This is a genomic window from Parapedobacter sp. GCM10030251 (assembly GCF_042666505.1).
Taxonomy (GTDB): Bacteria; Bacteroidota; Bacteroidia; order Sphingobacteriales; family Sphingobacteriaceae; genus Parapedobacter.
Map to the genome: position 1 here is coordinate 1 of NZ_JBHTDN010000002.1, position 461,373 is coordinate 461,373.

At 49.8% G+C, this 461,373-nt stretch carries 338 protein-coding genes, 4 tRNA genes and 1 pseudogene; 156 read left to right on the plus strand and 187 right to left on the minus strand.

Annotated features, from left to right (window positions below; translation table 11 throughout):
- Nucleotides 1-379 (minus strand): PorP/SprF family type IX secretion system membrane protein (locus tag ACFQRK_RS06095; protein ID WP_379004667.1); only part of this gene is annotated, 379 nt, incomplete at its 3' end.
- A 42-nt stretch (nucleotides 380-421) separates the two neighbouring features.
- Nucleotides 422-10,228: a Calx-beta domain-containing protein gene (locus ACFQRK_RS06100; protein WP_379004669.1), complete on the minus strand. Its 9,807-nt coding sequence runs from the start codon at nucleotides 10,226-10,228 to the stop codon at nucleotides 422-424.
- A gap of 279 nt (nucleotides 10,229-10,507) precedes the next feature.
- On the opposite strand from ACFQRK_RS06100, the gene ACFQRK_RS06105 reads away from it, so the two are divergent.
- A complete protein-coding gene (locus tag ACFQRK_RS06105; RefSeq protein WP_379004670.1) occupies nucleotides 10,508-13,537 on the plus strand; it encodes an ATP-binding protein in 3,030 nt (1,009 codons plus the stop codon).
- On the opposite strand, the gene ACFQRK_RS06110 is transcribed toward ACFQRK_RS06105, so the two are convergent.
- Entirely contained in the window at nucleotides 13,509-14,156 is a 648-nt protein-coding gene (locus ACFQRK_RS06110; RefSeq protein ID WP_379004672.1) for a response regulator, read from the minus strand. The genes ACFQRK_RS06105 and ACFQRK_RS06110 overlap by 29 nt on opposite strands.
- Before the next feature lie 262 nt (nucleotides 14,157-14,418).
- On the opposite strand from ACFQRK_RS06110, the gene ACFQRK_RS06115 reads away from it, so the two are divergent.
- The 3 genes from ACFQRK_RS06115 to ACFQRK_RS06125 are packed head-to-tail and all read left to right on the plus strand — an operon-like array spanning nucleotide 14,419 to nucleotide 16,039.
- On the plus strand, nucleotides 14,419-15,171 hold the full coding sequence (locus tag ACFQRK_RS06115; protein WP_379004674.1) for a DUF6597 domain-containing transcriptional factor: 753 nt from the start codon (nucleotides 14,419-14,421) through the stop codon (nucleotides 15,169-15,171).
- A 26-nt stretch (nucleotides 15,172-15,197) separates the two neighbouring features.
- A complete protein-coding gene (locus ACFQRK_RS06120) occupies nucleotides 15,198-15,635 on the plus strand; it encodes a VOC family protein (protein WP_379004676.1) in 438 nt (145 codons plus the stop codon).
- Nucleotides 15,636-15,637: 2 nt separating this feature from the next.
- The gene (locus tag ACFQRK_RS06125) at nucleotides 15,638-16,039 is read left to right on the plus strand and encodes a hypothetical protein (protein WP_379004678.1); all 402 of its coding nucleotides are present in this window, start codon (nucleotides 15,638-15,640) and stop codon (nucleotides 16,037-16,039) included.
- 187 nt (nucleotides 16,040-16,226) lie between these two features.
- On the opposite strand, the gene ACFQRK_RS06130 is transcribed toward ACFQRK_RS06125, so the two are convergent.
- Nucleotides 16,227-18,011: a DNA topoisomerase 3 gene (locus ACFQRK_RS06130; protein ID WP_379004680.1), complete on the minus strand. Its 1,785-nt coding sequence runs from the start codon at nucleotides 18,009-18,011 to the stop codon at nucleotides 16,227-16,229.
- 113 nt (nucleotides 18,012-18,124) lie between these two features.
- A complete protein-coding gene (locus ACFQRK_RS06135) occupies nucleotides 18,125-19,615 on the minus strand; it encodes a hypothetical protein (protein WP_379004681.1) in 1,491 nt (496 codons plus the stop codon).
- Between the two features lie 245 nt (nucleotides 19,616-19,860).
- Here ACFQRK_RS06135 and ACFQRK_RS06140 point away from each other — a divergent pair, with 245 nt between their 5' ends.
- Nucleotides 19,861-20,181, plus strand: a complete 321-nt coding sequence (locus ACFQRK_RS06140) for a hypothetical protein (RefSeq protein WP_379004683.1) — start codon at nucleotides 19,861-19,863, stop codon at nucleotides 20,179-20,181.
- Between the two features lie 219 nt (nucleotides 20,182-20,400).
- Here the strand turns inward: ACFQRK_RS06140 and ettA are convergent, their stop codons facing one another.
- Nucleotides 20,401-22,086, minus strand: coding sequence for an energy-dependent translational throttle protein EttA (gene ettA / locus ACFQRK_RS06145; protein ID WP_379004685.1), 1,686 nt, complete (start codon nucleotides 22,084-22,086; stop codon nucleotides 20,401-20,403).
- Nucleotides 22,087-22,457: 371 nt separating this feature from the next.
- Here ettA and ACFQRK_RS06150 point away from each other — a divergent pair, with 371 nt between their 5' ends.
- Complete coding sequence (locus ACFQRK_RS06150; RefSeq protein WP_379004687.1) at nucleotides 22,458-25,004, plus strand: ATP-dependent Clp protease ATP-binding subunit; 2,547 nt, start codon at nucleotides 22,458-22,460, stop codon at nucleotides 25,002-25,004.
- A gap of 94 nt (nucleotides 25,005-25,098) precedes the next feature.
- On the opposite strand, the gene ACFQRK_RS06155 is transcribed toward ACFQRK_RS06150, so the two are convergent.
- A complete protein-coding gene (locus ACFQRK_RS06155; RefSeq protein WP_379004689.1) occupies nucleotides 25,099-25,497 on the minus strand; it encodes an acyl-CoA thioesterase in 399 nt (132 codons plus the stop codon).
- 191 nt (nucleotides 25,498-25,688) lie between these two features.
- Between ACFQRK_RS06155 and ACFQRK_RS06160 the strand changes: the two genes are divergently transcribed.
- The gene (locus tag ACFQRK_RS06160) at nucleotides 25,689-26,102 is read left to right on the plus strand and encodes a hypothetical protein (RefSeq protein ID WP_379004690.1); all 414 of its coding nucleotides are present in this window, start codon (nucleotides 25,689-25,691) and stop codon (nucleotides 26,100-26,102) included.
- Nucleotides 26,103-26,168: 66 nt separating this feature from the next.
- Here ACFQRK_RS06160 and ACFQRK_RS06165 read toward each other — a convergent pair whose 3' ends face one another.
- From ACFQRK_RS06165 to ACFQRK_RS06195, 7 genes are all read right to left on the minus strand, one after another.
- Nucleotides 26,169-26,987, minus strand: a complete 819-nt coding sequence (locus ACFQRK_RS06165) for an enoyl-ACP reductase (RefSeq protein WP_379004692.1) — start codon at nucleotides 26,985-26,987, stop codon at nucleotides 26,169-26,171.
- Between the two features lie 53 nt (nucleotides 26,988-27,040).
- Nucleotides 27,041-28,702, minus strand: coding sequence for a DNA repair protein RecN (gene recN, locus ACFQRK_RS06170; protein ID WP_379004694.1), 1,662 nt, complete (start codon nucleotides 28,700-28,702; stop codon nucleotides 27,041-27,043).
- A gap of 9 nt (nucleotides 28,703-28,711) precedes the next feature.
- Nucleotides 28,712-29,632: a DUF4835 family protein gene (locus tag ACFQRK_RS06175; protein ID WP_379004696.1), complete on the minus strand. Its 921-nt coding sequence runs from the start codon at nucleotides 29,630-29,632 to the stop codon at nucleotides 28,712-28,714.
- Nucleotides 29,633-29,672: 40 nt separating this feature from the next.
- Nucleotides 29,673-31,694: a ComEA family DNA-binding protein gene (locus ACFQRK_RS06180; protein WP_379004698.1), complete on the minus strand. Its 2,022-nt coding sequence runs from the start codon at nucleotides 31,692-31,694 to the stop codon at nucleotides 29,673-29,675.
- A complete protein-coding gene (locus tag ACFQRK_RS06185) occupies nucleotides 31,684-32,478 on the minus strand; it encodes a hypothetical protein (protein ID WP_379004700.1) in 795 nt (264 codons plus the stop codon). Before ACFQRK_RS06185 ends, ACFQRK_RS06180 begins: the two co-directional genes overlap by 11 nt.
- A 104-nt stretch (nucleotides 32,479-32,582) precedes the next feature.
- Nucleotides 32,583-34,007: a Gfo/Idh/MocA family oxidoreductase gene (locus tag ACFQRK_RS06190; RefSeq protein WP_379004702.1), complete on the minus strand. Its 1,425-nt coding sequence runs from the start codon at nucleotides 34,005-34,007 to the stop codon at nucleotides 32,583-32,585.
- A gap of 54 nt (nucleotides 34,008-34,061) precedes the next feature.
- On the minus strand, nucleotides 34,062-34,919 hold the full coding sequence (locus ACFQRK_RS06195; protein WP_379004704.1) for a sugar phosphate isomerase/epimerase family protein: 858 nt from the start codon (nucleotides 34,917-34,919) through the stop codon (nucleotides 34,062-34,064).
- Between the two features lie 92 nt (nucleotides 34,920-35,011).
- On the opposite strand from ACFQRK_RS06195, the gene ACFQRK_RS06200 reads away from it, so the two are divergent.
- The gene (locus ACFQRK_RS06200; protein ID WP_379004706.1) at nucleotides 35,012-36,037 is read left to right on the plus strand and encodes a LacI family DNA-binding transcriptional regulator; all 1,026 of its coding nucleotides are present in this window, start codon (nucleotides 35,012-35,014) and stop codon (nucleotides 36,035-36,037) included.
- Nucleotides 36,038-36,178: 141 nt separating this feature from the next.
- Here the strand turns inward: ACFQRK_RS06200 and ACFQRK_RS06205 are convergent, their stop codons facing one another.
- From ACFQRK_RS06205 to ACFQRK_RS06270, 14 genes are all read right to left on the minus strand, one after another.
- The gene (locus ACFQRK_RS06205; RefSeq protein ID WP_379004708.1) at nucleotides 36,179-38,338 is read right to left on the minus strand and encodes a c-type cytochrome domain-containing protein; all 2,160 of its coding nucleotides are present in this window, start codon (nucleotides 38,336-38,338) and stop codon (nucleotides 36,179-36,181) included.
- Nucleotides 38,339-38,346: 8 nt separating this feature from the next.
- Nucleotides 38,347-39,819 (minus strand): DUF1501 domain-containing protein, encoded by a 1,473-nt coding sequence (locus tag ACFQRK_RS06210; RefSeq protein ID WP_379004710.1) that lies wholly within the window; start codon nucleotides 39,817-39,819, stop codon nucleotides 38,347-38,349.
- 30 nt (nucleotides 39,820-39,849) lie between these two features.
- Nucleotides 39,850-42,192 (minus strand): PSD1 and planctomycete cytochrome C domain-containing protein, encoded by a 2,343-nt coding sequence (locus ACFQRK_RS06215; protein WP_379004711.1) that lies wholly within the window; start codon nucleotides 42,190-42,192, stop codon nucleotides 39,850-39,852.
- Between the two features lie 127 nt (nucleotides 42,193-42,319).
- Entirely contained in the window at nucleotides 42,320-45,580 is a 3,261-nt protein-coding gene (locus tag ACFQRK_RS06220) for a PVC-type heme-binding CxxCH protein (RefSeq protein ID WP_379004713.1), read from the minus strand.
- An 88-nt stretch (nucleotides 45,581-45,668) separates the two neighbouring features.
- Entirely contained in the window at nucleotides 45,669-46,649 is a 981-nt protein-coding gene (locus ACFQRK_RS06225) for a 2-dehydro-3-deoxygalactonokinase (RefSeq protein WP_379004715.1), read from the minus strand.
- A complete protein-coding gene (gene dgoD, locus ACFQRK_RS06230) occupies nucleotides 46,621-47,769 on the minus strand; it encodes a galactonate dehydratase (RefSeq protein WP_379004717.1) in 1,149 nt (382 codons plus the stop codon). The genes ACFQRK_RS06225 and dgoD overlap by 29 nt, the downstream gene beginning before the upstream one ends.
- A 12-nt stretch (nucleotides 47,770-47,781) precedes the next feature.
- Nucleotides 47,782-48,408 carry a bifunctional 4-hydroxy-2-oxoglutarate aldolase/2-dehydro-3-deoxy-phosphogluconate aldolase gene (locus tag ACFQRK_RS06235; RefSeq protein ID WP_379004719.1) on the minus strand — a complete coding sequence of 209 codons (627 nt, stop codon included), beginning with the start codon at nucleotides 48,406-48,408 and terminating at the stop codon, nucleotides 47,782-47,784.
- Between the two features lie 16 nt (nucleotides 48,409-48,424).
- A complete protein-coding gene (locus ACFQRK_RS06240; protein ID WP_379004721.1) occupies nucleotides 48,425-50,578 on the minus strand; it encodes a c-type cytochrome in 2,154 nt (717 codons plus the stop codon).
- 294 nt (nucleotides 50,579-50,872) lie between these two features.
- On the minus strand, nucleotides 50,873-52,873 hold the full coding sequence (locus ACFQRK_RS06245) for an FAD-dependent oxidoreductase (RefSeq protein ID WP_379004722.1): 2,001 nt from the start codon (nucleotides 52,871-52,873) through the stop codon (nucleotides 50,873-50,875).
- A 37-nt stretch (nucleotides 52,874-52,910) separates the two neighbouring features.
- Entirely contained in the window at nucleotides 52,911-54,440 is a 1,530-nt protein-coding gene (locus tag ACFQRK_RS06250) for a sulfatase (RefSeq protein ID WP_379004724.1), read from the minus strand.
- Complete coding sequence (locus ACFQRK_RS06255; protein ID WP_379004726.1) at nucleotides 54,440-55,894, minus strand: RagB/SusD family nutrient uptake outer membrane protein; 1,455 nt, start codon at nucleotides 55,892-55,894, stop codon at nucleotides 54,440-54,442. The genes ACFQRK_RS06250 and ACFQRK_RS06255 overlap by 1 nt, the downstream gene beginning before the upstream one ends.
- Before the next feature lie 13 nt (nucleotides 55,895-55,907).
- Complete coding sequence (locus ACFQRK_RS06260) at nucleotides 55,908-59,174, minus strand: TonB-dependent receptor (protein WP_379004727.1); 3,267 nt, start codon at nucleotides 59,172-59,174, stop codon at nucleotides 55,908-55,910.
- A 283-nt stretch (nucleotides 59,175-59,457) separates the two neighbouring features.
- Complete coding sequence (locus ACFQRK_RS06265) at nucleotides 59,458-60,681, minus strand: FecR family protein (RefSeq protein WP_379004729.1); 1,224 nt, start codon at nucleotides 60,679-60,681, stop codon at nucleotides 59,458-59,460.
- A gap of 80 nt (nucleotides 60,682-60,761) precedes the next feature.
- Complete coding sequence (locus ACFQRK_RS06270) at nucleotides 60,762-61,361, minus strand: RNA polymerase sigma factor (RefSeq protein WP_379004731.1); 600 nt, start codon at nucleotides 61,359-61,361, stop codon at nucleotides 60,762-60,764.
- A 165-nt stretch (nucleotides 61,362-61,526) separates the two neighbouring features.
- Here ACFQRK_RS06270 and ACFQRK_RS06275 point away from each other — a divergent pair, with 165 nt between their 5' ends.
- Nucleotides 61,527-62,573 carry an LLM class flavin-dependent oxidoreductase gene (locus ACFQRK_RS06275; protein WP_379004733.1) on the plus strand — a complete coding sequence of 349 codons (1,047 nt, stop codon included), beginning with the start codon at nucleotides 61,527-61,529 and terminating at the stop codon, nucleotides 62,571-62,573.
- A 52-nt stretch (nucleotides 62,574-62,625) separates the two neighbouring features.
- Here the strand turns inward: ACFQRK_RS06275 and ACFQRK_RS06280 are convergent, their stop codons facing one another.
- The 3 genes from ACFQRK_RS06280 to ACFQRK_RS06290 are packed head-to-tail and all read right to left on the minus strand — an operon-like array spanning nucleotide 62,626 to nucleotide 65,802.
- Nucleotides 62,626-64,269 (minus strand): arylsulfatase, encoded by a 1,644-nt coding sequence (locus ACFQRK_RS06280; RefSeq protein ID WP_379004735.1) that lies wholly within the window; start codon nucleotides 64,267-64,269, stop codon nucleotides 62,626-62,628.
- Nucleotides 64,269-64,781, minus strand: coding sequence for a hypothetical protein (locus ACFQRK_RS06285; protein ID WP_379004737.1), 513 nt, complete (start codon nucleotides 64,779-64,781; stop codon nucleotides 64,269-64,271). The genes ACFQRK_RS06280 and ACFQRK_RS06285 overlap by 1 nt, the downstream gene beginning before the upstream one ends.
- A 37-nt stretch (nucleotides 64,782-64,818) precedes the next feature.
- Nucleotides 64,819-65,802 carry an ABC transporter substrate-binding protein gene (locus ACFQRK_RS06290; RefSeq protein WP_379004739.1) on the minus strand — a complete coding sequence of 328 codons (984 nt, stop codon included), beginning with the start codon at nucleotides 65,800-65,802 and terminating at the stop codon, nucleotides 64,819-64,821.
- Nucleotides 65,803-65,840: 38 nt separating this feature from the next.
- Here ACFQRK_RS06290 and ACFQRK_RS06295 point away from each other — a divergent pair, with 38 nt between their 5' ends.
- Nucleotides 65,841-66,626 carry a patatin-like phospholipase family protein gene (locus tag ACFQRK_RS06295; protein ID WP_379004741.1) on the plus strand — a complete coding sequence of 262 codons (786 nt, stop codon included), beginning with the start codon at nucleotides 65,841-65,843 and terminating at the stop codon, nucleotides 66,624-66,626.
- A 69-nt stretch (nucleotides 66,627-66,695) separates the two neighbouring features.
- A complete protein-coding gene (locus ACFQRK_RS06300; RefSeq protein WP_379004743.1) occupies nucleotides 66,696-68,192 on the plus strand; it encodes a hypothetical protein in 1,497 nt (498 codons plus the stop codon).
- Here the strand turns inward: ACFQRK_RS06300 and ACFQRK_RS06305 are convergent.
- Complete coding sequence (locus tag ACFQRK_RS06305; RefSeq protein ID WP_379004745.1) at nucleotides 68,150-69,481, minus strand: NAD(P)/FAD-dependent oxidoreductase; 1,332 nt, start codon at nucleotides 69,479-69,481, stop codon at nucleotides 68,150-68,152. The two genes, ACFQRK_RS06300 and ACFQRK_RS06305, sit on opposite strands and share 43 nt — an antisense overlap.
- Nucleotides 69,482-69,623: 142 nt before the next feature.
- Here ACFQRK_RS06305 and ACFQRK_RS06310 point away from each other — a divergent pair, with 142 nt between their 5' ends.
- A complete protein-coding gene (locus ACFQRK_RS06310; protein WP_379004747.1) occupies nucleotides 69,624-70,211 on the plus strand; it encodes a GNAT family N-acetyltransferase in 588 nt (195 codons plus the stop codon).
- On the opposite strand, the gene ACFQRK_RS06315 is transcribed toward ACFQRK_RS06310, so the two are convergent.
- Both ACFQRK_RS06315 and ACFQRK_RS06320 read right to left on the minus strand, forming a co-directional pair.
- Nucleotides 70,157-70,933 carry a hypothetical protein gene (locus ACFQRK_RS06315; RefSeq protein ID WP_379004749.1) on the minus strand — a complete coding sequence of 259 codons (777 nt, stop codon included), beginning with the start codon at nucleotides 70,931-70,933 and terminating at the stop codon, nucleotides 70,157-70,159. The two genes, ACFQRK_RS06310 and ACFQRK_RS06315, sit on opposite strands and share 55 nt — an antisense overlap.
- Nucleotides 70,934-71,110: 177 nt before the next feature.
- The gene (locus ACFQRK_RS06320) at nucleotides 71,111-73,828 is read right to left on the minus strand and encodes a hypothetical protein (RefSeq protein WP_379004751.1); all 2,718 of its coding nucleotides are present in this window, start codon (nucleotides 73,826-73,828) and stop codon (nucleotides 71,111-71,113) included.
- A gap of 257 nt (nucleotides 73,829-74,085) precedes the next feature.
- Between ACFQRK_RS06320 and ACFQRK_RS06325 the strand changes: the two genes are divergently transcribed.
- The 7 genes and pseudogenes from ACFQRK_RS06325 (at nucleotide 74,086) to msrB (ending at nucleotide 80,685) form a co-directional block, all read left to right on the plus strand.
- Nucleotides 74,086-74,910, plus strand: coding sequence for a prephenate dehydratase (locus ACFQRK_RS06325; RefSeq protein WP_379004753.1), 825 nt, complete (start codon nucleotides 74,086-74,088; stop codon nucleotides 74,908-74,910).
- A 74-nt stretch (nucleotides 74,911-74,984) separates the two neighbouring features.
- Nucleotides 74,985-76,091 (plus strand): chorismate mutase, encoded by a 1,107-nt coding sequence (locus ACFQRK_RS06330; protein WP_379004754.1) that lies wholly within the window; start codon nucleotides 74,985-74,987, stop codon nucleotides 76,089-76,091.
- On the plus strand, nucleotides 76,091-77,350 hold the full coding sequence (aroA, locus tag ACFQRK_RS06335) for a 3-phosphoshikimate 1-carboxyvinyltransferase (protein WP_379004756.1): 1,260 nt from the start codon (nucleotides 76,091-76,093) through the stop codon (nucleotides 77,348-77,350). The genes ACFQRK_RS06330 and aroA overlap by 1 nt, the downstream gene beginning before the upstream one ends.
- Nucleotides 77,351-77,410: 60 nt before the next feature.
- A complete protein-coding gene (gene aroC / locus ACFQRK_RS06340; RefSeq protein ID WP_379004758.1) occupies nucleotides 77,411-78,514 on the plus strand; it encodes a chorismate synthase in 1,104 nt (367 codons plus the stop codon).
- Complete coding sequence (locus ACFQRK_RS06345) at nucleotides 78,498-79,364, plus strand: ROK family protein (RefSeq protein ID WP_379004760.1); 867 nt, start codon at nucleotides 78,498-78,500, stop codon at nucleotides 79,362-79,364. The genes aroC and ACFQRK_RS06345 overlap by 17 nt, the downstream gene beginning before the upstream one ends.
- A 298-nt stretch (nucleotides 79,365-79,662) precedes the next feature.
- Nucleotides 79,663-80,136, plus strand: a pseudogene (msrA, locus tag ACFQRK_RS06350) (peptide-methionine (S)-S-oxide reductase MsrA); the annotation flags it as partial.
- A gap of 33 nt (nucleotides 80,137-80,169) precedes the next feature.
- Nucleotides 80,170-80,685, plus strand: coding sequence for a peptide-methionine (R)-S-oxide reductase MsrB (gene msrB / locus ACFQRK_RS06355; RefSeq protein WP_379005879.1), 516 nt, complete (start codon nucleotides 80,170-80,172; stop codon nucleotides 80,683-80,685).
- Here msrB and ACFQRK_RS06360 read toward each other — a convergent pair.
- Nucleotides 80,682-83,102: a thiamine pyrophosphate-dependent enzyme gene (locus ACFQRK_RS06360; protein ID WP_379004761.1), complete on the minus strand. Its 2,421-nt coding sequence runs from the start codon at nucleotides 83,100-83,102 to the stop codon at nucleotides 80,682-80,684. The two genes, msrB and ACFQRK_RS06360, sit on opposite strands and share 4 nt — an antisense overlap.
- A 303-nt stretch (nucleotides 83,103-83,405) precedes the next feature.
- Between ACFQRK_RS06360 and ACFQRK_RS06365 the strand changes: the two genes are divergently transcribed.
- Together ACFQRK_RS06365 and ACFQRK_RS06370 are read left to right on the plus strand one after the other, a co-directional pair.
- A complete protein-coding gene (locus ACFQRK_RS06365) occupies nucleotides 83,406-84,707 on the plus strand; it encodes a 4Fe-4S dicluster domain-containing protein (protein WP_379005880.1) in 1,302 nt (433 codons plus the stop codon).
- 70 nt (nucleotides 84,708-84,777) lie between these two features.
- The gene (locus ACFQRK_RS06370; protein WP_379004763.1) at nucleotides 84,778-85,569 is read left to right on the plus strand and encodes a (Fe-S)-binding protein; all 792 of its coding nucleotides are present in this window, start codon (nucleotides 84,778-84,780) and stop codon (nucleotides 85,567-85,569) included.
- A 260-nt stretch (nucleotides 85,570-85,829) separates the two neighbouring features.
- Here ACFQRK_RS06370 and ACFQRK_RS06375 read toward each other — a convergent pair whose 3' ends face one another.
- Together ACFQRK_RS06375 and ACFQRK_RS06380 are read right to left on the minus strand one after the other, a co-directional pair.
- Complete coding sequence (locus tag ACFQRK_RS06375) at nucleotides 85,830-86,342, minus strand: TlpA family protein disulfide reductase (RefSeq protein ID WP_379004765.1); 513 nt, start codon at nucleotides 86,340-86,342, stop codon at nucleotides 85,830-85,832.
- A 19-nt stretch (nucleotides 86,343-86,361) separates the two neighbouring features.
- Nucleotides 86,362-87,384, minus strand: a complete 1,023-nt coding sequence (locus tag ACFQRK_RS06380; RefSeq protein WP_379004766.1) for a LacI family DNA-binding transcriptional regulator — start codon at nucleotides 87,382-87,384, stop codon at nucleotides 86,362-86,364.
- Between the two features lie 272 nt (nucleotides 87,385-87,656).
- Here ACFQRK_RS06380 and ACFQRK_RS06385 point away from each other — a divergent pair, with 272 nt between their 5' ends.
- The 8 genes from ACFQRK_RS06385 to ACFQRK_RS06420 all read left to right on the plus strand — a co-directional run bounded on the left by ACFQRK_RS06385 (nucleotide 87,657) and on the right by ACFQRK_RS06420 (nucleotide 101,004).
- A complete protein-coding gene (locus ACFQRK_RS06385) occupies nucleotides 87,657-89,756 on the plus strand; it encodes an alpha/beta hydrolase family protein (RefSeq protein WP_379004768.1) in 2,100 nt (699 codons plus the stop codon).
- Between the two features lie 26 nt (nucleotides 89,757-89,782).
- Complete coding sequence (locus ACFQRK_RS06390) at nucleotides 89,783-91,222, plus strand: Gfo/Idh/MocA family protein (RefSeq protein WP_379004769.1); 1,440 nt, start codon at nucleotides 89,783-89,785, stop codon at nucleotides 91,220-91,222.
- Between the two features lie 16 nt (nucleotides 91,223-91,238).
- A complete protein-coding gene (locus ACFQRK_RS06395; RefSeq protein WP_379004771.1) occupies nucleotides 91,239-91,979 on the plus strand; it encodes a glucosamine-6-phosphate deaminase in 741 nt (246 codons plus the stop codon).
- A 64-nt stretch (nucleotides 91,980-92,043) separates the two neighbouring features.
- Nucleotides 92,044-93,354, plus strand: coding sequence for a sugar MFS transporter (locus ACFQRK_RS06400; protein ID WP_379004773.1), 1,311 nt, complete (start codon nucleotides 92,044-92,046; stop codon nucleotides 93,352-93,354).
- 122 nt (nucleotides 93,355-93,476) lie between these two features.
- Nucleotides 93,477-94,658: an N-acetylglucosamine-6-phosphate deacetylase gene (gene nagA / locus ACFQRK_RS06405; protein WP_379004774.1), complete on the plus strand. Its 1,182-nt coding sequence runs from the start codon at nucleotides 93,477-93,479 to the stop codon at nucleotides 94,656-94,658.
- A 181-nt stretch (nucleotides 94,659-94,839) separates the two neighbouring features.
- A complete protein-coding gene (locus ACFQRK_RS06410; protein ID WP_379004776.1) occupies nucleotides 94,840-97,992 on the plus strand; it encodes a SusC/RagA family TonB-linked outer membrane protein in 3,153 nt (1,050 codons plus the stop codon).
- Nucleotides 97,993-98,010: 18 nt separating this feature from the next.
- Complete coding sequence (locus ACFQRK_RS06415; RefSeq protein ID WP_379004778.1) at nucleotides 98,011-99,771, plus strand: RagB/SusD family nutrient uptake outer membrane protein; 1,761 nt, start codon at nucleotides 98,011-98,013, stop codon at nucleotides 99,769-99,771.
- 33 nt (nucleotides 99,772-99,804) lie between these two features.
- Nucleotides 99,805-101,004, plus strand: a complete 1,200-nt coding sequence (locus ACFQRK_RS06420) for a Gfo/Idh/MocA family protein (protein ID WP_379004780.1) — start codon at nucleotides 99,805-99,807, stop codon at nucleotides 101,002-101,004.
- 70 nt (nucleotides 101,005-101,074) lie between these two features.
- On the opposite strand, the gene ACFQRK_RS06425 is transcribed toward ACFQRK_RS06420, so the two are convergent.
- Nucleotides 101,075-102,091: a LacI family DNA-binding transcriptional regulator gene (locus tag ACFQRK_RS06425; RefSeq protein ID WP_379004782.1), complete on the minus strand. Its 1,017-nt coding sequence runs from the start codon at nucleotides 102,089-102,091 to the stop codon at nucleotides 101,075-101,077.
- A gap of 278 nt (nucleotides 102,092-102,369) precedes the next feature.
- On the opposite strand from ACFQRK_RS06425, the gene ACFQRK_RS06430 reads away from it, so the two are divergent.
- Both ACFQRK_RS06430 and xylA read left to right on the plus strand, forming a co-directional pair.
- Nucleotides 102,370-103,869 carry a xylulokinase gene (locus ACFQRK_RS06430; RefSeq protein WP_379004784.1) on the plus strand — a complete coding sequence of 500 codons (1,500 nt, stop codon included), beginning with the start codon at nucleotides 102,370-102,372 and terminating at the stop codon, nucleotides 103,867-103,869.
- Between the two features lie 51 nt (nucleotides 103,870-103,920).
- Nucleotides 103,921-105,252, plus strand: a complete 1,332-nt coding sequence (gene xylA, locus ACFQRK_RS06435; protein WP_379004786.1) for a xylose isomerase — start codon at nucleotides 103,921-103,923, stop codon at nucleotides 105,250-105,252.
- A gap of 134 nt (nucleotides 105,253-105,386) precedes the next feature.
- On the opposite strand, the gene ACFQRK_RS06440 is transcribed toward xylA, so the two are convergent.
- A complete protein-coding gene (locus ACFQRK_RS06440; RefSeq protein WP_379004788.1) occupies nucleotides 105,387-105,635 on the minus strand; it encodes an FAD-dependent oxidoreductase in 249 nt (82 codons plus the stop codon).
- Between the two features lie 45 nt (nucleotides 105,636-105,680).
- Between ACFQRK_RS06440 and ACFQRK_RS06445 the strand changes: the two genes are divergently transcribed.
- Nucleotides 105,681-106,253 carry a hypothetical protein gene (locus tag ACFQRK_RS06445; protein WP_379004790.1) on the plus strand — a complete coding sequence of 191 codons (573 nt, stop codon included), beginning with the start codon at nucleotides 105,681-105,683 and terminating at the stop codon, nucleotides 106,251-106,253.
- Here ACFQRK_RS06445 and ACFQRK_RS06450 read toward each other — a convergent pair.
- From ACFQRK_RS06450 to ACFQRK_RS06475, 6 genes are all read right to left on the minus strand, one after another.
- A complete protein-coding gene (locus ACFQRK_RS06450) occupies nucleotides 106,237-107,001 on the minus strand; it encodes a hypothetical protein (RefSeq protein WP_379004792.1) in 765 nt (254 codons plus the stop codon). The two genes, ACFQRK_RS06445 and ACFQRK_RS06450, sit on opposite strands and share 17 nt — an antisense overlap.
- Before the next feature lie 77 nt (nucleotides 107,002-107,078).
- Nucleotides 107,079-108,101, minus strand: coding sequence for a Holliday junction branch migration DNA helicase RuvB (gene ruvB, locus ACFQRK_RS06455; RefSeq protein ID WP_379004794.1), 1,023 nt, complete (start codon nucleotides 108,099-108,101; stop codon nucleotides 107,079-107,081).
- 46 nt (nucleotides 108,102-108,147) lie between these two features.
- The gene (locus ACFQRK_RS06460) at nucleotides 108,148-108,906 is read right to left on the minus strand and encodes a polyprenol monophosphomannose synthase (RefSeq protein WP_379004796.1); all 759 of its coding nucleotides are present in this window, start codon (nucleotides 108,904-108,906) and stop codon (nucleotides 108,148-108,150) included.
- A gap of 37 nt (nucleotides 108,907-108,943) precedes the next feature.
- The gene (locus ACFQRK_RS06465; protein WP_379004798.1) at nucleotides 108,944-110,548 is read right to left on the minus strand and encodes a peptide MFS transporter; all 1,605 of its coding nucleotides are present in this window, start codon (nucleotides 110,546-110,548) and stop codon (nucleotides 108,944-108,946) included.
- A 102-nt stretch (nucleotides 110,549-110,650) separates the two neighbouring features.
- A complete protein-coding gene (locus ACFQRK_RS06470) occupies nucleotides 110,651-111,553 on the minus strand; it encodes a hypothetical protein (protein WP_379004800.1) in 903 nt (300 codons plus the stop codon).
- A gap of 3 nt (nucleotides 111,554-111,556) precedes the next feature.
- The gene (locus tag ACFQRK_RS06475; RefSeq protein WP_379004802.1) at nucleotides 111,557-112,732 is read right to left on the minus strand and encodes an acetyl-CoA C-acyltransferase; all 1,176 of its coding nucleotides are present in this window, start codon (nucleotides 112,730-112,732) and stop codon (nucleotides 111,557-111,559) included.
- Nucleotides 112,733-112,935: 203 nt separating this feature from the next.
- Between ACFQRK_RS06475 and ACFQRK_RS06480 the strand changes: the two genes are divergently transcribed.
- From ACFQRK_RS06480 to ACFQRK_RS06495, 4 genes are read left to right on the plus strand one after another with little or no spacing between them, the layout of a single operon-like run.
- On the plus strand, nucleotides 112,936-113,853 hold the full coding sequence (locus tag ACFQRK_RS06480) for a metal ABC transporter solute-binding protein, Zn/Mn family (protein ID WP_379004804.1): 918 nt from the start codon (nucleotides 112,936-112,938) through the stop codon (nucleotides 113,851-113,853).
- 16 nt (nucleotides 113,854-113,869) lie between these two features.
- Nucleotides 113,870-114,658 (plus strand): metal ABC transporter ATP-binding protein, encoded by a 789-nt coding sequence (locus tag ACFQRK_RS06485; protein WP_379004806.1) that lies wholly within the window; start codon nucleotides 113,870-113,872, stop codon nucleotides 114,656-114,658.
- Nucleotides 114,659-114,671: 13 nt separating this feature from the next.
- A complete protein-coding gene (locus ACFQRK_RS06490) occupies nucleotides 114,672-115,961 on the plus strand; it encodes an iron chelate uptake ABC transporter family permease subunit (RefSeq protein WP_379004808.1) in 1,290 nt (429 codons plus the stop codon).
- A gap of 9 nt (nucleotides 115,962-115,970) precedes the next feature.
- A complete protein-coding gene (locus ACFQRK_RS06495) occupies nucleotides 115,971-116,849 on the plus strand; it encodes a metal ABC transporter permease (protein ID WP_379004810.1) in 879 nt (292 codons plus the stop codon).
- A 12-nt stretch (nucleotides 116,850-116,861) separates the two neighbouring features.
- On the opposite strand, the gene ACFQRK_RS06500 is transcribed toward ACFQRK_RS06495, so the two are convergent.
- Nucleotides 116,862-117,284, minus strand: coding sequence for a VOC family protein (locus ACFQRK_RS06500; RefSeq protein WP_379004812.1), 423 nt, complete (start codon nucleotides 117,282-117,284; stop codon nucleotides 116,862-116,864).
- A 232-nt stretch (nucleotides 117,285-117,516) separates the two neighbouring features.
- Here ACFQRK_RS06500 and ACFQRK_RS06505 point away from each other — a divergent pair.
- Nucleotides 117,517-117,598: transfer RNA gene (locus ACFQRK_RS06505), tRNA-Leu, on the plus strand.
- A gap of 106 nt (nucleotides 117,599-117,704) precedes the next feature.
- On the opposite strand, the gene ACFQRK_RS06510 is transcribed toward ACFQRK_RS06505, so the two are convergent.
- From ACFQRK_RS06510 to ACFQRK_RS06520, 3 genes are all read right to left on the minus strand, one after another.
- Complete coding sequence (locus ACFQRK_RS06510) at nucleotides 117,705-118,514, minus strand: methyltransferase domain-containing protein (RefSeq protein WP_379004814.1); 810 nt, start codon at nucleotides 118,512-118,514, stop codon at nucleotides 117,705-117,707.
- 65 nt (nucleotides 118,515-118,579) lie between these two features.
- Nucleotides 118,580-119,095, minus strand: coding sequence for a DUF4199 domain-containing protein (locus ACFQRK_RS06515; protein ID WP_379004816.1), 516 nt, complete (start codon nucleotides 119,093-119,095; stop codon nucleotides 118,580-118,582).
- Between the two features lie 81 nt (nucleotides 119,096-119,176).
- Complete coding sequence (locus ACFQRK_RS06520) at nucleotides 119,177-119,626, minus strand: response regulator transcription factor (protein WP_379004818.1); 450 nt, start codon at nucleotides 119,624-119,626, stop codon at nucleotides 119,177-119,179.
- Between the two features lie 135 nt (nucleotides 119,627-119,761).
- Between ACFQRK_RS06520 and ACFQRK_RS06525 the strand changes: the two genes are divergently transcribed.
- Nucleotides 119,762-120,652, plus strand: coding sequence for a fructosamine kinase family protein (locus tag ACFQRK_RS06525; protein ID WP_379004819.1), 891 nt, complete (start codon nucleotides 119,762-119,764; stop codon nucleotides 120,650-120,652).
- A gap of 123 nt (nucleotides 120,653-120,775) precedes the next feature.
- Nucleotides 120,776-123,430, plus strand: a complete 2,655-nt coding sequence (locus ACFQRK_RS06530) for a c-type cytochrome (RefSeq protein ID WP_379004821.1) — start codon at nucleotides 120,776-120,778, stop codon at nucleotides 123,428-123,430.
- A gap of 28 nt (nucleotides 123,431-123,458) precedes the next feature.
- On the opposite strand, the gene ACFQRK_RS06535 is transcribed toward ACFQRK_RS06530, so the two are convergent.
- Nucleotides 123,459-125,264 (minus strand): serine hydrolase, encoded by a 1,806-nt coding sequence (locus ACFQRK_RS06535; protein ID WP_379004823.1) that lies wholly within the window; start codon nucleotides 125,262-125,264, stop codon nucleotides 123,459-123,461.
- A 115-nt stretch (nucleotides 125,265-125,379) separates the two neighbouring features.
- On the opposite strand from ACFQRK_RS06535, the gene ychF reads away from it, so the two are divergent.
- The 10 genes from ychF to ACFQRK_RS06585 all read left to right on the plus strand — a co-directional run bounded on the left by ychF (nucleotide 125,380) and on the right by ACFQRK_RS06585 (nucleotide 138,975).
- Nucleotides 125,380-126,480, plus strand: coding sequence for a redox-regulated ATPase YchF (gene ychF, locus ACFQRK_RS06540; protein ID WP_379004825.1), 1,101 nt, complete (start codon nucleotides 125,380-125,382; stop codon nucleotides 126,478-126,480).
- A 378-nt stretch (nucleotides 126,481-126,858) separates the two neighbouring features.
- Nucleotides 126,859-127,449: an RNA polymerase sigma factor gene (locus ACFQRK_RS06545; RefSeq protein ID WP_379004827.1), complete on the plus strand. Its 591-nt coding sequence runs from the start codon at nucleotides 126,859-126,861 to the stop codon at nucleotides 127,447-127,449.
- A 43-nt stretch (nucleotides 127,450-127,492) separates the two neighbouring features.
- Nucleotides 127,493-128,608, plus strand: coding sequence for a FecR family protein (locus ACFQRK_RS06550; RefSeq protein ID WP_379004829.1), 1,116 nt, complete (start codon nucleotides 127,493-127,495; stop codon nucleotides 128,606-128,608).
- A gap of 149 nt (nucleotides 128,609-128,757) precedes the next feature.
- A complete protein-coding gene (locus ACFQRK_RS06555) occupies nucleotides 128,758-132,177 on the plus strand; it encodes a TonB-dependent receptor (RefSeq protein WP_379004831.1) in 3,420 nt (1,139 codons plus the stop codon).
- A 12-nt stretch (nucleotides 132,178-132,189) separates the two neighbouring features.
- Nucleotides 132,190-133,818, plus strand: coding sequence for a RagB/SusD family nutrient uptake outer membrane protein (locus ACFQRK_RS06560; protein WP_379004833.1), 1,629 nt, complete (start codon nucleotides 132,190-132,192; stop codon nucleotides 133,816-133,818).
- A gap of 19 nt (nucleotides 133,819-133,837) precedes the next feature.
- Complete coding sequence (locus tag ACFQRK_RS06565) at nucleotides 133,838-135,166, plus strand: hypothetical protein (RefSeq protein ID WP_379004835.1); 1,329 nt, start codon at nucleotides 133,838-133,840, stop codon at nucleotides 135,164-135,166.
- A gap of 25 nt (nucleotides 135,167-135,191) precedes the next feature.
- A complete protein-coding gene (locus tag ACFQRK_RS06570; protein ID WP_379004837.1) occupies nucleotides 135,192-136,235 on the plus strand; it encodes a carbon-nitrogen hydrolase family protein in 1,044 nt (347 codons plus the stop codon).
- 12 nt (nucleotides 136,236-136,247) lie between these two features.
- Nucleotides 136,248-137,606 (plus strand): sulfatase, encoded by a 1,359-nt coding sequence (locus tag ACFQRK_RS06575; RefSeq protein ID WP_379004839.1) that lies wholly within the window; start codon nucleotides 136,248-136,250, stop codon nucleotides 137,604-137,606.
- A gap of 57 nt (nucleotides 137,607-137,663) precedes the next feature.
- On the plus strand, nucleotides 137,664-138,647 hold the full coding sequence (locus ACFQRK_RS06580) for a Gfo/Idh/MocA family protein (RefSeq protein WP_379004841.1): 984 nt from the start codon (nucleotides 137,664-137,666) through the stop codon (nucleotides 138,645-138,647).
- 40 nt (nucleotides 138,648-138,687) lie between these two features.
- Nucleotides 138,688-138,975: a hypothetical protein gene (locus tag ACFQRK_RS06585; RefSeq protein WP_379004843.1), complete on the plus strand. Its 288-nt coding sequence runs from the start codon at nucleotides 138,688-138,690 to the stop codon at nucleotides 138,973-138,975.
- Between the two features lie 122 nt (nucleotides 138,976-139,097).
- Here ACFQRK_RS06585 and ACFQRK_RS06590 read toward each other — a convergent pair.
- The 12 genes from ACFQRK_RS06590 to ACFQRK_RS06645 form a co-directional block, all read right to left on the minus strand.
- A tRNA-Arg gene (locus ACFQRK_RS06590) sits at nucleotides 139,098-139,169 on the minus strand.
- Between the two features lie 56 nt (nucleotides 139,170-139,225).
- Entirely contained in the window at nucleotides 139,226-140,497 is a 1,272-nt protein-coding gene (locus ACFQRK_RS06595; protein ID WP_379004845.1) for an MFS transporter, read from the minus strand.
- Between the two features lie 53 nt (nucleotides 140,498-140,550).
- The gene (locus ACFQRK_RS06600) at nucleotides 140,551-141,261 is read right to left on the minus strand and encodes a sugar transferase (protein WP_379004847.1); all 711 of its coding nucleotides are present in this window, start codon (nucleotides 141,259-141,261) and stop codon (nucleotides 140,551-140,553) included.
- Nucleotides 141,262-141,402: 141 nt separating this feature from the next.
- Nucleotides 141,403-142,329 carry a glycosyltransferase family 2 protein gene (locus tag ACFQRK_RS06605; protein ID WP_379004849.1) on the minus strand — a complete coding sequence of 309 codons (927 nt, stop codon included), beginning with the start codon at nucleotides 142,327-142,329 and terminating at the stop codon, nucleotides 141,403-141,405.
- Complete coding sequence (locus tag ACFQRK_RS06610) at nucleotides 142,329-143,873, minus strand: glycosyl hydrolase family 28-related protein (protein WP_379004851.1); 1,545 nt, start codon at nucleotides 143,871-143,873, stop codon at nucleotides 142,329-142,331. The genes ACFQRK_RS06605 and ACFQRK_RS06610 overlap by 1 nt, the downstream gene beginning before the upstream one ends.
- Entirely contained in the window at nucleotides 143,860-144,870 is a 1,011-nt protein-coding gene (locus tag ACFQRK_RS06615) for a glycosyltransferase family 4 protein (RefSeq protein WP_379004853.1), read from the minus strand. Before ACFQRK_RS06615 ends, ACFQRK_RS06610 begins: the two co-directional genes overlap by 14 nt.
- Nucleotides 144,867-146,051 carry an O-antigen ligase family protein gene (locus tag ACFQRK_RS06620; protein WP_379004855.1) on the minus strand — a complete coding sequence of 395 codons (1,185 nt, stop codon included), beginning with the start codon at nucleotides 146,049-146,051 and terminating at the stop codon, nucleotides 144,867-144,869. The genes ACFQRK_RS06615 and ACFQRK_RS06620 overlap by 4 nt, the downstream gene beginning before the upstream one ends.
- Nucleotides 146,044-147,249 carry a glycosyltransferase family 4 protein gene (locus ACFQRK_RS06625; protein ID WP_379004857.1) on the minus strand — a complete coding sequence of 402 codons (1,206 nt, stop codon included), beginning with the start codon at nucleotides 147,247-147,249 and terminating at the stop codon, nucleotides 146,044-146,046. The genes ACFQRK_RS06620 and ACFQRK_RS06625 overlap by 8 nt, the downstream gene beginning before the upstream one ends.
- The gene (locus ACFQRK_RS06630; protein ID WP_379004859.1) at nucleotides 147,246-148,298 is read right to left on the minus strand and encodes a glycosyltransferase family 4 protein; all 1,053 of its coding nucleotides are present in this window, start codon (nucleotides 148,296-148,298) and stop codon (nucleotides 147,246-147,248) included. The genes ACFQRK_RS06625 and ACFQRK_RS06630 overlap by 4 nt, the downstream gene beginning before the upstream one ends.
- A gap of 8 nt (nucleotides 148,299-148,306) precedes the next feature.
- Nucleotides 148,307-149,254: a glycosyltransferase family 2 protein gene (locus ACFQRK_RS06635; protein ID WP_379004861.1), complete on the minus strand. Its 948-nt coding sequence runs from the start codon at nucleotides 149,252-149,254 to the stop codon at nucleotides 148,307-148,309.
- Complete coding sequence (locus ACFQRK_RS06640) at nucleotides 149,247-150,788, minus strand: lipopolysaccharide biosynthesis protein (protein WP_379004863.1); 1,542 nt, start codon at nucleotides 150,786-150,788, stop codon at nucleotides 149,247-149,249. Before ACFQRK_RS06640 ends, ACFQRK_RS06635 begins: the two co-directional genes overlap by 8 nt.
- A 49-nt stretch (nucleotides 150,789-150,837) precedes the next feature.
- A complete protein-coding gene (locus ACFQRK_RS06645) occupies nucleotides 150,838-151,125 on the minus strand; it encodes a DUF2892 domain-containing protein (protein WP_379004865.1) in 288 nt (95 codons plus the stop codon).
- Between the two features lie 274 nt (nucleotides 151,126-151,399).
- On the opposite strand from ACFQRK_RS06645, the gene ACFQRK_RS06650 reads away from it, so the two are divergent.
- The 11 genes from ACFQRK_RS06650 (at nucleotide 151,400) to ACFQRK_RS06700 (ending at nucleotide 162,547) form a co-directional block, all read left to right on the plus strand.
- Nucleotides 151,400-152,014 carry a TetR/AcrR family transcriptional regulator gene (locus ACFQRK_RS06650; RefSeq protein WP_379004867.1) on the plus strand — a complete coding sequence of 205 codons (615 nt, stop codon included), beginning with the start codon at nucleotides 151,400-151,402 and terminating at the stop codon, nucleotides 152,012-152,014.
- Between the two features lie 105 nt (nucleotides 152,015-152,119).
- Nucleotides 152,120-153,334, plus strand: coding sequence for a TolC family protein (locus ACFQRK_RS06655; RefSeq protein WP_379004869.1), 1,215 nt, complete (start codon nucleotides 152,120-152,122; stop codon nucleotides 153,332-153,334).
- Nucleotides 153,335-153,353: 19 nt separating this feature from the next.
- A complete protein-coding gene (locus tag ACFQRK_RS06660) occupies nucleotides 153,354-154,247 on the plus strand; it encodes an HlyD family secretion protein (protein ID WP_379004871.1) in 894 nt (297 codons plus the stop codon).
- Nucleotides 154,248-154,275: 28 nt separating this feature from the next.
- Entirely contained in the window at nucleotides 154,276-155,190 is a 915-nt protein-coding gene (locus tag ACFQRK_RS06665) for an ABC transporter ATP-binding protein (protein ID WP_379004873.1), read from the plus strand.
- Nucleotides 155,187-155,933, plus strand: a complete 747-nt coding sequence (locus ACFQRK_RS06670) for an ABC transporter ATP-binding protein (RefSeq protein WP_379004875.1) — start codon at nucleotides 155,187-155,189, stop codon at nucleotides 155,931-155,933. Before ACFQRK_RS06665 ends, ACFQRK_RS06670 begins: the two co-directional genes overlap by 4 nt.
- A 69-nt stretch (nucleotides 155,934-156,002) precedes the next feature.
- On the plus strand, nucleotides 156,003-157,109 hold the full coding sequence (locus tag ACFQRK_RS06675; protein ID WP_379004877.1) for an ABC transporter permease: 1,107 nt from the start codon (nucleotides 156,003-156,005) through the stop codon (nucleotides 157,107-157,109).
- A 49-nt stretch (nucleotides 157,110-157,158) separates the two neighbouring features.
- Complete coding sequence (locus tag ACFQRK_RS06680) at nucleotides 157,159-158,277, plus strand: ABC transporter permease (protein WP_379004879.1); 1,119 nt, start codon at nucleotides 157,159-157,161, stop codon at nucleotides 158,275-158,277.
- A gap of 161 nt (nucleotides 158,278-158,438) precedes the next feature.
- Nucleotides 158,439-159,143, plus strand: a complete 705-nt coding sequence (locus tag ACFQRK_RS06685) for an HAD family hydrolase (RefSeq protein WP_379004881.1) — start codon at nucleotides 158,439-158,441, stop codon at nucleotides 159,141-159,143.
- A 74-nt stretch (nucleotides 159,144-159,217) separates the two neighbouring features.
- The gene (locus tag ACFQRK_RS06690; protein ID WP_379004883.1) at nucleotides 159,218-160,066 is read left to right on the plus strand and encodes a restriction endonuclease; all 849 of its coding nucleotides are present in this window, start codon (nucleotides 159,218-159,220) and stop codon (nucleotides 160,064-160,066) included.
- Nucleotides 160,059-160,802 (plus strand): TIGR00730 family Rossman fold protein, encoded by a 744-nt coding sequence (locus tag ACFQRK_RS06695; protein WP_379004885.1) that lies wholly within the window; start codon nucleotides 160,059-160,061, stop codon nucleotides 160,800-160,802. The genes ACFQRK_RS06690 and ACFQRK_RS06695 overlap by 8 nt, the downstream gene beginning before the upstream one ends.
- Before the next feature lie 2 nt (nucleotides 160,803-160,804).
- Nucleotides 160,805-162,547, plus strand: coding sequence for an ABC transporter ATP-binding protein (locus tag ACFQRK_RS06700; protein ID WP_379004887.1), 1,743 nt, complete (start codon nucleotides 160,805-160,807; stop codon nucleotides 162,545-162,547).
- A 5-nt stretch (nucleotides 162,548-162,552) separates the two neighbouring features.
- On the opposite strand, the gene ACFQRK_RS06705 is transcribed toward ACFQRK_RS06700, so the two are convergent.
- Nucleotides 162,553-164,373 (minus strand): DNA polymerase III subunit gamma/tau, encoded by a 1,821-nt coding sequence (locus ACFQRK_RS06705; protein ID WP_379004888.1) that lies wholly within the window; start codon nucleotides 164,371-164,373, stop codon nucleotides 162,553-162,555.
- Nucleotides 164,374-164,708: 335 nt separating this feature from the next.
- Between ACFQRK_RS06705 and ACFQRK_RS06710 the strand changes: the two genes are divergently transcribed.
- The 4 genes from ACFQRK_RS06710 to ACFQRK_RS06725 all read left to right on the plus strand — a co-directional run bounded on the left by ACFQRK_RS06710 (nucleotide 164,709) and on the right by ACFQRK_RS06725 (nucleotide 169,646).
- Entirely contained in the window at nucleotides 164,709-165,053 is a 345-nt protein-coding gene (locus ACFQRK_RS06710; RefSeq protein WP_379004890.1) for an ArsC family reductase, read from the plus strand.
- A gap of 23 nt (nucleotides 165,054-165,076) precedes the next feature.
- The gene (locus ACFQRK_RS06715; protein WP_379004892.1) at nucleotides 165,077-167,041 is read left to right on the plus strand and encodes a M1 family metallopeptidase; all 1,965 of its coding nucleotides are present in this window, start codon (nucleotides 165,077-165,079) and stop codon (nucleotides 167,039-167,041) included.
- Nucleotides 167,042-167,061: 20 nt separating this feature from the next.
- A complete protein-coding gene (locus ACFQRK_RS06720; protein WP_379004894.1) occupies nucleotides 167,062-167,862 on the plus strand; it encodes a hypothetical protein in 801 nt (266 codons plus the stop codon).
- 275 nt (nucleotides 167,863-168,137) lie between these two features.
- Entirely contained in the window at nucleotides 168,138-169,646 is a 1,509-nt protein-coding gene (locus tag ACFQRK_RS06725; RefSeq protein WP_379004896.1) for an acyl-CoA dehydrogenase family protein, read from the plus strand.
- Nucleotides 169,647-169,656: 10 nt separating this feature from the next.
- Here ACFQRK_RS06725 and ACFQRK_RS06730 read toward each other — a convergent pair whose 3' ends face one another.
- The 13 genes from ACFQRK_RS06730 to ACFQRK_RS06790 all read right to left on the minus strand — a co-directional run bounded on the left by ACFQRK_RS06730 (nucleotide 169,657) and on the right by ACFQRK_RS06790 (nucleotide 183,373).
- Nucleotides 169,657-169,953, minus strand: coding sequence for a hypothetical protein (locus tag ACFQRK_RS06730; RefSeq protein WP_379004898.1), 297 nt, complete (start codon nucleotides 169,951-169,953; stop codon nucleotides 169,657-169,659).
- Between the two features lie 161 nt (nucleotides 169,954-170,114).
- A tRNA-Leu gene (locus ACFQRK_RS06735) sits at nucleotides 170,115-170,200 on the minus strand.
- Nucleotides 170,201-170,273: 73 nt separating this feature from the next.
- The gene (locus tag ACFQRK_RS06740) at nucleotides 170,274-171,167 is read right to left on the minus strand and encodes an exopolyphosphatase (protein ID WP_379004900.1); all 894 of its coding nucleotides are present in this window, start codon (nucleotides 171,165-171,167) and stop codon (nucleotides 170,274-170,276) included.
- Between the two features lie 6 nt (nucleotides 171,168-171,173).
- Entirely contained in the window at nucleotides 171,174-173,240 is a 2,067-nt protein-coding gene (ppk1, locus tag ACFQRK_RS06745; protein WP_379004902.1) for a polyphosphate kinase 1, read from the minus strand.
- A 138-nt stretch (nucleotides 173,241-173,378) separates the two neighbouring features.
- The gene (locus ACFQRK_RS06750) at nucleotides 173,379-174,419 is read right to left on the minus strand and encodes a Gfo/Idh/MocA family oxidoreductase (protein ID WP_379004904.1); all 1,041 of its coding nucleotides are present in this window, start codon (nucleotides 174,417-174,419) and stop codon (nucleotides 173,379-173,381) included.
- Nucleotides 174,420-174,432: 13 nt separating this feature from the next.
- Nucleotides 174,433-174,987: a DUF4142 domain-containing protein gene (locus ACFQRK_RS06755; protein WP_379004906.1), complete on the minus strand. Its 555-nt coding sequence runs from the start codon at nucleotides 174,985-174,987 to the stop codon at nucleotides 174,433-174,435.
- Between the two features lie 71 nt (nucleotides 174,988-175,058).
- On the minus strand, nucleotides 175,059-177,635 hold the full coding sequence (locus ACFQRK_RS06760) for a phosphoenolpyruvate carboxylase (protein ID WP_379004908.1): 2,577 nt from the start codon (nucleotides 177,633-177,635) through the stop codon (nucleotides 175,059-175,061).
- Between the two features lie 203 nt (nucleotides 177,636-177,838).
- Nucleotides 177,839-178,480, minus strand: a complete 642-nt coding sequence (locus tag ACFQRK_RS06765; protein ID WP_379004910.1) for a response regulator — start codon at nucleotides 178,478-178,480, stop codon at nucleotides 177,839-177,841.
- 122 nt (nucleotides 178,481-178,602) lie between these two features.
- Complete coding sequence (locus ACFQRK_RS06770) at nucleotides 178,603-180,828, minus strand: tetratricopeptide repeat protein (protein WP_379004911.1); 2,226 nt, start codon at nucleotides 180,826-180,828, stop codon at nucleotides 178,603-178,605.
- Between the two features lie 11 nt (nucleotides 180,829-180,839).
- Nucleotides 180,840-181,598, minus strand: a complete 759-nt coding sequence (locus ACFQRK_RS06775) for a DUF3575 domain-containing protein (protein ID WP_379004913.1) — start codon at nucleotides 181,596-181,598, stop codon at nucleotides 180,840-180,842.
- Nucleotides 181,599-181,754: 156 nt separating this feature from the next.
- Nucleotides 181,755-181,955, minus strand: a complete 201-nt coding sequence (locus tag ACFQRK_RS06780) for a hypothetical protein (RefSeq protein WP_379004914.1) — start codon at nucleotides 181,953-181,955, stop codon at nucleotides 181,755-181,757.
- Nucleotides 181,955-182,662, minus strand: coding sequence for a hypothetical protein (locus tag ACFQRK_RS06785; RefSeq protein ID WP_379004916.1), 708 nt, complete (start codon nucleotides 182,660-182,662; stop codon nucleotides 181,955-181,957). The genes ACFQRK_RS06780 and ACFQRK_RS06785 overlap by 1 nt, the downstream gene beginning before the upstream one ends.
- A gap of 27 nt (nucleotides 182,663-182,689) precedes the next feature.
- A complete protein-coding gene (locus tag ACFQRK_RS06790; RefSeq protein ID WP_379004918.1) occupies nucleotides 182,690-183,373 on the minus strand; it encodes a hypothetical protein in 684 nt (227 codons plus the stop codon).
- A gap of 122 nt (nucleotides 183,374-183,495) precedes the next feature.
- On the opposite strand from ACFQRK_RS06790, the gene ACFQRK_RS06795 reads away from it, so the two are divergent.
- Nucleotides 183,496-185,658 (plus strand): FUSC family membrane protein, encoded by a 2,163-nt coding sequence (locus ACFQRK_RS06795; RefSeq protein ID WP_379004920.1) that lies wholly within the window; start codon nucleotides 183,496-183,498, stop codon nucleotides 185,656-185,658.
- Between the two features lie 39 nt (nucleotides 185,659-185,697).
- Nucleotides 185,698-186,708, plus strand: a complete 1,011-nt coding sequence (locus ACFQRK_RS06800; protein ID WP_379004922.1) for a YpdA family putative bacillithiol disulfide reductase — start codon at nucleotides 185,698-185,700, stop codon at nucleotides 186,706-186,708.
- Here the strand turns inward: ACFQRK_RS06800 and ACFQRK_RS06805 are convergent.
- Entirely contained in the window at nucleotides 186,679-187,293 is a 615-nt protein-coding gene (locus tag ACFQRK_RS06805; protein ID WP_379004923.1) for a TetR/AcrR family transcriptional regulator, read from the minus strand. The two genes, ACFQRK_RS06800 and ACFQRK_RS06805, sit on opposite strands and share 30 nt — an antisense overlap.
- Nucleotides 187,294-187,405: 112 nt before the next feature.
- Between ACFQRK_RS06805 and murB the strand changes: the two genes are divergently transcribed.
- The 3 genes from murB to ACFQRK_RS06820 all read left to right on the plus strand — a co-directional run bounded on the left by murB (nucleotide 187,406) and on the right by ACFQRK_RS06820 (nucleotide 189,414).
- The gene (murB, locus tag ACFQRK_RS06810) at nucleotides 187,406-188,434 is read left to right on the plus strand and encodes a UDP-N-acetylmuramate dehydrogenase (RefSeq protein WP_379004925.1); all 1,029 of its coding nucleotides are present in this window, start codon (nucleotides 187,406-187,408) and stop codon (nucleotides 188,432-188,434) included.
- A 208-nt stretch (nucleotides 188,435-188,642) separates the two neighbouring features.
- On the plus strand, nucleotides 188,643-189,158 hold the full coding sequence (locus tag ACFQRK_RS06815; protein WP_379004927.1) for an RNA polymerase sigma factor: 516 nt from the start codon (nucleotides 188,643-188,645) through the stop codon (nucleotides 189,156-189,158).
- Complete coding sequence (locus tag ACFQRK_RS06820) at nucleotides 189,145-189,414, plus strand: cytochrome b5 domain-containing protein (protein ID WP_379004929.1); 270 nt, start codon at nucleotides 189,145-189,147, stop codon at nucleotides 189,412-189,414. The genes ACFQRK_RS06815 and ACFQRK_RS06820 overlap by 14 nt, the downstream gene beginning before the upstream one ends.
- On the opposite strand, the gene ACFQRK_RS06825 is transcribed toward ACFQRK_RS06820, so the two are convergent.
- Nucleotides 189,415-190,335: a PfkB family carbohydrate kinase gene (locus tag ACFQRK_RS06825; RefSeq protein WP_379004931.1), complete on the minus strand. Its 921-nt coding sequence runs from the start codon at nucleotides 190,333-190,335 to the stop codon at nucleotides 189,415-189,417. It abuts the gene before it with no gap.
- A 574-nt stretch (nucleotides 190,336-190,909) separates the two neighbouring features.
- Between ACFQRK_RS06825 and ACFQRK_RS06830 the strand changes: the two genes are divergently transcribed.
- The 3 genes from ACFQRK_RS06830 (at nucleotide 190,910) to ACFQRK_RS06840 (ending at nucleotide 194,882) form a co-directional block, all read left to right on the plus strand.
- Nucleotides 190,910-193,216, plus strand: coding sequence for a TonB-dependent receptor domain-containing protein (locus ACFQRK_RS06830; protein ID WP_379004932.1), 2,307 nt, complete (start codon nucleotides 190,910-190,912; stop codon nucleotides 193,214-193,216).
- A gap of 9 nt (nucleotides 193,217-193,225) precedes the next feature.
- Nucleotides 193,226-194,566, plus strand: a complete 1,341-nt coding sequence (locus ACFQRK_RS06835; RefSeq protein WP_379004934.1) for a sialidase family protein — start codon at nucleotides 193,226-193,228, stop codon at nucleotides 194,564-194,566.
- Between the two features lie 64 nt (nucleotides 194,567-194,630).
- A complete protein-coding gene (locus ACFQRK_RS06840; RefSeq protein ID WP_379004936.1) occupies nucleotides 194,631-194,882 on the plus strand; it encodes a hypothetical protein in 252 nt (83 codons plus the stop codon).
- An 8-nt stretch (nucleotides 194,883-194,890) separates the two neighbouring features.
- On the opposite strand, the gene ACFQRK_RS06845 is transcribed toward ACFQRK_RS06840, so the two are convergent.
- From ACFQRK_RS06845 to mgtE, 6 genes are all read right to left on the minus strand, one after another.
- Nucleotides 194,891-195,166 carry a zf-TFIIB domain-containing protein gene (locus tag ACFQRK_RS06845; protein ID WP_379004938.1) on the minus strand — a complete coding sequence of 92 codons (276 nt, stop codon included), beginning with the start codon at nucleotides 195,164-195,166 and terminating at the stop codon, nucleotides 194,891-194,893.
- A gap of 127 nt (nucleotides 195,167-195,293) precedes the next feature.
- Nucleotides 195,294-196,007: a type 1 glutamine amidotransferase domain-containing protein gene (locus ACFQRK_RS06850; protein ID WP_379004940.1), complete on the minus strand. Its 714-nt coding sequence runs from the start codon at nucleotides 196,005-196,007 to the stop codon at nucleotides 195,294-195,296.
- Nucleotides 196,008-196,250: 243 nt separating this feature from the next.
- Nucleotides 196,251-196,327 (minus strand) — tRNA-Asn (locus ACFQRK_RS06855).
- Between the two features lie 124 nt (nucleotides 196,328-196,451).
- A complete protein-coding gene (locus tag ACFQRK_RS06860; protein WP_379004942.1) occupies nucleotides 196,452-197,540 on the minus strand; it encodes a WD40/YVTN/BNR-like repeat-containing protein in 1,089 nt (362 codons plus the stop codon).
- Complete coding sequence (locus tag ACFQRK_RS06865) at nucleotides 197,537-198,181, minus strand: hypothetical protein (protein ID WP_379004944.1); 645 nt, start codon at nucleotides 198,179-198,181, stop codon at nucleotides 197,537-197,539. The genes ACFQRK_RS06860 and ACFQRK_RS06865 overlap by 4 nt, the downstream gene beginning before the upstream one ends.
- Complete coding sequence (mgtE, locus tag ACFQRK_RS06870) at nucleotides 198,178-199,554, minus strand: magnesium transporter (RefSeq protein ID WP_379004946.1); 1,377 nt, start codon at nucleotides 199,552-199,554, stop codon at nucleotides 198,178-198,180. The genes ACFQRK_RS06865 and mgtE overlap by 4 nt, the downstream gene beginning before the upstream one ends.
- 609 nt (nucleotides 199,555-200,163) lie before the next feature.
- Here mgtE and ACFQRK_RS06875 point away from each other — a divergent pair.
- The gene (locus ACFQRK_RS06875; protein ID WP_379004948.1) at nucleotides 200,164-202,998 is read left to right on the plus strand and encodes a hypothetical protein; all 2,835 of its coding nucleotides are present in this window, start codon (nucleotides 200,164-200,166) and stop codon (nucleotides 202,996-202,998) included.
- A 12-nt stretch (nucleotides 202,999-203,010) separates the two neighbouring features.
- Here ACFQRK_RS06875 and ACFQRK_RS06880 read toward each other — a convergent pair whose 3' ends face one another.
- From ACFQRK_RS06880 to recJ, 6 genes are all read right to left on the minus strand, one after another.
- Nucleotides 203,011-204,594: a sulfatase gene (locus tag ACFQRK_RS06880; protein ID WP_379004950.1), complete on the minus strand. Its 1,584-nt coding sequence runs from the start codon at nucleotides 204,592-204,594 to the stop codon at nucleotides 203,011-203,013.
- Complete coding sequence (locus tag ACFQRK_RS06885; protein WP_379004952.1) at nucleotides 204,591-206,048, minus strand: sulfatase; 1,458 nt, start codon at nucleotides 206,046-206,048, stop codon at nucleotides 204,591-204,593. The genes ACFQRK_RS06880 and ACFQRK_RS06885 overlap by 4 nt, the downstream gene beginning before the upstream one ends.
- A 251-nt stretch (nucleotides 206,049-206,299) precedes the next feature.
- Nucleotides 206,300-207,730, minus strand: coding sequence for an arylsulfatase (locus ACFQRK_RS06890; protein ID WP_379004954.1), 1,431 nt, complete (start codon nucleotides 207,728-207,730; stop codon nucleotides 206,300-206,302).
- Between the two features lie 15 nt (nucleotides 207,731-207,745).
- Complete coding sequence (locus tag ACFQRK_RS06895; RefSeq protein ID WP_379004956.1) at nucleotides 207,746-209,260, minus strand: GH3 auxin-responsive promoter family protein; 1,515 nt, start codon at nucleotides 209,258-209,260, stop codon at nucleotides 207,746-207,748.
- Between the two features lie 82 nt (nucleotides 209,261-209,342).
- A complete protein-coding gene (gene lptB, locus ACFQRK_RS06900; RefSeq protein WP_379004958.1) occupies nucleotides 209,343-210,077 on the minus strand; it encodes an LPS export ABC transporter ATP-binding protein in 735 nt (244 codons plus the stop codon).
- Between the two features lie 2 nt (nucleotides 210,078-210,079).
- Nucleotides 210,080-211,780, minus strand: coding sequence for a single-stranded-DNA-specific exonuclease RecJ (gene recJ / locus ACFQRK_RS06905; RefSeq protein ID WP_379004960.1), 1,701 nt, complete (start codon nucleotides 211,778-211,780; stop codon nucleotides 210,080-210,082).
- Between the two features lie 156 nt (nucleotides 211,781-211,936).
- Between recJ and ACFQRK_RS06910 the strand changes: the two genes are divergently transcribed.
- The 5 genes from ACFQRK_RS06910 (at nucleotide 211,937) to ACFQRK_RS06930 (ending at nucleotide 216,928) form a co-directional block, all read left to right on the plus strand.
- Nucleotides 211,937-212,716: an MBL fold metallo-hydrolase gene (locus ACFQRK_RS06910; RefSeq protein ID WP_379004961.1), complete on the plus strand. Its 780-nt coding sequence runs from the start codon at nucleotides 211,937-211,939 to the stop codon at nucleotides 212,714-212,716.
- A gap of 79 nt (nucleotides 212,717-212,795) precedes the next feature.
- Nucleotides 212,796-213,269 (plus strand): carboxymuconolactone decarboxylase family protein, encoded by a 474-nt coding sequence (locus tag ACFQRK_RS06915; RefSeq protein WP_379004963.1) that lies wholly within the window; start codon nucleotides 212,796-212,798, stop codon nucleotides 213,267-213,269.
- Between the two features lie 11 nt (nucleotides 213,270-213,280).
- Nucleotides 213,281-213,616 (plus strand): YciI family protein, encoded by a 336-nt coding sequence (locus ACFQRK_RS06920; protein ID WP_379004964.1) that lies wholly within the window; start codon nucleotides 213,281-213,283, stop codon nucleotides 213,614-213,616.
- A gap of 14 nt (nucleotides 213,617-213,630) precedes the next feature.
- Complete coding sequence (locus tag ACFQRK_RS06925) at nucleotides 213,631-214,887, plus strand: RNA polymerase sigma factor (RefSeq protein ID WP_379004966.1); 1,257 nt, start codon at nucleotides 213,631-213,633, stop codon at nucleotides 214,885-214,887.
- A 202-nt stretch (nucleotides 214,888-215,089) separates the two neighbouring features.
- The gene (locus ACFQRK_RS06930) at nucleotides 215,090-216,928 is read left to right on the plus strand and encodes a carbon starvation protein A (RefSeq protein WP_379004968.1); all 1,839 of its coding nucleotides are present in this window, start codon (nucleotides 215,090-215,092) and stop codon (nucleotides 216,926-216,928) included.
- 12 nt (nucleotides 216,929-216,940) lie between these two features.
- Here the strand turns inward: ACFQRK_RS06930 and ACFQRK_RS06935 are convergent, their stop codons facing one another.
- The 6 genes from ACFQRK_RS06935 to ACFQRK_RS06960 form a co-directional block, all read right to left on the minus strand.
- Nucleotides 216,941-217,117, minus strand: coding sequence for a DUF6496 domain-containing protein (locus tag ACFQRK_RS06935; protein ID WP_379004970.1), 177 nt, complete (start codon nucleotides 217,115-217,117; stop codon nucleotides 216,941-216,943).
- 81 nt (nucleotides 217,118-217,198) lie between these two features.
- The gene (locus ACFQRK_RS06940) at nucleotides 217,199-218,146 is read right to left on the minus strand and encodes an endonuclease/exonuclease/phosphatase family protein (protein WP_379004972.1); all 948 of its coding nucleotides are present in this window, start codon (nucleotides 218,144-218,146) and stop codon (nucleotides 217,199-217,201) included.
- Nucleotides 218,139-219,047 (minus strand): endonuclease/exonuclease/phosphatase family protein, encoded by a 909-nt coding sequence (locus tag ACFQRK_RS06945; protein ID WP_379004974.1) that lies wholly within the window; start codon nucleotides 219,045-219,047, stop codon nucleotides 218,139-218,141. The genes ACFQRK_RS06940 and ACFQRK_RS06945 overlap by 8 nt, the downstream gene beginning before the upstream one ends.
- Nucleotides 219,047-219,904 carry a metallophosphoesterase family protein gene (locus tag ACFQRK_RS06950; protein WP_379004975.1) on the minus strand — a complete coding sequence of 286 codons (858 nt, stop codon included), beginning with the start codon at nucleotides 219,902-219,904 and terminating at the stop codon, nucleotides 219,047-219,049. The genes ACFQRK_RS06945 and ACFQRK_RS06950 overlap by 1 nt, the downstream gene beginning before the upstream one ends.
- 104 nt (nucleotides 219,905-220,008) lie before the next feature.
- Nucleotides 220,009-221,799: a RagB/SusD family nutrient uptake outer membrane protein gene (locus ACFQRK_RS06955; protein WP_379004977.1), complete on the minus strand. Its 1,791-nt coding sequence runs from the start codon at nucleotides 221,797-221,799 to the stop codon at nucleotides 220,009-220,011.
- Between the two features lie 19 nt (nucleotides 221,800-221,818).
- The gene (locus ACFQRK_RS06960; RefSeq protein WP_379004979.1) at nucleotides 221,819-225,100 is read right to left on the minus strand and encodes a SusC/RagA family TonB-linked outer membrane protein; all 3,282 of its coding nucleotides are present in this window, start codon (nucleotides 225,098-225,100) and stop codon (nucleotides 221,819-221,821) included.
- Nucleotides 225,101-225,457: 357 nt separating this feature from the next.
- Between ACFQRK_RS06960 and ACFQRK_RS06965 the strand changes: the two genes are divergently transcribed.
- Complete coding sequence (locus ACFQRK_RS06965) at nucleotides 225,458-226,090, plus strand: TetR family transcriptional regulator (RefSeq protein ID WP_379004981.1); 633 nt, start codon at nucleotides 225,458-225,460, stop codon at nucleotides 226,088-226,090.
- On the opposite strand, the gene ACFQRK_RS06970 is transcribed toward ACFQRK_RS06965, so the two are convergent.
- Nucleotides 226,037-226,321 (minus strand): hypothetical protein, encoded by a 285-nt coding sequence (locus ACFQRK_RS06970; protein WP_379004983.1) that lies wholly within the window; start codon nucleotides 226,319-226,321, stop codon nucleotides 226,037-226,039. The genes ACFQRK_RS06965 and ACFQRK_RS06970 overlap by 54 nt on opposite strands.
- Nucleotides 226,322-226,575: 254 nt before the next feature.
- On the opposite strand from ACFQRK_RS06970, the gene ACFQRK_RS06975 reads away from it, so the two are divergent.
- Complete coding sequence (locus ACFQRK_RS06975; RefSeq protein WP_379004985.1) at nucleotides 226,576-227,052, plus strand: cation:proton antiporter regulatory subunit; 477 nt, start codon at nucleotides 226,576-226,578, stop codon at nucleotides 227,050-227,052.
- Nucleotides 227,053-227,074: 22 nt separating this feature from the next.
- Nucleotides 227,075-228,316: a cation:proton antiporter gene (locus ACFQRK_RS06980; protein ID WP_379004987.1), complete on the plus strand. Its 1,242-nt coding sequence runs from the start codon at nucleotides 227,075-227,077 to the stop codon at nucleotides 228,314-228,316.
- 10 nt (nucleotides 228,317-228,326) lie between these two features.
- On the opposite strand, the gene ACFQRK_RS06985 is transcribed toward ACFQRK_RS06980, so the two are convergent.
- On the minus strand, nucleotides 228,327-228,647 hold the full coding sequence (locus ACFQRK_RS06985) for an iron-sulfur cluster assembly protein (RefSeq protein WP_379004989.1): 321 nt from the start codon (nucleotides 228,645-228,647) through the stop codon (nucleotides 228,327-228,329).
- 120 nt (nucleotides 228,648-228,767) lie between these two features.
- Between ACFQRK_RS06985 and ACFQRK_RS06990 the strand changes: the two genes are divergently transcribed.
- The 8 genes from ACFQRK_RS06990 (at nucleotide 228,768) to ACFQRK_RS07025 (ending at nucleotide 242,594) form a co-directional block, all read left to right on the plus strand.
- Complete coding sequence (locus ACFQRK_RS06990) at nucleotides 228,768-230,297, plus strand: NAD(P)H-hydrate dehydratase (RefSeq protein ID WP_379004991.1); 1,530 nt, start codon at nucleotides 228,768-228,770, stop codon at nucleotides 230,295-230,297.
- Nucleotides 230,298-230,442: 145 nt separating this feature from the next.
- Nucleotides 230,443-231,030, plus strand: a complete 588-nt coding sequence (locus ACFQRK_RS06995) for an RNA polymerase sigma factor (RefSeq protein WP_379004993.1) — start codon at nucleotides 230,443-230,445, stop codon at nucleotides 231,028-231,030.
- Nucleotides 231,031-231,127: 97 nt separating this feature from the next.
- Nucleotides 231,128-232,300: a FecR family protein gene (locus ACFQRK_RS07000; protein ID WP_379004995.1), complete on the plus strand. Its 1,173-nt coding sequence runs from the start codon at nucleotides 231,128-231,130 to the stop codon at nucleotides 232,298-232,300.
- A 257-nt stretch (nucleotides 232,301-232,557) separates the two neighbouring features.
- The gene (locus tag ACFQRK_RS07005; protein ID WP_379004997.1) at nucleotides 232,558-235,800 is read left to right on the plus strand and encodes a SusC/RagA family TonB-linked outer membrane protein; all 3,243 of its coding nucleotides are present in this window, start codon (nucleotides 232,558-232,560) and stop codon (nucleotides 235,798-235,800) included.
- Nucleotides 235,801-235,811: 11 nt separating this feature from the next.
- Nucleotides 235,812-237,362, plus strand: coding sequence for a RagB/SusD family nutrient uptake outer membrane protein (locus ACFQRK_RS07010; protein WP_379004999.1), 1,551 nt, complete (start codon nucleotides 235,812-235,814; stop codon nucleotides 237,360-237,362).
- 172 nt (nucleotides 237,363-237,534) lie between these two features.
- Nucleotides 237,535-237,897, plus strand: coding sequence for a DUF4260 domain-containing protein (locus ACFQRK_RS07015; protein WP_379005001.1), 363 nt, complete (start codon nucleotides 237,535-237,537; stop codon nucleotides 237,895-237,897).
- Nucleotides 237,898-237,901: 4 nt separating this feature from the next.
- The gene (locus tag ACFQRK_RS07020; protein ID WP_379005003.1) at nucleotides 237,902-240,730 is read left to right on the plus strand and encodes a hypothetical protein; all 2,829 of its coding nucleotides are present in this window, start codon (nucleotides 237,902-237,904) and stop codon (nucleotides 240,728-240,730) included.
- 88 nt (nucleotides 240,731-240,818) lie between these two features.
- The gene (locus ACFQRK_RS07025; protein WP_379005005.1) at nucleotides 240,819-242,594 is read left to right on the plus strand and encodes a glycoside hydrolase domain-containing protein; all 1,776 of its coding nucleotides are present in this window, start codon (nucleotides 240,819-240,821) and stop codon (nucleotides 242,592-242,594) included.
- A gap of 4 nt (nucleotides 242,595-242,598) precedes the next feature.
- Here ACFQRK_RS07025 and uvrC read toward each other — a convergent pair whose 3' ends face one another.
- The 3 genes from uvrC to ACFQRK_RS07040 are packed head-to-tail and all read right to left on the minus strand — an operon-like array spanning nucleotide 242,599 to nucleotide 249,540.
- Complete coding sequence (gene uvrC / locus ACFQRK_RS07030; protein ID WP_379005007.1) at nucleotides 242,599-244,398, minus strand: excinuclease ABC subunit UvrC; 1,800 nt, start codon at nucleotides 244,396-244,398, stop codon at nucleotides 242,599-242,601.
- Entirely contained in the window at nucleotides 244,398-246,644 is a 2,247-nt protein-coding gene (locus tag ACFQRK_RS07035; protein ID WP_379005009.1) for a penicillin-binding protein 1A, read from the minus strand. Before ACFQRK_RS07035 ends, uvrC begins: the two co-directional genes overlap by 1 nt.
- Nucleotides 246,645-246,699: 55 nt before the next feature.
- Nucleotides 246,700-249,540, minus strand: a complete 2,841-nt coding sequence (locus ACFQRK_RS07040) for a tetratricopeptide repeat protein (RefSeq protein ID WP_379005010.1) — start codon at nucleotides 249,538-249,540, stop codon at nucleotides 246,700-246,702.
- A gap of 105 nt (nucleotides 249,541-249,645) precedes the next feature.
- On the opposite strand from ACFQRK_RS07040, the gene ACFQRK_RS07045 reads away from it, so the two are divergent.
- From ACFQRK_RS07045 to ACFQRK_RS07055, 3 genes are read left to right on the plus strand one after another with little or no spacing between them, the layout of a single operon-like run.
- Nucleotides 249,646-250,527 (plus strand): M23 family metallopeptidase, encoded by an 882-nt coding sequence (locus ACFQRK_RS07045; protein WP_379005012.1) that lies wholly within the window; start codon nucleotides 249,646-249,648, stop codon nucleotides 250,525-250,527.
- A gap of 47 nt (nucleotides 250,528-250,574) precedes the next feature.
- Nucleotides 250,575-251,006 carry a polymer-forming cytoskeletal protein gene (locus tag ACFQRK_RS07050; RefSeq protein ID WP_379005014.1) on the plus strand — a complete coding sequence of 144 codons (432 nt, stop codon included), beginning with the start codon at nucleotides 250,575-250,577 and terminating at the stop codon, nucleotides 251,004-251,006.
- On the plus strand, nucleotides 250,978-251,202 hold the full coding sequence (locus ACFQRK_RS07055; protein WP_379005016.1) for an AtpZ/AtpI family protein: 225 nt from the start codon (nucleotides 250,978-250,980) through the stop codon (nucleotides 251,200-251,202). The genes ACFQRK_RS07050 and ACFQRK_RS07055 overlap by 29 nt, the downstream gene beginning before the upstream one ends.
- Here the strand turns inward: ACFQRK_RS07055 and ACFQRK_RS07060 are convergent.
- Genes ACFQRK_RS07060 through ACFQRK_RS07075 form a run of 4 tightly spaced genes read right to left on the minus strand, consistent with a single transcriptional unit; the run spans nucleotide 251,199 to nucleotide 253,976 of the window.
- Entirely contained in the window at nucleotides 251,199-252,164 is a 966-nt protein-coding gene (locus tag ACFQRK_RS07060; protein WP_379005018.1) for a DUF5777 family beta-barrel protein, read from the minus strand. The two genes, ACFQRK_RS07055 and ACFQRK_RS07060, sit on opposite strands and share 4 nt — an antisense overlap.
- Nucleotides 252,165-252,174: 10 nt before the next feature.
- Nucleotides 252,175-252,717, minus strand: coding sequence for a YceI family protein (locus ACFQRK_RS07065; protein ID WP_379005019.1), 543 nt, complete (start codon nucleotides 252,715-252,717; stop codon nucleotides 252,175-252,177).
- On the minus strand, nucleotides 252,714-253,076 hold the full coding sequence (locus ACFQRK_RS07070; RefSeq protein WP_379005020.1) for a hypothetical protein: 363 nt from the start codon (nucleotides 253,074-253,076) through the stop codon (nucleotides 252,714-252,716). Before ACFQRK_RS07070 ends, ACFQRK_RS07065 begins: the two co-directional genes overlap by 4 nt.
- 45 nt (nucleotides 253,077-253,121) lie before the next feature.
- Nucleotides 253,122-253,976 (minus strand): hypothetical protein, encoded by an 855-nt coding sequence (locus tag ACFQRK_RS07075; protein ID WP_379005022.1) that lies wholly within the window; start codon nucleotides 253,974-253,976, stop codon nucleotides 253,122-253,124.
- Nucleotides 253,977-254,125: 149 nt separating this feature from the next.
- On the opposite strand from ACFQRK_RS07075, the gene ACFQRK_RS07080 reads away from it, so the two are divergent.
- The 7 genes from ACFQRK_RS07080 (at nucleotide 254,126) to ACFQRK_RS07110 (ending at nucleotide 264,481) form a co-directional block, all read left to right on the plus strand.
- Nucleotides 254,126-254,701 carry an RNA polymerase sigma factor gene (locus tag ACFQRK_RS07080; RefSeq protein WP_379005023.1) on the plus strand — a complete coding sequence of 192 codons (576 nt, stop codon included), beginning with the start codon at nucleotides 254,126-254,128 and terminating at the stop codon, nucleotides 254,699-254,701.
- A 3-nt stretch (nucleotides 254,702-254,704) separates the two neighbouring features.
- A complete protein-coding gene (locus ACFQRK_RS07085) occupies nucleotides 254,705-255,880 on the plus strand; it encodes a hypothetical protein (protein WP_379005025.1) in 1,176 nt (391 codons plus the stop codon).
- A 193-nt stretch (nucleotides 255,881-256,073) separates the two neighbouring features.
- Nucleotides 256,074-256,661, plus strand: coding sequence for an RNA polymerase sigma factor (locus ACFQRK_RS07090; protein ID WP_379005026.1), 588 nt, complete (start codon nucleotides 256,074-256,076; stop codon nucleotides 256,659-256,661).
- A gap of 55 nt (nucleotides 256,662-256,716) precedes the next feature.
- Complete coding sequence (locus ACFQRK_RS07095) at nucleotides 256,717-257,895, plus strand: FecR family protein (RefSeq protein ID WP_379005028.1); 1,179 nt, start codon at nucleotides 256,717-256,719, stop codon at nucleotides 257,893-257,895.
- Between the two features lie 155 nt (nucleotides 257,896-258,050).
- Nucleotides 258,051-261,656 carry a TonB-dependent receptor gene (locus ACFQRK_RS07100; RefSeq protein WP_379005030.1) on the plus strand — a complete coding sequence of 1,202 codons (3,606 nt, stop codon included), beginning with the start codon at nucleotides 258,051-258,053 and terminating at the stop codon, nucleotides 261,654-261,656.
- 24 nt (nucleotides 261,657-261,680) lie between these two features.
- Nucleotides 261,681-263,432 carry a RagB/SusD family nutrient uptake outer membrane protein gene (locus ACFQRK_RS07105; protein WP_379005032.1) on the plus strand — a complete coding sequence of 584 codons (1,752 nt, stop codon included), beginning with the start codon at nucleotides 261,681-261,683 and terminating at the stop codon, nucleotides 263,430-263,432.
- Nucleotides 263,433-263,467: 35 nt separating this feature from the next.
- Nucleotides 263,468-264,481, plus strand: coding sequence for an endonuclease/exonuclease/phosphatase family protein (locus tag ACFQRK_RS07110; protein WP_379005034.1), 1,014 nt, complete (start codon nucleotides 263,468-263,470; stop codon nucleotides 264,479-264,481).
- Between the two features lie 10 nt (nucleotides 264,482-264,491).
- Here ACFQRK_RS07110 and ispF read toward each other — a convergent pair whose 3' ends face one another.
- Nucleotides 264,492-264,971: a 2-C-methyl-D-erythritol 2,4-cyclodiphosphate synthase gene (gene ispF, locus ACFQRK_RS07115; protein WP_379005036.1), complete on the minus strand. Its 480-nt coding sequence runs from the start codon at nucleotides 264,969-264,971 to the stop codon at nucleotides 264,492-264,494.
- 133 nt (nucleotides 264,972-265,104) lie between these two features.
- Between ispF and ACFQRK_RS07120 the strand changes: the two genes are divergently transcribed.
- A complete protein-coding gene (locus ACFQRK_RS07120; protein WP_379005038.1) occupies nucleotides 265,105-266,661 on the plus strand; it encodes an SUMF1/EgtB/PvdO family nonheme iron enzyme in 1,557 nt (518 codons plus the stop codon).
- A 109-nt stretch (nucleotides 266,662-266,770) separates the two neighbouring features.
- On the opposite strand, the gene ACFQRK_RS07125 is transcribed toward ACFQRK_RS07120, so the two are convergent.
- Entirely contained in the window at nucleotides 266,771-268,243 is a 1,473-nt protein-coding gene (locus tag ACFQRK_RS07125; protein WP_379005040.1) for a DUF4270 domain-containing protein, read from the minus strand.
- A 25-nt stretch (nucleotides 268,244-268,268) separates the two neighbouring features.
- Complete coding sequence (locus tag ACFQRK_RS07130) at nucleotides 268,269-269,099, minus strand: glycogen/starch synthase (protein WP_379005042.1); 831 nt, start codon at nucleotides 269,097-269,099, stop codon at nucleotides 268,269-268,271.
- A 152-nt stretch (nucleotides 269,100-269,251) separates the two neighbouring features.
- On the opposite strand from ACFQRK_RS07130, the gene panC reads away from it, so the two are divergent.
- The 8 genes from panC (at nucleotide 269,252) to ACFQRK_RS07170 (ending at nucleotide 276,430) form a co-directional block, all read left to right on the plus strand.
- A complete protein-coding gene (gene panC / locus ACFQRK_RS07135; protein WP_379005043.1) occupies nucleotides 269,252-270,094 on the plus strand; it encodes a pantoate--beta-alanine ligase in 843 nt (280 codons plus the stop codon).
- Between the two features lie 323 nt (nucleotides 270,095-270,417).
- On the plus strand, nucleotides 270,418-270,765 hold the full coding sequence (panD, locus tag ACFQRK_RS07140) for an aspartate 1-decarboxylase (protein ID WP_379005882.1): 348 nt from the start codon (nucleotides 270,418-270,420) through the stop codon (nucleotides 270,763-270,765).
- 110 nt (nucleotides 270,766-270,875) lie between these two features.
- On the plus strand, nucleotides 270,876-271,238 hold the full coding sequence (locus ACFQRK_RS07145) for a hypothetical protein (RefSeq protein ID WP_379005045.1): 363 nt from the start codon (nucleotides 270,876-270,878) through the stop codon (nucleotides 271,236-271,238).
- Nucleotides 271,239-271,293: 55 nt separating this feature from the next.
- Nucleotides 271,294-273,597: a TonB-dependent receptor domain-containing protein gene (locus tag ACFQRK_RS07150; protein ID WP_379005047.1), complete on the plus strand. Its 2,304-nt coding sequence runs from the start codon at nucleotides 271,294-271,296 to the stop codon at nucleotides 273,595-273,597.
- 65 nt (nucleotides 273,598-273,662) lie between these two features.
- Nucleotides 273,663-274,133: a thioredoxin family protein gene (locus ACFQRK_RS07155; protein ID WP_379005049.1), complete on the plus strand. Its 471-nt coding sequence runs from the start codon at nucleotides 273,663-273,665 to the stop codon at nucleotides 274,131-274,133.
- Nucleotides 274,134-274,195: 62 nt separating this feature from the next.
- On the plus strand, nucleotides 274,196-274,774 hold the full coding sequence (locus ACFQRK_RS07160) for a CAP domain-containing protein (protein WP_379005051.1): 579 nt from the start codon (nucleotides 274,196-274,198) through the stop codon (nucleotides 274,772-274,774).
- Nucleotides 274,775-274,897: 123 nt separating this feature from the next.
- The gene (locus ACFQRK_RS07165; RefSeq protein ID WP_379005053.1) at nucleotides 274,898-275,512 is read left to right on the plus strand and encodes an FKBP-type peptidyl-prolyl cis-trans isomerase; all 615 of its coding nucleotides are present in this window, start codon (nucleotides 274,898-274,900) and stop codon (nucleotides 275,510-275,512) included.
- 6 nt (nucleotides 275,513-275,518) lie between these two features.
- The gene (locus tag ACFQRK_RS07170) at nucleotides 275,519-276,430 is read left to right on the plus strand and encodes an FKBP-type peptidyl-prolyl cis-trans isomerase (protein ID WP_379005054.1); all 912 of its coding nucleotides are present in this window, start codon (nucleotides 275,519-275,521) and stop codon (nucleotides 276,428-276,430) included.
- Nucleotides 276,431-276,487: 57 nt separating this feature from the next.
- Here the strand turns inward: ACFQRK_RS07170 and ACFQRK_RS07175 are convergent, their stop codons facing one another.
- Nucleotides 276,488-277,522: a gliding motility lipoprotein GldB gene (locus tag ACFQRK_RS07175; RefSeq protein WP_379005056.1), complete on the minus strand. Its 1,035-nt coding sequence runs from the start codon at nucleotides 277,520-277,522 to the stop codon at nucleotides 276,488-276,490.
- A gap of 95 nt (nucleotides 277,523-277,617) precedes the next feature.
- Here ACFQRK_RS07175 and ACFQRK_RS07180 point away from each other — a divergent pair, with 95 nt between their 5' ends.
- The 3 genes from ACFQRK_RS07180 (at nucleotide 277,618) to ACFQRK_RS07190 (ending at nucleotide 280,623) form a co-directional block, all read left to right on the plus strand.
- A complete protein-coding gene (locus ACFQRK_RS07180) occupies nucleotides 277,618-278,292 on the plus strand; it encodes an outer membrane beta-barrel protein (RefSeq protein ID WP_379005058.1) in 675 nt (224 codons plus the stop codon).
- Nucleotides 278,293-278,319: 27 nt separating this feature from the next.
- Nucleotides 278,320-279,960, plus strand: coding sequence for an NAD+ synthase (locus ACFQRK_RS07185; protein ID WP_379005060.1), 1,641 nt, complete (start codon nucleotides 278,320-278,322; stop codon nucleotides 279,958-279,960).
- Nucleotides 279,961-280,032: 72 nt separating this feature from the next.
- A complete protein-coding gene (locus ACFQRK_RS07190) occupies nucleotides 280,033-280,623 on the plus strand; it encodes a DUF4136 domain-containing protein (RefSeq protein ID WP_379005062.1) in 591 nt (196 codons plus the stop codon).
- 10 nt (nucleotides 280,624-280,633) lie between these two features.
- Here the strand turns inward: ACFQRK_RS07190 and ACFQRK_RS07195 are convergent, their stop codons facing one another.
- The 8 genes from ACFQRK_RS07195 to ACFQRK_RS07230 all read right to left on the minus strand — a co-directional run bounded on the left by ACFQRK_RS07195 (nucleotide 280,634) and on the right by ACFQRK_RS07230 (nucleotide 292,907).
- Complete coding sequence (locus tag ACFQRK_RS07195; protein ID WP_379005064.1) at nucleotides 280,634-281,665, minus strand: GntR family transcriptional regulator; 1,032 nt, start codon at nucleotides 281,663-281,665, stop codon at nucleotides 280,634-280,636.
- 49 nt (nucleotides 281,666-281,714) lie between these two features.
- Entirely contained in the window at nucleotides 281,715-282,032 is a 318-nt protein-coding gene (gene rhaM, locus ACFQRK_RS07200; protein ID WP_379005066.1) for an L-rhamnose mutarotase, read from the minus strand.
- Nucleotides 282,033-282,039: 7 nt separating this feature from the next.
- Nucleotides 282,040-283,755 (minus strand): alpha-L-rhamnosidase C-terminal domain-containing protein, encoded by a 1,716-nt coding sequence (locus ACFQRK_RS07205; protein ID WP_379005068.1) that lies wholly within the window; start codon nucleotides 283,753-283,755, stop codon nucleotides 282,040-282,042.
- 62 nt (nucleotides 283,756-283,817) lie between these two features.
- A complete protein-coding gene (locus ACFQRK_RS07210; RefSeq protein WP_379005070.1) occupies nucleotides 283,818-286,127 on the minus strand; it encodes an alpha-L-rhamnosidase C-terminal domain-containing protein in 2,310 nt (769 codons plus the stop codon).
- Between the two features lie 33 nt (nucleotides 286,128-286,160).
- The gene (locus tag ACFQRK_RS07215) at nucleotides 286,161-287,888 is read right to left on the minus strand and encodes a RagB/SusD family nutrient uptake outer membrane protein (RefSeq protein ID WP_379005072.1); all 1,728 of its coding nucleotides are present in this window, start codon (nucleotides 287,886-287,888) and stop codon (nucleotides 286,161-286,163) included.
- A gap of 19 nt (nucleotides 287,889-287,907) precedes the next feature.
- Nucleotides 287,908-291,069 (minus strand): SusC/RagA family TonB-linked outer membrane protein, encoded by a 3,162-nt coding sequence (locus ACFQRK_RS07220; protein WP_379005074.1) that lies wholly within the window; start codon nucleotides 291,067-291,069, stop codon nucleotides 287,908-287,910.
- A gap of 189 nt (nucleotides 291,070-291,258) precedes the next feature.
- Nucleotides 291,259-292,092, minus strand: coding sequence for a sugar phosphate isomerase/epimerase (locus ACFQRK_RS07225; protein WP_379005076.1), 834 nt, complete (start codon nucleotides 292,090-292,092; stop codon nucleotides 291,259-291,261).
- Entirely contained in the window at nucleotides 292,092-292,907 is an 816-nt protein-coding gene (locus tag ACFQRK_RS07230; protein WP_379005078.1) for a phytanoyl-CoA dioxygenase family protein, read from the minus strand. The genes ACFQRK_RS07225 and ACFQRK_RS07230 overlap by 1 nt, the downstream gene beginning before the upstream one ends.
- 180 nt (nucleotides 292,908-293,087) lie before the next feature.
- Here ACFQRK_RS07230 and ACFQRK_RS07235 point away from each other — a divergent pair, with 180 nt between their 5' ends.
- Nucleotides 293,088-293,981 carry an AraC family transcriptional regulator gene (locus ACFQRK_RS07235; RefSeq protein WP_379005080.1) on the plus strand — a complete coding sequence of 298 codons (894 nt, stop codon included), beginning with the start codon at nucleotides 293,088-293,090 and terminating at the stop codon, nucleotides 293,979-293,981.
- A 154-nt stretch (nucleotides 293,982-294,135) separates the two neighbouring features.
- Nucleotides 294,136-294,342, plus strand: a complete 207-nt coding sequence (locus tag ACFQRK_RS07240; RefSeq protein WP_379005082.1) for a hypothetical protein — start codon at nucleotides 294,136-294,138, stop codon at nucleotides 294,340-294,342.
- A gap of 11 nt (nucleotides 294,343-294,353) precedes the next feature.
- Here the strand turns inward: ACFQRK_RS07240 and ACFQRK_RS07245 are convergent, their stop codons facing one another.
- The 15 genes from ACFQRK_RS07245 to ACFQRK_RS07315 all read right to left on the minus strand — a co-directional run bounded on the left by ACFQRK_RS07245 (nucleotide 294,354) and on the right by ACFQRK_RS07315 (nucleotide 312,515).
- Nucleotides 294,354-295,706 (minus strand): alkaline phosphatase family protein, encoded by a 1,353-nt coding sequence (locus ACFQRK_RS07245; RefSeq protein WP_379005084.1) that lies wholly within the window; start codon nucleotides 295,704-295,706, stop codon nucleotides 294,354-294,356.
- Nucleotides 295,703-296,923, minus strand: a complete 1,221-nt coding sequence (gene eboE / locus ACFQRK_RS07250; protein ID WP_379005085.1) for a metabolite traffic protein EboE — start codon at nucleotides 296,921-296,923, stop codon at nucleotides 295,703-295,705. The genes ACFQRK_RS07245 and eboE overlap by 4 nt, the downstream gene beginning before the upstream one ends.
- A gap of 1 nt (nucleotide 296,924) precedes the next feature.
- Nucleotides 296,925-298,085, minus strand: a complete 1,161-nt coding sequence (locus ACFQRK_RS07255; RefSeq protein WP_379005087.1) for a 3-dehydroquinate synthase — start codon at nucleotides 298,083-298,085, stop codon at nucleotides 296,925-296,927.
- 7 nt (nucleotides 298,086-298,092) lie between these two features.
- On the minus strand, nucleotides 298,093-298,980 hold the full coding sequence (gene eboC, locus ACFQRK_RS07260; protein WP_379005089.1) for a UbiA-like protein EboC: 888 nt from the start codon (nucleotides 298,978-298,980) through the stop codon (nucleotides 298,093-298,095).
- 6 nt (nucleotides 298,981-298,986) lie between these two features.
- Nucleotides 298,987-299,967, minus strand: coding sequence for a TatD family hydrolase (locus ACFQRK_RS07265; protein WP_379005091.1), 981 nt, complete (start codon nucleotides 299,965-299,967; stop codon nucleotides 298,987-298,989).
- A 3-nt stretch (nucleotides 299,968-299,970) separates the two neighbouring features.
- The gene (locus ACFQRK_RS07270; RefSeq protein ID WP_379005093.1) at nucleotides 299,971-300,882 is read right to left on the minus strand and encodes an EboA domain-containing protein; all 912 of its coding nucleotides are present in this window, start codon (nucleotides 300,880-300,882) and stop codon (nucleotides 299,971-299,973) included.
- Nucleotides 300,883-300,969: 87 nt separating this feature from the next.
- Nucleotides 300,970-301,431 carry an RES family NAD+ phosphorylase gene (locus ACFQRK_RS07275; RefSeq protein ID WP_379005095.1) on the minus strand — a complete coding sequence of 154 codons (462 nt, stop codon included), beginning with the start codon at nucleotides 301,429-301,431 and terminating at the stop codon, nucleotides 300,970-300,972.
- 8 nt (nucleotides 301,432-301,439) lie between these two features.
- A complete protein-coding gene (locus ACFQRK_RS07280; protein ID WP_379005097.1) occupies nucleotides 301,440-301,838 on the minus strand; it encodes an antitoxin Xre/MbcA/ParS toxin-binding domain-containing protein in 399 nt (132 codons plus the stop codon).
- Between the two features lie 87 nt (nucleotides 301,839-301,925).
- Nucleotides 301,926-302,717, minus strand: coding sequence for a DUF1080 domain-containing protein (locus ACFQRK_RS07285; protein WP_379005099.1), 792 nt, complete (start codon nucleotides 302,715-302,717; stop codon nucleotides 301,926-301,928).
- A gap of 27 nt (nucleotides 302,718-302,744) precedes the next feature.
- Entirely contained in the window at nucleotides 302,745-303,899 is a 1,155-nt protein-coding gene (locus ACFQRK_RS07290; RefSeq protein ID WP_379005101.1) for a Gfo/Idh/MocA family protein, read from the minus strand.
- A gap of 39 nt (nucleotides 303,900-303,938) precedes the next feature.
- Nucleotides 303,939-304,973: a sugar phosphate isomerase/epimerase family protein gene (locus tag ACFQRK_RS07295; protein WP_379005103.1), complete on the minus strand. Its 1,035-nt coding sequence runs from the start codon at nucleotides 304,971-304,973 to the stop codon at nucleotides 303,939-303,941.
- Between the two features lie 34 nt (nucleotides 304,974-305,007).
- Nucleotides 305,008-306,225 (minus strand): hypothetical protein, encoded by a 1,218-nt coding sequence (locus ACFQRK_RS07300; protein WP_379005105.1) that lies wholly within the window; start codon nucleotides 306,223-306,225, stop codon nucleotides 305,008-305,010.
- A gap of 65 nt (nucleotides 306,226-306,290) precedes the next feature.
- Entirely contained in the window at nucleotides 306,291-307,793 is a 1,503-nt protein-coding gene (locus ACFQRK_RS07305) for a RagB/SusD family nutrient uptake outer membrane protein (protein WP_379005107.1), read from the minus strand.
- Between the two features lie 28 nt (nucleotides 307,794-307,821).
- Complete coding sequence (locus ACFQRK_RS07310; protein WP_379005109.1) at nucleotides 307,822-310,968, minus strand: SusC/RagA family TonB-linked outer membrane protein; 3,147 nt, start codon at nucleotides 310,966-310,968, stop codon at nucleotides 307,822-307,824.
- Between the two features lie 287 nt (nucleotides 310,969-311,255).
- Nucleotides 311,256-312,515, minus strand: coding sequence for an MFS transporter (locus tag ACFQRK_RS07315; protein ID WP_379005111.1), 1,260 nt, complete (start codon nucleotides 312,513-312,515; stop codon nucleotides 311,256-311,258).
- A gap of 394 nt (nucleotides 312,516-312,909) precedes the next feature.
- Between ACFQRK_RS07315 and ACFQRK_RS07320 the strand changes: the two genes are divergently transcribed.
- Nucleotides 312,910-316,089 (plus strand): PVC-type heme-binding CxxCH protein, encoded by a 3,180-nt coding sequence (locus ACFQRK_RS07320; RefSeq protein WP_379005113.1) that lies wholly within the window; start codon nucleotides 312,910-312,912, stop codon nucleotides 316,087-316,089.
- A 262-nt stretch (nucleotides 316,090-316,351) separates the two neighbouring features.
- Here ACFQRK_RS07320 and ACFQRK_RS07325 read toward each other — a convergent pair whose 3' ends face one another.
- From ACFQRK_RS07325 to ACFQRK_RS07385, 13 genes are all read right to left on the minus strand, one after another.
- Entirely contained in the window at nucleotides 316,352-317,203 is an 852-nt protein-coding gene (locus ACFQRK_RS07325; RefSeq protein WP_379005115.1) for a sugar phosphate isomerase/epimerase family protein, read from the minus strand.
- Nucleotides 317,204-317,249: 46 nt separating this feature from the next.
- Nucleotides 317,250-318,284, minus strand: a complete 1,035-nt coding sequence (locus tag ACFQRK_RS07330; protein ID WP_379005117.1) for a hypothetical protein — start codon at nucleotides 318,282-318,284, stop codon at nucleotides 317,250-317,252.
- A gap of 102 nt (nucleotides 318,285-318,386) precedes the next feature.
- Complete coding sequence (locus ACFQRK_RS07335; protein WP_379005119.1) at nucleotides 318,387-319,451, minus strand: aldose 1-epimerase family protein; 1,065 nt, start codon at nucleotides 319,449-319,451, stop codon at nucleotides 318,387-318,389.
- Between the two features lie 13 nt (nucleotides 319,452-319,464).
- The gene (locus ACFQRK_RS07340; RefSeq protein ID WP_379005121.1) at nucleotides 319,465-322,146 is read right to left on the minus strand and encodes a c-type cytochrome; all 2,682 of its coding nucleotides are present in this window, start codon (nucleotides 322,144-322,146) and stop codon (nucleotides 319,465-319,467) included.
- Nucleotides 322,147-322,414: 268 nt separating this feature from the next.
- Nucleotides 322,415-323,902, minus strand: a complete 1,488-nt coding sequence (locus ACFQRK_RS07345) for a RagB/SusD family nutrient uptake outer membrane protein (RefSeq protein WP_379005123.1) — start codon at nucleotides 323,900-323,902, stop codon at nucleotides 322,415-322,417.
- 24 nt (nucleotides 323,903-323,926) lie between these two features.
- Nucleotides 323,927-327,283 carry a TonB-dependent receptor gene (locus ACFQRK_RS07350; protein ID WP_379005125.1) on the minus strand — a complete coding sequence of 1,119 codons (3,357 nt, stop codon included), beginning with the start codon at nucleotides 327,281-327,283 and terminating at the stop codon, nucleotides 323,927-323,929.
- A 189-nt stretch (nucleotides 327,284-327,472) separates the two neighbouring features.
- Nucleotides 327,473-328,675: a FecR family protein gene (locus tag ACFQRK_RS07355; RefSeq protein ID WP_379005127.1), complete on the minus strand. Its 1,203-nt coding sequence runs from the start codon at nucleotides 328,673-328,675 to the stop codon at nucleotides 327,473-327,475.
- A 58-nt stretch (nucleotides 328,676-328,733) separates the two neighbouring features.
- Nucleotides 328,734-329,297, minus strand: a complete 564-nt coding sequence (locus tag ACFQRK_RS07360) for an RNA polymerase sigma factor (protein ID WP_379005129.1) — start codon at nucleotides 329,295-329,297, stop codon at nucleotides 328,734-328,736.
- A gap of 116 nt (nucleotides 329,298-329,413) precedes the next feature.
- Nucleotides 329,414-332,176: a family 78 glycoside hydrolase catalytic domain gene (locus ACFQRK_RS07365; RefSeq protein WP_379005131.1), complete on the minus strand. Its 2,763-nt coding sequence runs from the start codon at nucleotides 332,174-332,176 to the stop codon at nucleotides 329,414-329,416.
- 9 nt (nucleotides 332,177-332,185) lie between these two features.
- On the minus strand, nucleotides 332,186-333,727 hold the full coding sequence (locus tag ACFQRK_RS07370) for a RagB/SusD family nutrient uptake outer membrane protein (RefSeq protein WP_379005133.1): 1,542 nt from the start codon (nucleotides 333,725-333,727) through the stop codon (nucleotides 332,186-332,188).
- A 10-nt stretch (nucleotides 333,728-333,737) separates the two neighbouring features.
- On the minus strand, nucleotides 333,738-336,818 hold the full coding sequence (locus ACFQRK_RS07375) for a SusC/RagA family TonB-linked outer membrane protein (protein WP_379005135.1): 3,081 nt from the start codon (nucleotides 336,816-336,818) through the stop codon (nucleotides 333,738-333,740).
- A 71-nt stretch (nucleotides 336,819-336,889) separates the two neighbouring features.
- Nucleotides 336,890-340,030 carry a glycosyl hydrolase gene (locus ACFQRK_RS07380; RefSeq protein ID WP_379005136.1) on the minus strand — a complete coding sequence of 1,047 codons (3,141 nt, stop codon included), beginning with the start codon at nucleotides 340,028-340,030 and terminating at the stop codon, nucleotides 336,890-336,892.
- Between the two features lie 6 nt (nucleotides 340,031-340,036).
- A complete protein-coding gene (locus ACFQRK_RS07385; RefSeq protein ID WP_379005138.1) occupies nucleotides 340,037-341,467 on the minus strand; it encodes an arabinose isomerase in 1,431 nt (476 codons plus the stop codon).
- A 124-nt stretch (nucleotides 341,468-341,591) separates the two neighbouring features.
- On the opposite strand from ACFQRK_RS07385, the gene ACFQRK_RS07390 reads away from it, so the two are divergent.
- A complete protein-coding gene (locus ACFQRK_RS07390) occupies nucleotides 341,592-342,491 on the plus strand; it encodes an AraC family transcriptional regulator (RefSeq protein WP_379005140.1) in 900 nt (299 codons plus the stop codon).
- On the opposite strand, the gene ACFQRK_RS07395 is transcribed toward ACFQRK_RS07390, so the two are convergent.
- The 4 genes from ACFQRK_RS07395 to ACFQRK_RS07410 all read right to left on the minus strand — a co-directional run bounded on the left by ACFQRK_RS07395 (nucleotide 342,477) and on the right by ACFQRK_RS07410 (nucleotide 349,217).
- Nucleotides 342,477-345,281, minus strand: a complete 2,805-nt coding sequence (locus ACFQRK_RS07395; protein WP_379005141.1) for a family 78 glycoside hydrolase catalytic domain — start codon at nucleotides 345,279-345,281, stop codon at nucleotides 342,477-342,479. The genes ACFQRK_RS07390 and ACFQRK_RS07395 overlap by 15 nt on opposite strands.
- Nucleotides 345,282-345,523: 242 nt before the next feature.
- Nucleotides 345,524-347,878 carry a hypothetical protein gene (locus tag ACFQRK_RS07400; protein WP_379005143.1) on the minus strand — a complete coding sequence of 785 codons (2,355 nt, stop codon included), beginning with the start codon at nucleotides 347,876-347,878 and terminating at the stop codon, nucleotides 345,524-345,526.
- A gap of 143 nt (nucleotides 347,879-348,021) precedes the next feature.
- Nucleotides 348,022-348,306 (minus strand): chaperone modulator CbpM, encoded by a 285-nt coding sequence (locus ACFQRK_RS07405; RefSeq protein WP_379005145.1) that lies wholly within the window; start codon nucleotides 348,304-348,306, stop codon nucleotides 348,022-348,024.
- A gap of 14 nt (nucleotides 348,307-348,320) precedes the next feature.
- A complete protein-coding gene (locus ACFQRK_RS07410; RefSeq protein WP_379005147.1) occupies nucleotides 348,321-349,217 on the minus strand; it encodes a DnaJ C-terminal domain-containing protein in 897 nt (298 codons plus the stop codon).
- Between the two features lie 139 nt (nucleotides 349,218-349,356).
- On the opposite strand from ACFQRK_RS07410, the gene ACFQRK_RS07415 reads away from it, so the two are divergent.
- The 3 genes from ACFQRK_RS07415 (at nucleotide 349,357) to ACFQRK_RS07425 (ending at nucleotide 351,995) form a co-directional block, all read left to right on the plus strand.
- A complete protein-coding gene (locus tag ACFQRK_RS07415) occupies nucleotides 349,357-350,874 on the plus strand; it encodes a carbohydrate-binding domain-containing protein (protein WP_379005149.1) in 1,518 nt (505 codons plus the stop codon).
- A gap of 79 nt (nucleotides 350,875-350,953) precedes the next feature.
- Entirely contained in the window at nucleotides 350,954-351,532 is a 579-nt protein-coding gene (locus tag ACFQRK_RS07420; protein ID WP_379005151.1) for a DUF937 domain-containing protein, read from the plus strand.
- An 82-nt stretch (nucleotides 351,533-351,614) separates the two neighbouring features.
- On the plus strand, nucleotides 351,615-351,995 hold the full coding sequence (locus tag ACFQRK_RS07425; RefSeq protein WP_188747241.1) for a co-chaperone GroES family protein: 381 nt from the start codon (nucleotides 351,615-351,617) through the stop codon (nucleotides 351,993-351,995).
- A gap of 5 nt (nucleotides 351,996-352,000) precedes the next feature.
- Here ACFQRK_RS07425 and ACFQRK_RS07430 read toward each other — a convergent pair whose 3' ends face one another.
- The 10 genes from ACFQRK_RS07430 to ACFQRK_RS07475 form a co-directional block, all read right to left on the minus strand.
- Nucleotides 352,001-353,089: an NAD(P)-binding domain-containing protein gene (locus tag ACFQRK_RS07430; protein ID WP_379005153.1), complete on the minus strand. Its 1,089-nt coding sequence runs from the start codon at nucleotides 353,087-353,089 to the stop codon at nucleotides 352,001-352,003.
- A complete protein-coding gene (locus tag ACFQRK_RS07435; RefSeq protein ID WP_379005154.1) occupies nucleotides 353,079-354,107 on the minus strand; it encodes an SGNH/GDSL hydrolase family protein in 1,029 nt (342 codons plus the stop codon). Before ACFQRK_RS07435 ends, ACFQRK_RS07430 begins: the two co-directional genes overlap by 11 nt.
- 156 nt (nucleotides 354,108-354,263) lie before the next feature.
- Nucleotides 354,264-355,271, minus strand: coding sequence for a hypothetical protein (locus ACFQRK_RS07440; RefSeq protein WP_379005156.1), 1,008 nt, complete (start codon nucleotides 355,269-355,271; stop codon nucleotides 354,264-354,266).
- A 25-nt stretch (nucleotides 355,272-355,296) separates the two neighbouring features.
- A complete protein-coding gene (locus tag ACFQRK_RS07445; RefSeq protein ID WP_379005158.1) occupies nucleotides 355,297-356,763 on the minus strand; it encodes a sialate O-acetylesterase in 1,467 nt (488 codons plus the stop codon).
- Nucleotides 356,764-357,192: 429 nt separating this feature from the next.
- Nucleotides 357,193-359,001 (minus strand): hypothetical protein, encoded by a 1,809-nt coding sequence (locus tag ACFQRK_RS07450; protein ID WP_379005160.1) that lies wholly within the window; start codon nucleotides 358,999-359,001, stop codon nucleotides 357,193-357,195.
- The gene (locus ACFQRK_RS07455) at nucleotides 358,952-360,604 is read right to left on the minus strand and encodes a beta-N-acetylhexosaminidase (RefSeq protein ID WP_379005162.1); all 1,653 of its coding nucleotides are present in this window, start codon (nucleotides 360,602-360,604) and stop codon (nucleotides 358,952-358,954) included. The genes ACFQRK_RS07450 and ACFQRK_RS07455 overlap by 50 nt, the downstream gene beginning before the upstream one ends.
- Nucleotides 360,597-361,787, minus strand: coding sequence for a glycoside hydrolase family 99-like domain-containing protein (locus ACFQRK_RS07460; RefSeq protein ID WP_379005164.1), 1,191 nt, complete (start codon nucleotides 361,785-361,787; stop codon nucleotides 360,597-360,599). Before ACFQRK_RS07460 ends, ACFQRK_RS07455 begins: the two co-directional genes overlap by 8 nt.
- Before the next feature lie 19 nt (nucleotides 361,788-361,806).
- The gene (locus ACFQRK_RS07465) at nucleotides 361,807-363,873 is read right to left on the minus strand and encodes a hypothetical protein (RefSeq protein WP_379005166.1); all 2,067 of its coding nucleotides are present in this window, start codon (nucleotides 363,871-363,873) and stop codon (nucleotides 361,807-361,809) included.
- Nucleotides 363,874-363,884: 11 nt separating this feature from the next.
- Nucleotides 363,885-365,690: a hypothetical protein gene (locus ACFQRK_RS07470; protein WP_379005168.1), complete on the minus strand. Its 1,806-nt coding sequence runs from the start codon at nucleotides 365,688-365,690 to the stop codon at nucleotides 363,885-363,887.
- Nucleotides 365,691-365,736: 46 nt separating this feature from the next.
- On the minus strand, nucleotides 365,737-367,947 hold the full coding sequence (locus tag ACFQRK_RS07475; protein WP_379005170.1) for a DUF5722 domain-containing protein: 2,211 nt from the start codon (nucleotides 367,945-367,947) through the stop codon (nucleotides 365,737-365,739).
- A gap of 527 nt (nucleotides 367,948-368,474) precedes the next feature.
- On the opposite strand from ACFQRK_RS07475, the gene ACFQRK_RS07480 reads away from it, so the two are divergent.
- The 7 genes from ACFQRK_RS07480 (at nucleotide 368,475) to ACFQRK_RS07510 (ending at nucleotide 386,135) form a co-directional block, all read left to right on the plus strand.
- Complete coding sequence (locus tag ACFQRK_RS07480; protein ID WP_379005171.1) at nucleotides 368,475-371,606, plus strand: SusC/RagA family TonB-linked outer membrane protein; 3,132 nt, start codon at nucleotides 368,475-368,477, stop codon at nucleotides 371,604-371,606.
- Between the two features lie 18 nt (nucleotides 371,607-371,624).
- The gene (locus ACFQRK_RS07485; RefSeq protein WP_379005172.1) at nucleotides 371,625-373,442 is read left to right on the plus strand and encodes a RagB/SusD family nutrient uptake outer membrane protein; all 1,818 of its coding nucleotides are present in this window, start codon (nucleotides 371,625-371,627) and stop codon (nucleotides 373,440-373,442) included.
- 21 nt (nucleotides 373,443-373,463) lie between these two features.
- Complete coding sequence (locus ACFQRK_RS07490; protein ID WP_379005174.1) at nucleotides 373,464-376,532, plus strand: SusC/RagA family TonB-linked outer membrane protein; 3,069 nt, start codon at nucleotides 373,464-373,466, stop codon at nucleotides 376,530-376,532.
- Nucleotides 376,533-376,543: 11 nt separating this feature from the next.
- Entirely contained in the window at nucleotides 376,544-378,817 is a 2,274-nt protein-coding gene (locus tag ACFQRK_RS07495) for a RagB/SusD family nutrient uptake outer membrane protein (RefSeq protein ID WP_379005176.1), read from the plus strand.
- A 78-nt stretch (nucleotides 378,818-378,895) separates the two neighbouring features.
- A complete protein-coding gene (locus tag ACFQRK_RS07500) occupies nucleotides 378,896-380,353 on the plus strand; it encodes a hypothetical protein (protein ID WP_379005178.1) in 1,458 nt (485 codons plus the stop codon).
- Between the two features lie 26 nt (nucleotides 380,354-380,379).
- Complete coding sequence (locus ACFQRK_RS07505; RefSeq protein WP_379005180.1) at nucleotides 380,380-383,226, plus strand: family 78 glycoside hydrolase catalytic domain; 2,847 nt, start codon at nucleotides 380,380-380,382, stop codon at nucleotides 383,224-383,226.
- A 44-nt stretch (nucleotides 383,227-383,270) separates the two neighbouring features.
- The gene (locus tag ACFQRK_RS07510) at nucleotides 383,271-386,135 is read left to right on the plus strand and encodes a hypothetical protein (RefSeq protein ID WP_379005182.1); all 2,865 of its coding nucleotides are present in this window, start codon (nucleotides 383,271-383,273) and stop codon (nucleotides 386,133-386,135) included.
- Nucleotides 386,136-386,314: 179 nt separating this feature from the next.
- Here the strand turns inward: ACFQRK_RS07510 and ACFQRK_RS07515 are convergent, their stop codons facing one another.
- From ACFQRK_RS07515 to ACFQRK_RS07560, 10 genes are all read right to left on the minus strand, one after another.
- Entirely contained in the window at nucleotides 386,315-389,554 is a 3,240-nt protein-coding gene (locus tag ACFQRK_RS07515; protein WP_379005184.1) for a glycosyl hydrolase, read from the minus strand.
- A gap of 64 nt (nucleotides 389,555-389,618) precedes the next feature.
- On the minus strand, nucleotides 389,619-391,877 hold the full coding sequence (locus ACFQRK_RS07520) for a family 78 glycoside hydrolase catalytic domain (protein ID WP_379005186.1): 2,259 nt from the start codon (nucleotides 391,875-391,877) through the stop codon (nucleotides 389,619-389,621).
- A gap of 163 nt (nucleotides 391,878-392,040) precedes the next feature.
- Entirely contained in the window at nucleotides 392,041-393,294 is a 1,254-nt protein-coding gene (locus ACFQRK_RS07525; RefSeq protein ID WP_379005188.1) for a DUF4998 domain-containing protein, read from the minus strand.
- A gap of 93 nt (nucleotides 393,295-393,387) precedes the next feature.
- The gene (locus ACFQRK_RS07530) at nucleotides 393,388-394,626 is read right to left on the minus strand and encodes a DUF5000 domain-containing lipoprotein (RefSeq protein WP_379005190.1); all 1,239 of its coding nucleotides are present in this window, start codon (nucleotides 394,624-394,626) and stop codon (nucleotides 393,388-393,390) included.
- Nucleotides 394,627-394,655: 29 nt separating this feature from the next.
- Nucleotides 394,656-396,530 carry a RagB/SusD family nutrient uptake outer membrane protein gene (locus ACFQRK_RS07535; protein ID WP_379005192.1) on the minus strand — a complete coding sequence of 625 codons (1,875 nt, stop codon included), beginning with the start codon at nucleotides 396,528-396,530 and terminating at the stop codon, nucleotides 394,656-394,658.
- Nucleotides 396,531-396,580: 50 nt separating this feature from the next.
- Nucleotides 396,581-400,054 (minus strand): TonB-dependent receptor, encoded by a 3,474-nt coding sequence (locus ACFQRK_RS07540; protein ID WP_379005193.1) that lies wholly within the window; start codon nucleotides 400,052-400,054, stop codon nucleotides 396,581-396,583.
- A gap of 188 nt (nucleotides 400,055-400,242) precedes the next feature.
- Nucleotides 400,243-401,418 (minus strand): FecR family protein, encoded by a 1,176-nt coding sequence (locus tag ACFQRK_RS07545; RefSeq protein WP_379005195.1) that lies wholly within the window; start codon nucleotides 401,416-401,418, stop codon nucleotides 400,243-400,245.
- A gap of 143 nt (nucleotides 401,419-401,561) precedes the next feature.
- Nucleotides 401,562-402,125 carry an RNA polymerase sigma-70 factor gene (locus ACFQRK_RS07550; RefSeq protein WP_379005197.1) on the minus strand — a complete coding sequence of 188 codons (564 nt, stop codon included), beginning with the start codon at nucleotides 402,123-402,125 and terminating at the stop codon, nucleotides 401,562-401,564.
- Nucleotides 402,126-402,233: 108 nt separating this feature from the next.
- A complete protein-coding gene (locus ACFQRK_RS07555; protein ID WP_379005198.1) occupies nucleotides 402,234-403,415 on the minus strand; it encodes an FG-GAP repeat domain-containing protein in 1,182 nt (393 codons plus the stop codon).
- A 26-nt stretch (nucleotides 403,416-403,441) separates the two neighbouring features.
- A complete protein-coding gene (locus ACFQRK_RS07560; protein WP_379005200.1) occupies nucleotides 403,442-406,849 on the minus strand; it encodes a PVC-type heme-binding CxxCH protein in 3,408 nt (1,135 codons plus the stop codon).
- A 262-nt stretch (nucleotides 406,850-407,111) separates the two neighbouring features.
- Here ACFQRK_RS07560 and ACFQRK_RS07565 point away from each other — a divergent pair, with 262 nt between their 5' ends.
- The 3 genes from ACFQRK_RS07565 to ACFQRK_RS07575 are packed head-to-tail and all read left to right on the plus strand — an operon-like array spanning nucleotide 407,112 to nucleotide 409,542.
- On the plus strand, nucleotides 407,112-408,032 hold the full coding sequence (locus tag ACFQRK_RS07565; RefSeq protein ID WP_379005202.1) for an SDR family oxidoreductase: 921 nt from the start codon (nucleotides 407,112-407,114) through the stop codon (nucleotides 408,030-408,032).
- A gap of 15 nt (nucleotides 408,033-408,047) precedes the next feature.
- Complete coding sequence (locus ACFQRK_RS07570; protein ID WP_379005204.1) at nucleotides 408,048-408,572, plus strand: acyl-CoA thioesterase; 525 nt, start codon at nucleotides 408,048-408,050, stop codon at nucleotides 408,570-408,572.
- Nucleotides 408,526-409,542: a glycoside hydrolase family 43 protein gene (locus ACFQRK_RS07575; RefSeq protein ID WP_379005206.1), complete on the plus strand. Its 1,017-nt coding sequence runs from the start codon at nucleotides 408,526-408,528 to the stop codon at nucleotides 409,540-409,542. The genes ACFQRK_RS07570 and ACFQRK_RS07575 overlap by 47 nt, the downstream gene beginning before the upstream one ends.
- A gap of 86 nt (nucleotides 409,543-409,628) precedes the next feature.
- Here ACFQRK_RS07575 and ACFQRK_RS07580 read toward each other — a convergent pair whose 3' ends face one another.
- From ACFQRK_RS07580 to ACFQRK_RS07665, 18 genes are all read right to left on the minus strand, one after another.
- The gene (locus ACFQRK_RS07580) at nucleotides 409,629-411,923 is read right to left on the minus strand and encodes a GH92 family glycosyl hydrolase (RefSeq protein ID WP_379005208.1); all 2,295 of its coding nucleotides are present in this window, start codon (nucleotides 411,921-411,923) and stop codon (nucleotides 409,629-409,631) included.
- Nucleotides 411,923-413,389, minus strand: a complete 1,467-nt coding sequence (locus ACFQRK_RS07585) for a glycoside hydrolase family 28 protein (protein ID WP_379005210.1) — start codon at nucleotides 413,387-413,389, stop codon at nucleotides 411,923-411,925. Before ACFQRK_RS07585 ends, ACFQRK_RS07580 begins: the two co-directional genes overlap by 1 nt.
- Nucleotides 413,390-413,402: 13 nt before the next feature.
- Complete coding sequence (locus ACFQRK_RS07590) at nucleotides 413,403-414,137, minus strand: glycosyl hydrolase family 28 protein (protein ID WP_379005212.1); 735 nt, start codon at nucleotides 414,135-414,137, stop codon at nucleotides 413,403-413,405.
- A gap of 10 nt (nucleotides 414,138-414,147) precedes the next feature.
- Nucleotides 414,148-415,626 (minus strand): glycoside hydrolase family 28 protein, encoded by a 1,479-nt coding sequence (locus ACFQRK_RS07595; RefSeq protein ID WP_379005214.1) that lies wholly within the window; start codon nucleotides 415,624-415,626, stop codon nucleotides 414,148-414,150.
- An 11-nt stretch (nucleotides 415,627-415,637) separates the two neighbouring features.
- A complete protein-coding gene (locus ACFQRK_RS07600) occupies nucleotides 415,638-418,505 on the minus strand; it encodes a glycosyl hydrolase (protein ID WP_379005216.1) in 2,868 nt (955 codons plus the stop codon).
- A 238-nt stretch (nucleotides 418,506-418,743) separates the two neighbouring features.
- On the minus strand, nucleotides 418,744-420,342 hold the full coding sequence (locus tag ACFQRK_RS07605; RefSeq protein ID WP_379005218.1) for a RagB/SusD family nutrient uptake outer membrane protein: 1,599 nt from the start codon (nucleotides 420,340-420,342) through the stop codon (nucleotides 418,744-418,746).
- Between the two features lie 12 nt (nucleotides 420,343-420,354).
- Nucleotides 420,355-424,173, minus strand: coding sequence for a SusC/RagA family TonB-linked outer membrane protein (locus ACFQRK_RS07610; protein WP_379005220.1), 3,819 nt, complete (start codon nucleotides 424,171-424,173; stop codon nucleotides 420,355-420,357).
- Nucleotides 424,174-424,332: 159 nt separating this feature from the next.
- On the minus strand, nucleotides 424,333-425,340 hold the full coding sequence (locus tag ACFQRK_RS07615; RefSeq protein WP_379005222.1) for a FecR family protein: 1,008 nt from the start codon (nucleotides 425,338-425,340) through the stop codon (nucleotides 424,333-424,335).
- Between the two features lie 51 nt (nucleotides 425,341-425,391).
- Entirely contained in the window at nucleotides 425,392-426,045 is a 654-nt protein-coding gene (locus ACFQRK_RS07620; RefSeq protein ID WP_379005223.1) for an RNA polymerase sigma factor, read from the minus strand.
- Nucleotides 426,046-426,096: 51 nt separating this feature from the next.
- Nucleotides 426,097-426,309, minus strand: a complete 213-nt coding sequence (locus tag ACFQRK_RS07625) for a hypothetical protein (protein WP_379005225.1) — start codon at nucleotides 426,307-426,309, stop codon at nucleotides 426,097-426,099.
- 71 nt (nucleotides 426,310-426,380) lie between these two features.
- Nucleotides 426,381-427,379: a DUF1080 domain-containing protein gene (locus ACFQRK_RS07630; RefSeq protein ID WP_379005227.1), complete on the minus strand. Its 999-nt coding sequence runs from the start codon at nucleotides 427,377-427,379 to the stop codon at nucleotides 426,381-426,383.
- Between the two features lie 27 nt (nucleotides 427,380-427,406).
- Entirely contained in the window at nucleotides 427,407-427,826 is a 420-nt protein-coding gene (locus tag ACFQRK_RS07635; protein ID WP_379005228.1) for an EVE domain-containing protein, read from the minus strand.
- A gap of 30 nt (nucleotides 427,827-427,856) precedes the next feature.
- The gene (gldC, locus tag ACFQRK_RS07640; RefSeq protein ID WP_379005230.1) at nucleotides 427,857-428,207 is read right to left on the minus strand and encodes a gliding motility protein GldC; all 351 of its coding nucleotides are present in this window, start codon (nucleotides 428,205-428,207) and stop codon (nucleotides 427,857-427,859) included.
- 17 nt (nucleotides 428,208-428,224) lie between these two features.
- Nucleotides 428,225-428,473 carry a hypothetical protein gene (locus ACFQRK_RS07645; protein ID WP_379005232.1) on the minus strand — a complete coding sequence of 83 codons (249 nt, stop codon included), beginning with the start codon at nucleotides 428,471-428,473 and terminating at the stop codon, nucleotides 428,225-428,227.
- Nucleotides 428,470-429,801 carry a DEAD/DEAH box helicase gene (locus ACFQRK_RS07650; RefSeq protein ID WP_379005234.1) on the minus strand — a complete coding sequence of 444 codons (1,332 nt, stop codon included), beginning with the start codon at nucleotides 429,799-429,801 and terminating at the stop codon, nucleotides 428,470-428,472. Before ACFQRK_RS07650 ends, ACFQRK_RS07645 begins: the two co-directional genes overlap by 4 nt.
- Before the next feature lie 31 nt (nucleotides 429,802-429,832).
- Complete coding sequence (locus tag ACFQRK_RS07655) at nucleotides 429,833-431,152, minus strand: phenylacetate--CoA ligase family protein (RefSeq protein WP_379005236.1); 1,320 nt, start codon at nucleotides 431,150-431,152, stop codon at nucleotides 429,833-429,835.
- Nucleotides 431,119-432,720: a C45 family autoproteolytic acyltransferase/hydolase gene (locus ACFQRK_RS07660; protein WP_379005238.1), complete on the minus strand. Its 1,602-nt coding sequence runs from the start codon at nucleotides 432,718-432,720 to the stop codon at nucleotides 431,119-431,121. The genes ACFQRK_RS07655 and ACFQRK_RS07660 overlap by 34 nt, the downstream gene beginning before the upstream one ends.
- Nucleotides 432,721-432,802: 82 nt before the next feature.
- A complete protein-coding gene (locus tag ACFQRK_RS07665; RefSeq protein ID WP_379005240.1) occupies nucleotides 432,803-434,026 on the minus strand; it encodes an NAD(P)/FAD-dependent oxidoreductase in 1,224 nt (407 codons plus the stop codon).
- A 418-nt stretch (nucleotides 434,027-434,444) separates the two neighbouring features.
- Here ACFQRK_RS07665 and hutH point away from each other — a divergent pair, with 418 nt between their 5' ends.
- The 28 genes from hutH (at nucleotide 434,445) to ACFQRK_RS07805 (ending at nucleotide 461,215) form a co-directional block, all read left to right on the plus strand.
- Nucleotides 434,445-435,968: a histidine ammonia-lyase gene (gene hutH, locus ACFQRK_RS07670; RefSeq protein WP_379005242.1), complete on the plus strand. Its 1,524-nt coding sequence runs from the start codon at nucleotides 434,445-434,447 to the stop codon at nucleotides 435,966-435,968.
- A gap of 16 nt (nucleotides 435,969-435,984) precedes the next feature.
- On the plus strand, nucleotides 435,985-437,118 hold the full coding sequence (locus ACFQRK_RS07675; protein WP_379005244.1) for a WG repeat-containing protein: 1,134 nt from the start codon (nucleotides 435,985-435,987) through the stop codon (nucleotides 437,116-437,118).
- Nucleotides 437,118-437,858 (plus strand): 3-oxoacyl-ACP reductase FabG, encoded by a 741-nt coding sequence (fabG, locus tag ACFQRK_RS07680; protein ID WP_379005246.1) that lies wholly within the window; start codon nucleotides 437,118-437,120, stop codon nucleotides 437,856-437,858. Before ACFQRK_RS07675 ends, fabG begins: the two co-directional genes overlap by 1 nt.
- Nucleotides 437,858-439,075, plus strand: a complete 1,218-nt coding sequence (locus tag ACFQRK_RS07685; protein ID WP_379005248.1) for a beta-ketoacyl-[acyl-carrier-protein] synthase family protein — start codon at nucleotides 437,858-437,860, stop codon at nucleotides 439,073-439,075. Before fabG ends, ACFQRK_RS07685 begins: the two co-directional genes overlap by 1 nt.
- Before the next feature lie 16 nt (nucleotides 439,076-439,091).
- Entirely contained in the window at nucleotides 439,092-439,343 is a 252-nt protein-coding gene (locus ACFQRK_RS07690) for a phosphopantetheine-binding protein (RefSeq protein ID WP_379005250.1), read from the plus strand.
- A gap of 9 nt (nucleotides 439,344-439,352) precedes the next feature.
- Complete coding sequence (locus ACFQRK_RS07695; protein ID WP_379005252.1) at nucleotides 439,353-440,219, plus strand: hypothetical protein; 867 nt, start codon at nucleotides 439,353-439,355, stop codon at nucleotides 440,217-440,219.
- Between the two features lies 1 nt (nucleotide 440,220).
- The gene (locus tag ACFQRK_RS07700) at nucleotides 440,221-441,150 is read left to right on the plus strand and encodes a hypothetical protein (protein ID WP_379005254.1); all 930 of its coding nucleotides are present in this window, start codon (nucleotides 440,221-440,223) and stop codon (nucleotides 441,148-441,150) included.
- The gene (locus ACFQRK_RS07705; RefSeq protein ID WP_379005256.1) at nucleotides 441,150-442,286 is read left to right on the plus strand and encodes a beta-ketoacyl-ACP synthase III; all 1,137 of its coding nucleotides are present in this window, start codon (nucleotides 441,150-441,152) and stop codon (nucleotides 442,284-442,286) included. Before ACFQRK_RS07700 ends, ACFQRK_RS07705 begins: the two co-directional genes overlap by 1 nt.
- 4 nt (nucleotides 442,287-442,290) lie before the next feature.
- Complete coding sequence (locus tag ACFQRK_RS07710; RefSeq protein WP_379005258.1) at nucleotides 442,291-442,728, plus strand: 3-hydroxyacyl-ACP dehydratase; 438 nt, start codon at nucleotides 442,291-442,293, stop codon at nucleotides 442,726-442,728.
- Nucleotides 442,721-443,185, plus strand: a complete 465-nt coding sequence (locus ACFQRK_RS07715; protein WP_379005260.1) for a hypothetical protein — start codon at nucleotides 442,721-442,723, stop codon at nucleotides 443,183-443,185. The genes ACFQRK_RS07710 and ACFQRK_RS07715 overlap by 8 nt, the downstream gene beginning before the upstream one ends.
- Before the next feature lie 301 nt (nucleotides 443,186-443,486).
- Nucleotides 443,487-443,888 carry a helix-turn-helix domain-containing protein gene (locus ACFQRK_RS07720; protein WP_379005262.1) on the plus strand — a complete coding sequence of 134 codons (402 nt, stop codon included), beginning with the start codon at nucleotides 443,487-443,489 and terminating at the stop codon, nucleotides 443,886-443,888.
- Between the two features lie 8 nt (nucleotides 443,889-443,896).
- Nucleotides 443,897-444,892 (plus strand): BtrH N-terminal domain-containing protein, encoded by a 996-nt coding sequence (locus ACFQRK_RS07725; protein ID WP_379005264.1) that lies wholly within the window; start codon nucleotides 443,897-443,899, stop codon nucleotides 444,890-444,892.
- A 33-nt stretch (nucleotides 444,893-444,925) separates the two neighbouring features.
- Nucleotides 444,926-445,678: an ABC transporter ATP-binding protein gene (locus tag ACFQRK_RS07730; protein ID WP_379005266.1), complete on the plus strand. Its 753-nt coding sequence runs from the start codon at nucleotides 444,926-444,928 to the stop codon at nucleotides 445,676-445,678.
- On the plus strand, nucleotides 445,671-446,960 hold the full coding sequence (locus ACFQRK_RS07735; RefSeq protein WP_379005268.1) for an ABC transporter permease: 1,290 nt from the start codon (nucleotides 445,671-445,673) through the stop codon (nucleotides 446,958-446,960). Before ACFQRK_RS07730 ends, ACFQRK_RS07735 begins: the two co-directional genes overlap by 8 nt.
- Entirely contained in the window at nucleotides 446,960-447,379 is a 420-nt protein-coding gene (locus ACFQRK_RS07740) for an acyl-CoA thioesterase (RefSeq protein ID WP_379005270.1), read from the plus strand. The genes ACFQRK_RS07735 and ACFQRK_RS07740 overlap by 1 nt, the downstream gene beginning before the upstream one ends.
- Nucleotides 447,376-448,503, plus strand: coding sequence for a beta-ketoacyl-[acyl-carrier-protein] synthase family protein (locus ACFQRK_RS07745; RefSeq protein ID WP_379005272.1), 1,128 nt, complete (start codon nucleotides 447,376-447,378; stop codon nucleotides 448,501-448,503). Before ACFQRK_RS07740 ends, ACFQRK_RS07745 begins: the two co-directional genes overlap by 4 nt.
- A gap of 4 nt (nucleotides 448,504-448,507) precedes the next feature.
- Complete coding sequence (locus ACFQRK_RS07750; protein ID WP_379005274.1) at nucleotides 448,508-449,128, plus strand: hypothetical protein; 621 nt, start codon at nucleotides 448,508-448,510, stop codon at nucleotides 449,126-449,128.
- Nucleotides 449,121-449,375, plus strand: coding sequence for a phosphopantetheine-binding protein (locus ACFQRK_RS07755; protein ID WP_379005276.1), 255 nt, complete (start codon nucleotides 449,121-449,123; stop codon nucleotides 449,373-449,375). The genes ACFQRK_RS07750 and ACFQRK_RS07755 overlap by 8 nt, the downstream gene beginning before the upstream one ends.
- Nucleotides 449,372-450,586 (plus strand): beta-ketoacyl-[acyl-carrier-protein] synthase family protein, encoded by a 1,215-nt coding sequence (locus tag ACFQRK_RS07760; RefSeq protein WP_379005278.1) that lies wholly within the window; start codon nucleotides 449,372-449,374, stop codon nucleotides 450,584-450,586. The genes ACFQRK_RS07755 and ACFQRK_RS07760 overlap by 4 nt, the downstream gene beginning before the upstream one ends.
- Nucleotides 450,579-451,640, plus strand: a complete 1,062-nt coding sequence (locus ACFQRK_RS07765; RefSeq protein ID WP_379005279.1) for a beta-ketoacyl synthase chain length factor — start codon at nucleotides 450,579-450,581, stop codon at nucleotides 451,638-451,640. Before ACFQRK_RS07760 ends, ACFQRK_RS07765 begins: the two co-directional genes overlap by 8 nt.
- Entirely contained in the window at nucleotides 451,637-452,335 is a 699-nt protein-coding gene (locus tag ACFQRK_RS07770; protein WP_379005281.1) for a polysaccharide deacetylase family protein, read from the plus strand. The genes ACFQRK_RS07765 and ACFQRK_RS07770 overlap by 4 nt, the downstream gene beginning before the upstream one ends.
- On the plus strand, nucleotides 452,316-452,963 hold the full coding sequence (locus tag ACFQRK_RS07775; protein ID WP_379005283.1) for an outer membrane lipoprotein carrier protein LolA: 648 nt from the start codon (nucleotides 452,316-452,318) through the stop codon (nucleotides 452,961-452,963). Before ACFQRK_RS07770 ends, ACFQRK_RS07775 begins: the two co-directional genes overlap by 20 nt.
- 28 nt (nucleotides 452,964-452,991) lie before the next feature.
- Entirely contained in the window at nucleotides 452,992-453,366 is a 375-nt protein-coding gene (locus tag ACFQRK_RS07780; RefSeq protein ID WP_379005285.1) for a hypothetical protein, read from the plus strand.
- A gap of 9 nt (nucleotides 453,367-453,375) precedes the next feature.
- Nucleotides 453,376-453,843: a hypothetical protein gene (locus ACFQRK_RS07785; protein ID WP_379005287.1), complete on the plus strand. Its 468-nt coding sequence runs from the start codon at nucleotides 453,376-453,378 to the stop codon at nucleotides 453,841-453,843.
- Between the two features lie 13 nt (nucleotides 453,844-453,856).
- Entirely contained in the window at nucleotides 453,857-455,041 is a 1,185-nt protein-coding gene (locus ACFQRK_RS07790; RefSeq protein WP_379005289.1) for a DUF2062 domain-containing protein, read from the plus strand.
- A gap of 121 nt (nucleotides 455,042-455,162) precedes the next feature.
- Nucleotides 455,163-458,771: a 1-acyl-sn-glycerol-3-phosphate acyltransferase gene (locus ACFQRK_RS07795; RefSeq protein WP_379005291.1), complete on the plus strand. Its 3,609-nt coding sequence runs from the start codon at nucleotides 455,163-455,165 to the stop codon at nucleotides 458,769-458,771.
- Between the two features lie 37 nt (nucleotides 458,772-458,808).
- The gene (locus tag ACFQRK_RS07800) at nucleotides 458,809-460,368 is read left to right on the plus strand and encodes a phytoene desaturase family protein (RefSeq protein ID WP_379005293.1); all 1,560 of its coding nucleotides are present in this window, start codon (nucleotides 458,809-458,811) and stop codon (nucleotides 460,366-460,368) included.
- On the plus strand, nucleotides 460,355-461,215 hold the full coding sequence (locus ACFQRK_RS07805; RefSeq protein WP_379005295.1) for a cupin-like domain-containing protein: 861 nt from the start codon (nucleotides 460,355-460,357) through the stop codon (nucleotides 461,213-461,215). Before ACFQRK_RS07800 ends, ACFQRK_RS07805 begins: the two co-directional genes overlap by 14 nt.
- Nucleotides 461,216-461,373: the final 158 nt, after the last annotated feature.

Below are 461,373 nucleotides of genomic sequence, written 5' to 3' on the forward strand. Positions count from 1 at the left end.
CGGCACCCAGCCCGAAGCTCAGCCGCTGCGTGTCCTCGTCATCCAGCCGCAGCCGGAACGCGTAGTTCACATACGCCGAACTGGCCGACTGCGGGCCCAGACGGTCCGTGGTCAGCTGCACCCCCAGCCCGTGCCTTTTGCTTACCGGATCCAGCAGCCCGTCAACCGACAGCAGACCCGTCTGCGGGGCACCGTCAAGCCCGACCCACTGGCTGCGCAGCCCCAGCTGCCCGAACCACTCCTCCTTGTAGCCCGCATACCCCGGGTTGATGCTCATCGAATTGAATATGTACTGCGTGAACTGGATGTTCTGCTGGGCGCGCAGTGCAAAGGGCGCGCCTGCCGCCAGTATCCATATGATTACCTTTATGTATCTCATCTGCATTGTTTTGATTAAACCTAATCCTTCCACCTTTTTCCCTTACCGCTTCTTCAGCACTATCCAGCCCTTCTCCACCTGCCGCGTGCTGCCTTTGTGCAGCGTCAGCATGTAATAATACGTGCCTTCCGGGATAGCCGCCCCGTCCCAGGTATTGTCGTAGTCGTTGTGGCGGTAGATCTCGTTGCCCCAGCGGTTGAAAACCACCACCTCGGCACGGTCGAACCCTTCAATGCCCTCGATCTCGAAACGGTCGTTCTGCCCGTCGCCGTTCGGCGTGAAGATATTCGGTATCCGAAGCGGGTTGGCTGCCACCGTGACGCTTACCTCGGCCGGCCCGCTCCAGTTGCCTCCGCTGTCCTTCACCCGGTATGAAAATCCGTCCGCTCCCGTATATCCGGCTGTTGACGTATAGGTGACCGTACCGTCCGTGCCCACGCTTACCGTGCCGTGCTGCGGCCGGGTCACGATCTCGACCGATCCCGCATCCAGCGGATGCGTGCCCGCCGCGTCGTTGGCCAGCACCGGAATGACCAGCGCTTTGTTCGAGTACCCCGTCCCCGCATCGTCAACCGCCCGCGGCGGATGGACCGGCGATACCGATGCCTCGCTTTCATTGTTGCCCGCATCCGGATCATCCTCGTTACCGCTCACCTCCGCGCGGGTCACGTAGTCGCCTTCCCCGTTTACTACGGCCGTGATCCGCAGCGTCCGGCTTTCGCCGACGGCAAGGTCACCGACCGCCCAGACACCCGGTTCTTCGTCATATGTACCACGTGATACTTCCGCAGCTACAAACGTGTACCCCGATGGCAGTTTACTAAGTACCGCCACACCGGTGGCATCGTCAGGCCCTGCATTGCTCACCTCGATGGTGAACTCGACCTGTTCCCCGGCCATCGGCGATGCGTTGTCAACCGATATGGCGACCGTCAGGTCCGGAATACGCTCATCATCGTCCGCAATGGTAACCATTGCGCTGTTTGCCGTGCCTATGGTAACGGGGATACCGGGAGAAGAGGCCTCCGAGAGGGTTACAATCACCGTCTCAACAGACTCTGATAAGTCATCATCCAGGATGGTTACCGCTACCGTAACACTGTTCAGGCCTGCGGGGATCACAGCCGTGCCGCTAAGGGCTGCATAGTCATCACCCGCGGTGGCCGTGCCGCCCACCGTATAGGTTACCGTGACATCCTCAGAAACCGTTATGCCCGCGGGCAGGCTGATCGTGAAGCTGCCGTCGGTGCCCGGTTCGGCAGCATCCGCTGTTTTATCGATGGCAAGCGCCAGGTTCGAAGGCACCGCGCTTTCATCGTCTGTGATCTCCACCGCCGCACTGCCCGTGCCCGTGAAGGTGAAGCCCGTGCTGCTGCCGCCTGCAAGCGTGGCGATGACCGTTTCCGTCGCCTCGATCACCTGATCGTCCACGACCGTTACCGCAATGGCGACACCGTTCTGACCCGCGGGGATCACCACAGTGCCGCTAAGGGCGGCGTAGTCATCGCCCGCCATGGCCGTGCCGTCCACGGTATAGGTGACCGTTACGTCCTCCGATACGGCTATGCCCGCGGGCAGGCTGATCGTGAATGCACCGTCCGTGCCCGGCTCGGCAGCATCCGCTGTTTTATTGATGGTGAGCGCCAGGTTCGAAAGCACCGCGCTTTCATCGTCTGTGATCTCCACCGTCGCGCTGCCCGTGCCCGTGAAGGTGAAGCCCGCGCTGCTGCCGCCTGCAAGCGTCGCGATGACCGTTTCGGCCGGTTCGATCACCTGATCGTCCACGACCGTTACCGGAATGGCAACAGCGTTTTGGCCTGCAGGGATCACCACAGTGCCGGTAAGGGCGGCGTAGTCATCGCCCGCCATCGCCGTGCCGTCCACGGTATAGGTTACCGTTACGTCTTCCGATACGGTTATTCCCGCGGGCAGGCTGATCGTGAAGCCGCCGTCCGTGCCCGGCTCGGCAGCATCCGCTGTTTTATCGATGGTGAGCGCCAGGTTCGAAGGCACCGCGCTTTCATCGTCTGTGATCTCCACCGTCGCACTGCCCGCACCCGTGAAGGTGAAGCCCGTGCTGCTGCCGCCGGTGAGCGTAGCGATGACCGTTTCGGCCGGTTCGATCACCTGATCGTCCACGACCGTTACCGGAATGGCGACACCGTTCCGGCCCGCCGGGATCACCGCCGTGCCCGTAAGGGCGGCGTAGTCATCGCCCGCGGTGGCCGTGCCGCCCACGGTATAGGTTACCGTTACGTCTTCCGATACGGTTATGCCCGCGGGCAGGCTGATTATGAAGCCGCCGTCCGTGCCCGGTTCGGCAGCATCCGCTGTTTTATCGATGGCAAGCGCCAGGTTCGAAGGCACCGTGCTCTCATCGTCTGTGATGTTTACCGTGGCGCTGCCCGCACCCGTGAAGGTGAAGCCCGTGCTGCTGCCGCCTGCAAGCGTAGCGATGACCGTTTCCCTCGCCTCGATCACCTGATCGTCCACGACCGTTACCGGAATGGCGACACCGTTCTGACCCGCGGGGATCACCACAGTGCCGGTAAGGGCGGCGTAGTCATCGCCCGCCATGGCTGTGCCGTCCACGGTATAGGTTACCGTTACGTCTTCCGATACGGTTACGCCCGCGGGTAGGCTGATGGTGAATGCACCGTCCGTGCCCGGCTCTGCGCCGTCCGTTGTACCGGCAATGCTCAGCTCCAGGTTCGCCGGTATATTGTCATCGTCCGCAATGTCCAGCGTTGCGCTGCTACCACCGGCAAAGGTAAAGCTGGCGCTGCTACCATCGGTCACACCGACAATTACGGTTTCGGTGCTTTCAATCACCTGGTCGTCGACTACGGTCAACGGAATATCCACGCTATTATCTCCGGCAGGGATTACCGCAACGCCCGGGAGTTGGATATAATCCTGACCGCCAATCGCTGTACCAGTGACGGAATAATTTACCGTGATGTCTTCCGTTGCTGTCAAACCGACCGGAAGTGCGATATTGAATGCACCATTGATGGAAGGCTCTGCCGCGTCAGCGATTTTGGTCGCATTCAGCACCAGGTTTTCCGGTGTGTCGTCGTCATCCATGAGCTCGACTGTCGTGCTGCCGATACCGGTGAAGGTAAAGCTGGCACTGCTGCCACCGTTGAGTGTGATCTCGACGGTCTCCATGCCTTCGACCACCTGGTCGTCGATGACGGCCACCGGCAGGCTGACACTGCTTCGTCCCGCGGCGATTACCGCCGTACCCGTGAGCGTGACGTAATCCACTCCTGAGGTGGCCGTCCCTGCCGTTTCAACATTCACGGTAATGGCTTCAGAAGCCGTGATGCCTGTGGGCAGGCTGATCGTAAAGCCGCCTTCCGTGCCCGGTTCGGCACCGTCGGCTGTTTTGCTAATGGTAAGTTCCAGATTCGCCGGCACCATGCTTTCGTCGTCGGCGATATTTACCGTCGCGCTGCCCGTACCCGTGAAGGCGAAGCTGGTGCTGCTGCCGCCTGCCAGGGTCATGATCACGGTTTCCGTCGCCTCAATCACTTGGTCGTCCGCAACGGTTACCGGAATGGTTACACGGTTTTGCCCTGCCGGAATGATAACTGTACCGGTGATTGCAACATAGTCATCACCCGCCGTAGCGGTACCGCCGATGTCATAATTTACCGTGATATCTTCGGTAGCGGTTATACCTGCGGGCAGGCTGATCGCGAAGCCACCGCCCGTGCCCGGTTCCGCGCCGTCAGCCGCTTTGCTGATGGCAAGTTCCAGGTTTGCCGGATCAGCGCTCTCATCGTCCGCGATGTCCACTGTGGCGCTGCCTGTGCCGGTAAAAGTGAAGCTGGCGCTGCTGCCGCCTGCCAGGCTCATCACGACGGTTTCGGTTGCCTCGATCACCTGGTCGTCTGCAACGGTCACCGGAACCGTTATACTGTTTTGCCCCGCAGGAATGGTAACTGCACCGGTGATCGCACCGTAGTCATCGCCCGCATCGGCCGTACCGCTGATGGTATAATCTACCGTTATATCCTCGGTCGTGGTTATGCCCGCGGGCAGGCTGATTTTGAATCCACCATTAGTGGTGGGCTCGGCTGCATCTCCGTCATTCGTAATGGTGAGCACCCTATTAGCCGGATCGAGATCATCATCCGCGATATCCAAGGGCACTGCACTAGCAGCGGCATCAGCCGTATAGCTAAAGCTGTTACCATCTGTTCCACCCAAAAGGTTCATCACCATGGTTTCAGTGCCTTCTATGATCTTATCGTCAATCACGTTGACCCGAATCGCCACACTGTTCCGGTAAGCCGGCAGTGTGATGGTGAAAACCGTATAGTCCGTATTGCGCGTTGCTCCACCAGTCATGGTATAGCTGAGCGTCGTATTGGCAGCCGAAGTGTACCCAGCAGGAAGTGACACCGTATAGCTGCCACTCGAAGACGGCTCCGCGGCGTCTATATTTTTAACCGCCGCCAATACCTGGTTGGCCGCCACTGCGTCATCGTCCACTATGTCGACCGTAATATCATCATTGGCCGGATCCGGCGGGAAAATGAATGCATTCCCCCCGCCATCGGTCGCGCTGCCGGAGAGCAGCGTAAAGGTCATTGTTTCTGTAGGCTCTATCACCTGGTCGTCCAGCACGTCGAGGTTCACCGTGATGCTATTAGTGTTCGGTGGTATGGTGATCGTTCCAATGTCCTGGTAATCCAAACCGGCCACGGCCGTGCCGGATACACGATACCCTACCGTTACCGGCCATGCAGACGTGGCAACGCCAGCAAGCTTAACCGTAAACGTTGCACCGCTAGCTGGTTCTGCAGCATTAGTGCCAGCAATCACCTGCAAAGGCGTGCTGCTGGCCGCATTGGCGTCAACAATATTCACTGTGCCGCCGTTAGCGGACGGATCGATGGTGAACGGGAAACTCGTCGAAGCGGCAGCGGTTAATGTCATTTCCACGCTTTCAGGTCCTTCAATAATTCCATCGTTCCCTGCATCAACATCTATAAAAACTTCATTCGCGCCGGCCGGTATCACGATATTGCCACCGCTTAATCCCAGTATATTATAGTCCAGGCCATTTACCGCCGTGCCCTCCAGATTGAAGTTGACTACCACATTTTCAGAACTGGTAATCCCTGGAAGGAAAGATATCCGGTATTGCCCATTGGTACCGCCTTCTATCGCATCGGATATTCTGGTAAGCAATACGATGTTGCTGTTGGCGGTAAAATCATCGTCGCTGATATTCACTGTAGCGCTATTGCTGCCGCTTGGGATGGTATAGGTATAATTGGCTGAAGTAGCCGCAGACAAGTTGAATACAACAGTTTCATCGGGTTCTATCACACCGTTGTCAATAACGGTAACCGGCACAGTGATGCCATTTGTTCCTGCGGCTATTTCGATGGTGCCAGTTAACGCTACGTAATCAGTGCCTGGAGTAGCGGTACCGCCTACACTGTAGCTCAACGCAATGTTCTCTTTGGCCAACACACCTGCCGGCAGGCTGATCAGGAAGCCTCCGTTGGTAAACGGTTCCTGCGCATCCGCCGTCTTGATCACGCTAACCTCGCGTTTAGCGGCCGAAAATCCGTCCACCGTTACCGTGGCGGTAACCGATACCGAACAGCCCTCATCGTTGGTCACCGTATAGGTAATCTCTGCCGTGCCGCCGGATACGCCGGCTACCACGCCGCCTGCATCGACAGTGGCTACGGCCGTGTTGCTGCTTGACCATATACCGTCCGGTGTGGTGCTGGAAAGCGTGGTGGTTTCACCCTCAAAGACCTCAAGCGTACCTGTGATGGCATCAACCACCGGCACTGGATTTACCGTAATGGTCGCCTGCTGGCTGGCGGTACAGCCTTCCTCGCTGGTCACCGTATACGTTATGGTGGCGGTTCCGGGGGAAACCCCCGTTACCACTCCGGTAGTCGCATCAACCGTGGCAATGGCCGCATCGCTGCTGCTCCAGACGCCCCCTTCGGTGGCGCTTTGCAAGGTGGTCGTGTTTCCGACGCACACCGCATCAGGGCCGGTGACCGGCTCAACGATCACTGTGCTTTTGGTGATCACGATTTCATCGGATATGCTGCAACCGTCTGGGTACTGCACCGTCACGCTATAGGTGCCGCCATCGGTGACCGTCAGTGTGTTTCCGGTGCTGCCGTCACTCCATAAATACGTGGCCGAAGGGCCGGCAAAGAACCCATCGGTATCCAGCACGATAGGGAATCCATCCGCACAGATCGTACGGTCTGTGCCTAAGCCCATTATCGGCGATGCCCCGTCATAAGGTGCGATGTCCCAGCCGGTGCTTCCGCCCAGATCCTGGCTATGCGAGCCGGCGGTGAACTCCGCCCCACCTGTCGCAGTCATCTGCTGAAAACGGACATAATCGAAGTTTACATTACCTGAGGTCATCGTTACCGTCGCATTTGCCGGACCGCTGCTTACGATTTCCGTCAGCCGGCAGGGTGTTCCACTTCCAAACCAGTCATCGGTGATGGTGGTATTGGTGCCTGCGGTAAACATATACCGACTTCCGGGAAAAAAGATTAACGTACCGATGGTATTGTTAGTCCCGTAAATTCTGCCACCGCCTTTAAATTCCACGGTATCCAACTGATTGTTGCCCCCGTTGATGCCGATTAGCGAGGCCACATTCGGATCGGTAAACACCACCTTCCGGGCCGTAACGTCCGAAAATCCCCCATGCCCCGATGCCGTTCCGTTGATGGACACCTGCTCATAGGTGAAGCCGGCAGACAGGAACTGGTTCGTCGATATCGATGAACCCGCTGCACTTAACGAACGGTTTGAGGTACCCCCATTGAACCGCCAATGGCCTGCCGCTTGGACGGTACTCCCGGTGATGTCAATGGCGATGTTGTTGTTCCGCGAATCGTTATCCACCGAACGGACACTTAACGCGATGTCACGGGCATCCAGCGTACCTTCGTACAGCAAGATATCGGTCTGGTTATTGTTAAAGTCATTCCCGATCACCAGACGCCCCCCCGGCTTGCGGAGTTCGAAATCCAAGTTGCCGCTTGCCTGACCGGTGATGGTGGTTTCTCCCGGACCTCGAAGTTGAATAATCGCATTTAATACACTCGAAGAGTTGAGCTTCATACTTTCGCCCCAAGCCTCGATGTTCCAGGGGCCCACCCTGTTCAGAATCGGGTTGTTGGTCGCCCCCGCCCAGCTCATGTCGCGGAAATAGGCGTTACCGGTGTTGACGGTTACCGTCCTTGCCGCCACAGAGGTACCAAAACCGCTGTTGGCATCAAAAAACACATCGTTGGCAACCGTAGGAATACAGGCCCCACCCGGCCCGCCGGACGTCGTACTCCAATGGGCGGCGTCGTTCCAGTCGCCGGCACCTCCCACCCAATACCGTGCATCGCCATCCGAGGCGGTAACGTTCCATCCCACGTTACCGCCGGCGTCGGCACCGGTCACAGTAATGGGTAAGGTCAGGGCACCGCCCCCGCCGGTGGCCACGATATTTTCCAGGTAGACATTCGCGATTTCGACCTCGGCATCCGCGCCAAAGGCGATGGTGCTCGCCACGTCGCTTCGTATTTCGCCCAGGCCACTGCATGCAGGATGGATGGCTTTGAGGTACTTATTAACGGTGTTACTACCTTCAAACAGCCGCAGATTCCGGTTTTCAGCTATTATTAATGAATCGATGTTGTTTCCACCATAGCGGATCATTCCCCGGCCCTTAAATTCCAGCGTACCGATCGTGTTACTTGCACCGATCCAGGCATTGCTGGTCAGCAACGGATTGCTGAAAGTCAGGAAATCAATCGTCGCATTGGCAATATCAAAGCCATTGTTGTCTGTAGCCGGGCTTTCCACCCGATAAAAACTTCCCGTGCGAATGCCTAGGTTGGTTTTTGCCAGTATGGATGAACCTACGGCGCTCACCGTTTTGCTCGGATTCAGGAATTCCCAGATATTTACAGCAATTGTTGCGTCGCGCATATCCAGGTGGCCGCCCTGCGACTGAAGTCCCTGGAAAGAATGGATATCCAACGTCCGATTGCGCACGTCCACATTGCCGCACAGCCACATCACCCTGCCCTGGGTGTTGCTCCAATTATCCAGGAAGGTTACTTTGCCTATTGCTGCCGCCGGCCCTGTTTTCACGATGCGGATCTCCAGGGCGCCCTGTGTGTTGCCATTGGCCGTAACGGTCACATCTTCGTCACCTGTAAAGCGCAGCTCCGCATTCATGGTGACATTCGGATTCAGTGAAACGGAGCCATACACCCGCAATATTGTGCTGGTTGACTCGTTAAAAGTGGGGGTTCCTGACAGGCTTGCCGCCCAGGTTAAATCGTGGCAATACGCATTGCCTGAGGTGGTAACGATCCCTCCCGCGTTTAGCCCGCTGGCCCCGTCAAACACCACGTTGTCGGTAACAAACGGAATGCAGGCCCCACCCGTGCCACCGCTGGTTTCACTCCAATGGCTGCGATCGTTCCAATCGCCTGCCCCTCCTACCCAATACAAGGTGCGGCTGGCTGTTGTCGGCGTATTGATAATAAAGCCACTGTTCCCCTCGTTATCCACGCCATTCACCGTAAGGGGTGTGATGCTTCCCGTTGCCGTCATATTGGTCAGCAACACATTATCGATTTCGGCTACAGCGCCGTCGGCAAAATGGATGGTGCCGCCGGCAATTCCCGTGATTTCCGTAAAACCGTCGCACGGCGCACCGCCCGCACGGAACCGTTTATTGATCGTGATGGTGCCTCGGACTTCGATGTTCCGGTTCGGCGCCGTATACAGCGTATCAAAGACGTGCGCACCGTTATCAATAAAGTTCAGCGTCCCGCCCACCTCCGCATACTGGATGGTGTTATTCGCCCCGCCGATCCCGGCATTCCCGGCAAAAGTCACGTATTTAATCGTATTGTTTTCATTCCGGACCACGCCGGCCCCCATAAAGATTAGCGAATCCACGGTATTACCGGCATGGATGCGCGCATTGGACGTCAGCGACGGGTTACTGAATATCAGTTTCCGGAACGTCGTGTTGTACACCGAAAACAGATCGTTGTTCGGGCTTTCCGACATCACTTCCACCACGTCAAACTCGCCACCGTCTGTCACCAGCCGGATTCCCGATTGGATGTAAGATCCTGCTGCCGCGGTCGTCTTATTGGCGCCCCTGAAGTAGAAATTGCGCAGTACGGAGAGGCTTCCGCCGGTGATGTCGAGGTGCCGGGGGTTACTGTTTTCACTCAAGAAACTGTATACCGCCACGTTTTTTCCCGATGCGTCGAGATAGCCCGCCGTTAAGGTCAGGCCATATCCGTTGTTAGCTGTAGTGCCGGAATATACCAGATCGTCTTCGAGCGTCAACCCACTTCCGGGCTTATTGATCGTGATGTTCAGAATACCATTAATCGGACCGTTGGTCGTCAGGGTACCCGGATTGGCACCGCTAAATTCAATATTCACAACGCCGCTGTAGCCCAACGAGGGGGTGAGCACCAAACTGCCACCTACAAACAATGTATTGGCACCGCTGCGTGCCAGCAACGGTCCATTCGGCACGTCGCTTTCCCAGGTCATGTTGTTGCAAAACGCATTCGCATCCAGCGTCACCGTCCGTGAGGCCGCCGTGGTTCCAAATCCGCTGTAGGCACCGAAGAATATGTTATCACCGGGAGCAGGTACAATACTGGGGACGCCGCCGGTCGGGCTGCCGAGCCGCCAATGGCCGTTTAGGTCGCTCCAATTACCGCCGCCACCTACCCAGTAGTAGTCGGCCGCCCGGAGTGGGACACTAATAACAAGGACGAGGAATGCAAATAAAATTCTTTTCATAAATCATCAAGTAGCTGTCAACGATGTCCAATAAGACGATACAGGAGGGCAGGAATAAGCAGATAAAAAAGCCCATTGGTAGATGCGTCTTTATTACGGAAGCAAAAATGTCCAATCGACCAAGCGCTGTCAATCGTGTTTTTTTGAAATTCCAATCAAAATATCGATGATGCGGAAGATAGAAAATTTTCTACTACACTCCTGTTGCAGCCACCGAATATTTTAAATACTTTTATGCATTGATTAGATCATAGCCGACGCATCATCTATCTTCAGAACGTGACCCTACTTATCGCTTCCATCAGACGAGCTTTTTTTTTAGCGTTAACGGCATTGCTGACCAGCCCATACACGTTGCTCGCCGCGGACGGCACGTTCAACATGGCGCATTACACGGACGAGCACGGCCTACCGCAAAACAGCATCAAGGGAATCGGTCAGGACAACCTCGGCTTTATATGGTTGATTTCAGAGAAAGGCCCAATCCGCTATGATGGCCAGGGCCGATTCAAGACCTTCCCGCACCTCTCGGGTATATTGAAAACCGTGCGCCTTAACACGCTTAGTACCGGCGAACGGCCCCATGAGTTATGGGCCAGAAGTGAATCTGGCGAAGTGGTGTTACTGCAGGACGGGAAGGCACAGGTGCTTCAAGAATTCCCTCATCGGATTACAAGCAGTTTCGCTTTACGTTATAAGGAAAACACTCACTACCACCTTTCGTCCCCAACTCCGTACCCTGGCGACCGTCCCTCACACGTCTTTGTCCCGGACGGCGCAGGCGGTGGATTTGTCGTGTCGAGCGACTCCGTATTGCGTATCGGGAACGATGGCTCCATTACCGCTTCGATCGCTTTTCCCAGCGCCAGCCCTTGGCGTTTCAATGGATTCAACGGAAAGCTGTTCTATTTTAACTCTACGCTCTATTACGTGGAAATCGGAAGCGATCTCACTATCACCAAGCGACAGATAACCGGTGATATCCTGCAGTTGCCGTCCGGTACCCGTTTCGACGTGTATTGGAATACGACCGCCCATCAGCTTTTTATATATGCCGCTGAAAGCCTTTACCGTTTGACAGAGCATGCCAATGGCAACCTGACCAGCACACGCATACTCACCGGTTTCAATTTCAAGACGAACCATATCGTTTCGGCCTTTTATCATGCATCCGGAGGCCAGCTTTTACTGGGGAGTGCTACCAAGGGTCTATTCATTTTTAAACAAGCACAGTTTACGACGCTCAGCGTAGACGACCAATACTCCAAGACGGTGTTCTACAATCAAACTCCGCTGCCTGGCGGGCTGCTGGCTACCGACCAGGGGATAACGTTTGATGACAATGGCGAACCTCACTTTTCGCAGATCGTGCAACCGGGCGAACCCAAATACGGGCAGATCTTGGGGCCTGATGGCAACCTTTGGATCTTACAGACTAACCGCATCCTGGTCGTTACGCCAAGTCTCGACCGCGTGGTCGGCACGAAATCACTGTCCGCAACGCCCTCCCTGGCCTTCAAAGGCGATTCATCGGATTATTGGCTCGGCACCAAGCAGGGAACGCTGTTGAAGTACGATGCCGATGCAGACACCTTCCGCGCGGCCGCTTCGTTTTCCAGCGGCATCAGTTACATCGAACGGAAAGCTGACGGCGCACTGTTCGTTGGGACCGACGAGGGCCTCTTTGTTTTTGATACCACCAAAGGTTCGGTGCTAGAGGTACCCTTTTTTAAGGGAAAACAGATCCGCAGTATCCGAAACGAATCGGACCGCCGGTACTGGGTTACCACGTACCAACACGGCTTTTTTCTGTATGCGGATGGCAAGGCTACCGCGTTCCCGCTGGATAACAATCACTATTTGGCCACCGCGCATTGTACGCTGGAAGACCGGAACGGCTTTCTATGGATCAGCACCAACAAAGGGCTGTTTAAGGTGAGCAAACGGCAATTGCTGCACTACCGCGACGACCCGCAACAAGCGCCATTTTACTTCTACTATGATAAGCAATGGGGGTTTAATACCAACGAATTCAACGGGGGGTGTGAGCCGTGCGCCATCGAACTGCCAAACGGCCGTTTTTCTTTCCCTTCACTGGATGGACTGGTGCAATTCGATCCGGCGGCTATCACCGACGCCTTCCCGTCCGGTACGCTCATCCTTGATGAAATCGCATTGAACGGCAAATCCTTGCCGGTACAGGATACCATTCAAATCCCCCAGCATTTTTCACGGCTGGACCTCAAAATCGCCACCCCGTTTTACGGCAATCCCCACACCCTCCACATGGAATACCTGCTTTACAGCAAGCATGGAAAACCGAACGAATGGCTTCCCCTCAACGGATCGGACGACCAGCTATCATTCAATGAACTGCCCGCCGGCAACCACGAGATACGGGTGCGCATGCGTACGGATATCGGCCCTGAAGCCTTCCACTATACCACTTTTCACCTGTACAAAACGCCACTGTTTCATGAAACGGCATGGTTTATCGCCATTTCGTTTGTCTTGGCCGGCTTGGGCATCTGGTTCATTATGCATAGTCGGAGCCGCCTTATCCTCCGTCAAAACCGCTTACTGGTTCAAAAGGTCAACGAACGAACAGCCGCGTTAGCGAGCCAATACGAGTGGCAACAGCGGCTCTCCACCTCCATTACGCACGACATCAAGGCTCCCCTCAATTATGTGGTCAAAGCGCTGAGCAATATGCAGGAAATCGCCAAGCAGCAAGGATTCTTGCCTAGCGAAATGGAGCAGATTTACCTATCAACCAAAAACATCTACCTTTATTCAAATAACCTCACCACACTGGCCAAGTTCATGCTGGCTAAAGACCAGCTGAACGTCACCGACGTGCCGCTATACCAAACCGCGCAACGCCAGATAGACATCTTTCAATCGGTAGCCATCTCCCGGGGAAATACCATCCATAATCGCATTCCCAAAGGCACGGTTATCCAGTCGCACGCCGAGATTCTGCCTATCATCATCCACAACCTCTTGGACAACGCGATAAAGTTTACGCTGAATGGCGAAATTACGGTCCAAGCCCAACGTCCCGCTGCAGACACGCTGTCGCTGTCTATCAGCGACACCGGCGTAGGCTTGTATCCCGAACAGATTGCCTATTATAACCGGATCAACCAACATGAATCAACCGTTGTCGTGGAAGAAAAGAAAATTGGCTTCGGGCTGTTATTGGTGAAGGATATGGCGCATCTGATAGGGGCTGAAATGATGATTCAGAGCACGTTGGGACAGGGCACGACCGTTTCGTTCATCTTCCGTCAACATGGTGTATCGTAAACACATCGGTCAATGCCTTGACATTCGTTACCCGCAGCTTCTCGAATATTTTACTTTTATAGGTTCCCACCGTAGAGGTATGGATGAAGAGAGCCTTCGCGATTTCTCCTACGCCCTTGCCATCTATCAACAAACGGCATACTTCCAGCTCCCGGTTTGTAAGCAGCCGGATCGGGTTATCGTGCGAAGCTGCACCGCTATTCAGCCTGTCGTGCAGTAAATGCTCCTTCACTTCGTTGCTGACATATTTTTTGCCGGTGTGAATGGCATTAAGCGCATCGCGTATGGCGCCGTCGTCACAATCTTTCTGCAAATAACCATCTGCGCCCGCGTCGATATACCGCAACGCATACACATCCTCTTCATAGGCAGACAGGACCAGTATTTTAACGTTTTCTCGTACGTCTTTGATCATCTGAATCATGTGGAAATTATTCCCGCCGGGAATGTTAATATCCAGAACAATCATGTCTATCGTTTCGGCCGACAGCAACCGCAACAGTCCGGGCATGTTTTCCACGAAATGGACAACCGCTTCCGGCATCCATTCGTGGATAACGTATTTCATTCCCAGCCTGATAGCACTGTGGTCGTCGGCAACGGCAATCTGGATCGGCATATTAGGTTCTTTTCAAAACAAACAGAATCTCGGTAGCTGAATTCACCAAATGAAAACTTATTCATTTCATTCACAAATATGATAAAAAAGAAATGCGATGGCCAATAAAAGAATCAAATTTATTAACAATTCTCCCCGTGAGTAGATGCACACGATTTACTACACTACACTCGAGACTGCAGAATATAAAGAAATCTATTGCAATTTAATCTTAACTTAGTGCGACAGTTTTCAAATAAAGGGACCGTATTCCATCAGACCAATGTACCCAATGACATACAATGAAGTAAAGCCGAGCGGATTCTTGACCAATTTCATAGAAAGCTTATGGGAATACAAAACGTTCGAAACTGACTGTGTACATACCATCATACCAGACGGATGTTTTGATCTGATTGCAGAAATTGAAAACGGCGCCTTGAAGGCTGTAAAACTCACAGGCGTATGGACAAATCCCATCGTCGTAAAAATACCAAAATCAACGAAAATATTTGCTATTCGTTTCAAACTCCTGGCAGCTGAGTATTTGTTTCAACAGGAACTAAAATCAATTCTCAATACAGCTAAAAACTTGCCGCTGACGTTTTGGGACATCAATTTATATCAGGGACACGATTTACAAAAGTTCGCTTCCGAAATTTCCAACCGGATAGAAAACTCGATCAACCATTCGAAGGCAATTGACAACAGAAAACTTAAACTCTTTGAGCTCGCGTACAAAAAACAAAGCTTGTCTGTCAAGGAACTTTCAGAGAGGATTTTTTGGAGCAGCCGCCAAATAAACCGCTATTTCAATAAGCAGTTCGGATTCCCATTAAAAACATTCTTAAATATCGTCCGCTGTTATACCTCCTATAAAGAAATCTCCCTAGGAAATCTTTTCCCGAAAGGAAACTACTTTGATCAAGCCCATTTCATAAAGGAAATCAAAAAGCATACAAGCGCCACACCAGGAGAGTTATTCAAAAACGAAAACGGCCGATTTTTACAATTGGCTACCGATTCGAACAAGTAGTTTTGCTGTATTCAATTGATTCAGTTATGAAAATTATCAAACTCACCCCAAATTTTGAAGTAGCCGACATAAAAGAATCAGTGGCCTACTACGAAACAAACCTTGGCTTTAAGCTGATTATGACCGTCCCCTCAACTCAGGATGAAATAGAACAAACTTTTAAAGAAAACAAAGAATATGTATATGCAATGATGCAAAGAGACCATATTGATTTGTTTTTCCAAAGGTCGGATTCGTTTAAGGCGGATGTGGTTTTTGCGCAAGATTTGCCAATTGGAGCATCTGTTTCATTTTACATGGAAATCGAGGGAATCGAAAAATTTTATCAAGACGTTAGATCGAAAAGGCTGGAAATAACCGACGTGAAGACAACTTGGTACGGAATGCAGGAATTTTATTTAAAAGACCTTAATGGCTATATTCTCGGTTTTGCCGAAAAGCTGAATAAAAAACAAAACACGTGATTATGCAACAAACAAAATATCTGCTGGCGGCTTATAACATCGGCATTACGCTACTCTGTGGTTTTCTGATTTTAACAGGGTTTAACCATCCGAACGATGGGGATGAAATTACGGTAAAGCGGATTAATATCGTAAACGAAGATGGCACGCCAGCTATTATTTTAGCCAACCAGGAACGTGTTCCTGACCCGGTTTTAGATGGCCAATCTTACAAAAGAGCCATTAAGGCGGGTGGAATTGTCACCAACCGTCTGCAGCTCGGCACCAATAACGGTACCACGGCGCTGGTGATCAATGGAACAGACGGGAAGCCGCGTGTCAAGTTAGCGGTAAGTGACCGGAATGAAGTATCGTTTTCGGTGCTGGACGAAAACGGGAATACAATAAAGCAGATTTTGGAATAATCGTTTCTAATATCGCGGACATGATGATGTTATGCGTGTGCTTAGTGATATCCGCATAAAAAAATACGACCGACAGTTAGCACTTTATTTTTGCTATTAACCGTTGCTTTTATAGCAGCGGCAATGAGCAACAAAACGTTTTTCAATTGGGTTTGCGCAGGCGGATAGATAAAAAGCTCACGCATGGTTAGTCAGTCATCACCTGGTGCTGCTTTACGGTGCTCGTAAGCTGAAAAACCATGGTAACGAGTTCTTGCTTAAATTGAGCAGCATCGTATTCCCCCTTTTCAATGAGCCGCAGTTTGCGCTCCCAAACCCCCGTCAGCTCCGGGCTTTTCAGCAGCTCATCCTGGATCGTGTCTATCAACCGGATCCCGGTTTGGGTAGCCACCAACTTTCGCTTTTGCTTCTCGATGTATTTCCGTTTGAACAGTGTCTCAATAATATTCGCGCGGGTAGACGGGCGACCGATGCCATTCTCTTTCAACAGGTCGCGCACGTCCTCGTCGACCACCTGTTTGCCGGCAGTCTCCATGGCACGTAACAGCGTAGCTTCCGTATAGGCCTTGGGGGCTTTCGTTCGCCCCTTGTGGATGAAGGGCTCATGCGGTCCACTTTCACCCACTTCAAACACCGGTATTTCCTGCTCTTCAGGGTTTTCCCCCGATGCTTTCTTTTCCTTGGGATATAACGCCCGCCAGCCGGGTTCCAGGATTTGCTTGCCCGTAACGCGGAAGGGCACCTTACCTACCCTACCCGCTATGCTGGTATTGGAAACTTTACATTCTGGATAGAAAACCGCCAGGAAACGACGGGCAACCAGGTCGTAAATGCGCTTTTCATCCAGCGGAAGCACATCTGGCGACACGTCGGTGGGAATGATGGCGTGGTGATCTGTTACCTTGCTGTCGTCAAACACGGCTTTGCTTTTCGCTATGGGTTGTTCGAGCAAGGGAGCCGCCAACGCGGCATAGTGCTTCATGCTGCCTAAAATACCCGGTATCTGCGGGAAGAGGTCTTCGGACAGGTAGGTGGTATCCACACGCGGATAGGTGACAAATTTCTTTTCATACAACGCCTGAACATATTTCAGCGTATCCTCGGCGGAGAAGGCGTATTTCTTATTGGCATCCACCTGTAGTGAGGTAAGGTCATACAGACGGGGATTGCGCTCCCTGCCCTCTTTGGTTTCGGCCGCGACGATTTCAAACGGATGTTCCTTTAAGTAGGCAAGTCCCTTCTCGGCTCGATCGGCCGCTTCCAGCCGCGCTATCGATGCGGTAAAAACGGTTTCACGAAAGGTCGTTTTTAGCTCCCAATAGTCTTGCGCCCGGAATGCATCGATTTCTTTCTGGCGCTGCACGAGCATGGCCAGCGTTGGGGTTTGAACACGGCCGATCGAAAGCACCGATTTATCCGCGCCGTACTTCGTCGTAAACAAGCGGGTGGCGTTGATCCCAAGCAGCCAATCGCCGATCGCCCGGGCGCTACCGGCTGCGTACAGATTATCATAGTCCGAAGCCGGTTTCAATTTATTAAAACCATCGCGGATGGCGGCTTCCGTGAGCGAAGAGATCCATAGCCGCTTCACAGGGACCTGGCATTTGGCCTTGAGCAACACCCATCGCTGGATAAGTTCTCCTTCCTGCCCCGCGTCACCACAGTTAATCACTTCTTCGCAGTCGGCTACGAGCCGTTCAATGACGCTGAATTGCTTTTCTACGCCTTTGTTGGCAATAAGCTTGATTCCGAACGATGGCGGAATGATGGGCAAAAAGGCCAATTGCCACGATTTCCAATTCGGGTTATAATCGTGAGGCTCTTTCAGCGTACAGAAGTGCCCGAATGTCCAGGTTACCCGGTATCCATTCCCTTCATAGTAGCCTTCCATACGCGTTGTAGCACCGATTACTTGCGCAATGTCTTTCGCCACGCTGGGCTTTTCAGCAATACAAACCTTGAATCCAGCCATAAATTGTCCGTTGGCCGGCAAATCTCGGCATTATCGCCCGGTTAACGAAGATAAAATAGTTGCTATTGGCACCATCACGCGAAAATCTGCTGCGATTGACGGATAGCCATCGCTCAGCCTTTTGCGATGGCTTCACCCATTGCCTTCAAAACCCGTGTGGACGCATCGATCATCGTGATCTGCCGATCTGTTACGTTGATATCGTATTCGTCTCCCGCTTTTCGCAGCGCATTCCTCAGGCTATCGGCAAAGGCAGCCTCCAATGAGTCATATCCCTGTACCTCCGTTACCTCTTCGCCGCCCTGGAGAACATGAATCATCTTTCCGTCGGCATTATAAGCGAACACGCCGCTTGCGGGCATGGTGTAATTTGATATACTTTTTACCAAAAAGATATCAATGCATCCGGCCACGGCAAACAGCTTGCCATGCGGATCAAAAATGGCCTGCAGGACCAGGTGGTCATCCATGCGGTTGTCGGTGATCGCATCGACCTTGACGGAAGACAACGCTCCGCCCCTAGCGTAGAAAAACGTGTTATCGGGGTAGTACGCCCGGTAAGAATATACGCTTTCGTTGAATTCTATAAACGGATTGTGCTTGGTATGCTGCCAGGTTCCTGCTCCCAAGGTGTTTAAGAAGCGTTGTTCGTTAAAGCCCATGGCGTCATTTGGGTCCGGGCCGTATAATTCTTGATAATACGCCAGTATAAGCCTCGCAATACTGTGCGACACAATGGCCGGAAAGTTGGCTGTTCCGCCGTCGCTCTGAAATTTGAAAACCGCGCCGAGTACAATATTCAGGTGATCGACGCAGAACGTCAGTGCTTGTGCAGTGTACTTAATGAGTCGATTGATTTCTACCGTGGCAACCACGCCAATCCCATCCGTCAGGACGATGACGGCACCGTCAGCAATAGCCATGGCACCGTATTTGGCGAGTTCAATTACGCCGTCGATCAACTTTATGGCCCACTCGGGAACTTGTGTGGCGTCAGCGATGTCATACGTTACTTTGATCTGGTCGACGAAACCACCGTTTAAATCCATACAGAAAGTTACGACAGCATGATCGTCCTGTTCGAGCTGGATGTGATCGAGGTCCATGCTGAAACTTAGCGTGTTGCCGCTTAGCTGTATGGAAGGATCGTAGATACGGTATTGGGAATCCTGCGCGTACCATTCCGTTTCATACCGGTTATTTTTCCGGGACCGTTCGGACCCGGGGTAAAGCGCCAATAAATTGTTAATGATAGCGCTGGTATTGACATCGGGTTTGTGATCGTAAAGCTGGAAACTTTCAATGGTATCGTCCATGTCATCCTCGTCATTCTCGTCCCGGAGTGCTTTCATACTGATATGCTGATCGGGCCCGATGAGCGCCGTTCTGCCCTGAAAGTTGGCTTTGGAATAAACCCGAACCCAAGCCTGCGAACTGGTGTCGATCCAACTGATGTCATCTTTCATATCGTTATCCAAGGTCGTCCCTTCCCATAACACCTTGCTTAGGTCTGCAACAGACTGCGGCCCATCATAGTTCTTGTAACCGTCGGTTCCCTTTTTCCCATCGGTTTTCTTGTAAAACGTTACATTGCAATTTGACATAATAGTTTGTTTTTCAGTAATTTGTGGTAAATGTGATTTGTTCCGAAACGAAGATAGGCGATTCGACTTCGTGAACACATCCCTCTTTTGGGGGAGAAGGCAAAGCAGGGATCCTGGCGGATCGTACAATGCCGCAGCCAGGCGTGGTATCGGTAAAAAAGTGAAAAGACGACGTTTTATCGGGAAACCGTCGGGAAAGCATCGAAAAAGCACGCGATAAAATGACATAGCGATAAAGTGTAACGATGAATTCACTACCTTTGAATGACAAAACAATGATGGATACCCGGCTTTTTGTAACTTCGTTAACGCAGAACCGCCCTCCGGTTGGTCTTACCGTGCAGCTCGAAGCGCTGTGGCACGACGGTAAAGGCGACTGGGAGCGTGCCCACGACTTGATTAATGACTTGGAAGATAAGCAGTCTGCTCACGTGCATGCGTACCTACACCGAAAGGAAGGCGATCTTTGGAACGCAGATTATTGGTATCGACGGGCGGGAAAACAGCGGCCCAGCTTATCCTTGGAAGAAGAGTGGGAAGATTTGGTGCGCAGTTTTTTGCTATAGCACATATGTATCTTCATGTTGTCCGCTCATAGGCCCAAAAGAAAGCAGCTGATTAATTTCTTGTCGTAGGTGTGTACAAACCAATCTTACTACCGTCCTGCTCGATTAGTGACCGTCATTGAGCAGTGACGCCAAGCCGCTGACCCGGTCGATCGTGATGATGCCGTCGATCGCGTTTTCGATAATCGCCTTCAGTAGTTTCGCGGTATCCAACATCCGTTATCCTTTTACCAGCTTTTTGTATTTGATGCGCTGGGGAGCGGTATCGCCCAAACGTTTCTTGCGGTTCTCCTCATATTCCGAGTAATTCCCTTCAAAGAAGTACACCTGGGAGTTGCCTTCGAAAGCCAAAATATGAGTGCAGATCCGGTCGAGGAACCAACGGTCGTGCGATATCACGACGGCACAGCCGCCAAAGTTTTCCAGGCCTTCTTCCAAAGCCCGTAACGTATTTACATCAATATCGTTGGTGGGCTCGTCGAGCAAAAGCACATTGGCGCCTTTTTTAAGTGTGATGGCGAGGTGGACACGGTTGCGTTCGCCGCCCGAAAGCACCCCCACCTTTTTCTGCTGGTCGGCGCCGTTGAAATTGAATTTTGACACGTATGCCCGAGAATTCACAAGCCGGTTACTCAACGGTATGTTTTCGTTACCGCCGGTAATGTTTTCCCAGACCGTTTTCTCGGGATCCAGGTCGTCATGCATTTGATCCACATAGCCCAGTGCCACGGTTTCTCCAACGCGGAATGTACCGTTGTCGGGCTGTTCCTGTCCGGTGATAAGCCGGAAAAGCGTGGTCTTTCCCGCTCCGTTGGGTCCGATGATGCCCACGATACCCGCGGGGGGCAGCGAGAAACTCAGGCCTTCGAAAAGAATCTTATCGCCATACGCTTTGCTCACCTGTTGCGCTTCGATAACGACGTTTCCCAACCGCGGTCCGGGAGGTATGAATAGTTCGAGCTTATCTTCCCGTTCCTTCGTCTCTTCCGAGGCCAGTTTCTCGTAGTTATGTAAACGCGCTTTGGATTTGGCATGTCGGGCTTTCGGCGCCATGCGCACCCATTCCAATTCGCGCTCGAGTGTTTTTTGCCGTTTACTCTCGGTTTTTTCCTCTTGGGCGAGGCGCTTTGCTTTCTGATCAAGCCAAGAGGAATAATTGCCCTTCCAGGGTATTCCTTCTCCCCGATCGAGTTCTAAGATCCATCCCGCTACGTTATCGAGGAAATACCGGTCATGCGTAACGGCAATCACGGTTCCCTTGTATTGCTGCAGGTGCTGTTCCAGCCAATCAATGGACTCGGCGTCAAGGTGGTTGGTTGGCTCATCCAGGAGCAGCACATCGGGTTCCTGCAACAACAAACGACATAATGCCACCCGCCGACGCTCGCCTCCTGACAATGTGTCTACCTTTCGCTCCGGATCTGGACAACGCAGCGCATCCATTGCGCGTTCCAGCTTGGTGTCTAGCTCCCAGGCGCCGACCGCGTCGATTTTGTCCTGTAATTCGCCCTGCCGCGCCAATAATCTGTCCATTTCGTCTGCGTTTTCATACACCTCGGGCAGACCAAATTTCTCGTTAATTTCTTCATATTCCTTGAGAATCGCCGTTATTTCGGCGACTCCCTCCTCAACAATCTCCCTTACGGTCTTGTTGGGATCCAATTCAGGTTCCTGGGCCAAATAACCGACGGTATAACCGGGCGAAAACACGACCTCCCCTTGATACGAGGTATCCAGACCGGCAATAATTTTCAGAAGAGACGATTTCCCGGAACCGTTCAGACCGATTACACCGATCTTCGCTCCGTAAAAAAAGGAAAGATAAATATTTTTAAGTACTTGTTTTTGAGGCGGATAGATTTTGTTCACCCCCGCCATGGAGAAAATAATTTTTTCGTCTGACATACGTCGATTTTTACGTGCGAAGTTAGCTAACTTACCCTTGATATGCAAGTTCGCTCTATGCACGTTGATGCACTACCTTGGTAGCGGCAGGATACAGCGGCGAGTCTTTCGTTACTTTCTTCCGCAGAAAGTAACGCTTTGGCGCGGTGAGCGACGGAAATCCTTTGCGCATAGGCAAATAAAAACTCCTGCGACTCAAGCGGCTTATCGTCAGAATGGTGTAATAATACTTTTCTCGAAACTGACAAAATGTTATATTTGTGTCTATGGCTTAATTGTTGATAAATGTTACACAAAATAGTAAGGCACAAGCGATAATTTTTTCTACATTTATCGCATCCTTAGCATACAAAAGAGAAAGGTAAACATTCATGGAAGCAAAATTTTCGCCTCGCGTAAAGGATGTGATTTCATACAGCAGGGAAGAAGCTATCAGGTTGAAACACGATTACATCGGCACAGAACATTTGTTGCTAGGTTTAATCCGTGAGGGAGACGGGATGGCCATCAAGATATTGAAGCATGCAGGGATCGACACTACCGAGCTACGCAAATCCATTGAGGATGCCGTAAAAGGTTCTTCGATGTCCCGTGCTCCGATCGGTAATATGCCGCTCACCAAACAGGCTGAGAAAGTATTGAAAATCACATATCTTGAAGCAAAGATCTTCAAAAGTGACGTAATCGGCACTGAACACCTACTGTTATCCATCCTGCGCGACGAGGAAAACATCGCCTCGCAAATTCTACAGCAATACGACATCAATTACGATGTCTTCAAAGCGGACGTAGAACAGCACAAAGCAGGCATCACAGACCAAGCCTCCGGCTCAACGGCTGGAGATGATGATTTCAAAGAGGAAGACCATTTCAATCAGCCGAAGAAGGTATCGGACATCAAATCCAAAACTCCGGTGCTTGATAACTTTGGCCGGGATCTCACACGGGCCGCTGAAGAAGGCCGCCTGGATCCCATTGTGGGTCGTGAAAAAGAAATTGAACGGGTTTCACAGATTCTTTCACGGCGGAAGAAAAACAATCCGATCTTGATCGGTGAACCGGGGGTTGGGAAATCGGCCATCGCCGAAGGATTGGCGCTGCGCATTATCCAGCGGAAAGTATCCCGGGTGTTGTTCAACAAGCGGGTGGTTACCCTGGACCTCGCTTCGCTGGTGGCTGGCACGAAATACCGCGGCCAGTTTGAAGAACGGATGAAAGCGGTCATGAACGAATTGGAGAAATCTCCGGATGTCATTCTTTTTATCGATGAAATCCATACGATTGTCGGTGCCGGCGGTGCCTCTGGCTCGCTGGACGCATCCAACATGTTCAAACCGGCGTTGGCCCGTGGGGAAATCCAATGCATTGGTGCTACCACCCTTGACGAATACCGCCAGTACATCGAAAAGGACGGCGCGCTTGATCGTAGGTTCCAAAAGGTAATGATCGAGCCGGCTACACACGATGAGACGGTCGAGATCCTGAATCGCATCAAGGACAAGTACGAGGAGCACCACAACGTCAACTATACGCCCGAAGCCATTGAGGCGTGTGTTACGTTGACCACACGGTACATCACCGATCGGTTCCTGCCTGACAAAGCCATCGATGCGATGGACGAAGCCGGATCGCGGGTACACTTGACCAACATTCACGTGCCGCAGAGCATTATCGACATCGAGCAGAAAATCGAGGAAATCAAGGTTGAGAAAAACAAGGTAGTCCGTAGCCAGAAATACGAGGAAGCGGCTAAGCTGCGTGATACGGAAAAGAGGCTGTTGGAAGAACTTGAGCACGAAAAGACGGCTTGGGAAGCGGAAACGAAAACCAAGCGGTATACTGTGACGGAAGATAACGTAGCCGAAGTGGTCTCGATGATGACGGGTATACCCGTTCAGCGTGTGGGCCAATCCGATAGCCAAAAGCTGTTGAACATGGCGGAGTCCATGAAGGGACGCATCATCGGCCAAGACGAAGCAGTGAAAAAACTTGTTAAAGCGATTCAGCGCACCCGTGCAGGCCTGAAAGATCCGAAAAAACCGATCGGTTCCTTCATCTTCCTGGGCCCTACCGGTGTCGGCAAAACCGAATTGGCGAAAGAGCTGGCGCGTTTTATGTTTGACAGCGAAGACTCCCTCATCCAGATTGACATGAGCGAGTACATGGAAAAATTCGCCATCTCACGGCTTGTCGGTGCGCCTCCGGGATACGTGGGTTACGAAGAAGGTGGGCAGTTGACGGAGAAAGTGCGGCGTAAGCCTTATTCGGTGGTCCTCTTGGATGAAATCGAGAAAGCGCATCCGGATGTATTCAACTTGCTTCTGCAAGTGCTGGATGAAGGGCAATTAACAGACAGCCTTGGTCGGCGGGTAGACTTCAGAAACACCATTCTGATTATGACCTCCAACATCGGTGCCCGTCAGTTAAAGGATTTTGGACAAGGTGTGGGTTTTACTACCTCAGCAAAGGCCGAACAAGCCGAATCGCACTCCCGCAGTGTCATTGAAAATGCACTGAAACGGGCCTTCGCCCCTGAGTTCCTCAACCGTATCGACGACGTGATCGTCTTCAATTCACTGGACAAGGAACATATCTTCAAGATTATCGACATCGAGTTGAAGTCTCTTTTCGTCCGCATCCAAGCATTGGGATACAGCATTAAACTTACCGATGCAGCGAAGGACTTTGTTGCCGAGAAAGGATTCGATAGTAATTTCGGGGCGCGTCCGCTTAAGCGTGCGATCCAGAAATACCTGGAAGATCCCATCGCCGAGGAAATCCTGAAAGGCGAAGTCAGCGAAGGAAACACCTTGGAAGTTGACTACGACAAGGATAAAACGGAGATTGTGGTTAAGGTGCAGGCTGGGAATGGCGGCCCGTCCAAACCTTCGGATGTAGCCGAGAAGAAAGACGAATAGCTTAACTGCGCGACCACATCGCAGTACAAATTACTGAAAGCGCCATGGGATTAAATCCCATGGCGCTTTTTTATACAACCATTCAACCACATACTTACCATTCGACTGTTTTCAGCCAATCGCGCTCAATCCGCTTTATTTTCTGCTTTTCTTTGTCAAACAAAACCCAAAGCGTGCGTGAATCCACTACCAATTCATCGTGACGATAAAATTCCACTTTTCTGGGTTGTTTAATACCTTCCGGCGCTAATGGATAGGTTTTTACGGTAATCGTTTCCCCTAAATAGACCTGCTTTCTGTATTGAATATGATGGTCAATGAGCACCCAATAGTCCGTTACGTAATCCGTTTTGTGCTTCAGGCTTTCCCAATGTTCTGCGGCAATCTGTTCCACCCAGCACACAAATTGCACGTTATTAACGTGATTATTCTGGTCCAAATGTTCGTTGGTCACCTGAATTTGCTTTATATACGTCGTTTTGTCGTTGGTCATGTCTTTACTTTCAAAAAACAAATTTACAAGATTTCCTTTCGCACGTATAACCCGCATCGACTGCGCCACCTATATGGAAAGTGGTCTCACGAAAATTCTTTGGTGCAATTATTGCGTTAAACCTTTTTTAGCCTTTGATTGTCATATAAGAAAAATTAGTTAACGAAATTATTTACCCAAAACAAACGTATATGAAAAAGCCCCTTACCTTAGTGGTCGGATTCCTGGCAATCCTTGGCCTATCTTCCTGCACGAAAGAAGAGATTATCCAGCAGATCAATTATAACCGGATTATCCCATATACCATCGCGGCGAATGAATGGCAAGCTGATGAAAACCGGACTGACCGGTGGTTTGTTGAACTTGATTTTCCCGAAATCGATCAATATGTCGTTGACTATGGTACCGTGCTTGTAGATATTTCGTTTGATGGCAATATCTATGAGCCATTAACCACCGTATACGATGGCGTTGCATACCGCTATGACTATTCCGAAGGCACGTTACTGATCGATGCCGCCTACGCAGACGGTCTGGGCGGTGATCTTGCAAGGCCCGGGCAGGCAGACATCAAGGTTATTCTTTTGGATGCCGAAGACTATTAATCAAACTGTACTTCCACAAAAAAAGCGGCCCAAAGCCGCTTTTTTTATTCTAAAACGTTAAGTCGTCTATTCCGCGCCCATCCCGGTAATCACAGCTTCGCTTACGCCGGTAAATGAGAAACCGCCATCATGGAACAGGTTCTGCATCGTGACCATCCGCGTCAAATCCGAAAACAGGGTCACCGTATAATCAGCACATTGGTCGGCCGTAGCATTTCCCAGAGGCGACATCTTATCCGCATACGAAATAAAATCACCGAAGCCTTTTACACCCGACCCTGCGGTTGTCTGCGTGGGCGACTGGCTGATCGTGTTTACGCGAACGTGCTTCTTTACACCATATTGATAGCCAAAGTTGCGCGCAATGCTTTCCAGCAGCGCCTTGGCATCGGCCATATCGTTATAGTCCGGGAACACACGCTGCGCAGCAATATACGTAAGTGCAACCACCGATCCCCATTCGTTGATGGCATCCTTTTTCAGCGCGGTGGCCAATACACGGTGCAGACTGATTGCCGATATATCAAATGCTTTATGCATGAAATCGTAGTTATTCTCCGTATAGTGGATACCCTTGCGCACGTTGACACTCATGCCCACGGAGTGCAGGATAAAATCCACACCGCCACCGAAATGCTCCAGGGTCTGGTTAAACAGGTTTTCGATGTCCTCACTGCTGGTTACATCGGCCGGAATAACCGGTGCATTGTTGCATTCTTCGGCCAACTGCTTGATCGTGCCCATACGCAATGCTACCGGGGCGTTGGTGAGCACAATTTCAGCCCCCTCCTGTACGCAGCGTTGAGCGGTCTTCCAAGCGATGGATTTTTCATCCAGTGCACCGAAAATAATTCCTTTCTTTCCTTTCAGTAGGTTATGGGACATAGTTTATTTTATTTAGTCAACGTGAAAAATTGGGTAAAAGTAACGCTTTTTTGTTATTTCCCCAACAGCTCGGTTGCATGTTGCAGCGCGGCTTCACCGGGATTCGTTCCGCTGAGCATCTCCGCAATTTCCCGCACCCGATCCGATTGGGCCAATTGGACTAAGGAGGTTGCGGTCTTTTCTGCCGACTCGATCTTATAAACCTTAAAATGCGTATCTCCTTTAGCGGCTATTTGCGGCAAGTGCGTGATTGCAATTACTTGCATATGGTCTGCCAAACGCTCCATAATCTCTCCTACCTTTAAGGCTACTTCTCCGGATATTCCGGTGTCGATCTCGTCAAAAATAATCGTCGGAAGCGCGGAAGTTTTGGCGATCAATGATTTGATGGCCAGCATTAAGCGCGAAAGTTCGCCGCCGGACGCTACCTTGCCTACCGGCTGTGGGTCCTGCCCCTTGTTTGCGGTAAACAAAAACTCAATCCGATCTCGGCCACTGGTCCGTACCGCATCCGCTTCGAGCGGATCAAGGACAATACGCAATTGGCTATTGGGCATACCAACCGTACGTAGCACCTGGCTAACTTCATCCTGTACGCGCGGAATCACAGCCCGCCTACTGGCACTTAGCTGATCCGCCAACGCCAGCATTTCCTTCTTCAATCGGCTGGCTTCCGACTCCAGTCGGATAATTTCTTCATCGTCTGAAGACAGCGCTTTCAGCTTTTCCGCCAATTCGTCGCGCAGGGCAACGAGTGCCGCTAAATTATCCACGCGATGCTTTTGCTGCAATGTATAAAGCAAGTCGAGCCGTTCGTTAACGGTTGCCAACCGTTCTTCATTCAATATAATACCCTGCTCGATACGATCGACTTCCCCCCCCAGGTCCTTGATTTCGATAAACGCACTCTGCAATCGTTCTATCTGCGCAGCCAGGGATGGCATATGCCGTTCGGCCTGTTGAAGCTGGCTTAATGCTTCTTTGAGCAAGGCAACCGTATTAATTTCCTGTTCCTGCAAGATTTGCACGGTGCCAAACAGATGTCGCTTGATTTCCTCAGCATGTTCAAGTTGCTGCTGCTCCAGCTCAAGCTGTTCTTGCTCACCTACCTCGAGCTTGGCTTTCTCCAGTTCCTCGAACAGGAAGCGGTGATAATCGGCTTCCGCCCCTGCCTGCCTTACGGTTTCTTTAAGTGTGTTCAGTCGGTCTTCTGTAGCCTTAAACGTGCGATAAACCGTTAAATACTGCTGATGCAAGGATTGATTCTGTGCAACGCTGTCCAATGTCAGCAGTTGAAAGGATTCGGTGCTGAGCTGAAGCGTTGCATGCTGGGAGTGGATATCAATCAGCTTCTCGGCCAACGCCTTCAACACAGTTAACGTCACCGGCGTATCATTGATAAACGCCCGGGATTTCCCATCCGCACTGATTTCACGGCGCATGATGGTTTCGCCCGCATAATCCAGGTCCTGCTCCTCAAAGAAGGTCTCCAATTCGTAACCGGAAACGTCAAAATAGCCTTCGATGATGCATTTTCTATCCTGGTTAAAAAAGTAACGGCTTTCTATTCGCTGCCCCAATATCAACGACAGCCCGCCCATGATAATGGACTTACCTGCCCCCGTTTCGCCAGTGAGAATATTTAGCCCCTTATCAAAACGAATGTCCAGGGAGTCAATTAACGCGTAATTTTGAATAGATAAACGACTTAGCATTGGTTATTTTTACCTACTATTACGTAAAGATTCATACTTATTGGCATTGGCAGGGTCTACTTCGGCAAGTACATTATAGGCTTGTACGCGTTCCTGGGGCCCCATGCCACCAAATATGCCGATCAATTCGTCCGACTTGGCGGTAAAGAACACTTGGTTAAATACAGCTCCCTGTGCCAGTCGGTCCACTTTTCGCAACATGGGCAGCAATTCCAAGATCGTTTTACGCGCTTCCATTGCATTCTCGGACATTTTGTCCAAGCCTCTCAGGTAAAAACTGTAGAGAAAATCCCGAAGCGGCTGATACCGACGATCCAGCAGATTGTTAACCAGCCAAAACCGGTTATCCGTGCCTTCCATTGACCGCCAACCGTTAAATCCGGTATTCTGAGCGTTATTGACAATATTCTGGGCGGCGGTATAAAACGGGGTTCCACCGTTGCTTTCGAAGGTATCGGCATCCAAACCTACGATGATATAGGCGTAGTACGCCAGCAATGAGGTCAGGTTGTTCATATATTGCTGATCCGAATAATCCATTAACTGGCCCTCCGTATAACTGAAATTAAAATTGTTATCGGAAATACTCAGCACCGGGCTGTTATACGAAGTATTGAAAACCGGCCGGGTGGATATGATCTGGGCCTGTGCCGTAAAATTGGATGAGCCGTCCCATGCATTGATGGTGATAACAAAACTGCAATCGATGCGCTCCTGCGGCTGAACTTCATTAGCACTCCACGTACGATTATTGAGAAAATCGGAAATAGCTTTCTCCAGTACGTCCAGCGCCCGCTTGTTAGTATTCTGTACCTGTGGAGAAAGGATCTGTACCCGTGCATTTAAGTCCTGCGCCCGGGCAAAACAGACCGCTCCTATGAAAAAAACCAGGGCAATTCCCAATCGTTTAACCATATTCTTCCGAATCATGCCCAAAGATATGGATAATGAATCAAAATAAAACGTTACATCAAAATTGCAACCTCAACTGGACCCGCACATCCGATCGCTGATTTCCCGTTATCGTATCCAGTCCGCTACCTACCTCCTCTACTCCGCGATAAATAAACGTCGCATATCGAACCCACACATCCATCTTCCGCCCAAATCGACAACGGAGGTTAATATACGTACGGATGCCCTGGTTGTGGTAAACCGGAAAGGAGTAGGCATACAAAACGTCGTTTTCAAAGGCATAAATGCGAGCGTTGTATCCGGAGGTGTTAAACCAGGCTATCCGGGCGTTTCCACTCAGCTTTCCGGCCATTGGTTTGAAAATTATGTCTTGATAAGCCATCCATCCGGTCTCCGCGGGCACACCCTCTTTTCGATAGTGGGTCCATTCGACCCGGTTCCGCAGGCTCCATGCATCCCCCAATTTATACTGCCCGTTTACCCGTAATTGCTGCCGAAGCACATCGACCACCATAGGATGCGGCACATCTATCGACGCATTTTCCGCGCGTTGCCTATACCGGTAACGAATGGAGACATTCGCCTTCTTATACCAAGAATAGGTAAACTGCGAGAGGAAGTCTACGCCCCGCGAGGGAGCATCCACCCGATAACGCAACCAGGGAAAGCGAAAAAAATCGCCATACAAAACCCACTCGACCGTCCTGTTTGGATGGTATACGAAACCCGAAAAGAATCCACGTTCGTTTGATGCCATACTTCCCTCGGCAATTCCCTGGTTAAAAAACGAATGATAATTTCGTTGAAAATTCCGGTGATGAAGCGAAAGCGAAAGGTGAGGATGCAGCGACGCAATCACGCCATTTGCATAAGCAAAGCCGCTGCCAATACTATGCGCTGCTTCGCCGTACCAATATATACCCCGCCACGAGTAATGATAATGGAGGCTGGCGTTCCACAGGCTCGTTCCCCGGAAAGCGTAACGATTCCGCAGGAGATCCTGTGGTTGAATAGTGGAATCGAAATGGGTATGATAGGCTATCGTTCCTATGCGGAGCCGCCGATAGGCATATTGCATATGTGTTCCATAAACCCGTTGCAACAGCGCATGACGGTTAGCAATCTCTGTAGGCGTTCGGTGCAGTCCGGTTTGGCTAATTGAGCCGACAGAACGTTTACCGTCGACATAGGTCACTGCACCGTCCAGACGGCGTACCGAAAAAAACGGGGTGACCGAGAAATGCCCGCTTGCGATGGTGGCAGCAACTCCTCGCAAAAAAGACACCTCATTGGACGACGTATAAGGCCGTACCCCCGCAGATTGCCTGGCCATACCCTGTATCATTGAACTTTTGCCGAACCCCATACCGTTCCACATTGCCAATCCCTGACCGAACTGCAGGGAGTAATCACCGACGGCCAAGTTCTTCAATACGCCTTGATTCCGTATGTAAACACTGCCTGAATAAAAATCAAACCGGGCTTCCCCGGCATCTTTCTTCATGTTAAAAGCAACTTGCAGATCCCGGCCGAATTGGTAACGATACCGGACAAGAAGTTGTTCGGGTGAGCCCAGATACCGGGATCGCGTTGTGTCCGTAACGGTATATCCGCGTCGCTGCTGGACCGTCCGCCCGTATCGGATCATCAGGTCGTGGGTACCGTCCGTCATGAATTGGCCAACCCCGACTCCGGATAAAGATGAAGGGGCACCCACGGTAATATACGGCATGATTAGCCGGAGTAATTCCATATCCGCTCCTTCAACCGCCTGCAATTCGTAAAGGGATATAAACCGGCCAGTCCGGTTCCGGTAATCCAGTAAATTATCAATAAACAGTTGGGGTACAAATTGCAGTTCCCGTAGTTCGCTGCCATCCGTTCGGTTAAGGTCAACCGGATGCTTTCCGTAAAACTCCAACCGTTCCGCCAGCTCCGAAAAATCGAAGTCCTCCGTTCGCTCCTCCGCCATAAACTCCATCAGCCGTTCCATAAGCAAGTCTGCTTCCGACTGGCCACATACCTGGCCTGCATACAACAGTCCGATTAGCGGTATGACGTACGGACTAAAACGCATAGCAGAGTCCTATTTGTGGTGTTGCACCCAATCGGGGGTGAAAAGTTGTTGCTGTGTGCAAGGTAACATGCTGCCAACGGAGTCCAAATCCGGCATGCTGCTGGAGCGGATTGACAGACAGGCCGCCACGCAGGTACAAGAGATCCCCGATGGCGTATTCCATGCCAACATGTCCTCCCAACGTTTGGGTGAGACGATAGACCATTTCAGCCACGACAATAACCGCGGAAAACGGATAGCTGATTCCGGCTTTCACGTAAGCAGGTATTATTCCATACACACCCGGTTCGTAGCTTGCACTACCCACATTGGTATACTGCAAACCAATAATGGCATTTTTTGGCAAACGATATTGCATGCCTACGTCCACCGTTATCGAAGAAACATTCAAATAGGACGGAATACGAAGCTGGTGATAATTGGCCGATAGCCCCAGTGCGAACCGAGGGCCTAAGTGCTTGGCCAACGAGAAGCCGGCTTTTACGTCATGATACGCCGATTTCAACCCAAATCGATTCAACATCAACCCAAAGACCCCGTAACGGGTCGGCAGCCCCAATAAAGCGGCTTGCGTCGTAACATCGGGAGAAAAAAAATGATGTTGGTAGTTGATACTACCGGTTGGATGCTCCACCCCCACCAGGCCGGCAGGATTAGCCGTCAGACTGTATATCCCCTCGAGGGCGGCACCCGTGAAACCCATGGCTTGGTAGTTTGGGCCGACGTAGGTTTGGGCTAGGCTTTCATAGGAGATCAGGAGGAGTATAAGACACCTGCTAATCATGAAGGTGAATCTACCTCAAAAAATGAAAAGTTGAAAACGAAAAATTGAAATTTAACTTTCAACTTTCCATTTTCAACTACTAATTATCACGTGTGAATTAGAAACTAAACTTGATAGTATTGTTCCCAACCTTTCCGTGGTGGCGGGCCTATCAGCAGTTCATTCGCTGTTTTATTGTTGGTAATGATTTTTTTCTTCCGATCGAATTCCAGCTTGGTGTTCAGTTTCTGAGACAATACGCCCAGGCAAAATACCTGACTTAGGGGACCGGAAATCTCAAAAGGCGACCGTGTCTTTTCTTCCCCTTTGCAGGCTTTCAGGAAATTGGCAAAGTGATTGGACGGGCTAGCCGGTACTTCCGGTAATCGCGATGCCATTTCTTTTGCTTTCTCTTCGGGAATGATGGATAGGGTGCTCCCATGCGACCCCCCTTTAAATGTCAAGTCCTTGCCATAGATAATTTTTCCGGGATTCAACTTAACGGGCTCCAGGTTACCGGTGCTGGGGGGCGGGATATTGGGATCCAGTCCCGAGACACCGTATCCTTCCGGAATGGGAGGTAAATTATCCACTCCATCATACCAGGTAATATCCAGTGCAGGCATGCGCTTACGTTCGGGGAACCGGAACACGATGGTTGAAGACATGGGGAAAAAGAAATCGTTATGCCCCGTGGCTTTCGTGCATTCCACCTCATAGGGCAGTCCCAAATCGAGGAATTGGTGTGCGGTATCGATGATATGCGCTCCCCAGTCGCCCAGGGCTCCCATGCCGAAATCGTACCAGCAGCGCCATTGCCCGTTCACGTAATCATGGTTATACGAATGTTGCTTGGCTACCGCAGCATGCCACAAGTCCCAATCCAACGTATCGGGGATCGGCTCGGCAGGCGGAAAAGATGTGATGTTGGGATCCCATCCGTGCCAGCGGCGGGGGGAATTCATATGTGCGGTAATAGCCGTTACGTCCTTGATGATTCCCGCTTCCACCCAAGCCTTGAATTGGAAGTAGTTCGCCTCGGAGTGCCCTTGGTTACCCATTTGCGTAACGACGTTTTTATATTTCTTCGCTGCTTTCATTAACAGCTCAGATTCTTGGAATGTGCGGCTCAAAGGCTTTTCTACATACACATGTTTACCCAATCCCATGGCGTGCATCGTGATGGGAAAATGTGAAAAATCGGGCACGCCAACGGATACGGCATCAATTTGGTTGCCCATTTTATCAAACATTTGCCGAAAATCCTGGAAGCGCGGCACATTGGGAAACTTCTTCAAAATGTCAACGGTATGGGGCGCTCCCATATCGACGTCACAAAGGGCAACGACGTTACACAAACCCGTCGCATAAAGGTCATCAATAATCTGTGCGCCCCGGTTGCCAATCCCGATACAGGCCAGGTTTACGCGCTCATTGGCCGATGCCAACTTCGGCTTAGCCATTAATAATCCAGGAGATACGGCCGCCACGGCCGAGGCCAGCATGGCCCGTTTTATAAATATCCGTCTTGAATGTGAATTGTTGTCCATTATTAATTGATAACGTACGTATTTGCTTTAAGGTTCAATCGTAAATAAGCTGCATTAAGACAGTGAGTCTACGACTCCCTGAAAATACCCTTTGCTTTCGGCCAATCCGGCCAAAGGATCGGACATATCTTTCTCGAACTCCAGGCTGCACTTTCCCTGGTAACCTACCTTACTTAACGTTTTGACAAATCGCGGAATATCGATCACGCCCCTTCCCAATTCACACGTTTTACCATCTGCCGTTGGTGAAGTAACGTTCTTGAGGTGAATGTCAAATATCCGTTGATGGTAACGTTCTACGTCTTTGATGGAATCGTGTCCGTCGCGGGCGTTATGTCCCATGTCAAAGCACAGCCCCATTCGTTCGTCCAGATTTTTCACCGCTTCGAACACCGTTGTCGCATTCGGATACAACTTGTCTTCCGGGCCATGATTGTGGATGGCATACTGCATGTCGTATTCCTTAACTTTTTCAGAAATATAGGGCAGATTTTCCCGCGAGGGAATCCCTACGACCAACTTCACGCCCACCCGCTTTGCATATTCAAACCCCCTATCAATTTCATCTTTGGACTTCGCCATGTAGATCGGTCCAACGGCATATCCGGTTACGCCTGAATCGGCCAACTTCTTGTGAAAAGCGGCAATCTCCGCGTCGGTAGCGGTAAGGGGCAAATGAAAATCTTTAATACATAGGTAACGAACGTCCATCCGTTTCATCATCGCCAACGAGTCATCCAGTCCAAATTTAACAAAACTGTATCCAGCGATGGCCAGATCAAAATTGACTCCTTTGGCGACGCTCGAATCTTTACCGTGTTCCGGTTTCGTCGATCCGAACGCCCGGCCGGCCAAACCAGCCGCGGCAATCCCTAACAATCCTTTTTGGACAAACTTTCTCCTTGTTTCCATCTCGTATGTATTTATTTGAATATATTGGTTACTTTATTTTCTCCCGCAATGCGCAACGCGAATGGTTGTTGCTTTTTCCTTATCTTAGCCCAATGGATCACAAGCGAGCCACCATCAAAGACATTGCCGCAGCACTTAAACTGTCCCCCTCTACCGTTTCCAAAGCCCTGCGGGACCATCCTAACATCGGGATTGTTACCCGGGAACGCGTTAAGAAACTAGCCAAAGAACTTCGTTACGTTCCCAATCAAACCGCCATCCGGTTTAAGCAGCAAAAATCATTCACCCTCGGGATTGTCATTCCCAACATGCTCGACCATTTTTATGTAGCCGCCGTGGAGGGTTTTGAAAAATCCGCATATGACCATGGTTACCACGTTCTCATCGGTCAAAGTCATGAGAGCCTTCAGCGGGAAAAAGAGTTGCTGCTTACCATGCAAAGTAACCGTGTAGACGGTTTGGTCATTGCCATATCCCGTGAGACGGTCGATACGACCCATATCAGCGAGTTTGTCTACTCCGGCATTCCCGTTGTGTATTTTATACGCAAGCCTATCAATGAAGAACTTCACTGCGTTTGTAGCGACGTATACACCGGAGCCCTCGATGCCATAAGTTACTTTGTATCCCGCGGCCACAGACGGATTGGCTTTATCAATGCTTCTTCCTTTTGGACGACCAGTCGCGATCGCTTCCTTGGCTATCGAGACGGACTGATTCAACACGGCATCCCATTCGATAAATCCCTCGTGCAGGAGAGCGATTTCAGCCAGGAAAGCAACCAACAAGCCATGCGTCGCCTGATGCAACTGGACGATCCGGCAACAGCCGTTCTCGCTTTCAAAGATCAGGTTATGCTCGATGCATTGAATTGCCTGCGTCTCGAGTTCGCTACGCAAGCCGACACCGTCGAACTCATCGGTTATGGTGCCAATCCCATGATCCAGTACCTGGAACGCCCCCCTCTTGCTTCCCTCAAAGAACAACCCTACGAAATCGGACAAAAATCAGGTTTCATGCTCTTAGACCTGGTTAATCATCCGCACACCGATTACCATCCCCAACTTATCAAATTTCCCTGTAACCTGAGAGTATTCAACGTGCATCAACAAAGATAAGGAAAGGCACCTCCACTTCGTTTGTCCAAACGTAAAACTCCGTATCTTTCCCATATCAACCTGGTAAAAAGCGCATTTTTAATCTTTTCAAACGGTGTACTACTTTGTGAGGTTTGAACCGTCATGGATGAGATACTACACTCAATTGAGGATGATTTCATCCACAAAAATCCAAGCGGGATTTCCCTCAGCCGGATATCCCTGGGGTATGGGAACGAAGGGCTTCACTTCCAACCGGAGATAACGGATCGCTTCGGCAGTTGCCGGTATATCGACGATACGATTGGCAGAAACCGATTCTGGTTTTTCCAAAACCGGCTCGAAACTATTCAATAACCGTGCACCTGCCGAATCCGCACCTCCCCACACCTGGATGGTCTTTGGGGGATAAATGTGGGCTCCATACAATTGTTTCAAGCTGATACCAATGGTGTCCAGATCGATCGCTTCATTGAAATGAAAAGACACGTTCATGGGTTGGCCGTGGTATCCCAACCATTTGCCATCCGCATGGTTATCACCTCCACTTACCAAATCGGCGACGTTAAATGCTCCCCGTCCTTTATAGCGAGGGTCCGGCGAACTCAGCAGATGTACACGATCCGGACGATTTGCGGATCGGTAAAAAACCGTTGAAACTTCCGCACTGGAAAGCCATCCGGATTTATAGCCCTTTACCCGGATCGGAGTAGCGGCTTTCAGGATAAACGGTTTTTGATAAACCGGTGAATGAATGCTATCCGGTTCACTTCCATCGAGCGTATAGCGCAATTCGACACCAGCGATGGGGTGACTAAGCTCAACGGTTACCTCGTCTCTGAAAAAACGACTGGTCGGCTTGACGATCGGGTTGTTCAACGGAAATATCGTCTGGCCATCGTCCCTGTAGCCCTGTTCAATCGTAATGTTTTTATATTGCCGTCGCAATTTATCAAGCGCACTTGCTTCCACCGGCGTATTCCAGACGTATACATGTGCCAGTTTCGGCATAGCCAATAAGGTTTCGAGGCCGGCCTCTGTCACATTTGTGCTACTTAGGCTAAGGGTATGCAAGTTAGACAACGTCGCCAACGTCTCGCTCCACCGATCGTCCACAGGCGTTCCGTTCAATATCACCTCACGCAGATTGGTAAAATTCCTGATTACTTCCCGATCTTCCTCTGAAAGGGGCATCCCGCTTAGTGACATCGATACCACCTGTGGCGCGACCGGCACCAGTTCCTTCAGCGACTGCTCGGTGAATGAAGCCTTTCCGTAAAAGCCTACAGACAATGCGGGCGACCCTTGCGCGACGGGCTTGACAACGCGATACGGTGTGTTCAGTTTCGCTATCACTTCCGCATCAGCCGCCGGAAAATCGTAGGTTTCGCCCTTGGGCGGCCCATAAATTGCGACGGCTAACCCGCGAATCGGGTCATCTGCCGCCAGTGACGCCAGGCGCGTGTCGAAATCGGCTCCGGAAACCACCCATGCCTCAATCAACGCCAGCTCCTCGGGTGTCAGCTGGGGTTTGCCCTTGGGCGGCATATGGTGCTCGTGATCGGCATCAAGCAACAGCCGCTGGACAAGGAGGCTCTCATCTGCGGAACCGCTGACCAACGCCGGACCGCTATCGCCCCCCTGCATCATCAAGGCTGTGTCTGACAATATCAAACCACCTTTGGCTTTGCTGGGACTATGGCAACTCAGGCATTTTGCCTCGAGGATCGGATACACCAGATCGGAAAACACAACGGCCGTTTCGACGTCCAATTCCTTTTGCTTTTTACGTTGTATCGGCTCAAACAGGTAATCTTCGCCGTGAGTCAATCCCGCACCGTAATGTCCGGCGATCAACAACACCGCTAAGGCGATACTGAGCCCGGCTTTGAAAAGATTGGAATACGTATTCCCCGCGATGGAAATCCGTCTGTGATATCCTAACAGACCGGTACACAGAAAGCACAGTACCACTCCCGTCCATTTATGCCATTGGAAACCCGAACCCTCATATCCGCCTTCCTTTGAAAGGAACAACCCGGCCATTGCCGTTATCGCTGCGCTCCATGCCGTCAATAACAACAGTGCGTAAACAAGCCGTTTCACCTGCGTATGCCCGATTTCCAGTTTCTGCCCAAAACACCCAAGCAGCCAGACTAATACCAACAAAACGATCGGGAAATGCAGTAATAGCGGATGCGCGCGCCCCACCACCTGCAACGATGCCGGCACCTGAATCCGGCTCTCAAAAAGCAGAAAAAAAACAATAAATACCTGAAATGCAATGAGCAGATTAAGCAGGGCGGTATGGATTGATTTCATGCTAGCGGCTACACCAATATATCCTTTACCACCGTACCGGCCACGTCGGTAAGGCGGTAGCGCCGTCCCAGGTGTCGGTAGGTCAATTTCTCATGATTCAATCCCAATTGATTCAGAATGGTTGCATGAAAATCGTGTACATGCACGGGATCCTTAACGATGTTGTACCCAAACTCATCGGTTTCTCCGTATACCATTCCGGGTTTTATGCCTCCACCAGCCATCCATACGCTGAAGCAGCGTGGATGATGATCCCGTCCGTAATTGTTGTGTTCCAACCTTCCCTGGCAATAATTAGTCCGGCCGAACTCTCCGCCCCAGATGACCAATGTTTCGTCAAGCAGTCCGCGTTGTTTAAGGTCGGTTACCAAAGCCGCTGAAGCCTGATCGACGTCCTTAGCCTGCGTAGCCATCTCATTGGGCAGGTTCCCATGCTGATCCCATCCTTGATGGTAGAGTTGAACGAACCGCACGCCATTTTCAGATAATTTTCTAGCCAATAAGCAGTTGGCGGCATAGGTACCTGGGACCAGGCAGTCCGGTCCATAAAGTTTGACAATATGATCCGGCTCTTTAGACAGGTCGGTAACTTCGGGCACAGATGTTTGCATCCGGTAAGCCATCTCGTATTGTTGAACCTTTGCCGTAATTTCAGGATCCCCGAACGCATCGAACTGAAGCTGATTCAGTTCAGCCAGCTTATCAAACAGCTTTCTGCGACTTACTTTATCGGTTCCAGCGGGATTACCGAGATACAGTACCGGATCCGGCCCGCCCATCAACTGTACGCCCTGGTGTACGGAGTCCAGGAAACCGTTGGTCCATAGTTTGGCGTACACCCCCTGTCCGTTGCCTCTCCCTTTGGATACCAATACACAGAAAGCCGGCAGGTTCTGGTTTTCGCTGCCCAGTCCGTAACTCAACCATGCTCCCATACTGGGGCGGTTTCCCTGCTGGGCACCGGTCTGAAAAAAAGTAATTGCCGGATCGTGATTAATTGCATCGGTATGCAATGACCGGATGATGCAAAGGTCGTCCACAATCTTTGCCATATGCGGGAACACAGAACTTACCCACGCCCCGCTTTTTCCGTATTGGGCGAAGTCATAATAGGATCCCACTAAGGGGAAACTTGCCTGACCTGCCGTCATTCCCGTGAGCCGCTGCCCACCCCGTACCGACTCGGGGAGGTCTTGCCCCATCATTTCGCGGAGCTTGGGTTTGGGATCGAACGATTCCAGCTGAGATACCCCGCCGCTTTGAAAAAGGTAAATAACCCGTTTTGCCCGGGGTGCAAAATGCGCCAGACCTGGCACCATTCCCTCATCGTCTGCACTCCTGCCGGAAAACAGATCCGGTATCAGTAACGAACCCAATGCTGCGCTTCCTATACCGATACTTAACCGCGATAAAAACTGTCTGCGATTTTCGAACAAGCGGGCTTTTTCGACCTCCTTCTCCAGTATCCTATCTTTCTTCATGCCATTCGTTTTTGTTATCAGCCTTCAGTTCTATGTCCGTGTAATGGTTTCTTCCAGGTTGTACAGTCCGTGAATAACGGCCATCAAAGCCGCCTGTTCAACGGGATCCAGCTTCACCTGGGGGGCCTCACCTACATTCACAAATGCTGCTGCATCGGCCGGTGATTCCCGATAGCGACTTAACTCACCCGAATAGTAGGATTCGAGCAATGTCAGTTCCTTCTCACTGGCATCCCGGCTCAAAATCCGTCTGAACGCACGGGTAATGAGTTCCCGCGGTTTTGCATCAGGCGTTGCTTGCAACAAGCTTCCCGCGAGTACACGGGATGCCTCCAGGATAACCGGATCGTTCAGCATCACCAATGCTTGGAGCGGTGTATTGGTACGTTGGCGGGTAACTTCACACATATCGCGGTTGCTTGCATCAAAAATCAGCATATTGGGTGGCGGTACCGTTAATTTGATGAACACATACATGCCCCGTCGGTACAGGTCGTTTCCATGGTCTTGCACATAGTTCGACAAAGCTCCCCTGCCTGAGCTGGTTACTTCCCATATCCCATCCGGCTGATAGGGCTTTATACTGGGGCCGCCGATCTCCGGATTGAGCAGTCCGCTACTCGCCAATGCCAGGTCCCTTATAAACTCCGCCGGCAACCGAATCCGCTTTGCCCGTGCGAGGTAGATATTATCGGGATCTTCTTTCAGGTGCTTTTGGGTCACGCGGGAGGATTGCCGGTAGGTAGCACTCATCACGAGCTGTTTCATTAACCGTTTTACGTCCCAGCCATTGTCACGGAAATCTGCTGCCAGCCAGTCCAGCAATTCCGGGTGGCTGGGCAGTTCCCCCTGGTTACCAAAATCGGCCACGGTAGCTACCAAGCCGCGTCCGAAAACCATCGCCCATAGCTGATTGACAAATACCCGCGCCGTCAGCGGATTCTCTTTGCTGAATGCCCAGGCAGTCAATCCCAGCCGGTTCGGTGCATACCGCGTGCTGTCAAACGACAGGATGGATTCCGGAGTACCCGGATATACCCGTTCTGTCGGCGCATCGTATACGCCCCGATCGAGTATGTAGGTCGGCCGTACCTCGTCGAGTTCGCCCATTACCGATACGGATACCGCCGTTGTATCGCCGGCTTTGTTTATGAATTGCAGAATGCTATCCACATCCGCTTGGGTGATGGTAAGCCGGGGCGTCTTGGATGGCCCGGAGTTGACGAGTCCTTCCAGGCCTTTTTCGGCGGAATTATTGAAAAAAGCGTACAGCTGAAAATAATTTTTCTGCGTAAAGGGATCGTATTTATGGTCATGGCACTGTGCACATTCCATCGTGATGCCCAGAATGCCTTTGCTGAAGGTGTTGGTTTTGTCCAATGCGTAGGCCACCCGGTATTCCTCCTCAATCACACCGCCCTCTTCCGTGATTTTATGGTTCCGGTTAAACGCAGATGCCAAAATCTGCTCTTTCGTGGCATTGGGTAGCATATCTCCCGCCACCTGCCAGGTCACGAAGCGGTCGTAAGGCATGTTTTCATTAAATGCGTGGATCACCCAGTCACGCCAAGGCCATTGCGTACGGATATCATCATCCTGATAACCATAGGAATCCGCGTAGCGGGCTACGTCCAGCCAATGCATCGCCATCCGCTCACCGTAAGCCTTTGATGCCAACAGTTCGTCGACGGCCTTTTCATAGGCATTGGGTGAATGATCGGCCAAAAACCGTTGAAGCTGCTCCTCGGTAGGTGGCAAACCGGTTAAATCCAGATATACACGCCGCAGTAAATGGGACTTATCAGCCTCCGGATTGGGTTCAAGCCCCATCATTTCCATTTTAGCCAATACAAAATAATCCAATTGACTGGCAGGCCAATCGTTATCATCGACTTCCGGCGTTTCCGTCTTTTCGGGTGGGACAAACGCCCAGTGCGGTTTGTATTCCGCTCCCTGCCGGATCCATCGTTCGATGAGCCGGATCTCGTAATCTGTCAATGCCAGGTTGGAGGATACCGGCGGCATCTTCACGGTTTCATCGTCGCTGGTAATACGGCGGTACGCCTCGCTTCGATCCGGATGGCCGGGGACAATCGCATGCATCCCGGCCGTTTCCACCAATGCTTTGTACGCCCCCTCTTTTGTGTCGAGCCTCAGGTCCGCCTCGCGTGCGTTCTTATCCGGCCCATGGCAGGCAAAACATTTATCGGACAAGATCGGGCGGATGTGAAAATTGTAATCAACGACGGCCGGTATGGGCATGGAAGTTCCCAATCCAACGGGTTTGCGTCCGACAAAAAAATAACCGGAAAGCAAGGCGATAATTAGTGCAATCGCGATGCCTATTAACCACTTTATTGAGCGAGGTCGCATAATTGATTAACATCGGTGTTCCGTCAAATTTAGCAAAAACATTTCGGAAATAGTCAACGCTAAATCGATAAAATTCAATTCATTCCGGACGGAAGAACCGCCACATGATGCGCAAGTTCCGTCATTTTCACTGAACAATCACCCTCATCACTCCTTTCATGACCCGCCAATGCCCCGGAAACGTACAGAGAAACGGATAATCTCCCGGTTTATCCGGTGCGGTAAAATTCAACTGAAAGGTTTCAGCGGCACTGACAAGTGGCGTGTAAAAGAGCACCTCAGGCATCTTCGGAATAAAGTTCTTTTCGTAGCCATCCGGAAGTCCCGCCATACCGTCGGCGGCTGTTCCGACCTTTTCTTCGCTTCCCGGTTTAACGATCACGATGTTATGTGCCATCTGGTCGTTGTTTTCAAAAATCAGGGAAACCGTTTTTCCTGCTGTTACGGTAAGAACCTCTTTATCAAAGGCCATTTTTCCGGGCAATGCCGTTACGTGGACGACGACCTCTCCCATATCCTTTCGTGGCAAATCAGGCGTAGCCTCCTGTTTGTCGGTTTGCGGGTTCAGCAATTCCCGGTGCCGTTCACGGAACTGTTCAACGGCCGTAACGCCCGCCAACGCTTCGAAATCCGCAGCAGACAGCGGCGCGACTCCGTATTGCGCATGTTTGGGATCGTCCGTGATGAACCCCGGTACCTGTAATTCCGCTGCCGAAGCAAGCGGGCGGAGCAACGCATCGGCTTTTTCGGGTGCATCAGCCAAAAAGTTTTTGTCTTTTTTAAACATCTCCATCCAAACCGGCTTCAGGTGTTTAAACGACTCGATCAAGGCATATCCGATGTAGTCATCCACAGGTTGTTCGGTGACCGCCAATAACGCATTAACGGAAGCTTCGGATTTAAAGTGGCTGAGTGCAGCCACAGCCTCCAGCCTTACCCGAGGTGAAGGGTCTGTAGACAGGGTGGCAAGTCGTTCCTGGGCATCTTTTAGGGCATTCGACCAATACAGCAACACCCGCACGGCGGCGGCTCGTATCGCGGGGGTTTCACTTTTCAGCAACTCATCCAATAGGTGCTCATTGGGATGGTGGAACTGCTGGTATACCCACAATCCCTCCAAACGGTGCTGGTCGCGTTCAGGGTCGTTCCGATCCAAGCCGGCGATCCATTTGTCAACAGCAGGCAAGACTTCCTCGGCCGTAAACTCCCGGAGCTGCATGCGGACCCGGTATCGCAAACCATCCTCATAAACTTTCAACTGATCGAGCAGCTCAGGGATAGACAATCGACTAAGATCGGTCACGGGCAATACCTCTTTTCCCGTATACGTTATCCGCCATATCCTCCCGCGGGTATGGTCTCTCAACGAATCCCTGAAATTTTGTTCCCCATGCTGAATGATCGGGTCATACCAATCGATTACGTATAATGCGCCGTCAGGCCCGAATTTCAGGCCCACAGGGCGGAAATTCGGATCGGTAGACTGTAAAAGAGGTTCGATTTCATGCCCTACAATGCCACTGCCTTCCTCCGTGACCGTATGTTGTCTGATCCCCTGGAATCCGATGAATGTATTGAAAAGCACGTTTCCTTGCGCATGTTCCGGAAAAGCCCTGCTGGATACCACAGCCATTCCGCAGGTTTTCGGTTTTGCCGGCGAGGTCAGGAAATCCTTCATACCCATGTGCTTCTTGGGGTAATCAATCGCTACCGTAAGCGGCGGTGCAAAATAATTCATTCCGGTGGACACGTCGGCAATCAGGTGTGTACCATCCCGGGTGAACACACTTCCCCAAGGATTGGCGTACGGATATGAGATATACTCGTCCAGTTTCATCGTCCGCGGGTCGAACCGCCAGGTATTCCCGTAGGCTCCCCGACGTGGTCCATACGGAGTTTCAATCTGTGAATGCAGAAAGGTGCCCGTATGCATATACAATGCCCCGTCCGGCCCCCAGGTGTAGGTATTGAGCGTATGGTGAGCATCCTCGGTTCCAAATCCGCTGAGAAGGGTCTTGCGCTCGTCCGCACGGCCGTCGCCATCGGTATCCCGCATGAAGATCATGTCGGGTGCCTGCGTTACGTAAACGCCACCATCTCCCAGTTCAAACCCTAACGGCAGGTACAAACTGTCGGCAAATACCGTATGCTTGTCGGCTACCCCATCGCGATCGGAGTCTTCAAGCACCACAATGCGGTCGTCGGGCGGATTGCCCGGGAAGTAATGGGGATAAGCAGGCATAGTAGCCACCCACAACCTTCCCTGCGGGTCGAAGGTCAATGACACCGGATTCGCAATCGGAAAGTCCAGTTCGGAAGCAAAAAGGTTAATTTCGTACCCCTCTTGCAGAATAAATTGAGATTTTGCCTTTTCAAGCGCTTTGCGGCCTGCCTCTCGGTCGATGACCGTTTTAGATGGCCCGTTAATGTGGGTAATTGCCACCGCCTTTTCCAAATCGACCGTCGCCTGGCTGTCGCTGCCCGCCCAGATAAGGCTATCCAATTGCACGACCATGCGATCAATTTTCTGCAATTCAGCAGGAAGCGCTTCCCCTCCCGCCCAATCTTTCCGCCGGCCATAAATATACTCGCCGTTTTGCGCTTTGAACCGGTAAAAGAAATGTTGGTTTTTCTTTTTCACCAATTCTTTCAAACGCATGGCGTGTGGATCTTCTTTCCACACGGACACGGGAAACCCCAATGCAGCAGCCATGATTCCGCTGACTTCCCGGTATCCAACATCGTTGAGATGAATCCCGTTGGTCGTTAACGGTTGGTCGCTGCGCTTCATCAGATCCCGTGTGGGTGCATACAGATCGATAAATGAGATGCCCAGCTCACGGGCAACCTCCCGCATGCCCTCCGTGTAAGCACTCAGGTTTTTATTGTGATCAGCCGGATCCGGCAGTAAGCCCCCGAGGTCTTCGTGGGCAATTGGCGAAACCAGGATGACCCGTGGTGCCTCTTTTCCATTGTATTGCTGTTGCTGCAGATGCGAAAGAAAACCCCGGAGGTCACGCTGAAAATTATCCAGGCTGTCGCGTCCCTTGAATGCTTCATTCAGTCCGAAACAAACGAAAACAATATCCGCTTCCTGTTGGTGCAGATGTTCGTCCAGCGTCCCGAAATTAAGCGGCCGGGGGCGCAGACTTACTTCATCGGCACTCCACGCCAGATTCCGCATTTGGATACGACGTTCGGGGAAACTCATATGCAAGAGCGTTTCGAAGTAATTATGCTCCTGGAGCCCCACACCAAATGAATTGCCGATGACGACAATATGACTGTTCGGCTCCGGACTTAACGGGGTGACACGATCTCGCTGCCCGCAGGAGCAGAAAAGAAAAAGCAGGGCCAGTATCTGGCCGTAATGAAATTTGTTACTCATCAGTAAGATTCAAAGCTTGGTATACGCTCGAGATTTTCAATGTAATTCGGTATAATTGGAAATTTCCTACAATAGTAAAAAAAACCAATTAATCCTGTCTCGAAAGCATCATGTACTGTCCTGCAATCAGCGCCGCATCGGCGTCCATCGCGCCTCTGACCATCACCCCAAGCTCGCTCAAAGCGGTTTGGTATAAAGTACTGTGTGTCCATCCTGCAGCCAAATGAACCGCTATACCGGGAGGTATATCTTTCAATTCCGAACCGATCAGCAGTCCACTCAGATAGTAGAAGTTTTCGGTTCCGGGGACGCTTTCAAGAAGTTGATTCGTCCTTACCCGAAACGCCGCATGCAGGAGTCCGGACTCTTGCGCCGCTCTGATTCCCGCGCAAAAACGCGCTTGATTGGCCGGTTCATCGAAATCCGTTTCTTCCGCCACGGATGCGGAAAGGATGCTATGTGTCGACAGCAACTTAAAAAACTCACCGGTCATGTAAGTTTTAAACTCAATAACCTGTTGCTGCTTAACAATTACGTGTTTGGAGTGAGTACCGGGCAGGATAATGAGCTGCTCCTGATCATCGTTTGCCAGCATCGACGAACAGCCCAAAATCTTGGTCTCTTCCCCACGCATGACATCGGTCTCGCTCTGCACGCCGGAAATGACAAAAAGCGGATTCATATCGTTGTCAGCCGCGAGCTTCTCCACCAACAAACCGGCTCCGTCGAGACCGAACGGCAATTTTTGATAAGGCAGTTCCTTCATCCCGATAGACGAGGAGGCCATACCCGAAAGGATCACCGGGATTCCAGTCAGAGACAGTCCGGATTGTTGACCCAATTCACCGATCCGCTCCTTCAATATCGACGCATAAAATAGTTGCCTTTGCGGACTTCCTTGATCGATCCAGCGACTGTAGGTTTCGGCAATACCGCTCCCTTGCGTTACTTCGGCGAGAACGCTAAGATCCTCGGCCCGAACCAGCCGAAGCCGGAAGGCGGTTGTTCCCCAGTCGCAGCTTAAAAACAGCTCCATAGCCCTACCATTCCGCGACACTGCCATCTTCATGGCGCCAAACGGGATTTTGCCATTGGTGTCCCACTGCCGCCATTTTTCGAACGTGCGTTTCATCGATGGTGATGCCCAGTCCCGGCCCTTCCGGAATATTTACATACCCATCCTGGTATTGGAATACCGATTTATCTTCCAGGTAATCCAACAGGTCGCTACCCTGGTTGTAGTGGATGCCCAGGCTTTGTTCTTGGATAAACGCGTTGTGGCAGGTGGCATCTACCTGCAAACAGGCGGCCAGGGCAATTGGGCCCAACGGGCAATGTGGCGCCGCTGCCACATCGAAGGCTTCCGCCATGGAAATGATTTTCTTGCACTCGGTGATCCCTCCGGCATGCGAAAGATCCGGTTGGATAATATCTGCGTACCCCGCACTCAGCAACGATTTAAATTGCCATTTCGAAAACATCCGTTCGCCCGTAGCGATGGGGATGGATACATGGTTGGCAATCTCCCGCAAATCTTCGTTATTTTCGGGCAATACCGGTTCTTCGATGAACATTGGCCGAAACGGTTCCAATTCTTTCGCCAGTATTTTTGCCATGGGTTTGTGAACCCGGCCGTGGAAATCGACCCCGATTCCCAGGTCACCTCCCACCGCATCGCGTATTGCCGCAATGCGACTTACCGCTTCGTCGATTTTGGCGTAACTATCTACATATTGCAATTCTTCGGTTGCATTCATTTTAACCGCCAGAAAGCCGCTGTCGGCCATCCGTTTTGCTGCCATTCCAACGTCGGCCGGACGATCTCCGCCGATCCAGGAATACACCTTCATCTTGTCTCTTGCCTTACCACCGATCAACTGGTAAATGGGAGCACCGTAGTATTTTCCTTTAATATCCCATAAAGCCTGATCGATCCCCGCGATCGCACTCATCAAAATGGGGCCACCTCGATAAAAACCGGCCCGGTACATCACATTCCAGTGGTCCTCAATGGGCAGTGGGTCCTTTCCTACCAGGTACGTCATCAATTCGTCAACCGCCGCCTTCACGGTCGCCGCTTTTCCTTCGATCACAGGTTCACCCCACCCTACCAAGCCGTCGTCTGTTTCGATTTTCAAGAACAGCCATCGTGGGGGCACCAGAAATAGTTCATAGGATTTGATCCTCATCGTAAAGATTTATTATCGTTTAGCAATTGCAGCCACAAATTGGCGTGCCTTTTCAGTAATCGTCTCCAACGACTGGGCGGTAAGGGGTTGTTTGGCGTTCACCAACGCGCTGCCAATGCCGAATCCCACGGCACCCGCCTCTTTGTAATCGTTGATATTTTGTGGGGTAATTCCCCCTGTGGGTAGCAAAGGTACCTGCGGAAGCGGACCGGAAAGCTCCCGGATATAACCGGGCGATGTAGCAGGAAACACCTTAATCAGATCAGCCCCCCATTGAAATGCGGAATAAATCTCCGTAGGGGTATAAGCCCCCGGGATGCTCACTGCACCAAGATCTTTGGTTACGTTGATAACATCGCGCTCAACAATCGGCGAAAGCACAAACTTTGCGCCCGCCGCAATGGCCGCTTTTGCCATCGCCGTGTCAAGCACCGTTCCGGCCCCGATCACCATCCCGTCGCCAAAAACTTCCGTCACCTTCCGGATAGCGGTTAACGGTTCCTCCGAATTCATCGTAATTTCCAGTACACGGATTCCCCCGGCGTGCAAAGCCTGCGCAACGTCCACGATCTGTGCTGAGGGCACGCCTCTCAGAATTGCTACGATTTTGTTTTCAGTAATTTGGGATAATGTAGACATATATCGGTAAAACTAGTTAATCTTTGCCAAACAGCTCATGCAATTCGCTCTGGACAAAAGGTTCCGTTCGATCGCCGAACCGGGACCGGGTTGCACCCAGGTCTTCGGGCAACACTTTATCTCCGACATTATTGCCCCAGGCGTTACGAATATAACTTAGAAGCTCAGCCAGCTCGGCATCGCCGATTGCCGGATTATGGGCGATCCCAGGCATCTCCCCACTTACCTCCGGGGTTTTATAGGTATGACCCGCAACGTCAACAGGTCCGGTCAACCCGTATAATACCAGCGCCATCAACCTTTCTTTATTTCCCTTTACCCATTCCGAGCCAGCCAAAGGCGGTGCGATGGGCGACACCCCTCTTCCGTCTTCTCCATGGCAGGGCTGGCATGCCGTCTGGAAGAGTGCCGTTCCTTTGGGGTACCGTTTTGCCAGCAACGCCTGGCTCTCGCCCTTGCTCTTTTCGTTAATCGCATCGACCACCGCAACAAGATGGCGATGCAATACCGTGGCGGTATCGATTTTCCGTCCTTCGATCTCGCGTAGATACGTTTGTTCATACCCCGAAAGGCCGCTTATCAACGCATCGGATACATATCGATCCTTCGCATATGCCTCCGCCCATCGTTTGCTTACCGGAATCATCTCAGGAACGCCTTCCGTGGCCAATGATGACATGGTCAGCATGGCGAAAGGAGCAAGCAGGGTATCCTGTGAGGCCATCGTTACGTTCAGTAAATCGATCAATTGATCCGGCGAAGCTACATTTTTCAACGAAGTCAGCGCCGCCAACGCTTGCGCACGCACTTCCCAGCGGGGATGTTTCAGGGCAATCGCCAAATCGCTTGGCATCAGTTGACCTAGCCCCTCTAACGTCCACAGCGAATGAATCGCCTGCAGGGGTTCGATATTTGCTTTCAGTAAATTGCGTAATTTTTCTACCGCATCCGTAGCATGCCGGTCTATTAAAGATCGCTGCGCCTGGTCCCGTACCCACCCGTTTGGATGCGCCAATAATGAAATCAACGAATCCGTATTCCCCGGAATCGCAACCGAGGTACGTTTAGCATCCCGCGGGTATACCCGATAAATCCGCCCCATGCCCAGTGGCAATGTCAAATTACGTTTGGCGATTTCGCTTTTCAGGTAAGGAGTTAAATACGTATTATGCTGGATAATGCCACGGTACATATCAAGAATATACAACGAACCATCCGGCCCATCGTGGAGATTTACGGGACGAAACCGTTCGTCGTCACTTGCCAGAAACTCGCGTCCCTGATACGCCTGCTTGCCAGTTACGCGGAAGCCATCGGTCTGGAGTAAGTTGCGCTTAATCAGGTTAGCCGACGGTTCGGCCACGAAAGCGTTCATACCTGGCAATAATCCACCGCGATACAGCAAAGGACCGCATGCAGCGGTGAAATTCACCAATCGGCCCGTACTGTCCAGTATCCCCTCCATATAGCCCCTGTTGACACCGGTAGTGGGATGTATTGGATACACACGTTTATCGGCAACAATGGTTTCTCCATATCCGGCTACTTTACGTTGATTGGGGTTACCGGCACCGAGGCCCGGCGGAAAATAGTCCCCCGAGAGGTTACTGGAATTATCGTTGTAATATAACCTTCCCCAATCGTCATGGCTGATTCCCCATTGACCGCGGAAATGGGTTTTTTCCTTGAGCCAATGGCCGTCCGGATGTCTTCTATACCGCCAATCGTACTTGGCACTGTAAATCCAGTTGTCCAACCCCCGTAAAAGCCCATTCGGCTGATGTTCCACATTACCGCCTTCCGCGTAGGCGCTGTCTACCAACGTCCGCTTGCCGGGCCTATCGCCTTCCAATTCATAAAACCACAGACTTGGAGGTTCGGCAACCAGCAATCCTCCACCTACCAGGCAGAGTGCCCGGGGCATGACGAGGGAATCCAGAAAAATTTTCCGGTCGTCCATCTGCCCATCGCCGTCCTTGTCTGCCAAAATCACAATTCGGCCTACGGGCGCATCTTCACCCGTTCCCAATGTATCCGGCATGTACCCATCCATTTCAACCAGCCACATACGGCCATCGTTGTCAAACGTCATCGCCACCGGGGCAATGACCAAAGGCTCCGATGCAACCAACGCTACATCAAAGCCCTCTTCCAACTCCATGGCCTTCATAGAAGCTTTGGGGCTTAGCACTCCGCCTTCTTCCTGATTACCACACCTTGCCAGGGTGAGTGCAAGAAAAGATAGAATCCAGAGAAATGTGAAGCGGTTAAATGCGGGCGGTAAGCAATCGGATGTCTTGTATCTGTTTATATCAGTTGTGTTCACTTTACAAACTAAGATAAAATTGGTTTTAAATGCAAGTGTATCGCGGTGATCGGCCTGCATTTCGTGTTTATTGACACATGACAATGCCCATCAGCGCTCTTTTTTCCGCTGATGGGCATCGTCACGAAGTTATTCGTATTATTGATCGTCCGAGGGTACGAAAAGTACCGCATTCGCAGCGACGATTCCCTCTGCTCCTTTTGTGCTCAGGGTGACGGTTGGCGGTTTGGTTCCGCTGGTTACCGTATAACGCCCCAAAGACACCCAGGTACTGGAGGTTTGCCCTTTGATTTCAACGGTCGACAAATTTAACACCCGCTCGTCTTCAGTTTTGCCATCAAAAACCGTGTATGTCAACTTCCCGGAACTTTCCGCAGTCTTCGGAAAATACGTGTACACATCGTAGGTACCCGCTGCGAGCGATGTCGCCTTGAAGGTCGCGGTACTTAAGCCGTCCGCGCTGGCTGCCTGGACATAGCTGCGTCCATAGCCTTTTGATTTACCCGGACCCCACGTTCCCTCGAAAGTCACCGCATCCGCATCTGTGCTGCTCACCAAATAGTCGGCTTTTCTGAAATCTGCCTTTGGGTTGCTGGCCAATATCGACTTGATTTGCTGTACATCTACGTCCTGCACGGCAACGTCCTGATCAAGGGCGATACATGCCGCTATCGCTGCGGATTGCCCAAGCACCATAAATACAGGTTCCATGCGTATGGAGCCGAATGCGATATGACTTGCAGAGAGGCATACAGGCACCAGTAAATTACCGGCTTCGCCGCGCTTCGGCACGATGGCGCGGTACGAAATCGGAAACGGCGGGAAACCGCCCACTTCCACATTTCCCTCATTCTTCACCATCCCGTTGACCACCAGCCGGTCGCAATTATGCGAATCCATCGTGTAGGCTGCATAGCCTACTTCATCATCTACGACTTCTCTCCCCTGGCAGTGGTGCTGCGTCATTACCAATTCACCGATCATCCGCCGCGCTTCGCGGATATACAGCTGAGGGCTCCAATGATTATTGGCCACATACTCATCTTTCGGATATCCCCATTGTTGCATTTCCTTGCGGATGAATTCCGGCACTGAAGGGTCATTTCCTACAAAATAAAGCAGCCCCTTGGTGTAGTCCTCATGCGCTTTAATAATTTCCTGGCGACGGACGAAGTCTGCCTCGGGGTAATCCCAGTTCATGCCAATCATGTCGGTAGAAAATCCGTTCCGGTTGTTGATATCGGTTTTGCCGTTCGGCATAAGGCTCCAAATAAACACGTCATTAAGCCCCTTCCAGGGTTGGATTTCCTTCTGCCGTTTCAGCAATTCATAACGTTTCGGATCATAATTATCCGGCTCTGTGATGGGTATCCTGTTTTCCGGCACATTTGTAAGGGTTATGCGGTAATTATAGGCCTGCACCTTCTCGTCGCCCGTACCGTCCGGCAGTAATTCACCGTCGCGTATTCCCCACAGTAACCCGCTTTTGGGGTTTCCTTTTTCGACATACGGATCCACCCCATCCGGGAACTGGTGGCCGGTCATCAGTTGCACGCCATTGAGGGTCTCGCCGTAGACGCTGTTGGCTTCCCGTCCTACGTGATAGCTCACGCCGGCCGCAGCCATCAGGTCGCCCTCATACGTGCAATCCATATACACTTTCGCCTTTACTGTCAACGAGGGTTTGCCCAATTGTTGAGTCGACTGGAAACGCGCCTGTGTGATGTTGTTGCCTACCTTCTCAATATCTATCAGCAACTGCCCAAATTGTACATCAGCATCGCAATCTTCCATATACTGCTTAAAGATCGCTTCGGCTACTTTTGGTTCGAATATCCATTGTTCAAATGCGCCGTAGTGCTTGCCAATCTTCCGGTAAAAATCGAGCGCCAATCCCCGCACAACGTATTTGTTACCGATGTCCGTTTGACCCAGTCCACCTGAGCTCAGGCCTCCCAGTCGATCGCCGGGCTCGATCAGAACCACGGATTTCCCGGCTTTAGACGCCGTATATGCTGCCACCACACCTGCCGAAGTGCCACCATAGATGCACAAGTCATATTCCTTTGTCTGCGATTGGGCGCTGAATGTTGAGCACACCACCCAAAGACATAACACATAGCCATTAAGTCGTTTCATCGTTTGATAGTTGGATTTGTTTAAGATTCATTGGTAATTAATCATGTAGAGCTCGTTGCTCCCAGTTGTCTTGTAATAGTTTAGTCAGTGTACGCAGTGTGTCCTGGTATTCCGGAACCTCCGCAACATTTCGGTTTTCTTCCGGATCTTTCAGGTGATCGTATAACTCCCATACCGATTCCTTTCCCGATTTCGGTTGCCACTCCACCAACCGATAACGCTCGGTGCGAATGCTGCGCCCCATCAACCGTTTCCCATCCGCGTTCTTCGGGTACTGACTCCTAGCCACGATTTTACTCCACCGGGCTTTCGGATTGTCCAGTAACGTAGCGAAGCTTTGACCCGTTAGCCCCTTCGGCGCATCCAGGTGGCAGAGATCCGCCAGTGTTGGATAAACATCAACGAACTCAACCAACGCTTCGGAAACACGTCCCTGCGCCCGTTGTCCGGGCTTGGCAACAATCAAAGGCGCCCGCACCGAAGTCTCGTAATTGGTATGCTTTGTTGCCCACATATTATGCTCCCCTACCTGGTAACCGTGATCGCCCACCAGGACGACAATCGTGCGATCACGCAATTCCAAGCTGTCCAATGCAGCGAGTATTTTTCCCACCTGTCCGTCTATGTAGCTGATACAAGCCAGGTAGCCATGGAGCAGTTCGCGCTGTTGGTCCAGCGGCAGATCGTCCTGATAGCGCACGTGTTTATAATCTTCGTACACCCGAAGATCGGCATATTTGGTCAGTGCGAATTCCGGAGCCCCTGCCGGTGCATACCGGTTTCGGGGAAGAACCAGCTCCTCTGAAGTGTACATATCCCAATATTTTTTGGGAGCGATAAACGGAAGATGCGGTTTATAAAAGCCCACCGCCAGAAAAAACCGTTGGTCTTGCAGTTCCGTCAGCGTCTTGATCGCCTGTTCGGCCGTCTGTCCATCCGCAAGCAGGCTATCTGCCATCTCGGGGGCTTCGGTAGCAAATCCCCGCGGAATGTTGCTGTAATCCATCTGCTCTCCTTTTTCTTTCATCTCAGCCAGTTTCTGTTGCCGGATGGCTTCTCCATTCGGTCCGTAAACAGACCGTGTAGGCAGCCACAATGGTTTTGACCAAGAAAGCGGATCGTCCATGTTACCAAATGCACGGGGATCACTCGGTATCAAGTGGAAGATCTTATAGAGCCCCTGACTGAACCAGCCGTTGTTTTTAAACAACTGCGGCAACGTTATGGCATCAGGCACGCGGTCCCGAAAATGGGTTGTCAAATCAAAAACGCCGGTTTCTTCGGGTCGCAATCCGGTTAATAGCGATGCTCTCGACGGGTTACAGAGTGCCATCTGACAATAGGCGCGGTTAAACACGGTACCTCGTTTTGCCAATTCATCAATATGAGGGGTCTTCACCAGTGTGTCGCCGTAACATCCCAGCTGGGGGCGCAAATCGTCCACCATGATAAACAAGACGTTATACCCTGCGTTGACGGGTTCCTTCGTAGCATATGTAGGCTGTGCGCAACAACATGCACAGCCTACGATCCATACTGTAGCTATCGAAGCAAAAAAACGAATCATCAGTAACCGGGATTTTGATCTTCCTGGCCGATCGCTGGGTTATTATTGATTTCATTTTCAGGGATTGGCCAAAGCAGTCGTTCGTCGATCAGCGTTTTACCGATCGCAGCGAATGCGTCCTTTGCTTTTCCGGTCCGTTTGAGATCCCACCACCTGCGCCGTTCAATCAGGAACTCGTATGCCCGTTCCTGCAATACCGCCTCCACAAACGCCTCTTCGCTCATGCCCGACGAATAATCCACCGGCGACGGGGCCTCCGGGTCGTACCCATAGGCACGCCGCTTGATCATGTTCAACCGTTCCAGTGCCAGCGCAGAAGGACCTCCTGCCGCCCGGCATGCAGCCTCCGCGTAAAATAGCAACGCTTCCGCATATCGGTATATAGGTACGCTATACGTGCGCATCCCGTTGTTATCCGTAATGAACTTCTTGAAAAGAACCGGGGTCGTCGCGGGTAGCGGCACCCATTCGCCAGCGGCGTTCTGAACGTGCGTATAAAGGTTAAACGGTTTACGCAGATCGTCTTCGGACCAAGCCTCGCCAATAAATGAGTTCATGTTAGGCACCCATGCAAAATAACCTGTACTCGCGTAATTATACGGAAGGTTATTCCCCATATGCAGGTAGTTCGTGATCTCGGACTGCCGCGTTTCGGAGTGGTGAACCGACATGATATCTTCTGAGCTGGTATTGGTCGCGAAAATTTTATAAAAATCATCGGGCTGTTGCACGTTCACAAGCTGGTATTTTCCGCTGGAAATCACCTCGTCCGCTTTGGCGGCCGCTGCATCCCAATCGCCAATGGTCAGATACACATGGGCGAGCAGCATTTTTGCTGCCGACTTGGAAGCTTGGCCGGTGCCGCTTACCGTTTCGAGCAATCCCTGTTCGGCAGCCAATGCATCCGCAATGATAAGGTCGTATACTTCGTTTTCGGGTCGTCTTGGCGATTCCAACTCGGAAAGGTCGGTACTTTCCTTGATCTTGATCGGAACCGGGCCAAATCCGCGCACCAATTCAAAATAAGCCAGCGCACGGATAAAGTGCGCCTCCGCAACGATACGGCTTCGTGCAGCATCGCTGATATTTGCGATCTCGGGTACGTTGTTCAATACCGCATTGGCGCGGTTTATGGCGATGTATAAGCGCGACCATAAAGCGGCTGTCCGGCCAATGTTCTGCTGGTCTAGCAGCTGATTTACGATGGAAATCGATGCTTGCGATCCTCTGCCGACCAAGTAATCACCATGCAATTCACTTAGTATATAATCCTCAATGTTGAAAAAATCAGGGCCCAGCGTGTTGTACGCACCGTTTAATGCGCCTTGGGCATCGGCTTCATTTTGGTAATAATTATTTCTGGCCACAAAGTCCTTCGGAACTTCGTCCAGCATGTTCTGACAGGACGTAAATAATACGGTAAGGGCGACTATCGAAATACCTATATGTTTCATCTTCTTGTGCATTTTAAAGGGTTAATCGTAAACCAATTGCATAAACCTTCGCATTGGGGTAGCCACTCTGATCGTGCCCCATCCGCAGACGGTTGCCGATGTCCTGTGAATCTTCACCCCTCGTGTTAATTTCAGGATCCAGGCCGGTATAGTCCGTAAAGGTAAACAGGTTCGTTCCCGACACGTAGATCTGCATGGCATTGCACCAAGTCGCACCCCATTTCGCCATCGGCAGATCATAACCCAAGCTGATATTTTTCACACGCAGGTAACTGCCGTTTTCGATAAACCGGTCTGAGATGTCCACGTTGGAGGCGGCACTGATTTTCGGATATTTGGCATTCGGATCCGGATTTTCAACGGTCCAATAATTCCCGATAATGTCCTTGAACTGGTTGCTACCCCGCTGAAACGAATTCAGGTGCGTACCATTTGTCGCATTGAAGATCTCGTTACCCTGTACGCCCTCCAGAAAGACATTCAGGTTGACTCCCTTGTATGAAAGTGTTGAATTCAAGCTGTATATCCAATCGGGAACAGGATTTCCAAGAATCACCCGATCCTGCGCATTTACTATTCCATCGCCATTGGTATCCTTATATTTGATCAGCCCGTTTTCATTAAGTCCGTCCTCCAGGTACCCGAAGAGTGCACCCAACGGCTCGCCTTCACGGGCTATGTTGGTGCTGGACCATACGGCTGCTTGGCCTGCACTGTAGATATCACTGCCGCCAGCAATCTTCATTACTTCATTCTTGTTGGTAGCTACCATCGCTGCCACATTCCACTTCCACTCGCCGGTCAGCACATCACCATTCACTCCCAATTCAAATCCCTGATTCCTGATTTCCCCGACATTCTGAAACATGGATCCAAATCCCACGGATGGCGGCAGCGGAACCGATGCGAGCAAGTCCGTCGTATATTTCCAATAGTAATCGGCGGTTACATTCAAGCGGCTGTTCCAGAGGCTGATGTCCAAACCGATATCGGTCTGTGCAGTTGTCTCCCATTTTAAGTCTTCATTGGCGATACCATTAGGAACGTACCCCACAATCTCTTCGTTATCGCCGTAAATGGTGCGAACCGCTACCATTTGGTCCAGCGATTGATAAGGATCCAACGCGGTATTGCCCGTCATCCCATAGCTTGCCCGCAATTTCAGGTCGTTGATAACCGCGACATCATCCATGAATGCCTCTTCCGAAATTCTCCACGCGACCGCCGCCGAAGGAAACACCCCCCACTTGTTATTGTTTCCGAAACGGGATGAACCATCTGCCCGTAAGCTGGCGGTCAGCAAGTACTTATCCGCAAACGAATAATTAGCGCGGGCCAGCCAAGATGCCAGTACCCACTCGGAAATACCCGACGTAGGCGGGTTAATGGTTTCTGCGGCCGAAAGATCATAATTTCCCGTGGTATTGCCTGGCAGGCCGGATACCCGTGCCTCGAAATACCGATTTCTATTCGTTTGGTAGGTGTAGCCGCCCATTGCCGTCAACCGATGGATGCCGTCGAATTCCTTGGTATAGGTCAACGTATTTTCATTCAGGAACGAGCTCCGGTAATCGGTACGTTGTCGTGCAAATCCGCGGTCGGTTTCGAAGATGATGGGTGTAAACTGATCGGCCAGCGAATTCGCATACTCCAATCCGACCATGGTACGGAACACCAGATCTTCCGTCAATTTGACATCCAATCCCGTATTACCGATTACGGTATTCCCCAGGGTCGTCGTTTTGTCTCCCGCAAAAATCAACGGGTTGCGCATGTCGGAAGAACCAAAGCTATATATCCGCTCGATCTGCGTGGGCAGCCCGTTTTCGTCATATACGGGCAACGTTGGGGGTGCCGAGGCGGCGGCGGATAAAACGGATGTACCCCGGTAGCCATTGTTGACCGGAACCGAAAGTTGCTCCCTGCGTGACAGATTCAGATTTACATTGAAGCGCAGCCAATTTTTGATGTCATGACCCAGGTTAACTCGTGCCGATCCACGCTTTACCCCGGTGTTAATTAAAATTCCGTCCTGCCCGTAATAATTACCAGACACCGAGTATTGGGTCTTTTCGGAACCGCCGGTAAACGTAAGGGTATGATCTTGAATCGGTGCAGTACGCAGCACCGCATCCTGCCAGTCGGTACCCGGATTTTCCACCTCGTCAATATTGAAATACGGTTCTTGTCCACCGTTCCGTAACCACTCGTTAGCTATTTCCGCATATTCCTTCGCATTGAGCAAGTCGTATCGCTTCGTTTCAGTTTGCATCCCATAGAAGCTGTTTAGTTCAATCCGGCCGCCCTGATTGGCCTTGCCTTTTTTGGACGTAATGATCACAACGCCATTGGCGCCCCGCGCGCCGTATATTGCGGTGGCCGAGGCATCTTTTAAGATATCAATGGACTCGATATCTGCCGGATTCAGGAAATTGATTCCTCCTGTTACCGGAAAACCATCGACGACATACAAGGGTTGATTGTTGCCTATCATGGAGTTCCCGCCGCGGACGCGCACTTCGATCCGTCCCCCCGGCTGTCCGGAATTCTGGGTTACCTGTACGCCGGCAACACGCCCTTTCAATGCCTGTTCCATGTTATAAACAGGCACTGCTTGTAAATCTTCAGATTTAATCTGGGCCACCGACCCGGTTAAATCCGACTTCCGCATAGTTCCATATCCAACCACAACCACTTCCTCTAAGTCACTGACGGACGCCTTCATCGTAACGTTCAAAAGCGATGCCCCATTGATGGCAAGCTCCTGTGAGTCGAATCCAACCATGGTGAATACCAGCGCATTGGACTGCCGGGGTGCCTCAATACTGTAATTCCCGGCCTCATCGGTTGTGACAGCGGTTGTTGTGCCCTTAACGGTGACCGTCGCCCCCGGCAACGGTTTGCCCGCGTCATCCGAGACCCGGCCCGTTATCCGTCTTTGGGCAGCCGCAGCATTTGCTGCCACGGTTCTTGCGGTTGGTCGTTCTACCGCTTTCCGTGAAATAATGATGGTCCCTTCCTCTAATGTCCATGCCAACGGCAGTCCGTCCAGCAACATGTCCATGGCTCTGGATAAATCGGCATCGGCAATGTTTGCGTTTATTTTGGTATACGCGATGTCTTTGCCATGAAAGAAAAACAGGTAGCCGGTTTGTTTTTGTACAGCCTCCATTGCGTCATTCAAGGTGACATTTCGGCCTTTCATCGTAATCCGCTGGGCAAAACTGGTTGCCGAGGCCTGCAACACGGTCAATACTGTCAAAAAAATCGCCAATTTCATTATCAGCAGTAGTTGGTTAGTCAAAGGCACATACCTGGCCCTTTCACATGAGTAAAAATTCATATGTTTGTACTGTTTGGATGTGTATTTATAAAAAATGCATTTATACGGATTGTTGGCTCTGCCAACATCGGCATACAAATCCAAAACATAGCCGGATAGTGTCGTAACCACTATTCGGTTTTTTTTGGATTTGCCTTTCGTGCTTTACTAAGTCACTGCTTCTTTCATACGCAATCATCAATTTAATTGGTTAACAAATTGGTTTACTGACCTTCTCATCTTAGGGAAGTACGAGGAGTCTATTTTTATCGCCGTCACTTTCAATCTTAAAATTCAAACCGCTCTTCCGTAAGATATTAAGTACGTTACTTAAGCTATTATCCCGCCTGATTTTGCCAAAAAAATAGATCATTGAAACCGACTGATCATAGCTGATTTCAACGTCGTACCAGCGGCTAAGTTGCGCCATAGCGTCTGGCAAACTGGTTTCCTGAAAACTGAACAGCCCGTCCTTCCAATCGATGTAGGGCGTTACATCTACGTCCCTTACAGATAACTCGTCGTCACTCAAGGTGGCTTGCTGACTAGGAACTAACCATTTGGAAGCCGTCCGTAGCGCATTTTCGACTTTCACACTCCCTGTCACTAACGTGGTCTTTGTCTCGTCGTCCTCTAGGTAAGCAGAAACATTAAACTGCGTACCATATACCTCTACGGTCTGACGCTTCGTTCTTACACGGAATGGGTATTCACGTGGCGCCACATCGAAATATGCTTCGCCTTCTAACGTGACCACCCGTTCCCGACGGTCAAATTTAGAGGGATACGTCAGCGTTGAGGCCGAATTTAGCCAGACTTTGGATCCATCGGGCAAAGCGACTTGGTATTGCCCGCCCCTGGGGGTTGTGATCGACATTAAATCCGTTCCCTCAGCCATCGAACTTCTATTGTCTTTACCGGAAACGATACCACTTGCCGCTAGCACCGAAGAACCGTCGCGATAAGTAATTTCATTCCCAATTACAATACCCGATTGGTTTTCACTCAATTCCACCGTTCGGCCATCTGCTAGTTTGAGCGTTGCGCGATTGCCTCCGGGTAATACCTCCCCGCCATACGTACTCGTCAGGCGCTTGGTTTGTTCAACATCTTCCGCAACGAAGAAATAAATACCGATGCCTGCGGAAACAAATCCGATCAGGGTGGCGGCAATCGTCAACCACTTCTTTAACCATACCACCTGCCTACCGTCTTTGCCGGAATTTTCGGATGCGATTTTTTGGGTAAGCCGGCTCGCAACATTTTGCGTTAAGGCAACAACTTTTGCATCCAGCGACGGACTGGACATGCGGTTGTTAAGCAATGCCTTTCGAATCAAATGCCGCAATGCCTCCTCATCTGCGTCCACGCCAAATTGGTCGACAATCAATGCGATTTCTTCTGGTGTACATACACCCGATAGGTACTTTTCAAATAAGGCGTTGCGATCTTCGCGTTCTGGCATTCGTATATAAGTGTATAAGAGGTTATTTTACTGCTAATACGAATGGCAACGAAAAAATCACGGCTATGATTTCAACTTTTTTATTTTTTCAGCAGAAACACTGAAACAAGGAACATAAACTGGCCGGCCGGAATACGGTGTATATTGGCTTTTAAGTACTGCATGGCCTTTTGTATATGGTCGTTTACGGTGGTGGTTGATATACCGAATTCTTCGGCGACTTCCTTGTAACTTTTCCCCTCCAGTTTACAGGCGACAAATATCCGCTTTCGCTGATAGGGTAATCTGGCCAGTACATCGTTCAGCAGCTCGCTATTCTCCTTTCTCAACAAAGCTTCCTCCACGTGTGTATAAAGCTCGCTGTTCGCCGCGATAATTTCTTGCAGTATTCCCCGTTCCTTTGCAGCCTTTCTGAAAAAATCATAGACCCTATTTTCGGCGATGCGATAGAGATATGCTTTGAATGAACGCGTAGGATCTATGGATGCCCGTTGTTCCCAGATTTTCAGGAATACGTCTTGCAACACCTCTTCGACGAGGATATCGGACTTCAATAAATGAAGTAGGCTATGCCCTAACCGATCTTTGTACCGGTCATAAATCAATCCAAATGCCAAAGCGTCTCCTCCTTTTAGCCGCAATAGCAATTGTGCCTCATCTGCCGTAAGGATATCCTCCATGCATGAATTGAATATTTCAGTGGTAAAAGTAACGCATAGGTTACGGAAAGAAAAAGGAAATTTTATTTTTCGACAATCTGTAAACCCAGACTATTCTTAATCTATGTCAAGATCTGCCTTAAATATCTTCCGTACATTTGTGTTTAAACAATCAAGGAGAATAAAATGGAATTAGGCATCAGCATGTTCGGGGACTTGCAAGTCGATCAAGCAACCGGTAAATTTCAGTCCGCAGGACAAAGGTTAGGCGAAATCATTGAAGAAATCAAGTTGATGGACGAAGTAGGACTTGATTATTTCGGCATTGGCGAGCATCATCGGCCGGACTATGCCGTACCTACACCGGAGATCGTCCTGGCGGCTGCGGCTCCGGTGACCAAAAAAATTAAGTTAGGCAGCGCAGTCTCGGTACTGAGTTCTTCCGATCCGGTAAAGCTCTACCAGAACTTTGCGATGATCGACCAATTATCGGGCGGCCGCGCCGAACTCATGGCCGGCCGGGGAAGCTTCATTGAGTCGTTCCCTTTGTTCGGATATAACCTGCACGACTACGACGCATTATTTGCTGAAAAATTGGATTTGCTCTTAACGATCAATGCGAACGAACGCGTCACCTGGCAGGGTAAATTCAGGCCTGCGCTCACGGATCAGGAAATTTTGCCGAGAGCGGTAGGCAACCAGCTGCCCATCTGGATCGCTGTCGGTGGAACCACCGCTTCGGTTGTCCGCGCCGGAAAATTGGGCCTACCATTAATGATTGCCATCATTGGGGGCTCGCCCGCCCAATTCCAGCCGCTTTTCGAGCTTTACAAAAAGACTTACCTCGAAAACGGGCATGACCCGGCTAAGCTTCAGGTCGGCATTCATTCCCATGCCTTATTCGGCGATAACGATGCGGAACTGAGTAAAGCCTACTATCCGCTGTATGCCGCACAGATGGACCGGGTAGGCAGATCACGGGGCTGGCCTCCTTACCAACGTTCGCAATTCGATTTCGGAAAATCCAAACACGGCGCATTGTTCATTGGCGAACCGAACGCGATGGTCGATAAAATTCTGCACATGCAGGAGTTATTCGGACTTACCCGTTTCGCAGCACATATGGATATCGGGGCGCCGTCTCATGCGATGATGATGAAATCCATTGAAATCTACGGCACCAAAATAGCTCCCAAGGTACGGGCTGCGTTGTCTTTTACCGACGCGACGTGATCGCGTCAATCTGATCCGGGAATATGGTAACAGGGCAGTTGCGTTGCCCCTGTTATTCTTTTGTGCGGCGTTCGTTCGCCCGCAAACGGGCTAGCATCTCCTCCCACGGACGAACTTGGTGTGTCCGGGCCCATTCTTCCCAAGCGGCCACGAGCGAGGCCAAACGATCCGGCTCTTTCTCACTCAGGTCATTTAATTCGGTTCTATCTTTCGAAATCTCATAAAGCTCCCATTTTCCGGGCCTATCTTCCTCCCACTTCATCACCGCTTTGTAGTTACCCAAACGTACGGCCTTATTCCCCTCATGCTCCCAGAATATCGGTTGGTCATGAATGGGCGCGTTGCTTCCTTTCAACAACGGAAGGAAACTTTCTCCAACCATTGAAGGTACGGGCTTGCCTTTTCGCGTTGACGGATAGGATGCACCCGAGATCTCAGCAAACGTCGCCATGATATCGGGGAGAAAGCCATATTCGTTGATCAAAGTTCCCCGGAGTGAAGCGGGAATCCCTGCCGGCCAGTGCGCAATGAGCGGCGAAGAAATACCACCCTCATGCACCCAATGCTTATACTCCCGGTACGGTGTATTGGATGCATTGGCCCAACTTTGGCCATAGGTCAGGAAATACCCGGCTTTTGTTTCCAGTTGCTCGGACTTGCCTCCTCCCACCATTCCTCCTTCCGCACAGGCTCCATTATCATTGATAAAGATAATCAAGGTATTCTCGAACAACCCGTTCGTCTTCAGGTAGTCGATCAGACGGCCGATGTTGCGATCAATCTGGTCGACCTGTGCGGCGTAAATGGCACGCCTTAGTGCCAAATCCACCCGCTTTTCCGTACGCAGTGTATCCCAATCCAGTCCATCAGCGGGACTTAATCGCCAAGACGGGTCAACCAAGCCCAGTTCGACCATTTTCGCATACCGCTCGCGTCGTAGGGGTTCCCATCCCCGATGATACCGGTCGCGATATTTGTCGATAACCGATTTCGGGGCCTGTAAGGGCCAATGGGGCGCGGTATAGGCTAAATAGAGAAAAAAAGGCGACTGCTCGTTTGCCTCCTTGCCTTCATCGATGAAGCGGATGGCATAGTCGGTAAACGCATCTGTCGTGTAATACGTTGAATCCTGCACATCTACCGGATCGTTGCCCAGGGTTATTCCCCTGGGATACACCGGTTGAAAGTAATTGCTGGCGCCGTCCAATATACCATAGAACCGATCGAATCCCCGCTGTAACGGCCATTGTTCACGGTGCTCCATCCCCAGATGCCATTTGCCGGTCATCAACGTGCGGTATCCCGCTGTCTTAAGCACCTCGGCCAGCGTATTCGTTTGCTGGCTGAGTTCTCCGCGGTATCCCGGCACATCGTAATCATGCACCTCAAAGTTTTCGGAGGGATTGGTCATGTGCCCGATTCCGGTTTGATGTGGATATAACCCGCTGATCAACGATGCCCTTGTCGGACAACACCGCGCACCGTTGTAAAACTGGGTGAATCTCACCCCTCCTTCAGCCAAGCCGTCCAATGCGGGTGTTTCGATTTCACCGCCATAACAGCCAAGATCTGAATACCCCATATCGTCCGACATAATCAGGATGATATTTGGCTTACTGGGTTCAGTTTGAGCCTGGCAGCATGCTGCCGTGCATATCGTCAGCAGATAGCATATGGGCGCTTTAAAACGTATCATTATCGGTTGGTATTACTTTTCTCTTTTTCCGTGGTTACCTGCTCGTTCTGCACGGGGTTAAGTACGACATCATCGATCCAAAACCCGGTACGCTCACCATGGCCTCCTAGATAGAAAGCCAGCCGGTATTGCCCATCCTCGGGTAAGGGTGCGGACACAAACTGTGTTTGCTTCGGGTTCGTCTCCACCCTGATTTCTTCATCCATCAATGGTTTCCCGCCCGGACCGACCTGTTCCAGCCGTAGGTAGTAGCCCGATTGCTTGGTGGCGACAGCGGTCATCCCGACCTCAAAACGTTCTCCCTTTTTACCGGGGAAAGGCCAGGACAATATCATGTCGGCTGATTCCGCGCCAGCGTTCGTTATCGCTACATACGCTGATTTGGAACCAGTAAGCTTCCCGGTTGTATCGATGGAAACGGTGGCATCGGCATTTGCAGGGGTCTTCCAGCCGCCGAGGTTGTCATCGAATCCGCCATTGATAAAAATAAAAAATAAACAGTTGCACCACATCGGCAACGTCCTCCTCGTCGGGAAGAATACGCCGGTATTAATTCGATTCGATTGCTTCGAACGTATCCGGGAATACGTAGCCAAAATGCTTAGCCGCTTCCGGATTGTATACCCGCTTTCGAACGTTAAGCATCTCCACCTTTAGGCCTTCCGTCGAGCCGCTTTTCAAGTAATGGGCCGCCTGGGCCCCACTTTGACGGCCCCACTGATAAATGTCTGCACCGAAAGCTGCCACAGCTCCCCGGGCCACCAAACCCGATTCGCTGGTGAAAACCGGTACCCCTTTGTCGTTACAATTTTTCAGTATCGTCTCAAATGCTGCGAATACCGTATTGTCCGGATTGGCGAAAAATGCGTCAATGTGGCGAGTCAGCAACGATCGAACTACCAGCTGCGCTTCAGCGGATGAGTTAAGTGGCAGCGCAACCAATTGGGCATTCATGCTGTCAGCGAGTTCGGAAATGTGCTCAAAGGCTTCCACCGATTGAGGCTCGGACTGATTGTAGATCATCCCGACCGTTAATCGATCACTTTTCGGCTTAACCATTTCGGTGATCAATACAAATGACGTGTCAATATAATTGAGGTTTTCGCCGGTTCCAAACAGGTTTGCCGGTGGCTGTCCGGTAGCATCCAATAAACCGAGGATATCGGGCATTGCGGTCACGGTTTGAAAAACCGGAATGTCCTTACTGCGCTGCACCGCAGCAATGGTCGCCAAGGTGGTGCTGGTTCCGATAAGGTTTACCTGCTGGCTGTTAAAATAACTGATAATCTGATTGAGTGTTGCTGCATCACCTTGCGCGTTCCGATGGATGACCTGGAGCGTTCCATCTTGCTCGCGGTAACCGCTGTCGCTTAAAGCGTCTATGAAACCCTGATAGGCTTGTCCGATGGTGGCGTCTTCAAAAGCTTCCACAAAACCGACCACGGGAGTTCCCCCTTGTTTCTTTGGAGATTGACAGGAAACTACGAATCCCGCCAGAAGTATCGCCATGAATGCGTTGCGTATTTCGCTCATAAAAGCAAACTTAGCGAAAAAAATCGTAACCTTACGCCATGGCTTTTAATTGGATAAAACAATGGAGACAGCCCCGCAAAGTGGGCCTCGTTCTGTCCGGCGGCGGATTACGAGGGATTGGCCATCTGGGAGCGATTAAAGCCTTGGAAGAACACGGCTTCCAGCCGGCTGGTATTTCCGGTAGCAGCGCCGGCGCCATTATCGGGGCTTTCTATGCCGCGGGCTATTCGGTAGACGACATGTTGCACATCGTAAAGGATAACGACCTCTTTCCTACCACCAGCCTCCGGCTTCGCGCTTCCGGATTCGTCAATACGCGCTTTCTCTCGCGGCTTCTTCGGACCCACATGCCTGACAATTCGTTTGAATCGCTCAAAAAACCGCTGTACGTTGCGGCCACCAATCTTCTTTCGGGTAAAACCGAGTATTTCCACACCGGCCCACTGGACGAGGCCTTGCTGGCATCAGCCAGTGTCCCGCTTTTATTTCCCGCTGTAAAACATGCAGACGCGGTCTATTACGATGGCGGCTTGCTGGACAACCTTCCCATACACCCCTTGGTTGACGAATGCAACTTCCTGATCGGCGTCCATGTAAACGCGCTCGACAAGGTCACACCCGATCAATTAACTCCTGTCAAATCACTCGACCGCATTATACACCTTGCCATCGGTCAGTCGGTAGCGCAAAACGCGACCAAATGCGACCTCTTCCTCGAACCGCCCGATATGCTGCAATTTGGCATGTTTGGAAAAAAAGATCTCATGCGCATTTATGAATATGTCTATACGTACGTGTCTGAGCAATTGGCAACCCGTAAATAACTACTAAATAACGAGTAGCAATTTCTTCGTATATTAGCTCAATATCCAAAAACAATAAATCTAAAAACGTTGACACGATCAGTTACCCTTCCCGTTTTCAAAAACCTGGACTGGAAGCCCTTCGGATTAGCCCTGATTTGCTTCTTGTTCAGCCACAACGCCCGACCACAGAACCCAGTGGATTTTTCTAAGAACGGTGAAATCCACGAACAGGTCATCCATTTGTGGAATACCCACTATCGAGACTATTTCGCGTCAGAAATTCAACGCAGGCTCTTTGAGCAGGGAGACGTGTACGTCCTGTACGATGTGCAAATCGGTGGATTGCAATCATTTGTGGAAATGACCCGAAGGTGTAAAGATACACCGCAAATTGGCGAGCTCGTGGAATTGTTAAACCCTGTCCTTTCCAAACTGGAACCGATCTCGGCTACCGATGAAAGTACGGGTTGGATTTGCAATGGCGGGCATATCTGCACAGCCTATGGTTTCCTGGGAAAAGAAGTGAGGCTTTGCAGCGCACAATTTTTAGGATTATTGGGTGCACTTGCTACGAGCATATCCGAAAATATCCGCCCTCACCGGCGAACAGCTGCCGAAAATGAATTTGTTTCCCATACGTTCAATACCATGGCTGTTCAAATGAATCGCTGGCTGACGTCTAGTTATTTCGCCTCGGTTGAAAGACGACTTCCGATTACCACTACCGACATCAAAGATGGAAATTCACGCTATTATTTTTCCGACCAGGATCTCTGGTTTTTAACGATTCTATCCGACTTATCGGCATTACACCGATCGGGGATCCGACCTGCGAAAGCCGATGGTAAAAAGGCGTTTGACGAATTGCGCCAAAAAACAGCTGGTATACAGAAAATATTTGATTTATTTCTGGCCCGGGCATTTCTCTCGCCGTCTCCCGGTGGCATGCGGGCCGATCTCGACAGGGGGTTCTGGAAGTTTCATTTCGATACCCGGTATGCGGGCTATACGGGCGACCAATCTCCGGTAAGCTGGAAGGAAAACCGCGAAAATAAAGCGGAGATGATCACTTCGGTACCTTGGGATAACCGTTACCTCGCAGCGGACGCAGGATGGGATATCAGCCATGCAAGACGGTTGGTGCCGGCACTTGAAACGTTTACAAGAAACCGGAAACACATACGGGCGGTTTGGGGATATGACAATCCGGCTTTCGACCCCGAAGCACTTCGCCAGGCGTTTGCCAACCAACTCGTTGAAAAAATATGGAATGGTGATCTGAAATACCCCTTGTTTTCCAACTTCTGGAGTGGCGATAACGGTTGGTACCGGGTGGCCTATGCAAACCAGACGGGAAGACAGTTTGTAGGCTACCCACCCTATGGATTGAGTATTTCCATTCCCAGTGGCGGGTATCCGGTTTGGGGAGCTTTCCATCCGACGTTGCGGACCATCTTCAACAACATTTACCAACTATCGCAAACCGACGACGCGGAAGCAACCTCGTTTGTCTCGAAATACTATACCTCTGCCAAACGGATTCAAAGCCTTTCCTTTTTGTCGGATTTGGTGGCGCTCCCATAAGTACCCTTAGCCGATGGTGCGATCTCCTCCTTATTTGGGCGAAGGATCAATCGTAATGTCGGATCATTGGTAACAAATGACCAGGCCCAATTGGTGGCGAGTACAAGCTTATTCCGGAAGCTGATCAATGGAATGATGTGCACAAACAGCCAACTGACCCAAGCGATCGATCCGCGAAGAAACCCCTTTGGCAGGTCGGCAACCGCACGGTATTTGGAGATGATGGCCATCGTGCCTTTGTTGCGATATGCAAACGGCTTCATGGAATTGCCACCGATCTGACGTGATAGGTTTCGTCCCAGCAACCTTCCCTGTTGGATAGCCACCTGCGCTACTTGAGGATGACCTTCGGGGTAATTTTTATCGTCCGTTAGTAAGCATTGATCGCCGAGAGCAAAGATCGCATCGGTATGCGCAACCCGGTTAAAAGCGTCCACTTTGATGCGTCCACCACGGGCTACCGACTCTACGGGAAGCCCCTCTACCTGAACGGCAACGACGCCGGAAGTCCAGATCAACGTATCGGTTGGGATGGTCTCGCCGCTGCCCAGCAGCACATTGCCGGAAACGTAGTCAATCACTTTGGTGTTCAGGATAATTTTTGCCCCGAGTTTATCCAACACGGCGTATGCCTCCCGTTGCGCTTTCGTGCTCATCGGCGGCAACAAGACCGGTGCGGAATTGACGATATATAAGTGCGACTTGAGATCCGTCAGCTCCGGATATTCCTTTCGGACGATCTCCCGGCCCATCTCGGCGAGAATTCCGGCCAACTCCACTCCCGTAGGGCCACCTCCGGCAATCACGATATTCAATGCCCGATCCCGCTCGACCGGATCGGTGGTACGTACTGCACACTCCATACGCAACAAAATGTGATTGCGCAGGTTCATTGCATCGTCGAGGGTTTTCATCGGCATGGCGTATTTGGCGATGTTTTCAAAACCGAAATAATTGGTTCCGGTGCCCATGGCTAATACGAGGTAATCGTATGAAAGCACGCCCGTTGTCGTCTCCACCTGCTTGGCTTCCGGAATAATCCGTTTCAATTCGCCCATGTGAAAGCGGATATGGGGTTTCTCTTGAAACAAGCGGCGAAATGGGTAGGAAATATTCGAGGACTCGATAAATGCGGCAGCAACCTGGTAAATTAACGGCGGAAAAAAGTGGTAATTGTTCCGGTCCACCAACGTGATCACAAACCGTTTATCCTTTCCCAGGTGTTTGATAAAATTGATTCCCGCAAATCCCCCTCCTATCACGATCACGTGTTTTGTGTTTTCTTTCATGCGTATTAAGGCGTTCGACCTGTACAAAAGTAGTATTTTTTTTGCCCATGACGGTACCTCGCACCGAAAGAACATTCTGCTCGGTGATGTTCAGTTCCCGTGTCAGATTGCGTAATTTTGTACGGAAAAGAAAACGAATGCCATGAATCCGTTCACCAAACTTACCCGATTGGAAAACGACCGTACGCTTCTGCTGCCACTTAACGAATCAGACTTCGATGCGCTCTATGCCGTCGCGTCCGATCCGAAAATCTGGGAACAACACCCACAGCCGGATCGGTGGAAGGAAAGCGTCTTCCGCTGCTTCTTTGAAGGTGCCATCAAAAGCAAGGGGGCTTTCAAAATAGTCGACAAAAAAACGGGCGCAATTGCCGGAAGCACCCGGTTTTACGACTATGATGCGCAAAGCCGGAGCATCTTCATCGGCTATACTTTCTACGCCGTAGGTCATTGGGGTACGGGATTGAATGCCACCGTGAAAAAGCTTATGCTCGACTATGCTTTCCCATACGTGGATACGGTATTATTTCATGTAGGAACAACCAACATACGCTCTCAAAAGGCCGTCGAGAAACTTGGTGCACACCAGGTAGCCCAAGTACCGGCAGACTACCAGGGGGGCGGCCCTAAGCATAATTTCCTGTACGAAATCCCAAAGGAAGACTGGCAAAACGATCATCCGGCATCCGTTGCCGATACGCCTATCACCTCAAAAACGTTCCGTCCCTGATCCCGTATCGGCACGGGATAGCCACCGAGCTTGCCGTAAAAAGAGATGCCAAAGCAGAGGATAATCGGATCGGCAGACGCTTCGGGCAATTCCAGCCGGAACGTTTGGGCAGGGAGGGCTTCGTGGTTTACGGGCAACAATTCGGATTGCTGGGCAACGAAAGGCAGCCACTCGCAATTTGCGTTAAACAGCAACGCTGCAACATGGAAACTGCACAGTTCTGTACCGTTAGGCACCGCCATTGCCGTATTCGGATAGAAAGAAGGCAGCGCCACCTCCAACCGTCCCGAATCCTGCCGATAGGTGTAACGTGGCGGGATGAACAATACATCCTTCAATGCCGCTCCCGCATTGAAACTGAATCCATGAAGCAAGGCCAGATGCCTGGGCAAGACAACACGTTGCCCGCGGTCGTGGATATGATCCGACCTGATGATTGCCTGCACCCTCGGCGTAAGCCGGTTAGGCAACGAAGGATCTTCAAATAACGCATAACGCTCGCCAAGTGCCAGCTTTACGCCCACTCGGATCAGCTTCGCCATACGACTGGCACGGCCAAATTCCGTAATGTTTTCGCGTGTCCGCGCATATTGCCGACCCTTAGCAATGCGTTCCTTGCTTATTCCTGAACGCCGCCTGACCTGTGGTTTGCCGTTGCTTCGATAGAAAGACAAATCCCCGATTTGCCCTTCCAAATTGATAGGACCTTTTTGGATAGCCATGATTAATGGCATTATGGGTTTGTACAAAGGTACGGAAAACTCGGGGACGATCCAAGGGCATCCCACGGATAACTCGCTGATAACACATGTCTAGCAAACAAGTAAAAAGGCGATGGAAACGTGGGAAATAGGTGGGAAACATGCGGGAAATACGTGAAGCATCGACGTCCAACCCGTTCAATTAGTCACTTCGTACACCAGCTCTCGGTACCCAATTTCTCCACTCGATGAGAGGGCTTCGATGACAACGATTGTTTCGCCAATCGCATCCGAATGGTAATACGAGGTCTTGACCGAGCCGCTTTCGTCTGTAGTTAATTCAGGGGACCAATGGATCAGCGTTCGCAAATCGGGTCTTGCCGCCTCCACCTCCGTAGACGAATCGTAACGCGGCGAATAGAATTCGATCGTCGGCGAATAGACCGGCACCGAAGCTTGCAAAAGCCCCGTGGGCTTGCGAACGGCATACACGCCCTTCCCTGCATGCGTATAAATAGCAATGACACTGCCAACGGGTGGTATTTTAAGCGGGGAAGCTTCGGGATATACCTCTTGATAAAGTTGGCTGAACCCCTTGGCAAACCGGATAAGTTCCACACTCTTCACCTCGCTGGGCGGAATGTTCGGGATGAGCTCATAACTGTGGCCTGGTACCGGAATGCCGTCGACAACCACCAGCGTAGTTTCACCACCAACAATACTTGCCCGAAGGTAACCACCCTGATCTCCAACGCGGTCGATTCGCAGGTCTCTCGGAAAATTGAACAACAACACACTGTATAATCCGTATGACCATTTTTCTTCCTTTTCTCGAATTGCGTCCCCGGCAATGACCACATCAGACTCTCCATATCGGTCGAACACCTTTTGTTGTTCGGGACTGAGCGCCCGACGTTCCACCAACACTTCATCCAGCAGGATTTCACCAGCCGAAAGCCGATATGCATACTCCTGTTGCGCCCGCTCCTGCCGTTTTTGAACTACATAGGAAACGATGCTGTCTACCTCTTCTAAGGAGCGACGCTGGTCATAGTTTATCGCAGGCGGCTTCCGCTCATCCAACGTTAGTGTGTAATTCCGGTTTTTCCCCGCCTTATTTGCGCTTTGAATCAACACATCCAACGAATCGGTGTATTCATCGGCCAATCCGAAATAAAAACGCCCCAGACTATCCGTACTTTGTGCATTTATGGATTGCCTCGCCCCAAATGTCATCAGGGTCAGTCCGATCCCGGCCTGCGCCTTTTTGGAAAAGACCCCACCTACCCGCCCACTGATATACGGATAGGGCTCAACTGGAAAGGGAAACGTGTCCTGAACCGGTTTGTCGTAATGGTATCTTCTCCACCCTTGGGTAAGCATTAAGGCATCCAAATCCGCAAACGCTGCATCACCTGCCTCCCGGAAATAGTAACCGGGCTCTTCGATGTTGCCACGCAGGTCTGAGGATAGCAACAGACGCGAAAGCAGGTTCTCCCGCGTGGCAGGCGCAGGCCCCACATGATCTTTATTCATTACCGAAACAGAGACTTTGGCATCCACCGCTTTTCCATCACGACCGGTCACCTGTATCGAAAGATCCGCTTTATTCCGTTTCTGATACGCATCCTGATCCATCGATACGCCGATATGCAGTCCCGTTTCCGGCCGTTGATTAAAAAAGAGCCTTTCGGCCAGTGGCTGCATATGCTTATCCATCAAGGTGAATGCCAAGATGCCCTCGGGAAGATCGGCAACCGGCAAGGATGTGGTTATCCGATGATTTTTCAACGATGCCCTAATGACGTAATGTAACACACCGCGACAACTTACCTGAACAAACAGGCTATCGTTTTCGACCCGGTTGGAATAAACGGACACACCGATTTCGCCGGCGGTTTTGGTAATAGAAAGTACCCGACCAGCAGCCATTACCTCAGGAAGCGGATAGCGATGCACACGGTTTCTGCTGAATGACGAATCCAGAACCGCATAATACGAAACGCCGCTGTCGGCAGTCAAGGTGAAACTTCCCATCCCCAAGTGATTGGCCGCGAATGGTGCCACAGCATTGCCGCGGCTGTCCATGATAACGCCGGAGACGGCTACACCCCGGCCCAAACCGTTGAGTGCTTTAAAACCTACCTTGCTTGTCGACCCTTGCACCAATTCCCCACTTTCAGCAAAAAACTGCAGATCCAACATACTATCCTGCAACGCGAGGGTTTTGGTGTACCGGATTCCACGTTGTGTTTCCATATTCAACGTGGCTATTTTTGCGCCGCCAGGCAGCGCATAATCGAACGGGTAATACCCATTACGTGCGCCTTTCAAGGAAAGTGTGTCTTTTTTTCCGTCCACGGTCAGATACAAGGTGAGCGGGCTCTTCTGCTCGGGATCGATCAGCGTGGGATTGAGTTGGGCCTGTAACCGGTACCTTCCCGGTTCCCGTTCCACCAAATGAATCCCAGCCATGGGATTCAGCTCAATCTCTCGAGCGGTCGTAACCACCCTCACATACATTTGAAACAGGAAATCCGATCCAAAGTTCCGGTTCCATTCGGTGTAAGCCCGTACCAGGTAGTTGCCTTGCAAATAGGACTCCTTCAGTTTGAAACCTCCTGATCCGATACCTTCCGTTAGCTTGATGCGCTTGCGGTCGGCAACCTGTTCGTCCGGTCCGATCAGTTCCACATGAAGCACCCCGCTTAGGGTACTGGGCTGATGACTGGCCGCTTCAACTACCACAGCCTTAAACCAAATCGTGTCGCCGGTTGTGTATACCTCGGCATCCAATTGCAGGTAAATCTTTTCCGCAAATGCTGCATGGGCAATAAATCGGTCGAATTGCGCATGAACCGGCAGCGCATATGCCCAGAAAAATAGCGTTACCAGTATTTTGTATCTCCGCTTCATACGAACAGACACCAAAATAGAAAATTTCACTGGCTTGCGCTTTTTTTATTTTTTCTCTTGACAATAAAAAAATTTCACGTACATTTGGCACATCAAAAATAAAATGATGTTAACACGGAACAATGCATACTGGTTTTTTGGTTTCTTTTACTTTAGCAGTGAGAGCCGGGATTGATATGCATTGATAACGAGAAGATATAAATGTGAAAGTCCCGGCAAGAAAAGCCGGGACTTTTTTTTGTCCTTTATCATATTATATGAGCATAAAAGTAGCCATACAGGGCGTTAAGGGTTCGTTCCACGAAGAGGCGGCCTACAAATATTTCGGTGATACCATTGAAACGGTCGAATGCGAGTCGTTCAAAAAGACTTGCGAGTTGCTGAAACAGGGCAAGGTCGATTATGTGGTGATGGCGATCGAAAATTCCATTGCAGGCAGCTTAATTCCCAACTATGCATTGCTTCGGGATTACCGATTCCCGATTGTCGGGGAAGTATACCTACATATCAAGCTGCACCTGATGGCGTTGCCGGGTGTTTCCCTGCAGGACATCAAATTCATTCAATCCCACCCGATTGCCCTGCAACAATGCAACGACTATCTGGAAGAAAATCCGCAATTCAAGGTAACCGAAGCCGAGGACACCGCTGCAAGCGCACAACGGGTGAGTGAGCTCCAACTGAAAGATACGGCAGCCATCGCTCCCCAGCTCGCGGCAAAATTATATGGACTGGAAATCCTGGAACGCCGCATTGAAACCAACAAGAAAAATTACACCCGTTTTCTTATCCTGACCGACAAGCCCGAAGAAAAATCCAAAGTAAACAAGGCTTCGATTTCATTTCAGACGGGGAACGGCGTGGGATCGCTCTCTACCGTCCTTCAGTGCTTTGCTGAGCAGAACATAAACCTGAGCAAAATACAATCCATGCCCGTACTCGGCAAACGCAACGAATACGACTTCTATGTCGACGTGGAATGGGAAAACCAGGCAGACTACGACGTCGCTATCCGCCGCGTACTCAAGCATACGAGCAACTTCAACATCATGGGTGAATATGTTAAGAATGAAAAGGTTTAAATTCAGAAAGTCGGAAAGCCAGAAGTCCAAAAGATAATACTGATAACAAAAAAGCAAAATAAACAAATAACACAATGAAACAGACATTAGACATCGTACCCTTAAAATCGTGGTTTGACACCGGTGATGCGCCCCTGATCATCGCAGGGCCCTGCAGCGCCGAAACCGAAGAGCAATTGGTCGCAACCGCCCACCTGCTCGCCAACACCGGAAAAGTAAACGTGCTGCGTGCAGGCATCTGGAAACCCCGTACGCGTCCGGGTGAATTCGAAGGTATCGGCAGCATCGGGCTGCAATGGTACCGGCGGGCAAAAGAAGAAACCGGATTGCCGATTTCTACGGAAGTAGCCACTGCCAAACACGTTGAGGAAGCGCTTGCCGCCGGTGTCGATATTCTGTGGATAGGCGCCCGCTCTACCGCCAATCCTTTCACCGTACAGGAAATTGCTGATGCGTTAAAAGGCGTGGATGTGCCCGTGCTTGTTAAAAATCCCGTAAATCCGGACCTGTCCCTGTGGCTGGGTGCCCTGGAGCGCGTAAATCGTGCAGGTATTAAAAAATTGGCGGCCATCCACCGGGGCTTTTCCTCCTACGAAAAAACGGCCTTCCGCAATGAGCCTATGTGGGATATCGCCATCCAGTTAAAGACGTTGGTCCCCGATCTACCCGTCATTAATGATCCCAGCCACATCTGCGGCAATCGCGAACTCATACCCTACATTGCACAAAAGGCATTTGATATGGATATGCAGGGACTGATCGTGGAATCCCACATTGATCCATCAGTAGCCTGGACCGACGCCAAACAGCAGGTAACTCCCCAGGCACTTTCCGATCTATTGACCAGCCTGACATTCCGCCACGCCAAATCGGACGACCCCGTATTCGAGGATAAACTGGCCGGCTTGCGTAAAGACATCGACAAATTGGACGACCAGATCATCAAGATTCTGAGCGACCGGATGAAAATCGTTGAGAAAATCGGTGAATACAAGCGCGACAACAACGTAACGATTTTGCAGGTAAACCGATGGGACGAAATCATTCATAAACGCAGCAATGTAGCGCAGGCACTTAAATTGGATAAAGACTTCGTCGTAAAATTACTGGAGCTTATCCACAACGAGTCTATCCGGAAGCAGAATGAAATCATGAACAGCAAACCGGTTGCGGAGGTCTAATGGAAACTAACGCCATTAGACTTTCCCATCCGACGAAAACCCTTCGGGGAACCGTTGAACTGACGGGATCCAAAAGCGAGAGCAACCGGGCACTGATCATCCAGGCATGGAGCGGCGGTGTGGTGGAAGTAGCCAATCTTTCGTCCGCCGCCGACACCGAGACGCTGAAACAAGCGCTGCATGCAACCACCACCGCGGCAACCGAGGAAGAGACCACCGTGATCGACATAGGCCCAGCCGGTACGGCTATGCGTTTTTTAACGGCTTATTTACCAACCACCAACGGAAGATATCTCCTCACGGGAAGTGAACGAATGAAGCAGCGCCCCATCGGCATTCTCGTGGACGCGTTGCAGACGTTGGGCGCTCATATCGCGTTTGCCGGGCAACCCGGGTATCCACCGTTGTCGATAAGCGGCGGATTCAATCAGATCACGGATACGGTTACGGTAAAAGGCGATGTGAGCAGTCAGTACCTATCGGCTTTATTGCTTATCGCACCCACCCTGCCGAAGGGCCTGCGCTTGCAAATAGCGGGGGAACTTACGTCCCGTCCTTACTTGATGATGACGCTGGATATGCTGCGCGAGGCCGGCATCCAGCACGAATGGCAGGGTAACACCATCCACATCACCCCGCAGCAGGCCCACCCCTGCCGCATGGTTATCGAACCCGACTGGAGTGCCGCATCCTATTGGTATGCGATGGTAGCACTCAGCAAGGACGCCGAGGTATTTCTGCCAAACCTAAAAAACCGAAGTCTACAGGGCGATGCCGCCATCGTTGCGATCATGGCACATTTCGGCATTGAATCGTCTTTTGTTGACGGTGGACTGTCCATCCGGAAAAAAACGGAGCGCCAAACACCGGAAATCAGATTGTTCGATTTCAAAGAATGTCCTGATCTCGCCCAAACGGTTATTGTCTGCGCCGCGGCGTTGCAACAGGACCTATCCTTTACGGGATTGCATACCCTTAGGATCAAAGAAACCGACCGCATCGCTGCCCTGCAAACGGAACTGGGTAAATTCGGTGTGCAGCTCATTGAAGACGGAGAGGTTTATCACCTGCGGACGGCAGAATTCAGGAAGCCCGAACACCTGGTGTTCGACACCTATGAGGATCACCGCATGGCAATGGCCTTCGCTCCGCTTGCGTTGGTGTTCGATAGCATCCGTATCAACGAACCCCATGTGGTCGAAAAATCGTACCCTGACTTCTGGAAACATTTGAAACAACACGGATTTGTTATAACTTAGCCGCCAGTTGAAGAAACCATGCTAAAAAACGTAATTCGCAACTCTAAAATCTAAATAGGAATGGCCGGCAACTCTTTTGGAGATATATTTCGCATCACGACGTTTGGCGAATCGCACGGCGAAGCCATCGGCGTGATCATTGATGGGTGCCCTCCCAATATCGCCATCGACGAGGCGTTTATTCAATCGGAACTGGACAAGCGCCGTCCGGGCCAGTCCAAAATCACTACCCAGCGGAAAGAAAGCGATACCGCCAAAATCCTGTCCGGCGTATTTGAAGGCAAATCCACCGGCACGCCCTTGGCATTGGTTATCCCCAACGAAGACCAACGCTCCAAGGATTATTCGCACATTGCCGACAAATACCGTCCTTCCCATGCGGACTATACGTATCAGATGAAGTATGGTATACGCGATTACCGGGGTGGGGGTCGATCTTCCGCACGTGAAACGGCCGCGCGCGTGGCTGCGGGGGCCGTGGCAAAAAGCTTTCTGGCACAATCCGGCATCCGTATCTTCGCCCACGTATCGGGTGTGGGTAAAATTGAAGCGCCTAATTTGCCAACCCATGACATCGATGAACTGGCGGCCTTGCGGGAAAGCAACATGGTGCGTTGTGCCGATCCGGCAACGGCCAACGAAATGATTTCGTTTATCGAAGCGATCCGCAAAGCCGGAGATACGGTAGGTGGCCGGATCAGTGCCACCATCCAACACGTACCGGTGGGCCTGGGCGAACCTGTGTTTGATAAATTGCATGCGGATCTGGCCAAAGCCATGATGAGCATTAACGCTGTACACGGATTCGAATACGGATCGGGATTTGCCGGATCGGAAATGCAGGGATCGGAACATAACGATGTTTTTATCAACCCGGATGGCGATGAGAAAAAACTGAAAACGCTAACCAACTTTTCGGGAGGGATTCAAGGGGGAATTTCCAACGGGATGGACATCACTTTCCGTGTGGCATTCAAGCCTGTAGCGACCCTCATGCGCCCCCAGCAAACCGTTAACGAAGCCGGCGAGGCTACTGAAATTACCGGAAAAGGTCGTCATGACCCTTGCGTGGTTCCCCGTGCTGTGATCATCGTAGAGGCCATGGCGGCTCTGGTTATCGCCGATCATTTACTCAAAAACCAATTATATGACCAAACAAGATAATTCGCTGGTTATCGCTTCCGATATCGGGGGCACACACATAACCGCTGCCCTGGTCGATATCTGCCAGTGGCAGGTAATCAGTGAATCAACGGCAAGGCATGCGGTTAATTCACATGCGGATGCTAAATCGATTTTATCAGCTTGGGCTTCTCCATTCAAGGAAGTAATTGCCAACCACCCTACCCTGGCCTCACCGATGATCGGCATTGCCATGCCGGGGCCGTTTGACTATGAAGGCGGTATTTCGCGTATGCGCGACCAGGATAAATACGACAACCTCTACGGCATGGATATCCGCAGGGAGTTGGCAGAACGAACCGACGTAGAAGGCGTCAATATCCGTTTCATCAACGATGCTGCGGCGTTTCTCCAGGGTGAGGTGTTCGCCGGAAAGCATAACGGTCATGCGAAAATGCTGGGAATCACCTTGGGGACAGGGCTGGGAAGCGCCGTATGGGAGAAAGGAAGTAATGCAGTCGACGCCGATTTGTGGAAGACTCCTTATCTCGATAGCAACATGGAGGAACATCTAGTTACCCGTTGGTTCGTACGGCGCGCGGCGCAATATGGCATAAAAGTGACCGGGCTACGTGAACTTCTCCAACTACGTGAGCAACATACGTTCGTAGAAGATATTCTGGCCGAATACAGCCACCACCTGATTCAATTTTTAACCTTTTTCAGCGAACAGGAAAAAACAGAAAAATTCATCATCGGCGGCAATATCTCTCGGGCATGGAATATTTTTTACGGTTTCGATCCCGATGGATTTGCACAGTTCGACATCCACATCAGCCAATTGGGCGAGGACGCTGCACTGATTGGCGCAGCGGCTCTGTTTGCATCGTGACCCCATACCCTGCGTACCGGAAATGGGCGGTATGCTTGCTACATCGGTTGTAATACCACTGTCATATTTACGGCCGGTGTAGCGAGTGACCCTAGGAAACTGCCACTATCTAAACCAAAAATTCAGTAAATTTGTTATTTACATAATGCCCGCCTAGCGACTGGAGGGGTCAAATTGTAAGGTCATGAAAAAGATAGTCACAACCTCGATAGCGTTCCTAATCGGATTAGCACTGATGGGCAGCGCCGTTTACCGTGTGATGAGCGGCAGCAAAAATTCCAACAAAAACAACAACGTCATGAATAACGAGAAAACAACCGCAGGTACCGCTGTTATCTATTTTGCCGGAGGCTGCTTTTGGGGCACAGAGCATTTCTTCAAACAAGTACAAGGTGTCACAGCCACCGAAGTTGGTTACGCCAACGGTCACATTGAAAATCCTACGTATCAGCAGGTAGTTCAGGATAATACCGGATTTGCTGAAACGGTAAAGGTTACGTACGACCCCGAAACCGTCGATTTAAATCTCTTGCTCGATCTGTATTTCAAAACGATCGATCCCACTAGCCTCAATAAACAAGGCAACGATCGGGGCACGCAATACCGGACAGGCATCTATTATACCGATGAAGCACAGCGTCCATTAATCAAGCAGGCGGTGGCAACCGTAGCCAAACAATACGCCCAACCGATCGTGGTGGAGGTTACGCCGCTGGAAAATTTTTATACCGCAGAAGATTATCATCAGGACTATCTGGATAAAAACCCCAACGGATACTGCCACATCAGTCCGGCACTCTTCGAACTGGCCCGGAAGGCCAATGCAAAGAAAGAAGCCAGTGCCGCGCAGACTTATAAAAAACCGGATGCTGAGACGCTCAGGAGAACGCTCACACCTCAGCAATATGCCGTTACGCAGGAAAACGCAACCGAAAGACCTTTCGAAAACGCCTATAACGATGAGTTTCGCGAAGGTATCTATGTGGATATCACGACCGGGGAGCCGCTTTTTGTATCGACTGATAAATTCGAATCGGGATGCGGATGGCCAAGCTTTTCGAAACCGATCGACGATTCGCTGATCGAAGAATTGGAGGACAATTCGTTTGGCATGCGCCGTACCGAGGTACGCAGCAAAACGGGTGATGCCCACTTGGGACATGTATTCAACGATGGCCCAAGGGAAAAAGGCGGACTTCGCTATTGCATTAACAGTGCTTCGCTTCGTTTTATCCCGAAAGAGGACATGGAAAAAGAAGGATATGCCAAGTATCTGCCGTTGGTTAAACCAGCCGATGCAATAGCTTCGTCAGGTCATTAGCCGCCAAACAGGTCTGGATAATCTTTGGGGCTGGCCTCGTGCATAATGGCATAGACGGCCTCGATAACATCGTCGGCCGATGGTTTGGAGAAATAATCACCGTCTGAACCATACGGCGGACGATGCGCTTTGGCGCTTAACGTCCTGGGTTGTCCATCCAAGTGATAGTACCCGTTCTGTTCTTCCAGAATCTGCTGCAGGATGAATGCCGAGGCACCGCCCGGCACATCCTCATCTACCACTAACAATTTATTGGTTTTGCTGAGGGATTGTGCGCAAAGGTGTTCTTCATCGAAAGGCTGCAACGTTTGGGGATCTACAATCTCAATCGAAATTCCCAATTTCTCCAGTTCGGAAGAGGCCTCCTGTACCACGCGCAATGTCGAACCATAGGACACCACCGTCACGTCGCGTCCTTCCCTGACAATTTCAGCTTTACCCAAAGGCACGGTAAATTCACCTACGTTCACAGGCATGCGCTCTTTCAGGCGATAACCGTTGAGGCACTCGACGACGAGCGCGGGCTCATCCGATCGCAGCAGTGTATTGTACATTCCCGCCGCCTGCGTCATATTCCGGGGCACGCAAACGTGAATACCACGCATTGATCCTAAAATCATGCTCATGGGTGATCCCGAATGCCAGATACCTTCCAGCCGGTGGCCGCGTGTCCGGATGATCAGCGGTGCTTTCTGCCCGCCCTTGGTGCGATAGCTGAGGCTTGCCAAGTCGTCGGTCAACACCGTTAAACCGTACACCAGGTAATCGATGTACTGGATTTCGGCGATGGGTCGCAAGCCTCGCATAGCCATTCCCATCCCTTGGCCGATGATAGCCGATTCCCTGATGCCTGTGTCAAAAATCCGGTTTTCGCCATATTTGGCCTGTAATCCGGCAAAGCCTTGGTTTACGTCGCCGATTTTACCCACATCTTCACCAAAAGCTACCAGTCGGGGATCACGGGCAAAATTTGCATCAAAACAGGCGTTCAAGACCTCCCGGCCATCGACCGTCTTGCTGTCTATATCGTATTCGGCCGACACAACGGGAATGTGTTTGGGTGATTCGACGGTATCGGTAAACAAATGGGAATTATACCGATCACGATTTACCTGCTGCTTCTGATCGTACCATGACAGCAATGCGGTTTTTTCTTCACTCTGCACATGGCGCAGCAAGCGGATCACCCGCCTAACCGTGCTATATACCTCCTTGAGTGAAGGCTCCGTGATTGACCTCAGCTCGTTGAGCAGCACTTGTACGGTCTCATCGGGAATCACGCTCAGCAAACCGAGGGCTTCATCTACTTCCTTTTTAAGTGCGCGATTGTAATCCGCCCAGGCCTTTCGTTGCTCGGCACGTACGTGCTCTTTTACACCACGTTCGATCTCCGCCAATTCACCTTCGTCCGCTATACTCGATTCAATCATCCATGCTCGCATTTTGGCGATGCAGTCAAATTCCTTTTCCCAAGCAAGTCGCTCCCTTGATTTATAGCGTTCATGAGAGCCCGATGAAGAGTGCCCAAGCGGCTGTGTCATCTCCGTTACATGGATCAATACCGGAATGTGCTGCTCGCGACTGATCTGCGCGGCACGCTCGTAGGTTTCGCAAAGCCCCGGATAATCCCAGCCTTTCACTTTAAAGATTTCAAATCCCGCTCCCTTTTCATCCCGCTGGAATCCCCGGAGTACTTCGGAAATATCCGCCTTTGTCGTTTGGATTTCATTAGGTACCGAAATTCCATAGCCATCGTCCCAGATTGAAATGACGGTGGGGATCTGCCTTACGCCCGCAGCGTTCACCGCCTCCAGAAAGACCCCTTCGGAGGTAGAAGCGTTGCCAACCGTACCGAATGCTACCTCGTTTCCCCCATTGGAGAACTGGCCGAATCCGGCAAGATCAGCGTTGTTCCTGTATAGCTTGGACGCCAATCCGAACCCCAGCAAACGCGGCATCTGGCCCCCTGTGGTCGAGATATCCGAAGCCGAATTCTTCATTAACGTCTGGTCTACCCATCTTCCTTCCGGCGTCAGCATCCGCGTGGCAAAATGGCTATTCATTTGTCTTCCAGCGGAAGAGGGATCCGCCTCCACATCCGGATGGGCATACAGCTGTGAAAAAAACTGGTATACCGTAAATATACCCGACGCAAACATGAACGTCTGGTCACGGTAATAACCCGAACGCCAATCACCCAGCTGGAACACCTTGGCCATCGCAATTTGCGCGAGTTCCTTACCGTCGCCGAAAACGCCAAATTTGGCCTTGCCGGTGAGGACCTCCTTGCGCCCCAATAAACTCACGAACCTGCTCTCTACAGCTATCCGGTAATCCGCAATGACAATCGTTTTGAAATCGTCAAAACTGAGTTTCGCTACGGGTTGCTCGCTTGGTTTAATATGAGTATTCGACATAATTAAATTGCGTTGGCTCCAAAAATAGAAAAATATATTTTTTTAAAAGCGACATTGACTTTTAAATTCAGGCGCGTCTACGGGTTTTGGCAAAATTGGCCGTTATTCGGAATTATTGCACGGCAGTACTGCATACGATGCCGTTACCGTCTTTCCTTTTATATTCCACTAGTATATAACGCTAAAATGCGTCAAAGATTGTGCAATGCCGGTTAATCCGCGCAATTCGTAAAATTCATCTAAATAAATTATTATGCTTGCATAGTATTTTTAATTCCGTAATTTCGTAGTATGACACCGGTAATCATAAGCCAGTTAATCTTTGCGATCTTGTTAGGATCTGCCCTTTTGTTGGCCACCTACAATACGCGCAAAATCATTCAAAACATCCGGCTGGGAAGAGCCGAACACCGCAGCGCCGACCCGGCGAGACGCTTGCGCATTATGCTTTTGGTGGCATTCGGCCAACAGAAAATGTTCAAGCGCCCGTTTCCGGCACTCTTACACCTTTTTGTCTACCTGGGATTTTGCATCATCAACATTGAGATGCTCGAAATTGTGATCGATGGCTTATTGGGCACTCACCGCGCTTTTTCGGGTTTAGGAACGTTTTATTCCTTTTTAATCGGCGCCTTCGAATGGTTGGCACTAAGTGTCCTGGCTGGCTGTGTTATTTTTCTTGCCCGACGCAACCTGGCCCGGGTCAGGCGCTTTTTTGGAAAGGAAATGACCTCCTGGCCCCGCACGGACGCCAATCTTATCCTCATTGCCGAAATCCTGCTCATGGCTGCCTTCCTGACCATGAATGCGGCTGATCACAAATTGCAGCTACTGGGTGTGCCCCATTATACGCAGGCGGGCGCTTTTCCGGTAAGCAGTTGGTTGATGCCGCTACTGCCGGATGGCGTTTCATCACTCATTGGTATCGAGCGATTCTGTTGGTGGTTTCACATCGTCGGTGTACTGGTTTTTCTCAATTACCTCCCCTATTCTAAACACCTGCACATCGTATTGGCTTTTCCCAACACCTATTTTTCGAATCTGCATCCGAAAGGGCATTTCACGAATATGGACAGTGTGACGAACGAGGTGAAGGCGATGCTTGATCCATCGTACACACCGGAAAATACGGCTGCTCCCCTCCGTTTCGGCGCGAAAGATATACAGGATCTTACCTGGAAAAATTTATTGGAAGCATATACCTGCACTGAATGTGGCCGGTGCACATCGGTATGTCCGGCCAACATCACCGGCAAGCTTCTCTCCCCGCGTAAAATTATGATGGACACGCGGGACCGGACGGTGGAAGTTGGGGAAAACATCCGGAAAAACAACGGGTTTAAAGATGACGGTAAGTCGTTACTTGATAATTACATCACGCGTGAAGAAATTTGGGCATGCACCACCTGCAATGCCTGTGTGGAAGCCTGTCCGGTAAATATCAATCCCTTGGAAATCATCATGGAGCTGCGCCGCTTCGCGGTCATGGAAGAATCCCAGGCCCCGGCCACGCTCAATGCGATGTTTAGCAATGTCGAGAACAACGGCGCCCCGTGGAAATATGCGCAGGCAGATCGGGCGAATTGGGTTGGAAGGGTTAGTTAATTGAAAATGATACAATCGAAAATTGAAAATGGTTGTATGAGAATTGGAAACGAACTTTCAATTTAAAAAAATGGAAGAGCTACACATACCGACGATGGCAGAACTGGTGGCCAGGGGCGAAACCGCCGATATCCTTTTTTGGGTGGGCTGTGCGGGCAGTTTTGACGAACGTGCCCAGCGCACTACCCGCGATATCTGCAAAATCCTGCATCACGTTGGCATAAAGTACGCGATCCTAGGCACGGAGGAAAACTGTACAGGCGATCCCGCGAAACGCGCCGGAAATGAATTTCTTTTCCAGATGCAAGCCTTGATGAATATCCAGGTACTCGATGGTTATGAAGTAAAGAAGATCGTCACCGCCTGCCCGCATTGCTTCAATACACTTAAAAACGAATATCCCGATCTGGGCGGGCATTACGAGGTTATTCATCATACCCAGCTGATCCAGCAGCTGATCGACGAAGGTAAACTCAGGGCCGAAGGCGGCGAATCTTTCAAAGGACGGCGCATTACCTACCACGATCCTTGTTATCTAGGACGGGGTAATGATGTTTACGAAGCGCCACGTAAGGCATTGGAAAGCCTTGACGCCCAGCTGGTGGAGATGAAGCGCTGCCGCAGCAATGGCTTATGCTGCGGTGCCGGTGGTGCGCAGCTATTCAAAGAGCCTGAAAAAGGAGAAAAGGATATCAATATCGAGCGCATCGAAGAAGCGCTGGAAACCAGCCCTCAAATTGTTGCGGCCGCCTGTCCTTTCTGCATGACCATGCTGCGCGATGGCGTGAAGGCCAAGGAGAAAGAGCAGGAGATACAGGTGTTGGACATTGCCGAAATCACCGCCCGGGCCAATGGTTTATAGCCAAACTATTTAAACCACCCGTAGGTAAACCCCAGCAAGAACAGCCTCCCCGGCTGACCCGGCATGTATGTTAAATAATTAACACCTTCGGGGTGTACGGCGGCGCATGCCCACGGCACGCTCGACACTGCATCGGGAGCGCTTTGCCGCTGCTTCGTTATGCGAGCACCCGGCGTGGACGGAAAGTCCACATCGAGTCGACGTCTATGTGGCAGCAAGTGCTTTCACGGTAGCGGCACCGTGGCTAAGATAAGCGGGAATTACCGCAGTGCATCAATGGCATCCTGCAATGCCGGGTCGTTCGCCTTAATTGCATAGTATTTGGCGATATGGCCATCGGGGCTGACAATCAAGTAACGCGGAATCCAATTCAGGTCTATCGCATTGGTAAAGTCATTCTTCCAATCGGTTTTAAACCAATAATGCTCCCCTTTCAGGTGGAACTTCTGGATGCCGTTTTTCCATTGTTGCTCCTGTCGATCAAGGGAAAAATACACCGTATGGAGATCCGGGTTGGCTTTTTGAAGTGCATACAGTTCCGGAAATCCGTTGATACAATCCGGACACCAGGTTGCCCAGATGTATAGCAATACCGTTTTGCCTTTATTAGCGGCCAAGATTTCGCCGGCGGTTTTCTGCTGCCCATCCAGTCCGAACAAGGGTTGCTGCAACGCCGCTTCCGGGAATTCGGTCTTGGATACGGCAGGCGCCTCCTGCCCCTTGGACAATTGCACCATGAGAACACTCAATAGTATTAAAATGTTGGCTTTCATGACGCAAAGATACAGTTTTTTAACGTTGCGACCGTTGCGTGGATTCCCTTGGAAACAGTACCCCCGGCAAAACAATCTCCCGTGATTGAAAATTGGATTTGCGAACAATATGCTGCAGTAGGAGCTCACAACTCAGTTTTCCGACTTCATACGCGGGTTCCGCCACGGTGGAAAGCGTAGGCGAAATGATGGTCGACATTGGGTCATTTGTAAATCCAATGACACCAAAATCGCGCCCGATCACTACGTTACGTGCCTTGAGTGCCTGCATCACACCGATAGCTTTGCGGTCATTGACAGCAAAAACCGCATCCGGTCGCTCCGCCAGTTCAAACAATCTCATCAGATCCGCTTCGCCATGTGCCTGTGAAAACCCTGAATGGATGATCCATTCGGAATTAACCGGTATGTTATACTTGCCAAGCGCATCCAGATAACCCGCCAATCGATTTTTCGTGAAGTCGAGGTTCTCTGGACCTGCTATGTGCGCAATCCGGGTAAACCCCTGTTGGATCAGGTGTTCAACTGCCTCAAACGCTCCATTATAATCATCCTGTACTACCTTGGATGCATCCACGCCGCCTAGTACCCTGTCGAAAAACACAACCGGTGTTCCCTCGGAAATGATGCGCTCGAAATAACCGTTGGCTGCAGAATCTGAACACACAGACGCGAGGATCCCGTCCAGGTGCTGCGCATTCAGGTTTTTCACAACATCCAATTCCCGCTCCGGTGAATCATTGGTCACATAAAGTACGATATTGTATCCTTTTGCATAAGCCATCTCCTGAATGCCGGTAATCACCATCGAAAAATAATAATTGGTGATGAAAGGCAGGATGATCCCGATGTTACGTGTTCCACCCCCGGCTAACCCCGCAGCATTGAAATTCGGTTTATAGTCCAGTTCTCTAGCCAATTGCAGCACCCGCTCACGCGTTTCGGGATTGACGTCGTATGCATCGCGCAGAGCCCGCGACACCGTTGAAATCGAAATGTTTAATATCCGGGCGATGTCCTTGATGGTGATGTGTTCTGGCATAACAAACGGATAACCTTCTGTCGATAAACAAATTTATATAAATAACGGATGAAACCTGCATAAATCGCCAAAAGCAAATTTAGTCAGATGAAAATAGCAGATAACTCATTATTTCGGCAACGTTCCCGATAATATAAGCGTGCAAATAATTGCTTCGCGAATCATGGCTTGATATATTTGAGATACCAATTAGGAACTAATATTCAAACTGAGGGTTCGGAGTCGATGAAATCTGCCATGAAAGCAACTTTGACAAAAGGTACTATAAATGCATGAAGACATATAACAACCGACGGGATTTTTTAAAAATGGCGGGCATAGGAGGCGTCACAGCGCTGACCGCCCATACCACGCCCCACTTATCGTTACCGCCTGCTGCTGGATCCGGATCGAACGCCGCGCAAACCACCGAAAAGGCAGGGTTGGAACGCCTCAACCGTTTCCCGCGTATCATGCAGGAATACATGATAAGCTACGTTCGTAAAAAGGAACGTCAAAGCAACGAGCTAAGAAACGGTCTAAAGACAAGGGAAGATGCAGTCAGATACGTAGAAAGCGTCCGAAACAAAATCAACACCGTGCTGGGACCCTGGCCTGAAAAGACGCCTTTACATGCGCGGGTAATGGGAAAAGTCGAACGTGAGGGATATACCCTTGAAAAAATAATCTTTGAAAGCCGACCGAACTTTCTGGTAACCGCAAATCTATACCTCCCCCATAACCGGAAACATCCGCTGCCTGGCGTATTGGGCACCTGCGGCCATAGCGACAACGGAAAGGCTTCTGCTGCCTACCAATCGTTTTGCCAAGGGCTTGCCAAAAAGGGTTACGTGGTGCTGATATATGATCCGGTAGGACAGGGAGAGCGATTACAATACGTCGACGAAAACCTCAAACCTGTTATGCGCATCGGAACGGAGGAGCACAATTACATGGGCAATCAGTTGGTGCTAAATGAAGGCTCGCTCAGCCATTGGTTTGCATGGGACGGAATACGTGCATTGGACTATTTATTAAGCAGACCAGAAGTAGATCCGAACCACATCGGCGTAACGGGAAACTCGGGTGGAGGGACGCAAACCACGTTACTGTGCGGAATCGATCCGCGCATCACCATGGCTGCCCCGGGCTGTTACATTACCACCTGGAGGCGCAATCTCGAAAATGAAGAGGCCGCGGATGCGGAACAATGCCCTCCCGGGGCCATTGCCCAAGGGCTGGATCACAGCGATTTCCTAGCCGCGATGGCGCCCAAACCGGTGATTATTTTGGCCCAAGAAAAAGATTTTTTTGACGTACGCGGTGCCCTTGAAGCTTTTGAACGCCTGAAACACCTGTTTAAATTGCTGGGCGCGGAAGATCAGATCGAATGCCACATCGGATCGGATTACCATGGCTATTCCAAGGGAAACCGGGAGGCCATGTACCGGTGGTTCAATCGGTTCACTCGTCTATCGACCGAACACCAAGAGCCCGCTCTCTCCATCGAAGCGGACGAAACACTCCGGTGCACACCTCGGGGACAGGTCAAAGCACTGAGGTCAAAAACCGTTCACCAATTTGTCGAGGAACGGGCTGCCGCTTTAACGGAAGGAAGGCCAACCCGCACGGGAGAAGCGCTCAGGACGACCGTATTAAACAGCCTGAAGTGCCCGCATGCCGACCGTGTGCCCGACTACCGGATTCTACGAAGCCCGGGCGACCGATCTTATCCCACCGAGCATTCAGCACACTACGCGGTCGAGACGGAGGAAGGGATTTTTTCCTTGCTTTATTTGCTTCGTAACGAACCGCACTATTCGCGCCTTCCCAATCAGCAAAATCCGGCGATCCTGTACGTCGCTCACCGTTCGTCGGATGAAGAACTCCGTACCGAGCCACTGATCAAGGAATTGATCACCCGGTACCCGGACGCTGCTTTCTATGCCTGTGATGTCCGCGGCATCGGTGAATCGCAGCCAAACACCACAAACCGGGGATTTGACACATCGTATGGAAGCGATTACTTCTATGCCGTACACGGTCTGATGATTGACTATCCCTACGTCGGACAGCGCACTTACGACGTACTCCAGGTGATAAACCTGTTGAAGTCCGCAGGACACACGGATGTTCACTTGGTGGGCAGGGGCTGGGGAGCCATTCCGGCGACGTTTGCCGCCCTATTGGCGGACGACGTTACCCGGGTAACGTTAAAAAATGCGCCTGTAAGCTATGCCGATATTGCCAAAAGCGAGCGGTACAATTGGCCGCTATCGGCCTTGATTCCCGGAGTGCTGGCCCATTTTGACTTACCCGAATGTTATACAGCGCTGAAATCAAAAAACCTAACACAAATTGAGCCTTGGTCGGCCCTCGCTGATAAACCCTAATCAACGGATACTAAAAGTCTATAAACATGTCAAACAGAAGAACGTTTTTGAAACAATCCGGTCTCGCAGGTGCGGGGCTGTTCGGCACCTCCCTGTTCGGTGTGGCCTGTGCAGAGAACACCAAGACCTCGGATGAGTCGCTGTCGCACATCCGCCAGCAAGCAAACCAGTCGCACACGCAACAATTCAACATGTGCGGGTACGCCGCGCCGCCCTTGGAGAATGTGCGTATCGGCTTTGTTGGCGTCGGCAACCGCGGTTCGGCCGCCGTGCAGCGGATGAGCTACATCCAAGGCGTCTCCATCCAAGGCATTGCCGATATCAGACCTGAAAAGGCCGAAGCCGCCAAACAGCGCATTCAGGGGCCCGGTCACGAGGCGACGTTGTACACGGCTGATGAAAATTCGTGGAAAGAACTTTGCGAACGCGAGGATGTGGACCTCATTTACATTGCCACCCACTGGAAACTGCATGCACCTATCGCGATTTACGCAATGGAGCACGGAAAGCACGTCGCCACGGAAATTCCCGCAGCGACGACCGTGGAAGATTGCTGGAAGCTGGTAGAGACGTCTGAACGGACACGCAAGCACTGCGTGATTCTTGAAAATTGCTGTTATGACTTCTTTGAACTTCTTACGCTCAATATGATACGGCAAGGCTTTTTCGGCGAGCTGATCCATGGCGAAGGGGCATACATTCATGACATCCTGGATAGCTTGGTTGATCCCACAAGACGCTACGACTTCTGGCGTTTGGAAGAAAATACCCATCGCAATGGCAATCTTTACCCTACGCACGGTCTGGGACCGATTTGCCAAGCCATGGATATCAACCGAGGCGACCGCCTCGAATACATGACGTCGATGGCGTCGGACGATTTCATGCTGAAGCAGCGCATTGAAGAAGCCGCAAAGGAATACCCGGAATTGCGCAGTCATGTCGGGCCGACTCCCCGAAGCAACATGAACTCCAGCACCATTCGCACGGCCAAAGGCCGGACCATACTGCTCCAGCACGACGTGTCTACGCCACGCCCTTACTCTCGCATCCATCTTGTAAGTGGCACGAAGGCAACGGCTCAGAAATACCCGCTTCCCCCACGCATTGCCACCGGACATGAGGAATGGTTGAGCGAGGCGGAGTTTGCCAAACTGGAAGCACAATATACACCGCCAATCGTCCAAAAAGTGGGTGAACTGGCTAAAAAAGTCGGTGGACATGGGGGGATGGACTTCCTGATGGATTGGCGCCTCATCGACTGCCTGCGGAACGGCCTTCCCGTGGATATGGACGTCTACGATGCCGCGACGTGGAGCGTCGTCGGCCCGCTCAGCGAATGGTCATCCGCCAACCGGAGCGCACCCATCGACATCCCCGACTTTACAAACGGGGCCTGGAAAACCAACCAACCCGTTGATATCTCCCTTGAAAAAGGCGCAAACACCGACGTAATCTTAGTATAATACATTTCATAATCTAATGAACATCCATATTTTCTCCAACACACAGGAATTAGGTAAGGCAGCTGGAGCCGCTGCGGCAACAATTATCCGGGACACGATTGCCCGGAAAGGTACGGCCAACGTCATACTGGCTACGGGCACAAGCCAGTTTGAGACCATCAAGCAATTAATTGCCGAAGAGGGTATTGATTGGTCTGCAGTGACCATGTTCCACCTCGACGAGTATATCGGCTTGCCCATTACACACAAAGCCAGTTTCCGCAAGTATCTGAAAGAACGCTTTCTCGAACAGGTCCCTCCCTTAAAGGCGGCCTACCTTATCGACGGAGAAACCGACCCACAGTTGGAGACCGAACGACTGGGGCAACTGATTAGGCAACATCCCATTGACGTGGCATTGGTAGGCATCGGCGAAAACGGACACCTCGCTTTTAACGATCCTCCTGCGGATTTCGACACCGATCAACCGTATCTGGTGGTTAATCTTGACGGTCCCTGCCGGGCACAGCAATTTAACGAAGGATGGTTTGCGTCTGTAGACGACGTACCCCTGCAGGCCATCAGTATGTCGGTGCGCCAGATCATGAAATCCGCGCACATCATCTGCTCGGTACCCGATGCCCGGAAAGCACAAGCTGTGAAAGACAGCCTGGAGCATCCCGTGAGCAACCTGCATCCCGCCAGTATCTTACAGCAGCATCCCGACTGCAGGTTTTTCCTCGACCAGGCGTCTGCAAAATTGCTCAGCAAACCGTAATTAATCAGAGCGGCTGTTTATTTCGTCAACGGATGGCAGCCGCTTTCACATCACAAACCGAATTATGGCCCTAACAACAACAGCGTCGTCATTGACCAAACGACAAACCTACAGTTCGATATTCATCATCGGGATGCTGTTTTTTATTTTCGGCTTTGTATCGTGGGTCAACGCGATACTCATCCCCTACTTCAAGATCGCCTGTGAACTGAATCATTTCCAATCGTATTTGGTGGCGTTTGCCTTTTACATTGCGTATTTCGTCATGTCGGTGCCTTCGGCGTACCTGTTGAAGCGGGTGGGATTCAAGAAAGGGATGATGGCTGGCTTCTGGATGATGGCCCTGGGTGCAGCTATTTTCATACCTGCGGCCATGGTCAGGATGTATGAGCTTTTCCTCTTGGGGTTATTTACGTTGGGTGGCGGCCTCGCCATATTGCAAACGGCCGCCAATCCTTACATCACCGTCTTAGGTCCGCAGGAGCGTGCTGCCCAACGCATCAGCATCATGGGCATCTGCAACAAGGGGGCCGGCATCCTTGCTCCCTTGGTGTTTGCTGCTGTTATCCTCCGCCCCACGGACAGCGAATTGTTCAGTCAGATCCCATTGATGGACGACCAAACCCGTACGCAGACGCTTGACGCACTGATCCGGCGCGTCATCGTGCCCTATGGCTGCGTAAGCGCGGTTCTCCTCGCGCTTGGACTGGTTGTACGCTATTCGTCGCTCCCTGAGATCGATACCGAACATGAAACCGAAGCGGTGGCATCGCTCAACGCAGGCAGAACCAGCATCTTTCAATTTCCACACCTCATTTTGGGCGCCGTGGCCATTTTCCTGCATGTGGGCACCCAAGTGATCGCGATCGATACCATTATCGGTTATGCGGGTTCGATGGGTATCGACCTGTTAGAGGCGAAAACCTTTCCTTCCTATACCCTTTCGGCGACGATTATTGGTTACCTGATTGGCATTGCCTGCACGCCCAAATTGTTCAGTCAGCTTACCGCCCTCCGCATTTGTACGGTGCTTGGACTGATTTTTTCATTCGGTATCCTCTTTGCCACGGGCAGTATCCGATTCCTGGGGCACGATACCCATGTGTCGATATGGTTCGTGGTACTACTGGGGTTGGCCAATTCCCTCGTATGGGCAGGTATATGGCCGCTGGCATTAGATGGTCTCGGACGTTTCACGAAGCTCGGCGGTTCCATCCTGATTATGGGCCTTTGCGGCAACGCCATCCTGCCGCTCCTCTATGGTTACCTAGCCGATAACCATTCGCTGCGCGACGGGTACTGGATATTGATACCGTGTTATGCGTACCTCATTTTCTATGCATTCAAGGGCTACCGGATAAAAAAATGGACGTGAAGATAAAATCTGCTTGAGCTGCCGCACAAAACGGCTCAGGCAAGCTTCATAGCCACAAAAACACACCAAGCGAAGCGCTTCATTAATCCGTTTAAATAGATAACGAATCGATAATTATTCAAATGAAAATCATCAACGGCAAAGTCATCACGCCCCATCGCATCCTCGACCGTTGCGCCTTGCTCGTGGTCGATGGCAAGATCGCCGACATCCGGCAAGGCGATATCGACGCACCTGGTGTCGAGGTCTTCGATGCCAAGGGCGCCTATGTGTCACCCGGCTTTATTGACCTGCACGTGCACGGCGGCGGTGGCCATGATTTTATGGATAATACGGTTGAAGCGTACCTTGCTATCGCAAAAACCCATGCCCGTTATGGCACGACAGCTTTATGCCCTACCACACTCACCGCCGAAAAAGCGGATCTGCTTAAGACACTGGAAGTTTATGCACAAGCGGAACGCCAAAATAATCGCGGAGCCCAATTCGTGGGTTTGCACCTGGAAGGGCCGTATTTCGCCCTGAACCAACGGGGGGCGCAGGATCCGAAATACATCCGCAATCCCGATCCAACGGAATACCGGGAAATCCTTGCTGCGTCTCCACATATCCGGCGATGGAGCGCCGCGCCGGAACTACCGGGAGCACTCGAATTCGGACGCTGCCTGCAATCGCACGGTATTTTGGCTGCCGTGGCCCACACCGACGCCATCTATGAAGACGTGGTCGCAGCCGTAGAAAATGGGTATACGCTGGTCACCCACCTCTACTCAGGTATGTCTGGCGTAACACGTCGCGACTGCTTCCGCTATGCCGGCGTGATCGAAGCCGCGTTCCTCCTTGATGAAATGGATGTTGAAATCATTGCAGATGGCGTCCACCTGCCTGCTCCGCTGCTGAAGATGGTTCGTAAATTCAAGGGAGCGCATCGGACGGCGCTGATTACCGATGCCATGCGGGGCGCAGGAATGCCCCCCGGAGAAAGTGTGCTCGGCAATAAAGATACCGGCCTGAAAGTCATCATTGAAGACGGGGTGGCAAAACTGCCCGACCGTAGCTCCTTCGCCGGAAGCGTAGCTACCGCCGACCGGCTTGTCCGAAACATGGTTACATTGGCAGGAGCCGACCTCACCGAAGCCGTTCAGATGATCACTACCACCCCCGCGCGGATCATGGGCATACACGACAAAAAGGGTTCGCTCGCCATTGGAAAAGACGCAGACATTGTAATATTCGATGAACAGATTACTATTAAAGCCACCATTGTTAACGGGACCGCCATTTACGTAGCGGCTGACCGTTAGCCGGGTTGCCTATGTGCAACTCCTTTTTTTTCTTTCTTTTTTACCCCCTACCCTGCTTTTAACTGTACGTTCATATAACGGCCGTTCATAAAATCACGCAAAATAGTAGGGGCACAGAAATCCGGTCCGGACAGAATGATGTACGAACACAATCCGATAATAAAAATTTGACCAACAGATTATGGAAAGAATCTCTATTCACCCAATTAAAGTACTCCTGCTTACGATTACGGGAGTCTTAACCGCCTCCCTTTTGGTCCGGGCACAACAGCCCGCGGAGGTATCAGGAAAAGTGATAACCGCAGAAACCCAGGAACCCGTGGCAGGTGCCACCATCACCGTGAAAGGAACGGCCCGACAGACAGCTACTGACGAAAAAGGCTTGTTCCACATCCAGGCGGCGGAGGGAGACACACTGGTCTGCTCATCCATCGGCTTTACCACACAGGAAAAAACCGTTGGCGCACTCACTTCCTATACCTTCTCCTTACTGTCTGCCCAGGCAGAAACCATGGAGGAAGTGGTGGTTATCGGTTATGGCACCGCCAGGCGGAGTGACCTGACCGGCTCCATCACCCGCGTAGATGCGGCGCAGTTCAAAAACCAACCGACTACGCAGCTCACCGAAATGCTGAACGGTACGGTTGCGGGTTTTAACTCCAATCAAAGCACAACGGCTGCCGGCGGCGGTTCCATGGAAATCCGGGGGCCTAAGTCGCTAAACGCCTCCACCAACCCGATGATCGTACTGGATGGCGTCATTTACAACGGCTCCCTTTCGGATATTAACCCGGCCGACATCCAGTCGATGGATATTCTGAAAGATGCCAGCTCGACAGCGGTTTACGGAGCCAGGGCAGCAGCCGGGGTCATTCAGGTGACCACCCGGAAAGGAATTCAGGGACCACCTAAAATCAGTGTCAGCGCCAATACGGGCATCGCACAGCTGCAACACGCATTTAGACCGTATGATGGAGCAGGATACATCCGATTCCGGCAGGATTTGATGCGCAGCAACAATCCGAACAACCCCTCGTATTATTACCTGAATCCAAATGAACTGCCAGCCGGCGTTTCCTTGGACGACTGGCGGAATGCCAGCAACAATCCACAAGCTGACAACACCCGGGAATGGCTGAGCCGCTTAAACTTTTTCGATATCGAAACCGAAAATTACTTGGCCGGCAAGACCGTCTATTGGCTGGACGAGGTATTTCGAAAGGGGGTACGTCAGAATTACGACCTATCGATCAATGGCGGCGCTGAACGGGTAAAATATTACTGGTCGCTGGGCTACCAGGACAATGAGGGCATTAAGATCGGAGACAAATTCAACACCATACGCAGCCGCGTGAATACCGAATTCACGCTTAACAACTGGTTGTCGGCGGGCATTAACGCCCAATTTTCCGACCGAAATCAACAAGCGATCATCCCGAACTTAGGCGCCATGTTCATCATGAGTCCCTATGGAAGTGTCTACGATGAAAATGGCAACGTAAAATGGTATCCAAACGACTTTCCGACAGCAAGCCCCGTGATCAACAACCTCGGCGGGCAGGATCAGTTCAATAAAGTAAACAGCCTGTTTTCCTCCATTTTCATGACGGTCAAATTGCCGGCTGATATCTCCTATAAAATCTCATTCCAGCCGCGTTATGAGTTCACAAAATTGTATAACTTCTGGCCATCCACAACCATCGAAGGGGGTTCCACGCATACCGACGGCTACGCCACGCGGCGCGATGCATCCAGTTTCGAGTGGATATTGGATCACCTCATCCATTGGAATAAATCGTTTGGGATGCACCAGTTTGATGTGACCTTGCTGTATAGTGCGGAATCCCTGAGAGGGTGGCAATCGGACTTGAGCAACCAACTATTCAGCCCCAACGAGTCACTCGGCTTTCACGGCATTCAGTTCGGGTCGGACCATAACGTAGGTGCCGATGATATGCGGGCCACGGGCGACGCGGCAATGGCGCGCTTAAACTACACGCTTAACGACAAATACCTGCTAACGGCATCGATCCGCCGGGACGGCTATTCGGCCTTCGGCAACAAAAACCCCCGCGCTACGTTTCCGGCCCTGGCGCTGGCCTGGCGCGTATCGCAGGAGCCCTTCTTTCAGGTACCGGCCATCGATGACCTGAAACTGCGCGTTTCCTGGGGACGAAACGGCAATCGGTCCATCGGCGAATATGCCGCTTTGGCGACCGTCAATTCAACACGGTACTACGATGGCTCTGCTACGCGGATTGGCGTGTATAACAACACGTTATCCAATTACGACCTGCGGTGGGAACAGACGGAATCCCTAAATGTGGGGATTGACCTGGCCATGCTGAACAACCGGCTGAGCCTGACCGCCGATGTGTACGACATGACCACCACCGACCTATTGATGGAACGTCTGTTACCAGAGATTACCGGTTATACAGACGTCGTCACCAACCTCGGCGAACTGGGCAACAAGGGATGGGAACTCTCGGTAAATACCGTCAATGTCAGCAAACCGAAATTCCGGTGGACAAGCAGCTTTGTGTATTCGGCTAACCGGAACAAGATCAAAAGGCTGTTCGGTGATTACGGAGACGTAACCGTTAATGGCAAATCGGGATACCAGGAATTGCCGGATTATTCCAATGAATGGTTTCCCGGACAATCGATAGACCGGATATGGAACTATAAAGTATTAGGTATCTGGCAAAGCAACGAAGCGGAGGAAGCGGCGGCATACGGCCTGAAGCCGGGCGATTTCAAAGTCGTGGATGTGGATGGCAACTACGTATATGATGCGCTTACCGACAAGCAATTTATCGGTTACGAACAGCCGCGCCACCGGCTGGGTTTGCGCAATACGTTTGACTTTTTACAGAACTTCAGCTTTTCATTCTTTCTTCGGGCGGAACTCGGTCATATGGGGTATTTCAACGAAGCAGAACGAAGAGGTGGATCTGATACATACGACCGCAGGAGTACGTATGATCTGCCTTACTGGACACCGGAAAATGGCAACAATGAATATCCCCGGCTCAATACCGTAACGACCGCGTTCGGCGGTGGAATACGGATCTTCAAACCCCGTTCATTTGTGCGTTTGCAGGATGTTTCACTGTCCTATACCTTGCCCGAAGAACTTGCGCGCAAAATTCACACAAACGACCTGCGCATATTCGCGTCGGCCCGAAACCTGCTCACGTTCGATCGGTGGCCGGGTTGGGATCCGGAGACGGTGCCCAGCTATAATCCCTCAAACGGAGGCTATGCGACCAACGCGAATTTGATGCCCTTGCCGAGGACCTTTTCCTTTGGAGTTAATTTTTCACTGTAACACCTGATGCTGAATATCATGAAAACACTCAAATATATCTTAATTGCGATCGGACTGATGGGATTGTCAAGCTGTAACGAATCGTGGCTGGAACCGAAACCGCTATCGTTCTACACACCTGAAAATGTTTATAACACCCCCGAAGGATTGGAATCGTTGCTCATTACGATCCGAAAAGACATGAATCTTGAGTCCCACAATATGGGAGAGGGATTGCATAACTTAATCATGGAATTTGCAGCTTCCGACTTAGGTTCACCTTGGTCCCAGCTGGATTTTTACAAGTTGACCCCAAACACAGATGTGTATTACAACTTCTTGAAAATGTTCACATTGATATATGGAACCATCAAGAACTGCAACACGCTGATTACGCATATCGACGACATCGAATGGGAGAACGAAGAAGCCCGAAACACGTTATTGGCGCAAGGCCTGTGGTACCGTGCCTATTGGTATTACCGGTTAATCAACACTTATGGAGACGTGCCTTTTATCGGCGAAGAAATTTCCGGTCCGAAGCTGGACTTTTACAGTCACAGCCGTTGGGCGATCCTTAACAAAATCCAGGCTGATCTGGAATACGCGGCAGCATGGCTGCCAGTGTCCGCCGGACCGGGGGAACTGACCGTTGGGGCGGCCAATCACCTGCTGACCAAAGTGTACTTGGCCAATGGCGAATTTGACAAGGCGATCGATGCCGCGTCCAAGGTGATCAATGGCCCGTATTCATTGATGAAAACCCGGTTCGGTTCGTCTGCACAGGATGCGCAACGGAATTTGCTCTGGGACTTGCACCGGCCGGAAAATGTGAGTATTCCCCAGAATACGGAAACAATCCTGGCCAACATCGACCGTTATGAGGCACCCGCCGATGCGCGCTCTTTAGGACTTTTCACGATGCGCTATTACGGTTGTCAGTGGTTCCAGATCCAGGTACGCGACAGCGAAGGCAAACCCGGCATGGTGGCTTCCGGCCCGATGTACGATTCGCTGGGCCGGGGAAATGCCAATGTGCGACTGACCGGCTTTTATCAATACGATCTGTGGACGTACAAAGACCAGACCTGGCAGAACACCACGGACCTGCGAAGAGCCGATATCAATTGGGTGGATAAACACGAATATCTTTACAATAACCCCACTTCCAAAGATTTCGGTAAGCCCGTCAATCCGGATTACTTTGCTGCCGCAGTGGATACCTTTAAACACCTTTATGCGGTTCCTCATTATATTCTTTATGTCCCCGAACGCAATCCAAACGTCAATCCACAGGGCGGGAATGGCGACTGGTACGTGTTCCGGCTGGCGGAAACCTACTTGCTCCGCGCAGAAGCGTATTATTGGAAAGGGCAACTGGACCTTGCCGCCGCGGATTTAAATCAGGTACGGGAGCGGGCGGGTGCGCTGCCGGTCGAAGCGTCGGAAGTGAGCCTCGATTTTATTTTTAACGAGCGTGCCCGCGAACTGTTTGCCGAGGAGCCCAGGCATACCGAACTGGTCCGCGTGTCTTACATTCTGGCCAAGCAAGGTCTGAATGGATACGCGCTTGCCAATTTTAGTGAGAAAAATTATTATTTTGACCGGGTAATGAAATATAATCCCACTTACGAGCAAAAAATACAACTGCTGGGCAACGAGGCAAATATGGGACCGTTTCACGTACTATGGCCCATCCCTTCATCGGTGATTACGGCAAACACGCAAGGGGTGATTAACCAAAATATTGGATACGACGGCGCGGAAAGAAATGTACCTCCGTTGGAAACCATTGAATAGCATTATCAGGTAATAGGTAAACAAAGGAAGCAAATGGAATATTCACGAAGGAAATTTATATCAACCGGTGCACTGGCTGTTTCTGCACTGGCTCTGCACGCTAATGGGAACCCTTATCGTAAAAAAGCTTCGTCGCTGCGTATCGGAATAATCGGCACGGGCTCCAGGGGCACAGGACTTACCAAGATGCTATCGGCATTCGATCAGGTTGAAGTAGTTGCCTGTTGCGATATCCAACCCGACCCTTTAAAACGCGCTGTGGCGTTAACGGGCAACAAAGCCAAAATGTACACGGACTATCGGAAATTATTGGAAGATAAGACCATTGACGCCGTCGTAATCGCGACACCGCTATACTTACATTACCCCATGTCTATCGATGCGCTTGATGCGGGAAAACACGTATATTTGGAGAAATCCCTGGCATACGACATCCCCCAGACGCTGGAGTTGACCCGACGCGTCCGGCACTCGGGCCTGGTGTTTCTGGTCGGTTTCCAATATCGCTATTTTGCACTGTATCATAAGGCAAAGGAAATCATCGCGAACAATTGGCTGGGCAAAATTACACACTTTGAATGCCAATATAATCGCAATTCGAATTGGCGTTTTCCCGTGAACGACCCGAAGATGGAACGGATCGTGAACTGGCGCATGTATCGGGAATATTGTGGTGGGCCGCTTTCCGAATTGTGTGCACATCAACTCGACGCTGTTCACTTCCTCACCGGGCACCTACCGGTCAAAGTGGTCGGATCAGGTGGCATCAATTACTGGAAAGACGGACGGGAAACCTACGATCACATCCGAACGATCTATGACTATCCGGATGGGGTGCAAGCGAGCGTTACCTCGGTGCTTTCGAACGCCTATAATGGGTACTGCATCCGGATTTTGGGCGATAAAGCGACTTTGGAGATCCAACGTGACACCGCCTTTCTTTTTGCGGAATCGGTCAACAACAAGCAGGGCACGGTAGATGGGGTAACCGGGGCCACGCTGTTGGCACGAACCCAGGGCGAAGCAGAAGAGCTTCGCTTTAAAGAGCCGGGAGAAAAGCTTCCAGACCCCACCATTCTGGCACTACAGGACTTTGTCCGGTGCATTGCCGAACGGCGCACACCGCAGTCCAACGCAGAAACCGCTTATGGAACCTCAATAGCGATCCACTTGGGTAACCTGGCGGCCGAAACGGAAACTGCACAACGTTGGAAGCCGGAGTACAACATCTGACGTGCGATTCAGCCTGGGCGGATCTTCCGCTCAGGCTCTGCCGTCAAACCTCTTGCATTCCAACGTTCATTTACCGCGACGAACTCTCTCTAACAAGCAGTTTCGGCGCCAATACAATTTTCTCCGGTTTGTGGCTATAATAATTTCCCTTTTTGAGTAGTCTGAGGAACAATTGAGCGACCTGTTCGCCCATTTCAACCGTACGTTGGTCCAAGGTAGAAACCGTCGGGCTTACCAAACTTGTAAATGCCTCATTGGCGAATCCCACCACGCCTACCTCACCGGGAACCTGCTTTCCGGACGCCTTCAGCGCTTGTATGACGCCCATAGCGGTGAAATCTTCCAACGTGAAGACGGCATCAAATGACGTGCCCGCGGATAGCAATTCCCCGACACATTGACGACCGAATTCGAGCGAAAAATCTCCCTTGACAATCAGGCGTTCATCGACGGGAAGGCCGTATTGCTTCAACGCATCCAGGTAACCGCGTAAGCGTTCATTGAAGATGTGAACATTCCGGTATCCGTTGATATGCACGATCCGCCGATAGCCCGATTTAATTAAATGTTCGGTCGCCATGAACCCACCGCGGTAATCATCGATGGTGACCGAAGGCACGTCAAGGCCCTGCGGCACCCGGTCAAAAAAAGCCAACGGAATGTTCCGTTCTTTAATTTCCTGATATCCTCCGGCCCCCTCCGTTTCCAGGGATATGGAAGCAATGATGCCATCTACACGTGAACGCAAAAACGTATCGATGCCTTTATTCTCTTGTTTGGCAGATTCCTGCGATTGATATAACAGGATCGTATACCCATTTTCGTTCATAACCCCCTCGATGCCATGCACCACCGAGCTAAAAAAACTCACATCTAAACGGGGCACCAATACGCCGATAATCTTTGTTTTGCCGGAACGCAGCGACGAAGCCACTTTATTGGGTCGATATCCGAGTTTATCAGCCGTTTCACGGACCGCTTTTTTGGTAGCGGCGCTGATTGCTGGATGATCATTGAGCGCCCGGGCTACCGTTGAAAAGGTAATATTCAGCTCCTTGGCAATGTCTAAAATGGTTATCTTCTTCAAACTCGAATCGGGTTGGGGTTCAAACTTACTAATTTATCGGTCTTTTTATGATTTTTTTCTGGCATCCCTCGTATTGTTCGGCTAAAATCGGTCCCTTCGGCCTGTTCCATCGATGCTCATGCCACGCACCTGTCAATTTTCCCCTTTTCTAAGACGGGCGCTACGACAAAAGGCTCTACGGCGGAAAAGTAAACAAAATAACGATAGATTTTGGAAATACCCAAGTAATTCCTACCTTTATGCCAACGTTAGCATTTATAACCTATTTACACGGTCCAATGTTACTCTTAGGTATTGATATCGGCACCTCTTCCATAAAAGTCTCTGTAGTAGATGCAGATACGAAGGCTTGCATCGTTTCTGCCCAGTATCCTGAGAACCAGGAAAACACCATTCTTTCTGTTATACCGGGTTGGGCAGAACAATCTCCGGATATGTGGTGGGAGCAGACGAAGTTGGCGATTCGAAAACTGACATCCCATGGCACCTTCAAGCCTCAGGATATTACTGCTATCGGCGTTGCTTACCAGATGCACGGGTTGGTAGTGGTCGATAAAAACGGCGACGCCCTCCGAAATTCCATAATTTGGTGTGACAGCCGGGCTGTGGAAATTGGTGAAACTGCCTTTGAACGCATAGGCCAGCAACATGCGTTGGAACACCTGCTCAATTCGCCGGGGAATTTCACGGCATCAAAATGGGCTTGGGTTAAGGCAAATGAACCCGATGTTTATCGCCAAGCGCACCAAATTATGCTGCCAGGCGACTACATTGCCCTGAAATTGACCGGCACTGCCACGACCAGTATATCTGCCCTTTCCGAAGGGGTATTTTGGGACTTCAGGACCAATAGCCTATCAACGGATGTTATGCAATATTTTGGGTTTGATCAGACCATCTTTCCCGAAATCCGTCCCCTATTCAGCGAGCACGGCACCTTAAGGAAAGACATCGCCCAACAGTTGGGACTCCAGCCCGGTATCCCAGTTTCGTACAAAGCGGGGGACCAGCCCAACAATGCTCTTTCGCTCAACGTGCTTCAACCGGGTGAGGTGGCCGCTACTGCTGGCACATCCGGCGTAATCTACGCAGTCAGCGATGAGTTGGTATATGACCGGGCTTCGCGGATAAATACGTTTGCCCACGTAAATTATACCGTCGAAAAACCGCGCACGGGAGTGCTATTGTGCATCAACGGGACGGGTATCCTAAACCGCTGGGTTAAAGATCATTTTGGACACGGTGTTGACTACCGGCAGATGAATACAATCGGTAAGGCGGTAAGCCCCGGCAGCAACGGCCTCAAAATCCTGCCGTTCGGGAATGGTGCGGAACGTATTCTTCACAACAAGATCCTCGGCGCAAGGTTTATTGACCTCGATTTTAACGCCCATGGGCGTTCACACGTATTCCGCGCATCCCAGGAGGGCATCGCCTATGCATTTCGCTATGGACTCGATATCATCCGCGAAAATGGCATGAATCCATCCATTATCCGTGCAGGACAGGCCAACTTATTCCTGAGCGAATTATTTGCGGAAATTTTTGTAGATATCACCCGCGTGCCTGTTGAACTCTATGAAAATGACGGCAGCGTCGGCGCCGCCTTGGGTGCTGGCATTGGTTCAGGTGCTTTTAACTCACCTCAGGAAGCATTCAGTCAGTTGAAAGCGCTGAAAACCATCGAGCCGCAAACATCCGATTATTACGAGGATCTATACCAAGAATGGAAGCAACTGCTTGATGATCAACTGGCGCAAGAATTGAAAAACCCGTAAGATAACGAACCAACACCCCATACATTAAATAAATTAACGAAAAACAAAGACATGTCAAACGTACTCATCGGCGAAAAAGAATATTTCAAAGGGATCGGCAAAATTAATTACGAAGGCCCCGAATCGGACAATCCGCTTTCGTATCGTTGGTATGACGCCGGCAAGGTTGTGGCCGGTAAAACGATGGAAGAACACCTGCGGTTCGCTGTCGCTTATTGGCACTCGTTCAATGGCAACGGCACGGATCCATTCGGTGGCCCGACGCTATTTTTTCCTTGGGACGAAAACGGGGACGTCATCCAACGTGCCAAGGACAAAATGGATGCGGCTTTTGAGTTTATTACCAAGATAGGGATGCCGTATTACTGCTTTCATGATGTAGATGTAGTGGATTACGGAGATGACGTAGCGGAGAACGAGCGGAGGCTTCAAACATTAGTGGAATATGCCAAGGAAAAACAAGCGGCCACCGGAGTCAAGCTCCTGTGGGGTACAGCCAATCTATTTTCCCACAAACGTTACATGAACGGTGCGGCTACCAATCCGGATTTTGCGGTCGTGAGCCATGCAGGCGCCCAGATCAAGGCGGCATTGGATGCCACGATCGCCTTGGGCGGCGAAAACTATGTTTTCTGGGGTGGCCGCGAAGGGTACATGACCTTGCTGAATACAGACATGAAACGGGAACAGGAACACCTAGCCCGCATGCTCCACATGGCCAAGGATTATGCGCGTGCGCAAGGCTTTAAAGGCACTTTCTTCATCGAACCGAAACCCTGCGAACCCACCAAACACCAGTATGACTACGATGCCGCTACGGTAATCAGCTTTTTGCGGCAACACGACCTGCTCGACGACTTCAAACTCAACCTGGAAGTGAACCACGCTACACTTGCCGGGCATACATTCCAGCATGAGTTACAGGTAGCTGCAGATGCCGGACTACTCGGCTCAATGGACGCCAACCGGGGCGATTACCAGAACGGTTGGGATACCGATCAATTCCCGAATAACATCAACGAACTTACGGAATGCATGCTCATCATCCTCGAAGCGGGTGGATTTGCCGGCGGCGGTATTAACTTCGACGCCAAGGTCCGACGCAACTCGACCGATCGTGACGACCTCTTCCATGCCCACATTGGCGGTGCCGATACCTTTGCCCGCGCATTGATTACGGCCGACAATATCCTGCAAAAATCTGACTACCGTAAACTACGCGCCGAACGCTATGCATCTTTCGATACCGGGAAAGGCAACGATTTCGAAAATGGCAATTTAACGCTAACCGACCTCCGCAACATCGCAGTAGCATCCGGGGAACCGGAAACCATCAGTGGCAAACAGGAACTGTTTGAAAATATCGTCAACCGCTATATTTGAGGGAAGTTGAAGTTGAATCGAATTAAAAGTTGAAAGTTGGGAAAAATGAAAATTGAAAGGGAACGTAGTTTTCCTTTTCAGTTTTCAACTTCCCATGCTAATTTTTTATTCCGTTTCCATTTCCCATGCTAAACCTAGCTCTTTCGTTCAAATCCAAATACGTTGTCCCGATCGTCTTTGACGCCCGTTAACTTATTTTTTATCAATTGCGCTGCGATCATGCTGAAGGTAACTCCGTTGCCCCCGTATCCAAGTGCGAAGAACATGCGCTTTTTGCCGGGCCAAAGGCCGATATAGGGAAGCCCATCTGCCGTGGAGCTGAACGTACCGCACCAAGCCATGTCTATGGCAAAGGGAATTTCCGGGTAAATCTCGTTAAACATACCCATCGGCTTTTTTTGCTTATTATTGCGATTTCATCAGCAGATATGGACAAACCGACCCTTTTTGATCAGTTCGTTGCCAAGAAAGTAAAAATGAGCATGGCAAATTTGGCAATACTGGCAGCCGACCAAGCCATTCCGGCTACACGGTGGCATATGCTCTGCTACGATCAGCAGGATGCTTCCGTCGCTTTCCGGGCTGCCTGGGTGCTGGAATACATCGCCACCCATTATCCCGAACGGTTTGTACCGGTTTTTATGGACTTCCTTCTCAGGTTGCCCAGCCAGGGAAACCCCAGCTGCCAGCGCCACTTCACTAAAATACTCATGCTGATTACACACGCTAAGGCGCCTGAACGGTACCGAGACCTCTATCTCCGGGCAGACCGGGAGCGCTTGGTTGAGACGATTTTCGGTTGGCTTATCGAACCTCAAACACCTGTGGCGGTGCAAGTAAACTGTCTGGACATACTGTTCAATATGACTCCTGAATTTCCGTGGATCAAGGATGAATTGAAACAACAGACCGAATTTTTTTTACGTGACGGATCGGCCGCAATGCAAAGCAGAGGCAAGAAAATATTGGCGAAGCTCAAAAAAGTCAAAATCGCAGGTTAACACCGATGGTTAACAACCCAAAAACATCGCGGTGTTCATTACCCTCGTAGGCACCGCTGTATCCGTCCAGCTCATCGTCCAACGAAAAATTGACCTGACCATTGACGACTAGGTTCCACACATACGAATCGAGTAGATCGGGTTTGAGGCTATGCAGCGGCAATTCGATCCCTATATTGGTACTTACCAGGTAGCTCACCCCCTGCTGATTTCCCTGTAAGACAAGTTCTTGTTGCGAAGGTGTATTGCTATTGTTGGTTCCGGATTCTTGGATCCGTTGACCATCCCATTGCAGGCTGTACAATGCGCCCATACCGGCGCCAAGGTACACGCTGTTCAGCGCGCGTTTTCCAAAAGACTCCCGGTATTCGATCCGACGCAGGTGATCGTCCTGCAGAAATTTGATCGGTTGAAAATTAACGCCCAAAACAGCGCTATGATACAGGTTGGTTGCCCTTCGCAAATATTCATTGCCGCCCAACGGGGTGCTTGCTAGGTCTTTACCTCGAAGCACCCCCTCTTGCAATTCCAACCCGACGCTGAGGCCATGCGTAACGAAATAATTGCCCCTTAGGTACACGGCCGCTCCAATCTGCCGTTTTTCCAAATCGCCATACATCAGTGTGGGACCTAAACCGGCCGTCACCGAATAACGGAAATAGGGAATGGGTGATTCGTTTCCGAATTGCGCATGTCCAAAAAAGGGAAATGCGGATATAAACAAGATGAACAAGCAGCTTCTTCTCATAACAATAGGATTCTCCGTAATGGATATTTTTTTCAGCAGTTTACTTAACAATACTTATACCATTCTGCTTGAAAGCGCTAAAAAAGTGTATTCCCCTTCGCAGGGTTTATTTTTCCCAAATGCCTATAGGCCAATTCCGTGCACTCTCTCCCTCGCGAGGTACGCATCAAATACCCTTCCTGTATCAAAAAGGGTTCATAAACTTCTTCAATAGTCCCCTCGTCTTCGCCCACTGCGGTGGCTACGGTTTTAATCCCTACGGGACCGCCCTTGAACTTTTCAATAATCGTAAGCAGAATGCGGTTGTCCATTTCATCGAGGCCATGTTCATCGACGTTCAATGCATTGAGCGCATACTGAGCAATCGGTACATCGATCTTTCCATCTCCCTTGATCTGTGCGAAATCGCGCGTACGCCTTAGTAATGCATTCGCGATGCGGGGTGTACCCCGGCTTCTGCGGGCAATTTCATAAGCCCCTTCTTCTGTTATGGGTGTCCGGAGGATGCTAGCCGAGCGGAGCACAATGGTGGTTAACAGCTTTGCATCGTAGTACTCCAACCGCGCGTTGATACCGAATCGTGCGCGTAGCGGTGCCGTGAGCAAACCGGAGCGTGTGGTCGCCCCCACCAATGTAAACGGATTGAGGGTGATCTGTACCGAACGTGCGTTGGGACCCGTTTCGAGCATGATGTCAATCCGGAAATCTTCCATCGCAGAATACAGGTATTCTTCCACGAGTGGACTCAGTCGATGGATCTCATCGATGAAGAGAATATCACCCTCATCAAGATTCGTAAGCAGGCCCGCCAGATCACCGGGCTTATCCAACACCGGTCCGGAAGTAATTTTAATACCCGACCCCATTTCATTGGCAATAATGTGCGAAAGCGTCGTCTTGCCCAAGCCCGGAGGGCCATGCAGCAAAACATGGTCAAGCGCCTCGCCGCGCAGTTTAGCTGCCTGCACAAACACCTTCAGGTTTTCCAGTATCTTTTGTTGGCCCGTAAAATCTTCAAATGCCTGCGGGCGAAGCACTTTTTCCAGTTCGCGCTCCGCATTGGACAATTTCTCGGGATTCGGATCCAAATTTTCGTTCATGTTTTGCTTAGACGTTAAATACCGGATATCACACCGACTACAGCCGTCATCCGTTTTCGGCGCCGGACCTTCCGGGCTTCCGATCATATTTCCTAAACCAGCTATTTATTTTCATTTGGATGACTCCAAAAAAAGCCTCCCGGAAAATGCGGGTACTCATTTTGGACTCTCCCTCGGTACGATCGGTAAAGATAATTGGTATTTCTACCACGCTAAATCCGTATTTGATCGCCGTGAATTTCATTTCGATCTGAAACGCATATCCCACGAATTTGATCCGATCGAGCGGAATGGCTTCCAGCACATTACGTCGATAGCAAACAAAGCCGGCCGTGGCGTCCCGCACGGATATTCCGGTGATCAGCCGGACATACCCCGACGCAAAGTACGACATCAACACACGGTTCATGGGCCAATTGACCACATTTACGCCCTTGATATACCGGGATCCAATGGCCATATCGGCCCCGGACACACACGTCTCGCGCAAACGGACAAGATCATCCGGATTGTGGGAAAAGTCTGCATCCATTTCAAAAATATAGGCGTAATCCCTTGCCAGACACCAGCGGAAGCCGTGTATGTAAGCCGTCCCCAACCCCGATTTCCCCCTACGCTCTTCCAGGAAAAGCCGCCCGGTGAACTCGCTTTGCAGCTGTTTGACAATCGATCCGGTCCCGTCCGGCGAGCCGTCGTCCACCACCAATATGTCAAAATCAACTGCTAGCGAGAAGACCTTGCGAACAATTTTTTCAATGTTTTCCTTTTCATTGTAGGTAGGGATAATAACGACACTGTCTGACACGTTGGCTCTTAATTTTTACATGTAAAGGTACGGAATATCAATGAATGCCGTGCATCATCCGCTTCAGTATGGGCGAAAACAAGATCAACAGCAAACCGGCAAGCCCGGGAATCACAGCAAAGATCAAAAAGAACGTCGAAAGCGAATACGTTTCGCTGATTTGGTCAATCAGGCTGCCCGACATGCCGGCCAGCCAATTGGCCACCGCACTGCATGCAAACCATACACCGAAAATCAATCCGACAAATTTCTGCGGTGAAAGCTTGCTCATGTAAGAGAGCCCCACAGGTGAAAGACATAACTCGCCTGATGTATGAAAAAAATACGCTAAGACCAACCAAATCATGCTGACCTGTGCCGTAGCGGCTCCTTGAGGGATGTCTTTGCTACCATAACCCAATACGGCGAAACCAATCCCAAGCAGAATGAGTCCGATTGCAAATTTAACCGGGCCTGTCGGATTATATACCTTTTCCCACAGCTTGCTGAAGGGAGTGGCTAATGTAATGATAAAAAATGAGTTAAGTATCTGAAACCACGAAGCCGCAACTTCTGTTTCCAGGGCATTAAATTCGCGGTATACCTTCCAAATGCCGAGACACCAAATCACCAAGAAACTCAACGCGGTAAACAGAATGGAAATTGGATATTCAGCGAATATCTTCTTGGCCAGCGAAAATAGCACCCATGTCACGATTACCAACGGGAATAACGTTAGTATAGCGTCAACCCATTTAAACGTAACCGCGGCGCCACCCGCCAGTACGCGTTGGGTATAATCTTTCGCAAAAATAGACATGGAACCACCGGCTTGTTCAAACGCCATCCAAAAAAAGATACTCGACAACGAAAGCACAACGATCACAATCAATCGGTCTCTCACGACATGAGGCGACGAGGTTTCGCTTTCAATCGGATCGTCGACCGTGTCGACAGGTTTTGCATCATGGGTCCGCTTGAGTGTCTCTTTGGGCGACTCGCCCAGCACACCAAAAATACGTTGGGCAAAATAGAATTGCAACATGCCAAAGAACATGAATATACCCGCCAACCCAAATCCATAATGCCATCCGATTTTTTCACCGATATATCCGCAAAGCAGCATCCCCAGAAATGCGCCGGCGTTGATTCCCATGTAAAAGATGGTATAAGCCGCATCTTTCTTGGTGCTGTTGTGGGGGTAAAGTTGCCCAACGATGGAGGAGATATTCGGTTTGAACAACCCATTTCCCAAAATCATCAATAAGAGGCCGAGGTAGAAAAAGCTGGAACCGACACCTTCCAGGGCCATGGAAGCATGCCCCAAGGTCATAATCAACGCTCCCAAGACCACGGCCTTCCGATAACCCGTCAGCCGATCGGCAATAAAACCACCGATCAATGGAGTCAGGTAAACCAACCCCGTATACCAACCGTATAACTGCATCGCGTCTTCCCGGGTCCATTCCCATCCCCCCTTTGCCAATTCAGAGACGAGGAACAGGGTCAACAACGCCCGCATCCCATAGTAGCTGAACCGCTCCCACATTTCCGTGAAAAACAGTACAAACAATCCCACCGGGTGGTCAAACACCCGTTTGGTACTAACCCCGCGCTCAATCAGATGAGCATCCAGCTGGTCTTCTTGATTCGTAAATCCCATAAAAAATATTCATTTTGTGCATAAAAGGCATGTGTAATTTAGGATAACCTGCTGCAAATAAAAAAAAACTTTTTGTGATTTGGAGAGAAAGTTTGGTAAAATTCATGGTGCGGAAAGCCCGCTCTTAGGGTGCTTTGCAGGTTTTTGCGGATCGTTATATTGATCGTCTCCCGGTGTCGCGGGGTTCATTATCCGAACGTTAGGCGTAAGTACCCATGTTCCGTTCCGTAATTGCCAGGCATCGTACGTCATATCGGGTCCATAGTGTTCATATTGCCCCTCCTCCCGGACATCGGCTGGCGCTAGGTGATCCAACACAATACGGTTTTCCCTATCGTCGTAATCCATGTACATACGCGCATTCTGGCTATACCGGTAAATCATTCGCGTTTGGGCCTGCGTACCGTCGCCTTCAAAGATCCGCTTTCCCAATTTCACCCCCTCTTCGGTTAGGGTCAGTACTTCGATCACCTTCTGCGTCATCTGAGCAGTGTGTCCCTTCCAACCCAATAAAATATATTCAGCACCGAACGGAACCACGCGATAATATTGAGCTCCGTACCAATTCGCGGCGGTAGTGACTACCGTTTCGGGCGATTCGATTTCATATGTTTTATCCAACAACGGATACATTTTCAGACGGCCATCGGGTGTATGCAATTGGATGGTGCCGTAATAGAGGTAAGAGCCGTCGTTTAGGGGAACATGCCATGAGAATATCCTGAACCGGTCATCAGGCGATCGAAGGATCGAAATCATCTTCAGTGAATCAAATCCAAACTGATATGAATTGGGCATTTTCAACGCCGATACCAGCGCTTTTACAAACGCAAAGTTCGCTTTTAGCCGTTCCGGTTCGGACGGCTCGTTATAAATGGCATAGCCTAATTTCGCAAGGCTGTCCTGCACTGTTTCCATGGTCACACGGTCTGCCGGCTGTGCCCTTGCAGACATTAACCAGCAACCGAATCCAAGCAACCCTATCCATCCGCTAATTTTCATCATCGATCACATTTTCTCCAACACCAGGGCACTTGCTCCGCCGCCGCCGTTGCAAATGCCCGCTACGCCGATTCTCCCCTGGTTTTGAGCTAACACCGAAAGCAGCGTCACGACGATACGTGCACCCGATGCGCCAAGTGGATGACCCAACGACACCGCACCTCCGTTCACATTGACCTTATCCGGAATCAAACCGAGTTCCCGGTTGTTTGCAAGGGATACGACCGAAAATGCTTCGTTAATTTCGTAAAAATCGACCTCAGAGGCTTCGACGCCCGCATGTTGAAGCGCTCGGGGAATCGCCTTGGCAGGGGCCGTGGTAAACCATTCAGGCGCCTGTTGCGCATCGGCATACCCGCGTATGCGTGCCAGCGGTCTTAATCCTAATTCTTTCAGCTTGGATCCACTGACCAACACCAATGCCGCCGCACCGTCGTTGAGTGTAGAAGCGTTTGCAGCAGTTACCGTCCCCTCCTTCTTGAATACCGGTTTTAAGGACGGAATCTTATCGAATTTCACCGCATGGATTTCTTCATCCTCGGTCACCATCGTCACCTCTCCTTTTCGATCGGTTACTTCAACGGCAACAATTTCGTCTTTGAATTTACCGGCTCGCTGGGCGGCCTGCGACCGTTTATACGATTCAATCGCGTGGGCGTCCTGCTCCTCCCGACTAATGTGGCATTCAACGGCGCAAAGCTCTGCTGCCGATCCCATATGAAAATCGTTGTATACATCCCAAAGTCCATCTTTTACCAAGCCGTCTATAACTTGTCCATGCCCCAGCCGATATCCGGTTCTCGCCTTATCCAAATAATATGGCACGTTGCTCATGCTTTCCATACCGCCTGCCACCACAATGTGATTTATGCCCAAAGCAATACTCTGCGCCCCCAGCATGATGGCCTTGGCTCCCGATGCACATACTTTGTTTACCGTAGTGGCCGGTATATCGGGCAGTCCGGCAAATTTTGTTGCCTGGGTGGCTGGCGCCTGTCCCAAATTGGCGGAGAGCACATTGCCGAAATAGACTTCTTCGATAGCATTCGCCGAAAGCCCGCTACGGGTTACCGCCTCGCGAATGGCAATACCACCCAATTGTGTCGCCGATAGTGAAGCCAAACTTCCGCCAAAACTTCCAATGGGGGTCCGTATGGCGGCAACTAAATAAACCTCTTGCATGATCCGCTCCTTTTATGTTGTAAAAATACGAAATTCGCTCAAAACCGCTGTTCGGATGCCCGATAGATTTCCATTAGTCAAGGTTTACCGCAGAATTCAAGCTATTCCATCGGGTTACGCGTACAACAGGGGTACTTTTTACCAATAGTTTAAAATAACTCACAAAAAATGTTAGATTAATCTAAAATCTGTATATTTGCTATATGAAGGGTATCGTCACGATCGTTATTATTGCTTTGGCGTTGGCCGGTTCGCTCTCATGCGAACCCGGGAACCTGCGTACAGAAAACGGTACCCGACGAATTCTAGCCACCACCGGTATGGTAGCGGACATGATTCAGCACATCGTCGGAGATTCAGCCTCCGTTGAAGTACTGATGCATGCCGGCGTTGATCCGCACTTATACAAAGCCAGCCAAGGAGATTTACGTAAAATCCTGGATGCAGATTACCTATTTTACAACGGCGTGCATCTTGAAGGAAAATTAGCAACCATCCTGGAGAAACAGGCGCGCGTAAAGCCGGTCATTGCCGTGGGAACTGGAGTGACCGGCCTGATCTCGATCGGAGAAGGCATCTACGACCCACATATTTGGTTTGATGTCACGTGCTGGAAGGAAGCAACGGCTTACGCCGCTCTCGAGCTGGCCAAGTTAGACAGCGCCAATGGCGATTATTACCAAGCGAATGCTGAGGCATATATGCGACAATTGGATTCGTTGGACGTATGGGTGCGCCGGCGGATTAATACCCTACCACCCAATCGGCGGATCCTCGTAACCGCTCACGATGCCTTCAGTTATTTCGGTCGCGCATACGGAGTCGAAGTACGCGGATTGCAGGGAATTTCAACGCTTTCTGAATTTGGACTTCAGGATGTGTCCAGCTTGGTCGACTTCATTGTCACCCATCAAATACCTGCGGTGTTTGTGGAAAGCTCCGTGTCGGACCGGTCGTTGAAGGCGGTATTAGCGGGCGTACGCCAACGGGGAAGCCACGTACGCATCGGTGGAAATCTCTTTTCAGATGCCATGGGAACTCCCGGAACGCCGGAGGGCACCTATATTGGCATGGTGAAACATAATGTCAATACCATTGTAGAAGCGTTAACGGAAAAATAGGACAAATTGAGCGACCATGATTATACACACACAAGATCCCGTTTTGGAAGTGCATGACCTCACGGTAAGCTATTCCCGGAAACCGGTGCTCTGGGGAGTTGATTTCACATTGCCGTCGGGCAGTATTGCGGGCATTGTCGGGCCAAATGGCGCCGGAAAATCGACCTTACTCAAAACCATCATGGGCTTGATTCCGCCGTCCAGCGGTTGTGTAAAGTTGTTCGGGCACCCATTGGAAGAGGTCCGGCAGCGCGTCAGTTATGTGCCGCAGCGCGAATCGGTCGATTGGGATTTTCCCGTTTCGGTACTGGATGTAGTCTTGATGGGACGCTACGGGAAGGTTGGCCTCCTTCGTAATACCGGAGAACGTGACCGATCCATCGCCTTGGAATGCCTGGATAAAGTGGGGATGTCAGCGTTCGCGAAGCGGCAGATTTCGCAATTGTCTGGCGGGCAACAACAGCGGGTGTTTTTGGCGCGGGCATTGGCACAGGAGGCGGATATCTACTTTATGGATGAACCCTTCGCCGGTGTAGACGCCGCTACTGAACAAGCCATCATTGGGTTGTTGCGGGAGATGGCAGCCACCGATAAAACCATCGTGGTGGTGCACCACGATCTCCAATCAGCACGGGCTTATTTTGATTGGGTCATTCTGATCAATATGCACTTGGTTGCAGCAGGGCCTACGGCGCAGGTCTTCACAGAAGAAATGGTTCAGCAGACTTATGGAGGCAGGCTAAATCTGCTGTCACAGGTCGGTGATGTGATGGAAAAACGCGCTTTCCCGAGCCGGGAAAACTAAGCGGGAGGAATGTATGCAACATCTTATCGACTTTTTCTCGTTTGCAGATCCCAATGTCCGATACGTCGTCATCGGCAATGTTCTGCTATCGGCCAGTGCGGCGATGGTAGGCGCTTTCATTCTGCTTCAAAAGAAAGCGCTGGTGGGCGATGCCGTATCGCATGCGGTTCTACCAGGCATTTGCGCAGCTTTCTTATTTTCCGGAAGCAAAAATACGGGGCTTATGCTTGTCGGTGCTTTTATAACCGGATGGTTGGCACTGGTTGCCATCGACTACATTGTGGCCAAATCCAAAATAAAAAAAGATGCGGCCATTGGATTGGTACTGTCCGTATTTTTCGGCGCCGGTATGGTTATGTTGACGTATATCCAACAGTCGGGCAATGCCGCGCAGAGCGGATTGGACCATTTCATTTTCGGCAAGGCAGCAACCTTAATCGGGACAGATTTAATCATTTTCAGCATATTAGCCGCGACATTACTCTTAGCCGTAGGAATGTTTTTTAAGGCTTTTACGTTGGTTGCTTTTGACCGTTCTTACGCCGAGGCACTGGGCTATCCCGTGCGGAAACTGGATTTGCTGCTTACAAGCCTGACCGTCTTGGCGGTGGTTACCGGTATCACTGCGGTGGGGGTGGTCCTCATGGCGGCTATGCTGGTTACTCCCGCCGCCGCCGCCCGGTATTGGACCGACAACATACGACGGATGGTTACGATCGCGGTAGCGTTTGGCACGTTTGCGGGATTGGCCGGCGCCTACATTTCGTACACCGCCCCGGCGATGCCTACAGGCCCATGGATGGTAGTGGTATCCTCAATAATCGCCTTCTTTTCTTTCTTTTTTGCTCCCCAAAAAGGGATCATTCCAAAGTTATATACCCAGCGGAAAAACCAGCGGATCATCGCCGAAGAAAACACCCTGAAAATGTTTTACCACTTGGGCGAACAGAATGGCCATTTCAATGGATGGCGGGATGTAACGGAGCTGACCCGCACGCGCGAGGTGAACGAGACGTTGCTAAAAACCACGTTGCGCCGCTTGGTTGCCAGCCACCTGCTTACCGTACGGGACCATCAGTGGGCGCTGACGGATGCGGGCTATCGAAAAGCCGCGAGGGTGGTCCGGTTGCACCGGCTGTGGGAACTATACCTGACAAAATACATGGCCATTGCGGCAGATCATGTCCATGACGATGCAGAAACCATCGAACACATACTCACCCCAGAACTGGAACGTGAGCTGGAACATCAATTGGGTTACCCAAAGAAGGACCCCCATAACACCGTGATACCAAAAATATAAAGATTACACATGATCGCATTTTGGATTATACTAACCGGTGCCCTCGTAGCTATCACGTGCGGGTTACTCGGGTGTTTTCTGATTCTTCGCAAAATGAGCATGGTAGGTGACGCAATCAGCCACGCAGTCTTGCCGGGTATCGTGATTGCATTTCTGCTCAGCGGCAGCCGCGAAACGTTGCCCATGCTATTGGGCGCAGGAGCCACGGGATTATTGGCCACATTTCTCATTGAATATTTCCACCGGCGGGCAAACTTGCAGACGGACGCCGCCATCGGTGTTACCTTCACATTTCTCTTTGCAATAGGGATCATTTTAATCAGTGCCTTCGCTGGGAAGGTTGATCTTGATCAGGATTGTGTGCTGTATGGGGAAATTGCTTACGTCCCGATTGACCTGTGGGTAACGTCCGGCGGGGCGGTCCTGGGACCACGGCCTGTATACATCCTTTCAGCGGTATTGCTTATGGTTGCATTATTCATTACATTAGGTTACAAGGAATTGAAATTGACATCCTTTGATCCCGCTTTCGCGTCTGCACTCGGCATCTCGACAGCGCTCTGGCATTATTTGTTGATGGCCGCCGTATCGCTCACTACGGTCAGTTCGTTTGAATCGGTTGGTGCAATCTTAGTCATTGCTTTCCTCATCGGTCCACCGGCTACCGCCTACCTGATGACACACGAGCTAAAATCAATGCTGGCGATTACCGCAGGACTGGGTATTTTTATCTCCGTGGTAGGATATTGGATCGCGTACTGGCTCAACGCCTCCATCGCTGGATGCATGGCTGTGGTGACGGGAATTTGCTTTGGTTCAACCTTCATCTACCAACGTGCCCGGCAAAAAAACAAAAGCCTAACCCACCCAGATCATGCAGCGGGTTAGCTTGTAATTTCCCTATTTGGTACTGTTTGGAAAATTAATCATCCAACGAACGCCAAATTTATCTTCGAACGATCCGAAATAATCGCCCCAGAACTGATCTTCCATGGGCATTTCGATGTTTCCTCCGGCCGAAAGCCCATTAAACAATCGATCAGCCTCCTCCCTGCTGTCGGGCGTGATGGAAATGTAGTTGTTGTTGCCTACGTTCAACACGTGCCCTGCGGACGGCAAACAATCTGAAGCCATAAGGAATTGACCATCCCCCACCGGAATGGCCACATGCATCGCGCGGGTTTTCTCGTTGTCTGGTAAATTTTCTGAGCCGGGCGCGTCTCCCATGCGTTGTAGAAATAACTCGCCTCCAAAAACGGATTGATAAAAGCGGAACGCCTCCTCGGCGTTGCCGTCAAAATTTAAATACGGATTGAATTTCATAATGATTTGTTTTGAAATGTGAATATGTTTCTGCTTTGTGATGTACAAAGGTAGCATGCAAAGCGATAACGGTGAATGGGAGAACGCGCCAATTCGGAGGGGTAGTTGTGACAACCGGGCTATGAAACGATCATTCGTTTACCATCGAAAGGAAATTTGAAAAACATTTTGCGAAATACGGATTAATAGATACATTTGCATCCCCGAAATAAGGGATTGTACTTTCAAATATGCCCAGGTGGCGGAATTGGTAGACGCGCTGGTCTCAAACACCAGTGGGGCGACCCATGCCGGTTCGATCCCGGCCCTGGGTACAACGAAGCCGGCTTTATTGCTAGTATGCAACAAAGCCGGCTTTTTTATTAGGGTAATGTGATCCTGGAGGCTATTCAGCAGCTCTAAACAGGGAGCCCGCAACCACTAATCTTTTTTTCCCGAAATCATAACATGCGGACTGAAACATAAAAGTTCGCGGTCGCTTTCCGTCAAATTGATCAGTTCCAAAAGGCGCGCACGTTTTTGGGGATCCGTCCAGCTTTGGAAAAACTGGCCATCCATCCAGGCCAAGCCCTCAACCGCGTACACTCCCATTGGTGCAAATCCAGCCTTTTCAAATTCGTTGGCAAGCCCACTGGGGCGATGAAAGTATGCATGCGGCAGCATACCGGCCATGCCCTCCGGAGGAATATGTTGCCCGTTAAGCAGCTCCGAACGGCACATGGAAAAAACCCGAGGCTCATGTATCATGCTGCTGTGCAGGGCGGCAACCGTAGAGGCCGCATGCGTAATGGCAAACCCTAATACCACACCGTGGGGTTTCAATACTCGATATGCCTCTTTCAATGCCTGCAGGCGATCGACCTCCTGCTGCAGGTGATATAAGGGCCCATGGAGTATGATCAGATCGAAAACCTCACTTTCAAACGGCAGGTACCGGGCTTCTCCGAGCAAGCAAGTGAACCCTTTGCCCATTCGTTTGGCTTTCCGCTTCGCCTGTTCAATGTGCTTTGGGACGGGATCGATCAACGTGACCCGGTGCCCCACCCCACATAGCCAGGCCGCATAATGGCCTGTTCCCCCACCGACATCGGCGACCGCAAGGGAATCACCCTGCAGATATCTCGAAATCAACGATTTATTTCGCTCAAATTCAAGGGGCCCCAGTCCGACTTGTAACCGGGAGTCTTCCGAATGGTTCGTATAAAATGCGGTGATAGCAGGCTCAATCATCCGGCAAATTTACACCTATTTCCGGTTGCCCATTTCCTGAATTTCATTTTCAATTTCCGTCTCCTTCACCGCCTCCGTTTTAACAGCAATGCACTGATTAAAGCAATGACCAATCCCAAAGGAAATACCTCGGAATAGGTAATGAGCACCACCATTGCCGGATTTTTGTACAGTTCCTTGAAATTGGCCATCTCCTCTGCCTTTTTGCCCAATTCTGCAGCGGTGGCTCCATCGGCTTTGGCCGTTCGCAATACATAATCGGTGTACTTATCCATAAAGTCCGGAATAAACCCGTAGTAATACACCAGCCATACCAGTACGTAAATCGTAGAAGCAATAAGTGTGATGAACAAGCCAGCTTTGAATGCTTTACCAAATGAGATCACCCCATTTTGGTAATTATTCCGATAACTCCGCACCCCGACAAAAATGAAAGAAAATGCAACGATCATGGCCGTGTAGCCCAACGTATCGTTGCCTTTAAAATTCTCGTTGTGATAGCAGACATAAACACTCCACATCATCATTCCGGTAATAATCACACCGGAGATCAAACCGAATACAATTACTGTTTTTTTCATAGCATTAACTAGTTGCGTTTGCTGCAAAAATGAACAGTACGTTCCACTTTTCCTTCATACTTTCGGGTGATTTTGAAACGATCAGGGGATGATTCGTAACTTCTTGGCCTTGTCTACCGCCTGCGTACGACGCCTCACGTCCATTTTTTCGAAAAGCCGCGAACCGTGGGTTTTAACGGTATTCAACGAAACAAACAAGCGGGATGCGATTTCCTGATTGCTCAATCCGTCTGCCATTAGCCGCAACACATCCAGCTCCCGGCTGCTTAGCCCGATACGGGCGATTTCCTGTTCGTCGGCAAGGAATTCCTTTTCCCCCTCCGAAGACACTTCCCGCTTTAAGGCAATAGTTTTCGCATTGGGTTTAACAAGTTTCAGCGCCAACCAGATGCCCAAGCCCGTAAAGACAAGCGCAATCAAGCCTACGTAAATTTCGAAGTTTGAATCGGCGACCAGAAAACGCAATTTCAGCCATTGCAATATAAACAGTACCAATGCGAGTATCGCGCCGTACGCAACTGCGGTTTTCATCTCAATTACACGGTTTGCAGGCATGCATGGGTTTGTTTGCTACAAAGCTATGAAACCCCTATGATTTTGCAAAGCGATCAGCGATATGCACAAAAATATACCAGAAAAACGGCAGGCAATGCGTAATTTTCCCCCATGGTTTTGTCCGAATCCCTGTACCAGGTGTTGGAGGCGTCTCTGAAAAATCGGGAACGACCGTATTCATCCATCCAGTCGGTTGCGCCCGTATCCGGGGGCGATATCAACCGGGCGTACCGGATCAAAACGTCCATCGGCACCTATTTTGTAAAAGCCAGTGATAATCCAATGGCTACAACGATGTTTTTGGCGGAGTCCAGAGGATTGGACCTGTTGCGTAGCGCATTGGGGACGGCAAATGCTCCGGAGACCTATGCCGTTGGAAATGCACATGGCGAGGGTTTTCTAATAATGGAATGGATCGACACGGGCGACAAACACAACGGGCTCCATCAGGAGGCATTGGGCCGGCTTTTGGCTTCCTTGCATCGTAACCATGCCGACACCTACGGGCTAGACCACGACAACTTTATCGGCTCATTGCCCCAGCATAATGACTTTTCGACAGATTGGACGGATTTTTTTATCGCACAACGGTTGCAAAGGCAATTGGATCTGGCGGGCCGGATGATCGGAACAGGGCTATTAAAAAAATTCGATCGTTTGTTTTCCCGTTTACCCGAACTGTATCCAACCGAGCGGCCTACACTCCTCCACGGCGATTTATGGAGCGGTAATTACCTCGTAAATCCATCAGGAACACCCATCTTCATTGATCCGGCGATTTACTATGGCCACCGTGAAGTAGATATCGCTATGACCAAATTATTTGGTGGGTTTTCCGAACGATTTTACGCGGCTTACCATGAGGTGTACCCGCTGCAACACGGATGGGAGGACCGTGTTTATCTATGGAATTTGTACCCCTTGTTGGTACATTTGAATTTGTTTGGGGTTTCGTACCTAAATGCCATCGAAAATCAGGTAGCATCTTATATACGCCCGTAGTACACATTGCCTGTTCTCCGGATGGGACATACCTAACCTCAAGTATCGGTAAAAACCCTGATATGATCCGTGTTTTACGGTAGACATACTTATATTTACCGCTATAAACAGATATAGAGCTAAATGAGACATTCATATTGGTTAATTTTTGCTGCAGTTTTTTCAGTAGCAGCCTGTCAATCAACTACCGAGGATTGCAATTTCGTCACCGAAGACCGGTATGTTAGCATGACCGATTCACTGGCAGCTACATTGGAATGGCCGGAAAAACTGGATATCAACGTTTTTGCAGGTCCTGACGTTGTTCCCAGTCCGGCTTGCCTTGCGGTTTCTGCCTCCGGCGATGTTTTTGTAGGCGTTGACAAAATGGGATCCCTAGGGAAAGAAATGGGACAAGGCGCCATTGTGAAACTGATCGACTGCAACGGTGATGGCATTATGGATTCATACTCAGAATTTGCCCGTACTGATAATCCAAGAGGGATACTTGCATTGGGCGATCGGGTATTCGTACTACACACCCGCTTCTCCAAAGAAACCAAAAAGGCGGCCAATATGGATCTGGTGGTTTATGAGGACCGCGACAAAGATGGCGTGGCGGATGGGGATCCAAAACCGTTGATTACGGATATCAGCAACCCCACATACCTTGCCGAACGGGGTACCGACCATGCCACGAACGGCATCCAGATGGGAATCGACGGCTGGATATACATCGCCGCCGGCGACTTCGGTTTTCATAACGCAACAGACCGGGATGGCAAGCAGCTGACGGTATTGGGAGGTGGCATTATACGGGTACGGCCGGACGGTACAGAGATGGAAGTGTATACGCATGGCCTGCGGAACATTTATGATGTGGCCATCGATCCGTTTATGAATATTTTTACACGGGACAATACCAACGACGGTGGTGGCTGGAACATCCGCTTTTCACACCAGATCCAGTCGGGCGAATATGGATATCCCATCCTATTCAAGCATTTCACAGAGGAAATCATTCCAGCGCTGGTCGACTTAGGCGGAGGCTCGGGAACCGGGGCACTGTATCTTGATGACCACCGTTGGCCCGAGGAATACAACCATACGCCCCTTATGGCCGACTGGGGCCGTAGCTATCTTTACCGGCATCCGGTACAGGCCGATCAGGCGACCTTTACCCAGCGTGAAGAAAATTTCATTCAACTGCCACAGATTACCGATGTTGACATCGACGCTTCGGGAATTCTGTACCTGTCGGCTTGGGATGGAGCGGGCTATTCGGGAAGTCCGGATATAGGCTATGTGGTGCGGGCTGTCCCCAAGGAGTTTGACTACGAAGCGTTTGCTGACATCCAACAGTTTTCGAACCGGAAACTGGTGGCCCTCCTAAAGTCAAAAAGTGCCAAAGCCCGGCTGGCCGCCCAGTATGAATTGCTGGGAAGAGCCGACAACGCAGATGCTGCCCCGAGACTTTGGAAACTTGTGGAAAACAACTCCCTGGATATCGAGTCACGGGTGGCGGCACTATACACCTATGCCCAACTGATGGGAAAGGAAGCCATCGATCAATTGGTGGAAGCCACGGCGGATACCGACTTGCAGGAACACGCACTCCGGGCTTTGGCCGACCGCCAAGCGTGGGCGGACAATGTGCCGCTGGAACCCTTCCTAAGCGGATTGCGCGCAACTTCGCCGCGTATTAAAGCTGCAGCTATCATCGGTGTGGGACGTCTGGGTAAAAAAGAAGCGATCGGCGCATTGCTCGAAACGAAGGTGCCTGCATCGTTTAAATCGCCGGACCTAGGAACCGAGGGACCGCATGCGACACCAAATTCTGAAATCGTCATTCCCCATTTGGCCGTGAAAGCCCTTGTGGCACTGAATGCGGTGGATGAATGTATCGAAGCGTTGAATACAGGAAATCAGGATCTCGCTTTGTGGACTATGCGTTACCTGCACGACGATCGCGTAGTGCAGGCATTAATTTCCACATATGAGAACACGGCCGACGACGCGTTCAAAGCCAAAATCCTCAATACGCTGGCACGCATATACCACCGAGAAGCCCCGTACGATGCATCGTGGTGGTGGAGCACCCGACCGGATACGCACGGCCCTTACTACAAAGGTGTGGAATGGGAAGCAACCCCGACCATCCGTGCATTTTTACTGGAGCAGTGGAAAAAAGCCGAAAAGGGCGACAAGGACTTTTTTAAGCTTCTCAACACACGGTATCGGTTGGCAATCAACCAGTTTGGCATCATCGAAATACAACCTCCAAAAGAAGACGCGCCTCAGGTGGACCTCGAAAAGCTTAAAAACAAAAAGGGACAGGTAGGCGAATCTTCAATTGAGGATGTCATGCTAGCGCTGGATAAAATTAAAGGGGATGCGAAGGAGGGCGCTGCACTTTTTGTACAGCAAGGATGCAAAACCTGCCATGCCGTCGACCGGAGCGAGGTTCAGAAAGGGCCTTTCATGGGGCAGATCGGCTCCATCATGAACCGGCAGCAAATCGCCGAGTCCATACTGAAGCCGAATGCTTCGATATCGCAGGGTTTTTCGACCGTACAGATTCAAACGAAAAGTGGAAATGCATATGTAGGGTTTGTGACCGAAGAATCGGCCGATAAGCTCACCATCCGCAACATTGCCGGAATGGCAACAACCCTCGCAAAATCGGAAATCACCGACCGCAGGGAACTCGACCATTCCATGATGCCCGAGGGACTGGCCAACGCATTAAGCTACCAGGAACTCGCCTCGCTGGTGGCTTACTTATCGGAGCAAAAATAGCTACGTCACCCGCCCTGTGCGGACGAGGCTACTTGGGGTCTACCCGCGTGGCCTTAAACGTTCCATTCGGTTGGATCGCGTACAGGGCCAACGCCTTGCTTTGGGTCTCGTCCATCTCAAAGCGGATGGCAAAGCCGTTGAGTACTTTCAGTTTAAAATAGTGACCACCCTGAGCGATCGTTTCGTAATTGGTCTGGCCCGGCACATCCATGAAAAGCACACCGTCCTTTACGGTGATGTGTACACGCAGTCCCGCCAATTCATAAAATCCGGCATAAGCCTGCATCTGCGCTTCCGAAAGATGTTGGACAAGCGGTTGCCGCTTAAATTCCACGGGGTCAAGCGAAGGATCCATAGGTATGACGGCGCCTTCTACCTGTCCGTCAACCCCAATACGAAAGTTGATTTTCATTCCCCCATCCGCAGTATCCGGACGGCCGTCCTCTTCAAATCCCTTGAGATCAAATACATCATAGTGATAATGGCGCAGCCAAACCCGTTGTTTACCGATAGCTGTCAGTAGGGTGTCGTTGCGGAGGCGAAGCGTAAACGTTCCATAGGCTGGATTTTGATAACTGCCCGTGTAATCAGCCAAAACGTGTGAGGGACGGGTTCCCCGCATCCGCGCCACATCTTCCTGCTGGGCAGTATCAGGGGTAGTGGCTTCCTCCGATCCGTTACTTATCTGTGTATTCCAATTAACGAAGGGTAACCCAAGCATGCGATCGGCAATGAAATTCCGCACAACATTCGGAACGGGCGAGCTGTTCTGGTTGGTCAAAACGACGATGCCCAACGAATCGGTTGGAAAAAAGCCCGTGCTAGCGGAGAAACCGTCGATATTGCCTCCGTGCTCTACCCGATAATGACCCCGGTAGGAAGCGATCATCCATCCCAGGCCGTAGTTGGAGATATGCACATCAGAATACTTCCCGGGAAGCCCATCTCCCATCACCATCTGAGAGCTTGCCGCTTCACGCACATACGTGCGGGGAATCAACGCTTTACCTCCGAACTCACCCCCATTGATCCATAATTTGAGCCAATTCGCCATTTCCAATACGCTGCTGTTTATGCTTCCCGCAGGCCCCATACCCCGAATCTCGAAATAAGGCACTTTTTCAATCGAATCTTTATCGGACACGACGTAGCCAAGGGATGCATCGGCATCACTTGCCATTTCGTTGACATCAAAATTGGATCGTCTCATACCTAGGGGTACAAGAAAGCGCTGCCGGATATTTTCCTCCCACGTCTTCCCGGTCATCCGTTCTGCAATCATCCCTTGAGCGAGGTACATGAAATTGTTGTACTGCCACTTTGCCCGGACTTCTTCATTAGGCTCCATGTATTGGACGCGCCTCAGTAAACTGTCGCGGGCATCCGAGTTAAAAACATACCAAGAAAAATCATATCGCGATAACCCCGTACGGTGGGTCATAAGGTCCCGTACCGTCACTTGGCTTTCGCGTCCATCCTTGAAACGGAGTGCAGGCAGGTACTCCCCTGCTTTATCACCCAGGGAAAGGCTATCGTCGAATAACGTTCCCAACAACGCGGCGGTAAACGCCTTGGTGGAGGAGCCGATTGCATACAACGTATGGGGCGTGGCCGGCAATCGCTTTTCATAATCCCGATAACCAAACCCTTTGGCATAGACTACGCTATCTTTATGGACGACGGCTACAGAAAAGCCCGCAACGTGGTAGTCATCGAGCAGTTTTTCCAGGAGTGAGTCGATTCCTGCCAACCGAGGATCTGGTTGGAGCGGCTGCGCTCGGGCAAACGTTGAAAACGCTATAAGCGTAATAAAAAGAAGTGAGCGTGTGTGCATGGTTAACTATCGATTAAGGTGTTGTCATATCTACCGGTAAGACGTCAAATTTAGCAAATGGTTACGGATATCATACTTATTATTATCTTTGCACCCGTTTAAATAGAGACAATCCATGGCTTTACAGTGCGGCATCGTAGGCCTACCCAACGTAGGCAAATCCACTTTGTTCAACTGCCTTTCCAACGCGAAGGCACAGGCAGCTAACTTCCCATTCTGTACCATTGAACCCAACGTAGGGGTTATTACGGTACCGGACGAACGGTTGAATAAGCTGGCCGAATTGGTAAAACCGCAACGGGTAGTACCGAACACGATTGAGATCGTGGACATTGCCGGCTTGGTCAAGGGGGCGAGTAAGGGAGAAGGATTAGGCAACCAGTTCCTCGGAAACATCCGCAATACAGATGCAATCATCCACGTGCTGCGCTGCTTTGACGATGGAAATGTGGTACATGTGGATGGATCGGTGGATCCGGTTCGCGATAAGGAAATCATCGACACCGAATTACAGCTAAAGGATCTAGACACGGTAATAAAACGCATCCAGCGGGTTGAAAAACAAGCTAAAACCGGCGGTGATAAAGAAGCCAAGCGGAGTTATGAAATTCTATCGGTGATTAAAAGCCACCTTGAATCGGGTAAATCGGCACGTACAGCTCCGATATCGGAAGAAGACTTCGCTTTCATCAGCGATTTATCGCTCCTTACCGTAAAGCCCATCTTGTATGTATGCAACGTGGACGAAGGTTCTGTGAATACGGGAAACGCCTATGTAGAGCGGGTGAAAGAAGCCGTCAAAGACGAAAATGCGGAAGTACTGATTATTTCTGCCCAAATTGAATCGGAAATCGCTCAGTTGGACAGCTACGAAGAGCGGCAACTTTTTCTGGAAGATCTTGGCCTTACCGAATCAGGTGTCAATAAATTGATTCGGGCAGCATACCGGCTGTTAAATCTGGCAACGTACTTCACGGCCGGCGTACAGGAAGTGCGCGCCTGGACGATTGAAAATGGGTTCACTGCCCCCCAAGCCGCAGGTGTGATCCACACCGATTTCGAAAAGGGCTTCATCCGTGCTGAGGTTATCAAATACGACGATTTCATCAACTATGGTTCGGAAGCCGCCGTCAAGGAAGCCGGTAAGCTGGGCGTGGAAGGTAAAACCTACCTCGTGCAGGACGGAGACATCATGCACTTCCGGTTTAACGTTTAATCGCGATCATTTTGTCAATAAGAATGCCCCCATCCCGTAATTGCGGGACAGGGGCTCCATGTGTGCAGTCAATAGCGAAAGCCACAAAATTGCATCGGTTTTCCAAAAATCACAATGGGAGCAGTTTATTTCCGGATTTTTAACGGTGTAAATCCTAGTTTCCCGTTTTTTTTCGATTAATATCTCCCTACAGATCGCTTAAGTCGTTTTTTATATCGGCATCTTTTTTTCTTTTTTCTTACCCCATCCCCCCGTTTTAACTGTATCTTCATATAGACGGGCGTCTCCTTTCGATGAATCAGGAAATATAGGTTCAATTAAGCGCCTGATATAAACTTAAAAGGAATCGGATAAATTCCCTAAATTCGTATTATGCCCATGAGCAGCTATAACGATTTGAGCGACAATAAACTGGTCTCCCTGCTAAAAGAAGGAAACCGTGATGCGTTTACCGCGATTTATGACAGATACTTCTGGCTACTCCATAGGCATGCATACAAATGGGTACGCAATCGGGACGAAGCCGGCGATATTGTTCATGAGCTGTTTCTGCGACTTTGGGAAAAGCGAGATACACTTTCACCGGACGGTGGGCTTCCAGGTTATTTATACGCTTCCGTCCGCAACAAAATTTTTAATCAGATTGCCCACAACCGCGTTAAATCCGAATACCTGACTTCTCTTCAGGATTTCATACACCGTGGGGAATGCATTACCGACCATCCGGTAAGAGAAAAGCTACTCGTTGAATTGATTGAACGCGAAATTGCCAGCATGCCCCGCCGGATGCGCGAGATATTTGACCTGAGTCGCAAACAATTGCTGAGCCATCGGGAGATTTCGAGAGAGCTCAATATTTCTGAACAAACCGTCCGGAAGCATATTCAACATGCATTGAGAATATTGCGTGTCAACCTCGGATTGCATTTTCTATTTTTTTTCTTTTTTTTACCCCCTACCTCACTTTAGACTGTACTCCGTATAAAGGGTTGGTCAGAAAATCCCGATTGCTATGAACACAAACCAGGCGAAGGCGTTATTGGAAAAATACCTAGCGGGCACCTGCACGAAAGAAGAAAAAGCGCTGCTGGAGACATGGTATCTGCAGCAGCAGCTGGGAGATTTTCAGGATTTAGACGACGCAGATCGGCTGCAGGACATGAAAAGAATACGCCGTTCCCTGCAAATGAGAAAAACAACCACGCGTCGTTTGTCTACGGGATTCATGCGAAAAGCCGCTGCCGTATTGGCCGTAGCTTTGATCACTGGCGGGCTCTATGTATACACTCGGAAAACGGACACGCTTTCACCGGCTGCTGTTGAACAGGCTAGCCTGGCGGTCCCGGGTGGCAACCGGGCGATCCTTAGCTTCGACAATGGAACCACGATAAATCTCAGCACCGATAAGGAAGGTATTATTGCCAAAGGAGGTACCGTGACCTATGACGATGGTACCGCATTGGCCAATCAGTCGGATGCGCAAGCCGGAACAATACGTCAAGCTTCGTTGACTACCCCCGCTGGCGGGCAGTATCGGATTACCCTGTCCGATGGCACACGAGTCTGGCTGAATGCCGCGACCACCCTGCGGTATCCCCTTACCTTCGTTGGCCGCGAACGACGCGTGGAGGTGAGCGGAGAGGCGTATTTCGAGGTAGCAAACAATCCATCGGCTCCATTCAAGGTAAGTACCCTACAGCAAACCATCGAGGTGCTTGGAACGCACTTCAATGTCTCGGCCTATGAAGACGACAAAACGACAAAAACCACCTTGCTGCAAGGATCCGTAAAAGTAAACAGCCCACATCGTTCAGAATACTTATTCCCCGGCCAACAAGCACAAGTTACCGCTGAAAGCATCCACATTACCGATCAGCTTGATTTGGAAAGCATTATTTCTTGGAAACAAGGTTATTTCAAATTCAATGAAAACATAGAAGGCATTATGAACAAGATTGCCCGTTGGTACGATGTGGATGTGGTTTATCAAAACGGAGTAGACTTGCAGCAAACTTTTTCGGGAAAGATGTCACGATCAAGAGATCTCACCGATTTGCTGAAGCTCATGGAGATAACCGGCAGTGTACATTTCAAGATCGAGGGAAGGAGGGTAACCGTAATGCCCTGAGCAACGTAAAATTTTTCGAGGGTTCCGGAGAAAAGCCGGAAGTGATTGGACCCACTTCCGGCAGAATGTTCGGTTCACCTCGTCCGGCAATACCGGAGATAAATAATTGATGGACTATTTATCAGACTAAAATCCAAACATTCAAAGATATGTTTTTTTATACGGAAGTCAAGATCCAAGATTACCGCCGTGTGATGTTGGCTATACTGACACTCCAGCCAATTTTTAGCCGGATCGGTCCGGAAACGAAAGGGAGACTGATTATGCGGATAAAGTTATTCTTACTCTTCACCACAGTCGCGATCGTACAGGTTTCAGCCCATGATCTTTTTGCCCAAAAAGCTACGCTTGATGAGACGAATAGCCCTTTGGAAAAGATCATAGAGAAATTACGCGATCAAAGCGGCTACGATTTTTTTTACAACAATGCGCTTTTAAAAAAAGCAAAGCGGGTTACGATAAAGGTAACGGATGCACCGCTTGAGGAAGTGTTGGAGAAGTGTTTTGCCGGACAGCCATTCACGTATGTAGTACTCGATAATGCCGTAATTATCAGAGAAGTCAAGAACCCAACCAAAGATCCGGCTGGATCGGCCCCAAAAAAAACCAGCCAACAGGCGGTTGCAGGAAAAGTCAGCGATGCGTCGGCACCTTTGTCGGGTGTGTCTGTGAGGATCAAAGGAACCAACCGGGGTACGTCTACCGATACCGACGGCAGCTATTCGTTAACCAACGTTTTGCCGGATGCTGTATTGGTTTTCTCATTAATGGGAATGAAGACCCAAGAAGTGCCTGTCGATCATCGAACGGTGATTAATGTAACCTTGCAGGAAGAAACATTGGAAATGGAAGAAATGGTCGTAGTCGGATACGGCACACAGAAAAAAGTGAATCTAACGGGCTCGGTTTCCAGCGTCATCATGAATCAGGTGGCGAAGAAAACCGTCAGCCAGACTTCCCAATTACTCGCGGGCGAAATCAGCGGCCTTACGGTTACGCAGGGATCCGGAAACCCCGGAGGGAATTTAGCAGAGCTCAACGTTCGCGGACCGGGAACTTTCAGCGATGCAGGGAATTCCCCGTTGGTGCTGGTAGACGGGATTGCTTCTTCCATTAATTCTGTTAACCCGAACGATATTGCCAGCATCTCCGTGCTTAAAGATGCCGCCTCGGCGGCAATCTACGGATCAAGGGGGGCCAATGGCGTAATATTGATCACAACGAAAACCGGAAAACAGGGCCGGATGCAGGTCCAATATGATTCATATATAGGAAAGCAAACGCCCATGGAACTGCCCCATTATGTAGATTCATGGGTGTATGCGGAGGCATGGAACGAGGCAAACCGGAATGTGGGCGCCGGCCCCCGGTTCTCACAAGCGGAGATTGAAAAGTTCAAATCGGGTGAGGATCCCGATAATTACCCCAACAGCCACCATGTGAAAGATCTTTTCCATACCGGAAGCGGCTTCCAGACCAAACATAACCTGACTGCGAGCGGCGGATCCGAAGGAATCAGGTACCTGGTCTCCACGGGTTATCTAAGGCAAGACGGTCTCATTGCCAAGAACTATTACGATCGGTACGATATCCGGGCAAATATAAACGCCAATCTGAGCGACCGTTTGAGATTGAATGCGATACTCAGGGGAACGTATTCTTTACTTCGCGAACCGGCACGCGTAGGGCTTACCGGTACAGGCGATATGGATGCACTGATCGCCTCCGCTTTTTCGAGGAATGCCACCGTTCCAAAAAGAAGATCGGACGGCACGTACGGTACCTGGATGGGACACCCCGGACCCTGGGAAGCGCTTGACGGCGAGTCTTTTTACCAGAATCGCATTGGAAGCTTTGCCAATAACGCTTCACTGGAGTGGGATGCCCTTAAGTCACTTAAAATCACCGGAAGAATAGGCTATAACCAAGAGTATTCACAAGAACGACTTTTCGGTGCCGAAACGGCATCTAGTCCGGACCTTGTTTTCGGTCCCTCCACCGGTGAGGTGAACATGGGTACCAGTCGCTACCTCATTATGGATGCCTTCGCTAATTACGACAAAACATTTGGAACCCATCACGTGCAGATCATGGGCGGATATTCGCAGGAGATTTACAATGACGATTTGCTCGGGGCTTTCCGTGATCATTTCCCCACCAATACGATTTATGTGCTGGACGCTGCTTCACCGGAAAATGACAGCAATTGGGACACGCAATCTACGTGGAAACTACGGTCATATTTCGGAAGGGTTAATTATGCATTTAAAGACCGGTACCTGCTGGAGGGAAATTTACGATTCGACGGATCTTCACGTTTTGCAAAGGGAAAAAGGTACGGCTTGTTCCCTTCCTTATCGGCTGGGTGGATCATATCCGACGAACCGTTTTTCAATGTCCCTTGGATAACTACCCTTAAATTGCGTGGCTCCTACGGCGTGCTCGGCAATCAACAGATCGGAACGTACCCTTATCAGCGCGCGCTCTCACCGGACCACCGGTATTTCGTAGGGGGCGTTGTCCAGCCCGCCATAGCATTGGACGAATTGCCTTTCGAGGATATCACCTGGGAAACCACGGAAATTACCAACGGGGGGGTCGATGTCGTTCTGGCCGACGGAAAACTCAGTCTCTCCGTGGATCACTATTATAAAAAGACCTACGATATTCTTTATAGCTTAACCGTTTCCTCCGTTCTGGGGATGGCTACAGGTGATCAAAATGCGGGCGCTGTGGGCAACCGGGGTTGGGACTTCGACCTTAGCTATCGGAATACCGTGGGCAGCTTTTCTTATTCCATCAGCCCGAAATTTTCAATCGTCCGCAATCGGGTACTTAGCTTGGCCAATGTAGAAAGAGACATCGCTCAGGGATTATTTGTCGGAGAACCTCTGTTTTCTCACTATGGATATGAAACGGAAGGACTTTTTGTCGATGAGCAGGATATCGCAAACTATGCCGTACAGAACTATCCGGCAAAACCGGGTTATATTCGATATAAAGACATCAGCGGCCCCGAGGGCACACCAGATGGACGGATAACTTCGCAATACGACCGGAAAGTACTGGGCTCCCGATTCCCCAGGTATTCCTACGGAATGGGAATAACGGCCGACTACAAAGGATTCGACCTGTATCTGCAATTTCAGGGTCTTGGAGGGAACAAGAAAATTACCTCCGGCAAACGACTTCCGTTTTATAATCAGGGGAATGTAGAACAATGGCACATGGACGAACGCTGGACGGAGGAGAATCCGGACCGAAATGCGAAATTCCCACGTTTGGAAGAGACCTTTCAGCGTCCGCCGTATGACGTAGACGTTCTGCAATATTGGCTTTTGGATGCTAGCTTTTTACGAGTCAAGAATCTTCAGCTGGGCTACAATTTTCCAGGCCTGAAATCGGACCGGATCAGCCAGATGCGTATCTATCTAAGCGGGGAAAACCTCTACACGTTCGATCACTACCGACCCGGCTGGGATCCGGAATTGGAAACCAGTGTCGGCAGCAACCTGTGGGTGAATCCGCTGACCAAGGTCTGGAGCCTGGGTATCCATGCTAACTTTTAATACCGAACGCAAATGAATCGCTATAAATTCCCAAAAAAGAATGTTGCATTCCTGGCTTTGCTGGTTATTTCCCTGGGGGGATGTAACGACTTCCTTGAAGAAAACCCAAAAAATGAACTTAGCGAGGGGACGTTCTGGAATACCCGGAACGATGCTATGATGGCGTTGATGGGGTGCTATGAGCGCCTCGATGCTGGCTGGGTTACGTTTGATGGCTGGGTGGTAAACACCGTCTATTTTGACGAATGGACAGATGTGGCCACCCACATACGAACCGGTGAACCGTGCAATTTTCCCCAGGCAGGAATTCTTCCGACCAATACCCAGGTAAATGCCATGTGGGTTTCGCAGTATAAGAAGATCGCCCGGGTAAATTATTTCCTGGAAAACATCCACAAAGTAAATATGGACGATACAGAACGTGCGGAGATGATTGCGGAGGCACGCTTCCTCAGATGCTACAGCTATTTCTGGCTATCGCAATTATTCGGAAACGTACCGCTGGCTACCCGTGTACTGACGTTTGACGAAGCGAACAGCATCGGCCAAACCCCGCGCGAGGAGATAATCGCATTCGTGCTGTCCGAGCTGACGGAGGTAGCTGAGGACCTTCCTGTATCGCGCCCTGCCGCAGAGAAGGGACGAAATGAAAAAGGTGCAGCTTTGGTGCTGAAGGGTAGGCTGTTGATGGCCGAAAAACGCTGGGCAGAAGCGGCTGAAACTTTCAAATCCGTGATGGAGCTGAATAGGTATCAGATAGATCCTCGTTTCAAGAAGCTCTTTGAAGATGAGGGAGAAGACAGCAATGAAATTATTTTTTCAACCCTTTACACTCAAACGGAAGATGGACAACGCATCAGCCAACAGGTGAACTGGCCCAGCTGGTTTGGTGGCAACAATGGAATCCAATTCTTCCAGGAATTTGTTGATCAATTTCTGATGAACGACGGAATGCCCATCGAGGAATCACCACGGTACGATCCCGAGCATCCCTTTGAAAACCGTGATCCCCGGTTGTATCATACCGTCATGCTCCCCGGTTATTCAACGGTCGACGGCCGGGTGTTTCAGGGGCACCCCGATTCGATAGCCCGGTTTGGGCAAATGGGACCAGGCTGCACAGGGTATATGATGAATAAATTTCACGACCGGGAATATGAGGGGGTTCGCAACCAGTATGGCGGGGATTTCCCGTTGATGCGTTACGCTGAAGTGCTGCTCAGCCGCCTCGAGTCCGAACTGGAAGCCGGAACCGGCATCTCACCTGCGCTACTCGATGAGACGATTAATAAGGTGAGAGCCCGCGCCGAGGTTGGCATGCCGCCGGTGACGGAGACCGATCCCGATAAACTTCGTAAGATCATCCGGCGTGAACGGCTGGTTGAACTCGCCTGTGAAGGCGGAATCCGGTATTGGGACCTGCTCAGATGGGGCACACTGGATGAGGCACTCAGCCAAACCTTCCACGGAATGAAGATCACCCCTGATCCGGCACAATACAACGGTAGTTACAACATCAATGAAAAAGGACATTTAATCATCGAGAAAAAGCCGTTTCACGATCATAATTATCTATGGCCGATTCCTTTGGAAGAAATTAATGTGAACAAGAATCTGGTGCAGAATCCCGGGTATAATTAATCGTAAACGGCAAAAAATCATGGAACGTAGAGATTTTTTAAAAACATCGGCCGGGTTATTGGCGGTGGGGACATTTGCAAAGGGCTTTTCCATAGAGAGCATACAAGCGCCCCCACGCAAATTTGCCTTCCGGAATTACCAAGAGAAATCCAGTGTTGGCAGGGTAAAAATCGTCACCCCCGACGATGGATATTACATCCACACGTTTTTCGACGTCTGTCCGTTCAGCCCCAGCCAGCAGTATCTTGCAGTAAACAAGTTACCTTATCAAGGCAGGCATGCGATTCATGGCGACACCGTAGACATCTGCGTCATTGACCTGGAGAACGAAACGATCGAAAAGGTCTATTCAACCAAGGGATGGGGATACCAGCTTGGAGCCAATCTGAATTGGGGCCGCAGCGACCGTTACCTATATACGAACGATATCATCGACGGCCGGGCCGTGTGCGTCCGGATAGATACGGAAACCAAGGCCATCAAAGCGTTCGCCGGCCCCATGTATCACATGGCGCCTGATGAGTCGGCCGTCATCGGCTTCCCGCTGGAAATGATCGATGGATACCAGGATGGCAGCGCTACACAGGTGGGATATGGGGTTCCCTCATTCGGCGACCGCCAGGACATAATCGGGGCTCCGGCTGATCAGGGTCTCTGGAAAACCGACCTGGCAACCAATCAAACCAGGCTGCTGCTCAGTCTAAAAGACGCCTTGGGTTTTATCGACGATCCCTTCTACAAGGGAGCAAACTGTTATTTTTTCCACTCAAAATATAACCTGCAGGGCACACGGATATTGCAAGTGTTCCGTGGCGTTTTTCCCGGATCTGCCAAGTATCATCCCACGCTCCTGTCCTTCAAACCCGACGGAACGGACCTAAACAAACCGCTGAGCCAGGAACAATGGTCGCATCGGGCAAACCACCCCAATTGGCATCCGGATGGCGAACAGATTGTTATGAATGTCACGCCCGCGTGGCTGGGCGAACAACAGATGCGTTTCTGCAGTTTTCACTACACCGGTTCCGATTTCAAGATTCTGTCCACCAAACACGCCGGAAGCGGGCATCCCAGCGTCGATGCCACCTCCGCTTACCTCATCTCCGACTACTATGTCGGCGAATACCGGAAACTTGGCTACAAGGATTGTCCGATTCGGCTAATTCATCTCAGCACAGGCGAAGAAGTAGCTATTTGTGAGGTTTTCACCGATCTGGACATCCGTGAAAGTACATTCAGAATCGATCCCCACCCGGTATGGAGCAGGGATTATAAAAAAGTTTGTTTTAACGGTGCCCCGGGTGGTGTCCGGCAGGTTTTCGTAGCAGACCTGAGTGGGTTTTTGTAAGACTTTTGATTAAAAAAAAATACGTATGAGTTTTTCTAGAAGGAATTTTGTTAAAAGTGCATCGGTGGGTTTAGCCGGTATGGGGCTTATATCCCAGGGAATTGGCAAGGAGTGGGCAAATAGGTCGCAGTCCGGCCCTACTTCGCGGCGGGTAAATATCGCTACACTCACAATGAATGGCATCAAAGGTGACAACATCGAACAAGTCATCGCTGCTGCCCTGAAACGAATGGAGATTGCTTTACCCATGGCTCCCGATATCTATTGCCTGCCCGAAGTATTTCACGCCGCAGCGGTGAAAGGTGGCAGACCGCCGTTACCCGTTTCATCGGAAAACGGTTCCGGAAACATCATTGCCCCATTTCAGACATTTGCCAAAGCCCACAACTGTTACATCGTATGCCCGGTTTATACGACGGCTGAAGGAAAATATTACAACGCCGCCGTGTTAATAGACCGACAGGGGGAATATCTGGGCGAGTACCGGAAAGCAAGGCTTACGGAAGGGGAGCTTCGGAAAGGACTCACACCCGGGCCCTCCGATATTCCCGTATTTGCTACCGATTTCGGACGAATCGGTGTGCAAATATGCTTTGACATCGAATGGCCGGAGGGCTGGAACCAACTCGGAAAAAAAGGAGCGGAAATCGTCTTCTTTCCCTCAGCTTTTTCAGGCGGTAAGCGCATCGCCGCAAAAGCACTCGACAACAAATACTGCATTGTTTCGAGTATCCGCGACACCTGTTCGAGAATCTGCGACGTGACGGGCGAACTGGCGGTAAGTGGGGGCCATCCGTCAAACGAATGGGGCGTCTTCGGCTCCATCAACCTGGAGCGGGCTATTCTCCACACCCATGGAGCAGGGACAGTGGCGGTGAAGTTTCCCGAAATCCGTAAAAAGTATGGAACGAAAATAGTCCTGCATACCCTGGGGGAAGAACACTACACCATTCTTGAAAGCTTGACCCACGAGATAAAGGTGGCAGATATTCTCCGTGAATTTGATATGCGGACACATGCCGACCATCTTCGGATCGCCGAAGAATTAACAGCTGGTCTTGGATTCTAAAAACGACAAAAATTGAAACGGATTGTATTCTTCATTTTTCCGGTTACCTTATTGTACATTGCCAGCACGGGAGCACGGCAACATTCGGATAAACCCAATGTCATCGTCATCTATGCAGATGACCTTGGTTATGGCGATCTTTCTACCTATGGCGGCGACATCCCCAGTCCGAATATCCAGCGCATCGCCGATGCGGGCATCCAGTTTACCGATTTTTACGTATCGGGGCCGGTCTGCACCGTGTCAAGATACAGTCTGCTAACCGGTAATTACCCCCAGCGATCCCTTCACGGACTCACCAGTGCTTTAATGCCTGAGCAAACCGGTCATTTGGACAAATCCGAAAAAATAATGCCGGCATACCTAAAGGAATCGGGCTACCGGACGGCATTGTTCGGAAAATGGCACCTCGGAAACAGCGAACCGGAATATTTGCCGTGTTTTTATGGCTTTGACACCTTTGTCGGACACACACACGGCTGCATTGACTATTACGACCACGTATATGGTACCCTGGGAAACGATTGGTACAGGAACTGCGAACCGTTCCATGAAACGGGCTATGCGACAGACCTGATTACCAACCACGCCATCGAGTACCTTTCCGCGGATGAGGAAGCCCCTTTCTTTCTGCTGTTGGCCTACAATGCGCCCCATTATGGCAAGTCAAATCCATCGGATTTACCGGAAAACACCCTGGTGCTCGATCAAGGAATAAGGAAAGAAGTCGGATACGCGAATACGCTTCAGGCCCCGCAGGAATACCTCGATCGATTTTCGCACGTAACGGACATATACCGGAGGTACTACGCCGCTATGGTTTCCAATCTGGATGACAACATCGGCCGGGTACTTGATTTTCTGGAAACATCGAGGCAGCTTGATAATACCCTGATCTGGTTCATTTCAGATAATGGCGGCTATTCGGAAACCCTGTTTAAGCACGCCAGCAACGGCGTCCTGACAGGCCAAAAAGGGCAATTGGCCGAAGGGGGCATCCGCGTACCGGCCCTGGTATGCTGGAAAAACCGGATAAAGCGCAAACAGCTCATATCCCAACCGTATGTCAATACGGATATCCTGCCTACGTTGCTTGAAATAGCCGGTGGGGACGAATTCGTTTTCGATGGGATATCCCTCGCCCCGGTCCTATTCGGCAATGGAGCGCCACAACAGGATATCTTCTGGCATTTCAATGGCCAGAAAGCCTTCCGGCGGGGCGACTGGAAGATGAGGGATGACCGGCTATACAACCTTTCTTTGGATCCCTCTGAACAGACGGATCTTTCCGGAACCCATCCCGATGTGCTGGAGGACCTCCGCTCTGCATGGAATGAAACATCCGGGCGACTGAAAGATACCATTCCATAGTCAATCAGTTAGTTCAATAATAATCAATTAGTAAATCAGTTAATAAATCCGAAATAGATGAACAGGCGAAATTTCATAAAACAAACTTCTGTGGCAGCAGCAGGGTTAACCATTCTCAACTTTCCGCTTTCGGGAAAGGGTGCCCCCAGTAATAAGGTTGTTATAGCCATAATGGGTCTTAACGGCCGCGGTGCCTACCATGCAGCCAAATTTGCAGAGATAGCTGGCGTCGAAGTGGCCTACCTTTGCGACGTGGAAGAAGGCGCCCTGAACAAGGGGCTTAACGCACTGAAGGGAAAATCCCGCAAACCGACGGTTGAAAAAGATATCCGTAAGCTGCTGACGCGCACGGATTTTGATGCACTGGTGATCGCTGCGCCGGATCATTGGCACGCTCCCGCAACCCTGCTGGGGCTGGCAAACGGCAAACACGTCTATGTGGAAAAGCCCTGCAGTCACAATCCCCATGAGAGCGAGCTCTTGATAACCGCACAATCCAAATACGGCAAACTCGTTCAGGTCGGGAGCCAGCGGCGTTCCTTTCCAACGTTGATCAACGCAGTGAAGGAAGTAAAGGGCGGAATCATTGGCGAACCGTACATGGCCAAATCCTGGTATACCAATGCCCGCAAACCGATTGGCGTGGGGAAAACCGTGAACGTTCCCCCTACCCTCGATTTTAATCTCTGGCAGGGCCCGGCGCCTAGGGAAGCTTACCGCGATAACCTGGTTCACTACAACTGGCATTGGTTCTGGAACTGGGGAACCGGCGAATCGTGTAACAACGGCAATCACGAGATCGATTGCTGCCGCTGGTTTCTGGACGTGGATTTTCCGACGAAAGTGACCTCTGCGGGCGGCAGATATGCGTATACCGACGATTGGGAAACGCCCGACACCCAGATTGCATCGTTTGAATTCGGCGATAAGAAGGTGATCACCTGGGAAGGGCGCAGCTGCAATTCTTTGCGTGGAAGACAGCGGCAGAGGGTTTATTATCTATGGCACCAAAGGCACGTTAGTGAATTTAGGCGGAGGTGACTATAAGATTTATGATGGGTCAAATAAATTGATAAAGGAAGTGGCACCGGATCTTGAGATCGATCCCAACGATCCCGTAAGCGCCAGCGGTGAAGCGGATATGTATCACCTGAACAACTTTGTGGAAAGCATCCGTGGGGACGCCACCATTAATGCGCCAATTACCGAGGCCCATAAAAGCGTGGTGCTTTGCCACCTGGCTAATATAGCGCAGCGTACGGGATCAACCTTGCATTGTGACCCGCGCAACGGTCATATTGTCGGCAATGAGGCTGCTGCAAACCTTTGGCGGCGGGAGTATGAAAAAGGTTGGGAAATGACGCTTTAGGTTAGCACCTCGTTAAGGTGCCTTTTAGTGTTCCCGAAGGGATTTGCTGTGCCCCGCTGCCCGGCACCCCTTCGGTTCTCCTCCCTTAAAAACACAAAGGCACCTCGTTAAGGTGCCTTTAGTGTTCCCGAAGGGATTCGAACCCCTATCTTCAGAACCGGAATCTGAAATTCTATCCATTGAACTACGGGAACGGGGACGCAAAGATATTCAAAATTTCGAAATCAAATACATGGTTAGGCCAAGAATTTTAACTTTCCTGAACAACGGGCATTTTTGCCTCGTGGCTTGATTTCATCCGCGCTTTTACCAACCGATCTACCCGGTACATCATCAACAGACTAATGACGGAAAAGACGACCACCGTGTAGCCAACCACGTCGTAATGTTCGAGCGGACTGAAGTTGGTTTGTTGAACGACAATTTTACCAGCCAACGCTGCCGCGATACCGCCTGCAAATTGCTGCAGCGAAGCATTGACGCTCATAAATGCCCCACGATCTTTTAATTCCGGGACGGCGCTCACCAATGCCGAAGAAGGCACCATGCGGCTGGTCACTCCAGCCATGAGCATGACATTGAGCAGGATGGCTGCCCATAGCGGCGTAATGGAGAGATTGGTATACCAAACACACATGATCATCAGCCACAATGAGGCGATGACAAATAATTTGTACTTATCTATCCGGTCGCTAAAACGGCCGATAACGGGCATGATCACCAACGTAGCCAGTCCCGAAACCATAAATAGCATGGGTAGCTGTTGCTCGGTTATGTGTAGGTTATTGATGGCAAATGCGCTACCGAAGGGCATCATCATGAATCCGCCGACAGAAAGCAATGCGGTAGAGAGAAAACCAATCCGGTAATGACGCTGCGCTAACGTATGTAACAGGTGGCCAAACGCTGATTTTTCGCTTTTGATACCGAGATGTGCGTTTACCGGTTTCATATAAAAGACAATCAGTACGGCGATAAGCATTCCGAGTACGGCCACCATCAAAAACGGAGCCTCCCACCCCCACCCGTTGGCAATGTAAAGACCGATCGGGATTCCCAAAACCTGGCTGGCGCCAAATGCCATCTGCACAAAACCCATAACACGGCCGCGCTGCTCCAACGCGAATAAATCCGCAACAATGGCCATGGATATGGAGCCGATCACCCCGCCGAAGAGTCCGGTGATGACACGTGCAGCCACTAGAAAGACATACGTGTGCGCAATGCCGCACAACACCGTCCCGCCAATAAATCCCAAATAAAAAAATAGCAATAATTTCTTTCGGTCAAATCTATCCGAAAAACCAGCTGTCAGGAACCCCGAGAGGCCCGCGCTAAATGCGTAAGCGGATACCGCCAAGCCAAATTCCGAAGGAGTTAGCTGCATCGACTTCATCAAAATATCTCCTAGTGGAGACATAATCATAAAATCCAGAATGACGGTAAATTGGGTGAATGCTAAAATAACCACTACCAGCATCTGGTAGCGGTTAAGGGGTGCATTACTCGTGGATTGATTCATTCATTGAAGACGTTCGCAAACACGGATTGTTACAGCCCTCCTTGAATATTTTCTTATTTCCCTTTGCCCTGTGCCATTACTTTCACGGTTTGCAGAATGATATCCATATCGGTCTTCAAACTCATCGTCTCCAAGTAATCCAGATCGTAGGTAACCCGCTCGCACATCTGATTAACGTTTTCCGCATACCCATAGTACACCTGACCGATGGACGTAATACCCGGCTTAAGGCGGAAAAGCTGCATATATTCCGGTTTACGTTCTTTAATTTCATCAATAAAATGCCTGCGCTCGGGACGAGGTCCGACAATGGCCATGTCACCCTTCAAAACATTCCAGAATTGAGGCAATTCGTCAAGATGGGTTTTTCGCATGAACTTTCCCCACTTCGTAATACGGGGATCATCGTCCGACGCCAACTGCGGGCCGGCCTTCTCGGCGTCTACCCGCATGCTTCGGAATTTATAGATATAAAACGGCTTCTGATCTTTGCCTATTCGCTCCTGCTTATAAAGCACGGGGCCGGCCGATGTAACTTTCGTAATCAGTGCCAATAAGGCATAGACCGGCATCCCAATGAGGATTACCAAAGTCGAAAATACGATATCGAACACGCGTTTAAGAAAGATCGTTTCCTGGTAAACCAACAATTTCCTTTTCACCGCCTGCAGATCGATCCGAAAGGACGGCTGGTAGGTTATCAGTTCATATAAACTGTTATCAACGTTATAAGCAACCTGCTGTATTTGAGTTTCTCTAATCATGACATTTCACACTTAATCAACATCGATATAAATACCAATTAAGTGCCATACTCAAAAAAGCAGCTTATATGCGGCCAACACCCATTAAAGGGGCTAAATACTCAAAAAAACGATTGGGGAAGTGGGGAAAAATTCCACAAATTAGGGTAGCCGCCGGGCGGTCTTCCAGTACGACTTATACATGGAAAAAGCCCTGCGCAACCGGACGGGCAGCGATCGGTAGGCCAGTCCTAACCGATACCCCAACCATTTGGCCATAAACGAACAACCGACTTTGGGTAGCACCCAGGGGTTCCGGCGTGCCACATAGCTTATTTCCGATCTCGCATACTTCACGCCTTCGCCATAGGCATGACCAAAGGATTCAAAGATCCATCGGTTATCACTGTGAAAGACGCCTATGTCAAAATACCGCTCGAACTCCTCGCGGAGACTGTATGCGTGGGAATGGTGGACGCAGGCATCGCCCACATAGGCCATTTTCCATCCGTTCAATAGCAACTTTCCAGCGACAATGACGTCTTCACCCATAATCGTACCTCGGGGGAAACCTCCCACCCCTTCAAAAGCACTACGGCGGTAGGCCGCGAACGAGTTCGAGCACGAAATTGTTTTAATACCGTAGGTATCGGCGTCGGCCAAACTCCGGATCTGGGTTTGGGGAGGATAATTGAATAAACGGGCGTGTGCTTCCATGAGCGTAGCTCCCTTGTGCGGAAGCTGTCGGCCATAGGCCATCCCAATTTCCGGATCATCAAATGCCCGTATGATGTTCAGAAGGGTCGATTCATTGGCTGGAATGGCATCCTGGGTCAAAAAGATGTAAATATCTGCCTGCGGATACGTATCGATGGCCAATTGGCGGGTGCCGCCGTGATCAAATTCGTTGCTTCCCAAGCCCATCACTTTGAAGCCGTGGGCCTGAGCGGCTTCCGCTGTGCCGTCTGTGGAACCGGAATCGATCACCACGCGCTCAGCTATGGACGCATTCTGCCCGGCCAGCGCATCCAGCAATGCGACAAAGAGGCTGCCTCCATTGAGGGTAGGTATGTATACATTTGCCTTCATTATTGCGCTTCCATCGCGACGTGTTCGCGGATGCGGTTTTTGTTTATTTTGATATTCGGAGGTTTGAAATCATGGATCCAGGTGCCACCGGATGTGACGAAATTACTATCTATGCGCACGTTAAGGGCCGTTTTCCGTACCGTAATGGCAGCATTTCGCTCGTTGAAGATGTGGTTTCCGAGCAACGATATGCTGTTCGCCTTTACCAACAGCAATGCCCCCGCCTCATGCCCGCTTTTCAGGCGGTTGCCCTCGAACTTCAGATTCCCCACCAAATTAACATTGACCGGTCCGCTGTTTATGTGATTCTCTATGACATTCAATGAGTCAATACGGATATCATTGGGCAACATGATACTACCGATTCGACTGTGCCTGATGTCCAACACTCTCCCGTTTGCATTGGCCAATAGGCGGAGGGTATGAAAGGAATTTCCCTCCATCCGTATGCGCTCCCATTGTCCAACCAATTCGAATGCACCATCGGTGACGTTCCGGTTGGCGGTAATCTCTCCGCAGCCTTCGATGTAGAGTGCAGGACGGTTGTTACCAAAAGCCCGATTCCCGCTGAGCGTCACGCCTGATATGCCGATCAGTGTGCCGATACCGGAGCCATCGGGTGTAGACTCACCCTTCACGAAGCCATTATTTTTGCTGGAATTACCCGCTATGAGCGCATTGATTTTGACTACCTGTCCATGTGCGCGGTTATTGATGTCAACAGCATCGGCGGCATTGTATTCCAGCCTGTTGTTGGTAATGCGGTAATTCGTGACCCGCTCGGCGGTATTAAAGGCCACCTGAATGCCACTCATTCCGTTATGATGGATGTAGTTTCCGTCGATTTCGACATCTCCGCTGTCGTGTATGAAAATGCCATTTTCGCCATTATGATGAAAGTGATTGCCGGAAATCGTTATGCCTTGACTTGACAACACCCGCACAGCGGTCCCCGGATGATACGTTCTAGTGGATTCGCGGGCACCCCCATACCGGGTAATAGTCGAGCCCACTACGCGCGAAGCTGAACAGTTATACCACAATACCGCCGGAAAGGAACGGCTGTTGGTAGAGTCGCCCGTTAACTGGCTACCCGCAATGGTTAAATTGCTGCATTGCGACGCATAGATGGCTTCATTGACCGTTTCCGCCCGGAAGGAAAGGTACACATTGGATATGCGATGTGCACGGAAAAGCGGGGCATCCGAGTGTTGCTTTTCCACGGCGAAGTGTGCCGACAACTCCTTGGGTTGCTTCAGCAATCCATCAGCCACCAAATGAACATTGGACACCAATCGGATGGTACGCACAAGGTACGTTCCTTTGGGTATATATACGGTATCTCCTATCGACGCGCTATCCAATACCGCTTGTATGAAACGACTGTCATCGGTCTTACCATCGCCCTTTGCACCATACTCCTTTACGTTGATGCGACGCGCCGTAGTCTCGGCACCTACTTGCTGGTTTACACGAACGCCACAAGCAACCGTCATCAAGCTACCAGCGATCCAGACGATTTCACGTAATTTAATCCGTTTCATTACTTCTTTCGTTATCCATTATCACCTTCCAGGTATTTGCAGCGGTGCGATCCCAGGTAAACTGTGCTGACCGCTGTTTTCCTTTCTGCTGAAACTCCCGATAGCTATCCGCGTCATTTACCAACGTTTCGATACCGGCTTTGATGGCGTCCACATCGTGCGGATCTACACAAAGCGCGGCATGGTCTGCAATTTCGGGCAACGAGCCCGCCGTGGACGTTAACACCGGTGTGCCGGATGCCATCGATTCGATAACCGGTAGCCCGAAACCTTCCATCAGCGAAACGAAGAGCGTAGCATACGCCCCTTTATAAAGCTTAGGAAGCTCCGTTTCAGGGATTCGCCCCAAAAAACGGACCCGCTTTTCAATACCCAGTTGCGCAATCAATGCACATAGCGGCTCATCTCCGTGGCCAGAAAGAAAACACATAAAATCTGAAGGAATATCTGCGCGGGCGAAAGCGGTAAGCATCGCCGGTATGTTCTTGTTCTTACGCCGATTGCCGACATATAAAAAATACGGCCTTTCTGATTGAAAGACCTCTTCATTTTTCCGATACACCTCATCCACGCCGTTATAGATCACCGTGATCAGCCGCTCGTCAATTCCGAGCAACTCGACCAGCTGCTTTTTGCTGAAATGTGACACGGTGATAATCTGTTGAGCCTTTCTCGCCAACCGGGCAATTACCTGCTGGTAATACAGGCGATGCCAAGTGGTATAGTAAAAAAGATGCATTAAGTCGTGGATGGTAAATACAAACGGTATGCGGCTCTGAAACGGCGGCATAAACGAAGGGCTGTAAAAGACATCGGCATTACTTTTCCGGATTTCCTGCGCCAGCATCCATGGCGTCAAGAGGCTGCCCAGCCGCATGTCGCTTTGTATGAAAGCCAGGGAGATCTCGGCAGGCGCCCGTCCCATCACCTCCCGGAACAATTTACCGATGCCGGTATCACCCGCCCACCGGCCATCAATCAACACACGAAGATTCATAGGCCAATCCTCCACCGCAAACGCTCAATGCCCGCCGGGTAGCTGCTCCCCAGCAGAAACACCAGCATCAAGTATAAGACAATATCGTTATCATACCCTGAATACAAAATCAACAGTATGGCCAGCAACGGCAGGAAAGCCACCCACCAAAAGCCGCTGTTTCTCCGCTCATGCATACAGAATCGGTAGAAATAAAACAGAAACGCTGCATACGACACCAATCCAACGATTCCAAAATCCAGGTAACAATTGAAAAACGTATTATGGATGTGCGGTTCGCCATGGTAAAAATCCGCATAACGGCTAAGAAAGTCGCCTCCGCTCATAAAGCCATCTCCCAACGGAGAAATAGCCGTGAAATGTTGGAAGAAGGCTTTCCAATACACCAACCGGACTCCCATGCCATCATTGGATGCCAGGATACTCTCGATGCGAATCACCCTTTCGGCCAAAAAGGGAATGGCGATCAAGGCCAATGCACTTAATACCACCCGCCAACGGACGGTTGTCCCCGCCCATAGAAGGCAGAAAATCCCGAGAAACAGCGCCACCATAGGCGTGCGCGACAACGATAGCCAAGCCAGCGCCGATACCAAAAGGATACGCCATACCACCAGTTTCCCGTTTTGCACAACCGGCAGCAGTACATAGACAAATCCAAGCAATGCAATGCGTGCACCGAACATGTTCTTATCGGCTAATCCCCAAAAGTAATCAGCTTCCTGATATAACGCGCTGCCGTGTGCCGAACTCGGCACCCCTCCCAGCCAGCGGAACCCGGCGGCCTGGTGGTATAGCAGCAACTGAAGCAAGGTAAGTCCAAGTACCACATGCAGCGTGATGTCGACCCACCGCAATAGCCGGGTGTTGTCGCGTTGAGACAACCACCCTACAGCGAAATAGAGGTAGCCAAAATTGATAGGTAATTTAAGGAAGTTCGCCACCTGCCGTCCGTCTTCAGGCAGTTGAATCAGAAAGATGAGTGAAGCATACCCCGTAAATATCAACAAAAACCACACCCAGTAATGCCGAAGCAGAACCGGTGTATTCAGGAAGTAACACAAGGAAGCCAGCGCAAATAGCAACGGGTAAATTTTAATGGGCAGGAAAACCGACACCAACGCAAGGCAAAATAACACCTCGCATACTGTGTCCTTATAACCTGCAAGGGCATTATGCATCTGCATGATGTTTTGTCGTTGTTTGCAGCACATGTTCATATTCCATTACCATACGTTCAATACTGAGGTATTTGCCGACGGAGGATCTCGCTGCCCCAGCCAACCGATTATAAAGCGTTACATCGCGCCACAATGTGACGAGTGCATCGCCAAGGGAATCCGGCTGATCCGGATTGCACAGGATTCCATTCACGCCATCGTTTACGGTCTCCCGCAAACCTCCCCGGTTGCTTGCGATTACCGGCAAATTATTTGCCAAACCTTCTACGGCGACCATGCCCAACGGCTCCTCCCAGATGGACGGAACGGCCAGTACGTCAATCGTTGCGTAAAAATCGCTAGCACTTACGTACCCGACAAACTCGATACGTTCATTATTCCCGGCCAACTTCCGGAAATGCGCCAGATCTTCCTCCTTGCCACGCCCGGCGATGCGCAGGTGGCCTTCGATACCCGAAGCGTTAAATTGGCGGATGAGCCATTCTACCCCTTTCGCAACCGATAAGGTACCGATATAGCCTACGGTGAGCGATTGCCCTTCCTCCCGTATCCGCGGGTGGCTCACGGCCGGAATATTCCGTGCGTTGTTCACCACGTAGTGGGGAACCCGCTGGAAATACCCCTGTGCATCAAATCGGTCCAATATGCTCTGGCTGATGCCCACCACCGCGTTTACGCTGCCGGACCGGCGTTTATGTTTTCGGCGCAACCACCTTTTCAAAAAGCCCTGAGTCTCTCCCGGTCGGCCGGGGTTAAACAGGGTACTATCCGGACTTAGCAAATACATGTCATGCAATACCTGTACGATCGGAATGCCGGCTTTGTGGATTTCATCCCAAGCGGAAATAGACCATCCGACCAGATTGTGGCACGAGACAATCGCAGGTTTTTCCTTTTCGAGCACCTCCCTGACATATCGGCGCATAGCCGGATTATATGCATCACGCAAATGCCAGAAGAGCCTGCGGAACGCCGGGGGCCTTTCTTGGGTAAACGGCCAATAGCCGTTCCGAAGACCGGCGCGGTACACCTTTACCCCGTCCACCCAATCAACGTTCAGTCCCGCTTCGGGCACCATACTTAACACCGCCACTTCATGTCCCTTGGCTTGCATGCCTTCGACAATGAGCTTGAGGGAGATTTCGGCGCCACCCGCTATATAGGGAGAATACAACGCGTTGATATATAAAATTTTCATAGACGATACACGTGATTATCCAAGATTTCCCCCACTCGTTGCAACGCGTATTGATCAGCCATATAGGTATACAGTCGCTGCCCCATCCCTGCCAATGCGACTGGATCACGATGCTTTAACGCCACCGCACGCGCAATTTGCGCGCTTAATGCTTCGCGATGCTGTTCTTGGGTTTCATACCGGTAATGAAACGTATCGCCCATATGCGGCCCCAAATCTGAAATCGTACCAATTTCGGGACAAATTACCGTCTTTTGATACGAAAAGGCCAGAATGGCGGTGCCGGAATTAAGGCTGCTGGACAAGTCGTAAGGCAGTACGACGACATCGACTTTCCCCAGCAAAGCGGCGATTTCGGTATCGGGGACGAAATAGGGTAGCCATACTACATTGCTTGCATGCGCTGCTCGATCAGAAATTTCCTTTTGATAGGCTTCGTCAACTGCTTTCCCGGCGATCGTCAGCCGCACGGAATCGCCGAATGTGTGTACCACGTCGATGAGCAGCTCCAGGTTTTTATAGGGCTTTACCATACCGATAAAAAGCAGCTCCAACCGTCGGCCTTCGCGCTGTGGCACCTGGCGTATCCCTCCATACACTCCAATAAAATTGGGATGCGGTACGTAAACCGCCTTCCGCAACGCTTTTGGACCATAAGCCGCGAGGACCTCTTCGGATTGCCCGCTGTGAATGACAATGCGATGCGACCAGCGCATCAGCAACCGAGTAAGACTCCGGCTGAAAAAGGACAACCGTCTTTCATGCGAAACCCGATTATGCATTGTCCAGATCAGCGTCTTTCCGCTCCAATGTATGACGATCAGCACCAATAGCTTACGAATAAAGCTTCGTAATGCCACAAAAAAGCTGCTATCGTCGATATTCTCAAACCAATTCAGGTGGATCAATTTGATTGCAGAAAAATGCTTCCGGCTCGAAAAAATTGTATCCAAGGGATGGATGCGGTAGCGTTTTGCACGCAGCTCTCCAACCACTAACTGGATGTATTGGTTTTCATCATTGACAGGCGGATTGAAAATAATATCCATCGGATCTATTAATTCGATAATCTTTTTGCTAATCCCCGCGATTTGATAGCGGCGGCCAGGGTATCGACGAAGCTAAGTCCAAACGTTTTACGGTGTTTGTACCACATCCAAAATTTAGCCTGCCCGTTTGAGCGCATGGATAACGCCATGGTATACCGTTTCCGATCCCGCATGAGTTGCTCCTGTTGCCTTACCAAGGCGCGGTAAACCACCTTTTCCGTGTCATGAGGCACGTGGTTCTCCAAAAAATCGCGCAACCACTGTGCATATTGCATATTCGCACGCATTTTCTCCAGATCGTTGCCGGACGATGTGATCGAAAGATCATTGCTGCGATAGTTAAATACCGGCCTATTGGTGTGGGCAACGCCTTTTTCCGCACAGGCGAGGTAAGCCGTAATATCATCGGATCCCCAAGCAAGCGGCATGGAATAAAAGCCCCCTTTGTCGCGCAATGCAGCGGTGCGGTATACAAAATCGGAGATGTACTGAGACCGCCATTGGTTAAGACGGTGCCAGATGTGATCGCAGACCCGTTCGTACGTTGGACAGGCTGGCGTCAGTTGAAGCGGTTCGCCCCGGTCGTTAATAACCACACTTCGGCAATGGTATACATCCAAGTCCGGATAATCGCGAATTAACCGCGCGAATTCATCCAAATAATCCGGTTCCAAGCGATCGTCATCGCCCATCATCACGAGGTATTCCCCTTGCGCCAGCGCCAGGCATTTATTCCAATTGGCGGTAAGCTGCACAGCACCAACATTACGTTCGTTTTCATAATACCGGATCCGGGCGTCGTTAAACGTTGTTACGATTTGCCTTACCGGCTCCGGTGAACAGTCGTTTAACACAATCAATTCAAAATCGGCAAGCGACTGTGCGAGGATGCTTTGCATACACTCCGCCAAGAAGCGGCTCTTGTAGGCCGGAATACAAACCGAAAATTTAGGCATTGCCCCTCCCTTTTCCCATAAGTGTCTCCTTTAAATAACGGACGTCGACTGGCTTTACGACAAAGACCAATAGATACACGAGATAAATGATCCCAAATACTGCCGAACCGGCGATAACCGTGCCATATCCACCCCTGAACGGCAAGGCTTGTATGGCGTATCGGCTAATGAACAAGGTCAAGACCCCGCCTGCTGCTGCAGGCAGGAATGCACGCGTGAACAGGCGGAATCCATTCAACTTAAGTACCCGGGGTATGTAGTAAACGTAAAAAAAACCAATCTGGAGCACCATATACACCAGGTAACCCACCACGGCCGCACCTACCTGTAGGCTGGGGGCAAACACCACGGTAATGGGTAACGAGACCAGGCAGGCAATTGCGGAAGAATACACCAGAAATTTGGTTTTTCCCGTAGAAAGCACCAAGCTCGCAACGGGGGTATTGTGCATGGAAAGCAACACCGTGAGTAACCAAAGCGACAGCCAAAGGGACAAATCGACGTATCCAACGCCCATGTATAGACGGAGAATCTCATCCGCATTCAGGATCAACACAAACACCACAAATACGAGAAAGACGGAAATGTACTTCGTCGCCTCAAATATCATCCGCTCCATCCGTTGCGGGTTACCTTCCGCGTAGACTTTTGAGGCTGACGGCAACAGGACCTGCATGAATACGCCTCCGAACGCAACAATGAGCATCGCAATGGTCTGTATCACCCGGTAATCGGTAAGTACTTCCATGCCCTCGGCAAATCTGCCCAGCAAAAGCGGGCGTAGGTTATTTGCGGTCAACTGGAACAATCCCATAAGAAATATAGCCAAACTGTAGTTCAATATTTCACGGAAAGCGCTTCCGTGCCAATGGGCAGCCAGCAGGGAACTCCGGGATATCGGGAATACCCGCAGCCGGGCGATATAAAATGGTATCGGAATTAACGTGGTTAAGGTATAGGCGATAAAATACGGGATCAATGACCACTTTAACTGAATAGCTAAAAACGCAACGGCAAAATTCAACAGGCTGCTGATCACTGTTATCCGGTTTACATATGCCAGTTCATCTTTGGCGCTCAGAAGTTGGATAACTACGCTGGATAGCCAATTGAGCACCGTTGAAAACGCAAGAATGTACATAATCTGCCGGTAAAGCGGTTCCTGGTCGTCGGCAAGGTTAAACAGTTGGGTACCGTACGCAGACATAACCAGAAAAATGACGGCATTGAGCAGCCCGATCACGCCGTAAAAGACCACGCTGGACTGAGATACGTTTTCAATCTTAGTCCACGCGGAATCTGCTGTCCACATCGAAAAAAAGCGCACCGCACCCACGTTGAATCCCAAATCCATCAGCCGCAAATAAGCATTGAGTGAAAAGGCTAAGGCAATCAATCCATAATCGGCTTTACCATAAAAGCCTACCAGCATGGGAATTGTAACGAACTTGGCTAACGCATCGAGGACTTTCGCAATGATTCCCCACACGGAGCCCGAAAAAATACGTGATACGGTTGTAGTGTTGGGATTCATATTCAGCCAACCAATATCGACAAAAATGCCGACCGGCCAAAAACAACCCTTATTCCTCTACAATCCGCTCCACAATGGTAATATCCTGATCCGGACATACCGAGTCTTTTACCGGACAATATCCCGTTGCTCCACGTAAGATTAAGGCGCTTCCAAGTGTCACTTCGGCAAGCGAGGTTAACGGGGCCCTAAACATCCGTGTAATTCCTGTGTACAGCACAAATGCTCCCGCGGCCACTGATAATATCCGCTCTGAATTGGCAATGTTACGATGGTCACTGGCTTCTCTAAGCCGCTCCTTCACGTCGTCGAGTATCTCTTTGGTCTTGGCGTTCATATCCTTTAACTTCGTAATTAATTTCTTTGCTTTCGCTAGTTACAACAAATCGCCGGACATTTGGTTTTGGGAAGTCGTATTTTTCCACTTGCATAGCGATCCTTCGCTTTGATTGCCATTAAAACATGATCCGTTCAAGTTGCACAAGCAGAACTATTGCACGAAATGAACATCGCCGGACTTACTGGGTCGGCGAAAATAAATTTAATCAAATGATTAAAAAATTTGGTTAAATCAAAAATCGCCATTAACTTTGTCCGGACAACGATTCAACATGGCGAAAACAAAGGGAGCAAAACCCGATTTAAGCACAGAGGAAAAAATCAAAGAAGCCGCTCGTAAGGTGTTTACACAAAAAGGTTACGCGGCGACGCGAACACGGGATATCGCGGAAGAAGCCGGCATTAATCTCGCGCTACTTAATTACTATTTCCGGAGCAAGGAAAAGCTGTTTGAAATCGTCATTCTGGAAAAAATGCATATCCTATTGGGCAAAATAGGTCCCGCAATGACGGACGAGCATACTTCTATCGAGCAAAAAGTGGAACAAATCGCCGAGCATTACATTAATACATTGGTGGCCAATCCAGACATTCCCTTATTTGTCCTGGGTGAAATCCGAAATCATCCCGAGAAGTTTGCAAGCATGATCCGGACCAAAACAAAAATTGTTGATTCCGCATTTTTCAAACAATTAGCTGAAAGACGCCCGGATATAGACCCCTTACATTTTATTTTCAACATGCTCGGTCTTATTATTTTCCCATTTATCGGCAAACCGCTTCTTCAATTGATCGCTGGAATCAAGCCGGAACGTGCAACTATATTAATGAATGAACGAAAAACACTGGTCAAGACATGGTTTCTGGCAATGCTAGCGGCTAAATAATTTTTTTTTGACATATATTAATCAAATGATTAATTCAAATTTATAAATAAAATGATTAACTTTCAATTTTTGGCAGCATGCGCTTTGATCGTTCCGCTAATTTCTATGTCGCAGCCCTCCGAAACGGTGTTAACCCTTACGGAGAGCCGAACCTTGGCTGCGGAAAATTACCCTTTGATCAAGCAGCGCAACCTCATCGCATTGAGTGCACGGTACGCAATCGAACAAGCCAACAAGGGTTACCTGCCCCAGCTCAACGTGAGCGGCCAGGCCACGTATCAATCCGAAGTGACGCAAATTCCCCTTCAGGTTCCCGGAATCGACGTACCGACGTTCAACAAAGATCAATATAAACTGTACGGTGAGATAAGCCAATCCCTTTTTGATGGGGGCGTCATTAAACTCCAGAAGCAGGCTGCCGAAGCAAATGCACAGGTAGAAGCACAAACGTTGGAAGTGGAACTATACAAAATCAACGAGCGGATCCACCAACTCTTTTTCGGCATTTTGCTACTGGATGCGCAGCTGGACCAAAATGAGTTACTCCGAAAAGATATCCAAGTGGGTCTGGATAAAACCAACGCAGCAATTGCTAACGGCGCTGCACTGAAAAGCAACGGCAGTCTGCTTGAAGCTGAATTACTCAGAACCGCGCAGCGCACGGTGGAATTACAGACCAAGCGACGGGCGTATCTGCACATGCTTAGTCAATTAATTAACCGGCCACTGGATGAAAACACCCGGTTGGAACGGCCCAGCCCTCCAGCCGCCACTTCCGGCAATAACCGTCCGGAGTTGGAGTGGTACACCTCCCAGCAAAACAGCATTGCTGTAAATCGTAAATTGTTGACGGCCAAAAATCTCCCTAAGCTGAACTTCTTTTTACAGGCAGGCGCAGGACGCCCTGCGTTGAACATGTTAAGCAATGATTTCGATGCATATTACTATGGCGGAATCCGTTTAAACATCCCGATAAGCGGCTTTTACACATTGAAAAAAGAAAGAGCCATGTTGGATATCAAAGCCCAAACCATTGATGTACAAAAGGAAAATTTCCTTTTTAACAACAAACTGATGCTGACACAGCAAAATACCGAATCAAGCCAATATGAACAGCTACTGGAAACCGACGATGAAATCATTTCGCTTCGCGCCTCGGTAAAAAAAGCAGCGCTTGCCCAACTGGAAAATGGCGTTGTCAACTCATCCGACTACCTTCGTGAAGTCCACGCCGAAGACAGCGCCAAATTAGCCAAAATTCTACACCAGCTCCAATGGCTGATTATTCAATACGATATCCAATACACGACCGGAAATTAGCTAACTAAAAAATATAAAAATGAACCGTTTAAAAAACCTGATGATCCTCCCTTTCTTCCTAATGGCGTGCGGTCCACAAGAAAATGCTTATGACGCATCAGGAACCTTTGAGGCCGTGGAAACCCTCATTTCCGCCGAAGCAAACGGCGTCATCAAAGCACTGGATATCCGGGAAGGCCAGGAACTGCATGCAGGTCAAGCCATCGGCTATATAGACAGCACACAGCTTTACTTACGAAAACTCCAGCTTCAGTCGCAAATCAAAGCCGTACTTAGCAAACGGCCTAATGTAGCCATACAGCTCGCCGCCCTGCAGGAGCAATTAAGCCAAGCCATCCGAGAACAACGTCGCCTTGCCAACTTGGTACGGGCAGACGCGGCAACCCCCAAACAATTGGACGATGCCAATGCACAGGTAGCCGTTATCAAAAAGCAGATTGCGGCGCAGCAGTCGTCCTTGGGCATTACCTCATCGAGTCTCACACAGGAGGCCTCCCCACTGGAAGTTCAAATCGCACAATTGGAAGATGAACTGGCAAAAAGCCGCATTGTCAATCCGCTTGATGGCATCGTGCTGGTGAAGTATGCCGAAGCAAACGAGACAGTTACGGTGGGTAAACCCCTGTACAAGATCGCGGATCTTTCTTCTATCATACTGCTTGCCTATATCACCGGACCGCAATTTAGTCAGCTGAAGCTCAATCAAACCGTCACGGTGTTGGTGGATGATGCCGAGAGTGGTTACCGGGAGTATCCCGGCGTGGTGGAATGGATCAGCGGCAAGGCGGAGTTTACGCCGAAAACTATCCAGACAAAAGACGAACGCGAAAACCTGGTGTATGCTACGAAAATACGTGTAAAGAACGATGGACTGCTTAAAATAGGCATGTATTGTGAGGTGCGGTTCGATTGAAAGCAGAAGGAAATTGAAAGACACTTTTATGGTTAGTGTGAACAACATCACGAAGACGTATAACAAGGGCGCCGTTAAAGCCGTAAACGACGTATCGTTTTCAGTGGACGAAGGCGAATTATTTGGCCTGATTGGCCCCGACGGAGCGGGTAAGAGTAGCATCTTCCGGATTCTGACCACGCTTCTACTGCCGGATACAGGTACCGTCAAGGTAGCCGGATACGACGTCATAAAGGACTACCGTCAGATCCGAAGCAGCGTTGGCTATATGCCGGGCCGGTTTTCACTGTACCCTGATCTCAGCATTGAAGAGAACCTCCGCTTTTTTGCTACGGTATTCAACACCACTGTGGAGCAAAATTATCACCTCATTGAAGACATCTACGTGCAGATCGCGCCTTTTAAGAAGCGACGGGCTGGCAAACTATCCGGGGGAATGAAGCAGAAGCTGGCGCTTTGCTGCGCATTGATCCATAAGCCTACGGTGCTATTCCTAGATGAGCCCACCACGGGCGTCGATCCCGTTTCGCGTAAAGAATTCTGGGAAATGCTGAAACGCCTGAAGCAACAGGGCATCACCATTGTTGTTTCCACGCCTTACATGGATGAAGCGACATTATGCGATCGTATTGCACTGATCCAACACGGGCGTATTCTTTCAATCAATTCACCGCAAGGAATCGTAGCTGCCTATCCGGGCCGGCTATATGCGGTCAAGGCCCGGGATATGCCGCGCGCTAGCCGTGTATTGTCCGCCCATACGCCACCAATCAATAGTTATCTATTTGGTGAATATATTCACGTTGACGGTCAGGGCATGGGCGACCGCGATCCAATCGAGTTGCTGAACGGGATCCTGACCCAAGCGGGGCTCGACAGCATCGAGGTGATGCCTGTGACACCTACCATCGAAGATTATTTTATTAAACTGCTGACAACATGAATGCGAACCAACCCGTGATCAAAGCCGAGAACTTGACCAAGCGTTTCGGCGACTTCATCGCTACCAATGCCATCAGCTTTGAGGTGTACAAAGGAGAAATATTCGGATTCCTCGGTGCAAACGGTGCGGGAAAAACAACGGCGATGCGCATGCTATGTGGCCTGTCCGTTCCCTCTTCCGGAACCGCACATATTGCGGGATTCGACGTGTATCGACAGACGGAGAAGATCAAACGGAATATCGGATACATGAGCCAGAAATTTTCGTTGTACGAAGACCTAACCGTATTGGAAAACATCCGCTTTTTTGGAGGGATATACGGATTGAGCGATCAAGAGCTTCGGTTGAAAAGCGACGCGCTGATTGAACAGCTGGGATTGCAATCGGAGGCAAAGAAGCTGGTCGGCGAATTGCCGTTGGGCTGGAAACAAAAACTAGCCTTTTCGGTATCCATCCTCCATGAACCCACCGTTGTGTTTCTTGATGAGCCCACCGGCGGCGTGGACCCCGTGACACGCCGGCAATTCTGGGCGTTGATTTACGAGGCTGCCGGCAACGGCATTACGGTATTTGTTACGACACATTACATGGACGAAGCGGAATACTGTCATCGGATTTCCATCATGGTCGATGGCCGCATTGCCGCATTGGGTACCCCAAAGGAGTTAAAGGCTCAACTGAATGAATCTTCAATGGATGGCGTCTTCTATCAATTAGCCCGAGGCGCTAAGAATACGGATTAATGAGAAATGAAATGGAAAGTGGAAAGCGGAAATGAATTTCAATTTTCAATATATTAATTTTTCAACTAAATGAAGCAGTTTTTCACATTCGTAAAAAAGGAATTCTATCACGTATTGCGTGATCGCAGGACATTGCTCATTCTCTTCGGTATGCCACTTGCACAGATTCTCATTTTCGGCTTTGCGCTCACCAACGAAATAAAAAATGCTCGGGTCGTCATTGTAGATCATGCGAAGGACGATGCTTCCCGATCCCTTATCGAACGCATTGGTGCCAGCAATTATTTCGAAATTCAAGAAGATGTGATGGATAGAGCCCGGATGGAGACTGCATTCAAAGAAGGTAAAATCAAACTTGCGATCCTATTTCCCGCTAACTTTCAACACGATCTCCGACATCAAAACCAAGCGCCGATACAGCTTATTGCCGATGCTTCCGACCCGAATTATGCAACGACGCTGACTAATTACGTGTCGTCTATCATACAGGATTACCAAAGTGAACTCAATGAAACGGTTGCCCTTCCCTATCGCATCACACCGGAAATACGGATGCTCTATAATCCGCAACTAAAAGGGGCTCCGAATTTTGTCCCTGGGGTAATGGCTTTGGTCCTCATGCTGGTTTCGGTGATGATGACTGCGATATCCATCGTGCGTGAAAAAGAGACGGGTACCATGGAAATCCTGTTGGTATCTCCTTTTAAACCCGTGTGGGTCATCCTGTCAAAGGCAGTCCCTTATCTCATTCTTTCGCTCGTCAACGTGTTATCAATTGTATTGATGAGTGTGTTTGTTTTGCAATTGCCGGTAGAAGGCAGTTGGTTGCTCTTATTCGCGGAAAGTACACTTTTTATTATTACCTGCCTCACGTTGGGAATCTTTATTTCCATCAAAACAAAATCTCAGCAGGTCGCGATGCTGATTTCGCTGATGGGTATGCTGCTCCCGACAATGATGTTCAGCGGTTTTATGTTTCCGATAGAAAACATGCCCATGCCCTTGCAGGTCATCTCGAATATCGTACCGGCAAAATGGTTCTACATCATCGTGAAATCCATTATGATTAAAGGTTTGGGGCTTGCAGCCATCTGGAAGGAAACGCTCATCCTGTCTGGCATTGCGCTGTTTTTCTTCGTGATCAGTTTAAGAAGTTTTAAGATACGCTTGGAATAGTGGAAAGTGGAATTTTCAACTTTCAATCGCTTAATTTTCAACTAAAAAAATGAGAACCATCCGATTTCTACTTGAAAAAGAATTCCGGCAGATTTTTCGGAACCGGGCTATCCTGATATTAATTATGGTGATGCCTGTTATGCAGCTTATCATCTTGCCCCTTGCGGCCGATTTTGAGGTTAAAAACATCAACCTGTCGGTGGTAGACCACGATCATTCGCCCTATTCGAGGCAATTGATTTCGAAGATCACAGCCTCGGGTTATTTCAGGTTGCAGGGATACCACGCTTCCCTGAAAGATGCATACCAACTTATTGAAGAGGATAAGGTCGATCTTGCCTTGGAAATTCCAAACGGATTTGAACGTAACCTCATCCGTGAAAACGAACAGCAATTGTTTATCGCGGTGAATGCCATCAACGGCACGAAAGCCGGCTTAGGCAGCGCTTATTTGTCGTCCATCCTGCGCGATTACAACCAGGAAATCCGCATGGAATGGATATCGCCCACGCGCCTGCAACCGCTGCCCATCGTTGAGGTGATACCGAAAAACCGGTTCAATCCCCAACTCAATTACCAGTTTTTTATGGTGCCCGGCATTCTGGCTATTCTGTTGACCATGGTAGGTGGATTTCTCTCAGCCCTGAATATTGTAAAGGAAAAAGAAATCGGCACGATCGAACAAATTAATGTAACACCCATCCGTAAGCACCATTTTATCCTCGGCAAATTAATACCTTTCTGGATACTGGGTAACGTGGTATTCACCCTCGGGTTAGTGGTTTCCTGGATCATCTATGACATTTTTCCCCAAGGCAATATACTGGCCATGTATGGATTTATCTGGATTTACCTATTGGCCGTACTGGGTTTTGGACTACTGGTGTCCACGTATACCGACACCCAACAGCAAGCCATGTTCGTTATGTTTTTCTTTATGATGATTTTTATTCTGATGGGCGGCCTCTTTACGTCGATAGATAGTATGCCGGGATGGGCAAGATGGATTGCGGCATTGAACCCCGTAAGCTATTTGGTCGAAGTAATGCGAATGATCATCCTCAAAGGAAGCGGTTGGGCGGCCATTCTTTCCCATCTTGGCATCCTATTGGCTTTTGCTGTGGTATTAAATGGCTGGGCAATTTTAAATTATCGGAAAACGAACTAATAACCAATCCATTGATAATTATTTTTTTAGATTGTAATTTATAGGTCATTATTCTCGTCCTACTTTAGAAAGTGGATACGGACACAAAATTATTCTTTACTTTTGACTCATTAGATAAAAAAGTCAAATAGTCCATCACCCAACAGTAAATATTTGGCATCATGCAAGCAAGAGGGATTTTATTAAATTACGAAGGCACCATCGACACGAATGGTCAGCATTGGGGCGCCATTCTTTGGCACAAATTCCAGAAACACATCGTCGGTTTGGATAAGTCTGTATTTAACCGGGCTTACGCGTATTCCGAAAGTGTCCTGGCTTCGCAGGCCCTCATCCAACCCAGCCATATCTTTCTGGATGTATTGGTGCATAAAATTACCCAGCAGTTCCATTATCTGACCAACCAAGGTTACCAACTGGATTACAGCAACATCAGTACGATTGCGCAGGAATGTAATAACTTGGCTATCCGGACCCTTCGGAAAACCCAAAATATCTTAGAAAGCCTGTCGAGTACCTTCCCCATTGTCCTGGTAGCTAATTTTTATGGGAATCTCAATGCGGTACTTGCGGAATTCGGTATCAGGAACTATTTTTCTGACGTGGTCGAATCCAGCACCTCCAACATGCACTTTAATACGGAGATCTATGAAAAGGGGATAAACAGCTTGGGTTATGCCCCTGAAGAATGTGTGGCTGTGGGTGATTCGTACAATCGGGATATCCTGCCATCCAAAGCAGTAGGTTGCCAAACGATATGGCTAAATGTAATGGGATGGGAAGAATGGGGAATTGATGAACTGGATATTACCGACGCTGAAATTGTCGATTTCAGTCAATTGCCGGGATTATTAGAACACCGTTAGGGTAGCGCTTTTTAAAATCCGCTTGGTATCTGCCCAAAAATATGCATATTGGCGTCCTAAAAGACATCCAATGTATGCAGGTAAAAAAATATTCCGGTGAGCTTGTTGAATTTGATGTAAACCGCCTGAAAGGTTCCTTATCCAAGTCGGGTGCTTCCCAAGATGTGGTCGATGAGGTATGGGACACGATGAGACCCATGGTTTATGACGGGATCAATACCCGTGATCTCTACAAACTTGCCTTCCGCCTATTGAAACGAGAAGCCGATTCTTTTGCTGCGCGATATAGCCTAAAGCGGGCTCTGCGCGACTTGGGGCCGGCTGGTTATTTTTTCGAACAATGGGTAGCAAAACTGTTTGGGCATGCCAACTATCAAACCCTGACGGGCCAATTGTTGGTAGGCAACGCCGTAACGCACGAAATCGATGTGGTGGCGCAAAAGGACAACGAAATGCTACTCGTCGAATGCAAATTCAGAAACACGGAGGATGCCAAAATTACCGTAACAACGCCCATGTATTTCCTTTCCAGGGTGAAGGACTTTCAGGGGCGCAAGTTTTCATTTTTTGGTGAGCCCATGGAATTTACCGCGGGTTGGCTCGTCACCAATGCATACATGACCACGGATTCCCTGCATTTTGCCCAATACTATGGCATAAACCTCCTGTCGTGGGACCATCCCGCAGATAGCAGCATCAAACGTCGCGTCGACAACGCGGGCCTATATCCGATTACATGCCTCACAACCGTCACGAAAAGCGAAAAGGATACGCTCTTGAAACAAGGCTGTATATTGGTGAAGGACATTGTGGATGACCAGACGCAGCTTGATATACTGCATTGTGCGCCACGCAAGAAGCGACGGATTCTTCAGGAAGCAATCGAATTGGTAAACCATCGAAAAACAGTACCTCATGAATAATCAGTTTGTCAAAGAGGAAAAAAAATTTATGGAGGGCGCCCGCGCCCGATGGAAAGAACTCAAGTATGTCGGCGGTGTGGTCATGCAATTTCTCAAAGGCTTTCGTGGCTTGCACTTTATTGGTCCGTGTGTGACGGTTTTTGGCTCAGCACGTTTTAAAGAAGATCACCCTTATTATGAACTGGCACGCAAGGTATCCAAGGAAATCGGAAATCTGGGATTTGCCATTATGACGGGGGGCGGGCCCGGTATCATGGAAGCCGCCAATAGAGGTGCCAAAGAAGCGGGGGCACTTTCCGTGGGATGTAACATTGTGCTACCGCATGAGCAAAAACACAATCCCTACCTCGACCGTTTTGTCACCATGGAATACTTCTTTGTTCGCAAGGAATTGCTACGGAAATACTCGTTTGCTTTTGTGGTCCTACCCGGGGGATTCGGTACGCTCGACGAATTTTTCGAAACCCTGACGCTCATTCAAACCGGTAAGATCAAGCGGTTCCCGATCGTAGTGATGGGCGTTGGCTTTCACAAAGAAATCATCGCCCATGTACAGCGCATGATGGAAGAGGAAACCATTAGTCCGGAAGACATGGATTTGCTGCTTTTCACCGATTCGGTCGACGAGGTTGTTGAGCACATCCGTAAACACGCCGAAGGATCACCGAGCATCAAACTGGAGCCCCCCCGGAAAGCCGCATGGCTATTGGGTGAGAAAAAACTGAAAAGGGCCTGAGTATGGAAATCCTGTGGAAATATTTGAAACCACAGCGTACATACATTTACATCGCGTTGTTGCTGGCCGCCATCGCGCAGTTGCTGTCGATGATCGACCCAATTATCTTTGGAAAAATTATCGACGATTATGCCAACAACCTGGGTGGACGCAGTGAGGAGGAACTGGTTAGGGGCGTATTGTTCTGGCTGGCTGTGGCCATCGCCATCGCGCTATTAGCCCGGCTGAGTCGCTCGTTCCAGGAGTACGTGATGCGGCTTGCCGTGCAGCGGTTCGGCATGCAGATCTTTAACGACGGCCTGAGGCAGACCCTGCGCCTCACGTTTCAGGAGTTTGAGGAACAACGCAGCGGCGAAACACTGGCCATCCTGCAAAAGGTACGTACTGACACCGAACGCTTCATTGGTTCAGCCATCAACATCCTGTTTTCGTCGCTGGTCGGTTTCGGTTTCCTCATCTGGTATGCAATCACCAAACATTGGGCGTTGATTCCGATTTTCTTCATCGGATTTTTGGTTATCGGAACCATCACGGGAATGCTGAGCCGCAAAATCAAGACCACCCAACGAAGCATCAACCGCGAGACCACCCGGATGTCGGGTATTATTACTGAATCGTTGCGCAACATTGAATTGGTGAAAAGCCTGGGGCTTACGTTTCCTGAAATCAGACGGATGCGGGTGCATACACAGACCATCTACGATCTGGAGATGACCAAAACGAAACGCGTGCGTTTTCTTTCGTTTCTCCAGGGCACCACGCTCAACCTTCTGCGGCAATCCATCCTGTTTACACTCCTGTGGCTTATCTTCCGGGAGGTACTGACTCCCGGCGAACTGATTACGATGCAGTTTATTTCCACGTCTATCTTCATGCCTTTGCAGGACATCGGCAACATTCTCGTCCAATACCGGGAGGCCGAAGCATCCATCCAGCTGTTTGACAACCTGATGGAGAAGCCCATCGAGCGCCGGCCCGAAAACCCGATACCCATCGGTCCGCTGGAAGAAATCTTTTTCGACCAGGTCGTGTTCCGTCATAAAACCGCTTCGCAAAACGCCATTGACGGCATCTCTTTTTCTGCCAAAGCGGGAGAAACCCTGGCGTTCGTGGGACCGTCGGGTTCAGGGAAATCTACGCTGGTCAAATTATTGGTCGGGCTATACCGACCCGTTTCCGGCCGGATTTTGTTTAACGATATTCCCTCCGAAGAGGTGCGGTTTAACGAAATGCGCCGGCAGATTGGCTTTGTTACACAGGATACACAGTTATTTGCCGGAACCATCAAGGACAATCTGCTTTTCGTAAAGCCGGATGCCACCGAGGAAGAGATAATCCATGCATTGCAAAGGGCCAGCTGTGCGCCGCTGTTGGCCCGTAGTGAGAAGGGAATCCACACGGTTTTAGGCGAGGGCGGCCTGAAGCTATCCGGCGGGGAGAAGCAGCGCATTTCCATTGCCCGGGCATTGATACGGAATCCCCGCCTTTTAATTTTTGACGAGGCAACAAGCGCCCTGGATTCGCTTACCGAGGAGGCCATTACGGAAACCCTAAGAACCCTGTCGAGCGAGCGTGAGCGGATTACCGTATTGATCGCTCATCGGCTATCTACAATCATGCACGCAGATCGCATCATTGTGCTTGAAAAAGGCGTGATTGCCGAAACCGGAACGCACGACGAACTGGTCGCATCGAAAGGGCTCTATTACGCCATGTGGCGGCAGCAAATTGGGGAACGGCGGTAAAAAAGCTATTCCAATCCGAGATTGAACGTCTTCCGCAATACGTCGAGCGCTGGATTCTTTGCCACCATCGCTTGGTATTTTTCCTGAGCCGTGTACGGCTTCCTTACTACGTCGTTGGTCACCTCGATAGGTATCAGGTCTATGGCAAAATTCCGCAATTTTATCCGCAGTTCGTTCAGTATATCGATCTTCGAAATGTTCAGCAAGTCCTGCTGGATGGGATTTTCTACGGTTACCCCTACCTTAAATTCAGCCAACAATTGTGGTGCGTTTGCCGTCATCAGTGTAAAAAGGTTAATCTTGTTTTCCGCTTTCAACTTATCCGCAAAAGCATGCCATTCCTTCAATAGTTGATCGTAGCTAAACGGTTCTCGGGCCTCTCCATTCAGCAGTTCAGGTTCATCGGCTTCCGCCACTTCTTGCTTATCCTCAAAAACCTTGTTCAGATCGGGAATGATGTTACCAAGTTTTACCTCGCCCCAAGAGCGAGTTTGGGATTTGGACGCTCCGGGTGTTTCGCGTACAGGAGCCTGAACGCCAGCTGCTGGAGGAGTTACCGTTTCCTGGACTACCGATTGGGTGACAATTGGTTGTGCCGAAGCCACTTGTTCCGGCTTTCTCTCCGGTTCTGCCTGCGCAGTTCTGGCAACCGCTGCTACGGGATTAAGAGGCTTTTTTTTTTCAGCCTCCTCCATCGGAAGTGTCGATACACCGTTTTTCGCCAACTGGATAGCTGCCGCGAGGTGACACATTTTCAACAACGCCAATTCCACCTGCAGACGTTGATTTTTACTCGTGCGATAGTGAATCTCGCACTGATTGGCGATATTGAGCGCCGACAACAAAATGCCCGGTGAAACCTCGCTCGATTGCTGTAAGTACCGTTGGCGGATGGTATCACTGGTGTCCAGCAGTTTTAAGGTCGCGGGCTCTTTGGCCACCAGCAAATCGCGGAAATGAGAACTTAGTCCACTGATGAAATGGCTCCCCTCGAATCCGTGAGCCAATATTTCATCCAAAATGAGCAGCGCCGATGATGCATCCTCTTTAATAATAGCGTCGGTAAGGCGAAAATAATATTCGTAGTCGAGGATGTTCAGGTTATCGATGACCGCCTGATAAGTAACCTGTTTGTTAGAGAAGCTGACAATCTGGTCAAACATGGACAATGCATCCCGCAGCCCGCCATCGGCCTTCTGCGCAATCATGTGCAAACCGTCTGCGTCGTGGGATATACCTTCCCTTTCCGCAATGGACGCCAAATGATTTGCCATATCAGCCACCTTGATCCGGTTGAAATCAAATATCTGACACCGTGAAAGAATGGTCGGCAATATTTTATGCTTTTCGGTAGTTGCCAGGATGAAAATCGCATAGGAAGGAGGTTCTTCCAGCGTTTTCAGGAACGCATTAAAGGCTTGTTGCGAAAGCATGTGTACCTCATCGATGATGTATATCTTGTACTTTCCGGTTTGCGGGGGTATACGTACTTGATCAATGAGGCTACGGATGTCATCCACCGAATTATTTGATGCCGCATCCAACTCGTGTATACTGAAGGAATTTCCGTTTTGGAACGACTTGCAGCTATCACATTCACCACAAGCTTCAACATCATCCCGCAGGTGTTCGCAGTTGATGGTCTTTGCCAGAATCCGGGCACAAGTGGTTTTTCCAACCCCCCGCGGCCCGCAGAATAAAAACGCTTGGGCAAGCTGATTGTTGTTAATGGCGTTTTTAAGGGTAACGGTGATATGTTGTTGCCCCACCACTGTATCAAACGTAGCAGGCCGGTATTTACGAGCCGAAACAATAAAATTATCCATCGGTACGAAGATAGGGATTTCGTACGAAACTATCTACTGGACTTCATGGCTTTCACAATCTTTACATCCCTACGATTTACAAATTGCCGTAGACAGGGCTGCCCATCTCTCCGGCCACTGCCGGGCAATCGTCTGCCACCGTAATAAACGTATCTAGATAGTTTGCCGTATGGGTTTTCATTTCTCGATTATATATAAATAGATTACTACCCAAATATCATATACACCTTCGGATTGACACCCCGCTACGGGTCGCATTTAACGCAAATTAACACATCGTTATTTAGTTGTTGTGCATATTTATAGTAAGTTTGCTTGCTTCAAAACAGTTATTTATGCATGTTTATGGAATCAAAAATTGTAACACGGTAAAGAAAGCGCTCGATTGGTTGTCGAAAGAAGGCATCGCCTACACCTTCCACGACTTTAAAAAGGAAGGGATAACCGAGGAAAAATTACGGACCTGGGAAAACCAAACGGGTTGGGAACCGTTGGTCAATAAACGGGGGACCACCTGGCGACAGCTTTCTCCTGAAGAACAGCATGCTGTGGTAGATGCGGCTTCGGCCAACCGATTAATGCAGGCAAAAACCAGTGTAATCAAGCGTCCGGTCATTGAAATTCCGAAGGGAATCATTTTAGGATTCAACGAAAATGAATATCAAGCGAAGTTAAAATAAGCAACAAATCAAACCAATATCACATGAATAAATCTTTAGTAAGTTTCTGCGGTCTCTTATTGCTTTTGGGGGTAATCCAAACACCGCTACGGGCGCAAACCGTAAGCAACTATGATTACCAGGAAGCATTCAACCCGTTCTTTTACACGCATAATGGCAATGAATATCGTTCAGCAAGCGGCATGCCGGGCCCCAAATACTGGCAGAATGCCGTCGATTATAAAATATCCGCGAAATTGAACGATCAGACCCACGAAATTACCGGATCTGTCACGCTGGAATATACAAACAACAGCCCTGACCAACTCGATTTCATCTGGCTTCAGTTGGATCAAAACATGTTCTCCAAGGAGGGACGCGGCCAACAGATCGTTCCACTTACCCAAAGCCGCTACGGCGATGCCCAATCCGATTTTGATGGCGGCTACGATATAAAGTCTGTCAAACTCGGCAGCGGTAAGGATGCCGAGCACCTAATCACGGATACCCGTATGCAAGTGTTCTTGCCCGAACCCCTGCAACCAAATGGTGGAAAAGCAACGATCAGCATTGACTATTCCTACATTGTGCCGACCTACGGTGCCGATCGCACGGGGGTGTTGGAAACACAGAACGGCGAGATTTTCGCCATTGCCCAATGGTTTCCCAGGGTAGCGGTATACGATGACATCATGGGATGGAATGTAGTGCCTTATACCGGCCCTGGCGAGTTCTACCTCGAGTTTGGCAACTACGAAGTGGACATCACTGCTCCCGCCGATCACATGGTGGTGTTGGGCGGCGAATTGTTAAATCCCGAAGAAGTGTATACGCCTGAGCAGTTGAAACGGCTGGAGGCAGCTAAAAAAAGTGATAAAACGATCTTAATCCGATCAGCTGAAGAAGTAACCCAAGCCAGTTCGCGTCCGCAGGGAAAAAAAGAGCTGACCTGGAAGTACCGCCTTGAAAAAGCACATGACGTGGCTTGGGCGTCCTCGCCCGCATTCATCATCGATGGCGCTAAAATCAATTTGCCCAGTGGTAAATCTTCCCTGGCACTATCCGCATATCCAGTAGAAAGCAATGGTGGCAATGCTTGGGAGCGTTCCACCGAATATACCAAGGCTTCCATCGAATTCTATTCGAAATTACTGATGGAATACCCTTACCCCGTGGCCATCAATGTAGCTGCCAATCTCGGCGGTATGGAGTATCCAGCAATCGTATTCTGTAGCTATAAATCAAAAGCGGCAGGGCTATGGGGAGTGACGGATCACGAGTTCGGGCATATCTGGTTTCCGATGATTGTGGGCAGCAACGAGCGGTTTCATGCATGGATGGACGAGGGGTTCAATACGTTCATCAACGACCTTTCCACCGAGGCATTCAATGGCGGCGAATATTACCGTCCTATGGGTGATGCCAACCGGCTCGCCCAGGCATTGACGCGACCTGATTTAGAACCCGTGATGAGCACGCCGCAGAATATGCAAGAGCGCAATATCGGCACATTGGCTTATTTTAAACCGGGATTCGGCCTTACTTTGCTCCGGAACGAAATCCTTGGGCCCGAGCGCTTCGACCGTGCTTTCAAGGCATACATCGACCGCTGGGCATATAAACATCCCACACCGGATGACTTTTTCCGAACCATCGAAAATGTGGCGGGCGAAAATCTGAACTGGTTTTGGCGCGGGTGGTTCAAATACAACTGGCGGTTTGACCAAGCGGTCAGCAAGGTATCCTACCAAGACAACGATCCAGCAAACGGCGTACTGATTACGGTGGACAATCTGGAGAAACTCCCCATGCCGGTAGTCATCGATATTACTACCAAAGGTGGAGATACCCACCGGGTCAGATTACCGGTGGAGATTTGGGAACGCAATAGCTCTTGGACATTTAGGTATCCATCGACGGAAGAAGTAATAGCAGTACAACTTGATCCAGACAAGGTATATCCCGACCATAATCCGGAAAACAATCGCTGGGAAGCCCGGACAAAATAACACAACCAATTCGACATAACATGCAGTGTTCACGACTCATCTCCGCGTACTCGACTGAATTTTCATGCAAAGCACTGCATGTTATCACTCTATTCTTCTGGTTCGCTGTCCCTACCGTTTCAGCAGGCGCATACCCCACACCCCTCGCCCAGCAAGACACAGCCCTCACCGGATACGTACTTGAATTGGAAAGCGGTGAGCCGTTACCGAACGTAGAGATCAAGAATCTAGCAACCGGAGTCCTAGCAGAAAGCCGTGCCGACGGTCAATTCACCATTCCGGTAAAAAAAAATCAGCGTCTGCAATTCGAATATCCTGGATACCGCACGGATACGCTGGTTGTAATCGAATTTGATATCAAGCGCGTGTATCTGACGTCGGACGGCAGTGCCATCCGAATCGATGAAGTCCAGATACAAGCGATGACAGACACGCGGCTAGCTGCGGAAATCCGGCGGGCGGAAGAAGAGGGACAGTTTACTGAGACGTCTCAGCGACGGGGCGGCGTGCGAATATCACCTTCACGATGGTTTGGGAACGAAGGACGGCAAGCGAGGCAACGCTATAAACAATTGCTCGCGGAACAGGAGCGCCGAAAAATCGATGCACGTTTCACGCCGGAAATCATCCGTTCGTTAACGCCACTGACGGATGAAGACCTTGAATTATATATGACGAAATATCGGCCCACAGTAGGCTTCCTGTCAACCGCCAGTGATGCGGATCTACGTCTTTATATCATGGATACTTATGCTGCATTCAAAAAGCTAACGCCTGAACAGCGTGCCGAAATCAAAGCCCCAAAAACAGATAATCCCTAACTAGCAATACGATCGGCTTTTTCAATTCCGTAATGAAGCCATATTCGTGCTCCGTGCATTTCTCGCGAGTGAGTAGATTGATGAAACCCTGTTCAGTTGATTTGTGTGGTTAGTTTCCATGATTGTTCTTTATTACTTTGGGTCAATAAAGAGCGAAAAAGTTACAAAATCGCAAAAAGTTGACTTCCCTGAAAACTTCTATCATGCTTTTAAACCATTTTGTTCACGATATTCGGTAAATTTGAAAAGTGTCTTCCAAATTTTTTTGAGAAAGAATGGATAAAAACAACGATTTCGATGCATTTATCGGTAGATTTAAGACTGCACTTAAAACGGCATTTCATGACCAGCACGACATTAACGAATTGAGTCTTGTGCGCGGTCTGCCTACTGAGGTATGGGCAGTAATCATGCAAGCGTCGCCGTTGTCGGTTGCTATTCCCACGGAATACGACGGAAGGGGTGCGGTGGTAAAAGAATGTCTAAGCCTGTTGTCCGCAGCCTCGTATGAGTCACTCTCCCTCTCACTTACCTTCGGTATCAACATCGCCCTATTTCTTGAACCGCTGGCAAAATATGGCACTCCATCGCTGAAAGAAAAAGTTTTACCGGGATTTATTAGTGGACACCGCATGGGTGGATTAATGATTACCGAACCCGAATTTGGAAGTGACGCCCTGAATATGAAAACTGCCTATCAAAGCACCGAAGGTGGCTACGCGATAAAAGGTCATAAGCATTGGCAGGGGCTCACCGGACAGGCAGACTATTGGTTGGTCGCCGCAAGGAAAGACTTGGGCAATGGCGAACTAGCGCGCGACGTGGACTTTTTCATGACGGATAATTCCCAGGCACAACAACACATACAGGTAGAATCGATATATAGCAACCTCGGATTGTATATGATTCCGTACGGCTTGAATAAAATCGACGTCAAGGTACCGAACGATTATAGGCTACAACCCGAAAGCACCGGTATAAAAATGATGTTGGATATTTTGCATCGGAGCCGGATGCAATTTCCCGGAATGGGGATGGGTTTCATCAAACGTATGCTAGACGAGGCGCTATTCCATTGCACGAACCGGGTGGTCGGCACGGGAAACCTGCTAATGCTGGATTCGGTCCAGTTCCAACTGTCGAGGATCCAGACTGCCTACACCCTGTGCTCGGGAATGTGTGCCAGAAGTAGCGAAATCAGCGGTATTGCCCACAACCTGGCTCAAGAAGGATTGGAAGCCAACAGCATGAAAGCGCTTGTCACCGACCTAATGCAGGAATCCGCTCAATTATGTTTGCAAGTGTCAGGGGCTAATGGCTATCGGATCAGTCACATCGCCGGAAGGGGGATCGTGGATAGCCGACCGTTCCAGATTTTCGAGGGATCTAACGAAATGCTATACACGCAGATCGCAGAAATGGTACTGAAGCTTATGAAAAAGCAAAAAGAGCCCAATTTCTACCACTTCCTTTCTCAGTTTGGACGCACCAACCAATCCGCTCCCCAATTTACCGAGTACCTTCGGTTCGAACCCGAAACCAACATTCCGCAGCGGAAATTAGTTGATCTCGGAAAGATCGTGGCGCGGTTGATCTGCGTGCAGTATGTGCTTGTGCTTAAAGAAAAGGGATTCAGGGAAGATCTCGTGGAAAGCTGCTTATTAAACATGAAGATGGACATTGCTCACCTAGCCTCGAACTTTTCGCTCAGCGGTCGTGCGGGTCTCATTCCGGAATACCGGGACAAGAGCGACTGGATGGATTTTGTGGGAACGGCAAATTAACACAAGCCGTCTACCAGACATCTTTGTTCGATGCCTGCAATACGTCTCGGACGTAAATAGCTAGCTCATCGTCTTCCGATGGGGTTTTTATACGTCTTCCCAGGGCAGCTTCCCAACTGTCCAATGCTTCTTCGATGGTGCTGCCGCTGCCTACAATACCTGTCTGTACGTCCGGGCCCAGCACACAAAGGTATCCCTCGCTGCTTTCAAAAACTACCGGCCTAAGCTCCCTAGCGTTCGTCGAGAGATGTGTATCTTCGTAATTGAGCTGAATTACGCGTTCTTCAGCCACTTTCATTTGTTCCATATTGCGTATCTTGAGATATTACAGAAAAAACAACCGATCAATCAAATTGTTGGCCGATGATTTTCGGCTTGCGCAAGAAAGGTTAAGGGCACGGCCACAGCCATCTGCCGGTGTGGTGGCTTCAATGAAAAATGCCCTTGCATAGCAAGGGCATTTTTCACTGGTGCGGAAGAGCAGATTCGAACTGCCACGCCCGTAGGGCGCCACCCCCTCAAGATGGTGCGTCTACCAATTTCGCCACTTCCGCAGAGGTAATATGGGCGCAAAAGTAAGAGATTTTTTCTGTATTCTAACGTTTCGCCGAAATAAAAATATTACTTTTAACTTTCGTGCGGCACCGATGGAAGCGTTCTATCAATTAGTGTCTGTATAATTCCATCTACCAGCCCAACCCGAGGGACAATCACCTGACGGAGCCTGCCATATTTCATCAACGTCAGAAAAATCTCGCATGCCGGAATAATTACATCGGCGCGATCATTATTTAACCCCAACACATTGATGCGGTCTTTTAATGAAAACGAATTGAGATATTCATACAAAGATTTCAGTTTAGCATAGGAAATGGGCTTATCATCCTTTTCATTGGCCAATCTTGACAACTTGTTTATATTCCCTCCCGTGCCAATCCCATAAATCGTTTTAAACATCCGCGTATGGTTTTTTACCCATGTTTTCATCTCTTCCCACGTTTCTTCCTTATCTTGATTATCCAGTATACGGATGGTGCCGATGTTAAATGAGGCCGACGCAACTAATTTGGTATCCGCAAATACCGACAATTCGGTGCTTCCTCCACCGACATCGATGTATAAATACGCTTTCTTGTTGCCAAGGTGCTGTTCAATGTGGCTATTGTAGATGATTTCGGCCTCCTCGCGTCCTTCGATAATCTGCAAATCGATCCCCGTCTCTCTGATTTCCTTGGCGATGGATTGGCTATTTCCTGCTTCCCGCATAGCCGACGTTGCACAGGCCATGTAGTTACTCACCTTGTAAACGTCCATCAGATTACGGAACGCAACCATGGTCTTGATCAAGTCCGTTGCTTTCGATTCTGAGATATGCCGATCAATAAATGCATCGTCCCCTAACCGGAGAGGAACCCGCACTAATGTATTTTTCTTAAATGATATCGTGCCGTTGTTTTGAATAATATCGGCTATCAACAGCCTCACCGCGTTCGATCCAATATCTATTGCTGCGTATCTCACGTTTAATTATGATTTATATTTCAAATAATTGTAGGTATCTTCCTGTGCGCGGTGCCTGATTCTGCTTTTGCCGCCGATGTATCGGTTGTTATTGAGTTGATTGATTTCCCGTGCTTTGGTATTATCGCGCAACTGAATATTGATAATATCGCGGATCTCGCACCGAATACGCTCATCCAGGATCGGAAAAGCCACCTCTACCCGTCGATCAATGTTACGCGCCATCAGGTCGGCAGACGACAGGTAAATTAATTCGTTCCCTCCATTTCCAAATATCCATACTCGGGCATGTTCCAGATACCGATCCACGATACTCCTAACCGTAATTCGTTCGCTGAATCCCGGCTGACCGGGCACGAGACAGCACATGCCGCGTACAATAAGTTGGATGGTCACCCCGGCATTGTTCGCTTCGTACAATTTCTCGATGATCTCTTCGTCGGAGAGGCTGTTCATCTTTAGTACCATATACCCTTTTTTACCAGATTTAGCTACGTCGATTTCATTTTTTATCAACTGATAAAGCCGCTGGCGGGTTTCCAGCGGAGAAGCAATGATCGCCTTGTAGCCGCGATGAAATGTCTGTTTTTCTAGCCCCCGGAACAAACGCTTCAGGTCTTTTGTAATTAAAGGATTGACCGTAAATAAACTGTGATCGCCATAAAGCTTGGCCGTCTTCTCGTTGAAGTTTCCCGTAGCCAGGTTTGCATAATATACCAACCCTCGTTTTTCCCGCCTCGCAATCAAACAGATTTTTGCATGAACTTTATATTGTACGATCCCGATATTCACATTTACACCTCCCTCTTCCAGTTGATTACGCCAATAGATATTAGCTTCTTCGTCGAAGCGGGCTTTTAACTCGAGTAAGCAATTTACTTTTTTGCCATTTTTTGCCGCGTTGATAAGCGCATTGATTACGCTGGAATTCTCAGCCAGTCGATAAAGACAGATGCTGATTTCCCTGACTTTGGGATCCATAGCCGCCTCCCTCAGAAAATGGACAATATAGTCAAACGACTGATAAGGCAAACTTACCAAGTAATCCCGCTGTGCCATCTGGCTGAATATACTCCGGCCTAAATCTAGGTTGTTAACCCGCAATTGAGGCATCGGTGGGTATTCCAACGAAGCCTCCCCCACATTGGGAAAGCCAATAAAATCCTTGAAATTATGATAACGGCCACCTGGGATGAGTGCCTCGGAATCCAATTTCATACATGAAACCAGGTAATTGAGCGTATCAAGAGGAATGTCATTGTCGTACAACAATCGCATAGGCCGGCCTTTATCTCTGCGCTGCAAACTACGCATCAAGGCTTCGACAAATCGTTCGCTGATGTTGGCATCCAGATCCAATTCTGCGTCGCGTGTGAGCTGAATACTGTACGCTTCAACCGTATCGTATTCGAAAATAAAAAACAGATCGTCCAAACAATATCGGATGATATCGTCCAGCAAAATGATAAACTTCAACCCTTTATTTTCAGGCAAAATCAGGAATCTGGATAAAATGGCTGTGGGAATTTCTACCAACGCATGTTTAACCTTCTTACGGAAAGTCAACTTCACGATAAAGTAAATATGCCGGTCTTTCAGCTCCGGAAACGGTTTGCTCGAATTTATATCCTCCAGCATGATCGGAACCAGCGAAGGCAACACAGCACGCCTGAAATAACCACGCACGTATTCACCCCGGGCAACATTCAGTTGTTGCTCATTGATAATAAATATCTTCTGAGCTTCCAATTCCTTGATAATTTCATGCTCATATAGATAGTCAAACCGTTTTTCAAGCTTTACAACAATATTCTTAATTTCATTCAGGATCTTTTTGGGGTTGAAACCAAGCATGCTTTTGGTCTTGGTGTTAATGTCAACAAGCCGATTAAGGGTGGCAACCCGCACGCGGTAAAATTCGTCTAAATTGGAAGAAAATATCGCTAAAAACCGCAGACGCTCGATGAGCGGTACCGTTTTATCTGCGGCCTCCTGCAATACACGCTCGTTGAAATACAACCAGCTTAATTCGCGGTTTATAAGTGGAAATTTGTGCTTCACAACTGTTAACATGCGGCCGTCTAAAGTTATTCCGGCCAATAATAACAATGTAAAGTTTCGTTAGTGTTAACTATGCATTAATTCACCATGACCAAACATCGTATCACACCGGCGCTTTATCGGCAATAACGTTAAAATACCTTCAAAAGGCTACTGGTAGTCGCCATTCCAGGCCGGCTGCTCGAGTATTTCCATCTGCCACAGAATTTCCTCGGGCTTCACCGGAAAAGGTTCATTCTTCCGTATCTGTGCGAATACGGCATTGAATAAGTCATTGTAATCTCCTTTAAGCGCCTCCCTGTACCGCATTTCACGGTCACCATTTGGTTTAACGAGCGTGATCAGGCCTTCCTTACCCGCCGGCTCAATCCCGTATTGGGGGTCCTTCGGTGACATTCCCCCCTGCAGCTGATCTTCCTGAACATCAGCCCTTACCTTCTGAAACGATCCTTTAACGCCATGCAGCACGTAGGCCGGCAAGGGATTGGCGACCAGCAAGCTGGCGTGGATGAAGACCGTAAATCCTTTCGGATAACTAAGCACCAACGTTGAGAAATCGTCAACTTCGGAACCGGGTCGATGTGTGGCTACTATTTTTAAACTCCTCGCAGGTTTGCCAAAAAGACTGATCACTTGATCCAGCAGGTGTGGCCCAAGATCATACAATACACCGCTTCCCGGAATTTTCAGCTCTTTAAATATTTTTGGGCTTTTTTCCATGCGGTAGCGATCAAACCGCACGTGCATTTCAATCAGCTCACCAAGTGTCTCTCGTTCGACCACACGTTTAAGCAGCTTGAAATCGCTATCCCAGCGACGGTTCTGGAAAACCATCACATGCCGGCCAACCTCTTTTCCCAGCTCAAATATTTTTCTTGCATCTTCGGCACTGGGCGCAAATGGCTTCTCCACTAAAATATGTTTCCCGGCCTTCAGCGCTTTTGTTGCATAGTCCACATGCGTGTCATTGGGAGTGTTAACGATGACAAGCTCAATTTTATCGTCACTCAGCAATTCATCTACCGAATCGTAGCTAACTACGTTCGGATACCGTTGCTGGGCTCGCTTCTCGTGCCTTTCGACAACGGCCCGTAGCTCAAACCGGCTTTTTTGATGGATAAATGGCGCATGGAATACCCTACCGGACATCCCATACGACAAAATACCTGTGACAATGCTCTTTTTGGACATTGCAAATGTGGATTTAGTGATGCGCGCCGTGCTCCTCGTGGCCGCCAGCCAGGGCGAAAACCTCTTTTACCGCCGGCAGCTTTTCGTTCGCGTAGGCTTTCAATGTTTTGGATGTATTCCGGCTAACCCGGTTGAAATGCTCTAAAATTGCCCCTTGCTCGTGTTGAACATGCGCGGTGTACGCTTCGTTATTAAAACCGGTCAAGCTATCCGTAGCAAAATGATGGGGCATAGAAAAACCCGGAATGCCCGGATCAGGCAAAACTACGTGAAATGCGGACGCCAAAGTCTCCAACTCAGGAATCATTTCACCATACAAATCGCTGATCTTCGAGGCTAAATTCTTGGTCGCTGCAGAAGCCCCAACCGACTGTACATATTTGGCTAGTTGCACTTCGTATACAGCCTTTTCATGCGCCAACTTAAAAAACAGATACCCTTCGGTGTCTACATTGGTTTCATTGTTGAGCAACAACGATCTCTTTGCCGGCTCACCGGCATGCCGTGTACATGAACTTACTGCCGCAACCAAGGGCAAAGCCATCAAAAAAATATTCCTAAGTTTCATAAAAATTCATTTACCGAGACAAACTTAGCGAAAAATGTCATGCCCATCAACAGTTTTGTCGGAACGGCCTGTCAGGCAAGATTTCTGCCGGCATTTACCACCCCATATACCGTTCGGGTAACCAGCTTCGAAAACACTTCGCGGTCTTTTTCACTCAACCCGCTCTTCTGTAATTGCTTGATGGCGTAATGTTGAATGATGAGAAGCGGAAGTACAATTTTTTCGCGTATCGCAATGGATTCCCGCTCCACCGGATAGTTCTCCATTAACACTTTACTTCCGCTGAGCTTTAACACATAGTACTTCGTACGTTCGTATTCATCGCGCATCCGAGCCCAGAATCCGCCAAACGTTTCGTCTGCCTGGATATAAGAAGTCAAGTCGAAATTCGATTTGGACATAGACATCATGCAATTATCGATGATGGTTTTGAACATACCTGAGGTTTCATAAAGTTCCTTCACTTGCTCCCATTTCCCTTGTTCCTCAGCTTGTTGGAGTGCCGACCCTACCCCGAAAAAGCCGGGTATGTTCTGCTTCAATTGGCTCCAAGAGGTGACGAAACTGATCGCCCGCAGGTCTTCCAAGCGCAATTCTCTATCCGAATTTCGTTTGACGGGCCGGCTACTAATATTGATTTGAGAAAGAAATTTAAGTGGGCTAAATTTTTCGAGGTATTTAAGGAATAACGGATTGTGCCGCAACGACAGAAACTGCTCATGGCTAACATGGGCCATATCTTCGATCAATTGCTTTTTTTCCGCCGACAAGGTATCGCCATCTTTTTGTCCGATATGAGAAGTAAGTCCGGCATGAAGAAGCTGTTCTATATTGTAATATGCCGTATCCCACGAACCGTATTGGCTGCTGATTGTTTGTCCCTGTATCGTCAACTGAATGTGGTCATTCGCAATCTCTTTGCCCATAGAAGCGTAAAAACGTTGGGTCTTTCCACCTCCCCGGGCAGGAGGCCCTCCCCGCCCGTCAAAAAACACGAGGTCAACCTCGTATTGCCTAGCAATCGCCGTAAGCTCCACTTTGGCCTTGTAGATTGACCAATTGGCCATCAAGTACCCGCCATCTTTTGTGCTGTCTGAAAACCCGAGCATAATGGTCTGCTTGTTACCCCGTCGCGCCAGGTGGGCCGCATAGTGGGGATGTGTATATAAGGCTTCCATCACAGCGGCCGCGCGTTTGAGGTCATCGACCGTTTCGAACAACGGCACGAAGTCGATGCAAAGTGATTCGGTTTGCCAATCACTCCACAGAAACAATTCCATCAGTTCCAGGATGTCAGAAGCTTGTTGGCAGTTGCTAATGATAAACCGCTGGGCTGCCCGCTCGCCACCGGACCGCTGAATATCTTTAATCAACCGGACAACCCGCAGGGTGTCTACCACCAAGGGATGCGCGTCGTTTCCGTACGATACGTCCAGCGCATGGAATTTAAGGGCTTGTTGTTTAGCCCCCTCATCCAATCGTTCGAAATCGCCAGCAATACCCGTTTCTTCTGCATATTTTTCGCGTATATACGCATGTGTTTGCCGGATTACACTACTGTCTTGGCGGATATCTAACGTGGCAAAGAAACATCCGAATGTTCGCACTTTACGGATCAGGTCGTCCACCAATTCTACGAATAGGCCGTCGTGGTAATCCGTCAGGACACGTTTAATTTCTTTTAGGTTGTGGACAATGACGGATTTCTCATTTTCAGGATTTTCGGAAGGATTAAAGCTGTTTTCATAAAACCTATCCTGTAAAATGTCCATGTATTTTTCGACCCCTCTGAATGTAATCCGCCTCTTGAGCAACCGAAAATCACGGTAATAACAACGGAACAAAATAGTCCGTAGCAATAAAGCAACGCGCTTCGTTCCCTCAACGGTTACATTGGGATTTCCGTCGCGATCCCCCCCCGGCCAAAAGCCCAGTTCCACCAGTTGCCGATTTTCGTCGGCCGGCAAGTCGAATTCTTCATCGATTTTTGATTGAATTGCCGACGCAACCGGATAAAACACCTTTTCCAGAAACCACGCCAAGCTGATTGCCTCATCCACCGGCGTAGGCTTATTTTTCATCATAAACGGCGTTTTGCCCAGCTGTTGCAACAGTAAATGAATGTTATTAATGTCGTTTTTCTTAAGGGCTTCGGTCAAGTCCGTGATAATCGCCAAAACAGGGCCGGGATAAAACTGCGTGGGGTGAGCTGTCAAAACAAGCCGCAATGAGAAATCACGCAGTTTGCCTACCAATTTGTCACGGAGTTCTTTGTTGCTTTCGGTTTGCTTAAAGACCGAATCCAACAGCCCTGCTTCGTCCGATCGTCCGGTTTTCCGGAACGCAGCATCTTCCACCGCATCAAATAGCACAACTTGACGCTCTATATACTGGATAATCCGAAAGAGCAGATCGATACGGTCAGCCTCGCGAACATACTGTTCATATTGCCCGAAAAAACTCTCGATAATCGCCTCGGGATCAAGTTTTGCGGCGACGCCGCGTTCGCAGTGCGCCGTAAAAAAAGGCAGTAATGTACCCGTGTGTTTTACCTGATAAAACGGCAAAGTCATGAATAGACTGTTAAACAGCTCGAAACGCGTAAGCACCTCATCTTCAAAGACCGCTTGTTTTTTACTTAAGTTCATCTGCTCGTGTTAAACGTTTTAATGAATAAAATCGTTGACTATCTTTTATGAAACTAAGATAGGGGTTTGTTGATTAATAAGGCCCTGCCCTCATTCGGCAATATTGCACAATGAGTAATCAAACCGCCAAATATATAAATAATTTATCAGGAAACGCTCGGTTTATTGAAATGATAGCAAAAATGAAAGGCCAAAATTAAAAATTAGATAACCCCATTGTCGATCGCAAATCGATATAGGGATATTTTCGAGTCGTCCAATCCAAGTTTTTTTACAATATTTCGCCGATGCGTTTGCACGGTAAAGGTAGAAAGGTATAGTTTATCGGCTATTTCTTTGGAATTATAATCGTTGCAGACCATACGGATGATTTCTACCTCCCGTTTGGTGAGCTTATATTTTTTCAGAAATTCATCGAAATACGAAAAATCGGATCCTCCCAGCTGTTCCGGGCCAGAAAAATCCGGAAAAACCAATTGCCCGTGCAGGATATGATCGATGCGATCCAGTAAACGGTGCAGGTCTTCCGTTTTTATCAAATACCCATGCGCCCCCGCCTCCCTGCATTGGTCGGCCAATTGCGCAGACACATAACTCGTAAGCACAATGATTTTCATGGGCAGGTGGGATTTCTTCAATCGGTCCAACGTCTGCAAGCCGTCCATGCCCGGCATATTCAGGTCAAGCAATAACAAATCTGCCCTTGTTAAAAATGCCGATTGCAACAAGGACCTGCCGTCGGCGAATTCGGCAACCACATCAAATCGGTCGCTTTTCTCCAAAGCGTCCCGGATACCCTGTATGACAACTGGATGGTCATCGGCAATGATCACACGTGTTTTCATGGTAAATGTTTTACACGACAGCTTGGTTTTATTAGGTCACGTCATATAGCTCCGCAATAATAGCACTTTTTCAAGAATACCGCAATGTTGATGAATGACAATTACAGTAATCCATTCACCGGTTAAGACACCGAACCCCGGGCTATGGGCAATTCGACCAATACAAATGTTCCCTCGCTTTCACGCCCATTAATCTCGATGGCTCCGTTGAAATAATCAATATTGCTTTTCAACAACTTCAATCCGATACCGTCGGTGGTTTTGCTGCTATCCAGTCCTTTTCCGTTATCCTCCATATAAATGGTAATGGAATGATCAAGTTCTACGATTTGCACCAACACGTGGGTTGCCTGTGCATGCTTGATGATATTGCTAAGCACTTCTTGCGCGATCCGATAAATGCCCAGGCAAAATTCATCACTCCAGTCATCGGTATTATCCAATCCTTCAATCACCTCTTCTACTTTTATTCTTCCGGACGCGTTGACCGCACTGACTAAATCGAGAATACCCGATTTAAGGCCGTATTTTTCCAGAGCAATCGGCATCAGCGAATGACTGATTGCGCGGATGGTTTCGTTCAGTTCTCCCAACAGTTTTTGCGCGGTCTGCAGTTTGACGTTTGCATCGCTATCCACTGCAAACACATCTGATTCAAGCTGACTGAGATTCAGCCGAATAATCGAGAGTTGTGCCCCGACTTCGTCATGTAACTTGCTAGCGATTTTCCTGCGTTCCTCCTCTTCAGCATTGCGCAGTGCCCGCGATGTATTGATACGGTGTTGCTGAGCCAGCTGTTGCAGTTCGGCGTGATGGTGTGCTTTAGCTTGTTTGCGCCGAAACATGAAAACACCGATGATGATGATCAATGTCAAAACGAGCAATGCCGCTACCAACACCGTATTGAGCAGTCTCTCGCGCTGCTTTTCCTGCTCGAAAGCCAATTGGATATCCCGCTTTTCCAACTCATATTTCGATTCGGCCTTTAAGATCGCCACCTGTTCATTTTGGGTAAGCATACTTTTCTCGAGATCAAGCACCCTGGCTTGGTAGGCAAAAGCAGTTTTGTAGTCGGCCTTCCGGGCGTATAGTGCACTTAAATATGAAAAGACGTCGTGAAGGCCGCTGGTTTTCTGGGTGGTATCCAACAACGCTTCTGCATCCAGTAAATACTGCTCGGCACTGGGGATGTCCCCGGCCTTCAGGTAGAGTCTTCCTAAATTGGCCAACGTCGAGCTGATTTCGGTTTTGGAACCGGCACTTCTGCGAAGTTCAAGCGCTTTCTTCATCAAGATTTCAGCACTGTCCAATTCGTTGGTATCAAACAGGAAATTTCCGTAATTATGATATACCAACCCCAGTCCACGTCGATCCTTGATCCGACTGAAGTTCGCGATCGCTTCGTCAAAAAAATATCCGACCGAATCGAAATCACCCTTTTCGATATACGTAACCGCCACATTCGATGCCGTCAATCCTAACGTTTTATAATTTCCGGTCGCCTGGGCCAAACGTTGGCTTTTCCCGAAGAAAGAGATCGCCCTGTCATACTCCTTTGCCTGACGGAAAACAATAGCTAAATTACCATACGACTGCGAAAGCCCCAAGCTATCATTCATTTGCTCTTTGATCGCGATGCTCTTTAGGTGCATCGCCGCTGACTCTTCATATCGCGACGTCTCTGCGAAGGTATTAGCCATATTCATGTATAATAATGCCAATACCCGGCGATTACCCTCAGCCTCCGCCAGCTGAATTCCCTTCTCCAAATACGCTGCCGAAAGGGGAAATTCTCCCCATATCCTGCTGATGACGCCCAACTGATTGTAATAAGTCAGCAAATCCATGACATCGCCTTCCGGCAACGATAGCGCGAGGTTCAATGCGCTCAGGTAATTTTGTTTGGCCTCCCGGAGATCTCCCCCAGCTTGCTGTTCCCGGGCAATATTTCCCAGCGCCAACGATTCTCCTTTCAGGTACCCTACACTGCGTGCAGCCTTTAATGCCAGCGAATCATAGTCGAGCGCCTCGTTGTATTTTTGATTCTTATGGCTCACATTGCCCAACGTGACGTACGCATGAACCGTGCTTTTGGCATCCTTTGCACGCTGTGCTTCCGATAATACCTGCTGAGCCTCACGCACTGCTCGGTCGTATTCGGCAACCGGATACTGGATAGCACGTTTCAGGATCAGTTCACGGATTTTTTCGCTATCTTTTTCTTTTTTTATCAGCCGACTTAAACTATCTATGCCACGATCGTTTAAAGGCCCCTGTGCGAAAAGCCCATTGCCCCAGAGGATAAGTGCTGCGATGACCGAAACGCTTCCCACGCTTTTCATAGGCATGCCCAGTTCAATTAAAAACGTATTCCGACCGCCAGCCCGGTCCGGATCCCGGCCCACGGCCCCTTCATGTCGAGCCTGGCTCCATTGTCGTCGACGTGTGCCTCGGTATCAACCATCGGAATTTCCAAGTTCTCGAGTTCCTCGGCCAAGGCAAGCTGTGCCTCGGGGCTCAGCGGCATTGAACTGCTCCCCGTAAGTTTTCCGGTAGCTGCCCCATAGGCGGGCCCCAATATCCACCAATCCAGGTAAACCCAGCGACCGATACGCCATTGCGATCCGAATAACACGCCACCCGTAATGCCGCTGATCCGCCCGTCCAATGCCATCGTATGCGTCTCCTCCCAATAGTTTCCCGCTTCATCTTCCGATCCTACCGTATATTCGAACTGATCAAACCCGAGCCCGTACGAACTATACCGTGCATAGGGGGCAATGTAGAATCCGCGCGGTCCGTCGTGCCTGCCGAAATAGAACCTCGGCTCAATGGTAATCGCCTGGTTACCGATCTGGATATCCTGTAGTTGTTCAAAGGTTTCCGCATCGTCAATATAGGACTCAAAAGCGTTTAACATCGGAAACCGCCCCTTCGGGATCACCCGCAGCCCGACGGCTACGGAAATCTTCCGGGATACCAATCGCTCATATTGCAGGGAAATGTTACGGAATGGCAACGCCAATACGTTAATCTTGGCAACATTCACGTCATAATCGACCATGCGCGATTGCGGCTTGGTTTGGGTGGAATTCGGTTGTGCTGTTGCGTGATCCATCAGTATCCCCACTGAGATCAATGCAACAAGGACCTTACAAATAAAGGGCAATGACAATTTCATAGTAGCAGTCTGTCAAAATAAAAACTTGGGGTAAATTTCTCGTTAGGTGTCGTTAGTACTCAAAAAAGGCAGCGCAAAAATCTGCGCTACCTTTTAAATCGGTTCAGGCAGCGATAAAGACACGGTTCCACATTCAGCCACCTGCGGGGCATCGGTCTTCCCGGCGGCAACACGTTGCCGCCAGCCCACTAGCTCTTCACAGCGGTCATGTATAAGGCCATCAGCCTCACCCAAACTGGCAAACATAGCTGCCAAGTGTTCCCACTGATGTGTCAAATATCCGGTGTGCTCCATTAGTAAAACTGAAGCCCCAATTTGATTTGAAACATACCCATCGGGAATTTTTCCTTGGTGGTGTTTTCGGTATACTCACCGGTTTCCTCGTTGTATTCGCTGTCGTAGGCATCATATTTGAACGCGCCGGATTCATAGCCGGCCGTCAGCGTTATTTTCTTGTATCGCAGGTTGACTCCTACATCACTCTTCAAGCCAAACAACACTTCCTCCAAATCCTCCATTTCACTCAGTGATGTCAGCATGGTTGGCGCTAATTTCACAAACGCATCGGCATAAAAATTCTCCAACGGATTGAACGAAATAACCGGTCCCAGCTTAACTCCCACGGAGGTTAAGTCGGTCTTTTCCGAATAACCCGGATCATCCGGATCGTTCCACTTCAGGGGATTGTAACCAAGCGAAAGAAAGGAAGCATCCAATCCTACTTTAAAAAGGTCGGCAACCGGCTCTGAGTGCAGGAAGAAATATTTTCCGATTTCAAAATTCAATCCGGTTGGTGCGGAATAGGCTTCGTCCAGATCGCCCTCGTTTAGCTGTTTGACAAAATCGTTGTTCAGGAAACTGGCTCCCACACGCAAATAAAACTTTCCGTAATCAGGCTCGTTGTAGTATCCTTGCCCGACAACTGAGGCTTGTTGGGCTTGCACGCAAAACAAAGATCCGAAAGCGACGCAAAATGCGGCGGATAACTTGGTGATGTTCATTGTAGATAGATTTTAGTAAAATACGGATTAGTTGACTCCTAGGCGGCTTTGCAGATCGGGAATGACATTTTCGTATGTACGTAATATACGATCCCACCGGCGAAACGATTCGTCGGCATTGACGCTGGTGCCGGGAGGCGCGATTTCAGAAACCAATTTGGCTTTGTATTCCAAGGGATCCGTGTTGCTGGTTTTCACGATTAGGCGGGTACGCACAACACCGGAGTTGAAGGACTTGGCAGACCAGGCAGTGGCCATGTAACCCGTCGATTTATCCATGATCGCAATGACGTCAAAAGAGCCCGTGACGATCCGGTTCAGTAAAATCCAGGTTTCATCAGCGCTTTTGGAGGGCCTGATGTCGATGTCCTGATTGGCCAAGTTGGTCACAAAAGAATTCTCGTAGGCTTCGTCTTTCGTGAGCTGGATGAAATCGGTCTTGGGAATGATATTTATCCCATTGTTCTCGTAATTCCGTATTTCCGTTACAAATCCCACCTTTTCGACACGCACGTTGACAGTAGCATACTTCGGAATTTTAATTTTGGCAGGTGAAGTTACCTGGTTACCGTCCACATACATACTCGAACCGGCCTCGGTACTGATTGTGATGGCTCGGTCTTTGGCTTTCTGTCCGTAACCTGGCAGGACGGCCACCAGCATGCCGCTCGCTACCAGCACAAATGTTGTCAGTAGATTTCTAATTTCCATATTGTTGATTGAATTAATAGTTTGAGCAAAACTAAACACCGAAAAGACCTTCTGAAATACTCACTACTGAGTATTTTTACGTTGGCCTTTTGTGTATCTTTGTATGCACCATCCCGCTATCCATGAGTAAGGCAAAGGAAATCCAGAATTTTTTTTACAGCCAATATTTCGCCGATGGTCTCCGTATCACATTCGGTGCACTTACGCCTGCACTCATTTTTTCCTGGTTTGGCAATCTTCAGGTTGGCATTACCATCTCATTGGGTGCAATGGTCGTTGGACTTTCGGACACCCCCGGGCCGTTGAATCACCGAAGAAACGGTATGTTGCTGTGTACTGCGGCGGTGTTGATCTCGGCGCTGATCACCAACTTGGTCAATGACATTCCTGTATTGCTCACGGTCGTCATTGTGGGAATGAGTTTCCTGTTTTCCATGTTTGCGGTCTACGGTGCACGGGCGTCGTCGGTGGGTACCTTGGGTATCCTTGTCATGATACTCAACATTGACGGTGCAGACAACACCTTTTGGGACGTGACGGCGCATATAGCCTACATCTTGTTGGGCTGCGTTTGGTACATGTTATTGAGCCTATCCCTTCACCAGGTAAGACCCTATCGCCAGGCCCAGCAGGAGCTGGCGGAATCTATCCAGAATGTCGCTGACTATATTCGGATTAAAGCTAATTTTTACGACGGCAAATCCGATATCGAGCGAAACTACCGCGAATTAATTGAACAGCAAATTGTTGTCAGTGAACATCAAAATAATGTCCGTGATCAATTGTTCAGAAGTAAGAAAACCATCCGTGATACCACAAAAATCGGGCGATTGCTGATTTTGATTTTTACCGACATCATCGATCTGTTCGAGCAAAGCATGGCCACCCATTACGACTATGAGGCGATGCACGAGCAATTCGGAAAGACCGGAATATTGCAGCACTTTAACTTGACCATTCGGCGAATCGGCAATGAACTGGAACACCTGTCCTATCAGATCAACGCAAATCGGAGGCCCAAGTCACTGTATAATTTCAAAAATGACTTGGATCGGATACGGGGGGCAATCGAAAAAGTAGACAAAGAATACGAAATCAACACACTTCCGTTAAAAAAGGTGCTAATCAATATCCGTAACCTCATCCAGCGGATCAATAGTATATACGGATATTTTGATAGGGAAACAAAGAATTCGTTCCGAAAGGAAGAAACCGACCTCAGCCAATTTATCGAACATAAGGACATTGACTTTAAGCAATTCCGGGAAAACCTCACACTCAAATCGACCTTATTCAGGCATGCTGCACGGATGGCGATCGTCATGGGGATTGGCTATCTCCTCTCGCTTATGATCAATGTGGGCAACCATAGCTACTGGATTCTATTGACCATTATGGTGATATTAAAGCCCGGGTTCAGTCTGACGAAGCAACGGAATTTCCAGCGATTGATCGGCACAGTCATCGGCGGAATCGGTGGCGCACTCATTCTGATGCTCGTCACCGACCAAACATCGTTATTTGTCCTATTGCTCTTGTTTATGGTGGCTACGTATAGTCTGATCCGCATCAATTACATTGTCAGTGTGATGTTCATGACTCCCTACATCCTGATCATGTTTAGCTTTCTGGACATGAATACGCTAACCATACTGAGGGAACGGATTATTGATACATTGATCGGCTCCGGGTTAGCTTTTCTTTCCAGTTACATCATTTTGCCCAATTGGGAAAGCACCCAAGTACAAACCACCATGCGCAAATTGCTTATCGCCAACTACCGCTATATCGCGCAAGCACTGAAAATCATCGCAGGTCGCCCGTTAAGTATAACGGATTACAAGTTGGCCCGGAAAGAAGTATACATTACCACGGCCAACATGGCTTCCGCATTCCAACGCATGATTACCGAGCCCAAAAGCAAACAGAAGGATGCCAAGGAAATTAATAAGTTTGTCGTGTTTAACCATATTCTCTCCTCGTATTCCGTTACCCTGCTTAACAATGTCAGCGACGCCGACAATGCGTCGTTGACGGGCGAACATATTCGGGTTGTCCGAAAAACACTTTATCTACTCGCCCAGACCATCAAGCTTTTCCCCCCGGATGAGGACGACGACGATTTCGTGGAAATCGAAGTGGACACCCCGCCGGATTTCGACCACAACAACATCGATTCGGAAGAATCGAGATTGATCACCGAACAACTTAATTTTCTCAACCGGATTGTCATTGACTTGAATAAAACCTGCGCCCAGCTCATGAAGCACCCGATTGCAGCGTAAGTTTGGGTATTCCCCGACTGTCGCGTATCTTTGCGAAACATGGAAACCTCGGCGCACTATCAGCTGCTCATCATTGGTGGCGGCCCCATCGGCTTGGCCTGCGGCATCGCCGCTCAAGCCGCCGGACTATCGTATCTGATTGTTGAAAAAGGATGTTTGGTTAATTCATTATACCGGTATCCGCAAAACATGACCTTTTTTTCCACATCGGAAAGACTCGAAATCGGCGATGTCCCATTTGTTTCCATCAATCCCAAACCCAAACGGGCAGAGGCGTTGGAGTATTATCGGCGTATTCAACAAAAATTCGATCTAAATACCCATCTATTTGAAGAAGTAATTTCCGTATCCAAACCCACCGATACGTTCCACGTTACCACGAGCAAATCTGCCTATACGGCATCCTACGTGGTGGTGGCTACCGGCTTTTATGACATTCCGTGTTTATTGAACATCCCAGGAGAAGACCTCCCCAAAGTAAGTCACTATTACAACGACCCTCATTATTATTCCGGACAGAAAGTCGTGGTCGTGGGTGCCAGTAATTCGTCGGTAGACGCCGCATTGGAAACTTACCGCAAAGGCGCCGATGTGACGCTCGTGGTACGCGGCGAAAGTATCGGCCCCCGTGTCAAATATTGGGTGCGTCCAGACATGGAAAACCGCATTACGAACGGTGAGGTGCGGGCGTTATTCAACAGTACGCTCACCGAAATCCGGCCGACCGAAGTGGATATTTTAACGCCCGAAGGTCTGATAACCCTCGAAAATGACTTCGTGTTGGCATTGACCGGGTACCAACCCAATTTCGCCTTTTTGGAGAAGATAGGCATTAAACTTTCCGCGGATTCGTCAAGGCAACCAGTTCATAATCCCGACACCATGGAAACCAATATACCCGGTCTTTTTCTTGCAGGAGTGGTTTGCGGGGGAATGAACACACATCTGTGGTTCATTGAAAACTCACGCGTTCACGCCACACAAATCCTAAAACGGATTTCAGAAATTGAAGGTAAGGGGTTAATGAGAAGGGGCCGCCAATCCTCGTAAAAATACGGTCGCCATTTTGTTCTGGAGTTGCAATATGTGATCAAACTCATCTTTTTTAGGAAACAAGATGCCTTTTAAATCTTTCAGTATACTGAACCGCATACCAACCAGGGCAAACAGAATGATTTCAGCGGTTTCTTGTACGTCTTCAATGACCAATTTGCCTTTGTCTACACCTTTTTGCAGGATTCCCCGGATTAATGCTACCTCTTTTTCCTTGGAATTTTCCATCACGTGAGCCATCTCATCGGGCATTTGCTGTACCGCAGATATCGAGTGTTCAAGAAGATTGTAATATTTGGTCACGAAAGCGATCCGTTTATCCAATATGAACATCATGGCCTCCTGGCAATCCTCAATCGATGCCAGTTCGTTCTCCAGCTCTTCAAACGATCGCGCCATGACGTGTTCCAACACGGCCGCATACAACGCATTCTTATCGGGAAAATAATAATACAGCAGTGCTTTGGAAAACGACAGGTCTTGCGCAATCTCAGACATCGTAGTTTTTGCCAATCCGAAATGCGCAAACCGGCGAGTGGCTGCTTCCAAAATCTGCGTTCGCTTTTTATCTGCGTTTATCATACAATACGGTCACACTTGCGCTCTCAGGTCAATCGCTTATCTTTGGCCATTAAAGTTAATATGTTAAAGATACGTATTAATTTGAATTATTGAAAAAAATAGTCAAAATTCAATGGAGTTTTCAATCAAGGAACGTTTTCCACTCAAAGCATACAATACATTTGGCGTTACCGCATTTGCAGCTGAATTTATCGAAATCAATTCAGAAGAGGCACTGGTCCAATTTTTCGAAAAACGAAAGGACGCGGTACAACAGCCTTTCCTCGTCCTGGGCGGTGGCAGCAACATCCTATTCACCAGGGATTTTGAGGGCTTGATTATCCGGATCGGTATACCAGGGATCAGCCATCAGCTATCGGAAAACGAAGTGTGGGTTACCGCCGGAGCGGGTGTGATCTGGAACGACCTGGTGTGGTATTGCGTCAATCGCAATTTTGCAGGTATTGAAAACATGGCCCTGATTCCGGGCACAGTCGGCGCGGCCCCGGTTCAAAACATCGGCGCTTATGGCACAGAACTAAAAGATGTTTTTGGGAGCTGTCGCGTATTTGACACAAAGAGTGGGAAGATTTCCACATTTTCCAAGGAAGACTGCCAATTTTCCTACCGTGAAAGCTTGTTTAAAAGAGAAGCGCGGGGCCGCTATATTATTACACAGGTAACGCTTCGGTTATCGCTTAACCCCACGATCAACACTTCGTACGGGGCCATCCAAGCCGAATTGACCAAACGGAACATCCTACATCCCACCATCAAAGACGTTGCAGAAGTGGTATCGGCCATACGGACTGAAAAACTGCCAGATCCCTCCACCATTGGCAATTCGGGCAGCTTTTTCAAAAATCCCATTGTCACCGTACAGCATTTGCAACAATTACAGTTCACTTTCCAGGACATGAATTTTGTATATTATCCGGTGGACACAAATCACGTAAAACTTGCTGCCGGATGGCTGATCGAGCAATGCGGCTGGAAGGGGAAGCGAATCGGCGATGCGGGTACCTGGAAAAACCAAGCCCTCGTATTGGTAAACCACCAAAACGCCTCTGGATCAGACATATACAATTTATCCGAACAGATCATCCATGATGTCAAAGAAAGGTTTAACGTCGCGCTGGAAAGAGAAGTAAATATTATATAATTTTAATAAAAAGATAACGTATATTAGCTTCCTAATTAAACGATCCGTACTTCTTTAGCACGATACTTGTTGTCATTGACACGGCACTAATTTTAGACTGTAACGTCAGTTTTCTGAAATAAGGCATTTGCGAGCGCTTATTTGGTATCATAAAATTGTTTAACTTCGGATTCGGGCCCTAACTCGGAATCCCTTAAACCGTAAAAAGATGACGAGATTTGAGTTTAACACATTAGTAGTGCAACACACCGAATCATTAAGAGGGTATGCGTTGCATTTCACCCGTGACGACGAGGATGCAAACGACCTCGTTCAGGATACCATGCTAAAGGCCGTAACTTACCACGGCAAATTCAGGGAAGGTACCAATCTAAAGGGATGGTTATACACCATCATGAAAAATACCTTCATCAATCATTACCGTCGATTTGTCAAAACCAATAGCTTTGTCTCGCAATCCGAGGAAATCTCCAACGCACACCTGGCTTACAGTGCCACAACTAATGCCGGGGAAAATAAGTTTGTGATGGAAGACATTAAGGGCGCCATGTCAGAGTTATCTGATGAATATTATATTCCATTCAGCATGTATTTCGAAGGATACAAATACCACGAGATTTCAGAGCATTTACAAATCCCGATCGGTACCGTCAAAACACGTATCCATGTAGCGCGGCGCAGCATGAAAAAGGCCTTGAACGCGTACAAATATGAGCGATCTTAGGGCGCTGCATCAGCTACCCACATATACGAAATCTCAGTTAGCACTGAAAAATGGGCAAGACAGTCCCGAAATCTGGATTGCCTATCGCGGCCATATTTATGATGTATCCAAAAGCCGCTTATGGTTCAAGGGCATGCACTATGAACATTGGGCCGGACAGGATCTGACGGATGAGCTGGCAGATGCCCCGCACACTGCCGACGTATTTTCGCGCTTCGAAATCGTCGGCATACTGGCCGCAATGGGCCCGCAGTAATCAGCTTTCTATTTCGAACTTACTGAGTTCCGTAAAACGGCTTATTCGCTGGGCTATCAGCTCCGCATCCAGTTCCTGCAATCGCTCTGTTCCGAATTTTTCTACGCAGAAGGAAGCCAATGCGGACCCAAAGATCACGGCATTTTTCATGTTATGGAAGTTCGTGGTTCCGACCTTTGCCAAATAGCCAACAAACCCGCCAGCAAATGCATCCCCTGCCCCGGTGGGATCATATACCTCGGCAAGCGGCAGCGCCGGTGCCGAGAAAATGCGTCCATTGCCGAATAACAGTGCACCGTGCTCCCCCTTTTTAATAATCAGGTATTTCGGCCCTAGCTGCAGAATCTTCTCAGCCGCTTTTACCAACGCATATTCACCAGAAAGCTGCCGCGCTTCGGCGTCATTAATGGTCAGTACATCCACACGCTTCAACACCTCCATCAGGTCATTCCAAGCAACATCCATCCAAAAATTCATGGTATCCAATACCACCAGCTTCGGTTTATGGTTCAGCCGGTCCAATGTGGTCAACTGCACCTGGGGCGTAAGGTTTCCCAACAGCAGGTATTGACAATCCTGGTAACTGTCCGGAACAATTGGATCAAAATCGGCCAGCACGTTCAGTTCGGTAGCCAACGTATCCCGGCTGTTCATGTCGTTGTGGTATTTTCCCGACCAAAAAAACGACTTCTGTCCATTTTTTATCTGAACCCCTTCTAGGTCGATGCCTTTCGATCTTAATATTTCCAAATTATCATCACCGAAGTCTTCTCCAACCACACCGATCAGTTTTACATGCTGATATAAATACGCAGCAGCTAGCCCGGCAAACGTGGCCGCTCCCCCTACTATTTTGTCCGTTTTTCCGAAAGGTGTTTCGATTGCATCATACGCGATGCTGCCGACGATAACTAAACTCATAAATGTATTGATCTTTTGCCCGCAAAGGTAGACCTTTTCGTGAGTATACGCTGTATTTTGTTGCAAATGTCCCACTTTCACAGTAAGTTTGTCGCACCATGGCTCGTCGGCTTCTCGTCTTATTGCTTATCTGCTCGCTTTTCGCGGAAAATATTTCGCGTTTGCTCGTTACCGCAGCATTTGAGTTGAACCGGCCGTACATCGCTGAATATTTCTGCGTGAATAAAGACAAGCCGCTCTTGCATTGCGACGGAAAATGTTATTTAGCGAGAAAACTCAAAGAAGCCGAAGAAAAGGAAAAACAATCGGAGAAAGAATCGCTGAAAGTTAGTTATCAACCCGCTTCGATTGTCGAAAAAACAATATGGGCTTTCCCCGTCCCCCCGAACAAAGAAATTCACGAGGCATTCGACATACCATTTTTGCTGCCGTCACGGCCTAGCAAGATATTCCATCCTCCGCGCGCCTAGTCGCTGCATTCTCATAGGACGTCAATGGCCGTATCCGATTTATCGGGTTACTGCTGTATTATGTGGTACCGCTGGCATCCATCCAGCTCATCTGAAACATACGAATGAACATATCATACCCTATTTGGAGGTTTATTTTCCTTCTGTGCCTCGTCGCGCGGATAGGGCAGGCAAACGCACAGAATCTTTTTTTAACTGGTCATATCTATGACACACAAACCGGCCAGCCGCTAGCCAACGTTACGATCCGCAACGACGGCGGGCAAATCATCGCACAATCGAGCAAAGACGGATCCTTTCAACTTGACCAAGCGCAAGCAACAACGGCCATCGAAGTGACCTTGATAGGCTACAAAACGCAGCGTATCCCCGTCACCGGGCACCGGGATATGAACATTCAATTGGATGTTGATCCCGTCCAGCTTGACGAAGTGCGCGTGGGGCTCAACAACCGTGTCAATCGGGAAACCCCGGGGTCCATAGCACTACTGAATACCAGTGACATTCAACGCGGAAACGGGATATCCCTGCAATCGGCATTTAACACCGTTCCAGGTGTGCGCATGGATCAAAGCACGCTATCTGATTCACGGATTTCCATCCGGGGCAACGGGGTACGATCGCCCTGGGGAAGCCGCGCGGTAAAAATTTACTTAAACGACATCCCCATCACGGAGACGGACGGAACGACGCGTATCGAGGCACTGGATGTCAATAACATCGGCCGCGCGGAGATCATCAAGGGGCCGGCGTCCAGTATCTATGGAGCGGGCACCGCCGGTGTCATCAATTTCCAACTGCAGCGTGCGCCTTATGGCGAACGCAGCCTTGAAGTAGCGGGCTTATCCGGCAGTTATGGGCTTACCCGGACAGCTACCGCTTACCGATCGGGTGGCGACAAGGTAAACAGCTACGTCGCCTACGGTTGGCAGGAATACGACGGCTACCGCCTCCACAGCAACGACATGCGGCGATTCATTACAGGTAATTTTCAGTTTTTCCCAACCGACCGGCAGATTATCACCGCACTGATTAACCGTACTACTCAGCATTCGCAAATACCCGGTGCGCTCACTCAAAGCCAGGCAGCGGAAAATCCCTTGCAGGCGAACCTCACCAATGTAGACAAGCGTGCCGGAAGGTATCAAAACTGGACGCGCGTGGGCATCGGGCAACAATATCGGTTCAGCGAGAAGCTCACCAATAGTACCAGCCTGTTCAGCTATTTTTACGATCTCAATCACCCGTTGGCGTATGCGTATATCCGCAACCACTACCAAAGTTACGGCGGGCGTACGCGTTTCACCTATAATCCCGGCTTCAATCGCTTCGCTACCGTCTTTAACGTGGGAGCCGAGTTCAACCAAGGGCTTACGAAGGGCAGTCAATACGTCAATGAACACGGCCTGGAAGGCGCTATCAATGCGAATATAGACAACCAAAACACCTTCTATTCGCTCTTTTACCAATCCGAGACCGCGATTGGTCCCAAGACGCTGTTTACTCTTGGATTGGGGATCAACAGTCTGCAATACCGTGTGCGCGATTACCTCGCTCCTATGCAAAATGGCACCAAGCGCTTCAACCCACAAGCTACACCCCGGATTGCGCTGAGCCATACCTTCCACGAAGCCCTAAGCCTGCATGCGAGCGTCAGTACCGGCTTTACCCCGCCCACCGGATCGGAAATCAAGACCGTTGATGGTTCTATCAATCCTTCGTTACAGGCCGAGAAGGCTGTCAACTATGAACTTAACCTTAAAGGAGGCCTGCTACGCTCGCGGCTCAGCTATGATTTGGCCTTTTTTCGCATGGATATGAGTGGCGAACTGATCGCACAATCGGTGCAACAAGGCATTACGGTTTATCACAATGCGGGCAAAACCGATCACCGTGGTGCGGAACTGGCGATTTCCTGGCTAGCGGTGGACAAGATAAACAGCTCATGGATAGAGCGGCTGCGACCCTTTGCGGCGATCACGTATTCCGATTTCACATTTGTCGACTATAAAATCCGCGATGCAGATAACGCCGTTACCGCTTCGTACGATGGCAACCGGCTGACAGGCATCGCTCCTTGGGTGATCCATACCGGAGTCGATCTTAACACCAAATTCGGTTTTTATGCCAATTGCAGTTACCTACTCAATGACCGACTGCCACTGAACGATGCCAATACGGCCTATCACCCAAGTTACCACCTGCTGAATGCCAAAATCGGTTACGCACGCCTAATCGGTAAGCGCATTAAGACTGAAATCTATGGCGGTCTCGACAACCTGCTGAATCAGCGGTACAGCTCGTTCGTTGCGCTGAATGCCGTCGCCTATGGCAGTGGACAACCCGCATTTTACAATCCCTCGCCCAACCGTAATGGCTACGGAGGCCTCAATGTTAGCTATCTATTTTAACTCCGAAGCATGAAAACAACTCACTGGATATACGCAGTCGTCCTGGCAAGCGCCCTCAGTGGCTGCTCCGTTCAAACATCCCAAAAAGACGAAGCCCCGAAAACACTGGCCGTCGAGCAAGGCCATTCGGCGACCGCGCCTTATTTCACCTATGATAACGCGGGCAATCCCGTGCTCTGCTGGACCCAAAAGCACCCTAAGGATGGTTCTAATCGGTTGGTATTTGCTACGTATGATGCCTCTTCAGCCAACTTTGCCGCCCCCATCGCGGTAGCGGGATCCGACGGAAGCAGCGCCGCTCCGGAGAGCATGAGTAAAATAGCCTTTAAGAACGACGGCACGATCGTCGCCGTCTTCGCCAAACCCTTTTTGCACGAAAAAAGCCCCTTCGCCGGGGCTATTTATTTCAGTATCTCCTCCGATGGGGGTGTATCGTGGTCACCCCCCAATTTTTTGCATGCCGATACTGCTCACGATTACGGGCGTAATTTTTTTGACATTGCCCGCCTTAAAAATGGTGAAGTGGGTGCCGTGTGGCTGGACGGGCGGGACAAATCAATTGAGGGGTCCACGTTATATTTTGCCACCACGGCTCCCAATCGCGGGTTTGTGGAAGAAACTGTAATCCATCGGGGTACATGTGAGTGCTGCCGCACAGATCTGTTGGTTGACAAACAAGGCTTCATACACGTAGCGTATCGAAGCCTTACATACCCCGCCGCATTATTCGGCGAACAAGCTCGGGACATGGCCTATGTGCGCTCCGAAGACAACGGCCGAACCTTCAGTACAGAAACCCTCATCAGTGCCGACAATTGGGCCATCCGCGCGTGTCCGCATACAGGTCCCACACTGGCGTCAGAAAACGGGCGCACACACGCGGTGTGGTTTACCGCAGGTGGGACGCCGGGGCTTTACTACACACATAACCGCCCCGGTAACCAGCAGTTTGCTGAACGCCTGTTATTGACTGCAACGGGCAGCCACCCGCAGTCGCTGGCAATGGGGACGGACACCGTTTTGGTAGTCTATGAAAATCGGCCCATGCCATCCACTGCCCATCACACCGCTACCCATGGCGGAATGCATAACCACGCCAAACACGAAGATGTCTCCGGTACGGACGCCGGTTCCCAGATCCTATTACATCCCATCATCAATGGCCATCCTACAGAGCCGATTGCAATTTCGTCCAACCAAGCGTTTAACCACCATCCGGTAATTGCACAGGTAGGCAATGTGGCCTTGGTGGCTTGGGTTTGCGAAGAAAAGGAGGGATCAACGATCGTTTACAAACGCATACACATGGACGAAATCAACCAGTCGCCTGCTTCGGCGAGATCTGATTGAAGCTGAAGGCCGCTTTGAGCCGATTTCATTCAAACAAAGTCGTCCGACGAAGCGTTGAATAAATATGGGCAAGCATAATAACAAGGTAAATCTACCGTTCGGCATCCGATTTATCGACGCTGTAACGGGCAAACGCTGCACAGCGACGGTACACCATCAGACGGAAACGTTCGATGTCGACCTTGGGGCGGCACAAGTGAGCCTGATCAACAACGGTGATAATTCCTGGAGTTCTGTAGAAAATGTGCTCGATCAGGAAACCGTCAACGAAATCGGCATGGTAATCGAAGCACATTACGCGAATATGACCCCTTAACGGTTAGGTCAATCGAAATCAAAAAATTCGCCGAAAAAGGACTTCTTCTTTTTACGATATCCGCCCGGGTACTCGCTTTTATAATCCGTTCTTTCCCGGTACTGCTCACCGGGATAACCTGAGCGGCTATCCGCCGGCTGGGAATAGGCTTTCTCGGATTGCTCGATAATTTTATCCAATTCACCACGATCCAACCAGATCCCCCGGCACTTAGGACAGTAATCGATTTCAACCTGATTACGTACGGCCATCAAAAGGGTTTCATTGCAATTTGGACACTTCATTTGTTACGTCTTTAATGATAACTGTGTAACAGATATCGATGAAAAATATACGGTCTATCTTATGTACTAACACAAAAGTACATAAAAATATTCGCTTGCGGTTTGTTTACCTGCGGTAAGTTAAGCATTACAAAGGATCTACGATGGCGGGTTCACCCGTTGCCCCGAGCAGCTGGATAAGTGTCCGCGCCGTCGGCCCTGCAGACATCGGATTTTGACCCGTTACCAGCAAACCATCGAGTTCCACGTGGGTGGTAAACGGTATTGTCGCTGAATGGAAGTCCGCCCCAAATTCTTTGAGTGTCGTTTCCAGCTCATAGGGAATGTTTTTGAAGCGGCCAACCAGCTTTTCCTCGGCGTCCGTAAAAGCAGTGATCCGCTTACCACGTAAAAGGCCAGGCTCCATTTCGGCCGCTTTGATCAAAGCGGCCGGGCCGTGGCATACGGCACCTACAGGCTTTCCCTGCGCCAAAAAGTCCAATATAAGTTTGCCGCTGGTCTCACTCCGGGCCAGATCCCACAGAGGGCCATGCCCACCGGGGTAAAATAAGGCATCAAATGCCGTAGCACCCACGGATTCCAGCGCCAGCGTATTATTGAATAGGTGCTGAGCGTCCCCATCTTCGTCGAAACGGCGGTTGGCAGGTGTAATATGTTCCACCAATTTACTCATTGGATCGATGGGCGGCTTGCCTCCCGCCGGGCTTGCTAGCACCACTGAAAACCCTTGATCCACAAATTCATAATAAGGTTCGGTAAATTCTGCGAGCCATACGCCGGTTTTGCTATCCGTATTTTCCATGTCGGCGTGGGAGCTAAGTATCAGCAATATCTTTTTCATGGCCATGTTTTATAACAGGTATACCCTTTCAATCCGTCCGTAAAAAATAAAACAACGGAATCCATTATTTTGTTCGACATGATTTAACCGTTGCAGTGAATCTGAAGGAAAAAGACGGGGCGTTTGCCCATGCGCATATGGAGATTGCGCCGAAAAATCCAAATCTGGTAATTACCCGTCTCCAAAAACCCAAAGACGTCAAAAACAAAAAAAGCCGTTTTTAAAAAAAACGACTTTTTGTTCTGGCTCCTGAAGCTGGGCTCGAACCAGCGACCCTCTGATTAACAGTCAGATGCTCTAACCAGCTGAGCTATTCAGGAGTGTTTCTGCTGGTATACCCCGTTTTCGGGATTGCAATATTCGGAACTTTCTACCGAATAAACAAAAAAATTTTAAAAAATCCATAAGTCGCTTATTACCAACAATCGAATGCGATGCACGGATCTATTGAACGACATAGTCGTACGGATAGATCAGCACATCCCAACGTTCGCCCCCATCTTCGGTGATAAACATCCGGTCAATATCGTAAACAATTCCCCTTTGTTCATGCTGGAAAGATAGGTTGCTTCCCGAAACTAACGTATTCCCGGCTTGTGTTGCCAAAGGGCTCCACGTTAGCCCCCCATCCGTGCTTTTGGCCAACCGACCCTCTGCAGAAAGCAGGTAAACCCTATCGGCTGTCACTGCCTGACATTCCCGTATCGCCCCCATTCCGGTAGTTATCGATTTAAACGTCGCACCACCGTCGGCCGAGTGGTATACGGTTTCCGCTTGGCCGAACACCAGCAGCCGACTGCCATCGATAACCTCCAACAAGGGCTCTGCCATGCGGTCCAAGGCTGCACCGTCAGACCACGTACGCCCGCCATCGGTGGTTTTCAGTATGTGCATGCCGCCCGAGTCCTCTGAGGGATCTTCCCAAAGCACCCACCCCGAATCCCGATCAATTGCCGCAAGGGTAAGGGCCTTCGCATCTCGCTTTTTCAACGCCACCTTATGCGTTCCTTCGATCAGGTCCACCTGGTAAAGCTGCAATACGCTTTCGGTGCCTTCCTGCTGTTGGCACAACAGCCATATTACATTTTCTGCCGCGATTGTTAACTTCACCGGCAACACCTCTCCAAGCGCGGGATCCCTGCTATCGGCAAGCGCCATCTCGTAACGAAGCCAAGTTTTACCATTATCCCTCGAATAGCGCAACGAAGGCAATGGGCCATCCGACACAACGCGTACTACCAGATCAACGCCAAATTCGAACAACCCTTCTTCCGGCCAATGATGGGGTTCGAACGTAAACGATTTAAACCGATCCACGGTTTCAAAACTACCCATGGCGGTAATTCCGCTGATTTGATTCCGCGCCCCCAGCTCAGCATGGATGATCCGGTTATCCTGTATCAAGGTACGTACTTCGGGATTCACAATCGGCTTCAACGGGTACAATTCCAAAAGCGTACCCTCCCCATCGCACCCCGCTAGAAAAAGCAGGGCAACCAATGCGAACTTTATATTCCCGTGAACCTTCCTCATGGCCGAATTGAAAAACCTACCGAAATATTGAACGAATTAAAAGAAAAAACGTGCGACGATGGCGTGCGGTAGCCCGACGAAAGATCGTCATCGATGATCGACCGCCGCACCCGTAGCCGCGGCCTGAATAGCGCATAACCTACCTTGGCGTACCACTCACCCACCTGTACGCGGACACCCACCTCCTGCGATATCCCGGTACCATGCAAGTAGCTTTTTGAATAGGACACCTCGTCTTCGCCGTAGCTTTCCATATCGAAATTGGAAACCCAGTTATAATCCACACCCAGATACGGGAAAAATGTCGTCCGGCCGAGAAAGAAAGCATCGTAACTCACCTGCATTCCGGCCTTAATCACCAACAGCTGCTCGGTGACCTCCTCGTCTATTTTATTCCCGAAGAACGTTACCCCGCCCTGTGGCCGCAGCCGAAGCCTTTCCTGATCGCCCAGTGCAAATGCAGCCCCCAGCCGAAAGGCAGCCCCCGCTGGAAATACCGACCGAACGGACGCATCCGAAAAGCGGTCGATGCCAAACTCGCCCTCCAGAAAAACCGGAACGGACCGTTGCGCGTGCAGGTGCAGTGCGGCTAACCAGCACAAAATCGTCCATCCAGCCGTCCGCAATACCGGTCCCCTCATAACAGCACGCCCGTAAGAACCAAGGTAGCCACGGTAAAGTATATGATCAATCCGGTTACGTCAACCAGGGTGGATACAAATGGAGCCGACGACGACGCCGGGTCAGCACCTAGCCGACGCAGAATAAACGGCAACATGGATCCGACCACCGAACCCCAAAGCACAACGCCTACCAATGAAAGGCTTACCACCACGCCCACCAACAGCCAATAATCTCCGTAAGCGTGGGCAAAAGCCTGCCACGTACAGATCCGGAGAAAGCCAAGAGCCCCCAGGATCAGCCCCAGCAATAAGCCCGAAAGGATTTCCCGCCGCATTACGTGCCACCAATCCGCGAGAGTTATCTCTCCCAAGGCCATCGCCTGGATGATGAGCGTAGAGGCTTGGGAACCGCTGTTGCCGCCACTGGAAAGGATCAAGGGCATAAATAAGATCAATATCGCACTGGCCAATTGGCTTTCATAATGCTCCAATACCGTGGCCGTAATCAGTTGCCCCAGAAACAGGACAATCAGCCAACCGGCCCGCTTTTTTACCAGGTGGGGGATGGATACATCCAGATACGGCTCATCCAGTGCCTCCGTACCTCCGATCCGCTGCATATCTTCGGTGTATTCCTCATTGGCGACCCAAAGGATGTCATCCACCGTCACAATACCCAACATGATTCCCTGCCCATCAACCACGGGCAACGCCACCCGGTTATTCATCCGGAATACGTTGATCGCTTCCTCTTGCGGGTCATCCGCATTAAGGGCTATCAGCCGGCTATCGATAAGATCTTTTACCTTCGTTTCGGGGTCAGCCAGAAGGATATCTTTGATCCGGATATCGTCCAATAATTTCCCGTCTTTATCGATCACATACAGGACGTCTATGGTCTCCGAAGCCCTGCCATACCGGCGGATATGTTGGAGCACACGGGTGATGTCCCAGTGCTGTTTCACCGTGATGTAATCCGGCGTCATAAGCCGCCCTACGCTGTCCTCCGGATACCCCAATAAAGCCAGTGCTTCCTTGCGGTCCGCAGGGGGAAGCAGGATGATCAGTTGCTTCACCACGTCGCCCTTTAATTCACTGAAAAAAGCGGTCCGGTCGTCGGGTGGCATTTCGTTGATAATTTCCGAAATTTTAGGTCCCGAAAGCTTCTTGAGAATACGCTCTTGCGTGGGAAAATCGAGGATGCGAAAAACGTTTACGGCGCGGTTGATACTTAACGTTTCAATGAAGGTTGCGCCGTACTCCGGCAGCTCGTCGATCAGGGCTTCCACGTCCGAAATATTCAGCTCATCGAGGTATTCTTTCAGCTGCTGTTCGCTCCCTTCAGCCAACAGCAATTGGGTTTGTTCTACCAGTGTATCCAGTTCGTCCATGAGCCTCCTATTTTTATAATGATCGCCTACATCGGTAATTTATTTTGCTTGCAAAAGTCGGCTTTTTAAATCAAAAGAACGAACAAGTGTATCGTAAAAAATAACGCGTGAACCGGGACCTTTCGGCTTTGCTACCCCAAGAGGAAACGACAAAATGTCATCACCCACTCCGTGGATGATTCGGCGAAAGCGTCGCCCAGAAAAAACGAGAATCGGGCAGGCCCGTACCTTCCATTTGTGCGACCTAACCAAGCACATCCAAATCCGCGACCCATTGCCGGAAAGGCTCCGGCAGCAATACCATGTCGATGCTCGGCACGGTAATTTCAATACCTGGCTGCCCTTTGGCCGACCGACAAAAATTACTTCCAAAAACGAAAAGATAGTGTACATTAGCAACTGATTTCAATGACGCATTTCTGATGTTAGATTTTCCGATTTCAGTGCAGATTTTGGCATAAAAAAGACACGAAAATTCACAAAGTACGATTTTATGATGAAAGCATTAACTTTTGTAAATCAAACATTAGTAAAAATCATATAAAATTTAACATCAACTATAACTTCATTGATAAAACGGCTTTTTGCAAAAAAAATTAGCAATCCCATATGAATACGATATTTAAAGACAATTACTTACTGACAATCAGAATATTATTTATATTTATATTATGTATCCATTTAGAATCGGCTTTTTCACAAATATTCAACGGTGACCCCTACCCGCCAAGTGTAAAATGGAGACAAATCCAAACGGGAAATTTCCAATTAATTTATCCCGCTTCATTTGAAGAAGGAGCGCAAAAGTTAGCCAGTCGACTGGAAACATTCCGCATTCGAGTCAGCCAGACATTGGGCAAAGAACCCCGTAAAATTTCGATTATTTTGCAGAACCAAACGGTCGAATCCAACGGAAATGTGCAACTCGCCCCCCGGCGTTCGGAGTTCTTTACGATGGCTCCGCAGCAGGGAGATTTTCAGGATTGGATGAATAACCTGGCCATCCACGAGCTTCGGCACGTGGTCCAGTTTGACAAATTGACAGGATATTTACGAGCTCCCTTTTTCGAGCAGTTGGCACTTGCCATCTATGGCGTCACCCTTCCGTCGTGGTTTTTCGAAGGCGACGCCGTCGTCACTGAAACGGTACTCTCGACTGCCGGCCGCGGACGGTTGCCATCCTGGGAAATGCCCTTCCGTACAAACCTGCTCAACGGAAAAACATACGGTTATCAAAAGGACTATTTGGGCTCACTTAAAGACGTCACTCCCGGCTTTTACGAGCTCGGATATTTCCTCACCTCTGAACTTCAGAACGCATACGGCGAGACCATCCTCGACAGCCTTATGACACGCATGGCTACGCTTCCGATACGCCCTTATAATTTTAGTAATTCGCTGAAAAAATTCACCGGTTACAGCAGCCGCAAATGGCACGAAAAAGTCCGGGCAGATCTGACCCGGAAATGGCAGGAACAGGTGGCCAAAAACGACCCGGTTAACTATCCCTTATTCCCTACTCCGGAAACCGGAAAACCGGAGAGTTGGTTACTGCCCCGTCCCCTCCCCGACGGCCAACTTTTAGCGCTGCATCAAAGTGCCCGCAAGGTCCCTGCAATCGTCGTCATCGATTCACTTGGCAAACCGGCGGAAGTGATAAAAACCGGGCGCCAAACAGCGCCCAATTTTTCGTATGACGACGGGCGGCTCGCCTGGGATGAAATCCGGCGGAACCCTCGCTACGGGAAGCGGACCTACAATGTCATCAACCTTTACGACATGCGCACCCACACCCATCGTCAGCTCACCCATAAAAGCCGCTATTTTTCCCCCGTGCTTCGACCCGGTCGACCGGAGGTTATCGCCATTGCCATCGATGAAAGCGGCCGCGCAAGCCTCGATCTCCTGGATACCGGAACCGGCAGGGTGATCGCCCGGTTCCCTTCTCCGGGAAACGTCCATTTGCAGACGCCAGCATTTGACAAAACCGGCAACAGGGTCATCGCCACGGGCATCTCCGATGCGGGTGCCGCCCTTATCGAGCTGGACCTGGCCACGGGGAACTACCGCCGGGTGTTAGACTGGCAGCCCCAGCAACTCGAACGCCCGGTGTACGCCGATGGTTCCGTGCTATTCAAAGCCCATTATAACGGAATCGATAACCTGTACATGCTCGATGTGGCCTTTGGCACGGTCCAGCAACTCACCAACGCCCTTTACGGCGCATTCAATCCGTGCTATGATCCCCAAACCGGATACCTGTGGTTTAATGCCTATCAGGTTGACGGGTACCGGATCAGCCACCTCAAATTCCCTCATTCGCCGATAAGCCATTTTAAGGCACCTCTGAGCCAAGATCACATTCCAACGAAGAAAGACTCCTTTCTTAACGAGATATGGCCGTCAAAGCCTTATAACAAGCTGAAAAACCTAATCAACTTCCACAGCATATCCGTAGACAACGGGAATTTCGACAATTTGGATAACATTAACCCGGGAATTTATTGGTTGTCCGATGACCTGCTGAATACCTCACAAATCCGGTTGGGTTATACGTACGACGGAGACATGCGCAGCAGCGAGTACCTCGCTTCGATTGCTTACCAGCAGTTCTTCCCCAAGTTTTCGCTGGAATACCGCAACCGTGGCCAAGTGGGTGCGGCGAAGATGCCCAATGGCGGAACGGAAGAGGTAATCGGGCTGCGCTGGCGGGAACACGTAACCACATTGAAAATGGATATCCCGTTGGTGTTTTACCGGCTCAACCATGTCTTCACTGCCGGATGGAGTGCGGCCACCTCCTATACCCGGCGTTATGGATTGAACGAACCGCAGTTTCAGAACCGGTTTATCGATCGCATCCAATTTCCGCTGCATTACCAGGTCTATTTCAACCACAATGTACGCCAAAGCGCCTTGGATCTCGGTCCGCGTTGGGGGCAAAATTTCAGTTTCACCTATCGGCATTTCCCATTTGACGGCCGCATTGCGGGCGAACACCTGTCGTTGCGAACGGCATTCTACTTCCCCGGCTTTTGGCTCAACCACTCATTCCTTACCCGCTTCAGCTACCAGCAACGCACGGGCACGTATGCGCAGGCAAATGACATCCCCCTGGTAAGCGGATACGACCAGCTACGTCCGATACCTGTCGACAACACCTTACTTTTCAGTTACCGCTTCCCTATTGCCTACCCCGATTGGGCTATCGGGCCGTTGGCGTATATCAAGCGATTCAAGGGGGGCTTTTTTGCAGATTTTCAAAACGTGGGGGATGGAAATGCGTTCCGGCCGCGCACGCTTGGCATTGAATTGCGGTCTGACATGAACTTACTGCGCTTTTACCTGCCTAATTTCGACATTGGCGTGAAACTGGTTTACGCCAATGAGGCGGACGCGTCGCGCCGTGTTTTTGCCACCTATTCGATTGGATACAGCTACTGAACTGCCCCTAAGTTACCGCCGGTCCACGTGGCTCAGGTATGCCTGAAGAAACCGCTGGTCATTTTCATCCGAATCGCCGTACTTTTTCCGTATGCGGGCGAGTTTACGGTGCATCTTCTTTTTAACGGATTGATAAACGGGATCGTCGTACACATTGCGCATTTCCTGCGGATCCTCAGTCAGGTCATACAGCTCCCATTCATCGATATCGTAATAGAAGTGAATGAGCTTATACCGTTCCGTACGTATGCCGTAATGCCGCTTCACCGCATGTTCGGCTGGATATTCGTAATAGGTGTAGTAAATCGCGTCCCGCCAACGGTGCGACTTCCCGCCTACAAGGTTCCGGAACGATTCACCCTGCACATCCGAAGGAACCCGTACCTCCGCGTAGTCCAGCAGCGTGGGTGCGAAGTCGAGGTTCTGCACCAATTCATCAATCCGGGTGCCCGGTTTGATTTCCTTGGGATAGCGCATCAATAGCGGTGTCCGGAACGATTCCTCGTACATAAACCGTTTGTCAAACCAACCGTGCTCACCCAGATAGAACCCCTGATCGGAGGTATAGATCACAATGGTATTTTCCGAAAGGCCCGTTTCGTCCAGGTAATCCAGCAACTCACCCACACCGTCATCCACCGATTGGACGGTACGCAGGTAATCCTTGATATACCGATTGTACTTCCACACGGCAAGGTCCTTCCCTGTGAGCTTTGCCTGCAGGAATGCCTGATTTCTGGGTTCGTACACATCCATCCACTGTTTCCGTTGCTTTTCGGTCATCCGGGCAAGCTGTTTATCAAAACCAGTCGGCTTCCCGTCGGGGTCCACCAGCAACTTGAAATCGTGCCCCCACTGTGTATGCCTCGCCACTTCCATTTCCTGTTCCCTTGCGGCGGCACCCCGGCCTGCATAGCTATCGAAATACGAGGCCGGTGGTAAGAAGGTGGTATCTTCATACAGCGTGAGATACCGAGGCGCAGGCTGCCAGTTGCGATGCGGCGCCTTCTGGTGATAGAAGAGGCAGAACGGTTTGGCCGGATCGCGTTGCTTCTTCAACCAATTCAGCGTTGCCTCGGTAATGATTTCGGTACAATATCCTTCAATTCGTTTCTTCTGCCCATTGATCAGGAAATCAGGATTGTAGTAAAAGCCCTGACCGGGCAGCACCATCGAATAGTCGAATCCCTGCGGCAGCCCATCCAGGTGGATTTTTCCGATCATGGCAGTCTGATATCCGTGGCGTTGGAGCTGCTTCGGAAAATTATCCTGATTCCAATCGAACGGCATGCGGTTATCTACCTTTCCGTTGACAAAACTGTGTTTTCCGGTCAGCATCACGGCGCGGCTCGGCGCACAGATCGAGTTGGTCACGAAACCCCGCGTGAAAATGGCTCCCTCCTTGGCAAGGCGATCGATATTCGGGGTCTGATTCAACGTTCCGCCATAGGCACTGATTGCCTGAAAGGCGTGATCATCGCTCATGATAAAAATGATGTTGGGCCGGTCTGCTTCCCGAGGCTGTGCAGAGGCGTTCAATCCAATAAGCCCCCATAACATTCCGCACAAGGTTGGCCAAATTCGTTTTCCGCTCATTCTTTTGTGGTTTTATAGTCGATACCCAGGTCATTTGTCCGCACCTCTTTGAGCTTTTCGCTCAGCATCGCTTTGAACTGCCTGACAGCCGGTTCGTAACGAGGGTTCAAAGCCAGGTTATTAAATTGCTTCTCGTCGTATTCCATATCGAATAACTCCATCCCCTCCGATCCATCTTCCCCGTACTGGATAAACGCCCATTTATGCGATCGGATGAGAAACGAAAACGTATCCCGCCATTTCGAAACCGAAAATGCATACGGGCGTACCTCCTGTTGGGGACGATCCAGCATGTCCACAAGACTTTTCCCCTGTATATTCGGTGGAACTGTCAACCCGGCCAGTTCAGCTACCGTAGGGTACAAATCCAGCAATTCCACCAATGAATGGCATACCGCCGGCGCCTTTCCCGGTACCTTGATGATCAACGGCACTCTTACCGATTCCTCTTTAAGGCTCACCTTCATCCAGAATCGATGTTCGCCCAGATGAAAACCGTGGTCGGATGTAAAAATCACGATCGTGTTATCATCAAGTCCTTCGTCCCGTAATGTTTGGAGCACCTTGCCTACTTGGGCATCCATAAAGGAAACTGCAGCATAATAGCCGGCAATTGCCTTTTTTTCCTGTTCCTCCGACATTTGAGCGTTTAGGCTGTTTACATAGTTAATGCCCGGTTCGGGGATGTCGTCCCAATCGGTGATCACTTGTGGCGGCAGCACCATCTGCTCATGCGGATAAGGGTCAAAATAAGCCTTAGGCGCTACAAAAGGTACGTGGGGCCGTACAAATCCCACGGCAAGGAAAAAGGGCTCATGCTTATGTTTCCGGATCAGTTCGCTTGCCTTTTCTGCGGTCTTCCCATCCGCGTGCACGAGGTCATCACCGTCGGCCTTGACAATCGTCATCACATTCCCCCCTTTCCGTTCGATAGCCCCATACGGGTTGTTCTGCACCAGTTCGGCGTCACCGGGAGTTTGCCATTCGGCAGCCCGGCTGTTGAACGATTCTGTCCATGAATCCGGATCGTCTGTTCCATCAGTCCCTTTCTCTATATCCCCCGGAATGCCCATGTGATAAATTTTACTGACCCGTGCCGTGTAATAGCCGTTGTCTTTAAACAATTGGGGCCACGACTTGCGTGCAGGGCCCACCTGCTCCCGGCCGCTTACATACCCGAAGGTTTCCGTGGCGTGCGGGTAATACCCGAAAAGCAGCGATGCCCTGGAGGGCCCACATACCGGAAACTGGGTGTATCCACGGGTGAACAGGACGCCTTCAGCCGCCAACTGATCGATGTGCGGCGTGCGGGATGCCTGGTTTTCGTAGCACGACAAGGCTGTAGTTGTGAGGTCATCAGAAATAATGAATAACACATTGAGCTTAGGGTTATCTTGGGCCGCGAGTATACCCGGCCAAAATAACAAAAACAGAATCAGGCGATTATAATTCACATCTATAAAATTACGATTCTCATTCAATTAGGCAAAAGAATTTTCCGGTGCTTCTGCGCAACGGCTATTGGACTGCCTCGAGTGGCTTGGCGCTCTGCTCGCCGTCCGCTGGCGGTCTGCCGGTTGTTTGCCGCAGTCTGACAGCAAGGTGACCGCACGCAGACCGCCAGCCGGCACCTCCCGAATGCAAAACAGTCTGGCAGCGGTACAGCGCGTGTGCCACTGCCTGCCCAAGTGTTTGGCAACGCGTGCTATTCCGCTTTACGGCTTTGAAACGGAAACACCTCGCTTTCCCGATGTGCGCGACTCATATACGCTTCCAATTGAGTGACCACATCGGGATGATCGGCTGCTAAATCCGTCGTCTCTCCCGTGTCGCTTTCCAGATCGTACAATTCGGTAACCGGGTGGGCGGTCCGTGCATTGAGCCGGATGGCCTTCCACTTACCCGAACGGATAGCCTGCCTGCCCCCCAATTCATGAAACTCCCAGTACAGGTACGGATGTTGTTCCTGCTGGTCTGCCTTTCCGATTAACGTAGGCAGAAACGATATCCCGTCGGTGTAACGCGGGCGTTCCAAACCCGCCACCGCTACCAAGGTAGGCATGATGTCCCAAAAAGCACCGTTGAAATCCGACTGAGAATTGGGTGTTACCTGTCCGGGCCAGCGCACGATAAACGGCACGCGGATACCGCCTTCATAAAGATCCCGCTTGTATCCACGCAAACCACCGCCGCTGTTGAAAAAGTCGGGATCCGCGCCACCTTCCTTATGCGGACCGTTGTCACTGCTGAAGATGACCAGTGTATTTTCAGACAAACCCAGTTCATCCAATTTGGCCAGCACTTCACCCACATAGCCGTCCAGCCGGCTTACCATTCCGGCAAATGTAGCCCTCGGATCGGCAATCGATGCATAGCCACCTACCGTCGCATCGGGACCGTAGTCCTGTCCCTTGTGCGGGTGCTCTTCAAACTGTCCTTTGTACCGCCTATAATGAGCATCGTCCGGCCCCTGCAGTTCCGCGTGGGGTAACACCACCGGAATAAACGCAAAGAATGGCCGATCTTTATTTTGTTCGATAAATTCCAGTGCTTTCTGTTGGATTACTTGCGGAGCATAGGTAGCTTTTTGCGCCAGGTCGTTCCCCTCCAACTCCACTTTGCGATCGTTGTCCCACAGGTGGGTGGGATAATACCGATGCGATTGTCGCTGGCAGTTGTAACCAAAAAAACGATCAAATCCCTTCTTGTCCGGTGCGCCGGAAGTGCCGACCATGCCGAGGCCCCATTTTCCGAACGCACCCGTCCGGTATCCGGATTGCTGGAGCAACTGGGCAAATGTCTGTACCGAATCGGCGAGCGGGTATTGGCCTTCGGGCTGGACCTCCTTATTGCCACGGATAAAGGTATGGCCCGTATGTTGTCCCGTAAGCAGCGACGACCGTGAAGGGGCACAAACGGTGGCCCCGGCATAAAACTGGGTAAACCGCATCCCCTGCCGGGCCAGTTGGTCAATATGGGGCGTCTCAATTTTCTCCTGCCCGTAGCATCCCACGTCGCCGTAGCCTAGATCATCCGCGAGGATGAATACGATGTTGGGTTTGGACGGTTTTACTTGGGCAATCCCCCAGGTAACCACCAACACCATGGCCAAGCCGAGTGTAAACTTCTTTTTCACCTATTCGCCCATTAATTATTCGCCCATTAATTTCAACACATCTTCCAGGTAGGTGCGTTCATTGGCCAACCGGGGCACCTTATTCTGTCCCCCAAGCTTGCCGCGCGACTTCATCCAACGGTAAAACGTACCATCCGGTGCCACGTGAACAATCGGAAACCGCAAGGCCAGGTTATTAAACCGCTTTGCATCGTAGTCCGAATTGATCTCACGCAAAGCCGTATCCAGTACGTTGCAGAATTTCTCAAAGTCGGCCGGCTTCTCTTCAAATTCGATGATCCACTCGTGTGCCCCGGCCTCCCCCTCCTTGAAATAAACCGGTCCCGCGGTATAATCACGGATGGAAGCTCCGGTTTCCTGACACGCACGCCTCAACGCATCGTCTGCATTGTCCACAATTACCTCCTCGCCAAACGTATTGATGTATTGCTTGGTACGCCCGGTAATCTGTATGCGGTATGGGTGTAAATTAACGAATTTAATGGTATCTCCAATGACATACCGCCACAGCCCGGCATTGGTAGAGATAACCAACGCATAGTTCTTACTCAATTCCACCTCATGCAGTCCCAACGTCTTAGGCCGTTCATCGTATAAATTTTCGATCGGAAGAAACTCGTAATAAATGCCGTAATCCAGCATGAGCAGCAGATCGTCGGAATCCGACTGATCCTGTAGCGCGAAGTACCCCTCCGAAGCATTGTAGTTTTCCAGATAGTACATCCGGTCCGACGGGATGAGTTTCTTGAATTGCTCCCGATAGGGCTTGAAGCTGACCCCGCCGTGACTGTAAAACTCCAGGTTGGGCCATACTTCCAATAGGTGTTCCTTTCCCGTAATTTCCAGAATACGCTTGGCCAGCACTACGTTCCACGTAGGTACTCCCGAGAGGTTGGTCACGTTTTCATGGATCGTAAGTTGCGCCACATTTTCGATTTTCTCCTCGAAATTCGGATTGAGGGTGGTTTCGACATCCGGTGTCCGGTGAAGCTCCGCCCAAAAGGGAAGGTTCCGGATAATGATCGAGGAGAGGTCGCCGTAGTAAGAATCGGAATTGAAGCTGTTAATCTGGGAGCTTCCGCCCAATACCACCGATTTTCCGGTTAAGATTTTGGTATTGGGCCGATTATGGCAATACACCGAGAGCATATCCTTGCCGCCTTGATAATGGCAGTCTTCCAAAGCCTCCTCACTCACCGGAATAAACTTGCTTCGATCCGACGTCGTGCCGGACGATTTGGCAAACCACTTGATGTCCGAAGGCCAAAGGATGTTCTGCTCGCCTTTGATCATCCGGTCAATATAAGGCTTTAAGCTGTTATAATCCTGCAGTGGTACCCGTTCTTTATACGTCTCCGGCGTGAGGATGGAGTTATAATCGTATTTCTTACCCCATTCGGTCGCCTCGGCCGTAGAGATGAGACTTTGAAACCACTCCTCCTGCACTTCATGCGGATATTTCATGAATAGCTCAATCTGGTGGATGCGCTTTTTCATGATCCAAGTGAATATCGAATTGATTAATGCCATTTTTATTTTAGATTTTGGATTTTAGATTGATGACCTGAATCTATATCGTAAATCATAAATTGTGTCGTAAAATAGCAGATCTTTAAAGTTTCTTCCTGCGCAATTCGAAATTACGGCCCAAATAGAATTTACGAGCCATTTCATTGGCGGCGATTTCTTCCGGTGTACCCGCCAGCATAATCTTACCTTCGGTAAGCAGGTAGGCGCGGTCCGTGATTGACAACGTTTCCTGTACATTGTGGTCGGTAATCAGGATACCGATATTCCGATGTTTGAGTTTGGAAACGATGGTCTGAATCTCTTCCACAGCGATGGGATCCACCCCGGCAAACGGTTCGTCCAAGAGAATGAAATGCGGATTGGCGGCTAGGGCACGGGCGATTTCCGTACGGCGGCGTTCTCCGCCCGATAACAGGTCGCCCCGATTTTTCCGCACGCGGTTCAGGCTGAATTCAGCCAGCAATTCCTCCAACTTTTCGTGACGCGCTGCTTTGTCTTGGTAATGGATTTCCAACACCGCCATGATGTTGTTTTCTACGGAGAGTTTTCGGAATACCGACGCTTCCTGGGCCAAATAGCCAATGCCTTTTTGCGCCCTGCGGTACATGGGATCCTCGGTGATTTCCTGTCCATCCAGGTAGACGTGACCATCATTCGGCTTGATGAGCCCTACAATCATATAAAAAGACGTGGTTTTACCGGCACCGTTCGGCCCCAACAGACCCACGATCTCCCCTTGAGCCACTTCAAAAGACACGTCATTAACGACAACACGTTGCCGGTATTTTTTAATCAGATGTTCCGCTTTTAAAATCATCCTTAAACCCTAATATCTTTAATATTCAGTTGGATGCTCCGCCTTTCCCGCCATACATTTTCTTCGATGGTATAGCACACGTCAAACGGCATGCCGCTGTTAATCACATTTGCGTATTCCCCCAACCCGAAGCCGATGCACTCAAAGGCCGGCGACCCGTTTTGCATAACCGTCATTTTCAGGTGGCTTCCTCCCACCACCATTGCGCTTCCCATAACACGTACCTGGTTGCTAAGGAACAGCGGAGCCTCGTTCTGCGGACCAAACGGTTCGAATTGCCGCAAAATACGGAAAAATTTGGCATCAACATCCGACAGCTGTAACACCGCATCGATCTGGATTTCACGTTGCAGCATATTGGGTAAGATGCTGGCAGCTACCACTTCTTCAAAACGTTGTTCAAACAGCGTAATGTTCTCCGGCTTCATGGTAAGTCCCGCCGCATATTTGTGCCCGCCAAACTGGTCGAGCAAATCGGCACATGCGTGAAGCGCCTGGTATAAATCAAAGCCCACGACCGACCGCGCAGATCCCGATACGTGCCCATTGGTCTGTGTAAGCACAACCGTAGGGCGGTAGTATTTCTCCGTCAGCCGGGTGGCCACGATACCGATGACCCCTTTATGCCAATCCGGCTTAAAAACTACCGTCGTTTTACGTTGCTTCAGGAGTTCATCGCCGTCGATGATGGCCAATGCTTCCTCCGTGATGCGGATGTCGAAATCCTTACGCTGCGAATTTTGCAGATCGATGCTGCTACTATACACAGTAGCCTCCTGCATTGATTTAGAAATCAACAACTTAACCGCATCCTTAGCATGATCGATACGCCCCGCGGCGTTAATGCGCGGCCCGATTTGGAAGATGATGTCGTTAACCGTAAAATGGCCACTTTTGTGGGTAGATAAATCAATTAGCGATTGCAGGCCGCAGCAGGGATTGGTATTCAGCTTTTGCAACCCAAAATGGGTAAGCACCCGGTTTTCACCGGTGATGGGCACAATATCCGAGGCAATTCCCACGGCCACCAAATCCAGGTATTGGTAGCACTGCTGGATATCCATGTTGTTTTTCTGGATGAACGCCTGGATAATCTTAAAGCCGATGCCGCATCCGGGCAACTCCTTATAGGGATATGGGCAATCCACTCGTTTGGGATCCAGTACCGCAATGGCCTCCGGCAGCTGGTCTCCCGGTAGGTGGTGATCACCGATGATAAAATCGATGCCCCGCTCGCGGGCATATGCCACCTTATCCAGCGCCTTGATGCCGCAATCCAGCGCAATAATCAGCGAGAAACCGTTTTCAGCGGCATAATCGATCCCTTGCGTCGATATGCCATATCCTTCGGCATAACGGTCGGGGAGGTAAAACTCCAACCGGGAATGAAACTGCCTGAAAAAGTTATACACCACGGCCACCGCAGTCGTCCCATCCACGTCATAATCGCCGTAAATCAATACGCGCTCTTTATTGCCGATAGCCGTTTCGATGCGAGCAATGGCTTTATCCATATCCCGCATTAAAAAGGGATCGTGCAAGGCGGACAAATCCGGGCGAAAAAACTCACGGGCACCTTCGAACGTCGTTACTCCCCTGTTCACCAGCAAGTCAGCCAGCACCTTATGGACGCCAAGCTCTTTGCGAAGCCTGTGTGCCGCGGTCCGATCAGAACATGAAGCGATTGCCCATCTTTTTTGCATATGTTTCCTCTATAAATCTGTCTCAATGCCAGCCGAGTAGATCGATAAATCTCGTATCACTCACGAATGCCGCAAAGAAGCATACACGTATGAATAATTTGCAAAAAAGGCAAATTTATCTAAGTTTGTGCACTACGAAGGGGTAAAGATAAAAACATGCAAGCACATTCCTTATTCGAAGGTTCATTTTCCGTAGACGCCTCCAAAAAATTCATTCCGTTTGATGCCAGCAAAGACAGCAAGAAGGATCGGCCCGGTTCTTTGTTTATCCATGTACACCCTTTTCTGATTGAGTCGGCAAATGGACTGCTTCTCCTCGATACCGGTATCGGCCATACCAATGCACAGGGAGGTTTGCAATTGCATGACAATATCCGAAAAGCTGGCTTCGACCCTCGGGAAGTCCGGTATGTTCTGCTATCGCATTTACACAAAGATCACGCTAGCGGAATGGTCACGGAGGATGGCGGCAGTTTCCGGTTAGCATTCCCCGATGCCGAATACGTCGTACAGCGAGGTGAATGGGAAGACGCCTATAGCGGCAAATCGGATTCCTATCAAACGGAAGTCTTCGATGTGTTACAACGAAGCGGCAATTTGTTACTGGTCGAGGGCGACGGTACATTGAATACCGAAATCAGCTACGAAGTATCCGGCGGGCACACTCCGCACCACCAGGTTTTTCATATCCGGGTGGGTGGTGAACATTACTTTTTCGGTGGCGACGAAGCTCCCGAGCCTGAGCAGTTTTTTCGGCAATTTGCTGCTAAATATGATTACGATGGACGCCGCTCCATGGCGTTACGCCAGCAATACTGGGACCAGGGAAGCGCGGAAGGCTGGATTTTCCTGATGTATCATTCCACCAATATCGCGATCGGACGTCCCGAACCCAAAGAAAACGGCGGATATCGGCTAGTGGATGCCGCCGGATAAAAAAAATCATCGTTGCTGTCCTATTTCTTTCCGGCCGAGCATTATGTCGGTGTATTTGTTCACTATAAAACACAAAAAAATGACACAACGAATCAATGGCTGGCAAAAAGCACCACATGCAATCAAAGCGCTTGGCGGGTTTCCGATGTACCTGGCCAAATCATCGCTCGACAGCAACTTACTGCATCTTATTTACTTCCGCGTTTCTCAGCTAAATGGCTGTGCGTACTGTTTGGATATGCATGCCAAAGACCTGCGGGCCGCCGGTGAAAGCGAACAGCGGCTGCACATGATTGCCGCGTGGCGCGATGCCCCGCAGTACTCTGCCCGGGAAAAAGCCGCACTGGGCTATGCCGAAGCACTTACGCGCGTCGCCGAAAACCACCTGAGTGATGAAGTTTACAGCGAAGCCCTCGCCCATTTTTCGGAGGCGGAGCTTATCGATTTAACCATTGGCATCATTGCCATCAACAGCTATAATCGGCTGAATATAGCGCTTCCGGGAGAACCTGGAACGTATGTCCCCGGGCAATTCGCCGCCATAGCTCATTAAATCCCAAGAACATGAAAGAGTTTGTTATCCTATTCAGGCAACCAACCGGCAGCTATCACAAACCCCTACCCGAGGCATTGGAAGCGTTGGAGAAAAAGTGGGCCGACTGGGCGGGAGGCATTGCCGCTCAGGGGAAATTAGCCAACCAGGGAATCCGCCTGGCGCACGATGGACGGGTATTAAAATCCGGCGGAGTGGTTACCGACGGCCCGTTTGTGGAACTGCGTGAAATCCTGGGCGGGTTTATGGTGGTCCGGGCGGACGATTACGATGACGCGGTGACCCTAGCGCATGGCTGCCCGGTGCTGGAAACCGGCGGAAGCGTGGAAATACGGCCGATTTACTAACCCTCCACTGTACCGTGCCGACACCCGCTGACACTCGACTCCTGCTGAAACAATTGTTTCAGCAGGAATTTTCGAAGATCGTTGCCGTCATCAGCAGCCGTTACGGTTTGGCGCATGTCGAAATAGCCGAAGACCTCGTATCGGATACCTTTCTGACCGCAACCGAACACTGGTCGACCCATGGCCTGCCTCCCCATCCAACCGCTTGGCTGTATACAGTAGCGAAACAAAAGACATTGGCATATTTCCGGCGTGAGAAGATTTACACCCACAAGGTCGCACCTGCCCTCACCGCGACGGCGGAGTCGGCAACGCCTTCACTGGAGATTGATTTTTCACCCCAATACATCCGGGACAGCCAGCTAAAGATGCTTTTTGCGGTATGCACGCCGTTGATTGCCGGTGAAGCACAAATTGCGCTTGCGCTCCGTGTATTGTGTGGCTTTGGCATTGACGAAATTGCCTCCGCTTTCCTGACCAATAAAGAAACGATCAACAAGCGGCTCGTCCGCGCCAAGGCAAAATTACGCGCCGAAGGCGTTCGCATGGAACTTCCCTCGGAAGCCGAGGTTGCTGATCGGCTCGACCGTGTATTACACATCATTTACTTGCTTTTTAATGAAGGATATTATTCGCGCACGCAGGACGAAGTCATTCGCAGGGAACTCTGTTGGGAAGCGATGCGGCTGGCAGTTTTCCTAACGGAACATGAACTTACGAACCGCCCCGAAACCCAGGCGCTGCTGGCGTTGATGTGTTTTCATGCCTCACGTTTCGATGCCCGGCAGACCGCCGATGGAGGCATAGTGCTCTACGGCCAGCAAGACGAAAACAAATGGGATACCGACCTGATCGCACAAGGCATCCATTACCTTGAACGTTCAGCCAGCGGCAACGTGGTAAGCCCATATCATCTGGAGGCCCGGATTGCCCAGCTGCATTGCTTACCCGGCGACGGCCCGGATAAATGGGAAAGCATCCTCCAATTGCACAACCACTTGCTGGTACTGCAATACAGCCCGGCTGCGGCTTTGAACCGGACTTACGCGCTTTACCGCGCCCGCGGCGCAACCGAAGCACTGCCGGAAGCCCGCCAACTCCGGCTGGAAACCAACCACTTTTATTGGGTACTCTTGGCAGAATTGCTTCAACACACCGATCTACCGGATGCCATCACCTGCTTAAAACGTGCCCTCGAACACGCACGGACAACACCTGAGCAGCAGTTAATCCGCGAACGCATCCGCCAGCTAGCGAAAAGGGAAGATTAGAGAAAAACTAACGATTAAAAAAGAACCCCGTTCCATGAAAGGAAACGGGGCTCCGCCCCAATGGGGTTAGGGGCTATCAACCTAAACCTAAGACAAAGGTATGGAAAAATGACAAAATTGACAAGCCGTCGCACGCACTTTTGTCGCAAAGATTTGGCGATAAATGATATATTTGCCAAGACACCAATTCATTGATCTATACATGGAGTTTTTAGACGGAATCAACGCCCTGACCTTAGTATTTACGGCCCTTTTACTCTTAGCCATTGCGTACCGATTTTACGGCATTTTTGTGGCACACCGGGTATTGCGTCTCAACGGGAACAACTTGACACCTGCGGTTTCGCTTGCCGACGGGCGAGACTACGTGGCCACGAACCGGAATGTGCTGTTTGGCCACCATTTTGCCGCCATTGCCGCTGCAGGCCCGTTGGTCGGTCCCGTCCTGGCCGCGCAGTTCGGTTATCTCCCCGGGGCGTTGTGGATTCTAATCGGCTGTGTATTGGGCGGGGGTGTGCATGATATGGTGGTTCTCTTCGCTTCCGTCCGGCATAAGGGGCAAAGCTTAGCCACCATTGCGTCAAAAGAAATTGGCACCACCACCGGTATGGTGGCCGGGGTGGCCGTCCTGTTCATTTTGATTCTTACGCTCGCAGGCCTATCGCTGGCGTGCATCAGTGCCATGCACGAAGCCTCGTGGTCGCTGTTCACCGTCCTTGTAACCATGCCCATAGCGATCGTCATGGGACTTATCATGCGATACCGGCAGAATAGCGTTACCTTTGCCAGTATATTAGGCGGAATCCTGCTCATTGTCGGAATTATCGGCGGCCATAGCCTGATGCAATACGAAACCATCAGCAACCTCTTCCATTGGGATGTCAAAACGATCTCCATTGCGATTGCTGTGTATGGCCTCCTGGCTTCGGTATTACCCATTTGGCTGCTGCTGGTTCCTCGCGACTACTTGTCGACCTACCTTAAAATCGGCACCATCCTGATGCTGGCAGTCGGCATCATATTCGTACACCCTACGCTGGAAATGCCGGCTATCACGCAGTTTGTTTCCGGCGGCGGACCCGTAATCGGCGGTCCGGTATTGCCGTTTATTTTCATTGTCATTGCCTGCGGCGCAATCTCCGGCTTCCATGCGATCATCGCAACCGGCACAACGCCCAAGATGCTCGGAAACGAAAGGGACGTTCTGTTTGTCGGCTATGGCGCCATGCTGGTCGAGGGGTTTGTCGCATTGATGGCCCTGATCGCTGCTTGTACACTGATGCCGGGCGACTACTTCGCCATCAATACGCCTACACAGGCTTACGAAGGGTTCCTCGCAGCCAATCCTGCGCTTCACCAGGTAGACCTACCTCATTTTGTGGAGAAAATCGGTGTCGAGCTCCAGGGGCGCACAGGAGGGGCGGTATCCCTCGCCGTCGGCATGGCCCACATCTTTAACAGCATTCCGTTTATGGATGAGGTCATGGCCTATTGGTACAATTTTGCGATTATGTTTGAGGCTGTGTTCATTCTGACCGCCATCGACGCCGGCACACGCGTAGGACGTTTCTTTCTGCAAGAAATGCTGGGGACGGTCGTTCCAAAATTCAATGACAAGAATTGGTTGCCGGGCATGCTGATCAGCAGCGTAATTTTCACCTTTTGCTGGGGATATCTGGTGTATACAGGCAACGTCAGCAGCATCTGGCCATTGTTCGGGATCAGCAATCAGCTGTTAGCAGCCTGCGGCCTTATCGTATGTACGACAATGCTCATTCGGCTGAATCGCGCGAAATATGCACTGGTATCTGCGATACCCGGAGTATTTATGGCTGTTATCACCTTTTGGGCCGGATACGTACAGGTAACCGACATTTACCTACCCAACGGCCAGTACCTACTGGCTAGCCTGGCTGCGCTAGCCATGCTATTGATGGCGTTTGTGTTTGCTGGCGCATTCCGGAAGTGGTACCGGCTCATGGGGGTTCCCGCCCAGCAGGTGGATAGCTACGGCGAACGCGTAAAGGAACTGGTTCGCTGAGTTGTTTTCCGGTTATCCTTTCTTTTTCGGCACTTTCGCACCGGCTTTCCGAGCTTCGGAAAGCCCGATTGCGACGGCTTGTTTACGGGAAGTAACCTTTTTGCCTGAACCGGATTTCAGCTTCCCTTCTTTCATTTCCTTGACCGATTTCTCGACCTTTTCTCCGGCTTTTTCTGAATACTTTGCCATGACTAGACTATTTTGTCGGCCGCTATCCGTGTTGGTCTTGGATAGCCGCCCCAGGAAAAGACAAAACAAAGTAAAAATTGTTTACCAAAGGCTCAATTCCGCCACGACCGCCCGGTGATCCGAGGGCCAGGGGGTTACAACGATATCCGATAGCTCCGCCGACTCGCCGACAATCCAGGCGTTTTTTGCCGTCAGTTTGTTGCCGCTGAAATAAATCAGGTCAATGCGGTCATGGATCTCAGGGTTTCGCCAAAGCCCTTCCACAGATGTCCATGTATAGCCCGGCCGCTCGTTGACCTGCGGATACACTTCCCGATAAGCATCCTTAAACCCTTGTTCCAATAGCCATGCGGTTGCAGGCCAATTGACGGCGAAGGGCAATAACGTATCCCCTCGCTGGCGAATCGCCTCCGCAGTCCAGTCCAAACAACTCGGCTCATTGAAATCGCCCACCAACACCGTTGGGTAGTCCCGATACGCCGCGATTTCATCCAACAGGTGCTGCACTTGATGCAAACGGGTTTCCCTCGCAGAAGCTTCGGCCGCCTCGGCACTTAACAACTTCCGATCCGCGATGTCATAGGGTTCATAGGGGGTATACATCAGATGCATCACCCCGAAAACGACTTTTTGGCCTTGGGGCAGTGTCAACCAAACCGCCTGGGACGAGCCGGCACTATCCAGCGGCTCGAGATGATACCGCGAAATGATTGCCCGGCTCGCATCGATCAGGTGATGCTGCCAACCGAGGCTATCCGCAAGCACCCTCGCACGCGATCGATGGTCCGTTTGGTTGGTGGTCTGTTCCTGAAACCCCACCACGTCCGCTTTTGCGCGGCGAATGGCCTCCAGTTGGTACTTGATTGTCGTGTCGCGGGGGAGTTTCACTGCGTCGCCGCCATGCCATAAATTGAACGTCATGACCCGTAAGCTGGTTTGATCGGCCCCGCCACGGTGTTTGGCCGATTGGCATGCAATGCAGAGGAGGGCAATCCCCACCGCCTGAATGATTCGTTTTGTGCTATTCATGTCTCGTTGCTTTTTCAATATTCCGCTTTTGGATTTCGAAGGTAGTCACTACCGCTGCGTGGTCCGACGGGTATTGCACGGGATGCGTAACAATCGTTCTCGAATCAACGGCCTTGAGGATATCCCCGCGGTAAAAGATATAATCGATACGGTCCTTGAACGCATTTGGAAATGCCGGACTCCAGGTGATCCCCCGCACGGCCAATGGGTCGGGGTGCACTTCACGGAATGAATCGATAAACCCAAACTGTTCCATCAGCAGCGTGGCCGGAAATGGCATAATATACCCTCCATTGAGGTGCCGGGTTTCAGCCACCCAGTCCAGATGCGAACCGCTATTGAAATCACCGCAAATGATCACCGGTACATTTTCCGCATTTGCTATGGCAGGTCGCAGCACATTTAGGATCTCGCGCAGGATACCGGCATTCTTTTCACCCTGGAATTGCTTCCGCCACTCCATGGAATCAATCGGCAGCTTTTTCTCAAGCAGTTCCCAGTAATCGATCGGATAATTAAGCCAATTACAAGCTACCACAACTTTCTGACCATCAACATCCAAGGTAACGGCTCCACTGTTAAAAGGCTTGTATGCTTCCAACGTATCAACAATGGGATAGCGGCTCATGATGGACAGGTTGTCACTCCGAAGGTAAAGATAATAGCCCAGTTCATCGGCTATGCGTTCACCGGAACCATAGGTCTCCTGCATCGCGACAATATCCGCACCCGAATTCCGAATAACATCCACTACACGCAACGGTCCTTCCGTTTCGCCGGTCTCCCTTCCCCCGTGCCAAATATTAAACGTCATAACCTTTATCTGCTGGCCCATCAGCCCATGACACGCGATAAGCAGCCACAGTGTTAACGAACGTCGGATCACAATAGAAGCCCTCATTACTTTTTCACTGCCCATCCATAATCGATGTATTCCCAGCTGAAATCATCCCCTTCGATGTCCACTTTCAGGAACCCCTCTTCCGTGCCGTGGAAAGCCCCGCCCCACCAATTGGCGCTTACCGCCCCGGCGGTAATGAACTGTACGCCTTTCACCTTAATTTCTTCATAGAGGTGCTGGTGGCCCTGAAGCACCAATTTCAGGTTGTGCCCAGCGAACAGATCGAATATCTGCTTTTGGTTGACGAATGTATCTGCGTCGGTATAACGGCCTTCCAGTACCGGATAATAAAGTGAAAGAAAAGGCACATGCGTGGACACAACGATCGGTTGATGGTCCGGTGTCCGCTGAAGCAGGTCGGCAAGCCATTCCCTTTGTTCGTCGTCCACGCAATATTTCCCGTTGCAGACCTGTACCGAATTGAGCACGACGAAGAGCCATCCTTTGTGCTCAAACGCATAATAGGCGTCGCCAAAGAAAGACTCAAAAAGTCCGCTGTTGCTTAACTCACTATCGGCTCCCTCTGCCCAATAACGGTCGTGGTTACCTATCGTAAAGTAACACGGCAATGTGGATTTCTCGGTAATGGCTTTGTAGTCGCGGTATAATTGCAGCGCCACATCTTTCCGATCAGCCTTGATGCCATCCACATCCACGTTGTCTCCACCGGTAAGCATGAATTCCACACCGGCCGCCTCAGCTCGTTCAATAGCCTGCCTAAACCCTTGCGCACTGTTGGTTGCAGGATTGGCATTCATATGGATATCGGTAAGGAAAGCAAAGGAGAATTTCTGTTGGGCAACGGCAATCCAACTGTTTAATAGAAAAACAACCAATAAAGCTACACTCGTTTTCATTTGGAAATCATTTATTGCAACAGCCTCATGAAACCTGCATTTCTTTGCCGTTGCGCCGGGCGCCGACCTAGCAAATTTCATCAGCAGGTTTGCGAAATTAAACATTAATCCCATCCAAATAATTGTTTCAGATTCGGATTGAGTATGACCTCGGTATTTGGCACCGGCCGGTAATAATACTTAGGCTCGATAAAAGTGCGCGCCCGATCATCCGTCACCACGGCACCCCCATTGGTACCATTTTGAAGGTAAACGGCGGCAGTACTTCCAAAAGGGCCTATGGTGTAATACACCAATGGGACGCCTAACGCGTTTTGCTCGCGTTCGCTGGGTATCGTCTGTCCCTCCGGAATGAGCCGGATATCGGGCACGCCGTCTCCGGTCATATCGTAATCGCCCACACCGGGAAAGTACATGCCCTCAGGGATTTCTTCCAGCAGTTTGCCTGCGTGCCACCGCATCAGATCATCGAATCGCGAATTTTCAAACGCCAATTCTACCCGTCGTTCACGCCGGATTTCGAAGATGCATCCCCGATTATCACCCGTAACGTTGGGATATCGCGCTGCCATGACCGGATCCACATCCGCATTGGCTGCAGTCAGGTTTACATGCGGCATACCGACGCGATCCCGCAATAAATTGACGGTATTGTCCAGATCACCCTGCGTAAGGATACCCAATTCCGCTTTCGCTTCGGCTAATATGAGGAGCACCTCGGCATAGCGGTGCACGGGCACGTCCGAACTATTCAGCAGGACTTGGTCGGTACTGTTGACGTATCCCTTCAATTGATGGTATCCGGTGAAATTCCTGGCCAAAAACTGTACGTAAGGCGCAGCGTCTTGTTCCCGTTGCCATCCGGGATAAGCAAACGTTTGAGCTAACCGGGGATCACGCTGTTCGAACTCTTTCACAAAACCGAACGTTTGAAATCCCGCTAAGTCCGTAAAACGCGTGCCATCCGACATCAAATAGGTTTGTAACAGATCACGCGACGGCGATTGCTCATAGTTACCAAATACCCCCGTATTTTGGTTTCCACTTCTATTTTTGGTCTGGTCGTAGCTGTTTACCAAAATCACCTCACTGATACCCGTTAGGTCTTGACGGCCAAATAGTGCCGCATAATCCGAAGCGGGATTACCCGTGCTGTGGATGCGGAATTTCCCTGCGGCCATTATACGTTCAGCTGTCGCCACCGCCCTTTCCAGAAAGCCTTCCGCCGTGCTTTCCAACGCCAACTCGGGATGGTATTTACGGTACGTACCTTCGTACAGTGCGATTTTAGCATTCATTACGGCCACCGCCCATTTGCCGGGTGTTCCGCTTGGAACGTCGTCGCGTACATTTGCAAGGGCGAAATCGAGATCGGCCATCACGCTATCCATCACCAAAACCCGCGGATCCTGCGCCTTGTAGAGCGCTTCATCACCGGGGTTGAGTGTTCCCGAATACCAAGGTACATCAGAGAAGCGCTTTACCATATCGTGATAGAATCTCGCGCGGTAATAACGGGCCAATCCGGCATAGTGGTTAGCCGTCTCGGTCGTCACGTTAGCCCGCTGGTAATTTTCGAGGAAATAGTTGATGGTGCGGAGACGTCCCCACGCCCAACCACCCGAAATGGTTTGGGACGACGGCGAACCTGTCATCATATTTTTCACCTCGATGGCGGCAGTGGTGGCGAGGTTGTCCGTACCTTGGTCGGCAAGGTACATACCATGGCTAGACATACTCAACAGGCCATTTATATAAAGTGCTAAATCTTCCTCCGTATTGAAAAATACCTCGGGTGTGACCGATGTTTGCGGGTAGCGGTCCAGAAATTCTTTTTTGCAGGAAACTGCCGTGGTCAATAGGCCGGTCAAAAACAACAACTGATATTTTTTCATGATGTAATTCATTAACGATTTAAAACCCTACATTCAATCCGAACGCAAGCCTGCGCTGGAAAGGATACGCCCAAGCGCTGTTGTCGGTACTATTGTTGATGGATTCCGGATCTACAAATTTCTTTACTTCGGAAAACTCGAAAATATTTTCAGCGGTGATAAAAAACCGTAGGCGTCCCATCCCCCATCGTTGGATGACCGATTGCGGAAGTGAATAACCTAATGTGATATTTTTAATGCGCAGATAGGCTCCGTTGAGCAGGTAACGGGTATTCGGTATGGCCAGCCCCGCCCGGCTACCGCTTCCATCCACATAATTGTAGTCTGCCAGCCAAGACTGCAGTACTGGGTACGAGGCGTCAAGGTTGGCATTTGCCAGTCCCGCCGCAATGTAGGCCGCCGAATGTTTGGCCATTTGTTCGGGTGTATCATCCGTGGCCCGATAGTGATCCAGATGCCAGGGATAGACGTTGGCATACGGCTGTTGATAGGGCCCCCAGAACAAATAGTGCTGCGGGTAAAAGTCGCGTTTCAGCACTCCTTGCATGAATATCGATGCGTCGAAACCGTTCCAATCCATATTGAGATTGAGTCCGATTCTGTACCGATCGGCAGTATTCCCAATGATGGTCCGGTCTTTCATGTCGTCTGCGGTCTGTCCAAGTTCAATTTTGCCATCACCATCCAGATCTTTGAACTTCGGCCATCCAGGTACAATATCAAGTGCCCCCCACGGGATGATGGCAGTTTGGTCCAATTGATCGATTTCTTCCTGGGATATAAAGAAGCCGTCGCCAACTAAGCCGTACAAGGTTCCGAATTCATAACCCTCGAAATACGTGGATAGCAGTCGTTGGTCATTCTTAAACTTAGTGATATGTGCCCGCGAATCGGAAAGCACTAACTTGGCCTCCAATCCGAAGGGTTTGGAAGCGACAACGTAATTATCGCGGTAGGTAAGCGAAAGTTCCCAACCTTTGGTCCGCAGGTCCGCAGCATTCTGGCGGGGAACAGCGGTACCCAGCACCGATGGCAGTTGTTCGCCGGCCGTTAACATTCCCGTGGTTTCGCGGATAAAGTAATCGAAGCCCGCGAAAATACGGTCGCGCAACAGGCCGATATCAGTACCGAAATTCAAGGTCGCCACGTTTTCCCAGGTATAGTTAAGCGGATCAATGGTGAGTGAAGGTGCGCCGGTAATCACCTGCCGCTGCGCCCCATCGATGAGGTACCCCGAAAGCGCTGTACCCATCGTCTGGATATATGAAAAATCGCCCACCGCCTGATTGCCTAAACTACCATACGAAGCACGGAGCTTCCAATTTGAAAATGCCGGCTTCACGTGTTCAAAGAATGGCTCGTTACTGACAATCCATGCTCCTGACACGGAAGGAAAAAATCCCCACCGGTTGGTTGACGGGAAACGTGAAGAGCCATCGTACCGCCCCGTGGCTTCAAGTATGTAACGATCATTGAGCGTATAATTAAATCGTCCGAAAAAACTCCGGGTAGCGTAGGAGCTGTATTCGGCATTGAGGCGCGCCTCACCTGTCGTTAATTCGAGGTAAGGCAGCGTGGAAGAAATCAGTTGATCCCGTGAGGCAATGGTAGTCGCCCATACATAATCTTCCTGATTGTAGCCAGCCGTGAGACTAAACCCATGAACACCAAACTGTTTATTATAGTTCCCATACAGATTGAAAACATTATTCTGGATCTCGCCACGCCGGTCATAAACAAATCCATTGCCTCCTTCCTCGCGAATATCAGTAGGCCCATAGCCGATTTTATATTTTTTTGAATGTTGCGGATACCGCCAATATTCCCGCTTGAAGCTCGCATCGCCCGTTACCGTCAAATCGCCGTTCAAAAAAGTACCAACCGCGTTGAAAATATTCTGGAAACCAAACATCTGTTCATTCCGCTTCCCGCCGTCGACCAATTGGGCAGCCAATCGGCCCGCCGCATTATTTGCCCATGTACCATCGGGGTTTTTGACGACATTAGTAGGTTGGAGATAATATAAATCGGTGATGCGCGCATACGGCTGCGCGATATCTGTTTGATAAACATTCATATTGTTGTCCAGCTTTAGCCAATCCAACGGTGAAAACGAAAGTCGCCCGCGGATTCCCTTTCGTTGCCAATAGTCATCCGCAAGCTTGTTTAGTCCGTTATCCTTGGTGTAATCGGCAGAAAGGTAATACGAAATAGGTTTGTTGTTAATCGCTGCTCCACCCGAAAGCGCTAAGCTATGAATTTGAGAAACCGTTGCCTTTTCAAAAAAATAATCATACCAGTTGTTGTTGCCCATATACTCCCACCGGTTGGGATCCGTCGGACTAACCCGGACATCGGGCAATGACGGGTTTTCCGATCGCTCTTTCGCCCATTGATAATATTCATCGCTGAACTGCACATAGCTTGGTCCGTTCCACGGCGTATTAAGCGTTGAAGTTTCCAGTACACGCGAGAAAATATAGGGGTCGGTCACCGGGTCAGGCAATTCCGTGGGGCGTCCAAAAGCCGTGGTTAGGTTATAACTGATGTTTTGATTGCCCTGGCTTCCTTGCTTCGTGGTAATCACAATCACGCCGTAAGCCGCCCGTGCACCATAAATCGCGGCCGACGCCGCATCGCGCAACACCGTATAAGAAGCGATGTCGTTCGGGCTCAACCGGATCATATCCCATGTATCGGAAACCGGGATGCCGTCGATGACAATCAACGGCGCACCACCGTTTATGGAAGTGGTTCCCCGAATATTGATGTTCGGTATCCCACCCGGACTGCCATTTCCATACGTGATATTTAATCCTGGGCTTACCCCTTGTAAACCCTGCATGATATTAGTTACGGGTCTCGACTCCAGCTGCTTGCCCGATATCTGATCTATAGCGCCTGTGACATTCACCTTTTTTTGCGTGCCGTACCCCACCACAATCACTTCGTCCAGATTGCCGGCATCCGTTTCCAGCACCACATCCAATTCGGATTGGCCGGTAAACGTAACTTCCTGGGTCCGGTATCCGACCATGCGAAATACCAGTACTTGCCCACTTTCAAGGCCATCCAGTGCATACCTGCCTCCATCGTCGGTAGCCGTACCCAATGAGGTGCCCTGTACCACCACGCTTGCGCCAACCAATACTTGACCTGATTGGTCGGTTACCTTCCCAACCATACGGCTCTGGGCAATCGCATGGAGAGGCCCGAACGGTAGGATCGCTAACAGGATACCTACCCAACCCAGCGTAGTCCATGGCAAGGTTCTACTTTGTTGTTGTCGCTGTCCTTTCATAATTTAATTTTAAGGTTTCATTAATATATTAATTGAACATTTAGTCAATAAACAAAGGTATTTCTATCCTATGAAGTAGAGTTAACCGAATTGTTATTTATTCATTAATCGATTTAGATTTCCGTCTAAACCGGCCCGAAAGAGCTGCTATGGATTAGTTATGTTACTAAAACAATAATAAAGGCTTTTAATTTAATGTACAAGCAGAAAAATCACACAACCGTTTGATTAACGTTAGTCAAACGATTGTGTGATTTTTTTTGGTGAAATATTTTGAATGAACATACAATTAATAAAAATACAAAAATTTAATAACATCAAAATTTCCTATTTTCGTGTCGTTATAAACATACGTCCATGGGGAGAAAGAGTTTAAAAGAAGCACGTCAGCTTGAAATCGTCAAGGTTTTTTATAAAGTCGCCAAAAAAGAAGGACTGGAAAATACATCGATCGCCAAGATCGCCAAGGTAATGGACATCAATCCCAGCTTAATCATCCATTATTTCCAAACCAAGGAAGAACTTACCTACGCCCTTATCGATTACATACTCGAAAAATACTTACTGATCTACACAATTGGAAAAGACAGCCGTATCCCCCTGCAAGAAGCGTTATTAACCGTAGTGGATGATCTTTTTTCAAAAAAGTGGAATAAATTGTTTGACGACGGTCTATTCTACAGTTGCTATGCCCTGACATTCCGCGAGAAAAAAATAAAAAACATGTATAAAAATCTAACCGATTCCTTGCGGGAGCGACTGGCCGCGCTCATCGAGCGTTGCCGCACAGCACAGCTGATAGACGTTCGTAATCCGAGACTCACAGCCGATCTGATATTTGCCTTGGTGGACGGCGCATACTTTTACCTCACGTTATCAACCGATACCAAAACATTCGATAAAAAAATAATCGACTACAAAATAGAAGCTTATCGACTATTGGGCATCCATAACGCGACTGCCTTTTCGCGAACGGGACAGACGCTTTGAATAGCGAAAGACACCAAACAACCCGATAAGCACCCATAGACCGTTTGCTGCGAGATTAGGCGTATCGTTAAAGTAAAATGCGCTGATCACCAAACCTAATCCGCCGATGACATTCAATACCTGGTAGCATGCACCGTCAAAACGCAATACTTTAAAGTTAAGCATCAGATAGGCCGTAGTACAGAAGATAAACCCTAGCCAACCGATGATGGTAATCGTTGCATCCGTCATTACTTTTCTTTTTTATAAGATCGCCGTCTAAAATACCGAAACTTTTTCAGATGGCTCCCCTTATCTTCAGCCGCTCGACAAGCGAACACGAAACCCTCGTAAGCGCTGGCATCCGCACGGTATATGCACGTGTTCCGTACCCGTTGTGTACCTTTATAAGTACGCAGCCATGACGCATCACTTTTGCTTTCGGAGGAATTGTCTGCCAATAAAGTCGTATCTTTGTGGAACTTTAAATTTAGGGAGACACTATTATGTCAATTGTAAGAGAATCGGATCTGATTGGTATTGGCAAAAAATATCAAATCGAAACCGAAGCCGGTGACCACATGGTGGTGGTGATTCATGACGATGGTCGGCGGGAGTTATACCGATACGACCAGGAAGAAAGTGAGTCCAGGTGCGTCATGACATTGTCTGATGAAGAATCCAGGCAGGTTGCAGGCATCATCGGCGGTTTGTCCTATAAACCCAAAGCACTGGAAACCATCGAAGTAGCGTTGGACGACTTGATTATCGAATGGTATAAAGTCGAAAGTGGCGCACCCAGCATCGGAAAATCCATTGGCGATCTGGAAGTACGCAAACGGACGGGTGCATCCATCATCGCCGCTATAAAAGAAGGCGATAGCATCATCAATCCGGGTCCTGACTATGTTATTTCGGCCGACACCACGTTGGTAGTAGCCGGCAAACGGAGCCACATCAAGCTGTTAAAAGAAATCCTGTAGTCACCGAATAAACCCCACGCGTATGCAGTCACACACCCTGATATTGGAAATAGGAATTGCCGTGGGGCTGGTGGCACTCGTTGGCCTGATATCCAACAGGCTACGCTTTTCGGTGATTCCGTTTTTTATCCTTATCGGGATGGTGCTGGGCCAGCATGCTCCTCAATTCGGAAACATTGATCTTACTTTCACCGAGAGCAAACCCTTTATCGATTTCATGGGGCGGCTTGGCGTCCTGTTCCTCCTATTCTATCTGGGTTTGGAATTTTCGGTGGGCAGGTTGATCAAATCAGGGAAATCCATCGTTACGGGAGGCACATTTTATGTGATTCTTAATTTCTGTTCCGGGTTATTAATCGGGTGGCTGATGGGATTACCCTTTAAAGAGACGATGGTTCTCTGTGGCATGATGACCAGCTCATCGACAGCCATCGTCGCCAAAGTATTGACTGACCTGAAACGCACCGCAAATCCCGAGACCGAGGTGATTATGGGAATGATCATGTTTGACGACCTATTTATCGCCATGCATATTTCGTTCTTATCCGGCCTGATCTTAACCGGTAGCAGCTCATTTTGGACGGTGGCCGGTACCTCCTTGCTCGCTTTAGGGTTCATCCTGGCCTTTCTCATTTTGGGCCGGAAACTGGTTCCGGCCATTGATCGTTTGCTCCAAGAAAAAACCTCCGAACTGTTCATACTCGTCATATTTGCCCTCCTGTTTATCGTTGCCGGTTTCTCGGAAACCATCCATGTTGCTGAAGCCATTGGCGCGCTGATGGCGGGATTGGTATTCGCCGATTCCCAATACATCAAACGCATCGAGCAGATGGTGCTCCCGTTCAAAGACTTTTTCGGTGCCATGTTTTTCTTTAGCTTCGGACTTTCCATCGACCCGATGTCGCTGACCGGCGCGGTGATGTGGGCCTCCATTGCGGCACTGGTAACGATCGTATGCAATGTGGCTTCCGGCTATTTTGCGTCTCGCTTTTCGGGCCTGAAAAAGCGAAATTCAGTCGACATCGGCTTCACACTGGCCGCCAGAGGAGAATTTTCCATCATCATGGCGAACATTGGCAAGGCGGGCAAACTACTTCCCGTAATTCAATCGTTTGTTGTGGTTTATGTATTGATTTTATCCATTGCGGCACCGCTCCTTACGAAAGAATCACGCAACATCTGGAATGCAATTTTCGGAAAGGACAAAGTCGACAAGAAACCCGTAAAAACGCTGGCTGATCTGGAAAAACGGACTGGCAAATAAACGGTTCCGGCTACATAAACCCGAGTTCCAGCCGTGCAACGTCACTCATCATACTTTTATCCCATGGCGGGTCAAAAGTAAGTTCCACCAGGGCCTGCTTCACACCTTCCACCGCTCCCACTTTCCGCTGTACTTCGTCGATAATGTCGCCGGCCACCGGGCATCCCGGTGCGGTAAGCGTCATCACTACCTTCGCCGTACCATCTGCTTTCGTAATCACTTCATACACTAATCCCAACTCGACAATGTTAACCGGTATTTCCGGGTCAAACACCGTTTCCAGCACTTCGGTAATCGCAGGTGCAAGATGTAATGAATCGCTGACAATCATGAGAAACCTCCTTCGCTGATGCTAGCCACAAAGGTACGGTATTTTCTGATAACTGCCCACGATGTTGACATTGTACGCATAAGATCGTATCTTTAATCAGCGTTAAACGAAAACACTGGCATGAAAACCGTCATCACTGCGTCGCAAACACGAGAAGCCGACAAACATACGATCGAAACCGCTCCCATCGCGTCCATCGATCTGATGGAAAATGCATCACGGGCTTTTGTTGGGGTTTTCACGCAACTTTATCCGGACAAAAAAACGGACGTGTTGGTATGCTGCGGAACCGGTAATAACGGGGGCGATGGACTGGCCATCGCACGGATGTTGCAGGAGCGAAGTTATGGCGCCGTAGCGGTATGGGTTGCACGGTTTGGCGCCGACGAAAGTGATGATTTTGCGGCCAATGCCGCTCGTCTGTACAAAACCCCGGTCCCCATCACCGAGTTCTTCCCCGGAGACGAGTTTCCTGCCATCCACCAACATGTGGTCATCGATGCCCTATTGGGATCGGGATTGAACAAACCGCTGCAAGGAGATTGGCTGCGGATGGCGAAACATATAAACCAGGCCGACAAGCCGGTGGTCGCCGTCGACATACCCACCGGCCTCCGTGCAGACGGCATTCTATCCCCTTCGGAATATTCCGTGCGGGCACATTACGTCATCTCTTTTCAGCGGCCAAAACTCAGTTTTTTCTTCCCCGAATCTGCCAAAGCGGTTGGACACTTTCAAGCGGTGGATATTGGACTGGATGAGGCATTCATTGAAAACCTGCCCAGCGAGTTTAAACTGATCGAGGCATCCGATGTGTTGCAACGTTACCGCCACAGAGAACCCTTTAGTCATAAAGGAACCTATGGCCATGCGCTCATCATCGCCGGCGATACCCAAACCTTCGGTGCAGCGCTGCTGGCGTGCGGCGCTTGTCTCTACAGCGGTGCCGGGCTTACGTCCGCCTGCATACCCGCAACGGGTCTCAACGCATTAAACACCCGTCTGCCAGAGGTAATGTATTGCGCACAGGATGAATTACCGGCGATGTGGGACAGGTTTGATACCATCGGTATCGGTCCCGGCTTAGGTCAGCGCCTATCCTTGTTGGAAGATTGTGTAACCCATACCGATAAGCCCCTGGTTGTTGACGCGGATGCCCTTACCTTTCTTTCACAAAACAAGGGCTTGATGGATAAGCTGCCAAAGCTAAGCATCCTAACTCCCCACATGAAAGAGTTTGACCGCTTATTTGGGTCACACAGCCGTTGGTGGGATCGTGTGCAGACCGCCAGGGAACAGGCAAGGGCTCTTCAACTGATTATCCTACTGAAAAATCAGTATACATTTATCGCCCTGCCCGATGGCACCCTGTTAATTAATCCCACGGGCAATCCGGCTATGGCAAGCGGCGGCATGGGCGATGTGCTGACCGGTATGTTGACGGGCTTTCTTGCGCAGGGATATCCACCCCCCGACGCTGCGATGCTGGCCTGCTACTTACACGGAGCTGCCGGCGACCGGTTGGCCGCCGAAGAAAAGATGTCCGTCATTCCGGCCGGACGACTTATCGAAGCCATACCTACGACCCTGGGATACTTGCTGGATTCGCATCGTCTATCACGGAGTAAAATCGTCACAAATACATTGTGAACTATCATTTTTATCCGTAGCTTTGATTTACCAATTATTGGCATCGGCACTCCGGGAATTTGCTGCATGAACTAGTTAACAACACACAGTGGAGTAACCCGATGCTTCCAAGAGATAGATGGATGTCTCAAAATGGATGACTGACATGGAGCTTAACGATCAGTTCGATGAATCTGGGCTATTAATCTCGCTGCAAAAGGGAGATAGAAAAGCCTTTGAAAAATTATACTTTTTCTACAGCAAACGACTTTATGGCAACATCTTACGGATGGTAAAATCTACGGAAGCCGCCGAAGAAATTTTACAGGAATTGTTTCAGCGCGTCTGGGAAAGACGTAAGACCATCGATGCAACCAAGTCTTTTAAATCCTACCTCTTCACCATCGCCAAGCACCTCGTTTACGACTTTCTCCACCTGCAGGTCAAACGTCGGAATCTCGAAGCCTATTTGATTGAAACATCGAGTGCATCTTACCGACATATCGATCACGAGATCGCATTCAAAGAAGCCCATGCCATTATCGCCAAAGGTATCCGACGGCTTCCTCCTCAACGCAGACATGTATACGTGCTGTGCAAAATTCAAGGCAAAAGCTACGAAGACGTCAGCCGCATTCTCGGAATTTCTACCTCTACCATCAGCGATCACATCGTAAAAGCCACCAAGTCAATCAGATCCTTTTACCTATCGGAACAAGTTTGCCTGCTTGTATGTATGCTTTGCCTGTGCTAGCTGTGCCGTAAGCCGACAAAAAATAAAAAAAATTCAATACCGAGCAGAGGAAAACTTTCCATCAGCCGTATATACTATTGTAATAGGCAAACCAGCGATGAACGACAATCCAGACATCCGAAAGCTGTTCGACAAGTATGTCCGAAATGCGTGTACGGAGGAAGAAGCGGCGCAAGTGGTACGCATGCTTCAATCTGGCCACAACAGGGCATATATTGAGCAGCTTATTGAAGCGCATATGCAGGATACTCCGGATGCCCCCGCCGAAAATAGTACATTAACCCGAGTTTTCGAGAAGCTGGACCTGGGCGACCGCTTAAAGCGCAAACGCCGGAGATGGATAGGCTTCTCCATGGCAGCGGCAACCTGGTTAATCGCCGTAGTTGTAACGTACTCGTATTTTCAACAGCGGGAGGCGGCCCCAAGGGTTACCCAACAGGACGTCGGTCCCGGTGGCAACCGTGCCACCCTCACCTTGGCGGATGGCCGAACAATCGAACTGAATGCGGAGCAAAGCGGGATCATTGTGGGCGATGCGATCACCTATTCGGACGGCTCTGCGGTAGTTGAACCCGAGAAATGGGAAACGGAAAACGAAGGACATAGTAAGAAGAATTTCCTAACAACGCCCAAAGGGGGAACCTACCAGATCGCCTTGCCCGATGGCACAAAGGTCTGGCTTAACTCCGCCTCCTCACTAACGTATCCATCGCGGTTTGACGCGAACGAACGGGTTGTGGAGCTTGAAGGAGAAGCGTATTTCGAAGTAACGGAAACCCCATCAACTGCAGACGGATCCCGTTCATCAAAAGTACCCTTCAAGGTAAGAAGCCGGGGCCAAACCGTAGAGGTCCTGGGTACACACTTCAATGTAAATACCTACCCGGATGAAAGCACGATGAATACCACGCTGCTGGAAGGCGTTGTGCGAATCGTAACCGCCAGCCGATCCACGCTGTTAAAACCCGGTCAACAGTCCCAAGTCGGCATAACCGGGTTGAACGTGGCCAATGTCGACGCCGAAACCGTAGTCGACTGGAAAAACGGCGATTTCATTTTTGCCAACGAAACGCTTGAAAACATCATGCGTAAAGTGGCCAGGTGGTATGATGTCAAAGTGGTTTATCAAGGACAACTGCCGGAGGACCGATTCAACGCGCAGATTTCCCGCAACAAAAACCTGTCCGAAGTGTTGCACATATTGGAACTGTCAGGGGGCTTGACTTTCCGGATAACAGACGGTGTCCTGTTTCTTTCGCCCCCAAATTAGCGCTATAAAACCGATTATTAACTAAAAACACACACATTATGAAAAATCAGGGATACACGTAATCGACCGCAAGTTAAGAAACCGGGAATGCCCGCCAGCATCCCCGGCTATTAGATGGGGGAAATCATGAACCCGATTCTTGCTGATATCAAATCAATTATTCACCCAAAGTTCACAAAGATATGCTTTTTAATCTTTGCAGAAATGGATGCATGCGTGTCGCATGCCCATCATTCGTTTTAAATTTCATTGTACTCATGAAGTTGACAGCACTTGTCGTCCTTGCCGCTTGTCTGCAGGTATCCGCTGCCGCACTTGCTCAGCCGATAACGCTCTCGGAGCAAAACGCTCCGCTGCAAAAGGTACTACGTGAGATCCGCAGGCAAAGCAATGTGGATTTCATTATCAAAACCGCACACCTACAAAGGTCCCAACCGGTAACCATACAGGTTACCAATAAACCCCTTGACAAGGTCTTGCAGGAGATTTTTATCGATCAACCCGTAGCCTACCTAGTAGACAACAAAACCATCATCATCGTAGACAGGAAGCCTCCCGGCCCGCTCAACGCCCCGCCAAAGAAACCGGCGCAACAAGTCCTTGCCGGAAAGGTCACGACCGCTGATAACGAACCGCTTGCCGGTGTCAGCGTCACTGAAAAGGGAACGACCAATGCGACGGTGACCAATGACGATGGCCAGTTTTCACTAACGGTTAGCAAAATTCCGGCAGTATTGGAATTTACGTACATAGGCTATGTACGCCAAGAAGTTACCGCTCAAGCAAACCGCCTATTGGAAGTCACCCTACAAGAAGATTTAGCCAGCCTGGAAGAAGTTGTGGTGGTCGGTTATGGCACCACGCAAAAAAAGGACCTTACGGGCTCGGTAGCATCCGTACAGGCAAAGGATTTCAACAAGGGGGTCATCGTGGCTCCCGATCAGCTGGTCCAAGGCCGGACAGCGGGTGTGATGGTCATCAATAACACCGGTCAGCCGGGCGGTTCAACAACCGTCCGCATCCGGGGCAACTCATCCATCCGCGCCGGAAATAATCCTTTGTTCGTCGTGGATGGTATTCCGCTATCCGGCACGTCCGCCCGTCCCGGCGGTAGCAGCGGCTACGGCTCTGACGCCGGAAACCCGCTCGCTTATCTCAATCCCAACGACATAGCGAGTATGGATATTTTGAAGGATGCTTCCGCGACTGCGATTTATGGTTCGCGTGGCGCCAACGGAGTGGTCATCATTACGACCAAACGCGGCCAATCAGGCGAGCCGACCTTAAATGTGATGGCCTCTTCGGGCTTCTCCAGCCTACTGAATAAGCCTGAAGTACTTGATGCGGAGAGGTTTCGGCAAGCGGTAGCCTTTTACACGCCGGACGACAACTCAGGGGACTTCGGGGGGTCGGTAAATGCGTTTGACGCCATCACACGCATGGCAGCTACCCAAAATTATGCATTGGACGTTTCCGGAGGCAACGAGTCGGCCAAGTACCGGATCTCCGCCGGGTACCTTGACCAGAATGGCATCGTTGAAACGTCCCGTTTACGGAAATACACCACCAACCTGAGCAGCAATTTCAAATTCCTGGAAAGCAAAAAGCTAGGATTGGATGTCAATATATTGGCCACCCAAACCGATGAAAACATCGCGCCCATCGACGTTGGTGTAGGATTTGAAGGAAATATTATCTCGCAAGCACTGCAATGGAACCCTACCCTACCGTTGAGAGACGAAAGCGGAGCGCTGGCTTACCAATCCCCAACACTCATCAATCCGCTTACCTCGCTAGCCGCATACAAAGACCGAGCAGTGGTCAACACCATCCTCACCAGTGTTTCGCCGTCGTATAAAATTACCGACGATCTGGAATACAGACTGATGTATAGCCTTACGCGTCAAACGGGGCGGCGAACCGGCCGGTTCATTGCCGGCATGATTAATCCAAGCAACGTAAACAACGGGGCTGCATTCATCGGCAACGACATCGAAACCAATCACCAGCTGACACACACCCTGTCTTTCAATAGGGAAATCGCAACGTCCTTAAACCTCAACGCCGTGGTCGGCTACGAATACCTGAGTTTCGATCATCGGTGGAATTCACAAAGCGGGAGCGGCTTTTCCGATTTAGGCGGACTTGATTACTATGATTACCTGGATTATTCCATTGCAAGTAACCGGTCGATCGATTCCTATCGAATGCCGACAAATGAGCTGCAGTCCTTTTTTGCAAGAGCGGCACTTAACTTTGACGACCGGTACCTGTTCACCGGTACGATCCGGAGGGATGGATCGACAAAATTCGGCGAGAACAACAAATACGCGAATTTCCCCTCTCTGGCATTTGCCTGGAACCTTTCAAACGAATCGTTTCTCCGGGATAACGGGACCCTCGATAATCTCAAGTTACGTGTGGGCTGGGGAAAGACCGGGAACCAGGAATTTCCGTCAGGAGCCTCAAAAGATCGGTATGTGTTCAGTGCGCAGAGCATATCGCAGGCCAACTTCGGAAACCCCGACCTGAAATGGGAGAGCTCATCGACGATCAACGCGGGCATTGACTTCGGGTTGTTCCAAAGTCGGCTTTCCGGATCCATCGACTACTTCCGAAAAGTCACCACGGATGCACTGTTCGAGCAAACCCTGGCCCAACCGGCCCCCAACGGACGTATCTGGGTAAATCTCGATGGTGAGATCATCAACGAGGGCATCGAACTGGCCCTATCGGGCAGCATCGTCCAGAACGATAACTGGAATTGGAACCTGGCCGCCAACGCGACGTACCTTCGGAATAACGTAAGTGGCCTGCTGGGATACTACGAAACTGCCGCCTTACGGGGTCAGGGCTTCTCCGGCGTGCTGGGCCAGCGGATGGTAAGCGGTCAGCCGCTCAATGTCTGGTACCTGGCCATCTTTGAGGGGATCGATCCCGAAACGGGCACCAGCATGTACCGGGGGCTTGACGGAACGGTGGGTACTTCGGTGGATCCGGCACTGAACAAGTTTTACGTAAACAGTCCCAACCCAAATTACTTATTGGGGATCTCTACCGATGTCTCGTACAAAAAACTGACCCTCAATGTCAATATGCATGGAGCTTTCGGTCATTACCTGTTCAATAATACCATGGCTACGGTATTGGGTGTCAATAATTTATCCAACCGGAATATTGCCGAGAAAGTATTCGACACGGGGATAGGTGAATCTACTTCCAACTCGGCGGCTCCCTCTACGCGCTACCTGGAAAAGGGGGATTTCCTAAAGCTTTCCAACCTTACGCTAAGCTATAGCATTGGCAATATCGGAAGGGCAATCCGGAATCTAAATGTATCCCTTACCGGCCAAAACCTGTTTGTTTTTACGGGATATAGTGGTTTTGATCCCGAAGTGAATACAGACGGCGCGACCAACGACATTCCTTCTCTCGGCATCGAATACATTCCGTATCCGCCCGCCAGAACGTTTCTTTTGGGCCTAAATTTCTCACTCTAAACACTGGAATTATGAACACTTTCAAATTATATCGCATGGTTCTTCTCTTAGTCACCGGGGTTTCTCTATCCTGCACCGACTTGGACGAACAACTCAGGAGTGAACTCGAGCAAGGGGTCGCGAACGTAAATGCCGCTGATTTGTTGATCGGAGCCTATACGGCGCTGAATACTCCCTATCAACAAGAGCAACGGTGGGTATTGGAAGAAATCTCCACGGATGCCGCCATGGCTCCCACCCGCGGTGGCGATTGGGACGACAACGGCATCCATCGCGCAATTCATCAACACACATGGAATGCCGACAACTCCTACATGAACAACACCTTCAACAACTTGTTAACCGCCCAGTTCCAAGCTTCCAACGTACTACGAAACAACCCTACCCCACAGCAGGCCGCAGAAGCGCGCTTTATCAGGGCGCTCACCGTCTATGATGTATTGAACCTATGGGGAGTTGTTCCGTACCGGGAAGACCTGGACGACTTCCGGATTCCTCCGATTACCTTGCAGGCCACCGAAGCCATCGATTTCATCATCAGCGAGCTCAACGAAATCATGAATGACCTGCCCAACAGCGGTGCTGCTTACGTGGCCAACCAAAATGCGGCCAAGGTTTTGCTCATGAAACTATACCTCAATAGAGGGGTGTTCCTCGATCGGCAAAATCCGACGTTCGACCCGGCCGATATGAACCACGTAATAACGCTCGCCGACCAGATAACGGCCAGCGGCCGATATACCATTTCAGCCCCGGGCAAATATTTCGACAATTTCGCTCCCAATAACCACACGGCTTCCACCGAAAACATCTTTACGTTATACAACGAGTTTGGCGTAAGGGGCGGAGGCGTAGACCGTACGTGGAATACGATCGCGCATTACAACATGACGCCGGGGGGATGGAATGGCTGGTGCACTCTATCGGATTTTTACGACTTATTCGACGAAGAAGATGAGCGATTGGGCATTTATTACGAATATCCGGCTGACACGATGGCTAATCCCGGTAAACGCCGGAACGTTGGCTTTTTCATTGGCCAGCAATACAATCTTAGCAACGACCAGCCGCTAATGGCCAGAAACCCCTCAAGTCAGCCGCTCTCGTTTACGCGAGAGGTGACCATCCGGACTTCGGGCAACACGTTGGAAACAGCCGGCATCCGGGTTCTGAAATACGCTTTCGACTACAGCGTACCCTCGGGTCAGCGCAATAATGATTGGGTGGTATTCCGTTATGCGGATGTCCTGCTGATGAAAGCAGAAGCGATATTGCGCGGAGGAACAGGTACATCCGACCAGGCATTGGCGTTGGTGAATGGCATTCGTGCCAATCGGGGTGTAGCTGCACTCTCGGCACTCACGTTGGACGAATTAATAGACGAACGCGGACGCGAGTTGTATTGGGAAGGTTGGAGAAGACAGGATTTAATCCGGTTTGGTAAGTTCCTGGAGCCCTGGCAGGAAAAACCCGCCGATCCGGGGCCCCACACTTTGGTTTATCCCATACCCAGCCAGCAATTGGCGGTTAATCCCAATCTTGAACAGAACCCCGGGTACTAATATCCCTTATCCTTTCCCCTGGGGGAGCCGCCGCATAGGTTATGCGGCGGCTTTCTATTTAGTTAAGCACAGGTTGTGGTTGTCTTCTATTAGTTGTATACTTGCTTTCAACAACGGTTTCTGATGAACCCTCAGGTTCCAGAGGCCCCTTACAGCGCAAATTACTTTTCTAATGAAACTCCTGCTTAAACTCGAATACGCGGCTGTTTTCGCTGCATGCTACGTGGCGACCCTCTCCTTTGGTTACGTATGGTGGCTATTCTTCGCCCTTTTATTGCTTCCTGACGTCAGCATGGTAGGTTATGCCGTCAACAACAAGTGGGGCGCCATTCTTTATAACCTCTTCCATCATCAAGGAGTTGCGGTATTGGCAATCGGGATCGGATGGTTCAACGCGCAGCAAACCGTGCTACTGACGGGAATAATCTTGCTCGGACACATCGCCATGGATCGGATGCTGGGCTATGGGCTCAAATATATGACGGGCTTTCAGGATACACATTTGGGAAAGATTGGTAAAACAACCAAAAATTAACGATATGCATTCTCTCATCCGAATAGCTACGGTCACCGCAGCGTTTTCCTACGTAACCAGCGGACTGTCATGGGCTCAAACCGGCGACCTCATACGTCTCCCGAAATATGCCGATCAACCAACCGTACACGACGATTGGTTGGTAAGTCCCATCTCGCAAGAAGCAACGGTCTTTCAGACCGTCGATAACCACCTTGCGTTGAGCAACGGTCTAATCACACGGACGTTTTCTTTGGCCCCCGGTGGGGCTACCATTGGCATGGACAACTTGATCACCGGAGAGTCGTTGCTCCGTTCGGTATCGCCCGAGGCCATATTATGGGTGAATGGTCACGAAATCAAGGTAGGCGGGTTAATTGGGCAACCCGTTCAAAATTACCTGGATCCGAAATGGATACCGCAACTGGAGGCCGATCCGGTAAGCCTGAAATTGGTATCCTGGGACAGTCGCCCTCTTGAAAGCCGCTTCGCGTGGATGCCCCGTACGGAATGGCTATCGAAGCCACAGGAAGCGGCAAAAGGTACCGTGCTGCGGTTTTCGTACCAAGCAGACGAAGCTACCATCCAACGGCACCAAGTACGCCTCACAAGCGACGGCCAACGGCGGAAACTGTGGGACGACCCATTTAAAGAGCTGTCTTCCACCTGGAAATTGGTTTCGGCAAATGACGACCGGAGTGCTTCCTTTATAAACGAGGGCAAACCCGGCGAAATCATGGGACCGGAAAATCATCCGGTTTTTGCGGAACGGCCCCTTTCGGCAGACACGCGCGTGATCATCGCACGGATCAATCCCGGTACCGATCGGTCGACCGAATACGGCCCGGGCGTGACATTGGTCAGCCCCGGGAAAGATCACCTTAAACTGTTTCTCTCGCCCGGAAATCGGAGTTACGGATTGCTTCAAAACGGAACCGTCCGATATTTCCTCGGCATGGATCCGTCAACCTCCCATTTTTTACGGCTGCAATTGGAAGAAGGGAAAGTCCGTTGCATGGTTTCTACCAACGGTGGGGAATACCAAACGCTGGCAGTCGTAAAAACAACGTCTATACCGGAAAAAATCCGGATTGGAAAGACCGATCCTACCGGCGGCGCCACTCCCGGCCCGAAAACCGGGAACATCGGAAGAAGCCACGTGGAGCATCTCTTATTACTTGGCGACGCCATGGCTCCCTCACATGACGTAGATTTCCTTCGCGACCTCACCGTCCACGTACACTATGAAATGTATAATGGTATCCCCCTATTGAGCAAGTGGATAACCGTGGAATACAACGGGCAAAAGGAAGTTATCATCAACAACGTCCGTACGGAACACTTGGCGGTAACCGAAGCCGAAAGCGCCGTGGAACATAAGCAGCGTTGGGAGCTTCCTCCCATCTTTGCGCAAAGTGATTTTGCATTTGGGTCGATGTCGCCGAACGCGTCAGAAAATGCCGGCGTAGAATGGCGCGAAGACTCGACCTACACCACACAGGTCAACTACGCACTCAAAACACCTACCGTATTGATCTGTGAGCCAAAACACGGTGTTGGACAGGAAATATCCCCCGGAAAGCCCTTTGAAAGCATGCGTTTATGGGAATTATTCCATGACAGTTCCGATCGTGAGCGGAGAGGATTGGCGCAACGGAAAATGTATCGGACGATCGCTCCATGGACACAGGAGAATCCGATCATTATGCACGTACGTAGTGCCGACGACGCATCTGTCAAAAAAGCGATCGACCAAAGTGCCGAAGTAGGTTTTGAAATGGTAATCATGACATTCGGAAGCGGCTTCAACGTGGAAGACACCACCGAAGCCAATATCCAACGGATGAAGGCATTTCGCGACTACGCGCACCAAAAAGGGATCGCTTTGGGTGGCTATTCGCTGCTTGCCAGCCGATCCATTGATGCCGATAACGACGTCGTGATGCCGCCCGGCATGAAACCTGCGTTTGGCCGGTCTCCCTGCTTGCTAAGCGAGTGGGGCGACCGATATTTCCAAACGCTCTATGAGTTCTACGAAAAAACGGGTATGGACATCCTCGAACACGATGGGTCTTATCCCGGCGATGTTTGTGCGTCGTGCAATCATCCCGGTCACCGCGGCCTCGAAGACTCACAATGGAAACAATTCGTCCGAATACGTGACTTTTACCGATGGTGCCGGTCGAAGGGAATCTACCTCAACGTCCCCGATTGGTATTTCCTGGAGGGGAGTACCAAAATCGCGATGGGATACCGGGAAACCAATTGGTCGCTGCCCCGCGAATACCAGGAAATCATCGAGCGGCAAAACATCTACGATGGCACCTGGGAAAAAACACCATCCATGGGCTGGATGTTTGTCCCCTTGGTCGAATACCATGGGGGTGGCCCAGCCGCAACCATCGAGCCGCTGCGTGATCACCTTCCCCACTACGAACAGCGCCTCGCCAACCTTTTCGGTGCGGGCGTGCAGGCTTGCTACCGCGGACCACAACTTTACGACACACCGGAAACCCAAACGCTGGTGAAAAAATGGGTGGACTTCTATAAACGCCACCGCCGGATACTCGACAGCGACATCATCCATCTGCGACGACCCGATGGAAGGGACTACGACGCGATCCTGCACGTTGATCCAACCGGCGAAGAAAAGGGATTGCTCATGGTCTATAATCCGCTGGACACCCCCATCGAACGGACGCTCAGGGTAGATCTCTATTATACGGGACTCCGAGATCAGGCGACGGTTAGTAAGAACGGAAAAGAAGGAAACGCAATGCCTTTGGACGGCACCGTACTGCACCTGCCCGTATCGATTCCCGCCAACGGACAGGTTTGGTTTGTATTGAAATAGCGGAATCGTCAGATTGAACAATCGATTGCGTGCGTAGCGAAGTTGCGAAATCCGGCATCATCATGTATCATTGGGTTTTGGAATCATCATGAGACGACAACTACGTAAACATAAGCAACTGGTCCTATTTCTTTTGAGCACCCTCTTTTGGGTTGGTGCCTGTCATCAATCGCGTCCGGTAAAATCCTGCGAAACCTATGCTGAAGCCGAAGATCCGGATACCACGCATGTCGACTGGTCGCCGGTAAACGGGCTGAACTACTCGTTTGGAACAACCGATCAGCGGTATCCAAAATCGGCCGTTCCCCAAATTCCGCAGGCTACGTCGTGGCGAGGCAGCGGTTGGCGCGGCGAAACGCTTTCCGCACAACTGGTATTGTGGTCGGATCAAGCGGTCGATCAAATCGAGTTCGCCTTTTCACCTTTCAAATCTGACGACGGCCAGACACTGGCCCCCTCAATCGGTCAGGCACGTTTCGTGCGGTATGTTTTAACGGATGTTTTCGCGCCCGGATGCGGACACCGCAAACCGGAAGATTTCCCGGTATCCTTAGCTGCAGACGCGTTGGATAACGTTTCCTGTTTTGATATGGCTGCCGAGACTACGCTTCCGGTGTGGTTAACCTTTAACATTCCCTCAGATGCATCACCCGGGGTCTACACCGGCACGTTGAGTCTCTATGCGCAAAACCAAACCCCGAAAGAACTGACCCTTTCCATTGAGGTGCTCGACCACACACTTCCGCCGCCCGCCGATTGGGCGTTCCACCTGGACATGTGGCAGCACCCGTCGGCCGTTGCCCGGATACATGGCGTAAAAGTTTGGTCTGAGGAACATTGGGAACTCATGAAAGTTCCCATGAAAATGCTTGCGGATGCCGGCCAAAAGGTTATCACCGCCAACCTGAACAAGGACCCGTGGAACAACCAATGCTTCGATCCGTACGAAGACATGATTCGCTGGACTAAGAAAACCGACGGCACCTGGGAATATGACTATGCTGTATTTGATCGCTGGGTTAACTTTATGATGGATCTCGGCGTGAATAAGCTCATCAACTGCTATTCGTTGCTACCCTGGAATCACGAGATTCACTACCTCGACCAGAAAACGGGCGATACCGTGAACGTGAGTGCAAAGCCGGGGAGCAAGGAATTTACGGAGCTTTGGACACCCTTCCTGACTTCCTTCCGTGACCACCTGAAAAACAAAGGCTGGTTGGAATTTACCAATATCGCGATGGACGAACGGTCGCCTGAGGAAATGAAAATTGCATTGGCGCTACTGGAAAAGGTCGTGCCGGAAATGGGTGTGGCACTCGCGGATAACCACAAAAGCTACCGGGAATACCCCATGCTGAAAGACATCTGCGTAGCTTTCGGTGCTGAGTTTGACGAAAAAGACCTGGCATTCCGAAAAGAAAATGGCTTGATAAGCACCTACTACGTATGTTGTGCAGACGAATTCCCCAACGTCTTTACGTTTTCAGACCCGTCCGAAGCTGTATTTATGGGTTGGTACACACGCGCCGCGCGACTCGATGGCTACCTGCATTGGTCTTACAACTCCTGGACGGAAAATCCGTTGGTCGATTCCCGGTTCCGTACGTGGCCCGCTGGAGACACCTATGTCATCTATCCGGATGGCCGGAGCTCCATCCGGTTTGAACGGATGAAGGAAGGCATTCAGGACGCCGAGAAAATCCGTATCCTGCGGGAACGGTTTGTGTCAACTTCCGATGCGGAAAAACTGAAGGCACTGGATGATGCCGTCGCGCGGTTTAACATCAAGCGGCCCACTGAAACGTCCTGCGCCAAACTCGTTAATTCCGGAAAAAAAGTACTGGAAGAACTGAGTCGATAAAGCCTTATTGGGATGCAAAATATTCGGTCAGGGCATGCACCTGTTTTTCATTCAGGACTTCCCGCAATTGGTCAGGAGTAGCCGCTTGTATCTTTTTAACCGACTTAAATGCTTTGAGCAATTTCTCTGCGGTCGTGCGGCCAATACCCGGAATGTTTTCCAGCTCTGTACGGAAGGTTTTTAAACTCCGCTGCTTGCGGTGAAAGGTGATTCCAAACCGGTGTGCCTCGTCGCGCAGATGCTGGATTACTTTAAGCGTCTCGGATTTTTTATCCAGGTATAACGGATACTGGTCGCCGGGGTAATACAATTCTTCCAACCGTTTGGCAATACCGATGACGGTAACCTGCTTATCAATGCCCAGTAGTTTCAGGCTCTTCAACGCGGACGACAACTGCCCCTTGCCGCCGTCGATTATAATCAGTTGGGGCAAGGTCTGCCCCTCATCAATCAGCCGTCTGTATCGCCGGTGTACCGCTTCTTCCATCGTGGCAAAATCGTTGGGCCCCTCCACGGTCTTCACGTTAAAATGGCGGTAATCTTTCTTCGAGGGTCTGGCATCTTTGAACACGACAATGGCAGATACCGGATATTTACCCTGAAAATTGGAGTTGTCAAAGCATTCGATATGCCGGGGCAGCACATTCATTCGCAGGTCTTTCTGCATCTGGGTCAGGATGCGCTCCGTTTTCAGTTCAGGATTCAGCTTCTCGTATTGATTCAGCCGTTCCTTCTTGAAATACAATGCGTTTTTAAATGACAACTCCAGCAGATTTTTTTTCTCCCCCTGTTTTGGAACGGTAAATCTTAAGTTATCGGCTTCGATATCGAGTGTAAACGGAACAATGATTTCTTTTGACGTGCTATTGAACCGGCTGCGGATTTCGGGAATAGCCAAGCTCAGCAGTTCTGCATCGCTTTCATCCAACCGCTTTTTCAGTTCGACGGTCTGCGTCTGGATGATTACGCCGTTCATGACTTTCAGGTAGTTCACAAACGCATAACTTTGGTCGGAAGCAATGCTGAACACATCCACATTGGTGATGGACGAACTCACCACGGTCGATTTGCTCTGGTAACGGTCCAGTAAATCCAGTTTCCCCTTCAGATGGTGAGCATATTCAAAATTCAGATCGCCCACGGCTTTGTCCAGTTGGCTTTTCAGCCGTCGAATTACTACGCCGATTTTACCGCTCAGGATGTCACGGATGTCGGCAAGACTTTGTTCATAATCCGATTCGGTCTGATAGCCCTCACAGGGCCCCTTGCAATTTCCGATCTGATATTCCAGGCAGACCTTAAACTTGCCCCTGCTGATATTTTCAGGCGTAAGCGCCAAATTGCAGGTACGCAGGGGATACAACTCCCGGATGGTGTCCATGATGGCGTGCATCATTCCCACCGATGCGTACGGCCCAAAATACCGCGATCCGTCCTTGATGTATTTTCGCGTAGGGAAGACGCGGGGAAATCGCTCGTTTTTTATGACAATCCACGGGTACGTCTTGTCATCCTTGAGCATGACATTGTACCGCGGCTGGTGTTTTTTTATCAGGCTGTTTTCCAGCAGCCAAGCGTCAATTTCGGTATCGACAATGGTGAACGTAATGCGATTGATCTTGCGTACCAGTACCCGGGTTTTTCCATTGAGCTGGCTGTTTTTGATGAAATAGGAACTGACCCGGTTTCGCAGGTCTTTCGCCTTCCCGACATAAATAAGTTCCCCGTTGGCATCCCAATATTGGTAGATGCCTGGCCGGTGCGGTATTTCTTCAAGCGCTTTACGGTAATCAAATTTGGTCATCAAAACCCAAGCCTGTCGTCCAATTGCTCTTCTTCTTCCTCTCCCAAAAACTGTTGATACTTGCTGCAATCCAGTTCCTTGGTAAGCCCGCCCTCCGGCAATGGAAAATCATCCTGGCTATAATGCAGCGACGTATCGGCATACACTTTTTGCATGTACAAGGCAAATACGGGTAAGGCAGCCTGCGCTCCCTGACCTTCGGCCATCGACGCAAAGCTGATGCCGCGGTCTTCCGCTCCCGTCCACACGCCACTCACCAGCTCCGGTGTGATTCCGATAAACCAGGCGTCCGCATTATCGTTCGTCGTACCGGTCTTTCCGCCCATGGGCGGTTTCAGGTTATAGCGCCAACGCAATCTGCCGCCGGATCCGCCATCCACCACACTTTTCAGCATGTCTACCATGATGTATGCGCTCTCGCTGTTGAGCACCTTGGAGACCCGGGGCGCTTTCTCATAGATCGGCATACCATTTTTATCTTCGATACGCAGGATATACGTAGGTTCTACCCAAACGCCGTGATTCACGAATGCCGAATATGCGCCTACCATATCGTATACAGATGCCTCATATGCGCCCAATGCTATCGATGGGTATTCGGGCACCTCCGAGGTGATTCCCATCCGTTTTGTCAGGGTGGCAACGGCCCGTGCCCCCACTTCATTGATCATGTAAGCCGTGGCAAAATTCTGTGAATGAGCCAGTGCCCGGCGAAGGTTGATCGGGCTGCCGACCGACTCGCCGCGTGGCGTCCACGCATAAGGACCACTGCCCACGGTCAACGGTACGTTCGGCACCTGAAAGCAGGGTGAAAATCCGTTGTCGATAGCCACGGCATAAGTAAAAGGTTTGGCGGTAGATCCCACCTGCCGGGTACCCATTTTCACCTGATCGTATTTATAATGTTCAAAATTGATGCCTCCCACCCATGCCCGGACGTAGCCGGTGTGCGGTTCCATCGACATAAAGGAATTTCGGAGAATCAACTTGTTATAACGGATTGAATCCATGGGGGTCATGGTGGTATCCTTATCCCCGTCCCACGTAAAAATCGTCATGGGCACCGGCGTATCAAAATCCTTTTTAATCTCTGCTTCGGACTTGCCGGCCTGCTTGAGCATCCGGTAGCGGTCGGACCGCTTCATGCCCGTTTCCAGTAATTTCGCTTTATCGCCCCGGAAGGGATCGCGGGTTTTCCACTGCCGGTCAAACGAAGCCTGTACGGTCTTCATCCATTCCCTCTGCGCCTCTTCTGCATAGGCCTGCATTTTCGAATTGATGGTCGTATAAATCCGCAATCCGTCCCGATCCAGGTCCCAGGGGGTGCCATCAGCTTTGGTGATGGACATCTCGTTAAACTGACGCTGGATCTCGCGTTTCAGCACCGCCCTGAAATAAGGGGCAGGCCCCCCACCGTACTTAGAAATGCGCATATCCAGCACGAGCGGTTCTTTCTGCAATTTCAGCGATTCTTCACGGGTAATGAATCCCTCGCTGCGCATGTTTTCGATCACCACGTTGCGCCTCCGGATGGCATTCTGCGGATACCGTACCGGCGAGTAAATCCCCGGCCCTTTCAACATACCCACCAGAATAGCTGCTTGCTTCACATCCAGTTTATCCGGCGTGGTATTGAAATACGTGCGAGCCGCTGATTTGATACCGTATGTATTGTAGGCGCCGAAGTCCACCGTGTTGAAATACATGGTGATGATTTCTTCTTTGGTATAATTGCGCTCGAGCCGCACCGCTGTAATCCACTCCTGAAACTTCTGGATGATGCGTTTGCCCGTGCTCCGCGCACGCCCTTCAGAGAAAAGGTTGAGCGCAAGCTGTTGGGTAATCGTACTGGCGCCCTGGCGCTTTCCAATCAGGTTATAGAAAATAATCGTAAAGGTTCGGCGGTAGTCAATCCCCGAATGCCGGTAAAACCGTTTATCCTCCGTAGCGATAAGCGCCTGTACCAGGTTTGGCGACAGCTCGCTATATCGCACATTCGACCGGTTCTGTACAAAGTAGGTTCCCAGTACCACCCCATCGTCTGAAATTACTTCGGAAGCCAGGTTGCTCTTGGGATTTTCCAGATCACGGAAGGTCGGCAACTTGCCAAATAATCCAACGCCCACACTGAAGATGAATAAAAACCCCAATAAGATCAGTCCGATAAGCACTTTCCAGAAATTACGGGTATAGCGTTTGACGTCTTCTGTCGTTAAGGTATTTTGTTTCTTTACTTGTTTACTCATTCTATGTCGTTAATCCTAAAACTACACCATTCACCTGCTCCCGTCCTCCCCGGAATCACTTATTCGCTTGCTCCCAATACATCGTGTGGTAATCATCGATTTTGTCAAAATCAGATAACGTGCCAAAATTGCTTTCGGTAACCACAAATGTATTATAATAGTCGGCCGGGATTTTCATGATGTCCGGCAACATGGGTAATATACGGCCTTCATAAAGCTTGGCTTGTTCGTAGGTAGCAAAAGGCCCGATGTAAACCAATTGGTTTTCTCCATTCACCACTTTCAGCTGGTGACTGATGGCTGCTCCAGCATATCGCGTGCGGTTGAATTGGCCCAGGCCAAAGCGAGAAGGCGCTAAGTTAACCCGCTCATTTACCACATTAATCACGAAATAATAGGTGGCTGAGTCCGGCAGCAATTCCAAATCGCGGTAGGCATTCGGACCGATCTCGCCAACGTCCGCCACACGTGCCAATTGCGGTGCCGTGATCCCGCCGGCGTTTTCCAGCCTCCCGCTCGCACGGATACCGGTCTGCACCGCTGCACCAACCGCCAACTCCCGACGGGGCCTCGGCCGCTCCGGACCCTGACGGATGACCAGTTGCGGCCATAACGTAATCGTAGGCTCGTCTACGAACCGCTCTCTACTGGCTTCGATGCCTTGCAGCGCATACGTTCTATTCGCCAGCGTATCGCGGTTGGCTTCGATAAATGCGAGGTGCTGCGTCGCCAAAGGGGTAACCAGACTATCTTCCGGAAAATCCTTTACCAGCTGCAACAGCGCATTTTCAAACGTATCCAGCGCAGCTATCCTTCCCAAAGCCAATGCACGGAGATAAGCCAGTTGGCTGCGTATCTGCTCTCTTCCCTGCCTCTGCTCCAGAATACCGGTCACCTTCTCCACCACCTCCGCATACTGTTGTTCCGTGTAGCGGGTATAGACCTCTTCGTACGTTTGATCAAGCACCCGCTTCTGCTGTTCAAGCTTGGTCAGATACATGGGATCCCGGATAATGTGGCTATACAACGATTCAGGGAACTCTGCCAGCAGCTTATCCCGGTAGTAGGCCGCCTGCTGTTCATTTACATCGGTATACAACCGGTACAGGTTGTAATACAGAAGTGCAGCCTCTTTCGTATCGGGATACCGTTCCAGCAGTGCTTCATACGCTTTCGCCGCCTCGTCAGGGTCTCGCAAATCATCCCGGTAAATTGTACCGACGCGAAGCATGGCATCATGTATTTGACGGTTTGAAGCGGCTATCTTTTCATCGGTATCCGGCAGCGCTTGCAAATAGCGCTCCCGAAACTGAGCGGCCCATGCCGCGCTGTCGATCGTTGCCGTATCCGGCGACGCAACGGTTGGTTCCACGGCAGCCGAATTACCGGCGGTTGCCTGAGGGCCGCCGGCCATGTCGCTGAAGCGCCAGTTATCCCGAAGCTCCCGATTGCCCCATCTCCGCCTGAATTCTGCCTGCCCCATTCCCATCGCATCGGGGTTATTGAAATAGAACCGGTTGTCTGTATACGTGGTCGCCATACCGGGAAGATCGTCAAACGGCCTACGTCGGGCCGACTGCGTGGATGCCGGTTGTTTCACCTCCTGCGTTGCCTGAACCTGGGCGTACGCCCGCGTAACCATGCTATCCATTTCTACCTGGCGCTGCCCTTCATTCAACCCGGCCAGGTATTGCAAGCTGTCTTGATGGGCGATAATCCGGAGTTGTTCAATCAATTCGTCTAAGTTGGCAATCTTACGCTGAATCGCTCCCGCATCCGGAAAGTCCATAGGCAGCGACATCCCTACACTGTCATAGTACAGCTTCGCCGTTTGGTAATCTGCCTGCCCAAAATGGTGATCCGCCAACTTCAGATACGTCAACGCGGTTTGATATCGGTTATCCGTGGATTCCCTCAGCGACTTTCCATAGTTAGCCAGTGCCTCCGACACCATGCTATCCGCGTAGAAGACTTCCCCGATCTGGTAGTAAATTTGGTCCTTGAAGGCGGTATTCTTTCCATCCCGCAGCATGCGTTGCAGCAAATGTACACGCTCGTTGGCGGAAGCATGATCGGCGGTAACCAAAAAGACCCGGTTCAATCCGGCATGAAAGGACATTTCGTACGGTGCGTTGCTTTTTACCACCCGGCTGTAATGGGCATACGCCTCCTCCGTCCGTCCATGTTTCTGAAGCAACTGTCCCAACAGGAAATGCCAACGCAGTTTGGTGGGCTTATGCGCGGTATGATCCAGCGCCTGCAGCAGCATCGTGATTGCCGATTCCTCGTCGTGGGTCATCAAATAGTAATTTGCCTGCGTGGCAAACGCAAGACCGACCGACTTGTTCTCCGTTTCCAGGTTCGCAAACACGGTATCCAATACCAATCCCGCATCCGTAAGGTTCCCCAGTTGGATAAGAGAGCGGGCTTTCCAAACCAGTGCCGCCTGCCGGTATTCCGGCATATCGGCAAATGTGCTGGCAACGTAGGAAAAAAACTCCACGGCATTGTAGTAGTTCCCCTTCAGGTAGTTCGCCTTTCCCGTGAGCAGGTACGCCTCGTTAATGTATTTACTTTGCGCCTTTTTGTTAATAATATCCAGCGCTTTGCCAATCACCGAATCCATCAAAGGTGTATTCGCAGCTGCCGTGGCTTCGGTAGGCTCAATCAGTACGGGAAGCAACTGTTGGTAGTTGTCCCGATGGGCGGCTAAATTTTCGCGCTGAACATCATCGATGATTTTCCGTCCGTGGTACACGATGTTGTACCGCGCCGTCAGATTTTCCATCATGTCATACGTTTGCCCTTCGGCGTTCCTTTTTAGGGAACAGGCTATAGCCACACACGATAACAGCACCAACGCCATTATCCGAAGAAAATATTTGTTACTTTTCAATGCCACTATTCTTAGCCGATGTGCCGTAAAATTGAATATCTTTGCTGGGAATACACACGCAAAAGTACCAATTTATTTTAATTCAACACACGGAAAGGGACATCATTGGCTAAACAAAAAAGCAAACTTGCAAAAGCGCTCAATTCACGCTATAAGTTGGTGGTTCTCCAAGAAGAAACTTTTGAAGAAAAAGCAACATTTACCGGTAAGTTATGGTATTGGCTTACGGGTACGGTCACATGCATTTCCCTGTTGATTATTTTCACGGTTATTTTCATTCGGTCTACCCCTTTACGTGAATACGTCATCGGCTCTTCGCTGAACGCCTATGACCGCAGCAAGCTGATTGCGGCGTATGCCCGCATCGATTCCATGGAGCAGGTGGCTCATGCGCATGACGTATACCTCACCAACCTTCGGAAAGTGCTTGGCGGCCAAGCTGGAGAAACCCTCGACGGAAGCGATCAAGGAGCTTCCGAAAGCAGCCAAAACAAGGCTGCCTCTACGCCCCGTGAAACCGGTCTATCGGATGACGAGCTGGCTCTGCGTGAATTGGTCGAATCCGGCGCACCTTACGATCTCCCTGAAAATCAAACCGGTGCCCGAACCGGCATTTCTTCTTACACATTTTACAACCCCATCAAAGGCATCATCAGCTCCAGTTTCAGCGCCAGGGACCAGCACTACGCCGTGGACATTGCGGTGAAGTCAAATGAACCCGTTAGGTCCACCTTAAGCGGCCATGTAGTTTTTGCTTCTTACACACCCGAAACGGGCTATGTAGCCATCGTTCAGCACGGAAATAATTTATTATCTCTTTATAAACATTGCGCTTCGATTATTAAAAAAGTTGGTAGCTTTGTACGTGGCGGAGAAGTAATCGCCTTTGCAGGCGACACTGGCGAGTTGAGTACCGGTCCACATCTCCATTTCGAGTTGTGGTACAACGGCAACCCGGTGAACCCTACTGATTACATCGCTTTTTGAAAAGATCTACATAAAAACATCTACATAATTACCTAAGCATTATCAACATGTTTGTAAACAGGAAAAACGAAAAACTACAAGAACAACGGGGAAACAGTTTCAACCTGATCGCACAAGGCACGGAGATTACCGGCGATGTGAACACCAGCGGCGATTTACGTATTGACGGACAGATACAGGGAAATGTCACGTGTACCGCCAAACTGGTCATCGGAGAAGAAGGGAAAATTTTAGGCAACATCGATTGCCATTCGGGTGAAATTTCAGGAGCGGTAAAAGGCCAGATTGTTGCGAAAGACGTACTTCAACTAAACCGTTCCGCGTCGATACACGGTGATATTGAGGCGATGCGCTTCATTGTCGAAGATGGTGCCTCCATCAAGGGGAAGTGTACGACGAGCAAAAGTTTAGGGCTCCCCAGCCACCTCCCCGATGTGAAGCTCATTGCGTATGAAGAGCCCAAAGCGATCGCCGAATAGCCCGTTAGGAAAATACGCCTACTTTACGGGCGTAGGTTTTCAGATGCTCGCCATCATCGGTCTGTTCACCTATATTGGGTACCGCATTGATCAATCCCGCAATGCTGAAAAGCCGGTTTGGACGGCATTATTCGCAGTTGCGGGGGTGTGCATCGGTATTTATACGGTCATACGGGCTGTCACCCGCAGGCGTTAATCGAGTGAAAACCGTCTGGATATCGTAAATCCCCACCGAAACTGCCCCTTGGTCCATGAAGAGGTGGTCTCTGGAATATACTGCATTTCCTGGACTGCCGTTGCGTTGGTAAAATTGAGATTGAACACGTGACCTCCGGTTTCGATTTCCAGTCCCACACCCAGCGGGTTATATAGCGCAGTGATGGCCTCTTCGTACCTTTCCTTGCTTGCCGTTGAACGAAAGGGCAGAAAATAATCCATCACCAGCGCCATACGCCTGCTTACCTTCAATCTACCCCCTATCCCCATTGCAAACAGGTCATGCTCACCGTCATAATCAGCGGTTGTATTACGACGAATATACGTTGGATGCACTGCCAATGACAGGTTAGCACCGAATTTACGGGCAATAATCAGTTGACCTACGAAGTTTAACCGATCCGAAAACTGCCGGTATGAAATAGCTTCACCGGGATTTTGATCTGCCTTTACACCCGGCACGGTCAAGCTTGTATAAACCGTCAGCGAGAGCGGCATTTTTCCGTCTACCGTCTGCCGCAGCAATCGGTATTTCAGGTTTGCTTCGTATAATTGCGTCACGCGGGTTGCACCTTTTGCACGGGCAATACCTACGTTGAGATAATCGGTAATTCCGTATTCAAAACCGATCTTAATATCCGTAGAATTGTCCAGTCCAAAAAAATTCCGGGCACCGCCGTTGGCACCGGCAATGTCGCCAAACCGGTGATCCACTTTAAAATCCAGCTCGTGCTTATGGATGGTTTCAATCGACTGGCTGTTGATAATCCGTGTAGTCTTAAACGTGGACTCCACCTCCTTCTGGGCCATTGCCACCGAATCTTCGGCTAGGGCATCTTCCAATTCGGTCTGTGCAGACAGCGAAAGGCAAAGCGACTGCAGGGCCATGAATACGAGCAGCGGCTGCCATGCTGCGCGTCCGAGAAAACTGACATCATTCATAAAAATATGGTTAGGGTTTTTGATAGGTGGATGACACGTCCACCGCAACTTCTTCTGCGATGTTTTTGATCACAACGCGGGGAATCTTGATCCCATGGTCGGCGATTTTCACAACGAACGTCGCATGCGTATTAATCACACGGCCTTTTACTTCAATGGTCGCCCGGGTTTCATAGCGTTTCTTAATCCCATGTATGTCAAGTATTCCGGCGACCGTGACTGCGTATTTCCCATCGGCATTCCAGTCGACCGGATCGTTAATCTTACCGTTGAATGTGGCGTAGGGAAATTTGTCGCTTTCCAGGTAATTCTCATTGAAATGTTCCCGCATTAACTGCTTTTCGAACTCAAAGGAGGTAATCGGCACCTTAAATGCGATTTCGTAAGTCTTTACGCCAAGTGCGGAGGCGGCCTTCGAAGTAACCGCTTCGATATTTTCAAGCGGTGCCTCCGAAAAAAATGAGATACGGGCATTTTTGTCGACCAAGATATCCTGTGCCACCGCAAAGTGGCACAGGAACATCACGAAAAACCAGGCAACAAGTCTGTTCATTGGGGTGCACCTTTTTCGATCCACGCTTTCAGCAGCGCCAGCTGATTGTTTGGCAGGCTTCCGTTCTGGGGCATAATCTTGCGGACAACCACGACGTCGTTGATCCGCGTAAGGTTGTCGCGCACCGACGCATATCCCGAAAAAACCCATTTGGCCGTTCCTGCTCCCGAACCGGTGTGACAGCTACCGCAACGGTTTTGAAAAAGCCCGCCCACAAAATTGGTATACGTCACGTTTTCGGCCGTCACCTCGTCCTCATTTCCCGGAGGCGGTTCCGGCGCGGGGTCGTCTTTTCCACATGCCATCCAGAAAGTCGCCGCCAATGCCAGCCCCAACGCATTTTTAATCAGTCGTTTCATAAAAAATAAGTATTGATCCACTATTCGTTTCGTTTTAAATCGCCATTACGGTGCTGTAGCTTCCGGTGAGTCGGGATTGAGCACCGGCCAGATTCCCAACTGCGGAAAATCAATTCCTTTGGTTTCACCCCGTGCCGCATCCTGCCCGAAATAATAGAGCGGCCAGCCTTTATACGTGAGCTGCGTCCGTCCATACACGGTTATTTCAGCAAAATCTTCCGGATTGGCCGCAGAAGGAACCGCCTGGATTTCCGATTCATAGATCGGCCACACGCCGTTATTTCCGAAATCTTCCCGGGTGAACCGGTTCATATTGTACCGATCATTGACAAACCCATACAACGTCCTTCCATAGTCATCCACAAAATACCGTGTGAGTCCTTCGCCCGGCGTCAGATCAGCCGTATAAGCGGTACCATCCCCGCCTACCAACTGGTTTTGCACCAACAACACGGAATAGTCGGGCTTTGCCACGAACCAGTTACCGCCGACACCATCCCCCTGTATGTCGCCCGGTCCTTCATCGTTGGCATAGTAGTACAGGGGCCAGCCTTTGTAGGTCGTCTGCAACGAGCCGTCCGCCAATGTGATGGTGCCGATATCGTCGTCTTCAATTCCCTCACTGGAAGCCGCATGGCTGCTGTAGTATTTGGGCCATACCGACTGGCAATTGCCCGCACACGCGGATTTTCCATCGGCATCCCGCGAAAAGAAATACAAAACCTGCCCGGCACTGTCGGTAAGCACCAAACCGAAGGTTGCATCGGTTTTCACCAAAATCCCCATTTGTTCGGGTTCCGGTTCGGGTGGATCGTCGTCATTGCAGGAAACGCCCAAGAAACAAACCACCGCGGCCGTTATCCATGCAATTCGAATGGGATAAAATTTCATCGCTACCATGATTTTTCAATTTTATGGATTGTTTATATCCCACCATACGGTGAAAGCGCGGGATTGGTTGCCTCGGCACGCGGAATAAAAAAAAATAATTTTTCAAGGCAACCTTTTGCTACGTTTCAACGTATTATTGCTAAACTGAAAAAGAACGCTTGCCGACAGTTAATGAAGAAGTAGTACAAAAGTATATTGACGGTTGCCAAAAGCACGATCCAGAAAGCCAGTATGCTTTGTTCAAGCATTTCCACAGCTATGCTATGGGAATATGTCGGCGGTATGCCCATAGCTCGGACGAAGCATCAGACATCCTGAGCGAGAGTTTCCTGAAAATATTCAGCCACATTGACCGCTTTGACGAATCGAAACCTTTCAAGTCGTGGATGGGTAAAATCATCACCAACACGGCCATCGACTACTATCGGGCGAGCCTCAAGTTTGTGCAACAAGATGATGTAACCGAGTATGAAAACCTTGGAAGTGAAGCGAGCGTATATGGAAAATTGGCTTATGACGAACTAATAGACATGATTCAATCATTGAGCCCGGCTTACCAAACGGTGTTTAACCTTTATGCGATTGATGGCTATAACCATAACGAAATCGCAGAGATGCTGGGGATCACCGTAAACACTTCGAAGTCGAATCTGCACAAAGCGCGCAAGCGGCTTCAGGAACTATTGGATCAACGTATGCGGGAAGCGGTAGATAAATGTGAGGATAAGGATTGAACAATGGAAGACAGACATCCCATAGATAAACTTTTCAAAGACGGCTTGCAAGACCCGGAAATCCCCTTTGACCCAAAGGATTGGGAAAAGCTGTCACAAAAAATGCGTAAACGTAAGCGCAAGATACCGCTGCTTGTCTGGATGACCAGCGGTGTGGCCGCCAGCTTGGTAGTTGCCGCCATGCTGTTGTTTAACAACCGGCACACGTCTGTCGATACCGTTGAAGAATATGCCGGAGATAAAACACTGCCAAGCGTATCGCCTTCGCCGGACTCGCTCCGCGCACGAGATACCGTGTATTCAGCGACGCCGATTCCTATGCCGAGCAACGAAGGTAAAGCGGGTACTCCAGCCGATGTGATCGCCGTGTTACCGCCGCCGGTGTTCCCATCGGTACAAAACCACCAACCGGCAATTGCCTATACCGTAACGCCGGTGTCTATCGATGGAAGCCAAATTCCGGCCGTCGCCCGCGACGTTCCGCGTTCAACCGTTTCCGATGAAGCCGACTTCGATGAAGCTGACTCCGATGATACCGCTTCCGGCCAGGGTGAACAGTTACCCAGCAACGTCACCCAGCGGGGTTGGGCGGTGAGCGTGATCGCTGCTCCCGACTGGTCGGGCACACAACCGTTAAGCGGAAAACTCAGCGGCAATGTAGGCCTTCTCGCCACCTATCGTATCAATCACTGGTTAAGCGTCAGCGGCGGTGCACTCTATGGCCGGAAAATGTATCAGGCAGATTTTAGCCATTACCGTCCCGATCGTTGGCGGGGCAATGGTTCCGGCAGTCCCGGTTTCGTTAACGCGGACTGTGCAGTGCTCGATGTCCCCTTTCTGGCAAATGCCACAATCATGCGATTCCGTCGTTCCGATATCTTCGTATCCACCGGTATCTCCAGCTATTTCATGCTTCGTGAAACCTATGACTACAGATATCCACCCGAAGTCGGAAGGGAACCCTGGGAACTTACCGTTCGCAACCGAAACCGCCACCTGTTAGGAGTCGGAAATCTATCTGTGGGCTACCGTCGGCAGCTCATTCCTTCCGTTTCGGTTACCGTCCAACCCTTCGTAAAGGTGCCGTTAACCGGAATCGGCAACGGCAACATCAAGCTTTACTCAACGGGGGTAGCCATCTCGGCCGATATTGATCTGACACGGCGCAACCGACGATAGACGTCCCTCGATCATTTTGCATATTTCATACATGTTCCTTACTTTTGATAGCGGTTAAAAATAGCCTGTAGCCAATTATTGACAAACAAATAGTTAACACTTTGGTAATATACGATTGGTTTTAGGTCGATATCTTTGAACAGCGCCAAACGGTCTTGTGATTGCGAGCGGATATTCAAACATGGGTAATGTGATGTCTTCTGATTGTACCATAACCGATACTAAATTGGTTTCCGACCTATGCGACGGCAGTGCCGAAGCTTTTTCTGAAATATATCGAAGGTATGCAGAGCCGATCTATCTTCAGCTCCGAAAAAAAATCGATTGCCGGGAGGAGGCCAAGGACATTGTTCAGGAAATATTTGCTTCGCTCTGGCAGAAACACAAAATACTACCGAAAGACACCTGCCTTCCGGCGTATCTATTTACGGCCGCAAAATACCGGGCTATTAACTATATCGCACACCAAAAGGTCAGCGAAACCGTCCTTCATGATCTATCTAAACGGCTCCGTACAGAAGTCTTCGCTAGCGACCATCTGGTGCGTGAGCGCGATCTATCCGATGTAATCGAAACTGCAATGTCCGATCTCCCCGATAAAATGCAGGTCATCTTTCGCATGAGCCGACTAGACCAGCTTAGCCATAAGGAAATTGCCCAGAACCTTAACCTGTCGGAAACCACCGTTAAAAAACAGGTTGCGAACGCCCTAAAGATCTTAAAACCTAAAATCAGCACCAAAATAACAATCTTATTCACAGCAATTTGTAATTTATTTTAAAAAAATCGCCCAGTACCCTACTCCCTATTCGCTGTTAAACTGACTATAGATCCGAATGCGCCAATTGCATAGCGGTATCATGACGGAAGACGAAAAAATGCGACAACTATTAAAACGCTACCTGGCAGGGGAATGTACCGATGCCGAGCAAAAGATTGTCGATCGATGGTACGAAGCTATCGATAATCGGCACGTCGGCGATAGCGTCCATGAAGAGATGAACGAAGATCTGCATGCAATACGTGCACATGTTGGTCCTCATCCGTCCCGATGCACACTCCGCTGGTTTCATTATCTTTCAGCCGCTGCCGTACTCGCTATAGCGATCGGTATTACCGTAAAGCTAGCTCTTCCCACCCCTTCCATCAGCCATGGAAAAGAAATTGCTTCCCTGGAAGCCAAGCACATCTTGCCCGGATCGGACAAGGCTACCTTAACACTGCCCGATGGGCGGGTTATTTCGCTCGATGAGCTAACCGTCGGCACATTCGGACAAGCGTCAGGTAATCGGCTCATCAAGAACGAAGAGGGAAGTTTAGTATATGAACGGTCTCTTGAATTGGCAGAACCATCCACCGGGGCCGACTATCACACGATGACCATCCCCGCGGGCGGTCAGTACCGGCTTACCCTACCGGATGGCAGCCGTGTTTGGCTAAATTCAGCATCTTCGTTAACCTATGCCGTCAATCAGTTTGAGCAGGAGCGCACCGTAACTTTAGCCGGTGAAGCCTATTTCGAAGTCGTTTCTGACTCACGGAAACCATTCCGCGTGATTACGGACAAGCAAACCGTAACCGTCCTGGGCACCAAATTCAACATTAATAGTTACCCCGACGAGCTAGGTACGAAGACAACGTTAGTTGAAGGCAGCGTAGATATTACTTCGAATCAAGCCGCGCGTTCAGTCCGGCTTGCGCCCGGGCAAGAATCATTTGTAGACGGTTCGGGCCCACCTACCATTAGGCAGGTCGAGGCCGGTCATGCCATTGCCTGGATCAACGGTCTATTCCAGTTTGATGGAAATACCATCGATGAGGTGATGCGTCAGCTTGCACGTTGGTACGATGTCGAAGTCGTTTTCGATGGTAAACCTCCCAAAGGCAAGCTCTATGGAGAGGTAAATCGCAACACCACCGCCGATACGCCGTTGGAGCTGCTATCGTTCTTTAACTTCAAACACCGTGTTTCCCTCGTCAATGGCGAGACACGCATCACCATCACGAACAATTAAAACAAGGAGGTCTTATATGACGATCATTTTTTGACTACCGTTAGACACAAGGAAATACGTCTTCTGACGGCAATCAGAAGACGCAAAGACGTTGAGTCAACCCACTAGTAATTAGCGATATTAAAAATAGTATTCACTCAAACATTACAAAAGTAATGAAATTTAATTGGTATGCAACAACCGCATTGCCCCTGCGGTTACCCGGTTGCTTTTGGCGCACAACAACAATCATCATGCGGTTTTCGTTAACGGTTGCAGTTCTCACCTGGATGTTTATGCAAACGTCTCTAGCCAGTATGGCACAGCGCGTCACCCTACGCGCTCATAACACCCAGCTTTCTTCGGTCTTCAAATCGATCAAGAAACAAACAGGCTACGCCGTGGTTCACAACAATCCGGAACTGGCCTCCCTTCGTGTGAATGTCCAGGTTACGGACGCGACAATCGAAGAAGCCATTGCTGCGTCGTTAAAGGGACAACCCTATTCGTTTAAGATTGTCGCCAACAACATTTTCATCCGGCATGAATCAACCCCCAAACGGGACCAAGTGCCCGACGTTTCTGTTCCTCAACAGCGGACGATAACCGGCACGGTACGTTCGGAAACAAACGAGCCGTTGGAAGGCGTAACGATACAGAATGGCGGTCAAATTATTGGCGTGAGTGATGCACAGGGAAATTTCCGGGTACAGCTCATGGGTGATGACCAACGGCTTATATTTACGATCGTCGGCTACCAACGGCGTGAAGTGCAGGTCGGGCAATCCAGCACACTAGAGGTACAATTACGGCCCGCCATCAGCGATATCGACGAGGTGGTTGTCGTAGGATACGGACAACAGAAGAAAGTCAACCTCACCGGAGCTGTCAGCACCATTTCAGGGGAAGAGTTCGAGGAGCGACCGGTTACCCAGCTGACCCAAGCGCTTCAAGGCAGCATACCCAACTTGAACGTGGTATTCGGCTCGGGTCAGCCGGGCACGAGCGGCAGTGTAAACGTACGGGGCAACACCTCGATCAACGGTGGCGGCCCCCTGATCTTGATTGACGGTGTCCTAGGCACGCTCGACCGCATCAATGTAAACGACGTGGAGTCTGTTACGGTGCTGAAAGATGCTTCCGCAGCTGCTGTTTACGGCGCTCGCGGAGCATTCGGCGTCATACTGGTCACGACCAAAACCGGCGGTAAAGATGGAAGTAGTGACATTACCTATTCCACCAACATCGGTTATACCACCCACGCAACCAGCACAGATTTCATCACTTCAGGCTATTGGAACGCGAAGATCAACGACGATGCGATGTATAACGCGCTGGGTTATCGCACCACGCGGTATACAGATGAAGATTACGAGGAGCTTCTGGCGCGTGTAAACGATAAAACCGAGCACCCAGACCGGCCCTGGGTCGTCGTCAAACAAGACGCCAGCGGACAGGATATTTATCGATATTATGCAAATTTTGACTGGTTTAACTACCTCTTTGACGACCACAGGCCGAAACAGGATCACAATTTGACCTTATCAGGCAGAAGTGGGAAAACCAGCTATTCACTGTCCGGAGCATTATCCAAGGAACAGGGTATCTTCAATGTTCGCCCGGATGAATTCCGGCGGCAAAACCTGCGCGCGAAGATAGCGCATGACATTAGGGACTGGCTTACCGTGAGCAACAATACGCACTTCTTCAAGTCTTCTTACGACTGGAATGGGTTTTCGACCAACTTCAATGACGTAAACAATAACGTCAGCAACAGCCCTACCTACCATTATCACGCCATGTATGTACCGCGCAACCCTGATGGTACGCTTACGGGTTACTCGGGCATTAACAGCTATCCCATTGGCTACGGCTTGCACAACGGGCTCGAAAGCGGCACCATGCGCGGTTACAATAAGGGCACAGAGTTGACTAACATTTCCGAGGCGGTGTTCAAGCTCGCCAAAGGCCTTACTGTTACGGGTAATTATACCTATCGCGAGTACCGATCGGATTACTCTTATCGACAAACCCGCCAATATTACTCCAAATATCCCGGGGTAATGGAGCTATCCAATCTGGGAGCACTGAACCAAGATCGCCTGACTGAGAACATGAGCAAGTACTATTGGCACTTCATCAACGTATTTGGCACCTACCAAACCCAATTAGGCCAGCATAATCTTACGGCTATGGCCGGTTTTAATCAGGAAGACCGTACCTATAAGCGTGTGGGTGGCATCGGGCAAGAGTTGCTATCCGAGTCGCTGAATGACCTGAACCTCGTCATCGGCGAACGGCAATTTAACGGTGGTGCAGACGAATGGGCCGTGCGCGGCGGATTTTACCGGCTCAATTACGACTATGCCGGTAAGTACCTGTTTGAAACCAGTGGCCGGTACGACGGCACATCCCGCTTTCCCAAGCACAGCCGGTTCGGGTTTTTCCCTTCTTTCTCAGCAGGGTGGCGTGTAAGCGAGGAAGCCTTTTTTGAACCCTTGAAAAACACGGTAAACAACTTAAAAGTCCGCTACTCTTACGGCACACTCGGCAATCAAGAAGCAAACGACGAAATCGGCAACTATGCCTATATCGCCGCCATGGGCACCGGCCAGATCGATTACCTGGTAAACGGCCAACGACTGAATGTGACCAACCAGCCACTGCCCGTTTCGCCTACCCTTACCTGGGAAAGCATCACGACCAGCAACATCGGCTTGGATGTGAACCTATTTAAAAACCGATTCTCACTTGAGGCCGACTACTACGTTCGTGATACCCGTGGTATGCTCAGTTTGAGCCGTACATTACCCGAGGTATTCGGCGCTGCTGAACCACTTGAGAACGCCGCAGATCTGCGAACAAAGGGATTCGACCTGATGGTAAGCTGGCAAGACGAGTTCCAGGTGGCCAGCAAACCTTTTACGTATACCATACGGGGTATTTTATCGGACTACACGTCTAAAATCACCCGGTTCAGCAATCCCGCCCGGTTGCTAAATCCTGATAATTACTACGAAGGCCAGCAGTTGGGTGAAATCTGGGGGTATCGCTATGCGGGATTTTTCAAAACCACCGAAGAGGCCCAAGCTTGGGCCGCTGAGGTCAACCAAGACCAGATCAACCGGCGCCGGGTACAAGCACCCACTGCAGAACTACGCATGCTTCAGGCAGGTGATATCAAGATTCTCGACCTTAACGGAGATGGCATTATCAACCAAGGGCTGAACACGGTTGATGATCCGGGCGACCGACAGATCATTGGCAACAGTCAACCTCGGTATTCCTTCGGACTTACCTTGGGCGGCCGTTGGAACGGCATTGATTTATCCGTATTTTTCCAAGGGATTGGTCGTCAACACTGGTATCCAAACCTCGAAAGCCAGGCATTCTGGTCGGTATATGCACGTCCTTATGACTCTTTCATCCCGTCCGACTTCCCGGATAAAATTTGGTCACCTGAAAACCCGAATGCTTATTTCCCATTCTTGCGCGGCTATACAGCCCAAAACTCCGAGCTATCTGTGGCCAATGATATGTACCTGCAAGATTTAGCGTATTGCAAATTACGCAACCTCACTGTAGGGTATAGCTTGCCTGCGAACTGGATCAATCGCGTGAAGTTGAGTCAGGTCCGATTCTTCGCGACAGGTGAAAACTTGCACACGTGGACCAAGCTGAAATCAGATTACATCGATCCGGAACAGGTGATGACCGATAATACCGGACGAAGCTACCCCATGGGACGGGTTATTTCATTCGGCGCACAGATTTCCTTTTAATAACGAGCATCAGAAGAAAACGACATGAAAATCAAACATAGCTATATTTTCGGACTGCTGGCGGCAACCTTGGCTTCGTGCAATAACGACTACCTCGAACGTTACCCCATTGCCGAGCTAGCCCCGGAGAACTATTTCCGTTCCGCAGCCGAACTACAGAATTACACGAACGCATTCTATAACCAGTTGCCCGACGCATTGGCCATCCACTACAACAATCCTCATCAGGCGGATGACGAAGCCCGCAACACCTTAGCGGCCGAAATCCAGGGCACCCGCGAAACGCCGTCCAGCGGGGGCGGCTGGAACTGGGCAGAACTGCGACGCATCAATTTCTACCTGGAAAACTCGCATAAGTGTACAGACGAAGCTGCCAGGTTGCAGTACGATGGCATTGCCCGATTCTTCCGCGCATACTTTTACTTCGATAAGCTGGTCCGCTTCGGCGATGTACCTTGGTACGATTCCGTACTCGATATCGATGACGAAGGGCTTACCAAAGCGCGCGACCCTCGCAAAGTAGTTTTTGCCCATATGCTCGAAGACATCGACTTTGCCATCGCTAACTGCCAAGAGCCAAAGAGCGGGCAACTGATTACGAAATGGACCGCGTTGGCACTTAAATCACGCATGTGCCTGTTTGAAGGCACCTTCCGTAAGTACCACGGTTTGGGCGACGCGGAGGAGATCTTGCAGCAATGCGTTGCTGCATCCGAAGAGCTCATCAATTCGGGAACTTACACCGTCTATACCGGCGACCCGAATACGGCATATCAAGAACTGTTTATCGCCGAAGATGCGATTACCAGTGAGATGATCCTTGCCAGGCAATACGATGCTACGGTACCCTTTGTGCATTCGGCCAACTTTTACATCTTGTCCGCGTCATACGGCCGCCCAGGTATGCAGAAATCAGTCGTCAATAGTTACCTCATGAAAGACGGCAGCCGATTTACCGATATTCCCGGTTACGAAACCATGCAGTTTTTCGAAGAAACCCAAAATCGCGATCCGCGCATGGCGCAAACCATCCGTACACCGGGATACAAACGTATCGGTCGCAATGAAGTCTCCGTTCCCGACTTTGCCACCAGTGTGACCGGCTATCAATACATCAAGTATGTCTTGTCGCCCGCATTTGATTCGGGTCAGTCTACCAACGACATGCCCATCTTCCGGTATGCCGAAGTATTGCTCAATTTCGCAGAGGCCAAAGCCGAACTGGGTACGATTACCCAGGCTGACATCGATAAAAGCATTAAGCTGCTCCGTGACCGTGTGGCCATGCCCAATCTGGACGTAGCAGCTGCCAACGCCAATCCAGATCCTTATCTGTTAGGTGAGTATGCGCAAATACAAGCGGGTGCTAATACCGGCGTGCTGCTGGAAATACGCCGCGAACGTCGTATCGAACTGGTCAAGGAAGGACATCGCTACCGCGACCTGTTGCGTTGGAAAGAAGGCGCCCGACTAGCAAAGCCATTCTACGGCATGTATTTCCCGGGAGTGGGCGAATATGATCTCGATCATAATGGCAGTATTGACCTCGTGATCTACCAAGGGCAAGCGCCTACAACCGTGCCGGGGCGGCAATACCAGCGCCTGGGCGAGCTGGTTTTGGAAAACGGTACCAACGGCGGGCGCATTGTCAACCTGCCGGATATCATCAAGCGATGGGACGAAAGCAAGGATTACTACTACCCCATTCCTACTCAGGAACTGCAGCTCAATACCAATCTCCAACAGAATCCCGGATGGGACCGCACCGGCAGCTAATGAAACAGACGGATTAAAAAAAACTACGAAAAAATATGAAAAAAAACCGCAAAGCAGCACTCGATTCCTTAACAACAAGGAAGTCGTTTTTGAAGCAATCCGCTTTATCACTCCTCGGTTTAACGATGCTACCCTCCTGGAAAACTGCGCAGGGAGTCGGTCGGTCCCAAAATGCGATACCCCAAAGCAATATGGGGATTGATGCAAAAACGATCCGGTCTATCACGTACAACGTCTTTAACGGTTGCATTGGCTACAAGGGCATCAATGGTCATGACCTACCGCCCGGCGAACAAAGCATCTTGGTCAAGGCGGCGCGGGATCTAGGACAAATCCCCACCCGGATCATGCAGGAATTGGCTTTGTACCAACCGAATATCATCAATTTTTCAGAATCGCCCAATGAAGAAACCGTAGCAGAAATGGCTAAGCTACTCCACATGAATTATGCTTTTTTTCCGGGCGGTAAAAATGGAAAGGGAAAATTTCCCGGGGCCATTCTCACCAATTTTGAAATCCTGAGCTCCGAAACCAGACCGTTTGCCAACCCGGACGGAGACTTGGAGGAATTATTTACCAGGCATTGGGGAAAAGCCAAATTACGGCTACCAAACGGAAAATCCCTGATCGTCCATTCGGCGCACCTGTGGCCGTTCGCAAAAGAAGAGAACGACACCCAGATTCGATTGACGGAAATTTCAGCGATGCAAGCCGCCGTCGATAACGATTCGGCCGGTGATGCCGACTCCATCCTTCTCCAAGGCGACTTGAACCACGCCCCGGACACCCTGGAATATAAACGTTTAAATGGCGGCGGATTAGTCGATGTGTTTACCGTTGGAGGCCGGGGCGACGGCTACACAGCCAACGCGGTTAAACCGGCCAAAAGAATCGACTACATCTATTGCGCGGGGACGTTTGCCAAGCGAATAAAGGATTGCCGGACCCTGTACGAGGGCAGCTTTCGGATGAATAACGAAGATCCGAATGGGTTTGCCTTAAGCGACCACCTTCCCGTGCTCGCGGATTTTTGGTTGGACACGGTGTGATCGTTTGCCGTCACTTTCGTTCAATCAGACAGACCGCGTATGCCACCACACCTTCTTGCCTGCCAACGAAGCCCATGGTTTCGTTGGTAGTCGCTTTAATGGACACATCCGCTACCGATACCCCGGCCGCTTCAGCGATGTGCTGTTTCATCGCTGGAATATGGGGTTTTATTTTTGGGGCTTCCAAGCAGAGCATGGCGTCTACATTACCCAACGCCCACCCTTCTTCATCCAATAGCCGAACGCATTCAGTCAATAACACCAAGCTGCTGATACCCCGCCACCGCTCATCCGTGTTGGGAAAGTGATGTCCGATATCGCCCAGGTTGGCGGCCCCCAGAATGGCGTCGCATATGGCATGCACCAATACATCCGCATCGGAATGTCCGAAAGCACCCGAATGGTGCGCCAATTGCACACCGCCCAACACAAACGGATGGCCTTCCTTCAGCTGGTGCACGTCAAAACCAAATCCTACTTTTATTTTCATGATCGTTCCAAACATAGGCAAATCGGCCAACAATCTCAAATGGTATGAAATTTGACCCGGAACGATGCGATTAACTTCAATAAATTTATTTAATTTTGGTTTCTAGAAAAGAATGTGCTTTTTTATGTACCGAATGAAAACAAAAAATACGTATTTCATACCTTTCCTTATTTTACTGGTTTGCGGGATGTTCATCACATCCTGTAAGAACCGGAGTGGCGTATCGCCGAAAACGGGTGTTGCGTACAACGACCCCTACAACGGTGGTTTGCAGATAAATCGAAAAGTTAAAGAAGGCCCTGGGCCGGGATTAGTGGTCATTGAAGGCGGTACGTTTGTGATGGGAGGTAGCTTAAATGAAGACATCACCTACGCACATGACAATCTCAAACGCCGGGTAACCGTCGCATCTTTCTATATGGATGAAACCGAGGTTTCTAACGCAGACTGGCTGGAATACCTTCATTGGCTCAACCAAAATTTCCCGGAAGACAGGGAGCTCTATTACAATGCCCTTCCGGACACGCTGGTATGGCGTCAACCGCTTTCGTATAACGAGCCTTATGTCGATCTCTATCTCCGCCATCCGGCCTACCAGGATTACCCCGTTGTGGGCATAACCTGGGAACAAGCCAACGATTACTGCATTTGGCGTACAGATCGTGTAAACGAGCACATTCTTCGTGAAAAAGGGGCATTAGTGGGATACCGCGAACTGGCCGAAACCCAATCGAGCCCCGCCGAACCCTTCAATACAGACATTTATCTCAATGGCCAATATCGTGGGGAGGGAATTGATGGTGAGCGGATGCCCAAAGATAACCGGCCGGGCGCTGAGGATGGCGCGCGCCGCCCCGTTCGTATGGAAGACGGCGTTCTTAAACAGCCGTACCGGCTGCCTACAGAGGCCGAATGGGAGTATGCCGCGTTAGGCCTTGTTGGCAATACGGAATATGGGAATATCGAAAGCGGCAAAGTATATCCCTGGAATGGTTTGGGAGTCCGTTCGCCGAAAAGGCGCACCCAAGGGCTGATGATGGCCAATTTTAAAGCAACCAGCGGTGATAACATGGGCGTGGCCGGATACCTTAACGACGGAGGTGATATTACCGTCTCTGTAACCAGTTACCTTCCCAATGATTACGGCCTTTACAATATGGCAGGCAATGTAAACGAATGGGTCAGGGACGTATACCGCCAGCTTTCGTACGAAGACTTCGAAGATTTCAACCCCTTCCGTGGTAACGTGTATATGGACAAAGCTTATCAGGACGCCGAAGGAACGCTTGCCAAGGACAAATACGGCCGCCCGATCCGGGTACCCGCCAAAGCTCCCCGCAAACAAACCTGGGAAGAATTACAAGCGTCGACTGCCGATTCCGCTAATGTCACCTTCGACAACGACGTTCGGGGATATGCAGACGAGGCCAACAATGAACTTTATGGCGTCACCACGCTAATCAACGACAAGTCCAGGGTATACAAAGGCGGCTCGTGGAACGACCGCGCATATTGGCTTAACCCGGCTACCCGCCGATTTATGCAACAGGACGAGTCTAACGCCATGATCGGCTTCCGTTGCGCCATGACCTTGGTAGGATCGCCGGAAGTAAACACGAAAATCAAGCCCAGTTTCCCGGCAAATCGGACGCGGGGACAAGCCAATAAAAAGGTATTGGGAATATTCTGATCCGATCGATTCCTGACTTGCTTACTTTTTCCGCTTTGGATTAACTAGCGCGGCCTCCCAGTAGAGGAGGCCGCGTGACTAAATGTGAAGTATCGATAAAATCAGGTTCTTAATCCTGAACCTGGGTATAGTAAATGTTCAATTTTATTTTGGTTCCTTCGGTTTCGCCATTGCGGAGGATAGCGCGGCTGCCGGTATTGAGTACCGGATAATACGGTATTCCATTGTCAGCGAGTGCCGCAGGTGCAAGGAAAAATTCGCTGCTATTTATTTTCCCCAATAACAGATCCTGAATGTAAGAAGTCAGGTGGAATACATACCGCCGTCTATTCCGATCGATCTCACCACCAAACGACCGCCAATTCGCATTGGAACGATACCATATACTACGCCCATCGCCAACAAAACTACTTCCATTGGTGCGGGAATCGCCATCCGGAACCGGTTGCCGCTGCCCAGCAATGTCTTCGCGATACAGGGTAAGCCGGGGTGCTTGGATATTCCACTCTCCTCCCGACGGTTCATCTTCCAGATACACCACCAATTCGGCTTTGTTCACCGCGATATTTCGTCCTTTCAGGCTGTCAATATAAGGAATCCGCAGCCGGGTTCGAAGTCCGGCAGGTGCCTGCAAATACAACGTTTCAAAGTTGCCCTCGGGGCTTTCCAATTGTGCCTGTACATCGGCCGTGTACGTACGCCGGATGCTGGAAGCCAACCGCCGGTAGGTAGTGCCTGTATAACTATCCGTCACGGTCGTCGGCAAGAACGTCCGGATGGTGTCGATACCCGCATCATCCCCTTCCTTTCCGTTGGACTGCCGATATGTGAGTTCGATTCCCGTGACATCCGTGACTCCTCTGAACGTAACGATTCCACCAATTCCGGACATAGCGCTTTCGTCTATGCTCAGGTAAAGTCCCTTCACATGGTTATTGAAACCTGCTTCGGTAGAAAGCGTGGCCGAGTCGACCGTATTGCTCAACAGCTCCTTAAAAAAGGCAGTCGATAAAGCCACCCGCAACTGCGGAATGTCCTTCACCAGGGAATCCTTGTCATCGATGTGCTTCATCACACGTACGCTGTCCTTTTGCTTGTACGCAAACCGGGACACCGTTTTCGTGCCGATCACTTCCTCTTCGACCGACCATTGCTTCGTTGCATAGGCACCATCGGTATAGGCCTCTTTCAGTTGCCGCACCTGCAGCGGAAAAGTCTGATTGAGGGTATCACCGAAATATTCGTCAATTCCATAAGGAAGAACCAGGATTACCGAGTCAATTTGTGCATCCGGGCGGATACGCGGGACGGAAGACGGCCTACCAATCGCCAAAGCGAGGTCTGCAACGGTCTTTCCAATAACCGGATCGTTGAACCAGCCAAATGCGGTCTGACTGAAAGAAGACGAGCGGGTGCTGTCGTCCGCCAGGGTTACCGCCTGTAACGTAAGCGTATCGGTCAACACTCCCACGACTTCATCTCCGGGATCCACGTCCAATCCGATTCCCGAGGGATTTGTACAACCTCCCAAAACAAAAAGACTTATCAACAGGGTTAATAAGTCCTTGGTACGATTTCTCATTCGTATAAAGAAATTAAATCCAAAATTATGCTTCCACTTCCGTTTCAAGTTCCACGCTCGAAAATTGTTCGTAAAGGTTGCAATAATTTTCGAATTCTTGGTTATCGGCTACTTCAAATGAGACAATATCGCTCTTTTTAACAATATTTAACAGTTGCTGATCCACGTCGTCACCCGTAACCACAACCGCATCGGAGTATGCCAATGCTCCTTGGTACAGCCCGGCGTAGTCTCCGGCACCGTAAGGGGCTACGTCTTCGGCCGTCATATTACCGGTGAGTGCAATTTCCGTGAAATTTTCTCCCAGCGAATGATTAAAATCTTCCTTATACAGCGAGTAAATCACTTTTGCGTCCTTAAAGGTAGGATCATCTTTATAGGCGGTTTTCAGGTATGCCGGAATCAGCGTGCTCATCCAGCCATGGCAATGGACTACATCCGGTGCCCACCCCAATTTCTTTACCGTCTCCAACGCACCTTTGCAGAAGAACACCGTTCGTTCGTTGTTGTCTTCGAAAAATTTCCCGCACTCATCGCAAAACACGTGCTTACGCTGAAAATACTCCTCGTTGTCCAGGAAATATACCTGCATACGCGCCGATGGAATCGACGCGACTTTAATAATCAACGGATTGTCGTTGTTGTCTACGACAATATTCATCCCAGATAGCCTGATCACCTCATGTAAACGATTCCGGCGCTCATTAATGTTCCCGAAGCGTGGCATCAGGATACGGATTTCATATCCTTTTTCTTGCATGGCCTGAGGCAACTGGCGGGTGATTTCAGAAATTTTACTTAGTTCGAGGAAAGGCGACATCTCGTGGGTAATAAACAAAATCTTCGTTTTTGCCATCTCCAATTATTTGTGTATTAATTTTATTTGCAAAGTAAACCGGTTTGCAAAGGTAATCATTTTTTATCAATATACCAATTAGTTACCCGAACCATGGACCAGATAAACCAAAAAATTCCCATTTTTGCCAAACAAAAAAAACGATTCAACTGTTGGAAGTTACGAAAACCAAAACATCGTTGCACGCTGCACTGCAACCGTACCGCAACCGGGGCATGCGGATTGCTTTTGTGCCCACCATGGGGGCATTGCACCAGGGCCATATCGCACTCATTCAACACGCAAAATCGCTTGCGGATGTAGTCGTTTGCAGCATTTTCGTGAACCCTACCCAGTTCAATGACCCGAAAGATCTCGAAAAATATCCTCGGCCGATCGAAACTGATATCCGCATGTTGCAAGACGCGGCCTGCGATGTATTGTTTCATCCGGAAGTAGGTGAGATGTATGGACCCGACGAATCCTGGCAACTGGATTTGGGCCATCTGGATCGGGTGCTTGAAGGATTGCACCGGCCAGGGCACTTTCAGGGGGTCACCCAGATTGTAAAAAAGCTATTGGGCGCTGTGCAACCCGATATTGCCTGTTTCGGCCAAAAAGATTTCCAGCAATTTAAGGTCGTCGAACACATGGTGCACACGTTGCAGCTCCCCGTAACCTTGGAAATGTGTCCCACTGTCCGGGAAGTTGATGGCCTCGCCATGAGTTCGCGTAACGTCCGGTTAACACCACAGGGGCGGCAACAGGCACTCGCACTTTATCGCACCCTCCAGCGTGCGAAGACGGGCGTCGGTATGAAAAGCCTCGATGCGCTTCGGAAGGAAGCAATCGCCGGACTGCGGAACAGCCCTGGCGTACAATTGGAATATTTCGCCATTTACCGTGCAGACACGTTCGAGGAAGCGAATGAAATAACACCCAGCCAACCCCTCGTAGCTTTGGTAGCCGCTTGGGTTGACGGCGTGCGATTGATTGACAATCTTTTGCTTCAATGACCACAGGTGTCCGATATTTTGTATTTTTGCAGTAGTCATCCTCCCGACATGAATAAGACCCATAATCATTGCTAGGGGAAACCAAAAGTCCGTTCCAACTCCGTTGAAAGTCCGTTAAAGTCCGTTCTGATTCCGTTGTACCTATATGATACCTACACCCTATCTCCACTGCCGCTATAGGATACCTACCGCATGGTAAGCACCACTACGTCCCCCGTATGTATCGTAAGAACAAAGAATGGGATCGGGAAATCAAATGGATATCCAGTGTAGCATCTCGCAAAGGGCAATCGGGTTCATTTTATTTTCCGTATCTTTGCAACATGGTTATCGAGGTATTAAAATCAAAGATTCATCGCGTCCGTGTCACACAGGCTGAATTGAACTACGTAGGTAGCATCACGATCGATGAAGACTTGATGGATGCGGCAAATATCCTTGCCAATGAAAAAGTGCAGATTGTCAATAACAACAACGGCGCACGTTTCGAAACCTATGTGATTAAGGGCGAGCGAGGCTCGGGAATTGTTTGCCTGAATGGTGCCGCAGCGCGCTTGGTACAGGTGGGTGATATCGTGATTATTATATCCTACGCGCTAATGGACTTCGAAGAAGCGAAAAAATACGAACCCGTATTGGTGTTTCCAAACGAAAACAATCGCTTAATTTAATCCCAAAAAAAGTTGTTTACAAATAGTTAATATTCGATTGACATATTGTTAGGTTAATCAAACTTTTTTTAACTATCTTTGTGGTATTGTATCCACAAGGTTACAGCTGCATGGGAAGAAGCAATCACATACGTGCGAGACTAGCGTTATTTCAGGCTATCCTATTTTGCTTGATTACAGCGAGCGGTACGATCTTCATGCACAAGCATAAGACGGCCGATGGCCGGATTGTTATTCACACCCACCCTTACAATCTCAAGAAAGACCCCGACGCCACCAAGCATCACCACTCCGATTCGGAGATCCACTTGCTGGACGTGGTATTCCAGGGCAGTTTCCTTCAACCGCATTTTCTGCACTACGAGCAACCCATCCTTACACCGGTTTGTGTTGCTTACCATTCTTTCCAGACATTCGGTCTCCATACGGGATTACCCCACCACATTTACCTACGGGGGCCTCCTGCCTGTTAATTACGTTCGCGTTAGCAGTTTTTCTTACAACAGGCACTATATACCATTCAACTCAATGAACACGAAATACGCGGTATTAATCGCCGCTCTCTTTATCCTTCTCTCGCTCGTAGGCTACGGGCAGACCACATCATCGATCAAAGGCTCCATAACCGACAAAAACGGTGAAGTTGTATCCTGGGCAACGATTTCCATCCCTGCCTTAAATATCGGCACGACAACGGACAGCGCCGGAACGTACGTATTAACCGGTGTCCCGGCCGGTAACTGGGAATTGGAGGTAAAATATGTTGGCTACCAGCCCCACTACACCCGGATACGCACCAATGGTACCACGCCAGCAACGAAAGATATCATTCTTATGGGCGAGGGGGCTTCGCTGGACGAGGTGGTAGTGTCGGGCACCATGAAAGAGGTTTCCAAACTGGATAGCCCCGTGCCCGTAGAGGTATACACAGCCAAATTTTTTAAGGCCAACCCGGCCCCATCGGTTTTTGACGCCCTGCAGAACATCAACGGCGTACGCCCTCAGCTTAATTGCAATATCTGCAATACCGGTGACATCCATATCAACGGGCTGGAAGGCCCTTACACCATGGTCTTGATCGATGGCATGCCCATTGTGAGCGGTTTATCCACCGTGTACGGCTTAAGCGGCATTCCCCAATCGCTGATCGACCGCGTTGAAGTGGTGAAAGGCCCGGCCTCGACGCTATATGGCAGTGAGGCTGTGGGAGGGCTTATCAACATCATCACCAAAAACCCCAAGACCACCCCCCTCCTTTCCGTCGATGCCTTTGGCACCAGTTGGGGTGAAATCAACGCAGACCTAGCGGGCAAGTTCAATGTCAGTGACAAGATCCAATCCCTGCTTGGCGCCAATTATTTCAATTACCAGAACCCGATTGACAACAATAACGATCATTTTACCGATGTCACCCTGCAACACCGCATATCCGTATTTAACAAGTGGAATTTCGAACGCAAGGATAACCGGGTGTTTTCCTTTGCCGCGCGCTATATTTATGAAGATCGCTGGGGTGGTGAAATGAATTGGGGACCCCAATACCGTGGTGGCGATGAGGTATATGGCGAAAGCATTTATACGAGCCGATGGGAATTGTTCGGAACCTATCAGCTCCCCGTCAAAGAACACATCCTGTTCATGTTCAGTGCCAATGGCCACGACCAGAACAGCGTTTACGGAAACACCCCTTTTCTGGCCGATCAGTACATCGGTTTCGGTCAATTGACGTGGACCAAACTTATGGGTAGCCACGATTTGCTTGCTGGATTAACCTATCGCTATACGTACTACGATGATAACACGCCGGTTACCGCCGATGCAAACGACCTGTCTATCAATAATCCGACACATACTCGCCTGCCCGGCCTGTTTCTGCAGGACGAAATTACGCTGAACGCCACCAACAAGCTATTGCTGGGCGCTCGGTACGATTATAATTCCATCCACGGAAGCATTTTCACTCCGCGTATCAATTACAAGTGGAATACGTCCGACAAAAACAACGTACTTCGGGTCAGCTTCGGCAATGGTTATCGGGTAGCTAACGTCTTCACGGAAGACCACTCGGCGCTTACCGGTGCGCGGGAGGTCGTATTCGAAGGAGACCTGTCGCCGGAAACTTCGTGGAACGGCAACCTCAACTTCGTCAAAAAGATCCCGCTGTCGAGCGGCGGAATTATCGGCTTTGACGCAACTGCGTTCTATACGTACTTCAACAACAAAATTATTGCCGATTACGACACCGATGCCCAAAAAATCCTTTACGGAAATCTCGATGGCCATGCGGTTTCGCAAGGTATTTCACTCAACATCGACCTTGCGCTGATGAACGGCTTAAAGCTGAATGCCGGAGCCACCGCTATGGATGTATACAGTGTGGAGGAAGGACAGCGGATACAGCAGCTTTTTACCGAAAAATTCACCGGGGTATGGAGTGCCAACTATACGTTTAAGCGCCTCGGCATCACGTTGGATTATACGGGCAACTTATATGGCCCGATGCGCTTGCCGCTGCTTAGCGACGAAGACCCACGGCGCGATCGCTCGCCTTGGTGGAGTATTCAGAATATTCAGGTAAGTAAAGCGTTTGGAAACGGTGTTGAAATTTATGGCGGAGTGAAAAACCTGTTAAATTGGACCCCGAACAAAGGCATCCCGTTCTTAATTGCCCGGCCAAACGACCCGTTTGACAAACACGTGGAATTTGATGGGAACGGGCAGGTCATAGCAACCCCTGATAATCCCTATGGTCTTACGTTTGATCCGTCGTATGTGTACGGCCCCAATCAGGGAGCCCGGGGATTTTTGGGTGTCCGCTACAGCTTTTATTAACCAGAGGCATCAGAATCGAAAGGCGTATGCTAACCGTCCAAAAATGGATCGTACCGATACTCATCATGGTGATAATCCACCAGGCTTCGGGCCAAGTTACGGCCGTTCCCATCGGTGAATTGACGGACAGCGTACGCCTTCAACCCAAGCCAAGCCTCATCCTGATTTCGACGAGTTGGTGCTCGTATTGCCAGATGCAAAAGGCACAGCTGAAAAAGAACGCCGATTTTCAAGCGGCTTCAGCCCATTTCTATTTTTCGGAGTTCGACGCAGAGACCAAAGAAACGATTAGCTTCAACGGCTCGACCTATGGATTCCAATCTACCGGAGTTGACATCGGAACCCACGAATTGGCTTATGTGCTCGGAAACATCAAAAAACGGCTGGCTTTTCCGACCTGGGTACTGATCGATGAAAATTTCACTGTTTTGTTTAAATACCCCGGCGTTTTAGACAAAAAGGCATTGCGAGAAATCGTCACCTACCTATCCGATAAGCCCCTGACAAACAAGGCAGTTAACTTCACAATTAAATAAGGGGAAAATATTTGGAATGAATCGAAAAATTTCTTTTATTGCGGGAAATTTAACAACTACCTATGTTAAAACAGTTGCTACCAGCGGCTTCCTTCTTACTCGCATTAGTATTTGCGTGCGAACCGAATGTAAACGAATCGCTGGAACCCGCGCTGACTAAGGATCCACCCGGCAGTTCCCAGGGTAACGCCCCGAATGACCCTACAGACTCACCTACGGAAACCGACACCGCCATTGTTCTTGCATTAACTGCCGTAAACACCTTGCGGCAGGCGGGTTGCGATTGCGGAACCGATGCGTACCCAGCTACAGGCAAGCTGGTATGGAATGCGCAGCTTTACGAGGCTGCCCTGAATCATGCGAAAGATATGCACGCGCATACGTACTTCAGCCATACCAGCCCCGCTGGAGAAAACGTGTATCACCGCCTTGTTGCCTCGGGCTACATTTCGGACGCGAGTGATATCTTAACATATGGAGAAAATATTGCCTTTGGCGACTTCAACTTAACCACGGCCGTCCAAAAATGGTTAACAAGCCCAAGCCATTGTGCCAATATGATGCGCAGTACTTACCAGGAAATGGCTATCGCACACGATGGCAACTACTGGGTGCAGGTTTTCGGAGCCAAAAGAAAATGAACCGCCCTGTAGCAAACTCTTGCCTCCTTCCGTTACCGTTCATATGTTAAATTGTGTTAAGGGATTAATTAATCGGATTATTTAAATAACTTTGCGGCTCGCAAGGTTGAAAAGACAAACGAAATGAAAAAAATAAATGTACTTCTGTTGGGTTGCGCGATAGCGGTGGGAATGTCGTCATGTATAAAGGACGGTGAGACCTACGATGCAGCCGCACAATATGAAATAGAAAAGCCCATTGTTCAAGCTTATGCAATGGAACATCTGGACAATCCAAACTACAAAGACATTCAAGGGGTGCGAGTATGGTTCGAAATCGTGGAGCCTGGAGATCCCGCATCGTACCAATACAAAGTCAGCGAAAGTTCGGGCCAGCAGCTACTTGTTCCTGCACAAGCGACCGTTTCCTATGAAGGTCGATTGGTAAATACCGATGCCGTATTTGAGTCTAAAGAAGACCAAAAGTTTGTCATCTCACTTAATAGCATAATTCCGGCTTGGCAATTGGCGTTTCTTCCAAACAAATTTCGTTTCGATGATAAAGGGGAACCGCTGGAGGAACCTATCGAATTTGGTGGGCTAACGGAAGACGGATTGAAAGTCGGATCGGTAATCCGAATTGTTACCCCTTCTTTTTGGGCCTATCAAAACAGGGCGCAGGGTAGTATTCCCGCTAATTCGCCCTTGTATTTTGAGATTTCCGTTTCTGAACTCAAAGATTATACGAACTCGAATTAATCATTGATGTATTGTATTAAACCGCTTTTCGGTGTTGCTTTCCTAGCCACCTGCTTATATTTGTCTGGTTGTTCCGATAAGGAATACCAATCATTCGAAGAATTGGATAACGCCAATATCCGGGAGTATATCCAAAAAAACAATCTCGATGTAAGCCAATATAAGAACACCGATTTGTTTTACGAGGTATTGGAGGAAGGGACCGGCAATCCCATCGATTACAAAAAAACCTATCCGGTTGTGTATACGGTAAAAAGCTTGGATGGCGTTTATAATCTTGGAGACACGCTCAGCTATAACAACCGGTATGCAGATTATTTTGGCTATTTTCCTTTCGGCTCAGGTGCTGCGGGAACTCCGACTGTAGAACGAGTGGGCGATTTCAAAGAGGTCATTCGGGAGGTACTCAAAAACACGAATGGAAAAATCCGGATTATTGTCCCCTCCCGATTAATGTATGGAAGGAATGGTGACCGAAATCGTGGTATACCGCCAAACGCATCGTTAGACTACGTTGTATCCGTACACGATAATTTTGAAGATTTTGAAAATGGCTGGGTGATTCCAAACATGGTTAAACGGGCAGGCTTGTCACTCGATGACCTAACCGTAACGGAGGATGGAATTTACTATAAAATCGCTACCCAGGGAACCGGAGATCCGATATCGGTAGATTCTACCCTGACCATGAATTACACCTTGAAACGGCCTGATGGCAGTACTATTGAATCAAGATCTGACTATAAAACTAAATTGGCCGATTTAATTCCCGCTTGGGGCAAAGTAATCCCGTTATTAAATAAAGGTGGCAAAATACGTTTTTTCACGCCGAGCACACAAGCCTATGGAGAAGCTGGTTCTGGTTCGGGTATCCCGCCTTATGCGTCTCTGGATTTCGAAGTCGAAGTAAAAGAATAAAAAGAATAAAATTCAATCATGCAAAAGCCCGCGACATCCCATCGCGGGCTTTTTTGTTCACTTCCCCCGATACCTTGAACCGTCGAGAATGGCCTGTGCTTCCGAAATCGCCAAAAGTTCGGGCAAGGTCGTTTCGGGATGGCGTTCCATATATGCACGAACCATTTTCCATCCGATAAACACCCCCAGCTTGGGTGCCGATTCGTTGCGTTCTCCCAATTCGGGGGTAAACGGGGCTTCACTGAGGTACTTTTGTACCCGGTTGTAGTCCGCTTCGTATAAAAGATTCTCTTGCAGAAACCACGCCCAGATGTCGCGTTCATAACGTTGCGCCCACTCCCACTGCTGTGCCGTATAGCCGATTTTCAGCGTGTCGGCTACATCGGGCATCACCCGGTCCATCACATACAACACCTTTCCCTGATAGACCATGTGCTGAAGCAGCGTGACATCCAGATTATTCTGTGGATGCAGTACCTCGCGGACGTAGGTCTCGACCGCCCGCGGCACGATATTATCCGGAGTGAACCGGCGTGAAAGATAAAAAGGAATGCTTTCCCGCAATGCTGGATAGAACTTCGAGTCCGCTCCCAAAAACATATCCAGCCCGATTCCCAGGTAATCTTCTCCCACGGGGGTCTGCACGGCAAATCCCGAAAAAAAAGCAATGAACCGCGGAATCGTAATCTCCGGAAAATAATACTTAAAATGCTTGAAGGCATCGGTCAGCCCCGCTTCCTGAGCCGCCAAATCCGGAAACGTTTCGTACACACTGGCTTTTAATGCCCTAAAATCCTCGGTTTCGATTACCTGCGTCAGAATGGGACGTAACCGGGCACTGTCCAACGGGTTACCTGCCTCCAGCATGTACTGCATATAGTCGGCATAAAAATACCCATATCGATGAAGCCATTCGCGGTTCTTTTCAAGCACATTTTCCGGTCGCAGGCTATCCAGTGCCCTGTCGAAACGCTCGATCTGAATATCCACATCGATATGGCTCACATCCACACGGGTTTCGCCGCGGCATGAAAACAACATGATAATCAAAAAAAAGCCATAGATTTGCGGTAAATTGATTTTGAGCATCATTTTTGTTAATCAACTTGGCAACGAAGTTACGGATTTTTAGTGGGGATGATGGAACGCAGGTGACTCGAATAACGATTTACACGGATATACATAGTATGCAAAACAAAACCTTACGGCGCTCTTTTCTTTCAGTATCGCTCTTCCTGTTTATTTTCCTCCAACAAAGCTTGGCCCAGGACTATTACAGCTCTACGTATCAGTACAAGCCGATGTCTTTCGGTATCACGTTTGCCCCAAATATGGGATGGATGCGTTATGGAGACACGGAAGACCACAAGAGCACCCCGAAATTCGGCTATGCCTACGGATTGCTGGCCGATTTCGCCTTCACCGAAAACTATTACTTTTCTACCGGATTATTGGTCAACACACTGAACCATGAAGCGGAATACCCGGACCCGACATCAAGTGTGGCAAACTCGCGGGTATCGAATGAATATAGGCTGCAATACGCCGAAATTCCGATATCGCTGAAACTGAAAAGCACCATGCGGTATTTCCGGAGTTATTATGGACAATTTGGCTTCACGGGAGGCATGAAATTGAATGCCAAGGAAAAAAAAGAGACGGCAACTTCCCGCACGTCAATGGGCAACGATGCTGATTTCTTTCGGTTAGCACTCCAGATCGGCGGCGGTATTGAATGGCAGCTTGATCACAATATGGTAATGATGACGGGCTTAAGTTTCAACAATGGGTTTACAAGGGCCGCCAAGCAGGGTGAGCCCCGAAACTCGTATGTAGCCTTTAATTTCGGCATCTTTTTTTAATGTTCATCTTGACACGCGCAACGCAGTATGATCATCGCTCTCGCTCAACTGAATTATCACATCGGCAATTTTGAATGCAACCTGACCCGCATTACCCAGGCTATCCAGCAGGCAAAAGATCGGGGTGCCGACCTTGTGGTGTTTGCGGAGCTGGCCATTGGCGGATATCCGGCCAAAGACCTCTTGCGTTCGCCGGCGTTTCTGGATCGCTGTGAACAGGCCATTGTCGAAATTGCGGACCAATGCCGGGGAATTGCCTGCATCATCGGTGCTCCGGTACGCAACACCAGTGGAAAGGGTAAGCCGCTATACAATGCGGCATTGCTCGTCGCCGACGGTGCGGTGCAACAGGTGGTTCACAAAGGACTTCTTCCCGATTATGACGTGTTCGATGAATACCGCTACTTCCAGCCGGCTGAAACGTTTCAATGCATAACTTATCAAAATCGGAAAATAGCGCTCACGATCTGTGAGGACCTTTGGAACATTGCTTCACCGAAGCTATACCGACGGAATCCCATGGAAGTATTGCGGGGGGAAAACCCGGATGTCATCATTAACATCGCCGCTTCCCCGTTTTCTTACAATCACCTACGTGAGCGGATGGAAGTCTTACAGTCACATGCAAAAGAAACCAAGGCTCCCCTTCTGTACGTAAATCAGGTAGGTGCGCATGCCGATATCATCTTTGATGGGCGCTCCCTCATCCTGTCGCCAACCGGCGAATTGGTCGATATGATGGCCTCTTTCGACGAGGACCTGAAATATTACAGACTTCACGAAAATAACCTTACGCCACTGCAAAAAACCACGGAGGTGCAACCGCCACTGGATACGCCGTTAATCCATCAGGCGTTACTGCTGGGCATCCGCGACTATTTTAACAAATCGGGCTTCACGAAAGCCGTTGTTGGATTATCCGGGGGGATCGACTCGGCACTCGTGGCCGCCCTCGCCTGCGAGGCGCTCGGCGCCGAAAATGTGATGGCCGTGCTCATGCCTTCCGTCTATTCCAGCGATCATTCCCTCACGGATGCCCTCGATTTGGTGAAGAACACCGGTTGCCGGCACGAGATCGTCCCCATACAGCCCATGGCCGATGCTTTTCATCAAAGCCTGGACAAAGCGTTCAACGGATTGGCTCCCGATGTGACGGAGGAAAACATCCAAGCACGGATCCGCGGAACCTTACTCATGGCTTTTTCCAACAAACTAGGCTATATCCTGCTCAACACGTCCAACAAAAGTGAGGCAGCCGTAGGATATGGCACGCTATACGGAGATATGGCGGGCGCGCTGGGTGTGATCGGCGACGTTTACAAAACGCAGGTATATAAACTGGCTGGCTACATCAATCGCCATCGGGAAATTATCCCGCAGCACACGATTGTTAAACCACCCTCGGCGGAGCTGCGCCCCGGCCAAAAGGATAGCGATTCACTACCGGAATACGAATTGCTGGATTCGGTACTCTTCCAATACATTGAAAACGAGAAGAGCGCGTCCCAGATTGTTGCATTGGGGTTTGATGAAGCGCTGGTACGGCGGGTATTGAACCTGGTAGACCGGGCTGAGTTTAAGCGCTTCCAAGCGCCGCCGATTCTTCGGGTAAGCAGCAAAGCGTTCGGCTCGGGAAGGGCTATGCCACTGGTGGCGCGATATCCTTAACCGGGCAATTAAACCATCGGTCCGTTTGATCGTCTAACCCATACACGATATTTTATATAGGAGGTTTCAACAATGAAACGGTTGTTCATATATTGCATTCCTTTATTGGTATTGGCATCCTGTTCATCATATAGATACCATACGACCAAAGTACAAAGCACCGATTTTTCACAATATCACACGTACGCGTGGCTGCCGCCATCCGACTCGCTTTCCAAGTCCTATTTCGACAACGACATTGCGAATGCGAACATTTTGGAAACAGCCAACCGCGAACTGGAGGCCCGGGGACTGACCTATTCCAAGGACAACCCCGATCTGCTTTTCCGTTATATCGCTATTGTCAATAACAAAAGCCGCCCCATTTATAGCGGATATCCGTATGGCCCCTGGGGTATGTGGGGATATAATCCCTGGATGTGGGGCCCCGGTTGGGGGGCTTGGGGCTGGGGAACATGGAACCGGCCGGTTGGCGCAGAACGGTACCGCGCAGGTCACATCATCATTGAAGCCAAAGACCGGCGATCCAATACGGTGATCTGGCAGGCCCGTGGTACGGGCGAAGTCCGGAATCCGGAGCAGGCCATCAATAAGCTGCCCGAGATTGTCACCGGCGTCATGGAGCAATTTCCATTACCGGTGGCGAAAACCGGTAAACAGTAGCCATTGACCGTTATATGGAAGGCCGGAGTGTCAGGTAAAACCGCACTTCTTTATGCTGCTTCGAGTTTTCCAGTACCAAGCGCGCGGCAGTTTCGCCCATTTCCCTGAAATCGGTGGAAATGGTCGTGATCCCATTGAGAATGAATTTCTTGAGGGGCGTCTCGTTATAGGAAATAATCCCCACTTCCTTGCCGATTTTCAGCTTTAGGGAAATTACCCGATCCAGCAGTTTCACCAAGTCATCTTCCATCAGGTTGATGTATACCTCCCCCGCCGATATGGGTTCCTCCTCAATATCGCTCACCAACAGGTGATTGAAGGCATATTGTTGGCAGAAACGATAAAATCCCTTGATAATGCCTTTGGGGAAATAGCTTTTATCTGGAAATATCAGCTTTAAGGTGTGGTATTTGCTGAGTGGTTCTTTGGCTTGTTCCAGTGCGTTGTAGATATCCTTTTCAAAGTTCTCATATACCGCCGCATACTCGCCGTCCACTTCCGACACCAATTTATCCAGCAACACCAGCTTATCTTTCGGTATGGTATTGATGATTTCAGCGGCCTTGTCGCGCCCCTCGATAAAATGCGGGATAATTACATAATGCGTGTATTCCTTCCGCAGGTTTTGAAGCAGCTTCCTGAACAGGGAAAGGTCATTATTGTACACATAGAAGTCGACCGCCGCGTCGGTACCTACAGCCTCGACAAACGCATCGTAAACAATTTTTTTGTGGGCACTGAGTTTATTGAAAAACAGTACAATCTGAAGCTTTTGCTTAAAATCCGCATTGGCTATGTAATAACCTTTACCGGGAACCGAACCCAATACCCCCAAGTGCTTAAGATGCTTGTATCCTTTCTCGGCGGTATCCCGAGATATTTCCAGCACATAGCTCAGTTCGTTGATGGACGGAAGCATGTCATCCTTCTGGATTTTTCCCGCCTCGATTGCGTTAATCACCGCGTTAGCCAATTGCAGGTATTTAGGCGTAGCGGAGTATTCATTGATGTGAATGTGGTCAAACATAGGTGCCGTTTTCATACCGTTTTTTAACGCATTTCCATGCGTTAAAAATACGGCGTTAAATTGATCAATCCAAATGAAACACCCGTTTCAGCGGCTTGCTTACCGGCGAGAAATCGGAGTTGGTTTCCATGATATCTGCCATGTATTTCCACCACCGTTGCATTACCGGATGGCTTCCCATTTCCTGTGAGGATGGCCCGTCTTCCGATTGACGCTGCACGGCAAAAAGGGTGTCCGATTCCTCATCGAGGAAAATGGTATAGTCACTCACGCCCCTGCCTTTCAGCAGGGCAACCATTTCCGGCCAGATTTGATCGTGACGCCGTTTGTACTCCTCACGACAATTAGGCATCAGTTTCATTTTAAATGCGATCTTATTCATAAGATAACTACCTGATGATTTTGACTTCCTTCGGTCCGCTGATCTCAGATTTAATCTGTCCGTTGGCTTGTTTCGTATGCTTGACCTTGACCACGCCGTAAGGGGTAGGAAACGTTCCTTCGGCATATTGCAGGTCTCCCAGATGGGGGGTTATCGAGATTTCTTTGCACCCCGGTTTAGTCACCCGGATACCCAGCACATGTTCGGTAAGCCACGACGTCGGGCCCGACGCCCACCCATGGCAGAAGCTGTGTCGGAAACCGACGTAGCAATAATCGCCATAGTCGCCATGGATATCTTTTTTCCCGGCAGGCACCAGTTCATCTATACGAGCCGCATTGGGCAACCAATCGAGGTTAAAGTCTTCCCAAAAGGTGGTTGCCCCCAGATCGAGCATAGCTCCCCAATACTTGCGGATTACATCCATTGCCCCCTGATAGTTCCCAGCTTTGGCCATCGCTTCCAACATGTAGTAACCGTAAAAGGTCGAGAAATTTTTCGCACCCCCTGCGGCGAGCACTGCGTTTGCATCTGACGCCGACACCAGGTCTGTCAGCGACATCAGTGCAGCTGCTTGTTTCGATTGTCCCATGTCCGGCGTGTATTTCTTCAATCGGCTCACGGCCTCTTCTGCGGTCCGTTGCGTTTCGCCATCGCCCAGGATTACCGCCAATTGGGTAGCGGTCGACAACGACCAAATCGTCATCGCCTGCAATCCGGCATGAATAGCTGCGGGGTCTTCGCTGGAAGGCCAGTCGAGGAACCGATTGCCGTCCATCATCTCTTTGCCATCCGGACCGATTTTAGCGACAATCTGCTTAACCAGGGCAGAAAGATAAGGTTGCTGTTCTTTGAGGTACGCTAGATCTCCGTGATGCATATACCAGTCGTGGTGCAGGATAATCCACCACATGGAGTAGGTACTGATACCGCTCATCCAGCCTGGAAGCGGGGTCACATCCCGGGCCAGGTCCAGGCTCTTGGGCACAACCTCATTGTATCCGAACACCGTATTCACGGTCGATACTTCGGGATGAAGATCGCCCACCCAAACCAAGCGGTCACGTTTAATACCGTCCCACAGGTATTCCTGCATATTGAGGTGTACGGTGTAGGCACCGGTCTGCCAAATTTTATTGAGGCGTTCGTCACTGCTGTTGAAGGAGCCGAGATAAGGAATATCCCGGTAGGTGAAAATGGCCCGTACTTCTTTCAGGTGCAGTTCCGCGTCGGCATCCAGCAGATCAATGCGCGCAAAGCGGAAACCGCTTTCGCCTATTTGTATTTTACCCAACCAGGGCAGCTGTAATTGGAAATCACGGATTGCGTGGTCGTTGGTCGCTCCTTTCTCGCCCAATTCGGCCATGGCCTCGCTTGCCGATTCACCAAGGCGCACCCGTATATTACGCGGGGTATTTCCAGGTGACCACATACCCGTAACGATCTCCAATCCACCGTGCAATTCCTTACCGAAGTCCAAAAGAATACTGCTCACGGTTTCACCTTCGTTTTTCAGCACACAGATACTGGCATTTGTCAGGTCTGCCTGTCCAATACCGGGTTTAAGCAACTGTTCGGTGTTGGCAACGTGGCCGGATTGCCATAAGACACGTACCGGCGAAATAAACTCTCGGGTCAACTCGGTTGACTGACCAATCGCCCGGGGCTGCCCAAGCACGAATAACACTGAAAATAAAAGCGCACTATAAAATAACCTAATCATGTTGAAACGGGTTTATAACAGCCCGCAAGTTAGGGAGAATAACCCAATCAGGTATCCTGTGCTTACATGGACGGCGTGCTCAACCTAAATTCATGTTTTCCAGCCCCTACGTTTTTCACCAACACATAATTGCCCGCTTTTTCCGCCTCGCTTGTTACTTTGCCATTTTGCGACACCGTAAAATTTTTCGCATTTTCCGGCAGGGGTAGATAGACATCCGCTGTAACGTTTGCAGGCAAGGATACTGTCAGCATAAAATCGGACTGCCGGCAATCAAACCCCACTTCAACCGGTCCGCTGATGGTCGGCAATTTGGCCTTGGCCCACGCCAGGCCCGATGGTTGCGGCTTGATCGTTACCTGCCGGAAACCCGGTGCGGACGGGGTGATCCCCATGAGCTTCCGGGGCAGTATATGGGCCGGTGAAGCACTCCATGCATGGCTCCAGCCGTTGTTGTTTTTATACTTATTGTCCCACGCCTCCGTAGTCATAGTAGCGCCCACACGCAGCATGTTGTACCAGCTCCGGTCACTTTTGGACGTCAGCAGCGACAGCGCATACTCTGCCTCGCCTGCATCGAACAGTCCCTCTAACAAATAATTAGCGCTATACACGCCGCAGGCCATGCCTTTGGTTTTTACGTAATCCAAAACCCGTGGCTTTTCCCGCTCGGGCACCAGCCCAAACACCAGGGGATAAAGATTCGCGTGGAGGGACGCATGGTCGGTTCCGATCCCATCGGTATAAATGCCACGCCCGCGGTCGAAGAACTGACGTTGGAAGATCGTGAAGAGTTTTTCGTGACGCTTCCGGAGCTGCTCGGCCTCTTTCTTCTTACCAGCAATGCGGGCCATCTTTTCCATCAGTTTCAAGGTATGGTAATGGAAGGCATTCACTACTGTATTGTAATCCGTGAAGACATAGCCGTCTGTTTCACCGCCCTCGGGGAGTGCGGGTGACCGCTGAGGCCAGTCGACAATATCCGTCAATTTTTCACCGTTAAAGAAAATCGACTTCCGGAATTCATCCGTCACCAACCCCGTGGTGGTCGATATCAACCCATTGGGCATGGTCAGGTCGGTCATTAACTTCGGCCGGATGGCATCGTAATTCTTGCGGATTACGCTGGTATCGCCGGTATGCAGGAAGTCCATCCAAACCATCATGATTGAATGCGAAATCCATTCGGTGGGCCAGGTGGCGTGGTAAATCATGTTTTCCAGGCTATACCGTGCGGTCGCAAACTCGCGGTCCACCGCATAATGCCCCATTTGGTGAATATATGCATCGGCCTCATACATCATCCGTTCGCGTTGACTGGCTGCATAATCGCCGTTAAAGGTGTTGGCAATGATGGAATAACGGCACAGGTCGTATACGCGATTCAATAACGTATCGCTGCTCACAAAATACGACGCGTATTCATCGTAGGGCACGTGCAAACTCAATTGCTCGGCCGAGACCACGGAGAGGTCGAGACCGGAACCGGCAATTTCCAGAAAACGAAACGGGATCACTTCCATCATGTGCTCAGGCATGACCTGGCTATGCGGATAACGTGCCTTAAAGCGCGGAATATCCAAATAATAGGTATGTGTGCCTGCCTTGATGGATAGGGGGTATTCCTCGTAAATCACGCCCCCGCCCGGTTTCGTATCGATGGAGTCGCCCGCACTTTTTTCACCGATACGGACCATTAAGGTCGTATCCGTCCGGTCGTCGGGCGCCGCTTTCCAACTCAATGTAAGCGCCACGTTGGCAAATCCGGCGCGCTCGAATGCCATAAACCAGGTACCGTTCTGCTTACGGCTTACGTGCACCGGATAAGCTGGGTGGTACTGAATCGGCGGCCGATCTTCAAATGTCCACATTTCCTTCCCTTGGGCTGTATCCAACCGTACCCAGCGACTTTCGCCCGGCCATTGCTTTTCCCGCAGGGCGTCGCCAATGTGAAACTGTTGGACTTCGCTGTATGCGGACGGTTCCCCGCTTTTGTTCCATATGCGTACCTTCCAATAATAGGTTGTATGGGGTTTAAGTGGATGGCCTGCGTAGGCCACGTGCAATGCGTTTCGGCTTTCGATTTTCCCGCTGTCCCACACGTCGGGGTTACTCCGTTCCAACGCGACCGGAGACGACGCCACCAACAATTGATAAGCCGTCTGGCGGTCGTTATCTTCTTTTTGGGGCACAATCCAGCTAAACGTAGGCACCAAGGTCGTGATGACCGCCTTTTCGGGTTTTGTCAGCAGGTTGGTCATCAACCCGGTAGGCGCAACAATCGTATCTGCGGTGGCGGCTTGAACCGTGTCCACTATGTGAATCATACAAACCGTCATCCCTAACCAGCAGAATTTTTTAAGCTTGCTCATCCCTTTCATTTTTACCCCATACAACATTATCAATTATCTATTTTGCCATCCTTCATTTTGCGCCAGCGGCACATCTTTGTTGGTATCAATGACGGTATTCGGAATCGGCCACAGATTATAGTCAAACGTCAGCGTAGCGGCCGCTTCCGGCCAGAATGCATATTCACGGATACGGTCGACCGCTATGGTTCCCCCCATACGTAGCAATGTGTTCCAGCGGCTCTCCTCATAGACCAGTTCGCGTGCACGTTCGTCCAAAATCAGGTTGAACTGATCATCGACATCAGCCGCGGTGACCTTGTAACCACATTGCGCACGCTCACGCAGCAAGTTGATATCCGTAGCCGCCCCAGCTTTGTCCCCAAGCCGTTGCTTTGCTTCTGCTCGCAGCAGGATCGTTTCTGGCAAGCGGATGAAATAGTCATCGCGGAATAAATTGCTCTTGTTTTCACCATCCGCCACACCGGTATACCGATCGGTCGCAATTTTACAGGAAACGGGATAGCATAAGCTTTGATTCGCTTTATTGGTGTTGGCATCGTTGCTGCCGTTGTAGATGACTTCCCAAGGCACCGGTTGTCCATAATACGGAGACGATGGAACGTTGCCGATAAATACCCGACGGAAAACAATGTCCGAATTCCGCATGTCGTCGCCCCATTTATCCGCGTAGATTTCATCACGTGTGTACAGAGTCGGAATCATTTGGGCAATTCCTCTGCCGCCGACGTCCTCGTTCGTCCCAATAAGGTGAGCTGGAGCCCCATCGCGGAAAACCGGGCCATACGTACGGGAATACGGGAGTTTGGATCGGCCATCCTCGGCACGATAGGCCGCGTAATCGATTTGAAGCGCCCAGATACACTCGGTGTTCCCATCCTGGTAGTTCACGTTGTTTTCCTGAAATAAATCCCAGTACACGTTTCCTTGCTCTTCATCTTTACGGGAACCAAAGCGCGATTTCATCAGGGAGTACGTTCCGCCGTTGATCACCTTATCGGCGTTAGCCACCGACTGGTTGAAGGCTGCTTGCGCCGCGGAGGCGTCACCGTCGGCCGCCAGCTGGATGCCTTGCGCAAGATAAGCCCTGGACAACATATGCTGCGCCGCACCACGAACCAGGCGCCCTCCCACCGAAGTGGTCTGTGGCAAGTCATTTTCGATCGCCAGCAATTCATCGATCGCAAACTGATAAGTCTCAACCCGTGTCGTCCGCGAAAAATCGTATTTCGGCGCGGTAGTGATTTCGGTCACAATGGGCACGCCACCGAACAATTCACCGAGGTTCAGGTAAGCAAACGCCCGGAAAAACCGTGCCTGTGCCAATGTGTAAGCTTTCTCCTCGGGACTGGTCCACGCGATATGCGCCAGTTCTGCGGAATAGATGGCCAGATTTGCCTTCGCGATGATTTCATACCACACGTGGTATACATCGTAGAACGTCGTATGATCCGGATTGATATTACCATAATTGTTGAAGGAAGCCCCCCGCCGGATACTGGCCACATCAAACATGTCCGTGCCGTTCCCGCGCAGCACAAAAATCCAACCTTGCTCGGTGGGGTTCGCCCACAGATCACGAAGTTGCGAATAAATCCCCACGACCGCCTGATCGATCTGTGCGGAGGTACTGAACGCATTGTCAATGGTGTAAAACGTGGGTGGAACCTCGGTAAGAAATTCTTTGTCCGATTTACATCCCGCCACACTCAGCGCCAATCCCATGATGGCACCGAAACCATATTGATAAATCCTTTTCATGTCTCTCTTGTGATACTGATTAAAAACTCATGTTTACACCCAACGAATAGGTCGAAGCCACCGGCAGACGCAACGCCGACTCTGTTTCCCGGATCCGTGCTCCCGTTTCCGGATCCCCCCCGAACCAATCGGTGAACGTAGCCAGGTTCTTCGCTGTCGCAAATACTTTCAACGATCCGATATGTGCGGCCGATAACCAAGGTTGGTTAAATGTATAAGACAAGGAGATGTCCTGAATGCGCACAAATCCGCGGCTTTGCAATCCTTGGAAACGGCCATCACCGGCGAACAATGCCGAAGGGTATACGTTACTCCGGTTTTCAGACGTCCAATACGGTATATAATGCACGTTGTCATTGAAACGTCCGGTTCCATTGACCAAGTAAGCCGATGGGTTAGACTTTACGTACATGTTGTTACCACCGAAGGTTCCCGTAACCATCACATAAAACCCGAAATTCTTATACGAGAGGTTGCTGCTGAAATTCAGGCGGAAATTCTCCTTATCATACCCCAATATTTTCCGGTCGGCTGCAGTGATGCCCGGCTGTCCGTCCAAATCCCGGTACTTCGGTGCGCCCGGTGCCGCTCCGGTCAATTCGATGTATTCCGTGTCATCCTCTTGCACGATACCAATCTGTTCGTAACCGTAGATGGCGCCCAGCGATTTTCCGATGAACAGACCGTTTGCAAGATCATCATCCTCCCGGCCGTCGCCATCCAAATCGTCCCCGTAGAGGGAAACCAACTTGTTGAAGTTCTTCCAGAACGTAAGCGTGGTACTCCAGGTCAGCTCCGATTTCTGCACGTTAATGGTGCGAACGGTCGCCTCGATACCGGTGTTATTCACCTGCCCCATGGATGTCATCATCCTTTTGAAGCCTGTCATTACCGGAATGTTGCGGTTAAAAATCTGATCGGTGGTTTTGGCGAAATACAGGTCCAGATCAGCGAAGATGCGATTACCCAACCAAGCGGATTCGAATCCGGCATTCCAGGAAGTAGTCTTCTCCCAGCCGAGCGAGGTATTCCCTAATTTACCTTGATACAATCCGTAATAGATCCGCCCCGGGGTGTTCGAAAATTCATACCGCGCACCACCACTGGCGGCGTTTTCCACGGTAGACAGCGTACCGTACGGATTTAAACCCTGGTTTCCGTTTTGACCCCAAGAAACCTTCAATTTCAAATCGTTCAGCACCTGAACCGACTCCATGAATGCCTCGTTGGTTACACGCCAGGAGAAACCCGCACCGAAGAAATCAGCCCATTTGTTGTCCGTTCCGAAAACCGAGGCTCCGTCACGCCGGTATGACCCGGTGAAATAGTACGTATCGTCGAGGGAATAGTTAACCCGGCCGAGATATCCGATATTGGACCGTTCATAATTACGAGTATCCATATTGTTGGCATCCGTCCCATCGTAATCAATCCGCTGCACCGTCGCCTTGTGCAGCCCCTGCAAGCCGAGTGTCGTATTTCCATTCGCCGCAAAATCTCGCCCGGTCATCACGTAGCGCTCGTATTTCATGTGGTCACGGGTAGCTACCAAGGTAACATCCAATGAATGCCGGTCAAACGTCCGGTTGAAATTCAGGATGTTGTCCCATACGTAGCTATTTCCTTTCCGATTCTCAATCGAACCGTTGGCATTCGTCAACAAATTCTGAAGGGTCGCAGGCGAATACCGATCGGGTGATTCTCCTTCCTGTACATAATAGTCTTCGTAGAAGAAATTGCCGTAACGGGTTTCGTCCTGGTTCACCAGGTAATTCACCCGGTAGCTCAACCCTTCTACCCAAGGCACTTTTACCACTGCGTGCGTATTCAACCGGTAGTTGTACAGAAAGTCCTCGTTATCCCGGATACCGTCGTTCACGCCCCACAGCGGATTGACGCCCGATTGCGTGTACGGATATTTTTCCAGGTTGCCTTGGTCGTCGCGGAACATCACGCCATAAGGCGACATTGTCTGTGCTTCGTTGATATTGGCGGCCACACCCGAATAGTCCCGTTTGGAAAAACCGGCATCGACACCCACTTCCAGCCATTTGGTGATATCCGCCTTGATTTTTCCCATCAGAGCAATGCGGTTGAACTGATCCCCTTCTATAATGCTCTTATTGTCATCAAAAGAGGTCGACAAATAATAGTTAATGTGTTCAGAGGCCCCTGAGATGGCTGCCTGGTAATTCTGCATCACCCCTGTGCGGGATATCTGATCCAGCCACACCGTTTCGCGCCCTTCTTCCCGATTGGCCAGCTCGCCATTTTTCAGCCAGTTGATGGAGCCCGGCGTATATTGATTGCGTGCATTCACCATCTCGATCCAATCCTCAGCCCGTAACATTTCAGGACGATTTTGCCATTCCTGGAAACCTACCGAGGAATTAAAGCTGATTACCGGTTTACCGATGCGGCCCCGCTTGGTGGTGACGGCGATAACGCCGTTGGCCGACCGAGAACCGTAAGCGGCGGCCGACGTGGCGTCCTTAAGCACGTCGATCGTGGCAATGTCGTTCGGATTGATGTCACTGAGGTTTCCCATAAAGATCACCCCGTCCAGTACGATCAATGGGGTATTGGTCCCGTTGATGGAATTCTGGCCCCGGACTTCCATTGCAGGTTCTCCACCCGCCGAGTTCGTCGCACCGATATTCAATCCGCTGATGCTTCCCTTAAGTGATTCGAGCACGTTTAGATTCGGAGCGAGGGCAACGGGCGAGTTTTCGAGGTTCAGCGATCCGACCGAACCGGTAAAATCTTTCCGTTTCGTGGTGCCATACCCAACCACGACGACTTCGTCCAGGTCGGACGATTCCAGTTGGAGCACCACGTTTACCGTACGCTGGCTTCCCAGGGTAAGTTCTTGGGGAAGATAGCCGAGTGCACGGAATATAAGGACTTCGCCGGCTGATGCCTGTATCTGAAATTGTCCATTCGCATCCGTAGCGGCGCCACGTGAAGTGCCCCGTACGAGTACAGATATTCCTTCCAAAGGGTTACCCATAGAATCGCGCACGAGACCGGTGACCGGCTCCTGCGCAACGGCTATCGGTAAAGCCGCAGCCTTGTGAGAACACACAAATGCCCCTAGCATTAACGTCATCATTCCCACCCAAAAGGACAGTGAGTGAATACCCGGCCGCTTAACGCCGGTTGCAGTACATACTGTATACATAAAATTTTAATTGTAGTTATAATTTGGTTTATACCGTTCATCGTCGGATCATTGACATGAACGCACACGGCAACTATTTTGTAAGTCTATTTTACTATGCAAATCCTCCTTTCAAGTTTCCTCTCAATTAACTGTCAATTCAACAATAAAAGTAATTCTCCCAGAAACCGCGTCCTGCTCCATCCTGCATCATACCCCAAAACGTTCTTTGAGCATCTGCCGCATCCAGCAGTTGATTTCCCATTGGGAAGCCAATGTATGCTTGGTAAAAGGCTTATATTGCATATACGGGTACGGACCGAATTCGGGTGTAATCGTGGCCCGCTTGGCGCCTGTTTCCCTCAAATGAGCTATCCAGCGATCCCACCATGCCAAGTGATGCTTCAACGCTTCTTCGTTTTCCGGTGCGCGAGGATCGGTAACCTGCGGTCCTTCGAGAAAGCCGACACGGGCATGCAGATGCCTTCCATGCCGGATTGCCAAATCGATTGCGTCTTCCTGATCTTCCAGGTAGCTTTCCGATACGCAGACCCAGTGCGAAAAATCGAGTGCGAGTTCCAGCGACGGGAACTCCCGCAGGTAATCGTGAACGACGTGTGCGGCAAACGACCATTTATTGCGATGGGTCTCCTGAATAATCTTGATCGATGATTCCCCGCTGATCCGGTCGCAAATGGCAAAACACGCCTCCATCTGTTCGCGGCTGTAGTATTCCCTTCCTGTTTGGGACACAATAAACTCAGGCTTTGCCTGCTGATTCTGATATTCGAGCAGTGCATAGAGATTCCGCTCAAGCGCGTCGATATACCGATGGAAATCCTTCCCTTCCTGAAGTTCGGCGTGGAGCAGAATATAAGACAACCCTGCATCGCTGAGCACCTCAACCATGTCCGTGTTGTTGGACGTGTCGCCCAAAGGGAAAACCTCCACGCCCGCGAATCCTTCTTGCTTTACCTGCGCTGCAAATTGTCGCCATCCAATTTGTTCGGACCCCCAACGCGGACAATAAAAGTCAATTTGCATTATCTTTTATAAATGAGTGGATTCTGTTCGTCATTATTCAGTAAGTCGCCAACGTTAAGCGTTTTCACGTATTCGTCGGGCAGGATATTGGGTGTCCCATTGTACGTATTTCCATCCGGCATGTATGCGCAGGTCATCGCCCGTCGGAAACCCGGGGTCATGTTGGCATGGGCGCCATGTATGGTCAACCCGTTATGGAACGAGCAGCTTCCCGCTTTCATGACCGCGGCATGCGACTTGGTCTGTTTAAACTCGGGGTAAACCTCAAAAATACCGCCCATATTTTTTCCGATACCGGCGTTTTCAAACGTGGTCGTTTTGTGCGATCCCGGAATGAAGAACAAACAACCGTTTTCCAGGGTGGCATCATCCAGTGCAACCCAGATCGATAGCGCGCGGCGGTCAGAAAACGACCAAAACGGCGTATCGAGATGCCAAGAGGTCGGATTCGCCCAGGGCCGCTTAATCAGGGCCTGATCGTGCCAGATGCGGATGCCGTCCACCCCGGCCAAGTCGGCCGCCATCTTACCGATGCGCTCATCGACCATTAACTGCTTCATTTCCTCGCTGGTTTGCCAGAGGTTCAGCAACTGATCAAACACGTTGTTGAAATAGGCAGCGTCTTCATTGATGCCGTCGTCGTCGCCGAGTCGGACTTCCTTACCCGGCATTTTCAGGCCGTTTCGCTCTTGGATGGCTTGCGTGACCGCACGGCGCCAATGATCCAGTTCGTCGGCATTCAAAAAATCCTCCACGATCACATAACCGTTTTCGCGATAAAAATCTATTTGCTCTTGGCTTAAATCAGTGTTCATAACGTATTACAATTGGTGAAACGATCTCACAAAGATCGCTTTATAGGCGGGAGATAAAATGACAGATCCCGATCATTTTTTGCACTTTTTGATATTTTCGCAGATTCCTGCCGCTTGATATTTAGTTGGTAAATACCGATTGATTTGGTATGTTTGATACGCTAACTGTACAAACCGAAGATGAATAATTATCATAAATACCTGCATATACGAAATATTGACCGCGATTTGGGCTTTTATGTCACTACGGTTGGTTACAACAAAATAGAAAAACACGCACTTTATCCCGATGCAAGCCAACACCCGGCCGACCATGTCTTTTCGTGGAACAAGGGACGCATTCTTGATGGTTACTACCTGGTCTTTATTACCGGGGGCTGCGGGGTGTTCGAATCTGCCAACACGCCGCCCCAAAGCATTGAGTCGGGCACCTGTTTTCTTTTATTCCCCGGTATTTGGCACCGCTACAAGCCTAATCCAGCGTTTGGATGGGAGGAATACTGGGTCGGCTTTAACGGAACGTATCCGCAGCACGTTATGAATCGCTTATTTCAACCCGAATCGCCATTCATCAGGACGGGGCTAAGCAAGGACGTCATGGCTGCGTTTACCCAATTATTAAGTACGGTCTCACAGGCACAAATCGGATATCAGCAGGTTATTGCCGGCATCACGTTACAGCTGATCGGATTGCTTAACCGGATTAATCTCACAGAAAAAACGGACAACGACCCCGAATCTATCTGGGTGTCGAAAGCGATACTTACCCTTCAGAACGAACTGGCGAATCCCATCCGCATGGAAGATCTGGCTGCAGAATTCCCGATCAGTTATTCAAAATTCAGAAAGTCCTTTAAACGGCTCACGGGCAAATCGCCGAACCAATACCACCTCGATCTCCGCCTTGACAAAGCCGAAGAGCTCCTCAAAACCACCCGCCTTACCGTCACGGAAATTGGTTATCACACAGGCTTTGATTCGCCGTTCTATTTTTCAAGGTTATTTAAGAAGAAGTTTGGAATTTCGCCCAAAGCACTACGTAATCCCCACACTACTTCGTCAACCCGTACGTAGTCTCTGCTGACAAAACCGTAATCCCGGGTTTCCGAAGCGGTTGACGGCATTCATCTGACCAGGCGGGCAAACCGCCAACGATCTAAATTAGCACAAAATGCTAACTTTGCATGTTAGCGGATAACGGAAAGAAGTGCAAGGATCGATTACTGAAATGTACCCGTATCATAATAAAATAAAACAGCGGATCAAAAACGGCGAACTCACCGGTTTTGAAGTGGTTGAACGGTACAAGGCCATTTCTCCATGCCTTTTGTTGTATTTCAAAACCGAACCGATTGTAAGGCCCATCCGGGAACACCGGTTTGCCGAATATCGGCTCATTTTATCGGAACTGGGTTTAGACTTCGATGCGAAGTAGCGGCGCCGAGTCTATGCGAAAACACTGCCCAGTATGATGTCCTTAATGGCGGTTGGCTCTACCGCAGCTCCTTCCTGAGGCGTTTGGGTAATTAACACGGGGTAATAAGCATCGGGAACATTGACAGCCCCGTGCGATCCCTTGACCAATGTGGCATCCAACGGAATGACATCGAGCACATACCGGAACCCCAGCTTTTTCCGTAACAGTTTGTAAGCCGCGCGCCCTTTAGAAGTCATAAACATTTCCACCGGATCATAACCGGGTTTTTTATGAATATCCACCATACGCGCATAATCCGGAGCTACGTTATCATCCAACCAGAAGTAATAGGTAAACCAGCTATCGGGTTTCGCGACGGCAATCAGGTCTCCCGCCCTTTCATGATCGATGTGTGCTTCCCGTTTGGCCGTATCATCCAGTAGCTGCTCAACCCCCGGTACATTCTCCAACAGCTTTCTGACCTGATTCTTCACCTCGTCGTTCCGCGTATAGATATGCGCAATCTGATGATCAGATACGGCAAATGCCTGCGAGGCCCCTGCATCCAGCAATTCCAATCCGCGCTCCACGCGGATCCCCAGCAGACCGGCCTCACGCAAAATCCGGTTGATGTGTATGGGGCGCGATACCGGTACGATACCGTATTCCGATAAGATCATCACCTTGGCTCCCCGTTGCTCATAAAACTCAATCAGCTGCTTCAACAAGGCATCGATTTCTGCCACCTCCCTACCGATTTTTGCCAGGTCGGGGCCAAACTTTTGCTGGCAATAATCAAGATGCGGCAAATAAACCAAGCTTAAGGTAGGACTGTATTTTTCCTCTACGTACATTGCCGCGTCCGCAATCCATTTAGACGAAGCGATATTTGCACCCGGCCCCCAGAAATTAAACAGGGGAAATTGACCAAACGTTGCCTGTAATTCGTCGCGCAGCGATGCCGGATAAGAATAACAATCGGGCATTTTCCTGCCATCGGCCAGGTAATTGGGCCGTGGTGTTACCGAATAGTCGGCTCTGCAATACATATTGTACCACCAAAAGAGCTGCGCACAGGTAAAATCAGGATTCCTACGCTTTGCTGCATCCCAGAGGGATTCGGACTGCACCAGTTGGTTGGACTGCTTCCAGAACTTTATTTCGCTGTCGACACGATCGTACCAGCCATTACCTACGATGCCGTGTTCAGCCGGCCAGCGGCCGGTCACATACGTCGTTTGCACCGCTGTGGTAACCGCGGGCAGCATCGGCTTTATTTTCGTTAGGTGGTTTCTTTCCAGGTAGGCTTTCAGAAAAGGGGTATGTTCCCCGATCAACGCAGACGAGAGGCCTACCACATCCAAAACGACGGTTTTGTTCATGATCTTGTTTCCATTTCATTGAGCACCCAATGCAACTCGCGCGAGATGGAGTCGGCAATGGGCAATTGCAATTCATGAGGCAACACACCCCATGTATACGTTTCTACCTCTAAGTGGCGGGTGAGGGCGTATTCTCGTTGGATGTTCAATACGTCGCGGATATCCGATTGGGTCGATTGCAATCTACCCAAGTCTTCCAGAAATATTGGCACGTGGAAATGCGATCGCCACTCCTCGGTATTGGGGTCCCACAACGCATCCGCCGCGTCGGGTAAATCTTTAAACCTACGGATCGCCCCCCCTTTTTGCCGGGCAAGAACCTGGTGCAGGTAGGTGGGCTCATCAAACGCCTGGAAGGCTGCGCCGATTGCCGCACGGTCAGCTTCCTCCTGAGGAAGGTGCGCTTTGAGCGCTGCACTGATCTGGAACTTACCGATTTTTATTCCATGTCGGCCGAGTTCATCCACCACCGTCCGATGGTGTTCATAGCCCAATGCAAAATGGCAGACGTCATAACAAAGGCGCACATATCGCTTCAGGGCTTCGTCCGCTTCGCTTGGCGTCATCCCAAATTTGGCCGACAAATGTTTTACTCCCGTGGGAATCAACTCCGTCACGAACCAATCGATAAATTCCGGTCCGGTTTCCAGTACCCCGTCGGGTTCCGGCTCGATATCCAAATGCAAGGTTCGTCCGTGCTCCAGCCAGCGTTGATGCAGATCGGAGGCCACATCGACAATTTGTGCCGTTGCCCGCTTCCGCATATCCCGCCAAGCCGTCTCACTGTGGTTGTACCGATGGCGGTATCCCAGCGGCGATGTGGAGATACCCCCATCCATCCCCACCGGAAGCAGTTGGCCAAGGATGGTAAACAACCGCTTCGTGTATTGAAGTCGCTCGTCCGTTGTCCAATCGGGTGCATGGACGTGCTCTTTGACTTTTGTATCATGAAAAGCCCCGAAAGGAAACCCATTCAGGGTGAATACGTAACCATCCACCTGTGCCAGCCAATCTTTAAATTCCTCCAACCGATCGGGTTGCGCGAGTCTCGTGCTAGCCAAGTCGGCCAACCGCAATCCAATTCCCATCGGCTGTATGGGCGACACTTTCTGCTTGATCTGGGGAAAATGTATCCGCAATGACTCAAAATGCTGATCCCAGTCCTCTCCCCCGTGGATATTTGTACAATACGTTAATTGTCCGTATGCCGTAACCATTTCAGCTCACTAAATTGACTCCCTCTTGCAACGCTGCAGCCGCCCGCAATACTTCTTGTTTATCCAATTCATGCACCTCCACCCCACGTCCGATTGCCCGCAGTAACATGATCGTAAGGCGACCGCCCAAATGCTCACGGAATTCCTCCAAGCCGTTCAGCAGCGGATGACCCGTATCCGAACCTTCCAATAAGGGATGAAAAATGGGCAAGCCCAGCTCCTGCAAAGCAGTAAGCACCCGCTGCGCATCGTGCGGGGAAAGCATGCCAACGATAGCGGAATAAACCGTATCCAGCGCAATGCCAATCGCCACTGCCTCGCCATGCAGCACTTCAAAACCAGAAAGCTGTTCCAGCTTATGTGCGCTCCAGTGGCCGAAGTCCAACGGCCGGGATGAGCCGAATTCGAAAGGGTCGGCACCGGCAATGTGCTGAAGGTGTAACTCCGCGCATCGGAAGATGAGATAATCCATTGCGTCGCTATCGCGGCGGCGTAGCCGCTCGGCATGGCTTTCGATCCAGTCGAAGAAGGCCGCATCTTTGATCAGGGCGACCTTTACCGCCTCGGAAATTCCCGATAGCCAAGCACGGTCATCCAGGGTCAGCAAAAACAAATTATCGTTAAAAACAGCCACCGGAGGGCAAAAAGTGCCCACGAAGTTCTTTTTTCCCCGATAGTTAATACCATTTTTCACACCCATACCCGAATCATTCTGCGAGAGTACGGTGGTTGGTACGCGGAGATGACGGATACCCCTGTGTGCAACGGCTGCCGCATATCCCACGGCATCCAGCACCGCACCTCCGCCGATGGCCATAATATATGAGTGCCTATCAATCCCGTATCGGTCGACAGACTCAATCATGCGATCGACACTTTCCCAGTCGTTCTTAATCGCCTCGCCACCTGGCACCAGCAGTATATCTGCAACCAGCTGCACTGCGGGTCCCAAGCCAAAGTACTCCCGTACCCGCTCGGGGAGCGCAGGATGGCAGGCTACTACGCCTTCATCGATCACCACCAGCAATTTAGGGGCAATTCCCTCATTGCGCTGGGCAAAAAAGTCGCTAAGCAACCGGTTTTCGGGCGTAAATAGCCCCGAGGTAAAATAAATATCGTATTGGTACGAAACCGAGAATTTCTGTTTAATCGAAGACTTCATAAACAAATTAAGTAACAGCAAATAACTTGGCCAGCCAGATGGATAAGGGAAACAACAGCAAGGTTGCGAACGTCAATCCCCACATCCCCGCGGCTGCCGTCCAAGCGGCGTTCATAAAAATCAGTCCAATCACTCCATGCTTGACAGCTTTTCGGATATCGGCCGCTTCAAGCGAGCGAATGGCTTTGATCAACGGCGGGAATACAAACAAGATGAACGGCAATACCATTCCGATTGCCAATACGCTGCCTTGATAATGCACGCCAAATGCCACAATGCAAGCAACGACGACGCCATACAAGATGGCAGACGTTAGCAAAGGCGTCCGCTGCCCCCCGTGCACCTCCCCCCGACTGATGGTGGTAACTGCCGCGATGTAGATAACGGGCACACATGCCAAGAACCAAACCTGTTCGAGCGCCGCCCCTGAATAGCTTATACCAAGGAGTAGATTAAGCCCCCGACACATTCCCATGGTCAGGGGACCGGTAATTGCCTGGTGTTTGGCCCACTTGTCATACAGCAGGCACATCAGCACGATGGCGAGTGCTATTGCTGACGAAACGACTCCCACCGCGACCGCCGACGCGACCCCAAGGAGGAACAAAACTGACCCCAATATTGCCGCGCCACGCAATGACGCCCGCCCGCTGGGGATAGGCCGTTCCGGTCGTTCGCGGGCGTCCAGCTTAGCATCAAACACATCATTAAAAACCACGCCACCTCCATAAAGCCCGATGGTGGCGATAATGAGTGCCGTTAAAACGGAGCCATCCAACGTCGCGCCATCGGTCACAAACAATAAAGCAATGGAAACACCTGCCAACACATCCGAGATAGCCGTTACGATATTCGCCGGCCGCATCAATTGCAGGTACGGTTTTAGCCTTCCCATCCGTAACTAGGATATAATAATCGACCCTGCATCTCTGCGAGGCTGCTGCCCGCCACGCAGGATGGAATTCCCTTCAAACTTCTGCCCTTGATCGATCACCATATGCTCCGTTATCGATGATTCATCTAACTGTCCGCTTTGCCCAAAAGCGGTAACGGCATTTTTAAAACACACCTGTTCGATCGCCTCCCTTGAAATTCCGCTCTTGACCATGAGCGCCGCAGTTTTGGGTACTGCCAACGGATCGCTGATCCCCCAGTCGGCCGCGGAATTCACCAAAATGCGTTCGGGGCCATATTGTTTTACAATTTCAACCATCCGCTCGTTACCCATCTTGGTAAACGGGTAAATGGTGAAGGCCGCCCAAAAACCCTTATTCAGCACTTCTTTAACCGTTTCCTCGGTATTGTGATCGATGATGACCTTACCCGGATCCAGTCCGTGCTCCAGCGCAATGTCCATACTCCGGGAGGTACCCCGGGTTTTGTCGCGGTGCGGCGTATGTACCTGTACGGGAAGTCCCGCTTCTTTGGCGAGTTCCAACTGCAGCCGGTAATACTTCTCTTCGGCCGCGGTTTGGTCGTCAAAGCCGATCTCGCCCACTCCCACCACGCCTTCCTTATAGATAAAGAAGGGCAGCAGTTCCAAAACCTGTTCGGCCAGGGCTTCGTTGTTGGCTTCGCGGGAATTCAAACCGATGGTACAAAAATGTTTGATTCCGAATTGCGAAGCTCTAAATCGTTCCCAGCCAATTAAGCTGCTGTAATAGTCTCTAAACGTATCAATTCCCGTACGGGGTTGTCCTACCCAAAAAGCCGGTTCAATAACCGCCACCACGCCAGCATCGGCCATTGCCTGGTAATCGTCGGTAGTTCTCGACACCATGTGAATATGCGGGTCGAAAAACCGGAATCCTTTTACCAAATCCAAATCAAGCGCCATCCGTTCTCCCATCGATGCTCGATCGCGCTCACTGTAATTACACATATCTTAATTCGTTTGATCCAACCAGCCGTCCCAAGGTGTACCGGCGGTATCCGATAAATCCATTAACTCACTATTCTTTATTATTAATCCGGTCGCGGGGGCAAAGCTGCTCGACTGGAACGCGTACGCAATCGCCTTGCGCGTCAAAAGCTGTTGGCTTTCCTGTAGCAGCTGTTCCATGAGCCGGTACGCCCGGTCGTCCAAATATGGGGCGACCAATATCCACAAGAACGGATTGATGTGCCTTTTTGCTGCATGAAGTTCATATGCATAATCTATCAATGCAACGGCCAATTGTTCGTTGTTCCGTGCTTTCAGTCCGATGATTTGCGGGATATCCTCGTCCGTAAAGAATGCCTTCAACACCAGCTGGTTCCACGCGCCTTCATCCAAAAACCGACTCGGATACGCGTTATTCAACATTATCGCCTGCCGCACGGTCGCCATGTTGCTGCGGACGCCTTCCGTACAACGAAGCCGCCATGCCATCGGATAATGATAGACAGGCAGTGCTGAATAAAGTGCCACCAATTCTTCCATCTCGCCATATTGGAACAGTCGATCGATCAATGAAACGTAAGCAGTTTGTTCCAAAGGTGGAATATTCATGAGTACCCAAACCCGTATCAATCTCGGCAGCGACCAGTCTTTTACGTCGAGTGGCAATAGATCCGGGCGGATAGACACGGTTTCGTCAAACGTAATCCGCAGATTTTTATCCGCCGAACGCATCGTACGCGGAATGGCAGTAAAAACCTTGGCCAACGTATTCGGTTGCGGATCGTTGGCGATTCGGTTTACCTGCTCAACCAATGCCGACCACTCTTCTGCGGCGAGATATTTCGCCACCTGATCAGCCATCCACTCGGGAAGGATCACTTGCTTCACAGAAACGTCAGCATTTACATTATTCATAACGCTCGAGACAATTTATCCGACTATTGAATACAATCTTCAAAATTACGATTTTTCTCCTCATTGGCAATCCAAACGATGCCACACTTATTTTTTTAACAAGTCTTCTATACGCTCATCAGGGATCAGTGGGGTTACCCGCAGCAACTTGATACTTGAAAAGTCTGGATGCGAGGTATTCAGTACATAGTTAAATGCATCAGGAAGCACGGCTGACGGGACTTTCAAAATCGGTGATGCGTAACTTTCATACCAATCGTCACCGATTCGTTGGCATATACGGTAATCATGCGTATTGCGCCACCCATCCGGCAATCCGTGTACGTCAACAATCGTAGTTAACAGGGTATCAGGCGCATCGATAATCATGGTATTGAAATCTCGATTGAATCCACTGCCTTGACGGCGCAACATACTTTCCAAAAAAGCCAGCGGTATGGATTCCGCCGTGTAAATGACTTTTTTACCATCACTGTTCCAGCGGCCACTGAATCCTGGGGCAAACAATTTTCTACTGAACGCCTTGTATGCGATGCGATATAACAACATGGCATCTATTAGATTACATAGCCATGTGCGATGCGATCCAATTCAGCCATTACTAAGTCAACGCCGGATGGTGTATCCAACCAATCGATGGGTCTATCATCGCGGTTCCAGAACGGTTTATGCAACCATTGGTTCAACTCGGCGACACTCCCAAAGAGCGTTTCACCTTTATTATAAAGTGCAATCAGCTTTAGCAGATGCTCGCTCTCCACCCGTGCCAAAGGCTTTTGGCGTTCCTGATAATTACTTATCGTACGAGCAGAAAGATTAATCAATCGGGCCAATTCCTTTTCGGGTAATTGAGAAGTTTTTGCAAAATGATAAAAAACCGTAGGGCGGACACCTTTTCGGGCAGCAAAAAAAATCGCTTCGTCACTCGTGATGTCCAAGGATTTAAGTACGCTCATATCCGATCATCTTTACCACAAAGGTACCGAAAATATTCCACACTAAAAGCGAAAATTTTCAAGACCCGATTGATTAGCAATAAAACGTTACAACTGTTTCAACCGTATGTTTTTGAAAGCGATCTTCATCGGCGGCCCCACATGTACCTGAAATCCCATCAAGCCTTCCAGTTTACGATTTTTCTCATCATCGTCGGTCACTTCGCTCATTAATACGCCATTGACATAATGTTGCAGGTGATTTCCCTTGGCCACGATACGGAGTTCGTTCCAATCGTCGGGTTTAATATGGCTTTTGAGGGAATCCCGATCGCCCAAGGATCCGGTTTCTTTGCCGGCCGTCCAGATGTTCCCTTTTGCATAGTCACTGATGGCGCCTTCGACGGGAGGCAGGTGCATTTGCTGGCCGGGGAACGCCAGAATCGTACGGCCGCGTTCTTCGTAATTTTGCCCGGTGTATGTATTGGCCGCATCGATATCTGCCTGGTATCCGCGCAATGCATACGGGAGATCGGGCAGCTCCTCGCTGCGGTAATTAATCCCGCTATTGCCATTTCCGGTTAGCTTATATTCCGTAATCAATTCAAAATCTGCAGGCCTGCCACCTTCCCAAATAATAAACGAGTTACGTTCCAATTCCCGACCGGGTTTGATTTCTCCAACGATGGCTCCGTCCTCTACGCGCCATAGCGACGTATCGCCCCGCCATCCGGAGAGTGTCTTACCGTCAAAAAGATCCACAAAATCAGGCTGCGCTTCGGATTCAGCCTGATTTTTTTCTTGGCTTCCCCCCGACGTGCATTGTACAAACAATGCAGTCACTAAAACAAAGCCTCCGAGGCCCTTAAGGGCCCGGAGGGTAATTTTTGATTTCAACATATCGTATAATTAAAATTAATAACGTTTTCAGTCAATCGTCACCTCGGTTGCTTTCCAACTCCGTGACTTGGCGGATTCGATCACCGCTTCACATACTTTCTGCGTCTCGTATGCATTTTTAAAATCGGGCTGACAAGACTCGCCTGTTTCGAGGCTTTTCAGGAAATCGGCAGCTTGATGAACAAAGCTATGTTCGTAACCGATTCCCAGGCCCGGCACCCACCATTTATCCATATACGGATGGTCTCCGTTTGTGACGTGTATGGAACTCCAGCCTTTCACATCCGAATCGACCCCATTATCAAAATATTCCAATCGGTTCAAATCATGCAAATCCCACCGAATGGACGCATGTTCCCCGTTGATTTCAAACGTATACAATGCTTTATGACCGCGGGCATACCGGGTCGATTCGAAGAGTCCCAGCGCCCCGTTTGAAAACCGGCAATGGAAGATACAGGCATCGTCTATCCCTACGGGTTGCAACTTACCCGTTTCGTTGTGCACACGTTCCTTCACGAACGTTTCTGTCATTGCAGACACTTCCGTAATGCCCCCATTGAGCCACATGGCCGTATCGATGCAATGCGCCAGCAAGTCGCCGGTCACGCCCGATCCTGCCACATCCACGTCCATCCGCCAAGCAGCATCTCCCCCCTGGGGCAGGTCCGCATTGATTGTCCAGTCTTGCAGGAAATTGGCCCGGTAATGAAAAATCTTTCCCAATTTACCAGAGGCAATGATTTTCTTTGCCAAGGTAACCGCAGGCAGCCGCCGGTAATTATACCATACCGTGTTTGCCACCCCTGCCTTCTCTACGGCATCCACCATTTTCTTGGATTCCTCGAGATTTCTGGCCAACGGCTTTTCGGTCAGCACCATTTTGCCCGCTTCTGCTGCCGCAATGGCAATCTCAGCATGCAAGTGGTTAGGCGTACAGATGTCCACGGCATCGATATCGTCACGGGCAATCAACGTTCTCCAATCGGTCTCGTAAGATGCGAAACCCCATTGTTCTGCAAATGCCTTTACTTTTTCCTCCCGACGCGAACATACGGCCTGAAGCACTGGTTGATATTCCAAGTCAGGAAAAAAATTCGGTACACGGTTGTATCCGTTGGAGTGGGTTCTACCCATAAACCCACAACCAATTAATCCGATTCTCAATTTTTTCTTACTCATTTTTTTCGAGCTATCTAGTTATGTTTTTTTCTGATTTCGTTATTCCTGCCAGCCATGAGCTTCGCGAACGCTAATCAGCGCTGCCAGTATATCATTCCATGTCTGTTGTTTATGCAACACCTCGTTGGGGAACATACAACCGTCCCAGCAGATGTGCTTAAAAGCCTTTGTCAATTGACCGTTCTCGTCGCGCAGCCAATAACCGGCATCGTGTGCAATACTAAGTTTCCCGTTCGGGTCATTCGGCAGACAATGCCGTCCGGTCTTGTCGTGCGATCCCGACCCGAAAACCGTACCATCATTCTGGGCCACATGGAAGTCGATCGTCCACGGACGGAGGGCTTTGGTCAGTGTCTGAAGTCCTTCCTCCAGCGCCGCGCGATCACCCCACTCGAAATCGGCCGGCAAAATCCGGTCGTCAGGCTGATTGTATCCCAACAGGTAGAGGAACGTATGCGACATATCTGCCTGAAAGCCCATATTGGGCCGATCCACCGCCTCCAAGGTATTCAGCATCGTCCGCCAGCTGTGCATGCCTCCCCAACAGATCTCACCTTCGGCCGCCAGCTTTTCTCCGTAGTCTGCCGCTACGTCACAAGCCTCACGAAATGTTTCAGCAATCACCTTGGTATTTCCGACGGGATCCTTTGCCCAATCGGCTGGTGAACTGGAGGAATCGATCCGGACGACGCCATAGGGACGAACGCCCATTTCGCGCAGCTGCTGACCGAACTCACACGCTTTACGCACCATATCCACAAATACCGTCCGGCTTTCTTTACTTCCCATAGCCGATCCTGCCCAAATGGGCGCAACCAGTGAACCAATCTTCAGGCCGTGTGCCGAGACTTTGTCTGCCAATCGTTCCACTTCCGCTTTTCCGCCATTGATGTTTACATGCGGCTCCAGCAAGCCAATGTCCACACCGTCGAATTTTACCCCGTTCACTTCGGCCGCCGCCGTGTAGGCCAACAGATCATCAAACGGGATCACCGGTTCAGAACCTTCTCCCTTGCCTACGATTCCCGGCCAAGTCGCATTGTGAAGCTTCGGAAAATTGTTATTTGTATCCATATCTCTTTTGTTTTTCTCTGGTTCACGAAATAATTTACGATAACACGAGGTCAGGATTGCCCGGACCAAAATGTTTCAGCATGACGATTGGATCCGTCTTTGACCGGTTTACGATCTTTACGCCCGCCTGCGCGGCACGTTCGCTCACGAAATATTCGTCGTGCGTCAATTGGCCATAGCGGATCAGTGCCGGTGTTTCGATGTCCCATACGCCCATGGTTCCATGTCCCTGCATCATGATCATGCCATATGCCGCAGCATCCCGGATGACTACCGTTGCTCCCGGAAGTACGGTCAATTCTTTCGCACTGAATGCATCCGACTTGTAGCATATCCATTTCTCAACATAGCCGGCATCGCGCATCTCCGCTTCGTTCCGCACCGGGATAGGTGCCATGAACCGGTTTTGCATGGTATTGGGGTCGAGGTTCAGCTCCCAATCCAACACATCGATCAATTCGTCGAAGTCGCCGATCCGATCTTTCGGCGTACCGTTCCAAAGGAGTTCTTCCGGGATGATCGCCTCGTTTACCAGCGATTGATACATCGCAAACACATCGGAGGCCTTCTGCGGCTCGTAGGTACACAAGCTTCCCGGCGCGTGCAGCAGTCCGGGAGGAACATCCCATCCCGTACCTGGCTCAAGCCGATACGCCTGTGAAAAATTCGTGATTTTATTGTCGCCCTTCGTGAAGTTGACAAGGCATTCCCGAATCTGGTCCTTCGTTGTTCCCGGTGCTAAGCCGATAAAGGTGTAGGGGTAGTCGCCACCGTGGTTATTCAGCTGTGGCGGGAAATAATAGGCCTCGGGCTTACCTTTTTGTCCGATCAGTGCCGCCTTCTCGTCGTTATGGTGTACGTGGTGGGGTAGCGGCCCCATGTTATCAAAGAATTTCGAATAAATCGGCCAGCTTTGGTATTCATCCCAAAGGCGGGAACCAATCAGTTCGCCTTTTAGCTCATCGACCGCGTCCTTTAACAGGAATTGCTGCGTACGCCCACCGTCTTCATAGACCACGGGGCTCAGCCCCTCATTTTCTCCCGTAAGCGGGCCATTTTTCGCCGGTGTTGTCGATGAAAACCAACGTTCGTCTATGCCGCCACGCGCGCCTCCCAATACGTAGTAATCGTCGGGATGAAGCTTAATACGCCGGCCCGGTACACAAAACGACCGGGGCACCCACGTCGGGGCCAAGCGTAATATCCCTTCCCCCTGTTCCAATGAACTCTTTGCTAACTTACTTGTTTCCATGTAATGATTGATAATTTATGGTTAAATTTACTTATTATACGTCATAAATAGGCGCTTATTGCCTGTTAATAGCCTTTGTTTTGTATCAAATTTGTATTATTCCGCACTTCCGCTGTCGGTATGGGAAAGAGCAGTTCCCGTTCTTTTAAAACCGGTCCATAGGAAAATTTATGTCCTACGTAGTCTTCAAACTGCTTAGTTTCGACATTAAATGCCTTACGCAAACGGACCATATCGTACCAGGTTTTGTTCTCAAAGCACAGTTCATACCACCGTTCTTTCCATATCGCTTCCCGCAACTGATCCTTTGACAACCCTTCGAGGTCTTCCAGATCAGCCCGCGACCGGATGGCATTCACCGCCCCGTAGGCATCCGCCGTAGGCCCATTCACCTCGTTGGATGCTTCCGCATAAGTCAATAATAGGTTGGCATAGCGCATTACCGGCCAATTCAGGTCGCTGTTTGCCGTGCTCGTCTGCGCTACTTCATCAAAGTGCTTCCAAATGAAATACCCACCTAGGTTCACCTCCTCATTCCTTCTGTCCTCATGCGTAAACTTCGTATAGAAAAATTGCTTTTCCTTCGCACGGAGGTCGCCTGTCTCGTAAGATCTCACAAAATCCGCTGTAGCGTAGATACCTCCCGTTTCATCAGAATACTGCGAAATGTTCTTGTTATAGGGTATGATCGAAACCTGCCAATTACCCGGAATTAACTGGGTCGCAAACTGGATCATAAAAATATTCTCTCCCACGTTTTTCATAGCGGGGTCATGCAGGTCGTCGTAGTTGTCAAACAGTTCGAACTCTCCTGACTCAATCACCTCGTTGGCCTTTTCTGCGGCTAGACCGTAATACGCTTCGCCTTTTTGCAGCGGGTAACCAGCCATGGTCAAATATACCTCCGCCAGCAGGGATTTAACTGCGCCCAAGCTCACCCGGCCCGAAGCGTCTGTCCAAGGCATTCCGGATGCTTCCGCTGTCTGGAGATCCTGAACAATTAACTCATAGACCGCCTCCGGGTCGGCCTGCGACGGCCGCAACTGTTCGGACTCGAGGTTTACCGGTTCCGTAACTAACGGAATATGTCCAAACATCCGGATCAGCTCAAAATAGTACCATGCCCTTAGAAAGTGGGCTTCCCCCAATAGCCGGGTAGCTTCTGCTTCATCCATTGTGATTTCCGGAATTTTGGCAATCGACAAATTCGCATTGGCTATTCCCCGATAGTAACTCTGCCAATAGGTTGCGCCGTATCCATTATCCGACGTGTTATTGAGATCTTTGACAAAATAGCTGTTTGCAGCTTGTCCCAAATCGGTCGCTGCCAGTCCCGTGGCAAACTCGGTCATCATCCAGGCTCCCCCATTAAAGCCACTGCTTAGCGGGTCGCGCATGCTCGCATATATAGCGTTCACGGAACTCCGCGCATGTTCAGGTTTTGTGAAATATTGCTCAACGGTAAAATTGGTGGGATCGGCTTCTTTCAGGAATTCGGAGCAGCCGCCCCATACAAATGACCCTACTCCGAGCGTCACTGTTATATATCTTAATGCAAGTGTGTTCATCGCTTCTTCGTTTTACTATTACCTACCTTTACAGTCCAATATTTAATCCGAGCATGAATACGCGTGGCCGGGGATAGTCATACAATCCATATCCCTGACCAAAGGCAGAACTGGAATTGGAAACTTCCGGATCGAAACCACTGTATTTGGTCGCGACGAAAAAATTCTGGACAGACCCAAAAATCCGAAGTCGTTGTAACTTCAACCGCGAAGCGAAGCTCGCAGGCACCACGTATCCAAGCAGCAGGTTTCTGCCCCGGATGAAAGAAGCATCTCTTACTTTGTGGCTATCGTCGTATGTATCATAACCGGCCGGGATGGGGCGGATCTGCGCAATCGGGGTATTTTGATTCTCTTCCGTCCAAGCGTTCAACACCGTTTTATAACTGTTTGCGATACCCTGTCTGTCTTCTATAGAGTGGATACTCCGGTCGAGCACATCATTGCCATACATAAACTGCAGGTCCACCGTCAATGACCATGCTTTATAGCGGAACGTATTGAGGAAGGTACCGAATCCATCTGGAATGCCTTTCCCGATAATGGCCCGGTCGTTATCATTAACCGCACCATCGTTATTCAAATCCAAAAACTTGACATCGCCCGGCAGCGCGTTATAGATCGCCGCCTCCTCGGCTTCGGCGGTAGACCACGTTCCGAGGTGCACTCGCCCGAAAAATGACCCTACCGGCTCACCAACCCGGACGATCGTTGCCGCGCCCGGAAAGATGTCACTTCCTCCGGAAAGTTCCAGTACCTTGTTTTTGTTGATGGAAATATTAAAGGTCGTGTTCCACGAAAAATCGTCCGACTCGATATTGGTGGTATTGAGGCCGACTTCTATTCCCCGGTTCTCCATGCTACCGATGTTCGTGAAGATACTGGCGTATCCACTGGTCTGCGGCAGCGGTGCATCCAGCAGCATGTCATCGACCTTCCGGCGGTAGATATCCACTTCGAGATTTACCCGGTTGGTAAAAAGTCCCAGTTCCAGACCTACATCCACCTGATGGGTCTTTTCCCACCGCAGGTCCGGGTTGGGCATGCGCCCCACACCAATACCGATTTCGCGCGACCCATCGAAAATAACGGGGTAGTTGTTCATACCGGCAAGCGCCCGATAGGCAGGAATTTCGGAGTTACCCGTAGCTCCGTAACTTGCCCGTATTTTTAGGTTGGAAATCGCCGGCAGGTCCTGCATGAAGGGTTCGTCGCTAACCCGCCACGCAACCGCCGCCGATGGAAAAAATGCATATTGATTCTGCTCGCCGAATTTTGATGATCCATCGATCCGACCGGTAAATGTCACCAGGTATTTACCCATCAACGCATAATTCAATCGCGTAAAATAGGAATTGAGACCATACCCCTCTGCGATGGACCGTGGTGCCAATGCGGTTGCACCAGCCCCAAGGTTGTTAAACTGAAAATAGCTATCGGTAAAACCCTCGGCGCTGGCTTCGCTTTCAAAGCGGCCGACATGCTGCCAGGAAAGTCCCAGCATGGCATTCAATGAATGAATGTCGCCGAACTCTTTCTTATAGGTCAGGTAGTTTTCAAATTGCCAGGAATTGAACCGATTATTGATCACCGAAGCGTTTCCATTGGTTGATATGTATTGCATTCCCGCGGCTGCGAAGTAATCTCGACGCTGGTTGATCACATTCGTACCGAGGATAGACCTCAGTTCCAAGTTTTCAGCAAATCGGATGTTGGCATACATGTTGCCGAGCATGGTTTGTGTGCGCAGGAAAAACAAGCGATCTTCGGCTACACGAAGCGGATTGTCGCCTCCCTCCATACCCGGGTAATCGCGATTGCTTGCCCACGAACCGTCCGAGTACCGCACGGGGATGATGGGCAAGGCCTCAAGAATCTGCCGAACCATCGTAATACCGCCCCCATCCAACTGGTCAATTTGCTTCTCATTCTGATCGTTGTATCCCAATGTTCCACCCACCTTCAGCCATTCTTTGATTTCCGTATCAAACACAAAGCGCCCAGCATATCGCTTTTGCCACGAACCGTATATGATCCCGTTTTCGTTGCGATAGTTCAAGAATGCGCCGTAACTCCCTTTTTCATTTCCGTTCGTAAATCCCAACTGATGGTTTTGTGAAAAGGCCTCCTGGAAAGCGACTTCTTGCCAGTTGGTGTTATACAATGGATTACCCTGCCCGTCAAAGAGCCTTGGGTCGGTACGTTTGGTCCTTGGATCAACATACTTTGTCCCGTCTTCCCAGCCATCCGGATCAAATTTTTCGGCGTTGGCATAGGCTATTTCCTCCACCCGCAAAAATTCTTCGGAACTCAATACCGGCAATAGCTTGGGAGCCGTGCCAATGCTGAAATCCGCGTCATACGTTAACCCGCCTCCGCCCGGAGTTCCCCGCTTTGTGGTGACCAAAATAACGCCATTGGCTCCCCTCGCACCGTATATGGCGGTAGAAGAAGCGTCTTTCAATACTTCGATCGATTCGATGTCATTCGGATTTATATAATCGATGGGAGTACTGCCATTCTGGAGCCCGGCCGTCGTTAGGATAACCCCGTCAATCACATACAGCGGATTGTTGGACACACTGATGGAACTCGCTCCGCGTATCCGGACATTCGTCCGCCCCCCGGGTCTCCCGGAGTTCGATGATATGGCTACCCCCGTCACCCGACCGGCTAAACTCTGGTTAAGCGATGATGCCGGCCGTTCCTGTAATGCATCGGCCCGCACCGTTCCGACTGCGCCGGTTAAGTCGGACTTGCGCTGCGTTCCATAACCCACGACCACCACTTCATCGAGGTCTGTCTGACTTGATTGCAACGTCACATTAAGGGGGGTTCCTTTTGCGGGAATTTCCTGCGATGTATATCCCAGCGCGCTCACTACCAGCACCGCATTTTCATTCTGCAAGGTGATCGTATACTGGCCCTGGTCGTTCGTACTTGTGCTGTTACCGGTGCCCTTCTCGGTGATCGTAACCCCGCTGATTGGGTTCTGGGAACCGTCGGTCACCTTTCCGGTAATCGTTTGTTGTTGGTGGTACAATTCAGCCCTTCCGAGCTGAACTGTACCCACTACCAATCCGATAAGCATACATGCCACACGGCTTCGCCAACGCAGCTGTTTCACGGAGAAACCACCATTGCTACTGATTTGTTCTGCTTTACATTTGGTCATAACTAATTGGTTTTAAATTAACACCTCGATCAATTGTTATCCTAAGAACTTTCGATACTGAGTAGAATGAAGACGTCGGTCGAACTCATCCGATTGATGCCTTCTTAATTTTAAAACAACGGTTACACACGTTAGCGAACTGTTATCAATATCTGTTATAATGCGACGTTTGTAAAGTCGTGTGCCAAATTTTGCATGTACCTACCCCATCCGGCGTCTTGACGTCGATACCGGTTGATAGCGCGGAGGCTATCGCCTATTAAAGATTAAAAGTTATTCGATACCGCTTAATGTATTGCCTGCGGTGCAGCAGTCTCTACGGCTTTATTTTTTAATGACTTCTGCCAAAAGAAGAAAATGATAAACAACACAATTAAAATAGCAGGGAACGAGACCATTTTGCTCAACGCATCCTGTCCCGTAGCAAGCTCCAATGCTGAATCCGTCAATCCGGCGGCAGCGTTCTTTTCGCGGGCTCCGTCAATCCAACCCCCGATTATCGGCTGAAAGATGGCTGTCGAGAACATTCCGATTCCTCCGATAACCGACATCCCTAAAGCACCACTAAGCGGCACCCGCTGTGCAACGGATCCCACCATCACAGGCCAAAAGAAGCAGACGCCTATTGCAAATACCACCGCTGCCAAGTAAGCGATCGGTCCGGTTACCACACTAAAGAGGTAGATTCCTATGGTCGCGAAAATGGCACTTCCCAACAACACGCCCGTCTGTCCCAATGTCCGTACTACAGGACCGGCGAAAAACCTACCCACGGCCATTAATCCGGTGGTCAACGCCAATATCAACATGCTGTCAGCACCACTATGGCTCATAACGATCGATACCCACTGCTGAGGCCCAAACTCGCTGATTGCGGTAAGCGCCATACAGAAAAACAAAAAGAGAAAGGTTGGCGTCAACATCGCTTTAAAATTCTGCGCTAAGGAGGTCGCACCTTCCACTTTGGCCTTAGGGAATGTCTTACCATAGAACAGTATGACATAAATGATCGTAGGAATCATCAATACCCACATTTGGGTTTGCCATTGCTGGAGAAATCCACCTGCTTCAGTCATGAATTTAGAGATCAGTGCACCCAGCAGGATGCCTCCCGGGAACCACATGTGAAACCGGCTCAACATCTTGTTCATTTTAATGTGATTGTCGGAATACATATCCGCAATCATCGGATTACAAGCCGCTTCGGTGCACCCGTTACCAAACCCGATGAACAACGTAGAGATCAATAAGCCCGTGTATCCTCCCGAATAAATGGTTAACAAAATCCCCAACGTATGCGCAACAAACGCCACCCGCATAATGTTCTTGGCCCCGAAAGAATGGTAAACCAATCCTCCGATAATCATGGAAATCGGGAATCCCAAAAACCACATGGAATTAATAAATCCTAGCTGTTCGGCCGTCAGGTTGAATTGTTCGCCTAATTGAGGCAGAATACCTGCCCGGATAGCAAAGGTAAATGCCGTCGTTATGAGCGCGAAACAAGATCCATTGAATAAGGCACTTCTGTTAACGTTTTCGTTCATTTTTTGTGAGTTTTTTAATTGGTTATTATTATTTTTCTTTACACTGGTCAACCCAGCGAACCCCATTCGCCGGATGCTGACAAAAAAATCCGCACGAAAGATACCGATAAATCGGTAAAAACCGCAGGGGTTTTATCAGCTTTGCAGTTCAAAGAAAAAATATTTCCCCTCGTAAGTCTATAACCGCCGAGCACGGAGCATCTATAATCCAAAGGTAATCTTCGGATCTTATAACTCCGTCCTGCGCTTTCCTGCTTATGGTAGAAGGATAGACCATGACAGTTAATTCTAAAAAATAATATATATTCGTAGTGTCAGTATACACGAATAAACACTGCAGTATTATAAACTTAAAATCGGTCGGCAGACCTTTGTTTTCCACTAATAAACGAGTATGGACAGTTGCTTTTATGGAGTATTGAGAAGAAACGTTACATCCTTTGGATTTCTCGCCATCGCTTTATGCTTGTTTCAATGCACAAACACGTACCGATACGGTGATGCACTGAAACTGAAAAAAGACGCACACATCATTTTGATTGGCAACAACCTCGGGTCGAGAATGATGGATTTCGGTCATTTTGAAACAGAAATGCAACTCCGGTATCCGGATAGTTTGTTATATATCCGAAACATGAGCGACGGAGGCAATACGCCCGGCTTTCGTCCGCATTCGGGCCGCCCCTCCCCCTGGGCTTTCCCGGGTGCCGAAAACTTTCAGACCGAACTAACGAACGACCCTAACGCACAGGGACATTTTGAAACGCCCGATGAATGGATTACGCGGCACAAGGCCGACATCATTATCGCCTTTTTCGGATCGGTTGAATCGTTCGACGGCCCGGCAGGTATCCAACGCTATAAAAGCGAACTCGATGCGTTTGTAAAACATACGTTGCAACAGCGATATAACGGTGAATCGACACCGCAATTGGCCTTGGTATCGCCCATCGCCTTCGAGGACCTCTCTGCAAAATACGACCTGCCCGATGGTAAAACGGAAAACGAACATCTTCGGTTGTACGCGCAGGCGATGAAAGAGGTGGCAGACAGTAACCAAGTGCTTTTTGTCGACATGTATACACCGTTCAAAAAGCTTTTTGGCAAGGGTGATCAACAGTGGACGATTGATGGCCTGCAACTCAATGAGGAAGGGTATAAGAAGTTCTCTTTGCTATTGGCGGATGCCGTCTTCGGCAACGAAAAAGTGAAAGACAATTCTCTCCGTGGGTTGGTACATGCCGCGGTCATGGAAAAAAACTGGATGTGGCATAAAGACTTTAAAATGCCCAATGGCGTTCAGGCTTTCGGCCGTCGTTACGACCCGTTCGGACCGGATAATTATCCTGCGGAAATCGCCAAGATCCGGGAGATGACCGCCATCCGCGACCAAGCCATTTGGAAAGCCCTTAAGGGAGAACGCATGAACCTGGACAGTGCCGATGCGCTGACAACAAAACTTCCCGAAGTAAAAACCAATTACGTACCGAGCGGTAAAAATGGCATCCCCCGGTATCTTTACGGCGAGGAGGCGCTCAGCAAATTCCAAATGGCGCCTGGCTATAAAATTGAACTTTTTGCCTCCGAGGAAGAGTTTCCCGAGCTTGAAAAGCCGATGCAAATGTCTTTCGATAATCAGGGACGGCTCTGGGTCGCGATTATGCCGACCTATCCCCATTGGAAACCGGGGGACCCTAAGCCTAACGATAAAATCCTCATTTTCGAAGACACCAACAACGATGGCAAGGCCGACAAACAGACCGTTTTTGCGGATAGCCTCCACCTGCCGGTCGGATTTGAAATTGCTCCCGAAGGTGTATATGTTTCGCAGGGCACTGATTTCGTACTGCTTACCGACACGGACGGCGACGGTAAGGCAGATAAAAAAGAAGTGTTGCTAAGCGGCTTCGACGACCACGACACGCATCATGCACACCATGCGTATACGACCGATCCATCGGGAGCTATTTACATGGGAACGGGCGTGTTTCTCGTCAGTGACATCGAAACCCCCTACGGCACGGTCCGTACGACCAACGGAGGTTTCTTCCGGTACGATCCCAACCGCCGCAAATTGGAATTTGCCCAGCTTTCCATTCCGAACCCGTGGGGGATCGCTTTTGATGACTGGGGGCAGAATTTTTATGCCGAAACCTCGGGGCCAGCGGTCAGCTGGATGATGCCCGGCTCGGTGAAGCCCATATATGGCATTTTCACTCCCAAATCGCGCAACCTGGTTGAAGAGGCTCATCAGGTACGTCCCACTTCGGGATTGGAGTTTATTTCAAGCCGTCACTTCCCCGATGACGTTCAGGGCGATTACCTCATTAATAACACCATCGGCTTTTTAGGCACCAAACAACACACGCTTGAAGACGACGGAACAGGGTATAAAAGCCATCACAGACAAGATCTTATGCGATCAGAAGACCCCAATTTCCGACCGGTTGACCTGGAGTTTGCCCCCGATGGCTCGCTCTATGTCATCGATTGGCATAACGTCCTGATCGGCCATATGCAACACAACCAGCGCGATCCGCTGCGCGACCATACCCACGGCCGGATTTATCGGATCACGTATCCTTCAAGGCCTTTGGTAACGCCTGCTTATATAGCGGGCGCCCCCATCGACACCCTGCTGGACAATTTGAAGTTGCCCGAATACCGATCCCGCTATCGCACACGCCGTGAACTTCGCGGACGGGACTCCTCCGAGGTATTGGCGCACCTCAAAACCTGGGTCAAGAACCTCGACAAAAATGATCCCCGCTATGAACACCATCTATTGGAGGGGTTATGGGTGAGCTGGGGACTTAACCGCGTGGATCAACAACTTCTCCACGAGCTTATACGCGCAAAGGATTATCGGGTACGTGCGGCAGCGGTACGCGTGGTGCGTTATACCGGTCACCAGGTAGCTGATCAAGTCGACTTATTGAAAGAAGCTGCTGCCGATGAACATGGGCGTGTCCGCCTAGAAGCGCTGGTAGCCGCATCCTGGCTGGATAAAGAACCGGGGCTAGCAATTCTGGATGTGGCGGCAAAGAAGCCGCTGGATGATTGGATGGCCGATGCCTACGGGGCAGCGTTTGCCCGTCTGAACGGCGATATCCACGGAAAACCCAAAACGGAACAAGCGGTGGCCTCCCATTTAAAAGGCAAGGACCTCGAACTTTACAAAAAGGGCCAATTGCTCTATGCGCAGGATGGTTTCTGCGAAACCTGCCACCAAGCCGATGGAAAGGGACTTCCGAGTTCGGGCTTCCCGCCCCTGGCGGGTAGTCCTTGGCTGGATAACGATGACCGCTTGATTAAGTTAACGTTAAAAGGTATGCAGGGACCGATGGAAGTTCTCGGCCACCAATATTCCGGACAGGTGCCCATGACGCCGTTTGGCGGCCTGATGAACGATGAGGAAGTGGCTGCCGTACTCACCTACGTTAAAAATTCGTTTGGCAATAAAGGCACGCCGGTTGATCCGGAAAAGGTGAAAGCCATACGGGCTGCAATTGCCGACAAAAAGGGATTCTATCACCCGGATGAGCTGCTTAAAGAGCACCCGCTATCAAAATGATTGAACGGGAAAAAGAGCGCAATAAGAAACTTGGGGGGTTGTCTCACGGCGAACAGGCATAAAGATCCCCAATTTTTCCACCCTTGCCGAAGCTTTCCCCGGGATAGCCAGGGAGCTCGATGCATACTCCATGCTTACTTGATGCATACAGGATGCTACCTTGGTCTGCTCCCATGCGATTGAGTAAACAACGAGTATGCATTGAGTTAGCACTGAGCTCCGAAGCGGGTTCCAGGCGGTCTCCGGTATGAGTTACCTAATATTAGGCACCAAAGTGCGTCCGCAGAAACGAGATCCCATTGACGGCAATCGCTTCTCGGGAAGGCTCAAAGTTACGCCAGATAGAGGCTGCTTTGGCAATGACTTTAACTGCTGGCGTAAAGGATTCGATAACCAAACTACCTGAGTAATCGATATCTTTCAAAGCATCCCGGATGCCTACCCAATCGATGTGATCATTTCCCGGCGCGCCCCGATCACAACCGCAGGCGTGCACGTGCAACAGGTGTTTTCCCGCTCTCCGGATCGCTGCCGCCGAATCCTTCTCTTCGATGTTCATGTGGTAAGTGTCCAGTAGCAGTCCCACCGCGTCATGATCCACATCGCCAACCAGCCGGAGTGCTTGTTCGCACGTATTGATAAAATCCGTCTCATATCGATTCAAAGGCTCTATTGCCAATTTCTTCCCCAAGTCGCCCGCACGTGCCGCCAGTGTTTTTAGGTGCTTCACAACGACATCCCATTGCGACTTGTACGCATCTTCCGCCGTTTGCTCCGCCCGGCCCACAGTCGAATAAAGCGGCCCAACCATCACCGGGCAGTCCAATACAGTCATCACATCCAATACCTGACTAATATAATCGATTGCCTGCTGCTGCTCCGCTTCGTTACCACGTAAATCGCGGCCGGGTCCCATTGCGGCACAGATTGAGGAGCAACGCAGACCGTTGTCGTCGAGTGCTTGTTTGATCAGATGCGGATCTATGTGGGAAGCATCCTCGAGGGCAATTTCAATGGCATCGCATCCCCAGTCCTTAAATTGCCGGATGATATCGATGCGTTCATTGGTAAAGGGAGAGGTCAGTAAAAATGTATTGACGCCAATTGGTAACATGTTCTTTTTATTATAGTATGGACAAATTCGGGTATGTATACTGTTCTTATTTGAGCCGGTAATCCGCTGGAAAGCTACCTTTTTTGAAGCTATCGAATCCAAACATTGTGGGTTGATAAGGCGAAATAAAGGCAACATCTGCCTTTTCCGGAATGGGTTGATCAACCGCCCAAAAACAAGCATTTATCAGCAATCGCCGCAAATCTTCATTTAACAGATCTATTGATGCGCCCATGGTGGTTGTAAAAGCTTTCCCCGACTTTCCGCCTTCTAGGACATAGTTTCTGGTCCAGGCGACCGGTAACGCCTCTTTATCCTCGTTGATGGGTGCATCCGCCGTCATACCGCTGGTAGACTGTCCGTATATCAGTACCTCGGCATCCTCCAACGGCCCTACGGTATAGACATCGGTGGGCACCCAAATATCGGAGACGCCATTTAATATCGGATTGGCCGCAGCCGTCTCGTTGTTCACGCCGCGCGTACCCTCTTTGCCATGGTCACCGTGGTGGCTAACCCAAGTTTCTCCCAGAACGATCTTGCCGAATCCTTGTTCCCAACCCGGCACCGAACTCTGGAAGTCGTATTTCGCGTAGGGGTCGCCGGGATTCTTCTTATAATGGAATGCATGTGTGGACGTACGCAGGCCGATCACTGGCTTTCCTGCTTTTAAATACGCGTCGATATAACGCATTTGATGCGGGGGTAATTCACGGAACCGCGTAAAAATCACCATCAGATCGGCCGACTCGAGTTTTTCAAGACCCGGAATATTAGATTGCTCGTTCGCATCAATTTCACCGGTCAACGAATCGATCGAAAACAATACCGTACACGTAAAACCAAATCGCTTAGCCAGTATCTGGGCCAGCATGGGCAAAGCTTCTTCGGAGCGATATTCTTCATCGCCGCTGACGAAGACAATGTTCTTGCCTTTGCCGGGACCTTCCTCTCCCTGATAAGTCACCCATTGTTCTGCTTCAGGTTGCCGCTCCCGCTCCGCAGTAGCTCCTGAACAACCCGCAAAACCACACACCACGACTAACAAAAAGAGCATCCCTATTTTTTTTCCTTTGTTCATGAATATAATTGATTAAAGGGTTATTATAATGGCTCTAAAATAACGATTACTTACTAAAATCTGGCACGTGATTTCGGATTTATGCCGGCGCACGTTGGTGGCTTACTGCTTACCTGTACTACGCTGTAAAAAATCAGCAATATCTGCCGGCTGGTCCATAACCCGCACTACCAATTCGTATTCCCTTCGTTCGTGGGGCGCTAACCAAATCAGCGCCCCGTTTTTCCGGGCCTTAGCTTGACCGATCGGCGGATGGGTACCGGGTTCCAACCCCACCACATACTCCCCCGGTCCCCAATGCTGCCAGTTGGTCAGCCAAGGCATCTGTGCCTTGTTGAATTCGATCGACAATGCGATACCGATATGCGGATTATGAATTCCACAGTAGCATTTCCCTTCGTCATCGGCGGTCACATCAATGAACGCCGCTTCTTCGCCGGCTCCTACGTGGTCTTTAAGGGGCGGACTCCCCTTCCGGAAAGGTTGTCCGTCTTTAAAAATCTTGGCCTTGTCTACCCCTTCACGCGATTCCCATGCCCCCTGCCAGCAAATGTCTACCCCTTCGTCAATCAAAGGCCATCCCAAGTTCATGTGATAAAGTAACATGTGGGGAGCTGGTGTATTTCCATGGTTGATAACCTCGTCGTGGATCCGAATGGCGGGTTCGCCCAGTCTACCCGAAAGGGTGCGCCTCAATACCAGTTGCGTTCCCAGGGGTCTGGATTGTTTGACAATGCCCGTAATCTGCATATCCAGCCGGCCCCTGAGCGGGTCCGGCTGGATGATCGATTCGATGGTGGCCGGCAGCCCGCTGAACTGGCTATGGAGCCCCCGGTCGCCCTGTTCGTCTGATTCAGGACCACCGACATGGTCCAAGCCGCACGTCGTCAGCAATCCCCCTCCAAACCCGTTGAGCCACTCGATCCCCCGGTAACCCGTGGGACTCGGCGCCACCACGCCCAGATGGCTGATCCAGGCAAGGCTATGGGCATTGTAAAACGCATCTGCGATATCCAAGCCCCGGTCAATGACGACTTTATACCGAAGGCCGGCGCCGGTATTTACCCAGGCAATGCGCGTGCCTTTGCCCGGGCCGTTATCCAAAATCGCCGTCTCAATGCCCCCGACCTGCATGGGATTGGACACTTTCTCTTTCCAATCTGTCATCTTACCCGCTTATTTACTTTTTATACACTGGGCTGTTTTCATTTCCGCCAGCCATCAGATAGGCCATCAAGTCTTTCAACTCCTCTTCATTCAGCACGTTGAGCGTTCCCGGAGGCATGGTCGAAACCTTGGCTACTTTGATCTCAACCACATCTTTCTTAGGAATTTCTTTCAATACCTGCGGTGCATACGGATTCTGTGACACCGAATACACATCCCCCTCCTGGCTGATCAACCTACCCAATACGGAAGAACCATCTTTCAAAACCAGCACTTTGGATTCGTATTGATCCGAAATGACTTTATTCGGCTCGATAATAGCTTCCAGCATGTCATGGACGGAGAATCGCGTTCCCAACTGCGTGAGATCCGGTCCGATCGCACCGCCCTCACCCTGCATCATATGGCACGATGCACAACGTACAGCCGCGAACAGTGATTTCCCTTGCTCAAAATTTCTTTCACCTTTGTCCGCCTCCACCGCCTTCGCCGCTTCGTCAATTTTCCAGTTCCGCCCCGGTCCTTTTGGTGGTACAATGTTTTCTAACAGCGCTTTGCCGGATTCGGCAAGAAGCGAATCACCGGAGATGGTATTGTAGTGATCAAATTGATCTTTCGGCACTTTTTCGAGCGCCAGCTTACGTGCCGCATCGATAAAACCGATATAGCTGTTACCGCCTTTGTAACCGAACGCATTGTAAAACCACTTGAAATAGTGCTCGTACAATTCAGGAGTCCATCCTGTCGATGCTTTGCTGAGCGCCGTAGCAAAATAAATCTGCTGGGCCGGAGGGGTCTTAGCGAGCGTGCCGGCGATGTCCATGCCATATTGCGGATTTCGCAGGATCAAATCAGACGAGTTGGTTAGGGTGGCCATCAAGGTGGTCGAATCGTCCTTCGCACTATCCAGTAACGACAACGTTTTTTCTACCGCATAAGGTGCCCCGATCTGGATCAATACTTTGCTGAACTCCCGATTGAGGGCATTGTCTGTCGTGGGGTATGAATTTTCAAAATACCCCGCTAACCGGTTTGCAATTTCGGGTTGGACATCCCCCATCCGATAGAGCGCCAGCTCAACCGCCCGCAACAAACCTATTTTGTTTTCCCGCGATATCCGATTGATATCGATGGTCATCAATTTTCGCAGGATGATAGACTGCAATTCGGGATGTCCCGTCTTAGCCATGGCAACCATGGCATTTGTTACCGTGCGGATGTTTCGCTCGCGGAACGCTCGCTTTCCCCATAACTTGAGGGGTTGGTGCATCAAGGCAACGGTTGCGGCATACCGGACATGCCGATCGTCGTGATTCAGATACGGCCAGATTTCAGAAACCACATTCGAATCGGGCGCATGTTCAAAATAACCTTCGATTCGTTTACGCAAGGCCATTTCTTCCGTAAGATCGGGGGCTCCTTGCTTCTTTTCTTTTACTTTGTCATACTTTTTGTAGGAGACCCTGTACAAGTCGGACTCCAACCTCCGTCCACCGGTAAGAAAATAAAGCGCGCCATCCGGACCAATGGTGCCGTCGGTAAGCGGCAGCGGCGTTCCGGAAAGAAACTCCTCGGCTTTGGCACGATACGTTGCCCCATCAGGTTCCAGCTGCACGGCGTACACGATACCAAAACTCCAATCAAACGCCAGCAAGCTATTGCGGTACTTATCGGGGAATTTAGCATTGCCGGTATATACTAAGTTTGTAGGAGATCCCTGGCCAATGTTAAGCAAAGACGGAAGCTCATCCGGATAATAGGTAGGCCATTTGCTATTGCCCGTACGCCAACCGAAGTCCGCGCCTTTGGCCACGTGCAGAAGGCGCGTTGGCCGGTACCAAGGCATTCCGAAGTCCCACTCCATATCCGAATCATAGGCAAATAATTCCTCATCATCATTAAATGCGATATCAAATGTATTCCGCAATCCGGCGGCTACCATCTGCCAATGTTGCCCCAATGAATCAGTGTGCGCGATCCATCCCCCAGGTGCCATACGATCCGTCGCATGGCCGCGCGGGTCTTTGATCAATTGGAAAACGTTGTCTTCATTCCAATTGGACGGTAAGAGGTAACTGTCCATCTCCGGCACGTCCGTATGGTTGCCGCACACGAGGTATAACGACTTTCCATCAGGCGCCAGGATGATACTATGTGGACCGTGTTCACCTTCTCCGTTGAACGACTTCAACAGCTTGATTTCATCAAACTGATCGTCGTTGTTTGTATCTTTCAGCCGGTATAAACCGCTGCTTTTTTCAAACTTATCGTCGCCCCGGTGGTTTACCATCACGTACAGGCTATTAAATGCCCAAAGCAGCCCCTGCGCATAGCCCATCCCCACTTTTGTCTGCGTGGTATCGTCTTTCCATTCATCGCCCGGAATGACCAGCCGCTCGGGTTCGGCCGTCAGCGTATCGGCGCCGATTTCGGGAAGAGTGATCCGGTATAACGACCCGTATTGATCGGATGTGATCATCCGGCCTTTGTCGTCAAACGTCATGGCTACCCACGAGCCTTTTTTATTTTCCGACGGGCTGTAGAGATGTTCTACCACGAAGTCGGGAGCAACGTTGATTTTTTCCACCTTAGGTTTCAGCTTCACCTGTTGTTCCGTCTCTTTTTCGTCAGTTTGGCACGCTGAAGCCAGCAACAACGTTGCGAACGCTGCTACTAAACCTGGGCATTTTTTCATAAAAGTTTGCATATATATCTGTTAGTACAAGTGTATGCGAATGTAAAGATTGTTTTGTAGTGTAGTCTATTCAGTGTCACCATTGGATACCGGTTCTCCAATTTACTATAACTGGCAAGCTACAATACTAACGCCTTTCAGAGAAAAAGGCAACCTGTGCTATCCTGTGAGAGGTACTTTGCATGCGAAAGGCAACCGGAACGCCCAGGTTGCCCACGGCCCTAGGCTGCCTTTCGCATGCAAAGCTGCGGTGTCTCTTAATCCGTATTTACCACCCCGGATTCTGTTCAAATCCATTCAGGCGTATTTCCCGGGCAGGAATGGGAAACAACAACTTATGCGGTTGTATGGTATACGAAGCATCGCTAAGCCTATTCAACCGTGCCTTCTCCTCGATGCCATGCTCGGTCATTACCTCGACGGCTTTGCCTGTTCTCAGCAATTGGTACCACCGGTGATTCTCGAACGCCACTTCAACGCGTTGTTCGTGGGCAACCGCTTCGCGGAAAGCCTCTTTACTCAGGCCGGACAATGGATCCAGTCCGGCGCGTTTTCTAACCGCATTGATGTAGGGATAGGGATCACCTGTTCCGGTTTCATTTAACGCCTCGGCCAACATTAACAACACATAAGCGTACCGGTATACCGGCCAATTTTCATTAGCGCGTCCATCCTCCAAAAAGGGCGGATGGTAATATTTCTGGATGAAAGGAATATCGCCATCAAACGCCTTAGATTCTTCAAATCCCGCATTGGACGCATCGCTGAACATCGCTATTGATGCGTCCCGGCGAGCGTCGCCTTCTTCATAGGCGCGATATATGCTGGGAGTCGGGATATTGCTGCCTCCAAGGGTACCCGGAAAGCCGATGAGTTCATCTTTGGCATTCCGGGGGCCAAACATAAAGATGAAATTACTTGCTTCGGTTTGCAATCCTGCATCGAATTGGATAGCAAATACGGATTCTGCATTGTTTTTGAATGCAGGATTGAAATTGTCGGCGTAGTTAGGCAATAAACTATAACCTAAGTCTACCACTTGCCCAAATGCCGCGGCTGCTTCGTCGAAGTTATGTAAGGTCATGTGCACTTCCCCCAACAATGTCAACGCAGCCCCTTTTGTTGCCCGGCCGATATCGGCTCCCGAATAGGATTCCGGCAGGCTGGCGATCGCGGCGTTGACGTCGGCTAAAATCTGCTCGTAAACGGCCTCTACACTAGCCCTACCTTCCATAAACGCGCCTTCCGGATCCTCAACTTCATTCACCACCAGCGGAACGGGGCCGAACAGTCGAACCAAATGAAAATACTGAAAAGCGCGCAAAAATTGGGCTTCCCCTTTATATCGGGCTTTCAATGCCTCATCGGGAAATTCTACGGGATCAATGCGATCAATGATCACGTTTGCCTCCATAATATTCCGATAAAGCATGTTCCATGTGTTATTTACGTAGTTATTGGTCGATGTAATCAGAAATTCGTCGATTTCTTCGCGCTGCTGCGCGCCCCGATCGGATGCGTCAAACTGGTAATTCGTATTATCAGCTATCATTTCTGTCATCGGCCAAAAATAATCGGCCGTGTAAAGTTCCTGCAGGGACCCGTACGCTCCGTTAACGGCCCGAAGGAATTGTCCTTCGTTTTGGTAATAATTGTCACCGCTCGAAAAGGTATGCGGCTTGACATCCAATAGGTGATGACAGGATCCCAGTGTGAATAATAACAGCAATAGGATCGAATATTTTTGGTGTTTCATCGATTTGCTCCTTTAATTGAGTGACTAAAAACTAACATTGACGCCCAAGGTATAAATACGGGAAACCGGATAGCCGGAATAGTCGATGCCCGGCACCAGGGCTCCCGTATCGGGGCGATTGTAATTTGTCCCTTCGGGATTACCGCTATACCCCGTAAACAAGAATGCATTTTGGACGGTACCATATACCCGCAAGCCTTCTATCCACCGGTTCTCCACCAAAGCGGCAGGGAGGTTATATCCCAACGTAATGTTCTTGATCCATGCATAATCTGTTTTTTCCACCCATAGACTGTGCGTGTCCCGGTACATCACCCGTCCCCTGCCCGTTCCCGTTGTGGTCGGCACAATTCCATTCCCGGGTTGTTCGGGAGAACGCCACCGATCTTTCACATTCCGGTTCACGTTGAATACACCATCAATATTTCCGGTATAGAAATTGGTTGCACGAAGCATCTCGGCTCCCATCGCGCCCACTACCATCACCCGCAGATCAAACGCTTTATACCGCAAGGTATTTGTCATTCCCCAATTAAAATCCGGGTACGGATTTCCGATTACGTCAAAATCCTGGAATGGCGTAATTTCGCCATCCCCATTTACGTCTCTGAATCGCATATTTCCCGGAACAGCTCCGGGGAATGCCGGGTAATTCGCCAGGTCGGCCTCGTTCTGGTAGATCCCTTCATAGACATACCCGATGATCATCCCTACGGGTTGTCCAATACGGGTAATGTTCGTTGGGTTCCCCTCGCTGCTTTGCCCCGAATAGATCGGATCTTCGCTTCTTCCCAGCGCAAGCACCTTATTGCGGTTGAAAGAAATGTTGAAATTGGTCGACCAATCGAAATTGTCGGACACGATGTTATGCGAAAGAATACCCAGCTCCACTCCGCGGTTGCGGACGTCGCCCCGGTTTTCCGTGACCGTACCGAAACCGGACGATTGCGGAATTTCAACATTCAGCAACAGGTCCCGGGTATTCCGGTTGTAGAAGTCCGCTGTTAGGTTAATCCGGTTGTTCAGGAAATGGAAGTCGACACCCAAGTTGAGTTCACGCATCCGCTCCCAGCCCAGGTTGGGATTGGCCAAGGAAGTCATCACGCGACCGCTGCCCAGGGTTCCATTAAACACGTAGTCTCTTGTACCGATATTACTCATGTAAGAATAATTCCCGATATTGAAGTTTCCGGTAAAGCCGTACGAAGCACGCAATTTCAGTTCATCGATCCACGAACTGTTTTTCAGGAAGTTCTCTTCGGATAGCCGCCAACCCAATGCGAAGGAGGGAAATGTTCCCCAGCGGTTGTTCGGGCCGAAACGGGAGGATCCATCTGACCGGACGGTAGCCGTCACCAGGTACTTATCTGCATACGAATAATTCGCCCGAGCGAGGTATGAGATCAGTGCCCAGTCACTGATATCCATATTACCCACAATCACCCGAGCCGCCGCGTTTAACGATTCAATATCATCGTCAGGAAACTGCTGGCCGTCGAACCGAGCGGCATAAAACTTATTCGATTGTACCGTGTACCCCACCAATCCTGAGATTGAATGCCCTGACGTGGAATTGTAATCGTATGTTAGCGTATTTTCATTCAACCAGTTGAGGTACTTTACGTTTCCATAATTGCCTGTCGGCACGGAAGGCGGCGCAGCATTCTGGTTGCCGAGGGTAGACGGCCGAAAGTACTCCGAATCGCTATCTTCAAAGTCGACGTTGAAAGACGATCGGAATTTCAGGTTTTTAATGATTTCAAATTCACCAAAAGCGTTCATAAGGATTTTTGTCCGACTGGCTTTGTTGGTGGTTTGATTTAACACCATGATGGGGTTTGGAATGCCGAATGTGCCCGGGGATTGGATGTAGTCGTTGTAGCTACCATCCGCATTGTAAGCAGCGGGTATGGGATTCGCAATTTCGAACCCTTCGTCCCGTCCCTGCCCACGTACGCCGCCTTTCAGAAACGTCATCGATGGAGCCAGGTTAACCCCCACTTTCAAGCGGTTGGTGATGTTGGCGTCCATATTTGCACGCAGTGAAAAACGGTCGAATTTGGTATTAATCAAGGCACCGCCTTGATTAAAATAACCAGCGGAAACAAATGTCCGGATCTTTTCGGTACCACCACTGACACTGAGACCGATATCGGACATCGGCGCTACACGGGTTATGGCATCGTACCAATCGGTTCCTTTCCCAATTGCTTCTGGATTCCGATAGATTTCAGGAATATCTGCTAAGGTAGGTTCGCGCCCTTCCTCAAACCGTATTCTATCCTCCGTCGATTCCTTCATAAATTGGGCAAACTCCTGTCCGTTCATCAGGTCGGGCCGACCTTTTTGAGGCACCTGTTGCAAGCCCGAACTCATGGTAACCTGAATGCGGGGTTCGCCGGTACTTCCCCGCTTGGTGGTAATCATCACCACGCCGTTCGCCCCTCTGGAACCGTAAATGGCCGTTGCAGAAGCGTCTTTCAATACGGTCATCGACTCGATGTCCTGCGGATTGAGCGCGCTCATGGCGTTGGACTGCTGGCCTGAAGTGGATGGCACCGGAAAACCATCGATAACATAAAGTGGATCGCTGCCCGCACCGATGGCACCAATTCCCCGAACCTGGATTTTGGGGCCGCCTCCGGGTGTCCCGTTCGACGTGCTTACATTCACACCCGCAACCTGACCCGATAAGCCCTGATCAAGGCTCGCGATCGACTGCCCCCGTACATTGGTCATACTAACCGGCGCAATTGAGCCGGTAACATCCTTTTTTTGCTGACTGCCATACCCCACTACCACCACCTCTTGCAGGTCTTCCGTTTCCTCAGCCAAGACTACATCGAGCGTTTTTTGATTGCCAATAACAATTTCCTGCGATACATAGCCCACATTTCTGAAAACCAGCGTCTCTCCGCTCTTTGCCTCGATCTGGAAACGGCCACTTGCATCGGTGGCAGCGCCACGCGACGTTCCCTGAACCAAAACGGAAACGCCCTCCAAGGGATTGCCTGCCTCATCTTTCACGGTACCCGCAACCTGCTCCTGGCCAACGGCAGTCGGTGTTCCGGTATTTACCGCGGCAGATTTCCGTAGTCTGATAATTACCGTCTTGTCTTCATTAAAGACAAATTCAACAGCTTGATCCGTGAAACATTGTTCCAATACTTCCTTCAACGGCTGGTTTTCGGCATCCAGCGATATCGGTGCACGATTGTTTAATAAACTAGCGTCATAAATAAAGTCATAGCCGCTCTGTTGAGATAGCTGATACAGCACCGTTGCCACGGGTGTGTTTCTCACGCGAATGTTTACATTCTGTCCGTGACTCGCCATAGCAAATTGCGCAAATACCACGGTTAGCAAGACAGTAATCTTCATACAGACTAAAACATTAACCGGTTTAAAAAATGGTCTATGGCAATGCCAAACATATTTTTTTTTATACATTTGAAGCTCAATTTGTGATTAATAATTTGGTTGCTAATCAATTTGTGGTCACTTTTGGTGTCTAACTAGTAAGACGGAACCGAGTGCGGGCCAACGCCTCGGTTTTTCTGTAACCGTTGGTCATCTAATCATAGCCTTATCTATTACCGTAATCCTCCTTCCTTCAATCGTAAATTTTACCAAACCCGTTGCCTCGAAACTTTCAAGCAATTGCACGATGCTTTTAGAGCGTTGAAAAATTCCGCCCAAGCGGATGTTTTCGAACGTACCCTTATAATTGACCTCGATATCGTACCATCGTGCCACACGGTCCATAATGCTGACAATATCTTCGTTATCAAAAAGAAAATAGTCGTTATGCCATGCCAGATCTTTGTCGATATCGGCTTTTTTTATGTGAACTTCCGGCTGCCCATGTCTGCTTACTGCCGCCTCTCCGGGTCTGAGCGCTGTAACGCGGTCTTTTTGCAGCACTTCGACAGTCCCTTCCACCAAGGTTGTTTTCATTTTACCCAATTCTGGGTATGCATGAATATTAAATGTAGTACCCAAAACGCGGATGGTTTGGAAGGGGGTTTTTACCAGAAAAGGCCTTTCCGCATCAGCAGCTACTTCAAATAGTCCCTCCCCGCGTAATTCCACTTCACGTCTTTTATTGGTAAACCGAATAGGAAAACGGAGCGATGATTCGGCGTTTAAGTGGATCTTTGTACCGTCTTCCAGGGCGATATGGTAATGTCCCCCCTTAGGGATTTTGACGGTATGGTACGGGTCACCAGTGACGCGATCCGAATGAATTTCGTACAGTATCCGACCATCGGCCGAGTTATACACATACACCTTCCCTTTCTTGCTCAATAATCCGGTATTGGATTTACCCAGTGCCACCGCTTTGCCATTAGCCAACACAATCATCGCCTTATCGCTACCCGGTTCGATCCGGGATTGAGCAACGGCCTGTTCGATGGTCAGTTCGTTGGACTCGCAGTCATCGAAATAAAAACCGATCATCCCCCAAACGGCCGCTGACAGCAAAATGACTGCGACCGCCTTAAACCAAGGAGAAAGTTTACGCATTGCCCGGTCCGACGGGCGCTTATTTCCGCTACCGTCAAGGATCCGCTGTAAGATTTCCTGGCCTTCTTCTTTCGAAAAAACGGATGTTTTGGGTTCAAACAGCTTCCACCTGTCTTCGAGCACCTGTATGACCGTATCTTCATCGGATACGTCGGCCAGCAACGCCTGCAGCTCATCCCGCTCTACGGCGCTGATGGTACCGGTCAGTGCGCGGTCAATCAATAACAGAAGTCTGGCGTTATCCATGTTTCAAAAGCAGAACAGCAAGTTCTAATTGGCCTTACATGATAAAGACACCAAATCTTCAAAAGGTGGATATAGAAATTTGATTTTTTACAAATTCGCTGATAAACTTGACCGCCAGATGCTGATATTTTTTTACGGATTCGATCGATAGATTCATCTGTTGGGAAATCTCCGGATTTTTCAGACCCTGCCTTCTCAGGACGAATACTTTTTGTTGCTGCGGCGGTAATAATCTAACTGCCTGATCGATCAGCTCGTACCGGTCGCGCGTGGTTTTTATTTCCACGGCCTGCTGTACGGTATCGACTTCCGACAAATAGGCTTCTTTTTTTCCTCGTTCGGCTACTAGCTTGCGGATGTGGTTAAGTGTATGATTGCGGCATAGAATAAATAGGTACGCATCAAATCTTTTGACCTGCCGAAGGGCCTTGCGATCAATCCAGATTTTGGTGAACACCTCCTGCACAATTTCCTCCGTGACTTCATGATCTTGTGTAAGCCCTTGTATAAACTCGCCGATCTGGTTATAATAGGTATAAAACAATTTAGCAAAGGCTTTCTCCTCACCGTTTGCTACCTTTTTCAATATATCAGTTTCGTTATATAGTCTATTCAGCGCCATAATTGGAGGCTGGTATTCCAATTTACTATAACTGGTATATTGCAATGTTAGCGCCTTTCGGAGAAAAAGGCAACCTGTGCTATCCTGCGTAGTCAAAGCGGTTATCCTAAATCATGCTAATTTATTTCCGTTTTAAACACATAGGTTCCGGATCCTACGTTGATAACCGCATACTTCCCCTCGTCGCCTATATATTCAATATCCCGGCTCTTGGAAACAGCAGCTCCACGCTCCGTTATTTCGTTACCCGGACGATGAGGAACGTAAATCTTTGCCCGCGTATTCGGCGGAATACACACTTTCATCTCCAATTTGCCGCGTTCATTTTTCCAGGCCACCTCAATAGGGCCATAGGGCGAATCATAGCGTCCGCTTGCTGCGGATAATCCCTCGATAATTGCCGGACGTATATCGATCGATTTGAATCCCAAACCATCCTCCGCTGCGCGTATCCCCAACAATCCACTGTACAGCCATTCCATGAGGTGGCCTAACATCATGTGATTATTGGACACATATTTCAACGCCGCCCAGGATTCGGTGAGTGCCGTTGCATCGCGACGAATCTGGAATCCATACCCCGGCACATCATCCCGATTATTCATTTCATATATCAACTGCGACGCCCCAGCATTTTCCAGTGCCCGCAGCAGATAACGATAGCCAACATCACCTGCTGTGAGCGCCTTCTTGTGGTGCAAAATACTATCAACCAGGTTTTGTTCGACACGCTTTGTCATTGCGCTGTCCACCAATCCCATATATAGGGGCATGGCAAAGGATGTCTGGCTGCCCGTCGCATAGACCGCGCGATCTTGATCAAAGTATGCTTTATTGAACGCCGTCTTGATCTGGCCGGCAAGTGTCTGATAGCGGATGCTGTCTGCTTTATAGCCCAGACGCCCTGCAATTTGCGTCAGCAGGCTGGCATCGTAAAAATAGATCGCCGATGCCGTTAACCCGATTGGGGTCAGTTGGGATACCCCCGGGCTTTCGGGCCCCAAATCAAACCAATCGCCCAAACCATGAGAAAGCAGGTAATCGTTTGCCTTGGTTCCAAGGTAGGCCAGGTACCGTTTCATCATCGGATAAGCCCGTTCCAATACGGATCGATCCCCATACCATTGATACAGGTACCAAGGAATGATAATTGAAGCACTTCCCCATTCCGGTGAATCCCTGAAACCTCCCTCAAAGGGCACATATTCGGGTACGATGTCGGGCACTAACCCATTCTCCAACTGACCTTCGATCATGTCATCTACAATTTTGTTGTAAAGGCCATACATATCGTAGTTGTAACGAAGCGACGATCCGATTAAGTGCGTTTGCTCCAACCATCCTAATTTCTCCCGGTGGGGACAATCCGTTGCTACACTGGCGAGGTTACTACGTATACCCCAACGAATCAATTCGTTAATTTGGTTAAAAAGCGGGTTGGCACAGTGGAATTCGCCAACTTCGGGCGCGCTGTTACGGGTATGCAGCATGGTTAACTGGATGTTATCCCGATCCAAAGTACCTTCACTTTCGACCGTCACCAATGCGTACCGGAAACCGTAGTATGTGAACCGCGGCTGCCAGCTTTCATTGCCGGTTCCCTTTACGACGTATTCAAAATAATACGGTGAACCGGAAGCTCCCTGATAAGGCAAACCGTCGTCGTCCAATATTTCGGCTGGGATAATCCGGATCTTATCACCTCTTTTACCGTCAACGGCCAACTGAATGATCCCCGATGCGTTTTGTCCAAAGTCATATAATAACGAATCCGTTCCTACCGTCGTAATCCGCTTCGGTTCGAAAACGTCCATCACCTTGAGCGGATGATCCCGCTCGGGCTCCAGACGCCCGTCCGGACCGTCCGCGATCTGTACAGCTTTCCAGCTCGCTGCATCAAATCCCGGTTTGTTCCACCCCGGTTGCTCCAGGGTTGCATCGTAGTCTTCTCCACCATAGATGCTGCTAAACGTTATGGGCGATTGATCCGTACGCCAGGTATCGTCCGTGCCAATCGTTTCCGCTGAACCATCGGCGTACCGGATTAGGAGTCTTGCGCGAAGTACAGGGTATTCCTCTGCCCTGACTAATTTACGGTACCGTTCGCGATTGATATAACGGAATCCGGTCCCTACCAGGGCCCCCAATACATTTTCTCCTTGCCGCAACTGTTCTTTCACCGAGTAGGTATTGTATAAACAACGTTTTTCGTACGCCGTCCATCCCGGAGCAAGAAAATGATCGCCTGCTTTTTCCCCGTTGAGGTAAGCTTCATAATGCCCCAGTCCGGAGATAAAAAGGTAAGCTTCCGCAACCGGCTTGTCAACCGTAAACGATTTACGAAAAAACGGAATCACCGCCCGTTTCACAGCCTTGTTTCCCAAATTATCACCGCTACCGTGTACGCCCGGCACGACCTTCAGTGTATCAGGCAGTGATTCATAGGCGATCCACCGACTATCTTCCCATTCGCTTGTATGAAATACACCTGTTACAAAGGAAGTTACATCGCTCCAAGGCGTGGCTTTGCCGTCTTGATCCCAAATACGCACTTTCCAGAAGTACCGCCGTCCCGAAGCTAAGGGAGAACCTTGATAGGGAATAAAGTGCTGTCCGTCAGACAGCACTTTTCCTGAATCCCACAGTAACGCACTTTCCTCGTCCCATCCATCCTTGGAGGCAGCCAATTGTAGCTGCCAAGCGGTCTGCATCGTACCCCGTTGGGAGGACTGCAGTTGCCATCCAAAGCGGAGCTGTTCCGGTGTCACGCCCATCGGTTCCTCCCGATTATCTACGCGGAGCCTAACCGGCAACGTATTCGCGATTACGGAACCAACGGACATGCACCATATACACAGAAAGAACAAACCATGCTTCATACCTGTATTTTAGTAGCCGGGGTTTTGTGTCAATTGATCGTTCAGTTGCATTTCGAGGTATGGAATGGGGAAAATCAACCGTTCGGCGGTGATGGTATAGGCGTTATCGACGATGTAATTATACCGATCCTTCATTTCCTCACCATGTGCGGTCATCACCTCGATTGCCCTTCCAGTACGCACCAGGTCGTGCCAACGGTGATTTTCAAACGCAAGTTCCACACGGCGTTCGTGAGCGATCACCTGCCGCAGTTCGGTGGGGTCTGTCGTGGTGATGGCTGGCAGGGACGCACCGGCTCGCCGCCGCACTTGGTTGATAAACTCCAATGCTTCGGAAGATTTTCCGTTTTCATTAAGGCATTCCGCCAGCGACAGCAACACATCCGAATACCGGTAAACAGGCCAGTTATCGTCGGTATTCCGCTCCCGGTTATGCGGGTTTAAATATTTCCGGATAAATGGTTTGGCCACCTTGCCGGCTGGCTGTGTATATCCGTCACTGCTTTTGACCGCCTCGATGACAAAGCTGCCATCTTCGGCGATCACGCCTTCGGCAATACCGATGGAAGCTGCCTTACGTGAATCTCCGGCTTCATAAGCTTCCATCAAATCTTCTGTCGGAACGTTCCATCCTCCGTAGTTCAGGGTATTGGACTTCACACCGGTGATCAGCTCCACGTTGTTGGTCTTTGGCGCAAACCAATAGATGAACATGCTTTGCTGCCCTTGATCCCCCATCATAAATTGAATTTCGAATACCGATTCACTGCTGTTTTTATTGGACGTACGGAATACATCGCCATAGTTCGGCAACAACGCGTAACCCATTGTCGTAACTGAGCGCAGCAGCGGCTCCGCGGTCGCGAAATCCTGCCGTGTCATATAAACCTTTGCCAGCAGTGTCGACGCAGACCCCTTGTTCGCCCGCCCGTTCTGCGGAAAAGAAGGTGCCGGTAATTTTGCAATGGCTTCATTGGCATCCGCGATAATCACCTCATAGACTTCGTCTGCGCTGGCGCGCGGCAAAAACGCTTCCTCTTCCTTGGTAACCTCGGTAAGATACAAAGGCACACCGCCGAAATACCGCACGAGATTAAAGTAATAATAGGCTCTCAGGAATTTTGCTTCGCCGATAATCAGATCTTTGGCTTCTTGATCGAAATCCGCATTTTCGATCCGGGTCAGGATGGTGTTTACCCGCGCTATTCCCACGTAGCTGTTATTGAAATAGTCATTGGTCCATTGATTTTGCGAGTCATCGAGAAAATCGTCTATGTTTTCCCGCCGGATGATGTGGATGCCACGATCCGGCGCATAGTAATCATAGCGCGTATTGTCTGATCGCATTTCTCCCATCAGGTATCCGCTTTCGCCCACTAATGAGCGCAGGGGCTGGTAGGCACCATTGAGAGCCTGCTGAAATTGCTCCTCTGTCTGGTAGAAATCATTGGCATTGGGCTCCGAATCGGGAGTCAGGTCGAGAAATTCCGAATTGCAACCTTGCAATCCGACACCGATCACAAGGATAAGAAATATGATTAACTTGTTCATTTCTATACGTTTAAAAATTCACATTCAGCCCAAAAGTAAACGTCCGGGGTACGGGATAAGCGGTCTGATCGACCCCCAACCGCAGCGGATTTTCTCCGCTCGCACTCACCTCGGGGTTCAACCCCGGGTATTTGGTCAGCATCAATGCTTCCTGTACGCTCACGTATAACCGGACATCCCTTAGATAAGGTTTTTGGAGTTTCAGGGTATGGCCCAACGTGATGTTCCGGAGCGATGCATACGTGGAACTATACACCCAGCGGGAGTTGGTAAACCGGAATAAAGCGGTGGTACCTGTCAGTGTACGGGGCACCTCGCCATTACCGGGGTTTTCGGGCGAACGCCAACCGTTGATCATTTCTTTCCGCACGTTAAATACGCCGTCGAGGTTTTCGATGTTTTCATAAGTAGCTGCCATGGTTTTCCCGCCTACGGATCCAGCAATCAGAAAACTCAGGTCCCAGTTTTTATAGTTGAAGCTGTTGTTAAACCCAAATATAAATTTCGGATTTGGATCGCCGATAAACGTACGGTCCTGATTGTCGATGACATTGTCGCCGTTGAGGTCTTTCATCCGCACGGTTCCGATTTGTGAAGAAGCATGCTTGGGCTGGGAGTCAAACTCTTCCTGCGTCATGTAAACGCCGTCAAATACATACCCATAGAATTGGCCAATTGGATGCCCCACTGCCGTGCGGTTAAAGTCGCCTTGGTCTCCGTATCCGCCGATGGGTGTATCATTGGTTCCCAGCTTCATCGCCTTGTTCCGGTTGAAAGTTACATTCAGATCCGAATTCCAAGCCAGTTCCCCTTCCAGATTTCTCGTGCTGACCCCGATCTCATGCCCCCAGAATTTGAACGTACCGACGTTGGTCCATACGGATCCGAAGCCTGAAGCCCGAGGCAGTTCAACCGGATAAAGCATGCCATCCGTCACCTTCCGGTAATAGTCATATACCAAATTGATCCGGTCATTGAATAAGCCTACTTCTGCGCCGATATCCAGCTGATCGGTCGTTTCCCATCCCAGGATCGGATTACCCAGCGACGTGATGGAGAGACCTTGTACCAACCCCGTGTTAAATACATAGTTGGTGGGGCCCATCATGGCAATTGACCGGTAGTTTCCGATATTGTTGTTGCCTACCAATCCGTAGCTGGCTCTCAATTTTAAGAAAGAAATATGTGGATTATCGCGCAGGAAACCCTCTTCGCTGGCAATCCAGCCCACCGATATCGAAGGAAACGATCCCCATTTCCGATCGGATCCGAAACGTGAGGAGCCGTCGCGCCGGATAGCGCCCGTAAGCAAGTATCGGCCTTTGAAACTGTAATTCAGCCGACCGATCAACGATTGTAACGACCAGGCGGCCGTGCTGCTTCCCGCACCGGTGACGGTAGCTCCCGCATTCAACCAGGGTATATCATCGTTGGGAAAATCGGTTTTATTGATGTTGCTGAATTCTTCCCTATACTTCTGGGCCGTGTACCCGAAAAGCACATCAAACTGATGATCGCCTAGCGTTTTTTCATAGGTCAACAGGTTTTCATTCAACCACGACCAGTACCCCCGGGTATTATACGCTCCTGTGGCCGGCTGTGGAGGCGCAACAAACAACCCACCGCCCGACGTGGACGACGCAAAGTTATGCTGCGTCCGCGATTCGAGGTCAAAATCCGCGCGTGTCTTGAATTTAAGTCCGTCCCAGATTTTCACTTCGGCAAACACGTTTCCTAAAGCTCTTGTGCGTTTGTAATCATCCAACTTTTCCCGCAATACACGGTACCAATTGGGATTGGGGAACATGCCGAACGTGTTTGTGGTGATCGGCAGTGAGCCATCTTCATTGATCGCGGGAGAAATCGGGCTGGTAATAAATGCTCCGTCGATGACCTGACGCTGCCCATCGGTATTGGTTAACGTATTGTGATCCAATTGCAAGGTCGGTGCAATGTTAAATCCAAGTGTGACCCGCTCGTGTGGCCGGAACTCATTATTTGCCCGGAATGAGAACCGTTGATAACCCGTATTCAGCAACACCCCCTGTTGGTTAAAGTATCCAGCCGTTACCGCTGTGCTGTATTTCTCGCTGTTGGACGTAACGGACAGCGAGTAATTCTGAATAGGTGCCCCTTGCCGTAGGAGTATGCCATACCAGTCCGTACCTTCGCCGTACTGCTCCGGATTCCGATAGTCCGCTGGGATTTCGGCCAATTTCGTCGCCGGATCGACCCAATCTTCATAGCGGATCTTATCCTCGTAAAAATTCTTTTGCCACTGCGCAAATTCCCGAGCATTCATGACATCGGGCCGCCCGCGCTGGGGCACATGCTGAAGACCGCCGTAAGCGGAGGCACTTACGTTGACACCTTCGGTGCCCTTTCCGCTTTTCGTCGTAACCAATACCACACCGTTGGCTGCCCTTGATCCATATAAGGCGGTTGCGGAAGCGTCCTTAAGCACCGAAAAACTTTCGATCTCATCCGGATTGATGTTGTTGATATCCCCGGTTACGGGCTGTCCATCCACTACATAAAGCGGGGTATTTCCGGCGTTCATGGAGGCGGCACCCCGTATCCGTATGGCCATTCCCTGTCCGGGCCGTCCGGTTGTTTGGCTGATCTGCACACCCGCTATCCGTCCCTGTAATTTTTGGGAAAACTGCCCCACCGGCACATCTTTAAGTCCTTCGGCGTCTACATTGGAAACCGCCCCTGTGATATCCCGCCGCTGCTGGGTACCATAGCCGATGACGACCACCTCGTCCAGATCGCTGGTGGCGGGTATCATCTTAACAGACAAAGCCGTCTGTGAGGTGACAGCCACCTCTTGCGGATTATAGCCAATCAATGTAAATACCAGTGTATTCCCAGCTTGCGCGGAAATTGAAAATGCGCCTTGGTCATTGGTAAAGGTCGCTTCCTGCGTACCTTTGACCGTGACGGTAACCCCCGGCAACGGACCTGTATCGTCCGATACCGTGCCCGTAATCGTGCGTTGCTGTTGTCCATACAATACACCCGGCCAAACCAAAACGAATAATAGGTATCGTTTCAGCATAGGCCAATAAGAAATGTGTGACTGTTTCATAGTTTGTTTCATTATTGATCTATCGTTTATGAATCTTTCCGTTGTACATGACCCGGTTGATCCGTTCCTGCTTAACGGCCCGGGGAAACTTCCCATACTTCAAAATCTGCCATCAACCCGTATTCATAGGTATCGTATGCCTTACCGGCAGGATATACTTTTGCATTGCGCCAGTGCCAGGGCGAGACCATGCCCGGCCTTGGATTGCCATGGTGCGGTCCCAGTGTATTCTTGAGGCTTCCCACCACGATGACTTCCAATTCGTTCTGGCCATCCCGTAAGCCCTCATGTACTTCCAATTGATAAGGTGGGTAATGGATATATCCTACCCGTTTGCCATTTAGCTTGACCAGGGCAGCGGTTCCTTGCCAGTCTGAGAGCTTTATGACATAGGACTGGTCCTTCCTACCTTCAAACTGCTTTTTGTAGGCAACCTCATGTCCGTAAAACGGCATCCCGTTATTCTTCCAGCTCCCCAATTTCAAGGGAGTGGCAGGCGAAATGCCCCAACCTTTGTCGAGCGAATGCAGTGAAAAGTCGCCCAGGATGTATACCGGTTCGATTTCGGCATGGACACTCATCCGCGTAGCCTGTATGGTTAGGGTATTGGTCCCGATCTTGCAATACCGGCCGATATCGAATACCGCGAAATCATGGTCCAGCCACCATTCGCGGGGAACTGGATCGACTACCTGTCCATTGATAGACACCTGCCAGAGCTGCGGGCGCTCCACTGCGGCCCTTAATCCCGTTAGGTCAGTCCCGGCGGCCACCTGGAAATGATAGCTCGCCATGAATCCCGTGCCCTGTTTGAATGTATCCCGTTGAATCGTCTGGTCTTTGTACTGCACCGATGTATTCCAGGGGTTGCCGTCGGCAAATCCATGATGCTTGAATACCGTATCCGCCGCGAAAAAAGTATGAATGTCCCGCATTAACGTATCCCCGATGGCTACGTCACAAAAATCGATGGTGAGTACGTTCGGCCGCAGCCGTCGCGCCTCACCTGATGAAGTGGCTACCAGGCGGCCGGGGGATGCCGGAGCCTTCCATGCCGGGTATCCTTCTTTTTTCTCGTTGGCAATCAGAAACAGGGCACTCCCTGCCGGGGGAAGGGTGTACCGCAGGGATTGATAAGTGCCCGAAGAGACGCTCGGGAATTCCTGTGCCTCACCTGTTTCGGTATCTACATACAGCACTTGCCGGCCCTGCACGTCCACGGCGACTTCTTTATCGTCTTCCAAACTGGAATTGACCAAAAACAGCAATTGCCCATCTTCCAGCATCCGCCTGTGGTGATACAGATTCGGTTGGATGAGGGCCTGATTCCTGAATACAAGGTCCTTCGGTAAAAATTGTTCGCGGATCGCCTGTTCATCCAGCCGAGGGAAAGTCTTTAATCCATTTCCTGCTTTCAATTGTGCGATTTCTGCCGCCGCCGGTGCTCCATCAATGTATCGAATCGGTTCAAAAAGCAATAGATTACCTCCCTGCTTTGCAAATTGCAGCAGCAGGTCAAACGTGGTCCGGTCGATGTTTTCCATACCTGGCGGGATCACTACGGTACGGTAGTCGCGTTCACCTACCACAAACCGGGAATTGCGTACACTTCCATGATCTTTAATGATGTTTTCGGATCCCAGGTCGTATTCGGATTGTGACCGTTCGAGCGTGGTGACAAACGATTGAAACCGATAGCCGATGCTATCCCGTCGGGGATTGGCCGACTGGAAGGTGGAATACATCCAAGCCGATGTGGTCGGTTCGATGACCAGGATGTTATTTACCTGCCTGCCGACGGAAAGCGCCAACGACAGCCTCGCGAAATAGCGATTCTGTGCAGCATAGTAAGGCCACCAGGGATTATGGTACGAGAAAGACTGCGGATAGTCGTATTTTCGGGCACCTACCAGCGTCATATCGGCCAAATGCTGATTAAGCGTATTGACGCCGAGGACGTATTCCCAATCGCCCAGACGTTTCATGTCCGTCAGGGTCAGTTCCCATCCCCCGCCCCCATAAGTTTCGCTCAACGTCCGTTTCCGGCCCAGTTGATTGGCCACGCTTGCCAATTCCTTGACAGCCCGGATATTTCCAAATTGGGCATTGGGACTTTCTTCGTCAAACTGGTTGAATAACATATCGATTGCCGGACGTTGATGCCACGCGTACATGGCCATATTGTCACCGCCGTGGTTCGGGTTCGGCCAACCGTGCTCCCAATAATGCCCCGTCCATTCCAGGCCTTTCTTTTCGGTATAGGCGTGCCACGGCTTGGACCAACGGTCGATGAACAATTGGAGCAATACTTGGTAGTAGTTATGCCGGATTTTCCGCCATTCACCAACTTCCTCATAAAGCGAAGGCAAATGCGGGACCAGGTCGTACCCCCACCGCTCCTTGAACCGGTCAAATAGGTCGGGGGTCCAGCGGATGTTGTCTTTTCCCTGCACCTCGATGTTGGGTTCATCCGTAAACACACCGGGCACGACACCGCCAAATTCTTTTCCAAAGGATTTCTCGTAGCCTTCCATGGTGACCTCAATAAATTTTTCCGTCACTCCTTTATGCAGCAGGTCCACATACGAGAATCCGGCATACCAGGGGGATTTACCATAAAAAGCCTTTTTAAACAAATAGTACGTTCCGGAGCTATCCGCATATCGATCGCTTTGACCTGAAATATCGATGAAGGCGCCGGGTACTTTGCGGAGCACAATTACATAGGGATCTGTGTCTAGGGGAAGCCGATCGGTTTTGGTCAAATTGAGCATCTGTCCCTGGTTATAGGATTCGGGCATCAGGGCCGGCACGTGGCCGCCGGCGAACCCACTCGGGTACGAATTTTCATCGTAGATCCATACATCCAGTCCCAATTCCTTTCCTTTGGCCACACTGTAGGTAAAAAGACGATTCCATTCGTCGGAAAGATAGGGAGTGATCAATCCCGGCCGGGGATGAATGAACACACCGCCAAAGGCGTTGTCCTTAAATCCATGCATCATGCTATCGATGATAGCTTCGGTCACATCGGTATGCCATACCCACAGTGGGGCACTCCCGTAGGAACGGTCCGGTTGTTTGATCCTGTCGGCCAACTGGCTGATCGTGGTAATAGCTGCTTTCTGTTGGGCATAGCCGATTTGGAGCTGCAGCAGTATCATTCCTGCCAACAGATACCCCATCCAATTTGTGTATGTGTGTATTTTCATGGTCTATCAACAAATCTTAACGGTTTCCACCTGAAGTAGTTTTCCCAATTTTTCGATTTTTCGGGCAATATGGCCGGTCCCTACCGCGCAGTGGTGGGCCGGACCGTAACTATTCCAATTTTCCACAAACCGACGGGCACCGATCGGGAAGCGGTATCGGCTATTGGTATTTCCGATCTCCAGAATCGGCCCCGGTACAGATTCGGCCTCTGCCACCAGGAAAAACAGCTTTCCCTTTCCATCTTCCACCACCGATAGCAAGGTAACCGGCCCATACTTGACCGACATTTCGACCGATAGCCCGTTGCCTACTTTCCCGTGATAGACCTTTAGGGGTTTTACTTTGATTTTTCCTTCCGCAATCCGGAAATGCCCCGGACCATCGTGCCCCATCAACACCACATCGTCTTCAAAATCCATAGCGTAATATTCCGTAAACGACCCCCCTGCACCGAAACTGTCCATTATCTTCATAGCCTGCGCATTCTTGATTTCATATTCACCGGCAACGGGAATCCCTTTAGCGGTTAAATAGGTACTGCCCAAGATGATCGAACTCATCGTATCTTCGTTTTCCAGGATACCGCGTCCTTTGTAATAGTAAGCGAGCGACCCCAGTTGATAAGTAGCCACCAATTGGTCGAGCGCCAAGGATGTGCGGGCAGCACGCGCCAGCTCATCGGAACTGCAATCGGGCCATACGTCAAACGCCGTCCGGAAATCTGCAACGCGCTCACGGATCTGTCCTGGCGCAACTGCCTTGCGAAGGGCGGACAACTCGTCTACCTCAAGGTGTTCGATGTGCCCACCGAATGTGACCAGTTGCAGGGTTATGTCGGTGTAAATATCCAGCATGCCCGAATAGTAAGTGCCCATGGCACCCAGCCGATTGTGCCCCATTGCATGGGCTACCTTCGCCGCCTCCACCCATTCAGCCACCTCCACCCAACATTCATCCGTTTCATCCAACACACCCGTTACCTGCTCAAAGCGGATTCCGGACCGGATCAGGGCATTCGCCAATTCGGGCACCGGACAAGCCGAACAGTAAGCCAACCATTCGCCGGTCATATCGTGCCGATTGCGCAATCCATTGAAATATGCATAGTCAATCGAGGCTTCAGGCGCGAGGTTTAACACAATGACCGGCACTTTGGCGCGTTGCACGACCGGAAGTACGGTAGCCGACAGCGCGTAGGTGGTCACGTAGAGAAAAATGATGTCGACATCCGCCTGCCGGAAACGATGACCTGCCTCCATGGCTTGGTCAACCGTATCAATGAGTCCTAAATTGACAATATCTGCGCCGGAGCCTTCCAAACGCCCGTGAACTTGCTGCATATAGCCAAGCAGACGACTTTTTAAGCCTTCAAACTGATCCCAATAAACGTCAAGTCCTATTCCAAATAAGCCGACTTTCAGCCGTGTGAATTGCATGGTTTATACTGTTTATAACTGTTTTAATAAATGGTGATTCAAAAGTATTTTTTATTACTTTGTATGTCCATATACGTTTTGACATTACGGATATACATTTTGGACCTAGCGGGAACGATGTCGGATGAGAACATACCACAAATATTTACCGGTCAGCACGCGAGATGAACAATGGGGATTATACACACTGAATGCGGGGGTTGGTCACATCCCTTTATCTTCCGCTTATCCCAGTACAGACCATCCAACCACCTATTATTTTGATTGGCAGCACGGCCGGGTTTTAGATGAATACCAGCTGATTTACATCACGCACGGAAGGGGTGTATTCGAATCCAGAACCGGAGGAAGGCTGACGATCCAAGAAGGTTCCATCATCTTGTTGTTTCCGGATGAATGGCACCGCTACAAGCCGGATGAAAATACCGGATGGAATGAGTATTGGGTGGGTTTCAAAGGTCCGATAGCTGACCAGTTGGTAACCAACAAGTTTTTCAGTCGCACAAAACCGGTCATCCGTATCGGATTCCGGGAAGAGATCGTTGCTTTTTTCAACGACATATGCGACCGCACCAATACCGAGCGCAGGGGTTACCAACCGCTTATCTCCGGAGAGATTTTGCATCTTCTTGGATTTGTCCATGCGATTTCAAAAGAAGATGTACGGAGCGCAAGTACCGATTGGGAGGGGGATTTGGTTAGCAAGGCCCGGGTCATATTCCGTGAAAATATCGAAACATCCATATCTGCTGAACAGGTCTCCAACGATTTAGGCGTGAGTTATTCGCTGTTCAGGAAAGTATTCAAAAAATACACAGGGATCTCCCCGGGACAATACCTCATCCAGCTAAAAATCGAAAAGGCCAAACTGTTGTTGACCTTTCCAGATAAGCTCGTCAAGGAAATAGCGTACGACCTGGGATTTGACTCGTGTTTTTATTTCTCAAAACTATTTAAAGAGAAGACAGGCTTGTCGCCTGTCCACTACCGAGAACGATATACTCCTCGTTCAGCGAGTCGTTAACCGGTAATTTCCCGGCTGCAACTCATACCGCAAATATCCATCCTGCTCCCCCACTTCCTTTATGGCGTTGTATCGCTCGATATCAATGCGCTCATCGGGAAGCAATTCCAACGTGGCAATACTATTCGGAGGAACCGTTAATTCCAAAGCCAATCCCCCATTTTCGCGCGACCAGTTTGACGTAATAAATCCCTGTGGTGAATAAAACGTAGCCTTTGCCCATTTCACATCGGTGGCATCCGGCGAAGGAGGCCTTATGATAAACCGACGGAAACCCGGTGCTTCTGGATCCCGTTTAATTCCGGCTAGGCCATCGATATACCAAGCCCCCGGATAGAGGTAAGAACTGTGTAGCAACGAATGTCCGGGCAGGTCTTTTTCCCACATTTCCCAGAGTGTTGTTGCCCCGTTTTCCTTCATGTATCCCCAGCTCGGATACGTTGTCTGGGACACCATACTATAAATCAAATCATTCCTTCCTTCTTCGCGAAGCAGTTTGAAGAGCAATGCACCTCCTGTGATGCCCGCATGGATATGTCCTTTCCGTACCTCAAGGATTTCCCGTTCGAGACGCTGCATTACTTGCGCACGCAGTGTTGCCGGAGGTATTTCTGCCAGCAAAGCTGCGGCAAGATTGGCCATGGAACCATCTGCGTAACTATTGTCGCCCGCGTTGAAAAACCGGGCATGAATTGCTTTTGCGGATGCATTTGCCTGTTGCTCCCATTGACCTGCTTCGGCTGCTCGGCCCATCACCCGGGCGATTTTGGCAGCCGTCCGCAAGTTAAACACATAATATGCATTGTTGAGACACAGCGTTTCGGGCTTGTCGTTATTCATTCCTTCGGCTGTCGCATTAGGCCAAAGCCAATCGCCCAGAAAGTCCCATTGACCACCGAAACGCTGTAGCAGATTGTCTTTCGTGTGAGACTTCAAGAAATCAAGCCATCCGGTGATGAGGTGAAAATTAGTTTCCAATACCTGCCTGTCGCCATAATGCTGATACATAAACCAAGGGAGGGTCACGACAATACCGCCCCAAGCTGGGCCGCCGCCGCCCCAATAGGTGGGTGCCGTATGCGGGAGCACACCGTTGTTCCATATCCTGCCACTGGTTACGGCTTTCCGGGCATAGTTTGGATCCAACATATTGCCTACCATGGGTTCGGTGCCCTGCACGTCCCGCCAATCTTCCATCCATTTGGTATAAAACGCACCCAACTGGTAGTTGAACATTCCGGTTTCGCTGGTGGCATGGGCATCGCCGCCATATCCCATCCGTTCCCGTTGCGGACAGTCTACAATGTAACCGCCGAGCGAAAGATTCTCGAATGTCCACCGGACGCGGTCATATATCCAGTTTTGCAAGGAATCCGAGCACTCAAATTGGGTGGCCGATTGATAGCCCGTCCGTACCATCCATCCTTTCACATCCTCTACGGCAGGCGCTTCTTTCAGCCCATGTATGGTAATCCACCGTCCCGAACTGTAGTTGAAGCGGTTCCGGAATGTACCGGTACCGGTTGCCCCGACCACATAAGCACTATGGAGGTTAAATGTCATGTCGTCCTGTTTCCGCTCGGAATATTGGAATCGGATGGTATCTCCCGGACGCCCGCTTACCTTCACTTCCGTCCAGCCGGCAAAATTTACGCCCATGTCTACCCGGTAAGATCCATCCGGTCGGGATTCGATAGCCACCGGCCGGATCTCTTCAAACAGCCGGTTGCCGGCCACCATCTGGGCGGATAATTCCAGCTTAGTGGGATATTCGATGGCCAGTTTCCAATCGGATTCATCACAAGCCAACGTATTCCATTCGGGCAACTCTTTGCGTGCATCCCAGATTTCGCCGCCCATTTTGGCAAAATCCCACTTGCCCAATAATCGATTCGGACTGGCGTGCGTTTTCCACGACGCATCCGTGGCAATAGTGGCAACAGGCTGGGCTCCTTTTGCCGGAAATTTGTCGCGATAAATCGCTCCTTGGGCAATGACAAGGGGCGTCAGCGGGCGATCGTCGTTTAAAATATAAGCAGGAAAGATCGACCACGAGGTACCCAGCCAAATCGCAATTACGTTGGTTCCACGCTTAAGCTGGTCAGCGATGTCATAGGCGACGTACCGGGCGCGTTTGGTGTGGTCCGTAACCGTCGGCGCCAGTACCTCATTGCCGACCCGTTCACCATTGACGTAAAGCTCATGATAGCCCACCGAAGCGACAAAAATGGTAGCTTTCCCGGGCTTTTCGTCCAAATCGATCGTCTTCCGGAACCAAGGGTCCGAAATGTTATTTTCAATGGCGTTGGTGTTATACAATTCGCCGCTTCCAATCCAATTGGCTTGCCACGCATTGGCGTCAAACAAGCCGGTGGTCCAGAAAGCTGGTTTACTCCATGCCGATTCCCTTCCTGTTTCATCTTTTACCTGCACCTTCCAGTAGTAGGCACGGTCGGATTGCAGCGCAATCCCTCCGTAACGAATTTGCTGTGTTTCCTGTGAATCGATCCAACCGCTATCCCAGAGGTCACCATTTCCTTTTCGCAACAGTTTATCTGTTGACGACACCAAGATGCGGTAGGCAGTTTGTCGCTGCCCGAAAGCCTTGGGGTCGGTCGCTTCCAGCTTCCAGCCCAGCCTGGGCTTTCTCACATCCATTCCTTTTGGATTTTCCAGGTATTCGCATTGCAGATCAACCGGAATCAAAGAAGCGTTCAATTTTGAGGCCCTAACGCCCAAATAGGAACTGAGGAAAATTAACAGAAACGAGAGTAGTTGTGCCCTTTTCATTTAAATAAATTAGTTTATTATCGGCGATGAAGATCGCACCAGCGCGATAACACGTGGCACAAATTAACCAGTTTGATTGAAATGGCCATCCTGAACTGTCTATTCAATGGTTTTCCGCTCCTGCACGCCGATGGGCATTCATCCGAACGGGAGTGCCCTGGAGTTTCGGGCGCAGCACAGGAAAGAATCCCTGTGCTTCAGCAGAACACGTGCACCATACCCGTAAGCAAGCGATCAGCCGTTTATTCATACGTTAACCTCGCCGTCGCCTGACAATCTGTATCACTGATTAAGCGGATCCATCGAGCCTGGAATGCCTCGGGAAACACATAATCTACATGTTCTCCCGGAGCAACCTTCCATTGTTTATAATCTACCCACATACCCTGTCCAGTTGGATCTGCTTGTAACGTAAACGTAATCGCTTTTTCGGAATCATGCAAAAGACGCAGGCTGCGTTTATCATAAAATGCAATGAGATAAGGATCCGAAGGTATGCTTGCCTCGATCTGGGTACGATTCCATGGCCCCCCTTGCCCCACAGGCTTTCCGAGCTTCCACAGATCGTCAATGGCCCCCACCCAGACTGCGGCCGCTCCGTCGTCGGCTACGATAACATGCTCATTGCTGTCCCCTTTTATATGTTTGGGATTGATACCGGTCATGACGAGCATTCCACGGTACGAGGCATAATCCTGAACACCGTAGGGATGAGAGGCAACCGGTCTGATTTTGGCATAGCCGTCGGCGTTTTCGGCCGGAAGCTCGTAAAAGGTACCATGACACGAAAACAGGTCGCGCTCGGTGGCCACTTCACGGCAGATCCGCAGTTCCCCTTCACGGGTAGCGTCGGTATATTGAGCATGTCCGAAAGGCAACCGCCAGCGCCGCCCCTTGTCGTCCACCACCAGCACCGAAGCCCCATCAATCGTGACCACTTCTTTCGGGATTGCAAAGCGTTCGCGGATGAACGTTTCTGTGGAATCGTCTGCTTTCTTTACCAGCTTCAAGTTTTCATCCAGCTCGTAGTAACCAGCCGGCTGTGAGGTTCCCTGGCTCACCGTTGTTGCCGCTAATCCCAATGCCCACCGGTCATTCCCTAATCCATATAGCAGGCCGCCTTTATACGTGGATTCGGAGATCGGTCGTAATCCCGTAAAAATTCCGTCGGGATTTTTATTGCGATCTTCCACATCGGTGTAGCTAAACTGGAGCGAGAGCCTGGCCGGTGCATCTACCCGTGCACGAATCCATTCGCCTTGTTGACGATCTGAAAAAAAGTAAGAAAGGTAACCTTTCGCCGGTACCACCACGGTATTGAGCCCGGCCCAGTGGGCTGTACCTCTGGCATCCACCTCAAACGTCACCTTCACATCTCGATCGCTCTCATTTTGCAACCAAGCCATACGTCTGGACCACCCGGCGAAGAGAAACGGCTCGGATGGTACATCGGGTGTGACATCATCGGCCAGCCAAACGGCACCTTCTGCAGTGGTAGGTCCCAATTCATCGGGCAAGGAGGGTGAGGTAAACCACAGGTTGGAATTGGATTGTCCCGGGCCTTCGATATCACCTTTCGCCTTCCGCTTGTTCAAAAACTCCCGTTGCGCCGAATCGTCACAACCGAACACCAACCCACCTCCCCATCGGGTAAAGTCGCCGATGACCTTAAGGTAAGCCGACCGTGGCCGGATGCCGGCACTGCTCGCTGAAGTGAACGAACCGGGGAATCTCCAGAACATGCCGTGCATGGTCATGAGGTAATCAGGCGCCGTCTCGGTCCCTATATTCCGTATCCGGGGCCATTCGGTATTCCATCCATGGGCACCGTCGTAGCTATGGCTGGCTTTCGGGAGCCGGTAAAAATGCCATGATCCCCGGTCCCGTACGCCTAACACCAACGACCGGTGGTCCCAACCGATGGTCCAAATCGGATCCGTTTCGGGATTCGGGTTACCGTGAATGCCGCCAGGACCGGTGACCTCGGTAAATTGCATTCTTCGGATCAGCTTCCATGATTTACCATCCCACTCGCTCAAACCACCTGACGGCGCATCAAATTCTTCCAGTGCCTGTTTTCCACGTTCACCGTTGTTACTATATACCAACACGCCCTGACCGGAGTACATGCCTTTGCCATGCCAACCGATCAGTCCTGCCCCGGGTGTTCCTCGCTTATCGCCTTCTTTCAGGTTTTCGTCCGCGTATAACCATGTAGGCTTGAGCGTATGCACATCCACCTCATAAAACCCTTCTTCCATAGTTCCATAATATATCCGGTTGGCCGGGTCGGTAAGGTGTCGGGCATTTCCTGTGTGCCGGCCGGGCATTTCGCTATAGGGAATCACGCGAACATTTCCGTTGGCATCAATTGCGTACGGGCCGATGAACAACTGGTTGCTTTCCGGATGGATCATCCGATTTGCTGGCGTACCACCGACGCTCTCGCTGTGGGCAACTTGCTCGAGGTCGTGCGTGATTTCATACAGTTTGTCGGACGATCCGAATGGCAGGTGAGGACCATAAGTAAGGGTCCAGAGCCTTCCTGCCCAGGGCACCACCGCACCGGTACCGCATTCGCCTTCATGGTTGTACATTGCTAAATGCGGATAAATCCCGCTGACGGATTTAACGCCCGGCCGTTGAGGCTGCGTCCAGCCGGCGACGGGGAACAGGAGCGCTGCAACAAGTAGGCAGCAGATACTTTGGAAATTGAGCTCAGCCACGGGTCAATACTACTTCAAACATTTCGGAGCGCCGACCGTAGGCGCGTGATTTCCTCCTGAAGTTCAAGAATACGTTGGTATAGGGTATTGGCAACCTCTAGTCCCTGTGGGTTTACTTCAAGCTCAACATGCCAATTGATCAGCCGTTCTACGGCAGCAAGTGCATCATGGGGAATGCATCGCTGTCTATTGACCGATATGATCTTTACCAGACCGCTTTCTTCCAACCGATTTATGAATTCCACATCGATTTGATGGATATGGCAATACTCTTTTACGGTAATGACGTCTTTTTTCATGTCTTAGCCCTCCTTCACAATTGGGACAATTGGTTAAATAGCTCTTTCTGCTTGGCAGACAGATTGGTTGGAATTTTTACAGAAAGCGTAACATAGAGATCGCCGAACTGTCCTTCCTTTTTATATACAGGGAACCCTTTGCCCTTTAGGCGTACTTTTGTTCCGTTTTGGGTTTCAGGCTTGATTTTGATTTTAACCGGACCTGCCAACGTATCGACGTGAAGTTCGCCGCCCAATACGGCGGTATACAAGTCAACATCCATGGTCCGGTACAGGTCATTTCCTTGCCGCTTCCATAAGGGGTCCGGTGCGATGTTAAACTTGATATACAAATCACCGCTGGGTCCTCCATTCATACCTGGACCACCCCAACCGGCCAATTTAATGGTTTGTCCGTCGGCAATGCCGGCCTGAACCGTAATCCGTACATTTTTGCCATTAACCGTGAACGTTTGTTGATGCGTACGATAGGCTTCTTCCAGGGATAACGTCAATTCCGCGTGGTAGTCTTGTCCTTTAAATACCGTCCGCCTTCCTCCGCCGGTACGGGTACCAAACAGGGATTCGAAGAAATCTGAAAACTCGCTGTCATCAAAACTCCCGGTATACTCATAGGTCTGTTCACCCGATGGATTACTCCTGCGCGTATGCCGTTGCTGCCGCTGCGCTTGCTCAAATTGCTCGCTATGCTGCCAGTGCTCACCATATTGGTCATACTTTTTGCGCTTTTCAGGGTCGGATAATACCTCATTCGCCTCATTAATTTCCTGAAAGCGTTGCTTCGCCTGTTCATCATTCGGATTAACATCCGGATGATATTTCCGTGCGAGTTTGCGGTACGCCTTCCGGATCTCGTCGGTGCCGGCGCTTTTTTCCACGCCCAATACTTTATAGTAGTCTACAAATGCCATTTTTTAGCGTAATCTCCCAAACTTAACCAACTTTGATTTTATAATCAAGGAGAACGCACAAAAATGGTAAGAGATTTGTACAAGAAGCACATTATATAGATTTTTGGGCAACAATTAGTTAGCAACAAAACAAACGAACATGAAAAAAACGCATGCTTACTTGTTCATTTTCCTTTTGCCATTAACAACTTGGCGCTGTACAAGAGAAGACGATACGCTGGGGGATTCGGACATCTTTGCTCCGGTGGGAGGCACGATCGCCATAAACGAATCGGCACATGCTTCAGGATCTCCTGAGGGGATGACCGAAACAGGACAGAATGAAGATGACCTTGTGGAAAATGCCACGTTTAGCAAAACGGTCACTATTACCTTCGGAGAGACGGTGCAAATAGAGAATGCGTATGCAGATGCGGGGGTGAACGTGGCCGTAAGCGGACAGGACGTGGAAGTTCATGCGACTACCGACGAGGTCGAATATGTGCTGACCGGGACGTCAACCGATGGCGGGTTCCAGATCTACAGCGAAAAGAAGTTCAAGCTAGCACTTACCGATCTTTCGCTCACCAATTCCGATGGCCCGGCTATTCGTAACCAATCGGACACAAGCGCGTTTGTTGTGCTAACCGGAACGAATCAACTTACCGACGGGCCAACTTACGCCGCAACTCCGGATGATGCTGACCAAACGGGAACGATTTTCAGCGCAGGACCCTTGCTGTTTTCCGGCGAGGGCACACTTACTGTACAAGGAAACCATGCCCATGCAATCATCAGCGACAAGTACATCCGTGTCCGCTCAGGCACAATTACGATTGCTAGCGCAGTGGAAGACGCCATCCATTGTCACGATTATTTCATTGCGGATGGCGGCACATTTCACATCACGTCCAACGGAGACGGCATCGAAGTTGAGGAAGGGCATATAATCATTAACCGCGGCGAATTTACCTTAGACGTAATAAACCACGGCATCGCGGCCTCTTATGAAGGGGAAGATCCAGACATTGACCCGTATTTAATTATCAATGGCGGAACAATTTCGATCAATAATTCAGAAGGCGAAGGTATTGTAAGCAAGCGTACGCTTACCATCAATGATGCAAACATTACCCTAACCAGTATCGATGATTGCCTCCGTGCCGCCGATGCAATCTATGTCAACGGGGGCTTGCTCCATCTCGTAAGTACGGGCCGTAATGCGATGCTTTCGACGGGTACGGTTACTGTTACCGGTGGTACCGTTATTGCCCTTGGGAACGAGGGAGGGATTAACTGTGGGGACAACGAATTAAAAATTACCGGCGGTTTGGTATTCGGCAGTGGCGAAGCAACGAGTGCCCCGGCCGAAACCTCATCTACCGTCTATGCACTGATTGCAGATGGAATGGAAGCAGGCCAGATCATACACATCGAAGACGCTAACGGAAAAGAGACCTTTACGTTCATGAACCCATCGAGCTTTGGCACGTTGTTATTGGCCAGCGCAAAGCTGAAAGCTAACACCACATATAATCTATATGTTGGCGGGACGGTTACGGGCGACACCAACGTACTGCACGGGCTTTACACAAAAGGCAATTACTCCCGTGGCACCGCAATCGCTCAATTCAGCACTTCAAATAAGGTTACGCAAATTGGCGGACAAGTTATATAGAAGTAAGACCTGTGGATGATGATGTGCTAGGTATTTCAACCTAGAGTTGTTACCTTAGCCTGATCACAAACATATTGCAATGGAACAGATTATGAATCTTTTAAATGGAAATCTCGGCAACCAGCTTACCTCCGGAATTTCCAAACAAACCGGGGTTTCTGAAGCGGAAACCCAGTCAGTGGTATCAACAGCCCTTCCCGCGCTACTCGGGGCCTTGCAAAACAATGCCAATAGCGGACAGGGTGCGCAAGGCATTCTTAGTGCCCTCGCTTCTAAACACGATGGAAGTATCCTCGACAACGTTTCCGGATTTCTGGACAGGGATGACACTTCCGATGGAAACGGCATTCTGAAGCACGTCTTGGGTGATAAACGCGGAGCGTTGGAACAGTCGATCAGCGGGAGAACAGGCGTGTCGTCCGGTGCGGTGTCCAAGATATTGGCTATGCTCGCACCCATCGTGATGGGGTATCTGGGAAAGCAAAGCCGGAGCAATAACGTAAGTGACGGCAATGGGTTGAATGATCTGTTGGGGGGCCTTTTGGGCGGACAATCGGGCAACAACATATTGGGCAGCTTGCTGGATCAGAATGGCGACGGAAAATTAGGAATCGACGACGTAGGTGGCTTGCTAGGCGGCTTTTTCGGAAAAAAATGACACGCCGTCCAATAACGGGTGTCATATTGGCACTCGTTACGATTCTGCACACATTTTGTGATGAGAAGCAAAAGCATTTTGTATGACCACGCAAATCACACAAGATAATAAGCTAAAAAAATTGATTGTGGTGGGTGACCGGATCTTAATCAAACCCACTACGCCTAATGAACGTACGGCAAGCGGCCTTTACCTTCCACCCGGAGTGCAGGAAAAGGAAAAGGTGCAATGGGGATATGTGATGAAGACCGGTCCCGGTTATGTGTTACCCGTACCTGCCGAAGATGACGACGCATGGAAACCTCAGGAAGAAAAGGTAAAGTACATTCCTTTGCAGGCGAAGGAAGGAGACCTGGCTATCTTTCATGTAGGCGCGTCGACCGAGATCCAATACCAAGACGAGAAGTACTTTATTGTACCACAAAGTGCAATTCTGATGCTGGAGCGCGAAGAAGAACTGTAAAATAATTAAGCCCTTAATCCCAGATATTCTGTCAGCTCAGTGGCTGCTGCCCTACCGGCGCGGTTCGCACCGATAGTAGAAGCTGAAGATCCGTCCCCCACTAAATGGACCCGGGGCTCCTTTGCGACCATCGTGGCCAATCTTCCCGCCATGACGATGCCGCCATTTTCTTCCCGCAACATCAGTGGCATTAGGTGATCAAGCGAACTACGAAAACCCGTGCACCAAAGAATCACGTCCGCATGCATTTCGCGCCCGTCGGCCCAACGGACCCCCTGCTCGGTGATTTCAGTAAACATTTCCTGCCGGTTCAATACGCCACGGGTGTTCATCGCTTCAATAGCCGGTGTAAGCGGGAGTCCTGTCACGGAAACAACGGAAGCGGGAGGCAGTCCCTTACGGACGCGTTCTTCTACAGCCGCCACCGCCGCACGCCCTTCTTCTTCACCAAAAGGCCCCTTCCGGAACAACGGGGGTCTACGAGTGACCCACGTTGTCGTCGTCACCCGGGAGATTTCATCCAACAGTTGAATGGCGGATATGCCACCACCAACGATAATGACATGTTTGCCGTTAAATGCAGCTGCGTTTTGATAATCCCTGGTATGCAACTGTTTGCCCTTAAATAAGCCCGCACCGGGATATTCGGGGATATACGGGGCTTCCCACGTACCTGTGGCATTAATAATTCCTTGAGCGGAAAAGAATCCTCGATCCGTTTCGATACGGAAACGCATCTCCCGTTCACAGACCACCTTTACCTTCACCGGGCGATAGACCGTGATACCAAATGTCCGTTCGTATACTTCAAAATAATGCGGCACGGCGATGTTTGCCTGCACTTGGGCAGCATCGTGGTCCAACGTTTCGGAAAAGGCAAGTCCAGGCAAGTCATGGATCCGATTTACTGTGCTCAATGTAAGTGATGGCCAACGGTACTGCCACGCGCCGCCCGGATGAGGGGATTGGTCCAATACAACGAATCCCCTCCCCGGAGTTAATCCCAGTTTTTTGAGGTGATAGGCGGATGATAACCCTGCCTGACCCGCTCCGATTACGGCAATGTTCGTTTTGTACAGCAGCTTAGATTCCATAATTGCCAAGGATATCCAATACCGCCGGCCGTATTTTTTGGAGCATGCGATCGAAACCCAGGTCGTTGGGATGTGTTCCGTCGGTCGTGCCTTCATGGTCATCACCTAAAAGCCCTTCCGCGGTGATGAGATAGAGATGTTTATCCGTGTGTTGTAATTGGCGAATTTCTCGGAGGAAATTTTCGTTTTGGGCGGTTACGCGATCAGCGATCGATTCGTCAAAATTCCCGCCATCACGGACGATGCTTTGAATGGCGATAATAGGGGCATCCGGATGACGTGCGCGAATCGTATGAACAAGATTCGCCGTACGTTCAGTTACCTGTTCGGGCGAGGAATTCGGTACGCAATCCAAAATAAATGCATCCATTGGCATGGTGGCGATCATATCGGCGACCGCCGCTTCCATCTTGGCGCTGCCGCTGACACCCAGATTGATAAAGTTGTACCCCGTCTGACGAGAGAGCCTCGCCGGATATGCTAAACCCGGCCTACTTGCCGAAGCACCATGCACGATACTGGATCCATACACCAAAATATTCTTTTTAAAGGGATTCGGTTTGGCGATGATTCGGGCCTTGGGGTCCACACCAATTTGTATTGAGAATGTCTCGTCGTAAAGCGGGAGATATAGCAAACATTCCTTATCGATGGGAGCCATGTTCTTAACGACCACGAATTCGTTGCAGTCATGTGTTTCCGGCCGGGCTACCCCCGCATATTGCCACTGCCCATTCCGCTTGATGTACAGATCCATCCCTTCTTGAGCGATAGCTGTCATGTTATTACCCGGTCCCCGAGGGTCGGTACACCATTTCACGGCAATTTGTGTACTGTTGGTTTCAAAACTAAGTGCCAAGCCGGCCGAATGCGTGAGCAAATGCTTCACATTGGATGGAACGTCGGGGAACGCCGCTGTATCCACGCGGTGGAAAAAAGAATCGGTGGGTAGCGGTTTACCGATCAGGGTTAGCGCTCTGGCATCAGTGAATGTCAATGAACTTTCTTTCTGTGCCAACAAGCTATTGGTTAACATAGAAAGAAAGCAGATAAGTAAACAGGAAACTATTTTAATCATCGTATGTGGTAATTAGATTGCCTAAGTTACCAATCCTTTTTGAATTTCCCTGTCAGCAACTCACACTCCATACTGTCGGAAAAAGTCGCAGCCATGTCAATGGCCGGGCCAGCTTTCCGGCAAATACAAAGACCAAACATCATTGGTAAGGGGCGGTACCATGCCACCGGCTATCCATAACTTATCCTTGAAGACAAATGCGGAATGTTCATGGCGTTCTCGCCAAGCCTGCTCAGTTTTGAATTCCTTCCAATGTTTTCCGTCAGCACTGTACCACACGTCCGACCAATTCTTATAGGGATTGCCGGACCATCCTCCCAATAGCCAAATATGGTTGCGATAGACCACGGAGGAAAACCAAATGCGTCCGTGCCAGGGCGCCTCTGCGTTTTCTTGAACCCAGTGGATCCCATCAGCCGAACTCCATACGTCGTTATAGGTAAAATGCTCCGGCACATAATTACCTCCGCCGAAAACATAGATCCGATCATTGAGCACGGCCGCTTGGTGATAAGCTCTAGGTGCCCACCCGGCTTGTCCGGTGGCTTGCTGCCAGTGTATACCATCCTCCGAATGCCAGACATCGTTCTTTAAACTGGTAGAATCGCCGAAGTAGTAGTTTTCTATGCCGCCGAGTATAAAAAGTTTACCCTTGAATTCAACAACGGCAGCCCCAAGGCGGGGCGACCATCCTGCAGCGGGCGTTTCGAGCGTCCAATCAATGCCATCCATAGATGACCAAACGGCATTGCTAGCCGAATGTCCCGGCAAACGACCGTTATACCACCCGCCCATCATCCACATGCGATCTTTAAATACAATGGACATAGGAAGATCGCTATGCAACCATGGAGCTGACGCCTCTACGAGCTGCCAGTTTTTGCCGTCTTCCGAGTTCCATACATCACGTGGCGGTGCTTCGTCGGAATTAAACCATCCTCCCAATATCCACAGCTTATCTCGATATACCAGTTCGCCTTGGGAATCGCGTGCTCGCCAGTTGGCATGCGCTGTTTCGCGTTTCCAATTGACCTGTTTGATCTGTGCATCAGTTGTCCCAAAAGCAAACATCAAGAATAGCCAAGCGATAAGTCTGTTCGTCATGTTGATGGGATCAGCCCTGGTTCAACTAATTTTTCAATTCGTAAACAGCGTTTTTGGTTACAGGCGTCCATGAATCGGTCCGGAAGGGAACGGCCGGAAGTCCTTCGTTATTGAAAAGGTTACTTGTTCCGGGATCATCGGCCCATGCATAACGGACGGCCTTGGGCTGGGCCACGGAGGAAGAGCTTACCACAATCGCTTCGCCTTCAATCCGCGCTTCCGCCGGATAAAATTTCTGATCGGCTCCTGCGATCTCAAATCCAACAACTTTGTCTGACCCTTTGGTCGTCAGCCCACCATGTACATGGTCGAAGTGTATCGTCACCTGGTTCCCGCTTATCTTGTGCTTTTGGTATTCGGGGCCGCTATATACCACGTTCTTATTGTAGGTATCGTGCAAAGCAATGGCTGCTAAACGCTTTCCGACATCTTGCTTATTGCGTGGGTGAATGTCGTTTGTATTGCCGATATCAATCGTCACGGCTTCGCCCGTACGGGGCAATGACAAGGTCAGGTGTTGCGCTTCCCGTAGTTCAGCCCACGTGCTTCCTGTGGCGCTCGTGCCTCCGGCCGCCTTAAAGCTAGCCAATTGCACAAAATAAAATGGGAAATCGCCGAGTCCCCACCGTTTACGCCAATCCTTAATCATCATGGGAAACGATGTGCGATATTCGTAAGCCCTACCCGCATTGCTTTCTCCCTGGTACCAGATCGCCCCTTTTATCGTATAGGGAATCAACGGGTTAATCATGGCATTGAACAGCAAGGTTGGATACCGGTTCGGGTTTGTGTTTTTTTGCACGGTGTCTGCAGGAACATTTTCAAAAACCTGCACGGCCTTTTTTAAGCTTTTATCTTTTTCCAAGGCTTCCTTGCTGATCCACGTCTCCACCATGGTACCTCCCCACGAGGTATTAATCAGGCCAATGGGCACATCCAATTGCTTTTGGAGTTCGCGCGCATAGAAGTAGCCCACCGCGGTAAAATCACCTACATTTTGCGGATTGGCCTGTTTCCACTCCAGCGGCTCTCCGATGTCATCCAAGGGTTGACCAGCGGTTTTCCGTGGAATCTTTATGTGTCGGATCCGGGGGGAGTTTGCACGAGCGATTTCTTGTTCCGCGTTATCGGAATTAGCAACGCTCCACTCCATATTGGACTGACCTGAGCAGATCCAGACTTCGCCGATGAGTACGTCCGACAACTTCAGTGTGTTTTTTCCAGCGACCACCAGTTGAAACGGTCCACCGGCTTCCTCTGGAGAAAGTGCCAGTTTCCATTTACCCTTGCTATCGGCAGTCGTCTCCTTCTGTTGCTTATTTAGGCTGACCTTTACTTGCTCACCGGGATCAGCCCATCCCCATACGGCGATGGGTTGATGCCGTTGAAGAACCATGCCGTTAGAAAAGATCTGTGGCAACCTCACGTCGGCAATCAATGCCTGTACGGATACGATCAGACCGATGCAAAGTAGGAATACGTACTTTCTCATAATTGTTTATAAATAATTTTGATGCAAGTATATCGATTATCCACTTGTTTTCAAACTGTTCCCCGAACTCCTAGATATGATCGTTGCAAGATGCTTGTTGACGGCTATTTCTTTATAAATCGCAGTGAATTGAGATTGAATCCAGAAACTTCCGTCACAAATTTAATCTTGTGCTTTCCTGCTGTAAAGTTCACGGTTAACGGTGGGTTCGGATGCCACCGCCAATCTGCCCAACTGCCAGAGACTCCCCACCATCCCGGACGTCAACGGTATACACCAGCCATTCGCCCGCATTTATATAACCAATATTTGTACCCTCCCCTGCGATTTCGAAGGCGCGAAAGTCACCATGTATGAAATTTTCGATTTCAACCCCACTAATAATCTGGTTATTTTCCCATTGATCCGTAAACCTTCCTCACAATCAGTTCAGAATTTCACCAAAATATTAAACCGCCCTCCGGGTGCAGCATCGCCATTCACGTACCAATCCAACGGGTCGGCTTTTTGCATATTATCCGACCATTTGAATTCCAGTCGTGCGCCATGTGAGGGCAATCCTAACGTTGCAAAAGGAACGGCAATCACCAATTGATCACCGGAAATTTTGGTGTTTACCTTCTGAACATCCAACCAGGCACCGTTTACATACCGTTGAAGCTGATCGCCACGGACTACGCGGAAATCATACCCATGCCAACCCGAATACCCCGATCGATCGACGTCAAGCCAAAGTGTCACCCAATTATCGCCGGAAACCGGTGTTAGGTCGCCAACTGTCTTTGCATAAAAATACAGCGCATCGTGACTCGCCGCTACCTTCAGCGTATCGAAATCATTTCGCCCGGTTTCGTTCACGTAGGTAACCTGCGGGTCCGACTGAGCTCCCGGGTGGTGCCGGTGCAGTACATCCCCCGTATAATCTACGTAGATGGGGGCAACCGCGTTCCAATCGGACCAATCGGCGACAGATTGTACGCTCGGAATATTGGTTACCGAATCCACTCCTTTATACCGCCGGATATTACTGACCATTTGCATGTAATAATGGTCTCTTAATCCTGCGGTGAGTGTCGGTTCGATATCACGGCTATATTCAGGGCTGGCCTGATCGACAAACAGTGCGTGATTCTTGTCGCCGGTCGTACGTCGCGATTTCCCGGCAATCCACTCATTCCAGCCGGTAATGAAAACAAAAGGCACATTTTGCTTTAGGGCGAAATCCCACTGCTCCTGAATGTTATAGCCATACCAAAGGTCCTTTTCCGGATTGCCAGGAGAACCATTCCGGAAGCTTCTTCCCCAATTGCCAGACCGACCGTAGAAGGCTGATCCGCCCATTGAAGCGTCTAAATTGGGGTGCTGAGCGGTCGCAACATTAATAATCTCCCGCTCGCCCTTATGGTTCCGATAGACTTTCTGCGGTCGCTGAAATTCAATCCAAGGCCAGCCGTTGACTTTTTCGGGCTCGTTGGGCCATTGCGACTCCCGGATCGTAAAAAAATCGGCGTAATTACGGCCCGCCGCCTCTTTAGACAAACCGATAATCAACGGCTTATCTTCAAGGTAGAACCAGCAATCCGGATAACGAAAAGGCGCATCCGTCTTATAATAATTATCATAAATTTCCTGCATGGCCTCCCCCGAAGCAGTATTGGTATAAAAAACGACCTTTGGCGCATTCTTCCCTTGTTTTTGAAGCGCATCTATGGCTTTCATCAACGCTTCAGATTGTTGCGGGTAGGTCAGCCGATTTGTGGCGTCAAGGACCAAAAAATCCACCCCCGCATCGGCAAGCAATTGCATATTCTTTAGATGCACCCAATAATCGTCGCCCCGATAATAGCCATAAATGGATTCACCCCAGAAATAATACTTCCCTGGCCGGCCAGCTCCCCCACCCCAACCCGGGTGATCAAAGTCATGGAATACCTCCGGTGTCTTTTCATACAGTTCGTTCAGGTCCCAATGTGTTTCCGAAGTAGGCGATGCTTTATCGCCCTGCCACAGGAAATAAAACAGGCCTACGTGACGATCCGGCGTCGGCGCGCCCACTTCCTCAAACTGCGGTACAATCCGTCCTAGATCGTCCGTTCCCGCAAGCACCTGCCCCCGGCTGTATAAAGGGCTTGCCAACATCGCAATGGCTAGGACAAAAACCCCGGACGTACGGCTATTAATCGCGCATTCAATTCCGATACGGCTGGTCACTGAGATATCCTTTTTCTTTCCAAACATCTTCGATGGGTTTAAATTTCTGAATAAATTGTTCATACGTAGGTTTTTGATTCGGATCTACCCAGCCGATGACAGCAAACGCCGCCAAACGCGGAAACAACTGGTAGTATATCCGTTCCGTTGTAGGTGTAAATTCACCCCATAGCTGGCAGCCCAGTCCGAGAATTTTCTTTTGATCTTGCGGGGCGATGCCATCCGGTATGGGGTTGAAGGAGTAGGCTTTTTCCAGCGAGGTTGTCTCATAGGGATAATCCAGGTAGGTAAAAAAGCGATTAGAGTTGACTACGTCGTAGCCTTTGGCGATCGCCTTGTTGATGAGGGTCACCTCGCCGTCCCAAAACTGCACGATCGTACCGGGGGCCAATTTTTCCGATTGACTCGCTTCGATGTGTGCCTCACCCCTGACATTGTCACCCGTAATCTCATTCCATCCAATCATCTGGTACCCCTTGGAGGCGATGTAAGTCGACAGCCGGTTGATTGCCCACACCTGCAGGTCGGCATAGGTTGGAATCCCCTCTTTTTGCATGAATGCATTGATCGGTTCTGACTGCTGCCAATGCGCATAATTCGCTTCGTCGCCGCCAATGTGAATGATACCTCCGGGAAACAGACTGATAATCTCGTCCAACACGTTATGCAGGAACTCGGTTACCTTCGGATCTGTCACATCGTAGAGATCGCCGGGAACTAATTTACCAACCTTTTTGCTAGAGGCACCCAGCCATGGATACGCATAGACCGATGCCGACACATGGCCCGGCACCTCGATTTCGGGGATAATACGGATACCCCGCGCAGCAGCGTATGCAACGATCTCACGGATATCCTGCTGCGTATAAAAAAGGCCTGGCTTATGCTGGTACAGGCTGTCCCATTTGGCCGGGTCAATCCCTTTGGACATGTGGGTGTGATCCCCCTTTGACGAAATTTCGGTCAACAATGGGTATTTCTTGATTTCAATGCGCCAGGCGGGATCGTCTACCAGATGCCAATGAAACGTATTGAATTTGAGACGAACCATTTCGTCAAGAAGCCGCTTTACCATTTCCTTGCCGTGAAAGTGGCGGCTTTCATCCAGCATAAAAGCCCGCCAGGAGAAATAGGGTTCGTCCTTTATCTCACAAACCGGAATAGCCAGCTGGCCCTCTTGGTTTTCCACCAGCTGCCGCAGGGTTTGCAGCGCATAAACAGCACCGGTTCCGGTATTGGCCGCCACCAGTATGCTTTGCTTTTCGCCATGGGCCATCACCTGAAGCCGATATGATTCCGCACCTTTCCCTCCCTGTTTTCCCTGTACAAGCGAGAGGCGAGCTTGTTTCCGCTGCGGCGTAAATACCGGCTCGATACCGATTTCACCCAACAGCACCGTTACGTATTCACGGTCTATTGCCAGGTTTCTATCCAAGTATACAGACATCTTCGCGGGAAATGTGGCATAATTACCAGATACCGTTACCTGCTTGGGCTCGGGTAATACCCGAACGGCAGATTCCTGTGCATACCCCGAGTTCAGGCACGTAGCGGTGGAATATACAATGAGGGTAACGGCCTGAAAAAACTGCCGTACAGACCGGAGGGACATATCGATATTATTAATCATTTTCAACAAACGCCCTTTTTAGAACTTCCAAATAACCCAGACCGTGTACCGTATCGGGTTCCAGGTAACTTCCCTCAGACCATTCATTCCATGCATTGATGGTAATTAATTTGGGTTGGTCGGGATGAGCATTGGCATAAGCTTTGGCCTTTTCCACATACTTGGCGAACTTTTCCGGTGCAGGATTGGTAATGTATCCGGCTTTGAATAAGAAGCGGGGGTTTGCATCCCATCCCACCGTTACGTTCGGAAAGTAAGGAATGGAAAAATCCCGATCAAAGTCGGTCCACATAGCCGTGGAGGCTTCCGCCCACTGGGTATAGTCTCCATCGGGATTCTGCAGGTGCGCCCAGCAATAGTTGGTCAGGCTATTGAACCCAAAGTACTTCAGGACATCTTCCTGCGTTTCAATCTGGTCGCCCGGTACGCCGGCAATCGTGGACGGTAGAGCCGACCATAAGATCCCCTGTAAGTGTAACCCCGGAAATCCCGCGGCTTTCACCTTCGCCCGGAAACTATCCAATGCTTCTTTGGTCTGCCGGGGGCCTCCCAAACCGTTGATCAAGGTTTGCAATTCATAGATGCAGAAAACCGGTTCGCCATCGATTTTGTAGTACGCTGGATCTTTGAAATATTTCTCGATCACCCGATCCGCCACGTTGTCAAACTGTTCGCGGTCCACTCCGCCTTTCCAGATCACCGAATCGATGCTCGGATTATCCACGTCCCAATACGTGGTTGCGTCGTGGTTGGCCCACATCAGGTAAAAGTTCATGCGCCCCTTGTTAGCCTTCAGGAAGCCATTGTTCACACAGCTTTCCAGGAAGGGCTGCCCTTCGTACCAATACCAATCAAAGATAAAGGTATTGACGCCATGGCTCACCGCAGCCGTTATCTTTTTATCCATATCCGCCGAATCAGCCTCGTCCAGATATCCCCACAGCGGCACTTTGGGTTGTGCATGCCCTTCCTCTTTCGGTTTCGCATTGTAGATAATCTCCCATTCGCCTTTTTTAACGGGAAACAGAAATTCCGCACGGGGTTCATAATGGTAAGCCGGCCAGTAAAAAGCGGCCACGTCGTATGCTTGTTGAGGTTTTTCTGGCTGTTGGCAGGCCGTTACTGCTCCCAAAGCCAACAGGGCACAGACGAATTCGCGTGGATTGCGGGTTAGCAAGTTCATGGTATTTGTGCTTTCTATTTTAGTTGTTCTCTTTCTTGTGCCATATACAACGGTAGTTGAACCGCCTGTTGGGAGCCGTATCCCCGTCGGTGCATAAGGAAATCGGGTCGGTCAGATCAACGGCATTGTCGCTCCATTTAAAGTCAAAGCTCACAGAATTCCCGGTAAGTCCGAGCAGTTTCCTTGGGACGGCCACTTCCATTTTATCGCCTTGGTAACGATAGTCCAATTCCGCAACGATTTGCCAAGGATCCGCTTTGCGTGCGGCATCGTAACGCATGAGTGTAGTTTGGTTGCCGTTTTTCACGTTTTTATTCACCAGGAAATCGTAGCCAAACCATCCGGTTTCCGGATTCTGATCAGTGTCAATCAATAACAGCATCCAGTTGTGATCCGTGTGGGGCGACAGGTTTTCGGAAGTTTGCACATAGAAGGCAACCGAAGTTTTATCGAACGCAACCTTGCTCGTAATCATATCATTCCGGCCGGATGTATTCGAATAATGCAGCCCCCCATATCCTTTGTAATCACGATGCGCCACGTCTGCCTTTGTATCACGGTATTCCACTGCGATCTTATCCCAATCGGTAAAATTGCCGTCGATTGTCACCGGACGGATCCCATATAATTCGGGAATGGGTCGAACGCCCTTATACCTGCGGATGTTCTGCGCCATTTGCATGTAATAATTGTCCGTATAGCCTCCCTTCATGGGTTGAATGGCCCGATTGAATTCGGCATTGTATTGATCTACGAAGAAATACGGACTTTTACGCCGCATGAAATCGGTTGTTTTCCCCTCTTCGGGATGGTATTTCCCGGCGGTCCATTCATTCCAGTCGTTGAGGTATAAAAATTGCGGATCGGCACGAAGCGCCTCGTCCCACCGTTCCTGAAAATAAATTCCGTAGCCTTCCGGATGGGCAACGGTTTTCTTCAGCCAGGGTACTTCCACAGGCATAGGCAAGTCCTGATCGTTCAGGCGAGGCTCCCCGTGTTGCCGTGTCCACGACTTACCCACTAAACTCGATGGATGCTGTGCCGGAGTTACGGCCGCTTGCTCCTTTTTTCCCTGATGTCTGGAAACCAAGCTATCCGGATCCATGCCGCGTACTTGCTTGTTGCCAAGATCGTAGCCGAAACTCCAATTGTCTTCCGTACCGACAAACCGCTGGCCGGCCCATTTATAATAGCCCCACCACATGGTGCGCAAGGTGAAGAAATCCCTTACCTCCTGGGTATAGTCGCGGTAAAACTCTTCGGTATAGTCTGGATCTCCGTAATGGGGATGGTTGACATCGGTTTTGGCCGCCGGATCATAGTGCGGGTTGGGCTGCTTGGCGTCCTGTCCATTGGCGTCGTATTTCGGATTTCCGTTATACAGCAGCAACGGTTTACCATCCCAATAAAACCACAGGTCACGGAAGCGTTCGGTTTTATAAATACGGTCATAGAGATCCTGCACGACGGTGATCACCGGCCCGTTAAATGCCCAGAAACAGAATTGCGGCACTTTATTACCTTCGGCCTTCATCTCCTGCATGGTCTTGAAAAGGACCTCCCATTCGTCCCAGTAGCGTACCGCATTGGTAACGTCCATCACCAGCACATCCACGCCGGCATCGGCCAACATGGACATGTCTTTCCGGATCACATAGGTATCTTTACTGAGGAAATAGCCCATTTCAGGTTCGCCCCAATGGTAGGATCCCGCGGTCCATAACGGATGTTTTGCATCCAACCGTGCTGCAGGGTCGGATGCCAATATACGGGACACGTCGGCCGTATAGGGTGCCGGTTGATCGGCGTTGCCATCTCCATGCCACGTAATGTAGAAAATACCAACTACCCGGCGTTGATCGTCTTTCACGGAGCCGACTTCGTTGTATGCCGGCATTGTCCTGCCCAAGGCATCCGAAGCGACCCAGGTGTCTGGATAAATATCGCGATAATAGGTAGTATCCGATTTATGCCCTGATAAGCGACCACCTTCCTGAGCCAGCGAATGCGAATTGACAACCAACAGCGCAACCGTACCCAGCAGTATAAGGCGTCGAGGTAAGGAGCAAAGTGCACGATTTAACATGATTCGAAAAATCAGGGAGCCGTATATACAAAATTAAACCGTCCGCCGGGTGCGGCGTCCCCATTCACATAGAAATCCATGATGTTTCCGTTTTCCTGCATATTATCGTTCCATTTGAACTCGATGTCCACCGCCTTCTTTTCCAACCCCAATATGCGTCTGTCGATTCCGAGCGCAAGTTTATTAAGATCGACCGAAAAGGGCACTGTCGCTACCTGTTCCCATTCCCACCGATTGCCTACATTCCGTTCCACGATTGCCTTATTGCCTTTGGGACTCACGCGATTCACGATAAAATCGTACCCGTTCCATCCCGTAGCTTTATTTCGGTCTATGTCGATAAACAACATCATCCAATTCCGATCTTGGGGCGAGGTGAGTTTATCGGCCGTTTCCACATAAAAGTAAAGTCGTGCATCGTCCCGTGCTACCTTGGCGCCCACGATGTCGTTCCTTCCGGTGGTGTTTGTGTAATACTGATCGTACCGTCCCCGATGGTCGCGGTGCAAGGTGTTGCCTTTATAATGCTTGAAGTAAGGGGCTACATTTTCCCAATCTGCCCACTTATCAATCCGTACGGTTTTTGGCGCCGAAACCTTTTCCGGAGGTGTCATTCCTTTGAATTTGCGCACATTGTCGATCAATTGCAGGTAATATACATCGCCCTTATCACCCCATCCTTTATTCGGCTCGATGTCGCGACTGTGATTCCAATCGAATTGATCTACAAATGAAAAAGGATCTCCCGTCCAATTGTGCTCAGGTAGCCACTGGCCTGCAATGTATTCATTCCACCCGGTCACGAATACGAGCTCTGGATCAATTTCCTTAGCCCTGTCCCACTGTTCCTGAAAATTCCACCCATATAAATACCCATCGACCCGGGGATCGAAACCATTACGTTGACTAAAGCTACGACCGTACGTGCCCGGCAAATTAAAGGCACTGCAATGGCCATCGGTTTCCGGTCCGGCATTTTGCGCGACCCCTACGGTAGCCTGTTCGAATTTACCATTGCTTCCTTTCACGTAGCCATGCTGAGGATAATTCTCCAACCATCCCCACTGGTCATTCCGTTTAGGTCCGTCCACATAATCCGGTTGTCCGGGGCGAAAAGTGAAAAAAGAGGCAATTTCACGGTCCTCGTCCGAATCTTCCAAGTTGTCCGGATATCCCATAATACAAGGTTTTCCTTTCCAGAAAAACCACAGATTTTTATATCTACCGGGCTTATAGAGATCTTTATACAGCTGTCGCAAGGAAACCAACGAGTGCGGCGCCGGACCAAAAGGCAACATGAACGCAATTTTAGGAACGTTCACACCCTCACGCTGGGCTTGATCCCAAGTTTTCAGCAGCGCTTCATACGAATCCTGCCAGGTGAGGCTGCCGTTTGTGCAATCAAAAAAGACGGCATCCACGCCGGCATCGGCCAGCATTTCGGCGTGCTTACGCAGCACCCACGGATCGGTGGTTTTGTAATAGCCGAACAGGGGCTGCTCCCAATAAAAAAAGCCAGGCTTTTTGGTCCCCCACGCCGGGTGGTTGTAATCTTTCATGGCCTCGGGATGTTTCCTGACGATTTCTGTGATATTCCTTACTTGATAGGTCGTATCGTCATTACCCTGATGCCATGTCCAATAGAACATTGCAACGAATTTATCAGTCTTCTTGTCTCCGGCAGCCTCATATGGGCTTGCCTTCCGGCCTAATGCGTCGGTCATGGCCCATTGATCACTGTTTACGAATTGCGCATGAAGCGTCGTTGGCAATGCCAGTACACTGAGGGCGAAAAAAAAGCAAATTAGTTTATTCATTATTTTCGTATCTTTTCTATTTGTTATTGTGCGGGGTACCCTGCTTTCACGGTATCTCTTTCATGATTTCACGCCAATCATTTATACCGATGATCGCCTTATACGGCTCGAAAATTTCATCTTCCCGTTCCGTCCCAGCTGCTTGATAAACATGCCACACGGGCTTTCTTCCTCCCGGATCCTCCTCGTCATCCGGAAACCTTCGCAGGCCGATCCGCAGGCCGAACTCATTCCGATTGTCTATCCAGTTATGCCATTGTATGGCGTCAATACCGTCCAAACGCGCAAGCTTTTTCCATGCATAGGCAAGCCCTGCTGCCTGTTCCTGCAAATCTTTTTCCTCGTAAGTACGTGAGTTTGTTCCGTTTTCCGACAGCCAAAGCATACGCTTATTTGTTTTCATATACCAATTCTCGGGTCGCTTGATCCAATCGTCCAGCACTTCCAGATTTTTGAAGGTTACCAAAGGGCTTCTTGGGCTGAATGTTGCCTGACTATCGTTCCACGTCTTAGGTTCATTCAAATCTTCGGGATACGGATGGTAGGCCAAACCCCATCGGAAGTCGCCCTCGGCTGTTGAATACTGCAAAAGTCCGTTTATCATATCGAGGGTGGCATAATCCCCTCCGGGAGCTTTGGTTACCCACGAATGGGTAAACGAAGCCAGTACTTCCGTGTGCGCGTTGTAAGCTTTTGCAATGTTGTAGCAAACCCGCATCGACTTATAATAGTTATCTAAATACACGAATAGCGGTCTGCCCTTTCCCATGTTAGTCCATGTACTGCCCGCATCGACCTCGTTATGCATGATCCAGTGATGGATCCTTCCGTAAGGGCTGCCAGGTTGGCAATAGCGACCGGCCAGAAAATCGAGTGCCGCGGCGTAACAGCGTAAGCTTTCGGCATTATCCAGTCTCGGCATCGTAAAAAATGCATCGTCGGTATAGTGTTCATGCTCCAATAGCTCGCCCACCGATGGGTCCGCACATTCGGAAGCCTTTTGTACCAAAATAATCGCCGACACGATAATGTTTCTTGCCGCCGCGACACGGAAGGTCTGATCCAGCTCATCGATTTTCTTTCTGTCGAAATAGAAAGATTTGCCTCCGTATTCATGGACATACGTGTCCGGTCGTGCATCTAAGTAGATAAAACTGGTGATGGGTACATTGACGGTTACGCTGCCTATCGGCAGGTCATCAAGATCTTCAACAAATCCCCGGCTGGCAGAAAATCCACCCAGCCCTTTTTTATGAGCAAGCGACTGAACGGGAAGATTCCATTGTGCTTCAATCTGGGTTGCATACCGGGCATGTGAAAGCAAGTCGTCTTTTGTGCTTCCTTCTCTTATAACTGCCCACGCCGAAAGCGCCCTATCATACCGAAATCCATCCCGCTCTACGTAACGCGCCAGAGACAGAACAAACTGCGATCCTTCAAGCGAATAGGTATAGGTGAATTTCGTAACGCGACTAAGTTGTTGATAAGGAGTCACCTCCGCGAGCATAACCGGTTCACCGGCAGGGGCAACCCCGCGTATGGCGATGGTTTCTCCTTCAACAGAAACGTCTACGATTGAGGCTGGGTAGGTTCGATTCAGATAGGCCATGATCTCCTGATTTAACGCCTCGTCATCCTGCCGGAACAGTTCCCGCTCTCTTGCCGATTTTTCTTCCGCCTCATTTCGTTTGCGAAGCCTGAGATTCCGGATATGCACGGCGACATTTTGCTCATTACCAAAATCCAATCTCAAAAAGTCGCCTACGTTTCCCCAGTTAAATTCTTTGATTTGGTCACCTAAATCAATAGCCAACATTTTCCACGAAGAAGAAGCGGCGATCTCCGCGGTTTTCAACGACCGTTCTTCATTAATCGGCGCGCCAAGGAACACCTGTAAATGGTGAAGTGGCGAAGTGGCTTTATACTCCAAACTAAGCACCAAGTCCCCTTCACCGCGTTGATGGGTGAGCGGCGATAGAAGTATATAAGGGTCTGTTCCTGTCGTTCGTATTTCATATTGATGTTGGCCTATGGCTTTTACATCTAGTTGGTTGGCAGTCTCTTCGTCAAATGATAGATAGCGGACTTGCTCAACGACGGGAGGCGATTCGGGTTGCTTTCCTTTGCATGCTAGAAAAACAACTAAACCGAGAAAAAATAAGACCACCCTGAATAAGACCTTATCCATCATTGCGATAGCTAATCCGAATGTCAAGCGACCGTATTCCTGCAAAGCAATTTTCGTGAGAGTTAACACACAAAGTGGTCACATTAAGCGGCATAATTGGTAAGTAATCGTACACGATCTATCTGTTATTTGGTTTACAACTAACAAATGTAATCATAAATAAACGGCCGGCAACCCGCTCCATACTGAGGCAACCCGTACCGTCCTGAAAGATGGAAAGCGGAACGAACAGGATGGGACAGGTTACTACGGTATGGTGCGGGTTGCGGCACTAGTATTCGTTACTACCTTTGCGGGCTATAAACCCGTATTATATGAATGAGAACTTTTACGAACCATGAAAGAGGCCACCACCGACGTGTTTAGCCTCTCAACTATTAGTTAAGCTAGCCGCGCAGATTCCAACGCAATTGAAGTTATCAAGAAATATCTCAAATGCTTCCGAATTAAAATAAGCTAGGTTTATTCAAGGGTATCCTTCATTCCTAAGAATCAATTACGGAAAGCAGAACTTAAAATTCCCTGGAACGAGTAAGGTATTTCAGTGAACAAATATGAAGCAAATTATTCATCCAACTAATTTTAACTAGGTAATTATGTTTAAACGCTTTCGAAACATAAAAAATTCGTGGCTATTATCTGTTTTCGTTCTCGCCTTTGTTTTGGCCCCCTTTGCGCTGGTTGCGCAGCAGGGATTGAACATCCGAGGAACCGTGAGCGACGAACAAGGCCCACTTGCTGGCGTGACCGTCAGCATCAAACACAAGCGTACGGCTGCTTCCACCGATGCCCAAGGCAATTTTTTGGTGGAGGGAGCAAGTGTAGGAGACACTTTGTTATTCCGCATTGTAGGCTATATCGATCAAGAGGTCCCAATAAACAATGCCGCTTTCTTAAAGATTTTATTAGAATCGGACAACGTCGGTTTGGATGAAGTCGTGGTTGTCGGCTATGGTACGCAGAAAAAAGTGTCGGTAACCGCCGCGATTTCAACGATCGAGACCAAAGAATTGAAGCAGAGTCCATCAGCGAACCTGTCCTCCGCATTGGCAGGGCGCTTACCTGGCCTGACGGCCTTGCAATCGTCCGGACAGCCGGGCGCGGATGTGGTTAATCTTTACCTGCGTGGAGCGGGCACGTTGAATGATGCGTCGCCACTGATACTGATCGATGGAGTGCCCCGTTCAAATATCAGCAAACTGGATCCAAATGAGGTTGCATCGGTTAGCATTCTGAAAGACGCTTCCGCCACAGCCGTGTTCGGTGTGCGGGGGGCAAACGGCGTGATTTTGATTACCACCCGCCGGGGTCAACCGGGTAAATCGGAACTCAGCGTTTCATTTGATCAAAGTATTCAGAAGTTTTTGGTAAAAGCCGACCGCCTCCACTCCTGGGAGTTTGCGCAGCTGCGTAATCAGGCCTTTCTAAATACGAATCCAGATGCCTCCGAGGATCAGATGCCGTTTACGCAGTATATGATCGATATGTACAAGAGCGGCGAAGACCCGGTATTTTTTCCCGACCGCGATGTATTTCACGATTACTTTCGCGACTGGGCGCCGCAGACCCGGGCGAATGCCAATTTTAACGGAGGTGGAGAACGGTTTACCTACTTCTTAAATGCGGGTTATATCGGACAAGGCGGTAATTTTAAGACCGAACCGGAAAGCTCGCTTGGCTACGATCCCAGTTATCGCATGGACCGCTATAACTTCCGCGGCAACATTGACTACAGCATCGCCAAAAACTTAAAGGCCTCACTCAATATCGCCACGTATTTGGAGAAGATGAATACGCCCCAAACCCTAGATTTGTTCGGCGGTAATGTAGCCGGAATGGTGCAGAACATGATCGCCTATACGTGGGCAACACCGCCCACGGATCCGGGGCCGTTGACGATGCCGGGTTATGGCGTCCCGATCAACGAAGTGGTGGCTCAGTCGGGACAGGATCGGAATACGTATGGTGAAATTAACCGCCGGGGCTACCGGCAGGAAACCACCAATATGCTGAACTCATCGCTGACTTTGGACTGGGGACTGGACTTTATCACCAAAGGGTTGTCTGCCAAGGGAATGATTGCTTTCGATAGCCAAGCAAGCACCGTTTTGCAAGGGGTACGTTCATTAGACACCTATTCATTTTACGTGGCACGGAGTGCGGATGAAACCAGTGGATATAGCCCCATCATTTCCAATTCGGATGCTGCTATCCGGTTAAACAAGGGGATGCAGACACGTTATTATGTCAACTATCAGGCATCTTTGAATTACGCGCGGGCATTCGGGCGCCACAATGTCGGCGGGATGCTACTGGGTCAACGCGATAACTGGGATGTGTACGATCCGCAGCTGCCATACAATATTGTCGGATTGGTGGCACGCGCTACTTACGATTATGACAACCGCTATCTGGCTGAATTCAATTTCGGTTATAACGGATCGGAACAGTTTGCCCCGAATAATCGCTTCGGTTCCTTTCCTGCATTTTCCGTAGGTTGGGTAGCCAGCAATGAACGGTTTCTGACTGACAACCCCGTTGTAACCAATCTGAAACTTCGCGCCTCCCACGGGCTTACCGGAAACGATAAATTGGGCAATGACCGCTTCCTTTACCAAAGCTTTATCAATATCGGCGGTGGTATATTCCCAACCCTGGGCCGCGGACAGAGCATCGTGCAAGGCCGGATGGGCAACGAATTCATCCAATGGGAGAAGTCGCGGAAGACTAACCTAGGGCTTGATCTGGAACTGATCAATAGCCTGTCCTTAACGGTGGATTTCTTTAAGGAACACCGGGACAAGATTTTGATTAGCCGCAGCACCATCCCCGCCTTACAGGGCGTTCCACTGGGTAACATTCCAAAAGTCAATATCGGGGTGGTGGATAATAAAGGTTTTGAATCGGAGTTGACCTACCGAAAGCGCCTGAATCAGGACTTTTCTTTCTTGGTGAAGGGTAACTTCGCGTACAATAAAAACACGATCGTTTATGCAGACGAAGTGAAGCTTGGTAACGATTATGTATATCCATATCGACGTACCGGGTTTAGCATTGGCCAACAATTCGGCTATAAGATCGACTACAGCAACGGAAACGGTTACATCAATACTCCCGAAGAGCTGGCCAGTTTACCGGATTACCAAATGGGTGGTACGCCTCGACTTGGCGACTTCAAATACGTAGATGTAAACGGAGATGGCATAATCAATGATCGCGACATGGTACCCATTGGCTATCCAAACATACCTCGCGTTACCTACGGCCTGGCTGGTTCGATAACATACAAAAGTTTCGATATTTCATTTCTGTTTACCGGCGTCGGACAGAGCCATAATTACCGGAATGATTGGGGCGTTACGGAAGTCGGCTTAGTTGGATTCTACAGCGGTTGGCACCGGCAAGCGTGGACACCTGAACGCTATGCCAACGGTGAGGCCATCCGCTATCCGGCCCTGGCGATGGGTAACGGCGTAAGCCAGGTCAGGAACAATGTATTTATCATGGATCGCTCGTTCCTCCGGCTGAAAAACGCCGAGATCGGTTATAACTTACCACAACGGTTGCTCAATCCGATACGGGTACAGCAACTTCGGGCCTATGTTAATGGAAACAACTTATTAACTTTCAAAAAGTTACCCATAGATACGGTCGACCCGGAACAGACCGATGCATTGGTGTATCCATTGACCATGATGATCAATTTTGGCCTTAATGTGACTTTTTAACACTAACTCTAGCACGATATGAAAATACAACGTTTAATAGCCCTCATATTGCCATTGGTTCTGTTTGTGACAAGCTGTACCGACGTATTGGATATGGCGCCTGATGGCAACATGCAAATGGACGAAGTGCTGGCCGACCCAAATAAGGTGGAAGGCTTACTAAATCAATGTTATGCAAATATTCCTCAGAAAGGATATTCATATTGGTTTTTTGAATCAGCTGTCGTAGCATCCAGTGATGACGGATGGACATCCGACGACGGCCAAGGTTTGATCGCGGGGAACTATTACCAGGATAATAACTCTGCGAGCAGCCACGTGATGTGGAATAATGACGACGGACACGGTGGAGGCAACAATCAGTACTGGAACCGGTTTTGGCAACAAATCCGGCTATGCTCACAGTTTATTGAGGTGATTGACAAGGCTGCTGTCAACAATGAAGCAGACCGCGGCCGATTCAAGGCGGAGGCACGACTGCTACGTGCGTTCTTTTATATGGAGTTGGTCAAGTGGTTCGGTAAGCTACCCATTCTGGATGCGACTGTCCCGTTTGATGCCGATTTTTCGACACTCACCCGCTCCTCGGTTTACGATGTCGCTAAATTCATTATGTTGGATTGCGACGCAGCCCTGGCCGAACCCAATCTTCCCTGGCGGATCGACAATGCCAATGATGCAGGGCGCGTGACCAAGGCGCTGGCGCTGGCACTCAAAACCAAGGCGATGCTTTTTGCTGCGAGCCCGCTTCATAACGAAGGGCAGAATCATTGGGAAGAAGCGTACCAAGTTGCGAAAGATGCGGTTTCTAAATTGAAGGCAAACGGGTATGCGCTGTTTACCGAAACCACCCAACCCGGGGTATTCGGCACCGGACCCGCAGCTGCTTTTCGCCAACTGGTGTGTCAAAACGCAGATTATTCGGCTACGCCGCGTGATAAGGAAACCCTCTACCAAGCCCGGAGCGGAAGTGTCTTCGTATGGCATATAGGCTACATCGGCAGTAACATGCCTAACACATACAAAGCCGGTGTTGCTCCAACCCAAGAGCTGATCGATGCATTTGAAACCATCGACGGTGAACCCATCTTGAACCTTAGCAAGCCTTACCTGGATGAGCGGCATTTGCAGCCAAACTACAATCCAAACTCGATGTATGATCCCAATAACCCCTATGCAAACCGGGATCCGCGGTTAGCTCAGACGGCGCTTTACAATGGCAGCACCATACTATTCGACAATCAAACTGTTGAAGTGCAAACTTACACGGGAGGTCCGCATGCGCCGAGTTTTGACATTACGAACCGGTCCGCATCCCGCACCGGTTATTATCACGCCAAAATGGTTACCCCCGGGGCAAGCCAGACCAATCAAATCAACAATTCAAATTGGAAATACTATCGACTTGGCGAGACCTTGCTGGACTTAGCAGAAGCGGCAGCTGAGGCGAACCACCTGGATGAAGCCCGGGCCGCAGCAAATGAAGTGCGCGCACGCTCAGGCATGCCCGGACTCTCTTCAGCGCTCACTAAAGAAGAACTCATTCTTCGCATACGTAATGAACGTCGCGTGGAATTAGCGTGGGAAGAACAACGGTATTTCGATGTACGTCGTTGGGAAAGCCCCGATGGAGACCTGAGCGAAACCGCCAAGTGGCTCACGGCGATGGTCATCACCAAAAATGGCGATGGTAGCTTTACCTACAACCGCCGCAACATCTCGACCAACCCACGAGGTGGCTGGCAAAACCGCGATCTGCTATTGCCCATCCCGCTTAATGAAGCGTCTACACTCGAATCAGTGACAGGTCAGAGATGGCAAAATCCAGGATGGTAATTTCAATGATTTATGACTAAGATGGAGAAATATATAAAATACATTGCGCTATACATCTGCTTGATCACGTCTGCGTCACTGTATGCACAGGAGACAAGCGAAGCGCAAAGCCGGGTCGTTAACGAATATAACCAACCCATACAAGGGGCAACGCTTGTGACCGAAGATGGTGATCACCAATCGATCACGTCAAAGGACGGCACCTTTAACTTGACCTTTAATGACGTTAATCAATACGTAGTGATAGCTGCCCCTGGTTATCAAAACATACGTATCCGCGTTGACGAGATCGCTGAAGGACGTGATATCGTGTTAACTTTCGATCCGCACAACCAAGGCGGATCGGTAAATTTTGGTTACCAGACGTACACTCGCGAGTCCCTTACCGGAGCGGTGTCTTCGGTAGCGGGAAGCGTATTGGATAAAGCACCGACCAACGTGCTCTCTGAGACTTACGCCGGTCGATTACCGGGATTGACGGTGGTATCCAATATTTCTGAATTGACCTTCTTTGGCTATGGAAATCTGTCCAAGGCCATTCGGGGATATTCCTCAGTCAACGGCAACGATCCGCTCATCATCATTGACGGGGTAATCGCACCCACGCAATACATCGAGTTTATTTCACCGAAGGAGATCGAGAGTATCTCGGTATTGAAAGATGCTTCGGCGACGGCAGCCTACGGCATTCAAGGTGCTACCGGTGTGATTGTCATCACCACCAAACGCGGTTTCACCGGCAAGTTAAATGTGGAAGGATATGCTGATCATTCCTTTCAGCAAATGACCAGGCGTCCCTTGTTTGTTAACTCAGCACGGTATGCCGAATTGCGCAATGAGGCGGGCGAACGGGATGGCTTGGGTACCTACTCCCAGTTTTCTCAAGAAGATATCGACCTGTTTCGTTCAGGAAGTGACATAGGCTATCCGAATACGAACTGGTTCGATGAATATGTGAAGGACTTTGTCATGCGACAGCGTGTGGGAGTAAACGTTTCCGGAGGAACGGACAGATTCAAGTACTATTCGAACCTAAGCTTCCTGAACCAGGGAGAGCCTTTCATCATCACCGATGAGCCAGGCCGGAAATACGATCCAACACCGCGTGTCAACATCGGTAATTTCCGCACCAATATGGACGTTAAGTTCAATAAGTACCTTTCGGGCTACATGCGCCTCACCGGAAACATCAAAAAGGAAAAATTAGCCGGGGCTACCATGGGGTGGAACGTTTATAGTCAGATTTTCAACCAGCCCCCCACGATGTTTGGTCCGTTATCGCCCGTTCTTGAAGGCGACCCGGATTTGAGTAATCAGGTGGTAACAGTCGAGGGCTTGGACAATCCCGTATATGGCACCCTAAATCGATCAGGTTATAACAGCGTGGTAGAAACCAATGTGATCGCACAAACAGGGTTGAAACTCGATCTGGGATTCCTAACAAAAGGACTGTCGGCAAGTGGGGGCATGGCGTATCAAACGTACGTACGGAATGAAACCGCTACCACGCAGAGTTACAGACGTGTACTTCGGGGAAGTGATTTTTCAGTACTTGATAATTTCACGCCGTACAAAACTTTTGAAAATACCCCACTCGCGTATGGCAAGGGTTCCGTGTTTTTCTATTACCTGAATTTACTGGGACGACTAGATTATAACCGTCGCTTTGGTGATCACAGCATCGATGCATCCGCTCATACGTATTACCTAAAGCAGGAAAAGGAGTCTAACGGAACGAGCAATGCGGTATTGCCGTATATGAGGCAAAATTTCGGAATATCAGCCTTATACGGATACAAAGACCGTTATTTCCTGAAAGCCGACCTGGGATATTCCGGTTCAGAACAGTTTCATCCCGATAACCGTTACTCCGCTACGCCAGCCATTTCAGGCGCCTGGATTGCATCCAAAGAAGATTTCCTTAAATCGAATGTCTTAACGTTACTGAAACTTCGGGCTTCTTACGGAGTTACCGCTAATGACCAACTAGGTGCGGCACGATTCCTCTACTTAGACAACATCCGTTCCAACGGATCCGAGTTGGAACGAGGCAACCCAGCGTTGGAGGCAGAGCGAATTGAAAAGCTGAACTTAGGCATCAATATCGGCTTGCTAAACATGTTTACGATCGAAGCTGATTATTTCACGCATAAAGTTGATAATATGCTGATTAATAGCAGCGCCAGACTTCCGGAATACCAAGGGATACCACTCAATTATTATCCGAAGTTGAACGATGGAGTAATGGAAAACAAAGGCTTTGAACTCTCGTTGGGTTTCAATAAGCATATTACCCAAGACTTCTCGGTATTTGCGCAGGCTAACTTCATGCAGGCGAAGAACAAGGTCATAAACATCAACGAAGCCTCTGCTGGCGAGGATTTCGCCTATCCGTATCGCACCCAAGGGTTTTCCTTAGGTCAGCTTTGGGGGTACCGGATTGACTACAGCAATGGCAACGGCATGTTCAATTCATTGGAAGAATTGGAAAACTCGGGGCTGACCTACGCTTTCGGGTCGCCGCGCTTGGGCGATTTCATCTATCAGGACCTAAATAACGACGGCGTGATCAATGAAGAAGATCTGGCTCCAATGGGATATTCCCGTTTGCCTCAGCAGGAGTATAGCCTTGTCGGTGGTTTCACTTGGAAAAATTGGGACATGTCTTTCCTCCTTCATGGAGTTAACCGGAGTTCGCAGTTTCTGAGCGGCACAGGTGCCTATGAAAATCTGGGCAGGGGCATTTTCAATGACATTCATCTGAATGCATGGACTCCCGAAAGGTATGCAGCTGGTGAAACCATCACCTATCCAGCATTATCGTTATCGCCATCAACAAACCATCAAAATAATGACTACTTCTTGAGCAGCCGTTCTTATCTACGATTACGCAATGTGGAAGTCGCCTATACACTGCCGAGCAACCTCTCGCAGAGAATCCGCTCGGAAGGGATAAGGGTGTCCCTAAATGTGCAAAATCTTTTTACAATTGACAATATGCGGTCGAAATACGTCGATCCGGAAATCGGAAGCATGAGCACATTCCAACCCTACCGCGTATTTAACATTGGTTTAAGTGCAAACTTCTAAAATCTTTGAGAATGAAGACTAGTATTTTAAGAATCGTTGCTCTTGTTATCGGACTCTTCAGCTTCGAATCCTGTGCAGACCTGGATTTGCCTTCCGACGGAAGAATGACCCTGAAAGACATGTTTAGCAACTATCAACGCACGAGAAATTATTTCAACGCTTGCCGTTCTTACCTCCCTCAGGTCGGATTTACGTATAACCAAACTCCACTCGCATCATTTAGTGACGAGGCTCATGATGCCAGCGACGGCGTGAATGGCAGCGTAAACGACTGGTATAATAACCGGGCTTCCTCCACCAACAATCCGGTGGCGGGAGACTACTCTTGGGCACATTATTTTCAAGCGATAAGAAAATGCAACACCTTTCTGGCAAGCATCAACGACCCAACTATCGCGACAGCCGTAATCGATGAAGACGAGAAAAATGGATGGATCGGCGAAGTATTGGTCTTGCGGGCCTATTACTACCTGCAGCTGATCAAACGTTTTGGGGGTGTCCCCTTGATCAGCACGCCTTATGAGGTGACGCACGACTTTTCGCAAGATCGACGCGCCACCTTCGAAGAATGTGCGGATTTTATTATCGCCGACTGTGATGCCGCATTGGCTATTCCTGAAAGTGGAAAGCCCACCGTTGGCTTTCGTTGGGATATCAGTGATAATGAAAGGGAAACCATTACGCGTGCATTCGCCTATGCCGTAAAATCTCAAACAGCACTGTACGCCGCAAGCCCGCTATGGTATACATCGGGAAGCAAGTATACTTGGGAAAAGGCCACGGAAATCACCAAAGAAGCGCTCGACCAATGCCTTGCGCATGGTTTCCGGCTGTTTAATACCACGCCGCCGGCGGACATAGCACAGAACGCTTACGCATACTACTTTATCCTCCGTTCAGACCCAAGTCGCTCTGTGGACAAGGAAACGATTTTCGAAACCACCACGGCACGGACCAACGTGTGGAAATGGGCCGGTACCCCGATAACCCAAGGTGCAGAAAAAGCGGGTGCTGGTCCTTCACAGGAACTGGTAGACGCCTATGGGATGCAAGCCACAGGAGAAATGCCAATACTCGGCTATTCCGATCCCCAACACCTCCAGCCGATTATTAATACCGGATCGGGCTACGACCCCAACCATCCCTATGAGGGCCGTGATCCCCGTTTTTATGCATCGATTTATTATAACAATTCGCCCCGCTCCCTCACTTCGGGAAATATGGAGAAGGATCTGATTCCCTTAACTTTTATTGATCCGAAAAACAACGTCTCAACGGCCTCAAGCGGCGACGAATTTACGATCACAACCACTGGGAGTGATCCATGGATAACGACCACGCAACTGAATGAAGCCCTTCCTGCTGGTGAAAAACGTTTGATTACCTTTGAGTACAAAAGCAATAAAACAATCACCGACGCTGAATTCTTTTATTGCGTAGCGGGCGGACCGCAAGGCGGGGTTTCGTCCGGCCAGAATATCGTCATTGAACAGGCGTCCGAATGGAAACGGTTTGAGTTTGACCTTTCATCGGCGATTTCCAACTTTGGCTTCGGTGTCAATGCCAATGGCGGCCAAGAGCCAGCTCGTCATTTTCTTCGATTTGACCCTACCGGTGGCGATGGGTACGAACTTACCGTTCGAAACTTCCGTATCGAGAGCTTCACGCCGCCGCCTGCAGCAACACCTGTAGAGACCTTTGTAGGTGGCAATAGCGCGATTTCCAGCAATATCACGGAGACCCGTTTTACGCGCACCGGTTATTACTTACGTAAATTCAACAATTACCGATCAAATGTCAATGTCGATGCAGATGGATTGATGAAGATTTTCAGACTGGGTGAGCTCTACCTAAACTTTGCGGAAGCGGCCTATCAATCGGTAGGACCGGATGTAGCGGTTGAATCGAAAGCCAGCGGTGCAGGTGCACTGTCTGCCAGGGAAGCGCTGAATCTGATCAGGGCACGTGTGAATATGCCTGCACTGCCCGCCGGATTAACTCCTGCCGAATTTGGAGTACGCTATCGAAATGAACGCCAGGTTGAACTTGCTTTTGAGGAGCACCGGTTTTTTGATGTCCGCCGATGGAAGATCCTAAATGAAACTGACAAGTTCGTAACCGGTATGCGCATTGTAAAGGACGGTGACAACTTCATCTACAATCGGATTAAACTGCAGGATCGAAATACCCACACGGACAAATACCTGCTGCAGCCAATCAGTCAGTCGGAAGTTTCAAAAATGGCGTCTTATACAGGTGTAAATTGGCAAAATCCAGGTTGGTGATAGATGCCCCATGGCCGTCCATGGGGCATCGGAGCGTTGTTGGTTAATATTACAGGGCATTAGTTAGAAAGGAGAGAAATGAAACAGAATAACACGGTAATATGGGCAGTTTGCCTGCTATCGTTAGTTTTCACCACCTGCTCGTCAAGAATGAAGCGGAGCACGCCAGAAGCGATGTCTTCCATGCGGTATCTCGAGAACGACCGGATAAAACTGGGAATAGACCTCGATCTGGGTGGAGCCGTTACCTTCCTCTCCGATCAAAAGAATGGCGGGCAGAACATGATCAACAGCGCGGATTGGGGACGCCAAATACAGCTTTCCTTTTATAGTGGGCCCTGGCCTTACGTCGGTCCGAACGGAGAAACACCCGCCCCCGAGTGGGCTGGCTTAGGATGGAATCCCATTCAGTCGGGCGATGCGGGAGGCAACCGGTCGAAACTGATTTCTTTTGAAAAACGAGGTAACAACGCTTTTTTCGTTCGCAGTACCCCCATGCAATGGCCTCATAAGTCGGGTATTGCCGGAGAATGTGAATTTGAATGCCTCTATACACTGGAAGACAATGTGATTACCTTGGAAGCCGCCATCGTAAATAAGCGGACGGATAAAACGCAGTACCGTGCATGTGCACAGGAAATGCCAGCGGTATACACCAATGGCCCCTGGTATAAGGTCGTTACCTACCTCGGCGATAAACCGTTTACCGGCGAGCCCACCACCACGGTCGTTGATAAGGGAGATTGGAAAGGATGGCCTTGGGTGCATTTCTATACGCCAGAGAACTGGGTAGCATTACTTGACGAACAAGGGTATGGCATCGGCGTATTTCAACCTGAAGTGATGACCTTCAATGGCGGTTTCCATCCCAATGATGAGCATAAAGGAATTGGCGGCGAAAAGGATGCGCCAACCGGACATATCGCACCGATTGGCAAGCAGATTCTCGACCATAACATCCGCTGGTCTTATAAAACGTCGCTGGTATTGGGTACACTGGAAGACATCCGTGGCTACGCGAAAGCAAATTGGGAAGTGGTACCGCATCCCACATGGAGTTTCCAAGATTCGCGGCACAGTTGGTATTATGAAGGTGATATGAATGACTCCGGTTTTCCCATACGAAAGGAGTTGGATATCCGATTCAAGGACAACGCAGCTTTAGTAAGTCCGGTAACATTCTGGGAAGCCGCCGAAACACCTTTCTTGGAAATAGACGGCGCTTTTAATACGGCCGACGGCGAACTATCGCTGTCGGTAGAAATCCAGCCGCTGAGTAAATCCGATTTTACGGATTGGCTGAATTGGAGTGATGGCGAGCACGATGTAGAGACCGAAAAACAACAGAAAGCAGCTGAGTTCCCGGCTAAGCAACCCGTTTCCGTCACGCAAACCATCCTCGCTGACGGCAAGCATCGCACATACCGCATCCATCTGGCAAAATCAGCAGCGTATCGCGGCGCGATGAAAAGCATGAAAATCGCTTTTTCAAACGAAGGATCGGCAAAAATTACCAAGATCGGACTTGGGGATTAATTTTTAGAATCGCATTTTTAAGAACTATGAGGTACGTTATTTCTATTTTTTTGCTGCATGTATGTCTGGTTTCCTTGGCCATTGATATTACACCGGTCAATCTACGTGCGGAATATAAGCGCAATCCTTTTTTAGATGACCGATCTCCACGTCTGAGCTGGGAACTGGTATCCAAAAAATACAACCAATATCAATCGGCGTATCAGCTGATCGTTGCCTCCTCAAAGGAAAAGCTCGACAAAAATGAAGGTGACATATGGGATACCGGAAAAATACGTTCGTCGGAAACCAATCAAATCGCATATCAGGGCACTGAACTTCAATCGCGACAACAAGTCTGGTGGAAAGTGCGCGTCTGGGATGCAAATGACCGGGCAAGTAAATGGAGTGAGGCCAATTTCTGGGAAATGGGGTTATTGACTCCCACTGATTGGAAGGCCAAATGGATCGGTTATGATCTCAACGGTTTAGCGAAGCCAGGAAAGTATCATTTGCCGCCCTCGCCTTACCTTCGGAAAGAAGCCCGAGTTACCAAAAAAATTCAGTCAGCCAGGTTATATATCAGCTCGCTCGGACTGCACGAGTTTTATGTGAACGGGAATAAAATAGGACGGGACTATTTCGCGTCCGGATGGACGGATTATAATAAAAGGGTTTATTACAATGTTTATGACGTAACCGCTCATGTGAAGCCGGGTGTTAACGTGTTTGGAGCGATATTGTCCGACGGCTGGTATTCAGGATACCTGGGGTATGCGCTATTGGTAGGCACCAAGCAAGTACGAGGGTACTACGGCGACTTCCCGCTGCTAAAGGCACAGGTAGAGCTTACCTACGATGACGGAAGCCAACAAGTCATCTCGACCGACGGCGACTGGAAAGCATCAACGGGTGCCATTCTCGAGTCGGATTTCCTGCAAGGCGAAACCTACGACGCGACTAAAGAAAAGCGCGGGTGGAATAAACCTGATTTCGACGACAGCGGCTGGCAGCATGTCCAGGTGATTGACGAAAAAGCAAACCGGGCAATTCAGCTTTACCCAAGCCATCCGGTACAGGTAATCAAAGAACTACCGATAAAATCAATCAATCGGCTTCAAAATGGCAAGTATATCGTTGATTTCGGTCAGAACTTTGCGGGAGTCATCCGGTTAAAAATAAAAGGGAAACCCAACGACACACTGGTATTCAGGTACGGAGAGATGTTACACCCCGACGGTACGTTAGTCACCGAAAACCTGAGAACCGCTAGAGCAACCGATACATATATCGTCGGCGGAGATCATCAGGAAGAAGTGTGGAGCCCTCGTTTTACGTTCCATGGATTTCAGTTTGTGGAGGTTTCTGGGTTATCAGAGGAACCGGACAGCGATTTCCTGGTGGGGTTAGCGATGAGTTCCAATCTGGAAACCGCCGGACACCTCGAAACGGACAACAGCCTACTGAACCAAATTTACAGCAACATTATCTGGACGCAGCGGGCTAATTACCTCGATGTGCCTACCGATTGCCCTCAGCGCGACGAGCGGTTAGGGTGGACTGCAGATGCGCAGGTTTACATTCGCTCAGCGACCTACAACAACGATATTGCGGTGTTCCACACGAAATGGATCCAAGATCTGAATGACTCGCAATGGCCAAACGGAGCTTTTCCGGTGTATGCACCCATGCCCGTGGATGCTAACGGCAAAGCCGCAATACGGGCATCCGACACCTTCTCGCCGGGCTGGTCAGAAGCCGGAATCATCTGCACTTACGAAATCTTCAATACCTACAACGATACCCGGATTGTCCAGAAGTCTTTGCCTTACATGGTTAAGTTTATGGACTTCCTGAAGAGCCGGGCGGATGACGACGGCCTTATACGGGAAGGAAGTTTTGATGACATCAGTCCGAAGGGCGGTTTTGGCGATTGGTTGTCAGTGGGAAAAAAAACCAGCCCCGACCTGCTGGCAGCAATGTATTATTTTCATTGCGCGCGAATGATGGAAGAAATGTGTGCTGCCGTTCATGACACCCAGCTAGCCAATACCTACGGAAAACTTGCCTTGTCTATCAAAAAAGCCATCAAGCGTCACTACATGGAAGATGGTAAATTTAAAGTCGACGCTGCCTACTACGGTGATGGCCAAGGATATGTGGAGGGTCAGCACGGCTTTGCAGGTCATACCCAAACCGCTTATGCAAATGCCCTATATATGCGATTGCTTGATGAAGAGGATCTCCACGTTGCGGGCGCCTTCCTTCGCGAACTCGTCGAGAAAAATAATGACCGGTTGACAACAGGCTTTTTAGGGTTTAAGCCCCTGCTACCAGCCCTGTCAGCGTCGGGCTCGTCCGACAAGGCCTATAAACTTCTCACAAGCACGGAGTATCCGTCTTTGGGCTATGAGGTGGTAAATGGCGCTACATCGATCTGGGAAAGATGGGACAGCTATATAAAGGACAAGGGTTTTGTCCACAATGCGGAAATGAATTCGTTCAGCCATTACGCATTTGGTGCCGTAAACGAATGGATGTTCGAAAACATGGTCGGCATAAAATCAATCGAGAGAGGATTTCGCACATTTTGGATTAAACCCGAGATCCCGGCTTCTGATGTGGGATTGACAAAGGTAAAGGGAACGTATCATTCCATCGCCGGACGGATTGAATCAGCGTGGGACTACACCGGAGCGACGAAACGCCATTCCTTTGAAATCCCCGTAAATACCACCGCTTATTTTTATGTGGAAGCACCATCGCCCGATCACGTTTACATAAACGGAAAATCGGCTACCGCCAGTAATTTGATTCAAAACATTGAGCGAACCGATAAAGGATTTACCATAAAGCTTGGCTCAGGTAAATATAAAGTAACGATCAACGAATGATCTCCGATAAAATCATCGTTGGAAATACATTTAAACAGAAAAAAATGAATACGCGGTTCAAAGTCCTTATCCTCATTCTAACGTTTGCGGGGTCTTTTCATCCGGCCAAATCAGAAGTCATAATTCTGACGTCCGATCAGCAACTTTACGATCTAATGGACCCGGACAAAAAAATCGATATGTCGTTGGGGCACACGCGCTCCCTACGGAGTTTGCGTGAGGTTTGCGAAGGGGGGCAAAAGCGTGGGGATAAGGAACTGATTATAGCCTTTGATGAATTTTTCAGACAATATCGTCCTCAAGCAGGTACCGAACGGCGGTTAACGCCGGATATGGACGAATATGTGGATAAGATCAAATTCATCAGCGACTTCGCAAAAAAATATGGGATGGGTATTTGCTTGAGCCTTCTTAGTCCGCTTGAGCTCGGACCGGCCTACAAAAATCAAACGCAGGAAGCCGGAAGATGGCTGGGTTACAAGGTGGGGTTGCGTAATTCTTCTGATGGTAAGTTCAGTATCTCGATGTGGCAACAACTTTTCTGGACCAACAATAAAGGGAAATTCCGTGTCACCCTAAAAGGGATCAAGGCTTATGCATTCAAAGAGAGACCGATTAAATCATCCCATCACATCGCGGTCAATCCCGACGACATCATCGAAATAAAGGGGATTAACTATGAAGCGAGTGATACGATAGACGTTGGCGGTGGCGGATACGGCATCAAGAATGATCCGGCCGATATGATTTACCCGGTCAGAAACCTACGGGTTTATTACGACGGACCCAAACAGTTGGAAGGCTATGATCGCGTGATGGTTTTGTTGGAATACGAGACGCCGGAGATGGATTATTTCAGTGAGCAGGCCCCAGGCTTCCTGAACGGTCTGATCGATAAATACAAGAAAAAAGGAGTAAACCTGACTGCCTTTTATTCCGACGAGATGCATATACAGCAGGATTGGGTCTATTTTTCACATCACGAAGGCGGGCAGTTTAATACACGTTTTTTGACGAAAGGTTTTTCCCAGCAATACCAGAAAAAATACGATCAGCCGTTTGACGACAAGTACATGCTCTATTTTGTGTACGGAGCCCCCTATTATCAAGCCACCGCTTCCGCGGTACGCAACGTCCAATACGTAATGGGCGAAAAACCGGAAGACATCCACCGTACCTATTTGTTAAGAGACCGCTACTACAAAATGCTTAACCATGGGGTGGTCGATCTCTTTAAGCATGCGAAAGATTATGCCGAACAGTTGTTTAATCGGGAGATGCCGACAAGTGCGCATTCATCATGGGCTGAAAGCCCGACCATCGACTTATGGGATGTGGAAAAGCTCCATGACAATGCCTATAAGTACGAATACACGTCAAATTTTGTATGGGGCAATACGGTACACCAAGCCGCAGCTGCATGCTATGATTATTTCAAATGGGGAGAATATCTCCAACCAACGGGAAATGATTTTGCGGAATGCGGATGGGGAGACCGCAATTATTACGGCGCAGCAATGGGCACTTCCATTGGCGTAATCAATAAATATCCGAACGCCTATGCTGCTGCGTGGGGATTCCCCAGCGCCGCACTGCACTGGAAAAACATGCTCAACGAAGCATTTGGCGCTCAGCCTTCGAAGGCGATGAAATTAATGACCGGTAACGTCCATCGGGATATTGAGGTCTTGATCGTATACCCCATGAACCTGGTGGCCGTAGACGAACGATTTGGCAGCTGGATGACGCAATACGGATACGCGAACTACCTGACGGCCGATAAACTCATGGAGCTGGGTAAAGTCTTGCCTGACGGGCAAATTCAGGTAGCAGAAAAGAAATACCGAACGCTTGTAACGCTGTTTGAACCCCTACCGGAAGCAGGACTACTCGACATGATGGATCAGTTTGTGGAAAACGGTGGCAATGTGATTTGGTGCGGCACCCCATCGCTAATCGACAGCAAAGGAGCGGATTGCGCCCAAAAATGGAAAGCCTTATTCGGTGTGGAATACCGGTTTGATGAATACATGGGAGAAATCGCAAGCGGAAAAAAAGTCACATTCGAAAATAGCTTTTCAACGGTACCCTCCCAGGTGATTCTGACCGATTTTTTAGTGGATCGGATATATCCCGTAACCGCCACTTCATCCGCCACTGAGATCCTAGCAAAAGTCGAGGAGAGCCTGGTTGGAACGAAGTTAAAAAAGGGCAAAGGAGCTGCTTACTATTTCGGATTCCGCCCCCGTGACGACCAGTCCGCCAGCCTCGGCTATGAGTCGCGTACACTGTTCGAAATCCTATCCGCCGCAAATGCTTATCCGGCTACGGGTAAATTTCCCGAAAATGATAATCCGACGTACGTATCCCGTACGACCGACTTCTTTGCAACCAAGTTTCCGAATGGCACCACGGCCTTAGTAAAGCATTACCGTACCCATCGCGAAAACTGGGAAGGAGGATTTTCCCGTAATGAAGAAGCCGACGCGAAAGCGTTGGCCGTAAATCCCCTGCCCTCCGATGAACTAGCCATCGAAAATCTCAAAATCAATGGCCACGATATCACGTATCAGGGAAAAATGAATGTGGCCTTCCGCACTGATCCCGCCGGAAAGCTTATTGCGTTTAATGGCGTTCAATGCACAGGCATTGCCATCGACGGCGTTCGCTACAAGTTCAGCAATCACCCGGTTGACATCAGCTATGTCCCGACGGACGCCGATTTACAGGCTTATCAACTTCGTGTGGCGGGCGAAGGCGAAATCGTATTGCCCATTCCTCCGGCCAGCAAAAAAGCCCTTGTCAAAAACGGGAAATCGAATATAAAAAATACCGTAAAAGACGGAAATATCGTACTGAATATCGATCGCGAACTTTCTGGAAAATGGATCGATATTACCTTTAAATAATAATGCAATCATCTCAACAAATCCCCTCTATGGCACGAACATGGCGCCGTTGAGGGGATTTGTTAATCCATTCTTCGATTGCAGCGACACAGGCCGGCCCAGGCAGATTGACGGCAGAGGTGACAATCGATCCGCCGTTTGATTGAAGAGACGTTTGCAAGTGGATAAAACGAAGACGATTAATTAAAAATCTCAAGCTGAACCGGTCCCGTTAACCCCGAAGGGTGCAACGGACTGTCTGCGTTATACGGATTGACAAGGGCCCAAGCGGAACGCTTCGCAGGAGGCAATCTTTGGTCGCCGATCAGTCGGTTAGCCCAGGTGTTTACCACTTTAATTTCGATCGTATTGTCTCCCTTTTTCCACGCCGAAGTGACGTCCAAACGATATGGAGGCGTCCATACACCGCCAACGTCTTGTCCGTTTACCCGCACTTTAGCAACAGCAACTACCGATCCTAAATTGACAAAAACAGGTGCCTTATCGGGAAGATCGATCGTCGAGACGGTCTTCCGGTACCAGGCGGTGCCTGAAAAATGCGCTACAGCGGTATCCGCGATCGATGACCAGTCGGATAAGGTGTCCATATTGAGGGTAAATCTTGTCGAATCCGGACGGATAAAATCGACCTGCCAGTCGCCCTGAATCGGTATTACACGTACAGGTGCGGGGAAATTCTTACCGGAGGCCGCCGGTATGTTATTGACCTTTTTTCGGAATACAATAAAAGCGCTTTCGAAGCGATCCAGTTCCAATGGTACCGTTGTTCCCTGACCCGTATCATCAAATTCCGGCAAATCCCATAATTTGCCGTGGACAGCATTCCAAAGTTCCGGTTGCTTACCGGAGATACGGAACGTTGGACTTAACTTAATTTTGCTATCACTTTGATTGGAAATAAAATAGATATCTCCATCGTGCAGGGTCCGGTGTATGAACACCACGGGGTCCGAATCGTCGAGCTGTACATCCGGCCGCAGATCGGCCCGCGCCAGCACCTCATGCATCGTAAGCCCCTGCAATACCAGCCCCTTTCCGTAAACGTGTTCCTTTTGCCGGATGCCATCTATATCGCCCCATAGCTGGTTAGCCAACGTCTCAACTTCCTTATCGGCTTTGCCGTAATCGGCTAAGCTGGGCGAACGCCGTGGCTTAGGCCCGAGAATAATGCCTCCTTCGTTTACCAACTGCTCGATTTTCCGAAGCAGTTCCGGCCGTATCGTCTCCAATTTTGGCAAAACCAAAACCCGGTACGAAAGGCCATCTGGCAACGTAAACCGGCCGTTCTTCATAGAAACCCGATTTAAAATAACCTCAGCGTTGATGTAGTCAAAGCTGTATCCTTTCGGTAATGCCGGATCCTGCACCCCCGTCATCTTGGGAGCATCTTCGCCGATAAAATAAGCCACATCGGCAACATACCGTCCTTGCTGCAACAAAAAGTTGCAGCGTTTCAGGTAGTCCACGAATAAATCCATATCGTAATACCACGTGTTGAAACGATTAAACTCGTTACCAAACCAAGCATTCACACCCGGCCTTTTATTTTCATAGGGCTGATGGATGTATACGTGAAGTAGCGTATTGTTGATTCCCTCGGCAAAAAACCGGTCACCTCGTTGCTTGAATAAGGCAGGGTAACGGCCAAATGTGTTTCCCGCCGCGGTGAACGACTCGGCAGACACCTTGGTTTTCCCATAAATATGGGCGGCAGAAGAGGCGGCCCGGTTTTCGATGTCGCCCAGTTCGCCCTCGCTCCAGAATTCACCGCCTACTTCGTCCGACTGTCCGCCATATTGCAGAAATTCACCGGGGAAACCCCAATGCCCATAGTTTTCCAACCAAATGGTCAATCCATGTTTATGGCTAACATCCCGCAATCCACCTACATATTCGTAGGCCACTTTATCGGCCACAAATCGCCGGACGTCCCACAGGAATCGATCTGACTGATCCTGGCTGCCCACAACATGCCCATAGAAAACCGGAATATAAGGTGTGGGATCGTATCCGAATGCCTGCTCGAATTTATCTTCAAAGCCATCCGTCCAATTTTGCCCGCCGGTTTCATAGCTATCCTGTACAGCTACCTTGAAAGTTTTCCGATCTTCTTCCGGTATACGACGTAAAATCTCTCCCAGGAATGCATCGAAATGCCGAAGCACATGCTCATGATTCATTTTGTCAACCTCTAAACCGGTGCCTTCGGGACTTGCCGGCGCATTGGTTACGCCGGTGGGAAGCATACCGGTTTGAAGGATGGTCCAGTTCCCTTCCGGAATATCCCACGTCACCTCGCCGGTGGCAGATACCCGTGAAGTGATGTCCCTTACTTCAGCAGGTGACACCGTCAAAAGTGCGTCGTCCGGCTCCGCTTGACGCTCCCATTGGTAATCATGCCAGTATGGCAACGGTGTGGGATGCATGCGTACCAACGATTTCTCTTTGAAGCGCTCCACGCGGGGAGTCGCACTCAATTCAACCTCAACAATACCGGCACTTCCGGCTATCTTGTCAAAAACCAAACGGAATGCGTTACTTTCCACCGCATCGAACGAGACAACTACAGGCGCATAGGGTTCAAATCCTACATTCAGTGCATTGTTGGTACGGTCCAAACGAAACGACTTGATAGGTTCGAACGTACCGTTTTTCATCGCTTCCAAGGTGACGTCAAATCCCATATTGCGTTGCGCTGGATAAATGGCTAGGCTCCGAGCGGTAAACAAGCTGTCGGAAGACGCAGACACGGTCGACGTTGCACCCGATGGCAATACCACCTCCGTGTGATGGTTCTTGTCAAATAAATTTCCCAACAGCTGCCCCTCAAAATCGGCATCTACCTTGGGATGGAGATCCGCGAAGCTTTTACCGTATTCCTTCGGCGTCTTAAATACCAGCGTCTTCAAACGTTGAAAATCTCCCGAAGGTGAACGCAACTTCCCCGCAAACCGCGCCGGACCGGTTACAACCGTATCCGTTGCCGCCAGGTATCGCATCGCTTCATGAGGTTTCACCCAGGGGCCACCCGATTGGCTCCAACCCGGACTGTTAAAAATTCCGATATCGATCCCCAGTTCCGTCGCTGTCTTTAAGGCGGTGTGTAAAATCTCCCACCATTCATCGGTAAAGATTTTGACGTTGCCATAGGATCCGTTAGGTAAATCATTCAACCCGATGTTGCCAATGAATGCCCGGTTAATGCCAACCTCTTTCATCGCTTTAAGGTCATTGACAACGCCCTCCTTGGAGAGATTATCCGAAATCCAATACCAATATACGCTGGTCTGGATGGAATCGGGAGCTTCAACGAAAATATTCTCAAGAGCGTTCCAATCCGCTTTCTGCGAATGTGTTGCGGTGCAGCCCGCGAATATCCATAGGGCCACGAAGCCAAGCAGGGAATATGAAATCTTCATGAATGGTATTTTGTCTATAATTGCCGTAAAGTACGGAAACTCGGGCAACTTGATTGTCCTGTTCCTACCTGCTTATAAGAACCTCATAGGTTCCCGGGCCCAACGGTGGGGAGACTATCCAATCGTTCTGTAAACGGGCCTTTACGGACTTACCATTGATTTTCACACGAGGATTATTTGTCAATTCACCCGGCAATTCGACGACGCCTACGGTGTTGGCCGGCACAACGAGCTGCATGGAATAGGTAGATTGGTCCTGTTTGCAGGAAACTTCAATATTTCCCTTGATCGTGGGCACCTTACAATTTACCCATTTCAATGAACCGATTTGAGGCCGTACACGGAATGTGCGCCATCCAGGCTCCATCGGTTCAACCCCCATCAGTTTCCGTGGAATCACATTGGCAGGAACGGCCCCCCAGACATGATTCCAATCCTGGTTGGGTTTATATTTGTTATCCCAAGCTTCCATGGTAATGGTACTTCCCGCCCGGATCATGTTGTACCAACTCCGATCACTTTGGGAGGTAAGCAGGGAAAGGCCATAATCTGCATCGCCGGCCATATACGTTGCATCCATCAAAAATTGGCTTCCGTACACACTGCATGCCATACCCCGTGAGCGAATGAATGCCATTACCTTATCCCGGTTTTTTGGGGGCACCAAACCAAAAGCCAATGCCATCATGTTGGTGTGCAAAGAAGCATGATCGGTATCGATACCATCGCGGAAAACGCCCATTTGCTTGTCCCATAACAACGATTGAAAGGCATTGTATGTTTCTTGTGCCTTCGTCGCAAACAACTTGGCATCATCCTTCTTGCCAAGGGCATCAGCGATTTCTGCCATATCTTTCAATGCTTTGTAATGAAACGCATTGGCCACGGCGTTGTATGTGGTAAACACAAAACCATCGGTTTCGCCATTGCCAACCATGCCAAAACTTCCCGTATGCGGCCAATCCACAATATCGCGCAGCGAATCGCCCTGATAATGGATGGCCTTCATCAGTGCTTTAGTTTGCTTACCGGTTTTGGTGCTGATTAAACCGTTTGCCTCACGCAAGGGCAACAGGAGTTTAGCCTTCAGGTCGTCGTAATAATAACTCGCCGATCGTAGGTCACCTGTGTACAGGTAATCGTGATAAGCCATCAGTACCGATTGCAGTATCCATTCAGTTGGCCATGTAGCGTTGTGTAATAGGTATTCATGAGACCTACGTGCCATGCTATACTCGTTATCTACGCCATAGTGACACAACTGGTTGATATACGCATCTGCTTCATAGGGAATGCGCTCGCGGTCGCCATCCACATAGATACCTGCAAACGTAGTGGCCTTGACACTGTATTTACAAAGTTCCCAAACTGCATTCAAGACCGAGTCTGAGCTCTCAAAATGAGACGCAAAGTCGTCAAACGGATAGTGCACACTGGAACGGATTACATCCGCTTCTTTTAGCTCCTGATCATACCCCTCCAATTCTACATAACGGAAAGGTAACACTTCCCCGATATAATTGGGCATTTTAATTGCTTGTGGCCCGGTATTGCGTTTGTCCGGTCGAAATTGTAACTGATAGGTATGCGTTCCTTTATTCAGAGACAACGGATATTCCGCATAGCGGATTGTCCCACCGGGCTTACGATTGATGCTACCGTCAGGATGAATAGCTTCTCCTAGCCGAACGGTTACCGCGTCCTTTCCAGTAGCCGAATGAAGTGTCAACCTCAATTGTCCGAATGCAGCCTTGCCGAAGTCGATCTGCGCGATCCCTCCCCTTTTGCGAATTCGTCTGGGGGATTCGTCTGTCTTCTGAAGTGGGTAAAAGGTAGTTTGATAATCCACCAATGTATCGGCCGTCCAAAAATGGCTTACTGGCGACCAAGATGACGGGATTCCGTCTCCGTCCCACACCATAACGGACCATGCATAGCTGGCACGGGGAGATAAGGGAGACCCCGTATACAATATGTTGGTCGATTCACTCGATGCGATCCTTCCCGAGTCCCAGACGTCGCCAACGCCTTTGGCGAGGATATCGGGATTGCTCGACAGAATGATTCGGTACGCGGACTGCCTTGCCGCATGACCAGTTCCTGCAAGCTCCCAGCCTAATACAGGCGTTTTATTGGCAATCTGCACCCGTCTTCCGCGACTACCTTCGAAACCGACGGTTGGATACCCATTGAACACTTGAAAATCGGCTTTATACAAATGATCCACCCGGAGCCGGGACACTTGTAGTTGCTGGGCGTTTAGAGACAGGACAGCGCTCAACAACGGAAAAAGAATAAAAATCTTTAAGTGCGGGGTATTCATTTCAGGTGCTTTTTATAATCCAGCAAAGAAAGCAAACTTGTCAGACTAAGTATCCTGTTCCTACCTGCCTTTCGATATCGTGAGAAGGTCTCTTCAACAGTTCATCCCACCGGCTAACCTAGTTAATCAGCGGGATGAACTTAGCAGGATGAACTGCGATTCTCTAGTAAAGATCGTCACCCCAGAAAGTGATTTCTCCAATATTCACACAATTGGATCCTTGCCAATTGGAATTTTTAATAACCAAACGTATATAGCGAACTCTATCGATATCATCGTCGATGGCGTATTCCCAGCCTGCTGTCCATTCTGCTCCTTGATCAGCTGTAGCTGCAGGTTTGGTGATTTCATGGTCGCCGATCAGTTTCCAGTCATTTTTCCAACTATCTGACTTCCAATAACCATCATCATTTTCAGGCCGTTTCAACTCATCGGTTGCCCAAATCTCAAAGTAACGAGGACTGTGTCCTGTGAATGCACCGGCTTCGGTACGGGGCCATATCCGGAACCGACTGAGTTCTGCCAACACCCCCATATCGAACGTAAAATGATGAGGAAAGTTGAAGCCCGAGGCATTTTCAACCGTATGCAAAATGTTTGGATTGCCGGTGGCCCCATCCCATATTCTGGCCAAATTCCGGTCACCGGCAACAGAGGTGTTGTCGCCAGACAACACAACAATCGAGAATCTAGTTTTGTTAATTTCCCGTTCCAGCTTGGGCATAACATATTCCCTTACAGGCGAATCCAAGGGTTCCAGCGCATTTTCAGGAAAATGTGTGGTAACGATGCCGACGATGTCGTTGGTCTTCAACCCAGTCAATACGGTTCGCATTTCATCGTTCTCCACACGGATGGATTGCTCTACACCTCCCGTAACATATTTCACCGTAACGTATTGAACGATTTTGCTGGCAATCGGTTCCCATTCGATCACCATGGTCTCGTCTGGTTGCTTTGTAATGGAAGCCACCCCTCTATTCCTTAAGGATTGTTTGTAAAAGTCACCGAAAATTTCAACAACCAACTCGACAGGCATAGAGAAGTGTCCTTGATTGTCTCGTGTTATAAATTCAAACGTATACGTTCCTTCGTTCAAATTTTCCAGATCATAAGACAATTTCATCCTCCCGCTCTCCGTCCTGTTCAGGTCGATCACAATCGAGTCTGACCGATGGTTCCAATAAATTACCGTTTTAGTGATCCTCGGGTCTGCATTTACTTCCCAATTGAACCTGACTTTTTCATACCCGGATAGGGCGTTAAGGGAATCCACCACGCCCGTATAAATATCTTCGCCACGGTCATAATATTCTTGGTGGATGCTGTTCATATCGTCGCAGCTCATCAGGCAAAGCTGAAGGATTACCGCACACGCCGATGCAAGCTTGGCCACGCTATCTTGAAATATTTTCATACCTATATTCATTAGCAAATAGTTTTTTTAACAGCCTAATGGAACCTGCATTTCCATCGGCAAGTTTCCTTGTCTAACTTCTTAAGCAAACCATTATTCTTCTCTCACCCCGTCATCCCCGTAAATGGAAATCTCTGCAATATGTATCGCAGCTGTCCTTGCCCAGGTTTCTTTCACGACAAACCGGATGTAGCGGACTTCCCCTACCCCCGATTCGAATATAAACTCGCTTCCGGCCCGCGTTGCCGCGTCATCATCTGCATTGGTTTGTCCCAAGGGCAAGCCAGAGGGCTTGATCTGCTCGAAATCACCCAAATACACCCATTCATCCTTCCACGACTCACCAATCCAATATGCATCGTTAATCCCGTGCGACAACTCCTTAGCTCCCCAAACTTCAAAATAGCGCAGGTTATGTTGATTAAAGATGAACCCATCCTGCCTGTTCCAGAGCACCATACGACTTAGTTTCGCCTCCGCTCCCAAATCAACGGTAAACGTTTGCGGTGGTGTAAACCCTGCGGTCGGTACAGTATGCCAGATCACTTGTATGTCTCCATCCCAAATATTGCTAATTGGACGGCTGTTATGGGATGTGTAATTGTCTCCCGCCAAATGCCCATCCTTGAACTCACTTTTATCCAAAAGCTTTTCGTACAATGGAACCGCACTGACAACCAGCGTATCTGACGTATTGCCAAATCGGTCGATCAAACTTACGCCGAACTTCCGTTCGTCGGTACTATAGCCCCTTATGGATCTGACTTCTTCCGTTGTTGAGGAGAAAACCAAGTCGTATTCTTCCCATTCTCCGTCATCATTCATCGCATATAAAAATGCTCCGATCAACGCGTTCGATTCATTTTGCCATCGAACGACCACACCGCCAAAGTCCGGTTCCAGCGTAATGGTCTTGAATACGGACCGGAAAGGAGGCTCCAAGGGAGTGAAGGAACCGGTATAAGGCTCCGATTTGTTCTCGCTATGATCGACCAAGTAAAGCGTAAAATCGCAGGGCACGATATCGGCCAGCCCTTCTATGGTGACATAATCGTTGTATATCGACGAACGAGCAACTTTTTTTTCATTATTAAACATGTATTCGCAGGTGATATACGAGATGTCCGTTTCATCCGGCAGATCGTAGCTGATCTTTGCACCTCCTGGCAACGGTTCTACCCTCACATTTTTCACGCCAGACGGAGGCGTGCCGTCAACAGCGGTTTGACCAATCTGTTCTTCTTTGCAAGCGGTCATGATCACGATACCTATCGGAAAAAAATACCGGATAACAAAGGACGAAAGGTTTATATTATTGATGAAATAGCTCATGATTTCTACAGTATAGTATTTGAAAAGATTTACCATCCAGGATTCTGTTGTAAATTGGGGTTTTGGATGATTGTAGTCACCCATAACGGCCACAAATAGTCTTTGGTGGTATAATTTCTGTTGTTGAAATAGGTGACCACTTGGTAGTAGTCTTCCACTTTAACGCCCTGATGATCCCAGCCCTGAACGGGTTGGTTCATGTACCGCATGGCATCCTTCCATCGACGTAAGTCAAACATACGCTGACCTTCAAAAGCCAATTCATTTAACCGTTCACGTTTTATAATTTCCCTCATTCCCTCTTGGGTCGAAGGTTTGCCGGGAATGGTACCATATTTAGCCCATGATTCCACAACGCCTTCGAGCCCTGCCCGAAAACGGACACTATCAACCCATTGATAGACTTCATTATCGGGTGCCGCTTTCACTTCATTTGCCGCTTCCGCACGCAACAAATAAAGATCACTCAACCGGATTAGCGGTATCGAGAATCGGTAAGGGTTTGGCGATGCTGTGGTGGTCGTCGACCGGAAACTGACCAGTTTTTTAATAAAATATCCCGTCTTGATGTGTGCATCATTAAAGACCACACCATGAGGATCACCGCTCCGGTTTTTAATTACAATGGTTTGATTCTCGGGCTGCGCCAGCGCCTCGTAAAGACTACGGTCGAAAGCCAAATGCGCATAATATCTCGGTTCTCTATAATAATTGAGGTTAGCTGTTATTTCTCCTCTGCTGATATAATACCGATGAAAAACCCCGGTGTCTCTTCTCATTTCATAACGTGAGGCGTAATTCCAAAAGCGGTCCTCATCAATGGGTACGCCATTTTGTGTATAATATTGCTCCGCTATCTTCAATGTAGCACTAAGCTCTGATGTACCGGAATACGACTCGAAGAATTTCGGGATGCAGTAATTTTGGAATTGATTGGCGTTATTATAGGCCGGATGCGCCCAGATTATCTCCGGATTGTCTATCGGTCGCTCCGAAACAGCTCCTCGTAACGTGTACTTCAACAGCGTCGTATCCGACATTGTTTCAAACCCTCTTCGGAAGCGGAAAAGGGAATGTCCATTTTGATGACTGATTTGTATCGCTTCATCGACCGCATTCAGTGCGCGTTCCCATTTTGTCCGATCTCCCTGTGAAGGCACCAATTGCATCCCCCTTTTGTCTTTGAAGTTTGCGTAATCCGGATTTCCGTTAAGGAGTGGACTTGCCGCCCAAACGAGAGCCTTAGCCTTTACAGATGCTGCGACGGGTTTCGTAATTCGTCCCATTTCAGTCGTTGTTTCCTCAATTCTATCCGGAAGATTTTCCATGGATTCGTCCAAAAGGCGCACAATGAAATTGACTACTGAATCTACCGGTTCGCGATATACCCGCACGTCCTCGGGGTTTGCATTGACTGGTTGATTAACATCAATAATCGGAATGGGGCCATAAAGCTGTAATAAGAAATAATGGAGATACGCTTTAATAAACTTTACTTCCGACACCCAACGAACGCGCTCCCAAGCTTGCAGATCAGGAACCTTGTCTATGTTTTCCAAAAAGATATTGCAGTCTCGAATCCCCACCCACAGATTACGACCGTCGCGTCTACCGTCCCAGTAATTTTGAAACGGATCGGCCGAATTCTGATCGTTCGTAGCGATTCTCGAACCGCTACGGTTATTTAATCCGCCTACGTTCGTATCCCACCAAATCTCATCAAAGCCGACGTTTCCCGGATACACAAAGGGATCATTTTGATTGGGAATCATATTATAGCAGCTGAAAAGGAACTTTTCAGAATTGATCCGATTTGAGAACGCATTGTCTAAGGTAGCCACGCCATCGGGGACAACATTCAGGTATTCCGAGCAGCTGATTAAGCTAAAAAAACTGAAATACATTATAAGCTGTTTAACTATTGTGGTTAGATTTTTCATGATGTTTCGTTCTTCTAAAATTCAATATTCACACCCATGTTTACGACGCGTTGCAACGGATAGTTAAATGCATTACCTGCTTGTTCGGGATCCCATAACTTAAAAGTTCGCAATTGGAACAGGTTACTTCCAGATGCGTATACACGCAGCCCCTTTACGCCGAATCGATCTAAGTACCGCGTGGGTAGTGTATACCCCACTTCCGTAGTTTTCAACCGGATAAACGAACCGTTTCGCATCCACCAAGTACTCGTCACGTTATTATTGCTCATCGCGTTTTCGGACAATCGTGGCCAGAACGCATAGATATTCCGATTGTCTTCCGACCAGTAGTCATCCGCAATAGCCTGTAATAAAGCTCGGTTATTGGTTAGGGTTGTGATATCGGTACTTCCAGCCACGAAAGGCGCAACCGCACTCGGATCTATCCAAAAAGATGAGCGTCCTGACCCTTGGAAGAAAACCGAAAAATCAAAACTTTTATAACCAAGTGAGACTCCGAATCCGTAGATAATTTCCGGAGTCGTTGGGTAACCGATCGGTACTTGATCATTCTCGTCTATCCTTCCGTCCCGATTAATATCTTTGTATTTAATATCTCCGGCGGCGTATTCTCCGAACGTCTGGGTCGGGGAATTTTTCACCTCTTCGTCATCTAAAAAAAGTCGCTCTGCGATATATCCCCATCGCTGAGAGATTTTACGACCCTCCCTGGTCCTCCACGGTGTGGCTGAATAATCAGGCTCCTCGTAGATTTCAAAGTTACTTGAGGCATATGAGAAGTTTCCTCGGACGACCGCCCAGAAGCCAGAAGCGAAAGACTTGTTGTAATCAATGGATAATTCCCCCCCTTGTCCGCTCGCCTTTCCAATATTCGCTTTGGGGATGGCTTGAAGCCCCATGGTAGAGGGAATGTCTGCCCTGGTTTGAAGAATATTGCTTCGCTGCTCCCGGAAATAGTCAGCCTGAATTTCCAGGCTGTTCCACAAATTCAACTCGAATCCCAAGTTGGTCTTATGGCTCACCTCCCATGTAATAAACGGGTCTTCGTAACGTGAAATCGAAATGCCGCTGCGGTTGTAACCATAGGTGTCACCGAAGCTGATTCCTCTGCCCCCATCGTTCATGTTAACGTTGGATAAATAATAAAAGCGATCTTCTTTCAGGCCGATTTCATCGTTTCCAACCAACCCGTAGGTAGCTCTAAGCTTTAACTTGGAAATGACATTGCTGTACTTTTCCATGAAAGACTCGTTGGAGATAATCCAACCCAATCCGGCAGAGGGAAAAAAGCCCCATCGCTCATTCCTTGAAAAGCGCTCGGACCCGTTGTATCCGAAGTTCGCTTCGAGGAAGTATCGATTGTCATAGCTATAGGTCGCTCTTCCGGCGAGGCCTAAATTCCGCTGGGGCAATGACAACTGCAGGGTATTGTAGGTATTGTCCTTCCGTTCTCGCAGTGTACCTACCAACAATCCCGAAAGCATATGCTTTTCTGCAATATTCGTCTGGTATTGGAGCGCACCTTCGAAATACATGGTATTCTCCATTTTCCTTTCTCCTGGTACGTAATCAAGGTAATCCGTGCCGGCATCCGGGTTAAGGGCAAGCAGCCTGTAATCAGCCAAGCCAGCCACCTGCGGCGACAAGGCATAAAAAAAAGGGCTATACTGTCTCCTGACGTCCAATTGTGCGAACCTGTTTATGTTCATCAATCCCCTAGCAGAAAGTCCTTTTGTGATAAAACTCAGATTCTGCTTTAATTCAAACTGAACATACATAGATGAACGGTCATTCGACCGGTACCCCTTTAACATCTCGGCGTATGGATTCAAATAAGTACCAGAAGCCGTATTCCCGAACAGGATATGTTTTGCATAAATGGTTGAAGCATCGGGTTCATAATAGGGCAAAAAATAAACAGGATTGGCCAGCACTGCTTTATTATAGAGCGCTGTACCCCCATCCAACGGCCCCTGGTAGTCGTCAAACACACCGTTTAGACGGACAATTGCCTCCGTCGTTTTTGTCAGGTTCACATTGATATTGGATCTCAACGAATACCTATTGATATTGATGTTATTGTTAAAGTTCTGACGGTTATCTACGTTAAGGATACCCTGGTCTTTTGAATAGGCTGCCGCAATGTAATATCTTGCAATGTTTCCGCCGCCACTGACATTGAGATTGTATCGCTGATTGAACGTATTCTTATCGAACAAAAGATCCTGCCAGTCGACCGCCGGGTAATACAATGGATCAATTCCCCGCTCGGTGTAATTTACCTTCTTCTCATCGTATGGCAGTCGCATACCAGGTTTCCGGGTGCGCACAGCTTCATTATGTAATTTCATAAAGGTTACGGGATCCGCAAATTGCACGTTTTCCGTTGGACCCGAATAGGATCCTTCTGCACGCAACTGTACTTTCACAGCGCCTTCACGACCTTCTTTCGTCGTCACCAAAATGACGCCATTGGCTCCTCTTGCACCGTATAAAGCGGTCGCGTTGGCATCCTTCATGATCGAAAAACTGGCGATATCATCCACGTTCAAACGCGACAAGTCTTCCGTTGTCATTTCCACATTATCTATCAGTATTAACGGATCGACTTTTCCGGTTCCAAAGCTGGTCACGCCGCGGATGAAGAATTGAGCATTGTCTTGTCCTGGTTCCCCGGTCCGTTGATAAGAGATCATACCGGCAATCCGTCCGGCAAAGGAGGTGGTAAGGTTACTGGAGGGCACCCGCAATTCGGAAGGGTTAACGGTTGTGATGGAAGCAATCACGCTTTCCTTCTTTTGCGTTCCAAATGCCACAACCACCACTTCATCCAAGTCCGATTTCTCTTCCTGTAGGACGACATCAAGGATCGCTTGTTTTCCTACCGTAATCTCCCGGGTGACGTAACCGACGGTACGGAATATCAGCACGCTCCCGGGTTCCGCAATGATCTGATACTGGCCGGAAACGTTTGTTGCCGTCCCGAGCGTCGTCCCTTGGACGAATACAGAAACCCCTTGTAGGGGATTGCCTAGGGAATCTGTGACTTTTCCTGAAACCTGCTGCTGAATTTCGATTTCCTCTTCTGGAAAAGGGATGTTAATCGGATTCCGTTCTACCGGTTTCCTGTTCAGCACGATGACCTTCTCTTGGATATCAAATCCGTACGGCGTGTTTTTAAATACCTTTTTCAACGCGTCCGCGATATGTTCGTTTTTTATGGATACATTAATTGGCCGTGCTACCGTTACGTCCTTTTTATTATAAAAAAACGTATACCCGCTCTGCTTTTCGATTTTCCGTAGCACCTGCACTAACGTAACGTTTCGCTCTTCCAACGTGATCCGTTGTCCAAAAACGTTAGCAGACAGTTGCAAACAAATTGCTGTGAGTAGAAGTATGATCAGCTTAACACGCACAAGTACGGCTCTAGTAGATGGTAAGGCAAGACTTTCCATTACCTTGCCCAATAGCTCAAAATTCATACATTTGTATGGTTTTGGGTGAGTAATCAGTGAATTTTTCCTAATGAATTGCTTTCGAAAAGAAAGGCTACCCAGACAATCGGCCGGCGGTGTTGCGAGCACAACCGGCCATTTTTATCCGGTAACCTGTTAATCATGTATTTTTTGTTTTCATAGCGCTCTGTTATTTAAATGTTATTAATTACTATTTACTTTCTCGATTTCACTTTCAGAATATTACCATCTTTTAACTCAAATTCTACACCTGCACTCTTTAGCACATTCAAGGCCGTGGCTAACGTTACATTTCGGGGTATTTTACCAACGAACAAGTCGTCTGAGGTTTCCATTTCATAACGCACATCGATATCATACCACCTGGAAAATTGCTTCAGGACATCATAAATATCCGCTTCGTCGAAATAAAAAAATCCGTCTTTCCATGCAGTGTACGCATCGGTATTTACCTTATGGACTTGGAGCGCATTGTCTTTCAACATAGCCTGTTCGCCGGGAACCAATAAAACACCTTGCCTTTGCTTAGGGTCCGGCCTCTGGCTTACATGCTCACGATTGATGAGAACTGAGCCCTCGACTAATGTAGTTTTTATTTCTTCCTCGTCCTGGTAGGCGTTGATATTGAATTCAGTACCCAACACCTCCGTGGTCTGAGACTTTGTCCTAACCAAAAAGGGAACGGCCGCTTGCTTACTAATTTCGAAATAAGCCTCACCCTCAATTAGCTCAACCTCGCGCTGTTGATCGATAAATTCTGACGGATATTGTAATGTGGAAGCGGAATTTAGCCAAACCTTTGATCCGTCTGCAAGAATAATCTGGTATTGACCGCCCTTTGGTGTGGTAATCGTACTGTACGTCACCGACCGTGGCTGACCGTCTTTTTTCTTGGCGTTTTCAGCAACAACCTCTCCGTTGCCGTACCGGATCATCTTGCCCACAATAATGCTCGATTGTTTTCCGCTCAACGCGATCGAACGTCCGTCGGCCAACTTAAGGACGGCCCGATTCCCACCAGGTAGCACATCACTGACGGTCGACTGATTTTCTGCCTGTTCGTGATCGACATTCCTTATCCAGAAATAGCCACCCGTGGAGGCGACAAGCAGTAAAGCTGCGGCAATCAGTGCTGTTCTCCGCAAACCGGAAGCTCTCCGTCCAGGGGTGTTGGCCTTCATGGTCTCCCTGACTTTATCCAGAATCCGTGCTCTTAGCTCCTCTTCACTTCCCGCAAATGACGTGGGCAACTCCAATTGATCATCAGCATACGCATTATACCATGCTGCAAATTCGGATTTTTCGGCATCGGTAATAGTGCCATTCAGCCACTTGGTTGCCAATTCTTGATAGCGCTTGCCGTCGGTCATAATCGGTCTTTATCTCCTATGTACCGCAAATGGCATCGATCCCTTAGTTGCCGACCAGAAAAATTTAAATTTTTAGGTTAAGTTAGCTAATTTAAATATAAAGAATAACGATCCGTAGCGATACGGACCTTAACAATGGACACTTATAATAATGTTATCATGAAGCTGGCTAGCTTTGCCCGAAGCGTTTTAAAGGCCTTTCCCAAATGAGCTTCCACCGTCTTTTCTGAAATCTGTAAGGTTTCCGCAATCTGCTTCTGCGAGTATCCATCCTCCCGACTCAACCGGAATACTAAACGGCATTTCTCGGGTAACTGATTTACATACGCTGCAAGCTCTTCACGCAACTCGTCAAACGCGAGCTGTTCTTGTGTAGAATTATCTACCTTGTCATTTGATAGGATTGCATTGATATATCGCCGTTGGTTATGATACTTATCCAACAATTTAATTACTCGATATTTAACCGAGACTGTGAGATAGTGTGCTAACTCAGACGTAAGGTCAAGTGTATGCCTGCGGTGCCAAAGAGTTGCGAAGAGGTCTTGAACGATTTCCTCCGCGTCTTCAAGATGTGTAAGTCGATTAGCTGCAACGATAAAGAGTTTTTTCCAATACCTATTATACAGTTCGGTAAAGGCAAGCTCATCGTCACCTTTCAGTAAAACAATCAAATCACGATCTGATCTTTCGGTATAAGAATTCATAATTTGGTCTATAATGAGGGAACATCTGCCCGGGCCGATCTCCCGACGACAAAGGTAATCGTTTGCTTTAAAAAAGCAACCGCCCATTTTAGAAACCCGAACACCCGTCTATTTCTTTCTTGTCTGCTTTGAAAAAAACACTCCCTTTTTATTGGATACCACAACATCCAACAACCCGTCGCTGTCGACGTCCTCAACCACAACTTGCAGGCCCACACCCGAATTGTCGTCAATTTGATGTGCACGCCAATAGGGAGGCCCGCCCGGCAAGTATTCATACCAATACAAAACGGCCGGTTCAAACGCTCCGGGATCGTGCCCATTATGGGCAAAAAATCGCTTACCGGTTACTAAATCCAAATGACCATCACCATTTATATCCCTGAGTGTCAACGCATGGCTTTGGGAAAATGTACTGTCTATCACATGCTTTACCCATTGGGAATTGCCCGCATCATCCCGTTGCTGTTCATGCCACCACACGCCGTAATTGTGCGCTGACGAACTGATGATGTCTAGCAGGCCGTCGTTGTTTACATCGTACGTATACATTTGCGCACAGTCTTCACTGAAATCTACGGGATGAAATTGCCAGAGCTGCCCCCCGTGTTTCATCGGCGCTTCCCACCATCCTTTACTAATCAAAATATCGCGACGGCCATCGCCATTAATATCCGCAAAACCAAGTCCGTGTGTATATTGATGAGTGCCCAGTCCGGCCTGGTTACTTACAACGTGTTTTTCCCACGCGGTATCCCCAGGGTTGTGGGGTGCACGCAACCAGATGACCTCTTCGGTTTTGGGGTCGTTTCCAATCAGGTCCGGTCGGCCATCCCCATCCACGTCTTCAAAAAGCGGTGTCTCATTTCCGAATGCCGGATAAATGAGATGCTCTTTCCAATGGCCGGGCTCGTTCTTCGGATTCTCATACCAAACCACTTCCTCCCCGGGCAGGCCTATGCGGATAATATCTACCCACCCGTCCTGATCAACATCGAGAGCAAAATGCAAAAAAGCATTGCTATAACCTTTATCATACGCAAATGCCGTCGGCACAGCGAGTTCATGTTGCTTCCATTTTGGAGCTTCAAACCAATAAGCGCCCGCAATAATATCCATGCGCCCATCTTTATTGATATCCGCCACGGTAACCCCTTCCGACACAAACGTATCGCAGAGCACGTGTTTCTCAAACCGGACGTTTCCCGGCTTCGCCGATTGTCCCCGACAACCGATGCCAGCCGATAGAATCACCAGCATAATCGATATCCATCCACTTGATTTTTTCATGGTCATCTCCTCTTTTTTATATCATGCTATTTAACACTCAGCAGGTATTCCAACAATGCCCCAAACTCTTCTTCCGAAAGAATATGCCTGAATTGGTCGGGCATCAACGTATAGGGCGAGGGCGTGTAAGACTTTATATCTTTTTTTGACAGTTTAAACTCTTTACCACTGATATCTGCAAACACCATCACTTCGCCTTCGGTTCTCCGGTATAACCCGGCCTGCTGCTTTCCATTGTTCAGGATGATGTTGTACGTACGGAAGGATTCGGAGATGTTCCGGTTGGGATCCAATATTTTTTCCGACAGTGCCCGCACACCCCAGTTCCCAATGCCATTAAGCTGCGGCCCGATCATGCCGCCTGTTCCGCCGATCTGGTGACATATGGCACAATTTGTTTCAAACAGGGCGCGACCCTTTTCTAAACGCTTTCCGGTCTCTTTGAAACCGGCAATCCGGTCCTCGATCAGCTTTTTTCGAGCCGCTCGTTCATCTTCCCCTTTGGCCAGCAGGTTTTTAATACGCGTCTGTTGATCGGGTCGGGCATTTGCATCAAGCAGCTCCTTAACCCTGAACTCCGTAAGTAATTCAACGGGGGCCCTCCCATCTTCAACCGTTTGCAGCAGCAGCCCTACTCCTGTCGACGATCCTGCCAGTGCAGTGGTTGCTGTGAGCTGTACCGGCCTCGCACTGCCCTCCAGCCCACGCTGGAGATATTGCAGGGACCGCTCCTGTTGCAGCTGCCCCAGGATGCCTGCCAGGCGTTCCCTGAACAAACCTGGTTCCGATTTATCCACGAAGATCTTACCCAGCAATTCGGCGTCGCCCTTTTCAGGCATGCCAGCCAGCGCATTGGCCGCAGCCAACCGCGTATCGGGATTGATCCAGGACGCTTTGACAATCTGTACGAGACGATCCCTTAGGCCAGTGATTTTGAAGTTCCCGGCTATTTCGGCAGCCTGCTGCCGCAACGCGTCCACGTCGGATGGCGTGTAAGGTGGCATTTCGACAACGGCCGGTTCCAGCTTCCCGATGCCGATGGAACCCGTCTCCGAGCTATCCACCACCTCGATGTATCCCATCTTTCCCTCGTGCCGCTGTAAATCGAAAGCAGCCGGCTTAATGAGATCTTCGAACGCCATTTTGGTATCCTGTTTCATCCGGTATTCGGCAACAATCTGATCACTATCCGCCAGCCGTATACGCACGGCATTTTTCGATGTTCCCACTTTTTCCTCCGTATTATGCACATCATTATCAAACACGTTCATGCGGATTTCGGCGGGTAGCGTAAACGGTTTCGTGTAGAGGATAGCCCTCGGCTTATACCCGTTGCGTTCGCTCAAATAAATCCGGAAGGCAGGCATTACCTGGGTAAGGAAAGCGTCCGACATCGCCCACGGACTGAGATCTTCGGAACGATTCTCCATGGGTTTACTCATCCACGTGTCCTTATCAGCTGTCACGTCGTTCAAAAAATAATCCGCGAGTTGGCTACCCCAAGCTTGAAGCCTTGGATGAACGGTCAAGCCTCGCTGCGCAACTCCCTCCTGAATATTGAGAAACAGGGAAAGCTGGGTTTGTTTGTTGTCGGCGAACTTCTCCGTGATAATCGGTACTATTTGTGACAGCTGTGCAGAACTGGCATACCTTCCGATAAATTCAAGATTTTTCTGCAATGCGTCATGGGGTATATCGTGGTGAAGCACATAGTCCAGTACGAAGGTCGCAGCTGCCGGTGAGGGCACATCGCGCATGGCGGTAGCAATGGTGGCCAGTTTGGCTTCGTCCCAATTCATCTTTGACGCACGCTCGGCTACTCCGGCTCCCCGCAAATTATTGCGGACTGCCAGCAAGGCCGTATACTTCAGGTGCGAATCTTCCGCGGGGCAGTTCACATATACCGTCAGCAATGGATCTACATGAGCGATGTCGGGAAAGCGGTTCAATACTTCGCATGCCGTACGTTGAATGAACGGATCCTTGTCAGCAAGTGCCGCAAGCACCGTACGCCGCTGCCCATCGGTGAGTTTTTCCGACTCGGCTAAAATGCGCAAAGCATGTTGACGGACGATGGGATCGGCATGATGCAGTGCCTCGTCGATCACAGACTCAGGTAACGCATGAAGACGATGCAGAACCCACAGCCCGTGGATATATCCCGTGGGCGATGCACCCGCGGATGATACCCGTTCAAGCACCGGTTGCACGGCTTTGTCTCTAAAAACTTCAACCAACCGATCCGCCACTTTCAAACGCGTTGCTAAGTGTGGGTGGTCAAGCCCGGTAATCAACTCACTCAAATCCGCCTTCGCCCAGTTTTTGACAGGTACGGTGCCTTTATCCTTGCCCGTGTAGGTAATTTTCCAGATGCGTCCGCTCAGCCGGTCGCGCCCGGGGTGATCCAGCGACACCTCGTAGTGACCGATGATTCGATTGTAAAAGTCGGCCACATACAGTGAGCCGTCGGGCCCCGTCTTAATATCAACCGGCCGGAACCATGGGTCTTCGCTGGTCAGAAACGGATCCTCTTTCTTTGCGATAGGCGTGGTGCCCTGATAGGTCACGGTGTTGCGGTCTATGCGGCAGGTGACAACGTCGCCGGTAAAAAAGCTATGGCGGTAGGCTTCCGGAAACTGCTGATCCGTATAATAAACCAATCCGGCGAGTGCCGTGGACCCCAGTTCATAGCTCATCATCTCCGGTGCATAGCCGATGGCAGGATCCTTCCGGCCCCACTGCGGATAATCCGCACCGGGGATCAGCTGAAAGATCGGTTTACTATGGCAATCCACAGAATACAGGTATCCCCGCTCATCGAAGGCCAAGCCAAAGGGATTGATCCGCCCATTTGTGGTCTGTTCCACCCGACTTCCATCGACTCGAAAACGGAAGGTATTTCCTGAAACCAGCGTAACCGAGTCGCCGTCTGTACCGGCGATCGTTGAAACATTGGTAAAACCATGGCAAGCATGGATCCATCCGTCATATCCACGGATAAAATTATTGACCATGCCATGCGTATCCTTAAATCCAAAGGGCCCTACGAGCACCTCCTCTGCGTCGGCTTTGCCATCGTTGTCGTCATCTTTAAAATGATAAATACTGGGAATGCTAAATCCAACGGCACCATCGGATACGGGCATAACACCGATCGGTATATTCAGGTTATCGTCGAAATGTGTGAATACGTCCGCCTTTCCATCGCCGTCGCGGTCTTCCAAAATCGTGATTCGGTCCTTTCCGCTACCCGGGCCGGCCGCAATCGGATATTCGGATGACTGCGTGACCCATAACCTTCCCTGATCATCGAACTCCATGTTGATCGGCTTGGTGATGTCAGGCTCTGAGGCAAAGAGGGTGATTTCAAACCCCGGAGGAAGTTTGAAACCGGCCATTTCCTCCTCAGGTGTCTGGAATTCCGTTGTGCGCACGTGATCTGCAAACTTGTCATCATTCGATGTCTTCGGGTTTCCACATCCACTCAATAAAAGGCACGCGAAGGATAACGCGCAGCAGCTATTCCATAAATTTGTCGATTTCCTTACTTTTTTACGAAGACGATAGCACATAAAGGCCTATAAATGGTATATTACGGTAAACTGATCAGTTGGCTACCAAAGGTAGGTATTCACGTTAAAAAAGCAACCTGTACTGTGCTGATACAAAAGGTTTGTATGCGTATCTTTGTCCCCTATGAACAAAATCCTCGTTACCGGCAGCAATGGCCTATTAGGCCAGAAGATTACCGAATTAGCACTTGCGGATCAAACCATTGAGCTGATCGCTACCTCACGCGGCGAGAATCGCCATCCCATTAAAAGTGGATATCGCTATGTCGACCTGGACATTCTTGATCAGCATCAGCTCCGCGAAACGGTCGCTGAATACCGACCCGATGCCATCATCAATACGGCGGCAATGACCAATGTTGACGCATGCGAACACGATCCGGAAGGATGCCGGAAACTGAATGTTGACGCCGTGGCAACGCTGGTCGAATTGTGCGAAGCATACAGCATCCATCTGATCCATCTTTCGACGGATTTTATTTTCGATGGCAAAGAAGGCCCGTATGCCGAAGACGCCGCCCCCAATCCGTTGAGCTTGTATGGTCAAAGTAAATGGGATGCCGAAAAGCTTATCCAGCAATCCACCTGCAAGTGGGCGATCCTGCGTACCATTCTGGTGTATGGTGTGGTGGCCGACATGAGCCGGAGCAACATCGTATTGTGGGCCAAAGGGGCGCTGGAAAAAGGGCAACCGCTCAATGTAGTAAATGATCAATGGCGCATGCCCACGCTGGCCGAGGATCTCGCCCGGGCCTGTCTGCTTGCCGTAACCCGACAGGCAGAAGGAATTTTCCATATTTCGGGCGAGGATCTGTTTGCCATCCATGAATTGGTAGCTGCCGTAGCCGACTTTTGGGGACTGGACAAATCGCGTATCCACGAGGTTAGTTCATCGACACTCAGCCAAGCTGCCCCACGGCCTGCACGCACGGGATTCGTCCTCGACAAGGCACGTTCCGTGTTGGGTTATGCCCCCCATAGTTTCCGGGAGGGACTGGCGGTAGTAGATCGGCAGCTGCATGAAAATAATACACTCAAAAAATAATCCCATCTTTGCCGTATGACTCAAAAGTTTGCCCGTGAATCGTATACCATCATGAATGAGCTGGTGTTGCCCAATGATACCAACACGCTAAACAACCTCATGGGTGGACGACTACTCCACTGGATGGACATCGCTGCGGCGATATCGGCTCAAAAACATTGCAATCGCATCGTTGTCACGGCCTCGGTCGACAACGTGTCTTTTAAGCATCCCGTCAAATTGGGGGACGTCATCAGTATCGAAGCACAGGTAACACGAGCATTCAACACGTCGGTGGAAGTCCGCCTGGTGGTATCGGCGCAAAATATACCCTCTGGCACCAAAGTTCGCTCCAACGAGGCGTTTTACACGTTTGTGGCCATTGACCAAAATGGCCGGACCATTGCTGTCCCCCAACTGATCCCCGAAACCGACGAGGAAAAAAAATTGTATAACGAAGCACTCCAACGCCGGGAACTCCGCTTGGTGTTGGGGGGTAAATTGAAACCGAAAGATGCTAAAGAACTGCAAAACCTTTTTAAAGAGGTGGTACGGGAGTAAACATTTTGCTTACCTGATCGCCCTCTTTTCACCGATAGGGTTGTGTGCGCAGCAGAATCCTGTTTTTCCAGGTTGGTACGCCGATCCGGAGGGCATTGTCTATGACGATCGTTTCTGGATTTATCCAACGTATTCGGCACCGTATGAGGAGCAAGTCTTTTTTGATGCATTTTCCTCTCCCGACCTCGTTAATTGGACGAAACATGCCCGTATTATCGACACGTCGGAAGTCAAGTGGGCCAAGCGGGCTATGTGGGCGCCCGGGGTTCTGAAAAAAGACGGCAACTATTATCTCTTTTTCGCGGCAAACGACGTGCACGAAGGAGAAGTTGGTGGCATTGGCGTGGCGGTGGCCGACGGGCCTGAGGGACCGTTCAGGGACCTGCTGGGCAAACCGTTGATCAATGACATCGTGAATGGCGCACAGCCCATTGATCAGTTCGTGTTCAAGGATACCGATGGCACTTATTATATGTATTATGGAGGCTGGCGACATTGCAATATCGTCAAGCTGAACGATGACTTCACAGGGTTAGTACCATTCGATGACGGTGAAATCTACAAAGAAGTGACACCTGAAGGGTATGTCGAAGGCCCTTCTATGTTCATGCGGAATAACCGATACTATTTCATGTGGTCCGAGGGCGGTTGGGGCGGCCCGGACTATAAGGTCGCTTATGCCATCGCAGATTCGCCCTTCGGACCGTTCAAACGGGTTGCTACTATCCTGGAGCAGGATCCGGAAATTGCGACCGGTGCGGGCCACCATTCGGTCATCCAGATACCGGGCGAAGACCGGTGGTATATCGTATACCATCGCCGTCCCTTGGGCAAAAAAGGAGCCAACGAGCGGGAAACATGCATTGACGAAATGCATTTTGACGGAAACGGCCATATCCTGCCTGTGAAGATGACGCATACCGGGGTGAGTTATCCGCTGCCGACGTCTCCCCTCAATACCCGCGAATAATCGATTGCGGCTTGCAGCGTTGCAAACGGTGTATCGGCCTGCCCGTTGTTATCGTCAACACCCCTTGGTGCTACGGACAGCGATCTTCACTTTTTGCTTGGCTTTTTGCTCATGACAAATTCCAGGACACCCCCGCCCATGATCTCCTCGTGCGTGATGTAATGCCGTTTCAAAGGGGTTCCGTTCAGTAACACCTTCGAGACATACACATGGTCCGGCGATTGGTTTGTCGCCCGGACGGTAAACGTTTTACCGTTTTCCAGGTTCAGTTCGGCACGTTTGACCAAAGGGCTGCCCAAATCGTAAGTCAACGATCCCGGCGAAATGGGATAAAAGCCCAGCGCGCCGAAGATATACCAGGCGCTCATCTGCCCGCAATCGTCGTTGCCGCCAAGGCCGTCGGGCCGGGCCTGATACATTGCATTCAGGATATACCTTACCCGCTCCTGTGTTTTCCAGGGCTTACCAACGTAATTGTACAAGTAAACCACGTGGTGCGAAGGTTCGTTGCCATGCACGTAATTACCGATAATTCCGTCCCGGGAAATATCTTCGGTATTTTCAAAGTATTTATCGGGCAGCTCCATGGTAAACAGGCTATCCAGATACCCCGCAAATTTTTCGTTACCCCCGTGCAATCCAATAAGGGCATGCGGATCATGCGGAATAAAAAGACTGTAATTCCAGGAATTCCCTTCAATAAATCCTTGGCCGTGCGTATCCAGCACGTCGAAATCTTTCACAAACTCCCCGTCGGAATTCCTCGGCCGCATGAAGCCGATACGTTCATCGAACACATTTTTCCAGTTCCCGGCCCGCTTCATATACTCCTGATAGACCGCTTCTTTCCCCAGCTTCTTGGCAATTTGTGCAATGCACCAATCGTCATACGCGTATTCGAGCGTTGAAGATACGGAGGTGCCATTGAGGTCTGCCGGGATGTATCCGCGACGGATGTATTCGCCTATTCCCTCGTAATCTTCGCGGTTTGACGTAGCAATACAGGCCTCCAACGCTTTTTCTGCATCTCCGGTATATACCCCTTTCAGAATCGCGTCGGCGATGACCGAAACGGCATGATATCCGCTCATGCACCAGTTATCGTTCGCATAGTGGGACCAGATCGGGAGCATTCCCAGTACGCTCTGGTCGTAATGTGCCAGCATCGAAGCAACCATGTCGGCATTGCGACGGGGCTGCACAATATTAAAATAGGGATGCAACGCGCGGAAGGTGTCCCACAAAGAAAATGTGGTATAGTTAACAAAGCCATCGGCTATATGGGTTTCCTGATCCAATCCACGGTATTGTCCATTTATATCCATGTAGACGGTCGGTCCTAGGAACGTATGGTACATCGATGTGTAGAAGTTCACTTTGTCATCTTCCGAGACCGTTTCGATATCAATCTTAGCCAGCTCTTCGTTCCACCATTCTTGTCCGGCTGCTTTCACCGCATCGAAATCCCAATGTGGAATCTCGTGGTTTAAATTAGCCAAGGCGTTCTGCTGACTCACCGGTGAGAGTGCAAGTTTGACCAACACTTCATCGAACTCGCGGGTGTCGAAATCGAAATACATCGTCAAATCCCTTCCGGCCAAGTCTGCAAAGTTCTTCTCCTGATTGAACTTCCGCCAAAATCCTTTGTATGCCTGTGGTTTATCGTAGCTTTTCCGTCCATAGCTTTTAAACGGTTTGGAAAAGGTCATTGCAAAGTACACTGTGCGCGTGCGTGCCCATCCACTCGTTTGCCTGTATCCGGTAACCAGGGTGTCGTTTACCACTCGGACGAATGTCCAGACGTTTTTTCCATCGTAGTTATAAATGCCCGCTTTGAGGTCGAACACGATATGGGCGTCGGACGTTTTGGGAAAGGTATACCGGTGAAAACCCACCCGCTCTGAGGTGGTCAGTTCAGCAGTGATGTCATAATCGTCCAACAATACCTTATAATAATTTGCCTCGGAAACCTCGCGGTCGTGCGAGAATTTACTGCGGTATCCGGCTTGGGTGTCGTCTGCCGTACCGGGATTAAGCTTGAGTTCGCCCACGGTGGGCATGATCAAAAAATCGCCCAGGTCGGAATGCCCCGTGCCACTGAAATGGGTATGGCTGAACCCCACGATACTTTGGTCCTCATATTGATAGCCGGCACAGTATCGATACACATCTTTGTTATATGCGCCGTCCACTTCATACGATAACGTATCGGTTTCGGGGCTTAGCTGTACGGATCCAAAGGGCACGGTCGCCCCGGGAAAGGTATGGCCCATCCGCGCCGTACCGATCAATGGATTGACATAATCTACCGGCCGCTTCTGAGCGTTTACCCCCAAGCCGCAGGAAACAACAAGACCAAGCGTAATTAGTGTAACTCGCATTATTTCTTTGAATTTTGTACAAAGATCTGTTTTTTCTTTCGATTCTTTCCCTCTTCCGTGGCCAGTCCGGACACGTCATATCCGTTGACATCATCCATCACCAATGCAGGGCGGTAGTCGTTGGCTTGCGCCCGCAGCTTCACGTTTTCAAAGGTGATTCCTTCCGCATGGCGGATATAAAATCCCCAGGCGGGAAGCTCTTTGAATTGGGAGAACTCGGGGTAGGCGTCTGCCATTTCCGGAATAGCGGCCAACTCATCCTTGCCGGTTCCTCGATACGCATAGTTCGGGTTTCCGCCTCCGGGGTAGACAAATTCGATATTGCGCAGTGTCACGTTGCGGATCGGCTGGCCTTCCAATCCGACAATGCTGGAGGGGGATATGTTCCGCGGATTGTCTTCGATGGGGCCTTCATAGGAATAACCGGCATCCGGCTTATCAGCCGCTACTTCTACGTACATATTTTGGATTACCACGTTGTTGATGGTACCCGGTCTCCCCTTATTCCATCGCGCGCCGATGCGCAAATACAATGGATTACCGGTATTGTACGCATAGAGGCTATCCACCAGTATATCCTCCACCACGCCGCCATCCGGCGTGGCGATGGTAAATGCAGAACGGAAGGTATCATAGACCTTATTGTTAATGATCCGGATATTTTTGTACCCGCCTGCCGACACGGTGCCGAACTTGATTCCGTTCGCGCTTGATCGAGCGACACAATTCCGGATTTCTACGTTTTCACATCGCTTCGAAGCGTCGTGCGACTTTAGGCAAATTGCGTCATCGGCCGAATCGATGAAGGAATTCAACAGCTTGAAATTTTTGCAATCAACGATGTCAATCCCATCGTTGTTCCAGAAGTCTTTGCTGTCTACCGTGATTCCGTCGACCACCATATCTTCACATTGGTCGTAAGTCTGCACCCAATCGGCTGCGTTCCGGATCGTGATCCCTTCAATCCGTACGTTGCTGCATTCGCGGAGATAAATCGCCTTCGGGCGCCTGTTCCTGGGGCGGTCGTAATCCAGCGGATCGGTAATGATCCCGTTATGGATCTGATCCATCAAATGGTAGGCTACTTCCCTACCCTGCCCATCAATCACCCCTTTTCCCTTAATGGCCACGTTGTCGACCCCTTTTCCATAAATCAATGCACAATTGGGCGTATCGATGTTGTAATCGTAAATATTGGTCGATCCAACCAATACGGCTCCCTCCTCTAGGTGAATCGTCACATTGGGCTTCAGCATGATAGTGCCCGTCAAATACCGGCCAACATAAAATTTCAACGTGCCCCCACCCTGCTCACTGATATAATTGACCGCCTTTTGGATCGAGCTCGTATTCAGCGTGGTTCCATTGGATTTTATTCCAAAAAAAGAAGCATTGTATTCGGTTGAAAAAACCGGAGAAATCAGCAGGAGAAAAATAAAACTGAGTATATATCGTTTTGTTGGCATCTTCACATTCATTTTAAATCTTTTTTCCGTTAGGTGTCACACAGTTTTCCTGAAGGCGGATTTCGTTTTTTCCGGCTTCCCTGAGGGATTTTCCCGATGCATCGACATACAGGGAGCGCAACTCGACCCCCGAACAAGACGACAGGAATATCCCGGTGCTGTTTTCATAGACATTGCTTTTAATGATCTGATTGGATAGGGATAACTGCGTGCATCCTATGTAGGACTGAACGTTTTCTAACCCGTTCAGCAGCATGATTCCATCTACCGTTACCTGCTCTGAATCCACGATCCGTATCAGATCAGGCAAGAGCTGTTTGCTTTCGCTCCCGATGATTCCCTTTGACACCAAGCTTCCCATGTTCTCGGTTAGCAACGGTACCTGTCCCTGGATGACACCTTTCCCTTGGATCTTGATATTTGATTGATCTTTGGCATATATCAACGCCCGGCTGCCTGAATAATCGAGGTAATCATAGACATGGGGACTGGCTAAAAGCACTGCACCTTCGTGCAATTCGATGGTTACGTTGGATTTCAACTCAAATGAGCCGGTCAAGTATCGGCCGACATAAAAATGCAGTGTTCCGCCGCCCTTTCCGGCAATAAAATCAATGGCATACTGTATGGAGCTGGTATTATTGGTAACCCCATCCGACTTGCAGCCGAAAAGCGAAGCATTGTATTCTGCCGCATGCGATGTGGCTCCCACCAGTAAAAACAACAATAAAAAGGCAATTCTCTTCATAGCATTGGGTTTAATCAACGTGAACGTTTTGGGAGTTGTGGAAAATATACTGTTTCTTCTCTTCGGATTGCGGTTCCTCAAACCGCAATCCGGTCCACGTCCCTCCGGCTAAATCGTCGGCCACGATCGCGGGGCGGTAGTCTTTACGGGCGGCTTTGAAAGTCACATTCTTGAAATCGATATTTTTGGCGTGCCGGATATAAAACCCCCAGGCGGGCAACTCCTTAAACTGGGAGAACTCCGGGTATTTGTCGGCCATTTCCGGGATGCTGTCCAGCTCGGCGGGAGTAATCCCCCGATAAGCATATAATGGATTTCCGCCTCCGGGATATACAAACTCGATATTCTCCATCCGTATGTTTTCGATCTTGTATTCGGGCAATCCGACAATACTGGCCGGCGAAATATTCCGGGGCAAATCCTCAATGGGACCTTCGTAGTTATAACCTGCGTCCGGCTTGTCGAGCGGTACTTCCGCGTAGACATTTTTGATGGTGATATCCTTCATGTAGGGTTTCTTTCCTTTACTCCAACGGTCGCCAATGCGAAGGAAAATCACGTTACCGGTATTGATCGAACGCACACCGTCTACCAGAATGTTTTCGACAAAACCTCCGTCGACGGCGGCAAAGGTGATTGCCGAGCGATAGGTATCGTAAACCGTCAGGTTGCGGACGACAAAATTCCTGAAACCTCCGCGGGAAACCGTTCCGAACTTCAAGGCACTCGCGCTAGAACGCGCCACACAGTTTTCAACTAAAACATTATCGCAGAAAGCGTTGGGATCATGAGATTTGAAACAAATGGCGTCATCGGCTGCATCAAAATAACTGTCTCTGATGATCACATCTTTACAGTCGACGACATCTATTCCGTCGTTGTTCCAATACGACTTACTGTCCACCTTGATCCGTTCCACGAGCAGGTTGACGCATTGGTCGTAAGTCTGATTCCAACTGCCCGGATCCCTGAGCGTAATATCTTGGATGGTCACCCCTACACATTCTCTGAAATAGATATTTTCAGGCCGGTTCCACTCCCGCACGCGATCTAATTTCAGTTCGTCCTCTACGATTCCCCGATGGACATTTTGTACCGCGTTTACCGCGGTTTGAAAACCTCGTCCGTTGATCGTTCCCTTGCCGGTAATACCGATATTTTGTTGTTTGATGGCAAAAATCATCGATTGCCAATTCACGTACGGGTCCTTCACATAGTCAAACGGATTGTTCGATCCCAACAGACTGGCTCCTTCTTCGAGATGAAGTGTGACATTGGATTTTAGGTAAATGGTGCCCGTTACGTAGTTACCTGCACGGAATACCAACCTTCCACCTCCTTTTTCATGGATATGATCGATAGCCGCCTGAATAGACCGCGTATTCAATGCCTGTCCATCGGCCAGGATACCAAAGTCGGCCGCGTGAAAATCCTGCGCACGGCCCCATTGAGAAATTAATACAAAAACAACCAGAAATAATTTGTTCATCTATTCAACACTTAAAATTTATATAACGTTACCGGTCCAATCATTCCCATGGATTGTATCTCTTGCTCCCTTCCCTTACGATTGACCCAAAACTGGGCGATTTCATTATCGGTCAGCGTTTTCAAATAATTACCCATAGTCGTAACCACGTGGATCTCCAAGAGGTTGTCACCGGTCTTCAATACGTTGGAGAGGTCAAACAGCCTGCGACCAAACCATTTTACGCCCACCTGCTTTCCGTTTACATACACGTCCGCAATCCCTTCTACCCGACCAAGGTTCAGCGCATAAGCTGCAGCATTCTCAATCCGAACGTACTTCCGGTAAATAGCAGTTCCCGAAAAATGCACCAGGTCTTCCCGTTCTTTGAAATCAATAAGTTCCTTCAGTTCAATCGTCCGCTTACTCGATTCCTGTTGATGCTGAAGCACGACTTCCCAGTTTGTATTCAAGTTCTGTGTCGCTAACCCGGCTGCCGGAGTAGGCTTCCATTTTTTGCCTTTCCGATGGGTATCAAACACCAACATCAGCGATTCGGTAGGGCCAAGCTCGAGACAAGTTGACCGGCCGTTTTCCAGATTCAATCGATATCGCTGCCCGTTTTCCAAGTCCCACACCCAGCATATGCGTCCCTTGGTTATCCCTTCCGCAAACGTTACGTTGGTTGCATGCAAATCGTATCGATGTGCATTCTGGAAAAAGAATAGCTCACTACCGTCGTCGCGCAGATACCGGATTTGCATCAAATAACTATTGGGCGTCTCGATCTGCAAGTAGGCAGGTAGCCCATGCGTGGCCGCTATTTCGGTATACCATGTTAAGAAGTCATCGTCCGCCGGTTTATCAAGTCGCATGAAACGCTCCGGGAATGCAGCCAGCTTGGATACCCATTTTTTGACGGCCGTATCCTCACCCTCAAGTCCTTTCAGGCCCAATCCTTTTTCCGGCAACCGATCTATGCAGTATACCCGGCCGCCATCCTGGACAAATTGATAAATTTTTTCCAGCGAGGACGCGGCCATGCTGACCACCCCCGGTAGGAATAGTACCGCATACTTCCGCTTCCCGTAACAAAGTTTGCCGTCGGAAACCGTACAATCGGCTAATATAATTTCGGTAATGTAATCGGCGCTGCCGCCATTCTTATTAATGGCCTCCCACAACAGCGAAGTATACGGCACATTCAGCTTTTCGGGAAAGGGATCGGTTTGTACGCCGTGATTCGCCCAAAGATCATAATTTGCCGGGAGAATCGCTATATCCGCAAAATAATCACCATTTTGCAGTTGGGACGACAACCGGGCCTTGTAATCGTTCAGGTAATTAAAATACGGCCACCAATTGTTCTTTTCGCTATAATACGATCCATACTGGATCCATCCGGGAAAAGGTGCCTCTTTGGGAGAATAATTGAATCCATGCCATACGGAGTGGGTAATACCCGCCATCACGCTCTGGTCAGATCCTCGCTTCAAGAGCTCAAGTGTAGCGTTGAAGACCAAGTAGGTGTTGGTCATCTCTTCACAGCTTACCACCCGCTTACCCTTCAGATGTGCCGCAGACGACACATACTTATCGATCATCGTATATCCACGGCCCCGACGGTAGTCCTCATTGGACATCTCTTCACCGAGTTTGTGCCTCAGGTAGTTCGTCGTCCAGGATTCCCCCTCCGGAATGTCATAATCGAGACTACTTTCCAGCGGAAAAAATCCCCGGCCATATGCCTGTGCGCGCGATTTGACCCCGAGGTCGCGGCACCAGCGTAAATACGTATCGGTAAATCGTTCTTTCAGCATACATGCCTTCGTAAACTCGTAATCAAACCGCACACGTCGGAGTGTCTCGGCAAACGCTTCGGTCTTTTCAGCTCCGTACTGTTCATCAACCACGGCTCCCAACCGCCCTACTTTAAATAAAATAAACGGAAGATAAGGCATTAGGTCGTAACCGCAGCGCTTTTGGAATTCCGCTGCAAAATCAGTGGTCCAATTGCTGCCCTCCAGCTCCATGCTGTCCGTAAACAAAGCCCGCAGGTAGTTTTTCAACGGGCCTATGCGTTGCTGCATGGTGTCGGACATCCGATGAAGGTAGCGATTGACGGCCTCCCGGTCCATGTGGTTCAGGATGGAGCCCGCTGCCCCAGGCGCTCCATTGATGACGGCAGCGAAGGCATTGAATTTCACTAACGCATACAACACATGTTTGCCTTCAGGTACTTCAATATCCATTCTTTCCTTTCCCATCTGATCGGAAAGATCGCTCACATCGGCCAATGACGCTATGGGATTTTTTGCCAGCTTCACTGCCAGCAATTCGGGGTTTCTCAATGCGTTCTTATCCGTTACGCCCGGATCGATCGCACTGAAAAAATGGAAAGGCTTGACTTTATACGTAGTCGGCCCCTCAATCTCCTCCGCATAAACCAATACAACCTGCGCCGTCTCATCTTCGCTAAGATCTTCCGACCCGAAAGGCCAGCCCGAACCGACAATGAGGTCTGCGGTCATGCCCAGATTCTTCGCTTGTTCAGCTGCATATTGTACCAGATCAATCCATTCGTCGCTGAGCCACCTGAGTGATTTGATTCCCATATCATCCGCGCGGCTCGGAAACGAAATCGGATTGATTTCCACGCCGCCGATACCGGCCTCTTTCAGCAATTTCAACTCCCGGAGGATTTCGGCTTTATTGACTTTGTTCCCATTCCACCACCACCGCACAAAAGGTCTGTATTCGCTGCTGGGTTCCTGAAAAATCTTGAATAAGTTGGGGGTGTCTGATGAAAATCCAACTTGCGCATTCGCACGCTTTTGTCCCGTCCACACCAACGACGAACCAAGTATTGAGCTGGCAACTAAAAAAGATCTTCTATCCATCTTGACTCATCTGATTAATTATTGATTTCATTGCTGCTTTTTTACATCAATAAATGCCTCGTAGTTCGCTTCTTTTTGATAGTGCGTATGCGATAACCAAATCGGTTTTTAGCGACCGGTTCGTGCAGGTTTCGAGTCCGCAATTTCTAGCGACCGATACTTGGCAATAAGAAGGGGAGATCGTGTCTCCCCTTCCCTGTTAAAACTTTTGAAACGAGACTATCGAGGATAACATTTGCTAGTTCTGCACCATTTTATCGTTGTACATAATCTCGTCCAAAGGAATCTGCAACGTCATTTTGGATACCGGATAGGTAGATTTATCCACGTGAGTGGCAGAAGAAGCGCGGTTAACCTCAATATTCCACCGTTTGTTGTTGTAAAATTCGCGGCCGCCTTCACCCCACAACTCGATCCGGGATTGCAATTGAACTTTTTCCAAAGCCGATAGCCCGGCCATTGCCGGATAGTTGTCGCAAGTCAGGGTCGTCGATCCGGATTTGGTCCGGGCAGCCAATAACACATTCAAGGTTTCCTCCGCACCTTGATCATCGCCACTTTGCGCTTGCGCCTCGGCTTTCATCAACAATACTTCCGATGATCGCATGTAATAGCAGGTCACCGTTCCCACATTCTTTTTATCGTCGCTCCCCAAGCCATGTGTTGCAGCAAATTTCAGATTCGTCAGCACAGGAATTGTCCGCTGGTCGCCGTTCGTCGGATAGGTATAATCGCCCCACGATTCAGCCATGAACCCATCTTTTCGATAATCCGAAGCAGATATCTTGTCATACAGGCGGTTATCGATCCGTTGAAATCCCTGGCTTAGGCCGCCATACCCTTCTGCGAAACAATTCATCCATAAATTGTGCGCGGTTAGCGCCTCGCCCAACGGAAAGCCAAGAATAACTTCCGGGTTTACTTCGTTGTTCAAGAATCCGTTTTGCTCTGGCCTCAACACTGGATTGCCGGTTGTTCCGGTATTCTTGCCCCCATATACCGATTCACCCATTAAGTTCGGATATTGCGCAAGAATGTCGTTCGAGTGGCTGATAACGGTAGCCCAGTCGCCCGTCCACAGCGCCACACGAGCCAAAATGAACTTCGCCACACCCAAATCAAAATCGGCCAGGTTGGCTGTGTATCCCACTCCCGCTTCCTCCAGCAACCGGATGGCATCCGTCAGATCTTTCTTAATAAAGTCGTAAGTCTCGACGGCACTCGCCCTGGCTTTACTTTCCTGTACGGGTGAATAAAAATCATACAACGGCATCCCCAATTTTGCCTGCCCGCCTTGCAAAAACGCATCCTGGTAATTTTCCATCAGGTAATTGTACGCATACGCCCGCAAAATAAGGCCTCGCGCTTTAAACTCCTGCAATTTACGGTTACTACCTACGGTTGCATCGTCCAAATAGTTCAGCAATTGGTTTGCCGTCGTGATTGCGCTCCAGGCATAAAACCAATACGGCGAATTCTTATCAGAGGAAGCCGATGTAAAATCGAGCAAATTGTACTCGTCCGATCCGAACATGTTGAGGGTTCGATCGGCGAATACAATATCATTGCCTTCCAGGTTACGCATCACATCCAAGCCTTGCACACTCCGGTAACGTCCGTCGGCGGTACCGGTACCGTTTATCCCGCTGAAATTGATCATCCGAGGCATGTTGTTTGCCATCCCACCCAAAACCAATTCGATGGTTTCGTCATCGCCGCTTCTCAAGAGTTCCTGAATCTGTTCGTCTGTGATATTATTGGGGGGTGCTACGTTCAGTTTTTCACTGCAAGACACCATAACCATTCCACCGAGCAGATATATCAAAATCTTTTTCATGTTTCTTTTGTCTTAAAATTCCAAATTAATACCACCCGAAAAAGTACGCATTGTCGGATAAGAGAATGCGCCGACCTCCCAACCGCCTACCAACGATTGGCGGGGATCGATGCCGGAATGAGAAGTGAACATCAACAGATTGTCTCCAGAAGCGAAAACCCTTAACCGCTTGATCTTGTACCTACTTAGCCAGGTTTCCGGGAAGGTGTATCCAATTGTGATATTTTTGAAACTCAAATACGACGCGCTGAACATCGCCATGTCCGTATACATCCAGCTACCAATGGTCGAGCCGTTTCCATACGTGTTTCCGTACATGACCATGGGGAATTTTGCCGATGTATTTTCGGGTGTCCAGGTGTTTCCGATCAACTCAGCGGAAATCGCACTGCCTGGATTTTCGCTGACATACAAGTTATTTGCATATTCTGTACTCAGGAACTTTCCACCCAACTGATAGGCCAGCGCACCATAAAGATCGAAGTTTTTGTAACGAAGGGTAGTGCTGAATCCCCCAATCCAATCCGGCAACGCGCTTCCCATTTCATACCGGCTCGCAAGGGAATAGTCGGTAGTCGTGAAGCTTTCCCCCACTTGGTACTCCGGGTACAATCCTGCATCGGCCTCCGCTTGGGTTACCTGGTGATGGAAGAGCGGTAGTCCAGTCGATTGGTCCACACCTCCGTATTTGTACAAGTACATATTGAAATAGTCCTTGTTGATGCCCCGCAAATAGGTGATATTGCCTACCGAGCCGGTACCTGCGGCCGACCATCCATCAATTCCGGAAGTCCAATTACCGTTCAGTGCATCGGATCCCACTCCATCCGGGACGGCCTTCAATATGGTTTTGTAATGGGTCCCGTTGGTGGCAACCGACCAGGTCCAATCCGCATTTCGGATGATGTCTACCGAAAGATCGACTTCAAAACCCCGGTTATTCAGCTTCGCGGAATTGGTTGCGATGGACGACTGTCCCTTTGAGTAAGCAATGGGTTGGCTCCAAATGGCATTTACCGTAGTTCGGTCGTAAAAATCGACCGATCCCCTGACGCGTCCCAGAAAGCCGAAATCAATACCGCCATCGAACGTATGGATGTTTTCCCACGTCAGTTGATCGTTCACATACCCGTTTAGTGTCAACGTGTAAGAAGCCGGAATACCGGTGCCGCTGGTCGTTTCCGTATACGTTGCCCCATACGACCAAGTCTGATATCCGGAATAATTAGCAATGCCATTCTGATTTCCAATCACGCCGTAGCTGGCCCGCAGCTTAAGGATGTCCAGCCAGTCACGGGTGCTTTCCATAAAGCTTTCACCGTTGATACGCCATCCGGCACCAACCGACCAGAACGTTCCCCAGCGCTTATCTTTGAGTTTAAACTTCGAAGATCCGTCCCTTCTGATGGAGGCCTGAGCATAATACCGATCATCATAAATATAATTTACGCGACCGAAATAACTTTCCATCCGACGCGTGTCCAATGAGCCTCCCGGATTCGAAAACGTACCTCCGTTGTACCGGCCAACGAAATTCACGAAACTCGGGAAGTTATCGATCAGTCCGTAGGAAGAGTTGTAATTCAGCCCTTCGAAGTTAAAGGAATCGTATTCGTGACCCAACAACGCTTCTACCGAATGCGCCCCACTCACCTTGTTGTAATTAAGCAACTGTTGCGTATTCAGAATGGTTACCGTTGAAAAAACTTTGCCAAAGGCTCCTATGCCTGCGGCCTGCCCCGATTCGCTGTTCCAATAACGGGTTCTCCGTTCGTTGTACTTATCCAATGAAAAGTTTACGGTAAACGTAAAGTCCTCCAAAAAATTAATCTGACCATACGTTCTTGTATTCCAGTCGTCAGACACCCGGACATCCATATCGTTATCCAACACGGTGAGTATGTTGGTTGTAGACAATGCGGACGCCGTCTGGCCGAGCGGCGAATACGTATCACCTGCCAGCACGTGAACTTTTTTCGAACCGTTTTCCATGATCACGTTACCGAACTGGTCGTGAGCGTACAATTGTGTCAACTGATTTTGTCCGTTGATAAACCGGAAGACGTTGGCCACTGCACTGCCGGGGTTTCTGCCGAAACGCGTCGCCGGCGACTGGGTGGTACGGTTGGCAAAGCCTACGTTCGTACCGATTTTCAGCCAATCCAATAATTGTGCGTCGACATTGGCCCTTGCGTTATACCTTTCGAACGCAGACCCCCGTATATACGACGGATCTTCCAGGTAACCGCCTGAAAAGAAATAATTTACACGATCGGTACCTCCAGAGGCAGATAGGTTATATTCTTGCCTCAATTTATTTTCAAGCAGGTATTTATCGTAATGTTCGTCATAAAGCAATTTTGCATTCGGATTGATTTTTCCATCCGGATTGACCAGATACGCACCCGACATTTTAGCACTTGCAGACGATCCAGAACCGGATGGCGTGTATACTGCGCCTGGAACGTCGTATAGCATCCAGTTACCCAAATTATTCCGCTGGAAACTGGTGGTTGACCCGACGTAATCGAACAAATGCGCGCTGGCGAATTCGGCGGCCTCCTCATGGCTCATATTCGGATTCTGGACATTGGTTGTATATCCCTTGGAAATGCCCGTTCCATCGACGCCATATCGCGCGGAGTTATAGATCGAAAGCCAAGCAAACTCGTAAATATCTTTTGGGTTGGAGATTTTATCAAATTGATAAGGGCCTACTTGGTTTACGCCGGTTTTACCTTCGAAAGAGATTCTCGGAGCGCCTTTATTACCCCGTTTTGTGGTAATCAACACCACGCCATTTGCTCCCCGCGAACCATACAACGCGGTAGAAGCTGCGTCTTTCAAAATGGTGACGTTCTCAATATCCTTTGGATTGATCGTCGACAAGGGATTATCGTTTTGGGCCGGCACGCCGTCAATAACGACCAACGCGTTGGATGTATTTTGACTGGCAGAACCTAAGCCCCGAACCCGGATTCCCATGTCCACACCGGGCTGACCGTCTACTGCCGACACCTGAATACCGGGGGCCGCACCCTCCAAAGCCCTACTTACCGTCGAATTTGATTGGTTAGCAAGCACTTTCGAATCGACCGTGGAAATCGAACCGGTCAAATCCCGCTTCTTGGTTGTTCCATAAGCAACCACGACTACTTCATCCAAACCCGTGTTGGCTTCTTCCAATTGAATAACCATGTCCGGATTTGCGGCCGCTTCGCGATCTTTGTAACCCACAAAAGAAAATACCAAAACATCGCTGGCTACCGCTGTGATACGGTAAGCACCATTCCCATCGGTGGCCGCGTGTAAACCGGTGCGTTTATTGGTAACGGTCACACCTTCCAACGGCTGGCCATCGGCGGCGGACACGACCTTACCCGTTACGACGGATTGCTGAATCATCAAGTTATGAGTCGGTCCCTTAGCCGACAGCGATGCAAGCGATGCGAGCACTGCCTGCGTCTCGGCACGCTTTGTCAACACCACATACCCCCTATCCTTTTCTTCATACTGGATTGCCAATGGGGACAATAAGGTCTTCAACACATCCGATGCGGTTTGCCGTTGCACGTCGAGCGTTACATTTTCCACTCCGTCCAACAAGTTATTGGTATAGATGAAGCGGATGGCCGTTTGCTCCTCGATCTGGCGAAGCACTTGCGCTATCGGCTTATTCTCGACAACCAGGTCAACACGTTGCTTTAATGACTGAGCATCAGCGGGATCAGCATATAGCAATCCGCCCCCTAACAGCAACGCGACCATATAAAAGAAAGTAATACGGATCATATGCCACAGTATGGCTTTTCCATACAATTGGATTTTCATATTTTTGTTTCGGTTTGGTTGGGAACTATCAGTTCCCAAGATAAAGTACTAGATTTATTAAACCACCGTCCGGGTTCCGGTTGCAGCCAGAATCCGGACTCTTTAGGATCGTATAACTTGGTTTCACTCCTATTTAATGATAAGGGTGTATCCTTCAAATCATAGGCAGCCTCCTCCTTTCAGTATGATCTTATCTTTTTGCATCTCGTATTCGGCTCCCAGCGCAGACGCTACCAATTCAGCGGTATATTCGAGCGATTGGTCGCTGAGGTTGGCACTGATGCGGCAGGTATTGTATCGATCGTCCCCCGTTTCCACCGAAACCTTGAACTTCATCGAAATCCGACGGGCAACTTCCATAAAAGGCGTGTCGTCAAATTGCATATTATAAGCCGTCCCCTGCGTATAAGCATTCGTTTGCACCAGTTCAAGCGTTTCCACGGGCGGTGCTTCGAGCTTTAAGTCTCCGCTGGTCTTCAGCCGCTGATTTGGCATTAATACGACTTCCCCGGGGGTTTCCATCGCTTGATTTTTACGGACTTCCGATCGCCGCTGTTTACTGACGGCTACCTTACCGGTTAGTACCACCACTTCCATATCCCTTCGATTATCCGACTGCCGGATATTGAAACTCGTGCCCAAGACCGTTGCCATATAATCTCCCACTTGCACCCGGAAAGGTTTTCCCGCGATCTTAGATACCTCAAACAATGCCTCGCCCGTCAATTTCACGTCGCGTTTCCTAAAAGCCTTTACGTATCGGAGTGAAGCACCGGGTTTAAGCCAAATGATCGATCCATCGGGCAAAATTTCCTGCTTGACGGCATCTCCGGCTTCGATCGTCACGTGGGCGACCCACGGCCGATCACCGAATGCATTCTGATGGTGCCAATAGAAAAGGAAGGCTACGAGTAACAAAGCCGCAACGGCTGAATAGCGCAGTCTTGTCAAGCGATTTGATACAGGTTGGGTATCAACGATTGCCCCCGATGCCATAATTTGGTGGTAAAGACGGGATTTCATCGCTGCTTCACCTTCGTCGGAATCGATTTCAAGCTTTGTATCGTCAAACGAATGATACCACTGCTCGAAGCGTATACGCTCATCCGCATTCAGGGTACCCTCCTGCCATTTTTTTGCCAATCGATCGACTTCTTGTGGGGTCATGGTCCTCGCTTTCCTAGATAGCCAAAGAAAACCTATATACCCCTACCTTTTTTAAAAAAAAAAATCGTGATTTTCTATTTTTCCCGCATGGCGGGGAGCCACGATACAAAAGCTCGTACCGCGGGTAAACCGGAATTCCGTCATGCATCCCGTATAGTAGTTACCAAGACGTTTGCGCAGCGCCTTTAACGCTTTTGAAATGTGTTTCTCCACTGCTTTTTCAGTAACACCAAGTTCTTGGGCAATTTGCTTATTGGTATAATCGTCATTCCGACTGAGGCGAAAGACGAGTTGGCATTTGGGGGGAAGGCTGTTAATTGTATGTTCCAGCTGTTGCCGAAGATATTCCAGATCGAAATTTGGGTTATCACCGCTTGTCGGCAATGGAAGGGATTCCAATTCGATGTACAGTGCATTTTCCCGCACACGCTTGGCACGACGGTTAATCACTTCAAACTTAACAGCGACGGCCAAATAATTTTCAAACGACGCTTTCAACTCGAACGTTTCGCGTTTGCGCCAAAGATTCAAAAAAATATCTTGCACCGCCTCCTCCGCTTCCGGCATACTCTCCAAACGCTTAGCTGCTACCACAAGAAGCTTATCCCAGAACCGATCGTAAATATATTTAAACGCACCGGAATCGCTTGCTTGCAGCAACGAAGCCAATTGTTGATCGGTAAGGGTAGCGTAGTCTCTCTTCACGACTACGAAGGTAGTGATATTTCCGTGTTTTGGGGAAGCCTGTCAACGCGACTATTTCTTGCGTGGAACCAGCAGCAGAATCACTCCAGCTACCAAGACTACGCCACCAACATAGGGAGGCCAATTGACCCGCTCTTTCTGGTCAGCAGTGATTTCCAGCGAACCGATGTCCACTACTTTTTCTTTTTTCGTAAACGAGAAGCCGGTCCATACCAGCATGATTACTCCTACGATTACCAAAACAATTCCGATTGTCCTTGCCATATGATTTACGTTCAGTAATCAATCAACAAAGACAATCGGAAAATGTTTTTGGATCCAGCTCCTGCGATAGGCTACATTGCCGGTGTTACGGTAATTTTGCGGAACTCCACTCCCGTGTGGTCTCCTTGTAAGTAAATCGGACCGGGTTCTCCTTCGTGGCTATCAAGCGCACCACCTGTAATGCCCGGGATTTCCTGGTTACTGATAATGGTTTTGCCATTAGCTACAATAGTAACCATCCGTCCGCGTAGGGTGATTTCGTATCGGTTCCATTCATTCGGACCTAAGGTCGCCATTTCACTGGGCGATAAGAAACCATACACGCCTCCGAAATAATGCGATCCCGGATGCCGGTCTTTCGGCGAGTCTTCAATCTGTACCTCATAACGTCCCCGCAAATAAATGCCGGAGTTGGCACCTTCCTTATAACGGAATTCCGCGACGAGTTTAAAATCTTCAAATTTCTGCTCACTGATGAGGTTGGCTCCGCTTTCTTTATTGATCAATATGCCATCTTCAACCACCCATTGACTATTATCGCCCGAAGTTTTCCATCCGGTTAAGTCCTTGCCATTGAACAACTCGATGGGTTCGCCCCACTTCGCTTCACCCGTCCTGACCAAATAAGGCGCTTTAACTCCCGTAAATTGGAACACATTTCCTTTATTCGTTGTGATGGTCCCTTTTATCCCTTCTCCTTCAAGCTTTCCTTCAATGGTAAAGAAGCCACCTCCTCCTTCCCACTGCGGCGGAATCTGGAACGAAAACACGCCGTCTTTGAGTGTAATGTGCGAGATGGGGCGGCTACTTCCCGCATCGGCCACAAAGGCGCCAACCAGTACATCGAAACCCGATAGTTTGACCTCTAACCAAGACGGCACGTTCTTGCCATCTTTATTCACGGTGATATCCCAACGGCCGATCAATCCTTCAGCTTCTTCGGGCACGACCTGTGTAGCTGCATTGTGTATTTCTTCTTCCTGTTTCTGCGTCGAAGTTTCGTTGTTGCACGACATTACGCCCATTGTCAGCAACATCAAAGGGCCATATTTTACATATTGTTTCAGCATATCGATAGGATTAATTTTACAAAGTTGCTAATCTACAAAATTTCCTGTACCCAATGCGAGGATTCGGTCAAACTCCGCCTGCTTGAGCGGCATAACCGACAAGCGCCCCTGACGGACCAACGCTATGTCCTGAAGCAGCGGATCGGCCTTAATAGTTTCAAGCGTAACCGGCGTTTTTAAGGTCTCGACAGGAGCCAGATCTACGACAACCCACCGCTCATCCGTAGTGGTCGGATCTTGGTAAGCTTCCTTCACGACTTTGGCAACACCCACTACTTCCTTCCCCTCATTGCTATGATAAAACAAGACCAAATCATCTGTCTTCATGGCCTGCAGCGTATTGCGTGCTTGGTAATTACGCACGCCATCCCAGAAGGTCTGTTTATCCTTGAGAAACTGCTTCCAGCTGTACTTAAAAGGTTCGGACTTTACTAAGAAATAATTCATTATTCTGCGGTTTGGCAATTTGTCAATTTGCTAGTTTTGCTTTTGTGTTACTTCCATCTTTTCGGCGAAATGATCACAATAATCACGTAAGTCGCCAATTACGGCTTTCGCCAATTCATCATCCCCTGAAGCTCGAATAAACGTGTCTCCCAACGTCTGCAAGGTTTCGTAGAAAAACCGCTTCATTTCATCCAACGGCATATCCTTTGTCCACAGGTCGATACGCAGCGAATTTTTGTAATGGTGATCCCATAACGCTAAAAACAAGGCTTTTGCGGGAAGAGCTTCTTGGCTTTCACCGTCTGTAGATTCCCACACAATCGTATCTGGCACATTGTTGTCGTCCAGTTCAATCGTTAATTTTATTTCGGCTTTCTTCATGTTCATAAATTTATAAATCACCAAACGTTTAGTATCCAGATTGCCAATGCGACAAACACCGCAAAAATCCCCTCTGCAATCCACACACGCTTCAGGCTACGTAAAAGCAACCTAAAAAACTGATCGGTTATCACTAAGACCAACAAAAGTAAAAAAATCCAGCCAACGGTACTTATTCCGACCTTACTGGCGATAACCTGCCACAGCAGCCAGGTCATCAACAGGGCCGATGCAATATTTAACGGAGTGATTCTCAGCTTTTTCATCGTTTTTTGTTACGCCGGCTCATCGTACGGCGACCGCTGCGCTTTTTATCGTCTCCGGGTTTGCCCGATTTTTGGTTTCCGGCTTTCTTTTCATGGAATGCCCCCTTGAATTCCGGATTATCTTTACGCTTCTGCGCGTCAATTTCGCGGGCTAACGCTTGTCGCTCATCAAAGTCCGTTTTTTCGATAAATACACCGTCGGGAATATCCAGCACGGGTATTTGCTGACGAATCAATTTTTCGATTTTCCGAATGTAATATTCCTCCGCCGGATTACAGAAGGTAATGGCATCGCCTTTTTGGGATGCTCTGCCCGTACGGCCGATTCTATGCACGTAATCTTCGATGACGATCGGCACATCAAAGTTGATTACGTGGCTCACATTGCTGACATCAAGCCCCCTTGCCGCAACATCGGTGGCCACCAATATCCGTACAGCTCCGTCTTTAAAAGCTTGAATCGAATTGATCCGGGTGTTCTGCCCTTTGTTGGCATGAATTACCCTGACGCTTTCCGTACCATACTTGCGTTCAAGGAAACGAAAAACCTGATCTGCTACCGTTTTGGTTTTACAGAAAACGATCAACCGGTTTAAAGCAGTGTCGTCCTTTAACAAATATTGAAGCAGATTGATCTTGGTTTTTAAGTTGGGCACGTGGTAAAGCGCTTGTGTAACGGTCTGCGCCGGCGTGGCCTGTTCCGTTACCTCCACAACCGTGGGGAAGGCCAAGAAGTCGCCGGCAATCCTATGCACCAATTCGCTCATCGTCGCCGAAAACAACAAATTCTGCCGTTTACGGGGAACTACCTCCAATATACGGTGCAATTTCCCAATGAACCCCATATCCATCATCTTGTCTGCCTCATCCATCACCAGGATATTCAGCGATTTGGTCACCAGATGACCTGCCAGATAAAGGTCTAGAAATCTTCCGGGCGTAGCTACCAGGATATCCACCCCCTTTTCCAATTCCGAAATCTGGGTTTTCGGCCCCAATCCACCATATAGCACCACTGTACGCAAATCCGTGTAAGTCGCAAACAAACGGATATTCTCCTCGATTTGCATGGCCAGTTCACGGGTGGGTGAAAGGATAAGCGCACGGGCATCCTTACCTTGCGCATATTTCAGCTTCATCAGAATCGGAAGCACAAACGCCGCTGTTTTACCGGTACCCGTTTGTGCGATGCCCATGACGTCCTGTCCGGCCAAGATCGGCGGAATGGCCTTCTGCTGGATCGGGGTCGGGCTTGCGTATCCCGCCTCCTCAATCGCGCTCAGAATCTGTTTATTGAATTTGAAATCCGCAAAGGTCTTCCGCTCCATTTGGCAAAGATAAGAAAACGGCGTTACCGATTCATTTTCGGTGGTCAATAAGCGTTATGCTTTTCCGCGAATTTTCAGGAAACTTGATCCGGTTGATCTCCTGGATCGGGGTAAATAAAATCCTGGGGCTTACGCGCAGCTTAGCCCGGAAACGGTCTTTGATTTTGAGCATTAGCTCTTCCGATGCGCTGTAAGACCCTACTTTCACCGTGATTTCGTCCTCACCGAATTCGTCCGATGAGATTTCCACCACGTAATTTTCTACCTCTTCGAAGTCGTTCAATAGGTCGAACAGCACGGGTGGATAAAGTGTCGTTCCCTTGTATTTGACCATTTGATTTTTACGTCCGATAACCGGTCCGAGCCGCAGCGTACTACGTCCGCAGGCACAGCGTTCATAATGGGGCTGCACAATATCGCCCGTCTTGAAACGCAATAAGGGCATGCCTTCAACCCCCAATGTGGTAACCACCAGTTCGCCGGGCTGCCCTTCCGGCACAGGGTTGCCATCTTCATCTACAAACTCGGTAATGATCAATTCGGGGTGGTGGTGGCCTCCTACCCCATGTTCGCATTCGGTGAATGCCGTAGCCATTTCCGTGGAGGCATATGTAGAAAATAGCTGAATATCCCAGTGACGGCAAATGCGTTGTCCAAGCGCATTCAGGGAGAAATCGGGATTACGCAGGGGCTCGCCGATGCAAAGCGCTTTTTTGACGCTGCTGCTCCGGTAATCAATACCGTTAGCTTCGGCAAATTCGATCATCTTAAGCAAAAACGAAGGCACACAGACCAAGGCATCGGGCTGCACCCGGGCTATCGTATCCCACTGCAATTCGGGCACACCCGATCCAACCCGCACGATACCCATCCCCATTCTGCGTGCGCCAAGGAAGTAAGCCAACCCGGCCATAAAGCGACGGTCCATCGTCGTGGTAAGCTGTAGGGCATTTCCCCGTTGCAATCCCATGCATTGATACGACAACGCCTCGTTGTAAGCAAGCCGATCCAAATCGGCATCTGTCAGGGCCAAGAGCACCGGATCGCCCGAGGTACCGGACGTGGTCACATAATCAGCCACCCGCGCGGCATCGACACAACGGAACGTCCGGTTGTGATTCTGCAAATCCGCCTTGGTTGTCCCAGGGATCCGCGTTAAGTCCTCCAAAAAACGGATCGACCCCACTTTGATGTCCTGTCTTTTAAATAGGTTCTGATAATAAACGGAATGGGCTTGGAGATAGGCCAGCACCTGCTGCAATTTCTCTTCCTGAAACCGCTTAATTGTATCTTTATCTGCTTTCTCGATTGCTGGTATCATTTTTCTACCTCCTCTTTCACTTTGCTCCATCGCTCACACTGTTTAATTCGCTTCTCAATCAACCGGCGGTCCGGAACGGTCGTCACTTCCTTGTGGATTGCCGCCCGGAAATAACGTAATGCCTCATGATACCGTCCGCATTTTTTGAGGTATTCGCCTACCAGAAAATGGGCCTTCCAAAATTCCGGATTACGTGCAACAAAATCGGCCAACACCGTGTCATCGATTTGTACTCCATCAGCTATCGCCGCCTCCAAAGTACGGGTTTGCTGCCGAAATATCTCATAGCTTGCAAAAGTGTCTGTGTGCATAAACGGGTCTTCCAGAATACGAAGGCCGGCTTCATCCAACGGCAACGACATGGACATGGTATCCATACGGGAAAACACTGTTTTCAGATCATACGCCACAAATGCGCCCAATTGATAGGGGTTAGCGGAAACCCAAAGCAACCGGTCTTCCGGTTGAAAAATCACCGCATGATGGGCCAGCAGCTGATTAATAGCCTTTTCATTCCCATATCCCAACGGTATGCCGTTTACTCCTTCCCGATTGCGCAATAACGAAGCGGCCGCCTCGGGAGTCAGCGGCGGTGCCGCTGCAATAAGCTCGTTCATACGTTCGAACCGGTAACGTGAATGGCTCTCCTCCATTTGCCGCACGTTGTTCTTATCGGTCACATACGGCTCGCTTTGAAAATGATTGGTGCAGATCAGCAACTCCCCGTTATTTTCCACCTCGTAGACACCGAATTTCTTTGGCGACACTTCGATCACCACCGCTTTCCGATCGGCCGCGCTGCCCACCATAATCGCTTCCGATACAAACACCTCGCGTTGCCGGGCAATCTGAATGGCTTCATCGATGGTTGCCGCATATTGCAGGATTTCGCGCGTAAGCAACGAGATGGGCGTCTTGGCTTTGTAAGGTAAATCGGACTTACCCGCATTGATGGTTACCGTCAGCCCTTTTTCATTCATTCCCGATACGGCGCCCACCATACCGGCCCAGGTGACCATCGCATGTTTATATCCCTGATCGGGGCGGATAAAGGCGACTACTTTCTCGCTGGAAAATGCATCGCCCACATAAAAATCGAAGTTCCGACCAATGAGCAACCTTCCGTCGGCCGTATGCCTTCCCCATGCCGCAAACGACGAGCAGCCGACAAGCGCTAGGTCGCGCAACGCATGTCCGAGGTCGTGTGCGCCATGAAAATATAGCAGCCGTTGGTAGGGAGGAGCAATATAATTATACGTATTCGAGGCCGATTGCGAAATGCCAAAAATCTCAGTTTTGTATTCATCGGGCACATAATCAATTAATCGGCGATTGAAAAACCGGAGAAATCCGCGCAATATGCGTTGACGGAACGGCGAAGGTACCAACTCATGGAGCTTATCAACAAACGCCGCCTCCTGTTGGAAAAGCAGTTCCTGGGTCAGTATTCCATTTGTCAATCCTCTTGTTAACGGATTGCCCGACACGTACAATTCCCAAAGCCCTTGATCATTTTGGTGAAGTTTTCCATGAGGCATCATGTAGAACTCGGCAGATATCCGGGTCCGCTTTCCCACGAAGCTCGTACGTTCCGCCATCGGGGGTAGTTGCCTGGCGCCGGAGCAAGCGGTCACGATCAGCGCCAACCAACATCCGAAAACGACGCGAACCCTCACTTTTTTACGGTAACATATGGGTGACCGCTCGTACCGCACGGTCGTGCTTCTTCACGAACGGATTTTCCTTATCCCAAACATATCCCGCAAGCACGGAACACACTTTTCGGCGCACATCTTCATTCACTTCGGGATGAAACATAAATTTCTGCAAATCGCCCGAATACCAATCACGTATATACGAACGGAATACGTTGACACCCCATAACATATGCGCTTCATACTCCTGCTCCCAGTCCACCGCTTCACCAGCCAGCTGCCTGATCGCCAACTTTGCCGACAACGCCCCGGATTCCGTGGCAAAACAGACTCCCGAAGAAAAAACCGGGTCCAAAAATTCGGCGCTATTGCCAGTAACGGCGAAGCCTGTGCCGTATAGTTTCTTCACGGCTTTCGCATAGGAAACAATTTTCTTAGGTTCAAAAAGGAACTCCAATCCGTCAAACCGCTCCCGGTAATAGTCTGATTGGCGGATAATATAACGGAACGTATCGGCGTTATTGCCTTGATCCAAAGCTTCCAGGTGCTCCTTGGGGCAAACCAATCCCAGGGATGAGCGGCCGTCAGAAAATGGGATGACCCAAAACCAAACTTTTTGATCGAGCACATCAAACGTGATCAACGTCCCTTCGTTGCCTGAAGGACGACGCTTATCATCGACATGTACAAACGTGGCCGCCATGGGTGGAAACGAAGAAGGAGCGTCCAAATCCAACAAGCGAGGCAATACACGCCCGTACCCACTGCAATCGATTAGAAACCGGGCCTGTATTTCCCGGCGATTTCCCGCTTCATCACGTACTGTAGTTAACGAATCCGTGCCACTGAAAACCACGCTTTCTACCGTGGTACCGAACGCAATATCTACACCTCGGCGCTGCAAAACATCGGTAAGCGTCTGGTCAAACTCGGCCCGGGGTAACTGCCACGTCCAATCCCACCCGGGCGAAAATTTCTGACTAAAGTCAAACCAACAGACTTCGCTTCCGCGAAGAAAACGCGCACCGAATTTTTTCTCGAATCCTTTTGCTTCTACCTCTTCGACAAATCCTGCTTCGTCAAAATGATCCATGCATCGGGGTATTAAACTCTCGCCGATAACAAAACGGGGAAAATGCTCCCGCTCAACGATCTTGACTTTGATTCCTTTTTTATGTAAAAGAGATGCCGCAACAGCTCCAGACGGCCCCGCTCCGATCACTAAGACATCAACGTGCTCTGAAATCATTATTGTAAAATGGGATATGAAAGGGCCAAACTTAGGCAAAGTTGCGTATAAAAACAAACGCTACCATTTCCTTACCTTCCGCTTTACCGGATCCCTTCCAAAGAGCCGCTTGCCTTTCGCTGAAGTGCCGCTTTTTCGGCTTTTTTACCTAGATATGCCCGGGACGCATAGGGGATGGGGCCCAACTTTCTCCCGCCCTTGTTCGGCCATCTACTATGCCATGCGTAACCGGTATCTAGGGCGTGACTAAGGTTTTTATAGGTACGGCTTAAATATACCATGGTCGATTTATAGAAGATGTCAGGAGAAAGGCAGGAGAAAGTATGAAGAAAGGCAATGCGTGCTAAAACATGTATTGTATATCAACACCAATTTGTCTAAGTTTGCATCCGCTTAATTTTAACGCGTTGCTAATCACATGATAGAACTGACGAATCCGATCACGTTGGCAGATTTTTTCGGGGTGCTATTCGAAGGCCAGAAAATCAGTTTGCCTAAAAGTGTTTCGGATAGAGTGAACCAAAGCCACACTTTTTTAAAACGGTTTGCCAAAGACAAGATCATCTATGGCGTCAATACAGGCTTCGGCCCGATGGCTCAATATCGAATCGACGAAGGCGACCAAATCCAGTTACAATACAACCTTATCCGAAGCCACGCGGCCGGAATGGGTGACATATTGGATCCCATTTATGTCAAATCTACGCTGCTGGCTCGGCTCCACACCCTGTCACTTGGGTACTCAGGAGTACATCCAAGCACCATAGAATTGATGACGGAACTATTGAACCGTGATATTTGTCCGGTGATTTACCAACATGGAGGTGTGGGTGCAAGCGGCGACCTGGTGCAACTGGCACACTTGGCGTTGAATCTGATTGGCGAAGGGAACGTGATTTATCAAGGGAAGCAAACACCAGCAGCGGTGGCTTTGGCCAACGAAGGGCTGCAGCCCATGCAAGTATACATACGCGAGGGACTTGCCCTTATCAACGGCACTTCGGTCATGACGGGTATCGGTATCGTTAACGCCATCTATGGCAAACGGCTGCTTAACTGGTCCATCGCCTGTTCAGCGTTTATGAATGAACTCGTCCGGGCATACGACGATCATCTCTCTGAAACACTGAACGGCGTGAAAAAACACAACGGTCAGCAATGCGTTGCGGCATGCATGCGGGAAATCATTGCCGATAGCCGACTGATCCGCAAACGTCATGAACACCTTTACAGCCGGAAGGTCGAAGAGAGCATCTTCAAGGATAAACTGCAGGAATATTATTCCATCCGCTGCGTACCTCAAATATTAGGTCCGATATGGGACGCGCTGCAACATTGCACCGACACACTTATCGAAGAGGTAAACTCGGCAAACGACAACCCCATCATCGACGTGGCTTCGGAATCGGTATACCACGGCGGCAATTTCCACGGCGACTATGTCGCATTCGAAATGGACAAACTTCGCATTTCCATTGCGAAGTTAACCATGCTGATGGAGCGGCAACTGAACTACCTCCTCAACTCCTCACTGAACGAAATATTGCCATCGTTTGTCAACCTGGGAAGGCTGGGATTGAATTTTGGTATGCAAGGCGCTCAGTTTACCGCGACATCCACCACGGCGGAAAACCAAACGCTCGCAACCCCGATCTATACACATAGCATCCCAAATAACAAGGACAATCAGGATATTGTCAGCATGGGGACCAACTCGGCTTGGCTCACCAAAAAGGTGATCGACAACGCGTATGAAGTGCTCGCGATTCAATTGCTTACGCTCGTGCAGGCCGTCGAAGCACTGGAATGCGAGCCACTCCTTTCGTCAAAAAGTAAAAAAGTTTATGCCGATATCCGATCGATTGTTCCTATCTTTAAAGAGGATATGGTACTGTCTCCGTATCTGGCTGCCATAAAAGATCATGTCAAGACACATGACTAATTCATTAATTTACGCCATGAAAACATTCCTTAGCTGTTTGTTGGGATTAACCGTCTCCCTCGCACAGGCTCAAGAATTAGCCCTCGTCAAGAAAGGCAAAAAAATCGGTTATATTGATAAGCAGGGCGATAGGGTCATCGACCCGAAGTACGATAAGGCCGGATCGTTTTCCGATGGCTTGGCAGCGGTCTGGATCGATGGAAAATGGGGGTACATCAATGCTTCGGGAGAGGTCGTGATCAACCCGCAGTTTGACCATGCCAAAGCTTTCCATAGGGGGGTCGCCGTGGTTGCCAAAGAAGATAAATGGCAATACATCGACAGAAACGGTCAATTAGTAGAGCTGCCTCATTCCGACAAGCTATACGACTTCAACAGCAATGGATTGGCTTTTATCCGCGAAGGCGATTTGGTGGGGCTAATGGACACAAAGGGGAACGTGGTGGTAAAGCCTCTGTATACCGAAATAAAACCTTTTGAACACGGATTTGCCAAAGTGAAACGCGGCGAAAAATGGGGAATCCTATCTTCGACGGGAGACATGGTGATTACACCCGAATACGACGAGATCGACATTTCCGGAAATGGAGTATTCGTAGCACGGAACGGCACGGCATTTGGCATGCTGACCCAAGACGGCTCCTTTAAACACGTTAAAGATGCGACGAAAATATGGCCTTTCCTAAAAGGCGAGACATTGACCTACGCACGGAAAGATGACAAAATGGGCTTCGTCAACACACAGGGAGAATGGGTTATTGAGGCCCAGTTTGAAAAGGCAAGAGCATTTCGCAACGGTCTGGCACCGGTATCTGTAGGCAAGAAATGGGGGTATGTAAATGCCCAGGGCGACCTGGTGATCCAACCGGAGTATCCCGATGCGGAAATATTCAGTTCGGACGGGTTGGCCCCTGTGAAAGTAGGTAAAGAATGGGGGTTCATCGATACCTCCGGAAAATTGGTCATACCCGCCGAATACAGTATCTCCGCGGCCTTCGTCGGATTCCTGACCAGCGGCGAAGACAAGGGATTCATTGATGGCGTGGCTCGGGTAAAACGCGAAGGAAAATGGGGATTTATCGACACCAAGGGCCAGCTACTCGGCAATGAATGGTATGATAACGCAGAGCCTTTCGAAAAAGTGAATTGATGGAGCGTAGGAACTATGCATTAGTGACCGGAGGTTCGCGCGGCATTGGCCGGGCCATTTGTATCGCGCTGGCACGCGACCTCAACTATCCGGTGTTGATTAACTACCAGTCCAACGCCGAGGCGGCCGAAGAAACCAAGGAAATTATTACCTCAAACGGAGGCGAGGCCGAAATTATCCGCTTTGACGTCAGCAATCCGTCTGAAACCTGTACGCAGCTAACGGCATGGAAGGATCAGCATCCCGACGCACTGATCGAAGTGATCGTCAACAACGCGGGTATCACGCGCGACGGACTGTTTATGTGGATGGAAAATGACGACTGGAACCAAGTGGTGCAGACCAGCTTAAACGGGTTTTATAACGTCACCAAGTTTTTGATCCAGGATCTGCTGCGTCACCGGTACGGACGGATCGTCAATGTAGCTTCGGTGTCAGGGGCGAAAGGCACGGCGGGGCAGACGAATTATTCTGCCGCCAAGGCAGGCCTAATCGGTGCCACCAAAGCGTTAGCGCAGGAAGTGGCTAAACGCAACATTACCGTCAACGCGGTAGCCCCAGGCTTTATCGAAACCGACATGACCAGTGCGTTGGATGAGAAGGAATTGAAAAAAATCATACCTTTAAACCGATTTGGAAAGGCGGAAGAAGTGGCTGATCTGGTGTGCTTCCTCGCATCCCGGAAGGCTTCCTATATTACCGGAGAGGTTATCCATATAAACGGCGGAATTTATTCGTGATGGAACGGCGTGTAGTTATTACGGGAATGGGTATTTATTCGTCACTGGGCAAAAGTCTGGCCGAAGTGAAAGAATCGCTCTATGTGGGCCGCTCAGGAATTGTTTTCTCTCCTGAACGCAAGGAATTTGGATACCGGTCGGCACTTACGGGTTTCGTCGAGAAGCCTGACTTGGCTAAGGCGCTTTCCCGCAGACAACGTATCAGTATGGGCGAAGAGAGCGAATACGCATACGTAGCCACCCGCGAGGCGCTTCAAAACGCGAAGATCGACGAGGCTTTATTTGACGAACGAATTATCGGTTTGGTCTATGGCAACGACAGCGTGTCTCAAGCGGTAATGGAATCCATCGATATTGTACGGCAAAAAAAAGACACCATGCTGGTGGGTTCGGGAGCCATTTTCAAGTCGATGAATTCATCGGTGACCATGAATCTTTCCACCATTTATCGCGTACGGGGCATCAACATGACCATCAGTGCAGCTTGTGCCAGCGGCTCCCATGCGATTGGCTTAGCCTATTTATTTATCAAACAGGGTTTGCAGGATTGCGTCATTTGCGGAGGCGCACAGGAAACGAATAAGTACGCCATGGCTAGTTTTGATGGTCTGGGGGTATTTTCGGACCGCGAAGATGAACCAACCAAAGCCTCCCGTCCGTTCGACCGAAACCGCAACGGCTTAGTACCGGGCGGTGGCGCCGCCACCTTGGTCCTCGAAGAATACGAATCGGCTGTTCGGCGTGGCGCTCCCATCCTGGCGGAAGTATTGAGTTATGGCTTCTCATCGAACGGCGACCACATCTCCACCCCAAACGTAGACGGCCCCATACAAGCGATGGACATGGCCTTGCGGCAAGCAGGTCTCGCTCCGGGAGACATCGAATACATTAACGCCCACGCCACGTCCACTCCCATGGGCGATGCCAACGAAGCCCGCGCGCTAACGCAGTTGTTCGGCTCCAACCCCTATGTCAGCTCGACCAAATCGATGACCGGCCATGAGTGCTGGATGGCGGGAACCAGCGAAGTCATTTATTCGCTGATTATGGCGCAGCATGGGTTCATCGCACCGAATATCAACCTGGAAGAAGTGGACGAAACCGCCAAGAATCTGAGTTTGGTAAAAAATACGATAAACCAAAATTTTAATGTATTTTTGTCGAATTCTTTTGGATTCGGCGGAACAAACTCCGCATTAATTGTAAAAAAACTGTAAAAGCGCAGCATTAGCCATGAGCAGGGACGAGATTATTGATATAACCAATTCGTTTTTAATCGATGAGTTTGAGGTGGAGTCTGAGGTGATCCAGCCAGAGGCAGATTTGAAGGAATCGCTTGATCTGGATAGCCTGGACTATGTGGACTTGGTTGTCATTATCGAATCGAATTTTGGCATTAAACTGGAAAGCAAGGATTTTACCGACGTCCATACATTTAACGACCTATATGATTTAATCGGCAGCAAGCTGCATGCCATCGCCTAATCACATCCAATGGCTGAATGGGAAGGAAAGTCGAGGGGAACGGTTTCCGGTTACCGAATATTTATTTTCCTGATAAAGCACGCAGGGATTAATGTGGCCTATCTGCTGCTGGTATTCGTTTCCCTATATTACGTAATTTTCTCTCCCCGGCAAACCAAGGCCATTTACCAATATTTTCGACATAGACGCCATAACAGCATCGTTTCCAGTCTGGCAAACACCTACCGCAACTATTTTGTCTTTGGGCAGACGCTCATTGATAAAGTCGCGATTACTGCAGGGCTGGAACATAAATACACGTATGAATTTGATGGCATTGACCACATCCGGCAGCTAGCCAAAGACAACAGCGCCGGTATCCTCATCAGCGCCCATGTAGGAAACTTCGAAGTATCCCAATATTTTATGGGGGAGTTCGAAAAACAGATCCATCTGGTGACTACCGATGAAGAACAACGGGCTATCAAATCATACCTCGCCAGCATTATGGCCAAGCCCAGAACAGGTTTCGTTGTGGTTAAAGAGGATTTATCACATGTTTTTGCCATCAATCAGATCATTGAACAAAAGGAAATGATCTGTTTTACGGGCGATCGCTTCGTGAATGGAAGTAAAACATTGACAGCTGACCTTTTCGGTCGGCCGGCCCGCTTTCCAGCGGGACCCTTTCTGATCAGTTCAAGGCTCAGCACTCCCGTACTTTTCGTATACGTAATGCGCGAGCGGAATAGACATTATCACCTTTATGCGCGCAAAGCAACGTTTAGTCATCGCGACGCGCAGTCGCTACTTCACGCATTTACCCAAAGCATCGAACAAATTTTAGCGAAATATCCTTTACAATGGTTTAATTATTACGATTTTTGGAAGGCTTGAAATGAAAAAAGTCTTAGTCGTATATTACACCCAAACCGGGCAGCAAAAAGAAATTTTGGACCATTTGTTGGCTCCCTTGGCAGCCGATCCGGAGGTCATGCTTTCCTTTCATCGGATACAGCCGGTTGCCGACTACCCTTTTCCATGGGACAGTCTGCGTTTTTTCGATGCGTTTCCGGAATCGTTCCTGCAGATTCCGTGTCCATTGGAACCGATCGACCCACGGGTTCTTGAAGATTACGACCTCATCATTCTGGGTTATCAAGTTTGGTACCTCTCCCCATCCATTCCATTTAACTCATTCTTAAAGAGCGCCGAAGCGAAGGCATTGCTGGGCGGCAAACCGGTCATCACTGTTATCAACTGTCGTAATATGTGGGTGATGGCACAGGAGAAAGTCAAAAGGGCATTGCACGAATTGGGTGCACATCACGTAGGAAACGTTGCATTGGTCGACCGCCACCTCAATCACGTCAGCGTCATCACGATTGTACATTGGATGATGAAAGGCCGGAAAGACTCGTATTTAGGACTGTTTCCGAAACCCGGCGTTTCGGACAAGGATATCCGGGAATCCCGCAGGTTCGGCATCTCCTTGCTGCCTCATCTTCGAAATAGCGACTATACCACGTTGCAAGCGGAATGGATCGAACAGGGGGCTGTCTGGGTCAAGCCTGTACTGGTATTCACCGATAAACGGGCCAACACCCTTTTTGCGAAATGGGCGCGGCTTATTCGGAGTAAAGGCCTTCCCCAAGCCCGATCACGCAAACCCTGGCTCAGAGCCTTTAACTATTATTTGATTTTTGCGATATGGATACTTGCCCCTATCGTGACTTTATTATTTTTAATACTACATTTGCCCTTCCTTTCTTTGGTTAGGAAGGAAACCAAATACTATCAATCAGTTCAATTAAAAATACCCCGGTAATGCCAAAGGTATACATTAATGCAATCGCGAAGTTTTTACCGAATGACCCCGTGTCCAATGATCGCATGGAGCAGGTGCTGGGCGTAGTAAACGATGTTCCGTCCCGGGCACGCTCCATCGTATTGCGTAATAATCGGATTACGTCGCGTTACTATGCCATTGGAACGGACGGGCAACCTACGCACAACAACGCGGAACTGACCTTACAAGCCATCGCCCGGTTGATGGATCAATCCGGCGCGGATAAAACGAAGATTGATGTCCTTTCATGTGGGACCTCAACGCCCGATCAACTGCTTCCGTCACATGCCAGCATGGTACACGGATTGTGGCAAAATAAACCGATGGAGCTTAACTCGGCTTCCGGTATCTGCACTTCAGGCATCAATGCCCTTAAATATGCCTACATGGCACTTGCTACCGGAAGTGCAAAGCAAGCGGTTTGCACAGGTTCTGAACGGGTTTCTTCGTGGTTACGCGCAGACAAATTTATCAACGAGTCCGAACGGCTTGCAGCCCTCGAGCAAAACCCCATCATTGCTTTTGAAAAGGACTTCCTTCGTTGGATGCTTTCCGATGGGGCCGCAGCCATGCTGCTGGGCGATGAACCTGCATCGTCAGGCAATTCGCTGGCCATCCATTGGATTGATGGCATCTCGTATGCCCACGAACTCGAACCGTGTATGTATGCAGGTGCTACCAAGATCAACGGAAAGTTGGTAGCTTGGAGCGACGCTTCGCCGGATGCGTGGCTTTCAACGTCCATCTTTGCAATCAAACAAGATATCAAGCTTCTCGAAGCACACATCATTCCGAAAGGGGTACAAAGCATTCAGGAAGTCATGCGCCGGCATCAGCTAAACACAAACGACATCGACTATTTCCTCCCGCATATCTCGTCCTATTTCTTCAAGGATCGATTGTCGGAAGCTTTCGCGAAAGCAGGCATCGATATCCCGGAAGAAAAATGGTTCATCAACCTGCATAAAATCGGCAACGTAGGTTCAGCATCCAGCTATATTCAATTGGAAGAACTCTTCAATGGGAAAACGCTTCAACGCGGAGAAAAAATACTGCTATCGGTACCGGAAAGCGGAAGATTTTCCTATGTTTACGCACTATTGGAAGTAACCTAATGATATGAGCCTGGTTTCGTCGCAAGAGGCAATCTGCAAATTGATCCCGCAACAACCTCCTTTTGTGTTGGTTGACAAGCTCATCACGTACGGAGATGACTTCATTGTTTCCGGTTTCGAAATCCCCCAGAAACATGTATTAGTAAACCCGGATGGGGTCTTGACGGAAGCGGGGGTTGTCGAACATTTTGCTCAAACCATTGCCCTGCACCAGGGATACGACTATTTTCTGCGGAGCATGCCTCCTCCTGTCGGTTACATCGGCTCTATCCGAGATTTTGAGATCTTCCGATTGCCCCGGGCCGGCGATGAGCTTCAGACCAGCCTCCAGATCCTGCAACGCCTGTTTGGCGTTACGCTGGTCCGCGGAGAGGTCAGGCTTCACGAACAGATCATCGCCGTCGGCGAAATGCGAACCGTCATAGCGAAAGACCTTGAATAAGCATACGTCATTTCCGGATATTGAAGAGCTCATCCCCCACCGCCCTCCCATGGTCATGGTCGATCGGGTTGTGACAGTAGATGGCTTAAAAACAGAGACCGGTTTCGGGGTCCGGTCAGACTGCCTGTTCGTCCATGAAGGGACGTTGTCGGAGATGGGAATGTTGGAAAACCTTGCTCAGACCAGCTTTATTTTCCTGAACTATTTTTTCATCCGGCCAAACGAAGTACTTTGGAACAAAGAAAAGGACAACCTGGGCGTAATTAGCACGATCCTCGAGCTGGAAGTCTTACGCCTGCCCAAAGTTGGCGACCAATTGCTAACCTGTACACACACGGAGCTTGTTTTTACCTCGGATTTTTTGAAAATTTGCAACATCCAGGGCCGTATTTCCGTAAATGGCGAGACTGCCTTACAAGCTTCCATGAAAATGCTCCTGCAAACGGAGGATTCGTGAGGGGTATAGGAAACCTGCCTGTCAGCGTCTGACACAAAGGCGATGAACCTGAAGGTTCCATGAGGCCATTACGGAAAAAAGATATTCGGATGAAACCTGCATAATTACCATAAGGATATGAACTAAAGCGAAGCGATCTCTTGACCGCCACCGAAATATACAAGACGTGAAAAATAATTTATGCAAGCTTCATCATCGCTAAAAAGCAATTAATCGGATGAAACCTGCATAAATTACCTTAAACAAAAGGATATGAACAATTTATGCAAGCTTCATCGCCGCTAAAAAGCAAATTAATCGGATGAAAAAAAATGAAGTACCTCAGGATGAAGGGAGCCTAGCCAAGAAAAATGTGCACGAGCTCTGTTATGCCGTCGACGAAAACGGCCGATACACGACTGTTCCCAGCCGTGGTTGGGAGGCCAAGACGCTGGCCCTCAACGAGTCACTCGAACTGATCGAAGAGCGTATAGCCGACAAAAAGCGGGCGGTAATCGCTGGAGAGCTCAGTCCCCTTGCTTATTTCATGGAACTTCACCGAATGGATATTCCACTACTGGCCAGCTACGTAGGAATACATCGCTGGTTTGTCAAACGACATTTCCATCCAAAGCGCTTCCGGAATTTGAACAAAAAAACGCTCCAAAAATATGCGGATGTCTTCGGCATCACGATTGAAGAACTAACGTCAGGCATCTCCTAAGGCAACACATGAATATTAATTTTGAACATCGGCAATCCGCCCATTGTGAAAACGGGGTGATTTCGAATTTATTAAACCACCGCGGCGTTGCCATTTCTGAGCCGATGGCTTTCGGAATCGGTAGCGGTTTGTTCTTTGTTTACCTCCCGTTTATCAAAGTCAATTTTGCCCCGGGTTTCAGCTACCGGCCGATGCCGGGAAAGATCTTCAGAAGACTGGCCAAACGACTCAATATTGGCGTTAAGCACCAACGGTTTTCATCGCCTGAGAGGGCAAAAGCTGTATTGGATGAGAAACTGGCGCAAGGTATTCCGGTGGGTTTGCAGGTCGGTGTATATCACCTCACCTATTTTCCAGATGAATACCGTTTTCATTTTAACGCGCACAACCTGGTTGTATACGGCAAGGAGGCCGGCGTATACCTAATCAGTGATCCGGTTATGGATTACGCCACCCGGTTGACCGAAGAGGAACTCCAGCGTGTGCGTTTTGCGAAGGGTGCACTTCCCCCGAAAGGACATCTGTACTACCTGGAGCGGTTGCCTACAAATTATGACCTAGAAAGAGCTATCAAAAAAGGAATCCGTCAAACCTGCAACGACATGCTGGCACCCGTTCCCATCGTGGGCGTACGTGCCATGAAGTGGGTGGCTAACAACATCCGCAAGTGGCCAAAAACCGTCGGCATCAAAAAAACCAACCATTACCTCGGACAACTCGTCCGGATGCAGGAAGAAATCGGAACCGGGGGCGGTGGATTCCGTTTTATTTATGCTGCTTTTCTTCAGGAAGCGGGCACCTTGCTTAACAATCCGGCGTTAATCCAGCGATCGGAAGAGATGACCGCCATCGGCGATGCCTGGCGCGATTTTGCGCTGGACATTTCACGCATCTATAAAAATCGGAAATCCGGCAGCGATGTATATGAAAGACTCTCCGATCAATTGCTGCGCCTTGCCGAACGGGAAAGGGAGTTCTTTATGACATTGAAAAAGGATGTTTAGCGACATGTCAACAACTTTCCTTATTTTCGTCCCATGGAGGAAATCATCCGTGTACACCAACTGTCCAAACGATACGCGGGCAGCGACCGGTATGCATTGAAAGATTTATCGCTTTCTATAAAAAAGGGGGAGATTTTTGGTATACTGGGTCCAAATGGAGCCGGCAAGACGACCTTGATTTCCACCCTGTGCGGCATGATTAAAGCTACATCCGGGGAACTGTGGTTCAAAAATCTGAACTATCGGCAGCATCGGCGGAAGATCCAACAGCAAATTGGTGTGGTACCCCAGGAATATGCTCTCTATCCCACCCTGACCGCATCGGAAAACCTCTATTATTTTGGCAGTCTATACGGTCTTTCCGCGACAGCCTTGAAACAGGATATTGCCCATGCCCTTGAACGGGTAGGCTTAGCCGACTTCGACAAAAAGGCCGTCAAAACGTTTTCCGGTGGTATGCAGCGGCGGGTAAATCTATTGGCCGGTATCCTGCACCGGCCGAATGTATTGTTTTTGGATGAGCCTACCGTGGGCGTTGATGTACATTCAAAGGAAGTGATCATGACCTTACTGCACGAACTCAACGAACAGGGAACAACGATTATATACAGCTCGCATCACCTCAACGAAGCGCAGCATTTTTGCACGAAAATCGCCATCATTGACGAAGGGAGCCTGGTCATCGAAGGTAAGCCACAGCAGCTGATCGAGTCCGTCTCGGGAGCGACCACATTGGAAAATGTGTTTATCCATCTTACGGGAAGCCAACTTAGGGACTATGCATAAATTGATTGTTTCCGCCTACAAGGAAGTTTTACTCTTACTGCGTGACTGGGGCGGATTAGCCATCCTCTTTTTTATGCCTTCGGTGCTGATTATTACCATTACGCTCATTCAAGAAAGCACGTTTAAAGCGGTAGGAGAATCTGTATTACCGATTGTATTGGTGGATGAAGACCGTGGGGAAATCGGCCAACTGGTGTCCGAGAATCTCTCCAAGGCCTCCAATATCGAACTGATTACCGAAATAGAAGGACATCCCATTGATAACAACCGGGCACATGCCTTGGTAAGTAGCGGGAAATATCAGATTGCATTGGTCATTCCCAAGGGAATCAGCGATGAACTGAATGACAAAGTAAACCACAACGTTGACAAAATTCTGGGCGAATTTGCGCTTGTCGAACCAGACAGCACCGCAGGCAATCCACCTGAAAAAAAGTGGCAAACCAAGGAAATAACCATCTATTTCGACCCGGCTGCGGGCCAAACATTCCGCAACGGGGTCAAAAACAATATCGAGCGGATGCTTTCCAAAGTCGAAGTACAGAAAATTTACGACGTTTTCATTGACCAAATGGATCTTTCGGAAGATCCCGGCCTCTTGAACGGCGAAATTATTAGCTTTAAAGAAACCATCGCCCAAAAAGGGGAAGATGGCATCATTCCTAACGCCGTGCAACACAATGTTCCGGCGTGGATCCTATTCGGTATTTTCTTTATCGTCGTTCCGTTGGGCATTAACCTCGTCAAGGAAAAAAATCTGGGTACCTACATCCGGCTGCGGACCAGCCCGGTTTCCTATGCCATTATCCTTGGCGGCAAAATCATGACCTATACCGTCATTTGCCTCATCCAATTTGCTTTGATGCTGCTCATTGCCAAATATATCTTTCCCCTTATCGGACTTATCGAATTTGATCCGGGGACGCAGCTTCCGTTGATGACCCTGATAGCCCTGACAGCGGGCTTGGCGGCCATCGGACTGGGGATACTCATTGGAACCGTAGCCGAAACGCAAGAGCAGTCGGCCCCGTTCGGAGCAATATTTGTGATTATCCTGGCCGCCCTCGGCGGCGTTTGGGTACCGACTTTCATCATGCCGGAGATGATGCAGAAAGTTTCGGCATTTTCGCCCATGAATTGGGGGATATCGGCCTTTTATGACGTCATCCTTCGTAACGGTACAATAGCCGATATCGCACGTCCGTTAGGGTACTTACTGTTATTTTTTGCGATTACCCTGATTGCGGCCCTGTTTTACGACAAAAAACATCAGACATATTGATGCACCTACCGCTTCAACATACCACCCGCTTCCGTGTACGGTTTAATGAGACAGACCCGTTGGGCATTGTATGGCACGGGCACTATGTTACCTATTTTGAGGACGGGCGAGAAGCATTCGGAGAGGCTTTCGGCATCTCCTACCGGCATATACAGAACAACGGCTTCCTGGCTCCGGTGGTCAAGTGCACTTGCGAGTATAAATCACCACTTCGTCACGGCGATTGGGCAACGGTAGAAACCACCTTTATCGACAGTCCCGCTGCCAAAATGATTTTCAGGTATACCATCCACGATGATTCCAAACGGATTATCGCGACGGGAGAAACCATTCAGGTGTTCACCGATACCAACGGTGAGCTTATGCTTACCAATCCGCGATTTTTTGAAGACTGGAAAACACAACAAGGACTGTTATGAAAGCGGAAGTCTTCATCGCCGGCGATTGCATAATTTCGCCGTTAGGTACGGGGAGCAGACTTAATTTTGAAAAGCTGTTGCTTGGGGAGACAGCAATATCCCCGATTGACGATCCGGCGCTTGCGGACCATCGCATCCACGCTGCACGCATAGCCGATAACCAATGGATTGAAAAACTCCGGAACGCACAACAGTATACACGTCTCGAAACGCTGTTTATTTTGGCGATACAACAGTTAATCGACGCCCATCGCATTCCCGTAGACGAGCGCACGTTAGTGCTGCTATCCACAACCAAGGGAAATGTATCGCTGCTGCACAACCCGGCAGCCCAGTTCCCCCCGAGCCGCGTGCACCTATCTGCAATGGCTCACGAAATCCAACGCTACTTCGGATTTGCAAATCAGCCGATCACGATTTCAAATGCGTGTATCTCGGGCGCTTTGGCACTATCCGTGGCCCGGCAGCTTCTGCAATACAACGAAGCGTATGACCACGCCCTGGTCATAGGCGGCGACGAGATTTCCAAGTTTATCGTTTCGGGTTTTGACGCGTTCCAAGCGTTGTCTGATGGCCGATGCCGCCCGTTTGACCGCGACCGCAACGGTTTGAATCTCGGCGAGGCGATTGCGGCGGCGTATGTTTCAAAAAATGCCTCAGAGGATGCCATCCACATCAAAGCTGCGGGCTCATCCAACGATGCCAATCATATTTCCGGCCCATCACGCACGGGCGAAGGACTGTATCGGAGCATCTGTGAGGCCATGCGCTTGGCCGACGACCCGATGCTTGATTTTATTTCGGCGCATGGCACAGCGACCGTTTATAACGATGAAATGGAGGCCATCGCCCTACATCGTTATGGCTTATCCGAAACACCGTTGCACAGTCTGAAGGCATACTATGGCCACACACTCGGAGCAAGCGGCCTGTTGGAAACCATTTTGGGCCTACACTCCCTGAGGACCAATCAGCTGATTCCCTCCCTCGGTTTCCAACATCCGGGAACGAGCAAACCGTTGAACGTCATAACCCAGCCCCTGGCACGTCCGCTTAAAACGTTTCTGAAAACGGCCTCTGGCTTCGGTGGCTGTAACATTGCGATGGTTTTTGAAAAAGTGTAATTCCATGGACGCCCCTTCTTACCACATTCAATCCTACTGCATGATCCGTGATCGTACCATCGCGGTGAATGGAACGACTTTTTTAAAAACCGATGCCGATCTTACGTTGGCTGATTTTCTCAAATCCGCGTATCGCCAACTGGATATCGACTATCCGAAATTCCATAAGATGGACAGCCTGTGCAAGGCGGTCCTGATCGCTGCCGAACTCATGGACCGGACCTCCGGTCCTTATGCAAGCGACACAGCTCTTATTTTTTCCAATCGTTCCTCGAGTTATCTGTCCGACAACAAGCACGCAACAGGTATCTTCGACACAGAAAACCCTACTGCCAGTCCGGCCACTTTCGTCTATACCTTACCGAATATTGCGCTGGGCGAAATCAGTATCCGCCATCAATTGCATAGCGAAAATGTTTTCTTTATTTTTGACCGCTATTTGCCTGAGTTTCTCGTCCCATACACCAACGCGGCGCTGGACGATAAACCAATAAAAAGCGCGATCGGCGGATGGGTAGAAATCGGCGAGCATACGTGTGATTTGCTGCTATATCACATCGGTAAGTCGGGTGACATACCGCATACCGTTGCGGAATTGAAACGAATATATAACGAACATGAGTGAATTGACAGAAGAGCTGAAAGCGAAAATCATTAGCCAACTGAACCTGGAAGATCTTACCGTAGACGACCTGGACGACAACATGCCATTATTTGGGAACGGCTTGGGATTAGATTCCATTGACGCGCTTGAGCTCATCGTGATGCTCGATAAAAGCTATGGGATCAAACTTTCGGATCCCAAAGAGGGCCGAAAGGTATTTGAAACCGTCCAGACCATGGCCGATTTCATTGAGGCAAACCGCAAATGAGCCCGATTGTCCCGATAGCCGTAACCGGAATGGGGGCCATCTCCGCCATTGGAAACGATGTCGCTGAAAATTTTAAGTCGCTCGCCGAGGCAAATCATGGCATCGGGCCCATCAGACAACTAGAAACCTGCCACGAGGAACGGTTATTGGCCGGGGAAGTCCATATGAGTAATGCCGAGTTGTACGACCGGTTACGGCTTTCCCAAGATATCGCCTACACACGCAGCACGTTGCTTGCGCTATGGGCGTCAAGAGAGGCCCTGGAAGCTGCCGCCATTGATCCTACAGACGGATACCGTACCGGACTGATTTCCGCAACCACGGTAGGCGGTATGGATGCCACTGAGCGATACTACGACGATTACCTTGCGTCCGCGAAAAATCGATCATTTATTCACACACACCCCTGCGGCTATGCGGCTGAACAAATTGCCGGACAGCTTGGCATAGCGGATTTCGTGACGACCATCAGCACGGCTTGCTCTTCGGCCGCCAACGCCATTATGCTGGGTGCCCGCATGATCCGGGCTGGCCTGCTGGACCGTGCCATCGTCGGCGGTACCGACTGCCTTTCCCGATTTACGGTCAATGGATTCAACTCGCTGATGATCTATACCGACGGCCATTGCCGGCCATTCGATGAAAACCGCAATGGATTGAATCTCGGGGAAGCGGCAGCCTATTTGGTGCTGGAAGCGGAAGAAGTGGCCCGTAACCGTGCAACATTGCCTATTGCCTATGTGACGGGGTATGGAAATGCCAACGACGCATTTCATCAAACCGCTTCCTCAGATAACGGAGAAGGCGCCTACCTGGCCATGCAGCAGGCCCTGGAAATCGCGCGGTTGAACCCCGCCGATGTCGATTATATCAATGCGCACGGTACTGCCACGCCAAACAACGACCTTGCCGAGGGCAATGCATTGCTGAGGATGTACGGATCGGCCTCTGCACTTCCGCCGTTCAGTTCTACCAAAGCCTTTACCGGTCATACGTTGGCGGCTGCCGGCGCCATCGAAGCCGTTTTTTCCATCCTGGCCCTGCAACATCAAGTGGTTTTTCCAAACTTGAATTTTTCACAACCCATTGCCTCGCTCAACATCGTCCCACAAACGGGATTAACGGCAAAAAAGATAGACCACGTGTTGTCGAATTCCTTCGGCTTCGGTGGCAATTGCAGCACCCTGATATTTTCCAAAGACCATGATTAAGCCCATTTACATCCATGGCAGCGGTTGCATTTCTGTTCAGCCTACGTTCGAAGCCGCCTACTTTTTTGATACCTTAAGGGCCTATCATCTAAACCCTGTTCCGGCGCTGGACCCCGATTATAAGGCGTTTATCCCTGCGCTGCAGCTCAGGCGCATGAACAAAAGTATGCGCATGGCTATTTTCGCTGCTAAACTAGCTATGGAACAGGCCGGCATAACAGCCATTGATGCCGTGATAACCGGCAGCGGCCTCGGTTGCCTGCGTGATTCAGAACGTTTTGTCGAAAATCTAAGGGCCGAAGAAGGCAGTTCGTTGAACCCCACACCCTTTATCCAATCTACCCACAATATGGCGGCAGCAGCGCTCGCGCTGTCATTGGATTGCAAAGGGTATAACATGACCTATGTTAACAACGCCAATTCGTTTGAATCGGCTTTGTTGGATGGAATGATCTACCTGACAGAACACTCTTCCCAAACCATTTTGCTGGGGGGTGTGGACGAATTGGGCGAACGCACGACCCAATTCTGGAATCTTGCGGGCTACCTGAAGCATCATAACCCCATCCTCCCCGTGCCTTTGAAGAAGGAGGCTGCTCCCGGCGAGATTAACACAGAAGGCGCAACCTTTTTCGTGGCATCACAACAACGCGGGCGCCATTCGTTGGGGCAAATATCAGCTGTAGAAACACGTTTGGAAACAGGCACGCCGGAAGCATTCATCCAAGATTTCCTGCAACGAAACCACGTAGCGATAAACACATTGGACGCAGTCATTTTGGGCTGCAATGGCGATGTACGTTACGACAACGTCTATTGGGCGTTGGGAAACTCTTGCTTCGCGGGCTTGCCACAGATCGCCTTCAAGCATGCGTTGGGTGAGTATGACACGGTCGTCGCTGCCGCACTTTTTTTAGCCTTTGGTATCTTTCAGCATCAATACATACCACCGTCGCTGCTACTGAATGATCGCCAGCCTCGCTCGTTACAACGGATCCTGATCTATACGCAACGCCGCGGACAAAACCATAGCGTGATTTTAGTGGAAAGATGACGGGGTTAATCATAGGTTTATTGTTGGCTGCTTTCGTTACGCTGGCATTGGGCGTCTTCAACATCCAATGGAATTTTTTCGTAAAGGCCATCCATCGGGCAACTACTTCAACCCGGCAGATCGCCCTTACATTTGACGATGGCCCCCATCCGACGTATACCCCGCAGGTGCTCACCCAACTGGAGAAATACGGGATTCAGGCGACCTTTTTCTGCATTGGGAAACACGCAGCTACTTATCCTCACCTGATCAAGGAATTGCACCGACGCGACCACGTGGTAGGAAATCACTCATTTACCCATGCTTCGACCATTGATTTTCATACCCGTACGAAATGGTTGATGGAAATCCAGCAAACCGACGGCGTCATCGAACAAACGCTTGGAAAACGACCCCGTTTTTTTCGTCCGCCTTATGGAGTGACCACACCCCATCTGGCGAAGGCCCTCAAAGAGACGAACCATGCGATCATCGGATGGCGGGTACGTCCATACGATACACTCAACCGCTCTTCCGAACAGATTGTGCGCACGATTCTAAGAAAAACCAAGCCCGGCGATATCATTTTGCTTCATGACACACATGAACGGATTGTGCCGGTTTTGGAACAGTTGTTGCCCGCACTAAAGCACAGGAAATTTGATATGGTTACCGTTGAAAATTTAATCCAACAAGATGCATATAAGCAAGATTAGCTTCGTAGGATTCATCATATGCTTTGCCGGATTGCCTCTATTTGCCCAGCAACGGGCGTTGACAGCCCCGGAGATTGCGACATTAAAAGAGAAAACGGCGATGAGTGCCCGGAGTCTGCAATCACTGGAGAGTAATTTCAAGCAAACCAAACAATTAAGCTATCTGGAGGATGCCGTGCAATCTGCAGGTAAACTCTATTTCAAAAATCCGAAGAAAATCCGATGGGAATATACAACGCCCACCCCCTTTGTCATCCAATTCAATGGGGATAAGATGTACACGCGCGACGGAAAGGGCAGGATCTCCCAAACCGACCTTGCAGCGAACAGACGATTCAACGCACTGAACGAGCTGTTAACTGAAACGGTTCAAGAAGGGAATTTTTTTAATGAAAGTCGCTTTGGCATTTCTTATTATAGAAACGGGAAAGAATATGTCGCTGCGCTGATCCCGAAGGAAAAAGCACTCAGTAAATACATCAAACAAATTGAATTATCGATTGATGGCATTTCCTTTTTGGTAAAAAAGGTTAAAATCATTGATCCTTCATCCGACTATACGCAATTAGATTTTACAAACCAACGGAAAAACATACCCATATCGGACGATAAGTTCGTAGTCAATTAGTATTTATAATTTTTTACTTTTGTCCCCTATGTCCCTGTTACACGACTTCTATTCCATCGAATCCTTTTCTGCACAAGACCAGAAAGTATCGGCTTCCATCGTGATTAACAAGGAGCATCCGGTATTTAAAGGGCATTTTCCTAACCGCCCGGTTACGCCAGGGGTATGTATGATGCAAATCATCAAGGAACTGGCCGAAAAGTGGTCGGCGAGCACCCTGATATTAAGAAAAGCACGCAATGTTAAATTCATGGCAATCATCAATCCCGAGGAACAGCCAAACATTCAGGTAACGTTGGATGTTGAGGAAGAGGATGGATTACTTTCTGTTAAAAGTACGACATCATTTGAAGACACAGTAGCGCTTAAGTTCAGCGGTGTCTTTCAAAAGGAAACGCATTAAATTCTGGTCATGAAAAAAGTAATTGCCTCTTTCGTTATCGTAGCCAGTTGGCTGACCCTGCAAGCCCAAGACTTGGCCAACATACGCCTCTTGTATCGGGATGCTACCAAGTCTGAGGAACAGGCGAAAGCCTTCTTTGAACCGCTGAAAGGTGTAACCCAAAGTGACGAACCCGTATTGGTCGCATACAAAGGATCAGGCTTGATGCTGTTGGCACGGTATGAAAAACTGGCCAACCGCGGGCCGAAGGTGAAAGAGGCCGCACAATGGATTGAACAGGCCGTAGCCGCTGAACCCGAAAATGCCGAGATCCGGCTGATCCGGCTGAGCGTGCAGGAACACCTTCCCCGATTTCTGAAATACAACCAACACATCGAAGAAGATCGACAATTTGTTCAGCAAGCATTGCCGTCGCTTAAAGACGAAAGTCTAAAAGCCATGATTAACGGCTATTTCGAAGAATTTTCAAAGAAATGAACGAATCACCTAAATGGCCAACACCGACGGATTAACTGCCATTAATGCGTGTGTAATCATCCCCACCTACAATAACGCCAAGACGCTATCCAGGGTACTCGATGGTGTTCTTGCAAAGACATCGCATGTAATCGTGGTAAACGATGGGAGCACGGACGCAACGGGCGGTATCCTGTCTCAATATCCTACAGTGATCCGCATTGACCTCCCAAGCAACCAAGGAAAAGGAAGTGCACTCCGCGAAGGGTTCCAGGAGGCGGTTGCACGGCACTATGATTATGCGATCACGCTAGACTCGGATGGTCAGCATTTTCCCGACGACATTCCGGCATTTGTCGATGAAATTGCGGAAAACGGAATGGCGTTATTGATTGGCGACCGAAACATGAATCAGGAGGGCATTCCAGGCAAAAGTAGCTTTGGCAATCGATTTTCCAACTTTTGGTTTCGATTTGAAACGGGAATTGCCCTTTCGGATACCCAATCCGGTTTCCGGCTGTACCCGCTGAAAGAAATCCGCGATATCCGATTTTATACCAAAAAATTTGAATTCGAGATCGAAGTAATCGTTAAGGCCGCCTGGCGAGGTATTCCGATCCGGAATGTGCCCATACGGGTACTGTACGATCCCAATGAGCGCGTTTCCCATTTCCGGCCCTTTCGCGACTTTACCCGCATCAGCATATTGAATACGTGGTTCGTGCTGGTTACCCTGCTGTATATCCGTCCGCGTGACTACTTCCGTACCTTCAAAGAGAAGGGTTTTAAACGCTTTTTCTTCGAGGATCTTTTGCATAGCGAAGACCCGCCCCTGAAAAAATCGCTCTCCGTAGCACTCGGCGTATTCGTCGGAATATCCCCTTTCTGGGGATTTCAGACGGTAATTGTACTGTTCCTGGCTTGGATACTCCGCCTTAATAAGCTGATCGCTTTTGCCTTCTCAAACGTAAGTATCCCCCCACTCATTCCATTCATCGTTTATGCTTGTTTAGAAGCCGGCACGTTTGTGTTGGGGCAACCCACGGCAGCCTCGGGATTCAACTGGAGGCAGGTTGATACGTATCGACCCTATATTCAACAACATCTTACCGAATATCTGGTGGGCAGTTTCGTATTGGGCACTTTTGCCGCTGCAATGGGTGGAATGCTGGCCTATCTGCTGCTGAACATTCAGTCTAGCCGGAGGACATCCTTGTGACAGTTTTGTGCCTTTGCATGAAAAACTGCTAACTTTGCGTCTCAACTGTATCACATTGGCATCTTTTTTTTTCTCTATATACCGTTTTCTAACTACCCATCGGAGGGCATTCTTTGTTACGGTGCCGCTAGTTTTTGCGCTACTGGCCTATTGGGCCAGCCGGATCCGGTTTGAAGAAGACATTACCAAATTGATTCCGACCAGCGAAGGCTCCGGATACATTACGGAAGTATTGGAATCGGTCAAATTCGCCGACAAGACGGTGATCAACATTTCCGCGGCGAAGACCGGTGATTTGGGCTCGCTCCAGGAATATGCCGATGCATTTGCCACAGCGATGACACAGGAAGCCGCTCCCTATATGACCCGTCTGCAAGTACGGTTGGAAGCGGATCAACTTGCGGAGTTGATGGACTTGGTGGCCAGCCATCTGCCTCTTTTTTTGGATGAAAACGACTACCACCGCATCGATTCCCTGCTCCATCCCGACTCCGTTGCCGCAAGCGTCGACGATGCCTATCGAATGATTACCAATCCCCAAAACTTTATAACCACGCCCTTTGCGCGTCAGGACCCCCTGGGACTGGTTTTCCTGGGATTGCAAAAATTCCAGCGGTTGCAATCCGGCGGGCATTTTACCCTCGAGGACGGCTACCTGATTGGCCGCAACCGCAAAAACCTGCTTGCTTTTATTACTTCTTCGGGAAGCACCGGAGAAACAGCCAAAAACGCCGAATTTATTCAGATTCTGGATCAAACCATTCAACAACTTAACGCGCAGTTTGAAGGTCGCGCACATGCCGAATACGTTGGTGCGACGGCCATCGCCGTGGCCAATGCCCAACAGATAAAACGGGATATCCAACTTACGTTGTCCATCGCCTTGGTCCTGCTTGTTACCTTGTTCATCTATTTTTACCGACGCGTCACCATTCCCTTGATCATCCTGTTTCCGGCAATTTTTGGAAGTTTACTGGGAATGTCGGTGCTGTACTGGCTGAAAGGTACCATTTCAGCGATATCCATTGGTATAGGATCGGTGCTATTGGGGCTCACACTTGACTACTCGCTTCACATCCTCAGTCATTACCGTGGTACAGGAGACATTCGCCGGTTGTTCGAAAGCACCACCAAACCTTTGCTGATGTGTGCAGTTTTTACGGCCGTAGACTTTCTTTGCTTGATATTTCTTCATTCGGATGTGCTGAAGGATCTGGGCATTTTTGCGGCAGTCAGCGTACTCGGCGCCGCAGTTTTCGCGTTGGTTTTCATTCCCCAGGTATATGCGCCGACCCGTAGCGTTTTGGTACGGCAACATACATTTATTGATGCCATCGCCCGATACGATTTCAGCCGTAACAAATGGATATTGGGCTTGGGGATTCTACTCACCTTAGCCAGCCTTTTTACCTACCAGCGAGTCGGTTTCAACAATGACTTGGCCGCATTGAATTACGAGCCGGAGCACCTGAAGTTGGCCGAACGCCGGCTTGACACGCTGACAAATTATTCGGCAAAGTCCATTTACCTGGTCGCCTATGGCAGCACCTACAACGAAGCATCCGACCGGAATACCCGTCTTTACAGCCAGCTGGAACAACAAGAGACGCAAGGCAATATCCAAAGCTTTCAATCGGTGGGCGGCGTTGCACTGTCAGCCGACCACCAGCGGGAACGAATCAGCCAATGGAATCAGTTTTGGTCGGAAGATAAAAAAGAACGGCTCACGCAGCAGCTTCTTGGCAACGGTCGTCGTGTCGGCTTCAAGGATAACACCTTCCAACCTTTCTTTGAAACACTTTCGCGGGCATATTCTCCCCTGGATACCACTGAACAAACGCTGTTAAACAGGTTATTCCTCGAAGAATTCGTTTCTTCGCAAAAGAACCTGACAACGATTACGAGCGTAGTGAAGACGGATGATAGCCTGGCGGCCGAGGCTATCCACTCACTGGCAAGTGAAGACGCAGGCATTCTGGCCATCGACCGCAAACATTTGCAGGAAAAGTTGCTGGGTAACCTGGAATCCGATTTCAACACGCTTTTCTTCATTGCATCCATTGCCGTTTTTGTGGTCACGTTTTTATTTTTTGGCAGTCTGGAGATCACATTGGTCACCAACATCCCGATTTTCCTAGGGTGGCTGGTTACTTTGGGCGTTATGGGCGTGTTAGGCATTCAATTTAACGCCTTCAACATCATTATTACCACGCTCATCTTTGGGTTGGGAGTCGACTATTCCATTTTTGTAACTAAAGGACTGCTGGAACAATACACCTATGGCAGCCGCGACCTGCCCGCATATAAAGCGGGAGTCGTCATGTCTGCGCTCGCCACCCTGCTTTGCTTCGGAATTCTCATCTTTGCCAAACATCCCGCCATCCGATCCATCTCCGTTATTCCGCTGATCGGCTTGTTGGTTGTCGTATTGATGTCCTTCTCGCTCCAGCCGTGGCTTTTCCGTACCTTCATTGCGAAGCCTCAGGAACAAGGCAATACGCCTTGGCGCATCGTCAACCTGATTTTGACCGGTCTTACATTTGGCTACTTTTTCCTTGGTGGATTGATCTTGAGTCTCTTGTCACAACTTTTTATCGCGGTCATCCCCATTAGCAAAAAGAAGAAGTTTGCCGTATTTCATCGGGCATTGCAGTTATTCTTCCACAACCTTATGTATCGCACGCCCGGTGTTCGGATGGAGGTGGTGGGTCAACACCCTTCCAATTACGCCCCCCCGGTTATCTTAATTGCGAATCACACATCGATTCTGGACACCCCCACCGTGGGTCTTCTACATGCCAAACAAATCTTTATGATGAATGATCGCCAATTCCGCTCGCCCTTCTTTGGTCGCGCCATGCGGATGGTAGGCGCCCCTCCAGCCTCGGAAAACCACCCCGATAGCTTGGTTAAAATCCGTAAAAAAATTGAACAAGGATACTCCATCATCATCTTTCCTGAGGGTACCCGCTCCATGACCACCACCATTCAGCGGTTTCACAAAGGAGCTTTTTATCTGGCAGAACAACTCAAATTGGATATCCTTCCGCTGCTGGTGCATGGCAATGCCCACGCGCTGCCTAAAAACGACAACATGTTAAAGCCTGGTCCGATTACGCTGAAGTACCTACCAAGAATCAAGTACGATGATCCGACATGGGGCCGAAACTATGCGGAACGAGCGAAACGTATATCTGCTTACTTCAAAGCGGAATTCCGGGCCCTGCGAAACGACCGGGAACCCGCCGATTATTTCAAAAAGAAACTACAGTTCAACTTTGTCTATAAACCCCGGCATATTCAGCGCGCGGTTCGAACAGCCTTTAACGCGCATAAAGAAGCTTATCATCAGCTTTTGCGCCACCTTCCCACCGCAGGGCGCTTTTTGCACCTGGGATGCGGCTACGGCGTGTTGGATTTCCTGCTGGTTTACGACAGTGCCGAGCGGCAAGTTACGGCTTGGGATTCCGATCAAGAAAAAGTTTTGGCAGCCCAGCACACCTATACCGCAAACCGCTATGCCCTGCAGTTCGTAACGGACATCCCACCCTTGAATGGGTATGACGTTCTTATGGTGTCCGGGACCTTATCTGCCGACTGGATGGATTATGCAGGAACAGCCACTTGGGTAGTTATAGAAGGGAATTATCCCGACGCATCCACTTCCCTGCAAACACAAGGCTTTCAGCTGGTTTTTGAAAACGATCGGATTACGGGGTATCGGAAATAGAAAAAAGGAGAATTCTTTATTTTATCTTTACCGGGAAATGCATGAATCATTCGATATCATTGTCATCGGAAGCGGTCTCGGAGGGCTGGTCTGTGCCACCATACTTGCAAAAGAGGGGTTAAAGGTCTTACTCTTGGAAAAGAATAACCAATACGGAGGCAATTTGCAGACGTTCGTTCGCGACCGACGTATCTTTGATACGGGGGTTCACTACATTGGCGGTTTGGAAAAAGGACAGAATCTTTACCAATATTTCCACTACCTGGGTATTGCCGAAAAACTCCGCCTCAAACGGATGGACCGAAATGGATTCGATATGGTGACTTTTGACAGCGATCCCATCGAATATCCGTATGCTCAGGGTGGAGAGAACTTCGTAGCGCAGTTAAGCAATTATTTTCCCGATGAACAGAAAGGCATCAGGCAATTTTACGCCAAGATGAAGGAAATCTGCCAAAGCTTTCCGCTCTATCGCTTGAATGCCGAAGAAACCTATCAATGGAATGAAGACATCCTTGGCTTGAAGGTAAGCGACGTAATCAACCAATGCACATCAAACCAAAAATTGCGGGCTGTTTTGGCCGGCACCAACCTGCTGTATGCAGGCATTAAGGACAAAACGCCCTTTTATGTGCACGCCTTATCCGTCAATTCGTATATCGAAAGCGCATGGCGGTGTGTAAATGGCGGCGGACAGATCGCCAAGCTCCTTATCCGGGAACTTCATAAACACGGTGGAAAGGCACTGAAATATAAAGAAGTGGTTAAGTTCCAAATCGAGGATAGTATGCTTCGCTCGGTATCCACAGCCGATGGGGCTACCTACCGGGCGACCTCATTTATTGCGAATATCGATCCGAAGAAAATACTTGAGCTGATCGGCGACTATCCGATTCGCAAATCCTATGCAAACCACATCCGGAATGCAGAACCTACCATTTCTTCCTTCAGCCTCTATATCGTGTTAAAGCCAAAATCGGTCCGGTATCTTAACAAAAACTATTATCATTTCCGGGATGAAGCGAGTGTATGGGACAACATTCAATATTCGGTAGCCGAGTGGCCAAAAGGATACATGGTATCCATGAATGCAAAACAGGATCAGGATGAATGGGCAGAAACCATGACCATATTCACGTATATGCGGTATGATGAGGTAAAGCAATGGGCGCACACGTACAACACGGTGGCTGATACGGCCGACCGTGGCGATGATTATGAACGATTTAAGCAAAAAAAGACAGAAGTCATGCTTACTGAATTGGAAAAAAAATTCCCAGATCTCCGTAAGCATATCCAAGCGACGTATGTATCCACTCCGTTGACCTACCGCGATTACATCGGGAGTGAAACGGGCGGTATGTACGGATTTGTCAAAGACGCCAATCATCCGCTGAAAAACTACCTACCACCGCGTACGAAGATTAAGAATTTATTGCTTACCGGTCAAAATGTGAACATGCATGGCATCTTGGGTGTCACCATCAGTGCGGTGCTGACGTGCGCTGAACTGCTGGGTAAGTCATATCTTCTAACTAAAATCAATCAAGCTAGCCAACCGGAACATTTAACTGTCGAAGCCCATGGGAACGTTTAATCTGGAACCCCTCGAACGCATACAGCCCATTTCTAAGGCCGAATTTATCCATCGGTACCATCGCCCTCAACGGCCGGTTTTGATCGAAAACCTGACGAATGCCTGGAATGGCAAATGGACCTTCGATCACATCAAGTCGTTAGCCGGAGACCAAACGGTGCCCCTGTATGACAACAAACCTGCAAAAGACAAAGAAAGTGTATATGCACCTGTCACCACAATGCAGTTTGGGGCATACATCGATTTGTTAAAGACGCAACCTACCGACCTTCGTATCTTCTTCTACACATTGAAAGACCATTGTCCGCAATTGCTGGAGGATTTCGAATATCCCGACATCGGCCTAAAGTTCTTCAAGCGATTGCCTGCTTTGTTTTTTGGCGGTGGCTTGTCGAAGGTTTTTGCTCATTATGACATCGATTTACCAGACAACCTCCACATACACTTTGAAGGAAACAAACGCGTGGTGCTATTCGGCCCCGACCAAAGCACGCATCTGTACAAAGTGCCCTTTTCCATTCATAATATCGATAAAATCGATATGGATAATCCCGATTTCGAACGGTATCCGGCATTGAAACGTGTAAAAGGCTATGAAGTATACATGAAACACGGCGATGCGCTTTACATGCCAAGCGGCTGGTGGCATTATATCACCTATCTGGATGGCGGTTTCTCCATGACGTTGCGTGCTTTGCCACGGACGCCCAAGCGTTTCGCCAACATGCTTTATAACGTCTTTATTATGCGTCTCATTGACAACACCATGCGGAAAATGCGGGGTCAAAAATGGCTTGATCAGAAGGAACGATGGGCATATCGACGCACTAACGCAAGGGTAAGATGATTTCCGAGGCACCCATTCGCTAATGCCGGACTTGCATATTCTTCTACGCAGTCCTGCCGAACCGCCCGAATCGAACGGCTGGCAAGATTCTGCTTTAGCACGCATTCAGCCACCTGGCAGTAGTTGCGTTCTACCACCGCAACAAAGGGTAACTGCCG

What these genes read in the sequence shown, in the direction of transcription:
- ACFQRK_RS07635 (WP_379005228.1), bottom strand. Translation starts at nt 427,826, where the DNA reads ATGAATTATTTCTTAGTAAAGTCCGAACCTTTTAAGTACAGCTGGAAG.
- ACFQRK_RS07055 (WP_379005016.1), top strand. Translation starts at nt 250,978, where the DNA reads ATGAAGAGCCCAAAGCGATCGCCGAATAGCCCGTTAGGAAAATACGCC.
- ACFQRK_RS07515 (WP_379005184.1), bottom strand. Translation starts at nt 389,554, where the DNA reads ATGAAGATTTCATATTCCCTGCTTGGCTTCGTGGCCCTATGGATATTC.
- ACFQRK_RS06420 (WP_379004780.1), top strand. Translation starts at nt 99,805, where the DNA reads ATGGAATATTCACGAAGGAAATTTATATCAACCGGTGCACTGGCTGTT.
- ACFQRK_RS06880 (WP_379004950.1), bottom strand. Translation starts at nt 204,594, where the DNA reads ATGAGCGGAAAACGAATTTGGCCAACCTTGTGCGGAATGTTATGGGGG.
- ACFQRK_RS06770 (WP_379004911.1), bottom strand. Translation starts at nt 180,828, where the DNA reads ATGCCTATGAAAAGCGTGGGAAGCGTTTCGGTCATCGCAGCACTTATC.
- ACFQRK_RS07445 (WP_379005158.1), bottom strand. Translation starts at nt 356,763, where the DNA reads ATGAGAAAGTACGTATTCCTACTTTGCATCGGTCTGATCGTATCCGTA.
- ACFQRK_RS07365 (WP_379005131.1), bottom strand. Translation starts at nt 332,176, where the DNA reads ATGAAGCATGGTTTGTTCTTTCTGTGTATATGGTGCATGTCCGTTGGT.
- ACFQRK_RS07100 (WP_379005030.1), top strand. Translation starts at nt 258,051, where the DNA reads ATGAAATTTAATTGGTATGCAACAACCGCATTGCCCCTGCGGTTACCC.
- ACFQRK_RS07125 (WP_379005040.1), bottom strand. Translation starts at nt 268,243, where the DNA reads ATGAGAAATCGTACCAAGGACTTATTAACCCTGTTGATAAGTCTTTTT.
- ACFQRK_RS06700 (WP_379004887.1), top strand. Translation starts at nt 160,805, where the DNA reads ATGGAAATCCTGTGGAAATATTTGAAACCACAGCGTACATACATTTAC.
- ACFQRK_RS07595 (WP_379005214.1), bottom strand. Translation starts at nt 415,626, where the DNA reads ATGAACAAATTATTTCTGGTTGTTTTTGTATTAATTTCTCAATGGGGC.
- ACFQRK_RS06225 (WP_379004715.1), bottom strand. Translation starts at nt 46,649, where the DNA reads ATGAAGATGGCAGTGTCGCGGAATGGTAGGGCTATGGAGCTGTTTTTA.
- ACFQRK_RS07465 (WP_379005166.1), bottom strand. Translation starts at nt 363,873, where the DNA reads ATGTTAAATCGTGCACTTTGCTCCTTACCTCGACGCCTTATACTGCTG.
- ACFQRK_RS06945 (WP_379004974.1), bottom strand. Translation starts at nt 219,047, where the DNA reads ATGAGGGCTTCTATTGTGATCCGACGTTCGTTAACACTGTGGCTGCTT.
- ACFQRK_RS06730 (WP_379004898.1), bottom strand. Translation starts at nt 169,953, where the DNA reads ATGGAACAAATGAAAGTGGCTGAAGAACGCGTAATTCAGCTCAATTAC.
- ACFQRK_RS06820 (WP_379004929.1), top strand. Translation starts at nt 189,145, where the DNA reads ATGAGCGATCTTAGGGCGCTGCATCAGCTACCCACATATACGAAATCT.
- ACFQRK_RS06935 (WP_379004970.1), bottom strand. Translation starts at nt 217,117, where the DNA reads ATGGCAAAGTATTCAGAAAAAGCCGGAGAAAAGGTCGAGAAATCGGTC.
- ACFQRK_RS07310 (WP_379005109.1), bottom strand. Translation starts at nt 310,968, where the DNA reads ATGACCAAATGTAAAGCAGAACAAATCAGTAGCAATGGTGGTTTCTCC.
- ACFQRK_RS07770 (WP_379005281.1), top strand. Translation starts at nt 451,637, where the DNA reads ATGACGGGGTTAATCATAGGTTTATTGTTGGCTGCTTTCGTTACGCTG.
- ACFQRK_RS06400 (WP_379004773.1), top strand. Translation starts at nt 92,044, where the DNA reads ATGGCCCTAACAACAACAGCGTCGTCATTGACCAAACGACAAACCTAC.
- ACFQRK_RS07725 (WP_379005264.1), top strand. Translation starts at nt 443,897, where the DNA reads ATGAATATTAATTTTGAACATCGGCAATCCGCCCATTGTGAAAACGGG.
- ACFQRK_RS07015 (WP_379005001.1), top strand. Translation starts at nt 237,535, where the DNA reads ATGAAACTCCTGCTTAAACTCGAATACGCGGCTGTTTTCGCTGCATGC.
- ACFQRK_RS06695 (WP_379004885.1), top strand. Translation starts at nt 160,059, where the DNA reads ATGAATAATCAGTTTGTCAAAGAGGAAAAAAAATTTATGGAGGGCGCC.
- ACFQRK_RS06830 (WP_379004932.1), top strand. Translation starts at nt 190,910, where the DNA reads ATGAACATATCATACCCTATTTGGAGGTTTATTTTCCTTCTGTGCCTC.
- ACFQRK_RS06490 (WP_379004808.1), top strand. Translation starts at nt 114,672, where the DNA reads ATGCAACATCTTATCGACTTTTTCTCGTTTGCAGATCCCAATGTCCGA.
- ACFQRK_RS06995 (WP_379004993.1), top strand. Translation starts at nt 230,443, where the DNA reads ATGGAGCTTAACGATCAGTTCGATGAATCTGGGCTATTAATCTCGCTG.
- ACFQRK_RS06580 (WP_379004841.1), top strand. Translation starts at nt 137,664, where the DNA reads ATGAACAGGCGAAATTTCATAAAACAAACTTCTGTGGCAGCAGCAGGG.
- ACFQRK_RS06845 (WP_379004938.1), bottom strand. Translation starts at nt 195,166, where the DNA reads ATGAAGTGTCCAAATTGCAATGAAACCCTTTTGATGGCCGTACGTAAT.
- ACFQRK_RS06155 (WP_379004689.1), bottom strand. Translation starts at nt 25,497, where the DNA reads ATGACCAACGACAAAACGACGTATATAAAGCAAATTCAGGTGACCAAC.
- ACFQRK_RS06800 (WP_379004922.1), top strand. Translation starts at nt 185,698, where the DNA reads ATGGAAACCTCGGCGCACTATCAGCTGCTCATCATTGGTGGCGGCCCC.
- ACFQRK_RS06560 (WP_379004833.1), top strand. Translation starts at nt 132,190, where the DNA reads ATGAATCGCTATAAATTCCCAAAAAAGAATGTTGCATTCCTGGCTTTG.
- aroA (WP_379004756.1), top strand. Translation starts at nt 76,091, where the DNA reads ATGGAAACTAACGCCATTAGACTTTCCCATCCGACGAAAACCCTTCGG.
- ACFQRK_RS07245 (WP_379005084.1), bottom strand. Translation starts at nt 295,706, where the DNA reads ATGAACAAAACCGTCGTTTTGGATGTGGTAGGCCTCTCGTCTGCGTTG.
- ACFQRK_RS07305 (WP_379005107.1), bottom strand. Translation starts at nt 307,793, where the DNA reads ATGAACACACTTGCATTAAGATATATAACAGTGACGCTCGGAGTAGGG.
- ACFQRK_RS06205 (WP_379004708.1), bottom strand. Translation starts at nt 38,338, where the DNA reads ATGAAATCAATCCATACCGCCCTGCTTAATCTGCTCATTGCATTTCAG.
- lptB (WP_379004958.1), bottom strand. Translation starts at nt 210,077, where the DNA reads ATGATTTTAAAAGCGGAACATCTGATTAAAAAATACCGGCAACGTGTT.
- ACFQRK_RS07610 (WP_379005220.1), bottom strand. Translation starts at nt 424,173, where the DNA reads ATGAAAATCCAATTGTATGGAAAAGCCATACTGTGGCATATGATCCGT.
- ACFQRK_RS06470 (WP_379004800.1), bottom strand. Translation starts at nt 111,553, where the DNA reads ATGATGAAAATTAGCGGATGGATAGGGTTGCTTGGATTCGGTTGCTGG.
- ACFQRK_RS06660 (WP_379004871.1), top strand. Translation starts at nt 153,354, where the DNA reads ATGAACCGTTTAAAAAACCTGATGATCCTCCCTTTCTTCCTAATGGCG.
- ACFQRK_RS06465 (WP_379004798.1), bottom strand. Translation starts at nt 110,548, where the DNA reads ATGGGATTTACGAATCAAGAAGACCAGCTGGATGCTCATCTGATTGAG.
- ACFQRK_RS06815 (WP_379004927.1), top strand. Translation starts at nt 188,643, where the DNA reads ATGACGAGATTTGAGTTTAACACATTAGTAGTGCAACACACCGAATCA.
- ACFQRK_RS06915 (WP_379004963.1), top strand. Translation starts at nt 212,796, where the DNA reads ATGACACAACGAATCAATGGCTGGCAAAAAGCACCACATGCAATCAAA.
- ACFQRK_RS06825 (WP_379004931.1), bottom strand. Translation starts at nt 190,335, where the DNA reads ATGAGTTTAGTTATCGTCGGCAGCATCGCGTATGATGCAATCGAAACA.
- rhaM (WP_379005066.1), bottom strand. Translation starts at nt 282,032, where the DNA reads ATGAATAAGATCGCATTTAAAATGAAACTGATGCCTAATTGTCGTGAG.
- ACFQRK_RS07215 (WP_379005072.1), bottom strand. Translation starts at nt 287,888, where the DNA reads ATGAAAAGGATTTATCAATATGGTTTCGGTGCCATCATGGGATTGGCG.
- ACFQRK_RS07460 (WP_379005164.1), bottom strand. Translation starts at nt 361,787, where the DNA reads ATGAACTTGCTAACCCGCAATCCACGCGAATTCGTCTGTGCCCTGTTG.
- ACFQRK_RS06615 (WP_379004853.1), bottom strand. Translation starts at nt 144,870, where the DNA reads ATGAATCTTCGTGTGTTGATTGATGGCCGGTGGGCGGGTGATACCGGC.
- dgoD (WP_379004717.1), bottom strand. Translation starts at nt 47,769, where the DNA reads ATGAGGATCAAATCCTATGAACTATTTCTGGTGCCCCCACGATGGCTG.
- ACFQRK_RS07265 (WP_379005091.1), bottom strand. Translation starts at nt 299,967, where the DNA reads ATGTGTAATTACAGTGAGCGCGATCGAGCATCGATGGGAGAACGGATG.
- ACFQRK_RS06210 (WP_379004710.1), bottom strand. Translation starts at nt 39,819, where the DNA reads ATGAAGAAAGATAGGATACTGGAGAAGGAGGTCGAAAAAGCCCGCTTG.
- ACFQRK_RS06245 (WP_379004722.1), bottom strand. Translation starts at nt 52,873, where the DNA reads ATGAAACGACTTAATGGCTATGTGTTATGTCTTTGGGTGGTGTGCTCA.
- ACFQRK_RS06150 (WP_379004687.1), top strand. Translation starts at nt 22,458, where the DNA reads ATGGAAGCAAAATTTTCGCCTCGCGTAAAGGATGTGATTTCATACAGC.
- ACFQRK_RS07355 (WP_379005127.1), bottom strand. Translation starts at nt 328,675, where the DNA reads ATGGATAACGCCAGACTTCTGTTATTGATTGACCGCGCACTGACCGGT.
- ACFQRK_RS06310 (WP_379004747.1), top strand. Translation starts at nt 69,624, where the DNA reads ATGAATCCGTTCACCAAACTTACCCGATTGGAAAACGACCGTACGCTT.
- ACFQRK_RS07405 (WP_379005145.1), bottom strand. Translation starts at nt 348,306, where the DNA reads ATGAAAAAAGACGTCATTACCGTAAAAGAGTATTGCCATATCCATCAA.
- ACFQRK_RS07150 (WP_379005047.1), top strand. Translation starts at nt 271,294, where the DNA reads ATGAACACGAAATACGCGGTATTAATCGCCGCTCTCTTTATCCTTCTC.
- ACFQRK_RS07275 (WP_379005095.1), bottom strand. Translation starts at nt 301,431, where the DNA reads ATGTTGTTATATCGCATCGCATACAAGGCGTTCAGTAGAAAATTGTTT.
- ACFQRK_RS06625 (WP_379004857.1), bottom strand. Translation starts at nt 147,249, where the DNA reads ATGAAAATTTTATATATCAACGCGTTGTATTCTCCCTATATAGCGGGT.
- ACFQRK_RS06135 (WP_379004681.1), bottom strand. Translation starts at nt 19,615, where the DNA reads ATGTCAAATTGCAATGTAACGTTTTACAAGAAAACCGATGGGAAAAAG.
- ACFQRK_RS06555 (WP_379004831.1), top strand. Translation starts at nt 128,758, where the DNA reads ATGTTTTTTTATACGGAAGTCAAGATCCAAGATTACCGCCGTGTGATG.
- ACFQRK_RS06860 (WP_379004942.1), bottom strand. Translation starts at nt 197,540, where the DNA reads ATGAGGAAGGTTCACGGGAATATAAAGTTCGCATTGGTTGCCCTGCTT.
- ACFQRK_RS07390 (WP_379005140.1), top strand. Translation starts at nt 341,592, where the DNA reads ATGAGAACATACCACAAATATTTACCGGTCAGCACGCGAGATGAACAA.
- ACFQRK_RS06485 (WP_379004806.1), top strand. Translation starts at nt 113,870, where the DNA reads ATGATTATACACACACAAGATCCCGTTTTGGAAGTGCATGACCTCACG.
- ACFQRK_RS06290 (WP_379004739.1), bottom strand. Translation starts at nt 65,802, where the DNA reads ATGAGCGAAATACGCAACGCATTCATGGCGATACTTCTGGCGGGATTC.
- ACFQRK_RS07755 (WP_379005276.1), top strand. Translation starts at nt 449,121, where the DNA reads ATGAGTGAATTGACAGAAGAGCTGAAAGCGAAAATCATTAGCCAACTG.
- ACFQRK_RS06705 (WP_379004888.1), bottom strand. Translation starts at nt 164,373, where the DNA reads ATGGATAATTTTATTGTTTCGGCTCGTAAATACCGGCCTGCTACGTTT.
- ACFQRK_RS06410 (WP_379004776.1), top strand. Translation starts at nt 94,840, where the DNA reads ATGGAAAGAATCTCTATTCACCCAATTAAAGTACTCCTGCTTACGATT.
- ACFQRK_RS06430 (WP_379004784.1), top strand. Translation starts at nt 102,370, where the DNA reads ATGTTACTCTTAGGTATTGATATCGGCACCTCTTCCATAAAAGTCTCT.
- ACFQRK_RS06510 (WP_379004814.1), bottom strand. Translation starts at nt 118,514, where the DNA reads ATGATTGAGCCTGCTATCACCGCATTTTATACGAACCATTCGGAAGAC.
- ACFQRK_RS07520 (WP_379005186.1), bottom strand. Translation starts at nt 391,877, where the DNA reads ATGAATACCCCGCACTTAAAGATTTTTATTCTTTTTCCGTTGTTGAGC.
- ACFQRK_RS06725 (WP_379004896.1), top strand. Translation starts at nt 168,138, where the DNA reads ATGGATAAAAACAACGATTTCGATGCATTTATCGGTAGATTTAAGACT.
- ACFQRK_RS07720 (WP_379005262.1), top strand. Translation starts at nt 443,487, where the DNA reads ATGAAAAAAAATGAAGTACCTCAGGATGAAGGGAGCCTAGCCAAGAAA.
- ACFQRK_RS06500 (WP_379004812.1), bottom strand. Translation starts at nt 117,284, where the DNA reads ATGAAATTCAATCCGTATTTAAATTTTGACGGCAACGCCGAGGAGGCG.
- ACFQRK_RS07190 (WP_379005062.1), top strand. Translation starts at nt 280,033, where the DNA reads ATGAAACGGTTGTTCATATATTGCATTCCTTTATTGGTATTGGCATCC.
- ACFQRK_RS06630 (WP_379004859.1), bottom strand. Translation starts at nt 148,298, where the DNA reads ATGGATATTATTTTCAATCCGCCTGTCAATGATGAAAACCAATACATC.
- ACFQRK_RS07175 (WP_379005056.1), bottom strand. Translation starts at nt 277,522, where the DNA reads ATGATGCTCAAAATCAATTTACCGCAAATCTATGGCTTTTTTTTGATT.
- ACFQRK_RS06305 (WP_379004745.1), bottom strand. Translation starts at nt 69,481, where the DNA reads ATGAAAGAAAACACAAAACACGTGATCGTGATAGGAGGGGGATTTGCG.
- ACFQRK_RS06125 (WP_379004678.1), top strand. Translation starts at nt 15,638, where the DNA reads ATGCAACAAACAAAATATCTGCTGGCGGCTTATAACATCGGCATTACG.
- ACFQRK_RS07010 (WP_379004999.1), top strand. Translation starts at nt 235,812, where the DNA reads ATGAACACTTTCAAATTATATCGCATGGTTCTTCTCTTAGTCACCGGG.
- ACFQRK_RS07760 (WP_379005278.1), top strand. Translation starts at nt 449,372, where the DNA reads ATGAGCCCGATTGTCCCGATAGCCGTAACCGGAATGGGGGCCATCTCC.
- ACFQRK_RS06375 (WP_379004765.1), bottom strand. Translation starts at nt 86,342, where the DNA reads ATGAAAGCCAACATTTTAATACTATTGAGTGTTCTCATGGTGCAATTG.
- ACFQRK_RS07695 (WP_379005252.1), top strand. Translation starts at nt 439,353, where the DNA reads ATGGCTGAATGGGAAGGAAAGTCGAGGGGAACGGTTTCCGGTTACCGA.
- ACFQRK_RS07170 (WP_379005054.1), top strand. Translation starts at nt 275,519, where the DNA reads ATGTATTGTATTAAACCGCTTTTCGGTGTTGCTTTCCTAGCCACCTGC.
- gldC (WP_379005230.1), bottom strand. Translation starts at nt 428,207, where the DNA reads ATGAAGAAAGCCGAAATAAAATTAACGATTGAACTGGACGACAACAAT.
- ACFQRK_RS06130 (WP_379004680.1), bottom strand. Translation starts at nt 18,011, where the DNA reads ATGGCTGGATTCAAGGTTTGTATTGCTGAAAAGCCCAGCGTGGCGAAA.
- ACFQRK_RS07070 (WP_379005020.1), bottom strand. Translation starts at nt 253,076, where the DNA reads ATGAAACGACTGATTAAAAATGCGTTGGGGCTGGCATTGGCGGCGACT.
- ACFQRK_RS07380 (WP_379005136.1), bottom strand. Translation starts at nt 340,030, where the DNA reads ATGAAAATACACACATACACAAATTGGATGGGGTATCTGTTGGCAGGA.
- ACFQRK_RS06250 (WP_379004724.1), bottom strand. Translation starts at nt 54,440, where the DNA reads ATGATTCGTTTTTTTGCTTCGATAGCTACAGTATGGATCGTAGGCTGT.
- ACFQRK_RS06715 (WP_379004892.1), top strand. Translation starts at nt 165,077, where the DNA reads ATGAATAAATCTTTAGTAAGTTTCTGCGGTCTCTTATTGCTTTTGGGG.
- ACFQRK_RS07130 (WP_379005042.1), bottom strand. Translation starts at nt 269,099, where the DNA reads ATGGCAAAAACGAAGATTTTGTTTATTACCCACGAGATGTCGCCTTTC.
- ACFQRK_RS06950 (WP_379004975.1), bottom strand. Translation starts at nt 219,904, where the DNA reads ATGAAAACGAGTGTAGCTTTATTGGTTGTTTTTCTATTAAACAGTTGG.
- ACFQRK_RS07600 (WP_379005216.1), bottom strand. Translation starts at nt 418,505, where the DNA reads ATGGATAGAAGATCTTTTTTAGTTGCCAGCTCAATACTTGGTTCGTCG.
- ACFQRK_RS06875 (WP_379004948.1), top strand. Translation starts at nt 200,164, where the DNA reads ATGAATACGATATTTAAAGACAATTACTTACTGACAATCAGAATATTA.
- ACFQRK_RS07565 (WP_379005202.1), top strand. Translation starts at nt 407,112, where the DNA reads ATGAACAAAATCCTCGTTACCGGCAGCAATGGCCTATTAGGCCAGAAG.
- ACFQRK_RS07180 (WP_379005058.1), top strand. Translation starts at nt 277,618, where the DNA reads ATGCAAAACAAAACCTTACGGCGCTCTTTTCTTTCAGTATCGCTCTTC.
- ACFQRK_RS07220 (WP_379005074.1), bottom strand. Translation starts at nt 291,069, where the DNA reads ATGTATACAGTATGTACTGCAACCGGCGTTAAGCGGCCGGGTATTCAC.
- ACFQRK_RS07805 (WP_379005295.1), top strand. Translation starts at nt 460,355, where the DNA reads ATGGGAACGTTTAATCTGGAACCCCTCGAACGCATACAGCCCATTTCT.
- ACFQRK_RS07500 (WP_379005178.1), top strand. Translation starts at nt 378,896, where the DNA reads ATGAAACAGAATAACACGGTAATATGGGCAGTTTGCCTGCTATCGTTA.
- ACFQRK_RS06200 (WP_379004706.1), top strand. Translation starts at nt 35,012, where the DNA reads ATGGATCACAAGCGAGCCACCATCAAAGACATTGCCGCAGCACTTAAA.
- eboC (WP_379005089.1), bottom strand. Translation starts at nt 298,980, where the DNA reads ATGGGAAGGCTAAAACCGTACCTGCAATTGATGCGGCCGGCGAATATC.
- ACFQRK_RS07550 (WP_379005197.1), bottom strand. Translation starts at nt 402,125, where the DNA reads ATGAATTCTTATACCGAAAGATCAGATCGTGATTTGATTGTTTTACTG.
- ACFQRK_RS06415 (WP_379004778.1), top strand. Translation starts at nt 98,011, where the DNA reads ATGAAAACACTCAAATATATCTTAATTGCGATCGGACTGATGGGATTG.
- ACFQRK_RS07360 (WP_379005129.1), bottom strand. Translation starts at nt 329,297, where the DNA reads ATGGCGCTGAATAGACTATATAACGAAACTGATATATTGAAAAAGGTA.
- ACFQRK_RS07205 (WP_379005068.1), bottom strand. Translation starts at nt 283,755, where the DNA reads ATGATTAGGTTATTTTATAGTGCGCTTTTATTTTCAGTGTTATTCGTG.
- ACFQRK_RS07120 (WP_379005038.1), top strand. Translation starts at nt 265,105, where the DNA reads ATGAAAACAAAAAATACGTATTTCATACCTTTCCTTATTTTACTGGTT.
- ACFQRK_RS06180 (WP_379004698.1), bottom strand. Translation starts at nt 31,694, where the DNA reads ATGCGTTTTAGTCCGTACGTCATACCGCTAATCGGACTGTTGTATGCA.
- ACFQRK_RS07765 (WP_379005279.1), top strand. Translation starts at nt 450,579, where the DNA reads ATGATTAAGCCCATTTACATCCATGGCAGCGGTTGCATTTCTGTTCAG.
- ACFQRK_RS06655 (WP_379004869.1), top strand. Translation starts at nt 152,120, where the DNA reads ATGTCGCAGCCCTCCGAAACGGTGTTAACCCTTACGGAGAGCCGAACC.
- ACFQRK_RS07450 (WP_379005160.1), bottom strand. Translation starts at nt 359,001, where the DNA reads ATGTTTGGAAAGAAAAAGGATATCTCAGTGACCAGCCGTATCGGAATT.
- ACFQRK_RS07195 (WP_379005064.1), bottom strand. Translation starts at nt 281,665, where the DNA reads ATGAAAACGGCACCTATGTTTGACCACATTCACATCAATGAATACTCC.
- ACFQRK_RS06450 (WP_379004792.1), bottom strand. Translation starts at nt 107,001, where the DNA reads ATGAGAAGAAGCTGCTTGTTCATCTTGTTTATATCCGCATTTCCCTTT.
- ACFQRK_RS06530 (WP_379004821.1), top strand. Translation starts at nt 120,776, where the DNA reads ATGAGACATTCATATTGGTTAATTTTTGCTGCAGTTTTTTCAGTAGCA.
- ACFQRK_RS06930 (WP_379004968.1), top strand. Translation starts at nt 215,090, where the DNA reads ATGGAGTTTTTAGACGGAATCAACGCCCTGACCTTAGTATTTACGGCC.
- ACFQRK_RS06215 (WP_379004711.1), bottom strand. Translation starts at nt 42,192, where the DNA reads ATGCGACCTCGCTCAATAAAGTGGTTAATAGGCATCGCGATTGCACTA.
- ACFQRK_RS07235 (WP_379005080.1), top strand. Translation starts at nt 293,088, where the DNA reads ATGAATAATTATCATAAATACCTGCATATACGAAATATTGACCGCGAT.
- ACFQRK_RS07110 (WP_379005034.1), top strand. Translation starts at nt 263,468, where the DNA reads ATGAAAAAAAACCGCAAAGCAGCACTCGATTCCTTAACAACAAGGAAG.
- ACFQRK_RS07065 (WP_379005019.1), bottom strand. Translation starts at nt 252,717, where the DNA reads ATGAACAGACTTGTTGCCTGGTTTTTCGTGATGTTCCTGTGCCACTTT.
- ACFQRK_RS07050 (WP_379005014.1), top strand. Translation starts at nt 250,575, where the DNA reads ATGTTTGTAAACAGGAAAAACGAAAAACTACAAGAACAACGGGGAAAC.
- ACFQRK_RS07470 (WP_379005168.1), bottom strand. Translation starts at nt 365,690, where the DNA reads ATGAATAAACTAATTTGCTTTTTTTTCGCCCTCAGTGTACTGGCATTG.
- ACFQRK_RS06220 (WP_379004713.1), bottom strand. Translation starts at nt 45,580, where the DNA reads ATGAGTAACAAATTTCATTACGGCCAGATACTGGCCCTGCTTTTTCTT.
- ACFQRK_RS06325 (WP_379004753.1), top strand. Translation starts at nt 74,086, where the DNA reads ATGAGCATAAAAGTAGCCATACAGGGCGTTAAGGGTTCGTTCCACGAA.
- ACFQRK_RS06865 (WP_379004944.1), bottom strand. Translation starts at nt 198,181, where the DNA reads ATGAGGGGACCGGTATTGCGGACGGCTGGATGGACGATTTTGTGCTGG.
- ACFQRK_RS07440 (WP_379005156.1), bottom strand. Translation starts at nt 355,271, where the DNA reads ATGACGAACAGACTTATCGCTTGGCTATTCTTGATGTTTGCTTTTGGG.
- ACFQRK_RS06920 (WP_379004964.1), top strand. Translation starts at nt 213,281, where the DNA reads ATGAAAGAGTTTGTTATCCTATTCAGGCAACCAACCGGCAGCTATCAC.
- ACFQRK_RS06445 (WP_379004790.1), top strand. Translation starts at nt 105,681, where the DNA reads ATGGACAAACCGACCCTTTTTGATCAGTTCGTTGCCAAGAAAGTAAAA.
- ACFQRK_RS06370 (WP_379004763.1), top strand. Translation starts at nt 84,778, where the DNA reads ATGGAAGAGCTACACATACCGACGATGGCAGAACTGGTGGCCAGGGGC.
- ACFQRK_RS07105 (WP_379005032.1), top strand. Translation starts at nt 261,681, where the DNA reads ATGAAAATCAAACATAGCTATATTTTCGGACTGCTGGCGGCAACCTTG.
- ACFQRK_RS06345 (WP_379004760.1), top strand. Translation starts at nt 78,498, where the DNA reads ATGACCAAACAAGATAATTCGCTGGTTATCGCTTCCGATATCGGGGGC.
- ACFQRK_RS06175 (WP_379004696.1), bottom strand. Translation starts at nt 29,632, where the DNA reads ATGATTCGGAAGAATATGGTTAAACGATTGGGAATTGCCCTGGTTTTT.
- ACFQRK_RS06110 (WP_379004672.1), bottom strand. Translation starts at nt 14,156, where the DNA reads ATGCCGATCCAGATTGCCGTTGCCGACGACCACAGTGCTATCAGGCTG.
- ACFQRK_RS07315 (WP_379005111.1), bottom strand. Translation starts at nt 312,515, where the DNA reads ATGAACGAAAACGTTAACAGAAGTGCCTTATTCAATGGATCTTGTTTC.
- ACFQRK_RS07375 (WP_379005135.1), bottom strand. Translation starts at nt 336,818, where the DNA reads ATGAAACAGTCACACATTTCTTATTGGCCTATGCTGAAACGATACCTA.
- ACFQRK_RS07780 (WP_379005285.1), top strand. Translation starts at nt 452,992, where the DNA reads ATGTCCCTGTTACACGACTTCTATTCCATCGAATCCTTTTCTGCACAA.
- ruvB (WP_379004794.1), bottom strand. Translation starts at nt 108,101, where the DNA reads ATGAACGAAAATTTGGATCCGAATCCCGAGAAATTGTCCAATGCGGAG.
- ACFQRK_RS07590 (WP_379005212.1), bottom strand. Translation starts at nt 414,137, where the DNA reads ATGAAGAGAATTGCCTTTTTATTGTTGTTTTTACTGGTGGGAGCCACA.
- ACFQRK_RS06980 (WP_379004987.1), top strand. Translation starts at nt 227,075, where the DNA reads ATGCAGTCACACACCCTGATATTGGAAATAGGAATTGCCGTGGGGCTG.
- ACFQRK_RS06955 (WP_379004977.1), bottom strand. Translation starts at nt 221,799, where the DNA reads ATGAAAAAATATCAGTTGTTGTTTTTGACCGGCCTATTGACCACGGCA.
- ACFQRK_RS07005 (WP_379004997.1), top strand. Translation starts at nt 232,558, where the DNA reads ATGAAGTTGACAGCACTTGTCGTCCTTGCCGCTTGTCTGCAGGTATCC.
- ACFQRK_RS07630 (WP_379005227.1), bottom strand. Translation starts at nt 427,379, where the DNA reads ATGCTGAAACAATATGTAAAATATGGCCCTTTGATGTTGCTGACAATG.
- ACFQRK_RS06480 (WP_379004804.1), top strand. Translation starts at nt 112,936, where the DNA reads ATGAAGGGTATCGTCACGATCGTTATTATTGCTTTGGCGTTGGCCGGT.
- ACFQRK_RS07665 (WP_379005240.1), bottom strand. Translation starts at nt 434,026, where the DNA reads ATGATTTCAGAGCACGTTGATGTCTTAGTGATCGGAGCGGGGCCGTCT.
- ACFQRK_RS07545 (WP_379005195.1), bottom strand. Translation starts at nt 401,418, where the DNA reads ATGACCGACGGCAAGCGCTATCAAGAATTGGCAACCAAGTGGCTGAAT.
- ACFQRK_RS07300 (WP_379005105.1), bottom strand. Translation starts at nt 306,225, where the DNA reads ATGGAAACAAGTAAGTTAGCAAAGAGTTCATTGGAACAGGGGGAAGGG.
- ACFQRK_RS06670 (WP_379004875.1), top strand. Translation starts at nt 155,187, where the DNA reads ATGAATGCGAACCAACCCGTGATCAAAGCCGAGAACTTGACCAAGCGT.
- ACFQRK_RS07395 (WP_379005141.1), bottom strand. Translation starts at nt 345,281, where the DNA reads ATGAAAAGGGCACAACTACTCTCGTTTCTGTTAATTTTCCTCAGTTCC.
- ACFQRK_RS06195 (WP_379004704.1), bottom strand. Translation starts at nt 34,919, where the DNA reads ATGGAAACAAGGAGAAAGTTTGTCCAAAAAGGATTGTTAGGGATTGCC.
- ACFQRK_RS07535 (WP_379005192.1), bottom strand. Translation starts at nt 396,530, where the DNA reads ATGTATTTCAGTTTTTTTAGCTTAATCAGCTGCTCGGAATACCTGAAT.
- ACFQRK_RS06475 (WP_379004802.1), bottom strand. Translation starts at nt 112,732, where the DNA reads ATGCAAGAGGTTTATTTAGTTGCCGCCATACGGACCCCCATTGGAAGT.
- ACFQRK_RS07750 (WP_379005274.1), top strand. Translation starts at nt 448,508, where the DNA reads ATGGACGCCCCTTCTTACCACATTCAATCCTACTGCATGATCCGTGAT.
- ACFQRK_RS06910 (WP_379004961.1), top strand. Translation starts at nt 211,937, where the DNA reads ATGCAAGCACATTCCTTATTCGAAGGTTCATTTTCCGTAGACGCCTCC.
- ACFQRK_RS07095 (WP_379005028.1), top strand. Translation starts at nt 256,717, where the DNA reads ATGCGCCAATTGCATAGCGGTATCATGACGGAAGACGAAAAAATGCGA.
- ACFQRK_RS06940 (WP_379004972.1), bottom strand. Translation starts at nt 218,146, where the DNA reads ATGAATAGCACAAAACGAATCATTCAGGCGGTGGGGATTGCCCTCCTC.
- ACFQRK_RS06750 (WP_379004904.1), bottom strand. Translation starts at nt 174,419, where the DNA reads ATGTCCAAAAAGAGCATTGTCACAGGTATTTTGTCGTATGGGATGTCC.
- mgtE (WP_379004946.1), bottom strand. Translation starts at nt 199,554, where the DNA reads ATGGACGAACTGGATACACTGGTAGAACAAACCCAATTGCTGTTGGCT.
- ACFQRK_RS06690 (WP_379004883.1), top strand. Translation starts at nt 159,218, where the DNA reads ATGCAGGTAAAAAAATATTCCGGTGAGCTTGTTGAATTTGATGTAAAC.
- ACFQRK_RS07615 (WP_379005222.1), bottom strand. Translation starts at nt 425,340, where the DNA reads ATGACCCCACAAGAAGTCGATCGATTGGCAAAAAAATGGCAGGAGGGT.
- ACFQRK_RS07735 (WP_379005268.1), top strand. Translation starts at nt 445,671, where the DNA reads ATGCATAAATTGATTGTTTCCGCCTACAAGGAAGTTTTACTCTTACTG.
- ACFQRK_RS06975 (WP_379004985.1), top strand. Translation starts at nt 226,576, where the DNA reads ATGTCAATTGTAAGAGAATCGGATCTGATTGGTATTGGCAAAAAATAT.
- ACFQRK_RS07580 (WP_379005208.1), bottom strand. Translation starts at nt 411,923, where the DNA reads ATGCGAGTTACACTAATTACGCTTGGTCTTGTTGTTTCCTGCGGCTTG.
- ACFQRK_RS06520 (WP_379004818.1), bottom strand. Translation starts at nt 119,626, where the DNA reads ATGAAAACCGCAGTTGCGTACGGCGCGATACTCGCATTGGTACTGTTT.
- ACFQRK_RS07340 (WP_379005121.1), bottom strand. Translation starts at nt 322,146, where the DNA reads ATGAAAAAATGCCCAGGTTTAGTAGCAGCGTTCGCAACGTTGTTGCTG.
- ACFQRK_RS07145 (WP_379005045.1), top strand. Translation starts at nt 270,876, where the DNA reads ATGGGAAGAAGCAATCACATACGTGCGAGACTAGCGTTATTTCAGGCT.
- ACFQRK_RS07660 (WP_379005238.1), bottom strand. Translation starts at nt 432,720, where the DNA reads ATGGCGGAACGTACGAGCTTCGTGGGAAAGCGGACCCGGATATCTGCC.
- ACFQRK_RS06320 (WP_379004751.1), bottom strand. Translation starts at nt 73,828, where the DNA reads ATGAAGCGGAGATACAAAATACTGGTAACGCTATTTTTCTGGGCATAT.
- ACFQRK_RS06160 (WP_379004690.1), top strand. Translation starts at nt 25,689, where the DNA reads ATGAAAAAGCCCCTTACCTTAGTGGTCGGATTCCTGGCAATCCTTGGC.
- ACFQRK_RS07540 (WP_379005193.1), bottom strand. Translation starts at nt 400,054, where the DNA reads ATGAATTTTGAGCTATTGGGCAAGGTAATGGAAAGTCTTGCCTTACCA.
- ACFQRK_RS07650 (WP_379005234.1), bottom strand. Translation starts at nt 429,801, where the DNA reads ATGGAGCGGAAGACCTTTGCGGATTTCAAATTCAATAAACAGATTCTG.
- ACFQRK_RS07585 (WP_379005210.1), bottom strand. Translation starts at nt 413,389, where the DNA reads ATGCCAACAAAACGATATATACTCAGTTTTATTTTTCTCCTGCTGATT.
- ACFQRK_RS06595 (WP_379004845.1), bottom strand. Translation starts at nt 140,497, where the DNA reads ATGAATCAATCCACGAGTAATGCACCCCTTAACCGCTACCAGATGCTG.
- ACFQRK_RS07410 (WP_379005147.1), bottom strand. Translation starts at nt 349,217, where the DNA reads ATGGCATTTGTAGACTACTATAAAGTATTGGGCGTGGAAAAAAGCGCC.
- ACFQRK_RS07455 (WP_379005162.1), bottom strand. Translation starts at nt 360,604, where the DNA reads ATGATTAATAATATCGATATGTCCCTCCGGTCTGTACGGCAGTTTTTT.
- ACFQRK_RS06780 (WP_379004914.1), bottom strand. Translation starts at nt 181,955, where the DNA reads ATGGAGCACACCGGATATTTGACACATCAGTGGGAACACTTGGCAGCT.
- ACFQRK_RS07320 (WP_379005113.1), top strand. Translation starts at nt 312,910, where the DNA reads ATGGACAGTTGCTTTTATGGAGTATTGAGAAGAAACGTTACATCCTTT.
- ACFQRK_RS06280 (WP_379004735.1), bottom strand. Translation starts at nt 64,269, where the DNA reads ATGATACGTTTTAAAGCGCCCATATGCTATCTGCTGACGATATGCACG.
- ACFQRK_RS06315 (WP_379004749.1), bottom strand. Translation starts at nt 70,933, where the DNA reads ATGGCTATCCAAAAAGGTCCTATCAATTTGGAAGGGCAAATCGGGGAT.
- nagA (WP_379004774.1), top strand. Translation starts at nt 93,477, where the DNA reads ATGAAAATCATCAACGGCAAAGTCATCACGCCCCATCGCATCCTCGAC.
- ACFQRK_RS06270 (WP_379004731.1), bottom strand. Translation starts at nt 61,361, where the DNA reads ATGGAGGATATCCTTACGGCAGATGAGGCACAATTGCTATTGCGGCTA.
- ACFQRK_RS07415 (WP_379005149.1), top strand. Translation starts at nt 349,357, where the DNA reads ATGAAAAAAACGCATGCTTACTTGTTCATTTTCCTTTTGCCATTAACA.
- eboE (WP_379005085.1), bottom strand. Translation starts at nt 296,923, where the DNA reads ATGGTTACGGCATACGGACAATTAACGTATTGTACAAATATCCACGGG.
- ACFQRK_RS06255 (WP_379004726.1), bottom strand. Translation starts at nt 55,894, where the DNA reads ATGAAACATATAGGTATTTCGATAGTCGCCCTTACCGTATTATTTACG.
- ACFQRK_RS06550 (WP_379004829.1), top strand. Translation starts at nt 127,493, where the DNA reads ATGAACACAAACCAGGCGAAGGCGTTATTGGAAAAATACCTAGCGGGC.
- ACFQRK_RS06605 (WP_379004849.1), bottom strand. Translation starts at nt 142,329, where the DNA reads ATGAAGGCAAATGTATACATACCTACCCTCAATGGAGGCAGCCTCTTT.
- ACFQRK_RS07800 (WP_379005293.1), top strand. Translation starts at nt 458,809, where the DNA reads ATGCATGAATCATTCGATATCATTGTCATCGGAAGCGGTCTCGGAGGG.
- ettA (WP_379004685.1), bottom strand. Translation starts at nt 22,086, where the DNA reads ATGTCAGACGAAAAAATTATTTTCTCCATGGCGGGGGTGAACAAAATC.
- ACFQRK_RS06645 (WP_379004865.1), bottom strand. Translation starts at nt 151,125, where the DNA reads ATGAACGCCAAGACCAAAGAGATACTCGACGACGTGAAGGAGCGGCTT.
- ACFQRK_RS07745 (WP_379005272.1), top strand. Translation starts at nt 447,376, where the DNA reads ATGAAAGCGGAAGTCTTCATCGCCGGCGATTGCATAATTTCGCCGTTA.
- ACFQRK_RS06285 (WP_379004737.1), bottom strand. Translation starts at nt 64,781, where the DNA reads ATGTGGTGCAACTGTTTATTTTTTATTTTTATCAATGGCGGATTCGAT.
- ACFQRK_RS06235 (WP_379004719.1), bottom strand. Translation starts at nt 48,408, where the DNA reads ATGTCTACATTATCCCAAATTACTGAAAACAAAATCGTAGCAATTCTG.
- recN (WP_379004694.1), bottom strand. Translation starts at nt 28,702, where the DNA reads ATGCTAAGTCGTTTATCTATTCAAAATTACGCGTTAATTGACTCCCTG.
- ACFQRK_RS06620 (WP_379004855.1), bottom strand. Translation starts at nt 146,051, where the DNA reads ATGCATAATGCCCTTGCAGGTTATAAGGACACAGTATGCGAGGTGTTA.
- ACFQRK_RS06360 (WP_379004761.1), bottom strand. Translation starts at nt 83,102, where the DNA reads ATGTCGAATACTCATATTAAACCAAGCGAGCAACCCGTAGCGAAACTC.
- murB (WP_379004925.1), top strand. Translation starts at nt 187,406, where the DNA reads ATGGAGTTTTCAATCAAGGAACGTTTTCCACTCAAAGCATACAATACA.
- ACFQRK_RS07060 (WP_379005018.1), bottom strand. Translation starts at nt 252,164, where the DNA reads ATGAATGATGTCAGTTTTCTCGGACGCGCAGCATGGCAGCCGCTGCTC.
- ychF (WP_379004825.1), top strand. Translation starts at nt 125,380, where the DNA reads ATGGCTTTACAGTGCGGCATCGTAGGCCTACCCAACGTAGGCAAATCC.
- ACFQRK_RS07530 (WP_379005190.1), bottom strand. Translation starts at nt 394,626, where the DNA reads ATGAGCTATTTCATCAATAATATAAACCTTTCGTCCTTTGTTATCCGG.
- ACFQRK_RS07075 (WP_379005022.1), bottom strand. Translation starts at nt 253,976, where the DNA reads ATGGTAGCGATGAAATTTTATCCCATTCGAATTGCATGGATAACGGCC.
- ACFQRK_RS06970 (WP_379004983.1), bottom strand. Translation starts at nt 226,321, where the DNA reads ATGACGGATGCAACGATTACCATCATCGGTTGGCTAGGGTTTATCTTC.
- ACFQRK_RS07335 (WP_379005119.1), bottom strand. Translation starts at nt 319,451, where the DNA reads ATGACAGATTGGAAAGAGAAAGTGTCCAATCCCATGCAGGTCGGGGGC.
- ACFQRK_RS07700 (WP_379005254.1), top strand. Translation starts at nt 440,221, where the DNA reads ATGAAAAAAGTCTTAGTCGTATATTACACCCAAACCGGGCAGCAAAAA.
- ACFQRK_RS07420 (WP_379005151.1), top strand. Translation starts at nt 350,954, where the DNA reads ATGGAACAGATTATGAATCTTTTAAATGGAAATCTCGGCAACCAGCTT.
- ACFQRK_RS06640 (WP_379004863.1), bottom strand. Translation starts at nt 150,788, where the DNA reads ATGAATCCCAACACTACAACCGTATCACGTATTTTTTCGGGCTCCGTG.
- ACFQRK_RS06635 (WP_379004861.1), bottom strand. Translation starts at nt 149,254, where the DNA reads ATGCCTAAATTTTCGGTTTGTATTCCGGCCTACAAGAGCCGCTTCTTG.
- ACFQRK_RS07480 (WP_379005171.1), top strand. Translation starts at nt 368,475, where the DNA reads ATGTTTAAACGCTTTCGAAACATAAAAAATTCGTGGCTATTATCTGTT.
- ACFQRK_RS07510 (WP_379005182.1), top strand. Translation starts at nt 383,271, where the DNA reads ATGAATACGCGGTTCAAAGTCCTTATCCTCATTCTAACGTTTGCGGGG.
- ACFQRK_RS06380 (WP_379004766.1), bottom strand. Translation starts at nt 87,384, where the DNA reads ATGCCAGAACACATCACCATCAAGGACATCGCCCGGATATTAAACATT.
- ACFQRK_RS07505 (WP_379005180.1), top strand. Translation starts at nt 380,380, where the DNA reads ATGAGGTACGTTATTTCTATTTTTTTGCTGCATGTATGTCTGGTTTCC.
- ACFQRK_RS07385 (WP_379005138.1), bottom strand. Translation starts at nt 341,467, where the DNA reads ATGCAATTCACACGGCTGAAAGTCGGCTTATTTGGAATAGGACTTGAC.
- ACFQRK_RS07790 (WP_379005289.1), top strand. Translation starts at nt 453,857, where the DNA reads ATGGCCAACACCGACGGATTAACTGCCATTAATGCGTGTGTAATCATC.
- ACFQRK_RS07740 (WP_379005270.1), top strand. Translation starts at nt 446,960, where the DNA reads ATGCACCTACCGCTTCAACATACCACCCGCTTCCGTGTACGGTTTAAT.
- ACFQRK_RS06850 (WP_379004940.1), bottom strand. Translation starts at nt 196,007, where the DNA reads ATGAAAAAGATATTGCTGATACTTAGCTCCCACGCCGACATGGAAAAT.
- ACFQRK_RS07000 (WP_379004995.1), top strand. Translation starts at nt 231,128, where the DNA reads ATGAACGACAATCCAGACATCCGAAAGCTGTTCGACAAGTATGTCCGA.
- ACFQRK_RS06675 (WP_379004877.1), top strand. Translation starts at nt 156,003, where the DNA reads ATGAAGCAGTTTTTCACATTCGTAAAAAAGGAATTCTATCACGTATTG.
- ACFQRK_RS06190 (WP_379004702.1), bottom strand. Translation starts at nt 34,007, where the DNA reads ATGGACAACAATTCACATTCAAGACGGATATTTATAAAACGGGCCATG.
- ACFQRK_RS06545 (WP_379004827.1), top strand. Translation starts at nt 126,859, where the DNA reads ATGAGCAGCTATAACGATTTGAGCGACAATAAACTGGTCTCCCTGCTA.
- ACFQRK_RS06710 (WP_379004890.1), top strand. Translation starts at nt 164,709, where the DNA reads ATGCATGTTTATGGAATCAAAAATTGTAACACGGTAAAGAAAGCGCTC.
- ACFQRK_RS06835 (WP_379004934.1), top strand. Translation starts at nt 193,226, where the DNA reads ATGAAAACAACTCACTGGATATACGCAGTCGTCCTGGCAAGCGCCCTC.
- ACFQRK_RS06330 (WP_379004754.1), top strand. Translation starts at nt 74,985, where the DNA reads ATGAAACAGACATTAGACATCGTACCCTTAAAATCGTGGTTTGACACC.
- ACFQRK_RS06840 (WP_379004936.1), top strand. Translation starts at nt 194,631, where the DNA reads ATGGGCAAGCATAATAACAAGGTAAATCTACCGTTCGGCATCCGATTT.
- ACFQRK_RS07495 (WP_379005176.1), top strand. Translation starts at nt 376,544, where the DNA reads ATGAAGACTAGTATTTTAAGAATCGTTGCTCTTGTTATCGGACTCTTC.
- ACFQRK_RS07785 (WP_379005287.1), top strand. Translation starts at nt 453,376, where the DNA reads ATGAAAAAAGTAATTGCCTCTTTCGTTATCGTAGCCAGTTGGCTGACC.
- ACFQRK_RS06795 (WP_379004920.1), top strand. Translation starts at nt 183,496, where the DNA reads ATGAGTAAGGCAAAGGAAATCCAGAATTTTTTTTACAGCCAATATTTC.
- ppk1 (WP_379004902.1), bottom strand. Translation starts at nt 173,240, where the DNA reads ATGTTAACAGTTGTGAAGCACAAATTTCCACTTATAAACCGCGAATTA.
- ACFQRK_RS06185 (WP_379004700.1), bottom strand. Translation starts at nt 32,478, where the DNA reads ATGATTAGCAGGTGTCTTATACTCCTCCTGATCTCCTATGAAAGCCTA.
- ACFQRK_RS06395 (WP_379004771.1), top strand. Translation starts at nt 91,239, where the DNA reads ATGAACATCCATATTTTCTCCAACACACAGGAATTAGGTAAGGCAGCT.
- ACFQRK_RS07350 (WP_379005125.1), bottom strand. Translation starts at nt 327,283, where the DNA reads ATGAAGATTACTGTCTTGCTAACCGTGGTATTTGCGCAATTTGCTATG.
- ACFQRK_RS07090 (WP_379005026.1), top strand. Translation starts at nt 256,074, where the DNA reads ATGTCTTCTGATTGTACCATAACCGATACTAAATTGGTTTCCGACCTA.
- ACFQRK_RS06680 (WP_379004879.1), top strand. Translation starts at nt 157,159, where the DNA reads ATGAGAACCATCCGATTTCTACTTGAAAAAGAATTCCGGCAGATTTTT.
- ACFQRK_RS06570 (WP_379004837.1), top strand. Translation starts at nt 135,192, where the DNA reads ATGAGTTTTTCTAGAAGGAATTTTGTTAAAAGTGCATCGGTGGGTTTA.
- ACFQRK_RS06440 (WP_379004788.1), bottom strand. Translation starts at nt 105,635, where the DNA reads ATGTTTAACGAGATTTACCCGGAAATTCCCTTTGCCATAGACATGGCT.
- ACFQRK_RS07605 (WP_379005218.1), bottom strand. Translation starts at nt 420,342, where the DNA reads ATGAAAAAGATTTTGATATATCTGCTCGGTGGAATGGTTATGGTGTCT.
- ACFQRK_RS07035 (WP_379005009.1), bottom strand. Translation starts at nt 246,644, where the DNA reads ATGAGTAAACAAGTAAAGAAACAAAATACCTTAACGACAGAAGACGTC.
- ACFQRK_RS06260 (WP_379004727.1), bottom strand. Translation starts at nt 59,174, where the DNA reads ATGAAATTGGCGATTTTTTTGACAGTATTGACCGTGTTGCAGGCCTCG.
- ACFQRK_RS06265 (WP_379004729.1), bottom strand. Translation starts at nt 60,681, where the DNA reads ATGCCAGAACGCGAAGATCGCAACGCCTTATTTGAAAAGTACCTATCG.
- ACFQRK_RS06385 (WP_379004768.1), top strand. Translation starts at nt 87,657, where the DNA reads ATGAAGACATATAACAACCGACGGGATTTTTTAAAAATGGCGGGCATA.
- recJ (WP_379004960.1), bottom strand. Translation starts at nt 211,780, where the DNA reads ATGCAAAAAAGATGGGCAATCGCTTCATGTTCTGATCGGACCGCGGCA.
- ACFQRK_RS06960 (WP_379004979.1), bottom strand. Translation starts at nt 225,100, where the DNA reads ATGAAAGGACAGCGACAACAACAAAGTAGAACCTTGCCATGGACTACG.
- ACFQRK_RS07575 (WP_379005206.1), top strand. Translation starts at nt 408,526, where the DNA reads ATGCTAAAGAACTGCAAAACCTTTTTAAAGAGGTGGTACGGGAGTAAA.
- ACFQRK_RS07690 (WP_379005250.1), top strand. Translation starts at nt 439,092, where the DNA reads ATGAGCAGGGACGAGATTATTGATATAACCAATTCGTTTTTAATCGAT.
- ACFQRK_RS06790 (WP_379004918.1), bottom strand. Translation starts at nt 183,373, where the DNA reads ATGGAAATTAGAAATCTACTGACAACATTTGTGCTGGTAGCGAGCGGC.
- ACFQRK_RS07430 (WP_379005153.1), bottom strand. Translation starts at nt 353,089, where the DNA reads ATGGAATCTAAGCTGCTGTACAAAACGAACATTGCCGTAATCGGAGCG.
- ACFQRK_RS07085 (WP_379005025.1), top strand. Translation starts at nt 254,705, where the DNA reads ATGGAAGACAGACATCCCATAGATAAACTTTTCAAAGACGGCTTGCAA.
- ACFQRK_RS07685 (WP_379005248.1), top strand. Translation starts at nt 437,858, where the DNA reads ATGGAACGGCGTGTAGTTATTACGGGAATGGGTATTTATTCGTCACTG.
- ACFQRK_RS07400 (WP_379005143.1), bottom strand. Translation starts at nt 347,878, where the DNA reads ATGTACAACCATGAAGGCGAATGCGGTACCGGTGCGGTGGTGCCCTGG.
- ACFQRK_RS06240 (WP_379004721.1), bottom strand. Translation starts at nt 50,578, where the DNA reads ATGAAGGCCATGGAGTTGGAAGAGGGCTTTGATGTAGCGTTGGTTGCA.
- ACFQRK_RS06785 (WP_379004916.1), bottom strand. Translation starts at nt 182,662, where the DNA reads ATGAACATCACCAAGTTATCCGCCGCATTTTGCGTCGCTTTCGGATCT.
- hutH (WP_379005242.1), top strand. Translation starts at nt 434,445, where the DNA reads ATGATAGAACTGACGAATCCGATCACGTTGGCAGATTTTTTCGGGGTG.
- ACFQRK_RS06775 (WP_379004913.1), bottom strand. Translation starts at nt 181,598, where the DNA reads ATGGATCACGCAACAGCACAACCGAATTCCACCCAAACCAAGCCGCAA.
- ACFQRK_RS06525 (WP_379004819.1), top strand. Translation starts at nt 119,762, where the DNA reads ATGGTTTTGTCCGAATCCCTGTACCAGGTGTTGGAGGCGTCTCTGAAA.
- ACFQRK_RS06895 (WP_379004956.1), bottom strand. Translation starts at nt 209,260, where the DNA reads ATGGCATTAATCAATTCGATATTCACTTGGATCATGAAAAAGCGCATC.
- ACFQRK_RS07020 (WP_379005003.1), top strand. Translation starts at nt 237,902, where the DNA reads ATGCATTCTCTCATCCGAATAGCTACGGTCACCGCAGCGTTTTCCTAC.
- ACFQRK_RS07025 (WP_379005005.1), top strand. Translation starts at nt 240,819, where the DNA reads ATGAGACGACAACTACGTAAACATAAGCAACTGGTCCTATTTCTTTTG.
- ACFQRK_RS06100 (WP_379004669.1), bottom strand. Translation starts at nt 10,228, where the DNA reads ATGAAAAGAATTTTATTTGCATTCCTCGTCCTTGTTATTAGTGTCCCA.
- ACFQRK_RS07295 (WP_379005103.1), bottom strand. Translation starts at nt 304,973, where the DNA reads ATGGATACAAATAACAATTTTCCGAAGCTTCACAATGCGACTTGGCCG.
- ACFQRK_RS06535 (WP_379004823.1), bottom strand. Translation starts at nt 125,264, where the DNA reads ATGCACACACGCTCACTTCTTTTTATTACGCTTATAGCGTTTTCAACG.
- ACFQRK_RS07225 (WP_379005076.1), bottom strand. Translation starts at nt 292,092, where the DNA reads ATGCAAATTGACTTTTATTGTCCGCGTTGGGGGTCCGAACAAATTGGA.
- aroC (WP_379004758.1), top strand. Translation starts at nt 77,411, where the DNA reads ATGGCCGGCAACTCTTTTGGAGATATATTTCGCATCACGACGTTTGGC.
- ACFQRK_RS07645 (WP_379005232.1), bottom strand. Translation starts at nt 428,473, where the DNA reads ATGAAAAAGCTGAGAATCACTCCGTTAAATATTGCATCGGCCCTGTTG.
- ACFQRK_RS06720 (WP_379004894.1), top strand. Translation starts at nt 167,062, where the DNA reads ATGCAGTGTTCACGACTCATCTCCGCGTACTCGACTGAATTTTCATGC.
- ACFQRK_RS07710 (WP_379005258.1), top strand. Translation starts at nt 442,291, where the DNA reads ATGAGCCTGGTTTCGTCGCAAGAGGCAATCTGCAAATTGATCCCGCAA.
- ACFQRK_RS07155 (WP_379005049.1), top strand. Translation starts at nt 273,663, where the DNA reads ATGGTGATAATCCACCAGGCTTCGGGCCAAGTTACGGCCGTTCCCATC.
- ACFQRK_RS06515 (WP_379004816.1), bottom strand. Translation starts at nt 119,095, where the DNA reads ATGAAAAAAACAGTAATTGTATTCGGTTTGATCTCCGGTGTGATTATT.
- ACFQRK_RS06985 (WP_379004989.1), bottom strand. Translation starts at nt 228,647, where the DNA reads ATGATTGTCAGCGATTCATTACATCTTGCACCTGCGATTACCGAAGTG.
- ACFQRK_RS06165 (WP_379004692.1), bottom strand. Translation starts at nt 26,987, where the DNA reads ATGTCCCATAACCTACTGAAAGGAAAGAAAGGAATTATTTTCGGTGCA.
- ACFQRK_RS07525 (WP_379005188.1), bottom strand. Translation starts at nt 393,294, where the DNA reads ATGAAAATATTTCAAGATAGCGTGGCCAAGCTTGCATCGGCGTGTGCG.
- ACFQRK_RS06610 (WP_379004851.1), bottom strand. Translation starts at nt 143,873, where the DNA reads ATGAAACGGATTAAATTACGTGAAATCGTCTGGATCGCTGGTAGCTTG.
- ACFQRK_RS07325 (WP_379005115.1), bottom strand. Translation starts at nt 317,203, where the DNA reads ATGTTACCAATTGGCGTCAATACATTTTTACTGACCTCTCCCTTTACC.
- ACFQRK_RS07160 (WP_379005051.1), top strand. Translation starts at nt 274,196, where the DNA reads ATGTTAAAACAGTTGCTACCAGCGGCTTCCTTCTTACTCGCATTAGTA.
- ACFQRK_RS06650 (WP_379004867.1), top strand. Translation starts at nt 151,400, where the DNA reads ATGGCGAAAACAAAGGGAGCAAAACCCGATTTAAGCACAGAGGAAAAA.
- ACFQRK_RS06685 (WP_379004881.1), top strand. Translation starts at nt 158,439, where the DNA reads ATGCAAGCAAGAGGGATTTTATTAAATTACGAAGGCACCATCGACACG.
- ispF (WP_379005036.1), bottom strand. Translation starts at nt 264,971, where the DNA reads ATGAAAATAAAAGTAGGATTTGGTTTTGACGTGCACCAGCTGAAGGAA.
- ACFQRK_RS07485 (WP_379005172.1), top strand. Translation starts at nt 371,625, where the DNA reads ATGAAAATACAACGTTTAATAGCCCTCATATTGCCATTGGTTCTGTTT.
- ACFQRK_RS07655 (WP_379005236.1), bottom strand. Translation starts at nt 431,152, where the DNA reads ATGGAGCAAAGTGAAAGAGGAGGTAGAAAAATGATACCAGCAATCGAG.
- panD (WP_379005882.1), top strand. Translation starts at nt 270,418, where the DNA reads ATGGTTATCGAGGTATTAAAATCAAAGATTCATCGCGTCCGTGTCACA.
- ACFQRK_RS06760 (WP_379004908.1), bottom strand. Translation starts at nt 177,635, where the DNA reads ATGAACTTAAGTAAAAAACAAGCGGTCTTTGAAGATGAGGTGCTTACG.
- ACFQRK_RS06120 (WP_379004676.1), top strand. Translation starts at nt 15,198, where the DNA reads ATGAAAATTATCAAACTCACCCCAAATTTTGAAGTAGCCGACATAAAA.
- ACFQRK_RS07165 (WP_379005053.1), top strand. Translation starts at nt 274,898, where the DNA reads ATGAAAAAAATAAATGTACTTCTGTTGGGTTGCGCGATAGCGGTGGGA.
- ACFQRK_RS06390 (WP_379004769.1), top strand. Translation starts at nt 89,783, where the DNA reads ATGTCAAACAGAAGAACGTTTTTGAAACAATCCGGTCTCGCAGGTGCG.
- ACFQRK_RS06965 (WP_379004981.1), top strand. Translation starts at nt 225,458, where the DNA reads ATGGGGAGAAAGAGTTTAAAAGAAGCACGTCAGCTTGAAATCGTCAAG.
- ACFQRK_RS06565 (WP_379004835.1), top strand. Translation starts at nt 133,838, where the DNA reads ATGGAACGTAGAGATTTTTTAAAAACATCGGCCGGGTTATTGGCGGTG.
- ACFQRK_RS07675 (WP_379005244.1), top strand. Translation starts at nt 435,985, where the DNA reads ATGAAAACATTCCTTAGCTGTTTGTTGGGATTAACCGTCTCCCTCGCA.
- ACFQRK_RS07425 (WP_188747241.1), top strand. Translation starts at nt 351,615, where the DNA reads ATGACCACGCAAATCACACAAGATAATAAGCTAAAAAAATTGATTGTG.
- ACFQRK_RS07185 (WP_379005060.1), top strand. Translation starts at nt 278,320, where the DNA reads ATGATCATCGCTCTCGCTCAACTGAATTATCACATCGGCAATTTTGAA.
- uvrC (WP_379005007.1), bottom strand. Translation starts at nt 244,398, where the DNA reads ATGACCAAATTTGATTACCGTAAAGCGCTTGAAGAAATACCGCACCGG.
- ACFQRK_RS06140 (WP_379004683.1), top strand. Translation starts at nt 19,861, where the DNA reads ATGAATTCACTACCTTTGAATGACAAAACAATGATGGATACCCGGCTT.
- ACFQRK_RS06665 (WP_379004873.1), top strand. Translation starts at nt 154,276, where the DNA reads ATGGTTAGTGTGAACAACATCACGAAGACGTATAACAAGGGCGCCGTT.
- ACFQRK_RS07370 (WP_379005133.1), bottom strand. Translation starts at nt 333,727, where the DNA reads ATGAACAAGTTAATCATATTTCTTATCCTTGTGATCGGTGTCGGATTG.
- ACFQRK_RS07775 (WP_379005283.1), top strand. Translation starts at nt 452,316, where the DNA reads ATGCATATAAGCAAGATTAGCTTCGTAGGATTCATCATATGCTTTGCC.
- ACFQRK_RS07570 (WP_379005204.1), top strand. Translation starts at nt 408,048, where the DNA reads ATGACTCAAAAGTTTGCCCGTGAATCGTATACCATCATGAATGAGCTG.
- ACFQRK_RS07490 (WP_379005174.1), top strand. Translation starts at nt 373,464, where the DNA reads ATGGAGAAATATATAAAATACATTGCGCTATACATCTGCTTGATCACG.
- ACFQRK_RS07330 (WP_379005117.1), bottom strand. Translation starts at nt 318,284, where the DNA reads ATGAACAAAGGAAAAAAAATAGGGATGCTCTTTTTGTTAGTCGTGGTG.
- ACFQRK_RS06295 (WP_379004741.1), top strand. Translation starts at nt 65,841, where the DNA reads ATGGCTTTTAATTGGATAAAACAATGGAGACAGCCCCGCAAAGTGGGC.
- ACFQRK_RS07285 (WP_379005099.1), bottom strand. Translation starts at nt 302,717, where the DNA reads ATGTTGAAATCAAAAATTACCCTCCGGGCCCTTAAGGGCCTCGGAGGC.
- ACFQRK_RS06495 (WP_379004810.1), top strand. Translation starts at nt 115,971, where the DNA reads ATGATCGCATTTTGGATTATACTAACCGGTGCCCTCGTAGCTATCACG.
- ACFQRK_RS06765 (WP_379004910.1), bottom strand. Translation starts at nt 178,480, where the DNA reads ATGAAAACACGTGTGATCATTGCCGATGACCATCCAGTTGTCATACAG.
- ACFQRK_RS07230 (WP_379005078.1), bottom strand. Translation starts at nt 292,907, where the DNA reads ATGAACACTGATTTAAGCCAAGAGCAAATAGATTTTTATCGCGAAAAC.
- ACFQRK_RS06275 (WP_379004733.1), top strand. Translation starts at nt 61,527, where the DNA reads ATGGAATTAGGCATCAGCATGTTCGGGGACTTGCAAGTCGATCAAGCA.
- ACFQRK_RS06755 (WP_379004906.1), bottom strand. Translation starts at nt 174,987, where the DNA reads ATGAAACTTAGGAATATTTTTTTGATGGCTTTGCCCTTGGTTGCGGCA.
- ACFQRK_RS06115 (WP_379004674.1), top strand. Translation starts at nt 14,419, where the DNA reads ATGTACCCAATGACATACAATGAAGTAAAGCCGAGCGGATTCTTGACC.
- ACFQRK_RS07290 (WP_379005101.1), bottom strand. Translation starts at nt 303,899, where the DNA reads ATGAGTAAGAAAAAATTGAGAATCGGATTAATTGGTTGTGGGTTTATG.
- ACFQRK_RS07270 (WP_379005093.1), bottom strand. Translation starts at nt 300,882, where the DNA reads ATGAATAATGTAAATGCTGACGTTTCTGTGAAGCAAGTGATCCTTCCC.
- ACFQRK_RS06600 (WP_379004847.1), bottom strand. Translation starts at nt 141,261, where the DNA reads ATGATTAGAGAAACTCAAATACAGCAGGTTGCTTATAACGTTGATAAC.
- ACFQRK_RS06990 (WP_379004991.1), top strand. Translation starts at nt 228,768, where the DNA reads ATGAAAACCGTCATCACTGCGTCGCAAACACGAGAAGCCGACAAACAT.
- ACFQRK_RS07555 (WP_379005198.1), bottom strand. Translation starts at nt 403,415, where the DNA reads ATGAAAAAATCAAGTGGATGGATATCGATTATGCTGGTGATTCTATCG.
- ACFQRK_RS06805 (WP_379004923.1), bottom strand. Translation starts at nt 187,293, where the DNA reads ATGATAAACGCAGATAAAAAGCGAACGCAGATTTTGGAAGCAGCCACT.
- ACFQRK_RS07255 (WP_379005087.1), bottom strand. Translation starts at nt 298,085, where the DNA reads ATGAAGTCTTCGATTAAACAGAAATTCTCGGTTTCGTACCAATACGAT.
- ACFQRK_RS07240 (WP_379005082.1), top strand. Translation starts at nt 294,136, where the DNA reads ATGTACCCGTATCATAATAAAATAAAACAGCGGATCAAAAACGGCGAA.
- xylA (WP_379004786.1), top strand. Translation starts at nt 103,921, where the DNA reads ATGTCAAACGTACTCATCGGCGAAAAAGAATATTTCAAAGGGATCGGC.
- ACFQRK_RS07625 (WP_379005225.1), bottom strand. Translation starts at nt 426,309, where the DNA reads ATGGCAAGGACAATCGGAATTGTTTTGGTAATCGTAGGAGTAATCATG.
- ACFQRK_RS07345 (WP_379005123.1), bottom strand. Translation starts at nt 323,902, where the DNA reads ATGAAACACCAAAAATATTCGATCCTATTGCTGTTATTATTCACACTG.
- ACFQRK_RS07705 (WP_379005256.1), top strand. Translation starts at nt 441,150, where the DNA reads ATGCCAAAGGTATACATTAATGCAATCGCGAAGTTTTTACCGAATGAC.
- ACFQRK_RS07210 (WP_379005070.1), bottom strand. Translation starts at nt 286,127, where the DNA reads ATGAGCAAGCTTAAAAAATTCTGCTGGTTAGGGATGACGGTTTGTATG.
- fabG (WP_379005246.1), top strand. Translation starts at nt 437,118, where the DNA reads ATGGAGCGTAGGAACTATGCATTAGTGACCGGAGGTTCGCGCGGCATT.
- ACFQRK_RS07280 (WP_379005097.1), bottom strand. Translation starts at nt 301,838, where the DNA reads ATGAGCGTACTTAAATCCTTGGACATCACGAGTGACGAAGCGATTTTT.
- ACFQRK_RS07730 (WP_379005266.1), top strand. Translation starts at nt 444,926, where the DNA reads ATGGAGGAAATCATCCGTGTACACCAACTGTCCAAACGATACGCGGGC.